The sequence below is a fragment of the Cohnella candidum genome, assembly GCF_003713065.1.
Taxonomy (GTDB): domain Bacteria; phylum Bacillota; class Bacilli; order Paenibacillales; family Paenibacillaceae; genus Cohnella; species Cohnella candidum.
In genome coordinates this window covers 2,136,186-2,597,558 of the sequence record NZ_CP033433.1, presented here as the reverse complement: position 1 = coordinate 2,597,558, position 461,373 = coordinate 2,136,186, and the positions used below count along the sequence as shown (strand labels likewise).

Annotated in this window: 398 protein-coding genes, 4 tRNA genes, 1 other RNA gene, 4 pseudogenes, 2 riboswitches and 1 other annotated feature (2 of these 410 running past the window's edge); of the genes and pseudogenes, 322 read left to right on the top strand and 85 right to left on the bottom strand. The window is 56.7% G+C overall.

Annotation, left to right across the window (positions count from 1 at the left end; all coding sequences use genetic code 11):
• Both EAV92_RS12240 and EAV92_RS25035 read right to left on the bottom strand, forming a co-directional pair.
• Positions 1-825, bottom strand: the 5' portion of a protein-coding gene (locus tag EAV92_RS12240; RefSeq protein WP_123041351.1) for an HD-GYP domain-containing protein. Its footprint begins 219 nt before the window's first position; the window shows 825 of its 1,044 coding nt (coding positions 1-825); its start codon is at positions 823-825; its stop codon lies beyond the left edge, outside the window.
• Between the two features lie 127 nt (positions 826-952).
• Entirely contained in the window at positions 953-1,675 is a 723-nt protein-coding gene (locus EAV92_RS25035) for a molybdenum cofactor biosynthesis protein (protein ID WP_123041350.1), read from the bottom strand.
• A gap of 108 nt (positions 1,676-1,783) precedes the next feature.
• Between EAV92_RS25035 and EAV92_RS12230 the strand changes: the two genes are divergently transcribed.
• The 13 genes from EAV92_RS12230 to EAV92_RS12170 all read left to right on the top strand — a co-directional run bounded on the left by EAV92_RS12230 (position 1,784) and on the right by EAV92_RS12170 (position 13,903).
• Positions 1,784-2,269, top strand: a complete 486-nt coding sequence (locus EAV92_RS12230; protein ID WP_123041349.1) for a molybdopterin-binding protein — start codon at positions 1,784-1,786, stop codon at positions 2,267-2,269.
• 21 nt (positions 2,270-2,290) lie between these two features.
• Positions 2,291-3,745 (top strand): bifunctional metallophosphatase/5'-nucleotidase, encoded by a 1,455-nt coding sequence (locus EAV92_RS12225; protein WP_164472746.1) that lies wholly within the window; start codon positions 2,291-2,293, stop codon positions 3,743-3,745.
• 19 nt (positions 3,746-3,764) lie between these two features.
• Positions 3,765-4,616, top strand: a complete 852-nt coding sequence (locus EAV92_RS12220; protein ID WP_206424306.1) for an undecaprenyl-diphosphate phosphatase — start codon at positions 3,765-3,767, stop codon at positions 4,614-4,616.
• A gap of 186 nt (positions 4,617-4,802) precedes the next feature.
• Positions 4,803-5,921: an HD-GYP domain-containing protein gene (locus tag EAV92_RS12215; RefSeq protein WP_123041348.1), complete on the top strand. Its 1,119-nt coding sequence runs from the start codon at positions 4,803-4,805 to the stop codon at positions 5,919-5,921.
• Positions 5,922-6,080: 159 nt separating this feature from the next.
• Positions 6,081-7,235 (top strand): radical SAM/CxCxxxxC motif protein YfkAB, encoded by a 1,155-nt coding sequence (gene yfkAB / locus EAV92_RS12210; RefSeq protein ID WP_123041347.1) that lies wholly within the window; start codon positions 6,081-6,083, stop codon positions 7,233-7,235.
• A 61-nt stretch (positions 7,236-7,296) separates the two neighbouring features.
• A complete protein-coding gene (locus EAV92_RS12205; protein ID WP_420888817.1) occupies positions 7,297-8,661 on the top strand; it encodes a hemolysin family protein in 1,365 nt (454 codons plus the stop codon).
• A gap of 33 nt (positions 8,662-8,694) precedes the next feature.
• A complete protein-coding gene (ytvI, locus tag EAV92_RS12200) occupies positions 8,695-9,729 on the top strand; it encodes a sporulation integral membrane protein YtvI (protein WP_123041345.1) in 1,035 nt (344 codons plus the stop codon).
• 142 nt (positions 9,730-9,871) lie between these two features.
• Positions 9,872-10,093, top strand: a complete 222-nt coding sequence (locus EAV92_RS12195) for a spore coat associated protein CotJA (protein ID WP_123041344.1) — start codon at positions 9,872-9,874, stop codon at positions 10,091-10,093.
• Between the two features lie 72 nt (positions 10,094-10,165).
• A complete protein-coding gene (locus tag EAV92_RS12190; protein WP_123043702.1) occupies positions 10,166-10,399 on the top strand; it encodes a spore coat protein CotJB in 234 nt (77 codons plus the stop codon).
• A 12-nt stretch (positions 10,400-10,411) separates the two neighbouring features.
• Positions 10,412-10,981, top strand: a complete 570-nt coding sequence (locus tag EAV92_RS12185; RefSeq protein WP_123041343.1) for a manganese catalase family protein — start codon at positions 10,412-10,414, stop codon at positions 10,979-10,981.
• 173 nt (positions 10,982-11,154) lie between these two features.
• Positions 11,155-11,679, top strand: a complete 525-nt coding sequence (locus EAV92_RS12180; protein WP_123041342.1) for an NfeD family membrane protein — start codon at positions 11,155-11,157, stop codon at positions 11,677-11,679.
• 18 nt (positions 11,680-11,697) lie between these two features.
• A complete protein-coding gene (locus tag EAV92_RS12175; RefSeq protein ID WP_123041341.1) occupies positions 11,698-13,134 on the top strand; it encodes a flotillin family protein in 1,437 nt (478 codons plus the stop codon).
• Positions 13,135-13,222: 88 nt separating this feature from the next.
• On the top strand, positions 13,223-13,903 hold the full coding sequence (locus tag EAV92_RS12170; RefSeq protein ID WP_123041340.1) for an HAD family hydrolase: 681 nt from the start codon (positions 13,223-13,225) through the stop codon (positions 13,901-13,903).
• Positions 13,904-13,980: 77 nt separating this feature from the next.
• Here EAV92_RS12170 and EAV92_RS12165 read toward each other — a convergent pair whose 3' ends face one another.
• Genes EAV92_RS12165 through EAV92_RS12145 form a run of 5 tightly spaced genes read right to left on the bottom strand, consistent with a single transcriptional unit; the run spans position 13,981 to position 20,179 of the window.
• The gene (locus EAV92_RS12165) at positions 13,981-15,168 is read right to left on the bottom strand and encodes a YheC/YheD family endospore coat-associated protein (RefSeq protein WP_123041339.1); all 1,188 of its coding nucleotides are present in this window, start codon (positions 15,166-15,168) and stop codon (positions 13,981-13,983) included.
• A 9-nt stretch (positions 15,169-15,177) separates the two neighbouring features.
• Positions 15,178-16,335, bottom strand: coding sequence for a YheC/YheD family endospore coat-associated protein (locus EAV92_RS12160; protein ID WP_123041338.1), 1,158 nt, complete (start codon positions 16,333-16,335; stop codon positions 15,178-15,180).
• Positions 16,335-17,711 carry a YheC/YheD family endospore coat-associated protein gene (locus EAV92_RS12155; RefSeq protein WP_123041337.1) on the bottom strand — a complete coding sequence of 459 codons (1,377 nt, stop codon included), beginning with the start codon at positions 17,709-17,711 and terminating at the stop codon, positions 16,335-16,337. Before EAV92_RS12155 ends, EAV92_RS12160 begins: the two co-directional genes overlap by 1 nt.
• The gene (locus EAV92_RS12150; protein WP_123041336.1) at positions 17,692-18,837 is read right to left on the bottom strand and encodes a YheC/YheD family endospore coat-associated protein; all 1,146 of its coding nucleotides are present in this window, start codon (positions 18,835-18,837) and stop codon (positions 17,692-17,694) included. Before EAV92_RS12150 ends, EAV92_RS12155 begins: the two co-directional genes overlap by 20 nt.
• Entirely contained in the window at positions 18,812-20,179 is a 1,368-nt protein-coding gene (locus EAV92_RS12145) for a YheC/YheD family endospore coat-associated protein (protein ID WP_123041335.1), read from the bottom strand. Before EAV92_RS12145 ends, EAV92_RS12150 begins: the two co-directional genes overlap by 26 nt.
• Before the next feature lie 144 nt (positions 20,180-20,323).
• Here EAV92_RS12145 and fni point away from each other — a divergent pair, with 144 nt between their 5' ends.
• Together fni and EAV92_RS12135 are read left to right on the top strand one after the other, a co-directional pair.
• Entirely contained in the window at positions 20,324-21,385 is a 1,062-nt protein-coding gene (gene fni, locus EAV92_RS12140) for a type 2 isopentenyl-diphosphate Delta-isomerase (RefSeq protein ID WP_241158513.1), read from the top strand.
• A gap of 6 nt (positions 21,386-21,391) precedes the next feature.
• On the top strand, positions 21,392-22,363 hold the full coding sequence (locus EAV92_RS12135) for an MBL fold metallo-hydrolase (RefSeq protein ID WP_123041333.1): 972 nt from the start codon (positions 21,392-21,394) through the stop codon (positions 22,361-22,363).
• 60 nt (positions 22,364-22,423) lie between these two features.
• Here the strand turns inward: EAV92_RS12135 and EAV92_RS12130 are convergent, their stop codons facing one another.
• Positions 22,424-22,981, bottom strand: a complete 558-nt coding sequence (locus EAV92_RS12130; RefSeq protein ID WP_123041332.1) for a phosphatidylglycerophosphatase A family protein — start codon at positions 22,979-22,981, stop codon at positions 22,424-22,426.
• A 170-nt stretch (positions 22,982-23,151) separates the two neighbouring features.
• On the opposite strand from EAV92_RS12130, the gene EAV92_RS12125 reads away from it, so the two are divergent.
• From EAV92_RS12125 to EAV92_RS12115, 3 genes are all read left to right on the top strand, one after another.
• Positions 23,152-24,288, top strand: coding sequence for a GerMN domain-containing protein (locus tag EAV92_RS12125; protein ID WP_123041331.1), 1,137 nt, complete (start codon positions 23,152-23,154; stop codon positions 24,286-24,288).
• Positions 24,289-24,386: 98 nt separating this feature from the next.
• Complete coding sequence (gene rph, locus EAV92_RS12120; RefSeq protein WP_123041330.1) at positions 24,387-25,133, top strand: ribonuclease PH; 747 nt, start codon at positions 24,387-24,389, stop codon at positions 25,131-25,133.
• Positions 25,130-25,774 carry an XTP/dITP diphosphatase gene (locus EAV92_RS12115; protein WP_123041329.1) on the top strand — a complete coding sequence of 215 codons (645 nt, stop codon included), beginning with the start codon at positions 25,130-25,132 and terminating at the stop codon, positions 25,772-25,774. Before rph ends, EAV92_RS12115 begins: the two co-directional genes overlap by 4 nt.
• 61 nt (positions 25,775-25,835) lie before the next feature.
• Here the strand turns inward: EAV92_RS12115 and asnB are convergent, their stop codons facing one another.
• Positions 25,836-27,692 carry an asparagine synthase (glutamine-hydrolyzing) gene (gene asnB / locus EAV92_RS12110; RefSeq protein ID WP_123041328.1) on the bottom strand — a complete coding sequence of 619 codons (1,857 nt, stop codon included), beginning with the start codon at positions 27,690-27,692 and terminating at the stop codon, positions 25,836-25,838.
• Positions 27,693-27,822: 130 nt separating this feature from the next.
• Here asnB and EAV92_RS12105 point away from each other — a divergent pair, with 130 nt between their 5' ends.
• Positions 27,823-28,173: a hypothetical protein gene (locus EAV92_RS12105; protein ID WP_123041327.1), complete on the top strand. Its 351-nt coding sequence runs from the start codon at positions 27,823-27,825 to the stop codon at positions 28,171-28,173.
• Between the two features lie 370 nt (positions 28,174-28,543).
• A complete protein-coding gene (locus EAV92_RS12095; RefSeq protein WP_241158470.1) occupies positions 28,544-29,431 on the top strand; it encodes an IS3 family transposase in 888 nt (295 codons plus the stop codon).
• A gap of 66 nt (positions 29,432-29,497) precedes the next feature.
• Here EAV92_RS12095 and EAV92_RS12090 read toward each other — a convergent pair whose 3' ends face one another.
• The 5 genes from EAV92_RS12090 to EAV92_RS12070 all read right to left on the bottom strand — a co-directional run bounded on the left by EAV92_RS12090 (position 29,498) and on the right by EAV92_RS12070 (position 32,944).
• Entirely contained in the window at positions 29,498-29,923 is a 426-nt protein-coding gene (locus EAV92_RS12090; protein ID WP_420888816.1) for an EamA family transporter, read from the bottom strand.
• A 58-nt stretch (positions 29,924-29,981) separates the two neighbouring features.
• Positions 29,982-30,890 (bottom strand): YihY/virulence factor BrkB family protein, encoded by a 909-nt coding sequence (locus EAV92_RS12085; RefSeq protein WP_123041325.1) that lies wholly within the window; start codon positions 30,888-30,890, stop codon positions 29,982-29,984.
• 108 nt (positions 30,891-30,998) lie between these two features.
• The gene (locus EAV92_RS12080; protein WP_123041324.1) at positions 30,999-31,679 is read right to left on the bottom strand and encodes a Crp/Fnr family transcriptional regulator; all 681 of its coding nucleotides are present in this window, start codon (positions 31,677-31,679) and stop codon (positions 30,999-31,001) included.
• Positions 31,680-31,696: 17 nt separating this feature from the next.
• The gene (locus EAV92_RS12075; RefSeq protein WP_123041323.1) at positions 31,697-32,698 is read right to left on the bottom strand and encodes an HD-GYP domain-containing protein; all 1,002 of its coding nucleotides are present in this window, start codon (positions 32,696-32,698) and stop codon (positions 31,697-31,699) included.
• A gap of 169 nt (positions 32,699-32,867) precedes the next feature.
• Positions 32,868-32,944, bottom strand: a tRNA-Arg gene (locus tag EAV92_RS12070).
• A gap of 202 nt (positions 32,945-33,146) precedes the next feature.
• Between EAV92_RS12070 and EAV92_RS12065 the strand changes: the two genes are divergently transcribed.
• Positions 33,147-34,964: an adenine deaminase gene (locus EAV92_RS12065; protein WP_123043701.1), complete on the top strand. Its 1,818-nt coding sequence runs from the start codon at positions 33,147-33,149 to the stop codon at positions 34,962-34,964.
• 118 nt (positions 34,965-35,082) lie between these two features.
• Here the strand turns inward: EAV92_RS12065 and EAV92_RS12060 are convergent.
• Positions 35,083-35,156 (bottom strand) — tRNA-Gly (locus tag EAV92_RS12060).
• A 159-nt stretch (positions 35,157-35,315) separates the two neighbouring features.
• Here EAV92_RS12060 and EAV92_RS12055 point away from each other — a divergent pair.
• From EAV92_RS12055 to ispG, 5 genes are all read left to right on the top strand, one after another.
• The gene (locus EAV92_RS12055) at positions 35,316-36,239 is read left to right on the top strand and encodes a HEAT repeat domain-containing protein (RefSeq protein WP_123041322.1); all 924 of its coding nucleotides are present in this window, start codon (positions 35,316-35,318) and stop codon (positions 36,237-36,239) included.
• 153 nt (positions 36,240-36,392) lie between these two features.
• Positions 36,393-37,682, top strand: coding sequence for a trigger factor (gene tig / locus EAV92_RS12050; protein ID WP_123041321.1), 1,290 nt, complete (start codon positions 36,393-36,395; stop codon positions 37,680-37,682).
• Positions 37,683-37,866: 184 nt separating this feature from the next.
• On the top strand, positions 37,867-38,457 hold the full coding sequence (clpP, locus tag EAV92_RS12045; protein ID WP_123041320.1) for an ATP-dependent Clp endopeptidase proteolytic subunit ClpP: 591 nt from the start codon (positions 37,867-37,869) through the stop codon (positions 38,455-38,457).
• A 12-nt stretch (positions 38,458-38,469) separates the two neighbouring features.
• Positions 38,470-39,729, top strand: coding sequence for an ATP-dependent protease ATP-binding subunit ClpX (gene clpX, locus EAV92_RS12040; RefSeq protein WP_123041319.1), 1,260 nt, complete (start codon positions 38,470-38,472; stop codon positions 39,727-39,729).
• Positions 39,730-39,795: 66 nt separating this feature from the next.
• Positions 39,796-40,893, top strand: coding sequence for a flavodoxin-dependent (E)-4-hydroxy-3-methylbut-2-enyl-diphosphate synthase (gene ispG / locus EAV92_RS12035; RefSeq protein ID WP_123041318.1), 1,098 nt, complete (start codon positions 39,796-39,798; stop codon positions 40,891-40,893).
• Between the two features lie 83 nt (positions 40,894-40,976).
• Here the strand turns inward: ispG and EAV92_RS12030 are convergent, their stop codons facing one another.
• The gene (locus EAV92_RS12030) at positions 40,977-42,584 is read right to left on the bottom strand and encodes a DHA2 family efflux MFS transporter permease subunit (RefSeq protein ID WP_123041317.1); all 1,608 of its coding nucleotides are present in this window, start codon (positions 42,582-42,584) and stop codon (positions 40,977-40,979) included.
• A gap of 139 nt (positions 42,585-42,723) precedes the next feature.
• On the opposite strand from EAV92_RS12030, the gene EAV92_RS12025 reads away from it, so the two are divergent.
• The 12 genes from EAV92_RS12025 to hemB all read left to right on the top strand — a co-directional run bounded on the left by EAV92_RS12025 (position 42,724) and on the right by hemB (position 57,036).
• Positions 42,724-43,623: a LysR family transcriptional regulator gene (locus EAV92_RS12025; protein ID WP_164472745.1), complete on the top strand. Its 900-nt coding sequence runs from the start codon at positions 42,724-42,726 to the stop codon at positions 43,621-43,623.
• A 97-nt stretch (positions 43,624-43,720) separates the two neighbouring features.
• Positions 43,721-45,520, top strand: a complete 1,800-nt coding sequence (gene lonB / locus EAV92_RS12020) for an ATP-dependent protease LonB (RefSeq protein ID WP_123041315.1) — start codon at positions 43,721-43,723, stop codon at positions 45,518-45,520.
• Between the two features lie 197 nt (positions 45,521-45,717).
• Entirely contained in the window at positions 45,718-48,165 is a 2,448-nt protein-coding gene (gene lon, locus EAV92_RS12015; protein WP_123041314.1) for an endopeptidase La, read from the top strand.
• Positions 48,166-48,193: 28 nt separating this feature from the next.
• Positions 48,194-48,838, top strand: a complete 645-nt coding sequence (gene yihA, locus EAV92_RS12010) for a ribosome biogenesis GTP-binding protein YihA/YsxC (RefSeq protein WP_123041313.1) — start codon at positions 48,194-48,196, stop codon at positions 48,836-48,838.
• Positions 48,839-49,002: 164 nt separating this feature from the next.
• Positions 49,003-49,593, top strand: a complete 591-nt coding sequence (locus EAV92_RS12005) for a non-ribosomal peptide synthetase module (protein WP_123041312.1) — start codon at positions 49,003-49,005, stop codon at positions 49,591-49,593.
• A gap of 365 nt (positions 49,594-49,958) precedes the next feature.
• Positions 49,959-50,357 (top strand): adenosylmethionine decarboxylase, encoded by a 399-nt coding sequence (speD, locus tag EAV92_RS12000; protein WP_123041311.1) that lies wholly within the window; start codon positions 49,959-49,961, stop codon positions 50,355-50,357.
• Positions 50,358-50,573: 216 nt separating this feature from the next.
• A complete protein-coding gene (hemA, locus tag EAV92_RS11995; RefSeq protein ID WP_123043700.1) occupies positions 50,574-51,968 on the top strand; it encodes a glutamyl-tRNA reductase in 1,395 nt (464 codons plus the stop codon).
• A gap of 54 nt (positions 51,969-52,022) precedes the next feature.
• Positions 52,023-52,844 (top strand): cytochrome C assembly family protein, encoded by an 822-nt coding sequence (locus EAV92_RS11990; protein ID WP_123041310.1) that lies wholly within the window; start codon positions 52,023-52,025, stop codon positions 52,842-52,844.
• Between the two features lie 17 nt (positions 52,845-52,861).
• Positions 52,862-53,527, top strand: a complete 666-nt coding sequence (locus tag EAV92_RS11985; protein ID WP_123041309.1) for a precorrin-2 dehydrogenase/sirohydrochlorin ferrochelatase family protein — start codon at positions 52,862-52,864, stop codon at positions 53,525-53,527.
• Positions 53,528-53,537: 10 nt separating this feature from the next.
• Positions 53,538-54,479, top strand: a complete 942-nt coding sequence (hemC, locus tag EAV92_RS11980; protein WP_123041308.1) for a hydroxymethylbilane synthase — start codon at positions 53,538-53,540, stop codon at positions 54,477-54,479.
• Between the two features lie 5 nt (positions 54,480-54,484).
• Positions 54,485-56,032 (top strand): uroporphyrinogen-III C-methyltransferase, encoded by a 1,548-nt coding sequence (gene cobA / locus EAV92_RS11975; protein ID WP_123041307.1) that lies wholly within the window; start codon positions 54,485-54,487, stop codon positions 56,030-56,032.
• A gap of 5 nt (positions 56,033-56,037) precedes the next feature.
• Positions 56,038-57,036, top strand: a complete 999-nt coding sequence (hemB, locus tag EAV92_RS11970; protein ID WP_123041306.1) for a porphobilinogen synthase — start codon at positions 56,038-56,040, stop codon at positions 57,034-57,036.
• Between the two features lie 32 nt (positions 57,037-57,068).
• On the opposite strand, the gene EAV92_RS11965 is transcribed toward hemB, so the two are convergent.
• A complete protein-coding gene (locus tag EAV92_RS11965; protein ID WP_123041305.1) occupies positions 57,069-57,731 on the bottom strand; it encodes a Crp/Fnr family transcriptional regulator in 663 nt (220 codons plus the stop codon).
• A gap of 83 nt (positions 57,732-57,814) precedes the next feature.
• Here EAV92_RS11965 and hemL point away from each other — a divergent pair, with 83 nt between their 5' ends.
• The 5 genes from hemL (at position 57,815) to murC (ending at position 66,795) form a co-directional block, all read left to right on the top strand.
• Complete coding sequence (gene hemL / locus EAV92_RS11960) at positions 57,815-59,116, top strand: glutamate-1-semialdehyde 2,1-aminomutase (protein ID WP_123041304.1); 1,302 nt, start codon at positions 57,815-57,817, stop codon at positions 59,114-59,116.
• A 160-nt stretch (positions 59,117-59,276) separates the two neighbouring features.
• Complete coding sequence (locus tag EAV92_RS11955; protein WP_164472744.1) at positions 59,277-60,602, top strand: LysM peptidoglycan-binding domain-containing protein; 1,326 nt, start codon at positions 59,277-59,279, stop codon at positions 60,600-60,602.
• Between the two features lie 731 nt (positions 60,603-61,333).
• Positions 61,334-64,006 carry a valine--tRNA ligase gene (locus EAV92_RS11950; protein WP_123041302.1) on the top strand — a complete coding sequence of 891 codons (2,673 nt, stop codon included), beginning with the start codon at positions 61,334-61,336 and terminating at the stop codon, positions 64,004-64,006.
• A 16-nt stretch (positions 64,007-64,022) separates the two neighbouring features.
• Positions 64,023-65,402, top strand: a complete 1,380-nt coding sequence (locus EAV92_RS11945; protein ID WP_123041301.1) for a bifunctional folylpolyglutamate synthase/dihydrofolate synthase — start codon at positions 64,023-64,025, stop codon at positions 65,400-65,402.
• 7 nt (positions 65,403-65,409) lie between these two features.
• The gene (murC, locus tag EAV92_RS11940) at positions 65,410-66,795 is read left to right on the top strand and encodes a UDP-N-acetylmuramate--L-alanine ligase (protein WP_123041300.1); all 1,386 of its coding nucleotides are present in this window, start codon (positions 65,410-65,412) and stop codon (positions 66,793-66,795) included.
• A gap of 78 nt (positions 66,796-66,873) precedes the next feature.
• Here murC and EAV92_RS11935 read toward each other — a convergent pair whose 3' ends face one another.
• Entirely contained in the window at positions 66,874-68,061 is a 1,188-nt protein-coding gene (locus EAV92_RS11935; protein ID WP_123041299.1) for a S1C family serine protease, read from the bottom strand.
• 167 nt (positions 68,062-68,228) lie between these two features.
• Here EAV92_RS11935 and EAV92_RS11930 point away from each other — a divergent pair, with 167 nt between their 5' ends.
• The 18 genes from EAV92_RS11930 (at position 68,229) to obgE (ending at position 83,206) form a co-directional block, all read left to right on the top strand.
• The gene (locus tag EAV92_RS11930) at positions 68,229-69,512 is read left to right on the top strand and encodes an SPOR domain-containing protein (RefSeq protein WP_164472743.1); all 1,284 of its coding nucleotides are present in this window, start codon (positions 68,229-68,231) and stop codon (positions 69,510-69,512) included.
• 187 nt (positions 69,513-69,699) lie between these two features.
• Positions 69,700-69,942, top strand: a complete 243-nt coding sequence (locus EAV92_RS11925; RefSeq protein ID WP_123041297.1) for a DUF4321 domain-containing protein — start codon at positions 69,700-69,702, stop codon at positions 69,940-69,942.
• Positions 69,943-69,964: 22 nt separating this feature from the next.
• The gene (locus EAV92_RS11920; RefSeq protein WP_123041296.1) at positions 69,965-70,570 is read left to right on the top strand and encodes a Maf family protein; all 606 of its coding nucleotides are present in this window, start codon (positions 69,965-69,967) and stop codon (positions 70,568-70,570) included.
• Between the two features lie 74 nt (positions 70,571-70,644).
• On the top strand, positions 70,645-71,334 hold the full coding sequence (radC, locus tag EAV92_RS11915; protein ID WP_123041295.1) for a RadC family protein: 690 nt from the start codon (positions 70,645-70,647) through the stop codon (positions 71,332-71,334).
• Positions 71,335-71,374: 40 nt separating this feature from the next.
• Positions 71,375-72,406, top strand: coding sequence for a rod shape-determining protein (locus EAV92_RS11910; protein ID WP_123041294.1), 1,032 nt, complete (start codon positions 71,375-71,377; stop codon positions 72,404-72,406).
• Positions 72,407-72,474: 68 nt separating this feature from the next.
• Positions 72,475-73,329, top strand: coding sequence for a rod shape-determining protein MreC (gene mreC / locus EAV92_RS11905; protein ID WP_123041293.1), 855 nt, complete (start codon positions 72,475-72,477; stop codon positions 73,327-73,329).
• Between the two features lie 2 nt (positions 73,330-73,331).
• Complete coding sequence (gene mreD, locus EAV92_RS11900; RefSeq protein WP_241158557.1) at positions 73,332-73,856, top strand: rod shape-determining protein MreD; 525 nt, start codon at positions 73,332-73,334, stop codon at positions 73,854-73,856.
• Positions 73,857-73,931: 75 nt separating this feature from the next.
• On the top strand, positions 73,932-74,594 hold the full coding sequence (locus EAV92_RS11895) for a septum site-determining protein MinC (RefSeq protein WP_123041291.1): 663 nt from the start codon (positions 73,932-73,934) through the stop codon (positions 74,592-74,594).
• 4 nt (positions 74,595-74,598) lie between these two features.
• Complete coding sequence (gene minD, locus EAV92_RS11890; protein WP_123041290.1) at positions 74,599-75,393, top strand: septum site-determining protein MinD; 795 nt, start codon at positions 74,599-74,601, stop codon at positions 75,391-75,393.
• Between the two features lie 7 nt (positions 75,394-75,400).
• A complete protein-coding gene (locus EAV92_RS11885; RefSeq protein WP_123041289.1) occupies positions 75,401-76,549 on the top strand; it encodes an FtsW/RodA/SpoVE family cell cycle protein in 1,149 nt (382 codons plus the stop codon).
• A 112-nt stretch (positions 76,550-76,661) separates the two neighbouring features.
• Positions 76,662-77,699 (top strand): M23 family metallopeptidase, encoded by a 1,038-nt coding sequence (locus EAV92_RS11880; RefSeq protein ID WP_123041288.1) that lies wholly within the window; start codon positions 76,662-76,664, stop codon positions 77,697-77,699.
• Complete coding sequence (locus tag EAV92_RS11875; protein WP_123041287.1) at positions 77,692-78,567, top strand: site-2 protease family protein; 876 nt, start codon at positions 77,692-77,694, stop codon at positions 78,565-78,567. Before EAV92_RS11880 ends, EAV92_RS11875 begins: the two co-directional genes overlap by 8 nt.
• Positions 78,568-78,603: 36 nt before the next feature.
• Positions 78,604-79,842: an Rne/Rng family ribonuclease gene (locus EAV92_RS11870; RefSeq protein WP_123041286.1), complete on the top strand. Its 1,239-nt coding sequence runs from the start codon at positions 78,604-78,606 to the stop codon at positions 79,840-79,842.
• A gap of 69 nt (positions 79,843-79,911) precedes the next feature.
• Positions 79,912-79,989, top strand: a sequence feature (ribosomal protein L21 leader region).
• Between the two features lie 12 nt (positions 79,990-80,001).
• Complete coding sequence (gene rplU / locus EAV92_RS11865; RefSeq protein WP_123041285.1) at positions 80,002-80,313, top strand: 50S ribosomal protein L21; 312 nt, start codon at positions 80,002-80,004, stop codon at positions 80,311-80,313.
• A 3-nt stretch (positions 80,314-80,316) separates the two neighbouring features.
• On the top strand, positions 80,317-80,649 hold the full coding sequence (locus tag EAV92_RS11860) for a ribosomal-processing cysteine protease Prp (protein ID WP_123041284.1): 333 nt from the start codon (positions 80,317-80,319) through the stop codon (positions 80,647-80,649).
• Between the two features lie 16 nt (positions 80,650-80,665).
• Entirely contained in the window at positions 80,666-80,977 is a 312-nt protein-coding gene (rpmA, locus tag EAV92_RS11855) for a 50S ribosomal protein L27 (protein WP_123041283.1), read from the top strand.
• 98 nt (positions 80,978-81,075) lie between these two features.
• A complete protein-coding gene (locus tag EAV92_RS11850) occupies positions 81,076-81,855 on the top strand; it encodes a Spo0B domain-containing protein (protein ID WP_123041282.1) in 780 nt (259 codons plus the stop codon).
• Between the two features lie 16 nt (positions 81,856-81,871).
• Entirely contained in the window at positions 81,872-83,206 is a 1,335-nt protein-coding gene (obgE, locus tag EAV92_RS11845; protein ID WP_123041281.1) for a GTPase ObgE, read from the top strand.
• Between the two features lie 71 nt (positions 83,207-83,277).
• Here obgE and EAV92_RS11840 read toward each other — a convergent pair whose 3' ends face one another.
• Positions 83,278-84,114, bottom strand: a complete 837-nt coding sequence (locus EAV92_RS11840; protein ID WP_123041280.1) for an HD-GYP domain-containing protein — start codon at positions 84,112-84,114, stop codon at positions 83,278-83,280.
• Between the two features lie 172 nt (positions 84,115-84,286).
• On the opposite strand from EAV92_RS11840, the gene EAV92_RS11835 reads away from it, so the two are divergent.
• From EAV92_RS11835 to yajC, 15 genes are all read left to right on the top strand, one after another.
• Entirely contained in the window at positions 84,287-84,724 is a 438-nt protein-coding gene (locus tag EAV92_RS11835) for an ACT domain-containing protein (protein ID WP_123041279.1), read from the top strand.
• A gap of 51 nt (positions 84,725-84,775) precedes the next feature.
• On the top strand, positions 84,776-86,062 hold the full coding sequence (locus EAV92_RS11830; protein ID WP_123041278.1) for a homoserine dehydrogenase: 1,287 nt from the start codon (positions 84,776-84,778) through the stop codon (positions 86,060-86,062).
• 9 nt (positions 86,063-86,071) lie between these two features.
• On the top strand, positions 86,072-87,079 hold the full coding sequence (gene thrB / locus EAV92_RS11825) for a homoserine kinase (RefSeq protein ID WP_123041277.1): 1,008 nt from the start codon (positions 86,072-86,074) through the stop codon (positions 87,077-87,079).
• Complete coding sequence (gene pheA / locus EAV92_RS11820) at positions 87,076-87,966, top strand: prephenate dehydratase (protein WP_123041276.1); 891 nt, start codon at positions 87,076-87,078, stop codon at positions 87,964-87,966. The genes thrB and pheA overlap by 4 nt, the downstream gene beginning before the upstream one ends.
• 6 nt (positions 87,967-87,972) lie before the next feature.
• Complete coding sequence (ilvE, locus tag EAV92_RS11815; RefSeq protein WP_123041275.1) at positions 87,973-88,851, top strand: branched-chain-amino-acid transaminase; 879 nt, start codon at positions 87,973-87,975, stop codon at positions 88,849-88,851.
• A gap of 637 nt (positions 88,852-89,488) precedes the next feature.
• A complete protein-coding gene (locus EAV92_RS11810) occupies positions 89,489-91,324 on the top strand; it encodes a LysM peptidoglycan-binding domain-containing protein (protein ID WP_123041274.1) in 1,836 nt (611 codons plus the stop codon).
• A gap of 71 nt (positions 91,325-91,395) precedes the next feature.
• The gene (locus EAV92_RS11805; protein WP_123041273.1) at positions 91,396-92,103 is read left to right on the top strand and encodes a BofC C-terminal domain-containing protein; all 708 of its coding nucleotides are present in this window, start codon (positions 91,396-91,398) and stop codon (positions 92,101-92,103) included.
• A 162-nt stretch (positions 92,104-92,265) separates the two neighbouring features.
• Positions 92,266-92,769: a crossover junction endodeoxyribonuclease RuvC gene (gene ruvC, locus EAV92_RS11800; RefSeq protein ID WP_123041272.1), complete on the top strand. Its 504-nt coding sequence runs from the start codon at positions 92,266-92,268 to the stop codon at positions 92,767-92,769.
• Positions 92,766-93,383: a Holliday junction branch migration protein RuvA gene (gene ruvA, locus EAV92_RS11795; protein WP_123041271.1), complete on the top strand. Its 618-nt coding sequence runs from the start codon at positions 92,766-92,768 to the stop codon at positions 93,381-93,383. Before ruvC ends, ruvA begins: the two co-directional genes overlap by 4 nt.
• 27 nt (positions 93,384-93,410) lie before the next feature.
• Positions 93,411-94,418 carry a Holliday junction branch migration DNA helicase RuvB gene (ruvB, locus tag EAV92_RS11790; protein ID WP_123041270.1) on the top strand — a complete coding sequence of 336 codons (1,008 nt, stop codon included), beginning with the start codon at positions 93,411-93,413 and terminating at the stop codon, positions 94,416-94,418.
• Complete coding sequence (locus EAV92_RS11785; RefSeq protein WP_123041269.1) at positions 94,415-94,870, top strand: thiol-disulfide oxidoreductase DCC family protein; 456 nt, start codon at positions 94,415-94,417, stop codon at positions 94,868-94,870. The genes ruvB and EAV92_RS11785 overlap by 4 nt, the downstream gene beginning before the upstream one ends.
• Positions 94,857-96,983 carry a SpoIID/LytB domain-containing protein gene (locus tag EAV92_RS11780; RefSeq protein WP_123041268.1) on the top strand — a complete coding sequence of 709 codons (2,127 nt, stop codon included), beginning with the start codon at positions 94,857-94,859 and terminating at the stop codon, positions 96,981-96,983. The genes EAV92_RS11785 and EAV92_RS11780 overlap by 14 nt, the downstream gene beginning before the upstream one ends.
• On the top strand, positions 96,980-98,032 hold the full coding sequence (queA, locus tag EAV92_RS11775; RefSeq protein ID WP_123041267.1) for a tRNA preQ1(34) S-adenosylmethionine ribosyltransferase-isomerase QueA: 1,053 nt from the start codon (positions 96,980-96,982) through the stop codon (positions 98,030-98,032). The genes EAV92_RS11780 and queA overlap by 4 nt, the downstream gene beginning before the upstream one ends.
• A 28-nt stretch (positions 98,033-98,060) precedes the next feature.
• Positions 98,061-99,194, top strand: a complete 1,134-nt coding sequence (gene tgt, locus EAV92_RS11770; RefSeq protein ID WP_123041266.1) for a tRNA guanosine(34) transglycosylase Tgt — start codon at positions 98,061-98,063, stop codon at positions 99,192-99,194.
• A 17-nt stretch (positions 99,195-99,211) separates the two neighbouring features.
• A complete protein-coding gene (yajC, locus tag EAV92_RS11765; RefSeq protein WP_123041265.1) occupies positions 99,212-99,514 on the top strand; it encodes a preprotein translocase subunit YajC in 303 nt (100 codons plus the stop codon).
• 66 nt (positions 99,515-99,580) lie between these two features.
• Here yajC and EAV92_RS11760 read toward each other — a convergent pair whose 3' ends face one another.
• Positions 99,581-100,423, bottom strand: a complete 843-nt coding sequence (locus EAV92_RS11760) for a phosphatase PAP2 family protein (protein ID WP_123041264.1) — start codon at positions 100,421-100,423, stop codon at positions 99,581-99,583.
• An 81-nt stretch (positions 100,424-100,504) separates the two neighbouring features.
• Positions 100,505-100,912, bottom strand: coding sequence for a TIGR04086 family membrane protein (locus EAV92_RS11755; protein WP_164472742.1), 408 nt, complete (start codon positions 100,910-100,912; stop codon positions 100,505-100,507).
• Between the two features lie 156 nt (positions 100,913-101,068).
• Here EAV92_RS11755 and EAV92_RS11750 point away from each other — a divergent pair, with 156 nt between their 5' ends.
• On the top strand, positions 101,069-101,782 hold the full coding sequence (locus EAV92_RS11750) for a DUF421 domain-containing protein (RefSeq protein WP_123043699.1): 714 nt from the start codon (positions 101,069-101,071) through the stop codon (positions 101,780-101,782).
• Between the two features lie 8 nt (positions 101,783-101,790).
• Here the strand turns inward: EAV92_RS11750 and spoVB are convergent, their stop codons facing one another.
• Complete coding sequence (gene spoVB / locus EAV92_RS11745; protein ID WP_277424232.1) at positions 101,791-103,359, bottom strand: stage V sporulation protein B; 1,569 nt, start codon at positions 103,357-103,359, stop codon at positions 101,791-101,793.
• A gap of 173 nt (positions 103,360-103,532) precedes the next feature.
• Here spoVB and EAV92_RS11740 point away from each other — a divergent pair, with 173 nt between their 5' ends.
• The 6 genes from EAV92_RS11740 to EAV92_RS11715 all read left to right on the top strand — a co-directional run bounded on the left by EAV92_RS11740 (position 103,533) and on the right by EAV92_RS11715 (position 110,264).
• On the top strand, positions 103,533-103,829 hold the full coding sequence (locus EAV92_RS11740; RefSeq protein WP_123043697.1) for a post-transcriptional regulator: 297 nt from the start codon (positions 103,533-103,535) through the stop codon (positions 103,827-103,829).
• Positions 103,830-104,001: 172 nt separating this feature from the next.
• Entirely contained in the window at positions 104,002-105,264 is a 1,263-nt protein-coding gene (gene secD, locus EAV92_RS11735; protein WP_123041262.1) for a protein translocase subunit SecD, read from the top strand.
• Positions 105,254-106,171: a protein translocase subunit SecF gene (gene secF, locus EAV92_RS11730; RefSeq protein ID WP_123041261.1), complete on the top strand. Its 918-nt coding sequence runs from the start codon at positions 105,254-105,256 to the stop codon at positions 106,169-106,171. Before secD ends, secF begins: the two co-directional genes overlap by 11 nt.
• A 72-nt stretch (positions 106,172-106,243) precedes the next feature.
• Entirely contained in the window at positions 106,244-107,170 is a 927-nt protein-coding gene (locus tag EAV92_RS11725) for a cation diffusion facilitator family transporter (protein WP_164472741.1), read from the top strand.
• A gap of 74 nt (positions 107,171-107,244) precedes the next feature.
• Positions 107,245-109,689, top strand: a complete 2,445-nt coding sequence (gene recJ / locus EAV92_RS11720) for a single-stranded-DNA-specific exonuclease RecJ (RefSeq protein WP_123041259.1) — start codon at positions 107,245-107,247, stop codon at positions 109,687-109,689.
• A gap of 62 nt (positions 109,690-109,751) precedes the next feature.
• On the top strand, positions 109,752-110,264 hold the full coding sequence (locus EAV92_RS11715; protein ID WP_123041258.1) for an adenine phosphoribosyltransferase: 513 nt from the start codon (positions 109,752-109,754) through the stop codon (positions 110,262-110,264).
• Positions 110,265-110,501: 237 nt separating this feature from the next.
• On the opposite strand, the gene uraA is transcribed toward EAV92_RS11715, so the two are convergent.
• Entirely contained in the window at positions 110,502-111,779 is a 1,278-nt protein-coding gene (uraA, locus tag EAV92_RS11710) for a uracil permease (RefSeq protein WP_277424231.1), read from the bottom strand.
• Between the two features lie 216 nt (positions 111,780-111,995).
• Between uraA and EAV92_RS11705 the strand changes: the two genes are divergently transcribed.
• The 3 genes from EAV92_RS11705 to EAV92_RS11695 all read left to right on the top strand — a co-directional run bounded on the left by EAV92_RS11705 (position 111,996) and on the right by EAV92_RS11695 (position 114,918).
• Complete coding sequence (locus tag EAV92_RS11705; RefSeq protein WP_123041256.1) at positions 111,996-114,194, top strand: RelA/SpoT family protein; 2,199 nt, start codon at positions 111,996-111,998, stop codon at positions 114,192-114,194.
• Positions 114,195-114,214: 20 nt separating this feature from the next.
• Positions 114,215-114,658 carry a D-aminoacyl-tRNA deacylase gene (dtd, locus tag EAV92_RS11700; protein WP_123041255.1) on the top strand — a complete coding sequence of 148 codons (444 nt, stop codon included), beginning with the start codon at positions 114,215-114,217 and terminating at the stop codon, positions 114,656-114,658.
• A 74-nt stretch (positions 114,659-114,732) separates the two neighbouring features.
• Complete coding sequence (locus tag EAV92_RS11695; RefSeq protein ID WP_123041254.1) at positions 114,733-114,918, top strand: hypothetical protein; 186 nt, start codon at positions 114,733-114,735, stop codon at positions 114,916-114,918.
• A 77-nt stretch (positions 114,919-114,995) separates the two neighbouring features.
• On the opposite strand, the gene EAV92_RS11690 is transcribed toward EAV92_RS11695, so the two are convergent.
• Positions 114,996-118,589, bottom strand: a complete 3,594-nt coding sequence (locus EAV92_RS11690; RefSeq protein ID WP_164472740.1) for a carbohydrate binding domain-containing protein — start codon at positions 118,587-118,589, stop codon at positions 114,996-114,998.
• Between the two features lie 211 nt (positions 118,590-118,800).
• The gene (locus EAV92_RS11685; RefSeq protein ID WP_123041252.1) at positions 118,801-119,838 is read right to left on the bottom strand and encodes a LacI family DNA-binding transcriptional regulator; all 1,038 of its coding nucleotides are present in this window, start codon (positions 119,836-119,838) and stop codon (positions 118,801-118,803) included.
• A gap of 588 nt (positions 119,839-120,426) precedes the next feature.
• Here EAV92_RS11685 and hisS point away from each other — a divergent pair.
• The 4 genes from hisS to EAV92_RS11665 are packed head-to-tail and all read left to right on the top strand — an operon-like array spanning position 120,427 to position 124,967.
• Positions 120,427-121,710 carry a histidine--tRNA ligase gene (hisS, locus tag EAV92_RS11680; protein ID WP_123043696.1) on the top strand — a complete coding sequence of 428 codons (1,284 nt, stop codon included), beginning with the start codon at positions 120,427-120,429 and terminating at the stop codon, positions 121,708-121,710.
• Complete coding sequence (gene aspS, locus EAV92_RS11675; protein WP_123041251.1) at positions 121,707-123,533, top strand: aspartate--tRNA ligase; 1,827 nt, start codon at positions 121,707-121,709, stop codon at positions 123,531-123,533. Before hisS ends, aspS begins: the two co-directional genes overlap by 4 nt.
• A gap of 20 nt (positions 123,534-123,553) precedes the next feature.
• Positions 123,554-124,318: a tRNA threonylcarbamoyladenosine dehydratase gene (locus EAV92_RS11670; protein WP_123041250.1), complete on the top strand. Its 765-nt coding sequence runs from the start codon at positions 123,554-123,556 to the stop codon at positions 124,316-124,318.
• Complete coding sequence (locus tag EAV92_RS11665) at positions 124,311-124,967, top strand: YdeI/OmpD-associated family protein (protein ID WP_123041249.1); 657 nt, start codon at positions 124,311-124,313, stop codon at positions 124,965-124,967. Before EAV92_RS11670 ends, EAV92_RS11665 begins: the two co-directional genes overlap by 8 nt.
• Before the next feature lie 81 nt (positions 124,968-125,048).
• On the opposite strand, the gene EAV92_RS11660 is transcribed toward EAV92_RS11665, so the two are convergent.
• The 5 genes from EAV92_RS11660 to EAV92_RS11640 form a co-directional block, all read right to left on the bottom strand.
• Positions 125,049-125,705, bottom strand: coding sequence for a DUF2642 domain-containing protein (locus EAV92_RS11660; protein ID WP_123041248.1), 657 nt, complete (start codon positions 125,703-125,705; stop codon positions 125,049-125,051).
• Between the two features lie 56 nt (positions 125,706-125,761).
• Positions 125,762-126,178: a hypothetical protein gene (locus EAV92_RS24550; RefSeq protein WP_164472739.1), complete on the bottom strand. Its 417-nt coding sequence runs from the start codon at positions 126,176-126,178 to the stop codon at positions 125,762-125,764.
• A gap of 157 nt (positions 126,179-126,335) precedes the next feature.
• Positions 126,336-127,313: a CotS family spore coat protein gene (locus tag EAV92_RS11650; protein ID WP_123041246.1), complete on the bottom strand. Its 978-nt coding sequence runs from the start codon at positions 127,311-127,313 to the stop codon at positions 126,336-126,338.
• A complete protein-coding gene (locus EAV92_RS11645) occupies positions 127,310-128,341 on the bottom strand; it encodes a CotS family spore coat protein (RefSeq protein ID WP_123041245.1) in 1,032 nt (343 codons plus the stop codon). Before EAV92_RS11645 ends, EAV92_RS11650 begins: the two co-directional genes overlap by 4 nt.
• Positions 128,338-129,510, bottom strand: coding sequence for a glycosyltransferase family 4 protein (locus EAV92_RS11640; RefSeq protein WP_123041244.1), 1,173 nt, complete (start codon positions 129,508-129,510; stop codon positions 128,338-128,340). Before EAV92_RS11640 ends, EAV92_RS11645 begins: the two co-directional genes overlap by 4 nt.
• Positions 129,511-129,766: 256 nt before the next feature.
• Here EAV92_RS11640 and EAV92_RS11635 point away from each other — a divergent pair, with 256 nt between their 5' ends.
• From EAV92_RS11635 to EAV92_RS11620, 4 genes are all read left to right on the top strand, one after another.
• Positions 129,767-130,825 carry a CotH kinase family protein gene (locus EAV92_RS11635; protein ID WP_123041243.1) on the top strand — a complete coding sequence of 353 codons (1,059 nt, stop codon included), beginning with the start codon at positions 129,767-129,769 and terminating at the stop codon, positions 130,823-130,825.
• 76 nt (positions 130,826-130,901) lie between these two features.
• A complete protein-coding gene (locus tag EAV92_RS11630) occupies positions 130,902-132,224 on the top strand; it encodes a replication-associated recombination protein A (protein ID WP_123041242.1) in 1,323 nt (440 codons plus the stop codon).
• Positions 132,225-132,504: 280 nt separating this feature from the next.
• Positions 132,505-133,845 (top strand): hemolysin family protein, encoded by a 1,341-nt coding sequence (locus EAV92_RS11625; RefSeq protein ID WP_123041241.1) that lies wholly within the window; start codon positions 132,505-132,507, stop codon positions 133,843-133,845.
• A gap of 229 nt (positions 133,846-134,074) precedes the next feature.
• On the top strand, positions 134,075-135,793 hold the full coding sequence (locus EAV92_RS11620) for a glycoside hydrolase family 26 protein (protein ID WP_123041240.1): 1,719 nt from the start codon (positions 134,075-134,077) through the stop codon (positions 135,791-135,793).
• A 68-nt stretch (positions 135,794-135,861) separates the two neighbouring features.
• Here the strand turns inward: EAV92_RS11620 and EAV92_RS11615 are convergent, their stop codons facing one another.
• The 3 genes from EAV92_RS11615 to EAV92_RS11605 form a co-directional block, all read right to left on the bottom strand.
• Positions 135,862-136,509: a nitroreductase family protein gene (locus EAV92_RS11615; protein ID WP_123041239.1), complete on the bottom strand. Its 648-nt coding sequence runs from the start codon at positions 136,507-136,509 to the stop codon at positions 135,862-135,864.
• 68 nt (positions 136,510-136,577) lie between these two features.
• Positions 136,578-137,738 (bottom strand): MFS transporter, encoded by a 1,161-nt coding sequence (locus EAV92_RS11610; RefSeq protein WP_123041238.1) that lies wholly within the window; start codon positions 137,736-137,738, stop codon positions 136,578-136,580.
• Positions 137,731-139,059, bottom strand: a complete 1,329-nt coding sequence (locus EAV92_RS11605; RefSeq protein WP_241158512.1) for a multi antimicrobial extrusion protein MatE — start codon at positions 139,057-139,059, stop codon at positions 137,731-137,733. The genes EAV92_RS11610 and EAV92_RS11605 overlap by 8 nt, the downstream gene beginning before the upstream one ends.
• A gap of 226 nt (positions 139,060-139,285) precedes the next feature.
• Between EAV92_RS11605 and EAV92_RS11600 the strand changes: the two genes are divergently transcribed.
• From EAV92_RS11600 to EAV92_RS11545, 12 genes are all read left to right on the top strand, one after another.
• On the top strand, positions 139,286-139,624 hold the full coding sequence (locus EAV92_RS11600) for a hypothetical protein (RefSeq protein ID WP_123041236.1): 339 nt from the start codon (positions 139,286-139,288) through the stop codon (positions 139,622-139,624).
• Positions 139,625-139,647: 23 nt separating this feature from the next.
• Positions 139,648-140,724: a tetraprenyl-beta-curcumene synthase family protein gene (locus tag EAV92_RS11595; RefSeq protein ID WP_123041235.1), complete on the top strand. Its 1,077-nt coding sequence runs from the start codon at positions 139,648-139,650 to the stop codon at positions 140,722-140,724.
• Between the two features lie 33 nt (positions 140,725-140,757).
• The gene (gene pfkA, locus EAV92_RS11590; protein ID WP_123041234.1) at positions 140,758-141,726 is read left to right on the top strand and encodes a 6-phosphofructokinase; all 969 of its coding nucleotides are present in this window, start codon (positions 140,758-140,760) and stop codon (positions 141,724-141,726) included.
• 400 nt (positions 141,727-142,126) lie between these two features.
• Positions 142,127-142,678: an NADPH-dependent FMN reductase gene (locus EAV92_RS11585; protein WP_123041233.1), complete on the top strand. Its 552-nt coding sequence runs from the start codon at positions 142,127-142,129 to the stop codon at positions 142,676-142,678.
• Positions 142,679-142,857: 179 nt separating this feature from the next.
• The gene (locus EAV92_RS11580; RefSeq protein WP_123041232.1) at positions 142,858-143,823 is read left to right on the top strand and encodes a sugar-binding transcriptional regulator; all 966 of its coding nucleotides are present in this window, start codon (positions 142,858-142,860) and stop codon (positions 143,821-143,823) included.
• A complete protein-coding gene (deoC, locus tag EAV92_RS11575) occupies positions 143,820-144,491 on the top strand; it encodes a deoxyribose-phosphate aldolase (RefSeq protein WP_123041231.1) in 672 nt (223 codons plus the stop codon). Before EAV92_RS11580 ends, deoC begins: the two co-directional genes overlap by 4 nt.
• 48 nt (positions 144,492-144,539) lie before the next feature.
• Positions 144,540-145,853: a pyrimidine-nucleoside phosphorylase gene (locus EAV92_RS11570; RefSeq protein ID WP_123041230.1), complete on the top strand. Its 1,314-nt coding sequence runs from the start codon at positions 144,540-144,542 to the stop codon at positions 145,851-145,853.
• 35 nt (positions 145,854-145,888) lie between these two features.
• Positions 145,889-146,713: a purine-nucleoside phosphorylase gene (locus EAV92_RS11565; protein WP_123041229.1), complete on the top strand. Its 825-nt coding sequence runs from the start codon at positions 145,889-145,891 to the stop codon at positions 146,711-146,713.
• Between the two features lie 143 nt (positions 146,714-146,856).
• The gene (locus tag EAV92_RS11560; protein WP_123041228.1) at positions 146,857-148,008 is read left to right on the top strand and encodes a BMP family lipoprotein; all 1,152 of its coding nucleotides are present in this window, start codon (positions 146,857-146,859) and stop codon (positions 148,006-148,008) included.
• A gap of 206 nt (positions 148,009-148,214) precedes the next feature.
• Complete coding sequence (locus EAV92_RS11555) at positions 148,215-149,741, top strand: ABC transporter ATP-binding protein (protein WP_123041227.1); 1,527 nt, start codon at positions 148,215-148,217, stop codon at positions 149,739-149,741.
• Entirely contained in the window at positions 149,738-150,814 is a 1,077-nt protein-coding gene (locus EAV92_RS11550) for an ABC transporter permease (protein WP_123041226.1), read from the top strand. Before EAV92_RS11555 ends, EAV92_RS11550 begins: the two co-directional genes overlap by 4 nt.
• A gap of 3 nt (positions 150,815-150,817) precedes the next feature.
• A complete protein-coding gene (locus EAV92_RS11545; protein WP_123041225.1) occupies positions 150,818-151,768 on the top strand; it encodes an ABC transporter permease in 951 nt (316 codons plus the stop codon).
• Positions 151,769-151,840: 72 nt separating this feature from the next.
• Here the strand turns inward: EAV92_RS11545 and EAV92_RS11540 are convergent, their stop codons facing one another.
• Positions 151,841-153,016, bottom strand: a complete 1,176-nt coding sequence (locus EAV92_RS11540; protein ID WP_123041224.1) for a putative glycoside hydrolase — start codon at positions 153,014-153,016, stop codon at positions 151,841-151,843.
• A 182-nt stretch (positions 153,017-153,198) separates the two neighbouring features.
• A complete protein-coding gene (locus EAV92_RS11535) occupies positions 153,199-154,044 on the bottom strand; it encodes a YitT family protein (protein WP_123041223.1) in 846 nt (281 codons plus the stop codon).
• Between the two features lie 172 nt (positions 154,045-154,216).
• Between EAV92_RS11535 and cshA the strand changes: the two genes are divergently transcribed.
• The 4 genes from cshA (at position 154,217) to EAV92_RS11515 (ending at position 157,341) form a co-directional block, all read left to right on the top strand.
• A complete protein-coding gene (gene cshA, locus EAV92_RS11530; protein ID WP_123041222.1) occupies positions 154,217-155,839 on the top strand; it encodes a degradosome RNA helicase CshA in 1,623 nt (540 codons plus the stop codon).
• Positions 155,840-155,879: 40 nt separating this feature from the next.
• Complete coding sequence (locus tag EAV92_RS11525) at positions 155,880-156,644, top strand: YesL family protein (protein WP_241158556.1); 765 nt, start codon at positions 155,880-155,882, stop codon at positions 156,642-156,644.
• Positions 156,645-156,688: 44 nt separating this feature from the next.
• Positions 156,689-156,871, top strand: a non-coding RNA gene (ssrS, locus tag EAV92_RS11520) — 6S RNA.
• A gap of 86 nt (positions 156,872-156,957) precedes the next feature.
• Positions 156,958-157,341: a DUF1499 domain-containing protein gene (locus EAV92_RS11515; protein WP_123041220.1), complete on the top strand. Its 384-nt coding sequence runs from the start codon at positions 156,958-156,960 to the stop codon at positions 157,339-157,341.
• A gap of 88 nt (positions 157,342-157,429) precedes the next feature.
• Here EAV92_RS11515 and tpx read toward each other — a convergent pair whose 3' ends face one another.
• Positions 157,430-157,942 carry a thiol peroxidase gene (gene tpx, locus EAV92_RS11510; protein ID WP_123041219.1) on the bottom strand — a complete coding sequence of 171 codons (513 nt, stop codon included), beginning with the start codon at positions 157,940-157,942 and terminating at the stop codon, positions 157,430-157,432.
• A 107-nt stretch (positions 157,943-158,049) separates the two neighbouring features.
• On the opposite strand from tpx, the gene gltC reads away from it, so the two are divergent.
• Positions 158,050-158,952, top strand: a complete 903-nt coding sequence (gene gltC / locus EAV92_RS11505; protein ID WP_123041218.1) for a glutamate biosynthesis transcriptional regulator GltC — start codon at positions 158,050-158,052, stop codon at positions 158,950-158,952.
• A 76-nt stretch (positions 158,953-159,028) separates the two neighbouring features.
• Here gltC and EAV92_RS11500 read toward each other — a convergent pair whose 3' ends face one another.
• Positions 159,029-159,715, bottom strand: a complete 687-nt coding sequence (locus EAV92_RS11500) for a zinc metallopeptidase (RefSeq protein ID WP_123041217.1) — start codon at positions 159,713-159,715, stop codon at positions 159,029-159,031.
• A 31-nt stretch (positions 159,716-159,746) separates the two neighbouring features.
• A complete protein-coding gene (locus EAV92_RS11495) occupies positions 159,747-160,202 on the bottom strand; it encodes a MerR family transcriptional regulator (protein WP_123041216.1) in 456 nt (151 codons plus the stop codon).
• A 385-nt stretch (positions 160,203-160,587) separates the two neighbouring features.
• Between EAV92_RS11495 and EAV92_RS11490 the strand changes: the two genes are divergently transcribed.
• Genes EAV92_RS11490 through EAV92_RS11480 form a run of 3 tightly spaced genes read left to right on the top strand, consistent with a single transcriptional unit; the run spans position 160,588 to position 163,833 of the window.
• Positions 160,588-161,955 carry an ammonium transporter gene (locus EAV92_RS11490; RefSeq protein ID WP_123041215.1) on the top strand — a complete coding sequence of 456 codons (1,368 nt, stop codon included), beginning with the start codon at positions 160,588-160,590 and terminating at the stop codon, positions 161,953-161,955.
• Between the two features lie 49 nt (positions 161,956-162,004).
• The gene (locus EAV92_RS11485; RefSeq protein WP_123041214.1) at positions 162,005-163,084 is read left to right on the top strand and encodes a DUF294 nucleotidyltransferase-like domain-containing protein; all 1,080 of its coding nucleotides are present in this window, start codon (positions 162,005-162,007) and stop codon (positions 163,082-163,084) included.
• Positions 163,085-163,089: 5 nt separating this feature from the next.
• Positions 163,090-163,833, top strand: a complete 744-nt coding sequence (locus EAV92_RS11480) for an exonuclease domain-containing protein (protein WP_206424304.1) — start codon at positions 163,090-163,092, stop codon at positions 163,831-163,833.
• Here EAV92_RS11480 and EAV92_RS11475 read toward each other — a convergent pair.
• Both EAV92_RS11475 and EAV92_RS11470 read right to left on the bottom strand, forming a co-directional pair.
• A complete protein-coding gene (locus EAV92_RS11475; RefSeq protein ID WP_164472738.1) occupies positions 163,793-164,242 on the bottom strand; it encodes a M67 family metallopeptidase in 450 nt (149 codons plus the stop codon). The two genes, EAV92_RS11480 and EAV92_RS11475, sit on opposite strands and share 41 nt — an antisense overlap.
• Positions 164,243-164,292: 50 nt before the next feature.
• The gene (locus EAV92_RS11470) at positions 164,293-165,603 is read right to left on the bottom strand and encodes an MFS transporter (RefSeq protein ID WP_123041212.1); all 1,311 of its coding nucleotides are present in this window, start codon (positions 165,601-165,603) and stop codon (positions 164,293-164,295) included.
• Positions 165,604-165,765: 162 nt separating this feature from the next.
• On the opposite strand from EAV92_RS11470, the gene EAV92_RS11465 reads away from it, so the two are divergent.
• Positions 165,766-166,356, top strand: coding sequence for a TlpA family protein disulfide reductase (locus EAV92_RS11465; RefSeq protein ID WP_123041211.1), 591 nt, complete (start codon positions 165,766-165,768; stop codon positions 166,354-166,356).
• A gap of 63 nt (positions 166,357-166,419) precedes the next feature.
• Here the strand turns inward: EAV92_RS11465 and cimA are convergent, their stop codons facing one another.
• Entirely contained in the window at positions 166,420-168,039 is a 1,620-nt protein-coding gene (cimA, locus tag EAV92_RS11460; RefSeq protein WP_241158511.1) for a citramalate synthase, read from the bottom strand.
• A 155-nt stretch (positions 168,040-168,194) separates the two neighbouring features.
• Between cimA and EAV92_RS11455 the strand changes: the two genes are divergently transcribed.
• The 18 genes from EAV92_RS11455 (at position 168,195) to EAV92_RS11370 (ending at position 197,856) form a co-directional block, all read left to right on the top strand.
• Complete coding sequence (locus tag EAV92_RS11455; protein ID WP_241158510.1) at positions 168,195-169,478, top strand: DNA polymerase IV; 1,284 nt, start codon at positions 168,195-168,197, stop codon at positions 169,476-169,478.
• Between the two features lie 125 nt (positions 169,479-169,603).
• On the top strand, positions 169,604-169,840 hold the full coding sequence (locus EAV92_RS11450; RefSeq protein WP_123041209.1) for a ferredoxin: 237 nt from the start codon (positions 169,604-169,606) through the stop codon (positions 169,838-169,840).
• Between the two features lie 178 nt (positions 169,841-170,018).
• Entirely contained in the window at positions 170,019-171,890 is a 1,872-nt protein-coding gene (locus tag EAV92_RS11445; RefSeq protein WP_123041208.1) for a CHASE2 domain-containing protein, read from the top strand.
• A 12-nt stretch (positions 171,891-171,902) separates the two neighbouring features.
• Positions 171,903-175,028: a FecR domain-containing protein gene (locus tag EAV92_RS11440; protein ID WP_164472737.1), complete on the top strand. Its 3,126-nt coding sequence runs from the start codon at positions 171,903-171,905 to the stop codon at positions 175,026-175,028.
• 32 nt (positions 175,029-175,060) lie between these two features.
• Complete coding sequence (locus EAV92_RS11435; RefSeq protein ID WP_123041206.1) at positions 175,061-176,635, top strand: stalk domain-containing protein; 1,575 nt, start codon at positions 175,061-175,063, stop codon at positions 176,633-176,635.
• A gap of 152 nt (positions 176,636-176,787) precedes the next feature.
• Positions 176,788-179,661 carry a cadherin-like beta sandwich domain-containing protein gene (locus tag EAV92_RS11430; protein WP_164472736.1) on the top strand — a complete coding sequence of 958 codons (2,874 nt, stop codon included), beginning with the start codon at positions 176,788-176,790 and terminating at the stop codon, positions 179,659-179,661.
• Positions 179,662-179,848: 187 nt separating this feature from the next.
• Positions 179,849-184,117, top strand: coding sequence for an InlB B-repeat-containing protein (locus EAV92_RS11425; RefSeq protein WP_123041204.1), 4,269 nt, complete (start codon positions 179,849-179,851; stop codon positions 184,115-184,117).
• A 185-nt stretch (positions 184,118-184,302) separates the two neighbouring features.
• Complete coding sequence (locus EAV92_RS11420; protein WP_164472735.1) at positions 184,303-188,184, top strand: cadherin-like beta sandwich domain-containing protein; 3,882 nt, start codon at positions 184,303-184,305, stop codon at positions 188,182-188,184.
• Positions 188,185-188,300: 116 nt separating this feature from the next.
• Positions 188,301-190,868, top strand: a complete 2,568-nt coding sequence (locus tag EAV92_RS11415) for an ATP-binding protein (protein WP_123041202.1) — start codon at positions 188,301-188,303, stop codon at positions 190,866-190,868.
• Entirely contained in the window at positions 190,858-191,373 is a 516-nt protein-coding gene (locus EAV92_RS11410) for a chemotaxis protein CheX (RefSeq protein ID WP_164472734.1), read from the top strand. The genes EAV92_RS11415 and EAV92_RS11410 overlap by 11 nt, the downstream gene beginning before the upstream one ends.
• 29 nt (positions 191,374-191,402) lie before the next feature.
• The gene (locus EAV92_RS11405) at positions 191,403-191,759 is read left to right on the top strand and encodes a response regulator (protein WP_123041200.1); all 357 of its coding nucleotides are present in this window, start codon (positions 191,403-191,405) and stop codon (positions 191,757-191,759) included.
• A 58-nt stretch (positions 191,760-191,817) separates the two neighbouring features.
• Positions 191,818-193,299 (top strand): L,D-transpeptidase, encoded by a 1,482-nt coding sequence (locus EAV92_RS11400; protein ID WP_123041199.1) that lies wholly within the window; start codon positions 191,818-191,820, stop codon positions 193,297-193,299.
• A gap of 320 nt (positions 193,300-193,619) precedes the next feature.
• Positions 193,620-194,732 carry a quinone-dependent dihydroorotate dehydrogenase gene (locus EAV92_RS11395; RefSeq protein ID WP_164472931.1) on the top strand — a complete coding sequence of 371 codons (1,113 nt, stop codon included), beginning with the start codon at positions 193,620-193,622 and terminating at the stop codon, positions 194,730-194,732.
• A 3-nt stretch (positions 194,733-194,735) separates the two neighbouring features.
• Entirely contained in the window at positions 194,736-195,539 is an 804-nt protein-coding gene (gene yjbM, locus EAV92_RS11390) for a GTP diphosphokinase (protein WP_123041197.1), read from the top strand.
• 47 nt (positions 195,540-195,586) lie between these two features.
• Positions 195,587-195,970, top strand: a complete 384-nt coding sequence (locus EAV92_RS11385; RefSeq protein WP_123043693.1) for a DUF309 domain-containing protein — start codon at positions 195,587-195,589, stop codon at positions 195,968-195,970.
• Positions 195,971-196,082: 112 nt separating this feature from the next.
• Entirely contained in the window at positions 196,083-196,217 is a 135-nt protein-coding gene (locus EAV92_RS11380) for a methyltransferase RsmF C-terminal domain-like protein (protein WP_123041196.1), read from the top strand.
• A gap of 23 nt (positions 196,218-196,240) precedes the next feature.
• Complete coding sequence (locus EAV92_RS11375; RefSeq protein WP_123041195.1) at positions 196,241-197,068, top strand: pseudouridine synthase; 828 nt, start codon at positions 196,241-196,243, stop codon at positions 197,066-197,068.
• On the top strand, positions 197,065-197,856 hold the full coding sequence (locus EAV92_RS11370; RefSeq protein WP_123041194.1) for a Cof-type HAD-IIB family hydrolase: 792 nt from the start codon (positions 197,065-197,067) through the stop codon (positions 197,854-197,856). The genes EAV92_RS11375 and EAV92_RS11370 overlap by 4 nt, the downstream gene beginning before the upstream one ends.
• A 256-nt stretch (positions 197,857-198,112) precedes the next feature.
• Here EAV92_RS11370 and EAV92_RS11365 read toward each other — a convergent pair whose 3' ends face one another.
• The gene (locus EAV92_RS11365; protein ID WP_123041193.1) at positions 198,113-199,513 is read right to left on the bottom strand and encodes an RsmB/NOP family class I SAM-dependent RNA methyltransferase; all 1,401 of its coding nucleotides are present in this window, start codon (positions 199,511-199,513) and stop codon (positions 198,113-198,115) included.
• Between the two features lie 29 nt (positions 199,514-199,542).
• Complete coding sequence (locus EAV92_RS11360; RefSeq protein ID WP_123041192.1) at positions 199,543-200,733, bottom strand: GGDEF domain-containing protein; 1,191 nt, start codon at positions 200,731-200,733, stop codon at positions 199,543-199,545.
• Positions 200,734-200,842: 109 nt separating this feature from the next.
• Between EAV92_RS11360 and EAV92_RS11355 the strand changes: the two genes are divergently transcribed.
• The 3 genes from EAV92_RS11355 to EAV92_RS11345 are packed head-to-tail and all read left to right on the top strand — an operon-like array spanning position 200,843 to position 206,679.
• Positions 200,843-202,012 carry a glycosyltransferase family 4 protein gene (locus EAV92_RS11355; protein WP_123041191.1) on the top strand — a complete coding sequence of 390 codons (1,170 nt, stop codon included), beginning with the start codon at positions 200,843-200,845 and terminating at the stop codon, positions 202,010-202,012.
• A gap of 17 nt (positions 202,013-202,029) precedes the next feature.
• Positions 202,030-203,313 (top strand): metallophosphoesterase family protein, encoded by a 1,284-nt coding sequence (locus EAV92_RS11350; RefSeq protein WP_123041190.1) that lies wholly within the window; start codon positions 202,030-202,032, stop codon positions 203,311-203,313.
• A 42-nt stretch (positions 203,314-203,355) separates the two neighbouring features.
• On the top strand, positions 203,356-206,679 hold the full coding sequence (locus EAV92_RS11345) for an AAA family ATPase (protein ID WP_123041189.1): 3,324 nt from the start codon (positions 203,356-203,358) through the stop codon (positions 206,677-206,679).
• Here EAV92_RS11345 and EAV92_RS11340 read toward each other — a convergent pair.
• Positions 206,597-207,664: a YkvI family membrane protein gene (locus tag EAV92_RS11340; protein ID WP_123041188.1), complete on the bottom strand. Its 1,068-nt coding sequence runs from the start codon at positions 207,662-207,664 to the stop codon at positions 206,597-206,599. The two genes, EAV92_RS11345 and EAV92_RS11340, sit on opposite strands and share 83 nt — an antisense overlap.
• Positions 207,665-207,790: 126 nt before the next feature.
• Positions 207,791-208,303, bottom strand: a complete 513-nt coding sequence (locus EAV92_RS11335; protein ID WP_123041187.1) for a DinB family protein — start codon at positions 208,301-208,303, stop codon at positions 207,791-207,793.
• Positions 208,304-208,528: 225 nt separating this feature from the next.
• Between EAV92_RS11335 and EAV92_RS11330 the strand changes: the two genes are divergently transcribed.
• The 7 genes and pseudogenes from EAV92_RS11330 (at position 208,529) to EAV92_RS11300 (ending at position 216,127) form a co-directional block, all read left to right on the top strand.
• Positions 208,529-210,520, top strand: a complete 1,992-nt coding sequence (locus EAV92_RS11330) for a glycoside hydrolase family 15 protein (RefSeq protein WP_123041186.1) — start codon at positions 208,529-208,531, stop codon at positions 210,518-210,520.
• Between the two features lie 130 nt (positions 210,521-210,650).
• Positions 210,651-211,223, top strand: a complete 573-nt coding sequence (locus tag EAV92_RS11325) for a xanthine phosphoribosyltransferase (RefSeq protein ID WP_123041185.1) — start codon at positions 210,651-210,653, stop codon at positions 211,221-211,223.
• Between the two features lie 89 nt (positions 211,224-211,312).
• The gene (locus EAV92_RS11320) at positions 211,313-211,639 is read left to right on the top strand and encodes a hypothetical protein (protein WP_123041184.1); all 327 of its coding nucleotides are present in this window, start codon (positions 211,313-211,315) and stop codon (positions 211,637-211,639) included.
• Positions 211,640-211,728: 89 nt separating this feature from the next.
• Positions 211,729-211,947, top strand: coding sequence for a hypothetical protein (locus EAV92_RS11315; RefSeq protein ID WP_123041183.1), 219 nt, complete (start codon positions 211,729-211,731; stop codon positions 211,945-211,947).
• A gap of 54 nt (positions 211,948-212,001) precedes the next feature.
• Positions 212,002-212,325 (top strand): annotated as a pseudogene (locus EAV92_RS11310) (carboxymuconolactone decarboxylase family protein); the annotation flags it as partial.
• 278 nt (positions 212,326-212,603) lie between these two features.
• Positions 212,604-212,690, top strand: a tRNA-Leu gene (locus EAV92_RS11305).
• Between the two features lie 158 nt (positions 212,691-212,848).
• Positions 212,849-216,127, top strand: a complete 3,279-nt coding sequence (locus tag EAV92_RS11300; protein ID WP_164472733.1) for an S-layer homology domain-containing protein — start codon at positions 212,849-212,851, stop codon at positions 216,125-216,127.
• Positions 216,128-216,401: 274 nt separating this feature from the next.
• Here the strand turns inward: EAV92_RS11300 and EAV92_RS11295 are convergent, their stop codons facing one another.
• On the bottom strand, positions 216,402-217,106 hold the full coding sequence (locus EAV92_RS11295) for a FadR/GntR family transcriptional regulator (protein WP_123043692.1): 705 nt from the start codon (positions 217,104-217,106) through the stop codon (positions 216,402-216,404).
• A gap of 134 nt (positions 217,107-217,240) precedes the next feature.
• Between EAV92_RS11295 and EAV92_RS11290 the strand changes: the two genes are divergently transcribed.
• Positions 217,241-218,656: an FAD-binding oxidoreductase gene (locus tag EAV92_RS11290; RefSeq protein ID WP_123041180.1), complete on the top strand. Its 1,416-nt coding sequence runs from the start codon at positions 217,241-217,243 to the stop codon at positions 218,654-218,656.
• On the top strand, positions 218,649-220,040 hold the full coding sequence (locus EAV92_RS11285) for a (Fe-S)-binding protein (protein ID WP_420888815.1): 1,392 nt from the start codon (positions 218,649-218,651) through the stop codon (positions 220,038-220,040). The genes EAV92_RS11290 and EAV92_RS11285 overlap by 8 nt, the downstream gene beginning before the upstream one ends.
• A gap of 1 nt (position 220,041) precedes the next feature.
• Here EAV92_RS11285 and udk read toward each other — a convergent pair whose 3' ends face one another.
• Positions 220,042-220,665 (bottom strand): uridine kinase, encoded by a 624-nt coding sequence (udk, locus tag EAV92_RS11280; protein ID WP_123041179.1) that lies wholly within the window; start codon positions 220,663-220,665, stop codon positions 220,042-220,044.
• A 171-nt stretch (positions 220,666-220,836) separates the two neighbouring features.
• Between udk and EAV92_RS11275 the strand changes: the two genes are divergently transcribed.
• Positions 220,837-220,923, top strand: a tRNA-Leu gene (locus EAV92_RS11275).
• A 105-nt stretch (positions 220,924-221,028) separates the two neighbouring features.
• Here EAV92_RS11275 and EAV92_RS11270 read toward each other — a convergent pair.
• Positions 221,029-221,565: a type 1 glutamine amidotransferase domain-containing protein gene (locus EAV92_RS11270; protein ID WP_123041178.1), complete on the bottom strand. Its 537-nt coding sequence runs from the start codon at positions 221,563-221,565 to the stop codon at positions 221,029-221,031.
• A 168-nt stretch (positions 221,566-221,733) separates the two neighbouring features.
• On the opposite strand from EAV92_RS11270, the gene EAV92_RS11265 reads away from it, so the two are divergent.
• The 10 genes from EAV92_RS11265 to EAV92_RS11220 all read left to right on the top strand — a co-directional run bounded on the left by EAV92_RS11265 (position 221,734) and on the right by EAV92_RS11220 (position 234,275).
• Positions 221,734-223,620 carry a cache domain-containing sensor histidine kinase gene (locus EAV92_RS11265; protein ID WP_123041177.1) on the top strand — a complete coding sequence of 629 codons (1,887 nt, stop codon included), beginning with the start codon at positions 221,734-221,736 and terminating at the stop codon, positions 223,618-223,620.
• Positions 223,613-225,139 (top strand): response regulator, encoded by a 1,527-nt coding sequence (locus tag EAV92_RS11260; protein WP_123041176.1) that lies wholly within the window; start codon positions 223,613-223,615, stop codon positions 225,137-225,139. Before EAV92_RS11265 ends, EAV92_RS11260 begins: the two co-directional genes overlap by 8 nt.
• A 142-nt stretch (positions 225,140-225,281) precedes the next feature.
• Positions 225,282-226,160 (top strand): carbohydrate ABC transporter permease, encoded by an 879-nt coding sequence (locus tag EAV92_RS11255; RefSeq protein ID WP_123041175.1) that lies wholly within the window; start codon positions 225,282-225,284, stop codon positions 226,158-226,160.
• Between the two features lie 4 nt (positions 226,161-226,164).
• Positions 226,165-226,995 carry a carbohydrate ABC transporter permease gene (locus EAV92_RS11250; RefSeq protein WP_123041174.1) on the top strand — a complete coding sequence of 277 codons (831 nt, stop codon included), beginning with the start codon at positions 226,165-226,167 and terminating at the stop codon, positions 226,993-226,995.
• 78 nt (positions 226,996-227,073) lie between these two features.
• Positions 227,074-228,129 carry a LacI family DNA-binding transcriptional regulator gene (locus EAV92_RS11245; protein WP_123041173.1) on the top strand — a complete coding sequence of 352 codons (1,056 nt, stop codon included), beginning with the start codon at positions 227,074-227,076 and terminating at the stop codon, positions 228,127-228,129.
• Positions 228,130-228,320: 191 nt separating this feature from the next.
• Positions 228,321-229,295 (top strand): glycoside hydrolase family 113, encoded by a 975-nt coding sequence (locus tag EAV92_RS11240; protein WP_123041172.1) that lies wholly within the window; start codon positions 228,321-228,323, stop codon positions 229,293-229,295.
• Positions 229,292-230,527 carry an AGE family epimerase/isomerase gene (locus tag EAV92_RS11235; protein ID WP_123041171.1) on the top strand — a complete coding sequence of 412 codons (1,236 nt, stop codon included), beginning with the start codon at positions 229,292-229,294 and terminating at the stop codon, positions 230,525-230,527. The genes EAV92_RS11240 and EAV92_RS11235 overlap by 4 nt, the downstream gene beginning before the upstream one ends.
• Positions 230,524-231,726, top strand: a complete 1,203-nt coding sequence (locus EAV92_RS11230) for a glycoside hydrolase family 130 protein (protein ID WP_123041170.1) — start codon at positions 230,524-230,526, stop codon at positions 231,724-231,726. Before EAV92_RS11235 ends, EAV92_RS11230 begins: the two co-directional genes overlap by 4 nt.
• 272 nt (positions 231,727-231,998) lie before the next feature.
• A complete protein-coding gene (locus tag EAV92_RS11225; RefSeq protein ID WP_123041169.1) occupies positions 231,999-233,321 on the top strand; it encodes an ABC transporter substrate-binding protein in 1,323 nt (440 codons plus the stop codon).
• Positions 233,322-233,465: 144 nt separating this feature from the next.
• Complete coding sequence (locus tag EAV92_RS11220) at positions 233,466-234,275, top strand: divergent polysaccharide deacetylase family protein (protein ID WP_123043690.1); 810 nt, start codon at positions 233,466-233,468, stop codon at positions 234,273-234,275.
• On the opposite strand, the gene EAV92_RS11215 is transcribed toward EAV92_RS11220, so the two are convergent.
• On the bottom strand, positions 234,254-234,967 hold the full coding sequence (locus EAV92_RS11215) for an N-acetylmuramoyl-L-alanine amidase family protein (RefSeq protein ID WP_123041168.1): 714 nt from the start codon (positions 234,965-234,967) through the stop codon (positions 234,254-234,256). The two genes, EAV92_RS11220 and EAV92_RS11215, sit on opposite strands and share 22 nt — an antisense overlap.
• Before the next feature lie 124 nt (positions 234,968-235,091).
• Between EAV92_RS11215 and EAV92_RS11210 the strand changes: the two genes are divergently transcribed.
• Positions 235,092-235,334 carry a YqzE family protein gene (locus tag EAV92_RS11210; protein WP_123041167.1) on the top strand — a complete coding sequence of 81 codons (243 nt, stop codon included), beginning with the start codon at positions 235,092-235,094 and terminating at the stop codon, positions 235,332-235,334.
• Here the strand turns inward: EAV92_RS11210 and EAV92_RS11205 are convergent.
• The 3 genes from EAV92_RS11205 to EAV92_RS11195 form a co-directional block, all read right to left on the bottom strand.
• Positions 235,325-236,239, bottom strand: a complete 915-nt coding sequence (locus EAV92_RS11205; RefSeq protein ID WP_123041166.1) for a hypothetical protein — start codon at positions 236,237-236,239, stop codon at positions 235,325-235,327. The two genes, EAV92_RS11210 and EAV92_RS11205, sit on opposite strands and share 10 nt — an antisense overlap.
• 167 nt (positions 236,240-236,406) lie before the next feature.
• Entirely contained in the window at positions 236,407-237,291 is an 885-nt protein-coding gene (locus EAV92_RS11200) for a YqhG family protein (RefSeq protein WP_123041165.1), read from the bottom strand.
• On the bottom strand, positions 237,288-238,979 hold the full coding sequence (locus tag EAV92_RS11195) for a DEAD/DEAH box helicase (RefSeq protein WP_241158554.1): 1,692 nt from the start codon (positions 238,977-238,979) through the stop codon (positions 237,288-237,290). The genes EAV92_RS11200 and EAV92_RS11195 overlap by 4 nt, the downstream gene beginning before the upstream one ends.
• 400 nt (positions 238,980-239,379) lie before the next feature.
• Here EAV92_RS11195 and EAV92_RS11190 point away from each other — a divergent pair, with 400 nt between their 5' ends.
• Positions 239,380-241,974 (top strand): adenosylcobalamin-dependent ribonucleoside-diphosphate reductase, encoded by a 2,595-nt coding sequence (locus EAV92_RS11190; RefSeq protein ID WP_123041164.1) that lies wholly within the window; start codon positions 239,380-239,382, stop codon positions 241,972-241,974.
• Positions 241,975-242,153: 179 nt separating this feature from the next.
• Here the strand turns inward: EAV92_RS11190 and EAV92_RS11185 are convergent, their stop codons facing one another.
• Positions 242,154-243,233 carry a GntR family transcriptional regulator gene (locus tag EAV92_RS11185; RefSeq protein WP_123041163.1) on the bottom strand — a complete coding sequence of 360 codons (1,080 nt, stop codon included), beginning with the start codon at positions 243,231-243,233 and terminating at the stop codon, positions 242,154-242,156.
• Between the two features lie 190 nt (positions 243,234-243,423).
• On the opposite strand from EAV92_RS11185, the gene EAV92_RS11180 reads away from it, so the two are divergent.
• The 6 genes from EAV92_RS11180 (at position 243,424) to EAV92_RS11155 (ending at position 251,819) form a co-directional block, all read left to right on the top strand.
• Positions 243,424-244,770: an ABC transporter substrate-binding protein gene (locus EAV92_RS11180; protein WP_123041162.1), complete on the top strand. Its 1,347-nt coding sequence runs from the start codon at positions 243,424-243,426 to the stop codon at positions 244,768-244,770.
• Between the two features lie 81 nt (positions 244,771-244,851).
• Complete coding sequence (locus EAV92_RS11175; RefSeq protein WP_123041161.1) at positions 244,852-245,739, top strand: carbohydrate ABC transporter permease; 888 nt, start codon at positions 244,852-244,854, stop codon at positions 245,737-245,739.
• An 18-nt stretch (positions 245,740-245,757) separates the two neighbouring features.
• Entirely contained in the window at positions 245,758-246,600 is an 843-nt protein-coding gene (locus tag EAV92_RS11170; RefSeq protein WP_123041160.1) for a carbohydrate ABC transporter permease, read from the top strand.
• 19 nt (positions 246,601-246,619) lie between these two features.
• Positions 246,620-248,821, top strand: a complete 2,202-nt coding sequence (locus EAV92_RS11165; protein ID WP_164472732.1) for a sialidase family protein — start codon at positions 246,620-246,622, stop codon at positions 248,819-248,821.
• 8 nt (positions 248,822-248,829) lie between these two features.
• On the top strand, positions 248,830-249,996 hold the full coding sequence (locus tag EAV92_RS11160; protein WP_241158507.1) for a sialidase family protein: 1,167 nt from the start codon (positions 248,830-248,832) through the stop codon (positions 249,994-249,996).
• 74 nt (positions 249,997-250,070) lie between these two features.
• On the top strand, positions 250,071-251,819 hold the full coding sequence (locus EAV92_RS11155) for a glycoside hydrolase family 2 protein (RefSeq protein ID WP_123041158.1): 1,749 nt from the start codon (positions 250,071-250,073) through the stop codon (positions 251,817-251,819).
• Between the two features lie 315 nt (positions 251,820-252,134).
• On the opposite strand, the gene EAV92_RS11150 is transcribed toward EAV92_RS11155, so the two are convergent.
• Complete coding sequence (locus EAV92_RS11150) at positions 252,135-252,527, bottom strand: DUF1259 domain-containing protein (RefSeq protein WP_123041157.1); 393 nt, start codon at positions 252,525-252,527, stop codon at positions 252,135-252,137.
• Between the two features lie 33 nt (positions 252,528-252,560).
• A complete protein-coding gene (locus EAV92_RS11145) occupies positions 252,561-253,520 on the bottom strand; it encodes a YncE family protein (protein WP_164472731.1) in 960 nt (319 codons plus the stop codon).
• A 298-nt stretch (positions 253,521-253,818) separates the two neighbouring features.
• Here EAV92_RS11145 and EAV92_RS11140 point away from each other — a divergent pair, with 298 nt between their 5' ends.
• On the top strand, positions 253,819-255,162 hold the full coding sequence (locus EAV92_RS11140) for a glycoside hydrolase family 140 protein (RefSeq protein WP_123041155.1): 1,344 nt from the start codon (positions 253,819-253,821) through the stop codon (positions 255,160-255,162).
• 37 nt (positions 255,163-255,199) lie between these two features.
• Here EAV92_RS11140 and EAV92_RS11135 read toward each other — a convergent pair whose 3' ends face one another.
• Positions 255,200-256,087, bottom strand: coding sequence for a LysR family transcriptional regulator (locus EAV92_RS11135; protein ID WP_123041154.1), 888 nt, complete (start codon positions 256,085-256,087; stop codon positions 255,200-255,202).
• 145 nt (positions 256,088-256,232) lie between these two features.
• Here EAV92_RS11135 and EAV92_RS11130 point away from each other — a divergent pair, with 145 nt between their 5' ends.
• From EAV92_RS11130 to EAV92_RS11035, 19 genes and pseudogenes are all read left to right on the top strand, one after another.
• Entirely contained in the window at positions 256,233-257,018 is a 786-nt protein-coding gene (locus tag EAV92_RS11130) for a 3-hydroxybutyrate dehydrogenase (RefSeq protein WP_123041153.1), read from the top strand.
• A 34-nt stretch (positions 257,019-257,052) separates the two neighbouring features.
• Positions 257,053-257,754 (top strand): CoA transferase subunit A, encoded by a 702-nt coding sequence (locus tag EAV92_RS11125; RefSeq protein ID WP_420888825.1) that lies wholly within the window; start codon positions 257,053-257,055, stop codon positions 257,752-257,754.
• The gene (locus tag EAV92_RS11120) at positions 257,751-258,428 is read left to right on the top strand and encodes a 3-oxoacid CoA-transferase subunit B (protein WP_123041151.1); all 678 of its coding nucleotides are present in this window, start codon (positions 257,751-257,753) and stop codon (positions 258,426-258,428) included. Before EAV92_RS11125 ends, EAV92_RS11120 begins: the two co-directional genes overlap by 4 nt.
• Positions 258,425-259,609 (top strand): acetyl-CoA C-acetyltransferase, encoded by a 1,185-nt coding sequence (locus EAV92_RS11115; protein WP_123041150.1) that lies wholly within the window; start codon positions 258,425-258,427, stop codon positions 259,607-259,609. Before EAV92_RS11120 ends, EAV92_RS11115 begins: the two co-directional genes overlap by 4 nt.
• A 44-nt stretch (positions 259,610-259,653) precedes the next feature.
• Positions 259,654-260,742, top strand: a complete 1,089-nt coding sequence (locus EAV92_RS11110) for a serine hydrolase domain-containing protein (RefSeq protein WP_123041149.1) — start codon at positions 259,654-259,656, stop codon at positions 260,740-260,742.
• Positions 260,743-260,766: 24 nt separating this feature from the next.
• The gene (locus EAV92_RS11105; RefSeq protein ID WP_123041148.1) at positions 260,767-261,813 is read left to right on the top strand and encodes an alpha/beta fold hydrolase; all 1,047 of its coding nucleotides are present in this window, start codon (positions 260,767-260,769) and stop codon (positions 261,811-261,813) included.
• A 282-nt stretch (positions 261,814-262,095) separates the two neighbouring features.
• Positions 262,096-263,577 (top strand): Lsa family ABC-F type ribosomal protection protein, encoded by a 1,482-nt coding sequence (locus EAV92_RS11100; protein ID WP_123041147.1) that lies wholly within the window; start codon positions 262,096-262,098, stop codon positions 263,575-263,577.
• A gap of 90 nt (positions 263,578-263,667) precedes the next feature.
• The gene (locus EAV92_RS11095; RefSeq protein WP_123041146.1) at positions 263,668-263,856 is read left to right on the top strand and encodes a hypothetical protein; all 189 of its coding nucleotides are present in this window, start codon (positions 263,668-263,670) and stop codon (positions 263,854-263,856) included.
• 143 nt (positions 263,857-263,999) lie between these two features.
• Positions 264,000-266,897, top strand: a pseudogene (locus EAV92_RS11090) (family 78 glycoside hydrolase catalytic domain).
• 43 nt (positions 266,898-266,940) lie between these two features.
• Positions 266,941-269,205, top strand: coding sequence for a glycoside hydrolase family 3 protein (locus tag EAV92_RS11080; protein WP_206424303.1), 2,265 nt, complete (start codon positions 266,941-266,943; stop codon positions 269,203-269,205).
• A gap of 134 nt (positions 269,206-269,339) precedes the next feature.
• Positions 269,340-271,085: a cache domain-containing sensor histidine kinase gene (locus EAV92_RS11075; protein WP_123041142.1), complete on the top strand. Its 1,746-nt coding sequence runs from the start codon at positions 269,340-269,342 to the stop codon at positions 271,083-271,085.
• A gap of 6 nt (positions 271,086-271,091) precedes the next feature.
• Positions 271,092-272,699, top strand: a complete 1,608-nt coding sequence (locus EAV92_RS11070; protein ID WP_123041141.1) for a response regulator transcription factor — start codon at positions 271,092-271,094, stop codon at positions 272,697-272,699.
• Positions 272,700-272,934: 235 nt separating this feature from the next.
• Positions 272,935-273,804, top strand: coding sequence for an ABC transporter permease (locus tag EAV92_RS11065; RefSeq protein ID WP_123043687.1), 870 nt, complete (start codon positions 272,935-272,937; stop codon positions 273,802-273,804).
• A 20-nt stretch (positions 273,805-273,824) separates the two neighbouring features.
• Complete coding sequence (locus tag EAV92_RS11060) at positions 273,825-274,700, top strand: carbohydrate ABC transporter permease (protein ID WP_123041140.1); 876 nt, start codon at positions 273,825-273,827, stop codon at positions 274,698-274,700.
• An 82-nt stretch (positions 274,701-274,782) separates the two neighbouring features.
• Entirely contained in the window at positions 274,783-276,321 is a 1,539-nt protein-coding gene (locus EAV92_RS11055; RefSeq protein WP_123041139.1) for an ABC transporter substrate-binding protein, read from the top strand.
• 97 nt (positions 276,322-276,418) lie between these two features.
• Complete coding sequence (locus tag EAV92_RS11050) at positions 276,419-278,686, top strand: beta-glucosidase (protein ID WP_123041138.1); 2,268 nt, start codon at positions 276,419-276,421, stop codon at positions 278,684-278,686.
• A 31-nt stretch (positions 278,687-278,717) separates the two neighbouring features.
• A complete protein-coding gene (locus EAV92_RS11045) occupies positions 278,718-280,475 on the top strand; it encodes a DUF5605 domain-containing protein (RefSeq protein ID WP_123041137.1) in 1,758 nt (585 codons plus the stop codon).
• A gap of 22 nt (positions 280,476-280,497) precedes the next feature.
• Positions 280,498-281,772 (top strand): prolyl oligopeptidase family serine peptidase, encoded by a 1,275-nt coding sequence (locus tag EAV92_RS11040; protein ID WP_123041136.1) that lies wholly within the window; start codon positions 280,498-280,500, stop codon positions 281,770-281,772.
• A 258-nt stretch (positions 281,773-282,030) separates the two neighbouring features.
• Positions 282,031-282,630: a histidine phosphatase family protein gene (locus EAV92_RS11035; RefSeq protein WP_164472730.1), complete on the top strand. Its 600-nt coding sequence runs from the start codon at positions 282,031-282,033 to the stop codon at positions 282,628-282,630.
• A gap of 64 nt (positions 282,631-282,694) precedes the next feature.
• On the opposite strand, the gene EAV92_RS11030 is transcribed toward EAV92_RS11035, so the two are convergent.
• Positions 282,695-283,762, bottom strand: a complete 1,068-nt coding sequence (locus EAV92_RS11030) for a LacI family DNA-binding transcriptional regulator (protein WP_123041134.1) — start codon at positions 283,760-283,762, stop codon at positions 282,695-282,697.
• Positions 283,763-283,995: 233 nt separating this feature from the next.
• Between EAV92_RS11030 and EAV92_RS11025 the strand changes: the two genes are divergently transcribed.
• The 13 genes from EAV92_RS11025 to EAV92_RS10965 all read left to right on the top strand — a co-directional run bounded on the left by EAV92_RS11025 (position 283,996) and on the right by EAV92_RS10965 (position 299,720).
• Positions 283,996-285,429: an L-fucose/L-arabinose isomerase family protein gene (locus EAV92_RS11025; RefSeq protein ID WP_123041133.1), complete on the top strand. Its 1,434-nt coding sequence runs from the start codon at positions 283,996-283,998 to the stop codon at positions 285,427-285,429.
• Between the two features lie 19 nt (positions 285,430-285,448).
• Positions 285,449-286,294 carry a transketolase gene (locus EAV92_RS11020; protein ID WP_123041132.1) on the top strand — a complete coding sequence of 282 codons (846 nt, stop codon included), beginning with the start codon at positions 285,449-285,451 and terminating at the stop codon, positions 286,292-286,294.
• A 2-nt stretch (positions 286,295-286,296) separates the two neighbouring features.
• Positions 286,297-287,235: a transketolase family protein gene (locus tag EAV92_RS11015; protein WP_123041131.1), complete on the top strand. Its 939-nt coding sequence runs from the start codon at positions 286,297-286,299 to the stop codon at positions 287,233-287,235.
• An 11-nt stretch (positions 287,236-287,246) separates the two neighbouring features.
• Positions 287,247-288,752, top strand: coding sequence for a glycerol kinase GlpK (gene glpK / locus EAV92_RS11010; RefSeq protein ID WP_123041130.1), 1,506 nt, complete (start codon positions 287,247-287,249; stop codon positions 288,750-288,752).
• 82 nt (positions 288,753-288,834) lie between these two features.
• Positions 288,835-290,640 carry a sensor histidine kinase gene (locus EAV92_RS11005; protein WP_123041129.1) on the top strand — a complete coding sequence of 602 codons (1,806 nt, stop codon included), beginning with the start codon at positions 288,835-288,837 and terminating at the stop codon, positions 290,638-290,640.
• Positions 290,618-291,805: a response regulator transcription factor gene (locus EAV92_RS11000; protein WP_123041128.1), complete on the top strand. Its 1,188-nt coding sequence runs from the start codon at positions 290,618-290,620 to the stop codon at positions 291,803-291,805. The genes EAV92_RS11005 and EAV92_RS11000 overlap by 23 nt, the downstream gene beginning before the upstream one ends.
• 159 nt (positions 291,806-291,964) lie before the next feature.
• Positions 291,965-293,437 carry a DUF5605 domain-containing protein gene (locus EAV92_RS10995; RefSeq protein ID WP_123041127.1) on the top strand — a complete coding sequence of 491 codons (1,473 nt, stop codon included), beginning with the start codon at positions 291,965-291,967 and terminating at the stop codon, positions 293,435-293,437.
• Positions 293,438-293,454: 17 nt separating this feature from the next.
• On the top strand, positions 293,455-294,774 hold the full coding sequence (locus EAV92_RS10990; RefSeq protein ID WP_123041126.1) for an ABC transporter substrate-binding protein: 1,320 nt from the start codon (positions 293,455-293,457) through the stop codon (positions 294,772-294,774).
• Positions 294,775-294,874: 100 nt separating this feature from the next.
• On the top strand, positions 294,875-295,750 hold the full coding sequence (locus EAV92_RS10985) for a carbohydrate ABC transporter permease (protein ID WP_123041125.1): 876 nt from the start codon (positions 294,875-294,877) through the stop codon (positions 295,748-295,750).
• A 22-nt stretch (positions 295,751-295,772) separates the two neighbouring features.
• On the top strand, positions 295,773-296,609 hold the full coding sequence (locus tag EAV92_RS10980; protein WP_123041124.1) for a carbohydrate ABC transporter permease: 837 nt from the start codon (positions 295,773-295,775) through the stop codon (positions 296,607-296,609).
• Positions 296,610-296,856: 247 nt separating this feature from the next.
• Positions 296,857-298,029 carry an MFS transporter gene (locus EAV92_RS10975; protein ID WP_123041123.1) on the top strand — a complete coding sequence of 391 codons (1,173 nt, stop codon included), beginning with the start codon at positions 296,857-296,859 and terminating at the stop codon, positions 298,027-298,029.
• A 520-nt stretch (positions 298,030-298,549) separates the two neighbouring features.
• Positions 298,550-299,296, top strand: coding sequence for a carboxymuconolactone decarboxylase family protein (locus EAV92_RS10970; RefSeq protein WP_241158553.1), 747 nt, complete (start codon positions 298,550-298,552; stop codon positions 299,294-299,296).
• Between the two features lie 16 nt (positions 299,297-299,312).
• The gene (locus EAV92_RS10965; RefSeq protein WP_123041121.1) at positions 299,313-299,720 is read left to right on the top strand and encodes a cupin domain-containing protein; all 408 of its coding nucleotides are present in this window, start codon (positions 299,313-299,315) and stop codon (positions 299,718-299,720) included.
• 69 nt (positions 299,721-299,789) lie between these two features.
• Here EAV92_RS10965 and EAV92_RS10960 read toward each other — a convergent pair whose 3' ends face one another.
• The gene (locus tag EAV92_RS10960; RefSeq protein ID WP_123041120.1) at positions 299,790-300,044 is read right to left on the bottom strand and encodes a hypothetical protein; all 255 of its coding nucleotides are present in this window, start codon (positions 300,042-300,044) and stop codon (positions 299,790-299,792) included.
• A gap of 351 nt (positions 300,045-300,395) precedes the next feature.
• Positions 300,396-301,241 (bottom strand): SDR family oxidoreductase, encoded by an 846-nt coding sequence (locus EAV92_RS10955; RefSeq protein ID WP_123041119.1) that lies wholly within the window; start codon positions 301,239-301,241, stop codon positions 300,396-300,398.
• A gap of 93 nt (positions 301,242-301,334) precedes the next feature.
• Between EAV92_RS10955 and EAV92_RS10950 the strand changes: the two genes are divergently transcribed.
• The 15 genes from EAV92_RS10950 (at position 301,335) to EAV92_RS10880 (ending at position 315,709) form a co-directional block, all read left to right on the top strand.
• Positions 301,335-301,775: a MerR family transcriptional regulator gene (locus EAV92_RS10950; protein WP_123041118.1), complete on the top strand. Its 441-nt coding sequence runs from the start codon at positions 301,335-301,337 to the stop codon at positions 301,773-301,775.
• A 350-nt stretch (positions 301,776-302,125) separates the two neighbouring features.
• Positions 302,126-302,620: a hypothetical protein gene (locus tag EAV92_RS10945; RefSeq protein ID WP_123041117.1), complete on the top strand. Its 495-nt coding sequence runs from the start codon at positions 302,126-302,128 to the stop codon at positions 302,618-302,620.
• Positions 302,595-303,095, top strand: a complete 501-nt coding sequence (locus tag EAV92_RS10940) for a hypothetical protein (RefSeq protein WP_164472729.1) — start codon at positions 302,595-302,597, stop codon at positions 303,093-303,095. Before EAV92_RS10945 ends, EAV92_RS10940 begins: the two co-directional genes overlap by 26 nt.
• A 243-nt stretch (positions 303,096-303,338) precedes the next feature.
• A complete protein-coding gene (locus EAV92_RS10935; RefSeq protein ID WP_241158506.1) occupies positions 303,339-303,938 on the top strand; it encodes a dihydrofolate reductase family protein in 600 nt (199 codons plus the stop codon).
• Positions 303,939-304,086: 148 nt separating this feature from the next.
• Entirely contained in the window at positions 304,087-304,653 is a 567-nt protein-coding gene (locus tag EAV92_RS10930; protein WP_123041115.1) for a dihydrofolate reductase family protein, read from the top strand.
• On the top strand, positions 304,654-305,109 hold the full coding sequence (locus tag EAV92_RS10925; protein WP_123041114.1) for a DinB family protein: 456 nt from the start codon (positions 304,654-304,656) through the stop codon (positions 305,107-305,109). It abuts the gene before it with no gap.
• 96 nt (positions 305,110-305,205) lie between these two features.
• A complete protein-coding gene (locus EAV92_RS10920) occupies positions 305,206-305,646 on the top strand; it encodes a YybH family protein (RefSeq protein ID WP_164472728.1) in 441 nt (146 codons plus the stop codon).
• An 85-nt stretch (positions 305,647-305,731) separates the two neighbouring features.
• Entirely contained in the window at positions 305,732-306,196 is a 465-nt protein-coding gene (locus EAV92_RS10915; protein ID WP_123041112.1) for a phage tail protein, read from the top strand.
• A gap of 173 nt (positions 306,197-306,369) precedes the next feature.
• Positions 306,370-308,136 carry a cache domain-containing sensor histidine kinase gene (locus tag EAV92_RS10910; RefSeq protein ID WP_123041111.1) on the top strand — a complete coding sequence of 589 codons (1,767 nt, stop codon included), beginning with the start codon at positions 306,370-306,372 and terminating at the stop codon, positions 308,134-308,136.
• The gene (locus EAV92_RS10905; RefSeq protein WP_164472727.1) at positions 308,111-308,890 is read left to right on the top strand and encodes a response regulator transcription factor; all 780 of its coding nucleotides are present in this window, start codon (positions 308,111-308,113) and stop codon (positions 308,888-308,890) included. Before EAV92_RS10910 ends, EAV92_RS10905 begins: the two co-directional genes overlap by 26 nt.
• A complete protein-coding gene (locus EAV92_RS10900) occupies positions 308,887-310,200 on the top strand; it encodes an ABC transporter substrate-binding protein (protein WP_123041109.1) in 1,314 nt (437 codons plus the stop codon). The genes EAV92_RS10905 and EAV92_RS10900 overlap by 4 nt, the downstream gene beginning before the upstream one ends.
• A 188-nt stretch (positions 310,201-310,388) precedes the next feature.
• Positions 310,389-311,783, top strand: a complete 1,395-nt coding sequence (locus EAV92_RS10895) for an ABC transporter substrate-binding protein (RefSeq protein WP_123041108.1) — start codon at positions 310,389-310,391, stop codon at positions 311,781-311,783.
• A gap of 73 nt (positions 311,784-311,856) precedes the next feature.
• The gene (locus EAV92_RS10890; protein WP_123041107.1) at positions 311,857-312,726 is read left to right on the top strand and encodes a carbohydrate ABC transporter permease; all 870 of its coding nucleotides are present in this window, start codon (positions 311,857-311,859) and stop codon (positions 312,724-312,726) included.
• Positions 312,727-312,742: 16 nt separating this feature from the next.
• Positions 312,743-313,594, top strand: a complete 852-nt coding sequence (locus tag EAV92_RS10885) for a carbohydrate ABC transporter permease (RefSeq protein ID WP_123041106.1) — start codon at positions 312,743-312,745, stop codon at positions 313,592-313,594.
• A 42-nt stretch (positions 313,595-313,636) separates the two neighbouring features.
• Positions 313,637-315,709: a beta-galactosidase gene (locus EAV92_RS10880; RefSeq protein ID WP_123041105.1), complete on the top strand. Its 2,073-nt coding sequence runs from the start codon at positions 313,637-313,639 to the stop codon at positions 315,707-315,709.
• A gap of 65 nt (positions 315,710-315,774) precedes the next feature.
• Here EAV92_RS10880 and EAV92_RS10875 read toward each other — a convergent pair whose 3' ends face one another.
• The 3 genes from EAV92_RS10875 to EAV92_RS10865 form a co-directional block, all read right to left on the bottom strand.
• Positions 315,775-316,809 carry a DUF3231 family protein gene (locus tag EAV92_RS10875; RefSeq protein WP_241158505.1) on the bottom strand — a complete coding sequence of 345 codons (1,035 nt, stop codon included), beginning with the start codon at positions 316,807-316,809 and terminating at the stop codon, positions 315,775-315,777.
• Between the two features lie 65 nt (positions 316,810-316,874).
• Positions 316,875-317,507, bottom strand: coding sequence for a DUF2306 domain-containing protein (locus EAV92_RS10870; RefSeq protein ID WP_338134416.1), 633 nt, complete (start codon positions 317,505-317,507; stop codon positions 316,875-316,877).
• A 16-nt stretch (positions 317,508-317,523) separates the two neighbouring features.
• Positions 317,524-318,528: a DJ-1/PfpI family protein gene (locus tag EAV92_RS10865; protein ID WP_123041103.1), complete on the bottom strand. Its 1,005-nt coding sequence runs from the start codon at positions 318,526-318,528 to the stop codon at positions 317,524-317,526.
• Positions 318,529-318,708: 180 nt separating this feature from the next.
• Here EAV92_RS10865 and EAV92_RS10860 point away from each other — a divergent pair, with 180 nt between their 5' ends.
• Positions 318,709-319,395: a response regulator transcription factor gene (locus EAV92_RS10860; RefSeq protein WP_123041102.1), complete on the top strand. Its 687-nt coding sequence runs from the start codon at positions 318,709-318,711 to the stop codon at positions 319,393-319,395.
• Position 319,396: 1 nt separating this feature from the next.
• Positions 319,397-320,467 carry a sensor histidine kinase gene (locus EAV92_RS10855; RefSeq protein ID WP_123041101.1) on the top strand — a complete coding sequence of 357 codons (1,071 nt, stop codon included), beginning with the start codon at positions 319,397-319,399 and terminating at the stop codon, positions 320,465-320,467.
• On the opposite strand, the gene EAV92_RS10850 is transcribed toward EAV92_RS10855, so the two are convergent.
• The gene (locus tag EAV92_RS10850; protein WP_123041100.1) at positions 320,459-321,217 is read right to left on the bottom strand and encodes a DeoR/GlpR family DNA-binding transcription regulator; all 759 of its coding nucleotides are present in this window, start codon (positions 321,215-321,217) and stop codon (positions 320,459-320,461) included. The two genes, EAV92_RS10855 and EAV92_RS10850, sit on opposite strands and share 9 nt — an antisense overlap.
• Positions 321,218-321,451: 234 nt before the next feature.
• On the opposite strand from EAV92_RS10850, the gene EAV92_RS10845 reads away from it, so the two are divergent.
• The 4 genes from EAV92_RS10845 (at position 321,452) to EAV92_RS10830 (ending at position 327,315) form a co-directional block, all read left to right on the top strand.
• The gene (locus EAV92_RS10845) at positions 321,452-322,495 is read left to right on the top strand and encodes an oxidoreductase (RefSeq protein ID WP_123041099.1); all 1,044 of its coding nucleotides are present in this window, start codon (positions 321,452-321,454) and stop codon (positions 322,493-322,495) included.
• A gap of 19 nt (positions 322,496-322,514) precedes the next feature.
• Complete coding sequence (locus EAV92_RS10840; protein ID WP_123041098.1) at positions 322,515-322,991, top strand: heme-degrading domain-containing protein; 477 nt, start codon at positions 322,515-322,517, stop codon at positions 322,989-322,991.
• Positions 322,992-323,249: 258 nt separating this feature from the next.
• On the top strand, positions 323,250-326,435 hold the full coding sequence (locus tag EAV92_RS10835; RefSeq protein WP_123041097.1) for an efflux RND transporter permease subunit: 3,186 nt from the start codon (positions 323,250-323,252) through the stop codon (positions 326,433-326,435).
• Positions 326,436-326,454: 19 nt separating this feature from the next.
• A complete protein-coding gene (locus tag EAV92_RS10830; RefSeq protein ID WP_123041096.1) occupies positions 326,455-327,315 on the top strand; it encodes a TetR/AcrR family transcriptional regulator in 861 nt (286 codons plus the stop codon).
• A gap of 67 nt (positions 327,316-327,382) precedes the next feature.
• Here the strand turns inward: EAV92_RS10830 and EAV92_RS10825 are convergent, their stop codons facing one another.
• Positions 327,383-327,772, bottom strand: a complete 390-nt coding sequence (locus tag EAV92_RS10825; protein ID WP_123041095.1) for a DUF2243 domain-containing protein — start codon at positions 327,770-327,772, stop codon at positions 327,383-327,385.
• Positions 327,773-327,843: 71 nt separating this feature from the next.
• Here EAV92_RS10825 and EAV92_RS10820 point away from each other — a divergent pair, with 71 nt between their 5' ends.
• From EAV92_RS10820 to EAV92_RS10810, 3 genes and pseudogenes are all read left to right on the top strand, one after another.
• Positions 327,844-328,680, top strand: a complete 837-nt coding sequence (locus tag EAV92_RS10820; protein WP_123043684.1) for an SPL family radical SAM protein — start codon at positions 327,844-327,846, stop codon at positions 328,678-328,680.
• A gap of 101 nt (positions 328,681-328,781) precedes the next feature.
• The gene (locus tag EAV92_RS10815; RefSeq protein WP_164472726.1) at positions 328,782-329,465 is read left to right on the top strand and encodes a lysoplasmalogenase; all 684 of its coding nucleotides are present in this window, start codon (positions 328,782-328,784) and stop codon (positions 329,463-329,465) included.
• 131 nt (positions 329,466-329,596) lie between these two features.
• Positions 329,597-331,360: pseudogene (locus EAV92_RS10810) on the top strand (glycoside hydrolase family 2 protein).
• Positions 331,361-331,410: 50 nt separating this feature from the next.
• Here the strand turns inward: EAV92_RS10810 and EAV92_RS10805 are convergent.
• Positions 331,411-332,349 (bottom strand): NAD-dependent epimerase/dehydratase family protein, encoded by a 939-nt coding sequence (locus tag EAV92_RS10805; protein WP_123041093.1) that lies wholly within the window; start codon positions 332,347-332,349, stop codon positions 331,411-331,413.
• A gap of 124 nt (positions 332,350-332,473) precedes the next feature.
• Here EAV92_RS10805 and EAV92_RS10800 point away from each other — a divergent pair, with 124 nt between their 5' ends.
• The 4 genes from EAV92_RS10800 to queE all read left to right on the top strand — a co-directional run bounded on the left by EAV92_RS10800 (position 332,474) and on the right by queE (position 335,313).
• A complete protein-coding gene (locus EAV92_RS10800) occupies positions 332,474-333,307 on the top strand; it encodes a helix-turn-helix transcriptional regulator (protein WP_241158504.1) in 834 nt (277 codons plus the stop codon).
• 77 nt (positions 333,308-333,384) lie between these two features.
• Positions 333,385-333,428, top strand: a riboswitch (PreQ1 riboswitch).
• 59 nt (positions 333,429-333,487) lie between these two features.
• Entirely contained in the window at positions 333,488-334,195 is a 708-nt protein-coding gene (queC, locus tag EAV92_RS10795; protein WP_123041091.1) for a 7-cyano-7-deazaguanine synthase QueC, read from the top strand.
• The gene (queD, locus tag EAV92_RS10790; RefSeq protein WP_123041090.1) at positions 334,149-334,595 is read left to right on the top strand and encodes a 6-carboxytetrahydropterin synthase QueD; all 447 of its coding nucleotides are present in this window, start codon (positions 334,149-334,151) and stop codon (positions 334,593-334,595) included. Before queC ends, queD begins: the two co-directional genes overlap by 47 nt.
• The gene (gene queE / locus EAV92_RS10785; RefSeq protein ID WP_123041089.1) at positions 334,585-335,313 is read left to right on the top strand and encodes a 7-carboxy-7-deazaguanine synthase QueE; all 729 of its coding nucleotides are present in this window, start codon (positions 334,585-334,587) and stop codon (positions 335,311-335,313) included. The genes queD and queE overlap by 11 nt, the downstream gene beginning before the upstream one ends.
• A gap of 149 nt (positions 335,314-335,462) precedes the next feature.
• On the opposite strand, the gene EAV92_RS10780 is transcribed toward queE, so the two are convergent.
• From EAV92_RS10780 to dapA, 5 genes are all read right to left on the bottom strand, one after another.
• On the bottom strand, positions 335,463-336,662 hold the full coding sequence (locus tag EAV92_RS10780; protein WP_277424230.1) for an MFS transporter: 1,200 nt from the start codon (positions 336,660-336,662) through the stop codon (positions 335,463-335,465).
• Positions 336,659-337,336: a type 1 glutamine amidotransferase domain-containing protein gene (locus tag EAV92_RS10775; protein ID WP_123041088.1), complete on the bottom strand. Its 678-nt coding sequence runs from the start codon at positions 337,334-337,336 to the stop codon at positions 336,659-336,661. Before EAV92_RS10775 ends, EAV92_RS10780 begins: the two co-directional genes overlap by 4 nt.
• A gap of 163 nt (positions 337,337-337,499) precedes the next feature.
• Positions 337,500-338,369, bottom strand: coding sequence for a LysR family transcriptional regulator (locus EAV92_RS10770; protein ID WP_123041087.1), 870 nt, complete (start codon positions 338,367-338,369; stop codon positions 337,500-337,502).
• Between the two features lie 228 nt (positions 338,370-338,597).
• Positions 338,598-339,062 (bottom strand): DUF421 domain-containing protein, encoded by a 465-nt coding sequence (locus EAV92_RS10765; RefSeq protein ID WP_123041086.1) that lies wholly within the window; start codon positions 339,060-339,062, stop codon positions 338,598-338,600.
• A gap of 59 nt (positions 339,063-339,121) precedes the next feature.
• Positions 339,122-339,997, bottom strand: a complete 876-nt coding sequence (gene dapA / locus EAV92_RS10760; protein ID WP_123041085.1) for a 4-hydroxy-tetrahydrodipicolinate synthase — start codon at positions 339,995-339,997, stop codon at positions 339,122-339,124.
• A gap of 125 nt (positions 339,998-340,122) precedes the next feature.
• On the opposite strand from dapA, the gene EAV92_RS10755 reads away from it, so the two are divergent.
• The 3 genes from EAV92_RS10755 to EAV92_RS10745 all read left to right on the top strand — a co-directional run bounded on the left by EAV92_RS10755 (position 340,123) and on the right by EAV92_RS10745 (position 343,812).
• A complete protein-coding gene (locus tag EAV92_RS10755; protein WP_123041084.1) occupies positions 340,123-340,992 on the top strand; it encodes a LysR family transcriptional regulator in 870 nt (289 codons plus the stop codon).
• A gap of 69 nt (positions 340,993-341,061) precedes the next feature.
• A complete protein-coding gene (gene thrC, locus EAV92_RS10750) occupies positions 341,062-342,450 on the top strand; it encodes a threonine synthase (RefSeq protein WP_123041083.1) in 1,389 nt (462 codons plus the stop codon).
• 90 nt (positions 342,451-342,540) lie between these two features.
• Positions 342,541-343,812 (top strand): MFS transporter, encoded by a 1,272-nt coding sequence (locus EAV92_RS10745; RefSeq protein WP_123041082.1) that lies wholly within the window; start codon positions 342,541-342,543, stop codon positions 343,810-343,812.
• 10 nt (positions 343,813-343,822) lie between these two features.
• Here the strand turns inward: EAV92_RS10745 and EAV92_RS10740 are convergent, their stop codons facing one another.
• Positions 343,823-344,629: a helix-turn-helix domain-containing protein gene (locus EAV92_RS10740; RefSeq protein WP_123041081.1), complete on the bottom strand. Its 807-nt coding sequence runs from the start codon at positions 344,627-344,629 to the stop codon at positions 343,823-343,825.
• A gap of 182 nt (positions 344,630-344,811) precedes the next feature.
• Between EAV92_RS10740 and EAV92_RS10735 the strand changes: the two genes are divergently transcribed.
• Both EAV92_RS10735 and EAV92_RS10730 read left to right on the top strand, forming a co-directional pair.
• Positions 344,812-345,612 (top strand): phytanoyl-CoA dioxygenase family protein, encoded by an 801-nt coding sequence (locus EAV92_RS10735; protein ID WP_123041080.1) that lies wholly within the window; start codon positions 344,812-344,814, stop codon positions 345,610-345,612.
• Between the two features lie 61 nt (positions 345,613-345,673).
• Entirely contained in the window at positions 345,674-346,612 is a 939-nt protein-coding gene (locus tag EAV92_RS10730) for an aldose epimerase family protein (RefSeq protein WP_123041079.1), read from the top strand.
• Positions 346,613-346,625: 13 nt separating this feature from the next.
• Here the strand turns inward: EAV92_RS10730 and EAV92_RS10725 are convergent, their stop codons facing one another.
• Positions 346,626-347,519, bottom strand: coding sequence for an AraC family transcriptional regulator (locus EAV92_RS10725; protein ID WP_123041078.1), 894 nt, complete (start codon positions 347,517-347,519; stop codon positions 346,626-346,628).
• 186 nt (positions 347,520-347,705) lie between these two features.
• Here EAV92_RS10725 and EAV92_RS10720 point away from each other — a divergent pair, with 186 nt between their 5' ends.
• On the top strand, positions 347,706-351,062 hold the full coding sequence (locus EAV92_RS10720) for a DUF5107 domain-containing protein (protein ID WP_123041077.1): 3,357 nt from the start codon (positions 347,706-347,708) through the stop codon (positions 351,060-351,062).
• Positions 351,063-351,111: 49 nt separating this feature from the next.
• On the opposite strand, the gene EAV92_RS10715 is transcribed toward EAV92_RS10720, so the two are convergent.
• Positions 351,112-351,732: an NAD(P)-dependent oxidoreductase gene (locus EAV92_RS10715; RefSeq protein ID WP_123041076.1), complete on the bottom strand. Its 621-nt coding sequence runs from the start codon at positions 351,730-351,732 to the stop codon at positions 351,112-351,114.
• A gap of 131 nt (positions 351,733-351,863) precedes the next feature.
• On the opposite strand from EAV92_RS10715, the gene hcp reads away from it, so the two are divergent.
• The gene (gene hcp / locus EAV92_RS10710) at positions 351,864-353,156 is read left to right on the top strand and encodes a hydroxylamine reductase (protein ID WP_123041075.1); all 1,293 of its coding nucleotides are present in this window, start codon (positions 351,864-351,866) and stop codon (positions 353,154-353,156) included.
• A gap of 56 nt (positions 353,157-353,212) precedes the next feature.
• Here hcp and EAV92_RS10705 read toward each other — a convergent pair whose 3' ends face one another.
• Positions 353,213-354,382: a hypothetical protein gene (locus EAV92_RS10705; protein WP_123041074.1), complete on the bottom strand. Its 1,170-nt coding sequence runs from the start codon at positions 354,380-354,382 to the stop codon at positions 353,213-353,215.
• 459 nt (positions 354,383-354,841) lie between these two features.
• Here EAV92_RS10705 and EAV92_RS10700 point away from each other — a divergent pair, with 459 nt between their 5' ends.
• The 14 genes from EAV92_RS10700 to EAV92_RS10635 all read left to right on the top strand — a co-directional run bounded on the left by EAV92_RS10700 (position 354,842) and on the right by EAV92_RS10635 (position 361,089).
• Positions 354,842-355,384 (top strand): DoxX family protein, encoded by a 543-nt coding sequence (locus tag EAV92_RS10700; protein ID WP_123041073.1) that lies wholly within the window; start codon positions 354,842-354,844, stop codon positions 355,382-355,384.
• Positions 355,385-355,466: 82 nt separating this feature from the next.
• Positions 355,467-355,898, top strand: coding sequence for a universal stress protein (locus EAV92_RS10695; protein ID WP_164472725.1), 432 nt, complete (start codon positions 355,467-355,469; stop codon positions 355,896-355,898).
• 32 nt (positions 355,899-355,930) lie between these two features.
• Positions 355,931-356,545, top strand: a complete 615-nt coding sequence (gene mobA, locus EAV92_RS10690) for a molybdenum cofactor guanylyltransferase (RefSeq protein WP_164472724.1) — start codon at positions 355,931-355,933, stop codon at positions 356,543-356,545.
• Positions 356,546-356,599: 54 nt separating this feature from the next.
• Positions 356,600-357,028: an Hsp20/alpha crystallin family protein gene (locus tag EAV92_RS10685; protein WP_123041070.1), complete on the top strand. Its 429-nt coding sequence runs from the start codon at positions 356,600-356,602 to the stop codon at positions 357,026-357,028.
• Between the two features lie 32 nt (positions 357,029-357,060).
• Complete coding sequence (locus EAV92_RS10680; RefSeq protein ID WP_123041069.1) at positions 357,061-357,285, top strand: hypothetical protein; 225 nt, start codon at positions 357,061-357,063, stop codon at positions 357,283-357,285.
• Positions 357,282-357,686 (top strand): hypothetical protein, encoded by a 405-nt coding sequence (locus EAV92_RS10675; RefSeq protein WP_123041068.1) that lies wholly within the window; start codon positions 357,282-357,284, stop codon positions 357,684-357,686. The genes EAV92_RS10680 and EAV92_RS10675 overlap by 4 nt, the downstream gene beginning before the upstream one ends.
• 5 nt (positions 357,687-357,691) lie before the next feature.
• Complete coding sequence (locus EAV92_RS10670; RefSeq protein WP_123041067.1) at positions 357,692-357,973, top strand: hypothetical protein; 282 nt, start codon at positions 357,692-357,694, stop codon at positions 357,971-357,973.
• A 35-nt stretch (positions 357,974-358,008) separates the two neighbouring features.
• On the top strand, positions 358,009-358,464 hold the full coding sequence (locus EAV92_RS10665) for an Hsp20/alpha crystallin family protein (RefSeq protein ID WP_123041066.1): 456 nt from the start codon (positions 358,009-358,011) through the stop codon (positions 358,462-358,464).
• Between the two features lie 170 nt (positions 358,465-358,634).
• On the top strand, positions 358,635-359,171 hold the full coding sequence (locus EAV92_RS10660; protein WP_123041065.1) for a hypothetical protein: 537 nt from the start codon (positions 358,635-358,637) through the stop codon (positions 359,169-359,171).
• Positions 359,172-359,213: 42 nt separating this feature from the next.
• Entirely contained in the window at positions 359,214-359,465 is a 252-nt protein-coding gene (locus tag EAV92_RS10655) for a hypothetical protein (protein WP_123041064.1), read from the top strand.
• A gap of 17 nt (positions 359,466-359,482) precedes the next feature.
• Positions 359,483-359,749, top strand: a complete 267-nt coding sequence (locus EAV92_RS10650; protein WP_123041063.1) for a hypothetical protein — start codon at positions 359,483-359,485, stop codon at positions 359,747-359,749.
• 158 nt (positions 359,750-359,907) lie between these two features.
• On the top strand, positions 359,908-360,006 hold the full coding sequence (locus EAV92_RS10645; RefSeq protein ID WP_123041062.1) for a sporulation protein YjcZ: 99 nt from the start codon (positions 359,908-359,910) through the stop codon (positions 360,004-360,006).
• 141 nt (positions 360,007-360,147) lie between these two features.
• Positions 360,148-360,864 carry a class I SAM-dependent methyltransferase gene (locus EAV92_RS10640; RefSeq protein WP_123041061.1) on the top strand — a complete coding sequence of 239 codons (717 nt, stop codon included), beginning with the start codon at positions 360,148-360,150 and terminating at the stop codon, positions 360,862-360,864.
• Between the two features lie 114 nt (positions 360,865-360,978).
• Positions 360,979-361,089, top strand: coding sequence for a sporulation protein YjcZ (locus tag EAV92_RS10635; RefSeq protein ID WP_123041060.1), 111 nt, complete (start codon positions 360,979-360,981; stop codon positions 361,087-361,089).
• Between the two features lie 63 nt (positions 361,090-361,152).
• Here the strand turns inward: EAV92_RS10635 and EAV92_RS10630 are convergent, their stop codons facing one another.
• Positions 361,153-361,602, bottom strand: coding sequence for a hypothetical protein (locus EAV92_RS10630; protein WP_164472723.1), 450 nt, complete (start codon positions 361,600-361,602; stop codon positions 361,153-361,155).
• 140 nt (positions 361,603-361,742) lie between these two features.
• On the opposite strand from EAV92_RS10630, the gene EAV92_RS10625 reads away from it, so the two are divergent.
• The 9 genes from EAV92_RS10625 (at position 361,743) to EAV92_RS10585 (ending at position 373,078) form a co-directional block, all read left to right on the top strand.
• Positions 361,743-363,686: a TOMM precursor leader peptide-binding protein gene (locus EAV92_RS10625; protein WP_123041058.1), complete on the top strand. Its 1,944-nt coding sequence runs from the start codon at positions 361,743-361,745 to the stop codon at positions 363,684-363,686.
• 366 nt (positions 363,687-364,052) lie between these two features.
• Positions 364,053-366,122, top strand: a complete 2,070-nt coding sequence (locus tag EAV92_RS10620; RefSeq protein ID WP_123041057.1) for a bifunctional aldolase/short-chain dehydrogenase — start codon at positions 364,053-364,055, stop codon at positions 366,120-366,122.
• A 30-nt stretch (positions 366,123-366,152) separates the two neighbouring features.
• Complete coding sequence (locus EAV92_RS10615; RefSeq protein ID WP_123043682.1) at positions 366,153-366,530, top strand: sensory rhodopsin transducer; 378 nt, start codon at positions 366,153-366,155, stop codon at positions 366,528-366,530.
• An 11-nt stretch (positions 366,531-366,541) separates the two neighbouring features.
• Complete coding sequence (rhaA, locus tag EAV92_RS10610) at positions 366,542-367,801, top strand: L-rhamnose isomerase (protein WP_123043681.1); 1,260 nt, start codon at positions 366,542-366,544, stop codon at positions 367,799-367,801.
• A gap of 33 nt (positions 367,802-367,834) precedes the next feature.
• Complete coding sequence (locus EAV92_RS10605; protein ID WP_123041056.1) at positions 367,835-369,304, top strand: rhamnulokinase; 1,470 nt, start codon at positions 367,835-367,837, stop codon at positions 369,302-369,304.
• Between the two features lie 33 nt (positions 369,305-369,337).
• On the top strand, positions 369,338-370,102 hold the full coding sequence (locus tag EAV92_RS10600; protein WP_123041055.1) for a DeoR/GlpR family DNA-binding transcription regulator: 765 nt from the start codon (positions 369,338-369,340) through the stop codon (positions 370,100-370,102).
• 18 nt (positions 370,103-370,120) lie between these two features.
• Positions 370,121-370,849: a (Fe-S)-binding protein gene (locus tag EAV92_RS10595; RefSeq protein ID WP_123041054.1), complete on the top strand. Its 729-nt coding sequence runs from the start codon at positions 370,121-370,123 to the stop codon at positions 370,847-370,849.
• Entirely contained in the window at positions 370,846-372,360 is a 1,515-nt protein-coding gene (locus EAV92_RS10590; protein ID WP_123041053.1) for a LutB/LldF family L-lactate oxidation iron-sulfur protein, read from the top strand. Before EAV92_RS10595 ends, EAV92_RS10590 begins: the two co-directional genes overlap by 4 nt.
• Entirely contained in the window at positions 372,353-373,078 is a 726-nt protein-coding gene (locus EAV92_RS10585) for a LutC/YkgG family protein (protein WP_123041052.1), read from the top strand. Before EAV92_RS10590 ends, EAV92_RS10585 begins: the two co-directional genes overlap by 8 nt.
• Positions 373,079-373,190: 112 nt before the next feature.
• Here EAV92_RS10585 and EAV92_RS10580 read toward each other — a convergent pair whose 3' ends face one another.
• The 3 genes from EAV92_RS10580 to EAV92_RS10570 form a co-directional block, all read right to left on the bottom strand.
• A complete protein-coding gene (locus EAV92_RS10580; protein ID WP_123043680.1) occupies positions 373,191-373,952 on the bottom strand; it encodes a Crp/Fnr family transcriptional regulator in 762 nt (253 codons plus the stop codon).
• Between the two features lie 201 nt (positions 373,953-374,153).
• Positions 374,154-375,242, bottom strand: a complete 1,089-nt coding sequence (locus EAV92_RS10575; RefSeq protein ID WP_123041051.1) for a threonine aldolase family protein — start codon at positions 375,240-375,242, stop codon at positions 374,154-374,156.
• Positions 375,239-376,195 carry an AraC family transcriptional regulator gene (locus EAV92_RS10570; protein ID WP_164472722.1) on the bottom strand — a complete coding sequence of 319 codons (957 nt, stop codon included), beginning with the start codon at positions 376,193-376,195 and terminating at the stop codon, positions 375,239-375,241. The genes EAV92_RS10575 and EAV92_RS10570 overlap by 4 nt, the downstream gene beginning before the upstream one ends.
• Before the next feature lie 177 nt (positions 376,196-376,372).
• Here EAV92_RS10570 and EAV92_RS10565 point away from each other — a divergent pair, with 177 nt between their 5' ends.
• The 4 genes from EAV92_RS10565 (at position 376,373) to EAV92_RS10550 (ending at position 379,697) form a co-directional block, all read left to right on the top strand.
• Entirely contained in the window at positions 376,373-377,104 is a 732-nt protein-coding gene (locus EAV92_RS10565) for a ThuA domain-containing protein (protein WP_123041049.1), read from the top strand.
• Positions 377,105-377,106: 2 nt separating this feature from the next.
• A complete protein-coding gene (locus tag EAV92_RS10560) occupies positions 377,107-378,141 on the top strand; it encodes a Gfo/Idh/MocA family protein (RefSeq protein WP_241158503.1) in 1,035 nt (344 codons plus the stop codon).
• A gap of 360 nt (positions 378,142-378,501) precedes the next feature.
• Positions 378,502-379,191, top strand: a complete 690-nt coding sequence (locus tag EAV92_RS10555) for an alpha/beta fold hydrolase (protein WP_164472721.1) — start codon at positions 378,502-378,504, stop codon at positions 379,189-379,191.
• Between the two features lie 14 nt (positions 379,192-379,205).
• Positions 379,206-379,697, top strand: coding sequence for a DinB family protein (locus EAV92_RS10550; protein WP_123041046.1), 492 nt, complete (start codon positions 379,206-379,208; stop codon positions 379,695-379,697).
• Here the strand turns inward: EAV92_RS10550 and EAV92_RS10545 are convergent.
• The gene (locus EAV92_RS10545) at positions 379,694-380,191 is read right to left on the bottom strand and encodes a CBS domain-containing protein (protein ID WP_123041045.1); all 498 of its coding nucleotides are present in this window, start codon (positions 380,189-380,191) and stop codon (positions 379,694-379,696) included. The two genes, EAV92_RS10550 and EAV92_RS10545, sit on opposite strands and share 4 nt — an antisense overlap.
• Positions 380,192-380,324: 133 nt before the next feature.
• On the opposite strand from EAV92_RS10545, the gene EAV92_RS10540 reads away from it, so the two are divergent.
• The 15 genes from EAV92_RS10540 to EAV92_RS10470 all read left to right on the top strand — a co-directional run bounded on the left by EAV92_RS10540 (position 380,325) and on the right by EAV92_RS10470 (position 393,785).
• Positions 380,325-380,693, top strand: a complete 369-nt coding sequence (locus EAV92_RS10540) for a group I truncated hemoglobin (protein ID WP_123041044.1) — start codon at positions 380,325-380,327, stop codon at positions 380,691-380,693.
• Positions 380,694-380,780: 87 nt separating this feature from the next.
• Positions 380,781-381,797: a GTP 3',8-cyclase MoaA gene (gene moaA, locus EAV92_RS10535; protein ID WP_123041043.1), complete on the top strand. Its 1,017-nt coding sequence runs from the start codon at positions 380,781-380,783 to the stop codon at positions 381,795-381,797.
• 117 nt (positions 381,798-381,914) lie between these two features.
• Complete coding sequence (locus EAV92_RS10530) at positions 381,915-382,328, top strand: DUF2203 domain-containing protein (protein WP_123041042.1); 414 nt, start codon at positions 381,915-381,917, stop codon at positions 382,326-382,328.
• Between the two features lie 83 nt (positions 382,329-382,411).
• Positions 382,412-382,843 (top strand): universal stress protein, encoded by a 432-nt coding sequence (locus tag EAV92_RS10525; protein ID WP_123041041.1) that lies wholly within the window; start codon positions 382,412-382,414, stop codon positions 382,841-382,843.
• Positions 382,726-383,160 carry a YciI family protein gene (locus tag EAV92_RS10520; RefSeq protein ID WP_338134415.1) on the top strand — a complete coding sequence of 145 codons (435 nt, stop codon included), beginning with the start codon at positions 382,726-382,728 and terminating at the stop codon, positions 383,158-383,160. The genes EAV92_RS10525 and EAV92_RS10520 overlap by 118 nt, the downstream gene beginning before the upstream one ends.
• A 6-nt stretch (positions 383,161-383,166) precedes the next feature.
• On the top strand, positions 383,167-383,835 hold the full coding sequence (locus EAV92_RS10515; protein ID WP_123041039.1) for an MBL fold metallo-hydrolase: 669 nt from the start codon (positions 383,167-383,169) through the stop codon (positions 383,833-383,835).
• A gap of 16 nt (positions 383,836-383,851) precedes the next feature.
• Complete coding sequence (locus EAV92_RS10510; protein ID WP_123041038.1) at positions 383,852-384,748, top strand: proline iminopeptidase-family hydrolase; 897 nt, start codon at positions 383,852-383,854, stop codon at positions 384,746-384,748.
• A gap of 236 nt (positions 384,749-384,984) precedes the next feature.
• A complete protein-coding gene (locus EAV92_RS25225; protein ID WP_420888814.1) occupies positions 384,985-385,209 on the top strand; it encodes a helix-turn-helix domain-containing protein in 225 nt (74 codons plus the stop codon).
• A 31-nt stretch (positions 385,210-385,240) separates the two neighbouring features.
• Entirely contained in the window at positions 385,241-385,822 is a 582-nt protein-coding gene (locus EAV92_RS10500; RefSeq protein WP_123041036.1) for a DUF5317 domain-containing protein, read from the top strand.
• A gap of 818 nt (positions 385,823-386,640) precedes the next feature.
• On the top strand, positions 386,641-388,026 hold the full coding sequence (locus EAV92_RS10495; RefSeq protein WP_338134414.1) for a bifunctional diguanylate cyclase/phosphohydrolase: 1,386 nt from the start codon (positions 386,641-386,643) through the stop codon (positions 388,024-388,026).
• Between the two features lie 175 nt (positions 388,027-388,201).
• Positions 388,202-389,278 carry an ABC transporter permease subunit gene (locus tag EAV92_RS10490; protein ID WP_164472720.1) on the top strand — a complete coding sequence of 359 codons (1,077 nt, stop codon included), beginning with the start codon at positions 388,202-388,204 and terminating at the stop codon, positions 389,276-389,278.
• Positions 389,275-390,222: an ABC transporter permease subunit gene (locus EAV92_RS10485; RefSeq protein ID WP_123041033.1), complete on the top strand. Its 948-nt coding sequence runs from the start codon at positions 389,275-389,277 to the stop codon at positions 390,220-390,222. The genes EAV92_RS10490 and EAV92_RS10485 overlap by 4 nt, the downstream gene beginning before the upstream one ends.
• Positions 390,223-390,277: 55 nt before the next feature.
• Entirely contained in the window at positions 390,278-391,510 is a 1,233-nt protein-coding gene (locus EAV92_RS10480; RefSeq protein WP_164472719.1) for an aminopeptidase, read from the top strand.
• Positions 391,511-391,620: 110 nt separating this feature from the next.
• Positions 391,621-392,820, top strand: coding sequence for a glycine C-acetyltransferase (locus tag EAV92_RS10475; protein WP_123043679.1), 1,200 nt, complete (start codon positions 391,621-391,623; stop codon positions 392,818-392,820).
• Positions 392,817-393,785 (top strand): NAD-dependent epimerase/dehydratase family protein, encoded by a 969-nt coding sequence (locus EAV92_RS10470; protein ID WP_123041031.1) that lies wholly within the window; start codon positions 392,817-392,819, stop codon positions 393,783-393,785. The genes EAV92_RS10475 and EAV92_RS10470 overlap by 4 nt, the downstream gene beginning before the upstream one ends.
• A 163-nt stretch (positions 393,786-393,948) precedes the next feature.
• Here EAV92_RS10470 and EAV92_RS10465 read toward each other — a convergent pair whose 3' ends face one another.
• Complete coding sequence (locus tag EAV92_RS10465) at positions 393,949-394,173, bottom strand: cold-inducible protein YdjO-related protein (RefSeq protein ID WP_123041030.1); 225 nt, start codon at positions 394,171-394,173, stop codon at positions 393,949-393,951.
• A gap of 149 nt (positions 394,174-394,322) precedes the next feature.
• On the opposite strand from EAV92_RS10465, the gene EAV92_RS10460 reads away from it, so the two are divergent.
• From EAV92_RS10460 to EAV92_RS10330, 27 genes and pseudogenes are all read left to right on the top strand, one after another.
• Positions 394,323-395,318 (top strand): alpha/beta hydrolase, encoded by a 996-nt coding sequence (locus EAV92_RS10460; RefSeq protein WP_123041029.1) that lies wholly within the window; start codon positions 394,323-394,325, stop codon positions 395,316-395,318.
• Positions 395,319-395,339: 21 nt separating this feature from the next.
• Positions 395,340-395,876: a hypothetical protein gene (locus EAV92_RS10455; RefSeq protein WP_123041028.1), complete on the top strand. Its 537-nt coding sequence runs from the start codon at positions 395,340-395,342 to the stop codon at positions 395,874-395,876.
• An 80-nt stretch (positions 395,877-395,956) separates the two neighbouring features.
• Positions 395,957-396,047: riboswitch (cyclic di-GMP riboswitch) on the top strand.
• Positions 396,048-396,128: 81 nt separating this feature from the next.
• Positions 396,129-396,977, top strand: coding sequence for a sensor domain-containing diguanylate cyclase (locus EAV92_RS10450; protein ID WP_123041027.1), 849 nt, complete (start codon positions 396,129-396,131; stop codon positions 396,975-396,977).
• Positions 396,978-397,105: 128 nt separating this feature from the next.
• Positions 397,106-397,876 (top strand): response regulator, encoded by a 771-nt coding sequence (locus EAV92_RS10445; protein WP_123043678.1) that lies wholly within the window; start codon positions 397,106-397,108, stop codon positions 397,874-397,876.
• On the top strand, positions 397,873-399,012 hold the full coding sequence (locus EAV92_RS10440) for an adenylate/guanylate cyclase domain-containing protein (RefSeq protein WP_123041026.1): 1,140 nt from the start codon (positions 397,873-397,875) through the stop codon (positions 399,010-399,012). The genes EAV92_RS10445 and EAV92_RS10440 overlap by 4 nt, the downstream gene beginning before the upstream one ends.
• A gap of 5 nt (positions 399,013-399,017) precedes the next feature.
• On the top strand, positions 399,018-401,999 hold the full coding sequence (locus EAV92_RS10435; protein ID WP_241158552.1) for an ATP-binding protein: 2,982 nt from the start codon (positions 399,018-399,020) through the stop codon (positions 401,997-401,999).
• A gap of 12 nt (positions 402,000-402,011) precedes the next feature.
• Positions 402,012-402,749 carry a response regulator gene (locus EAV92_RS25220; protein WP_123041024.1) on the top strand — a complete coding sequence of 246 codons (738 nt, stop codon included), beginning with the start codon at positions 402,012-402,014 and terminating at the stop codon, positions 402,747-402,749.
• Between the two features lie 137 nt (positions 402,750-402,886).
• Complete coding sequence (locus EAV92_RS10425; RefSeq protein WP_123041023.1) at positions 402,887-403,144, top strand: hypothetical protein; 258 nt, start codon at positions 402,887-402,889, stop codon at positions 403,142-403,144.
• Positions 403,145-403,837: 693 nt separating this feature from the next.
• Positions 403,838-405,586 (top strand): peptide-binding protein, encoded by a 1,749-nt coding sequence (locus EAV92_RS10420; RefSeq protein WP_123041022.1) that lies wholly within the window; start codon positions 403,838-403,840, stop codon positions 405,584-405,586.
• Positions 405,587-405,676: 90 nt separating this feature from the next.
• Positions 405,677-406,645 carry an ABC transporter permease gene (locus tag EAV92_RS10415; protein ID WP_123041021.1) on the top strand — a complete coding sequence of 323 codons (969 nt, stop codon included), beginning with the start codon at positions 405,677-405,679 and terminating at the stop codon, positions 406,643-406,645.
• Positions 406,645-407,642, top strand: a pseudogene (locus EAV92_RS10410) (ABC transporter permease). Before EAV92_RS10415 ends, EAV92_RS10410 begins: the two are co-directional and overlap by 1 nt.
• Entirely contained in the window at positions 407,609-408,667 is a 1,059-nt protein-coding gene (locus tag EAV92_RS10405) for an ABC transporter ATP-binding protein (protein WP_123041020.1), read from the top strand. The pseudogene EAV92_RS10410 and the gene EAV92_RS10405 overlap by 34 nt, the downstream one beginning before the upstream one ends.
• Entirely contained in the window at positions 408,664-409,641 is a 978-nt protein-coding gene (locus tag EAV92_RS10400) for an ABC transporter ATP-binding protein (RefSeq protein ID WP_123041019.1), read from the top strand. The genes EAV92_RS10405 and EAV92_RS10400 overlap by 4 nt, the downstream gene beginning before the upstream one ends.
• Positions 409,642-409,838: 197 nt before the next feature.
• Positions 409,839-410,873, top strand: a complete 1,035-nt coding sequence (locus EAV92_RS10395; protein ID WP_123041018.1) for a FecCD family ABC transporter permease — start codon at positions 409,839-409,841, stop codon at positions 410,871-410,873.
• Entirely contained in the window at positions 410,873-411,877 is a 1,005-nt protein-coding gene (locus tag EAV92_RS10390) for a FecCD family ABC transporter permease (RefSeq protein ID WP_123041017.1), read from the top strand. The genes EAV92_RS10395 and EAV92_RS10390 overlap by 1 nt, the downstream gene beginning before the upstream one ends.
• Positions 411,878-411,977: 100 nt before the next feature.
• Positions 411,978-412,988 carry an ABC transporter substrate-binding protein gene (locus tag EAV92_RS10385; protein WP_241158501.1) on the top strand — a complete coding sequence of 337 codons (1,011 nt, stop codon included), beginning with the start codon at positions 411,978-411,980 and terminating at the stop codon, positions 412,986-412,988.
• Positions 412,989-413,012: 24 nt separating this feature from the next.
• Entirely contained in the window at positions 413,013-413,813 is an 801-nt protein-coding gene (locus EAV92_RS10380; RefSeq protein WP_123041016.1) for a (2Fe-2S)-binding protein, read from the top strand.
• A 33-nt stretch (positions 413,814-413,846) separates the two neighbouring features.
• Complete coding sequence (locus tag EAV92_RS10375) at positions 413,847-414,659, top strand: ABC transporter ATP-binding protein (protein ID WP_123041015.1); 813 nt, start codon at positions 413,847-413,849, stop codon at positions 414,657-414,659.
• 108 nt (positions 414,660-414,767) lie between these two features.
• On the top strand, positions 414,768-415,856 hold the full coding sequence (locus EAV92_RS10370; protein WP_123041014.1) for an NAD(P)H-dependent flavin oxidoreductase: 1,089 nt from the start codon (positions 414,768-414,770) through the stop codon (positions 415,854-415,856).
• Between the two features lie 188 nt (positions 415,857-416,044).
• Positions 416,045-416,914 carry a MurR/RpiR family transcriptional regulator gene (locus EAV92_RS10365; RefSeq protein WP_123041013.1) on the top strand — a complete coding sequence of 290 codons (870 nt, stop codon included), beginning with the start codon at positions 416,045-416,047 and terminating at the stop codon, positions 416,912-416,914.
• Between the two features lie 157 nt (positions 416,915-417,071).
• Positions 417,072-418,652, top strand: coding sequence for an FAD-dependent oxidoreductase (locus EAV92_RS10360; RefSeq protein ID WP_123041012.1), 1,581 nt, complete (start codon positions 417,072-417,074; stop codon positions 418,650-418,652).
• A gap of 16 nt (positions 418,653-418,668) precedes the next feature.
• Entirely contained in the window at positions 418,669-419,634 is a 966-nt protein-coding gene (locus tag EAV92_RS10355) for an ROK family protein (RefSeq protein WP_123041011.1), read from the top strand.
• A gap of 27 nt (positions 419,635-419,661) precedes the next feature.
• Entirely contained in the window at positions 419,662-420,723 is a 1,062-nt protein-coding gene (locus tag EAV92_RS10350; protein WP_123041010.1) for a Gfo/Idh/MocA family protein, read from the top strand.
• A gap of 39 nt (positions 420,724-420,762) precedes the next feature.
• Positions 420,763-421,635: a sugar phosphate isomerase/epimerase family protein gene (locus EAV92_RS10345; protein ID WP_206424302.1), complete on the top strand. Its 873-nt coding sequence runs from the start codon at positions 420,763-420,765 to the stop codon at positions 421,633-421,635.
• A gap of 22 nt (positions 421,636-421,657) precedes the next feature.
• On the top strand, positions 421,658-422,470 hold the full coding sequence (locus EAV92_RS10340) for an MBL fold metallo-hydrolase (RefSeq protein WP_123041008.1): 813 nt from the start codon (positions 421,658-421,660) through the stop codon (positions 422,468-422,470).
• Between the two features lie 21 nt (positions 422,471-422,491).
• Positions 422,492-423,433, top strand: a complete 942-nt coding sequence (locus tag EAV92_RS10335) for a metallophosphoesterase family protein (protein WP_123041007.1) — start codon at positions 422,492-422,494, stop codon at positions 423,431-423,433.
• 30 nt (positions 423,434-423,463) lie between these two features.
• Positions 423,464-424,594 carry a GNAT family N-acetyltransferase gene (locus tag EAV92_RS10330; RefSeq protein ID WP_123041006.1) on the top strand — a complete coding sequence of 377 codons (1,131 nt, stop codon included), beginning with the start codon at positions 423,464-423,466 and terminating at the stop codon, positions 424,592-424,594.
• A 301-nt stretch (positions 424,595-424,895) separates the two neighbouring features.
• On the opposite strand, the gene EAV92_RS10325 is transcribed toward EAV92_RS10330, so the two are convergent.
• The gene (locus EAV92_RS10325; protein ID WP_123041005.1) at positions 424,896-426,455 is read right to left on the bottom strand and encodes a DUF4127 family protein; all 1,560 of its coding nucleotides are present in this window, start codon (positions 426,453-426,455) and stop codon (positions 424,896-424,898) included.
• A 204-nt stretch (positions 426,456-426,659) separates the two neighbouring features.
• Between EAV92_RS10325 and EAV92_RS10320 the strand changes: the two genes are divergently transcribed.
• The 9 genes from EAV92_RS10320 (at position 426,660) to EAV92_RS10280 (ending at position 436,560) form a co-directional block, all read left to right on the top strand.
• Complete coding sequence (locus EAV92_RS10320) at positions 426,660-427,367, top strand: N-acetylmannosamine-6-phosphate 2-epimerase (protein ID WP_123041004.1); 708 nt, start codon at positions 426,660-426,662, stop codon at positions 427,365-427,367.
• A gap of 261 nt (positions 427,368-427,628) precedes the next feature.
• Positions 427,629-428,987, top strand: coding sequence for an ABC transporter substrate-binding protein (locus EAV92_RS10315; RefSeq protein WP_164472718.1), 1,359 nt, complete (start codon positions 427,629-427,631; stop codon positions 428,985-428,987).
• 97 nt (positions 428,988-429,084) lie between these two features.
• Positions 429,085-429,984 carry a carbohydrate ABC transporter permease gene (locus EAV92_RS10310; protein ID WP_123041002.1) on the top strand — a complete coding sequence of 300 codons (900 nt, stop codon included), beginning with the start codon at positions 429,085-429,087 and terminating at the stop codon, positions 429,982-429,984.
• Entirely contained in the window at positions 429,977-430,867 is an 891-nt protein-coding gene (locus EAV92_RS10305) for a carbohydrate ABC transporter permease (RefSeq protein ID WP_123041001.1), read from the top strand. The genes EAV92_RS10310 and EAV92_RS10305 overlap by 8 nt, the downstream gene beginning before the upstream one ends.
• A gap of 144 nt (positions 430,868-431,011) precedes the next feature.
• Positions 431,012-432,082, top strand: a complete 1,071-nt coding sequence (locus tag EAV92_RS10300) for a hypothetical protein (protein WP_123041000.1) — start codon at positions 431,012-431,014, stop codon at positions 432,080-432,082.
• A gap of 19 nt (positions 432,083-432,101) precedes the next feature.
• Entirely contained in the window at positions 432,102-433,172 is a 1,071-nt protein-coding gene (locus tag EAV92_RS10295; protein ID WP_123040999.1) for a hypothetical protein, read from the top strand.
• Between the two features lie 373 nt (positions 433,173-433,545).
• A complete protein-coding gene (locus EAV92_RS10290) occupies positions 433,546-433,854 on the top strand; it encodes a hypothetical protein (RefSeq protein WP_123040998.1) in 309 nt (102 codons plus the stop codon).
• Between the two features lie 87 nt (positions 433,855-433,941).
• A complete protein-coding gene (locus EAV92_RS10285; RefSeq protein WP_123040997.1) occupies positions 433,942-434,526 on the top strand; it encodes a thymidine kinase in 585 nt (194 codons plus the stop codon).
• Between the two features lie 144 nt (positions 434,527-434,670).
• Complete coding sequence (locus tag EAV92_RS10280) at positions 434,671-436,560, top strand: LTA synthase family protein (RefSeq protein WP_241158499.1); 1,890 nt, start codon at positions 434,671-434,673, stop codon at positions 436,558-436,560.
• A 58-nt stretch (positions 436,561-436,618) separates the two neighbouring features.
• Here the strand turns inward: EAV92_RS10280 and dat are convergent, their stop codons facing one another.
• The 3 genes from dat to EAV92_RS10265 all read right to left on the bottom strand — a co-directional run bounded on the left by dat (position 436,619) and on the right by EAV92_RS10265 (position 439,450).
• Positions 436,619-437,458, bottom strand: a complete 840-nt coding sequence (dat, locus tag EAV92_RS10275; RefSeq protein WP_123040996.1) for a D-amino-acid transaminase — start codon at positions 437,456-437,458, stop codon at positions 436,619-436,621.
• Between the two features lie 14 nt (positions 437,459-437,472).
• Positions 437,473-438,420 (bottom strand): acetylxylan esterase, encoded by a 948-nt coding sequence (locus tag EAV92_RS10270; RefSeq protein ID WP_123043675.1) that lies wholly within the window; start codon positions 438,418-438,420, stop codon positions 437,473-437,475.
• A gap of 91 nt (positions 438,421-438,511) precedes the next feature.
• Complete coding sequence (locus EAV92_RS10265) at positions 438,512-439,450, bottom strand: ComEC/Rec2 family competence protein (protein ID WP_164472717.1); 939 nt, start codon at positions 439,448-439,450, stop codon at positions 438,512-438,514.
• 237 nt (positions 439,451-439,687) lie between these two features.
• On the opposite strand from EAV92_RS10265, the gene EAV92_RS10260 reads away from it, so the two are divergent.
• The 10 genes from EAV92_RS10260 to EAV92_RS10215 all read left to right on the top strand — a co-directional run bounded on the left by EAV92_RS10260 (position 439,688) and on the right by EAV92_RS10215 (position 458,107).
• Complete coding sequence (locus EAV92_RS10260; protein WP_123040994.1) at positions 439,688-440,704, top strand: LacI family DNA-binding transcriptional regulator; 1,017 nt, start codon at positions 439,688-439,690, stop codon at positions 440,702-440,704.
• Positions 440,705-440,847: 143 nt separating this feature from the next.
• Positions 440,848-442,515 carry an ABC transporter substrate-binding protein gene (locus EAV92_RS10255; RefSeq protein ID WP_123040993.1) on the top strand — a complete coding sequence of 556 codons (1,668 nt, stop codon included), beginning with the start codon at positions 440,848-440,850 and terminating at the stop codon, positions 442,513-442,515.
• 81 nt (positions 442,516-442,596) lie between these two features.
• The gene (locus EAV92_RS10250; protein ID WP_123040992.1) at positions 442,597-444,507 is read left to right on the top strand and encodes an ABC transporter permease subunit; all 1,911 of its coding nucleotides are present in this window, start codon (positions 442,597-442,599) and stop codon (positions 444,505-444,507) included.
• Between the two features lie 13 nt (positions 444,508-444,520).
• Positions 444,521-445,351 carry a carbohydrate ABC transporter permease gene (locus tag EAV92_RS10245; RefSeq protein WP_123040991.1) on the top strand — a complete coding sequence of 277 codons (831 nt, stop codon included), beginning with the start codon at positions 444,521-444,523 and terminating at the stop codon, positions 445,349-445,351.
• Between the two features lie 28 nt (positions 445,352-445,379).
• Positions 445,380-447,521, top strand: a complete 2,142-nt coding sequence (locus EAV92_RS10240; RefSeq protein WP_123040990.1) for an alpha-L-rhamnosidase C-terminal domain-containing protein — start codon at positions 445,380-445,382, stop codon at positions 447,519-447,521.
• On the top strand, positions 447,518-449,821 hold the full coding sequence (locus EAV92_RS10235) for a family 78 glycoside hydrolase catalytic domain (RefSeq protein WP_123040989.1): 2,304 nt from the start codon (positions 447,518-447,520) through the stop codon (positions 449,819-449,821). Before EAV92_RS10240 ends, EAV92_RS10235 begins: the two co-directional genes overlap by 4 nt.
• A 6-nt stretch (positions 449,822-449,827) precedes the next feature.
• Positions 449,828-450,211, top strand: coding sequence for a hypothetical protein (locus tag EAV92_RS10230; RefSeq protein ID WP_123040988.1), 384 nt, complete (start codon positions 449,828-449,830; stop codon positions 450,209-450,211).
• Entirely contained in the window at positions 450,139-452,079 is a 1,941-nt protein-coding gene (locus EAV92_RS10225) for a family 78 glycoside hydrolase catalytic domain (protein ID WP_123040987.1), read from the top strand. Before EAV92_RS10230 ends, EAV92_RS10225 begins: the two co-directional genes overlap by 73 nt.
• Positions 452,076-453,986 (top strand): beta-N-acetylhexosaminidase, encoded by a 1,911-nt coding sequence (locus tag EAV92_RS10220; protein ID WP_123040986.1) that lies wholly within the window; start codon positions 452,076-452,078, stop codon positions 453,984-453,986. Before EAV92_RS10225 ends, EAV92_RS10220 begins: the two co-directional genes overlap by 4 nt.
• Before the next feature lie 59 nt (positions 453,987-454,045).
• The gene (locus EAV92_RS10215; protein ID WP_123040985.1) at positions 454,046-458,107 is read left to right on the top strand and encodes a COG1470 family protein; all 4,062 of its coding nucleotides are present in this window, start codon (positions 454,046-454,048) and stop codon (positions 458,105-458,107) included.
• Here EAV92_RS10215 and EAV92_RS10210 read toward each other — a convergent pair.
• Entirely contained in the window at positions 458,101-459,123 is a 1,023-nt protein-coding gene (locus EAV92_RS10210; protein ID WP_123040984.1) for a LacI family DNA-binding transcriptional regulator, read from the bottom strand. The two genes, EAV92_RS10215 and EAV92_RS10210, sit on opposite strands and share 7 nt — an antisense overlap.
• 136 nt (positions 459,124-459,259) lie before the next feature.
• On the opposite strand from EAV92_RS10210, the gene EAV92_RS10205 reads away from it, so the two are divergent.
• Both EAV92_RS10205 and EAV92_RS10200 read left to right on the top strand, forming a co-directional pair.
• Complete coding sequence (locus EAV92_RS10205) at positions 459,260-461,050, top strand: L-fucose isomerase (protein ID WP_123040983.1); 1,791 nt, start codon at positions 459,260-459,262, stop codon at positions 461,048-461,050.
• Between the two features lie 17 nt (positions 461,051-461,067).
• Positions 461,068-461,373, top strand: partial view of a class II aldolase/adducin family protein gene (locus EAV92_RS10200; protein WP_420888813.1) — the 5' portion only. 360 nt of this gene lie beyond the right edge of the window; the window shows 306 of its 666 coding nt (coding positions 1-306); it begins with the start codon at positions 461,068-461,070; its stop codon lies beyond the right edge, outside the window.

Here is a 461,373-nt window from a genome sequence, read left to right as displayed (position 1 = left end):
TCTATGCAGTTCCTTGAGCACGACCAGCAGGTCTCTCTTCTTCTGATAAACGCGGGATGAAATCATGGCGCTGTAGGTGTCCGCGACGGCTACGATCCTCGAGACCGGATGGATCTGCTCGCCGGGAATGCGGTTCGGATACCCCGTGCCGTTCATTCTCTCGTGATGCTGCAAGGCCGCCAGCGACAACACGTGGTCATCGAAGGAGCTTTCCAATATTTCATACCCGTATCGGGAATGGTTTTGAATTTCCTTGTATTCCTCGTCGTTCAGCTTGCCGGGCTTATTCAGGATCGCGTCGGGGATCCGGCATTTGCCGATGTCGTGGAGAAAGCCGGCCTTGCCGACTCGGACGGATTCTTGCTCGTCCCACCCCATCCAACGGGCGATATAGTAACTCAACATGCCGACCTGCACCGAGTGCTGATAAGTGTAATCATCCTGGCTGTTCAGCATGAGGAGCAGCGATACGACGTCGCGTTCCGTTTTGAAATTCTCCACCAGAGGCTGAAAGCTTTCCTTCAGATCCTCCTCGTGAACTTTGCCTTCCTCCAGGGCCTTGCCGAAAATGCTCTCGATGCCGGTGACGGCGTCCTGGTACAGGGGGCGGAAATTGGCCTGAATGGGGAGAGCGTTCTCTTCGACAGCGCTTCCACCGAAGGCCCTTCTTTCAATTTCCACGTAGTCGATTTGATGTTGGTGCAGGCGGGATAAGGCATGGTCGTCCAAAACCGCGCCCTTGGAAAGCACAAGCAATCCGTAATCGGTAAAGGTATCTTGCGTCAGTCGGTCACCCGGCTGGACGTCCCGGAAATGGACTCTCATATCGCACCTCGGCGATCCGTCGGTAGTTGTCATGATACTTAGTTACTAAGGAAAAATGACCTAGTACCATGCTACCAAGGAATCCCAGCGCACGCAACCATAATTGTAAACAAGTTCCGAAAATTGTCTATTCGAGAGGATTCCACGGTCCGAGCTGATGGCCAATCCACTCGGTGCCGTCTTCGTAGACTTCTTTTTTCCAAATCGGCACGGTCTGTTTCAGGCGTTCGATCGCGTAACGGCTCGCCTCGTAGGCTTCCGCCCGGTGGGCGGACGAAACGGCGATCACGACGCTGCTTTCGCCGACGTCGACCGTGCCGATGCGGTGGGTGATGGCGGTCAATGTGCCGGGCCAGCGCTCGCCGATTTCCTCTCCGATCTTGCGCAGCGCCGCAATCGCCATCGGTACGTAGGCCTCGTATTCCAACGTCACGGTCCGCTTGCCCCGCGTCCACTCCCGCGTCGTTCCGACGAACGCGATCAACGCCCCGTGGTCCGGATGAGACGCCTGCGCGATGACGCTCTCCACTTCGATCGGGCGGTCAATGACTGCAAATCGCGGAGCGTCTTCCGGGACTTCCGCCTCAAATTCACCGGAGCCGCCGGAAACGGGAGGAAGGAGCGCAAGTTCGTCCTCCCGCCTAACGGTTTCCTCGTCATGGGCGTATTCCTGATTTCGTGCGACGAAGGCGGCGGCAATCCGGTCCGCCTGCTCGGGATAACGTTCCGCCAGCAGGCTTTTCAGCCGCCCGGCGGTGAGCTCGGTCTCCGGCCATTCCGCGAGCAGAATCCGGGTACCGAACGCCTCGGCCAGACCCGCGAATAAAGAAATTTTCCAAGCATTATTCATAAGGGATGCCACTTCCTTCCGATCATGATTCCTCCGTGCAAGCATACCATAACGTCCGGGAAAGTGTTATGCTAGTAGCAAATCGCCGCGCGGGAGGAGAGGACCGAAATGGACGTAACCGTACATATGACCGACGGAGCGCAAATCGAGACAACCCCTGAAGAAATGGCGGAAATGGCGGGAAGCACGTTTGCCGCATCCTCCAGAGTGCCGGAAGCAGCCGGCGAAGGTTTCGACTTGTCCGCCTGGTTTGCCGCGTTGACCGCAGACCGTGCGGAATCCGCCGACACCGCGTTCCCCGCGCCGACGCACTTGATCGTAAGGGCGGCGGACGAATTCCAGGCCGTCATCCCTTGGTCGCAGTTGAAAGAGGCTTTTTTTCTTTGCGCATTGAACGGATCTCCCTTGCCGAAAGGCGGTCCGCTCCGTCTTTACGTGCCGGACGGCACCAGCGCTTGTTTGAACGTCAAAAGCGTCACGTTCGTCCGATTCGCCGCAGACCCGGGGCTGGGGCAAGACGCAGTTTACGGATTTCGGAACGAAATATCTCCGGAAAGCTTGTCGTCGGGCTTCAAAGCCGGCAGCGGCCGATAAGCGGCGCGGCGGGAGGATCGAATGACGGAACCGAAAGCCCGGGTCACGCTGCTGCATACGAACGATATCCATAGTCATTTGGAACAAGCCGCTCAAATCGCAGGATACGTTAAGTCCATCCGCGCAAAGGTACCTGCAGACGAACTGTTGCTGGTGGATTGCGGGGATTTTCTCGATCGCTCGAGGCCGGAGACGGAAGGGACGTCCGGCGCCGTGAACCGAAGCCTGCTGCAGGCTATCGGTTACGACGCCCTGCTGCCCGGCAACAACGAAGGATTGACTTATACGTTTGAGCAGATGAATTCCTTCTATGACGGCCTGTCCATCCCGGTCGTTTGCGCCAACTTCCGTCCCTTACGGCCGGAAGATGAAATCGGCTGGCTGAAGCCTTCCCTCGTCGTCCGCAAATCGGGGATCAACATCGGATTGATCGGCCTCACCGCTCCGTTCAACGTTTACTATGAGCTGCTCGGATGGCAAGCTTCCGATCCGGTCGAAGCGGCGGCGCGCGAGGTGGAACGGATAAGGAACCAAGCGGACCTCCTTATCGTGATGTCCCACCTCGGTTTGCGACAAGATGAGAGGCTGGCCGCCCTCGTGCCGGGAATCGACCTCATTCTCGGGGCGCACACCCATCACCTGCTTGAGAAACCGCTGTACGTCGGGGACACCGCCATGTCGGCAGCCGGGAAATTCGGCAGCCACATCGGCCATCTCAGGATGACCCTTGCCCCCGAATCCCGCAAGTGGAAGGTGGAAGGAGGCTGTCTCTCCACGGAGGGCTGGCCTGCGGATGAAGAGGCTGAGGCGATCATCGACGCAGGGAGGCGGGAAGCCAAACGCCGGATGAGCCGCGTTGTGGCGGTGCTCGAAGAACCGCTCGACTGGGCTCCGTTCCGGGAGTCGCCGCTGTCCGATTTCCTCGCTTCCGTCGTCCGCAGGAAAACGGGGGCCGAGATCGGCCTGGTGAACGCGGGGCAATTCCTGGACGGACTCCCGGCCGGTGAAGTCACGGAAGAGACCGTCCATGCGTTATGTCCTTCCCCGATTAATTGCTGCCGTCTGAAGCTGAAGGGGAAGGAACTACTTCAGGTCATGGAGGAAAGCCTGCTCCCCGAATTCCACGAGCTCGAGATCCGCGGCTTCGGCTTTCGCGGCCACGTGCTTGGGACGCTCTGCTACGACGGACTCGAAGCCGACGCCGACCTGTCGCGCCGGCCGTACGAACGGATCTCGAACGTCCGGGTCGACGGGAAACCGCTCGAGCCCGATCGGGATTACACGATCGGCACCCTCGACATGTTCACGTTCGGCGTCGGACATCTTGGGCTGAAAGAAGGAAGGGACGTCGAGTACCTGTTGCCCGAGTTTATTCGGGAATGCTTGATCGACGAGTTGGGAGACCGGCAGTTGGTAAGGTCCGCCGCAGGGCCCCGTATACGGCTGACGGGCCGAAATCCGTCGCAAAGACTTTGATACAGGAGTGGGAGATTAAATGCTGCATTGGTTCGATTCGATTATCCTAGGCATCGTGGAAGGTTTGACCGAGTTTCTGCCCGTTTCCTCGACAGGCCACATGATCTTGACCAACCAGTTGCTCGGATACGGTCAAGATACCCCCGAGGAGCTCAAAAGCTTCGAAATCGTCATCCAGTTCGCCGCCATTCTGGCCATCGCCATCGTGTATCGGCATAAAATTTTGCAAGTGTTCGGGCTTGGGAAAGCGGAGTCCACCAAGTCCCTGTCCGTCGATTCCCTGCCCAAGCGCAAGTTGAACATGATCCACGTGCTGCTCGGCATCGTGCCGCCGCTCGCCGTCGCGTTTTTGTTCCGCCATCCGATCAAGGACCTCGGGTTTTCGATGCAGCCGGTCTTATGGGCTTTGGTCGTCGGCGGCATCTACATGTGGATTGCCGAATCCCTCTATGATGGCGGCAAAATCAAACGAACCGCCGAAACGATGGACGATATCACGTACAAGCAGGCTTTCATCATCGGCTGTATTCAGTGCATCTCCGTGTGGCCGGGTTTTTCCCGATCCGGTTCGACGATCGCCGGGGGGATGCTTACCGGGCTTAGCTACCGGGCAGCCGCGGACTTCTCCTTCTTCATCGCCATCCCGATCATGACGGCGGCGACGGGTTACGAGTTGCTGGACAGCTTGGACCAATTCCGCAACGGTACTTTGGATATCGGTTTCCTGCTCACGGGATTCGTGGTTTCGTTCCTGGTGGCTTGGATCGTCGTCGTGGCTTTCCTCAAAGTGCTGCAGAAAATCAAGCTCAAGTATTTTGCATGGTACCGTTTCGCGCTTGCCGCCCTTTTCTTCCTGTTGGTCGTTCGATAAGCTCCTGTCGCAAAAAGGCCTTCCATCCGGAAGGCCTTTTACCGTTTTATGACGAAATCTGTCGTCTTTTTGCGAAAAACGGTTGCCGAAGTTCCGGAAATCTCTTACATTAAACAATACAGGACTTATCCGTACTTAAAGAATCGTTAAAGAGAGCAACGCATCCTAACAGGGGGAACCGACGACATGCGCATGATGCCGATATCGCTCAGCCGGCCGGGAATGAAGCTCGCCAAAAAAATATATTCCGACGACGGCATCGTGCTTCTTGCGGAAGGAGTCGAATTGACGGCGACGCTCATCCGCAGGCTCGGAGAATGCGGAATCAGTTTCGTTTACGTGCAGGACCCCCGGACCGACGACATCCTCATCCCGGAGCTGCTGTCCGAAGATACGCAGCGGAGAGCGATCGGCGAGGTCCGCAACGCATTCCGGGAATTCACCGAACAGCCCGGACGGCGCAAATCGGTCACGTACCCCTATATCGGCCGCAACATCCGGCAAGTCATCCATATGATCATGGAGGATTTAAGCCGCAACGAAGATGCGATGATCATGCTCATGAATATGCAAACCGTCGACCATTACCTGTACGCCCATTCGCTGAACGTATGCGTATATTCGACCATGCTGGGCTTGGCGCGCGGCTACGACCAGGATCAGCTTCTCGCGCTCGGCTTGGGCTCTTTGCTGCACGACGTCGGGAAAACGCAGATTTCGATGCAGGTGCTCCTCAAACCCGGCATGCTGACTTCCTACGAGTTCGACGAAATGAAACGCCATACCGAACGCGGATACTATTTGCTTAAAGACGAGCCGGGCATTCCGCTGCTTGCCGCGCACTGCGCCTTGCAGCATCATGAGAGGCTGAACGGAACCGGTTATCCCCGCGGCCTTAAGGGAGACGAGATCCACGACTTCGCGAAGCTGATCGGCATCGTGGATTCCTATGATGCGATGACCAGCCACAGGGTTTATCGGGACGCGATGCTTCCCCACCAGGCCGTCGAAGCGCTCTACTCGGGAAGCGGCACGTTGTACGACACTTCGATGTTGAAGCTGTTTCGGGATAAGGTGGCGATTTACCCGATCGGTATCACGGTTAGACTCAACACCGGCCACTATGCGGTGGTGGTGGACGTCAACGCCGTCAGCATGCATCGCCCGATCGTCCGCGTCATGACCGACGAAGACGGCGTCGACCTGAAAGAACCGTACGACATGGATTTATCCAAGCAGCTGAACGTGATGATCTCGCGAATCGAATTCGAGAAACGGAGCATGGATGATCCGCTTCCGGCATAAACGGCGGCCTGGGTCCGTCCGACGCGAAGGCTTATCGCCGCGCGCGGACGGACCTTTTGCATGCGCCGGTTCCGGCCGATTCCACCGCCTGCGGTTTGCTTTGTTCCCGTGACACCATTACAATTAACAGTAAATTAAGCCCAAGACAGGAGCATGTGAATGCAAGCTTTACCCCTATCCGCCGGAAGGCTGCCTTACGAGGCACCGTCCGACTGGATGCCGATTTCCCCGGCTTTCGATCCTTGGGATCCAATCCGGTCCTTGAAGCGCTTCGGGCGGCATCGGCTCACCAGCGTAGAACTCACGGTCACCCAGCTCTGCAACATGAGGTGCGAGCATTGCGCCGTCGGCGACAGCCTGACGATGAAGGAAGCGCCGCATCTGCCGCTGGACGCCGTGCTGCGCAGGTTGGATGAGATCGAGCACCTGGAAACGATCAGCCTGACCGGAGGCGAACCGACATTCCGGCTGGAGACGGTACGGGAGTTGATCTTGCCGGTGCTGAAGTACGCCCGCGCGAGGGGCGTCCGTTCCCAGCTGAATTCGAACGTGACGCTGGACTACGGCCGGTATGACGAAATCGCTCCTTACTTGGACGTCATGCATATTTCTTTCAATTATACGGAAGCCGAGGATTTTCACCGCATCGGTTTCGCGAAGTCCGGCCGGGACGTGTCCTTACCGGCGGCGGCCAAGATGTACGAACGGATGATGGACAATGCGCGCAAGCTTTCGGAGGGAGGATTGTTCGTCTCCGCCGAGTCCATGATCAACTTCCGGACGCACGGGAAAATGCCCGAAATCCACCGCTTGATCGTGGATATGGGCTGTAAAAGGCATGAAGTGCACCCGATGTATCCGAGCTCGTTCGCGGCAGGGTTGCCCGTGCTTTCCCGGGAGCAAATGCGAGCGGCGGTGGAGACGCTGCTGGACGCGAGAAACCAAGAAGTCTGGATGCTCTTCGGCACGCTTCCTTTCTTCGCCTGCAGCGAGTCGCCGGAAGAGCGCAGCCTGGTGAAGCGCCTGCGGACCGAACCCGGCGTCACCGTTCGCAACGACCCGGACGGACGGAACCGCGTCAACGTCAATATCTTCAGCGGAGACGTGTACGTCACCGACTTCGCGGCGATCCCGCCGTTCGGCAACATCCTGGACGATAAGCTGGAGGACATTTTCGGCAAGTGGCAAGACCACCCCCTTCAGCGAGGCGTCAGCTGCCATTGTCCGGAAGCGTCCTGCTGCGGGCCGAACCTGCTCGTATCGGACATGTATTACAAGCATGAGGATTTCAGGAGCCGGCGGGCGCTGCCCTGACCGGTTACGGCTTCGTCGCCCCGGTTAATCCGGGAGACGTTCAGAAGGAGCGGAAATCATCTTGGAACAATTTCATTGGGGCAGCATCGTTTGGAATCTGCTTCTCGTCCTGTTTCTTGTTTTCCTGAACGGTTTTTTCGTGGCGTCCGAGTTCGCCCTCGTCCGGGTCCGCCAGTCGCGGCTGACCCAGCTTCAGAATGAAGGCAACAAATTGGCGAATTACGCGCTGAAGGTCAACTCGCGGCTGGACGTTTATCTTTCGGCGACCCAGCTCGGCATCACGCTTGCTTCGCTTGGTCTCGGTTGGGTGGGCGAACCCGCCATCGCGGATCTTATCGTCATTCCGCTGCTCCACGACTTCGGGATCACCGACGAGACCGTCATCCACAGCATTTCTTACGTGACCGCGTTCGCTTTGATCACTTTCCTGCATATCGTACTAGGGGAACTGGCGCCCAAGTCTCTGGCGATCCAGAAGTCCGTCGGCGTTTCCCTGTGGCTGTCCTGGCCGCTGCTGACCTTTTACCGCATCTTCCTGCCGTTCATCTGGGTGCTTAACGGAGCCGCGAACCGCTTGCTGAAGCTGGTCGGCGTCCAGCCGGCGGGCGAGCACGAAGCGGCCCACACCGAGGAAGAGATCCGCATCCTCATGAGCGAAAGCGCCAAGAGCGGCATCATCGACAAGGATGAAATGACGCTGTTCGACAACGTGTTCGAATTCGCGGACCGCGTCGCGCGCGAGATCATGCTGCCGAGAACGGACATGGATTGCCTGTTCACGAACCAGCCTTTCGCGGACAACATGAAGGTCGTCTACGCGACCAAGCATACCCGCTACCCGGTGGCGGTCGAAGACAAGGACCAAATCATCGGCTTCGTGCACATCGCGGACCTGCTTACGGCGGATCCCGACGTGGAGGAGCAGGACCTGAACCGATTCCTGAGGCCGATCCTCAGCGTGCCGGAATCGATGGAGATCAGCAAGGTGCTGAAGCTCATGCAGCGGCGCAAATCGCAGCTGGCCATCGTCATCGACGAGTACGGCGGAACGGCGGGCATGATTACGGCCGAGACGATTCTCGAAGAGCTCGTCGGCGAAATGCAGGACGAATTCGATGACGAGCTGCCGAGTGTCGTCGTGAAAGGCGACATTACGTCCGTCGAAGGACGGATGCTGATTGAGGACGTCAACGACCTGTTCGGCTTGGACATCGAGGATGAAGAAGTCGATACGATCGGGGGCTGGCTGTTCAACCTGCTGGAAGGCAACATTTCCAAAGGGAAGAAGGTCATTCAGTACGGCTATGTATTCGAGATCGCCCAGACCGAGAGGCTGCGCGTTCAACGCGTGCATATTTATCGGGCGAAACCGGCCAAGCCGGACGTCCCGGGTCTGCAGACGGAAGGCCAGATGTCCGCGGAGTAAGAAGGATTTCAAGGGAGGCTGGGAGGAGAAAGCATGCCGCTGCGCCAATTCATGTTGATCGCCTTCGCGCTCGCGTTTCTGTATTTGCTGTTTACGGCGGGCGCGCCCTTTTTGCTGGCGCTTGTCGTCGCGATCTTTTTGGAGCCGCTGACGGAACTGCTCATGAAGCGGACCAAAATGAACCGGCTGGCCGCTTCGACCTTATCGAGCACGTTGTTCACCGCGTTGCTGCTGGGCGTCGCCGCCCTGATCGGCATGAAAGTGGTGGCGGAGCTGACCGCGTTCATGCAGAACGTGCCCGATTATTTGACCAATGCGAGCGCGTACATACAGGATTTGCTGGAGAGGGCGCAAAGCTTCTCGAGCGGCGGGGCCGACCCCGTGCCGGGTCAGTTGGAAAGCTGGCTGTCCAAAGTGACGGAACTGCTCACCAGCCTGTCCCAGAACATTACCGGATACCTGCTGAACTTCGCCAAAGGCATACCGAACTTTTTCGTGTTTTTCATCGTTTTCCTGGTGGCCGTCTATCTGTTCACGCTGAGCATGCCGCAAATGAAGATGTCCTTCCTCTCGCTTTTCGAGGAGAAGTCACGTCACCAGATGGATCAGGTGCTCGTCAGCCTCCGCAAATCGGTGTTCGGTTTCTTGAGGGCCCAGTTGCTGCTCAGCGTCATCACTTACGTGATCTGCTTCGTCGGCCTCTTGATTATCGGAACCGGTTATCCGCTCGCGATATCGCTGCTCATCGTCGTCGTCGACGTGCTGCCCGTTCTCGGCACCGGCTCGGTGGTCGTGCCCTGGGCTGCGTACCAGCTGGTCGCCGGAGACGTGTTTACCGGCATAGGGCTGCTGCTATTGTTTCTTGTCATAACGGTCGTCAGAAGGATCGTGGAACCGAAAATTCTGGGCGATGCCGTCGGAATCGGCGCGTTGTCGGCTTTGATCAGCTTGTACGTCGGATACGAGCTCGTCGGCGTGATCGGCGTTTTTCTCGGACCTATCGTCGTCATTGTTTTCATAGCGGCCCGGAAAGCCGGACTCCTTGATTTCAAAATCAAACTGGATTGATATTATCGGCATGAAGCCGCCTTCGCAGGCGGCTTTTTTGCTTTTACAAAGACTATACTTCTCGTCCGCGTTCATAGGATAGAAGCGGAGTGTCTTACCGAGCCGTCCCGAACGGCGCATGCTTCAAGGGAGGTTACCGAGCATGAACAACGGACAATGGCGCGAGTGGTTTCCGTACGCAAGTCCGACCGACCCCTGCCCGCCGATACCCGTCAAGCGGTATGTGGTTCCGCCGAACCTGTTTATCCATTTTCAGCCGATGAACCTGCCGCAGTTTCCGTTGGACGAAGCGTTATTCCGGGGCACGCTGTGGCCTGCGCTTTACAGCCCCTATGAGCCCCAGCGGTCCGCGAAAGGAGGGTAAGCCATGGACCATCCGAACGGGCAAGGAATCCAGCCGAACATACGGCCCGTCGCGGGCGATGAAGCCTACCGCATGCAGCTGGAACAACTGCAAAAGGTTGACTTCGCGCTGGTCGAGCTGAACCTGTATTTGGATACCCACCCGACCGACATGCAAGCCATTCAGCAATTCAATCAGCTCGCCCAAACGCGCAGGCAGATCAGCCAGGATTTCGAACTGAAATACGGACCGCTCATGCATTTCGGCCACAGCTACACCCGGTTTCCCTTCCAATGGCCGGAGACGCCATGGCCGTGGCAGGTGTGAGGAGGCGAGCGCATGTGGATCTATGAGAAAAAGCTGCAATATCCGGTCAAGGTGAGCAAGTGCGATCCCATGATGGCGAAGTTTCTGCTCGAGCAGTACGGCGGCGCGGACGGCGAACTCTCGGCGGCGCTTCGCTACTTGAATCAGCGGTATTCCATCCCGGATCGCGTAATCGGGCTGCTGACGGATATCGGGACTGAAGAGTTCGCCCACCTGGAAATGATCGCCACGATGGTTTACAAGCTGACCAAGGACGCGACAGTAGAGCAGCTGAAGGCAGCCGGCTTGGGCGACCATTATGCCGTTCACGACCGGGCGTTGTTCTATCAGAACGCTTCGGGGGTTCCTTGGACATCCGCCTACATTCAAGCCAAAGGCGATCCCGTTGCCGACCTGTACGAGGACATCGCCGCGGAAGAGAAGGCCCGTGCCACCTACCAATGGCTGATCGATATGACCGACGACGTCGATCTGCAGGATGGACTGAAGTTTCTGCGCGAGAGGGAGGTCATCCATTCCCTCAGATTCCGGGAAGCCGTGGAGATCATCAAGGCGGACCGGGATCAGAAGAAATTCTTTTAAACATCCGGAAACCGGCCCGCTCCCTGGAGCGGGTTTTCTTATGGCGCGGCGTTTCCACGGCGTGGACGGAGTCAAGATTGGGTTTTTATGCAAATTAGGAGAAACTTTCCATCCTGCGTTACGTATGAATGGGAAGATTCGCTACTTATATGGAAAGGAGCGCGAGGTGTCCCATGGAGACGCTGATGATCGTCCTATTCTTCATCGGAGCCGGCTACGCCTTGTTTTCCCTGGTGTTCGGGGATTGGCTCGGTTTCGACATGCACCATGGCGAGCTCCCCTTTCTGTCGCCGACCGTCATCGCCACGTTTCTGACGGTGTTCGGCGGCATCGGCTACATGCTCCTCCACCGTACCGGGTGGTCGGCCGTCCCGGTCGCCGCCTTGTCGCTGTTTTTCGCGGCGGGGGTTTCGGCGGCGGTCATGTTTCTCGTCGTCATTCCGCTGCACGCGGCGCAGAAAGGATCGGCTTTGTCCGCCAGGGACATGATCGGGCTTGAAGCGGAGGTCGCGGTCTCCATAGAGCCGGACCGGCTCGGGGAAATCGTGTATTCCCAAGCCGGGACGAGGCTGAGCGCGCCCGCGAAAACGGCGCCCGGAAAGGCCATCCCCCGGGGCGCCTCCGTGAGGGTCGTCGGGGAGTCCGCCGGCACCTTCGTCGTGGAGTCGTGGATGGACCCGTTCGAATCTGACAACTGAAAAGGAGAATCTCTAAGTATGGACATGACATTGTACATTCCGGTTGGCATCGTAATCGTCGTTATTTTGCTCATTATCGTTTTCGCATCCCGCTACCGGACCGTGAAGGCCGACGAAGCGATGATCGTCACGGGGGCGCTGACCCGGGAAGGAATGAAGATCGTGAAGGCGGGCGGCACGTTCGTGTGGCCCGTCGTGCAGGAAGCTTCCTTCCTGACGCTGCAGGTTCAGACGCTGGATATCCATACGCCCGAGGTGTACACGATGCACGGCGTGCCCGTCATGGTCGACGGGGTGGCCCAGATCAAAATCAAAGGCGATTTGGAATCGATCGCCACGGCGGCCGAGCAGTTTCTCGGCAAACACGACGACGAGCTGAAGAGCATCGCCACCCAGACGATGGAAGGCCATTTGAGAGCCATCCTCGGCACGATGACCGTGGAGGACGTTTACCGCAACCGGGAAGAGTTCGCCCGCAACGTGCAGGAAGTGGCGGCGAGCGACTTGAACAAAATGGGCCTGCAGATCGTTTCGTTCACCATTCGCGACGTGCGGGACAAGAACGGCTACCTTGACGCGCTCGGCCAGCCGCAGATCGCTTCGGTCAAACGCGATGCCGAAATCGCGAAAGCGAATGCGCTGAGGGATGAGCAGATCGCCAAGTCCAAGGCGCTGGAAGAAGGCAAGAAGGCCGAATTCGCGGCGGAGACCAACATCGCGGAAGCGAACAAAGCCATGGAAGTGAAGAAGGCGGCGTTTAAGCAAGAACAGGATCAGAGGAAGGCGGAGGCCGACCAGGCGTATAAGCTTCAGGAAGTGAAAACGCTGCAGTCCGTCAAAGCCGAGGAAATGCAAATCCAGGTCATCGAGCGGGAGAAACAGATCGAGCTGGAGTCCAAGGAGATCGAGCGGCGCGAACGCGAGCTGGTCGCCACGGTGAAAAAACAAGCGGAAGCGGAGCGTTTCGCCCAGGAGCAGCGCGCGGAAGCCGAACGCTATCAGATCGAGGCGAAAGCGAAAGCCGAGGCCGAAGCCGTCCGGCTGGCGGGTGCCGCGAACGCCGACAAAGAACGGGCGGAAGGTACGGCCGAGGCCGACGTAATCCGGCTTAAAGGCCTTGCCGAAGCCGAGGCGAAGGATAAAATCGCCGACGCGCTGCGCAAATACGGAGAAGCGGCGGTCGTCGAGCTGATCGTCGACAAGTTCCCGGAAATCGCCAGGGCCATCGCCGAGCCGTTGTCCAAAACGGAGAAGATCGTCATCGTCGACGGAGGGGGGAGCGGTCCGAACGGCGGCGCGGCCAAAGTGACCGGGTACGTCACGGATCTGCTGGCCAAAATGCCCGAGACGGTGAGTGCGCTGACGGGTGTGGACGTGAACCAGCTGCTGAAAAGGCTGGCGGAAGGCAGCACCGCCATGAAGAAAGACATCACGATCGACAGCGGAAACTCATAAGCGCATAAGCATATTTCGATGCCAAGGCGGCCGGGCTTGTTCCGGCGGGACGGTTGCATTATGATGGGGAAAAAACGGGAGAGAAGCCATGAATCGTCTGCCGCTGCCCGAGGCCGTCATTTTCGATCTGGACGGCACGCTGTTCCAAACCGAAACCTTGCTGGAAACCGTTCATCGCCGCGTGTTCGAAACGCTGCGCAACGAACGCTTGTACACGGAGGCGACCCCGCCGATCGACAAGCTGCTCGGCTCCTTGGGAATGCTTCTTGAGGATATCTGGAAACGCGTCATGCCGGAAGGCTCCCCGCAGGCGCACGAGCGGGCGAACGTGCTGCTGCTTCAGTACGAATTGGAGGAGCTGTCGCGGGGACGCGGATCGCTGTATCCCGGCGTGCCGGAGACGCTTGCCGCCCTCCGCCGGAGGGGCATCCGGCTGTTTATCGCCAGCAACGGCCTGGAGCTTTACGTGAAGGGCGTGCCCGAGATCAAAGGAATCGCCGAGCTGTTCGAAGGGACTTACAGCGCGGGAGAATTCGGCACCGCCTCCAAAGTGGAACTGGTTCGCCGTCTGACGGACACCTTCGGAGTCCGGAGCGCCTGGATGGTCGGAGACCGGTCTTCGGACGTGGAAGCGGGGCTGAAAAACGGCTTGTCCGTCGTCGGGTGCGATTATGCCGGGTTCCGCCGGGAAGGCGAGCTCGACGGATCCCATGCGGTGATCCGGTCGTTCCCGGAGCTGCTCGATTTATTGCCCGAGCAAGAGCTATGAAGGCTGGTTGAAGAATCGAAAACAATCAACCCCGGATCTGCTTTCCTGATGCAGGAGCGATCCGGGGTTGTTTTCGTTCAATCGGTCGTCGGCTGATCTTCCGGGGGTTCGCGTCCGGCATCCGGCTTATGCCCGGAGCCCGGCTTCGAGTCGGAGCCGGCTCCTTCTTGGTGGCGCCGATACGTCCACAGGGCGTATTCAATCGGGAGCGAGAGCGCACGCTGGTAGACCTCCGCCTCCCCCGCGCGGACGAACACTTCCCGGGCGGGCTTCGGGTTCACCTCGAGCAGCCAAATCCGGCCGCTGCGGTCGATGGCCAAGTCGAGCGCGAGCTCGCACAGCGTTCCGTACGTTTTCTCCAGGGTCGCTGCGACTTCGATTCCGAACGTCTCCGCGTTTTCCCGGATCTGCGCGATCTGGTCCTCGCTTTCGATCCATTCCCGCAGCAGCGATTCCATCGTCACCGCCGTTCCGCCGCCGTGCAAGTTGGAGGTAATGCTGTTCGGCGGACCGACGCGGCCGGCGCAGCCGGTGAAGACCCACTCCCCTTGGCCGTTCTTCTGCACGAGCATGCGGTAATCGTGAACCCTTCCTCCGGGCAGTTTGATCTGAAGGCCTTGCTGCACGATATAGCGGTCGCCGCGCCGGTCCCAGGCCCGGATGAGGGCCGGCAGCTGCTCCCGTCGGATGATCCGGCGGGGGACGATGGCCCGCGCATGGTTCCGACCTTGCAACAGCAGCAAGCCGTCGGACCTGCGGTCGATGCGGAGAATGCCGCGTCCTCCGGTTCCGTTAATCGGCTTGAAATAGACCGTGGGGTGTTGTTTGAGCATCGCGGCTACGTCGGCGGGGGATTCGTACAGCCGCGTAGTCGGCAGATGGTCGCGCAAAGACGGGATGCCGCTCAAGGTGCGGTAAATGGTCCATTTGTTGCGCAGTGGACGATTCAGGAAAATCAGATGGGCATATTTGCGGCGGAACGAAAGCAGCCTTTCGAATCGGGAGCTCTTCTGGTACCTCGCCCTGTCGTAGATGATTTGTGGCATACGCGTCCATTGCCGTCCCCAAATCTTCTTGACCGGAGAGTAGACGTGCGCGTAGACGCGTCCGGTTCGATCCTCGACGTCGTCCGGGGTGAACACGACCACGTCCATCCCCTTTTTTCGACCCGCCGCCGTCAGCTTCTGGAACATCGCTTTCTCTTCGATCGATTTTCGGTCGTTGAGGTAGAGCGTCAGGATACCGAGCGTCGGGTTTTTGGACATCGCATCGGTTCACCTCCCGGACGGCTTCTTGGTGCGGCGATGCAAATAATAGCTATATTGGAAAATCCGGTGCAAGGACTCTTTCCGGATATCTCTCTCGTCGAACTTCATCGGCTTCGAATTGGCTTCCAGAAACCATACGTTGCCGCTGCGGTCCACGCCGAGGTCCATGGACATTTCGCCGAGGCGCGAACCGGAAGCCCGCTCGATCTGCTTCGCGAGCAGCAGGATGGTTTCCCGCACCCGGTCGAGCACTTCAACGGCTTTTTCCTTGCCGAAAATGGCGGTGAGCAGCTTATCCGGATCGTCGATGTAGCCGCCCCGCGGAACGTGCGTCGTAATGCTGGCGTTTCCCGCCACGCGCGCTCCGATTCCGGTGAGCTCCCATTTGCCCGACTGGTTTTTCTGGGTCAATGCCCGCAAATCGAACGGCCGGTCGTCCACGGAAGCGAGCGAGATCCCTTGCTGGGCGATATAAGGCTCGCCGGTCGATTCCGCGTAGTCGACGACTTTCTCCCACAGCCGCTGCAGCGAAGCGAGGCGGTAAGTCCGGCTGCCTTTCTCCTCCTGGATCTGCAGCCGGTACGGCAGCGCCTTCTCCGGCTGCAATCTTACCGTCATGATTCCGACGCCTGCTTTGCCGCGGACGGGTTTCAGATACAGCAGCCGGTGCCGTTTCAGCAGACGGGACAGCACGAACAAGGTCGTGAGCTTCCTCGTATCCGGGACGTAGCGCCGAGTCGCCGGGTTGTTGTAAAGCCACCGAAAAAGCGACCATTTGTTGAAAAACCGGCGGTTGAACATTTGGATTCCCGGATGCCGCGAAATCGCGGCCAGCTTCTTTCTGACGATCGGCTGCCGTTCGTCCTCCCTGAGCGGAATCCGGTTGTAAATGACGCTCGGCCGCGGAAACCATTCCTGAATCCACGCGCCGTCTTCGGGACGATACGTATAGCCCTGAACGCGGTCAGACTTGAGCTTCAATTGGCTCACCGTAACCACGTACGTGACGACGCCCAGCTCGCTCCCGGTTTGGATCAGGTCGGCGAAGTTCGCCCGGTTTCCTCGGAACGATTGGGCTTCGTCATCAACGGTCAAGATAGCCACCACCGGCCTGTCGCCGCTATCGAACGTCCCGGGAGACGAAGCGTGCGCCAATATCCGCATCAGTCTTCCTCCTCTATCCGGAAATTGCTCAGATACAGGCAATGGTCCAGAATATATTGCATGGACGCGCGGCCTTGTTCTTTCAACTCGGGATGTTTGAAAATGGATCTGCCGGGTTTCGCGTTCGCCTCGAACATCCATACCGCGCCGTCCCGGTCGATGCCGATATCCAGACCCAGCTCGCCGAGCGTATGGCTGTAGTTCCTCTCGATCGCCTCGGAAAGCTGGACGGCGGTATCCTTCGCCTCCTCCAGAACTTCCAGCGTGCGGTCCCCAAACGTGTGCATGAGCGCCTGCTCCGGCGTCATCAGAGAACCTCCGTTTTTGATATGCGTCGTCACGCTGCCGCGGCCCGCTTTCTTCGCGCCGATGCCGGCCACGACCCAACGGTTGCTCCCGTCTTTATGCATGTGGAACCGGAAATCGATCGGGCAGCTGTCTATTTCGACGAGCCGGATTCCTTGCTGAGCGACGTATTGGCTCAGTCCACTGCCGTGGCGTGCCCGAAGCATTTTCATGATGCCTCCGAAAGTATTGAACCGCAGCAGCACGTTCGAACCGTTGCGGCGAAAACGGATGAAATACCCTTTGCGGGGATGGTAAGTCAGCCGGTAAATGCCGACGCCGAGACTCCCGTCCGAAGGCTTGTAATAGACGAAATGGTGTTTTTCCAGCATTTCCTTGATCCGTTCGGGAGAAGGGTTATGCACGGACTCGGGAAGATGCTTCAGCGCTTCGGGGTCGTTTTCGAGCATTTTGTATACGTCCGCCTTGTTGAAGAAGCTCCAGTTGAAGAAGGGGATCCGTTTCCGGACCAACCGTTCCCTCAAGGCGGTCAGGGTGGCCGAGGTTTCCGCTTTTCGGCTCGGAAGCCGGTTGTAGACGACGTCCGGCAGCGGCACGACGCGCCTTTGCCAACCCGAGCCCGGCTGGTAAAACCAACCTTGCACCGTTTCCTGGTGCCAGTTGATGTCCCGCGGGGTGAAAGCGAAAAAATAGGCGTTTTTTCTGCCCATCGACAGCAATTGTTTGAAAAAAGCGGTCCTATAGCCGAAAGGGGAGCCTGGGGAGCTCCGCGAGGTGTCGGTAAGGATGCCGACGAGCGGTCCGAGCTGGATTTCCCCGTCCTCTTCGTTATTGACGAAGACGTTACCCGACATCGGCACCCGAACGGATTGACGCAGTCCCGCCGACATGTAAACATGATGTCCCTTGCGTTTGATCGTGCGCACCGCAGCGGGAACGGTATCCTGGCCGAGCTTGACGGTTACCGATTTCCGTCCCCCCAGCCGAAGCAGCTTCGCGAGGGAACTCGAGAGCCAAAGAATTCGTTCGGGCTGCTGAGTGAAATGGACGTTACAGATGGTCAAACTCATGAATTACCCTCCCACGTGGTCGAAGCAGGATGAATCGTGCGTAATCGATCGGCCTCTCCGTCGAACGTGCCGCGGTTTCGGCGCTGATTCCCGCCATGGCTTGCCGTCCGGGTTTGGAGTTGGCCTCCAGGAACCACAGCCTTCCGGAGCGGTCCACGCCGAAGTCCAGCCCCAATTCCGCGAGCCGGCCGCAGTGGCGTTCCAGCCGCCGGACGATGAGCAGGCAAGCGCGGCGGATTTCCGCCAGCAGCTCTTCGGCCTTTGACGCTCCGTGCGCTGCGGCGAGCACGGTTTCCGCAGGCTCCGCCCGGCCTCCTCCATGCAAATTGGCCGTCACCGTACCGGGCCGGCCGATACGGGCGGCGATCCCGGTGACCGTCCAACGGCCGCGTCCGTTTTTTTGCACCAGCGCGCGAATATCATACGGGGCGCCGCCTTCGCCCGTTAAATCGAGCAGCGGCTGCATGATGTACGAGCGGCGGCCGATCCATCGGTGCAGCTTGGCGGAAGCCGCCGCCATGCTGCGGAAAGAGACTTCGAAAGAGCGGTTGTCTGCCCGGCGCCCGCGGATCAGCACCGATCCGTCAGACTCACGAACGCATGCGGCGACCCGCCGGCCTTGGCTGCCTCCCGCCGGCTTCAGGAATGCCGATCCGCCGGCATGGTCCAGCCATCGCGAGAACGAAGCCGGACCGGCATACGCCTGGGTAGGCGGGAGCAAGCGGTCCAATTCGGGTTCTTGGGCGAGCAAGGCGTGAACGCGGCCTTTGTGGGGCAGTTTCCCGTTGAGCCGACGGAGTTTGCGCCCGTCTTCCAACCGGCGCAGCGCATGGCGGAACCGCTCGTGTTCCGACGCGGTTTCCGGCCAGGCGCGGTCATAAAGCAGGCCGGGCACGCCGTAACGGCCGGATTGCCACCCTTCGCCGTCGCTTTGGAGCGTCCAGCCCCGCACCGAATCGTCGGACGGATCCCACGTTCTCGGATCGAAAGCGATCGCCGTGAGCCCCGTTCTCCTTCCTCTCCGGAGCAGCTCGCGGACGAAACGGCCTTCCCCTACCGGAAACTCGCCCGGCCTTTCGAGGGCGAGAATGCCGAGGATTTCAGAATCCGGATAAATATCTCGCATATTGAATCATCATCCGCACCGAAGGGCGGATTTTCCCCTCTGTTAATGGTGTGTTGTCGTTCTTGGAAGGCTTGGAGTTCACCTCAAGCAGCCAGACGCGGCCGTTCGTGTCGATCGCGAGGTCGATGCCGAGCTCGCCGAAATGGGCAGGGATGTAAGCGTCGATCCCCTTGGCGATGTCCAGCGCCGCGCGGTGAAGGCGCGCGGAAGCGTCTCCCCGGAATACGGCGGGAAGATTGGATTTGACCAGCGCTTCGCGGGTTTTCGAGAGGGTGCCTCCGCGGGCCAGGTTCGACACGAAGTGATCGCTGCCCGCCGTGCGGCTCACGACGGATGTGACCGTCCATTCCCCGACCGCGTTCTTTTGAGTTAACGCCCGGAAATCGACCGGACGGCCGCCGATTTCGATGAGATCGAGCCCTTGCTGGATCAGATAGTGAACCGACTTCATCTTTCCGGAGATGGAGGCGTAAAGCTTCGTCAAGTTAGCGAAATTCATTTTTCGGGTTCCGTTCACGGTAGCATACGACGCTTGCCAGCTTTCCGGACCTAAACGCGTCAGCCGGATGATTCCTTTGCCGAGGCTTCCGCGCACGGGTTTCAAGAAGACGCTGGCGTAACGGGAGCACATGCTGCGGAACATGGAGAAATCCCTCAGAGAGTGGGACTCCGGCAAATAGCGGCGAAGGTTCGCGTCTTTCTTGAGCGCGTCGAACACTTCCGATTTGTCGAGAAATTTTTCGTTGAACACCCGGGAACCGTAGCGTGAGGTGATTTCTTTCATGAACTGCTGGACGTCCGGCAGATTCTCCAATTTACGGGAAGTAAGCCGGTTGTTGACGACGTTGGGCACGGGGAGCGTCATGCGCTGCCAACCGTCGTTGTACACCCAGCCCTCCACGGCCGTCTGACTTGACCCAAGGGCGCCCGGAGTGAAAAAATAAACGTATGCGCCTTGTTTGCGGCAAGCATCGGTCAGTTCCCGGCAAAACATCGTGATATCGCCGAATGGTTTATCCGGCTGATGGGGATATTCCCGGCTGACGAGCACGCCGATCAAGGGCCCGAGCGACAGGGTCCTGGAGGAGGCTTGGTACTGCAGCCGGAGGGAGCTTCCGGATTGGAGGCCCATTCTGCGGAACAGCGTCTGACTGATTCTCAGTCCTTCGTAACGCGGTACGGGAATGACGGTGACGGAGTGGCGAAAAGAACCGAACTGCAGCGTGAGGGGCTGACCGGCCGGTATTTTCGACCTCTTCATCAGCGGTTCCCCCAGCATGAGGACGTCGTCGGACAGAATGCCGGAGCTGATGGCCTGGACGTTGATTTTGGGGGCGGACATACGGGGTTCTCCTTCCACCGTTTCTCGGCCATGGCCAAATCTTTCGCGGGCCGCCTTTCCGGGCGCTCGCGACAATACTCCATCATATGAGGACATCTAGTTATCGGTGATTGGCCGAATGACCGCCGCGGGGAGATGACAGCAATGGAAACAGGGTCGGACAGAACGTCACGGCGCAAGGCGGAGCACATTCGGATATGCTTGGAAGAGGCCGTGCAGGGCCGCGGCGTGTCGACGGGCTTGGAAAATTACCGGCTTCGGCACGCCGCGTTTCCCGAAATGGCGTTCTCGGATGTGAGGATCGAGACCGTTTTCTTGGGGAAAACCGTGCGAACGCCTCTTTTGATCAGCAGCATGACCGGTGGGACGGGGGAAGCCGGAGAGGTCAACCGGCGTTTCGCGGAAGCCGCAGAAGCACGGGGATGGGCGATGGGGCTCGGCTCCATGCGCGCCGCGTTGGAGAAGGAGGAACTGGCCGCCACGTTCCGCGTGCGGCGCGAAGCGCCGACGATTCCGATCCTCGCGAATATCGGCGGGGTTCAGCTCAATTGCGGCATCGGGCCGGACGATTGCCTGAGGGCGGTGGAGATGGCCGAAGCGGATGCGCTGGTCATCCATATGAACGCGCTGCAGGAAGTGTTCCAGCCGGGCGGCGACACGGATTTCCGCGGTTTGTACAAGCGGGTCGAAGAGGTATGCAAGCGGCTTCCCGTGCCGGTAGGCATCAAGGAAGTCGGATGGGGCATCGACGGTGCCGCCGCGCGCAGGCTCGCCGAGGCGGGCGCGGCGTTCATCGATGTAGCGGGAGCGGGAGGCACGTCCTGGAGCCAGGTAGAGAAATTCCGGCAGGCGGATCCGCTGCTCCGGGAGGCCGCCGAAGCGTTCGCCGATTGGGGAATGCCCACGGCGGACTGCTTGTTGGAAATCCGCCGCAAGCTGCCGGATATGCCCTTGATCGCGAGCGGGGGGCTTCGCAACGGGGTCGACGCTGCGAAAGCGATCGCGCTCGGCGGCGACATGGCCGGATTCGGGCGTTCGCTGCTGAAAGAAGCTGCCACGGGCGGGGACGTCCAAGGACGGCTGGAACGGGTCGAATCGGAGCTGCGGATCGCGATGTTCGCTTCCGGAGCCCGGGAGCTGCGGGACCTGCGCGCGCCGGGAATGATTCGGGACAAACGCATTTGGGAGAGTTTCGGGGAGGAGTAACGATCGATGTCGACGGGAATCGAACACCCGGATGGCTGGCTGCAGGTGAAGATTCCCCTGCCTTATTCGCTGAAGTGGGTAAACGCGTATTTGCTGCCGGGTCCGGAAGGCTGGACGCTGATCGATCCGGGTCTCCGAACGTCGGAGACGGAACGGATTTGGACGGCGTTTATGGAGGAGGCCCCTGTGTCTTGGAACAGGATCGCGAAAATCGTGCTGACGCATCACCATCCCGACCATTACGGATTGGCGGGATGGTTTCGCGAGCGCACGGGCGCGAACGTATGGATGTCGGAAACCGCCAGGGCGGCGGCCGTCCGCATGTGGGGGGAGAACGAGACCTATTCCGGCGAGATGCTCGAAGCGTTCCGGGAGCACGGGCTTCCGTCCGAGCTGGCACGGGAGATGCAGGCGCATTTGCTGGGATTCCGGGAACGCGTTTCCCCCCAGCCGGAAGAGGTGCGCTATCTGGAGGCGGGGAAACCGGTCGCCATGGGGGGCGTAGATTGGGAGCCGGTCGCGGGAGAAGGACATGCGCCGGGGCATCTCTCGTTCTACGACCGAACCGGCAAGCGCCTGATTTGCGGGGACCAAGTGCTGCCTGATATCTCGCCGAACATCGGATGGATGCCGGGCGGCGACGGAAATCCGCTGGCTTCGTATCTTTCGAGCCTGGAATCGATGCGGGAGCTGGACGTCGAAGCCGCTTATCCCGGGCACCGGGACCCGTTCGGCGGTTTCCGCGAGCGGGTGGACGAGCTGCTCCGCCATCACGAGCGCAGGCTGGATAAAATCGCCGAGGGGATCGGCGACGAAAAGATCAGCTCATTCGACGTCTGCGAGCGGTTGTTCGGGACCCATCTGCGCGGCAACTTGCACAATCTCCGGTTCGCGCTCGCGGAAACGATCGCGCATCTCATCCTGCTCGAGACCCGCGGCGTGCTCGCTCGTGACCGCGGCAGCTGGCAGCGAAAGTAGCCGCCGCCTCCGCATACAAAAAGGCTGTGCCATCCGGCACAGCCTTTTTCGCATTTCGCGTTATTCTCCCGCTTCCCCGGCCTGCTCGAGCCCTTCCGCCACCGCTTCGCGTTCCGCTTGCTTGCGGTGAGCGATGCGGCTGGACGCCGCGGCCGCGATGGCGCCGACGATGTCGTCGAGGAAAGTGTGGATGTTCCCGTCCGACTTATCGTTCAGCTTCTTCAGGACGCCGGGCTTGAACTTGTCGATGTAGCCGAAGTTCGTGAACCCGATGCTGCCGTACACGTTGACGATGCTGAGGGCCAGCACTTCGTCGCAGCCGTACAGGCCTTCGTCGTACTTGATCATGTCTTGCAGCGGCGGCAGCAGCTTGCCTTCCTCCGCCAGAATATCGAGTTGGATGCCGGTCAATACCGCATTTTGGACTTCCCGCTTGGACAGCACCGCTTCTACGTTCACGACGCACTCTTCCAGCGTCAGCTCGGGGAAGTAGTCTTTTTGGAGCAGCATGACCAGCTGTCCGATTTGCTCCTTGCTTACGCCTCGTTGGGTCAGCCACTCTTCGGTGGCTCGGGCGACTTCTTTGCTGTTGAGACGATACAAGTTCGGTCTGGACAAACACAACACCTCTTTCCGAAACTTTGGGCTCCCGCCGCTCGTCCTTCGATTCGGACAAACATACATATTTGCCCCGGGGGCTCGTATACATAGTACTACAAAAAGGGAGAAGGCGGAACGGCGGCGCCCTGGGCGCCCGCTCACCCGCCGCCCGTTCGGGAGGAAACGCCATGAACCGTAAGATCGGCAATCGCCTTAAACCTCTAAGATGGTCAACCGTGCTGCTGCTGATACCGCTCGTGTCCGCTTGTTCGTCTATCGGAAGTTCGGAAGGCAAGTCGGCCGCCATCGATCCGCCGCCTTCCCAAATCGAGGAAGCCATGCTGCAGCAGGCGGAAGGAACGGCGGACGGGACCGCGACCCCGTCGCTTACCGGCGAAACGCCCGTCAAACCGACCGTCGGACAAGTCGCGCCCGAGGATTCCGTCACCGTGTACCTGCTCGACGAGAAAGGCTACCTCGCTCCCATGACGCTGCGCCTCCCTTCCGGGGAAACGCCCGCTTCGGAATCCGTACAAGCCGGCGCGGAAACCGCCATGACCTGGCTGACGAAAGACCCGAAGCGCATCGACCAGCTGCCCGAGGGCTTCTCCGCGGTTCTGCCAGAGGGCGCGAAGGTTGACTCCGTAAAGCTGGATACGGACTCGGGCACGGTGTCGATCGACTTCGCCGATCCGCTTCCGGCCATGCCGGCCAACGAAGAGCGCAAAATGCTCGAAGCCGTCGTCTGGACGATGACGGAGCTTCCCGGCATGGATAAGGTGAAGCTGTCCGTCGGTGGCCGAACGATCCGCTCGCTTCCGGCTTCCAAAATGCCGGTAGACGAAGTATTGACCCGGGGCATCGGCATCAACGTCGAGGAAGCCAAAGGCGTGAAGATTGCCCATTCGATGGGCGTGACCCTGTACTTCTCCGCCAGATCGGCCAACGGCGACGGCTATTTCGTGCCGGTGACGCGCCTGATCGACCGGACGCCCGACCGGATGCGCGCCGCTTTGGACGAACTGATCAAAGGCCCGTCGGACACGAAATCCCTGCAAGCCGTGGTTCAACCGGGCTTCACCGTCGACGGACTGAAGCCGCTCGCCGATACGGTAAACGTCTCGCTGCGGGACGACGAATGGTCGGCGAAGAAGCCGGTGCCCTCCGACATGATGGAGGCGATCGTGCTGACGATGACCGAAGCGGCGGGGACCCCTCAGGTCAAAGTGGCGATCAACGGCGACGATTCCTTCCTCGATTCGGATCAGCGCTCCTACGACCGTCCGGTCACCCGGCCCGCCGCCGTGAACATGCTTGAACGCTGATCGCGCTTCGGCTCCGCTCCGCGTGTGCTTTTCCTGCCCGACTTTGGTAAAATGGGAGAGGTTTTGAACCCATGCAAGGTACGGTAGGAGGAAAACACATGAGGGCCGACGGAAGGCAGCCAGACGAACTGCGCCCGTTTAAGGTGACATTGCAACCCAACAAATACGCGGAGGGCTCGGTGCTGATCGAAGCCGGAGACACGAAAGTGCTCTGCACGGCGTCGGTCGACGAACGGGTCCCTCCTTTCCTGAAAGGACAAGGCAAAGGCTGGGTCACGGCGGAGTACGCGATGCTGCCGAGGGCGACCCAAAGCCGGAACCAACGGGAGTCGATCAAAGGCAAACAGGTTGGCCGCACGATGGAAATCCAGCGGTTGATCGGCAGGGCGCTTCGCTCGGTCGTGCTGCTGGACGCGCTCGGCGAACGGACGATCACGATCGACTGCGACGTGCTCCAAGCCGACGGGGGAACGCGGACGACGTCCATAACCGGAGGATTTCTCGCGCTTGCCCTCGCCATACATAAGCTGTCCGGAACGGTCTCTTTCGCGCGCTATCCGCTTGCCGATTTTCTCGCGTCCGTCAGCGTCGGCGTCCTGCAGGAGCAGGTGCTGCTCGACTTGAACTACGAGGAAGACTCGAAGGCCAAGGTCGATATGAACGTCGTCATGACGGGGGCCGGCTCCTTCGTTGAAGTGCAGGGAACCGGTGAGGAATCCCCGTTTTCCCGAGCGGAGCTGGACGGCATGCTGGGTCTCGCGGAACAAGGCATCCGGCAATTGATCGCCTGGCAGAAGGATACGCTCGGAGACGCCGGCATCCGGATCGGCGAGGCCAAACGATGATCGGGCGCGGCGGCTTGCTCGTCGTGGCGACCCGCAACCGGGGGAAGACGACGGAGTTCCGCCAAGCCTTCTCCAAGCTCGGCATAGAAGTGCGGGATTTGAACGAAACGGCCGGCATCCCGGAAATCGAAGAGACGGGAACCACCTTCTTCGAGAACGCGATGATCAAAGCCCGGACGGCGGCGGAGATCCTCGGTCTCCCCGTACTGGCGGACGACTCCGGTCTCTGCGTGGATGCGCTCGGCGGCGAACCCGGCGTGTATTCCGCCCGTTACGCGGGCGAGCATGCGACCGACGCGGACAACAACGCCAAGCTGATGCGCGCGTTGTCCGACCGTTCGCGGGAAAACGAATCCGGCGACGGCGGCGGACGGCCAAGCGATTACGGCCCCGCCCGTTTCGTCAGCTCGCTGGTGTTGTTTTCGCCGGGCAACGAGTCTTATCTGGAAGCCGAAGGGACGGTCGAAGGCTTTATCCTGACAGAGCCCAGAGGTACGGGAGGGTTCGGATACGACCCGTATTTCTGGCTTCCCGAATATGGCAAAAGCATGGCCGAATTGACCGTCGACGAAAAGAACGCCGTCAGCCACCGGGGACGCGCTCTTCGCAAGCTGCTGGATCTCATCGAAACGAACGGATGACGGAAACCTCCGGTCCCCACGCGGGAAACCGGAGGTTTTTGCTGTTCCAAGTTCCAAAAGGCTAGCCTACGATTTTCACCTTATACTGACGCAGCCAGTATTCCATTTGCAGCAGGTAGGCGAACAACTGGGGGCCGGACATTAACTGCCCGAACCAGGGCAGGTGCGAGCTTGCGTCCGTCGTTGCCGCGATCTCCCTGATTTTATCCGCGTCAATGAGCGGGAGCAGCGGCGACGAAGGGTCGTCGAGCCTCTCCAGCAAGCGGGATCGAACCGTCGACAGGTAGTTGGGGTTATGGGTTTTGGGATACGGGCTTTTCTTGCGGTAGAGGACGTCGTGCGGAAGGACCCCTTCCAGCGACCGCCGCAAAATGCCTTTTTCCCGGTCTCCGGCCATTTTGATTTCCCACGGGATGTTCCAGACGTATTCGACCAGCCGGTGATCGCAATAAGGCACGCGCACCTCCAGCCCGACCGCCATACTCATCCGGTCTTTCCGGTCGAGCAGCGTCGGCATGAAGCGGGTAATGTTCAAATAGGACATCCGCCGCATGCGCCTCTTCTGTTCGTCTTCCCCGGCGAGATGGGGCACCTCGGCCACCGCCTGCGCATACCGGTCTCCCAAATACTCCTCGGGACGAAGAAGCTGTCTCATTTCGGGAGAAAGCAATCCGGTACGAAGCGAAGCGGCTAGGGACCAGGGAAACGTTTCGGCCGCCAGAGCGTCCTGCCGATGGAACCAGGGGTATCCGCCGAAAATTTCGTCCGCCGCCTCCCCGGAGATCGCGACGGTGGAATGCTTTTTGATTTCCCGGCAAAAAAGGTACAGCGACGCGTCGATATCCGCCATGCCGGGCAGATCTTTCGCCCGGACGGCCGCTTCCAGCGAATCGGCCAGCTCCGGCGTATCGAACTGGACTCCGTGATGCTCGGTGGCCAAGTGGCGGCTCATCCGCTCGATCCACGGGGCGTCCGGGTTCGGCTGAAAGTCATGGGCCGTGAAATGCTTGTCGTTGTCCACGTAATCGACGGAGAACGTATGGACGCGCCCTTGTCCCGTCCTCTCGTAATAGCGGACCGCAAGGGCGGTCAGCGCGCTCGAATCCAACCCTCCCGATAGCAGCGTGCACAATGGGACGTCCGACACGAGCTGCCTTTCAAGCGTATCGGACAGTAGTTCGCCGACTCGCTTCGCGGTCGCGTCCGCGTCGTCTTCGTGAGGATGGCTTTCGAGCTTCCAGTAAGCCGTCGTCCGCAGTCCGTTCCGGTCGTAGGTCAGGCAATGCCCCGGCTTGAGCTCGAGCATGCCCCGCCACACGCCGTGTCCGGGCGTCCGGGCCGGCCCGATCACGAACAGCTCAGCCAAGCCTTCCGCATCCACCTCCGCCGGAACTTCCGGATGTGCTAATATCGCCTTCGGCTCCGACCCGAACAGAAGCCTCCCTTCCGAATGGCGGTAAAACAACGGCTTCACGCCAAGGCGGTCCCGGGCCATGAACAACGTTTCCTCGTCGGTCCGCCAGATGGCGAACGCGAAGATTCCGTTGAACTTGTCGACGCAGGCCGGTCCCCACTCCACGTAACTGAGCAGCAGCACTTCGGTGTCGCAGGTCGTCCTAAACCGGTATCCGAGCCGGACCAGCTCGTCGCGCAATTCTCCCGCATTGTAAAGCTCCCCGTTGTAAACGACGACGCAATCCTGCTCCTCCGCCGATTTGACCGGGCGGACCATCGGCTGCGCCCCGTTCGCGGGATCGATGACGGACAGCCGCCGGTGGCCGAAGGCGCAGTGGCGGGACAGCCAGGTGCCCGAAGCGTCCGGTCCGCGGAGCTCCAGGGTTTCCGTCATTTTCTCAATCGTGTCGGCTTGTTTCGTTAAATCCTCGTTCCAGTCGATCCATCCGGTAATGCCGCACATAAGCTCCCCTCCCTCGCTGTGGGACCGATCAACCGATCATAAGATGGATATGCGAAAAAAGGGATAACATGTCTGTCCGGCGGGAGAAAATACGTAACGAACCGTGTCGGAAAGGAGTGGACGCGAAGACATGTTGACGGTGAGACAAGCCTCATTCCGCGGAATCCGCGACGTCGGGGGACAGAGGGTCGCGGAGGTCGAAGTGATGACCGACGACCCCGGCTGCGCGAGCCTGCTTGCGTATTTCCGGGAAGGCCCGAAAGGGTACCAGCTCGTTCGGGTGCTGTCCAACGATGCGGCTACGGAAGTGGACTGGTACGACAATAACCTTCACGAAGCTTTCGAAGACGTGACGATGAAGCTATTCAGCGGTCCCAGCCATGGCGGCGGAGAGGATCGCAACGCGTTTGCCGCGCAAGTGCTTGACAAGGACGGCATCCGTGCGGACCTGGATCTCCATCTCGCCGGCGGCGGACGGTAAAACAGACGAAAACTCCCCCGCCGGCGTGAAGTGCACCCCTTATAGTGGACATTGGAAAAACACCCTGGTGTTTAAACCGATGAAAACTATAGGGGGTGCTTTTCGTTATGGCGAAGAAGGGGCAGAAATTTGTTTACTACAGTTTTGAAACGAAGAAGAAAGCGATTGAAATGCGGCTCCAAGGAATGCCGAAGAAGAAAGTGGCAGAAGTATTGGCTATCGAGGATATTACTCGACTAAAGGTTTGGATGCGCCGGTACAAGCAAATGGGTGATTATGGCCTTATGGATCACCGTGGTAAGCGGAAAGAGTACACCGACGTGGATCGTTATGTAAAACGCTTGGAATTGGAGAACGCCGTCCTAAAAAAGTGGTTGGCCATTACGAAGGCGGAGGTGTACCAGAGAAATATAGGCTCGTCCATGAGCTCCGTGAAAACTTTAGCGTCACTGAGCTCTGTAAGGAAGTCGGCGTTTCCCGCAGTGGATACTACGCCTATGTAAAAAGGTTGGAGGAGGACAAGGATAAAGCATCTAAGCAGCTAGTTCGTGCCACTTATGAGCGTTACAACGGTGTTTACGGTTATAGGCAAGTTCAGCTATTCCTGCATCAAGATTACGGTGTATGGATGAACCACAAGAAGGTGCTGCGGTTAATGCAATTAATGGGCCTTCGCTCTAAAATTCGTCGCAAATACCGTCATAACAGCCGCACTTGGAACACAGGTGACCGGGCTGTTGGAAACATCTTGAGTCGCCAATTCAGAGCAGACGCACCTAACCAAAAATGGGTCACCGATATCACGCAGTATCGAGTTGGCGATTCCTGGCTGTACCTCTCCGCCATTAAAGACTTATGCCAGAACGAAATCGTCGCTCACCATATAAGTGAGAGTAATGACACGGAACTTGTGTTACAGACATTCGCAAAGGCATTCGAAACGGAGAAGGACGTGACCGGCCTGATCGTTCACAGCGATCAGGGAACCCAGTACACGTCCTACAAGTACCACGACATGCTGCCAAAGGTTGGCGCCCAAATCAGCATGTCACGCCGAGGCAATTGTTATGACAATGCCTCCATGGAGAGCTTCTTCTCGCATTTGAAAGCGGAAGGGCTCTACCCCTATGATATTCGAACCTTTGAAGAAGCACAAAGGCGAATTGATGAGTACATCCACTTTTACAATCATTGTCGACCGCAAAGAAAATTGAACAAGCTGGCTCCGGTTCAATACCGGCGCCAGCTTGTCGGGTAGGGTTTTTCTTTAGTGTCCGCTAAATGGGGTCTTGACCAGCGCGAGGGAGTTTTTTGCTGCGTCATTTCATTTCAAGGCGACGAGGATAGCCCCTGCGGCGATCAAGACGACGCCCAGCGAGTTCAGCAGGGAAATCTTTTCTCCGAGGAAAAGGTAAGCCAGCACGACGGCGATGACGACGCTGAACTTGTCGATGGGACCTACCTGCGATACTCGGCCGTACTTCAGCGCCAGAAAGTAGAACAGCCAGGACAAGGCGCCGGCGACGCCACTCAGCGCGACGAACGTCAAAGCCCTTTTGTGGCCGAGGATTTCCCCCATCTGCGAGAATTTCCCCTGCACCGCCACCACGCCAAGGAGGAACAACGCCATAATGACGGACCGTACGGCCGTCGCGGCGTTCGCGTCCAAGTCCTTCAGCCCGATCTTTCCGAAGATCGCCACGAGCGCCGCCGTCACCGCGGAAAGCAGCGCATAAAGCAGCCATGACAAAACCACTCGCCTCCGATACCCTCAGGATTTTCACCTAGCATACCATGAAAACCGCCGGTTAACCCCTTGTAACGCCGGATCCGCCCCGCAGCGGAGGAAATTCCATCGTATGCGTCCGGATGCGGGAGGAGCGGTTCTGCGCGCCTTTCTTATCGAAGGCCAGCGTCGCGTTGATTTCGCCCCCGAGCAGCAGGATGTTCGCGCTCATGTACAGCCAGATCAGCAGCAAGATGACGCCTCCCAGGCTTCCGTACGTTTTCGAATAGTTTCCGAAATGGTTGACGTACACCGCGAACAGCAGCGACGACGCGATCCAGCCAACGACGGCGAACAAAGCGCCGGGCACCACTTCGCGGAACGTCAGCCTTCTGTCCGGAATGAGCCAGTAGAGCAAAGCGAACACGCCGAAAAGCGCCGCGACGGGGAAAGCGTAGCGGATGAGCCCCCAGATCAGTTCAAAACCTTGGGGAAAGCTCAGCAACCGGAAAATGTACTCCCCGATCACATGTCCGAACACGAGCAGCGGAATCGAGACCGCAATCACGACGGCCAGTACGACGGTGGACAGAAGAGAGAGGCCGCGCGTTTTCCAGAACGGCCGGGTTTCCTTTTCGTCATAGGCTTTGTTGAGCCCTTTCATGATGGCGCCCACGCCGTTGGAAGCGGCCCACAGCGTACCCAGCATCCCGAAGGAGAGGACGGCGCCGCTCCGGTTCTCCGTAACCTCCTGCAAAGTTTTCCGTAAGCTGTCAGCGGAGTCTGCCGGAAGCATGCGGATGAATTCGTCCAACACGGAATTTCCGCCCAGTTGAAGAAAACTGATAATCGTGACCAGAAAGATGAGGAAAGGAAAAAAGGCGAGAATCAAATAGTACGTCAATTGGGCGCTCATGGCGGGCACGTCGTCGTCCTTGAAACGCACGTACAGGTGCTTCGCGAACCATACGGTTTTCTCTTTCGGGCTCATGGGGCAGGCCTCCTTTACTGCATTTGGAATATGCCCTATTACCCTTTTTTCTTCGTCGCGAATGGCACCAAGAAAAAGAGACTCGGAAATCCGAGCCTCTTCGGGTCATTAACTTTCTTCCATCAGCTTGCGTTCGAGCGTGTGGACGTCGGTCAGGCGGATCAATTTGTCGCGGATTTCGATCAGTCCTTGGTCCTGCAAGTCCTGCAGCACCTTGGACACGGTTTCGCGGACCGCCCCGACCATGTCGGCCAGCTGCTGGTGGGTGATTTTGACCGGGATCTGCTGGCCTCCGTATTCTTGGCCCAAGTTGAGGAGGCGTTTGATGATCCTCGTTTTGACGTTGAGGAAGGTCAAGTCGTAGATTTGCTGGTTCGCCTTGCGCAGCCGTTCCATCGTGTAGTCCAGCAGATGAAACGCCAGATGGCGGTCCTGTTCGATCAGCGTCTGGAAGTCGATCCGACGGAGCGCGTACAGCCGCGTCGCCATCAGCGTTTCAGCCGTCGCGGAGCGGACCAGGCCGGGCTTCATCAGGGCCATCTCGCCAAAATACTCGCCTTCCCGAAGGAAAGCGAGCGTCACTTTCTTGGCCTTATCGAACGTATAGATGCCGACCGCGCCGGAACCGATGAAGTAGATTTCGTCGCCTTCGTCGCCCTCGAGGAAGATGATTTCTCCCTTGCGCAGTTTTTTGACGAACATCAGAGGAACGATGCGTTCCAGCAGCGCGGGTTCGATTTCCCGGAAAAATGGAATGGACGTGCGTAGTTTAGAGGTGTCGATCGCCATCCCATTCCTCCTTTAGCTCATGTTATGGCGGGTACGGCCCGTTCGATCCGGAAAGTCGTATGCTGCATCAGATCGAATCGGTCGCCGGTGGCCCGCAGGCGGATAATCGGCCGGCTCGGGCAGCCGGGATTGGTCTCGACGACGGTCCCCTCAAGGCTGCCCGTCAACGTCACCGCCGTACCGACAGGATATGGCTCGAAGACGTTCAGGAATGCCCGGACGACGGAATAATCGTACGCATTATCAATCTTCGACATGACGAAGTCAAATCCTTCACAAGGCGTGCGCGGAGTGAGCGAACGATTCATGAAATCGTCGAATTCGCTCGCGAGCGCGCAGATTTGCGACGGCTGCCGGAACGCGTCGCCGCGGATCCCGTGGGGAAATCCCCGGCCGTCGATCCTTTCGTGATGCTGAAGGACGATTTGCAGCGACGGGATCGAGAGGCCGGGGAGCCTGCGCAGCACGTCGAAGCCGATCATCGGGTGGTTGAGGACGAGCTTGTCCTCCAGAGGAACGGCAAGCCCGATATCATGGAGGAGGCTGCCGATGGCCACGTCGCGAAGCTCGTTTTCCCGGTAGCCGAGGGCTTTGGCCGTCATCACGGACAAGAAGCACACGTTGAGACTGTGCGCAATGAGCTCCTCCCGTTCCTGAGACAAGTCTGCGGGTCCGATTTTGACTTCGGTTTTCTCCGCCAGGAGGCCGGAAAGATGATCCGCCCAGTCGAAAATCGGTTTGACGGGAAGGCCGTCGTTCCGGCGAACGGATTCGAAGCAGCGGGTGAGCAGGTCTTCCGTCAGGGAGCGCAAATTCGTTTTCCAATCCCAACCCGTTTCGGAAGCGCGGTGATCCGCCATTTCCACGTATATATAATGTTGGCCCAAACGTTTGATGCCTTCGATCATGCGGTCGTTCAAACGGATTCCCTGTTTGAGCATCAGGCGGCCGTCCGGCGTATACAGGCCTTTGCCGAGCAGGTCGCCTTCCACCAAATCCTGTACGGGGATCAATAACATGTTCTCATCACTCCAAAACCCTCTATCGTATGAAAGAAGGTTACCATAACCCCGCTCGGCCTTTCTGTAACCGAGATTACAAAACTTGTCGAAAGATGGGACTTATGCCCGGGAAAGGGCATGAAAAAAACGCTCCCGATGGGGAGCGCTGTCGGATTTGACTGATAAGTGGCGTCCCGGAAGGGATTCGAACCCCCGACCGACGGCTTAGAAGGCCGTTGCTCTATCCAGCTGAGCTACCGGGACGCAGCTTGATTAGTTTATCACACAGCGCAGGGTCGGCTCAAGGGGATGTTAGAGGAATTTTTCGGCGTTCCGGAAGGCAAGCTTCTCCCTTGTTATTTTAACGAAAAGGAAGTCCGGTCCGTTTACAGCGGCGTTGCGCGAGGCTATGCTGAAGTACAATGAGACAATGCTCGAAAAGGAGGGGAAGACCGTGGGAGAAGGAATGAGCTTCAATCGGGAGCCGCTGCACAAAATGCTGACGGAGCTGGTGGCGGTTTCGCGAGGCAGCCGTCCGGCCAGCCTCGTGATCCGGGGCGGCACGCTCGTGAACGTCTGCTCGGGAGAGCTGTTGGAGGGCATGTCGGTTGCGTTCTGCGGGCCGAGAATCGCCTATGTGGGGAAAGATGTTTCGCATACGATCGGGGAAGGGACGCGGATTGTCGAGGCGGACGGCCGTTACATCGCGCCCGGTCTTCTTGATGGGCATTGCCATATCGAAAGCACGCAAATGACGGCTTCGTCGTTTGCGAGAGCCGTCTTGCCGCGGGGAACGACGGGCGGATTTTTCGATCCGCATGAAATCGCCAACGTGCTGGGACTCGAAGGCATCCGGCTTATGCTCGAAGAGGCGCGGACGACGCCGCTGGCCGCTTACATGCAGGCCGCTTCCTGCGTACCGGCCGCGGGTCCGGCGTTCGAGACGTCGGGCGCTTCCCTCGGACCGGACGAAGTCGCTGAAGCATTGTCCTGGGGCGGCGACGTCATCGGGCTTGGCGAAGTCATGAACTTTCCGGGCGTCGTCTATGGGGACGAGCACATGCTGGGAGAAATCGCGGCGACGCTGCGCGCGGGCAAGATCGTCGACGGCCATTTCACGTGGCCGGCATCGGATTGGCGGCTTCCCGTGTACGCGGCCGCAGGCGTAACCGGCGACCATGAGAACGTGACGCCGGAAGACGTGATCGAACGGGTCCGGCTCGGCATGTACGCCAAGCTGCGCCAAGGCTCCGCTTGGCATGACGTGGCCAACACGATCCGAGCGCATACCGAGCGTGGGCTCGACCCTCGCCGGATCATGCTGGTCACCGACGACAGGAGCGCCGAATCCCTCCTCGACGAAGGCCATATGGACTTCGTCGTACGCCTGGCCATCCGCCAAGGAGTAAAGCCGGTGACGGCCTTTCAGATGGCGACGCTCAACACGGCAGAGCGGTTTGGAGTCGCACGCGACGTCGGTTCAGTAACGCCGGGCGCATATGGCGACGTGATTTTGCTGGACGGTCCGCTTTCCGACGTCAACGTGAGCATGACGGTCGCCGCGGGACGGATCGTGGCCGAGAACGGCCGGATGACGGTCGACTGGCCGGCTTTCGCGTACCCGCCAAGCGCCAGGGAAACCGTGCGCGTAGGACGCGGGATCCGCGCGGAGGATTTCGCCATTCGGGCTCCCGTTGAGGCGGGGCAGTTGACGGCGCGAGCCGTCGAGCCGATCGAAAACCGGGCGGATACGAAGGAACGGATGGTGCAAGTTGCGGCGGCGGACGGATTCGTGCGATTGGATCCGGCGACGGGACTATGCAAAATCGCGGTGTTCGAGCGGCATTTCGCGACGGGAGGCCGGTCGGTCGGCTTGCTGTCGGGACTCGGATTCGACCGTCCCGCGGCGATCGCAATGACGGTCGCGCACGACAGCCACAATCTGCTCGTCGTCGGCAACGACGACGCCCTGATGGCGGAAGCCGCGAACGCCGTGATCGGGTGCCAGGGAGGAATCGCGGTCCTTGGCGCCGGAGCGCCGGTGCTGTTCGAGCTTCCGGTCGCCGGCTTGATGTCGGACGCCGATCCGGAGACGGTAGCCGAACGATCGAGGGCTGTCGGACGGGCGCTGAAGGAGGTCGGCTGCGGGTTGAACAACGCGCTGATGACGATCTCGCTGCTGGCTCTGGTCGTGATCCCCGAGCTTCGGCTGTCCGACCAAGGGCTCGTTCGCATCTCGCCGGACGGCATCCGGAAAGTGCCGCTGTTCCCGGATTACGAATAGAAATCGGACAATGCAAAAAGGTGTTCCCCACGGAACACCTTTTTTGCTTCAATAACGTTCATGCGCCGAAATACAAAAAGAAGCCCTGATCTAAGGGCTTCGCTGTTTCATATGCATTTGGAGCGGGTGAAGGGAATCGAACCCTCGCCTCAAGCTTGGGAAGCTGGCGTTCTACCATTGAACTACACCCGCACGGCACGTGAGCAAGAGTTATGATAGCACAGTCCCGACCGCATATCAATCCTCTCGCCGTGCCGGATAACGCCGGCTTTTTCCTTTTCCGGGAAACTTCATGGTATAATGCGGGGGACCGAACCTGAGGCCGATTTCCGGCCTGGAAGGGGATTTGCGATGACCGACCGCGCCAATGACAATTTGGTGTTGTTTCCTAAAACGCTGGACTATTATCAAATCCAATTGACCAAAATGTTGGAAACGGAAAGATACGGGGACGCGAAAGCGCTGCTGACCTTCCTGCTCCAATGCCATGGCGACGCGGAACGCCACCATACGGAATGGCAAGCCTTGCTCGGATGGCTGGAAGCCGCGTTTCCGGAAGCCGTCGTGGCCGGAAACGTCGTTTCGGTTTTCGACGACGAACCCGATGATGAGATTGCCGAATCCGACTGGGTACGCAAACGGGTGGAGGATCGCTCCGTCCAGGATGCCGAATATGTCCCCCGTCTTCTCAAAACGCTGAAGGAAGCGGATGACCCGGAGCAGCAAATGCTCGTCATCGGCCAGTTGCTCCACTTGATCCATCCGGACGTCGAACCCGCCTTGAGAGAGTGGTTGTCGGAACGCGAGCATCACCCGTCCGTGCAATTCCGGGCGCTGCAGGCGCTCCGCAAGCAAGGAGCGGCGGGAAGCGTCCCTCTGTGGAGGGACGGGGAATTGATGGCGCTCGAGATCGGCGACACCCCGGTTTCGTTTTCCGATTTTCCGCAACCCGTCCTTACGGTGATGGACCGCGTTCGCCAGACCGCGGAAGTGTCCGACCCCACGCTGTCCTATTTCGCGGAGGAAATGTGGAAGGAATGCGTGCAGGCGGCATACGGCACTCCGATCTACCGGACGATGATCCAGGACGACGACGGATCCGCAGACGTTTGGGCGGCCGCGCTTCACCAGATTTTGCTGGAAAAGCTGCACGGCCAAACCGCGGACGACGAAATCCGCGACCAGTACGGCATTACCGACGAATTGCGGTTTCGTTACGAGCAGGCGCTGCGGTGGCTGAGACAATATTCCGCGGAACCTCGATCCGTCCTGTGACGAGACGACAATCCCTGCCTTGCGAAGGAACGGAACGTTGGATATAATGTAATGGTTTATGTAAAGGGGAGCCGTCTAGATACGGCACAAAGAAGCCAACGGTAAGAGTTTGACATCGTCAAACTCCCGACAATAGTGGAGGGGAAAGTTACCATGAAAGCGAATTGGGAAAAAATAGAGAAGAACGTCGGCGTTCTCGACGTTGAAATCGACGCGGAACAAGTTGCCGTCGCATTGGACAAGGCATTCCGCAAAGTCGTCGCCAAAGTAAACGTGCCGGGATTCCGCAAAGGCAAAGTGCCGCGCGCCATCTTCGAAGCTCGTTTCGGCGTAGAGAGCCTGTATCAGGATGCCATCGACATCCTTCTTCCGCAAGCGTATTCGGAAGCGGTTGAGCAAGCCGGCATTGAGCCGGTCGACCGTCCGGATGTGGACGTCGAGCAATTTGCCAAAGGACAAGCTTTCAAGTTCAAAGCTAAAGTCACGGTGAAGCCGGAAGTCAAACTCGGCGAATACAAAGGCCTTGAAGTACCGGCAGCCGACGCCGAAGTGACCGAAGAGGAAATCGCCAAAGAGCTGGAGCGCCTCCAAAACCGTCATGCGGAACTCGTCGTCGTCGACGAAGGCCCTGCTCAGCAAGGCGACACGGCGGTCATCGACTTCGAAGGCTTCCAGGACGGAGTGCCGTTCGAAGGCGGCAAAGGCGAGATGTACTCTCTCGAACTCGGTTCCGGCTCGTTCATTCCCGGCTTCGAAGAGCAAGTCGTCGGCCTGAACATCGCCGAAGAGAAAGACGTCAACGTCACGTTCCCGGAAAACTACCACGCGGAAAACTTGGCCGGCAAGCCGGTCGTGTTCAAAGTGAAACTCCATGAAATCAAACGCAAAAACCTCCCGGCTCTCGACGACGAGTTCGCGAAGGACGTCAGCGAATTCGATACGCTGGAGGAATATAAACAGGATTTGGCGGCAAAGCTGAAAGAGCGCAAGGAGAAAGACGCGGAATCCGCACGCGAAACGGCTGTCATCGACCAAGCGGCAGCGGCGGCGGAAGTCGACGTGCCCGAGGCGATGGTGGAAAACGAAATCGAGCAAATGATGAAGGATTTCGAAAGCCGCCTCCGCATGCAAGGCATGAACCTGGACCTGTACTATCAGTTCAGCGGCCAAAGCCAAGAGTCGCTCAAAGAACAGATGAAAGTCGACGCTTCCAAGCGCGTCCGCAACAATCTGGTACTGGAAGCGATCGCGAACGCCGAGAACCTCGAAGTTTCCGAGTCCGACGTGGACGAAGAGCTTGAGAACCTCTCGAAAATGTACGGCCGCAGTGCGGATGAGCTCCGTACGATCTTCTCCTCTAACGGCTACCTGGACACGCTGACTTCGGACCTGAAAGTCCGCAAGGCCGTGAAGTTCATCGTGGAGAACAGCAAAACGGCGTAACGCCCACATAGTTCACCGGGATAAGGCACGTGCAATCTGCGTGCCTTATTTTTCGCAAAAGGGGTTGGCGCGGAGGTCCGGTAAACCGCTTTCGAATGGGCGGTTCGTCAACATGACATTCGGCTTTGAACGTGTTAGAATATTACCGATGATTCGAAGTCTACAGTGAAAAGAGGTTGGTCGCATGAGTTTGGTACCTATGGTCGTCGAACAAACGAACCGCGGGGAGCGGTCGTACGACATCTACTCCCGGCTCCTCAAGGACCGGATTATCTTTCTCGGAAGCGCCATTGACGACGACGTCGCCAATCTCGTCATCGCCCAACTGCTTTTCTTGGCCGCTGAAGATCCGGAGAAGGACATCTCCTTGTACATCAATTCGCCCGGCGGTTCGGTGACGGCCGGTATGGGTATCTATGATACGATGCAGTTTATCAAGCCGGATGTGTCCACGATCTGCTGCGGGATGGCCGCCAGCATGGGTTCGCTTCTGCTTACCGCGGGAGCGAAGGGCAAGCGGTTCGCGCTTCCGAACAGCGAGATCATGATTCACCAGCCGCTCGGCGGGGTAAGAGGTCAGGCATCGGATATTAAGATTCACGCGGATTGGATTGTTAAGACGAAAGAAAAGCTGAACCGTATTTACGTCGATCGTACCGGGCAGCCGTACGACAAAATCGAGCGGGACACGGATCGCGACAATTTCATGAGTGCGGAGGAAGCATTGGCGTACGGTCTGATCGACCGCGTGATTTCCGCGCCCATTCCCGGTTAAAGGAGGGTTTCCATGTTTAAATTCAACGACGAGAAAGGCCAGCTTAAATGCTCGTTCTGCGGCAAGTCCCAAGATCAGGTCCGCAAGCTGGTGGCCGGACCCGGCGTCTATATATGCGACGAATGCATCGAGCTCTGCACGGAGATCGTGGAGGAAGAGCTGGGGCATGAGGAAGAACTGGACCTCAAGGACATTCCGAAGCCCAAAGATATTCGCAACATTTTGGACCAATACGTCATCGGCCAGGAGCAAGCGAAGAAATCGTTGTCCGTCGCCGTATACAACCACTATAAGCGCATCAATTCCCAATCGGCCAAGCTGGAAGACGTAGAGCTGCAGAAGAGCAACATCATGCTGATCGGCCCGACGGGCTCCGGCAAAACGCTGCTCGCGCAGACGATGGCCAAAATCCTCAACGTTCCTTTCGCGATCGCGGACGCCACTTCCTTGACGGAAGCCGGCTACGTAGGTGAAGACGTCGAGAACATTTTGCTCAAGCTGATCCAGGCAGCCGATTACGACGTAGAGAAAGCCGAACGCGGCATCATCTACATCGACGAAATCGATAAAGTCGCCCGCAAATCCGAGAATCCTTCGATTACGCGCGACGTATCCGGCGAGGGCGTTCAGCAGGCGCTGCTGAAAATCCTCGAAGGCACGGTCGCTTCCGTTCCTCCGCAAGGCGGACGCAAGCACCCGCATCAGGAATTCATCCAGATCGACACGACGAACATCCTCTTCATCTGCGGCGGAGCGTTCGACGGCCTGGAGCAAATCATCAAACGCCGCATCGGCAAGAAGGTCATCGGCTTCAGTTCGGCTCTCGAAGGCCAGAAAGAACTGAAACCGGGCGAATACCTGACGCTGGCGCAGCCGGAGGACTTGCTGAAATTCGGCTTGATCCCGGAATTCGTCGGCCGCCTGCCGGTCATCTCGACGCTGGAGCCGCTGGACGAAGGCGCTTTGGTCCGGATTCTGTCCGAACCGAAAAACGCACTCGTGAAGCAGTACCAGAAGCTGCTCGAGATGGACAACGTCAAGCTCGAGTTCGATAACGGCGCCTTGGAGGAAATCGCCCGCGAAGCCATCAAGCGCAACACCGGCGCTCGCGGCCTGAGGGCCATCATCGAAGGAATCATGCTCGACGTCATGTACGAGGTTCCATCGCGTGACGACGTCGTCAACTGCTTGGTGACCGAGAAGGTCGTCAAAGAGAAAATGATTCCCGAGCTCCAGACGAAGAAGGGCAAGAAAAAAGAAGAAAGCGCATAACGTTGGACAACATCCACCTCGCTCTCCAGCGAGGTGGTATTCGTATATCCGGGGAGAGAATCGTAGATGTTCAAGAGGACGGACACCGTTCCCGTGCGGGTGGGCAACCTCACGATCGGCGGGAACAACCAGGTCATCCTGCAAAGCATGTGCACGACGAAGACGGCGGACGTCGCCGCCACCGTGGCGGAGATCAAACGCTTAGAGGAAGCGGGCTGCCAAATCGTCCGCGTGACCGTCAACAACAAAGAAGCCGCCGAAGCGATCAAAGCGATCAAACGGGAGATTTCCATCCCCCTCGTGGCGGACATCCATTTCGATTATCGCCTGGCGCTGCTCGCCATCGAGAACGGCATCGACAAGGTGCGGATCAATCCGGGCAACATCGGACGCCGCGAGAAAGTGGAAGCCGTCGTTAAGGCCTGTAAGGAACGCGGCATTCCGATCCGGATCGGCGTGAACGCCGGTTCGCTGGAAAACCATTTGCTCGAGAAATACGGCTACCCCACGCCCGAAGCCATGGTCGAAAGCGCACTTTTCCATATCGGCATTTTAGAGGAATTGGATTTTCACGATATCATCGTTTCCTTGAAAGCATCGGACGTGCCGATGGCGATCGCAGCCTATACCCAAGCCGCGGAAGTCATCCGTTACCCGCTTCACCTCGGCATCACCGAAGCCGGGACGCTGTTCTCCGGCACGATCAAAAGCGCGGCCGGGCTCGGCGTGCTGCTGAACGCCGGCATCGGCAATACGATGCGGATTTCGCTCAGCGCGGATCCCGTGGAAGAAATCAAGGCGGCTCGCGAGCTGCTGAAGGTATTCGGTCTCATTTCGGACGCGCCTACTTTGATTTCGTGCCCGACGTGCGGCCGTCTGGACATCGATTTGTTCTCGGTGGCCAACGAGGTGGAGGACTATTTGTCCAAGCTGAAGGTGCCGATCAAGGTCAGCGTGCTCGGATGCGCCGTAAACGGTCCGGGGGAAGCTCGCGAAGCGGACATCGGCATCGCAGGCGCACGCGGGGAAGGCATGTTGTTCCGGTATGGCGAAATGATCCGCAAAGTGCCCGAAGCCGAGCTCGTTTCGGAGCTGAAACGGGAAATCGACCAGATCGCGGTCGCGTACAAAGAAACGGGCGTCATTCCCGGAAGGAAGCATTGATCGCCTTCGCAATCGGATCAAGATAACGAATAACCAGAACGACGAAAGGGAGTTTGCGCCTCGCGCAAGCTCCCTTTTCATGCTTATTTAGGTTGAGAGGGGGCGGTGATCGGCGGAATAACAGGGGCGGCGGAACCACGGACGTTTCTTTTTGCTCCCCTTCTCGCAAGAAGAAGCAAGGAAATCAAGCCGCAGACGATGCCGGCGATTCCGCTCAGCACCATCGCCCCATGCATACCGCCCGCGAACCAATCGGCGGTTTTGCCGCCTAGGATCTCAAGGGAATCGGCAGGGAGGCCTGCAGAACGCCAAGCCTCCGCGTTCAGATTGCCGGACGCCATCGTTTCCTGCAGCGGCGAACGCCATTCTTCAGGGATGGATAAAGAGGACATCCAGGCGTCGGAAGAGGCGCGGACGCGATCCGAGATGATCGTGCCCGATAGGGCGACGGCTACCACGGCGCTGATTTGGCGGAATGTATTGGCGATGCCGGAAGCCATGCCCGCCCTCTCCGGCGAGATGCCGTTCATGAGCGCCACGGTCGTGGACGTTCCGGCAAGCGATAAGCCTATCCCGAGAAGTAGAAGCGGCCAAGCGTATACGCCGAATCCGGATCCCGGCTCCAAAGAGGTCAACCAGAAGAGGGCCCCCCCGGCTGCGAAAGCGCCGATCGGGATCATTGCGACCGGAGGGATTTTCGCGGTAAGATTGCCGCCGATGGTCGTCATGACCATGATGGCCGCCGTTAGCGGAAGGAATCGCACCCCTGTTTCGAATGCGGTCAGGCCGTTCACGTTTTGCAGATAGAGCGTCATAACGAACATGACGGCGAATACGCCGAAAAACGAAAGGAAATTGACGAGGAGCGCGACCAGGAAAAGGGGCTGTCGGAACAGCGAGACGGGCAGAAGCGGGTCGCGAAAACGTCTTTCCCAAACCGCGAATGCGATGAGGGAAAGGAGAGCCCCCGCGAAGGAGGCGATGATCCCCGGATTGTCCCACCCGAGAGAATGGCTTTCGATCAATCCGTAGGATAAACAGGCAATCCCCGCGATGGAAAGGAATTGGCCGACGACGTCGAAGGAGCGCTTAGCTCTCACCGACGTTTCGGTCATCAGAACGGACAGCGTCAGGAACACCGCCGCACCGACCGGAACGTTCAGCCAGAACACGCTTTTCCAGCCGAAAGCTTCCACGAGCCAGCCGCCCGCGAGCGGTCCCGCGGCCAGCGCGATCCCCCCGATGCCGGCCCAAACTCCGATCGCCTTCGCACGCTCCGCCGGCGTGTCGAACGTCAGGCGGATGATGGCCAGGGATACGGGGATCATCAGCGCGCCGAACGCGCCTTGGACCGCCCGAGCCGCCAACAGGGAGGTCAGCGTCGACGATTCCGCGCACCAAACGGACGCGAGGGTAAAGCCGGCGAGTCCCGTTAGGAACATTTTTTTGTGGCCGACGATATCGCCGAGAGCCCCGGCGGCGAGCAGCAAGCAGGCAAACGGAATCGCGTAGGCGTCAACGATCCATTGCAGGCCCCGGATGCCGATTTCCATATCGGTTCGGATATCCGGAAGCGCGACGTTTACGATCATGAGGTCCAAATAAACCATGAATACCCCGAAGCAGAGAAAGAAGAAGGCCCAGCCTTTACGCGGCGAGGTCTCAATGTTTCCTTTCGGTTGAAGTTCCATTTCGGTTTCCTTCCTTCGGTTGCGATTCGAAAGACCGCGTCTTCCGTGTTTCCTATTGTAAAATTTGACAATGCATAATGTCTAATTTATGATTTTCATATCATTCATTAATTTCATTCATCAATGGAGGGCGACGAGAATGGAATTGGCCCAAATGCAATACTTCGCGGCTGTAGCGGAGCTGCAGCATGTGACCCGCGCGGCGGAAAAGCTGAACATCACGCAGCCCGCGCTCAGCCACTCGATCGCCAAGCTGGAGGAAGAGTTCGGGGTTCCTCTGTTCGAGAGGAGCGGAAGGAATGTCCAATTGAACCGCTATGGCGTCCTATTTGCTAAGACGGTTCGGAACGTGCTGCAGGAAGTGGAACGGGGAAAAAGGGAAATCGCCGAAATGGCGCATCCGGAGACGGGGACCGTCAGTCTGGCTTACCTGAATATTTTAGGTTCCGCTACCGTTCCGTCTATGGTGGGCTCCTTCAAGATGAGGCATCCCGGCATCCGGTTCGAGCTCGAGCAGGGAAACCAACAGCATATCCAGCGACTTATGGAAGCCGGACAATGCGACATGGCGCTGATTTCCCCGCCGTCCGGTACGCCCGGACATCGCTGGGTTCCCCTTTTCTCCCGAAAGCTGTACGCCGTCGTGCCCCATGTCCACCCGCTGGCCATGCGGGAGGAGATCCGGTTGAGCGAGTTGGATGGAGAAGCTTTCATCGAGCATAAATCGATTTGCGCGTTCCGGAAGATGTTGGACCAGCTGCTGGCGGAAACGGGATTCAAGCCGAATGTGCAGTACGAGGCCGATGATCTGCAAACCGTAGCCGGCTTCGTCTCGCAGGGGCTTGGGGTTTCCGTGCTGCCCGATTCCGACGGGCTGAGGAAAATGGAAGGCATGTCCTGGCTGGGGATTTCGGACTCTTCGTGCGTCTGCACGGTCGGTTTGGAATGGAAGGAAGGGAGATACGAGTCGCCGGCCGCGAAGCTGTTCCGGGACTATCTTTCCGGCGAATACGGCGAGAAACTTCGCCGGGCAAACTGACTATATCTTCCGGTATTCGGGCAATACTATCCAGTATAGGCCCGGATACCGGATTTTTTTCGCGTTTCCGGGGTGTTTGCCGGGGAGGAAGAGGATAATGAGCTTGAGCATGATTTTGATGCTGATTCAGGTGTTTTTCGCCGTCATCATCGGCATATATTTCTGGAACCTGCTGCGGAACCAGAAATCGAACCGGAGCGCGGTGGACCGCGAGTCCCGCAAGGAAATGGATAAGCTGCGGAAGCTGCGTTCGATTTCCTTGACCAAACCGCTGGCGGAAAAAACGCGGCCGGCTTCCATGAACGACTTGGTCGGGCAGAAGGAGGGCATCCGCGCCCTGAAAGCCGCGTTATGCAGCAGCAATCCGCAGCACGTACTCGTGTATGGGCCTCCGGGCGTCGGTAAAACAGCGGCCGCGAGGGTCATTTTGGAGGAAGCCAAGAAAAACCCGCTCTCTCCGTTCCGTCAGGACGCCAAGTTCACGGAGATCGACGCGACGACGGCCCGTTTCGACGAACGGGGCATCGCGGACCCGCTGATCGGTTCCGTGCACGACCCGATCTACCAGGGTGCCGGGGCGATGGGAGTCGCGGGCATTCCTCAGCCGAAGCCGGGAGCGGTCACGAAGGCGCACGGGGGCATCCTGTTCATCGACGAGATCGGCGAACTGCATCCGATCCAAATGAACAAGCTGCTCAAAGTGCTGGAGGACAGGAAGGTGTTCCTCGAAAGCGCCTATTACCATGCGGAAGATCCGAACATTCCGATGTACATTCACGATATTTTCCAAAACGGGCTGCCCGCCGATTTCCGTCTGGTCGGCGCGACCACCCGCTCGCCCAGCGAGCTGTCGCCGGCTCTCCGCAGCCGTTGCATGGAAGTGTATTTCCGGCCGCTGCTGCCGGATGAGATCGGTAAAATCGCGGAGAACGCGATCCAGAAAATCGGCTTCCAGCCGATGCCCGAAGCCGTGGAGGTCGTGAAACGTTATGCGACGAACGGCAGGGAAGCGGTGAACATCATCCAGCTGGCCGCCGGCTTGGCTTTGTCCGAGAACCGGACGTCGCTCGGCGCCGCGGACGTGGAATGGGTCGTCAACAGCAGCCAGCTCCCGCCGCGGCCGGACCGCAAAATCCCAACCGAGCCCCAAATCGGGCTCGTCAACGGGCTCGCGGTTTACGGGCCGAGCATGGGGGCTCTGCTGGAGATCGAAGTGACGGCGATTCCGGCCGTTCCCGGCCGGGGGCAATTCACGATTACCGGCGTCGTCGAAGAAGAAGAGCTCGGCGGCGGTCAGCGGACGCTTCGCCGTAAGAGCATGGCCAAAGGCTCGGTGGACAACGTTTTGACCGTGCTTAGACGTTATGGACTGCATCCGGAAAATTTCGACCTGCACATCAATTTCCCCGGAGGCACGCCGGTCGACGGTCCTTCCGCCGGGGTAGCGATGGCCGTCGCGATCGCATCGGCCATGACCAAGAGGCCGGTCGACAATAAGCTCGCGATGACCGGGGAAATCAGCATCCACGGACGGGTGAAGCCCGTAGGCGGCGTCATCGCCAAAGTCGAGGCCGCGTTCCAATCCGGGGCCGAAACCGTGCTCATTCCAAAGGAGAACTCGCAGGAGATTTTCGAAGGGCTGGAAGGCGTCAAGGTCATCCCGGTGGATCGGATGGAAGAGGTGTTCCATCACGTGTTCGGGGACCGCGTGACGATGGAGGAACCCGGAACCGTGTCGCAGGACTCCGCTATCGCGGCGGACGCGTTCGCCGCTACGCCGGCCGTCTCCGTGCTTCACGCCGGGCAGGCGGCGGGCGAACCGTCCCCGTTGGACGGAACGGGCCATCGGCGGGAAGCCCCTCTCGGCCCTTCCGCGGGGCTGCCGGCCCAGGGATAATCATGGCGCAGCCGACTTAAATGCCGTCCATTCGGACGGCTTTTTTTCGGCCGTTTAATCCCCGCCCCCGCAGGGGGAACCTATTCGGGATGCCGTCAAAAAGGACAGGCGATTTTGCGGCGCGGGGTCACATTTGGTACAATGACGGAAACAATTTCTTTCTCGTTCCAGAAGCGTTTCTTAAGGAGGTGCCGGACATGGGTTCGGGCAAAACGAGAAGCCGTTCTATTCCTTTGCTGCCCCTGCGCGGGCTGCTCGTGTATCCCAGCATGGTGCTTCATCTGGACGTCGGGCGGGAGAAGTCGGTTAAGGCGCTGGAGCAGAGCATGGTCGACGATCACATGATCCTTCTGTGTTCCCAATCGGAAGTGAACATCGAGGAACCGACGCACGACGATATCTACCGCGTCGGTACGGTCGCGAAAGTGCGCCAGATGCTCAAGCTGCCGAACGGAACGATCCGCGTGCTGGTGGAAGGCGTCCACCGTGCGGAGATCGAACAGTACTTGCCAAACGAACAATACTACGAAGTTCTGGCCAAGGAATTGCAGGAGACGGGAGAAGGGGATCCGGAGTTGGATGCCCTCATGCGGGCCGTCCTCAGCCAATTCGAGAACTACATCAACCTTTCGAAGAAGGTCACGCCGGAAACGCTCGCCGCCGTATCGGACATCGACCAGCCGGGCCGGCTGGCGGACGTCATCACGAGCCATCTGTCGCTGAAAATTAAAGATAAGCAAGACATTCTCGAGACGGTGAACGTCCGCTCCCGGCTCGAGAAAGTGCTCGATCTTCTGAACAACGAGCGCGAAGTGCTCGAGCTGGAACGCAAAATCAGCCAGCGCGTGAAGAAGCAGATGGAAAAAACGCAGAAGGAATACTACCTGCGCGAGCAAATGAAGGCGATCCAGAAAGAGCTGGGCGAGAAGGAAGGGCGCGCGGGCGAGGTCGAAGAACTCCGGAACCAACTGGAGGAAGCCTCGCTGCCGGAGAAAATCGCCGCCAAGGTCGAGAAAGAAATCGACCGGCTGGAGAAAATGCCCGCCTCCTCCGCCGAAGGAGCGGTCATCCGTACTTACGTGGAGTGGCTGCTGGCCCTTCCGTGGAACAAGCAGACGGAAGACGATCTCGACATCGCCAAGGCCGAGCAAATCCTGGACGAAGAGCATTATGGCCTGGAGAAACCGAAGGAACGGGTGCTCGAGTACTTGGCGGTCCAGAAGCTCGTGAAAAAACTGAAAGGTCCGATCCTTTGCTTCGTCGGCCCGCCGGGCGTCGGCAAAACTTCGCTGGCGAGATCGATCGCGAAGTCCTTGGGCCGCGAATTCGTTCGCATCTCGCTCGGGGGCGTCCGCGACGAGGCTGAAATCCGAGGACACCGCCGCACTTACGTGGGCGCGATGCCGGGCCGCGTCATCCAAGGGATGCGCACCGCCGGCACGCAGAACCCCGTTTTCCTGCTGGACGAAATCGACAAAATGGCGATGGACTTCCGCGGGGACCCGGCGTCCGCGCTCCTCGAGGTGCTGGACCCGGAGCAGAACGCCACGTTCAGCGACCACTACATCGAAATGCCGTTCGACCTGTCCAACGTCATGTTCGTGACGACGGCCAACGTCGTGCATAACATCCCGCGGCCGCTGCTGGACCGCATGGAGCTGCTTACCGTACCGGGATACACCGAGCTGGAAAAGCAGAAAATCGCCGAGCAGCATCTGCTGCCGAAGCAGAAGCGGGAGCACGGGCTGGAGGAATCGCAGCTGGACGTGAAGCCCGAAGCCGTCCTTACGCTCATCCGGGAATACACCCGGGAGTCCGGCGTCCGCAACATGGAGCAGCAGCTGGCTTCCATTTGCCGCAAGGCGGCCAAGGAGATCGTGGCGAATCCGGAATCGGCTCCGATCGCGGTCGACGTCGCCAAGCTGAAGGAATACCTAGGCCCGCCGAAGTTCCGTTACGGCATGGCGGAGCAGGAAGACCAGATCGGCGCCGTCACGGGACTCGCCTGGACGGAAGTCGGCGGCGACACGCTGGTCATCGAAGTCACCGTGATGCCGGGCAACGGCAAGCTGACCCTGACGGGCAAACTCGGCGACGTCATGAAAGAGTCGGCTCAAGCCGCGTTCAGCTATACCCGCAGCCGGGTGAAGGAGCTCGGGATCGCTTCGGACTTCCACGAGAAGAACGACATCCATATCCATATTCCCGAAGGGGCGATCCCCAAAGACGGCCCGTCCGCCGGGATCACGATGGCGACCGCGCTGATTTCGGCCCTGACCAACCGGCCGGTCTCCCGCGAAGTCGCGATGACGGGGGAAATCACGCTGCGAGGCCGCGTGCTTCCGATCGGCGGCTTGAAGGAGAAATCCTTGGCTGCGCATCGGGCCGGCATCCGCAAAGTGCTGATTCCGAAGGACAACGAGCGCGACCTGCGGGATATACCGGACAGCGTGCGGGAAGCGATGACGTTCGTGCCGGTTTCGCACATGGACGAAGTGCTGCTTCACGCGCTGACCGATCCGATCTTGATCGCACCGCCGCCCGTCGGCAGCGACCCCGTCGCGCTGGAAACGACCCCGGATGCGCCGATTCCGGCGACCGTGGAATCCGAGACCGAAGACGGGCCGCCGCTCGGCACTCACTGACGCCAAACCGGAAGGACGTTCCTTTTCCATGAAAATCAAAACAAGCGATTTCGTCATCAGCGCGGCCGGCGAGAGCCAATTTCCGGAGGACGGTTTGCCGGAGGTGGCCCTCGCCGGCCGTTCCAACGTCGGCAAGTCTTCCTTGATCAACAAAATGCTGCTGCGACGCAACCTGGCCCGCACGAGTGCGCAGCCGGGCAAAACGCAGACGCTGAACTATTACCGAATCAACGAAGTTCTTTACTTCGTCGATTTTCCGGGATACGGCTACGCCCGTGTGGCCAAAACCCAACGGGAAGCGTGGGGCAAGCTGGCGGAGCGTTACTTGCGCGACCGGGAGCCGCTCAAGCTCGTGCTGCAGCTCGTGGACTTGCGCCACCCGCCGTCGGCTGAAGACCGGAACATGTTCGCCTGGTTGTCCCACTACGGCATCCCGATGTGCGTGGTCGCGACCAAGGCGGACAAAATTTCCCGCAACCAAATCCCGAAGCACGCCAAGATCGTCCGCCAAACGCTCGGCATGCCGGGCCACTTTCCGCTCGTCGTGTTTTCGTCGGAAACGGGCCAAGGAAGGGATGAATTATGGAGCATCATCGCGCAAGCGGCCGGAATCGCGAGTGAGTCCCCTTCTGAACCCCATAAAGTACCGCAGGAAACAGAGGATAACGCGTAAAACTTCGGGCGGATGCCGGGAGGAATCGTTTTTTACGGGTTTTTTGCGGGAAAATCGCGGCTGGGACGCGAGAAACGGCCGAAGGATTATCATATAATAAAGGTGGGTAACAAGTATTGAAGGTTTGACAAACGCGCAACACAATGGGAATTGAGGAGATTTTTATGGCTCAACGGGTAGCCACGGAGTATGTCAATGCCAATCTGACCGTGCCGGAAACCGATATGCCGAGGCTTCTTGCCTTGTGCGGAGCCCAGCAGCTTCGCCTGCAGGTGTTCGTTCTGGAGAACGGCAATCAGGAGGTCGTCCTGGAGGACGACGCGGGCGGCGAATCTATCCGCTTAACCTTTGAGCGTTCCGAAGGGAACTACCGTTGCCGGCTGACCTGCAGGGTCGTGCAGCCCAAACTGACGAACGTCCTTCGCAAAATGGTTTCTGCCTTCAAGGGCGACGCGGTCGTCAACCGGATTTACGAAGGCTTTACGATGGTGTACCACTATATGCAGGGCGCGGTCATCCGGATCGCCGAATGCAAAGGGAACGCCGTACGTACCGTGTTCGAATACCGCGACACGCTCGGAAGAATGGAAGCCCAGTTCCAACTTTGTTCCGTCGAAGAAGAGATCGGAAGGCTGAAGCAGTCGGTCAACGAGCTGTTGGATCGGCGCAATCGCGCTGCGGACCCCGGAAGTATCCGTGAAATCGACGAACGGTTGAAGTACCACAGCCGCCTGCTGTTCGTTCTGGAAGCTTAAAATACTCTCATATTGCCTCATCGCAGGAGCCGCCGAGTGCGGCTCTTCTTATTTTGGGCAGGCCGCGAAGCCCCCGAAAACCGCATGGGGTGGACGTTGCGGGCGCCGGGGAAACCGAAGATCCGAAAAACGGGCTAACGCCAAGCCCGGCGCGGGTTGGACGGGGGTAAAACTGTCTAAAAAAAGTTGTTGCAATTCAGGGCGATAGATGTTATTTTTATTTTCGTTGACAACACAATAGGAACCAGGATTCACTCAGGAACGGAATGCGATGAGAGAGCAAATTCCCTCGAGAAGTGAATGACGTAGGTCCTAGCGGATGAAATCAGCTTCACATTTTATTCCTAGGAAGGGGGAACCGAAAGATGGAATACTCTACTTTCGGACGGCACGTTGCGGTGGACACTTGGGGAGTAAACTTCGATACGTTGAACAACGCCGAACTTCTCCAATCGCACATGGTCGAGGCAGCCGAAGCTTGCGGCGCCACCGTTCTATCGGTTCAAGCCAAACAATTCGAACCTCAAGGGGCAACGGTTCTGGTTCTGCTTTCGGAGAGCCATCTCTCGATTCACACGTATCCCGAGAAAGGTTTTGCCGCCATCGATTGCTACACCTGCGGCGAAACGGTCGATCCGCAAGCGGCGATCGATTATCTCGTTGGCGTCTTGAAGCCTGAGCGCACTTACGCGAAAAAACTCGTTCGCGGCCTGGGTGAAATGCAAGTCGAAGAGCCGGTCATGAAACAGGTCGAGCTCGTATAACCCGAACATACGATGAGAAGGCCATGAGGATCCCCCTCATGGCTTTTGGTTTTCTTCGGGAATATCCTGCTAATAAGGCGTCGACAATAGAAAAGGGGCGAAGCTCCGTTTTCATAAACTTTTCAAATTTGCGGCGTGAGCCGGGTTGTCGAAAGTGGTATAATGAGGCTTGACCTTAAGCGGGTCTGCATCCTTCGAGAAAGGCGGTGAATGCTCATGCATCTGATTGTCGTCGGCTTGAACTACCGGACGGCCCCCGTGGAAATCCGGGAACGTTTCGCGCTTGCGGAAGGCGATACGCTCGAGGCGCTTCAGTCGCTCAAAAAGACGACGGGCATTCTCGAAGGCGTAATCGTCGCGACCTGCAATCGTACGGAAATTTACGTAGTGGTGGATCGCCTGCATTTGTGCGGCCATTACGTGCGGGCATTCATGGAGCAATGGTTCCAAATTCCGAGGCAGGAATTCAACAAACATTTATATATGCACGAAGACGATCAGGCGGTGGAACATTTGTTCCGCGTCACCAGCGGGCTCGATTCGATGGTGCTGGGCGAGACGCAGATCCTGGGCCAAGTTCGGGACGCGTTCCTCCAGGCGCAGGAGAACGGGACCACCGGCACGATTTTCAACCGGCTGTTCAAGCAAGCGGTCACGCTGGCCAAGCGGGCGCACTCCGAAACCTCGATCGGCGAAAACGCCGTCTCCGTCAGTTATGCGGCGGTGGAACTGGGCAAGAAAATTTTCGGCCGATTTACCGATAAGACGGTCATGATCGTCGGCGCGGGCAAAATGAGCGAGCTGACCGCACGCCATCTGCACGCGAACGGCGCGAAGAAAGTATTCGTCGCGGGACGTACGGTTTCCCGCGCCGAGGAACTCGCAGGCAAGTTCGACGGGACGGCGCTTTCCATGGAAGAGGCGCTCAGCCGCTTGGATGAAGCCGATATCGTGATCAGCAGCACCGGCGCGGAACGGTTCGTCCTGGAGCGCGGCGCGATCGAGCAGGCGATGGCCAAACGCAAGAAACGTCCGCTTTTCCTGATCGACATCGCCGTGCCGCGGGATATCGATCCTGCATGCGGAGACATTCCGAACGTTTTCCTTTACGATATTGACGACCTTGAAGGGATCGTCGAAGGGAACCTGGAGAAACGCCGCAAGGAAGCGGCGGTCATCGAAGCAATGATCTCCGAAGAGCAAGAAGCGTACCGCGAATGGTTCGCGACGCTCGGCGTCAGCCCGCTCATCCGCGCCCTGCAGGAGAAGGCGGCCGCCATCCAGGAAAGCACGTTGGAGAGCATGCTCCGCAAGCTTCCGGATTTGGATGACCGGGAGCAGAAGGTGATCCGCAAACTGACCAAGAGCATGGTGAACCAAATGATCCACGACCCCATCCTTCGCATCAAGGAGCTTGCGGCGGAGAAGAAGGGCGAGGAAGCGATGAAGCTGTTCGTCCAGCTGTTCTCCTTGGAGGATGAGGTTTCCAAGCTGAAGGAAGAAGCCGTTAGCGAGCGCAAGTCCCGCAAGGAAAACGAATCCCAGGAGCCTGCCGGCGCCGTTCGCGAATTGGAGACGCTGCTCGGCCGGCTGGCGGGCGCACTCCAGTAGAATCCGGCAGCCGGTTGCAACCGGCTGACCCGAGTCCAGGGGAGGCGCTGCCCCATGTTGACGCAAGACTGGTTGACCGATGCCGTACTTTACGTATATGCCCTGAGCTTGCTTTTCTTCGCGTCCGACGCCGCATCCGGCAGCCGGAGCGCGAGAAAAGCGGGAACAGGGCTGCTTGTTTTCGTCTGGGTCTTGCAGACGATCTTCCTGATCTTGCTGCTGATCCAGCGTTTTTCGGTGGCGGAGCTTTCGCTCAAGGACTTTTTATTTTTCGTTTCTTGGCTGCTGGTGTCGCTGTCCTTCCTTGTGAACCGCTGGCTTCGGGCCGAGCTGCTCGTGCTGTTCGTCAATGTCGTCGGATTCGCGGTTTTGGCCATGAACCTGCTGCAGCGGCCGCACCGGAACTTCGTTCTTTCCTCTTGGGAGGCGGCCAAACGGCTGCTCGTCGTGCATATCGGCCTCATTACCGTTTCGTTCGCCGTGTTGACCGTCGCCGCGATTTTGGGAGGCATGTATCTCTTCTTGCACGAGCGCCTGAAGAAAAAGCGTTGGACGCCGGTTCTCAGCCGGATGCCCAGCTTGGAGCTCATCGACCGGTACGCTTTCCGGGCGGGGTTGATCGGGGTTCCGCTGCTGTTCCTGTCCTTGTCGACCGGAACGGCGGCTTTGCTGCTCGACGGCAGGGCGCGTTCCCTGCTGGACGAGAAAGTGCTCCTCTCCTTCGCCGCCGGAATCCTTTACGTCGTCTACCTGCTGCGGAGAACCGCATCCGGAGATGACGGAACGAAGGTGGCGCGTTGGAACCTGATCGGATACGCGCTGCTTGTGGCCGCGTTTTTCGCCAATTCCGTTTCGGCGTTCCATCGCTGGATGTAAGGAAGGGGGAGGCGCTGATGGCGGAATGGTATCCGGTCATGCTTCGCATGGAAGGGAAACTGGCCGTCGTGATCGGAGGGGGGCCTGTGGCGGAGCGAAAAGTCTGCGGCCTGCTCGAAGCGGGCGCGCAGATACGCGTCGTCAGTCCCGAGCTGACGGAAGGCTTGCGGACGCTGGCGGAAGTGGGGCGGCTGGAGTGGCGGCAGAAAGAAGCGGAAGCCTCGGATCTTGCGGGGGCGACGCTGGTGTTTGCCGCTGCGGGCAGTTCCGAGGCGAACCTGCGGATCACGGCCGCGGCTGCGGCGTCCGGTATCCCGGTCAACGCGGCGGAAGACGGAGAGGCCGGCGATTTCATCTTACCGGCGGTGCTGCGGCGGGGGCGTTTCATCCTCACGGCCAGCGTTTCCGGCGCCGGGCCGGCTCTCGCTTCCCGCGTCGTAAGGGAATTGGAAACGCGGTACGGACCGGAATATGCCGAATATGCCGACGAGTTGCGCCGGATTCGGCGAATCGTGAAAGAGCGTGTTTCCAGCCGTGAGGAGAGGCGAAGACTTTTGGCCGCGGCGGCTGAGACGGACGCGCTCGAAGAATGGCGGACGACCGGCATCGCGGCCGAACCGGACCGCCTGCTGGAACGGCTCAGGGATCGGGCCGGTTCCGGACAAGACAGAGAGAAAAGGTGAGGAGCTAATCATGCGCAAAATCATCGTCGGTACGCGTCAGAGCGCGCTCGCGTTAACGCAAACGGGACAAACCGTGGATTCCCTTCGCGAAGCGTCGAAGGCCGCGGGCTTGTCTTACGAATTCGAATTGAAGCCTATCGTGACCCGCGGGGACCGCATACTGGACGTTACGCTGTCCAAGGTCGGCGGTAAGGGACTTTTCGTAAAGGAGATCGAGCAAGCCTTGCTGGACGGAGAGATCGACTTGGCGGTACATAGCCTGAAAGACATGCCGTTCGAGCTGCCGGAAGGGCTGACGCTGGGCGCGATCCCCAAACGGGAAGATCCCCGGGATGCCTTCATCGGCAGAACCGCCTCCTCGCTTGAAGAGCTTCCGTCAGGAGCCAGGGTCGGCACCAGCAGCCTGCGGCGGGGAGCGCAGCTGCAAGCGGCGAGGCCGGATCTTCGCATCGAGTCGATCCGCGGAAATATCGATACGCGTCTCCGCAAGTTGGAGGATGATGGGCTCGACGCCATTCTGTTGGCCGCGGCCGGCCTCCATCGCATGGGATGGAAAGAGCGGATCGACTCCTACTTGCCTCCGGAAGTATGCCTTCCTGCGGTCGGCCAGGGAGCTTTGGCGATCGAGTGCCGTTCGGATGACAAGGTGGTGCTGAACCTGCTCTCGTTGATCCATGATCCGGTCACGGCCAAAGCCGTTGAAGCCGAACGCCGGCTGCTCGGCCTGCTGAACGGGGGATGCCAGGTGCCGATCGGCGCCTACGCCGTCATCGGTCAGGACGACCCGGCGAACGGTGAGGTTTCACTGACGGGCATGGTCGCGTCGCCGGACGGCACCCGCATCCTGAAGGAAACGGCGTCGGGGACGGACCCGTCCGAAGTCGGCCAGAAGGTGGCGGAAGCCCTGCTTGCAAGGGGAGCGGACGCGATTTTGGCGGAAGCGAGGGAATAGAGAAGATGGCCATGGGGAAAGTGTATCTGGTCGGCGCGGGACCGGGAGATCCTAAGTTGATCACGTTGAGGGGGCTCGAAGCCCTGAAGCGTTCCGACTGCGTCGTGTACGACCGGCTGGCGGGACCGCAGCTGCTGAACCGGGCGCGTCCCAGCGCCGAATTCATTTACGTCGGCAAGCTGCCGGACCGCCATACGATGAAGCAGGAGGAAATCAACCGGCTGCTCGTGGATTTGGCGCTTCAAGGCAAAACGGTCGTGCGCCTCAAAGGCGGAGATCCGACGGTGTTCGGCCGTGTGGGGGAAGAGGCCGAGCTGCTCCGAAAGAACGGCGTTCCGTATGAAATCGTTCCGGGCATCACGTCCGCGATCGCTGTGCCGGCTTATGCGGGGATTCCCGTGACGCACCGTGATCTGGCCTCATCCTTTTCCGTCATTACCGGACACGAAAGCCCCGACAAGCTCGACCGATCCATCCAATGGGACAAAGTCACGAACGCCACCGGCACCTTGGTTTTCCTCATGGGCGTCTCGAAAATCGGCTATATCGCGGAGCAGCTCGTCAAATACGGCAGGCCGCCCGAGACGCCGGTCGCCCTGGTTCGCTGGGGCACGAGGGCGGAACAGCGGACGCTGACCGGCACGCTGTCCGATATCGAAGAGAAAGTGAAGGCCGCGGGCTTTGAGCCGCCCGCGGTGATCGTCGTGGGCGAGGTCGTGCGCCAGCGGGAAACGCTCGCCTGGATCGAGAAGAAGCCGCTCTTCGGCACTCGGGTGCTCGTCACCCGGGCGCGTTCCCAGGCGAGCGAGTTGACGGACAAGATCGACGATTTTGGCGGCGAGCCTTACGAATTCCCGGTGATCGAAACCCGGATGCCGGAGTCGGACGCCGCGGTTCAAGCCGTGAAGGATGCGATCGGCGCCGCGGAAACGTATGATTGGGTTCTCCTGACCAGCGTGAACGGGGTGGAATATTTCTACCGCTGGCTGGATTTGTGCGGAATCGATATCCGGAGGTTCCACCGCGCCCGCTTCGCCGCCGTCGGGCCCAAAACGGCGGAAGCGCTGGCGGCTCGCGGCTTGCGTGCGGACGTTCTGCCCGAGAAGTTCCTGGCGGAGGGACTGCTGGAAACGTTGGCCGGCGAAATGAAAGCCGGCCAGAGGGCGCTGCTGCCGAGAGGGGACCTTGCCCGGGAAACGCTCCCGAGGGAATTGGAGAAACGCGGCGTGGAAGCGGTGGAAATCGACGTGTACGAAACCGTCCAGGCGGACAGCCAGGATCCTTTTCTTCTGGAAATGCTGGAGACCGGGGAAATCCACGCCGTCACGTTCACGAGCTCGTCCACCGTCACCAACCTGCTTCAAGCCCTCAGGCGATTGGGCGCGGAGAATCCGGCCGCGCTGCTGGACGGCGTGGACATCGCCTGCATCGGACCGATTACTGCGCGGACCGCGGAGGAGAACGGACTGAAGGTGACGGCCGTCGCGGAAAGCTCGACGATCGACGGCTTGGTCGACGTATTATGCAAGCTTAGGCAACAGAGAGGAGATTGAACAGCATGACATACCCGAATACAAGACATCGCAGGCTTCGCGGCTCGGCCGCGCTCCGGAGCATGGTGAGGGAAACTTCGCTCAGCGCGGACGACTTCATCGCGCCGATCTTCATCGCGCGGGGTACGGGGGTCAAGCAGGAGATTTCGTCGATGCCCGGCGTATACAACTGGTCGCTGGACAGGATGGGTGAAGAGCTGTCCCAACTGGCCCGGCTGGGCATTCGGGCGGTGCTCGTGTTCGGCGTTCCGGATCCTTCGGAGAAAGACGCTCTGGGCGCCTGCGCATACGACGAGCAAGGCATCGTGCAGGAAGCGATCCGCCGCATCAAGGCGGAATATCCGGAACTGCTCGTCGTGGCGGACACCTGCTTGTGCGAGTTCACCGACCATGGCCATTGCGGCGTCGTGCACGACCACGGGGGAGTCGCCGTCGTCGACAACGACGAGTCGCTGAAGCTGCTCGTGCAGACGGCGGTATCGCAGGCTCAGGCCGGCGCGGACATCATCGCGCCTTCCAACATGATGGACGGCTTCGTCGCCGCCATCCGCGAAGGGCTGGACGAAGCCGGCTTCGTGAACGTGCCGATCATGTCCTACTCGGTCAAATACTCCTCGGCTTATTACGGTCCTTTCCGCGAAGCCGCCCAATCGGCGCCGCAATTCGGCGACCGCAAGTCGTATCAGATGGATCCGGGCAACGCGCGCGAAGCGCTTCGCGAAGCAAGATCTGACGTGGAGGAAGGCGCCGACTTCCTGATGGTCAAGCCCGGCCTTGCCTATCTGGATATCGTCCGCGCCTTGCGGGAGCGGTTCGACCTGCCGCTCGTCGTTTATAACGTGAGCGCCGAATATTCGATGGTCAAAGCGGCCGCGATGCAAGGGTGGATCGACGAGAAGGCGATCGTGCTCGAGACGCTGCTCGGCATGAAGCGCGCCGGCGCCGATTTGATCATCACGTACCACGCTAAGGACGCGGCGCGCTGGATGAACGGCCAGGCTTAACGGTTTAAGCCGGCAAAGAAAAAGCTCCGCGGTTACCCGCGGAGCTTGGCCAAATTCAAGCGGTATTCGTTGATGCCGAACTGCAGCACGCCCCGGTTCTCCAGCTCTCGAAGCACGTCGGAGAGAACGGCCTTCGAGACGCCGGCAAGCTGCGCAAGCTCGTCGTAATTGAGCGCCATGTGCATCGAAATCGTCTGCCCGTCCCGCTTGCCGTTGCGGTTGGCCATCGTGATCAGGTTCTTGAGCACGCGTGTCCTTCCGTCGAGGAACGTAAGGTCGTTCACCTGCTCGTTCGTCTGCCGGAGCCTTCGGCAAAGCTCGGATAGGATGCCGCGCGTGATGTCGAAATGGGACTGCAGCAGCTCCATGAACGCCTGGGAAGAAAGCTCCAGCACCGAGGTCGATTCCAGCGTCTGGGCCGAAGCGGAGCGAGGTCTTCCGTCCAGCAGCGACAGCTCGCCGAAGCTTTCGCCCGCGTTCACGACCGACAAGACCTTTTCTTCGCCGGATGTGCTGCGCGTAAACAGTTTGATCGAGCCGGCCAGCACGACATAAAACGTCAGGCCGAGATCTTTTTCGTGAAACAGGACGGTGCCTGCGGGAAATGTTCTGCGGTGGGCGATTTTAACGATATTTTCAAGCTGTTCGTCGTTAAGATTGTCGAAAAGCGATACCCGTTTGAGCCATTCGATCATAACCGGATTGTCCTCCCCGTACGTTCCTTACGGTACCAGTTTACCACAGCCTTTTCCAATTCAGATAGTAGGATGTGACGAACATGAACGAAAATCGTCGAAATCGCACGGATACGAAATCCAAGGAAGCATTCGAACGGGCCAAGCGCTCGATTCCCGGCGGCGTCAACAGTCCCGTGCGGGCGTTCAAGTCGGTCGGATTGACTCCGCTCGTGATCGAGCGGGGGGAAGGCAGCCGGATTACCGACATCGACGGCCAAACTTATGTCGACTACGTGCTGAGCTGGGGACCGCTGATCGCGGGCCACGCCCACCCGGAAGTCGTGGAAGCCATCAAACGGACGGCGGAAAAAGGGACGAGCTTCGGTGCCCCGACGGAGCTGGAAACGCTCATGGCCGAGCTGGTTTGCGAACGGGTGCCGTCCGTCGAGATCGTCCGGATGGTCAACTCGGGCACGGAAGCGACGATGAGCGCCCTTCGCTTGGCCCGCGGTTACACGAACCGCAGCAAAATCCTGAAATTCGAGGGCTCGTACCACGGACATGCCGACAGCCTGCTGATCAAGGCGGGATCCGGCGTCGCCACGCTGGGCCTTCCCGACAGCCCCGGCGTTCCCGAAGGAGTGGCCGCCCATACGGTAGCCGTCCCGTATAACGATTTGGAATCCGTGAAGCTGGCGTTCGAACGGTTCGGAGAAGAAATCGCCGCCGTCATCGTGGAACCCGTCGCGGGCAACATGGGCGTCGTGCCTCCGCTGCCGGGTTTCTTGCAGGGACTTCGCGACGTGACGACCCGCTACGGAAGTCTCTTGATTTTCGACGAGGTGATGACCGGCTTCCGGGTGCACCTGAACTGCGCCCAAGGCCTGTATGGCGTAACGCCGGACCTCACCTGTCTCGGCAAAGTCATCGGAGGCGGCCTTCCCGTCGGAGCATACGGCGGCAAACGCGAGATCATGGAGAAAATGGCCCCGGTCGGCCCGATCTATCAGGCGGGCACGCTGTCAGGCAATCCGCTTGCCATGGCAGCGGGGTACACGACTCTGAAGCTCATGACCGAAGAGAAATACCAGCTGCTCGAACGGCTTTCCGGGCGGCTGCAGGCCGGACTTGAGCAGAACGCCAAAGAGCTTGGCGTTCCGATGACGATCAACCGGGTGGGCTCCATGGTTTGTCCGTTTTTCACCGAGAAGCACGTCATCAATTACGACGTGGCAAGGACGGCGGACGCGAAGCGGTTCATCGACGTCTTCCGCGGGCTGCTCGACGGCGGCGTCAACATCGCGCCGTCCGCCTTCGAAGGATGGTTCGTGTCGACGGCGCACTCCGAGCAGGATATCGACCTTACGATCGAAGCGCACCGCGAAGCGCTTCGTCAGTCTTAAAAACCGGCAGCTCCGCTTGCCCCGATTCCAATCGGGGCAGCGGGGTTGTTTGCTTTTTGGGCGGGGGCAGGCATGCCTCACTTTCCGCGGCATATAGATAATGAGAAAGCTGCCGAGGACCCGTGACGATCGGGTGCGAAACGAAAGGAGGATGCAGGAAGTGACGGACCCGTTGAACGGATTGAGGTTCGACATTTACGAGCGGGTGCACTTGCCCGATGATGTGGCTGCCATCGAGGAATTGGAGGAGATTGAGCTCATTCCCCACATGCAGGCGCAGCCCCGCGAAGACCATGTTCTGCTGAAGGGGCATTTGTTGTTGTCCGGCGTTTACCGGGCGCAAAACCAGGAGCCGGGACAAGGCTCCGCGAAATTGGAGCATTGGATCCCGGTCGAGATCTCCCTGCCGCCGAGCCGCGTGCCGCGTATGGAGGAATTGGCGGTCGAGATCGACAACTTCGACGTCGACCTGCTGTCCACCCGCTCGATTAACGTAACCGGCGTGCTGGCTCTCCGGGGGCTGCAGCCGGAACAGCAGAAGCAAGCGCCGGTGTGGCGGGACGACAGCTTCACGGTCGTTCACCAAGCGGCGCCGGACCCTTCGGCTTCACTTGGAGAGGAAGAGGAAGAGGAAATCCGGTTTGAGCCGGCCGAGCTGCAGCAGGAACCGTCGCCCTCCCCATTCGGCGATAACCCGTACGCCCAGTTTACCGCGCCGCCGCAGACGTCTCCGTTTTACGCCGCGACGAACCGCAGGGAAGCCGGCGTGTGGCCTTATGCCGCGCAGGCCAAGCCGGAAGCGCAAGAGGAAGCCTCGGAGCCCGCGATCCCGGCTTCGAACGAACTCGCAAGCCCGTGGGAGTCGGAGACCGGATGGGGAGACGTTTCGACCCGGAAAGCGGAGCCGGCTTTTCCATTGCCTGCATACCCCTCTGCCGGGGAACAGCCCGAATCCGAGTTTGCCTCGGAGCCTGAGCTGCAAGACCAAGCCGGCGACCGCTGGGAGGCTTTTGCCGAACCGCTGCCGGAGCCTGAGCTGCAAGACAAGCCGGACTTCGCGCCGGTTGATAGGCTGGAAGAGAAGCCCGAAGAAAAGCCGGAGCTGAAAATCGCGTTCGGAGGCAAAAAACAGGACGCGCCGCCGCCCACCACATTCGGCGTAGGGCTGCTGTCCATCCTCGGCGACAAAGGCGCCGCGAGGGAAGCGGAGCAGCAGGCGCTGCGTTCCGCCCGGGCCGAAGCCGAAGAAGCCGAAGCTAAAGCGGCGCGCCTAAGCACGGGAGACGAGCTGGAATGGACGAAGCTCTTCCTCAGCAAAGGTTCGGAGGCCCAGGCATTCAGCAAGGTGAGGATGTGCATCGTTCAGCGGGAGGATACGATCGAATCCATTGCCGCCCGCTACAACGTGCAAGCCCGCGAGCTGCAATTGCGGAATCGGCTGAGCGACCCTTACTTGTCGGAAGGGCAAGTGCTGTATATTCCGTAAGGCATGTCTGATCCACGAAATCGCGAGAAGGGCCGCCTGGAAAGGCGGCTTTTTTCGTTTCACGCCGGGCGGCATAGAGGTAGAGAAAGTGTAAGAGGTGGAGGGAGAGAAATAGTGGGGAAAGTTCCCACTAATTTCTGCGTTTTTCCATCCTGCAGATGAATAACTGGAAAAACTCCCACTAATACCGTGCGTAATCTCCAAGAGCGGCGTCATGGACGAATTTAGTGGGACTTTTTCCTTTTATTTAGCCAATTTGATCAAATGCTGAACGATTAGCGGGAGAAAATCCTATTATTCTAGATGAACCAGGGGGACTTCTGTTAAGCCGCAGGCTGAGTGGAAAACGATTCGCATACGCGTTTGTCCGGGCGGATTTTGGGGAACAATGGGCTGTATTGACTCTCCATGACCCGGCGGGTAGAATAGGAGAGAAAGACGCGGATAGGGAAAGTTCGCGGTTTACCCTTTCAGAGAGCGGAATCGCCGGTTGCCGGCGCTGTGAGATTCCGCAGGAGGCGCCGCGGCGAGTCACCCTGGAGTTTCCCGTAAGAGACCCTTGCATTCGGCATGGGAGGTAAGACGGGACGGTATGCGGCCGTTATCCTGCGATAAGTGCCGTGCGGCTGTCGTGACAGCATCGCGCGGAACGAAGGTGGTACCACGGAAGCTCAACCTTTCGTCCTTTGCGACGGGAGGTTTTTCTATTTATTGACGAGGAGGCCGCATTTATGTCCGAAACGCAAGAACGGCTCCAGACCGAGATGCCGACGACTTACGATCCGACGGTCGCGGAGACCAAATGGTACGAAACCTGGATCCGGAACGGTTATTTCCAAGCGGGCCGCCGCACCGGCGCCCCTAAATATTCGATCGTCATTCCGCCGCCGAACGTGACCGGCATGCTGCACATCGGCCACGCGCTCGATTTCACGCTGCAGGACATCCTGATCCGCTTCAAGCGGATGCAGGGTTTCGACGCGCTGTGGCTGCCGGGCACCGACCACGCGGGAATCGCCACCCAAACGAAGGTGGAGCAGAAGCTCCGCGAGGAAGGGAAAACCCGTTACGATCTGGGACGCGAAGCGTTCCTCGAGAAAGTATGGGAGTGGAAGGAGCATTATGCCGGCTCCATTCGCAGCCAGTGGGCCAAAATGGGCCTCAGCCTCGACTACTCGCGCGAGCGTTTCACGCTTGACGAAGGGCTGTCCAAAGCGGTCCGCGAGGTGTTCGTCCGCCTGTACGAGAAAGGCTTGATCTACCGCGGCAAACGGATCATCAACTGGGATCCGGCGGCCCGTACGGCTTTGTCCGACATCGAGGTCGAATACAAAGAGGTTAACGGTCACTTGTACCACTTGCGGTATCCTTTGGCGGACGGCAGCGGCCATCTGACCGTGGCAACGACGCGTCCGGAAACGATGCTCGGCGATACGGCCGTTGCGGTGCATCCGGAAGATCCGCGCTATCGGTCCCTGATCGGCAAGATGCTCCTTCTTCCGATCGTGAACCGCGAAATCCAGATCATCGCCGACGAATACGTCGACAAGGAGTTCGGCAGCGGCGCCGTGAAAATCACGCCCGCCCACGACCCGAACGACTTCGAAGTCGGAACGAGGCACAACTTGCCGCAGATTACGGTCATGGACGAAAGCGGCAAAATGAACGCGGAAGCCGGTCCTTACCAAGGCATGGACCGCGCGGAATGCCGCAAGGCGATCGTCAAGGACCTGCAAGAGCAAGGCGTGCTGGTCAAAATCGACGACCACGTTCACCAGGTCGGCCACAGCGAGCGCTCCGGCGCCGTCGTCGAGCCGTATTTGTCCACGCAGTGGTTCGTTTCGATGAAGCCGCTGGCCGAGAAAGCCCTCGCGTCGCAGCGCTCCGGCCAAGGCGTGAATTTCGTGCCCGACCGGTTCGAAAAAATTTACTTACACTGGATCGAAAACGTCCGCGATTGGTGCATTTCCCGCCAGCTGTGGTGGGGACACCGGATTCCGGCCTGGTACTGCGGCGCCTGCGGAGAGACGCATGTCGCCCGCGAAGACCTGCATGCCTGCCGGTCTTGCGGCAGCGCCGACCTGAAGCAGGACGAGGACGTGCTCGACACGTGGTTCAGCTCCGGCCTGTGGCCGTTCTCCACGATGGGCTGGCCGGACGAATCGTCCGAAGATCTTAAAAACTACTATCCGACCAACGTGCTCGTCACGGGTTACGACATCATCTATTTCTGGGTAGCCCGGATGATTTTCACCGCGCTGGAGTTCACGGAGCAAAATCCGTTCAAGGACGTGCTGATCCACGGTCTAGTCCGGGACGCCGAAGGACGCAAAATGTCCAAATCGCTCGGCAACGGCGTCGACCCGCTCGACGTCATCGCCGAATACGGCACCGACGCGATGCGTTTCATGCTGTCAACGGGCAGCACGCCGGGCCAGGACCTGCGCTACCGGACGGAGAAGGTCGAGCAGGCTCGCAACTTCGCCAACAAGATCTGGAACGCTTCTCGGTTCGCCTTGATGAACCTGGAAGGCTTCAAGGCCGAAGACATCGACTTGTCCGGACCGCTTTCCACGGCCGATCGTTGGATTCTGCACCGGTTCAACGAAACCGCGCGCGACATCACCCGCCTCATGGAAGGGTACGAATTCGGCGAAACGGGCCGTCTGCTGTACAACTTCATCTGGGACGATCTGTGCGACTGGTACATCGAATTCGCCAAGCTTACGCTGTACGGAGAAGATGCGGCGGCGAAGCGCAGCACCCAGTCCGTGCTGGCTTACGTGCTGGACCGTACGCTCCGGCTGCTGCACCCGTTCATGCCTTTCCTCACCGAAGAAATTTGGCAGCATCTGCCTCATGAAGCCGGAGAAACGATCACGCTGGCCGCTTGGCCGGGTTACGAGTCGGCTTTCGAGGCGGAAGAGGCCGTGAAGGAAATGAACCTGCTGATGGAAGCGATCCGCGCCGTCCGCAACATCCGTGCCGAAGTGAACGTGTCGCCGGGCAAAAAGATCGAGCTGCTCGTCAAGCCGACGGGTGCGGCGGAAGAAAGCATTTTGCGACGCAATGAAGTGTACGTCCGCCGTTTCTGCAATACGTCTTCGTTCACGCTGGACGCCGGCCTGACGCCGCCGGACAAAGCGATGACCGCGATCGTGACCGGCGCAGAGCTGTATTTGCCGCTGGCCGGCTTGATCGACATCGGCCAGGAAATCGCCCGCCTGGAGAAGGAACTCGCCAACCTGAACGCGGAAGTGGAACGGGTCGAGAAGAAACTGGGCAACGAAGGCTATATCGCGAAAGCGCCTGCGCACGTCGTGGAGCAAGAAAGGGCCAAAGGCCAGGATTACCGCGACAAACGGGACAAAGTGCTGGCCCGCATCGCCGAGCTGCGCGGTTGACGGGAGGGAATCGGAAATGAACGACGAACGGCAGACAGCCCCGTTTCGGACGGCTGCCGATGCGGTGGAATGGATCACCGGCCTGATGCCCGTCGTCGGTATCCGGCCCGGGCTTGAACGGATGAATCTGCTGATGGAACGGTTTGGGCATCCCCATCGGCGGTTAAAATTTATTCATGTTGCCGGAACGAACGGGAAGGGCTCGACGTGCGCTTTCCTGACGCAGGTGCTGCGCCGCTGCGGCTACGATGTGGGAACGTTCACGTCCCCCTATCTGACTTCCTATTCCAACCGGCTCCAATACAACGAAACGGACATCCCGGATGAAACGCTGCTCGAACTGGCCAACCGGATTAAACCGGAGGCCGACGCGCTGGCGGAGACCGAGTGGGGGCCTCCGACGATGTTCGAGGTGACGACCGCTCTGGCGCTGTTGTACTATGGAACGGTCGCTTATCCCGATTACGTCGTATGGGAAACGGGGATGGGCGGCAGGCTGGACGTGACCAACATCGTCACGCCGGTCGTGAGCGTCATTACCAACGTCGGCCACGACCATATGGATATGCTGGGCCCGACGCTGGAAGACATCGCGAGGGAGAAAGCCGGCATCATCAAACCGGGCGTGCCGGTCGTCACGACGGAGCTTCGGCCGGAGATCGTTCGGATTTTCCGCGAGAAAGCGGAAGCCGGACGATCCACGCTCTACGTTTTGGGCGAGCAGTTCCAGTACGAAAGCGGCGCAACTTCGGAAACGGAACAGGCATTTTCGTTTTTCGGCCCTTTCCGGGATTTGCCCGAGCTCACGATCACGCTCAGCGGCGCTCACCAGCGGAAAAACGCCGCCGCGGCCGTCATGACGCTGGAAGTGCTCCGCCAGTATTACGCGCTGATCGTGGAGGACGCCGATCTGGCGGAAGGGCTGCGGAGCGCAGCTTGGCCGGGAAGATTGGAATTGGTCTCCCGCCAGCCGCGCATCCTGCTCGACGGGGCGCACAACCCGGAAGGGATGGAGGCGCTCGCCGCCGCTCTTCGGGACGTTTACAAGTACGACCGGCTGAACGTCATGATGGCGATGATGCCGAATAAGAATCACGAACATTCCCTGCGGCATATACTACCAATGGTGGATTTGCTCGTCATTACGGAACCCGATTTTCATAAAAAGATGAATGCCGAAGATCTCGCCGAGGTGGCCGAAAGGCTGCGGAAAGAAACCGGCAAGCCCGGCGGGATCGTGGTGGAACCGGATTGGCGTAAAGCCCTCGCGCTGCTGACCGGCCCGGAAGGCGGTTCGTCCTCCGGCACGCTCCACGTCGTCACGGGCACGCTGTACTTGATCGCGGACGTCCGCTCGTGGCTGCTGCATGGAACGAAATCTGAAAAAGGCTGGTGAAGCGTCGTTGCATACGGCTGAACATGTACATTTTATCGGCATCGGGGGCTATGGGATGAGCGCCATCGCCCGCGTCATGCTGGAGATGGGCTATCAAGTGTCCGGTTCTGATGTTGCCCGCCAGGAGCTCACGGACAAACTGGCCGCCAAAGGCGCGCGGATCTACATCGGACATGAGCCGGAACACGTGCAAGGCGCGGATCTCGTCGTCTATTCCACCGCCCTGCCGAAGGACAACGTCGAACGGCAGGCCGCGGAGCAGCTGAACATTCCGACTCTGCACCGGTCTCAAATGCTGGCGAGGCTGCTGAACGCCCGCAAAGGCGTCACCGTCGCGGGAGCGCACGGCAAAACGACCACGTCCTCGATGATCGCCTTGGTCATGGAGACTTGCGGGTTGGATCCCACTTATATCATCGGCGGGGAAATCGTCAACGTCGGAACGAACGCCAAAGCGGGCAAGGGCGATTTCGTCGTCGCGGAAGCGGACGAGAGCGACGGCTCGTTCCTTCAGTACGTGCCGGCGATCGCGGTCGTCACGAACATCGAAGCCGACCACCTCGAAAACTATGACGGGGATTTCGGCAAGCTGAAGGAAGCTTACGTCTCTTATTTGCGCAACGTGCGGGAAGGCGGAATCGCGGTCGTCGGGACGGACGACGAGAACGTCCGGTCCATCCTGCCGAAGGTCGGCGGGACGCGCCTCATCACATTCGGCATCGAATCGGAGGCCGACTATACCGCCGCGGACATTACGCTGGGCGATCGCTGCGTCGAGTTCTCCGTACGCCGCGGCGCGGAGACGCTCGGTACGATCGCGCTTTCCGTGCCCGGGCGGCATAACGTTTATAACGCACTCGCCACGGTCATCGTTTGCCTGGAGGCCGGCGTTCCCTTCGCCGGCATCGCCGAAGCCATCAAGGAGTTTCGCGGCGCCAAGCGCAGGTTCCAAGTGCTCGGCGAAGTGAAGGACATGCTGGTGATCGACGATTACGCCCACCATCCGACGGAGATTCAAGCCACGATCCAAGCGGCTAAAGCGACGGGCAAGCGGATCATCGCGGTATTCCAACCGCAGCGGTATACGAGGACCTTCTTCCTGCTAGACGCGTTCAGTCGCGCTTTCGCCGACGCGGACGAGGTCATCATTACCGACATTTACTCGCCTGCGGGGGAGCAGCGAATCGAAGGCGTCACCTCGCAGAAGCTCGTCGAGCTGATCGAGAACAACAGCAATCCCAACGTCCACTACGTTCCCACGAAGGAAGAAGTGCTGACGCTGCTTGCCGGCAAAGTGCAGCCCGGCGATCTCGTGATCACGATGGGCGCCGGCGACATCTGGAAGGCGGCGGACGGACTCGCCCGCGTGCTGAGAGAACGTTATCCGGGCTAAAGCCCGGCTTCCCATTTTCATATCGAAAGAAAACGAGCAACCCCCCGCCGAATGGCAGGGGGTTGCGGCCGTTTCCGTTTACTTCTCGATTATATCGATTTCTTTTTGCACGTATTTCATCGGGATGGCGAACTCCAAATTGGAGCCCTCCACGCCGGATGACGTCACGCCGATCGCGTCTCCGAATTCGTTGAGCAGCACGCCTCCGCTGGAGCCGTGGTCGATGTCGGCCGTATGCTGGATCAGCGTCATGCCGTTATCCGTCCGGATCGAAGAGACGATTCCTTCGGACAAGCTGTTTTCCAATCCGACCGGGCTGCCGATCGCGTACACCTTCTCGCCGATCTGGGGGATGGCCGTATCGTAATCCAGGGAATAAGCCGGCGAGGAGCCGGTCGGCCTGCCCTGGGCATCATAGGAAGTGGACAGCATGACGCCCCAAAGGTCCGCGTCTTTGTTGTCGAAATAATACCAGTTGGAAGCGTCGTAGGTGACGCCGTCGAGCTTGATCGTGATTTTCTTCGCGCCCTCCACGACGTGATGGTTCGTGATGAACAGGTTGTCGCGGATGACGAACCCGGATCCCTGCGCAATCGGTTTGCCGCTGTCGTCGTAGGTCAGGACGACGCCGACGGAGTTTTGGAGCTTGCCGATTTCTTTGGGCGTCAGGGGAGTGCGGCCGATTTTGCCCGTGACGATCCATTTGGTCTGCAAGTCCGCGTCCTTGATCTTTCCGGCCATGAAGTCGCGGTACGCTTTCGATTCGATCGAAACGGAGCCGATCTCTTCCCCGTCGGCATTCACGTAAACGACCCGTGACTCCTGGGCGTTGAATTTCGAGAGCCGTTGAAAGATCTGATCGAAATAGTACCAGTCGGAATCGTAGTCGTCGATTTGCGTCAGGTAAGACACCGCGACCATGACGCCGTAATCTTTCATGAAGGTCACGCCGCTGCCGTAATTGTCGATGATTTCCTTGGCCAACGTGACCGGGTCGGCGGCTGGTGCCGCGGGTTTCTTCACGTCCACGGTCAGTTTCGATTTGTCGTAGGTGTATTTGATCCCCGCTTTATCCAGCACGCTGAGCGGAATCAGCGGTTGTCCGTTGAACTGGATGGCCGGCGTGCCGCTTGGCTTGAACACCGTGCCGCCTACCGTGGTCTTCACGACCGCGTTTCCTTTAAAGCTCCCCCATAATGACGCGGCGCTGACCGCTCCCGTGACGAGAAAGCTTAACGCGACGATCAGTGCTATTTTCCTCTTCATCTAGTGACCACCTTTAGGAATAGTTTCTATCCTATTATCGGTAGATTCTGGCAAGCCGTAAAGAGCGTCCCATGAAGCTTCCCGGCCATCGGGAATATTTGTCCCGCTCCTCTCATATTCTTGTTACTAGAAACGCTCAGACAAGCGTGCAGGGGAGAGACCGTAACATGCAGCAAAAAGCGAGAATGACGTTCCGGTTCGAGCCGGCGAGGAAGGATGAGCCTCCGAAGCCGGTACCCGAGTTACGGCGAACGGAAGTCGAACCTGCGGCTCCGCGAACCGAAGAACGGATCGTCGATAAGGATATCGGAGGACCGGCCGAGCTGGATGCCGACAAGCTGGAACAGCTTATTCGGGGGGCGGAGACGAAGAAGGCCAATGCGGATTTGCCGCTGCAAACGGCGAGTGCCGTCAAACCGAAGCGGCGGGAGACGGTAATCCCGCTGCCGGAGTCGAGGAAGGCACCGGAAATGCCGGTGATGCCGGCTGCAGTCGTAACGCCGGTTGCGACCGCCATACCGGAGGAGCAGGGAGAGCCGCAACGCGGATGGCCGGAAATCGACGAATCGATTTTACGGGAATACGCGGCGTCCGGCACGAGGATGAGAAGCGATGGGCCTTCATGGTGGAAGGTTTTCGCTTCCGTGGCCGGGGCGATCGCGACCGGCGCGCTGTTCGGCTATCTCGTCTTGACTTTGTTCGCCGGGGAATCCCCGCTGCCGTCATCCGGCGGAACCGCGGCCGAGACGGCATCTCCGGCGCAGGCGGCCGTCTCGTCCCCAAGCGCCTCCCCGGGAGCCTATGCAAGCGCGGCGTCCGGGGCGGGCATCGCGGCGGAGCTTCCCGGCGAGACGTATTACTGGCTGCAGTACGGCGTATTCCGGTCCGAAGAAAGCATGGACGCCGCGTTGGCGGAGCTGAAGGACAAAGGGTACCCTGGGTACGGCGACCGCACGGACGGTTACCGGGTCTATGCGGGAGCCGCCGCGAGCAAAGAAGAGGCGGAGCTGCTCGCCGCGCAGATGCCCGGCTTGGAGATTTTCGTGAAATCTTCGGAAATCGGACCGGTGAAGCTTGCGTCTGCGGATGCAGCGGGTTTGGAGGCCTTCGTGGAGCAAAGCCATAAGCTGGCGCAGCAGCTTGCGCATTTGTCCGTGGCGGCACTTCAGGACGAATTGCCGCAGCCGATCGGGGAAAGCGACCTCGCGTCCCTAAGGGATACCCATGCGGCATGGCTGAAAACGCTGCCTGCCGTCGACAAACTCGAGGGGCCTGCCAAGGACGCCGGAATGACGATGGCCCAATCCTTGAATGCGGCGATGGTCTCCTTGGACGACTACGGCAAGAAAATCTCCCGTTTCCATCTGTGGAGCGTACAGAAAGACGTCATGGAAGCGATCGGCGCAGGCCTCTCGATGCGCACGGCGGTGGCAGCCGGAACCGCGAAATGACGGGGGCGGGGAGCGATTGCCGCATGAGCGAATTTTAACAATCCGCGCCCCGCAAGGGTTACGGCCAAGCAAGCCCCTTCCCGGGGCTTTTTTTCGTTTGCTGGAGGAAATTAGAACGTTGTGGGACTTGTCCGGTGAACGTATAATGAAGAAATGGGTGTCAAAAAATGGTGGGAGATTGGGAAAAATGAAGAAAAACGGCTGGATCCTGCTTCTATTCATCGTACTGGGATTGCTGGCCGGGACGCTCGTCGCTCGGTGGCTGGAGGCCGTACCCGGCTTGTCGTTTCTGACCCGGCCCATGTCCGTCTCTTTGTCGCCTTCCGCGGATCTGGCGGTCATCAAATTCGACTTGAAGCTTCGGCTCGATTTGACTTTGATGAGCATCGCATTCGCCTTGGCGGCGATCTGGCTTTATCGCAAATTGTAATCCGGAAAGGAAGAGCGGTCCCATGTGTGCAGCGCAAGTACCGACGCTGATCCTCGCTTCCTCATCTCCCCGCAGGCAAGAGCTCGTGAGGGCGCTAGGCCTGCCCGTGTCCGTAAGGCCCAGCCAGGCGGACGAAAGTACGCCGGAAGGCTGGGCGCCCGACAGAATCGTCGAGGAATTGGCCCATCGTAAAGCCAAGACCGTCTGGGAAAACTCTCTAGGTACGCAGGATACGCCTGCCATCGTCATCGGCAGCGACACGATCGTCGTCATTGACGGCGACGTGCTGGGCAAGCCGAAAGACGAGGCCGATGCGATCGGCATGCTGACCCGGCTGGCCGGGCGTTCCCACGAAGTGTTCACGGGAGTCTGCTGCATCGGCCTTCAGGACGGGAAAACGTCGATCTCTCACCGAAGGACCGTCGTACGCATGCGGGCATTATCACCGGATCAAATCCGGCGCTACGTCGCTTCCGGAGAACCCATGGACAAAGCCGGGGCTTACGGGATCCAAGGCCTTGGGGCCGTGCTCGTCGATTCGCTGGAGGGCTGTTACTTCAACGTCGTGGGCCTTCCGCTCTCCTTGCTTGCCGAACAATTGGAAGCATTCGGCGTTTCCGTTCCCTGATCGGAAGGGTAATGCCATTACGGAACCTCAAGCCAATTCCGCGGCCGACGCGGGCGAAGAGGCAGGAATCAGGGATGGACTCGCAAGCTTACCGGCTCCGTGATTTGCCGGAGGACGAACGACCGAGGGAACGGATGATGCGGCTCGGCGCCGAGGCGCTCAGCCATGCGGAACTGCTCGCCATACTGCTTAGGACCGGCAGCCGCCGGGAGTCTGCCGTTCACTTGGCCCAGCGGGTGCTGCAGGACAGCGGAGGGCTTCGCCGATTCGCCGAGCGCAGCTGGGACGAACTCACCCATATTCCCGGCATCGGTCCCGCCAAAGCGCTGGAGCTGCAGGCTTCCCTCGAGCTTGGCCGCCGCGTGGCCCGTTCCCGCCTGCCGGAAGCGGCGCTCATCGCAAGTCCCCGGGACGCGGCGGACTTGCTCATGGAAGAGCTGCGCCGGCTCCGGGAAGAGCACTTCGTGGTGCTGTTCCTCAATACGAAGAACCGGGTCATCGGCCGGCAGACGCTGTCCATCGGAAGCCTGAACGCCTCGATCGTGCATCCCCGCGAAGTTTTCCGCGCGGCGATCCGGCGGAGCAGCGCCTCCATCTTGTGCGCCCACAACCATCCGAGCGGGGACCCCACCCCGAGCCCGGAAGACAAGCAGTTGACGCGAAGGCTGGCCGAGGCCGGCGAACTGGTCGGCATCGAGCTGCTGGATCATATTGTCATCGGCGATAACCGCTTTGTTAGTTTGAAGGAATTAGGTTGCTTGTAATATAATATTAAGGATTGTCTAAAGCAGGAGGTACCCGCATATGTTTGGAGGATTCACGCGCGATCTGGGGATTGACCTTGGAACCGCGAACACGCTCGTTTTCGTTAAAGGAAGAGGAATTGTCGTCAGGGAACCCTCTGTCGTCGCCCTGCGTACCGATACCAAAAGAATCGAAGCGGTCGGAGCGGACGCCAAGAAAATGATCGGCCGCACGCCCGGCAACATCGTCGCCATCCGTCCGATGAAAGACGGCGTCATCGCCGATTTCGAAACGACCGCGACCATGATCAAGTATTTCATGCACCGCGCGCAGAAGAAGCGGATGTTCGGCGGCCATCCGAGCGTCATGGTTTGCGTGCCTTCCGGCATTACCGCCGTGGAGAAACGCGCCGTGGAAGACGCTACGAAACAGGCCGGCGCCCGCGAAGCCTACACGATCGAAGAGCCGTTCGCGGCGGCGATCGGGGCGGACCTGCCCGTATGGGAGCCGACCGGCAGCATGGTCGTCGACATCGGCGGCGGGACGACGGAAGTGGCCGTGATCTCGCTCGGCGGCATCGTCACGAGCCGTTCCATTCGGATCGCCGGCGACGAGATGGACGAAGCGATCATTTCCTACATCAAACGGTTGTATAACCTGATGATCGGGGAACGCACGGCAGAGCAGCTCAAGATGGAAATCGGCTCCGCCATGCCGCTGGACAAGCTGGAGTCGATGGAAATCCGCGGACGGGATCTGGTGACGGGCTTGCCGAAAACGCTGGCCATTACCTCCGACGAGGTGAGCGAAGCGCTGGCGGATACGGTGAACGCGATCGTGGACGCCGTGAAGGTAACGCTGGAGAAATGCCCGCCCGAGCTGTCCGCCGACATCATGGACCGGGGGATCGTGCTTACGGGCGGCGGTGCGCTGCTCCGCAACCTGGACAAAATGCTCGCGCGCGAAACCGGCATGCCGGTCATTGTGGCCGAAAACCCGCTCGATTGCGTGGCGATCGGGACGGGCCGCGCGCTGGAGAACATCCACCTGTTCAAGAACAAGGGCGGCGGCGGTCGCGGCGCAAGGTCCTAGGAAACGGAATGAAATGAAGTCTTGAAGCATGGGGAATGGGAAGCAGGTGAGCCGAAATCTTTAGGTTGATGCGGAACAAACGGCTGTTCATCCTGATGATCGGACTGATCGTTTTCATAGCCGTCATGGGCTTTACCCTAGGGCGGACCCGGCTGACCTGGCCGGAGAAGTTCCTGAATGACGCTGTAGGGACGGTGCAGGGAGCGTTGTACCGGCCGGTCGGGGCGGTCGCCGATTTCTTCGGCGACCTCGGCCGGCTTTCCGACGTCTATAAGGAAAACGCGCAATTGCGGCAGACCGTCGCCCAGTATGCGCGGGACCAAGCCAAATACAACTTCGTCGAAGCGGAAAACGAGCGGCTCAAGGACGAGCTCGGGTTTACCGAAAAGCAAAAGCAATTATACCAATACCGTTATTTGATCGCCCAAGTCGTCGGAAGCAGCAATAATCCGCTGGATAAAACGATTAAAATCAACCTCGGTTCCCGCGACGGAATCAAGGCGCAGATGGCCGTTACCACGACCGACGGGCTTGTAGGCCTCGTCAGCCGGGTGTCCGAATTCACGTCGACCGTCGAACCGATCACGCAGCTCGACGCGGAATCCACGACGGGCGTGCAAATCGCGGCCACGGTGTTCGGCAAGGAAAAGGATTCTTTCGGCATCGTCGACTCCTTCGACGCGGAAACCGGCATGCTCCAAATGACCAAAATCGACGAGAACGACAAAATGGCGCCAGGCGACAAAGTCATCACGTCCGGCCTCGGAAACGTGTTTCCGAGAGGCGTCGTGATCGGAACTCTCGTCAACCGCCAGGTCGGCGACTTCGGCCTCACGCAGAAAGCGACCGTTGCTCCGGCCGCCGATTTTGACCATTTGAGGGAAGTGTTCGTCGTGGTCGTTCCGGATGTGAACGGACCTTGAAAATGAGAATGAACCGGGCCGTCCTGGCCGGCATCCTGCTGGTGCTCCTTGAAAACGGCGTCGTTCCGTGGCTGATTCCGTCCGCTTGGAGCGACCGGCTGATGCCCCATTTGACGTTCGTGCTGATGATGTACGTCGCCAGTTTCGGCGGCCGTCACCGGGCCTTTCTTTTCGGGCTCGGATTCGGCTTGCTGAGCGATGTGCTCTTTTACGGAAGCTTGATCGGTCCTTATGCGTTCGGCATGGGTTTGATCGGATACGCCGCGGGACTGGTGCTTGAACGGAGAATGCTGACGCTCGCGACGCTGATGGGCGTTACGGCCATGGGCAGCGTCGCCCTCAGTACGATCGTATACCTGATTTACCGGTTGTTCCGGCTCACGACTTGGCCTTACGGATTCGCGTTCTATTGGTATATCGCCCCAAGCTTGATGCTGGAAGTGCTCGTCGCCCTCGCCCTCTATTTGCCCGTTCGCAAGCTGCTGCTTAAACCCGCGGCGTCCCAAGCGGAAGAAACGGCGGTTTGACGAGAATTGCCGCACGGAGGCAGGAATTCGGCTTTCACGGGTTGAATTCTTCTAGCGTTAAGGGAGGAACGACAATTGGCCGGCAAATCTCTCATTACGATTAAAGGCGTCAAAGAAGGTTTGGTGTTCCTGCTTGACGACCAATCCCCCTTCGAACAGCTGCTCGAAGAGCTGGAAGCCAAACTCGACAAGCATGAACAGCAATTTACCGGACCGATCGTTCACGTTTTCCTCAAACTCGGTTCCCGCCAATTGGGGGAAGAGGACAAGGAAAAGCTCCGTTCTGCTTTGAAACGCCAAGGAAACCTGCTCGTGCAATCCATAGAAAGCGACCCCGTACCGCCCGATCCGGATGAGGCCGACAGGCCGGTCCTCCATACGATGACCGGGATCGTGCGATCGGGCCAAACGGTCGAATACGAGGGGCATCTTCTGCTGATGGGAGACGTCAATCCCGGCGGCACGCTGCGCTGCACGGGAGACATTTACGTGCTCGGTGCTCTCAGGGGGACCGCGCACGCCGGCTCGGAGGGGAACGAGAACGCGATCATCGCGGCTTCGCTCATGAAGCCGACCCAATTGCGGATCGCAGACGTGATCAGCAGACCGCCGGACGAGTGGACCTCTTCCGAACCTTGGATGGAATACGCGTTCTTGCGCGACGGCGCGATGGCGATCGACAAAATGTCGAGCCTCGGACGCCATCGCAAAGAAGTCATGCAGTTCAAAGGAGTGTAGGAACATGGGAGAAGCGATTGTGGTGACGTCCGGCAAAGGAGGCGTCGGCAAGACCACGACGTCGGCCAATCTGGGCACGGCACTTGCGCTGATGGGGAAAAAGGTGTGTATGGTCGACACCGACATCGGATTGCGCAATCTGGATGTGGTGATGGGTCTCGAAAACCGGATCATTTACGATCTGATCGACGTCGCGGAAGGACGCTGCCGGGTCAACCAGGCGCTGGTGAAAGATAAGCGCTTCGACGAGCTCTACATGCTTCCCGCGGCCCAAACCAAGGACAAGAACGACATTTCCCCGGAACAGGTTCGCCAAATCATCGAGAGCCTGAAGCCGGATTTCGATTACGTCATCATCGACTGCCCTGCCGGCATCGAGCAAGGTTTCCGGAACGCCGTGGCCGGCGCCGACCAGGCGATCGTCGTGACGACGCCCGAGAACGCGGCGGTCCGCGATGCCGACCGCGTCATCGGCTTGCTGGAGAAGTCGAAGATGGCTTCGCCGAAGCTGATCATCAACCGGATCCGGCCGAACCTGCTGAAGAGCGGCGACATGCTGGAAATCGACGACATTTGCCAAGTGCTGGCCATCGACCTTCTCGGCATCGTGCCGGACGACGAGCTCGTCATCAAAGCCGCGAATTCGGGCGAACCGACGGTCATGAACCCTTCGTCCCGCGCCGCAATCGCCTACCGCAACATCGCCCGCCGGATTCTCGGCGAGACCGTTCCGCTTCTCCAATTGGACGAAAAGTCCGGAATGTTCCGCCGGGTCAAGAAGTTTTTGGGAATGGGATGATCTGGCTTTGCTGAACAAACTGAAAAAATTGGACTGGATGATGCTCCTGATCCTCGGCGTCATGATGATTTTCAGCACGCTGCTGGTCCGGAGCGCGACGCACGACAACCCGCTGTATTTGCACTACGACATCAAGACGCTCATCTACTACGCCATCGGTTTCGTGGTTATCCTGTTCATGACCTTGTTCGATTACCGCCTGCTTCTCAAAACCTGGTACGTCTGGTATGCGATCGGGTTGATCCTGCTTCTGTTGGTGTTTAAACTCGCTCCTTCGATCAACGGGGCGCGAAGCTGGTTCGAGCTGCCCGGCGGCCTGAAATTCCAGCCGGCGGAATTCATGAAACTGTTCCTCATTCTCGCCATTGCGAAAATCATGGGACGCCGTCAAGGCGATCCTTTGAGGATGAGGAGCGACGTTCTCGTCGTGGCGCTTACGGCGCTCGTTCCTTTCGCGCTCGTCATGGTGCAGCCCGACCTCGGGAACGCGGTCATCTACGTGTTCATCACGCTCGGCATGTTATGGATCGGGAATGTCCGTTACTCGTACGTCATGATCGGATTGACCGTGGTCGTCGGCGGATTGCTTCTTTTCGTAACGCTGTTCAACACGTATAACACGCAAATCCACGACTACCTGGAATCGCACAAAAAAGTGCACTGGTACCAGCGGATCAACACGTATATCCATCCGGAGGAAGCGTCGGCGGACGAACGGCGGCAGTCCGAGTACGCCAAGATCGCGATCGGCTCCGGCGGGTTGGCCGGGGACGGGTACATGCAGGGCGAATCGAAAAAGCGCAAGTTCATCCCGTATCCGTATTCGGATTCCATTTTCGTCGTCGTCGGCGAGGAATTCGGATTCCAGGGGGCTGCGCTCCTGCTGCTTCTGTACTTCCTCTTCATTTACCGGATGATCATCATCGCTTACCAGTCGTATGATCTGAAAGGCTCGTTCATCATTATCGGGATCGCGACCATGATGGTGTTCCAGATTTTCGAGAACATCGGCATGATGATCGGGATCATGCCCATCACGGGGATTACGCTCCCGTTCATCAGCTACGGCGGCACCTCTCTGCTGCTCAACATGGCTTGCATCGGTTTGATTTTCAGCATTCGGGCCCATCAGGAAAAATACGAAGTGGAAGCCTGACCGGCGTCGCGCGACTAGCGCGGCGTTTTTTTGTTGCTCGCGAGAATTTGTCCTATTCCCCGGTTGCCCGCATAGGCTGATAGTAATCAATGCGGACAAGGGAGGGCTTGTCATGGAGATCCGCGACAACGTCCGCCGCAGAAGGCGGGAGCGCATCGTTCAACTGATCGGACAGCGTCCGGCAGGGGAGAACGGGGCCGGGGACCTGCACGCGGCGGATTCACCTGCGGCCTTCGAATCCACGGACATGGCCGAGCGGCCTCGGAAAACCAATATTCAGGAATTGTTCCCGCACGCCGACACCAGCCAGCCATCGTCCCGCCCCGGCCGGGAGGACGCCCTGTTTCCCCCAGTCCCGGAGAGAACCGTACAACCGCAGCCTCACACAGACGGACACGAGCTTGATCCGGAGAAATGGTGGAAGGAGCAGCAGAAGCGAAGGGACCAAGCCGGGCCTTCTTGGCGAGGCGTCGGCGGACTGTCCCCGACGTCAATGCCTCCGCACTCCTCGGGGTCGGACAAAACCTACTTGTCCCGGCTGGCGTCCGGCTTCGCGGTTCGGCTTGCCGCGGCAGCCGTGCTGTTCGGCGGGGCCTGGGTTTGGTTCCATTCCGATCTGCCCGGCAGCGAAGCGGCACGCTCTTGGACGGCGGACGCGGTGACCCGCGACATGGACTTCCAGGCGGTAGAGGTTTGGTACGAGCAAACTTTCGGCGGTTCTCCGTCTTTCCTTCCGATGTTCCGCGCCAAAGGGGAATCGCAGGCCGTGTTCGGGGGCTGGAAGAAAAGCGAGGCGCTGCTGCCGACGGACGGCCGCTTGGTCCAAACGTTCGCCCAGGACGGGAGCGGGGTACGGATCGCCGCGCCCGGCGGAGAGCCGGTGAACGCCGTGTACTCCGGAAGGGTGCTGCAAGTCGCCAAAGAGGACGACGGAAAGGCGACGGTGCTCGTTCAGCACGCAGGCCGGATCGTCACCATATACGGAAACCTGGAAAAGCCGGCCGTGCAGCCGAACGATTGGGTGGAAGCGGGACAGAAGCTCGGCGTCATCCCGGCGCCGCTCGATAAAGGCGGGGAGAGCCTGCTGTATTTCGCGGTGAAGCAAAACGGCAAAACCGTGGATCCCGCGGAAGTGGTGCCGTTTGATTAAATGGCGAGGCATCGAGTTTCGGCTTCATCCGCTGTTCGTGCTGGTCATGTTGGCCTCGGTGGCGACGGGCCGCTTTTTGGAGCTCGCCGTTCTGTTCACGATCGTGCTTCTTCATGAATTGGGACACGTGGCCGCCGCGATGGGATTCGGCTGGACGGTTACGGAAGTGAAGCTGCTTCCGTTCGGGGGCGTCGCCGAGGTAGAGGAAGCCGGGGCGATGCCGGTTCGCGAAGAGGTGTGGGTGGCGATTGCCGGCCCCCTCCAGAACGTATGGATGGCGGTTGCCGGCTGGGGCATGTGGCAGGCCGGATGGATCGACGGGGGGTGGGCGGAGGAATTCGTGCGTGCCAACCTCCTGATATGCTGTTTCAACCTCCTGCCCATTTTGCCCCTGGACGGCGGCAAGCTGTTCCAAGCGTGGTTGAGTCTCTTCGTCCCCTACCACCGGACGCTGGTTTGGTGCGCCAGAATCAGCCTCGCGTTCAGCGCGCTGCTGGTTCTGGCCGCGTTCGCCCCACTTCTGTTCGGCGGCTTGCTTCAATTGAACTTGCTTGCGATCGGCCTTTTTTTATGTTTTTCGAATTGGAGCCATATGCGCAACGTACCGTTCGTTTTCCTGCGGTTCCTGATGCACAGGGCACGCAGGTCGGAACGCCATTTCGACGCGGGCGCGCTCGCGAGGCCGATCGTGATCGCGGAAACCCGGCCGGTTTCCGCCGCGCTGCGCTTGTTCATGAAGGAGGGCTACCATCTCGTCTATATCATGAAACAGGGACGCGTCGCCAAGGTCGTGCCGGAGGGCATCGTCATCGACGGGATCTTGAGCCGATTGACGCCGGGGAATGCGGATTTCCGCTATTTCATGTAAAATAAAAAGAAAAAAGCACGGCGATCGGAGGGCGGCATGAAGCAGCTGTATGTCCATCACGCGGGAAACCTGACGCAAATGGCCCTGCTCGAAAACGGCCGGCTCACCGAGCTGAGCGTGGAGAAGTCGGAACGGGATTCCCTCGTCGGCAATTTGTACAAGGGCCGGGTGGTCAACGTGCTGCCCGGCATGCAGGCGGCGTTCGTCGACATCGGCTTGCCCAAGAACGCCTTCCTGTACGTGGATGACGCGCTGCACCACCATTTGGAGAAGCAGCCGAAGGACAAGCCTTCCATTTCGGAACTGTTGTCGCCGGGAGACGAATTGCTCGTTCAGATCATGAAGGAACCGCTCGGCGGCAAGGGCGCGCGCGTCACGACCCATTTCACGCTGCCGGGGCGCTGGCTCGTCTACATGCCGCATGCCGATTACGTCGGCATTTCCAAGAAAATCGAATCCGAATCGGAAAGGAGCCGGCTGCGTACGTTGGCGGAAGAGCTCCGTTCATCCGGCGAGGGGATCATCCTGAGGACGAACGCCGAAGGGGTGAGCCGGGATGCGCTGGCCGCGGACTTGGACGAACTGCGGAGAAGCTGGCGGGACGCGGAACGCCGGGGTGCCGAATGGTCGGCGCCGGCCGAGCTGCACCGGGATTCCGGTTTGATCCGCCGCATGGTGAGGGATATCGTCACGCCCGATACCGAAGAGCTCATTTTCGACGATCGGGCTTCTTTGGAGGAAGCGAGGGCGTATTTGCGCCAGGCGGCTCCGGGTCTCGAAAACCGGCTGCGCCTGTACGGCGAGGCGGCGCCGCCCTTGTTCGAGCGGTACGGAATCAAGGAGCAGGCGGACAAAGCTTTCCAGCCGCAAGTGCGGCTCGAAAGCGGCGGTTATCTCGTTTGGGACCATACGGAAGCCCTCACCGTCGTCGACGTGAACACGGGCAAATTCACCGGCTCGGTCGACCTCGAGGAGACGGTGTTCCGGACGAACCTGGAGGCGGCGGAAGAAATCGCCAGGCTGCTCCGCCTGCGGGATCTCGGCGGCATCATTATCGTGGATTTCATCGATATGGAAACCGATGAGCATCGGCAGCAAGTCGTGGCCAGGCTGGAAGCGACGATTCGCCGCGACCGCACCAAATGCCAGGTCGTCGGCTGGACGAGGCTCGGGCTTCTGGAGATCACGCGCAAGAAAGCCCGGGAGAGCGTATCGAGCTATTTTCTCGAAACGTGTCCGACTTGCAAAGGGAGAGGCAAAATCACCGCCCGTTAATCTCCTGTTATGAAAAGATTGAAATTGGGCAATCGGTATGATAATATGTTTGAGTGCGTGCAAAGGGTTTGCATGCGGAAACCGCACTACACAAGGTTAAGAAGCCCGGTTCGTCCGGCACCTTGCTAGGCGAGTCTTAAGTATGGGGAGGTGCACCAGATGTACGCGATTATCGAAACCGGCGGCAAGCAATACAAGGTTCAAGCAGGCGACGTCATCTTCGTGGAGAAACTGTCCGCGAACGAAGGCGACAGCATCACGTTTGACCGCGTGTTGGCCGTATCCGGAGACAACGGCCTGAACGCCGGCAGCCCGCTCGTAGCAGGCGCCACGGTAACGGGCAAAGTCGAGAAGCATGTCAAAGGCGAGAAAGTCATCGTCTACAAGTACAAGCCGAAGAAGAACTACCATCGCAAGCAAGGCCATCGCCAGCCGTACACGAAAGTGACGATCGAAGCCATCAAGGCGTAAGCCATGATTAAGGTCACGATCGAACGCGGTGAAGCGGGCCGGATCCGGAGGTTTTCCGTTTCGGGTCATGCGGGGTATGACGATCCCGGCAAAGACATCGTCTGCGCGGGCGTTTCGGCGGTTACCGTCGGAGCCGTCAACGCGGTCGAGAAGCTGACGGGACTCGTTCCGAAGGCAAAGGTGCAGAACGGTTGGCTCAGCGCGGAAACGCCATACGGCGGTGATCCGGAGCTGGACGGGCGGGTGCAGCTGCTGCTGGAAGGAATGGTCGTCTCGCTGGAAACCATTGCGGATGAGTACGGAACGTACGTGCAAATACAAGAAGTCATCATGTAAAGAGGAGGTAGACACCATGTTGAAGCTGAATCTTCAGTTGTTCGCCTCGAAAAAAGGCGTAGGCTCGACCAAGAACGGACGCGACAGCCATTCGAAGCGTCTCGGCGCGAAACGCGCGGACGGTCAAGCCGTTACCGCGGGCAGCATCCTCGTTCGCCAGCGCGGCACGAAGATCCACCCGGGTACCAACGTCGGCATCGGCAAGGACGACACGCTGTTCGCGAAAGTGGAAGGCGTCGTGAAGTTCGAGCGTTGGGGACGCGACCGCAAGAAAGTCAGCGTCTATCCCGCCGATCAAGCGCCCGTTGCGGCTGCTCTTGAAGTTTAATAGCAACCAGAATCCCGGCCGGCGATTGCGGCCGGGGTTTTTGCTTTATAAGTAAGTTAGCAGGCGTTGCAGTTCTACTGAAGGAAGGATGAAGGGGCTTGCGTCCTGCGTTTCCTGAAAACGGTACCCGATGGGGGATCGCGGCGATCGCGTCGACGGCGATTCCCGCTGCGGCCGTGTTCGTATGGCGGGAATCGTGGTGGCCGGAGGTTTTGTTTATCGCATGGGTGCTGGCCGCTTTCGCCCTGTACACGGCATGGGCCAAGCGCAAGTGGACGGAACGAAGCATCCGGATGCTCGACCATGCCCGGCTGTCCGCCATTCGTACGCTGAGCCACCACCGCCACGACTGGATGAACGATCTGCAGATTTTGTACGGATACTTAAGATTGAATAAACCCGATAATGCGGTCCAAATCGTGGACAGAATAAGGGAGCGGATGGAGAAGGACAGTAAGGTGTCCCAGCTGGGGAATGCCGAATTGTCGACCTACCTGCTTTCCTTCCGGACAATCTGCGACCACGTACGGCTGGACGTGAACGTAGGGGAAGGCGTGTGTCTCGACCGGCTTCCGGTGGATGCGGACAAGCTCGCCGCCGGCCTGATCGGACTGATCAACGCGATCCGTTACCGGGCAGCCCCCTCGTCCGCGGGGGAAAACGTGCTCCGGGTGTCGTTTCTTCGGACGGAGGAAGCCTTGCGCGTGGAGCTCGTTTACGAAGGGGAATGGTCGTCGGGACAGAGCCTGTCGGGAGAAGCGGAGAGCCTGCTTCACGGTCTGGGCCGGTGGACGGAAGTCAAAGAGGACGGGGAGGGAGCGCGGGGCGGAGCCCGGCAGATGCTCGTCACTTTCCCTCTGACCGCATTACGGAGCTAACGGAGCTGAACTCATCATGTTTGTGGATAAAGCGAAAGTGTTTGTAAAAGGCGGCGACGGGGGCGACGGATTGGTCGCCTTCCGGCGCGAGCTGTACGTGCCGGAAGGCGGTCCGGCGGGCGGCGACGGAGGCGATGGAGGCGACGTCGTATTCAAGGTGGACGAAGGCTTGCGCACGCTCATGGACTTCCGTTACCAGAAGCATTTCAAGGCGCCCCGCGGGGAAAAAGGACGAAACAAGTCGCAGCACGGAGCGAACGCCGATGACCTCGTGGTCCGGGTGCCTCCCGGAACGATCGTCACCGATGACGATACCGGGGAAGTCATCGCGGATCTCACCCGCCACGGCCAAGAGGTCGTCATCGCCAAAGGCGGCCGCGGCGGCAGGGGCAACACCCGCTTCCGGGCGCCCAACAACCCGGCTCCGGCGATCGCCGAGAACGGCGAAGAAGGCCAGGAGCGCTGGGTCGTGCTGGAGCTGAAGGTCATGGCCGACGTCGGCCTCGTCGGGTTTCCCAGCGTCGGCAAATCGACGCTGTTGTCGGTCGTCTCCGGCGCGCGCCCGAAAATCGGCGCGTACCATTTCACGACGCTCACGCCGAATTTGGGCGTCGTGGATTTGGGAGACGACCGGAGCTTCGTCATGGCCGATTTGCCGGGGCTGATCGAAGGCGCCCATACCGGCGTCGGACTGGGACATGAGTTCCTCAGGCACGTGGAACGAACGAGGATCATCCTGCACGTCGTCGACATGTCGGGCATCGAAGGGCGCGATCCTTTCGACGACTGGGCTAAGATCAACGAAGAGCTGAAGCTGTACAACGCCAAGCTGGCCGAACGTCCCCAGATCGTGGCGGCGAACAAAATGGACATGCCGGACTCAGAGGCGTTCCTGGAGGAGTTCCGCAGCCGCATTGCCGAAGTGTCGCCTGAGACGGAAATCCTGCCGATTTCTTCGCTCACGCGCCAAGGCATACCCGAGCTGCTCTACCGGGTGGCGGACTTGCTGGAATCGCTGCCCGAGCCTTCTGCGCTCGAAGAAGCCGAGAAGGCGGGGACGGAGGAGTCGATCGTTTACCGGTATGAACCGGTTGACGAGTACGACTTCACGATCAGCCGGGACAACGAGGTTTACGTCGTCGAGAGCGACTCTCTCGATAAGCTGGTGAAGCGAACGCAGTTCGGTTCCTACGAAGCCGTCATGAGGTTCGCGACGATCCTCCGCAACGCCGGCGTCGACGCCGCGCTTCGCAAGCGGGGAGCCAAAGGCGGGGACACGATCCGCATCGGGGAGTTCGAATTCGAATTTTTCGAGGGCGCACCGGATACCTACTTGTACGACGATGAGTAAACGCGAAAAAGCCGACATCGCGGCGCCGGACGGCGCGATGCCGGCTTTCTTTATGCCTTCGGTTTCCGGCGTCAGCCGTATACGGCCACCATGTTGACTTCCGGTTCCCGGCTCAAGTCGATGAATTCGGAGCCGACCTGCACAAGCGGAACGGTCGGGTCCGCCGGGTTCACGAGCACGATTCTGCCTCGCCGGCTGTCCGTAAGCGTCACTTCGGAGCCGACCATCGCGTTCATAAGGCGCTTCGTGAACGTATGTACGATGGGGTAATCGAACCGGCCGAGCGAACCGTTGTAGATGTTCCCGATCATTTGGTGGAAAGGCGCGGCGTTCCGGTATACCCGATGGCTGGTGATGGCATGGAACACGTCGGCGACGGCGGTGATTTTGCTGAGCGGGTCGATTTGGCTGCCGGGAAGACGCAGCGGATAGCCGGTTCCGTCTTCTCTCTCATGGTGCTGAAGCGCGATCAAGGCCGACCTTTTCGACAACCCTACCGTTTTTTCCAGCAGTTCGTAGCCGATGACCGTATGTTTTTTGAGCAGGTCGAATTCCTCTTGATCCAACGGGCCTTCCTTATTCAAAATGGCCTCGGGTATGCGCATTTTGCCCGCATTGTGCAGCAGCGCGCCGACGGTCAGCATGGCCGATTCGTTATCGGGCAATCCCATCCAGCGGCCGATCAAGGTGGCGATGGCGCTGACGGCGACGGAATGCCGGTAAAGGTAATCGTTTTTGGTTTGGAGGGCCGTCAGGAGAGGAAAAACGGAGGCGTCTTCCGTCGCCTCCTGAATGAGCGGCAGCACGTCGGCGCGAATTTCCATGATCGGGATCTGGCCCTTGAGCCGAATGATCTGGAATAACTCTTCCGTGCGGGCTACGGCCCTGTCGATAGCGGATATCTTCATTTCGGTGGCCTCCTTCGATTTTATTGTAATGGAAGATTCTGAAAAGATACTGAACAAGATAAGCGGCCTTGCCTTTCGTATTTTCGACAAGATTTCGCCTATTGCCGGCCCCCGGTGATTCCGCTATAATGTCCACTATATACAAACAAACGTCTTTTTTGGGAGGACGGTCATGGCGGAACGCTATTATGCCGTCCGGGAGGATTTGCTGCCCGAAGGCATCCTGAAGACGGAGCAGGCCAAAGAGCTGCTCCGGCGGGGAGAGGCCGACACCGTGCACGAAGCGGCGGAGCGGGTCGGGCTGAGCCGGAGCGCGTTCTACAAATACAAAGACGGCGTCTATTTGCTGGAGCAAGCCGCCAGGGAAAAAATCGCGACGCTTTCGCTCGATCTGGAGCACCGCTCCGGCGTGTTGTCGAAGGTGCTCGGGCTGCTGGCGTCCCTTGAAGGGAACGTACTGACGATTCACCAGTCGATTCCGCTCCAAGGGCTGGCTAACGTCGTCGTGTCCCTGGAAACGTCGGGTCTTCAAGGCACGCTGCAGGATCTGCTCGACCGGCTGCGCCGGGAAGGCGGCGTGAAAAGAGCGGCTGTCGTCGGCCGCGGATAATGCTTTGCAAGATCGCAGCCGCGATTCGCACATAAGGAGGAGTCATACAGCATGAAACCGGTAAAAGTGGGCTTGTTCGGCCTCGGAACGGTAGGCACGGGCGTGGTCCGCATCGTCGAGGGACATCACGAAGATTTGATGAGCCAGGTAGGCTCTCCGATTACGATCCATAAAATTTTGGTCAAGGACCGCGCGAAAGCCAGAAGCGTGTCCATCGACCCTTCCAAGCTGACCGAAGATCCTTGGGAAATCGTGCAGGACCCCGAGATCGACGTGATCGTCGAAGTCATGGGCGGCGTCGAAGCGACGAAGGAGCTCATCCTCGCGGCGCTCGAACGCGGCAAGCACATCGTGACCGCCAACAAGGACCTGATGGCGCTACACGGCCCCGAGCTGCTCGCCAAAGCGCAGCAAAAAGGCTGCGACATTTTTTACGAAGCGAGCGTCGCCGGCGGCATTCCGATCATCCGCACGTTGATCGAGGGCTTTTCGTCGGACCGGATCACCAAAATCATGGGGATCGTGAACGGCACGACGAACTACATTTTGACGAAAATGAGCCAGGAAGGCGCCGACTACGCGGACGTGCTGAAGGAAGCGCAGGAGCTCGGCTATGCCGAAGCGGATCCGACCTCCGACGTGGAAGGCTTGGATGCCGCCCGCAAAATGACGATCCTTGCCACGCTCGGCTTCCGTGCCACGATCGATCTCGCGGACGTGGACGTCAAAGGGATCAGCTCCGTGACCCAGGAAGATATCCGTTACGCCAAACGTCTCGGCTATGAGGTCAAACTGCTCGGCATCGCCGAACGGCAGGACGAGTACGTGAGCGTCAGCGTCCAACCGACGTTCGTGAAGACGAGTCATCCGATCGCGTCGGTCAACGGGGTGTTCAACGCCGTATACGTCCACGGTGAAGCCGTAGGGGAGACGATGTTCTACGGACCGGGCGCCGGCGAACTGCCGACGGCCACGTCGATCGTCGCCGACCTCGTCGCCGTAGTCAAAAACGCCAAGCTCGGCGTGAACGGCCGCCAAGCGAGCATTTCTTATAAAGAGAAAAAGCTGAAAAGCGACAAACAGATCGCTTCGAAATATTTCATGCTCCTTCACGTGGAAGACCGTGCCGGCGTGTTGATGCAAATCGCCCAAGTATTCGCGGACTACGACGTCAGCATCGAATCCGTCATGCAGCCGCCGACTCCGGACCGGAAAGGCGCCGAGCTGATCATCATTACGCATGAAGCGAGCAAAGATTCGATGAACCGTGTCCTCCAGGCGTTCCAGGACCTGTCGACGGTCCGAACGATCAAGAGCTTGTATCGCGTCGAAGGTTGAGGTGGCCCGATGAACAGACAAGGATCACTTCCTCCGCGCAACAGGCTGGCCCGCGCGATCGTGCCCGCCAGCACCGCCAATCTCGGGCCGGGATTCGATTCTCTCGGGATGGCGCTGCCCTTGTTCGGCGGCATCTCGATGAAGGCCGCCGAAACGACGCGAATAACTTTATTCGGCGACAATTTGGAAGGCGTCTCGAAGGACAAGTCCAATCTCGTGTATGCCGTAGCCCAAGAGGTATTCCGCCGGGCCGGCGTCGAAGTGCCGGAGTTGGAGATCGCGATCGAAAGCGAGATCCCGCTGACCCGCGGGCTCGGAAGCAGCGCCTCCGCGATCGTCGGCGCGCTGATGGCGGCAAACGCATTGGTCGGCTCTCCTCTCTCGCTTGACGACCTCTTCCAAATGGCGACCTCCATGGAGAAGCACCCCGACAATGTCGGAGCCGCGCTCTACGGCGGCTTCGTGGCTGCCGCTTGGGACGGCGAGCGTGCGGAAGCGGTTCGGATGGAGCCGCCCGCGGACCTCGACGTGCTGGTCGCCATTCCGGCCTTCGAGCTGTCGACGAAAAAAGCGCGCAACGTGCTTCCGCAGCAAGTATCGATGGCGGACGCCGTGTTCAACGTCAGCCACAGCTCCCTGTTGACGGCGGCGCTGGCGACGGGCAATCTGTCCGCGCTTCGCCACGCCATGCGGGACCGGTTGCATCAGCCTTACCGCGCTTCGATGATTCCGGGCATGGCGCAGGTGCTCCGCGACGCGCCGGATCACGGCGCGTTCGGCGCCGTCTTATCGGGGGCAGGTCCGACGCTGCTCATGCTCGCGGACCGTCGGGATGCCAATCGCGGACAGCTGGAAAACTACGTGAAGGCCGTCATGTCCGCCAACGGCGTCGAAGTGTCGATGCGCTGGTTCAAGCCCAGCGCTGCAGGAGCCGTGGTCTCGGTGGAGGAGAGCGGCGCGGAGCTTGGAGCTCCGCTCGCATCGACGCCGGGTAAATTACCGGAGGTGAGGGCATGAGCGAACGCAGACGCGTGGCCGTACTGCCGGAGGGGACGGTTTCGGATGAAGCGGCCCGCTACCTGTTCAAGGGGCAGGACGTCGAATTCGTTTACAGCAAACTGATCGCCGACGTTTTCCAGTCTACCGTCAACGGAAATACGGACTGGAGCGTGATCCCGATCGAGAATACGATCGACGGATCCGTCAGCCTGCACATGGATTGGCTGATCCACGAAGTGGACCTTCCGATCCGTGCCGAATGGGTGTTTCCTTCCATTCAGAACCTGATCGGGCGGACAGCCGAGCTGTCCGACGGAGCAGGCTCGTGGGATCCCGAGAAAATCACCAAATTGGTCAGCCACCCCGTCGCGATGGCGCAGTGCCACCAATTCATCCGCTCCACGGTGCCGCACGCCGAGCTGGAGACGCTGCCGAGCACGGCCCAAGCGGTCCAACTGGTACGGGAGAATCCGGGCAAAGGATGGGCCGCCATCGGCACCCACCTGGCCGCGGCGAATGCGGGATTGGACGTCCTGGTGTCGGGGGTGACCGATCACGACAACAACTATACGCGTTTTCTTCTGATCGGGGAGAAACCTTATGAACGGCCGGATGCCGCGTTTCAACGAACGAGCATCCTGGTCACGCTGCCGGAGGATTATCCGGGAGCACTCCATCAAGTACTGTCCGCCTTCTCCTGGAGAAGGATCAACCTTTCGCGCATCGAATCCCGGCCGACCAAGAAAAAGTTGGGGAGCTATTATTTCTATATCGATGTCGAGCTTTCGATGGATACGGTCCTGCTGCCCGCCGCGATCGCGGAAATCGAAGCGATCGGCTGCCAAGTCCGCATTTTGGGCTCGTATCCCTGCACTCCGTACCGCCAAAACCAACCGGAGGTGTAACGAGAGATGTCTGAGCAATGGATTTATTTGAACGGGGAATTCGTAACCAAGGAAAACGCCAAAATTTCCGTGTTCGATCACGGTTTTCTTTACGGCGACGGAATTTTCGAAGGGATCCGGATTTACGGCGGCAATGTGTTCCGATGCAAAGAGCATTTGGACCGGCTGTACGATTCGGCCAAATCCATCATGCTCGACATCCCGTTGACTTACGGCGAAATGCAGGAGGCGCTCGCGGAGACGCTGCGCAAAAACGATCTGAAGGACGGTTACATCCGGCTCGTCGTCTCCCGCGGACCGGGCAATCTCGGCCTGGATCCGAAGCGCTGCCCTAAAGCTTGGGTCATCATTATCGCGGAGCAGCTCGCGATTTATCCGGAAGAAGCCTACCGGACCGGCTTGCGGTCGATTTCCGTCAGCCAGCGCCGGAACATTCCGGACGCGCTGAGCCCGAAGGTCAAGTCGCTGAACTACTTGAACAACATTCTCGTCAAAATCCAAGCGAACCTGGCCGAGGTCGGGGAAGCGATCATGCTCAACGCGCAGGGGTACGTGGCCGAAGGCTCGAGCGACAACATCTTTATCGTGAAACGCGGGGTCGTTTATACGCCTCCGACTTATCTGGGCGCATTGGAAGGCGTCACCCGCGGTGCGATTATGGACTTGTGCGGAAGGCTTGGCTATAAGCTGAAGGAAGAACCGTTCACGCTGCATGACGTGTATTGCGCGGACGAAGTGTTCTTCACCGGCACGGCGGCGGAAGTCATCGCGGTTCGCGAAGTCGACGGCCGCATCATCGGCGAAGGCAAAGCCGGTCCCGTGACGACGCACCTGCTCGAGGAGTTCCGCAAAATCGTGACGGTCGAGGGCTTGAAGGTATTTTAAGCGGATTTATATTGGCGTTGGGCAACCGTCGGACTTCGGTCCGGCGTTTTTTTTGATGGGGGTGGGCGAGCCGTCAAATAGTCTCTCACAGAGACTAATCCCACGATTCGGTGGAAATAGTCTCCCACAGAGACTAATTGGCCCACAGTCCCGCGATTCCATGAAAATAGCCTCCCGCAGAGACTAATTGGGCTGGAGAGCCGTGATCCCATGAAAATAGTCTCCCACGGAGACTATTTGGCGTGACGAGCCGTGGTCCCAATAAAATAGTCTCCCACAGAGACTAACACGCCCGAAGTCCCGTTAAACTCCCAAAATAACGCGCCATCGCGCGCTAATCCGCACATTTTCCCGTGACTTCACTGAAATAACGGGCCAGGCGCGCTAATCCGCATACTTACTCGTGACTCCATCGAAATAACGCGCCAGCCGCGCTAATCCGCACACTTACTCGTGACTCCATCGAAATAGCGCGCCAGACGCGCTAAGTGGACACGTCCTGCGTAATGTCGGCACAGGCCGCACCGATTTTTCTCCTGCATGATGTCAAATGCCTAGTTCCTGCATAGGATGTAGGGATTGCGGGGGGCAAAAGCCCGCTTGTGAGCTTATGTCATTGCGACCAGGAGGGAACGGCGTGAAGATTCATATGGTCAAAAAAGGCGACACGTTGTATCTGATTGCCCAGAAGTACAACGTTCCGCTCGAAGAACTGATTAAAGCGAACCCGGAGATCGCCAATCCGGACGAAATCGACGTGGGGATGAAGGTGAAAATTCCCGCCCCGGCCAAGCCGACGTTCGAGCTGATGCACCAGCATACCGTGCAGCAGGGCGACAGTTTATGGAAGCTGTCCAAAGCGTGGGGGATCCCGCTCTCCGTCATGATCCAAGCGAACCCTCAGCTCAAAAATCCCAACGTGCTGCTGACCGGCGAGGTCGTCAATATCCCGAAACTGGGGGCTGCCGTCCCGGCTGACGGCTTGACGATGCAAAGCGTCCATGCCGGCAAGAAAAACACCGCGGTGAAGCCGGATACGGGCGTCGTGGTCGAACCGGCCCCGCTGCCGGCACCTTTGCCGGAAATGCCCGCTCCGCTGCCGATGCCGGAGCCGATCAAAATGCCGCTGCCTGAAATGCCGGTCATGCAGGAGCCGATCAAAATGCCGCTGCCCGAGAAAATGCCTTTACCGGAAATGCCGGTCATGCCGATCATGCATGAACCGATCAAAATGCCGCTGCCGGACCTCAAAAATCCATATCCGATGCCTTACGAACATGATCATGACCTGTTCGCCCAAATGCACGTCCCGGCCGTGGAAGCGGGTGCCGCTGCGCCGATGCAGGTCCCCGTCAACGCAGCCCCTGAAGCGGCTTATGCCCACGATTACGCTTATCCGTACGGCCACGCCTACATGCACGATTACGGGATGCATCATCCCTACGCGTTCTACGGCCATTCATACGGGAGCATAGAAGGAGCCATGGGAAGCGTGTACGATCCCCAAGACATTAGCGGCTTCAACGTCAATCAAGCAGGCTTCGGCGATCTTTCGACACCCGGAACGGCAGTCTCGCCGGCTTCGGGAACCGGCGTAACGGGCTATCTGCCCGCTTACGTGCCGGGCCTCGTCTCTCCTGCCGCGGCAGGCGCCGCCAAGCCCGGGTGCAAAACCTGCGGCGGAACGCCCGCAGCTTCGGTCACGACGCCGGCGCTGCCCGCAATGCCGACGGCCGTCAGCCCGGCGATGACCGGCCCGTTCCCCGGCACGGTGCCCGGAACGATGACGGGCGCCTATCCGCAGGCGGGCTATCCGACGGCGGTGTCACCCGCGACGGCCTTCCCGGAAACAGGTTTCCCGACGGCCGTATCTCCGGTGGCTGCTTATCCGAACGTCCCTTATCCGACGGCTGTCCCGCCTGTGACCGCGTTTCCGAGCGCAGGCTACCCGACGGCGGTTTCGCCGGAAGCCGCGTACCCGGTTATGGGCTACCCGACGGCGGTCTCTCCGGAAGCCGCTTACCCGGTGATGGGCTACCCGACGTACCCGACATACCCGACGGCCGTATCTCCTTACGAAACGATGCCTTACGTTCATGATGCCTATGCCTATCCGTACGACCACTTCGCGCATTATCCCGTAACCGCCCCCGTTGCCGGCTATCCGACGAACATCGCGCCGGCGGCAGTCGTTCCCGGCTACCCGTATCCGCTGCCCGCCTTCCCGGTCGAGGAAGATTGCTTTGACCCGGTACACGCCGGTTATTACGGCTATCCTTACGCGCTCCGTCCGGATGAGCAGATCGCGCCTGCCGCTGCAAGCGAGTTATCCTTGCATGCTTCCGAGGGCGATGCGGAACCCGCGGCCGCCGCGCAACCGAAAAAACGGCATTCTGCGTCCGCCAAGAAACAAGTGACGGTGCGCCGTTCCAAGCCGAAACGCAAAGAGAGCCTTCCTTGGATCAAATGGTAAAGTAACCGCGCGCATAGTGCCGGAATCCCCTGGCAACAATAGTAAAAAAGAAAGCAGAGAAGGGGATTCCGGTGTTCCGCTTTCGCGCCATGAAAGAACTCAAGAAGAAACTGAAAAGAAGAAGGCGCCCGCTCTTGTCCCTCGGCATGCTGGCTGCGGTCTTCCTGGCCGCGTCCGCGGCGGGGATCGGGGGCGCGGCGATTATCCAGCGTGCGGCGCTGGGCGGCTCCGATGCCGCTCCCGCCGTCGTTTCCGTCCCGGAAAACGCGGACAAGCCCGCCTCGGCTTCCGCCGACAACCCGCGTGCCAAGGTCTTGCAGGCTTTGGCCGGCTGGAAGGGCGAAGTCGAGCTCGTCCTGCATCGGGTCTATTGGTGCGGAGAAGAGGACCGGATGCTGGGAAGCCGTTCCGCGCAAGAAGCGGCCGAACTGCTGAAATCGAGGCGGGATTGGGATGCCGTTTTCGAAGCCGGCGGCCGTCTGCTGCTCCGGGAACAGGTCGAGGACCTGTCGCCCGCTTGCCGCCAAACCGCGACGATCGGCATGGACGAGGACGGGAACCTGTCGTTGTTCGACGGACCTCCCCGTAAAGATAACGTCGTGCGGACGTTTTTCCAGCTTGACATCCGCTCGCTGGAGTCCAGCTTGTCGAAGGAAAGATTGCATGAGTTGGAGGACGGCATCCGGGTTTCCGACCGGGACGAGTACAACAGCGTTCTTTCCAGCTTCAGCGACTACGCCTACCGCAAATCCAAAGGAGTCATGAAGCAGGAACCCTGACAGCGTTTAGGAACCGCTGTCGGTGGGAATGCTTCGCGGCACCAACGAGGGCGCTCCCACGAGCGTCCTTTTCGGCATGTTCGCCGTTCTGTTCTCATCGGTGCGAACACATGCTATAATCATGAAAGCAAGCGGAGTCAGAAGAGAGCGGGGACCATACATATGCGGGTGCTGGGCATCGACCCGGGGATCGCCATCATGGGATTCGGATTCATCGACAAAATCGGCCACCGGCTCGTTCCCGTCCAATACGGAAGCATCGAGACCGAAGCCGGAACGAAGACGGAGGAGCGTCTGGTCCAAATTTACGAAGCGTCCTGCGCGATTCTGGACAAATACCGTCCCGATACGATCGCCGTCGAGAAACTGTTTTTCAATAAGAACGTCACGAACGCCTTCATCGTCGGGCAGGCCCGCGGCGTCTTGCTGCTGGCCGCCGCTCAGCGGGGGCTTCCGATTTCGGAATACACGCCGATGCAGGTCAAGCAAGCGGTCGTCGGCTACGGCGCCGCGGAGAAGAAACAGGTGCAGGAAATGGTCAAGATGATCCTCAAGCTGCAGACCGTCCCGAAGCCGGACGACGTCGCCGACGCGCTCGCGGTGGCCATCTGCCATGCCCATTCCACGTCCCTGAACGACCGGTTGAACGGAGTGAAGCCCTCATGATCGATTTTTTGCACGGCCGGGTGGCCCATTTGGAAACCGAATACGTCGTATTGGACGTGCATGACGTCGGATACCGCGTGTTCACTCCTAACCCGTACGGGCTCTCCAGAACGGAGGAGCCCGTTACTTTGTACATCCATCACCACGTGCGGGAAGACGCGATCCAGCTGTTCGGTTTCCCGACGAGGGAAGAGCAGGCCTTGTTCCGCAAGCTGCTGGACGTTTCGGGGATCGGCCCGAAAGTCGCGCTTGGCGTTCTTGCCGGGGGACGGCCCGAGACGATCGCGGCGGCGATCCAGCAGGAGAACGTCAATTTCCTGACCAAGCTGCCGGGCATCGGCCGCAAAACAGCACAGCGGATGATACTGGATTTGAAGGACAAACTCGGCGCGACGGGGAATGCGGCGACGGCCGTCGAGCTGTTGGAGCCGGTCCCTTCGCGCGGGGCGGAAGACGGCTCCGCATGGGCGGCGGCGCGCGAGGCGCTGGCCGGTCTCGGATACCGCGAGGCGGAGCTCGAACGGGCGTGGAGTTCGATCAAAGATAAGCTCACAGGCGACGAAACGCCGGACGCCCTGATGAAAAAAGCGCTGCAGCAGCTGTTCCAAGGATAATGGCATCGGGGAAGGAGGACGTGAAGCGTGGATGACCGAATCGTCACCGCCCATCTGATGATGGAAGACCAGGCGGTGGAATACAGCCTGCGTCCCCGTTACCTGGCGGAATATATCGGCCAATCGCAAGTGAAGGAAAACCTGAAAATCTACATCGAAGCGGCCAAAATGCGCCGCGAGCCTCTCGACCACGTGCTGCTGTACGGCCCTCCCGGGCTCGGCAAAACGACGCTGTCGAACATCATCGCCAACGAGCTCGGCGTCAACATCCGGACGACAAGCGGTCCGGCCATCGAGCGTCCGGGCGACTTGGCGGCGATTTTGACGAACCTGCAGGAAAACGACGTGCTGTTCATCGACGAAATCCACCGCCTGCACCGGACGGTCGAGGAAGTGCTGTATCCGGCGATGGAAGACTTCGCGCTCGATTTCATCATCGGCAAAGGGCCGAGCGCAAGGTCGGTTCGGCTCGACCTGCCGAAGTTCACGCTGATCGGCGCGACCACGCGGGCGGGACTGTTGTCCGCTCCGCTTCGCGACCGTTTCGGCGTCGTCAGCCGGCTGGAGTTCTATACCGAAGATGAACTCGCCTATATCGTATCCCGCGCCGCGGACATCCTGAACGTCGGAATCGTCGGGGAAGCCTCGCGGGAAATCGCCCGCCGCTCAAGGGGCACGCCCCGGATCGCGAACCGGCTTTTGAAGCGGGTGCGTGACTACGCGCAGGTCAAAGGCGACGGCATTATCACCGACGAGGTGGCGAAGGACGCGATGGAGCGCATCCAGGTGGACCCGATGGGGCTGGACGCCATCGACCATCGCATGCTGCTCGCGATGATCCAGAACTATAAGGGCGGCCCGGTCGGGCTCGACACGATCGCCGCGCTGATCGGGGAAGAGAGCCAGACGATCGAAGACGTCTATGAACCTTACCTGATGCAAATCGGGTATATCCAGCGGACGCCCCGCGGCCGCGTCGTGGCGCCGGCGGCTTACCGCCATTTGGGCCTGCCCGTGCCGGAGCGCGCGGAATGAGCGAAAAACCGCAACTTATGCGCCTGATTGTCGTCTATGATGGGGAATGCAATTTGTGTCTGGCAACGGTCGACAAGCTGAGGAAAATGCCGGTCCGCGCGGAGCTGACGTTCGTCCCGCTGCAGAAGCTGGTCAGCGGGGAAACGAAACCTTGGCCGGGTATCGACGACGTGCCGTTGTCCGCGTTGTCCGCTCAACTGCACGTGACGGACGAGGCAGGCAAGCGTTACAGCGGCGTCGACGGGGTCCTGAAGCTGCTCAGCTTGATCCCTTCCATGTCCGGCTTGGCCGCCATCGGCCGGCTTCCCGGTTTCCACGGGATCAGCCGGCTCCTCTACCGTCTTGTCGCCCGTTACCGATATCGGCTGTTCGGCCGAACATCTTGTTCCGACGGGGTATGCTCCTTGCCCCGCCGGACTCCTGAAGGCGGAGGCGAACATGATTCACCGTAAAGCTAACCGAACGACGTCCAGGTACATAGCCGCTTGTCTCCTCGTCCTGATCCTGTTATCCGGCTCCGCCCGGATCACGGCTTACGCCGCCGTGAACGTGCCCGATACGATCCGGGTCGGCTTATTTCTGAATTTGCCTTCGCGCAACTTCACGTCCTTAACGCCGGCCGCGACGATGCAATCGACCGCGGGGCTGTCGATCGCGTGGCGCGATCCCCAGTTCACGGCCGCGATCGGTTCGGCCGCCCCCGGGGAGACGGTCCGGTTCGCGATGGACGCCTATCGTGCGATCGTTCTGGAGACGGCGGATCTGAACGGCGCGATCGCGACGCTCAAGAAGGTCCAGACGTCCTCTTCCGCTGCATTCCTCACCAAACTGACGAAAGCGGGCAAGCCGGTTTACCAGGTGTCGGAAGGCATCTATTCCACATCCGCTGCCGCAGGCACGGCTTTGACCAAGTGGAAGTCCGCCGGCGCGGCTAACGGCGTTGCCGCATTGGCGGCTCCCAAAGTCGGAGGGCCGTGGTCGCTCGAATCGGGGCCGTACGGCAGCCTGAATGACGCCCAAGCGGCGGCCGACCAGATCGGCGTTGCCGGCCTGGACGCTTTCCCTGCCGTGAAAGTCGTGAACGGTGCGCCGGCATTCTACGTGCGTATCGGGCAGGAGGCCGACGCAGCGGGCGCAAGCGCCCTGCAGCCGGCGGCTGCCGCAGCGGGCGGCCTTAACGTTCGCGTCCCGGCGGCGGGAGACCCGTACGCCTTGGTCCGCCAGGATATGACCTTGTCCGGCGCTGCGGGAGCCCCTAGCTTTCTATACGCGATTCCGGCGAACGCTGGCGTTGTCCTTCGTGCCGAACCTGCAGGAGACGGCACGATCCAGTTGACCGAGCGCAGCAAAAGGTTTTACCGAGGCGCCATGGAAATGAGCGTGCTGGCGAATTCCCTTGCGGTCGTGAACGAAGTGAATTTCGAGCAGTATCTGTATTCCGTCGTCGGCGCCGAGGTCGGATCGGGTTGGCCGCCGGAAGCGCAGAAGGCGCAAGCCGTCGCCGCCCGGTCCTATGCCGTCGCATCCGGCACCGGGTTCCAGATCGCGAACGTCGTGGATACGACGCTCAGCCAAGCCTATAACGGCGTCGGATCGGAGAACGCGAATTCCACGGCCGGCGTTAACGCTACGGCGGGAGAAGTGCTCACCTTCGAAGGCAAAGTCGTCAGCGCGGTGTTTTCTTCGAATTCCGGAGGCGTGACGGCCGACAATAAGACAGAAGTTTGGGGCAGCGACACCGGTTATTTGGCCGGGGGGATCTCCAGCCCCGACGACGGTCCGCAGGCGGGACTGCTCGACTGGTATGACGTCGCGCTCGCGTCCGGGCAGCGCGGATACGTGCGAAGCGATTTGCTGGCCGATGCGGGCCGCAATGCCGCCGGAATCCCGGTGATGACCGTAACGGCCGACAGTACCGCCGTCCGCGTCCGTCCCAAAGTCGAATCGAGTGCGGATCCGATCGCGAGATTGTCCGCCGGCACGATCGTGTACCCGATCAAGAAAGTGCTCGAAAACACGGCGTATAGTTGGGTCGAGGTTCCGTCCAGCCCGGAGGATCTTCTGGCTTCTTTGAACAAATACGTGAAAGTGACGGGCCCTCTTCAGACGTTGGAAGTCACGGGAAGGGGACCGTCCGGCAGGGTGACGCAGGTGACGGCGAACGGAATCCCGCTCGTGCTGAAGTCGCCGGACTCTTGGAGGAGCGCCCTCGGCGGCGCCCGGAGCACGCTGCTATCCATTGAGGAGACGGGGCGGATGTCCGTGCTCGGAGAAAACGGAACGACCCGGGAGCTTCCGAAGGAAGCGGGTTCTTTGCAGATCCTGGGGGCGGACGGAGCCTCGCGTTCCGCGGACGGCCAGAACGTATTCGTCATGGACGCGTCCGGACAAGCCCGCGTCGTCACGCCGAAGCCGTCGTTCATCCTCTCGGTGAAAGGGTACGGACACGGCCTCGGAATGTCCCAGTACGGCGCCAAAAAGCTCGCGGAACAAGGGAATGACTACCGTTACATTCTGCAATACTATTACAAGAACGTGATGATCGAGAAGGATGCGGACGCATGAATGTCAGTGATTTCGATTTCGAATTGCCGGAACGGTTGATCGCGCAGACTCCATTGGCGAACCGAACGGCTTCCCGGCTGCTCGTGCTTCACCGGGAAGACGGCCGGACGGAACACCGAACGTTTACCGACTTGGCGGAGTATCTGGGACCGGGCGACACGCTGGTCTTGAACGATACGAGAGTGCTGCCCGCCCGGTTGTTCGGGACGAAAGCCGATACCGGAGCCAAAGCGGAGCTGCTCTTGCTCAAGAGACGGGAAGGCGACCGATGGGAAGCGCTCGTTCGTCCCGGCAAAAAAATCCGCCAAGGCGCCGTGCTCCATTTCGGACAAGCTTCCGAAGGCGGGAAGCCCTTGCTGACAGCCACGATCCTGGACGAAGGCGACATGGGCGCAAGAGTGCTGGAGTTCAGTTACGAAGGGATTTTCCAAGAGCTGCTGGACCGTTTGGGCCACATGCCGCTTCCTCCCTATATCAAAGAGACGCTGGACGACCGGGAACGTTACCAGACCGTATACGCCCGGCATGAAGGATCCGCCGCCGCTCCGACGGCGGGTCTGCATTTTACGGAGGAGTTTCTCGGTCAACTGCAGGCCAAGGGAGTCAGATTGTGCTGGATTACGCTGCACGTCGGGCTGGGCACGTTCCGCCCCGTGTCCGCGGACACGATCGAAGAGCATGAGATGCACTCGGAATGGTACTCCGTCAGCGAGGAAAGCGCGGCTATGCTGAACGAAACTCGGGCCGCCGGCGGCCGGATCGCGGCGGTCGGCACGACCTCCGCCCGCACGCTGGAGACGATCGGCCAAAAGTTCGGCGACGCTCCCATCGAGGCTTGCAGCGGCTGGACGGACATTTTCATTTACCCGGGTTACCGGTTTACGATGGTGAATGCGCTGCTGACGAATTTCCACCTGCCCAAATCCACGCTCGTCATGCTCGTCAGCGCGCTGGCGGGACGGGAAGCGATCCTGAACGCCTATCGGGAAGCGGTGCAGAAAGAGTATCGTTTCTTCAGCTTCGGGGACGCGATGTTCATTACACGATGATGGTATAGAAGAAAGGACCGACGTTTCCATGGCCGTTCGTTACGAACTGATCAAAACCTGCGCCCAGACCGGCGCGCGACTCGGCCGGCTGCATACGCCGCACGGCGTCATCGATACGCCGACGTTCATGCCGGTCGGCACGCAAGCGACCGTCAAGGGCATCAGCCCGGAAGAATTGAAGGACTTGAACGCCCAGATCATCCTGAGCAACACCTATCATCTGTTCGTGCGGCCGGGCCACGAATTGATCCGGGCAGCCGGCGGCCTGCACAAATTCATGAATTGGGATCGCCCGATCCTGACCGACAGCGGCGGATTCCAGGTGTTTTCCCTCGCGGAGAACCGCAAAATCACGGAGGAAGGCGTCACGTTCCGCTCCCACCTGAACGGGGACAAGCTGTATTTGTCGCCGGAGGTGGCGACCGCCGTCCAGAACGCGCTCGGATCGGACATCATGATGGCGTTCGACGAATGCCCGCCTTTTCCCGCCGAATACGATTACGTGAAGAAATCGACCGAGCGCACGAGCCGATGGGCCGAACGCTGCCTGAAGGCCCATGCCCGGCCGCACGACCAAGCGCTGTTCGGAATCGTGCAGGGCGGCATGCACGCCGACCTGCGCCGCCAGAGCGTCATGGATTTGACTTCCCTGGATTTTCCGGGGTATTCTATTGGTGGACTGAGCGTAGGCGAGCCCAAGCACCTGATGTACCAAGTGCTGGAGGAAACGGTACCCTTGATGCCCGGCAACAAGCCGAGGTACCTGATGGGCGTCGGTTCCCCGGACGCGCTCGTGGAAGGCAGCATCCGCGGCATCGACATGTTCGATTGCGTACTGCCGACGCGCATCGCGCGCAACGGGACGGTGATGACCAGCCAAGGCAGGCTGGTGGTCCGCCACGCCAAGTACGCGGACGATTTCGCTCCGCTGGATCCGGAATGCTCCTGCTATGCATGCCGGAGTTACTCCCGCGCCTATATCCGCCATTTGATCAAGGCGGACGAGATGTTCGGACTTCGCTTGACCACCATACATAATCTCCACTTTCTGGTCGAATTGATGCGACAAGTCCGCGAGGCGATCCGGGAAGACCGGCTGCGCGATTTCCGGGATGAATTTTTCGAGAAATACGGCATGCAGAACAATGAAAGCGGTTTTTGAAAAAGGGGGGAACAGCTATGTGGTTGGCCAGTCAAAGCAGCAGCCTGTGGGTTACGCTGATGCCGTTCGTGCTTATGTTCGCCATTTTCTATTTCCTGCTGATCCGTCCGCAACAGAAGAAGTCGCGGGAACGCTCCTCCATGCTGAACGCGTTGAAAAAAGGCGATAAAGTAACGACGATCGGAGGTATGCACGGGACGATCGAGCAAATCTCGGACGACACCATCGTACTGAAGGTCAACGACGTGACCAAGCTCACGTTCGACCGTTCCGCGATCAACAACGTAACCGCCCGCTCCGAAGCCAAATCGGAAGGGTAAAATCCGGTTCCGAATAAGAAGAAGGGCGATGCCGCCGGTCATAACCGGACGGGCATCGCCCTTTTTTCATTTCCCCGCGTCTTGCGGCTCGGCTGCATGCACGGCCGGAATCCCGGGCATTCCTTCCGCCCTCGCCCCGATTTTCATTCCGATGGAGACGCTGAACCAGGCGAGCAGCAGGCCTCCGACCATATCGGTGAACCAATGTATGCCCAAATAAAAAATGGCAAACACGATGCACGCGGCATTGATCCACGCGAGAACGGCCCATCTCCGGTTGCCCGACCGCGAGGCCAGCAGCGCCATCGTCACGGAGATCGACGTATGCAGGCTGGGAAAGCAATTGTTGACGCCGGAAAGCCCCCGGTAATCCCTTTCGAAGGAGGGGAACGCGTCCAGCATAAGAAAGTGAACGTGGGAATTCGCGTACCATACTTCGTTGACGGGCACGAACCAATACATCGGCAGCGCCACGGCATAGTTGAGGAGCAGGGCGACGCAGAAGGCGTAAACGTATCGTTTGCTTTGACTCGAGGAGTAAATGCCCAAGGAGGACAACATGACGGACTGGAACATGACGACGTAAAAAAAGGCGCAGACCGCGGTCAACAAGCCGGATCGAAAATGGGATTGCAGCCACGCGTGCCAATTGCCTTCCCAACCGGTCACGTAAGGCGTGAGGTCGTAGGTGACACCGTAGGCGGCCTCGAGTTTGACTTCGAAGGTGTTCACGACGAGAATCGCGAGTGTCGCCGCGAAAAAAATCAAAAATTTGGGAGAAGTGGCCAGGGAGCGCAGGAACCGGTATATGGCATCGAGCGGCTGGCGCCCCGTTCCGAACCAAAGCAGGATGGCGATCGCTGCGGCAGTGAACGCCTGGACGGATGATTGCGAAGTAAATAAGGTCATCGAGGGGCCCCCGGTTACGGCGAAGTAGATGGTTCGATTTAGTATACCATAACCGGAACGGGCCGTCCGAAGGGGCTCCGGTTATCTTTTGCCGCCGGTGGAGGAACCGGTATTGACGCCGAACATGCCGCCGAACGCGCCGGTCAGGACGGTCAAGCCGAACATCACGGCCACTTTCATGGACCAGTCGATATCGGTCGCCAAAAAGCTGGAGAGAACGATCAGCAGCGTATACAACGCGCCGTTCGCCGCACCGAAGTACCAGCCCCTCCTGCCGGAGCGCCGCGCCGACACGAATCCGCCCGCCATCGCCGCGAATCCGTGAATGCCGAACACCCACGGGTCCAGCTCCGTTTCGCGAAGGGAACTGCCGGCAAGCATCATCGACAGAAGCAAAGCTCCGGCTCCAAGCCAAATGCACGACCAGATGAGGCCGGACAAAACGGGAGAAGCCACGCGCACCTTCAGCACGCGGGTAAACGGGCTCATGCTCATCACTCCTTGGGATCGCTTTGTACCATCTTATGGCGGGCCGAGCCTCCGTAGTACATGCATGACCCTTTCGGCTGGCGGTGAAACTACAATCGCAAGGCCGTTCCCGGGCATGGACGGCGAAGTCTACGGATGCGGAAGGCGGGACGCGGCATGACGACCATTCTGCTTCGCACGTTGCTTATGTACGTCTTGGTATTCGCCCTGCTTCGGCTGATGGGCAAGCGGGAGATCGGCAAACTGTCCGTTTTCGACCTCGTCATCTCCATCATGATCGCGGAAATCGCCGTCATTATCATAGAAGATACCGATAAACCGATTTTGTACGCGATCGCTCCGATTGCGCTGCTCGTCGTCATCCAGATCGTCTTCGCGTTTCTGACGATCCGAAGCCGCAAATTCCGCCTGTGGATCGACGGGACTCCGAGCGTGCTCATCCGGGGCGGCAAGCTGAACCGCAGCGAAATGCGAAAGCAGAGGTACAATCTCGACGACTTGATGGCTCAACTCCGCGAACATGAAATGATTAACGTGGAGGACGTCGAACTCGCGGTGCTTGAGGCGAACGGCAAGCTATCCGTGGTACCCAAAACCGACCGAAATTCGAAGGAAACCGGTATCACGCAGAGGAACGTAAGCGCTCCTTCACCCGGGAAATCGGAAACTCCGCCCAAAATCCGTTACGAGCTGCTTCCGCTTCCTTTGATCCTGGACGGACAGGTGCAGGACGACAGCTTGGAAAAAATCGGGAAAAACCGGTTTTGGCTGAAAACGAGGCTGCGAGAACAAGGGATCGAGCAGTTCCGGCAGGTGTTTTTCTGCAGCATCGATCATAAAGGAAGATTTTACGTCGACAGAAAGAAGTAAGCGGCCGCTTACCGGAACAGCCGGCCGATCAGAGGGATGCGGGCGGCATCGTGGCCGTCGATCATCCTCATGGCCATTAGAAGGATCAGGTACACGACGACGGCCGCCAGCGAAGACGCGGCCAGATTCAGGCCGTCCGCGGGCAGAAAACGTCCGTTCCAAATCCATAACGCCACGGCGCTCATCACGACCATCGCCGTCATGACTTTGAGAAAATCGAACGGATTCAGCCTGAAGCCGGTTAATCGGGCCACGCTGATCCAGTGCAGCAGCGTAACCAGGACCATGTTCACCCCGATGGCGATCACGGCGCCGAGAATGCCTAGCTGAGGCTGAGTCGCCAACTGGACGATGAGGGCCAATTTAACCGCCGCGCCGGCGAACGTGTTGAACAAGGCGGTGCCGGGGCGGTCCAATGCCTGCAGGGCGGCTTGAAGCGGAGCTTGCATGTAAAGGAAAATGGCGATGGGAGCCATCCAGCGGAGCATGCCCGCCATCGAATCGTCCCCATAGATCAGTTGGCAGAGCGGTTCGGCCAGCAGTCCCATCAGGACGATGAACGGCGCTCCGGTGACGACGGCCAGACGCATGGATTGATGGAGCCGCTTATGGATCGTGGCCCAATCTTGCCGGGCGGCCGCTTCGGACAAGGAAGGGACGAGCGAGACCGCGAGGGAGTAAGTCAACGCGCCGGGAAGCAGCAGGACGGGAATGACCATCCCTTGAAGCGCCCCATACTGCGCCGTTGCGGCAGCAGCCGTCAAGCCGGCGGCGGCGAGGCTGCGCGCCGTCAGGATCGACTCCAGCAAATACGACAACGAGCCGATCAGCCGGCTTCCCGTGACCGGGATGGCGATGCCGAGAAGGCTTCGGAATACGCCGCGGTCCGATGCGGACGCTTGTCGCTCTACCGATGCAGGACGGGATTTTCGTCCCGCCGCCCGGTCGCTCGATACTTGCTGCCACAACACGAGCAGCCCGGCGAGCTCTCCGGCGACCATGCCCAGCACGGATCCGGCCGCCGCCGCTTCCAACCCGTACGGCACGAGCAGCGCCGCGAACAAGAGAGACAGGACGATCCGGACGAGCGTCTCCGTGGTGGAGGAGAAGGCGGTCGGGATCATATTTTGTTTGCCTTGGAAGTATCCCCGCCACACGGAGGATACCGCTACGAGGGGCAGAACCGGAATCATGCACAGGAAAGCGGCATGGACCCGGGAATCGGTCATGACCTCGGAGGAGATCCAGCCCGCCAGTCCGAGGCAGGCCGCAGAAGCGATCAATCCCGCGGAGACGGCCAGCGTCATCGCGCCGCGAACGGTTTTCTTCATCGCCGCCGGATCGTCGCGGGAGTCGGCTTCCGCGACGAGCTTGGCCACCGCCAAAGGCAGGCCGCCCGCGATAACGGTCAGCAGCACGATCATGAATGGATAGACGAGTTGGATCAACCCGACGCCTTCCGCTCCGATCATCCGGGGCAGCACGATACGGGGGACGAACCCGAGCAGCCGGTTGACCAGGCCCGCGGCCAGCAGGATCATGGCGCCTTGAATGAAGGATTGTTTACGAACGGACACGAGGCGTCCCTCCTACGGTCGGTTAAATCCATTGTATGCCGGGGTTGTCCGGGTTCATGCCAGCCGTTGGCGCCGTAATTTCGGACGATCGGCAGGATTTCGGGGCTTCCGTGGAGAATGAATTAAAGCTGCGGTGCATCGGCGCGGCGGATGGCGATAAGGAGGGGAAACGCATGGAAAATACGGGAGTCGGCAAGGAATCCCTCGAAGCGAACGAACGATTGGACGCCGAAGACGAGCAAATGAACGAGATGATCGAACAGCTTTGCGAAAGCAAAGCCGAAGAATTCCGGATGATCGGATACGATCGCGTCACCGGGGCCGACGTATGGGAATGCGTCAGCGACAAGTACCACAAGAAAGGGACTCCGCCGCTGTACCAGGTCGTCAATGACATTTTGTCCCTCAAGGTCACGCAATTCATGAACTTCATCACTTTGAACATGTACAGGGGCGATACCCGCTTCTGAACGGGATACGGGACGGGATTTCCGCGACGCGCGGGGTCCCGTTTTTTGGCGTTGGACGGGCGCTTTAAAGGGCGTCGCGCCGCGGCTTTCTACCATTTTCGACAAATTGACTTCCATTTGAGCAGGTAGTTATAATAGGAACATTGAGAATCGAAAGGGGACGGCAACAAGGATGAAGCGACTGCTGGCTTTCGTGCTCGTCGTCGTCGTGACGTTCGGGATAATGGCTGCAACGACTCCCGGATTGCTCGACAAGACGAAGCTCGGGCTTGATTTGAAAGGCGGCTTCGAGATTTTGTATGAGGCTCAGCCACTGACGGCGGGGGGCGTCGTAACCAAGGAATCGCTGAACCAAACGGCGGTCAGCTTGGAAAAACGCGTAAACCAGAACGGCGTCGGCGAGCCGGAAGTAACGACGGAAGGCAAAAACCGGATCCGCATCAAAATCGCCGGCGTAGCCGACCAGGACAAGCTCCGCGACCTGATCAAAAAACCGGCGGACCTCCAATTCCGGAGCGCTTACGGCTGTCCGGCGGATACGAAAGCCGACAGAGGATATTGCAAAGTCGAACTGGTAGGCAGCGATTTCGTTGAAAACGCCGCCAAGGTTTCCTACGACCAGCTCATGCATCCGATCATCAGCATCCAAGTGAAGGACAAGAAGAAATTTGCCGAAATCACCAAACGGTTGATCCAAAAACCGCTTGCCATTTATCTGGATGACACCTTCCTGTCCGATCCGACGGTACAGCAAGAATTGACCGACGGTTCCGCTCAGATCACGGGACAGCCGGACAAAGCCTCGGCGGACAAGCTGGCCGAGGTCATCAACCTCGGCGCCCTGCCGCTTAAGCTGACGGAGAAATACACGCAAAGCGTCGGCGCGACCCTGGGTCAGAAGTCGCTGAACGACACGCTGCTTGCCGGCGGAATCGCGTCCGTGCTGATTCTCGTGTTCATGATCGGCTTCTACCGGATTCCGGGCGTCGTAGCGAGCATTTGCTTGATCGCTTACGTATGGATGCTGCTGGGCGTATTCTGGCTCATGGGCGCCACGTTGACGCTGCCGGGCATCGCGGCCTTCATTTTGGGGATCGGCATCGCGGTCGACTCCAACATCATTACGGCCGAACGGATCAAGGATGAGCTGCGCAGCGGCAAAACGCTCAGCTCCTCGCTCCGCGCGGGAGCGAAAAACAGCTTCCGTACCGTTATCGACGCGCACATCACGAACATAATCGCCGGCGCCGTGCTCTATTTCTTGGGCCAAGGCTCGGTCAAAGGCTTCGCGATCGTGCTGATCTGGAGCATCGTCATCAACATCGTCACCAACGTCTTCTTCCCGCGTTTTCTGCTGCATCTGCTCATTCAAAGCGGACGCTTCACGAAGCTGGGTTACTACGGCGTGAAGGAGAGTGAAATCCGTGCGCTCTGAATATGATGAAAAGAAATTTAACTTCGTAAAGGCGAGCAAGCCGTTTTTCATTTTCTCGATCGCCATCACGCTTCTCGGGATCCTTTTCCTGTCGGTTTTCGGTCTGAACTACGGCATCGATTTCCGCTCCGGAACGTCCGTCGACATCTCGATCTCCAAGCCGATCGATAAAGAGACGACGGAAAAATTCCTGAGCGAACATTCTTTCGGCGACCACTCGCTGACGACATCGTCCAACCGGTTGTCGATCCGCTTCAAGGATCCGCTTAACGAACAGCAGGAAAAGCAGTTTAAAACGGATTTCAGCAAGCAATTGGACGATAAAGCCTCGTACGAGGTGAACATCGTGGACGCCGACATCGCCAAAGAGCAGCAGCGAAACGCGCTGATCGGCATGGCGGTCGCGAGCCTCGGCATCATCTTGTACATCACGATCCGTTTCGAATGGCGGTTCGCGGTGGCGGCGGTCATCGCCCTGCTGCACGACGCGTTCATCGTCATCAGCTTGTTCTCGATTTTCCGCTGGCAGGTCAACCTGCCGTTCATCGTGGCCGTACTGACGATCATCGGTTACTCCACGAACGATACGGTCGTCATTTTCGACCGGATCCGCGAAAACCTTCGTTTCGCCAAACTGAAGACGCCTGCCGATGTGGCATTGCTTGTCAACCGAAGCATCTGGCAGACGCTGACGCGCTCGATTAATACCGTCATTACGGTATTGCTGGCTGCGGCCGCCCTGTTCATCTTCGGAAGCGAATCGATCCGCTTGTTCTCGCTCGCCATGATCATCGGCTTGCTCAGCGGCGCCTATTCCTCGATTTTCATCGCCAGCCCGTTGTGGCTGCTGCTGCGGGGCAAATCGGTGCCGAATAAGAAGACGGCCAAAGCGCCAAGCGCTTCGTAATATCGGAAAGGTTCGTCCTAAGATGATTCGAGTCCGAAGCGGTTCGTTCGGACTCGCGAAGGAGTGGCTCTAGTGAAGTTGGCGAATCGGGCCGTTACCGCGGAACGCGGGACTCTCGTTTCCGTATTCGGGCTGCTCGGGTTAACGTTATTCAAAGGAGCGGCCGGTTGGCTGACGGGCAGTAAAGCGCTCATCGCCGACGCCGCCCAGTCGGCGGCCGATTGCGCAGGCTCGTACACGACCTACTTGGGTTGGCGGGGAGGCCGCAAAAAGCCGATCCATTCCCAGCACGCCGAGTCGGTGGCCTCGATCGTCTTGTCCGCCATTCTTCTGGTGGCCGGGCTTGAGATCGGAATCTCGTCGGTCAAAGCCGTCGCGGAAGGCCCGGACAAGGCGCCCGGCTGGGGAGCCGTCGCCGCGATCGCCGCGGGCATGGCCGTCCGGGAAGGTTTGGTGCGGTACAAGCGGAAAAGCGACGCGGCTCTCGGCATTCGGCCGGATCGGCCCGAGAACCGCTCCGATATTTTCGCTTCGATGACTGCGCTTGTCGGAACGTCCGCCGCTATGGCGGGCGACATGCTGGAAATGCCCGTGCTGTATGTGCTCGATCCCGCGGCGGGGCTGGTCGTTTCCGCCTTCGTGCTGCGAATGGGTTTCCGGCTGACGACCGGCGTGTTGAAGGCCAACGGACAGACGGCGCATAACGACGTCGACGTGCAAATGCTGCTCGACGCCGTTCAGCAGATTGACGGGGTCGTGTCGGTAGACGAAGTCCGTACTCGGGAACAAGGCCACTACCTCGTCGTGGACGCCGTTATTCGGGTGAACCCCCGCATCAGCGTGGCGGAAGGCCATGACATCGCCCAGCGGGTGAGGAGACATCTCACCAAGCGTTTCCTGCACGTCGCGGAAGCTTCCATTCACGTACAGCCCTACGATCCGGGTTATCCTTACAAATCAAACCATCAGGACGAAGAGTGGACCTCGCTGCTGCAGTGAAGGCATCTCCGGGCCTGGTCTTTCAAATCCGCCGCCGCAAGGCGGCGGTTCTTTTTTCAAGGGAGTGAAACGTTATGATCCCAGCCCGTTATCGGTGGGAATGGAAACAAACGGACGAACGGCTGGCGGCGGAGTGGTCCGAGAAGCTCGGCATCCCGCCGCTTGTTGCCCGCGTGCTCCTGTCGCGGGGATGGTCCGAGGAGGAAGCGGCGTTCTTCTTCCGCCCGGCGGATGGCGAAGATTTGCATGACCCGCTTCTCATGAAAGGGATGGCCGAAGCGGCGGAACGGATCCGCCGGGCCGTCGCCTCCGGAGAGCGCATCCGCGTGTACGGCGATTACGACGCGGACGGCGTTACGTCGACGTCGCTGATGATCCGTCTGCTGACGTCGCTCGGTGCGGACTTCGACACTTACATCCCGCATAGAAGCCTGGAAGGCTACGGTTTGAATCTGAAAGCCGTGGACGCGGCCGCCGATGCCGGCGTCTCGCTGATCATTACCGTCGACAACGGAATCAGCGCCGTGGAGCAAATCGCGCACGCCAGGGAACGGGGCTTGGACGTCGTCGTGACGGACCACCACGAGCCTCCGGCGGTTTTGCCGGAAGCGGTCGCGCTCGTGAACCCGAAGCAGCCGGGCTGCCCGTATCCTTTCAAAGGCTTATGCGGAGCCGGTGTCGCCTTCAAGCTGGCCCAGGTGCTGCTCGGGCGCGTTCCGGAGGAGCTGGCCGATTTGGCCGCGATCGGCACGGTCGCCGATTTGATGCCGCTGATCGGGGAAAACCGGGTCATCGTGAAAATGGGGCTGGAGCGGATGCGCACGCAGCCCGTCGTCGGCATTCGGGCGCTCGCCTCGGCTTGCGGCACGCAGCCGTCCGAGCTGACGAGCGGCAAGATTGGTTTCGCGCTGGCGCCGCGGCTGAACGCGGGGGGGCGGTTGGAACGCGCGGACGCTGCGGTTGCGCTGCTGACGACAAGCGATGCGGCGGAAGCGGAACGTTTGGCGCGCGATTTGGACCGGCTGAACGCGGAACGGCAGAAGCTGGTGGACGCGACTGTACTGGAAGCCGAAGAGCTTTGGCAGCAGCGGAAACGGGAGTACGGCGGCGACGGACCGAACGTGATCGTGCTGTCCCGTGCCGGTTGGAACGCGGGAATCGCCGGTTTGGTCGCGTCCAAGTTGGTTGAACGGCACTATCGGCCGGCTGTTATCTTGGCGGAGGATCCGGAAACCGGAAAATGCAAAGGCTCGGCGCGCTCGATCGACGGTTTTGACCTGTATGCGGCGCTGACGGATTGCGCGGAGCTTATGGAGCACTACGGCGGCCACCAAGCCGCCGCGGGCATGACGCTTTACGTCAGCCGCATCGGCGAATTGGAAGAGAAGCTGCATCGTTTGGCGGAAGAGCGGCTGCTGCCGGAAGACTGGCTGCCCAAGAAGAAGGCGGATCTCATGTGTACGCTGACCGAGACGACGCTTGCGGCAGCCGATGCTTTGGCCCGGTTGGAGCCGTTCGGCAACGGGCATCCGACCCCGCGGTTGATGCTGCAGGGCGTCGTCATCCGGGAAAGCCGGACGATGGGCAAAGATAACAAGCACATCCGTCTGAAGCTCGGCCATGAGCACCTTGCGCTGGAAGCCGTAGGATTTGGCATGGGCGAGTTGGCGGAGCGGCTGGAAGCCGGACGCAAAGTCGACGTTCTCGGCGAGTTGTCGGTGAACGAGTGGAACGGCGCCCGGAAGGTGCAATTCACGGTTCAGGATCTCCGATGCGGCGAGCTGCATTGGGTGGACCGGAGGCAGGCGCGCGGACGGTGGCAGGAAATCGCCCAATGGGGCGCGGCATTCGAGGGAACCTTGCATGTTCTGTGCTCTACCGCACGATTAGCCGGTGAGGTTTCGGCAGCGTTGCAGGCGCAATCGAACGCGACCATCTGTACATACGCGGACATGGCGGCCGCCGGCGACGGCGAATCCGCCGTGAGGGAAACGGCCGCGGCCGCGGAAGCCGCCCCGCCACGTCGCGAAACGGCGGTTCCCCGCCGACGGCTCGTATTGGCGGGTTTGCCCGACAACGAATCGGATATCGGGATTCTCGCCCGCGTTCTGGCGCAAGGACCAGGATGGGAAATCGTATATTTGTACGACGGCGGTGCGCACAGGGATTCTCCCGCCGTTCTGGACCGCAGCGACTTCGCTCGCGTTTACGCGCTTCTTCGGGAGCGCGGAACCTGGATTGACGGCCCCGAAGGATTCCTTCGCCAGGCGGCGGATCGGACGGGATTGTCGCTCTCTTCCGTGCGATTGGTCCAGGAAGTGTTCGAAGAGCTCGGATTTATCCGCTCGCGCGGTGCGGAGCGTTCGATCGTCGAACAGCCGCCGCGCCGGAAGCTGGAGGAGTCGGAGCGTTACGGCCGCATGGTGCGGCAAGCCGAAGCCGCCACGTTCCCGGATTGGCCGCTGGACAAGCTGAAAGCTTGGGGCGAGAAGGTCCGTCCGAGTTCGCTCTGGTCATAGGCAGGGCAAAAAGTGTATAATCGGTTCGGACAGTTTCCATTCGAAGGAGCAGGATCAGACAAATGGATTTCAAAGACTATATCCGGGTCATTCCCGATTGGCCGCAACCCGGCATCCGGTTTAAGGACATTACGACGCTGCTCCAGGACGGCAATGCCTACCGGGCGGCGATCAACGAACTGAAAAAACTCGTGTCCGACCTGAAAATCGACCTCATCGCAGGTCCGGAAGCGCGCGGTTTCGTCATCGGCGCTCCTCTCGCGATCGAGCTCGGCGTCGGTTTCGTGCCGATCCGCAAGAGCGGCAAGCTGCCGGGCGACACGATCGAAGCCTCTTACGATCTCGAATACGGCAAAGACAAGCTGGCCATGCATAAAGACGCCATCCAGCCGGGTCAGCGCGTGCTCATCGCGGACGACCTGCTCGCCACCGGCGGCACCATCGCCACGACGATGAACCTCATCTCCCAGCTTGGCGGAGAAATCGTCGGCGCCGCGTTCCTCATCGAGCTCAGTTACCTCAACGGCCGCGAGAAGCTCAAAGGCATCGAAGTGAAATCCTTGGTTACCTATTAATCCTCCAACAAAAAAAGGACCGCATCCCCCGCCGAAAGGCAAGGAGTGATGCGGTCTTTTGTTTGGTTTGCAACATGAACCCACCCGCGTAGTCCCCCACATCCACTAACGCACCATAATCCCGCAACTCCACCACACCCACGCGAACGCATAAAAGCAAAAGTGCGGGTGTCCAGAGGGCGCAGCGCCTCGGAATCCCCCTCCCCGGGGGGAGGGGGACTTAGGGGGTGGGGCGAATCACTGGTCGTTCGACAATCCGCTCACCTCGAATAGCTTAAACAGCAGGCTCAGCACGATCGCGACGACGGTGGCGAGCGCCATGCCGGAGAGCGAGAAATCGCCGATGACGATTTTCACGCCCGACAAGCCGGTCACGAGCACGACGGTCGTCAGAAGCAGATTGGAAGGGCGTCCGTAATCGACTTTGGACTCCACGAGCATGCGGAGGCCGGATGCCGCGATGACGCCGAACAGCAGCAGGGAAACGCCGCCCATGACCGGCGTCGGAATGGCTTGGATCAAGGCCGAAAACTTGCCGAAGAACGAGAGCAGGATGGCGATGACCGCGGCGCCGCCGATGACGAAGGTCGAGTACACGCGCGTGATGGCGAGAACGCCGATGTTTTCCCCGTACGTCGTGTTCGGCGTCGAGCCGGCGAAGCCCGAAATGATGGTGGAGATCCCGTTGCCCAGCATCGAGCGGTGCAGTCCGGGGTCCTTGGACAAGTCTTTGCCCACGATGTTGCCGGTTACGATCAGATGCCCGATATGTTCGGCGATAACGACCAGAGCTGCGGGAACGATCGTCGCGATGGCCACCCATTTGAATTCCGGCGTCGTGAACGTAGGGGCCGTGAAGAAAGAGGCGGCGCTTACGTTCGAGAAATCGGCCATCCCCATGGCCCAGGCGATCACATAGCCCGACACGATGCCGATCAGGATCGGGATGATTTTGAAAAATCCGCGGAAAAGCACGGAGCCGAGCACGGTGATGGCCAACGTCGCCGTCGAGAGGATGATCTGGTCCGCATCCGGCTTCCAGTCCGCTTTGCCCCCGGAAATCCAGCCCGCCATTCCTGCCGCGACTGGAATCAGCTCGAGGCCGATGACGGTAACGATCGCGCCCATCGCCGCCGGCGGGAAAACGACGGAAATCCACTTCGTCCCGGCGAACCGGACGATCAGCGCCACGATGGTGAACACCACACCCGCGGCGATAAAGCCGCCGAGCGCGGCCGGATAACCCAGGTTGGGCGCTTGTGCCGTCCCGATGACCGCGCCGGCCGGCGCGATGAACGCGAAGCTGGAGCCCAGGTAAGCCGGGATTTTCCCCCGGCAAATCCAAATGTACAACAAGGTGCCGATGCCGTTCATCAGCAGGCAGACCGCGGGATCCACCCCGAGCAGGGTGGGCACGAGCACGGTCGAGCCGAACATCGCGAACAGGTGCTGCAGGCTCAGAAACAGGCTTGCGCCGAGCGGCGGCCTTTCGCTAATTCCGATTTCTCTTTTCACGGTAGATCCTCCCATAGGATTCGATATCAAAAGTCTTTCCTATGTTACAGCTTTTGACAACCGTCGGACAGGTAATCTCTTTCCAACTGCCCGTCCCGTCGGAAACCCCCGAACCGTAGGCGTCGACGGTTGACGGTTCCCGCCGCCAAGAGGCATAATGAAAGGAATATCTCATGGGAACGACGGCGGGATGCCGCCGGAAAGGATACCGAAACAATGGGCATCGAGCAGCTTCTCGAGAAAGCTTCTTCCTATATGAAAGAACAGGATCTGAAGCGAATACGGGACGCCTATGAATACGCGGAAGAAGCGCATCGCGGGCAAACGAGGAAATCCGGCGAGCCTTATATCTTGCACCCAGTCGCGGTGGCGCAAATCATGGCGAACATGCAGATGGACGTCGTCACGATCGAGGCGGCCCTGTTGCATGACGTCGTGGAAGACACGAGCGTCACGATCGAAGACCTGCAGGCCCGTTTCGGCGAGACGCTCGCGGGACTGGTCGACGGCCTCACCAAGCTGGAGAGGATCCAATTCCGCTCCAAGGAAGAGCAGCAAAACGAAAACTACCGCAAAATGTTCGTGGCGATGGCCAACGACATTCGCGTCATTTTGATCAAGCTGGCCGATCGTCTCCATAACATGCGCACGCTCAAATTCCAATCGGAGGAGAGCCAGCGGCGCATTGCCCACGAAACGCTGGAAATCTATTGCCCGATCGCCCACCGGCTCGGGATCAGCACGATCAAGTGGGAAATGGAAGACATCGCCCTTCGTTTTCTGAATCCCCAGCAGTACTACCGGATCGCGCATTTGATGAAAATGAAGCGGGCCGAAAGGGAGCAGTACATCGGCGAACTGATCTCCAAAATCCAGGAGAAGCTGAGCGAAATGGGCATCCAAGGCGATCTCAGCGGCCGTCCGAAGCATATTTACAGCGTCTATAAGAAGATGACGGCGCGCAATAAGCAGTTCGACGAAATCTACGATCTGCTGGCGATCCGCATCCTCGTCGACAATATCAAAGACTGTTACGCCACGCTCGGGATCATCCACACGCTGTGGAAGCCGATGCCGGGACGCTTCAAGGACTACATCGCCATGCCGAAGGCGAACATGTACCAGTCGCTGCACACGACGATCGTCGGACCGACCGGAGAGCCGACCGAAGTGCAGATCCGCACCTACGAAATGCACCGGACGAGCGAATTCGGGATCGCGGCGCACTGGGCTTACAAAGACGGCAAAGATCAAGGCGTCGTTCCGGGAAGCTTCGGGGACAAGATGAACTGGTTCCGCGAAATCATCGAGCTCCAGCAAGAGACGCGCGACGCGGCGGAGTTCATGGAATCGCTCAAAATGGACTTTTTCACGGACCTCGTGTTCGTGTTTACGCCGAAGGGCGAGGTGTTCGAACTGCCGGCAGGTTCCGTTCCGCTGGACTTCGCGTACCGGATCCATACCGAGGTCGGCAATCGGACAATCGGCGCCAAGGTAAACGGTCGGATCGTACCGCTCGACCACAAGCTCAAAACCGGCGACATCGTGGAAATCCTGACGTCCAAGCATTCCTACGGACCGAGCCAGGACTGGCTCAAGATCGCCCAATCCTCCCATGCCCGGGCCAAAATCCGGCAGTGGTTCAAAAAGGAAAAGCGCGAGGAAAACGTCGACAAAGGCCGGGATATGCTCGAACGCGAGCTGAGGCGCATCGGTCTGGAGCCATTCGAATGGATGACCGAAGACAAGCTGCAGGAAGTCGCCCGGAAATTCACGTTTAACGACACGGAAGACATGATGTCCGCGATCGGTTTCGGCGGCATCACGGCCGCGCAGATTTGCACGCGGTTGACGGAGAAGCTCCGCAAGGAAGCCGAGGAAGCCCAGCAGATCCAACTGACGTCGGAAGTCAAGGAATTGAAGCCCAGCCCGGCCGGCGCAGCCGCCGCCCGCAAACGCGCGACGCACGGCGTCAAGGTCAAGGGCGCGGACAACCTGCTCGTTCGTTTCGCCCGTTGCTGCAATCCGGTTCCGGGGGACGACATTATCGGGTACATTACGCGGGGACGGGGCGTTTCCGTTCACCGGACGGACTGCTCCAACATTCCGACGGCCGCGGAAGGGGAAGAAGCCGCGCGCGTCATCGAGGTGGAGTGGGAGGAAGCGGTCGAAGCGAACTACAGCGTCGAGATCGAAATCCTCGGCCACGACCGCCGCGGATTGCTGAACGAAGTGCTCCAGGCGGTGTCGGAAAGCAAAACGAACATCTCGGCGGTATCGGGACGCTCGGACAAGAACAAGATGTCGATCATCCATATGACCATTCTCATCCGCAACAAGGACCATTTGCAATCGGTCGTGGAGAAAATCAAGCGGGTGAAGGACATTTTCTCCGTGCAGCGGATGATGCAATAGAGAGAACCGGAGGTTTCATCGTGAAAGTTGTCGTGCAACGGGTATCGGAAGCCCGGGTGAAAGTGGAAGAAGAGACCGTGGGCGAAATCTCCCAGGGACTACTCCTGCTTGTCGGAATCGGCCAGGAGGACGAGGATGCCGATCTCGTCTGGATGGCGGACAAGCTGTCCGGACTTCGGATCTTCGAAGACGAAAGCGGCAAAATGAACCTGTCCGTGCTGGACGTAGGCGGAGCGATCCTGTCGGTCTCCCAGTTTACGTTGTACGGCGATTGCCGCAAAGGAAGACGGCCCAACTTCATGGGGGCCGCCCGCCCCGAAACGGCGGAAGCGATGTACGAACGCTTCAACGGGTTGCTCAGGGAACGCGGCGTTTCCGTGGAGACGGGGCGTTTCGGCGCCATGATGGACGTGGGGCTCGTGAACGACGGTCCGGTCACGCTGATCGTGGACAGCCGGACGTAAACAAGTTTGAACGCGGGCGGCCAAGGCAACACTACATGACGATAACCTTTAGTTCCCAGCGGAGGGCGATCGTCATGAGGCAATCCCGCAAAGAAGCCAAAATGGAGCGGATGGCGAAGGCCGGCTTGAATCCCGAACGGAGGGAAGCGATGGCCTTCCCGGAGTTGACCCGCACGGAATTCGCGGAGGATTGGGGCAGCGGCGGACCGATGGCCGGTTCCCGTAACGGAAAGCGCCCTTCCCCCGGAGGACGCGGCTGAATCCGCGAACTTCCCGCTCAACGACAAGATCCCTTCGGACCTCGTGTCCGAAGGGATCTTTCGCGTTTTCGCCGCCCTTACTTTTGGGTCAGCGTAATGTTGTCGAGATAAACGCTTTGACCGTTGAAGTGAGGCCCTGTTGCGTTATTGCTGCCCAGCTGGAAGAGCAGCTTGGCATTGGCGTCCGAAGAAGCGCCCATCGTGAATTCATAGGAGTACGTTTGCGTGCCCGGAGTAAGCGAAATGTTCGTCGCGCCCAGGTATTTGATATTGAAGTCCGCCGCGTTTTCGACGGAGAAAATGATGTCCTTCGCTTCCGTGGCGCTCGCTTCGAAGGAAACGGAGTAAGTTTTCCCCGCGTCCAGCTGCAGATGGTCTTGGTAAACCTGCGTGGACCACGGGAACCATCCGTCGTAGTTCGCGAAAGCGATTTTCAACTTGCCGTTTTCGACCGACAAAGCGGCGTCCGACCCGTCGGCGACATACGTGCTCCACGAAGACGTATCGGTGTCGAACGTGCCGTTTTGCAAGGCGTGGCCGCCGGGAGCCGCCGTCTCGACGAGCTTCAGGTTATCGAAGAACAGCGTATGGGCGTCCGCAGGCGTCACGGCGGAGCCGTTGACGACGTTGCCGATGCAGAAGTTGAGCTTCAGGATTTGGTCCGTTTGCGACGTGAACGTCGTTTCGTACACGGCTCTGGAATCCGAGGTTACGTTGAAGAAAGCTTGCGGAATGCCGGTATTGGTGAATTCGAGCCGGATCGGCCGGTCCGCGGTGGACCAAGCGTTAAAGCTCAGTTTGTAGGTTTGGCCCGCCTTCAGTGCGATGTTCTCCTGATACAGCTGGGTCGACCAGTTCGCGCCGCCGATGCTGTAAATCTGCACTTGGGCCTTGCCGTCCGCGACGGTAAACTGGGAGCCCTGATCGGACCAGCTCAGCCAATCGGCTTGACCGGCGGAGAAGTCGCCGTTACGGATCAGGTTCCCGTCGGAATTGGCCGCTTCCTGGACGGCCGAAGCATCCGCGTAACCGTTAGCCAGTACCGTTACCGTATACGTGCTGGGAGCCGCGAACAAGCCGGCATCCAGATGCAGCGTGCCGCTGCCGAGCGCGTATTGTTCAGGCGCCAGCACGTTTCCGTTCACCTTGACGCCTGAGACGGCAGAACGCCATGCAGCATCATCCTGGAACGTCAGATCCATCGCTTGCCCGGCCGTGTTGCCGCTCGTGTCCGGAATGAGGCGAGGCGGCCGTTTGACCGGCGCGTTTTTGACTTTCAAGTCCACGTTGTCCAGCCATACCTGGTGATCGGCACCCACCGCGGTCGTCCCTTGGATCAGACCTGCGAAATATTTGAGGGAAACGGTGTCGTCATTGGGCATCGTGAATTCGAAATGCTGATGGGACGGAGCGGCGGTCACGTCGACCGTCTGATCGAGATAACGGAAATAGCTCGAGTTTTCGAGGTCGACTTCGATTTTGCGGGCCACGGAGGAGCGGACGTCGAAATCGAGCTCGTACGTGATGCCCTTGAACAGTTTCAAGCCGTCCTGGATGAACATGCCGCTCCACGGATTGGCGCCTTGGTTCGTCACGTTCAGCTTGGCTTCCCCGCCGTCCAGCGCGGCCGTCAAAGCTCCTCCGCTGTCCGTGGCGGTCACCCATGGATCCAGCCCGCCGTCGAACGTCCCGTTGGCCAGCGGATAGAAGACGACGCCGGGCTCATAGTAGACGCTCGTGCGGATCAATTTGACGTTGTCGAGCTTCACCCAGCCGGGGAAGTCTCCAAGATGGAACAGAAGCTGCGCTTCGTTATCCCGCGCCTGGTTCATCTTGAACGCGAACGTCTGCACGCCGGATTTTCCGATTTGGATGCGCTGTTTGGCGTAAGAGACCGATCCGTCCTTGCTGGCGAGCTCGACCTCGATGGTTCTCGGCAGCAGCGCGGCGGCTTCGAAAGTCAGTTTGTAATCCATGCCTTGCAGCAACTGGATCCCTTTCTGCTGCACGTCGATATTCCCGCTGCGCGCTTTGCCCGGCTTTGTGACCACGACGTTCAGCTTCCGTTCGTCCTCGAACACTTTCGCCTCGGCGCTTGCACCGCCCAGCTCGTTCACGTGCCAGAACGTCATGCGGCTGAGGTCGCCTTGATCGAAGGTGCCGTTATAGACGTGGTTGCCGTCGCCGTCGAGCGGCGTTTTGGGGGCGTCATAATCGATCGGAATGCCGTCGATTTCCACCAAGCGCACGTTGCCGATCCAGACGCTTTGGGCGTTCAGGCCGGCGTTGAATTCGGTGCGCGCGGCGATGTCGGTGTCCTGCTTCATCTGGAACGCCATCTCGTAGTGCTTCACGTCGGTCGTCAACTTGACGTTGGAAGCCGGGGAATATGCGGCATACCCGCGGGAAGCCCCTCCGGTCAACCGCACGGACATCGTGCGCTCGCCGGCCGCTTTGGCGTCGAAGCTCAGCTTATAGTAACGCCCTTTGGCGATCGAGACGTCATTGAGCAACTGTACGGAATAAGGCTGCCAGCCTCCCGAAGCGATCGAAAGTTTGGCGAAGTTCTGCCCGTTCACGTTGTCGATCGAGACCGTTCCGCTGCCGCCTTCGCCCGTGAACAACCTCCAATAGTCGGTATTCGGAACGTCGCCCAGGTTCGGGACGCTCGGGTCATCCTGGTTAAACTGGCCGTTGTAAACCAGGTTGCCGTCCGGAAGCGGCTGCCTGGCGTCGGCCGGCAGCGGGTCTTTCGGCATCGTCGGCGGGATCGGATCGCGATAAGGCCGGTTGACGAGATCATAGACGCGGACGTAGTCGATTTCCATCGTTTTCGGGAACGAGACGGAGTCGTCCGGATTGCCGTCGAAATTGCCGCCGACCGCCAGGTTCATGAGCAGGTGGAACGGCTTGTCGAACGGAGCGGGGTACGTGTTGGGGACCGGCTGATACAGGCTTTGGCTGTACCAGTCGTTCTGGGTTTGGTATAGGACGCCGTCGACGTACCAGCGGATTTCGCCCGGCTCCCACTCGATGGCGTACGTGTGGAAATCCTCGACCGTGCTGTTGTTCGGAAGCGTATACGATTTGCCCGTATAGGTGTTGCCGGGCCATTGCTGGCCGTAATGGATCGTGCCGGCGACCGTGTTCGGCTTGCTGCCCCAGCCTTCCATGATGTCGAGTTCCCCGGATGCCGCCCATGTTCCGTATTCGTTGTCTTCCGGCAGCATCCAGATCGCGGGCCACAAGCCTTTGCCCGTCGGCAGCTTGGCGCGGATTTCGTATTTGCCGTAGGCTTTGCTGAACAAGCCTTTCGTTTTGATCCGCGTCGACGTGTAGCCGAAGCCCTGGTAATTTTCCTTACGGGCGGTGATGACCAGCTTGCCGTCCTTTTCTTTCACATTCTCCGGCCGGTCGGTATAGTACTCCAGCTCGTTATTGCCCCAACCTCCGGAGCCGTTGCCGATATCGAAGGTCCATTTTTTCGGATCGATCTTGCCGTCGTTGAATTCGTCGCTCCATACCAGTTTCCAGTTATCCTTTTTCGGGCCTTTGCTTTGCGCGTTGTCCGGGGAGTCGGCTCCGGCTGCCGCCGGCCATGCCGACAGGGCGAGGAGGCCGGCGCACAACGCGGCCGTAAAAGGCTTCTTGCCGAATTTCATCCGTTTCATCGGTAAGCTCCTCTCTGGGTCTCTGCATTCTGGCTTGCGTGAAGTCCGCGGCTGAAGTCTTCGACCTCCTTCCGAAAAGGGGAGAATATTGACAGCGCTTACAACTTCGTGTCGAAATCGGTCCCAAGCGAGACGTCGTCGGAAAACGCAATAATGTCTCACGTGGGACATTTTCGGCTACTCCCCATATTAGGGGCATGAAGGCAAATTGTCAAATACGTTCGGCGGGCATGCAGGAGCCGCGAACGGCAAGCTCCGCCTGGAAGACGGGGATCGGTTTTTCGGCGTCTTCGGCATCTCCGTCCAGCGTCTCGATCAGATAAGCGGTAAGCGTTTCGGCCATCTCCACGCGCGGAACCCGGACGGAAGTGAGGGGAGGCTGCATGTACTGCGAAATCAGCAGGTCGTCGAATCCGATGACGGAAATGTCCTGGGGGACGCGAACGCCCAACTCCGACAGCGTCCGGAGCGCGCCGTAGGCCATGAGATCGTTGGAGCAAAACAGCGCCTGCGGCAAGCGACCTTCCGAAGTCCAGCGCCGGATCGCCTCGGCACCGTCCTGTTCGATGAACCGGCCGAAGTGGATGTTCGAATCGGGCACTTCGATCCCGCGTTCTTCCGCGGCCTGGAGAAAGCCCGCCAGCCGTTCGGGGGAACACGCGATGTTCATGTCTCCGGTGACGATCGCCAGATCGGTATGGCCCAGGTCGAGCAAATAAGAAGCGGCCCGATAGGCGGCTGCCCGATTGTCCAAAGGGGGGACCGGAACGCCGGCTGGCGGCGCGTTCAGGTTGTTCTGGTCGAAAACGGCGATGCGAAAACCGGCGGAAGCCGCGCGCTCAACGATGTCTTGTACGTTCGACCAACTGACGACGATGCCCGCGTCGATGCTCTTCTGCCGGTACAGGCTCATTAGCGGATCGGGATCGGAAACGTCGAGGATCGTGATCAGCGTTTTGTAGCCGGCGTACGTGCATTGGTTGATGATGCCCCCGATGACGGCGCCGAAATACAAGTCGTCGGTGTGGAGCTGATATCGGCCTTCTTCTTGGATGATGAAAATGCCGATGGTATGCGTCCTTTTGTTGGTGAGCTTGCGGGCGGTCGCGTTCGGCTCGTAATGGTGCTCTTCCATGATGAGGCGTATTTTCTCTTTCGTTTCGGGCTTGACGCTGGGCGATCCGTTCAGCGCGCGCTGAACCGTTTTCCGGGAAACGCCGGCGAGGCGGGCGATATCGAAAATATTCATGGCGGCCTTCCTGTCCATTGGGAATCTAACCGATTACCGTCAAGTCTAGCGGGTCGGAAGGAAGCGGTCAATCTTGGCGGCGGAAGGCGCGTATTGTAATGGAATTGTAACCTGCCGTTTACGTGCCTTTAAAATGAATGGACTAGGATAAAGAAGACCCCCTTTTTTCTTATATATTTCGCTTGGCCTGCCGAATTGACGGCAGGTTCTTTTCTTTGGTACAATGTGAAGCAATTGTATCTTGCATGAGATTCCATGACGGGAAGAAGTACTCCGCCCCCAAGCCCCCAGAGAGGAAAGCCTTCGGCTGCAAGCTTTCCGGCGATGAACGGACGAACGACATCCCCGAGAACCGGGTACGAAAGGCGACGAGCCGAGTAGGACCGCGGCGTGCACCGGGCGTTAACCGGCAATGAAGAGCGGGAGACGCGCCGGCATCGGCGTTCCCGAACCACGGGTGGTACCGCGGAAGCCGACACGCTTCCGTCCCAGACAACATGTTTGGGGCGGAAGCTTTTTTATTTCGGTCTGGCAAAGATTCCGGATCTTCCGTTCATACTTAACGGCAAACGAGAAAGGGTGGTCTGCATGGCGTTTCAAAAACCGCCGGGCACGCAGGACGTGCTTCCCGGCACGGTAGAGAATTGGCAGTACGTTGAAGGAAAGGCGCGGGACCTGTGCCGGCGTTACCGGTTCCGGGAAATCCGCACCCCGATGTTCGAGACGACCGAACTGTTCCAACGCGGGGTCGGCGAAACGACGGACATCGTCGAGAAAGAAATGTACACGTTCACGGACCGGGGGAACCGCAGCATGACGCTTCGGCCGGAAGGCACGGCGGGCGTCGTCCGCTCGTACGTGGAGAACAAAATGTACGGAGAGCCGGACATCGCGAAACTGTACTACATCGGACCGATGTTCCGGTACGAGCGTGCGCAAGCCGGCCGCTACCGCCAGTTCCACCAATTCGGCGTCGAAGCGATCGGGTCGGAGGACCCGGCGCTGGATGCGGAAGTGATCGCGCTGGGCTATCAATTTTACACGGAGCTCGGCTTGACCGGCATCACGGTGGAGATCAATTCCGTCGGCACGACGGCCGACCGCGCGGGGTATCGTTCCAAGCTGCTCGAGTTCCTGGAGCCGATGCGGGGCAGCTTGTGTAAAGACTGCCAGTCGCGGATGGACCGCAACCCGCTGCGCGTGCTGGACTGCAAGGTTGACCAGGATAAGTTCGAAGGCGCTCCTTCGATCCTCGACAGCCTGGACGAAGCAAGCACGGCGCACTTCAACACGGTGCTGAAGTGCTTGGAGGCGATGGACGTCCCTTACCGGGTGAACCCGCGAATGGTTAGGGGGCTCGATTATTACACGCTGACGGCTTTCGAATATAAGGCCCAAGGCATCGGCTCCATCGACACCATCGGCGCCGGCGGCCGTTACAACGGGCTGGTGGCCGAGATCGGCGGAGACGACAAGCCCGGCGTCGGGCTCGGCATCGGGCTGGAGCGGACGCTGCTGATGCTGGAAAGCCAGAACGTGAAGCCGGAGTCCGGAACCGGCGTGGACGTGTACCTGATCGGCTTCGGAGAACGTGCGGAAAGCGAATTGCCCGGCCTCATCCAGAAGCTGAGAGCCGAAGGTTTGTCCGCAGACCGGGATTACCAAGGACGTAAGCCCAAGGCGCTGTTCAAGGCGGCGGATCGCGCGGGCGCACGCTATGCCGCGGTCCTCGGCGACGACGAGCTGGACCGCGGGGAAATCGGCCTCAAGAACCTGGCGACGGGAGAACAAAAGCAAGTTCCGCTGGCCAACCTGGCGAATGCGGTGAAACAATCGATAATCGAAGAGAAAAAGGGGAACAACGACCAATGATGCTCAAAAACAACGATTGCGGCACGCTGACGAAACAACACGTAGGAGAAACCGTCGTTTTGAACGGATGGGTGCAGGGATGGCGCGATTTCGGCGGCATTCTGTTCATCGACCTCCGCGACCGCACCGGCATCGTGCAAATCGTCTTCAATCCCGCATTTAACGAGAAAGCGCTGGAAATCGCCAGCCGGGCGCGCAATGAATACGTGCTCGCGGTAAAAGGCAAAGTCGTCCAACGCGACCAGGAAACTTACAACCTCAACATTCCGACGGGCGAAATCGAAGTCCAGGTGTCGGAGGTCGAAATCCTCAATGCCGCCAAAACGCCTCCGTTCCCGATCGAAGACGGCGTGGAAGTGGATGAATCCCTCCGCCTGAAGTACCGTTATCTGGACCTCCGCCGTCCGGAAATGCAGAAAACGCTGCTGCTCCGCTCGAAGGCGACCAAAGTGTTCCGCGATTATCTGGACGAGAACGGGTTCATCGACGTGGAGACGCCGATTCTGACCTTGAGCACGCCGGAAGGCGCGCGTGACTATCTCGTGCCGAGCCGCGTTCATCCGGGCGAGTTTTTCGCGCTGCCGCAATCGCCGCAATTGTTTAAGCAATTGCTGATGGTCGGCGGTTTGGAGCGTTACTACCAAGTGGCTCGCTGCTTCCGGGACGAAGACTTGCGGGCGGACCGCCAGCCGGAATTCACGCAGGTGGACATCGAGACTTCGTTCCTGTCGCAGGATCAGCTGCTGGGCATGATGGAGACCTTGATGGCCCGGTTGTTCCGGGAAACGATCGGCGTGGAAATCCCGACGCCGTTCCAACGGCTGACCTATAAGGACGCCATCCACAAGTACGGCTCCGACAAGCCGGATCTCCGGTTCGGCTTGGAAATCGAAGACGTGACGGATATCGTGAAAAACAGCGACGTGAAGGTATTCGCATCCGTAGCCGCTTCCGGAGGCGTCGTGAAGGCGTTGAACGCCAAGGGCTGCGCTTCCTGGAGCCGCAAGGAGCTCGACGACCTGCAGCCGTTCGCGGCCCGTTACGGCGGCAAGGGCATCGCCTGGATCACCGTGAAAGAAGGCGAGTGGCGCGGTCCGATCGTGAAGTTCTTCAAACCCGAAGAAATCGCGGCGCTCACCGAGAAGCTCGGCGTCGAAGAGGGAGACCTGCTCTGCTTCTCCGCCGACAAGCTCAAAACGGCGGCGGACGTCATGGGCAACCTGCGCCTCAAGGTCGGCCGCGAGCTGGGCCTGATCGACAACAGCGCGTACAAGTTCCTGTGGGTCGTCGATTTCCCGCTGCTCGGCTGGGACGAGGACGGCAACCGCTGGGTGGCCGAGCACCATCCGTTCACCCGTCCGAACGACGAGGACCTGCCGCTGTTCGATACCGATCCGGGCGCGATTCGGGCGCAAGCTTATGACATCGTGCTGAACGGCTATGAAGTGGGCGGGGGTTCCATGCGGATTTTCCGCCGCGAAGTCCAGGAGAAAATGTTCCAAGCGCTCGGATTCACGCCCGAAGAAGCGAAGGAAAAGTTCGGCTTCTTCCTCGACGCGTTCGAATACGGCACCCCGCCGCACGGCGGCATCGCGTTCGGCCTCGACCGGCTCGTCATGCTGCTGGCCGGCCGTACGAACCTCCGCGAGACGATCGCGTTCCCGAAGACGGCAAGCGCGACCGACCTGCTGACCGATGCGCCGTCCGCGGTTTCCGACCGTCAACTGGAGGACCTGCACATTCGTCTCTCCGCCAAAGCCGTTGCGGCGCAAACGAAAAGCGCGGCACCGGCGGCCGCCGCCGAAGCCGCCGCGCAGTCTTAAGCAAAGGAGCGGGATGAGGGATGCTGCATCAATTCTCCCGAACGGAATTGGCCATCGGCCCGGAAGGGCTTGAAGTTCTGAAAGGCAGTACGGTGGCGGTGCTGGGCATCGGCGGAGTCGGTTCGATCGCCGCCGAGGCGCTTGCCCGCTCGGGCGTCGGCCGGATCGTGATGATCGATAAGGACGTCGTCGATATCACCAACATCAACCGCCAAATCCACGCCTTGACCACGACGGTCGGGCAGCCGAAAGCCGATCTGATGCGCGACCGCATTCTGCTTATCAATCCGGAATGCGACGCGATCTCGCTGCGGATGTTCTATACGGAAGAGACGGCGGAGGAACTGTTCAAGTTCCCGCTGGACTACGTCGTCGACGCATCGGACACGATTTCGTACAAGATCCACTTGATTAAAGAATGCCTGAAACGCGACATCCCGATCATCTCCAGCATGGGCGCGGCGAACAAAATGGACCCGACGAAGTTCCAGGTGGCCGACATCTCCAAAACGACGATGGATCCGATCGCCCGCGTCGTCCGCCAGAAGCTGCGGAAGGACGGGATCAAGAAGGGCGTCAAGGTCGTGTTTTCGACCGAGGCGCCACTCAAGCCGCGGGAGGACGTCACCCAGAGAATCGTCCCGGAGAACGCGCCGAAGGAAATCCGCAAGGCCCAGCAGCCGCCGGCGAGCAACGCGTACGTTCCGCCCGTCGCGGGACTGATTATGGTCAGCGTCGTCATTCGCGAATTGCTGGAGTTTAAAGGAGCCAACGGCGATGGATGAGGCGTTGGTCAAAAAGCTGAAGCTGCCGGCAAGCGGCAGGATCGCAATCGTGGAGCCTCCGGAAGGCTATTTGGAGGCGATCGGACGCGATCCGGCCGACATCCGATACGACCCGGAAGGCGTCGGTACTTACGACTTCGTGCAAGTGTTCGCGCGGAATTCGGCCGACGTCGAACGGCTGGCGCCAGAGGCCATTCGAGCGGTGAAACCGGACGGGCTGCTGTGGATGTGCTATCCGAAAGGCACGTCCAAGCTGAAAACGGACATCAACCGGGATACGGGCTGGAAAACGGTGTCCGAGGCAGGGTGGGAAGGCGTGTCGCTCATTTCGGTAGACGATACATGGTCCTCGATGCGGTTCCGTCCGCGGGAAGCGGTCGGAAAGACGCGTATGACTCCGGCGGAACGACGGGCCGCGGCAGCGGGCAAGGAACCGCAGGCTCCCTTGGAAACGCCGGACGACCTGCGCCAGGCTTTGGACGCCGCTCCTGAAGCGGCCTCGGTTTTCGACAAGCTGGCACCCTCCCACCGCAAGGAATACATCACTTGGATTTTGGATGCCAAGAAGGCCGAAACGCGGGTTTCCCGGATCGTGAAAGCCGTGGATAAGCTCGGCAAAGGGTTGAAACGCCCGTCGGACAAGGAATAGCAGGCTATGAACAACAAGAAGGCAGTCCGCACGCTTCTCGGCGCGCAGGCTGCCTTTTGCTTTGCCGTTCGCTTCGTTAGCTTAAGGCTTATGGATCGTCTTCACGTGATCCAGGTGGATGAACGTGCTTGTTCCGTCCGCGATAACCAATTCGATGAGGCTTCCCGAAACGGATTTGAGCATCCCGATCTTACCGGGGTGCTCACCTAAATTAAGAACGATGAATTCACCTTCGAATTTTTTGAGCTGTTGGTCGAACGTGCGGGCAAGCGTCGCGGGCATCGGATGGACCGGGAATTTTTCCTGTCCCAGCGCATAAGGAGTGTTTTCTCCGCCGTAAGGAATCAACGTCTTCAGATGCTTCATCGATACGTAAAGCGAGCGGTACAGGGGAGAGCAGAAGACGAAGAAGTCGTTCATGATGCTCGTCACGTAGCCGTGGACGGAGGGGTTGCCGGCGATATACAGTTCGGAAAACATGCCTTTCGCGTTCATGAGCACTTTCCGGTAGGACACTTCCGCCGTCCCTTCCAGCGGAGGATCGGGCGGCGGGCCGACACCGGATTCCGACGCGGGACAGCGGGTCAGTTGCTGCAGATGAACGAGAGGCACGTAGAGAAGCCGCGTTCCGTTATGCAAAACCAGGATATCGCTGCCCAATTCCACCAGCGTTCCTTTGAGGGGGACGCGGCTGCCCGATACGGTGAGGGAGACCGGCTGGTTCAGATAAATGTTCATGGCTCGGCGGAAGCACCTCCTTCGCGGTCGCGGCTATTGACGGGGAAGAGACGTCGTCAACTTCCGCTGCGATCGCGTCTGCGTTTCCCGCTAGAGTGACTGCGATTCCCGTTGGAGTGGCTCCGGTTGCCATTCGAATGACTGCGATTCCCGTTCGGGTGACTGCGGTTGCCGCTACTGATCGGGGCTTGTCCGCTTCTGCCCGGATGGCGGTCATGACCTTGACTGCCGCTCGAGCCGCGGGAGGTGCCTCCCGTAATGCTTCTGACGTGCCGGACGTCGACGAAAATGATGAAGCCCATGGAATCCAGTACGAGCACATCGCCGATTACGGCAAGCAAAGTCCCTTGTACGCTGTCGGGACTGCCGCGATTGATGATCACGTTGCGTCCGACCAACTGCCTGGCTTGGCCGAGGACGTGATGGGAGGAACGATGCTGATGATGCTCATGGGGGTTGTGCATGGAAAACATGAATCATTCTCCTTTCTGAATGATGGAGGGAATTTATACATCATAGTTATGTAGGACCGAAATAAAGAGAAACGGTTGGTTGTCCGATAAGTTCCCAAAATTCCGCGAAACGGAAGGAATGCAATCGCCCCGTCAGGCATGCCTGACGGGGCGGCCATTAAAGCCCGAACAGGTCGGCGGCTTTGCCGCGTTCGATCCGCACGGCGGTCAGCAATTTGGCGGCCGGCACCGGGCTGCCGTTCCGGTAAGGGTTCTTCGCCGTTTCGTGGAACAGATGAGGAAAAAGCAGATCGATCCGAAGCAGTTCCGTTTGTTCGCCCCCGAGCGGATGGACGTCGTTATACCACTTCAGTATGCGAGCGAATAATTCCGGATCCCATCGTCCTTTGACCTGCATGCGTTTCAGGATGAGCTTCCTTAAATCCCGGGCCGGAAAGTCGTAGGTGACGCTGTCCAAATCGAGGACGGTCCCTCCCTCGCCGTGTAGAAGGACGTTTCCTTCGCTGAAGTCCTGGTGGCACAGATGCGGCGAACCCGACCGCACGAGCGAGTCGTAGGCAGATTCGCCCAGCTCCGACCTCGCTTGGCCGGCGATTCGGATCAAGTCCTGCCAGTAAGGCTTCAAGACGGATTCCAGCTTGCGGTCGGAGCCGCCCTCCTGCCACTGCCTGAGATGGGCCTCCATCGCCTCATACTGCTCCGGCCACTTTCCCCATTTGGACGATTCGCGGCAACGGACCTCCGGACGGAATCCGGCGGAAGCGGCATGGAAGCGGGCGAGCAGCCTTACCGCCTGGCGCAGGTCCGCAGGAGCTCCGAACGAAGGTTTTCGCCCCGTCGTCCAATCGTACAGCATGTAAACGTGTCCGCCGTTTTCCGCGAAAGGCTCCCGCCCGCGCGTCAGCCGCACGGAAGGCACCGGCCCGCCGCGGTCCTGCAGGTGCTTCTGGGCTTGGATCGCGAAGAGCATTCGGTCCTTGCCGTATTTAAACCTCTTCAGGCCGAGCGGGCCGCCCGACGCGTCGACTTTCCAAATGGCCTTCGATTCCGCGGCATGCACCAGCCGGACGTTCCGGACTTCGACCGCGTATTGCTCCAGCACGCGTATCGCGTCGCCGGCCGAAGAGACCGTCATGCGCGCTTCCCCTCCCCGGCCAACCGTACAATGGCATCCCAACGGTTCAGCACTTCCATTTTGGACGTCTCCGCTCGAATCATCGTTTTCAGCTTCTCTAACGCGGTTTCGTCTTTCCAGCCCGATTCCATTCGGCGCCCGAAAAACTTGCTCGAGATTCCGTAAAACAAGTGGGGGAACAGCAAATCCGTTTTCACGACGCGGTATTCCGATTCGTTCAGGGGATGCGCCGCATGGTAGGCTTGCAGCATAACGGCCGCTTTGCTCTCGTTCCAGCCGCTCTTTTTCATCACTTTATTGAAAATTTTCCGGAGGTCCCGCGCCGGCAGGTCGTAGGTGAGCGAATCCATGTCGATGACGTGGATGCCGTCCGCATTCAGGATCAGATTTCCGGACGCGAAATCCTGGTGGCACAGGTTTTTGATCCGGTCGATCTTGGCGACCCATTCGCGGTACGCGTCGCCGTTAAGGGTCTCGAGCGCTTCCCGTCCCTGCCGGATGAATTCGTCTGCATGCTTCAGGTACAGCTTGTCGAAGGGGGAAGCGGCGGCGCGGGCTTGCCGGCGGAACGCTTCCAAATCTTCAAGGTGCTTGCGGTAGCCTTCCGCCCAGCGGCCGAGGTGGCTCCGTTCCTCTCCGTCGCCGCTGCCCTGGAAGCCGCGGGAGGCCAGATGGAACCGGCCAAGCGTTCGCATGATGCGGCGCAGCTCGGACGGCGAACCGTATTCCGGAGAACGGCCGTCGACCGCGTCGGTCAAGGTGTAGCAAGCCTCGCCCAGCCGCACATAGTCGGTGCCGTCCCGGGCGCGGACGAGCGCGGGTACCGGCGCCCCGTTCGCGCGAAGATGCCGGACGGCCTGGCAGAGAAACCGCAGCCGGGGTTCCGACGCCGGAGACTTTTTCAGGATTTTCGCGCCTTGATCGGTCTTGACGTGCCAAACGGCTTTCTTGCCTTTCCAAGAGAGGAGCCGGCAATCGCGTGCGGAGAGCGGGAAGAGCTTCAGGATCTCCTTCGGGTCCGGGCTCATCGTCTCCGGCTCCTCCGGCGGGACGCGACCGCGACGCCGAACGCTTCTTCGTATACGCGATCCAACCGATCCGCAACGTGCTCGAAAGTGAAGTCGTCTTCCACGAACCTGCGGCCGTTGATGGCCATTCGCCTGGCCTCATCCGGCCTCGACAGCAGGTAGTTGATGTTCCGGGCGAAGGCCGAAGGCTTCCAATAATCCTGAACGACGAGCCCGTTGTCCATATCGCGGATGACCTCGGCGTTGCCGCCGCGGTCGGTGGTGACGATGGGGACGCCGGCGGCCATCGCTTCATAATGGACGCGGGCGAGCGGCTCCTGCCATTGGGAGCTGCAGACGAACACGTCAGCCATCAAATAGTAGTCGGGAATCTGGTCGGCGGGCACGAACTTCGTGAATTTGATTTTGTTGCCGTAAGGTTTGGCCATCGCGTACAGCTCACGGACGTAGTCGTTCACCGTATTGTCGCTGAACCATTTTCCGCCGACGATCACGAGCGCGGCATCCGGATGTTCGGACCAGACTTCCTTCATCGCTTTGATCAGGATGTGGGGGCCCTTTTTGTCCGTAAGCCGGCCGACGAACAACACGACCTTTTTTCCCGTCAAGCCGTATTTTTTCAGCAGCCTCGCACGGATTCCGGGAGCTTCCGGATCCCATGCCGTGCGGTAGCGGGACAGGTCGAAGCCGGAATAGACCGTCTGAACCTTCGGCCGGGCGGACGGGAACCGCTGCGTAACGGTGGAACCGATATAGTCGCTGACCGTAATGATTTTCTCCGCGTCGCGGATCGCGCGAAGGCCTTCGCTGTCGCCCAGCTTGGCGCGGTTGAACATGTCGTTGTGCAGGCTGACGACGAATTTGCTGGCGGGGGCTGCCGCTTTGTACCGGGAAACGTTGCGGGGGCGGTTGAAGACATGAACGACGTCGTAGGCGTGTTTGGACAACGAACGGGCGACGCTCCCCACGTAAGCGGACGCCGGAAATCGGATGTAACGGATGCCGTCCCGGGTTTCCAGATTCGGAAGTTTCGGATCGGTGATCGAGTAAATCGTTAAATCGTGCCTGCGGGCCAGCAGAGGGGCAACCCCGTCGATCATGATCTGGATGGCTCCGCCTTTGATCGCCGGGCTCGGCAGCATTTCGGTGCAAATGAACGCGAGCTTCAAGCCGTTCTTCCTCCCTTAGGGTACCGAGCTTGACAGGGTGAGACTCCCTGCGGCCGATACGGTGACAGTCCCTTATCGTACAAAGTATGTTGCGAACGCCCTGGGGTCCACGTATATGCACCTATTTCCCGCATTCGCGAAAGCGAAATCAGAGAGCGGGAACTAGACGGAAGCCGTTTCCGCTTCTACCGGCAGGACATACGCTGAAGCACGTTGAGTGATTTAGCGGAGTCAAGGGAGGAAGGCGGTTACGCTCATGGCATTGCCGGTCAGAACGCTCACGCTCGGCGATTCGGCGGAAAGTGGGCTGGAACGGAACCTGTGGACCGACCGATATGTCGAGGCCAAGATGAGGGCGGACGGGAAAACGGAGCGAGTTTGGATCCGGTACCGGGGTGGACATACCCGCGAATATCCGAAACGGTCCTATGACGTGATCCGAAACGGAGAAGTTTACCATTATAACGCGGAATTCGACGATCCCTCCATGATCCGCAACGCGCTCTCCTTCGCGTTCTTCCCGATGCTGGGCGTTCCGGCGCCCAGGACCCGTCATGTCTTGCTGTACCTGAATGCCGTACCCTTGGGGGTATATCTCGAAATCGAAAACGTCGGCAAAAGGTTTTTCAGGCGGAGGGGGATCGGGACCGCCGCTCTGTTCTATGCCATCAACAACAATGCGAATTTCGGCCTGTACCACCCGGAAACCGGTGAACACAAATCTTCGCTGATGTCCGGTTATGAGTACAGATACGGGGGAGAACCGGAGAAAAAGCGGTTTACCGCGTTCATTCGGAGCCTAAACCGAATGAACGGCCGGCCGGCGGCCGCGCTGCTGGAAAAGAACCTGGACGCGGACAACTATTTGCGCTGGCTGGCGGGAGCGGTCCTGACCGGCAATTACGACGGCTTCGAGCAAAACTACTCCGTGTACCGCCATAGCCGCTCGGGTAAATACCGCATGATTCCGTGGGATTACGAAGGAACGTGGGGCCGCAACTGTTACGGTGAAATCCAGGAAGACGATCTCGTGCCGGTCGACGGTTACAACCAACTGACCCGCAAACTGCTCGAGCACCGTAAATACCGCGAGAAATACCGGGGCATTTTGCTGAAAGCGCTGAAAGGACCTTTCACCGAGAAGAAGATCATGCCGATCGCCGGGCAAATGCTGGCCGAGATCCGGCCGCACATCCGCGAGGACCCGATGAGGCGCTGGTCATACGAGGAATTTCTGGGCGAATCCGAGCTGATCCGGCGCTATATCCGGGTAAGACGGGAAATCGTCCGGCGGGCGGCGGAAGATATCCGGTAGGAACGCGCGTTCGCCAAAATCTTCCGAAGCCGGGCTCTTTCTGCTATGATGAGAGGAAGAGAAAGGCGTGAGAAGGATGGATTTATTCAGCTACCGAACGGATTCGGAGCCGAGAAACCGCTTGTTGGCGGACCGGATGAGGCCCGAAACAATCGAAGAATATATCGGCCAGGAACATATCGTCGGCCCCGGCAAGCTGCTTCGCCGAGCCATCGAGAGGGACGCGGTGACGTCGATTCTGCTGTTCGGCCCCCCGGGCTCCGGGAAAACGACGCTGGCGCATATCGTTTCGAAAAGAACCGAAGGAGATTTCGTCCGATTGAACGCGGTGGATGCCTCCGTCAAAGACGTCAGGGACGTCATCGAACAAGCCGAACGGAACAAAAACATGTACGGCCGCAAAACGATCCTGTTCCTAGACGAGGTACACCGCTTCAACAGCGCGAGGCAAGACGCGCTTCTTCCGGCCGTCGAGAAGGGGATCATCGTTTTCATCGGGGCGACGACGGAAAACCCGTTCCATTCGGTGAACGGGGCGTTGCTGTCCCGTTCCACGCTGTTCCGGCTGCAGCCCCTCACCAAGGAACACTCGCTGATCGCCATGCGTCGGGCGCTCGGAGACCCGGTCAAGGGTCTCGGCTTCATGAAACTGTCGGTCGACGAAGAAGCGCTGGACCATATCGCTTCGATGGCCAACGGGGATATCCGCCGGGCGCTTACCGCGCTGGAGCTTGCGGCCGTCACCACCCCGTCCGAGCCGGACGGCAGCGTACGCATTACGCTCGAGGTGGCGGAAGAGTCGATCCGCCAGCCGACCGTCCTCGCGGACGAGTCCACGCAATATGACGTCCTGTCCGCCTTCCATAAGAGCGTAAGGGGATCGAGCGACGCGGCGCTGTTCTGGTTTTTGTACGCGGTCGAGAAGCTGGGAATGGATCCGATGACTTTCCTGCGGCGTCTCGCGGTGGCATGCAGCGAAGATATCGGACTGGCCAACCCGCAGGCGATGGTCCAAGCGGTCAGCGCGATGGAAGCCTATCACCGGATCGGCTGGCCGGAGTCGAAGTATATCGCGGCACAAGCGATCCTGTTTGCGGTGGAGAGCCCCAAATCGAACGCGGTGGCGACGGCGATCGGGAAAATCATGGCGACCCTCGAGGAGTCCAAATCGGCGGAAGTCCCTCTTCACCTTCGCGACGGGCATTACAGCGGAGCCAAAAAGCTCGGCCATGTCGGGTACCAATATCCCCACGATTATCCGGGCCATTATGTCGAACAGCAATATTTGCCGGACAAGCTGAAAAACCGGGTTTTCTACGAGGCGACCGAGCAGGGGATGGAGGATAAAATCCGCCAGAACCAAGCCAAACGCGGCCGTCGGCAGCCGGAGAGAAGATAGCGCGTTTCGGAAGGGGCAGAAAGGTTTATTGAAAGTCATCGGGCGGCCGGGCGGCCGGCATTCCGCCATATCGGGCGGTTCTGCCCGAAAATCGGCATAGGGAGCAAGCTGAGGCGAATACAGATGGGTACTACGGCGAATTGCGCAGGGAACCGGCGTTTGACGGTAACGGGCAAAACGTCTAAGCTATAATAAAGTTTCTTTCCCTTTTTCCATTATTATCTTTTTTCATCATAAAGGAGGTGTACCTATCTCCGGCGGACCCGGAGATAGGGATTATTTGGGCAGTGACCCTTTTCCGCTAGGCGTGAACTTGGTCATCATCGTTTTGTTGGTTTTCATGAACGGTTTCTTCGTGGCGGCCGAATTCGCCATGGTGAAAGTCCGCGGCACGCGCATCGACACGCTGATCCAGGAAGGCAATAAACGGGCGTCTTTCGCCTCGCATTTAACGAACCATCTGGACGCGTATCTATCCGCCTGCCAACTGGGCATCACCTTGGCTTCCCTGGGTCTCGGGTGGATCGGCGAACCGGCGATCGCGAACATGCTGGAGCCTCTTTTCACCGCAATGAACCTGGGCGAGTCGCTTATCCATCCCCTGGCCTTCATCATCGGGTTCACGTTCATTACGGTGATGCACATCGTGCTGGGCGAACTCGCTCCGAAATCGGTGGCGATCCGCAAGGCGGAGACGATCACCTTGCTGGTGGCATGGCCGCTTGTCTTGTTCCGCAAGCTGATGAGTCCTTTCATCTGGCTGCTCAACGGAACCGCGAACCTGCTGCTCAGGCCGTTCGGGATCGACACGCGGGAAGACGCGACCTCCGCGCATACGGAAGAAGAAATCCGGATTCTCGTGAAAGAAAGCCACAAAAGCGGACTGATCGACAACACGGAATTGACCCTGGTGGACAATATTTTCGATTTCGCGGATACGAATGCCCGCGAAATCATGATTCCCCGCACCGAGATGATTTGCCTTTACGGCAATATGAGCTTCGCGGAGAACAAAGCGATCGCTCTGCGGGAAATGCATACGCGATATCCGGTTTGCGAGAACGATAAGGACAGCATCATCGGCTTTATTCACATCAAGGATCTGCTGAAGGTGCCGGACCACGCCAATCCGAATATCCGCGACCTGATGCGCCCGATCACCTCCGTACCGGAGAGCATGCCGATCAGCGCTCTTCTCAAGCTGATGCAGAAGAAGAAGACGCAGATCGCGATGCTGATTGACGAGTACGGGGGCACGGCGGGGCTCGTCACCCTCGAGGACATCATGGAAGAAATCGTCGGGGAAATCCAGGACGAATTCGACGAAGAACGTCCCGAGGTCGAGAAGAAAGACGAGAATACTTACTCGATCAGCGGCTTGCTGTTGATCGAGGAAGTGAACAGCCTGTTCAAGCTGGATATCCCGTCCGACGATTACGACACGATCGGAGGATGGATATACTCCCAGATCGAAATTCCGCCGAAGAAAAACCAGGTCGTCGAGACGGACGACGGGGCGGTGCGGTTCATCATCGAAGAAACGGATCATTTAAGGGTGTCTCGCGTCACCGTGATCCGAATGGACGAAACCGTATGGGAATCGCAAGCGGAAACCGGTTAATCGGGAATTTCTCATAAGCCCATGATTCGCGCGGCGAATCATGGGCTTTCGTATGGGGTATATCAAAAGCGAGAGGTCAAATATTGCAACATTTGCCTGGCGGCTTTCGTTTTATCGGGTGACCCGGACAGCACATCGCGCAAAATTTTAGGGTTTCTTTAGAGGATTCCGACAACCGTTTACAGTTTTTGACTGTAATCAAGAAGGAGGAAAGCGGTAAAATTTCGCTATGAGAAAAAAACTTTATTCCACGCTAACCGTCGCACTCTGTTCCGCCGCTTTACTCGCCGGCACCGTCTTTCAAAGTCCAACGGCCCTCGCGAAAACGGATCCGAACGTTTCGCTGATCGCGCAAATGAACGCGGCCGTGAAGAAGAAATCCTGGAACTCGGCCGCCACCTATGCCAAAAAAATCGCGGCCAATTACGACAACCAAAAAAATTACGATCTCGCAGCCAAATACTATGACCTGACGGCAGCCTATTGGGAAAAGTACGGCAAGCCGTCTTGGGGAATCACGAGCACGATCCGGGGCGACCACATCCGCACCGTCGTTCAGACGTACGCGGAAGTACCCGTGTCCTCCCCGGCCAGGAAACTCGAGAAATTCGAGCCGGTGACCGGTTCCTACATCGGCCTCTACCCGGCCGGAAAGAGCTTCTCCGGCGACCCTGCCGGGGCGGAAGCGGCGTTCGGCCAGAAATACGCGCTTTACTTGACCTACACGTACTTTAATAAGTACTATCCCGGCAACACGGCTTTCCCGGTCGACTACGCCAAAAAAGTGAAAGCCCTCGGAGGAGCCCTGCAGATCGGGTGGGAGCCGCATGCCGGATTGGATGAAGTGCAGGACGACGAATACATTCACCAATTCGCCCGCGAAGCCGCCGAGTCCGGCATTCCGATCTTCCTGCGCTATGCCTGCGAAATGAACGGCGAGTGGGTGGCTTGGAACGGCGATCCGAAAAAATACATCGAAAAATGGCGCCTCGTGCACGACATCATGGCCAAAGAAGCGCCGAACGTCGCGATGGTCTGGTCGCCGAACTTCCTGCCCCGGGACAACATCGACCCCTATTACCCGGGTGACGATTACGTGGATTGGGTCGGTTTCTCCCTGTACACGATCCCTTACTCCCACGGGCAGTTGAAGCTGGGCGGGAACCCGATCGACTATTTGCGTCCGCTCTATGAGAAATATTCCAAAAAGCCGATCATGGTGTCCGAAGGAGCGGTCTCCTTCCACAGCTACCAGCTCGGCAAGGATTACACGGATTGGGGCGTCGGAGAGCTCGCCAACATGTATGCTTACATGCCGCGCATTTATCCGCAGCTCAAGTCGATCACCTACTTCGATTTGGACAAGCGGACGACGAGCTACGATAACCAGAACAACAACTACGATCTGCACGACAGTCCGAAAATGCTGGCCGCTTACCAGAAGTTCACGTCGTCTCCGTTCTTCCTGACCAAGGTCGAAGACCATGCGATGCCGGACAACCCCGTCACGTACAAGAAGATTTCCGAGACGACCGAGCTGAACGGCATCGTCAACCTGTTCACCTACGTGAAACTTCCGCTCGGCGCCCAGCCTTACGCGGTCCATCTGTACAACGGCGACAAACTGCTGCTGAAGAGGGCCTACGCGCCGCCGTTCGACATGCAAGTGGACTTCGACCGGCTCCCGGACTCCGGCAAGCTGATCGTCAAAGTGCTTGATTCAAAGTTCCAAGTTCTCGTGACGAAGGAGTTTCCGTACAAGAAAGGCCCGAAACAGGCGGCGTCGGCAACCGGGACGGCAACTGGGACGGCAGCTGCAAAGGCAGCCGCCAGCCCCTTGACCGGCATTGTCCGCTCCATCAGCTACGCCGGCTTGCTCGCCACTAGCGACTCTCCGATCATCGGACATGTAAAGTCGCTGTGGGACCTGGACGGCACGAAAAATTGACGCATCCCGAAACGGAAAAGGACGCCGCAGAGAATGGTCTCTGCGGCGTCCTTTTTTCGTGCTCCGTTTTACCTGACGATGGTCAGGATTTCGTCGATTTCCTTGCGGGGCAGCTTGCCCGGCGTTTCGGTCGGATAGCCGAGGGCGATGACCATGTTGACCTGGCGGGTCTCGTCAATGCCGAGGTACTCGCGTAGCGGTTTCTCCGCCAGCAGTACGGGTCCGGTCATCGGACACGTGGCGAGTCCCCTCGCGTGGGCGGCCAGCATCAGGTTCATCGAGGCGAGGCAGCTGCTTTTGATGCCTTCCTCGCGCCACACTTCGTCGTGCACGAGCCCGATCGGATCGAAAATCCGTTCGCGGAATTTCGATTGGTAAGGCGTGGCCAGGCAGACGATCAAGGCGGGGGCGTCCGAGAAGGCGGTGGCGTACGGGCCGAACGATTTGACCAGCAGCCGGCCTTCCCGGGACAAGCCGCGTTCCTCCGCGTCCTGTGCCCGTTTATGGAGCTCGTCCCATGTCATTTTCTCGATTTCCGCGATTTTGTCCCGGTTCGTCACGACGACGAATTCCCAGGTTTGCGAGTTCGTATCGCTGGGTGCGTAACGCGCGCAGTCGATCAATTCGCGGATGTCTTCGTCGGATACCGGCTTGTCCGCGAATTTGCGGATGCTGCGGCGATCCTGGATCAATTGCTTCAGCTCAGTGTAGTCCATTGTTGTTCTTCTCTCCTTCCCCCCTATTATAGTGGCGGGTTCTAAGGCGATCAAGAATGATGTCCCGATCAGGGGGCGGAGCGGCGGTAATGGAAGAATAAGAAGCCGGCGCACCCGGCCAAAGCGAACAGGGCGCCCATGCGGTAAAGCCAGGCTAAGCCGTAAGCGTCGTACAGCCAGCCGCCCAGCATGCCGGCAAACAAGCCGGCGATGCCGGACCAGACGACGGCGAACACCCCTTGGCCGGAGGAGCGGTATTCGTCGGGAATCAATGACTGCAGGCAGCGCAGCGCGGTGATGTAGAAGATGCCGAAGGTTACGCTGTGCATCGCCTGAATGGCGACGAAAGCCCAGGGATCGTGGGCGACGCTGAGAAGCAGCATTCGGATGATGTACATGACGCTGGCGACGGCGAGCAGCGGAAACTCCCGAAAGCGGTGGCCGAACCTCGCCATTAGGAAAAACACCGGGATCTCGCTGACGGAGGAAGTGAGCGACGCAAAGCCGATGACGGTGTCCGAGGCGCCGTATTCCCGCATCGCGACGGAGAGGAAGCCTTCGTTCAGCCGGTGGGCGACGGATACGAGCCCGAGCGCGAGGAAGAAGCCGAACGTCTCGCGCCGCTTCAGAACGAGCCACAGGGCTCCGAACTCGAATTTTCGGACGGACGCTTGGAAATCGGCGACGATAAGCGAAAATACGAGAGACACGGTGACGGTAACGAGCGAAAGTACGATCGTCAGGTCCGAGCCGTATGTTTTGAGCAGCAGGCCGAAGATCACGGCGCAGATTGCATAACCGAGGGAGCCGAACATCCGGATGGACGCGAAGCTTCTATGCATGCGGTCCGCCGCGAGCAGCGTCAAGCTGTCCAGCATCGAGTTGATCGGAGTCTGGAAGAGATAGAACAAGGCCATCACCGCCGACATGATGCCGAATTCCCGTTGGGGAAGCAGCAGTGCGAGGGCGAGGATCTGGCCCAGGTACAGCAGGCTGATCATCCGGCGCAAGCTTTTCGTTTTGTCGCTGACGATACCTACCAGCAGGTTGGACACGATCGATAACACCGGACCGACCGAGTAAATCGCCCCGATCTGCAGCTTGGTGAAGCCGAGGCTGTAAAAATAAAGCGGAAAATACGTCGCGATAAGGACCATCGAAGAGTAGGAAGCGAAATGAAGCGAGCGCAAAAGGGCCGTTTGCCGGGTGAGGCGGGCGGGTTCATTCATGTAGGGTTACTCCTGTTGGGTGATCGGGCGATCGCAGCCCGGCAGATATCGTTCGTTCCCGTTTGCGGTTTCGGCGGTACAGCCAGAAAAGCAGCGCCAGCTCGGCGGCGGTTCCGGCGGATTGGGCGAATGATCCGAGCACGCCTGCCCAACCGGGAAGCGAAAGGACGAACGCGGCGATCGCGAGGATCGTAACGGCGGCGTTCGCGGTTTGGGAGCCGAACATGAGCTTCGTTTCTCCTTTGGACATGACGAAGCCGTTCAGCGTGTCCAGCCACGGGAAGACAAGCACGAACGGAACGAAACCCCTAAGGGCGTGCAAGCTGGCCTCCAGCAGCTCCCCTTTCACGTGAAGCGCATGGGAGAGCATCCAGGGGCCGATCGGCGTGAACGAAAGCGCAATTTGGAACAAGGCCGGTACAAAACCGAGAGCCAGCGTGAAACGGCGGACTTGCTCGGGATTGGATTTGCCGAAATGAAGGGCGATTTGATGGAAATAGGTAAAGAAGCCGAGCATCAGGTTCATGAGGCTTCCGGCGACCGCGAAGGAAGCGACGGCCAGCTTGGCCCGGTCGGTCGTGCCGAGCAGCGCGTTCAGGATCGGAAGCACCCACACGACGATCAGAGACGAGAACAGCAGCGGGTTGTAGAAGGGAAACACGTGCTTCGGCTTCTCGATCATGCATTCTTCCGCGCGCTCCGGCATTTCCCCGACCAGCTTCCGGCATTCAATCCAGCTCAGCAAGGCTTCGATCATCATCCCGAACACGAAAATGACGGCTCCCTGCAAGGAGCTCGTGATGCCGGCATGGATGAAAAATTGCGAGAGCAGGAACATGCCGGCAAGCCGGAAAACCATGCCGACCGTCAACCACTTCGTTCTCATGCGATAGATGATGACCCCTTGGTAAAAACATCGGAGTCCGGAGAAGACGGCCAGGAACATCAGCGCTTGCCAAGTACGGATCGCCTGAGCCTCCACGTCGGGTTCGGCGCCGAAAGCGCCGCCGAATATCCACTTGCCGAGGGGCGTATAAGCAACCAGCGCGCCGAACGCAAGCGCAGCCGAGAAGACGGCGAAGCCCACCGCCCGGACCGCGCGGTAAGACTGGCGGTCCCGCACGAGCGCGGAGCAGGTTTGGCGCAGCAGAACGGCGGGCCGCTCCGCGACCGCCAAGAGGCTCATGCCCAGCGCATAGCCGGCCAGGATCGTCTCCTGATCGGCGGCCCGGGCGAGCGTGCCGTTGATGATGACGTGGGAAAGATTGATCAGCACGACGGAAAACCCCATCGGGATGAAAAACAGGAACAGTCTCCTCAAGGTGACTGGAACGTCTGACGGATTCAGCGGGGTCAGCTCCTTTGTGCCGACGATCGGATGGGGTCGAGCGAATGCTAGTATTATATCAGATTTCGACAGCGTTTTCGGGAGGTTTGGAAGAACATTTGCGCTGGATTTCACAAGGCCGTAATGATACATTATAGGATGACGCTTTTATCCCCGATCTTAAGATCGAGACTAGAAAAGCAAGACGGAAGGATTGGCCATGGGAGACAACGAGTGGCTGAACGGCCAGTTCGCCTGGAGCGACCGGCTCGGCATCTACGTTCCCGCTCTCAAGGAGGATTGGGATACGATCGGCCGCGCCCGGCAGACGGCCGTGCTCGAATTTTGGGAGAACGTCCGCGGTGCCATCCCGGATCGCGTGATCATTTTCGAAGAGCAAATCAAAATCAAACAAGAACTGTTGTTCACAGAGGAAGATTTCGAGGCTTCGTGCCGGCTGAACGGGGAAATCGCGGAGCTGGCGAGCCGGATCAACGATTTGCATATATGGTTCCGGACGCAGCAGGATCTAGACGAGGAAACGAAAAGGCATGGCTGAAAGAGCAAGCGGAGGACCTATGAATGGAGCATAGCCGCATGGCGGACCGTTACCCCGGAGGGCCGGTTTCGCTGATGTCGAGAGTATACAAGCACATCTTGCCCGGCGTGCGCGGCGAGCTGGCGGAATGGCGCGCCGCGGCGCAAGCCATCCCGGATCCCGAGCTCCGCAAGCAAGCGCTGAGCAGCATGGAAACCAAGCAATTCCATTGCGAGGGCGGAGCGGTCTATGCGGCCGTGAGGCTGGATATGAAGGATGTCCTCATTCCGCTGATCGTCGCTTTGCAGACGATCAGCGACTATTTGGACAATTTGTGCGACCGCAGCACTTCACTGGACGCGGACGATTTCCGCCTGCTTCACCGGAGCATGCTGGACGCGGTCACGCCGGAGGCGCCGCTGACCGATTATTACGCGCTCCGGCAAGAGAGGGACGACGGCGGGTACCTACACGCCTTGGTCCGCAAATGCCACGCGGCGATCGCCGAATTGCCCGCTTACGGGCGTGTGCAGGCCCACGTCAAAGAACTGGTCGGCTTGTACGGAGACCTTCAAGTGTACAAGCATATCGCCAAAGCCCGGCGCGAGCCAGAATTGCTCGCATGGTGGGAGCGGCACCGTTCCGCTTACCCCGAGCTTCAGTGGAACGAATTCGCGGCGGCGACGGGGTCCACGCTGGGCATGTTCATGCTGTTCACGGCGGCGTGCGATCCGGAGCTGACGCCCGAGACGGCAACGCGCATTCGGGAAGCTTATTTCCCCTCCATCTGCGGGCTTCACATCCTGCTCGATTACCTGATCGACCAAGCGGAAGACCGGGAGGGCGGCGATCTCAATTTCTGCAGCTATTTCGGTTCGCCGGAGAAGCTCGACGAGAGAATGCTCCGCATGGTGCGTGCGGCGAGGCAAGCGGCCGACAGGCTGCCCTGCCCCTCTTTCCACCGCATGATCGTGGAAGGGCTGATCGCGCTGTACCTGTCGGACCCGAAGGTCAAAGGGCAGAGAGATGTCCGCAGAACCGCCCGCCTGTTGATGAAAGGAAGCCCCTGGACACGGTTGTTTTTCTGGCTGAACAGCCATTGGATACGCAAAGCGATGTAGTGCCGCATGAAGATTTTGGGGAGGAAAACGAACATGAGTGCAGTGAAGAAGATTGCCGTTCTGACGAGCGGCGGGGATTCGCAAGGCATGAACGCGGCCGTTCGCGCGGTCGTTCGCGGAGGGCTGTACCGCGGGCTGGAGGTATTCGCCATCCAGAGGGGCTATCAAGGCCTTCTGAACCGGGAAATCCGGGAGATGGACCTACGCAGCGTCGGCGATATCATCCAGCGGGGCGGCACCATTCTGCAGACCGCCCGCTGCAAGGAATTCATGACGCCGGAAGGCCAGCAGAAAGGCGCGGACATCCTGCGGGAATTCGGCATCGACGGCCTCGTCGTCATCGGCGGCGACGGTTCCTATCAAGGCGCGCTGAAGCTGAGCAAGCTCGGCATCAAAACGATGGCATTGCCCGGCACCATCGATAACGACATTCCGTTCACCGATTACACGATCGGTTTCGATACGTCCGTCAGCATCGTCGTCGACGCGATCAACAAGCTTCGCGATACGATGACCTCCCATGAACGCGCTTCGGTCGTGGAAGTCATGGGCCGCCACTGCGGCGACATCGCCCTGCACGCCGGCTTGGCCAGCGGAGCGGAAGCGATTCTCGTGCCGGAGGTTCCTTTCGATATCAAGGAAATCGCCCTTCATATGAAGGAGAACTTCCAGAACGGCAAACGTCACGGCATCATCGTCGTGGCGGAAGGCGTATGCGGCGGCGATGAAATCGCGCGCCAAATCACCGAGCACAGCGGCATCGAACCCCGCGTGACGGTACTTGGCCACATCCAGCGCGGGGGCTCCCCGACGCACAACGACCGCATCCTGGCTTCCAAGCTGGGCGACTATGCGGTTCAGAAGCTGATCGAGGGCGATTCCGGCAAAGCGCTCGGCATCGTGAAAGGCGAATTCCAAGCGACCGACATCGAGACGGTCTGCTCGACGAAGAAAGCCTTCGACATCGAGATGTACGAACTCGCCAAACGCCTCTCTCAATAATTCGGGTCGAGAAGCGAAGGGCGCTCAAAGGGGCAGGTTACGTCATTAAGACGTAACCTGTTTTTTTTTCGCGCGCAGAAACTCGCCCTCAGAAGCACGGATCGAAGGGAGTTATGCAACTTTCTTACACAACTCGGTCTCGGGACCATGGATGGAGAGGAGATATGTAACTTTCTTACACAACACGGCCTCGGAGGCCTGGTTTGAGGAGAGTTATGCAACTTTCTTACACAACTCGCCCACGGGACCGTAGATCGAGCGGAGTTATGTAACTTTCTTGCACATCTCGGCCTCGCGACCGTGATGGGGAGGAGCTGAGGAAATTTATCGAGGTTGCTCATTGACTTTACCATACTTTACATACTATTATGTATGTAAAGTCAGCGAGGGAGGGATTCCCATGAAAGTGGCTATTCTAGCCGGAAGCAATCGCCGCGAGTCGGCCAGCACCAAATTGGTCCGCTATGCCGGGAGTCGGTTAATCGCTTGGGGTCATGACGCGGAAGTGTTCGATTTGCGGGAGCGAGTCCTTCCGTTATACGATCCGGATACGGATTCGGAGCCGGAGGAGGCGAAGGCGCTGGCGAAGCTGGTCGCCGAAAGCGACGCGGTCGTGCTCGCCTCTCCGGAATACCACGGCACGATATCGGGTGTCCTCAAAAATGCATTGGACTATTTAGGGGCGGAGCATTTCGACGGCAAGGCGGTACTGTCGGTCAGCGCGGCCGGCGGAGCGGTGGGAGTCAGCTCCCTGACCCATCTTCAAGCGATCGTCCGGAACCTTCACGGCGTGAATTGCCCGGATTGGATTTCCGTCGGCGGAGACCAGAGGCGTTTCGGCCCGGACGGAAGCCCGCTGGACGAAAGAATGAGACTCCGTGTCGAAAACGTGCTCGGAAACTTCATCCGGCTGGCATCGGTTTTGGCGGCGGCGAACCGAGTCCGGGTATAAAAACGAACGTTTCAAACACGTACAGTCTTCCTCATTCGGAAGGCTGTTTTATTTGGTCGAAGAATGGCAAGAGTGATTGAAATCAGGCATGTTTTCCACTATAATTACAGCCGAACAGAATTTCACACATGCTGAACAGAATTTCATAAAATTCGTTGGATGAAAGCGTGTGACATTCGTTGGATAACGACAAAACCAGGAAACTTTTGGAAGCCGCTAAGCTTTATTACCAGCTCGATTACAGCCAAAGCCAGATCGCGGAACGCCTAGGCGTATCCAGGCCGACCGTATCGAGGCTGCTGCAGCAAGCGAAGGCGGAAGGCATCGTCCGAATCGAGATCAGGGATCCGAGCGAGGATGCCGAAACGTTGAAGCAATCGCTCAAAACGAAATTCGGACTCAAGGAAGCCGTTGTGGCTTATACGCCGACGTACGACGACGAACGGGTCAAAACATGCATCGGGCAGGCGGCGGCGGACTATTTGGGCGAGATTTTGAAGGACGGGGACACCGTAGGCGCCTCGTGGGGTTCGACGATGTACCAGGTCGCGCTCCATCTGGACTCCCGAACGCTCAAAAACGGTTACGTCGTCCAATTGAACGGAGGCGTAAGCGACGCGGACGTGCGGATTTCCCCGTCCGAGATCGTCCACCGATTCGCCCAGGCTTTCCACGTTACGCCATATTTCATGTATTTACCCGCAATCGTAGATCATACACTTGTGAAGCAAGCCATGCTGTCGGACCGTCACATCCGGAGGGTCATGGACATGGGCATCGGCGCCAATGTGGCCGTTTTTACCGCCGGAGCGCCGACGCCCGATTCCGTCCTGCTCGGCTCGAATTACTTCCGCGAGGATGAACTGGAAGTCATTCGCAGCCGCGCGGCCGGGGACATCTGCTCGCGGTATTTCGACGAGAACGGCGAGATATGCCTGGCCGAACTGAACGAGCGGACCGTGGGTATTGAACTTTCGGACCTGCGGAAGAAAGAACACTCCATCCTCGTGGCCGGGGGCGCCTCGAAGGTAAACGCCATTTTCGGCGCGCTTCGCGGGCGGTACGGGAATACGCTCGTTACGGACCAGATTACGGCCCGGGAGCTGCTTCACAAATTGGAACAACAGGAGACGATGAAGCAATGAGTGGGAATCACTTCGCCAAAATGATCGATCATACGCTGCTCAGCGCGTTCAGCAAGAAAGATGATGTTTTGCGCCTATGCGACGAAGCCAGGAAGTACGGTTTCGCGACCGTCTGCGTGAACCCTTACTGGATTCCGACGGCAGTTCAAGCACTGGCCGGCAGCGGCGTCGGGATCGCGACGGTCGTCGGATTCCCTTTGGGCGCGAGCCGTACGGAAGTCAAAGCGCTGGAAGCGCGTGACGCTGTTGCAGTCGGCGCGACGGAAGTCGATATGGTTCTGAACGTCGGAGCGCTCAAATCGGGCGACCGGGAAGCCGTGCTGAACGACGTCAAAGCCGTAGTGGAAGCGTGCTCGGGAAAAGCCGCGGTGAAAGTGATCATAGAAACGTGCTATTTGACCGATGAAGAGAAGAGGGAAGCTTCTCTGATCAGCAAAGAAGCCGGAGCGGATTTCGTCAAAACGTCGACGGGCTTCGGCACCGGCGGCGCTACGGTGGAAGATATCGCGCTGATCCGTTCGGTCGTCGGACCGGAGATGGGAATCAAGGCTTCCGGCGGCGTCCGCGATCCGGAATTCGCTGCGAAGCTTGTCGAAGCCGGCGCGACCCGGCTGGGCGCCAGCGCTTCCGTCGCGATCGTGACGGGCGGCAAAGGCGAAGGGTACTAAGAGCAAACTGAGCATCCTGCGAACCCAGCCGAAAGGAAGGAATACGCGATGAGAACGGTGGACTTGATCGCGAAGAAACGCGACGGAGGCGAATTGTTCTCCGAAGAAATTTCTTTTCTGATCCGCGGTTACACGGATGGCACCATTCCGGACTATCAAATGTCCGCGCTGGCGATGGCCGTTCTTTTTCGGGGCATGACGCCGCGGGAAAGAGCCGACCTGACGATGGCGATGGTCGATTCCGGCGATAAAATCGATTTGTCCGGCGTATCGGGCGTCAAGGTGGATAAACACAGCACGGGTGGCGTAGGCGACACGACGACGCTGGTGCTGGCGCCTCTCGTCGCCTCGGTCGGCGTACCCGTCGCCAAGATGTCCGGGCGCGGGCTCGGGCATACCGGCGGGACGATCGACAAACTGGAATCCGTGCCGGGCTTCCACGTAGAGATCAGCAACGAGCAGTTTCTCGAACTGGTGAACACGAACGGCCTCGCGGTCATCGGCCAAAGCGGCGATTTGACCCCTGCCGATAAGAAGCTATACGCGCTGCGCGACGTGACGGCGACCGTCGAGTCGATCCCTCTGATCGCCAGCTCGATCATGAGCAAGAAAATCGCCGCCGGGGCGGACGCGATCGTCCTTGACGTCAAAACCGGCGACGGCGCGTTCATGAAGGAAATGGAGGACACGCGGGAACTCGCCCGCGCGATGGTCGACATCGGAAACCGGGTAGGGCGGCGGACGATCGCGGTGATCTCGGATATGAGCCAGCCGCTCGGGTTTGCGATCGGAAATGCGCTTGAGGTGAAAGAAGCGATCGATACGCTGCGCGGAGAAGGCCCTGCGGATTTGTACGAGCTCAGCTTGACGCTCGGCAGCCATATGGTCGTGCTTGCGGGCAAGGCGGACAACGTCGAAAGCGCCCGCAAACTGCTGGAAGAATCCGTGGCGTCCGGCAAGGCGCTGGAAACGTTCAAAACGTTCCTCGCCGCGCAGGGCGGCGACGCGTCCGTAGTCGATCATCCCGAACGGCTGCCGACCGCCGCCTACGTGATACAGGTTCCCGCCTTATCGGACGGATACATAGCGGGATTGGCGGCGGAACGGATCGGCACCGCGGCCATGATGCTGGGAGCCGGGCGTGCGACCAAGGAGTCGGAGATCGACCTCGCGGTCGGCATCGTCCTCCATAAGAAGGTCGGCGACCGCGTCGCGAAAGGCGAGCCTCTCGCGACGATTCACGCGAACCGTCAGCAGGTGGATGACGTGATGGAAAGCCTGTACGGCTCCATTGCGGTCGGCGCCGAGCCGGTTGAGGCTCTTCCGCTGGTATATGGAGTCGTAGACGGAAGCAGTGATTGATTGAATTGGAGATGAGATAGAGAGGGGTGAGACGAATGGGTCAATTGCTGGAACGTCTGCAAGAAACGAAAAACTACTTGGCGTCGCGCACGGATATCACGCCGCGTTTTGGGCTCATTTTGGGTTCCGGGCTCGGGGAAATGGCCGATCAGTTGGAAAACGCGACAGCCGTCGATTACGGGGACATCCCCCATTTTCCGGTATCCACCGTCGAAGGCCACGCAGGCAAGCTCGTGTTCGGCCGATTGGAAGGGCAGCCCGTCGTCGCGATGCAGGGGCGCTTTCATTACTACGAAGGCTATTCGATGCAAGAAGTGACATACCCCGTTCGGGTCATGAAGGAACTGGGCGTCGAATGCCTGATCGTCACGAACGCTTGCGGGGGCATGAATCCTTCCTTCCAAGCGGGCGACCTCATGATCATTCGGGACCATCTGAACATGACGGGCGCCAACCCGCTGATCGGGCCGAATGAACCGACTTTGGGGCCGCGTTTCCCGGACATGAGCCGGGCCTACACGCCGGAGCTTGCCGAATTCGCCAAAAGCACCGCGGCATCGCTCGGCATCGACGTGAAGGAAGGGGTTTACGCGGGCATTTCCGGCCCGAACTACATGGCCGCAGCGGAGCTGAAGATGCTGCGCCTGCTCGGCGGCGATGCGGTGGGCATGTCCACCGTTCCGGAAGTGATCGTAGCGAGCCATGCAGGGCTGAAGGTGATCGGGATTTCCTGCGTCACCGACATGGCGATCGCGGACGAGCTGGAGCCCCTTACGCATGAGCAAGTGATCGAGGTCGCGAACCGGACGAAGCCGAGGTTCATTTCGCTCGTGAGAGCGCTGGTCGGACGCATGCCGTAAAGTTGAGGCGGACATTTCGCAGATGCGAATGAATTGCCGGCTCAAGGCAAACAATGGAAACGTGGCACGATCCCGTTTCCGTGTTCCCAATGGTTTCACAGTTCCAAAACATATAATTCAAGAAAATCGGGAGGCAAAAAGAAATGAAGAAGAGTGCAGTACTGTTGGCCATTTTAACTTTGGTTTTCAGCGTGCTTGCCGCTTGCGGCAAAAACAACAACGAGAGCTCCTCGAGTTCTCCGGCAGCCAGCTCCCCGGCGGCAAGCTCTCCGGCGGCCAGCTCCCCGGCAGCCAGCGCCAACAAGGATTTCCAAGTCGGCATGGTCACGGACTCCGGGACGATCGACGACAAGTCCTTTAACCAAGGCACTTGGGAAGGCGTCCAAAGAGCTTCCAAAGACCTCGGCCTGAAGGACAAGTACCTGAAGCCGGCCGGCACGACGGAAGCCGACTACCTGAAAGAAATCGGCAACCTGTACGACGCGGGTTACAAATTCATCGTGACGCCGGGCTTTAAGTTCGAAACCGCGATTTACGCGGCACAGGACAAGTACAAGGACGCCAAGTTCGTTCTGATCGACGGCGCTCCGCACAAAGCGGACGACACGACGGCTGTCGTGAAAGAGAACTCGGTATCGATCTTCTTCGCCGAACATGAGTCCGGATTCGTAGCGGGCGTCGCAACGGCCCTTCAACTGAAAGAAGGCGAAGCCGGCTTCATCGGCGGCATGGAAATCCCGCCGGTTCAAAAGTACAACTGGGGCTTCCAGCAAGGCATCAAATACGCGAACGATAACCTGGGCACGAAAATCTCCATCAAAAAAGAAAACGTCATTTACCAAGGCACGTTCAGCGACGTAGCGGCTGGCCAGCAAATCGCGGCGCAAATGTACGATCGCGGCGTGAAGGTCATCTTCACGGCAGCGGGCGGCGTAGGGGTCGGCGCGATCAAAGAAGCCATCACGCGCGGGGATGCCGGCAAAGAAGTATGGATCGTCGGCGTTGACGTCGACCAGTACCAAGACGGCATGAAGAAAGACGGCAAGTCGATCGTCCTCACCTCCGCGATGAAGAAAATCGACCAAGCGGCTTACGACATGGTCAAAGCCGAAACCGAAGGCAAATTCCCCGGCGGCCAGACGCTCACGTTCGATTCGAAGAACGACGGCGTAGGCATCCCGGCTGAAAACCCGAACCTCAGCCAAGACACGGTCACGAAAGTGAACGAAGTGTTCGGCAAGCTGAAATCGGGTGAAATTAAAGTAGCGGCAGAACAAGGAGATCTCATCAAGTAACTCGAATACAAAAAAAGACGGGCTCCCGTCTTTTTTTGATGATTCGGAACGAATGGTCGTATACCCGTTTGTCGCGAATCGTCTCCGACATAAAGGCTGCCGCCAGCTTCGAGCCGGCGGCGGCCGTTTATGGGGATCCGCCTGCCGCAAGCCTGGCATTAGCCGAAGAAGCGAGTTCTTAGAGACGTGTTAGGGAGGAGCATTCCATGGAATACGTGGTGGAGATGCTGAACATCAGAAAAGAATTTACGGGCATCGTAGCGAACGACGATATCACGCTGCGCCTGAAGCGTGGAGAGATCCATGCGCTGCTGGGCGAAAACGGCGCCGGGAAGTCGACGCTTATGAGCATCCTGTTCGGCATGTATCAGGCCGATCGCGGAACGATTAAGGTAAACGGCAAGGAAGTCCGCATTTCCAATCCGAACGTGGCCAATCAGCTGGGCATCGGCATGGTGCATCAGCACTTCAAGTTGGTCGAAAACTTCACGGTCACCGAGAACATCATCATGGGCAGCGAGACCCGCAAGTTCGGCATGTTCCTGGACGTGAAGCAAGCAGGCAAAAAAATCGAAGAGCTGTCCAAACGTTACGGTTTGAACGTCGATCCTTATGCCAAGATCGAAGAGATCTCGGTCGGCATGCAGCAACGGGTCGAAATCCTCAAGATGCTTTACCGCAAGGCGGAAGTTTTGATCCTGGACGAGCCTACCGGCGTTTTGACGCCTCAGGAAATCCAAGAGCTCGGCAAAATCATGAAGAACTTGATCGCGGAAGGGAAATCGATCATTCTCATCACGCACAAGCTGAAGGAAATCAAGGAATACGCCGACCGCTGCACGGTCATCCGGCGCGGAAAAACGATCGGCACCGTGGACGTGGCTTCGACGACGGAAGCGGCGATGGCCGAAATGATGGTCGGGCGGCAAGTGTCCTTCAAGGTCCAGAAAACCGAAAGCCGGCCGGGCGATGTCGTCCTCAAGGTGGAGGGTCTTACGGTCAAAAGCGGCAGGAAGTCCCTGGCGCTGCACGACTTCTCCCTGGAAGTGCGGGGAGGGGAAATCGTGGGCATCGCGGGCGTGGAAGGCAACGGCCAGTCCGATTTGGTGGAAGCGGTAACGGGCTTGCGCAAATCAGAGTCCGGCAAAATTTATTTGAATGGGAAAGATATTACCGGCATTCCGGTTCGCGAGCGGATCGAAAGCGGTATCGGACATATCCCCGAAGACCGGCAGCGCCGCGGGCTGGTGCTGGATTATACGATCGGGGAAAACATGGTGCTGGAGATCTACCATAAGGAGCCGTTCTCCCGAGGGGGGATTCTCCAGAAGCAGGAGATCCGGAAGTATGCGGACCACATCGTGGAAAGCTTCGACGTCCGTTCCGGAGAAGGCGCGGCATCCACGGCGCGTTCGCTGTCCGGGGGCAACCAGCAGAAGGCGATCATCGGACGGGAAATCGAACGCAACCCCGTGCTGCTCGTCGCCGTCCAACCGACGCGGGGGCTCGACGTCGGCTCCATCGAATACATTCACAGACGGCTGATCGAGCATCGCGACAAAGGGAACGCCGTGCTCCTCGTGTCGCTGGAACTCGATGAAGTCATGAACGTGTCCGACCGGATCGCGGTCGTGAACAACGGCGAGCTGGTGGGCGTCGTCCGCGCCGCGGATACGAACGAGAACGAGATCGGCCTGATGATGGCCGGCGTGAGGAGGGGAGAAGGCGCATGAACAAAAACCTGATCATATCGTTATGCGCCGTCGTCTTCGGCCTCGTCGCCGGAGCCGTGCTCATGCTGGCGACCGGCCATAATGCGTATACCGGTTTCTCCTACCTGTTCGAGGGCGGCTTGAAAAATCCGGAACGGATCGGCAACACGCTGGCGACGGCGACTCCGCTCATTTTCAGCGGTCTTGCGGTGGCGTTCGCTTTCCGGACGGGCCTCTTCAACATCGGCGTCGCGGGACAACTGCTGGTCGGCGGATTCGTCGCCTCGGTCGTCGGCTTGAACCTGGATTTACCCAGAATCGTTCTTCTCCCCATCATGCTGATCGCCGGCGCTTTGGGCGGCGCCTTGTGGGCCGTCGTTCCCGGTATTCTGAAAGCCCGGTTTAACGTCCATGAGGTCGTATCGTCGATCATGATGAACTGGGCCGGTTTCTGGGCGGTTTATTACGGCGTCCAAACGTACATCAAAAACCCGTCCAGCGAGACGGAGTCGAAACAGCTGGCGGATGCGGCCACGCTGAAGGCCACTTGGTTGAGTGACCTGTTCAACGGCTCCTATATTAATATGGGACTGTTGATCGCCGTCGTCGTGGTGCTCGTCGTCGCCTTCATCATCAACAAAACGACGTTCGGCTACGAGCTCAAGGCGGTCGGCCACAACCGGGACGCAGCGGAGTATGCCGGCATCAAAGTGAATCGCAGCGTCGTGTACTCCATGGCGATTTCCGGCGCGATCGCAGGGCTGGGCGGCGTCGCCATGTACGCGGGCAACGCGTCGAACATCCAGATCGGGATTTTGCCTTCCCAGGGCTTCGACGGCATCGCCGTTTCCCTGCTGGGCGCCAACAATCCGATCGGTGTTCTCCTGTCGGCGATTTTCTTCGGTTTGCTGTATTCCGGCAGGGGATTCATGAACGCCATGACGGAAATTCCCCCGGAAATCGCGGACTCCATCATCGCCATCATCATCTATTTCGCGGCAACCAGCGTCTTGATCGAGCGGCTTATCCGCCGTTATTCCCGCCGCAAGGCGAATGCGAAGCTGAATGCGCCGCAAGAAGGGAAGGTGAAATAACGCATGTGGCATACGATTGAACAAATCTTCCCGTACGCGATTATTTACACCATTCCGCTGCTCATCACGGCGCTCGGCGGACTCTTCAGCGAACGAAGCGGCGTCGTCAATATCGGACTCGAAGGCTTGATGGTCGTCGGCGCCTTCGCCGGCTCGTTCACGATTTTCAAGCTGCAGGCGAGCCACCCCAACGAGGGCTGGGTCTTATGGGTCGGCTTGCTCGTCGCCGTGCTGGCGGGAATCGTTTTCTCCCTGCTGCACGCGTTCGCCAGCATCAACCTCAGCGCCGACCAGGTCATCAGCGGTACCGCGATCAACATGATCGCCGGCGCGATCACGATCTTCATGGCTCGCAACATGACGGGCAGCGGAAACATCCGCGTCGGCGGCTTCAGTCCTTTCGACGTTCCGGGGCTGAGCGACATTCCGGTGATCGGACCGCTGTTCTTCACGAAAACGTATTGGACGACGTGGCTCATCCTCGCCGTGCTGGCGGTCAGTTCGACCATTCTGTACAAAACGTCGTTCGGTTTGAGGCTTCGTGCCTGCGGCGAGCATCCTCACGCGGCGGAAGCCGCAGGGGTGAACGTGAAGCGCATGCGCTACATCGGCGTCATGATCTCGGGAGCTTTCTCGGGCATCGGCGGAGCCATTATCATCCTGACTTACGCCGGCGAGTTCACCGGCAGCGTGTCGGGTCTCGGGTTCTTGGCGCTTGCGGCGCTCATATTCGGACAATGGAGACCTCTGGGTGTCCTCGCGGCGGCATTCTTCTTCGGATTCGCCACGACGGTCGCGAACGTGTCCCAGGTCATTCCGTCGCTGGCGGAAATCCCGCCGGTCATCTTGAAGATTTTCCCGTACGTCGTCACGCTTCTCGCTTTGGTCGTCTTCTCGAAAACATCCCGCGCTCCGAAAGCGGCCGGGGAACCGTACGACCCCGGGAAACGCTGATTCTTCGCTTCGTATAGTTCAAAGAAAAAGGGCCCCTCGACCGAGGGGCCCTTTTCGCTTGCTTTCTTGAACTCAGTAATTCGCGCCTGTAGAATATTTGTTGCCGGCGTTCCAGAGCAGGAACTCCTCGACTCCGCTTTCCTTAAGCGCTTTGATCTGAGCGGACACTTCCGCGGCGCCGTACTTGATATAATGACCTGCGCCCAGCCAACTGGCGGTGAAATCTTGGATCCATGGTCGAATGATCGGTTGGGCGTCTCCCAGCGGATCCAGCTTCTTGTGCGTGTCTGCCATGGCGCCCTTGATCGTGGCGTAAGGGGCTTTGTCGGGGTCTTTCTGTTTAAACCAGCCCGTGCTGTAATGGCTCGGATAAATCATCGGGCTGATGACGTTGACGCTGTTGGAAATTTTCACGAAGTCCTGTCCGATGCCTTCCGCTGCCGGAACCGAAGCGGCGTATCCGAAGATATCGACCGACACCCGGACGCCCAGCGGTTCCAGCTGCTTGCGCGCGTAATCCACGAACCCGGCGACGACGTCGACTCGGCTTTGGTCCGTTTTGGTGAATTTCAGTTGGTCGGCTTTCTTTTCGAAGCCTTCCGGGAATCTCACGTAGTCGAACTGGATTTCCTTGAAGCCGAGTTTGGCCGCTTCCTTGGCGATCTCGACGTTGTAGTCCCAAACTTCCTTGCGGTACGGATTGACGAAACTGTCGCCTTTGCCGTTCTTCCATGGGGTGCCGTCCGCCGTGAGGTAGGTCAGTTCTTTGTGCTTTTTGGCCAGCACCGTGTCCTTGAAGACGACGATTCGGGCGATCGGGTAGATCTTATGTTCTTGCAGCGTGGACATCAGCTTGCCCATGTCCTTGATGAAAGGCTGCGGCGTACCGAGCTTCTGCAGCTCCGGATTATCCGTTTTGTAAGTAATGAAGCCGTTGTCGTCCTTGATGTCGATAACCATCGCGTTCAGTTCCGTTTTGTCGACGAGGTCCAGCAAGCTGGCCATCCGAGCGCCGCCGGCGCTGTATGCGGTTACGTAGATGCCTTTGACTTTCGGTGCGTCTTTCTGGGGATCCCCGGCTTTGGCCGGTTCCGGATTCGCTTCCTCGCCGCTTGTCGGAGTCGGTGCGGGCGGAGTCTGCGTCATGCTGTGCGCCGTGTTCCAAATTTTACTCAGGTTGTCTTGTGCGTGTTGGCCGCCGCTCAATGCCGACTGCAGCAGCAGGAACAACGTCATAAAAATTTCCATGATTCCCTCTCCCCGTAAGATCTTAACCCGATTATAAACGAGTTGTGACGGCGGAGACAGGGGTATTTTGTAGGATTTTGCGGGTTTTTGACGGGAAGATATGGAGCCTTGGGAGGACCTCTGGCACTGGCGTCACGCGTTCATTGTATGCGTGCTCCGAATCCGGCATGACAGCGGGAAATTCAGCTTCGGGAACGGCGGAATTCGCCGATCACGTCGACCGTTTGCACCACATTGACGAAAGCTTTGGGATCGATGCCGCGTATGATTTTGCGGAGCTCGGCGAGCTCGAATCTCGTCGTGACGGTCATGAGCATGTCCCGCTCTTCGCTGGTGAAAGCCCCGCGGGTTTTGAGGATGGTGACGCCCCGCGGCAGGGAAAGCAGGCGGGCGGCAAGCTCGTTCGCGCGATTCGTTACGATGAATGCCGTTACCTTGCGATGCGGCGTGTGAACGATGTCAATCACTTTGCCCGTTAAGTAAATGGAAAGCATAGAATAAAGAGCGGCGTTCCAACCGTTCTTGAGTAAGCCGAGCGCCGCGACGATGCCGGTATTGAGGACGACCACGAGGAAGCCGACGGCGACGTCGCGGGAACGGGAAATGATGGAGGCCACCACGTCGACGCCTCCGGAAGATCCGCCGTACCGAAGGGCGCCCGCCGAACCGATCCCGACGAGCATGCCGCCGAAGACGGAAGCCAGCAGCCGGTCGTCCGTCCAAGGATATACCGGAATCACCTGCAGGAACAAGGAAGTCGACAGCACGTTCACGATGCTGAGCGCGATAAAACGCCGCCCGAGCACCCGGTAACCCCAGTACAAAATCGGGACGTTCAGGGCAAAATACAGCCAGGCGATATTCCAGCCGCTCACATAGCCGAGGATCATGGAGATCCCGGACACTCCGCTGCTCAGCAGCTTGACGGGGATCAGCAGAAGGTTGAAGCCGAGCGCGACCGCCGCACCCCCGAGTACCATCACTATATAGGGACCTGCTCCGGCCAATTTGTCCAACCACTTCGGCATAAACGACCATCCTTTCCGGCGCGTCTTTCCCTTCCTAGATTTCCCCGGGGAAGAAGAGGCATGCGCGAAGCATTTTCATTGCGCTGGTGTTTGTGTTTTCGTTTGTGCTATAATGGACTGTATATTTTTTGGAAGCCGTGAAGAAGGCCCAATACAGAAGGAGTTTGAGAAATTGAGTACATTTAACGAATTTGGTTTGGATCCGGACGTCATTCAAGCCGTCTCTGAGATGGGGTTTGAAGAAGCGACGCCGATCCAGGCCAAGGCGATTCCCGTCGCTCTCGAAGGCCGCGACATGATCGGCCAGGCACAGACGGGGACCGGCAAGACAGCTGCATTCGGCATCCCTCTCATCAACAAAATTTCGGCATCGGAAGACCGCATCGTCGCGCTGATCATGGCGCCGACGCGCGAGCTGGCCATCCAGGTTGCGGAAGAAATCGAGAAACTCGGACGGTTCAAAGGACTGCGCTCCTTGGCGATATACGGCGGACAAGACATCAGCCGCCAAATCCGCTCTTTGAGAAGAAGGCCGCAAATCATCATCGGAACGCCCGGACGGCTGCTTGACCATATCAATCGCAAGACGATCCGCTTGGATGACGTTCAGACGGTGGTCCTGGACGAAGCGGACGAAATGCTGGACATGGGCTTCATGGAGGACATCCAATCCATCCTGAAGCTGGTGCCGGAAGAGCGGCAGACGCTGCTGTTCTCGGCCACGATGCCGACGAACATCCAGAGACTGGCTCAGCAGTTCCTGCGCAACCCGGAACATATCTCCGTCATTCCGAAGCAGGTCAGCGCTCCTCTCATCCAGCAATTTTACATCGAAGTCCAAGAACGCATGAAATTTGACGGCCTGTGCCGGCTGCTCGACATGGAACCGCCGGAGCTCGCGATCATTTTCGGACGCACGAAGCGCCGCGTCGCCGAATTGTCCGAAGCGCTGGCCAAGCGCGGCTACGCTTCCGACGGCTTGCACGGCGACCTGTCCCAGAACCAGCGTGACGCGGTCATGCGCAAGTTCCGCGACGGCAGCATCGACGTGCTCGTGGCGACGGACGTCGCGGCCCGCGGCCTTGACGTCAGCGGCGTGACGCACGTCATCAACTTCGACCTGCCGCAGGATCCGGAAAGCTACGTTCACCGGATCGGCCGGACGGGACGCGCGGGCAAGGAAGGAACGTCCTGGACGTTCGTGACGCCGCGCGAGATCGACCATCTGCACTTCATCGAGAAAATCACGCGGCACCGCATTTCCAAGAAGCCGCTCCCGACCCTTTCCGAGGCGATGGAAGGCAAACAGAAAGTCGTGGCCGAGCGCATTTTGGAAACGGTCAAAGGAACTGAAGATGAAGTGAATCCGTACAAGTGGGTAGCGATGCAGCTTCTCGAACAGTACGATTCCGTCCAATTGCTCGCGGCGGCGATGAAGCTGCTGACCGGTGACAAGAAAGACGTCGAAGTCGAGCTCACGCCGGAAGATCCGATCCGCGGCAAGAAGCGCAAGTTCGACGGCGGCCGCGGCGGCTACGGCGGAGGCCAAGGCAACCGCCGGTACGGTCAAGGCGGCCAAGGCGGCGGCAACTACGGCGGAGGCGGCGGTTACCGCGGCGGCCAAGGACGCAGCGGCAACTACGGCGGCGGCTCGGGCGGACAGCAGCGCAAGCCTTACGGCGGCGGCGGCGGAAGTCGGCCGTACCGCGAGGACGGCGGCTATCGCGACGGCGGATCCCGCGGCGGACGTCCGGAACCGCGCAAATCGAACAGCGAAGATTACGTGAACATCTAAGAGATCAAGCCAGGTCGTCGGGGAGGAAAACACGGTGGAAATGCGGGGCATGATGGGCGGATTCTACAAGATATCCGAATGGATCATGAGGCTGGCCGTAATCAACGTATTATGGCTCCTCTGTTCCGTGCCGTTCTGGCTGGTCGGTCTTACGGGATTCATGAACATGAACGCCGCGACCGACGAAGCCCAAATCACGGGGCTGCTTCAAACGACCGTGATCCTGATGGCGATCCTGTCCCCTTTTACCTTTTTCCCGGCGACCTCGGCCATGTTCTCGGTCGCCCGGAAATGGGTCATGGGAGATACGGACGTTCCGCTTTTGAAAACGTTCTTCCGGAATTATAAACAGAATTATAAGCAGGCGATGATCGGCGGCATCCTGTATTCGTTGATTTCGACCATCCTGATCATCGATTACCGGGTTTATCTGACGAGGATCGAGAACCTGCAGATCGTCGCGTATCTGTTCATCGCGCTGATGCTGCTCGTCGTCGTCTCGTTACACCATTTTTTCTCGCTGTTGTCCCATTTTCACATGAAAACGACGCAGCTGCTCAAAAACGCACTCGTGTTGACGATCGGCCGTCCGATCCGCTCCGTCATCATGACGCTGGGCACCGTGGCCATCCTGTTCATCAGCACGAGGTTCACGTTCCTCATTCCGTTCTTTTTCGGCAGCGTCATCGCGACGTTCACGTTTTACAATTTCAACCTGATCATCACCAAAATGATGGCCGGGAACGAGGCGTTGACCGAAGAGCAGAATGGTTCGCTGGAGGAAGATCAGGAAACAAAAAGCTAGGACGGCCGGGTTGCCTCTGCGGGGGTTACGGCTTATAATGTATCTATATCCTGCGATGTACGTTACGGCGCACAAATGTTTTGAACCAATGCTGTTTCCAAGGGAGTTCAACATTGCCCGGCCTCTGGCAAGCCCCCGAAAAGGGTAGCCAAACTCCGGAGCTGCGGACACCCACCTGCCAAGCGGGTTCAGAAACAAGCACGTCGGACGGCATAGGCGGGTTTTTTCTTTTTCGGATGCGGTCTATAAATCTGTGGGCAACCATGGTATCATAGAGTATGACGCGCAATTGCACCGAGAGGGAGAGAGTGTATTGCTGAAGCGAGTGTTGGTCGGTTTGCTCCGAAGTCATGAACATACCGGCGACAAAGCGAAAGATCCTAAGCTGAAGTCCCATTACTACAGGCTGTCCAAAGATCGCGCATTCGAGGAAGTCGGCTCCGTGCTCAAGAAGATGCAAGGCTACAAAGTGCTGCACGAAGTGCCGAACATCGGCGAAATCGTCATGGAGAAGAAAACGATGGCCGGACGAACGATGGACATTACGATCCAGATCGTCGGCACGTCGCCCGGCAATTCCGCCGTGGACATCTATTCCGCCTCCCGAGGGTCGCTTGGCGATCTGGGAGCGAACTACCGCGTCATTCAGGAGATCTACGGCGTGCTGGACAAGAAGTTGTCCTCCTATCGCGCGTGACTCCGCAACCCATAATTGCGACAAAATAAAAGCGAGGAAGGCGCTGGGCCTTGCCTCGCTTTTCTCATGACCATAAATCCGTCGGGTCTTACAGAAGTTCTTTGACGGCTGCGATCGCCGCTTCGTAGTTCGGGTGTTCCGTCATTTCGGGAAGCACCTCTACATAGGTGATTTTGTCGTTCGCGTCGACGACGAAGATGGATCTCATATCGAGTGCGAATTCCTTGATCAGGACGCCGTAGGCTTGTCCGAAGGAATTGGATTTGTAGTCGGACAACAGCACGACGCGGTCCACGCCTGCGGCGGCGCACCAGCGGGATTGCGCAAACGGAAGGTCGGCGCTGACCGTCAGGACGATGACGTTATCGCCCAGCTTGGCGGCTTCCTCGTTGAAACGGCGGGTTTGGGCGTCGCATACGCCGGTGTCCACGGAAGGGACGACGCTGATCAGCTTAACCTTGCCGGCATAGTCTTTCAGGCTGGCGGTTTCGAGCAGGTTTTTGTTCAACGTGAAGTCGGGAGCCTGGTCGCCGACTTTCAGTTCGGGACCGACCAAGGTAATTGGATTTCCTTTGAATTTCGCGGCGCGTTCTTGTGCCATTTGGAAAATGCCTCCTTCATTGAATAGCCTTGCGGATATCATTATAATCGTTTAGGAACGTCAAAGTCCAATCGGACGAACGTCAACGGAAAGGGTGCAATCAAGAGGTGGAACTCAGGCAGCTGCAATATTTCGTGCGCGTGGCCAGGCTGCAGCACGTCACCAAAGCCGCAGAGGAGCTCCATGTGGCGCAATCGGCCGTCAGCCGGCAAATCCACAGGCTCGAGGAAGAGCTCGGCGTGCATTTGTTCGTGCAGAAGGGTCGCAACGTTCAGCTGACTCCGGTCGGGCAGCTGTTTTTGAGGCGCGCCGAATCGCTGCTGACCGATCTCGATCGGGCGGTTCTGGAAATCCAGGAATTCCTGGATCCGGAGGCGGGCGAAATTCGTCTCGGATTTCCCCATAGCTTGGGCTACCACCTCATTCCCCGCGTCGTGGCCGCCTTCCGCAAGCTGCATCCGAACGTCAAGTTCCGGTTTCGGCAGGGCATGTATGCTTCGCTGATCCGCGACGTCGTCGATGCGGAGATCGATCTGGCTTTCATATCCCCGCATCCGGACAAGCACGATCATGTCACGGGCGAAGTCGTGTTGACCGAAGAACTTTTCGCGATCCTTCCCGAAACCCATCCGCTGGCGCTTGAGGTTTCGATCGACTTGGCCCAGTTGAAGGATGAATCGTTCGTATTGTTCAGTCCCGGCTACTCGCTGCGATCCCTCGTATGGGAGGCCTGCAAAAACGCCGGTTTTACCCCGCGCATCGGGTTCGAGTCGGAAGAGACGGACACGATCCGCGGTCTCGTGGCGGCCGGGATGGGCGTCAGCCTGCTGCCGGAAATGGCCCTCTATCAGACGAGCGCGATGATGCCTGCCGTCGTGAAGGTGAAAAGCCCGCACGTGACGAGAACGATCGGATTGATCCGCCGGGAAGGCGAGAAGCTTCCGACTGTCGTCCAGATGTTCCATTCCTTCTTGCTCGACTATTTCCAAAACGAATATACGCCGAGATGAGCTCCATCGACGCCGCATAAAAAACGCCTGTTCCGAGAATTCGGAACAGGCGTTTTCGGTTTATAAGGGGTTCTTGTTAATCGTCACGGCTATTGGTGAAGAGCCAAATATACTTGACGAGCTCAAGCAACGAGATCAGCGCCGCCGCGACGTACGTGAGCGCCGCCGCGTTCAGCACTTTCGCGACGCCCCTCTCTTCTTCGTGGGAGATGAACCCTTCGGCAACCATCAAGTCGCGCGCACGGGAGCTGGCATTGAATTCTACCGGCAGCGTGACGAGCTGGAAGGCGACCGCGGCCGAGAAGAAGATGATGCCGAGCCCGACGAGATTCAGGGCGTGGAACAGGAATCCGGCGAGCAGCAGGAACGGCGCGATGCCGGATGCGATGCGGACGACCGGGAACATCCGGTGACGGAGCACGAGCATCGGGTAATGCTGCTGATGCTGGATCGCATGGCCGACTTCGTGGCAGGCGACGGAAATCGCGGAAATCGAATTTTCGTAGTAAACGGGTTCCGAGAGCCGGACGACGCGGGCGACCGGATCGTAGTGGTCGGACAGGCGGCCGGGTACGGGCTCGATCGGCACGTCGTGCAAGCCGTTGCGGTCGAGCATCCGCCGGGCGGCGTCATATCCGGTCATGCCGCTCATCGCGCGCACTTCGGACCACTTGCTGAAAGTCCCGCTGACTCTGAATTGCGCCCACAACGAGAGCAGGAACGCGGGAATGATCAGAAAATCGATGGGTGTGAAAAAGATCATCGAGTGTTCCCTCCGAGTTTGAATTTCAGGCTCACATGAGGTTGCTTTTCCCCAGCAGAAGCAGCAGAGCTTCGACGCAGGCCGCGGTTTGGGGCGTGATGGCCCGGAAAAGCCGTTTGGCTTGCGTAGGCTTGAGCTGGTCCAGCACGGGCTCAAGCTCCTTCACTTCCCTTTCGAGCATCGTGAGATGGCTTTGGAGGTCCGCCAGCTTGCGGGTTACCTGCTCATCCGACGTGACCCGGCCCAGGGAGGAGAATTGCTCGCGGATTTCTTCCAGGGAAAACTTCTGTGCCTTCAAATATTCAATACGGCGGATCCTCGATAAGGTTTCATCGTCATACAGACGGTAGTTCCCGTTGGAACGTTTTGCGGGAGCCAGCAGCCCTAGTCCCGTGTAATAGTCGATCGTACGCGGACTCACGCCGGATAGCCGGGATAACTCCCCGATCCGGTAAAGCCGATGCTGTTCGTTCGGTCCGTGTCGCATACATCGCACCTTCTTTCGGTCAGTCTCATTAATCTTTATGATACTCAAATCCCAACCGTACAGTCAAACGTGATGCTTTGGCTTCAAAGCCCAAAAAAGCCAGTCTCAAAGCTCATATGGAATATAAACTAACACAAATGATTATTTTTAACGCGTCGATGGTATCGTTGGAGCTATCTGTTCTGTACTGACGTTAAGTATCTTTAGCTTAAATCTGATCCAGTTCTGAACATTCCATACCTTTTCCGGGGTTAATGTTAGGTATTCTGCGAAAATAAAGCGAAAAATAACAAAAATCATATTGTCAAAACTCACGCAACCTCCTATAATGACATCAAGCCTTTCTTAAGATGTAATGAAATATGACAATTGGGAGTTGGTCGGAATGGTGAAGAAAAGTTTGATTGCATTGGGAGCGCTGTTGGTTCTCTTCCCGACAATGGCGTTTGCGGAAGACCCTTCCGCAGCTACCCTGAACATGGGACTAAACGCTTTGTGGATCATGGTGGCGGGCGTGCTTGTTCTTCTAATGCAAGGGGGCTTCATCCTTCTTGAAACGGGCTCGACCCGCATGAAGAACGCCGGTCACGTAGCGGGCAAAACGATCTTCACCGTAGGTTTGTGTTCCTTAATCTACTGGGCGGTCGGATACGGTTTGTCGTTCGGTACGGAAGCGTCCGAAGGCTTGAACAAATTCATCGGCATCGGCAACTTCCTGTTCGATCCGTCCATCTCCGCGGGAGACGGTGAGAACTACCCTTCCACGATCTTCTTCGTGTTCCAGCTGGCGTTCGCAGCCGTATCGCTGTCGATCGCATGGGGCGGGTTCGCGGAACGCGCCAAGCTGTCCTCGTACTTCATTTACACGATCCTGTTTTCTTCCGTCGTGTATCCGGTCATCGCGCACTGGATTTGGGGCGGCGGCTGGCTGGCTGCGGACGGCTCGCAAGACTACGCGGGTTCCACGGTCGTTCACCTGACGGGAGCCATGGGCGCATTGGCGGCTACGATTCTGCTGAAGCCCCGTATCGGCAAATACAACAAAGACGGTTCCGCGAACCAAATCGCCGGTCATAACCAAGTTTTCTCCGCTTTGTCCGTTCTGCTTCTGTGGGTCGGTTGGTTCGGATTCAACGCCGGCAGCGCACTTTCCGTAGGCGACGGTTTCTTCGGCTACGTAGCGTTCAACACCCAGCTCGGCGCTGCAGGCGGCGCAGTCGCGGCCATGCTGATCTCCTGGATGTTCAGCGGCAAAGCCGACATTCCGACGACGCTGAACGGCGCATTGGCCGGCTTGGTCGCCATCACCGCATCCTGTGCTTACGTTGAGCCTTGGGCTGCTGTCGTTATCGGATTGATTGCAGGCGTATTGGTTTACTTCAGCGCGAAGTTCTTCGAAAAGATCCGCGTGGACGATCCGATTTCCGCCATGTCCGTACACGGCGCGGCAGGGGTTTGGGGCACGCTGGCGAATGGTATCTTTGCAACGGAAGAATTGGCCGGCAAAGTCGGCGTCGGTAAGGCCGGGCTGCTTTACGGCAGCGGCGGCGAGCAACTGTGGGTGCAATTCGAATCGGTCGTCGTGTGCGGCGCTTACGCTTTCGCGGCATCGTTCGTTCTGCTGTGGATCATGAAAAAAGTCATGGGCTTCCGCGTAACGGAAGAGCAAGAAATCATCGGTCTGGACTTGAGCGAACACGGCTCTTACGGTTACCCGGAGCACCTCAAGAAAACGGGCACGAGTTCTATGTAAGGATATCGAACGCCGGCAAGCCAGGGATCATGGGAGGTCATCAGCTGTCATGTCGAGCCGCAGCGGAGAGAAAAGTCACCCGGCCATTCAAGCCGCGAAAGACGTGAATGCCCTTAGAACCATCAGGGAAACGGAGCAGCAACGGTTATCGGAAGCGCTGGCCGCTGAGCCCTTCCTCTCCGTGGCCGAATCGCTTAGCGCCATTCATGAAGCGCTGGTCTCCCGGACGCTCGAGCTTGCGGAACAAGAAATGGCACGGTTGGGGTTTACGGCCCCTCCCGTGCCTTACGCGTATATGCTGTTCGGCAGCGGAGGCAGGGAAGAGATGACGTTCTCGAGCGACCAGGACAGCGGAATCGTTTACGGGAATCCGGAGTCGGAAGACGAAGCGGCTTCCTGCGAAGCCTATTTCGCCCGGTTCGCGGAGGAGGCCGTAAAACTGCTGATTGCGCTGGGCTATCCGCCTTGTGAAGGCAATGTGATCGCCTCCAATCCGCAGTGGTGTCTTTCCCTTCGGCAATGGGAGGAGAAGGTGGACGGCTGGTTCGCGGATCCGAGCTGGGAGAACGTGCGGTACCTTCTGATCGTGGCGGACGGCAGAACCGTAGCGGGAGACGAGAGACTCGCCGATGGCTTAAAGGATCGATTCCGTACCGACATGCTCCAAAATCCCGTCATCACGCGCAGGATGATGGAGAACACGCTGCGCCATAAGGTGTTGGTCGGCATTTTCGGGCAATTGCTTCGGGAAAGGTACGGCGAGAACGCGGGCGGGCTGGACATCAAATACGGGGCTTATATTCCGATGGTGAACGTGTTCCGGTTGTTGGCCTTGCAAGCAGGCATCCGCGCCGCCGGAACGCTTGTCAGAATCGAGGCTTTGCGGAGCGCCGGCAAAATCTCGGAGCGGGAGGCGGAGGAAGCGATATCTGCATTTACGCTTGTCATGAAGCTGCGCTTGCTCACGGCGGCCCGCGTCGAGGGCACGCAGTGGATCGGCAGCGGCAAAGTGCCCAAGGAACAGTTGACGAAGGAGCTGGCCCAATCGCTCAAAAGAGCGTTGAAATTCGGCAAACGGATGCAGCGCAGAGTGGAACGCGAAATGCAAGACCGCTTCGGCGGGAGGTGAGCATCGTGAAAGAACCGAAAGGCAATTCGCCGATGGGTCGGATGTGGCATTTGTACAAAATGGGGGGCATCACTCCGGCCATCGCGTCGATGATGGGTTCATCCAACGCGCAGCAGATGGCGTTCATCCGTTCGATGTCGCGGGAGCAGCGCAAGGAAAATACGCTGGACACGCCGCTCGCGGATCTCGAGGCCGTCGTGTTCGATTTGGAAACGACCGGTTTTCATCCTTATAACGGTGACGAAATTATATCCGTAGGCGGCGTGCGCATTAAAGGGGGGGAATTTGAAGAAGCGGAGCCCTTCTACCGGCTCGTCAACCCGAAGCGCAAAATCCCGAAGCACATCGTCGAACTCACCGGCATCACGAACGAAATGGCCGAAAAGGGCGAAGACTTGATGCAGGTGCTTCACGATTTCATGGATTTTACGGGGAAACGGGTATTGATCGCGCACGGGAGCGGGCACGACAAGCAGTTTTTGAATTCCGCGCTGTGGCGGACGACGAAAATCCATCTTTCGCACCGGGTGCTGGATACGATGATGATCGCCAAATGGCTGGATCCCAAACGGGGCGAATACGGTCTGGACGGGCTGCTGGAAAGCGGCGGGATCCCAATCACGGAACGCCATCACGCGCTTCACGATTCGGTGATGACCGCCAAGCTCTATTTCTCGTTTTTGAAAATGATACGTTCCCGGCAGCTCGTTACGTTAGGCGATCTTTATGCGTATTTAAGCCGTCACTGACGCTCAAGTGAAGCCTTTCCCAACCGGTGTCCGGATGGGGGCCGTAAACGGCGATATCGCATTCGTTCTCAGTGCCGCAACCGACAATCCAATAAGTGCCTCCCGGCGGCATGCCCGAGACGTCCGCTTCACTCGGATGGACGGTGCCGTTCGGGTGCGAATGAAAAAAACCGACGATTTCGCGTTGGTTTTTTTGCGCTTCATAACCGGCCCGAACCCAATCCGCGGGATCGAACGAGAAGGAACGGCGGGGATCGATGGAAACGTTGCGAACGACGGAGAAACCGTCGACTGCCGTACCGCTCCCGGAGGAGCGCCCGAACAACACGCCGCAAGTTTCGTAAGGGAGTCGCCTGCGGCACGCCTCCTCGAGCTCGGATTTGATTTTCTCCGTGATGAAAGCCTTCATCATGATCCCTCCCCAGTCCAGTATGGGGGATAGGGGCCGGGCAGGCAACGTTATTGCACTTTTTTGCCCGGCTTGACGAGGAAGAAGACCAGCCCGAGCGCGATCAGCGAAAGCGTGGAAACCGTAATGAATACGACTTGATAGGAGATGCCCATCAGCCAGCCGAACAGCGGCGGACCGAAAGCGACCCCGAAAAACCGCAGGCTGCTGTACAGCGAGGTGATCATGCCCCGTTCGGATTTCTCCACCGCGCCGGTGATCATCGTGTTCAGGCAAGGGAGAAGCAAGCCGGTGCCTATGCTGCTTAGCGTAAGGAGACCGACGAATACGTACAGATTCTTGTTCAGCCAGATGGCAAGGCCGAGCGAAATGACCATCAGCACCAAACCGATGTTCATCAGCCAGCGCATGAGCACGCCGTTTTTGCGGATGACCGTTCCGGTAATGTAAGCCGTGGCCACCATGCCGAACAGCGGAATGGCGAGCACGAACCCTTTCCATACGCCGTCGATCGAATAGGGCGGCTTTTCCAAAATGTTGGACAGGAAGAACAGTACGCCGAACAAAATAAACAAAGCCAACGAGCCGCTGAAGAACGAGGATATCAGCCAGCGCCCATCCTTGGCGAATATTTTCTTGACGGAAGCGACGTATTGCTTTATCGGTTTCGGCTCCGCCGTGCGTTTGGGCTCCTTGATGAGAAAGATCATCGCAAGCAGAGACAGCAGGCAGAACGCCGGAAACGCGAAAAATGCCGCATACCAAACGAGCAGGGCCAGCAAGGCTCCCAAGATCGGGCTGACCACTTTGCCGGAGCCGTTGGAGGCTTCAATGAGGCCTAGCGCCTGGCTTTCCTTGCTGTCCTTGTACAGGTCGCCGACGAGCGCCATGGCGATCGGTGCGGTACCTGCGGCGCCGATCCCTTGTATGGCCCGCGCGGCAATGAGTACCGTGTAAGAGTGCCACACGGCGCCGAAGCCCGCCAGGATCCCCGCGCCTCCGTAAATGATCAGCGAAGGGATGATGACCGCTTTGCGGCTGAACCGGTCGGATAAATAGCCCGCGAAGGGGATGACGATGGCCGCCGCCACCGAGAACAGGCTGATGACCAAGCTCGATTGAAACTTGGAAATGCCGAGCTCCCGCTGCATCGTGGGAAGGATGGGGACCAGCATGGAGTTGCCCAGCACCATCACGATCGGTACCGTCGCCAGCGCGATATACTCCCAAACATGTCCTTTACGGCCGCCTTTGGCCTTGTCCTTCTGCTTCGGCTTCTCGTTCGTTTCCGAAACGTTATCGTCCCCCATGTCGCTCGTGAAGGTGACCCGGAGCTTCCGTTTCGTTCGGGCTGCGTCCATTTCGGCTCCTCCTTGTCGTTCGCGGTGCGAAGTCATTCCATGCTTTAAGGTATCCCTTGCGGAAGCGGGCCATTCGGCACCGGGATTGGTAAGTCCGCGGGAGTTGGGGTAAAATAGGTAGATCAACTTCGTAAGCATGACGAAAGAGCGAGGCGTTTTTCGATGAAAAAGAACTGGGTGATCCTGATCGCCGTCGTGATTGCGGTGGCCGCGGTTTTGCTTGGCAATAAACTCGGGGATAACAAAGGTTCTCCCGCCGCATCCGGTATTTCCGAACCGCAGCCTGGGGCTTCCCCCGCAGCGTCTTTGGATCCCGCAGCCCCGAAAAAAGGTTCCGCTGCGCCGGCGTTCGATCTCAGTACGCTGGACGGCAAGCAAAATTACAGCGTGGGCGGCGCCCGCGATAAAGTGCTCGTCGTGAATTTCTGGGCTTCCTGGTGCGGTCCCTGCGATCTGGAAGCGCCGGATTTGGTTACCCTTTATGGCAAGTACAAAGACAAAGTGGATCTTTACGCGGTGAACGCCACCAATTACGATCGGCTGAGGAACGCGAAGGAATTCGTGCAGGAGAAAGCTTTTACGTTTCCGGTGCTCACCGATGCGCAAGGGACGGCGGGAGACGCGTACAAAGTGTTCTCTTATCCGACGAGCTTCATCGTGGACCGTAACGGCAAAATCCTCGAAAGGATCGAGGGCGTCATTCCGCTCGATACTTGGGAGAAATATTTGGACGACGCGACCAAAGACGGATAAACACAAAAAAATCCATCCCCAATGGGGATGGATTTTTTGTTAGGTGCAATCGGAAGTCGGGAATTATAAGTTAACCAAGCCGAGCTCTTCCCTCGGGATATCCGCCAAAGCGTCCTTTTTGACCATGCCGAGCAGGGCGTAACGGATGGAGTCGATCAACGCTTCCCAGCTCGCTTCGATGACGTTGGACGAAACGCCGACCGTATTCCACGTGTCCTTGAAATCCGTGGACTCCATAAGCACGCGGACTTTCGCGGCGGTCGCGTCTTTCTCGTCCAATACGCGCACTTTGTAATCCGTGAGATGGATGCGGTTGATGTCCGGGTAAAACTGCATAAGCGCTTTGCGGAGCGCGTTGTCCAGCGCGTTGACCGGGCCGTTCCCTTCGGCGACCGTGTATACCTGCTGCCCGCCTACGCGAAGCTTGACGATGGCTTCCGACACCATGCCGGCTGCGGTTTTCTCCACCATCATTTTGAAGCTTTCGACGGTGAAAATATCCTGCGTGTCGCCGAAGGCGTCGCGCAGCAACAGCTCCAGGGAGGCGTCCGCGCCTTCGAATTGGTAGCCTTGATGCTCCAGCTCCTTGATGCGGTCGATGACGATGCGGGACTTCGCATGCTCGGGATTCACGTTTAAGCCGAGTTCCTGGGCTTTGGAGAGAATGTTGCTCTGACCGGCCAGCTCCGACACCAGAACGCGCTGCTTGTTGCCGACGAGCTCGGGCTGGATATGCTCGTAAGTTTTGGAATCCTTCATGATCGCGGAGACGTGAATGCCGCCTTTGTGGGCGAATGCCGCGTTGCCGACGTAAGGCTGGTTGACGGGCAAATGGGCGTTGGCGAGCTCGCTGACGTAGCGGGCGACGCCGGTCAGCATTTTGATCTGTTCGTCGCTGACGGCGCGGTAACCCATCTTCAATTGAAGGTTGGGGAGCACGGAGCAAAGGTTGGCATTGCCGCAGCGCTCACCGTAGCCGTTGATCGTTCCCTGGACTTGGCGTGCGCCAGCCGCCACAGCAGCCAGCGAGTTCGCCACCGCCAGCTCGCAGTCGTTGTGCGTATGGATGCCGATAGGAGCGTTGATTTCGGATACGACTTTCGAAACGATCTCCTGGATCTCGTTCGGCAAGGTGCCGCCATTGGTGTCGCACAGAACGATCCAAGCGGCTCCTGCATCCCTTGCTTTCGCCAAAGCGGCGAGCGCGTATTCCGGGTTCGCTTTGTAGCCGTCGAAGAAGTGCTCGGCGTCGAACAGCGCCTCCATGCCGCGGTTGCGCACGTAAGCGAGAGATTCGTAGATCATGGCGAGATTTTCTTCCAGCGTCGTTTGAAGAGCGGTGTGAACGTGGAAATCCCACGTTTTCCCGACGAGCGTCGCGGCCACGGCGCCGGATTCCGTCAAGTGCTTCAGGTTGATGTCTTGCTCGCACGAAGAATTCTTGCGCCGGGTGCTTCCGAAAGCGGTCAGCTTGGCCTTGAGGTTCATCTCCCGGATCCGCCGGAAAAATTCGATGTCCTTGCTGTTGCTGCCCGGGTTGCCGCCTTCTATATAGTGTACGCCGAGGGCGTCGAGCCTCAGGGCGATTTTGACTTTGTCTTCTGCGGTCAGGCTGATGCCTTCGCCTTGCGTACCGTCGCGGAGCGTCGTATCGAAGATAGTGATTGGTGTTGGCGTGCCCAAAACGAACTTCCCCCTTGTTCATCAAACAGGTGAAACCATTATAGCACGGGTTGACGCAAATGTAGAGGGCACTGGACTGCGTTGCGCCCTTCGCGCGCGGGCATTTATAATGGAATTGCCGAATGGATGTTCGGGCTGAAAGAGGAGGGGCGGCCGTGAGCGAAACGCGGAGGAGATATATTCTTCATATCGACATGAATGCGTTCTATTGCTCCGTGCATGCCGCCGAGCAGCCTGAAATGTACCGCGGCAAACCGACCGGCGTCGCCGGCAGCGTGGAGCTGCGCAAGGGAATTCTGGTCACGAGTTCTTACGAGGCGAGGGCGCGCGGAGTCCGAACCGGCATGACGGTGAGGCAGGCGACCGCGCTGTGCCCGGAGCTGATCCTCATCGCGCCGAACTTCGATCTCTACCGCAAATACAGCCGGGGATTCATGAAGATCGCGGGCAACTATACGCCGCTGGTAGAAGCGGTATCCATAGACGAATGTTTCCTGGATGTTACCGGAAGCGGCCAGTTCGGAACGCCTATCGAGATCGCCGAGACGATCCGGCGGCGCGTCCGGGAGGAGCTGTCGCTGCCCTGCTCCATCGGGGTCGCGCCGAACAAGCTGCTCGCGAAAATGGCCTCCGACATGCGCAAGCCCGATGCGGTCACCGTGCTCCGGCGCCGGGACGTTCCGACACTGCTGTGGGGCAAACCCTGCCAAACATTGTACGGAATCGGCGCGAAAACCGCGGAGAAACTAGGGAGGCTCAATATCCGAACCATCGGGGAGCTTGCGGCGGCGGACGAACGGATGCTGACCGAACGATTCGGCGTGTACGGCGCTTGGATGAAGCGTGCCGCGCACGGGCTGGACGACGCGCCGGTGCAGCCGCTGTCGGAAGCGGCCAAGTCGATCGGGCATACGACGACGCTGCCGGCCGACTTGACGGAGCGGGAACAATACCGCCGCGTGCTGCTCAACCTGGCCGATCAGACGACCCGCCGGCTCCGGCGGCAGAGTATGATGTGTTCCACCGTGCAGATCACGATCCGCGACCCGTCCATGAAAACGATCACGAGAGCCGCAGGGCTCAGCGTACCCACGGACGCCTCGGACGACGTCTATAAGGTTGCCTGCCGATTAATGGATGCGAATTGGCAAGCCGGAGATCCCGTGAGGCTGCTCGGCATCACTTTGCAAGGGCTGTCTCCGAAACAGGAGACAGCCGTACAGCTCGATTTATTTTCGTATGAAGAAGCTCCCAAGAAAGATAAATTGGTTACGGTCATGGACCGTCTTCGAGACAAATTCGGCGAAGGCGCCGTACTTACTGCGGGGATGTTGAGCGACGATCCGTCCTCGCTGATCCGGAACAAAAAAATACGCGGAACCTCTCTCGAAAAGGACTTTCTGAGGGAGCCGGACCCGGACGCTGAGAATCGTTATTAAGAGCGGAAAACGAACGGTTTCATCTGCATTTTCGTTTGATCTTGGAATGGTTTTGTATTATATTGGACAGTGGAAGGTTTATGTTGATGCAGAAACCGACGGATCAGAATTTAGGAGGGTAACCGATGGCCAAGTTTACTTGGGTAGAGAAAGACACTTGCATCGCATGCGGCGCTTGCGGCGCAACGGCTCCCGACATTTACGATTACGACGATGAAGGACTTGCCGAAGTCATTTTCAAGGGTGACGGAAACCACGGCAACACGGAAATTCCGGAAGATTTGTACGACGATTTGCAAGATGCGGCAGACGGCTGCCCGACCGATTCCATTAAAGTAGCCGACTCTCCGTTTAACATGTAATATCGCATACGCAAAGAGCCCCCGCTTAGGCCAATCGGCCCAGGCGGGGGCTTTTTGTCATGTGCTTTATGACCGTCGTCATATTCCGTCATTTTTTTCGGTTATTTCAACAATATATTAAGCAAATAAGCTATAATCGGTATCAGATTGGCATGTTTTACATAGGGCGGGATAACCATTGAGGGAAAAAATTAAAAGAATCGCCATCGTGCTGAACGTGGTGGTTCTGATCGCGATCGGATTGATCTATCAAAGCCATTTTCTTCGCAGTATCGACAATCTTTTGCTTGATTACAACATGGTGAAAGCCAAACACGGCCAGCCCAACGAGAATATCGTCGTCGTCGCGATCGATGACGAATCCCTGCAAGATTTGGGCCGATTCCCCTGGGACAGGGCCGTTTACCCGCAATTCCTGGACATGATTAACCAACCGGGGAACGAGCCCAAAGCGATCGCGTTCGACGTTCTCTTTAATGAAGAGTCGAACCCGGACAGCGACGCCGCTTTCGCGGACGGTCTCTCCCAATACGATAACGTGATTTTGCCCGTCATCGGGAATACGGAAGGCGACGTTTTCAATACGATCACCGTCAATCCCAAGGAATGGCCGACCGTATACAGCGTCAGCAAGCCGATCCCATCGATCGCCGAGCATGTTCAGCTTGCCAACATCAACCGAGTGATCAGTAACGATGCCGTCATCCGCCAAACCTGGCTGAAAATCAAGACCCAGGACGGAGAGGTCATTCCGTCCCTGGCGTACAAAGCGGCCCAGATGTATGGTGCGGATTTGAGCAAATACGACGCCCTGACGGATCCGAACACGGAACCGGGCAAGAAGTCGGCCAAGAATACCGTCACCATCGATTACCAGAACGTCACGAGCGACTTCATGACCGTCGGCTTCAGCCGCGTGCTGAATGGGGAAATCGATCCGAGCGTGTTCAAGAACGCGATCGTGTTCGTCGGTTTCACGGCAGTGGGCTTGTCCGACGATTCCGGCCAGGACAGCGGAACGACGCCGATCGAGAAGAACATGAAACTCGTGTACGTGCACGCGAACATCGTCGATCAGCTGCTGAAAGGAACGACGGTGAACCACACGCCGGTTTGGGTCGAGATGTTGGCAGGCTTGATTCTTTTCGCTTTGTTCATTCTCATTCCGTGGCGAATGAAAAATATCTACTCGATCCTGATCTTCCTGGTCGTCATCGCAGGTATCCTGTACGGACAGTACATGTACTATCAGGAGTCGACGACGATTATCAAAACGGCGGACATCATTCTCGCGATTACGCTCGCCTACCTCACGAACGTTTCTCTCAAATCGTACCTGGAAAGCACGCAGAAAAGCTTCGTGACCCGCCAATTCGGTCGTTACATTTCGCCGGATCTCGTCAAACAGATCGTGGCGCAGGATATCGACATCAAACTCGGCGGCGACTCCAAAAACATCACGATCCTGTTCCTGGATATCCGCGGCTTCACCCCGTTGTCGGAGAAGCTGACGCCGCCTGAGCTCGTCGATACGCTCAACACGATGTTCAACATGATCACCGAGACGACGCTGCGCAACCGCGGAACGATCGACAAGTTCATCGGAGACGCGGCCATGATTCTGTTCAACGCCCCGCTCGACGTGGAGAACCACCCGGTGATGGCGGTGAAAACCGCCTATGAAATCCAACAATCGATGAACAAGATTCGCGATGAAATTCTCGAGAGATACGGCGTCGAAGTCAATGTGGGCATCGGCATCCATACCGGCAACGTCGTCGTCGGCAACATCGGCTCCTACTTGCGCGTGGATTACACCGCCATTGGAGATAACGTCAACATTGCCGCCCGGATCGAATCGCAAACGAAGAAGGGCCAGATCCACGTTTCGGAGCACGTTTACGAGAAAACGAAGGAATACTTCCTCTTTAATGAGGGAGAAGACCGGATGTTCAAAGGAAAGTCGCACCCGATTCGCGTTTACGAGGTTTTAGGAAGACTGGAAGACGCGCCGGCCATCCAAGAAGCCGCCGCAGCGAAAGAAGATTAAGAGGGTAGGAGAGTGAAGCATTTCATGAGAAAAGGGATTCTGAGGTTCATGGTGCTGCTGCTCGCGGCAATGCCTTTCCTGGGCGTTTACGCGGGCACGACACAGGCGGCCACTTCCCGTGTTGCCGTCATCAAATCCATGTCGGGAACCGTACAGGTGAAGAAAGCCGGCGGCTCCAAACAATTCAAGGCGTTTACGAAAATGAGCCTGAACGAAGGCGACGTCCTGTCGACCGATTCGGGCGCCTCTGCGGTTCTCCAATTCGCGAACGGCACTTCAGAGGACGACCAAATGACGGTCGCGGCCAAATCGACGTTGACTTTCTCCAAATTGTCCGACCGCAACGGCACCCGTACCAAAGTGACGATGTTCAACGGCACTTCGTGGGTCGACGTTAAATCGATCTCGACGAAGAACGACGAGTTTACGCTGGAAACGCCGACCGCCGTCATGGGCGTGCGGGGAACGCACTTCTTCGTCAACGTGGATCCTTTAACCGGCTCGACGTCTTTGGTCGTAGCGGCGGGTAAAGTGAAGACGCAAACCCCGGCATCCAATGGGCAGAACTCCGTCCTGGTGTATCCGTCGCAACAGATCGATTTGAGTTCAGACAAATCGCCAACTTCCTTGGCGGATAGCATTAATATCATCAATGTCAATGAAGTCGTCAGCCAAGCTTCGCCTGAAATCATCAAGAAATTCATCGAGAACGGTACGGCGATCAGGGAAGAGAACAACCAGCTGCTGGATCAATTGAAGAAAGAGGTCGACCAAGGCAAGCAGCCGGATGCGGGCACTCTGACGATCAATAACCAGTCGGACTTGGATCGTCTCTCGCATAACTTGGATAACTTGTTAGGCGTGCTCGTGAAAGAAGCGGTCGACAAGAAGAAAATCGAAACCAACGTACTTCAGCAAATTTTGGACGCAACCAGGCAGAAGCTGGACTATACCAATGCCAGCCTGCTGATAACGGACGAGGAAAAGAAAAAGCAGGAAGCTATTAACCGCATCAAGGAACAGCTCCGCCAACAGAAATTGGAACAGCTGAAGTTGGAAGAAGAGAAGCGGGACAAAGAGCTGCAGAAGAAACTCGAAGAGCAGAAGAAGCAGCAAGAGGAAGCCAATAAGAAAGCTCTTGAGGACAAGCAGAAGAAAGCGCAGGAAGCATATGAGAAGCAGCTTTCGGATGCGGAGAAGAAGCGGTTCCAGGATGATCTTCAGAAGCGCCAGCAGGAGTCCAGCGGGACTTCGGCGGGCTCGAATTCCGGTGGCGTCATCTCGAATCCGGTACCGTCTTTCTACGGAATTATTTATAAAGATGCTAAGGGCAATGAAGTGAAGGTGCCTTACAGTTCGCTCACGAGCAATGAGTTGGATCTTGGCGAACTCTCGAACAACAACTACTACATCCAATTCACGAAAGATTTTGCTGCCAACCAGTCGATCAGTACTTTGAGTGTCGCTAAGGAATTCGAAGAACCGAGTCTCCTTACCGAATATGAAACTTTGAATCCCGAAGGAGATACGTACTGGATTCCGCTATATCAATTTGCATCCGGGACGACAGTCAAGATTCTAGTCAGTACGAAAGAATACCATGTGACGGTGAGTCATGCGGCGTTTCCGAAAGGAATGTCCGGGTGGTACTCCAACAACAACGGCCCATCTGCATCACCAAATATTACCTATTACTGGAATCAAATAGGCGACACATCATATGTCACGAACGGATACTCTGACACCCTTTATTTTGAATTCGGTGTGGATGCTTCGGCCAGCCCGGTGGTCAACGGAGTTGACTTACAGGTTCTGGAACCGGAAGAGTCTAAGGCGACATATCATTTTACGGGATCAGAAGACGGTAGCTACTATAGTTATTTAATCGAAGGATTGCTTGACAACAAAGTTACGACAATGAAGCTCACCTTGAAACACGGAAGCGAATCGGTCGGTCAATCTCTAACATTGTATTACGTAAGAGGGGATATTGATTCTATTCTTAATGATCTGAACACCGACCCTTTTACAATCACCACGGAAGCCGGAGATCCAATAAGTTATGATTACTTAATCTATGGCATAGAGATGCCGCAATATTATAAACAAATTCCAATGAGTTACGAGAATATCGTCATCCATCATCAAGAATCACTACCTTGGTTGAGACCATCTCAAGGTTACCTTGAAGATGAATATGACCACGAGTACGAATATTACTCAGATCATAACGGCGATCTCCATGTCAAGTTGCAGCCGGGGATGAATGAATACCGTGTCGATTATGTGGGGATGGAAGACCGCACTTGGCTGAAGTTGTATCGTGCGGAATTGCCAACTGGCGTGAAATCCTGGTCTGCATCCCCCAATAGTGAATGTGGATATTGCAACTACACCAGATATTGGACACCGGTTACAGGATTGTCGACGGATGAGCTACCGAGATATTACATCGACACTACCTATGCCGACAGTGTCGATTTGGATATCAAACCTCAATCCGGTTATATGATACAATTGCGACTCAACCAAGACGTTGAACAGCATGTAACCGACATTACCTATAATGGCTACCAGCATACGACTGCATTGGACTTTACTGACACAGACACAGACGCGGATCACCAATTTACAATTGAACTCCACGACACAGATAACTTTACTTTATGGATGAAGCGGACTTCGGATTCTGATTGGACGAAAGCGGCAGATCTCGTTGTTAACCCATATTTTTCAGAAGATCTGGATGAGTATGCCGAATCCTTTGGGTTTAGAACAGATGATGCGTTTGGAGCAGGATTTCCGCCTTCAGACGAGATGTCCGTTACTACTGTAACCTACCTAACTTACTACCTAGGAGCGGGTTCTAACGATTCTCGTATATACTTGAAAGATTATTACTCAGATTATGAAGATCTCGAAATTAGACCCGGTTCCGAAAATCCGTCATTGACCGTAAGTAAGGTTGGACATGTATTTGTCTTGGACGGTATGACACCATCATCGTTTGATCCGGCAAATCCGGATACCTATATTTTCGAGGTTCGTGTTTGGGACCGGGCACGATTGAATCATCTCGATTTCAAAATTTACTTGATTAGAAGCGACAAACCGCTCGAAATAGAACATCCGGTTTAAAGTAAGTAAAAATACACGACAGGAGCCATACGATGAACAAAAAGTTAAAGAACTTATCCGCCCTTTTACTAGGATTTACGCTTACGGTTTCTTGGGCGACTTCTTCTTTCGCCGCAGCCGACACATCTTGGACAACCTCATCTAAACTCTATGAAATCCGCACGTGGGCAGGTAAAGCTGAGTGGGGACACGAGAACGGAGCGGCGAATGCCGCGACGTTCTTCCACCCACACTCGGTTGTAGCGTTGCCGGACGGTAAATTGCTCGTTTCCGATAACGGCAACCATTTGCTTCGCACTTTGACTGCGGAACAAGTTTCCGCTTATGCGGGCCTGGACCTAGGCGAGGATGATGCAGGCTTGCCGAAAGGCGGCTTGAATGATGCGATTCTGGCCCAGTCGGCGTTCGAGCTGCCTTCCGGTTTGGCGATCGACGTTACCGGCAACATTTATGTGGCCGATACCGGAAACAACGCAATCCGTAAAATCACGAAAGACGGCAAAGTCACGACTCTTGCAGGTAACGGAAAAATCGGAAGCACCGACGGGATCGGTTCGGAGGCCTCCTTCGATCATCCCACCGACGTTGCAGTCGACGCGAAGGGTAACATTTACGTGGCCGATACGCTGAACCATGTGATTCGGAAGATCGCCACTGACGGCAAAGTCACGACGTTGACTGCTGCGTCCACCCGAAATGTGGAATACTTCCCAGGTGCGGTCGAAGACGCGGGCGATTTCTTGGACGGCGCTATTTCGTCGGCGAAATTCAATGAGCCGAGCGGAGTGGCCGTCGACGCGAAAGGCAATCTGTATGTCAGCGACCGTGGCAACCAGCGGATCCGCTACCTCGATTTTGCTTCCGGCCAAGTCACGACCGTTGCCGGCGGCGGTTCCTATGCTTCCCAAGCTTCGTATGTGGAAGGTGATTACGTCGACGGGGCAGCCGCTGCTGCACGCTTTAACGCTCCAGAAGGTCTTACGGTTACCGCCGACGGAACCGTTGTTGTTGCGGACAGCTTGAACCATGCGATCCGTTTGATTAAAGGCGGGCAAGTATCTACGCTTGCCGGTGTAGGATCCGAGTATGGCCAAACGGATGGAGTTACGGGTTCCGCTCAATTCAACCATCCGACGGATGTCACCGTACTTGCGGATGGACGTCTTGCCATCGCGGACGAGTATGGCAACAAAATCCGTGTTTTGCAGAAGTATACGAAACCCGCGACTCTCCCGAGCAAAACGATCAACGTTCTGTTGAACGGCAAATTGGTGCCTTCCGACGTGCCGGCTCAAATGAAATCGAACTACACGTTCTTGCCGGTAAGAGCCGTTTCCGAAGCTTTGCAATATAAAGTGACGAACAACAATGCCACCGACGAAGCCTTCTTGACCAAAGGCGATACGACCTACACGATCAAGAGCGGCAGCAAAACCGTCATCAAAACGGTAAACGGCGTGAATACGACGGTTACCTTGAACGCACCGGCGTTTATCAAGCAAAACCGGATGTTCCTGCCGGTCAGATTTTTCGCGGAAGAAAATAACCTCGATATCCAATGGGATCAGTCGGCAACCACCGTCGTCATCCGGGATAAAACGTTCTAAAGAATTAGAGGTCAGGCGCCCGCTCAGGGCGCCTTTTTTTGTCAAATTGTAATCTAGATTACAGAAATGCGACAGGATTCGATTCTATAATCAAAATACGGACAATTCTGCCGAAAGGCAAAATACATAGAAATAACATGGAGGTTATAAGAGTGAGATTCCGAAAAGGGCTTCTTTACGGGTTGGCTCTGTTGCTGGCAGCTTTACCCCTGATCAACTTAACGGCTAATACTGTTCATGCGGCAACATCACGTGTCGCGATCATCAAATCAATGAGCGGCACCGTGCAAGTCAAAAAATCCGGAGGTTCCAAGCTGTTTAAAGCTTTCGCGAAAATGAGCTTAAACGAAGGAGACGTTCTCTCCACATCCGCTAACAGCTCTGCAGTTCTTCAATTCGCGAACGGAACCTCCGAAGATGATAAAATGTCGGTCGCTTCCGGAACGACACTGACTTTTTCCAAGCTTTCCGACAAGAACGGGACAAAGACGAAAGTCAGCATGCTTAACGGTTCGGCTTGGGTGGACGTCAAGTCGATCTCCTCCAAGAGCGATGAGTTCACGTTGGAAACGCCTACCGCGATCATGGGCGTCCGGGGAACTCATTTGCTTGTTAACGTTAACCCGGAAACCGGTGCAACACGGTTGACAGTGGCGGCTGGCGTCGTCAACACGAAACCTGCTGGAAGCGACGAATCCTACGACGTGAAGCCAGGCAATAATGCCTTAGTCACTAAAGAACAAGAGGACGTCGGGGAGATTATTGTGGCACCTGCCGATCTCGATACCTTGATGAAGCAGAACGACAAATCCCTCATAGAAGCGATCGTAACAGCCGCGGGAGAAATCGTAAAAGAGAACCAACAAAAATTGGATCAGTATTTCGAGGATGCAGGCGTGTCCAATGATCTATCCCGCAAGAAAACCAACGTGGAGAACTTGCTCGGAGCTATCGTTGACAATGCGGTGAAAAACGGTCTTATTTCACAAGATCGAGTGAACCAATTGGTTCAGGAAGCCCAAACACAAACGGGTGTAACGATCGATCTCAGCAAAAAGAATATCGTCCTTTCCGACGAAGAGAAGCGTCTTCAGTACGAACAAAAGAAAAAGGATGATGAAGCGAAAAAAGCGGCGGACGAACAACGGAAAAAGGATGAAGACGAACGTAAAAAGCTTGCTGATCTGAACAAAAAAATTGAAGAAGAACGGCTGAGGCGCGAAGAGGAAAATAAGAAATCGGACGAGGAGAAAAAGAAAAAAGCCCAGGAGGAATACGAGAAGCTTCTCTCGGAGGCGGAAAAACAGCGATTCGTCGAAAGTAAGAAAAAACTGGATGCAGCTTCGACACCTGGAAATCAACCCGTGCCGGTCAGCCAACCGTCTTCAAGCGTTGTGTTATCCGATAACGCACAATTGCAATCGCTCAGGGCGTTTGGTTACACGGACGATTCCAGTTCAGCCGCTCCGATCACCGTAACGCAATCGTCCGTTGATCCGACCGAATACGAGGCGTCGGTAAGCAACAACATCCAAAAAATCGTCGCGACGTTCGTAACTCAGGAATCGAACGCCACGGTGAAATACCACTCTGCGGTTCTGACGTCGAAAACCACGGAGAAGCTAGCCTTAAACGCTCCTGGTGACGAAACGACTTTCGATTTTGTCGTTATGGCGCCTAACGGCGTGACAACTCGCAATTATACCCTAACCGTCACGAGGGCACCAAGCGAGCCGACTTACCAAATATCCGACTACTTAAGTTCATTTAGCGCGACGGACGGGGATAACACGCTTACTTGGCACTCTTTTAGGGATGTAGAGAACATACCTATTACGAGGCTCGATACCCCCGCCGACAGTATCGATTTGACTTTGAATTTTGTCAGCAACAATTACAGTGCAGCCCTTTACGGATGGGGGGACTCGGAATACCGCGAAATTCCGGCTGATCAGATGCGCGCGGCTCCCGTTCAAACCTGGGAAACGAGCGGCAGTAAGTCCGTAACGTTGCAAGAAGGTATGAACTTCTATTTCCTTTACGTATACGACAATGCCAAAGAAGAGTCATCTGACGAATATGAGATCCCGGTCGCGCTCTTTATCATTGAGAATGGGAAACCCGTTCCGAATATCAAAGTAGGCTATCGGCCGGCTGCCCAAATCGGACCCAATACGTATCTCTCTACTGTGTACGGCGGAGCTTTGGGAGCGAATTTGTATATGAATTTCTTTGATTCGGATTATACCTCGTGGGCATCCGTGAAGACCGTCAATGGTGCGGAGGTGGCAACTCCTTACGAAATTCCGCTTCCACTGTCTCCAGCGGGCATTCATTCTTTCGATATCGTAACGGAGGATATCGCTGAGGTTTATCATGATGAATATAACTTGAAAGTATACAATGGCGATTCTTCCCGTTACAGTATGAGTTTTAATATGGCCTATCATTACAATGGGGCAGACTATTCAATCTCGTTAACGCATCCAGGTGGGGGGAGTTACGGCTATTCAACTGGCAGTGTGGAAAGTTCTGTTGTCTCTGCCGTCTACATGCCGGTTTTCTCAACAGATATCGGGGTAACGGCTGCCGTATACAAAAATGGCGTCTTACAAAATCCAGCCAGCCTCCCCCTGGATTTTGGAGCCAACTCCTTCGACTTGGTAGCGAGCGACAGTGAAGGGTGGTCCAACTATCGCATTATCATCACTCGACCTTATCCGGAGCCGGAGTTGACGGATGTACGAATAGACAGCGCGAGCTTATCGGGCTTTGTTCCGTGGAATCATACTTATACCAATAACGTTTCAACAGACGTTGAGGGTGTAGCTCTTGAATATACGCCGAACGGATATTCGGGGATCGAGTGGACGGTATGGAAAGAGGGTAGTCCTGATACGGAAGTGACGGCAGGCGAGGGAGGAATCTACTTCTTGGAATTGCAGGATGGAGATAACTATTACCAGATAAAGCCGGATGACGGATCCGATCCGTACTGGATTACGATCCATCGTCCCTCTGCTTGATAGACTCGTACTTTGTCATATATTTGGTTGAAAATTACAGAAAAAATACAAATTTTGCGATATAATGAAGCTAGCGAACTAGAAACATCCGATAGAACGACTTCTTAGTCTCAACCACCCGGAACAGCGTAAGTTCCGGGTTTCTTATTGTGTAAAGCCGAAAGTAAGTAAGGAAGGAAGTGGCCAAATGAAAATAAGAGCTGGACTCATTCGTTTCTTAGCCCTCATACTCTTCGCACTGCCTATCGCAGGGATATTTGCGAATCAGGCAGATGCTGCGACCTCGCGCGTAGCCATTATTAAAGATTTGAAGGGTACCGTTCAGGTCAAGAAATCCGGGGGCACCAAACAATTCAAGGCCTTCACGAAAATGAGCCTGAACGAAGGGGACATTCTTTTCACCGGAGAGGACAGCACGGCTGTCCTCCAATTTTCGAACGGTACAACCGAGGACGATAAAATTTCGGTCTCCGCCAACACGACACTGACATTTTCCAAGCTCTCCGACAAGAAAGGAACGCGGACGAAGGTCAGCATGTTGAACGGTACAGCCTGGGTGGACGTGAAATCGATCGCTTCCAAAAACGACGAGTTTACCATCGAAACACCGACGGCTATCATGGGCGTACGCGGTACGCATTTGCTCGCTTCCGTCGATCCGATGAGCAACATCAGTCGTCTTACGGTCGTGGCGGGTGTTGTTAACATGACGCCCAAAGGAAATTCCGAGTCGGTAGATGTTTATCCGTCAGAGAAAGCCGTCATGCTCAAGAGTGACAAGGGTGCCGGCGAGATTTCTATCGCTCCCGTCAACTTGGATTTGTTGATGCTCCAAAACGAGCCCTTCATCGTTGAAGCCATTCTCAAAGCGGCAGGAGATATCGTCAAGGAAAATAAAGAAAAGCTTGAACGTTATTTTAATAACGCGGGAGCTCAAACTTCGGAAGAAATTAATCGCAAAAAATCCAATATCGAGAACCTGCTCGGAGCAATCGCAGACAGCGCGGTAAAAGGCGGCGTTCTAACGAAAGAACGGGTCGATACCTTGATCCATGAAGCTGAACTCCAGTCGGGCGTGCAAATCGATTTGTCGAAGAAGGGTCAGCAACTAAGCGAACAAGATAAGCAAAAACAGGAGAACCAGAGACAGAAGGAAGAGGCGGCCAACAAGCAGGCAGAGCAAGAGCGTATCAAACAAGAAGAGGCGCTTAAGAAGAAGTTGGAAGAAGAGCGCAAGCAGAAAGAAGAGTCCAACCGCAAAGCGGAAGAAGCCAAGAAGAAACATGCGGAGTCAGCCTATCTCGATAAGCTGGCTGTAGCTGAGAAAATTCGGTACCAGGAGGACAAGCGGAAGCTGGAAGGACTGGATCCGGTTTCGCCTCCGAATCCGATTCCTGGGAACATTGCAAAATCGACTAACGCGGATTTGGCCGGCATTACCTTGAATCCCGGAGTCCTATCTTTTTCGAGATCGACGCTGAGTTATTATGTGGGTGTACTGAAGTCCGTTCAAAGCTTGCAAATCACCCCAACCGTGTCCGATTCCGGGAAGGCAACGGTTAAGGTAAACGGAATTGCCAGCGGAAGCGGGTCGGCATCGAATATCAGTCTTGGATCCCCCGGAACGGATACGACTGTGGCGATCCAAGTGACTGCAGAGAATGGAAACACGAAAACATACTCTTTAACGGTACATCGAGATGACGCGATTAGTTCGGTTACATTGCCGAGCAACCTCGGTATCCAATTTGATCCGTCGAAACTCAGTTATGTCGTGCCGCCGGTGACGAGCGGTACAAATAGCGTAACGATGGCATTCGGCAGTGCTGAAGATGCTAGTAATATGAAGATACGGGTTACAGTAAACGGATCTTTCATAGGCGATTATGACGGAGGTCAATCGTTCAATGTTTCATTGGGAGACCAATACAACGAGGTCGTCGTTAGTCTGGTTCCGAAGGTCGGAAGTTCGCAGTTCAACAAACGATTAGTCGCTTCGATTCAACCGTTCTACCTGGTTGCGGCAGACCCCGAGCCGACCGTATTAAAGAGTTATACCTTTAAGATTTGGAAATCTGCGGCGGATGATGGTTCGGCAGATTTGCTCGGAGTGCGGGTGAATGATTCTACTGCGACGAGTGCCAACAATAGCTTCACCGCTTCGGTTGCGCCGGATGCAACGAGCGCAGCTCTCGAGTTCTATACGCGCGATCCGTCTGACAAGATCCTCTGGAACGGCGAAGAGAAAGGGTATGGGGAGCGTTTCAATTATCCGCTTTCTGCCGGACAGTCTACCTTTACGGGAACGGTTACTGTCAAAGGGGCGGATGCGACTGTTAAGAATACCTATTCTCTTAGCTTAAATCGGACTCTTATTTACACACTAAACTACCAAGCTGGAGCGAATGGGAAGATAACCGGTGACATATCGCAAACCGTGGAAAGTGGGTCTGATGGTACGACGGTCACGGCAGTACCGGATGCAGGCTACCACTTCGTGAAGTGGAGCGACGACGTTACGACGGCAGCACGTACAGATACGAGCGTAACGGGTGACATCGACGTCACAGCGACGTTCGCAATCAACACATACAAGCTGAATTACACGGCTGGCACGAATGGTTTGATTAACGGAGTTGCTTCACAAACCGTGGACAATGGCTCGAATGGCACGACGGTCACGGCAGTACCGGATGCAGGTTACCACTTCGTGAAGTGGAGCGACGGCGTTACAACGGCAGCGCGTACGGATACCAACGTAACGGCTGATATCGACGTGACGGCAACGTTCGCGATCAACACGTACACGCTGAAATACACGGCTGGCACGAATGGTTTGATTAGCGGAGTTGCTTCGCAAACCGTGGAAAGTAGATCTGAAGGTACGACGGTCACGGCAGTGCCGGATGCAGGTTACCACTTCGTGAAGTGGAGCGACGGCGTTATAACGGCAGCGCGTACGGATACCAACGTAACGGCTGATATCGTCGTGACGGCAACGTTCGCGATCAACACGTACACGCTGAAATACACGGCCGGTACGAATGGCTCGATTGACGGTGATACTCCGCAAACCGTAAACAACGGCTCGAATGGAACGACGGTAACAGCGATGCCGAAACCGGGTTACCACTTCGTGAAGTGGAGCGACGGCGTTACGACGGCAGCGCGTACGGACACCAACGTAACGGCTGATATCGACGTGACAGCAACGTTTGCGATCAACGCCTACATGGTGACGTATAACGGAAACGGTTATACCAACGGCTCTGTTCCGGTAAGTGTCAACCAAGATGATGGTTCAACTGTTACGGTAGCCGGCAACTCGGGCAATCTGACCAAGTCCGGATATTCTTTTGCCGGTTGGAACACGAAAACAGACGGAAGCGGAACGTCTTATGCCCCAGGGGCAACATTCACGCTCTCTGCTGACGTCACCCTGTACGCCCAATGGTCGATCAACAGCTACACGGTAACCTATGACGGTAATGGCAACGATAGCGGAAGCGTACCTTCTTCGGTTACTCAAAATGCGAATACGACCGTGACGATTGCAGGTAACACTGGAAATCTCACGAAAACGGGTTCCACGTTCGCTGGATGGAATACGTCGCCTTATGGAAATGGAGTCAATTACACCGCAAATGACACGCTGACCCTGACCCAAAATGTGACGCTATACGCAAAATGGGCTACAAACGGTTATACGGTTACCTTTAATAGCAACGGCGGCACGTCCGTCAGCAGCCAGAACGTAAATTATTCTGCGAAGGTTTCCGAACCGGTTGCTCCGTCGAAAACGGGTTACTCTTTTGCCGGCTGGTATTCGAACGACACCTTATCGACGACTTTCGATTTCAATTCCGGTATCACATCAAGTATCACGTTGTATGCGAAGTGGATACCGGAAACCTACACGGTCACGTTCGTCACTTATGGCGGATCATCGATCAATAGCCAGTCGGTCAACTACGGCGAACAGGTCCTGCTTCCGACCGCACCAACGAAATCGGGATACTTGTTCGTAGGCTGGTACACCGACAGTGATTTGACGATAGGGTTCGACTTTAACACGGCCGTTACGGGGAATATGGTTCTGTATGCAAAGTGGACTTTGGATACTCCAATCACGCTCTCTCGGTTTGAAATGTCTATAAATTTCAAGAACCTGCCGCTGTTCCTTACGCAATCCATCGCTGGTTCCGACAATATCCATAGAGCTACGGTGCTGAAACTGTTCGATATTTTCGGGTTCACCATTAAGCCTGTTACGAATTACGGCATTGCCTCCATAACCGTACAAAACGGTTCGAAGAGCCCGATAACGGAGTCACATGGCGACATATACGTAGCAGCCAACATGGTCGACGCGGGATTGAACCATTTTACGATCACGATTGTCGACACTTCCGGTGTTTCCCACACGTATCAACTCGACCTTCAGATCGGTCATTAACGGTTCTTTTTTGAGGCAGCTTGCACTCGTCACCTAGGGTGTAAGCTGCCTTTTTTATCCCAAGAAAACAGGTGACAAAAATCGGGCGGATAAGCGATAATACGAGTGAGATGCCTATAATAACCAATATTTTTGCCGGAATTCGCCATATATCGACAGGAATCATACATAAGGGAGAGACGCACATGAAATTTCGCAAAGGGTTTTTACCGCTTTTGGCGTTTTTAATCGCATTACTACCACTATTCAATTTGTCCGCCCAGACTGCTCATGCAGCGACATCGCGAGTTGCCGTCATCAAGTTCATGACGGGAACCGTTCAGGTGAAGAAGGCGGGAGGCTCGAAGCAATTCAAAGCGTTCTCGAAAATGAGCCTGAATGAAGGGGACGTTGTGACGACGTCTGCCAACAGTACCGCGATTCTTCAATTCTCTAACGGCACATCCGAAGACGACAAAATGTCCGTTTCGGCGAATACGACTTTAACGTTTTCTAAATTGTCCGACCGTAATGGTACGCGGACCAAGGTCAGTATGTTTAACGGAACGGCATGGGTAGACGTTAAATCCATCGCTTCCAAGAACGACGAGTTTACACTTGAAACTCCGACGGCCGTAATGGGTGTTCGTGGAACGCACCTTCTTGTTTCCGTCGATCCTAGCACAGGGGCCACGAAACTCACGGTAGCCGCAGGTGTTGTGCACACGCAGGCGACGGGCAATTCGGAAGCTCAAGACGTGAAACCCGGTGATAACGCATTAATCACACAAGGTGAACAGAAGCAAGGCGAGGTCACGATCGCTCCAGTTGACCTTGAATTGCTGATGCAGCAAAGCGATAAATCCATCGTAGAGGCGATTGTCTCTGCATCCGGTGATATCGTCAAAGAAAACCAGCAAAAGCTGGATCAGTATTTTGAAGGTACGGAACAGCAGAATACTGCTGACCTCAACCGCAAGAAAACGAACGTGGAGAACCTCCTTGGCGCAATCGTCGACAACGCTGTTAAGAGCGGACAAATTTCGCAAGATCGGGTTAATCAATTGGTATCCGAAGCTCAAGCCCAGACGGGTGTAAAGATCGATCTCAGCAAGAAGGACCAGATCCTCAGCGATGAGGAAAAGAAAAAGCAAGAGGATCAACGCCGCAAGAACGAGGAAGCCCAAAAGCAAGCCGAGATCCAAAAGCAAAAACAGGAAGAAGAGCGCAAGAAAAACGAAGAGCTGACCAAGAAGCTGGAAGCGGAGCGGAAAGCCAAAGAAGAGGCGAACCGCAAAGCAGAGGAAGAAAGAAAGAAGAAAGCTCAAGAAGAATACGAGAAGAAATTGTCGGAGGCGGAGAAAGCACGTTTTGCTAAAGACGCAGCGGCGGCAGCTGCTGCCTCAAGCCCTGCGCCAACGCCGTCGGCTTCTACGAGTACGACTCCAAGTACACCGATCACCAATTCTTCGTTTGCCGGCTACGCCAGCATAAACAATTCGGGCAAGTACTACGCGACCTTTCCGCAAAACCAGAGCCAGACGATTTGGAAGGCATACCTCCCAGAAGCGCTTACCATTGCGTCTTTAACGGTTTATCCAACCGAATATTCTTCCAAAATCGTATTTGGCGGAGCGGAATACGCTTATGGTACTTCCATACCGCTGACCTTGCCGTTGGGAGAATCCCAACTCCTGTTTAAAGTGAAGTCGTCCAGCGGGATCGTAACGGGACCCTTCACGATTAACGTAGTTAGAATACCGGAGGGCTATGGCAAGGTTTATTCTTTAACGAGTGTGAAAGTGAACGGCAGCAACGCCGATTACGATGTCACCACATTAACTTATACGGCTGCCGTTCCGGCTACTGCGTCGGAGGTTGTGGTCAGTGCCCAACCGGCGAGAGATTGGACATACTCAGCTTTTATTAGTCTTTACAAAAGTGACAATACGGGAGTCACCGGACAGTCGGATGGGTACCATGTGACTTTGAACGAGACGGGCGATACGGTGGTCAACGTTCAAGTAACCTCGTTCGACCAAAGTCATACCCAGCTCTATCGTCTGGTACTTCGCCGGACCGTAACGCCCGGGCTGCAAGATTTCGGAATGAAAATTCGAACCGAAGGATATGAACCTTACGATTTCGGATTTAATCCGACCGAAACGGAATATAACATCGGCCCTATGGACAAACAAATTCATAGATTTAAATTCGAAGCGACTCCTGCGGAAGGTTCAGAAATCCTGTCGGTAGAGGTAAACGGCGAAGAAGAAAGTCTCACAGCCAATAGCGTCGAGATTGAACGTTATGGCGATTTCGATGTCGTCGTCAAGACACTCAATTCTTTACATCAAACCGTAATTTATCAAATGCATATCCATCGTGAGCTTCCTGACGGCCTGCTTTCGTGGCAAGTTCTGGACGGATCGGGCACGGAACTTCCATTCCGCAATACTGGTTTCAGCAGTAGTGGTTGGGACAGATACGTTGCGGATGCGGCGTCTGGGTCCGCTGGATTCCGAATGAAACTCGATTTCGATTCCGAAGCCGGTGCTGACCATGCCGTTCTTGAGGATGCAGACCATCACACGATTGCCGTAAGCAGCGCAGAAGGCGAAATGGAAGTGCCTGAATCGGCAGTCGTAAATGGGGATAATCAGTATTTCCTTAAAGTTTTGGATTCGGATGACCTGCAAGTCAATGACTACAATATCGAGTTGTGGTTCATTAACGGAACAAGCAAGGTTCCGAATTTAAGCGCCACTCCGTTTAACATTCGAGATGGCGGTAATGGAGACGCTCCGCCATTCGAACTTATCGACGGGCATTACTTAGAGGTAGATGCCGCAGTCGGATCGGTAGGATTCGAATTCGTTGATCCTGTAGACGGAAGTTATTTTGTCGAGATTACGGACGAAAACGACGAGTCGTGTTACCCGTTATCCGAGTCCGGCTGCGGTCCGCTGACGTTGGATTATGGCTACAACTTCGTGAAAATCAATGTAGAGGATCCTAGCGGGTACTATCACCATACTTACCATTTAACGATTTATAGGGCAGACAATCCGGAAGGCGTAGCGGATTGGGGCTACTCTTATGAAGATGGCTATTCCGCGAGATGGGTCAGACTTGAAGATTCCATCGTTGCGGATGAACCAAAGAGATATGTGATTTTCGTTCCCGAAGACGAAGATTCGGTTACCCTGAACGTCTATCTCGAAAATGAAGGCGCGGAAGGATATTTGTATGAAGGGGCAGGCGGCAGTGGAGATGAATTAGCTCAGTTCGATGCTGAGCATACTTCCTTCAAAATCCATTCGCTCGTTCCCGGATTCAACAGGTTCCAGCTGTACGTACCGGACGATCCGCATTCGGTCAGCGAGTATACGGATCTTGTTATCGTTCGAGGGTCCATTCCCGAATCGTACTCGATCCCGGCATTAGCATGGAACAATCTCATGTGGGGTGACGAGGGTTCCGTCATCCCGACGGAAGAGGACACATTTGCTATTTTCGCAGGTGATACCGACTCCATCCAATTAAGCTTCGATGATGTATATTACGCCGATATGCAGGTCGATGCGATGGGACAATCCTTCCTGACGTATGATGGCGATGGCGCGTACACAATCGATTCTCAAGGCCAAAACGTAAAGACCGTGTTCTTGGAGTACTACGATCCGATCCGCAATGACTACCGGAATCACGTTCTTTGGGTTTACTTTGATCATATCCCGGACAGCTTAAAGCTGATAGGTGTATCCGTCACGGACGTTACCTACGAAACGCCGTATAGCTTAAGTCCAACACCAGATGAAACGAATCCACTTGGCTATGGCGGATCCGTAAGCAATCTCACAACGAGAGTACGGTTAAACGTAAACACCGCTGACGCAGATACTTCTATTGTCGGAGTATATGGCGATAGCGGCGAAGTATCCAAGGTGGGCGACGATTGGTTTATTAACTTGCCGGACCCGGGTACCTTTTACATCGCAAGCGTAAGGGTCGTTGTAGAAGATGCGGAAGGCAAGAGGATGTCTTACGACGTATACTTCACGAGACCGTCTGGAGAATCGGCTTAAATCAATCCCCGTTCATCGCTGCGATGAACGGGGTTTTTATTGTCGATTTTTGGTGACAGCACCCTACCCTCTGCGAGATAATAGACAGGTAAAACTTGTCACTTTTGGAGGCCTCCATGTCCCATACCCGCAAGCGCAGAAGCTTTATGGCCGAGCTGTTGATCTGGATCTTGCTGCTCGTCGTTTTGCCCGTGATGGCGTTCCAAGTCTTCTTTTACTTCAACAGCTTCGATCACATGAAACGGATGGAGCAAGAGAAAGCTGAGGCGACGAGCCGATCCGCCGCGAAAGCCATCGAAAACCTCGGGGAATCCATTCTCGGCATTACGGTCACGAATGCTTACTGGGCGGACAACCTTGAGGCGATTCGGAAGCGGGACACGCAGTGGCTTCAGGACAACATAGGTGACATGCCGAAAATCGTGCAGGAGATCGACTTCGCGGCAGAGGCGGATCTGAAAGGCAATATCCTCGTACAAGCCGGCGACGTCAAGGAACTGACGACGCAAGTAAAATATCCCGTGATCCTTGAGCGTATCGCCAAGGAAGGGAAGTTTTTCGGCATTCTCAATACTTCCCGAGGCCTCGCAGCTGTCGCGGTTTCGCCTGTCACGGACGAAGAAGGCAAGCAGCCGCCGCAAGGCATGCTGATCACGGGCCGACTGCTGACCGGGGACCTGCTGAAGTCTCTGTCCTCGATGCTGCAGACGGATATCGCCATTCTCACGGACGCGGGGCAGTACCTGTCTACGCCAGGCGGTTACGACCAAGACCAATTGCAGCCGCTTCTCGCCCAATTGCGCGACAACAATAGCCACAACTTCCAAATGGACCGGAGCGAAGGCACGTACATCAACCGGTATGCGGCGTCACTCCTGGATATGTCCGGACAAAACGTAGGCGTCCTCCACACGCAGAGTCCTTCCGTGTCGGCAACGCAAGCGGCTGACGACCAGAAAACGTTGATGCTTTACTTGATCGGCATCCTGGCGGCTCTCGTCATTCTGGTCATGTATTTGCTGCGTCGGAGGATCGTGCTGCCTCTCCGCCAATTCACGCAATCGCTGCAAGAAGTGGCCGCGGGCAAGCAGATCGAGGAAATCCCGAAACACGTGTTAGAGGCCGAGGCTGCCATCGTCCAAGCCTTCCAGCAGATCATCCAATGGAACCGACTGCTCGAGCAAACGGTAGAGCGGAGAACGGCCGAAATCCGGAACTTGCTCGACCATGCCCGGCAAGGATTCCTTTCTTTCGGCCCGGATCTCACGGTGAACGACGAATTCAGCGCGGAGTGCGTTCGGCTGTTCGGCTTCGAACCGGCGGGCCGTTCGCTGCCCGACCTGCTGTATCCGGACGACCCGGAAGAGAACCAATTGATCCGGTCCATCTTGACCGACTATCACGCCGAAGAGACGCCTCTCGCGAAAGAGATGATTTTCTCCCTGCTGCCGGAGGAGGTCAGGATCGGCAAACGGACCGCCAAAATCGAATTCGTTCCGCTCCAAGGCCCTTCCGGCATTCAAGAGGATTTCGCAACGGGCACGTCCATCATGGCGATCCTCACGGATATGACGGAGACGAGACAACTAGAGGATCTCATGCAGCAAGAACGGCGTATTTTGAAAATGGTCGTCCAAGTCGTCACGCACCCGGAGGATTTGTCGAGCGTGCTTCGGGATTTCGAAAGCTTCCATACGACGGAAATGTGGGAACTGCTCGCCTCGGACGAAACGGCTCAGAGCAAAGCGGCTTCGATCTACCGATTAATCCATACATTCAAGGGTAGTTTCGCTTTCCTGCAATTCCAGCACATCGTGCCGTACCTGCATGAGTTGGAATCCGGCCTGCAGGATCGCATGAACGATCCCTCGCTCATGACAGATCGCTTGACGACCTACTTGCGGGACCAGTCGATGGCCAATTGGCTGGAAGCAGATATCCAGCAACTCCGCTCCATATTAGGCGCTTCCTACGATTCCCTGCTGACGGAAGAAGGCATCAAGCTGAACAAATCGCAATGGAGCCAAATCGAGTCCGTGCTCGAACGTACGCTGGCAGCACAAGAGGACCGCACCTGGCTGGAGGAATTCCACACCTGGCGCTACCGGCCTGCCGGCTCCTTATTCCGGCCATACGCGGCTTATTTGACGGAACTGGCGGAACGCACCGGCGTGCTGCTCCATCCGGTCGTGCTTCGCGGCGGGGACGTACCGGTCGACCCCGACCGACTGTACGGGTTCGCCCGTTCGTTCGTGCATGTCGTTCGCAACGCGGTCGTGCATGGAATCGAACCGCCCGATGAGAGGCTGGACAACGGAAAAGACGAGTACGGCACCGTGTCCTTCGCGGTCGAACGTGCCGAAGACGAGGTTCGCATCGTGTTCGAAGACGACGGCCGGGGAATCGATCCCGAAGCGCTAAGAGCCAAAGCCGCGAACCAGGGGATGGACACGACCGGCATGTCGGACGAAGAGGCGCTGCAGCTCATTTTCGAAGAACGATTGTCCACGTCCCGCCAAATCAGCGAATGGAGCGGAAGAGGCGTCGGGCTGTCGGTCGTCAAGGACGAACTCGATCAGTTGGGTGGACGCATCGAGATCAGTACGCGGAGGGGACGGGGAACGTCGTTTGTTTTCCGGATTCCGGACGCGGCATGGAAAGGAGAGAAGCAAGTTGGGGCTTGAACGAACGGAAGGAACGCCGGAATTGTTCCCGTTGCTGCTGAATGCGGCGGAGCAATACTTGGCTCAAATAGGCTTATCCGGATTACAGAGGTTAGGCGCCGAGTCGGCCGATCAACGTGAGCTTGAATTGGAAGACGTGACGGCTTTCATCCAGGTGTCCGGAGGCATACAGGGCGGATTTCTGTTTTCCGTCGACCACAGCCTGTCCCGCGAATTGGCGAAACGGTTCATGGTCGAGGAAATCAACGACGTCGAAGCCGGCCAATATGCGGTGGAGGTCGTGGCCGAAATCGCCAATATCGTCACCGCCCACTCGCTGCGGGAAATTGAAGATTTAGACATTTACTTGGGTAATCCCCTGATGCTCTTGTCGCGGGACATGGGCATGCGCGCAAACGTGTTCCAATCCCAGCCTTACGCAGCGCCGCACGGTCGCTGCCGTTGGATCTACATCCCCAAAATGGACAAGGCGGAGCTCGCCAGCATCGTGACCGTAAGAGGGTAAGAAGAGAGAGAATGGTGGAGGAGAACCGAATGGCTAAAGTATTGATTGTCGACGACTCCGGCGTTATGAGAAAAAACATCCGGACGATACTCGAACGCGCGGGTCACGAGGTCGTCGGCGAAGCCGCAGACGGCCGGGAAGTGCTGCAAAACTACATTTTCCACTCTCCGGACATCGTCACGATGGATATCAGCATGCCCCACTTGGACGGGATCGAGGCGCTGAAAGGCTTGCTGAAGGTTTTCCCGGAAGCCAAGGTCATCATGGTCAGCGCCATCGGCCAGAAGGCGCAGGTGCTCGAAGCGATCAAGTGCGGCGCGAAATCGTATATGGTGAAGCCGATCGAAGGACCTGCACTGCTCGCGGCGATTCAGAAAGTGTTGTAGACCGGGCAGTAAATCCCCGCGCCATCCACTCCGATATATAGATGAGGAGGTGGCGGACATGAAAGAGGAAGATGTGCTGGAGCAGCGGTTGAAGGATTTCTACGACCGCGTGCCCGATGTCGAAGATGCGCTTCCTTTTAAGGATTATTTGCTTAAACACGAGGACAGCCGCATGGCTTGGTATTTGCTCGGCAAGCAGTACGAAGCCAAAGGCCAAGAGTCCAAAGCCATATATTGCTTCAGCCAAGCCGGTGAAATTTACGAAGCGTTCGAAAATAAACCGGTCCCGAGCTTGCCCGAGTCGGAGCAGGTTTGGCGGAAGGAGCCGCAATCCAAGAAGCGCGGAGGAAAGTGGCTGGTACTGGCCGCCGCACTGACGTTTCTCGTTTCGGGTTATTTGATTTACGCCGGCATTTCGGCGAAACCGGATCGAAAACACGCAAACGAGGAAGCAGCGGTAACATTGCCGGCGGCACCCGGCAAACAGACGACTGACGCCTCGCCGATTGCATCCAGCCCAGCCGCCGCTCCGGGCGATCTCGGTTTCGACACGATCGCGGGTGCGGCCGAGCCCGACCGGGAGGGATTGGCCCTCTATGCCGGGATGATGGCTTCCGCCGGTAAGTCGAATGCCCTGCTCGTTCGGGCGCCTCGACTTGGCGACTTCACGGACTGGGTGAACAGCGGGGAGCCGGTCGCCAGCACGTCGTCCGGAGGAACGCCGGGCTCGGCCGTCACCTTATGGCACGACGCCAAATGGTGCGGGTGCTCAACGGCGGACGGGAAACAGGCGCGTCAAGTGGTAGAGAAGTGGAAGCCGGAGCAGGAAGCGAAGCTTCTGCTGCGCTCCGCGATGATAGAGTATAAGCGGGATACGGGAAATTGGCCGGCGAATCCGCAAGCCCTGGCGGGTAACTATCCCAACAACACGGTAGCCGGCTGGACGGAAGAGATGTCGAAGTGGTTCGATGAATTGAAGCGGGTGCTGGACGACAAGAAAGACGGAAAAGTTCCGCTGACCGTCGGTTGGCCGCAGCAAGCAGGCTCCGAGGCTTCCAGCGGCGCCGAGCCGTCCGGTCAGTTGGCCCCGCTTACGAACGAGCCTCTTCATATCATCGTAGATAAAACGAACCACAGGCTTGCGGTTATGAGCGGGAACGTTTTGCTGAGGAATTACGCGGTAGGGCTTGGCGGCGACAGAACGCCGGAGGGGAATTTCATCATCTCGGAGAAAGTCCGGAATCCGAACGGCCGGTCCGACGGCATTTTCGGTAGCCGGGGCATGACGTTGTCGGACACGCGATACGGCATCCACGGGACGGACAAGCCGGACAGCATCGGCAAGGACGAATCGCAGGGCTGCGTCCGGATGGCCAAGGAAGATTTGGAGGAGCTTTACGACCTCGTGCCCAAAGGAACGCCCGTCACGATAGTCAAAGGGGGCCTGCCGTCCGAGACGCGCGTGCCGCCGGAAAGATTCCGGCTGCCCTCGACGCAGGACGAGACAAACCCCCGCAAGGTGTATGATTGGTTGACTTAAACGTTCAGCGCGAGCATGACGCCGACCGCAACGACGATGACGCCGAACGCGACGCCGATCCAGATCAACGCTTTCTTATTGACTTGATCTTGTTGTTTGGCACGCATTATAGGCGGTTTTTTCCTCGCATGATGGCTCATGATCCTCATCAACCTTTCCATTCGATGAATAAGGGTTGTTCGTCCCCATTGTAACCGTTTTCCGCCTAAAAAACCAGATAGGAAGCGGAAGGAGCGGCACGGTCGGGCCTTCCGCCCTTTTCTTTTTGTTGGGAAAAGGCTAAACTGTTACCCGAAAGGCACGAAAGGATGTCGAATTCATTGCTCTATCGTATCGCGAAACCTTTTTTGTTCAAAATGGACCCGGAATCGGCGCATCATCTGATCGTGGACGGCATGGGAGCCGCTTCGCGCGTGCCCGGCGTCGGTCCGTTGTTATCCGCGGCTTGGGGAGTCGGCGAGACGCCGGACCTGGCGGTCGATTTATTCGGACTTCACTTCGCCCACCCGGTGGGACTTGCGGCAGGACTGGATAAAAACGCGAAAGCGGTCGCCGGATTTTCCCGGGTCGGCCTTTCTTTTATGGAAGTAGGAACGGTAACCCCCGTCGGCCAACCCGGCAACGAGCTTCCGCGGTTGTTCCGGCTGCCTCCGGACGAAGCGCTCATCAATCGCATGGGCTTCAACAACGAAGGGGCCGACGCGATGGCCGAGCGTCTCTCGCGCCTGAAGCGCCGGAGGATTCCGCTCGCCGTGAATATCGGCAAAAACAAGGTCACCCCGAACGAGCGGGCGGCGGACGATTACCGCGCCTGCCTGCAGAAGCTGTTTTCGTACGGGGATTTCTTCGTCGTCAATATCAGTTCTCCGAATACGCCGGACCTGCGCGCCTTGCAGCACGGGGACGAGCTGCTTTCCTTGCTGTCGGCGGTTAAGGACGAAATGGCCGTTCAGGCGGAACGCCACGGCGAAGCGCCGAAACCCGTATTGGTGAAAATCGCGCCGGACAACTCGGACGAACAGTTGGGCTATATGGCGGAAGCGATCCTACAAAGCGGCGTGTCCGGCATTATCGCCACCAACACGACGATCGGGCGCGACGGCCTTACGCACGCCCACGCCGGCCAAACCGGCGGATTAAGCGGACGGCCGCTTACGAAGAAATCCACGGAAGTCATCCGTACGCTATATTCATTGACGCAAGGTAAATTGCCGATCATCGGGTCCGGAGGCATTTTCGACGCGAACGACGCCTACGAGAAAATCCGTGCCGGAGCCAGCCTCGTCGAAGTGTATACCGCTTTGATCTATCGGGGGCCGGGAGTGCTTCGCGAAATCCACAAGGGACTTCGCGAACGCCTGAAGCAGGACGGCTACTCGAGGATCACGCAAGCGGTCGGAGCCGATCATCGGGGCGGGCAAGTCAGGAGGTAAGCCATGGACGGACGGGACTGGGGCAAGTTTTTGTTGCCCTATCAGCAAGCGGTTGAAGAGCTGAAAATCAAGTTCAAGTCGCTTCGCAAGGAATTGAAAGCGAGGGACGAATACGCGCCGATCGAATTCGTGACGGGACGCGTGAAGAGAATTTCCAGCATCCTGGAGAAGGCGCGTCGGCTGAACGTTCCGCTGGACCGGATCGAAACCGGGATCGAAGACATCGCGGGCATCCGCATCATGTGCCAATTCGTGGACGACATCCGCAAGGTCGCGGAGATGATCCGTCAACGCAAGGACATGATGCTCGTATACGAGAAGGACTACGTGACGAATTACAAAGACAGCGGGTACCGCAGCCACCATTTGATCGTGGAGTATCCGGTGCAAACCTCTCTCGGTTCCATGCCCGTGCTGGCCGAGATCCAGATCCGGACGCTCGCGATGAACTTCTGGGCGACGATCGAGCACTCTCTCAATTACAAATATAAGGAGCAGCTGCCTCCGCACGTGCGCGAGCGGCTGCGGGCCGCCGCCGAGGCTGCGTCCCTGCTGGATACGGAGATGTCGAGCATCCGCCAGGAAATCGTGGATGCCCAGCAGGAGTTCGAGGAAAGCGCGGGAACCGTCCGGAACGTGCTGAACGCGATCCAGGAGCTGTATTTCTTCCGGAAAATCCGGGAGGCCGCCCAGTTTCAGCTGCGTTTTAACGAGCTGTGGGAGCAGGAGGATATTCGCGGGCTGAAGGATCTGTCCGCGGAAATCCAGGATGCGTTGAGCCGGCTGAATAAAGGCGGAGGTCACTGACCGTGGACGGCGCGGAATTTTCCGGTGCACGCGTAAGATGGCCAGACGTGGCGGATGATCCGAGGTTCGCCAAGTTCGCGTATCAATTTAACGTGGACGGCGACTACTTCGAGTGCCACGAGCTGATGGAAGAGCTGTGGCTCGAGGAGGGACGGCATCCGCTGCTCCAAGGGCTGCTTCAAGCGGCAGTCGGGCTGCACCACTGGAACAACGGCAACCGCGCCGGAGCCGTAAAGCTGATGGAGCAGGCGCAACGGAAGCTGACGGGATACCCGGCCGTCGTGCTCGGGCTCGATTTGGACGATTTGCGTTCCCGTTTGGAGGAGTCGCTGGCCGTGCTTAGGGAGAATCCGTCGTCGGCGCCGTTTGAAGGATTTTTGCTGAAAATCGTCGATGCCGGTCTGGTCGATCGTATCGGCGGTACGCTATAATGAACCTTAAGATTCGAACCGGAAACGGACATACGGGACTGTTTGCGACGAGAGGTCATCCGAAGGGGCTCGCCAACCGGCGGGTCCCTTCGTTCCATCACGCGGATGTCGGCTGCAGGGAGACAAGAACCCGCTGGAAGGCAGAGGTTGGGCTCTCGTGTGCGTAGACGGTTTTCCGGCAGGCTGGGGCCGGTGGGACGGAGCGGTCCTGAAGAACGAACGGCTTCCGGGCTGGCGTTGGGTTTAAAGGCGAGGAAGGATGGGCTTGCCATGAAAAACACGATGAGATTGGATAAAATGTTGGGCAATCTGGGGTACGGCACCCGTAGCGGAATCAAAGCGCTGGTTCGCCAAGGGGGCGTCACCGTTAACGGGGAGCGCGCCAAAGATCCGGGCATGCAGGTGGATCCCGGGCGGGATATCGTCGTTTTAGACGGGGAAACCGTGCGGTACCGCGACACCGTCTATGTACTGCTGCATAAACCGGCCGGCGTCGTGTCCGCCACCGAGGATTCTCGGGACCGCACCGTGCTGGATTTGCTGGATCCGGAGCTCGCGGTTTTCTCCCCTTTTCCCGTGGGCCGATTGGACAAGGATACGGAAGGTTTGCTGCTGCTCACGAACGACGGCAAACTTTCGCATGATTTGCTGTCTCCGCGCAAACACGTGCCGAAAACCTATCGCGCCATCGTCACCGGCGAGGTGGGAGAGACGGAAGCGGAAGCTTTCCGCCGGGGAGTCGAGCTGGACGACGGATACGTAACGATGCCGGCGCAGTTGCGCGTATTGGCGGTCTCGGCGCCGGAGGAAGCGCCGTCTCATCCGGAGATGGCCGAGCCGGTAGCGAGAATGGCGCGGGGACGTCTGCGCGACGCAGAATCAAACGCGGTGAGCTGGATCGAGCTCACGATCCACGAGGGCAAGTTCCACCAAGTGAAGCGCATGTTCGAATCGGTCGGACAGCAGGTGCTTTACTTGCGCCGGGTCTCGATGGGTCCATTGGAACTCGATCCCTCGCTGGCCCCGGGGGAATCGCGGGAATTGACGGAGTCGGAAATCGACAGCTTGAGGCAGTACCGTAAGGAGGAGCCGAATTGACTTACCGTTTGATCGCTTTGGATGTAGATGGCACGCTGTTGAACGACGCGCACGAAGTGACGCCCCGGGTGAAGGAAGCCGTTCGCGCGGCTTCTCGCAATGGCGCGGAAATCGTGCTCTGCACCGGCAGGGGTTCCACGAGCGCCTTGCCCGTGTTGAAGGAACTCGGACTTGAAGGTACCATGATCACGCATAACGGGGCTTCCATCGTGGACAGCGCCTCGCGGACCGTGCTGTTCGAGACCGGGATTACCCCCGAGCTCGCGGAACGGTACATCGCTTATTTGCGACGGGAAGACATCCATTTTGACATGAACACTTCCTTCGACCTGTTCGTGAACCGGCTGGAAGACCACGTCGCGGAAATGTACGGGAGCATGTTTGCCCGTCCGATTTTGCGCGATGCCGTTGAAGGCATGCCGGAGCATACGGTGAAGCTGTCGATTTACGCGCCGAAGGAAGTTCTCGATACCGTCGAAAACGAGTGGCAGCAATGGACGCACGAACTCCATTACATCCGCAGCGGGGACAACTTCATCGACGTGCAGCATCCGCACGCGACCAAAGGCAAATCGCTGGAGAAGCTGGCCGGCATCCGCGGAATTCCGCGCGAGCAGGTGCTGGCGATCGGCAATTATTACAACGATATCGGCATGATCTCATTCGCGGGGCACGGAGTGGCCATGGACAATTCCCCTGCCGAAGTGAAGGCGGAAGCGGACTCGGTCACGCTGTCCAATAACGAAGACGGAGTCGCGGTCGCTTTGGAGCGGCTCGGACTCATCTGAAGCATAAGAGAAGACCGGCTGCGTTCAGCCGGTCTTGTTTTTTCGCGGAGTTATGTAACTTTCTTGTACAATTCCTTCTGACTCAGCCGTTCCAACGTTACTATCTAACGTTACAGAGCCGAAAGAAAATGATTCTGCCGTTCCAACGTTACTTTCTAACGTTACATAGCTAGAAGAGAGTGACTCAGCCGTTCCAGCGTTACTTTTTAACGTTACAGAGCCAGAAGAGAGTGACTCAGCCGTTCCAACGTTACTTTTAGTTAACATATAACGACCGCAGCCCTTTGGGGAGGCGGTTTTTATATTGCCCGTCGCTGGCTTTGACCCATCCGAGCGGGAAGCCGTCGACGGCCGCCAATCCCCATCCTTTGGCTCCTTGAGGAGCCGGGAGCGTCTCGCCGTGCCAATAAGCGGCCGCTTCCGGGGAATCGGCGGCGAAATCCTCGGAGAGGCGTGCGGCATATACGGGAACCGCGATCGCCAGCGCATGGTTCGGCTCGAACCGCCCGCCGGTGCGCAGATCCCCGAGATGCAGGCCCGGCCGCGGAACCTTCAAGCCCCGCAGCGAGTCGGGCGTGATCGGAGAGCCGGGCGGTACCGGCAGCCAGTATAGGGCGTCACCGAAAACGAGCGGCTGTCCGTAGGCCGGCAGCGTGAATCCCGGCAGCGATTCTTCCGCGAATGCGACATAGGATGGGAAGGAGGAGGATTCCGGGGTTTTGCCTCCTTTGGTTTTGCGGGGAGGGGATGACCCTCGCCTTCCCGGCTCCGAATGCGGTGTCTGAGACGCGCCGCCGCCGTCTTTGATCAGCAGCGCGGCGTAGTGCCCTTCGCCTTGTCCGAGATGCGGCCACATCCGCTCCTCGCGGTGCAGGCGGAACTCGGGGAATCGGGACAGGAAGTCGGCGATCGTCTCCTCGTTTTCGAGCGTGTTGAACGTGCAGGTCGAGTACAGCAGCTTGCCGCCGGGTTTCACCATGGAAGCGGCGTGCGGAAGGATGTCCCGCTGGCGAGCCGCGCAGGCTTCCACCGCCTCCGGCGACCATTCCCGGACGGCGTCCGGATCTTTGCGGAACATGCCCTCTCCCGAGCAAGGGGCATCCAGCAGCACACGGTCGAACGCTTCCGGAAAACGCGCGGATAACTCCTGCGGGGAAGCCTGCGTGACGACGGCGTTCGTAATGCCGAGCCTTTCCACGTTTTCGGATAATATTTTCGCCCTTGCGGGATGGATTTCATTGGCCACGAGCAAGCCTTTTCCGCGCATCAAAGCGGCGAGTTGCGTCGTTTTCCCGCCTGGAGCGGCCGCGAGGTCGAGCACCGTCTCTCCCGGCTGGGGATCCAGCAATTCCGCCGCGATCATCGCGGACGGCTCCTGGATGTAATAAAGCCCAGCCGCATGGTACACATGGCGGCCGGGACGCGTGGCTTCCTCGTACCTATATCCGTCCGGACACCAGGGAACGGGCTGAAGTCCGAACTGGGAAACGAGTTTCGCTTCCATGGGGTGACCCTCGGCCACCTTCAATCGGTTGATGCGCAACCCGTAACTTCTCGGTTCTTCATAACTATGTAAAAAACGCTCGGTTTCCCCGTCCAGCAGGCGCGAGACGCTCCTAATGAACGCAGGCGGCAAGTCGAGTTTCAAATCGGTCATGCGGTGTTTCTCCTTCCTGGCTGCTCTTGCTAGCGTTTCATCGCGGCGGGCGCCCTATCCGTCTGCGGCATGCCGGCGTAATCCGTCACGCGGTTTTTTCCGCTCGTCTTGCTGAAGTACATCGCCTGATCGGCTTGCTTAAGCAGTTCTTCAGCGGTGATGCCTTCACCCGGGACGGCGACGCGCAGTCCGACGCTCAGCGTCACGATGCTTTCCTTCTCCGTGCGAGAACGGATCGATTCGGCCGCCTGTGCCGCGGCGAGCGCGGGACCCACCACGAACGCGACGAGCTCCTCGCCGCCGTATCGGCCCGCGACGCCTATACCTTCGGTTTCTTCCGCGATCAGGGCAGCGACCTGTTTGAGCACGCCGTCAGCCTTGTGATGGCCATGCGTATCGTTCAGCCTTTTGAAATTGTCGATGTCGCAGAAAATCGCGCCCACAGGCTTGCCAGACCTCAGAGCCCTTTCCAACTGGCCCATGAAATACCGGCGGTTGTACAGATTCGTCAGTCCGTCCGTAATGGAAGAGCGGTAAGCGGTCATCATGAGCTCGACGACCCGCTCGAACAGCAGCGTGAAGAGCAAGACGTAATAGACGACGCGCAGCAGCTCCGCAAGATTGCCGAATTCGGCTGCGTCGGCCGGCCCATACTGAGCGATGACGGCGCAAAGCTGGGCGAAGAAAGCGGCGGCAAGTCCCGCGCCGTATTTACGACGCTGCCCGATATGGGGCCCGATCATGAGGCCGAACAGCAGAGGCAGCAAGAGGAAATAGCCGTCGAGGACGGGCGTGTGCGCCAAGCGGGCTCCCCAATCCGAGCCGGCATTCGGGACGCCGGGACCGGGAATCAGATCGCCGGCACCGATAAAGGCGCCGAGAACCAGCAATCCGATGAACCACATTCGCGTACGGGAACGCCGGCGAAAGTACAGCTCGAATATCGCGAAGTTCATGACGATGAACGCGAAAACCTGGAGCAGCTTGCCGGCGAAGCCGAATCCGGCCGCTTGGGGAAGCCAGCCGACCGACAAGGCCAGCTGAAGCGCGTGATGGATAAGGATGAAACCAAGCGAAACGAGGAGATTACGATAGGCAGCCCTTCGGTTGCCGGCATGCAGGCGGAACGCCATGAACAGCATCAAGCCGAGCACGACGACCGAGATCGAGGAGGAAAACAGAAGTCCCGGGTTGTTCGCGGAAACGTCGATAGAAGGCATAAGGGCTCCTTTTGGCCGGAAAATGAAGCTTTCTTTACAGAAACATATGTTCTAATATATCATATTTTCCATAGACCGAGAAGGTCGGCATACCGAGGAGGAATCGCCCATGAACATCCTGCAGGCGCTGTTTTTCCCGCCGGAACAGCCGGGGGGCGTCTCGTCCATGGTTCCCTATATTAGAGAGCGGTTCCGTAAAATCGGGTGGGAAATGGAGCTGTTTTCCCTTCCGAAGCGCATCCGTAACAAAGGACGCGAAGACGTCGAGTTCGATACGTTCGATTGGCGGCCTTACGCCGGCAACGCGATCGTCGACAAATATTTGCAAACTTATAAAGATTATATTTGGTGGACGAAGCTCCGGCTTTCGGGCCAGAAGTTCGACCTCATCCACGCCCACCATCCGATCGCCGCAATGGCGATGAAGCGCGTATTTCCCGATACGCCCGTGATCATGACCGTTCACTCGAGTTTCGAGCGGGAATTGATCTTGAACGGCCGCATCGCGACCGACGGACCGGAGCATCGGTTCCTCACGTCGATCTACGGCGAGCTGGAAAGGCATGCCGGTTTGCTGACCACTGTGTCGCAGTCGTTTGCGAACTATATGGGGCAGTACATGCGCAATCCGGCGGCGATCCGGGTCATTCCCAACGGCTACGACGAAAAAAGGTTCAAGCCGATTTCCCACGATAACGCGGTCGCGCAATTGGTCACCGTGTGCCGGCTCGTCCCTGCCAAAGGCCTGGACATTCTGCTGGAGGCTTGCGCGGAGCTCCGAAAGAGAAACAAGCCGTTCGTGCTTCATATCATCGGCGACGGTCCGATCCGCGAAGAGTTGGAAAGCATGGCCAAGCGGCTTGGCATTTACGACGACACGATTTTTTACGGGTACATGCTCCATCCCGAAGAACTCATGCCTTTCTTCGACGTTTTCGTGCTGCCATCCCGCGCGGAAGCGTTCGGTTCCGTATTCGCGGAAGCCGCGCTCTGTCTACTCGCTCTTGTCGGAACGGACGTCGGGGGGATCGCGGAGCAGATCGATAACGGCGCGAACGGGTTGCTCGTGCCGTCGGAAAATCCGGCCGCGCTCGCCGACGCCTTGGATACGGTGATCTCCGATCCGCATTTCCGTTACGAGATGGCCCGCGCCGCGTGGAACAAGGCGAAAAAGAGCTACTCGCTCAACCGGGTCATCGGGGAGCTGAAGAGCATTTACGTCGGGTACGGCGGGCAACGGGATTCCGCGGAAGCCGAATCCGCCGCCGATTCTGACTGATCCGGGAGAAGAAGACAATGGGAGTACCGTTTACGTTTGTTCATGCCGCCGATCTCCATCTGGACAGCCCGTTCAAAGGGCTCGGCAAAGTGCCGGACGCGGTGCGGGAAAGCCTTCGCGAGTCGACGTTCGGGTCGTTTCGCCGCCTTGTGGATACGGCGGTCCTCGAAGGGGCGGACTTCGTCGTGCTGGCCGGCGACCTGTATGACATGGCGGACCGATCGCTCCGGGCGCAGCTGCGTCTTCAACGTATGTTGACGGAGCTGGCGGATGAGGGAATCGGCGTGTTCGCCGTGCACGGCAACCACGATCCGGAGAGCGGCCGGCAAGCCCGTTTGGACTGGCCGGCCGGCATCCGCGTGTTCGGCTCGGGGACCGTAGAATGCGCGGAAGCCCGCCGCAGGGACGGTACGCTCGCCGCGCACGTCTACGGGATCTCTTATCCGACGGCCGCGGTCACCGACAATTTGGCGCTCCGTTTCGCAAAGCGAGAGGGTGCGCCTTTTCATTTGGCTTTGCTCCACGCGAACGTGGACGGCGATCCCGGCCATGACAATTACGCGCCGTGCCGGCTCGCGGAATTGGTCGGCGCCGGCTTCGACTATTGGGCGCTTGGACACGTCCACGATCGGCGCGTGCTGCACGAATACCCGCACGTCGTATATCCGGGTAACATCCAAGGTCGGAACATCCGCGAGACGGGGCCCAAGGGCGCTTATGTCGTCCGCGTCTCGGATACGGGAGAGATCCGGATGGATTTCCGCGATACGGCTGAGGTGCTGTGGCGGGAAGTCTCGGTTTCCATCGAAGGATTGGAGAGGGAGCAGCAGCTGAAGGAACGCCTTCTCCGAGCCGCGGAAGAGGCTCGCGCGGGCGCGGCGGGACGGCCCGTCATCCTGCGCGCGAAGCTGGTGGGAAGCGGAGCTTTGCACCGTCAGTTGCTTCGGGATTCGTTGGCCGAAGAATGGCTTGAGGAGCTGCGCGAGTGGCTTGGATCTCCGGATGAGAGGGACGATTGGGTTTGGCCGGAATCTCTGGTCGTACGCACCTCGCGGGAGGCCGACTTGGCGGCGATCGGGGAAGAGGACGGTTTCCTCGGGGAACTCGTCCGGCGCGGGCTGCAGGCAGCGGAAGACCCCATGGCCGGCCGGACGTTCGCGGAAGAAGCCCTGGAGACGCTGAGGCAGCAGCCTAAATTGCGCGAGTGGCTTACTTCACGTACGGACGAGGAAGTAGCCGGGCTCATCCGCCGGGCAACGGAAACGGTTGTTGCGATGCTGCAGGATGAGGATGCGGGCTGACGGGGTAGGTATACCTTTCCCTTTCCGGAGGAGGAACGGAACGTGTACATAAGAGAGCTGAGAGTGGACGGTTACGGGCCGCTGCGCGACATGTCCGTGTCTCTGGAGGCGGCGGTTACCGTCGTGTACGGGCCGAATGAAGCCGGCAAAAGTTCGCTGCTTCGCTTCATCCGCGCCATGCTGTACGGGATTCCGACGAGGAAGGACCCGGTGGAACGGGGAGAGCCCGTGTTCGGCGGGAGGCATGGCGGCGGTTTGTCGCTTCTCGCCCGTGACGGCAGAGAGCTGGCGATCGAACGTTACGCCGACGGCAGCGGCGGCAGCGGCCGCAAAAGCGCGGGCGGAATCCTCGTTCGAGACGGCAACGGATTGGAGCTGCCTTGGACGCAGCAGGAATGGGAACGCCGCGCGCTCGGCGGAGTGTCCGAGCGGCTGTTCCGCCAGTTGTTCGCCGTCTCGCTCGACGAGCTGCACGAGTTGTTGACGCTGCAGGGTGACGAGATCGGCAGCTTCCTTTACCACGCGGGATTGGCCGGGGGAGCGTCGCTGGCGGAAGTCAGGCGCAGGCTCGCCTCCGAGGTGGACAAGCTGTACCGCCCGAAAGGAACGGTCCCGGAAATGAATCGCCTGCTCGCCTCGATCAAGGAGACGGAAGCGGCGATCCGGCAAGGGCGCAGCCAGGTGGCGCAGTATCGGGAAGCGGTCGAGTCGATGGAGCAAGCGAACGCAGGGCTGTCGGCGCTGGAAGCGGAACTGCCCGAATTAGCGCGGAAAGCCGCCGGCTATCGCGGTGCCTTGGATGCCAGGGAACTGTGGCTCCGTAGGCAAGTGCTGCTGGAGGAAGAGAGGGAACTGGCGCTGCGCCTGCCGGATCCGTCCGCGCCGCCGCTGTCGGAGGAAGCAACTGCGGAATGGCGCGAGTTGCTTCGCCGCCGGGACGCCGCGGCGGAACGGCTTGCTAAGGCGGAGGCATCCATGCGTGAGCTCCGTAAGGAACGGGCATCCCTGCGATGGGATGCCGACTTGCTTGACCGAGCGCTGGAACTGGAGAGACTGGAAGCCATGCGAGAAGCAACGGCCGCCCGGTTGGAGGAAAGGGATTCTCTTTCGTCGGAGCTCCGCATGCTGGAGGACGCGCTGGATACGCTGCGTCAGCGGCTTTCTCCCGGCATGCCGCTTGACGGCTTGCGGGCATTCGTCCGGGTGACAGCAGAAAGAGAGCCTTTGCGACGCCTTCAGCTAGCGTGGGGCGACGCGAATCGGACGATGGAGCGAATGGAAACCGAAGCCGGGCGGATTGAGCGTCAGCGCATCGCCGTTCGGGCAGAGATGGACGCGGCCACGGCCGGCAGGAATCCAACGGCGCTGCGGTCGGACGAAGGAGCCTCGGAGTATGACTTGCCGTTCGGGCCGTTCCGTTCCCGCAATCGCGAGACGCTCCAGCACGCATGGAACGCGCTGGAGGATGAAATGCGCCGATGGGACCGCGCCCTGCTCTCTGGCGCGCCTACGCAGGAAGAAATCCTCGTTTCGAGGAAGCGGGGGACACGGGCGTCGGGTGGCGGAGGACGGGCCGGCGGCTCCGCCGGTACCGGTGGACTGCCGAGGTACGCCGCTTCCGCCGCTTCGGGCATCGTTGCGCTTGCGTTGGTGTTCGCAGTGGTTCAGGGCTCTGAATCCTCTACCGTTGCCGCGGTGGAATGGGTCGGAGCGGCCCTGTTCGCGGCCGCGGCTTTCTTCACTGCACTTGCAGGCAAACGCGGAGCAGCAAGCCCTTCCTATCCCGCAGAACAGGCGGGAGAATACCGCAGGCGTGCCGAACAACGGCTGGCTGAGCTTCTGGTCGATCCCGGCAAAGCGGCCGGAGTTCTGTTCGACAGCCGAACGGAGGCGGGGATCGGTGAATCCTCCGAGAGAGCATGGATGCAGCTAAGGCAGTCCGTTCAGAATTGGCTGGCGCTTATAGAAAGAACCGACAGGGAATCGGCCCGGCAGGAAGAGTGGAGGCGCCGGCTCTCCGAGCTGGACCGCGAGTTTGAAGCGCTGCATGCAGAGACGCGGCGAGCTGCTGCCCGTCTGGATGAGCTGCAAGCCGAATGGATGGAATGGCTTCGCAGGTATGGGCTTCCCCTATCCCTGTCGCCGGATGATCTGCAGGAGCTGCTCGGAATGGCCGAGCAAGGACAGGCCTCTCTTCTCCGGAGGGACAGGACGGAGGAACGGCTAACCGCGCTGGACGAAGCGCAGGCGGCGTTCCGGGAGGCGGCTGTGGCGTTATTCGAGGTATGCCCTCCTCCCGCCTCAATGGAAGCCGACCCCGTACTCTCCGTCAGTTGGCTTTACCGACGCTCATTGGAAGAACGGTCCGTGCGGGATGAAGCGGCACGCCTGGACCGGACGATCGCGTCGGCCGAACCGGAACTGGCGGATGCCCGCGCGGCCCTGTTAGTGGCCGAAGCGGCGACAACTTCAACGGTCGCGCGCTCAGGCGCAGCGGACGAGGAGGAATACGAGCGCAGGCTCCGTATCGACGAAAGCCGGAGGGTGTTGTCGCGAGAGCGAAGAGAGGTCGAGCTGCGGATGGAAGCGGGGAAAGATCCCGCCGCGGTATCTGAACTTCAGCGCCTGCTCGTCGAACACGACGAGGCGGCTCTGGCATGGATGGTCCGTGACGCGGAAGAGAAGTGGAAGGCCGCGGAGGCTTCCCGCACGGAGCTCCTTGATCGCAGGGGACGCTTGGCGCAGGAGCTGGAACGCCTTCGTGAAGAAGCGGAGTCGGAGGATCGGCTCGCCAAGCTGGCGGAAGCGGAAGGCAAGCTCGAGCGCCTGGCCGAACGTTATGCGGTTCTGACGCTCGCCGACAGACTGCTGCAGGATACGAAAGCGGTTTTCGAAGAAGAACGCCAGCCCGAGGTGCTGAGGCTCGCGTCCCGGTATTTCTCGCGGATGACGGAGGGCGCATACGCGCGGATCACGGTTCCCGGCGATACGCCCGCCATCCGCGTGGAAACGCCGGACCGGCGCGTAACGGACAGTGCCTTTCTCAGTCGGGGGACCCAGGAGCAGCTCTATTTGGCCATGCGCTTCGCGCTGGCCGGAGCCGCCTCGCGGGAGGTGCCGCTTCCGTTGCTGCTGGACGACCTGTTCGTGCATTTCGACGAACGGCGCCTCCGGCAGACCGTATCGGTGCTGGAGGAGATCGCGTCTGACCGTCAGGTCATCCTTTTTACGTGCCATCGCCATGTGGCGGATGCCGTGCGGCAAGGATTGCCTTCCGCGAGGATCATGGAGTGGGGGGCGCAGCGGGAGGACTCCCGTTCCCGAGTGCCCGGTCACGGCCCATCAGGAACAGCCAGCCCAGACTGAGCATGCCGAACAATGGATACAGCGTGGACAACAGAGGCCCGAAGCCGAATTGGCCCACGCCGAAGCATACGATCAGCAATCCGGCGGTCAGGATGCTTCGGGGGATGCGCATCCTCTCTTGCAGCTGAACGGTCAGCCCGAATATATCGGCCACCAGCGTCGTGAAAATTTCCGAAAAAATAAGCAGCACGTAGATCCAATGGATCCAAGCACCGAATTCCCGGGCGATACCCGCCATGGGGATATCGAAGCGTTCGACGCCCGGCATCCGAGCCGCTAAAGTCACGTGGCCGGCGAACAGCAGCAGGCCGATCCCGATGCCGCCCAGCCAAGCCCCGCGCCGCAAGACGCGGGGATCGCCGATGGAGGAACCGAGCGGAACCAGCACAGCCTGCGCCATCGAAAGGTTAAACGCCGCATATAGGAACGGAGACAAGCCGGCGGCCCACAAAGAAGCATCGGTTTCGAACGACATCCACCTGCCGTGACCGGGGCTGCCGAGCGTATCGAACACGAGGATGGCCGTGAACAGGATCATGATCGGAACGACAAGCGTGTTGATCGTCATGATGGCGGATATCCCTTTGCGAAGCAGCACGAAACAGGCGAACATCGTGATAAGCAGTCCGCTTTGGTAGCTCAGATTGAGATGCTCGGAGAAAATCGAACCTGCGCCCGCAAGCATGACGGCATTCACCGCGAGAAGCACGAACAGCATGACAAGGCTGACGCCGCGGCCGATTTTGTCCCCGAACAGATGCTTGTTCAAGTCCTCGTAGGAAGCCGCCTTCATCTCCGCCGCGAGGAGCATGATTTTCGAACCGATCCATACGAAAAACAAAGTGGCGCACAAAATGAGCAAAGGACTCCACTGTCCGAAACGGGTGAAAAACTGCATGACCTCTTTTCCGGAAGCGAACCCGGCGCCCACGACGGTCCCGATAAACGTAAATCCGACCTGCAAGCTTTTCCACCAACCACTCACGCCCGTCGAATCCCCCTCGTCTTGTCCGCTCTTCCTAAGAAGATATGAGAGGGAACGGACGGACATGCTTCCCGGGATAGAAGAAGGGACGGAACTCGCCGATCGCGAGTCCGTCCCTTTCACATTCTACAAATATTTGTCCCGGATGATGCCCACGTGGTGAAGCTCATGTCCCGCGATGACGTTCGCCAGCGCCCGGACGGTCATCCCGACGTTGCTGGCCGTTCCGCGGCGGTTCCAAGCGTCCTCCGTCAGGCCCCTCAACAGCGAAAGCGTCGCTTGGCGAACCGCGCGGTACTCTTCGGCGAGCTGGCTGAAGCTCCAACCGCCGAAAGGAGCGTTTTGGATGAACAAATCCTGGTCGAAACCGGGAAGCGGCGTTTCGTCTCCTCTGGATATGCGGAGCAGGCGGTAGCTCATGACGCGCTCCGTATCGGGGATGTGGCCGATCACTTCTTTCAGCGACCATTTTCCTTCCGCGTACCGGTGGTCTCCTTGGCTCTCATCCAACGAGGAGATCAGCGAGAAGGTTTGGCTTTCTTGGGCTGCCAGAATGTCGATCAGATTCCCCTCGGGTACCAGGCGGATGTAATTGCCGAAATGCCCGCCGTATTCGTCTTGCGATGGCCGTACGTCCATGGGATTCATGCCCCCTCCGAAGATTTAGAAAATTATAGCACCCCGGTTGCGCAACAAACAAGTTCAGGTAAAATGGTTGTAGGACGATTCACGGACCCAAGGGGGGGAACGGATGTCCCGGCCTGCGGCCATCGCGGACCGGCACCGCCGTTTCGGGTTTTTGACTATGACTAACCCGCCCGGGAGAATCGTCCGGCGTTTCCGGGCTTTATAAGGAGATGCTGCATGAACAGCGAAGCGAAACTGCAAGAGCACTTGAGCAAGAAGCCCTATCTGATCGACGCGATCGCGGGCAATTCCGAGATGCTGGTTTCCCTCGGAAGAACCGGGAGATTGTATCGGCTGTGGTGGCCGCACATCGACATTCCGCAGCATGTGGACGAAATCCGTACGGGACTGAAGTGGGACGGGGCGCCGGGGGGCGTATCCTGGTTCGACGACGCCGGGGACGGATGGAGCCACGACGCGGGATACGTCCCGCGAAGCAACGCTTATCGCGTAACCGCCTCCCATCCGGATGCGCCGGTTACGGTCGAGCAGACGGACTTCGCGGTGCCGGGCAAGCCGATTTTCGTTCGGTTATACCGGCTGACCTATCGGGGAGAAGGGCCGGGGCGCGTATCTTTCGTGCATTACGGATCTTTCCGCATAGCGGACAATGAGCTTTTCGCGACGACGGAGTTCCGGGGGGAACACGACGCGCTGCTTCATTTCCGCCATGAATATGCATTCGCGGTAGGAAGCTCATCCGAGTGCGCGGGCTATCAAGCCGGCGGCGGAGCCCGCCATGCCGCGCTTCGGGGAGAAACGAACGGCAATACGATCGACATGCAATCCGACGGCGTCCTGGAATGGGATCTGGGCACGCTAACGCCCGGAACCACGGTGGAACTGCCGATTTATTACGCGGCGGGCATGTCTCGCGGAGAAGCGCTGGATGCTCTCGCGGAAGCGAAGAGCATCCCAGCGGCCGAATGGCTCGCGGACACGCTCGCCTATTGGGACCGTTTCCTTGCGAACGCCGCTCCTTGTCCGGGAGGCGGCGAGGAAATCCGGACACTCTACGAACGTTCTTTGCTGGCCATGAAGCTGATGGCCGACGAGAAGACGGGTACAATCGTGGCCGCACCCGAGTTCGACGAATACTTTACCCGTTGCGGGGGCTACGGGTATAGTTGGGGCCGCGACGCGGCTTTCGTCACGACCGCGTTCAACGCGGCCGGGCTCGGATCGTTGTCCGAGAAATTTTACGACTGGGCGGTTTCGGCCCAGGAGCCGGACGGCTCTTGGCAGCAGCGCCACTATCACGACGGACGTCTGGCTCCGAGCTGGGGGCTGCAAATCGACGAAGGCGCTTCGCTGCTATGGGGCATGTGGGAGTATTTCGTCCATTCGGGCGAAGACGAGGCTTTCCTGGCCCGCATGTGGCCCGCGGTAGAGAAGGGGGCGGCGTATTTGGCCGGCTTCATCGATCCGGAGACGGGGCTGCCGCTTCCGAGCCGCGATTTGTGGGAAGAGCGCGAAGCGGAGCACACGTATTCCGCCGCGGCGGTATACGGCGGCCTGACCGCGGCGGCGTCCTTCGCCCGGCGGCAAGGGCGCGATGACCTGGCCCAGGCTTGGGATGAGGCCGCGCGCGGCATCGCCAAGTCGGTCGAAGACGGCAGCTGGAACGAGGCCAAATCCTCCTACTACCGCGGACGCAAAATTACGGTTTCCAAGGAAGCCTATGATACGGCGATTGCGCGCGGGGAGAAGGGTGAAGTCCTGCCGCGGGATAAAGCTTACGTCCGCCACGTGTTGGAATTCGATCCGATCGTCGACGTGAGCCTGCTGGGCCTCAGCGTTCCGTTCGGCATGGTGCCGGCCGGTGAATCCCGGATGGCCCATACGGCAGACGCCGTGGAAAAGCTGCTCACTTCCCATCCGGTCGGAGGCATCCGGCGATACGAGGACGACTCCTACATCGGAGGCAACCCTTGGATTCTGACCACGCTGTGGCTCGGCCATTTCCGGACGCTGCAAGGGCGGTACGACGAGGCGAGAAAGCTGCTCGACTACGCGCTCGACCACGTCACGGAGTCCGGCCTTCTGCCCGAACAGGTGGACAAGGAAACCGGCGGAACGGCTTGGGTCGTGCCGCTGACCTGGTCCCACGCGATGTTCATTTTGGCCGTGCATATGCTGGCCGAGAAACAGGAACTGCACGCCCGCTGACCGCTATGACGGCCGAGGGCCGCGAGACGAAACCCGTTCCGACGCGATCGGAGGGTTTCGTCTTTTTTTGATTGCGCAACATTAGCAGATATGATACGTTAAACGGAAAAAGATCGGGCGGGGTGGAAATATGGACATTTTGAAGGAACGGCTTTTGAAGGAAGCCAGTGTCCTGAACTCCGATGTGCTCAAGGTCGATTCGCTGCTGAACCACGGCGTCGATCCTCAGCTTACGATGGAGATGGGGCGGGAATTCGCGCGGCGTTTCGCCGGCGTGGCGATCACCAAGGTGATCACGGTGGAGTCTTCCGGCATCCCCGTCGCTTTCGCGACCGCTTTGGAACTGGGCGTGCCGCTCGTGTTCGCGAGACGCAAGAAGACGCTTCTCGGCGAACCGGACGCATATATGGAAAGAGTGCCTTCCTTTACGAAGGGGATCGTGACGGATCTCATCGTTTCGCGGCATCTGTTGCAACCGGAAGATACGGTCTTATTCATCGATGATATTATCGCCAATGGGGATGCGGCCCGCGGGCTGATCCGCATCGTCGAGCAATCCGGGGCGCGCCTCGCCGGCATCGGAATCGTGCTGGAGAAGTCGTTCCAGGCAGGCGGGAGAACGCTGCGGGAGCTCGGCTACCGGCTCGAGTCGCTCGTGAAAATCAAGTCCCTGGACAACAACGAGATCACGTTCGCCGAATAAAATCGCCCCATCCGGGCGAAACATCCCTTTTCGTGCCGCTCACGATCACGTATAATAGAGGGGACCTGCAGAAAGGGAGGCGAGCAGCAATGGGAAACATTCAGCCGTCCGTCGATTATTTCATGCATAAGTTGGAAGACGCCAAAGTCCATTTCGAGCGCGCGCTCGACTGCAAACATACCGAGTTCGACGATCTGTATCCTTATATGATCGAGCACCCGCAATTTTTCTGGTACAAACGCTACGTCGCATGGTCGGAACTGCTCACGGTCGTGAAGATGTGCGAAGAGCTGGAAATTCCGTGGACCGATTCGTTTACGGAACGCCAGGCGGAATACGTCCGCAGCCGCGTCATGTCCGGCAAGGTGTTGGATTATTGGTACGAGACGAACGATTCGATGGAGCACGTCGGGTAAATTCCAGGCGCTGCGATTTTGCTTCAGGCCCGCGGAACCGCCGTTCCGCGGGTTTTTATTTTCAGTATAACAAGACCGAGGAGGTCAAAATGGTGGACGAGAACGAGTTGGACCGCCTGCGGGTGGAAGGGACGAAAGTCCGGGTCGTGCGCGACGCGTTGGAACAAAATGACGTGATCGGCATCGTCGTGGCTTGGGACGACGCCAGCGTTTTGATACGGCGCCAGAACCGCCGCGTCGTCAAGCTGGACCGCAAATACAGGATTCAACCGGCGGACGAGCCCCGCATCTGGAACGAGGAAATGTAGGTATGGAGAGTTCCTCCTTGTGGAAAATTAGGTTCCATGAAAGGAGGAGTCCATATGTCTCTGTCTACGGATAAAGTCACGCATTACAAGAACGAAGTCGCCGTGCTTGCGGGCACGCTGCCGAACGTGGCGGAGTCTTACCACGGTTTTACGGGCGAATGCTTCGCCGCGGGCGAACTCGACGAGAAAACGAAGCAACTGATCGCGCTAGGCATCTCCCTGTTCGCCAACAATGAAATCTGCACCTATTATCACGTGCAGGAGGCCCAGTCCAAGGGAGCCAGCGACCGTCAGATCATGGAGGCTGCCGCCGTCGCCGCAGCAGCGGCAAGCGGGCATGCGCTGTCCCAGGGCGTGCTGCGGGTGCAAGGTGCGCTCAGTATGGATAAGGAACGCCGCAGCGGGATCGTTGATGGGGCGGGGCAGCCGGTTGCCGCCGGCATGCAGGATTATTTGCAGGATACCGAATTTTCGTCCGCGTTCGGACATGTGAACGACGATTTCGGTTCGCGCGGAGCCGTTTCTCCCAGTTATTGAGAGAGCATAAAAACTGAAAATTTGAACTTTCGAATCCGGCTTGACTCCCGTTCACGCACCGTGCTATGATAAGTCTCGTGATTGCGACAGGTTCTGCCGAGCGCCTTCACATGTGGCATGCGGTCGTGGCGGAATTGGCAGACGCGCTAGATTCAGGTTCTAGTGGTGTAACAGCCGTGGAGGTTCGAGTCCTCTCGACCGCACCATACATATCCAACCCGGAAGCCTTGCGAAGCAAGGCTTCTTTTTTGTTGTTTTCGAAATGTTCGTCATCCTCATCTTCTTGTTCAGTTTTTGTTAAGTGGGCATGTCGTAAAATGGAAACACATGTCGAATCGAACAGAACGAGGAGAGAATGACACGCATGAAGAAACGCGGGAGTTTGTGGCTGAAATGGGCGCTTAGCCTGATGTTGGTTGCAGCATGGATAGGCAACCTGGGGATTCGGACCGCCGAAGCGGCAGTTCCAGCCTTTCCCGGTACCGGTTCGGGAACTGCTGCCGATCCTTACGTAATCACCACGGTGAATGGCCTTGATTGGACACGAAACACCTTAAGCGCGACGCCGAAGCCGTATTTCAAGCTGGGTGCGGATATCGATCTGGCAGGGCTTGAGTGGACGCCGATTGCACCTGATTATTCCGGTTACTTCAACGGTACGCTGGACGGCAACGGGTATACCATTAAAAACCTGACCATTGCCCACAATACGGCCACGCTTACAGGACTGTTTGGTCAATTAAACGGCGCGACGATCATGAATTTGAATCTGTCGAATGTGAATGTGTCGGGATCTCAAACTGGCGGGTTAGCCGGTATCATGACTTTCAATACGACCGTCACGAACGTAAGGGTAACCGGCTCCGTGTCCGGTACCGGCCTCACGGGTTTGCTTAGCGGAGCTGCCTACTACGGAACCAAGATTTCGTATGCCTACGTTACGGGGAATTCCACCACTTCCGCCTCTACCGCCGGGGGTGTCGTCGGAGAGTTGCGCCATACCTCCGTCATCGAGAATACGGACGTTAACGCCACGATAGGGAATGCCGGATATTATGGCGGCGTGGTCGCAGGAGAGCAATATAACGGGGGCACCATTCGTAACGTACGGGCAATCGGCGATCTCACGGGTATTAAAAACCAGAATAAGTCGGCAGGATCTTATGGCGGACTCATGGGGAGAGCCGACCAATACGGAATCGTCACGAACAGCTTTGCATCGGTTTCGGGAATGCCTTCGATCGGCGGAGGTCTGTGCGGCACCGGCGTGACTGTTCCAGCCGTTACATACAGTTACTGGGATACGGACGTTTCGGGTATCACGGCGAATTGCACGGGTACGGGCGCCGCAGGAAAGACAACGGTTGAAATGAAAACGGCCAGTACTTTTGCCGACTGGGATTCTTCTGCTTGGTTACTCGAGGACGGACAATATCCGAAACCGATTTTCTTGCCGGCTGTGCTGATCGACTCATCCGCCACGGCGGCGACCGGCAGCGGAACCGTGCAAGTCCGAGACTTCAGCGCTAACGGCAGTCCTTTGGTTGAATCGAAATGGGCGACGGGAGATCTGACAGGCAACAAAGCGGCCGGTCTTGCCGCATTCCGTACCGGAGGCACTTCGTTTACGGGTACGTTCGACGTTCCGGGTCCGGGCACATATACGGTCTATCTGAAGAACGCAGACGGCGGGGAGTCCATGAAGGCGTTCACCGTCAGGTCGGCGGCATTGGCCGGTTTGACCGTGAAGGAAGGCAGCGGTAGCGACATTCCTGTCTCCTACAATGTAGCCATGGCCACTTACTCGGCGTTCACCTCAACTTCCGTGAGTTCCGTCAAACTGTTCCCTGTGACGCTCGATCCGACGGCAGCCGTGACGGTGAAAGACGAGAACGGGACGACTCTGAGCGGAAATAAGTCAACCGGGTATACGGATCCCAACGTTCATGACGGCAAAAACCGTTATACGTTGAAGGTAACAAGCGGCACCGCGGTCAATACGTATTATCTGGAAGTCTATAAAATTTCTCAGCTAGCCATATCCCTTACCGCATCTCCGACGGCTCCGGCCAGCAGCGTTGAGGTCACCTCAAACGTTTATGGAGACTCCAACGGAGTATCCGAGATGAGGTGGGCGGCAGGGGACAAAACGGTTTCCGATTTTTCGAATCCGGCATTCGGCAACGACTTCACGAGCCAAATGACCGTGACGGACGGCGTGTACGAAGCTAAATTTACAGTTACGGCGAACGGAACTTATTCCGTATACGTGCAAGATAACTATGGTGCCGCTTATGTACAAACGATCGCAATCTCGAATATTCAAAACGTTAATGGGGATACACCCAGCACTACGCCTTCCACCAATGATGAATCTACGGGATTCCGCGTCATCGTGAACGGACAACCCCAGGACCGGATCGCAACCGGATCTACCCGCAAGGAAAACGGGCAGACGGTGCTGACGGCGACCGTGGATACATCCAAGTTGTCGGCTCAATTGGCCAAGGAATCGGATAAGCCGGTCGTCATTATTCCCGTCACGCAGAGTGTGGATAAAGTCACGGCGGTTTTGACGGGTGAAGCCGTTAAAGCCCTGGAAAACAAGAACGCTGTGCTCGAAGTGCAGACTCCTGTGGGTACGTATAAACTGCCCGCATCCGAAGTTTTCATCGACAAGATATCCGATCAACTCGGCGAGCCTCCGGCATTGACCGAAATCGTCGTTCACGTGGATATCGCCAAAAGCGACGACTCCAAAGTCAAGCTTTTAGAGAGCCGAACGGATGAAACGGGCTTCGAAGTCGTCGTTCCACCCGTGGATTTTACGGTTACGGCTACCTATAACGGCAAGACGGTGAATTTGGACAAATTCTCCGCTTACGTCGAGAGGGAAATCCCGCTTCCCGAAGGCGTGGATCCATCGAAGATCACCACCGCGATCGTGCTGGATGCGGACGGAACGACCCGGCACGTGCCGACCTATGTCACAAAGCGGGATGGCCGCTATTACGCTGTGGTAAACAGTCTGACCAACAGTACTTATTCGCTGGTTTGGCACCCTGTAGCTTTTAAGGACTTGAGTGGACATTGGGCTCAAGAAGCCGTGAACGACATGGGCTCTCGGATGGTCGTCAGCGGCGTGAACGAAACGAGCTTCGGACCGGATCAGGCGATCACCCGGGCGGAGTTCGCGGCAATCATGGTTCGTGCTCTGGGATTACCGGAAACAGGCGGGAAGGTTACGTTCAGCGACGTAAGCTCGGATTCCTGGTATGCAGGCGCGGTGGGCAAAGCGGAGGAATACGGACTTCTGCACGGATACCGCGACGGCACGTTCCGTCCGAACAATACGATTACCCGTCAGGAAGCCATATACGTGTTGGTGCAGGCACTGAAACTTACAGGATGGACGGCAGCAGAGGGCAGTAATTCCGCAGCTCTTTTGTCCGGATTCACGGATGCCGCTAAGGTGGAATCTTGGGCGAAGCAGGCGATTGCCGAAGCCGTACAGAGCGGTTTGGTCGTCGGAGCGAACGAGAAAATCAAACCGAAAAACGGCATCACGAGAGCCGAAACGGCAGCGCTCGTTCAAAGGCTGTTGAAGACGGCGAAATTGATCGACAACGGAACGGACCAATAACCCAAAAGCATAGAGAAAAGAAGTCTTGCTCTCCTTACGAAGCAAGACTTCTTTTTTTGGCCTTGCGATGCCTTGTTCGGTAAGCGCCGTCTTGCGATAACCGGAAAATCCGTGTAACTCGGGCCTTCCCTGATTTAATCAGCAAAATGCGTATTAAAGTGAGCGTTGGGCCCTGTTAGGTTGGAATAACACGCGAAACCCGTATTAAATTGAACGGACAGGCCTATCCGACAAATTTAATACGCAAAATGCGTGTTACAGAGTGTTCGGCTCGTCATTGCACCGCTTCCCGAAGCACCTGCTGAACCTTGAGCAGATGGTCCGCGATTCTCTCGGAAGCCTGCGCGCTGTCCTGCCGTTCGATCGCTTCGTAAATCGATTTGTGCTCGCCCAATAAGCGCGAGGCGGTTGCTTTCTCGCCGTAAAACCACAGCTCCCGGGTCTGGCGGATACTGCTTGCGAACCTGCCGGACAAGGATTCCATGAGTTGAAGCAGAAGCTGATTGCCGGAAGCCGCCGCTATGGCCATGTGGAACTCGGTATCCGCTCGTTCGCCTTCGGACGTATCCGGGCTGTCCAACCCGCGCTCCATCTCCGCCAGCAAACGCCGCAGGCGCTCCAAGTCGCCAGCGCTCCGCCTCGAAGCTGCGAGATAAGCAGCTTCGACTTCGAGCGCTTTGCGGACCTCCAGCAGCTCGATCAACGAGTCCGCCCCTTGAAACAGCAGATCGGCGCCGATCTTGGCGTCGTTCGGCAGCACGCTTTTGACGAACGTCCCGCCGCCGTGGCGGACGTCCAGCCACCCGGTCGCTTTCAGGGCGCTGACCGCTTCCCGAATCGTCGAACGCCCGACGCCGTAAGCTTCCGCGAGCTCGACGACCGAGGGCAGCCGGCTTCCCGGTGCCCATTCGCCTTCCCGGATCCGGCGAAGCAGACGGTCCGCGACCAATTCGTGGCCTTTTTGCGTTTCGATTTTCATGGCGTCCTCCAGACGGCGCGAAATTTCGAGAAACATGCTCTATGTACCTATACAATAACACAAGTCTATCCTATACTGTATCCAAAGTCATCAGATGACCTGATCTATTGGAACGAGCAAGGGGGAATCAGTCGATGCTGGATGCAACGCTGACGATGAAGCTGCGTCAGATCGTCGGAGAGAAACATTTTCGGGATGACAAGGAAGCAAGGGTCGCCCATTCGTACGATGGGACGCCGATGCTGCAAAGCTTGCCGGACGGGGTCATTTACCCCGGGAGCACGGATGAAGTTTCGGCCATTATGAAGGCGCTCTCGGAGTACGGCGTGCCGGTCGTGTCGCGCGGTTCCGGCTCTAATCTATGCGGGGGGACGGTCCCGGTCGAAGGCGGCGTCGTCATGGTCATGCACCGGATGAACCGGCTGCTGGAGGTCGACCTTGAAAACTTGACGGCAACCGTACAGCCCGGCATGATTACCGCTGCGTTCACCGCGCACGTCGAGGCGCTCGGCTTGTTCTACCCGCCCGATCCGAGCAGCATGAAAATTTCGACGATCGGCGGCAACATCGCGGAATGCTCCGGCGGCCTGCGCGGGTTGAAATACGGTACCACCAAGGACTACGTGATTGGCCTGGAAGCCGTTCTCGCGAGCGGAGAGGTCATCCGCACCGGCGGGAAGCTGATGAAGGACGTCGCCGGATACGACCTGACCAAGCTGCTGGTGGGCTCGGAAGGGACGCTCGCCGTCATTACGGAGGCGACGCTCAAGCTGGTGCCGCCCCCGGCCAGCAAGAAGACGATGCTGGCGATGTTCAAGGATCTGTACGGGGCGGCTCGCACGGTCTCCCGCATCATCGAGATGCGGATCATTCCGGCGACGCTGGAGTTCATGGATAACCCGACGATCCGGGTGGTCGACGACTTCGCGAAGCTAGGGCTGCCCTTGGATATGGAGGCGATCCTGCTGATCGAGCAGGACGGCGACCCGGAGACGGTGGAGCGGGACATCGAGCGGATCCGCGAAATCTGCGAAGCGGAAAAGGCGGATCGAATCGATGTGGCGGAAACCCGCGAGCAGGCGGAGAAGCTGCTGACGGCCCGCCGCAGCGCGTTTACGGCGCTGGCGCGCCTGCGCCCGACGACGATTTTGGAGGACGCCACGGTTCCGCGTTCGCGGATCGCCGACATGGTGCTGCGCATCAACGACATCGCGCAGAAGTACGGCGTTTCCATCGCGACGTTCGGCCATGCGGGAGACGGCAACCTGCATCCGACGGCCACGACGGACGCGAGAGACAAGGAAGAGATTCATCGGGTGGAGCAAGCCTTCGAGGAGATTTTCGAAGCGGCAATCGAGCTCGGCGGTACGATTACGGGGGAGCACGGCGTCGGCTTGGTCAAAGCGCCTTTCCTGGAATGGAAGGTCGGTCCGGCAGGCATCGCCGTCATGCGGGGCATCAAGCAAGTTTTCGATCCGCAAAACCTGCTGAACCCCGGGAAGATGTTCGCCAAAGAAACGAGAAAAAGAGTGGTGATCGACCGTGGCTGAGACCAACGCCCACACGCACATCCAGAATAAGCCGGCGATCGATCACGCGAACCCGCTCGCCCGGACGCTGCACGCGAAGCTCGACTACGACCAATTGACCAACTGCATGCGCTGCGGCTTCTGTCTGCCGGCCTGTCCGACATTCCGGGAAACGGGCGTGGAACCGGAATCGCCCCGCGGCCGCATCGCGCTGATGAAAGCCGTCGCGGACGGCCTCATGGATCCCGATCAGGCGTTTCAGGATCAGATGAACCATTGCCTCGGCTGCCGGGCGTGCGAGCCGGTCTGTCCGGCGGACGTCAAATACGGGCAACTGATCGAACAAGCGAGGGATGCCATCGAAGACCATGCGGAGCATAGCGCGCCTGTGAGCGGACTTCGAAAGCTGATCTTCAAAGGCGTATTCCCTCACCGCAGCCGTCTGCGTTTGCTTGGCAAGTCGATCGCCTTCTATCAGAAATCCGGTTTGCGAAGCCTGGCGCGGGGAAGCGGAGTCATGAAGCTGCTGCCGAAATCGGTGCGCGAAATGGAGCGCATCTTGCCGGACGCGTCGGGACAAGGAGTGATCGAACGATTGGGGACCGTCTATCCCGCCAAGGGAGAGCCGATCGCGCGGGTCGCGCTGTTCCGCGGCTGCGTGATGGACGTCCTGTTCGCGGAAACGAACGTCAATACCGTAAAGCTGCTGTCCGAGGCCGGTTTCGAAGTGGTCATCCCGCGTGAGCAGGCTTGCTGCGGCGCGCTACATGCGCACGCGGGGGAGATGGAGCAGGCAAGGGATCTCGCCCGCCGGAATTTGGAGGCGTTCAAGGACGCCGGCATCTCGTACATCGTTTCGAACGCGGGCGGCTGCGGCGCTCTCTTGGTCGAATACGACCATCTGCTGAGCGAGGATCCGGCCTATCGCGAACCGGCTCGCGAATTTTCCGACCGGGTCATCGACGTCAGCCGGCTGCTCGTCGAACGCGGCCGTCTTCCTTCGTTCGCTGACGAGGAGGCGAATGCCGCGAATCCGGTAACCATCACTTATCAGGATTCCTGCCATCTACGCAACGTCATGCGCAGCTCCGATGCTCCCCGGCAGCTCATGAAACAGGTGGCGAACGTGACGTTCACGGAAATGTGCGAAGCGGACCGCTGCTGCGGCTCCGCCGGGATCTATAACATCACGCAGCCGGAGATGGCCGGGCAGGTCCTCGAGCATAAAATGGAAAACGCCCGGGATACGCAGGCGCGCTATCTGCTCACCAGCAATCCGGGCTGTTTGCTTCAAATGAAATTAGGCGTGGAGAAGCACGGGAACGGCTCTCCGATGGAAGTGAAACACGTCGTCGATTTCCTTTATGAAAGAATCGCCGGCGGGGGAACGAGCGGCAAACCGTAATTTAAAGCGCGCCGCCCGTGAGATATTTCTCCGTTAAAATCGTCAGCAGTTCGATGCCGACCTGGTTATGCCCGCCTTCGGGCAGGATCAGGTCGGCGTATTTTTTGGAAGGCTCGATGAACGCTTCGTGCATCGGCTTCACCGTCGTCAAATATTGGTCGTGGATCGATTGGATCGTGCGGCCGCGTTCCTCGATGTCACGGACGACCCGCCGAAGAATGCGGACGTCGGGGTCCGTATCGACGAACACTTTAATATGGAGCATCTCCCGCAGCTTTTCGTCCGATAACACGTGCAAGCCTTCAATGATGACGATCTTGTTCGGCTGAAGCTCCATGGTCGCGGTGGTGGAACGGGCATGCACCGAAAAGTCGTAAACCGGAGCCTGCACGGTCAGACCTTGCAGCAGACGGCCGAGGTCATCGATGAGCTGCTCGTTATCGAAAGCCAGCGGGTGGTCGTAGTTGATTTTCTCGCGTTCCGCAAAGCTGAGATGGGGATTGTTTTTGTAATAATTGTCCTGGGAGATGAACGTGACTTTGTCCGATCCCAGACGGTCGATGACGGAGCGGGCTACCGTCGTTTTGCCGGAGCCGGTGCCGCCGGCGATGCCGATGATGAGCATGGTGTTTCTCGAAACCTCCCCAAGTTGTTAGCCGGTACAATCGATAATTGTAGCATACCTCGGGACAAGACACACCTGGGGAATGCCTGAATCCAAAAAATGTGATTTGACACCGCGCGCCGAGCCGTGTTAGTATACTAATCGTTGACGTTGCGAAAACAACGCTGACATGCGGTCGTGGCGGAATTGGCAGACGCGCTAGATTCAGGTTCTAGTGGTGTAACAGCCGTGGAGGTTCGAGTCCTCTCGACCGCACCACCCACACATTCGAGATCCAGCCTTCGGGCTGGATTTTTTTCATTCCACGAAAATCAGACAGGCAAGGAACGCTGGGTTCCTTGCCTGTTTTCATTCTATTCGCCGTTAGTAAGCGTTGGAGCCGATTCTTCGGATCGTTTCCTCAATGAACATCGGTTCGTCCTCCGGCGTGCGGGACATGATGAAGTTTCCGTCCACGACGACCGGCTTGTCCACGAACACGGCGCCGTCCACGGCGGCGATTTCCTCCGCGATGCCGGGGTAAGAAGTAAAGGTCTTGTTCCTCATTAATCCTGCGCTCGCCAGCACTTGCGGGCCATGGCAGATCGCGGATATCGGCATGTCCAGCCGGTCGGCCTCGCGGACAAAGTTCAGAACCGCTTCGCTCTCCCGGAGGTGCGAAGGCGATTTGCCGCCGGGAATGATGACGGCCGCGTAATCCGCCGCAACGGCTTCGTCCGCGGACAGGTGCGTCGTATACGAGACGGTGCCTTTTTTGCCCCGCAGCTCCTTGTCTTTCTCGAGCCCAATAATAACGGCGTCATGGCCGTTTTTGACAATGGCTTCGTAAGGATTTCTCATCTCGGAGTCCTCGAAGTCTTCCGCGAGCAAAAAAGCGACTTTTTTGGAATCGGACTTCATGTAAATCACTTCCCGTTCCCGTCAGATTGGCCCGAAAAACCGGGCATATGCCTGAATACCCGGCCGGGAAACCGATGAAACGCCGCCTTGTCGAAACCGACTCGTTTGTTAGCATAATTTTATGTTACAATCACATCTACTTAGACTAACGAAGGGTGGACGAAAACGATGGCGCCATGGCTTCGCGGGATCGCGCGTCTCATCCAATGGCCGGCCGAGAGGATGGAGCGGAGGCTGTTCGTCGTTTTCCTGTTTCTCATCATCCTGCCGATCGGGGCTCTCGGTTACTTCTCGGCGCAGCGCTACACCAACTCGATCGAGAAGAACACGGTTACTTACATGTCCCAAGTGTCGGACAAAATGATCAGCAAACTGGACGATTATATGGAAGACATGAAGAAAATATCGATCATTCCTTCGTATGTCGATCAGATCAAAGACGGGCTCAAAATGTCCAACCGATTTTATGAAAGCCGTTCCATGCAGGACGGCGAAGGCGCGGACAACGCCGAGGAAGGCATCCTGCCGAACGAAGAGCTCATCCTGCTCAAAATCCGCGCCCAGGTGGAAAGCAGCATTTATTTCATGAACAACATCAAAAGCGGAACGAATACCGTATACTTGTTCGACCGGTACGGACATTCTTATTACGTTCTCAAAAACGAGAGCGTACGGAGCGACCTGAACACGGTTTACGATACCTGGCAAGCCGCGGCGCACAAAGCCGGCGGAACTCCCGTCCTGCTCAGCACGCAGGAGGTGTCGGGCGTGGCCTCGTCCAAACGCTACGTGTTCACGGTCGTCCGCGAAATCATCACGACCTCCTACGAAACGATCGGCATGATCGCGGTGGACGCGAACATCGGCGTGATCGAGAATATCGTCAAGGATTTGGACCAGGCGACGCACGGGACGACGTTGATCGTGGACGATGCGGGCCGGGTCATCTTCGACAGCGAAAAGAAGTACTTGGCTCAAAATTTGAGCCGCAGCGATCTGCTGCGCCAGGCGTCCGGTACGGAAGGCAGCTTCCATGCCCGCGTCGACGGCGTGCCGGTCTTGACGATCTATAAGCAATCGCCCAATACCGGTTGGAAGGTCCTCACGACGATCCCGGAAAAACAGCTGATGCAGGACGCCTACCGGAACCGGAATTTCACGCTGCTGACGTCGGTCGCCATTATTGTTTTCGCGCTGCTGATTTCCCTTGTGCTGACTGTCGCGCTCACGCGGCCGCTGCGGTCTCTCGTGCGAATCATGAGGGAAGTGCAGAACGGCAACATGGACGTGATGTTCCAGGTCAAACGGAGGGACGAGATCGGCTTGGTCGGCAGCGCGTTCAACCGGATGGTCGCGAGGGTAAAAGCTTTGATCGAAGACGTATATATGGCGGGTCAGCGGAAGCAGGAGGCCGAGCTTGAAGCGCTGCAAAACCAGATCAACCCCCACTTCATCTACAATACGCTCGAAGCGATCCGGATGACGGCCGTCATCCATGACGATACGGAGGTCAGCGAAATGGCGCAGCTGCTCGGAAAGCTGCTCCGGTACGGCATCGGCACGGGCAGCGAGACGGTTCCGCTCGCCCGGGAGTTCGAGCACCTCGAGATGTACGTCACGCTGCTCAATTTCCGTTATGGCAACAAGTTCTCTTTATCGTTGCCCGAGGAACCGGTGGATTTGCAAATGCCGGTCATGAAGCTTCTGTTCCAGCCCATCGTGGAAAACGCCGTTTACCACGGATTGGACGAAACGAAGCCGGGAATGAAGATCGTCATTTCCTACCGGACGGAAGGGCCGGACCATGTGTTCGAAGTCCGCGACGACGGTGCCGGCATGAGCCCGGAAGCGTTGGCGAAGCTGCGCTCGAGACTGTCGGAGACGGCTCCGTCATCCGGCAACGGGGGAATCGGTTTGCGCAACGTACATGAGCGGCTGAAGCTGCTGTTTGGGGAAGCTTACGGAATCGGTATCGAAAGCGAGCTTGGCGAGGGAACGGCCGTCAGCGTCCGTTTTCCCTTGCAGCGGGAGAAGGGGGACGGATCGAATGGTTAAGGTCGTGCTGGTGGATGATGAAGAAAGAATCCGGATGGGGCTGGCGAAACTGATCGCGCAGGTCGGACCGGAATACGAGGTGACCGGCCTCTACGCGAGCGGCCCCGAGCTGCTCGCGGACCTGGACGCGATCGAAGCCGACTTGCTCATCACCGATATCAAGATGCCGAACATGAACGGACTGGACCTGCTCGACAAACTGAGCGCGCTCAAACCGGCCTGGAAGCTGGCCGTGCTGAGCGGCTTCGACGATTTCGCCTACGCCCGCCAGGCGCTTCGCCTCGGCGTGGAGGATTATTTGCTCAAACCGGTGGATACGGGGGAGCTGGCCCAGCTTTTGCGGAAGGTGAAGCAGCAGCTCGAAACGAAGCAGGAGCCGATTCGGCAGGAGGACCATATTCGCCTGCTCATGTTCAGCGAACCGGATACCGTTCCCGCGCCGCTCCGGGAAGAAGCCGAACGGGAGCTTTCGCGGTCGCCGGTTTTTAAAGAATATTACGCGGTATTCGCCGTGCACGGTATCTTGGAGAATCTGTTGGAAGAAGTGAAAGCGGCCGCGTCCGCCCTTCATCGAGATTGCATCGCCGAGCCGAGGGACACGAACCTCGCCGTATTGATCGTCTCCATCCGGGAAGGAGACCATGCGAATACCGTCGGAGAAATGGGGCAAACGCTGTTGCGTAGGCTGCCTCCGGCATTCCGCGGCCGCGTTGGAGCGGGTGAGGTGTTCCGCGGTGCGGGATGGCTGCGCGAAGCCTACCGGCAGGCAGCGACGGCCGTTCAGCATGCTTGGTACACGGACGGGAAATCCTTGTTCGAGAGCCATGCCCAGCTGCCGCGCAAGCCGGAAGCCCAGGCTTCTCCGCATCCGATCGTGCTGCTGAACCGCGATTTTCGGGAAGCACTGGAGATGCACGATTTCGAGAGGGCGATGGCCAATTTGCGGCAGTGGCTGGATGATCTTAAGCGGAGAAGGCCGTCTTGGGCCGAACTTCGCACGGGCTGCGAGACGGTGATGGCTATGATCCGCGGCGATAAAGCGGATGCGGGAGAGGGAGAAACCCGGCAAACTCATCCGGAGACGGAGTCGTTTTCCGCCGAACCCCTGCGGTACGCAGACCGGGATGCCTTCACAAGCGCCTTCCTCTCCGCCGTGGAAGCCGCTTTCCGAAGCTTGCAGGAGGACAAGCAGGAAAACCGGGTGGTCGAAACGGTGAAAGCTTACATTCACCAACACTACACGGAGGAACTGGAGCTTAGTCGGCTTGCCGATGTGGTTTACCTGACGCCGAGTTATTTGAGCAAGCTTTTCAAAACCGAGACCGGCGAAACGATCACCGATTTCCTCATTTCCGTGAGGATGGAACGCGCCAAAGCGCTGCTTCGGGATAAACACGCCCTGAAAACATACGAGGTGGGCGAGAAGGTCGGATACGCGGATCCGGCTTACTTCAACAAGGTTTTCAAGAAAGTGGTCGGATGCACGCCGAAAGAGTTTCGCGAACGTGTTAGGCATTAATTATCTAAATTTAAGACAATGAAAACAAACAGAGTCCCTTAAAGAACATAACGAATCGATGTATAATCGATTTGTAAGCGTTTGCTCCTTTTTCATGAGATTCGTGATGAAATGCGGGAGCCATCGGAAAGGGGCAGGTCATATGTTTAACCTGAGTTACAAAGCGCAGCGGCTGTGGATCCTTTTCGGATTCCTGACGGTTCCGCTCATCCTGCTGGGCATGTTTTCGATTTACCCGGCACTGGCTCTTTTCTATTTCAGTTTCACCAACTGGGACGGACTGGGCTTCGACATGAAATGGATCGGCCTGGCCAACTACACGGAAATTTTCAGCCGGGCGGACATTTTCGCCGTCTTCAAAACGAACCTTTACTACTTCGTGGGCGGCCTGATCCAGACATCGATCGCGCTCTGGTTCGCCATTATCCTGAGCAACAAGCTGCGCGGCCGATATTTCTTCCGCGTGATGCTGTTCCTGCCGTACGTGCTGCACAGCGTCGCTACGGTCATCATGTTCAAAAACGTGTATCACGCCGAATACGGTTCGCTGAATACGCTGCTGGGCGTGCTCGGCCTCGAGTCGTGGCAGCAGCAATGGTTGGGGAATCCCCATCTCGTCAACTATTCGCTGGCTTTCATCTCGATGTGGAAGTATTTCGGCCTCAGCATGGTCATCTTCATCGGCGCGCTGCAGTCGATTCCGAAGGATCTGTACGAAGCGGCCAAGATCGACGGGGCTTCGGGCTGGCAAAGCTTCAAGTTCATCACCGTTCCGAGCATCCGCCGCGTCATCGAGTTGATGTTGATCCTCACGCTCACCGGCGCCCTCGAAGCGTTCGATATCCCTTACGTCATGATGCTCGGCGCCAACGGAACGACGACGTTCGTGATCCAAACGGTCGACATGGCGTTCAAATTCCAGAACTACGGGCTCGCTTCCGCGATGGCGGTCGTCCTGCTCCTGATCGTCCTCCTGGTCATTACGATCCAGAGAAAATTCCTGTTCAGAGGGGAGGACTAATCCGATGGAAAAGAACGATTCCCTGTGGATGAAGATATTCAAATATGCATCGCTCATCATCGCGCTGTTCATCGTATTGTTCCCGATCTATTCCGTCGTCGTCGGCGCGTTCAAGACGCAAGTGGAGTACTACAACTCAGGCCTGCGCCTGCCGGAAAACTTCCTGAACTTCGATAACTTCAAAAAAGTGTACAAAATCGGCAAGCTGGCGCTCGGTTTCAAAAACATCCTGATCATTCTGGCGGTGTCGCTGGCCGGCAATATCGTGATGGGAACGATGGTCGCGTATGCGCTCGGCCGTTTCGATTTCAAACTCAAGAAGCCGATCATGGGCCTGTATCTCGCCGTCCAAATCATTCCGCTGGTCACGACGCAAGTCGCCACCTTCAGCGTCATAAAGGCGCTCGGCGTCTACAATACGATGTTCGCCCCGATGCTGCTGTACATGGGCGCGGACGTCCTGCAGATCGTCATTTACCTGCAATTCGTCAACAGCATTCCGAAAGATCTCGATGAGAGCGCCATGATCGAAGGGGCTTCCCTCTTCAAAATCTACCGCTCGGTCATCTTCCCGCTGCTGGCGCCGGCCACGGCGACGCTGGTGATCCTGAAGACGATCAGCATCTATAACGATTTCTACGTACCGTACTTGTATATGCCGTCCCGGAAGCTGCAGGTCGTCTCGACGGCGATCTACAATTTCGTCGGACCGAACGCGGCTCAGCTAAACGTCATTTCGGCGGGGATCCTGATCATTTTCATCCCGACCGTCATCCTGTTCCTGCTCCTTCAGCGGTATATTTTCGCAGGCGTCACGAGCGGTGCCGTAAAATAACATTCCGGCGGCTAACATGATATGTTATGATAACAATTAAATTTGTTATCCAGCGCACGGAGCGGAGTGAAAGCCCGAATGTCGAAAAAAGTAACGATGCAGCAAATCGCCGACCACGTCGGCGTTTCCAAATTCGCGGTATCCAAAGCGTTGTCGGGCAAGTCGGGCGTCAGCCCGGACACCCGGGAGAAAATCATTCACGCGGCCACGCAGCTCGGCTATTTCGCGCAGAAGCGCAACAAGGCGCCGTCCGGCCGAACGTCCGCTAGCAAATCGCAGTCCGGCAGCCGCAACACCATTATCGTGTTGATTCCTAACGTTAGGTATCAGACGAGGCAATCGGTTTATTGGGGCCGGATCATCGACGGAATCACGGGGAGCCTGGAAGAGCACCACCTCGGCATGATGATCGTGACGGAGCAAATCACGGACAACTTCTCGCAACTGATCAATCCCGAAGCAGTGCTCGGATTGGTGGGCGTCGGCCTGATCTCGAACCAGCTGCTGCTGGAGGTCCGGAATCTGGGCATTCCTTTCGTGCTCGTGGATCACGAGGATCCGCTCATCCCGTCCGACGCGCTGTTCATGAACAATTACGAATGCGTGCGCCGGGTGACCAACTACTTGCTCGGGCACGGCCACCGGAGCCTGCAGTTCGTCGGGAACATCCGGTTTGCCCGGAGCTTCCAGGACCGCTGGCTCGGTTTCCGCTCGATGCTCGAGGAGCACAATGTCCCTCTCGAACAGGATCCGAGGCTGCTGGAGTTCGAAGGGCTCAACCGCTCGGAGATGACCGAGGGCCTGGAGCCGGTATTCCGCGACCTGGCGGACCGGGGCGCCATGCCGAGCGCGTTCGTCTGCGCGAACGATTCGATCGCGATTTGCGTCATGACCGTGCTGATGAAAATGGGGATCGACGTGCCCGGGCAAGTGTCCGTGACCGGCTTCGACAACATCGACGACGCCGCGCTGTCCCAGCCGACGCTCAGCACCGTTCACGTCAACAAGGAAGCGCTCGGCCACCGGGCCGTGGAAACCTTGTTGTGGCGCATCGAAAATCCGGACAGCCCGAAGGAGAAAATCCTGCTGGCCGGAGACTTCCTGCTTCGGCAATCCGCGTCTGCGGCACCGTAATCATATTGACCTTTTCTTAGGAGGCCCGCAGTTTCTGCGGGCTTTTTTTGCGCGCATTTCCGGCAAAATGAAAAGATGAAAAACCGTTGACTTTCACGAGGCGAGTGATACAATTCATTTGTAATTGTTATATAACTTTAGAAACAAAATGATAACAAATATTTTTGTTAGCTTACGGAGGGTGTGACAACATGGCAAACGTATGGTCCGAGTCCGTAAACGGCATGACCTGGGGGTGGACGGGCGTCCGCGGTACCTGGGGCGGCTCCGAAGCGGATTTTTCCTTGCAGCAGATGAAAGAGCTAGGCGTGAATTGGGTGGCGCTTGCTTTGGCGGCCGAACAAGCGACGCCGCAATCGACCGAGATTCCGTTCCGCGAGGCTCCGACGGTAACCGACGAGGAAACGCGCTGGGCGATCCGGCGTTCCAAGGAACTCGGCTTGAAAGTGTGCCTCAAGCCCGTGGTGAACGTCGCGAACGGCACGTGGCGCGCGCATATCGCTTTCTTCCAGCAGGAGGTTCCGGGCGAACCGAGTTGGGCGCAATGGTTCAAGTCCTACGGAGAATTCATTCTTCACTATGCCAAGATCGCCGAAGAAGAAGGCTGCGAGATGTTTTGCGTCGGCTGCGAGATGGTGCAGGCGGACAGCCGGGAAGCGGAGTGGCGCGCTCTGATCGCACAAGTCCGGCAAGTTTACAAAGGCGTCATCACGTACAACTGCGATAAGTATCAAGAGGAACGAGTCACGTGGTGGGATGCGGTCGACGTCATTTCCTCCAGCGGATACTACCCGACCGGACAATGGGAACAACAGCTGGATCGGATCGAAGCCGCCGTGAAGAGGTGGAACAAGCCGTTCTTCTTCATGGAAACGGGCTGTCCGAGCCGGACCGGGTCGAGCGGGAAGCCGAACGACTGGTCCTGGGGAGGCTCGGCGAACGAGGAAGAGCAAGCCTCCTGGTACGAGGAAATGTTCGCGGCCTGCTCCAAGCGAGAGTGGATGCAAGGGTACGTGCTTTGGGATTGGCCGGCCAAGTTGTACGCCAAGGAAGATGCAGCGTCTAATGACGACTACTGCATGTACGGCAAGAAGGCGGAGGAGACGGTCAGGAAGTTTTATCAATCCCGCCTGACGGCGGCGCGGGAAGCGGGTGGAGCACGATGAGCGCGATCGCGAACGCGGGACGCTGGCGCACCGAGCTGGAGCAAGAGCTGAAGGATAACATTTTGGGCTTCTGGATCCGCCACGCGAAAGACGATGAGAACGGCGGCTTCGTCGGCGAAATCCGAAGCGACATGACCGTCGTCAAGGAAGCCGACAAAGGGCTCGTGCTGAACGCGCGGATCCTCTGGTCATTCTCCTCGGCGTACCGGGCTTACGGAGACGAGGTATATCTGGAAATGGCGGAGCGGGCTTACAAGGCGCTGGATGAATGGTTCCGGGACCGCGAGCACGGCGGACTGTTCTGGATGGTGGACTACCAAGGCCGTCCGTCGCAGGACAAGAAGCAAGTGTACGGTCAAGCCTTCGTGATTTACGCGCTGTCCGAGTACGTCCGCGCGGGCGGCCCCCGTTCGGAAGAAGCTTTGGCTTGGGCGGAAGAGATTTACCGTCTGCTCGAGAAATACGCTTACGATCCCGTACACCTCGGGTATGTCGAAGCGCTGGCGCGCGACTGGCGGGAGACGGACGACCTGTCGCTCAGCGGTAAAGACCTGAACGAACGCAAATCGATGAACACCCATCTTCACGTGCTGGAAGCCTACACGAATCTGTACCGCGTTTGGAAGCCGGCCGGCCTGCGTGCCAAGCTGGCGGAACTGATCGACGTCCATTTGGATCATATCGTGGATTCGTCGAACCATCACTTCCTGCTCTTCTTCGACGACGAGTGGGTATCGAAGACCGGCCATGTTTCGTATGGCCACGATATTGAAGGAAGCTGGCTGCTATGCGAAGCCGCAGAAGTGTTGGGCGATCCGGAAAGGCTCGCGCGCGTCCGCAAGGAAGCATTGGCGATGGCGGATTCGACGCTTCGCGAAGGCATGGACCCCGACGGCGCTGTGCTGAACGAATCCGACGGTGCGGGCCATCTCGACGATACGAAGGATTGGTGGCCGCAGGCGGAAGCGATGGTCGGCTTCCTGAACGCATACCAGTTGTCGGGAGACGAGCGCTTCCTCAAAGCGGCGGAAGCCAGCTGGTCGTTCATCAAGGAATACATCGTCGACCGTGAATTCGGCGAATGGCATTGGCAAGTATCCCGTCAAGGCGTCCCGGCAACCGACCGGGCGAAAGTGGATCCGTGGAAGTGCCCTTACCATAATAGCCGGGCTTGCTTTGAAGGACTGGAGCGGCTAAAGCATCTGACGTCAAAGGAGAATGTAGAACGATGAGCGATTTCATGACTCGCCTGCGCCAACTGGCGGAAGAACACAAGGCACTGCTCAAGCGGCCGAACCCGCCCGTTGCGCACGGCAACGGACAATACCGACGCCATGAGTTCCCGGTGCTGACGAACGAGCACGCCCCGCTGCATTGGCGTTACGACCTGAACCCGGAGACGAATCCGTTTCTGATGGAGCGGATCGGCGTCAATGCGGCATTCAACGCGGGCGCCATCGAGCTGAACGGGAAGTTTCACCTGATGGCCCGCGTGGAAGGCGTCGACCGCAAATCTTTCTTCGCGGTGGCGGAGAGCGACAGCCCGACGGAAGGCTTCCGCTTCTGGGATTACCCGGTGCTGATGCCGGAAACCGAAGATCCGGACATCAACGTGTACGACATGCGTTTGGTCAAGCACGAAGACGGCTATATCTACGGTTTGTTCTGCTCCGAGCGCAAGGATCCGGACGCGCCGCCGTCGGATACGTCCAGCGCGGTCGCCCAGGGCGGCATCGCCCGGACGAAGGACCTGAAGACGTGGGAGCGCCTGCCGGACCTGAGGACGCCGTCTCCCCAGCAACGCAACGTCGTGCTGCATCCGGAGTTCGTGAACGGCAAGTACGCGTTCTACACCCGCCCGCAGGACGGGTTCATCGACACGGGCGCCGGCGGCGGCATCGGTTGGGGATTGTCCGACAGCATGAACCCGGCGGTCATCGAACATGAGACGATCGTGGACGAGAAGAAGTACCACACGATCAAGGAAGTCAAAAACGGCCAAGGCCCCGCGCCGATCAAAACGCCTCAGGGCTGGCTGCATGTTGCTCACGGCGTCCGCAATACCGCTGCCGGCCTTCGTTACGTGCTGTATGCGTTCATGACCGATCTGAGCGATCCTCACCGCGTTACGTATGCTCCCGGAGGCCATCTGATCGCTCCGGAAGGCATCGAGCGTGTCGGCGACGTCTCGAACGTCGTATTCTGCAACGGCGTCATCGCGCGGGAGAACGGCGAGTTGTACATCTACTACGCTTCGTCCGATACGCGCATGCACGTCGCCTCGACGACGGTCGAGAAGCTGGTCGACTACTGCATGAACACTCCGGAGGATCCGCTTCGCTCCCGCGCTTGCGTCGAACAGCGGCACGAACTGATCTCGCGCAACCTGGAACGGATGAAGCGGCCGGAATACGCATTCTTGCTGGACTAATGCAGGTGGACGAATTTGGAAAAAGGCTGTCCCTTATGGGGCAGCCTTTTCTTCGGTCATAATGGAGGAGAGGAGGTATGGAGCTACATAACAAAACGGTTTGTTTGTAACCTAAAACTATTTATTTGTTATCATAATAAACGACAATAAAAACAAATTTAAAGCATTTTCATAAGCAACAAAAAAACTATAATGAAGAATGTAAGCGATGCCAAGCGGCTTTCAAACAGACCGTAAAGCTCGCCAAAACAAGCGTTGGGGGTATAAAGGGTATGAAGAAAAATTCGTTAGTCGCTCTCGTTCTCATGCTGGTCGTTTCGATCCTGGCCGCATGCGGCGGCAAAAACAACGACAACGAAGGGGCAGCTTCTCCTTCGGCTTCGGCACCGTCCGCATCCGCTTCGGCAAGCGCAGGCGAAAGCCCGGCTTCGGAAGTCGGCGGCAAAATCAAAGTATTGACCCACCGTACGGACTTGGTCAACGACGGCACGATGGATAGATACGTCGCGAAATTCAAGGAAAAATACCCGAACGCCGAAATCGAGTTCGAAGCTTTGACGAACTACGCGGCCGACATCAAAGTCCGTCTGACGACGGGCGAAGCGGGCGACGTCAACATGCTTGACGCGAGCCTGGGCAACAACGAGCTGTCCAAATACTACGAGCCGCTTCCGGACTCCATGTTCGACAACGTATACTTCCCGGACATGAAAGCCTTCGAAGGCAAGCGCTACGGTATCGCTACGGGCGTCAACACGCAAGGCATCGTGTACAACAAGCAAGCGTTCAAGAATGCCGGCATCGACAAAGCGCCGACGACGCTTGACGAACTGTATGCCGACGCTCAGAAACTGAAAGACGCCGGCATCATCCCGCTGTACATGAACTACGGCGCGCAATGGCCGATCGGCAACTGGGCGGAAGGCTCCGTTAAATACGTGGCCGGCGACATGAAGCTGTTCGACAAGTACGTGACCGACGACGCTCCGTTCCAAGTGGACGGCCCGTGGGGCAAGCTGATGAACATCGCCCGCACCTTCGTTCAGAAGGGCTGGGTCGAAAAAGACCTCGCGACGAACAACTGGGAAATGTCCAAAGGCGAAGTCGCATCCGGCAAAGCCGCCATGTACTTCCTGGGCAACTGGGTTATCCCGCAAGTCATCGGCGCAGGCGCGAAATCCGAAGACATCGGTTTCTTCCCGCTCCCTTACGACAACAGCGGCAAATACAACGCTCCGTTGGGCGGCGACTACTTCATCGGCGTCAACAAAGACAGCAAAAACAAAGAACTGGCCATGGCTTGGGTGAACTTCTTCGTCAAAGAATCCGGTTATGATACGGACTCCGGCTTCATGCCGATCGACAAAACGAAAACGCCGGAATCCCCGCAGCTGGCCGAATTCAAGAGCTACAACCCGACGCTGCTCGAAGAGCAAGCCACGGATCCGAAGTTCAACGATATCGCCAACAAAGCGGAAATCGACCTGTACGTCGGCAAGACGACGCAAAGCCTGATCGTCGCCAAAGACTTGAAAGCCGAGTACGACAAGCTGAACAAAAAATGGGCGGCTGCCCGCAAGGCTCTCGGATATTAATCCGTAAAGCCGGCAGCGGTAAACGAAACCGACCTCCCGGCCGTCACGGCCGGGAGGTTGGTTTTTGGCGCTTCATGGAAACAATAGGAGAGACGGGAACGTCGAGTTTGACATCACGGAAGGAGTCGTTGTCGTTTGCTCAAAATGTGTTCCATGATGCTCGCCGCTGCGCTTGGATCGGCCTTCGCCTTGGGGTCGGCCGCCGCGCATCCTCTTCCGCCGGCTTCGGATCTTCCGGGAGCGCCCGCTCCCCAGCGCCATATCGCTATCGTGATCGACGATTTCGGCAACGGGGGGAAGGGCACGGAGGAAATGCTGAACCTGCCGGTCAAATTCACGGCCGCGGTCATGCCGTTTCTTCCGTCCACGCACAAAGATGCGGAAATGGCTCACGCCATGGGTCATGATATTATCGTTCACCTGCCGATGGAGCCGATCCGCGGCAAAGCGAGCTGGCTCGGTCCGGGGGCGATCTTGACCAGCTTGCCGGATGATGAAATCCGGCGGCGGGTCGAGGCGGCGATCGCCGACGTGCCTTACGCCATCGGCATGAACAACCATATGGGATCCCGCGCCACCTCGGATGAACGGGTCATGCGGATCGTCCTGCAGGTATGCAAAGAGAAAGGTCTGTTCTTCCTGGACAGCCGCACGTCATGGAAAACGGTCGTTCCGAAGGTGGCACGGGAGCTTGGCGTACCTTTGCTGCAGAACGACGTTTTCCTGGATGACATCTATACCCGCCGCCATGTATCGCGCCAAATCGCGGTGCTCCGGCAGGAGCTCAAGAAACGGGATTCGTGCGTCGTGATCGGCCACGTCGGCGCTCCGGGGCTCATCACCTCAGGCGAACTCAAAAACGCCATTCCCGCCCTGCAGTCCGAAGCCAGCTTCGTCCGCCTGTCGGAATTGCTTCCCGCGGCCAGCCGGGCTCAGGGATCCAAGCAGCGGTAAGCCAGGATCGCCGCCGTCATCGCTTCGGCAATCCGGGTTTGGCCGCGCGGAGAGGTCAGCATCGCGCGATCGCCGGGATCGCTGAGGAATCCCGTTTCGACGATCACGCTGGGCACTTTCACCGTATTGAGCAGGTAGAAGCGTTTAGCGGGCTTGGTGCGGTTGCGCTTCCCCTGCTGACGGTTCAAGCTGTCCTGCAGGAAAAACGCCAGCAGCGCGCCTCGGCCGTCGTCCTTCCGATAGAGGACGATGGGACCGTTTCCGCCTCCCCGAGGAGACCAATTGGCATGGAGACTGACCAGCATGCGGGCATCGATCTCGTCGGAAAGGCCGCGGCGCTGGGATAAATCCTTGCGGTGGCGGGAGCGCGTCACGTGCCACCGATTCTCGTCGCTGAGCGCGTAATCGCCCGTCCGGTTAAGCACTGCGCGAACGCCCCGGCTTCTCAGCAGCAAATATAGCTTCCGGCCGATGGCCAGATTGATGTTGCTCTCCTTCACGTCGCCGAAGTGGGTGCCTCCGTCGATGCCGCCGTGGCCCGCATCGATGATGACGTCTGCAGACGGAATGGCCCGAAGGATGTCCGGCGGCACGGCATCGGCTGCGGTTTCCACCGGCCCCTGCGGCGCGGACCAGCCGGTTGAACCGGCCAGCACGGCGATAAGGAGCATAACGAGTAACGTGGGGCGCATCGTGAGTTCCTTCTTTCCTTCGAGGTCCTCTCCGTAGCGTGGCACCAAACGGTTCCCGTCATACGGCGTTTGAATCCCGGGGGAACGGGGCAAACTAGGGCCATAAGAGAAGGAGGCGGAACGCATGAGCGATGGCGCCGATTACCTGAAGTACGTGACCGAACGCGTCGTGAGTTATTGGGAAACGCCGAAAACTCCCGAGATCCGCCGGGAGCGCCGGCAGAAACGGGAGCCGTGGGTGAGCCGCTGGTTCGGCCAGCTGCTGCCGGTCGGGCTCGGCATTTGGTGGAACGGGCGCAAAGCAGCGCATTCCGGATCGGAAATGCAGGACATGCACAACCTCACCGAGCACGCGGACTACTCGTAGAAACGGCCGAATTGGAGCAAGGATGCCAGTGGGATATAACGGTTTCCTTGCATGTCGAGCGCAAGATCAAGCCGTCCGCCGGACCACGACTGGAACCCGATCACGGGCAAGGCGTAGAGAGCGGCGTCGCCATAAGGCTCGGACACATATCGGAGGTGCAGGCCGCCGCGGAGGCGGTTCTGCACCTCTTTGCCGTTGTCGGCGACGGCAAAAGGCGCTTTTCCGGTCAGCCAGGGCAGGGTTTCGTAAGCATCGAAAGATTCATTCGTCCAGACGTTCGCGATGCCGATTCCCAAACCTTCCGCTCCGGATAAGACCGCCGGATCGAGGGGACGGACCGAAGGCAATGCCTTCTCCCAGGCCGGGCGGTCGAAGGGCAGGATTTCGCCTGTTTTGGCGTCGAGCCAATACGTATCTTGGCCGATCGTCACTTCCCAAGATGAGGCGAAGGGATTGAAATAATGGCGGACCGCGGTATAGGGCTCGTCCTTCGAGGCGATGAGTCCATTTTCGGTCAAGGATTTCTCCAGAACGGCAGGGGAGAAAAGCGCGTCCTCTCCGGTGCCATACTCCCCAAGACGGAACGTGCCGTCGGCCGCGGCGTGAACGACCAGGTAGCCGACCGTTTTCCCGTCTTTCATCATGAAGGCCAGCCATCCGTGCGTACCCGGACCGAGCGCCTGAATATCCGGTACGGCGCCTTTCCATGCCGCAAAGGACTTCTGCGACGACAAGGCCGCCGCCCAAACCAGGACTTGCTGCTCCAGCTTGGAGGGAGGCGCAGCCGACGCTTCGGTCTCAGCGGACGAAGAGGCCGTCAGCAAAGGGATGGATGCGAACAGGAACAATAAAGTAACGATAAAGAAAATGCGATAAGGGGAACGTTTGGCAGCGGGATCCTTCATTCAAGTTCACCTGCTTGGGTTGAATTTGTCGTTCCTGGAGGTCGGACAGGTTCATTGTAAGGGACAAGCCCCGCCGAATACTGTTTCTTCCTGTCAGGGTTCGCCGCGGCTTCCGGTTCTGTTTTTGCCGGAATTTCGCGAACCGCCGGGATAGCGGGCGAAGGCCGTTAATGGATCCCCGGAAGATGGAAAATGCCGCAGTTTACGACCGACACTTCGACGCGCGGCCGGTACTGCCAGTCGATCTCTTCCTCCCGTTGCTTCAGCCGGGTTTGCAGAGCGGCGGTTTGCTCGGGATCCTCCAGGGCCCTGTCGAGCTGCGGCCCGTAATAGAGATTTATCCGATTTCGTTCTTCCTGACGCCGATTTTCCGCCTCCACCGCCCAGGAAAAATCCGCGGCTTTCAGCTTGCGTTCCAGCGCGTTCTCGAGTTGCGTCATCGCTTTGCGCAAAGACAAGCCGTTCTTAAGCAGATGGACGTTCGCGGGAAGCTTGGGCGTCAACCGGGTATCCTTCAGCCGGTCGAAAAACCGTTCGTCGATCACCCCGGTCGCCAGCGAAATGCCCCAGCCGTACAGCTCCTCCCGTTTCATGTCGCAGGCGAAGCCCGCTTTGAAATTCACGCCCAGCCAGGCGGTGTATGGCGCCGAGCCTAAGGGATCGCGCACGCCTCGCGGCGGCTCTTCGAACAAGGTGACGCAGCGCCCGGCTTGACGGACGGCGTCGAACAGTTGAGTCAGTCGGCGGGATCCGAAATAGACTTCTTCCCGCATCACCCGCCCGCCGTCCGTCGTCATCAACGAGGAGAGAACGGTGGAGGGTACGCCGGCAGCGGGAGGCGGGGATTTGCCGAACATCCAGGAATAGGTCATCGTCTCCGGGACGGTTCCCGTGTTGTCGATGAAACTCCAATAGAATGGCCGCCCCGTCAGCGCGCGGTCGGCTTCGGGGGACAGCTTCACGGTGACGTGGGAGGGGCTTTTCTCGATCACGTGGCAGCCCGTCGCTTCTATATAAGAAAGCACGAATTTCTGAACTTTTTTCGGATTCACGTCGCAGCCCCTTTCGTAGGTTGGGTCCGGGCTTCCAGCATCGAATCCCCGAGCCCGTCCAGCCGGCGCCGTAGATCTTCCCCGTCGGAGGACTCGAGCACCATTTTCGCGACTCTCTTCTCCCAGGACTCTTCCATCTCGAGCCGTTCGAGGATTTCGTCCAGCTCTCCGATGACCGATTCGAACATATTGATTTTCTCATGGAGCAGGTGTACGATATGTTCTTCGATCGTTCCGAGCGTGCACAAATTGTAGATTTTGACGTCCTCCGTCTGTCCCAGGCGGTGCACGCGCCCGATCCGCTGTTCGACGCGCATCGGGTTCCACGGAAGGTCGAAATTGATGATGTTATGGCAGAACTGAAGGTTGATTCCTTCGCCGCCGGCTTCGGTGGCGATCATGACCTGCGCGCGCCTGCGGAACAGGTCCATCATCCAGTCCTTGCGTCCGCGGTTCATGCCTCCGCGATAGGGGACGGCCTGGATGTCGTGTTCCTTGAGAAAGCGCAGCAGATAGTCTTGCGTTTGGCGGTACTCGGTGAAAATGATGGCTTTGTCGTCCATTTGCCGGATGAGCTCCATCGTTTTCTCCGCTTTGGTGTTCGCTTGGATGCCCCGGATCAGCTCGACGAGCTCCCAGATCCGGGCGCGGAGCGGAGAGCCTTCCGGCGTCTTCTTGAACAGGTTGACGAGCGTCAGGAACACGGCGTCGCGGCTCGAGCATACTTCGCGTTGAAGAGTGACGAGGGACAGCATGCTGGCGAGGTCGCCGTTCTCGGCGAAAGCATGGCGTTTGACATAGTCGGTTACGCCCTCGTACAGCGCCATTTCCTCCGGGGAGAGAGTCAGCGGCACGTTGGTGACGAACCGCTTGGTAAATTCCACCCCTCCGTCGCTGCGCCGGTTGCGGATCATGAGCTGGCCGAGGTTTTCCTGCAGCTTGTCCTCGTTTTTGGCGGCTCGGCGGCCTTTGACGAAATTGGAATTGAATTCTCCCTCTTCTCCGAGCTGTCCCGGCTTCAGCAGGGTAATGAGGTTATAAAGCTCGCTCATGTCGTTCTGAATGGGCGTGGCGGTCAGCAGCAGGCAATATTTTTTGCGGAGCTCGTTGACGAATTGGTAGTTGCTCGTTCGCCTGTTTTTCAATTTATGGGCCTCATCCACGATGAGAAGGTCGTATTCGTTATCCAGGAGGAGCTGACGGTTCGGCTCGCGTTTGGCCGTGTCCATCGAAGCGACGACGATGTCCGCCTGCCAGGAATGCAGCCTCTTCTGCGGGACGGCGGGCAGGTCGAACTTCTGGCCGAGCTCCCGCACCCATTGCAGCACGAGGGAAGCGGGCACCAGGATCAGCACTTTTTTCACGAGTCCCCGGACCCAATATTCTTTGAGGATCAAGCCGGCTTCGATCGTTTTGCCCAGGCCGACCTCGTCCGCGAGGATGGCGCGTCCGTGCATTTCGTGCAGCACCTTGCGGGCCGTCTCCACCTGGTGGGCCATCGGCTCGAAAGCGGGCAGCGCCCGCAGGCACTGCAGCTCGTGGAAATCGGTGACGAGAGAGGCCTCCTCCGCTTCCCAAGCGAGCTTGTACAAGGTCCAATCGTCCCACGGGCCGTTGCGCTCCGTCCGGCGTTCCAATTCTTCGAAGGCGGAGCGGTCGAACGAGAGCTCTACCAGCGGATGGATCATTCTCGCGGGCGGTTCGGCGGACGCCGGGACGGCGGCCGCGCTCGGGAAAGCGGGATCCGCGGGGGGCAGCGGGGCACCGTTCGGCATGCCGGCGGACTTCGATACGGGCGTGAGCAACGACATGTCCTCCTCGTCATAGGAAAGTTACCCCACTAGTATGAGCATCACGGGCGCATTCAAAACGTTCGCGAAAAAGAGAGCAAAAGGGAGAAAATAGGAGATCGTTCGCGCTTGGTTGACAAGGTTCGAGGAATTATGATTTTTGTCCTATGGCTTCACAATATGTGGTATAGTATAATGGCTTTCGTACACAATATGTTGTACAATTTACATACGACATATGAAAGTCTCGAATTCATGAAACATCAATCATATCAAGGTTTCGGGAGAGTGATCCGGGTTGAAGACGGTGCAATCGAAGCGTTTGGAAGGGTTAAGCGAGAAGATTTTTTTGGATCGTTACGCGTGGAAGAACGCGGACACCAGCGCAACGAAAGTAGGAGACGTCGTTCTCGTACTGACCAAGGACGATCCGAAGTTCCCGGCTAAGGATGTCGGCGAAGTCGTCAAGCGCGAAGGCCGCAACGTCACCGTGAAGCTTCGCAACGGCGACCTGGTGGAGTCCACGGTCGAGAAGCTCACGCTGACCATCGAGAAAACGCCGGAGCAAATGTGGGACCGCCTTGCGGGCGCCATGGCTTCCGTTGAAACCTCTCCCGAGAAACAGAAGGAATGGACCGATAAATTCCGCTGGGTGCTGGACGACTGGAAACTCGTTCCCGGCGGCCGGATCGCGGCAGGCGCAGGCGCAAGCGAAGAGTTGACGTTGTTCAACTGCTATGTGATTCCGTCTCCGCATGACAGCCGCGGCGGCATCATGGAAACCCTCTCGGAAATGACCGAAATCATGGCGCGCGGGGGCGGCGTCGGCATCAATCTGTCCTCGCTGCGTCCTCGCCGCTCCATCGTGCAAGGCGTGAACGGTTCTTCGAGCGGCTCGGTTTCCTGGGGCGGACTGTTCAGCTACACGACCGGCCTCATCGAGCAAGGCGGCAGCCGCCGCGGCGCGCTGATGCTCATGATCAACGACTGGCATCCGGACCTGATGGATTTCATCACGGTTAAGCAGACGGCGGGCATGGTGACGAACGCCAACTTGTCCGTATGCGTCAGCAACGGCTTCATGAAAGCCGTCAAGGAAGACCTCGAATGGGATCTCGTGTTCCCGGACACCAAGGATCCGGAATACAACGAAATCTGGGACGGCGACCTCGACAAGTGGAAGAAGACGGGCAAGAACGTCATCCACTACAAGACCGTCCGCGCCCGCGAAGTATGGCATACGATCATCGAGTCCGCCTGGAAATCGGCGGAGCCGGGCGTCGTGTTCATGGAATACTACAACCAAATGTCCAACAGCTGGTACTTCAACCCGATCATCTGCACGAATCCGTGCGGTGAGCAAGGCCTGCCGGCATGGGGCGTCTGCAACCTGTCCGCCATCAACCTGTCCAAGTTCTATGACGAAGAGAAACACGACGTCGCATGGGACGAGCTGGGCAAAACGGTGCGTTACTCCACGCGGTTCCTGGACAACGTCATCGACAAGACGCCGTACCATTTTCCGGAGAACGAAGCCAACCAGAAGAACGAGCGCCGCGTCGGCCTCGGCACGATGGGCCTGGCCGAGCTGATGATCCGTCTGGAAATCCGCTACGGCAGCGAAGACTCCCTGGAGTTCCTCGACAAGCTGTACGGCTTCATGGCACGCGAAGCGTACCTAGCTTCCACGGAAATCGCGGCCGAGAAAGGTTCCTTCCAAGCGTTCGACGCCGAGAAGTTCCTGCAATCCGGCTTCATGAAGAACATGGTCGAAGTGTATCCGGAAGTCGGCGAAGCCGTCAGCAAGCGCGGCATGCGCAACGTCACCGTCATCACCCAGGCGCCGACCGGCTCCACGGGTACGATGGTAGGCACGTCCACCGGTATCGAGCCGTACTTCGCCTTCGAATATTTCCGTCAAAGCCGTCTGGGCTTCGACAAGCAGCTCGTGCCGATCGCCCAGGAATGGCAGGACGCGCATCCGGGTGAAGAGCTGCCGGAATGGTTCGTCACTTCGATGAGCCTGTCCGCGATGGACCACATCCGCGTGCAAGGCGCCATCCAGCGCTGGGTCGACAGCTCAATCTCCAAGACGGCGAACGCGCCGGCCGACTTCACGGTCGAAGAGACGAAAGAGCTGTATGAGAAAGCATTCGAGCTCGGTTGCAAAGGCGTCACGATCTACCGCGACGGAAGCCGCGACGTTCAAGTCCTGAGCACGGCGAAGGAAGAGAAGAAAGAAGAGCCGGCAGCGGAAGCTGTTGCTCCTGCAGCTACGGCAGCAGCCGAAACGACCGCCGTCAGCGAGCTCAACACGGCGCTGAACGCGAAAGTCACGCCGGCACAAGTACAAGGTTTCGACCGTCAATACAAGTCCCGCCCGAAAGTGCTTCGCGGCGCGACCTACAAATACAACACGCCGTTCGGCATGGCCTACATCACGGTCAACGACATCGACGGCACGCCGGGTGAAATCTTCCTGAACGTCGGCAAAGCCGGCTCCGACGTGTTCGCGATGGCGGAAGCGCTTGGCCGCGTCTGCTCGCTGTTCCTCCGGTACGGCGACCACGGCAACAAAGTCGAGCTGCTCGTGAAGCACCTCAAAGGCATCGGCGGATCCGGCGCCGTCGGCTTCGGCCCGAACCGCGTCGAGTCGATCGCGGACGCCGTCGCACAAGCGCTCGAGACGCATGCCGGCGTCACCGCCGCCGAGCATTACGCCGTCACCGAGTCGCCGATCGCGGCGACCGTCGAAACGGCCGGCCCGGTGCACGGACATACGCATAAGCCATACCAGTCCAAAGATTTGTGTCCGTCCTGCGGCTCGGCTTCGCTGCTGAACGTGGAAGGTTGCAAGACCTGCGGAAACTGCGGATATAGCAAGTGCTCTTAAGATAGGAAAGACCCCCGTGAGGGGGTCTTTTTTTTTGTTTTTTGATTTTTTTTCGCGTATATCAGCTTATTGACATGCCCTACAGATAATCAAAGAAGATTGAATGAAGTGACCGCCGTTCTTCTCGAAAAGGGAGCGGCGGTCACTTATTTTATTAAAAGTTTTCTCCATGGAAAATATCATTCCGGCATCGGATATCTAACATTATCAACCAACCGTACAGGAATAGTGACCCGCTCAATGCTATAACTTTTCTCCATCTGATGGATGAGTATATCGACGGCTTTTTTCGCGATACTTTCCGTGTCCTGTTGTATAAACGGCACGAAAGGCAATTTCGGATCATCAAACGAAACAAGCCTGATCTTGTTCGGTACGGAGAGGCCCATTTCCTGCAATACACTGTAGGCAAGCATGGCTACTATCGTATCCACTGCTACTACTGCCTCGATTTCGGAGTGCGTCATGAAAAACTGTTTTAGCCGAGTGATCGTAACTTCATCGTTTCTTTGCCCGTTGCCTACGAAGAACCAGAACTTCTTATCGATAGGAAGATCCCGGTCCGTATACGCTTTTTCGAATCCCGCTATCCGTTCATGAGTATTGGAATTTGTGTCTTGCTGCGTTAAGAACGCAATGTTTCGGCATCCCGCATCCAGCAGATGTTGAAGCATTAAGACGGTGCCCCCGACATTTTCCGACGTGACGCTGCTGCTTGTGATGTTCGGCAAATATCGGTCCACGAGGACATGCGGAAACTTATCCAGCGATAAACGAAGGATTTCTTCATTGTAATTTTCATCGATTGCAGGAAAAATGATATACCCCCTGACACCGAACAGCCGGAACATCCGGATGGCTTCCACTTCTTTGTCCATCCTGTCATCCGTGACTCGGATGAGCGTTTGATACCCTCTACTATGAAGCAAAGTTTGGATGTAATAAAACAGTAAGCTTTCCACGGGCATATGAATCGAAGGGAAAATAATGCCCACGATCCCTTTAAGACCTGATTGCATGGAGTGGAGCAGATCCGTTCCGTTTCGACCGGCGACGAACGTTCCTTTGCCTTTAATCCGTATAACCATATTTTCGTCAGCTAATGCGGCGAGCGCCTGTTTAGTGGTGATTTGGCTCACCTTGAAGAAATGCGATAATTCCTTCTCCGAAGGAACGCGGTCACCGGGGCGAAGCTTCCCGGATAGGATTTGTTCCCGAAGTTGATTTTGAATCTGCTTGTACAGGGGCAGAGAACTCATCAAAAATCTCTCCTAATATATGTGCATTATTATACTAGCATTACAATATCACAACTCACGGCACTGTACTAATTAAAGCGATAATATCTTTACTTTTATATTAAGCTTAGTATGGAATGGTGTATTCGCCCCTCTTATACTGAAGTTGCAAGAAAGCGATTTCATTAATTAAACGGGAGGGTTCAGTATCATGAAAAAATTGAAACGGAGCGGTTGGGTTGCGGCACTGTGCACTTTGTTGCTGGTTGTTACAGCGTGCGGCGGCAAGACCGATTCATCCAGCTCCAATCCGGATGCGAAAGCTTCCAGCAGCGCAAGCGCAAGTGCGAGCGCGTCAAGCGATTCAGGGAACGCAGCTCCTCATGGAAAAGTTACTATTACGTTCTGGAACGGGTTTGGGGGCTCGGATCGCCCGGTACTGGAAGGGCTGGTGAAGAAATTCAATAGCTCGCAGGATCAGGTCGAAGTGAAAATGGAGATCATGGACTGGAGCGTATTGTATCAGAAGTTGACGACAGCATCTGCATCAGGCCAAGGTCCGGACTTTATTGCCTTCGGTCCTGAGAATATCGCCAAATATGCCGATCTTGGGGTGCTCGCTCCTGTCGACGACTTTTATTCGAACAATATGATCGATACTTCTCTGCTGCCGCAGGGTTACGACAAACTGATTCATTATAAAGGGCATTTTATCGGGATGCCGATGAATTATTTCGCCCATGCGCTTTACTTCAACAAGGATATGGCGAAACAAGCTGGGCTCGATCCGGAGAAACCGCCGACAACATGGGATGAGATGGCAGACTGGGCTGTGAAAATGACGAATCCGAAGAAAGGCCAATACGGCATGACTTTACCGGATGGATGGGTGTACATTCCGCAACTGATATGGGCAAATGGCGGCGACGTGATCGATTACGACACCAAAACCTCCATGATTAACAAACCTGAAGCTGTCGAAGCAGTTAAGTATTGGGCGGACCTTGTATTGAATCAGAAAGTCGCTCCAGCGCCGAATACCGACAATCTGAAAATGTTCGCCTCCGGCAAGCTAGGCATGATGTTCGACGGCCCTTGGATGTCGCCGCAATTCAAAGCAGCAAAGGTGGACTACGGAGTAGCACTGATGCCGGCGGGTCCTAAGAAGCAAGTGACTTTCGGTGCCGGTTTGTCGATGCACCTCACAAGCAAAGGCGCGAAAGACGAGAACGTTAAAAACGCTGTCTATAAATTTGCGCAATGGTGGTTCCAAAAGGATACCCAGAAGGAATGGGCGATTAAAATCGGATTCCCTCCGATTCGTACCGACCTTGCCGGGGATCCGGAGATTATTCAGTCTAATCCGGATTTGAAAGTGTTCATGGAATCCGCTCAAATCGGTCAGCCGTGGCTGATAGGCATCGTGAATTCTAATAAAATTACGTCTGACGTATTCCAAAAGTATTTCGATCAGATTCTGCTGAAAAAAGCCGACGTTCAGAGCACTTTGGATCAGGCATCGGCCGATCTCGACAAAATTTTGGCGACGGAACGATAATCGGTTCGCGGCAAAAAGGAAGGGGAGGTCCGAGGGCATACCCGGACTTCCAGCTTCCTTTGTCCGAGAAAGGAGACGCTTATGAAGTGGAAGGCATTGGCCTGGAATAAGTCGGCCGTCGGTTATTTGTTCATCTTGCCCAGTTTGGCCGTCATGACGATTTTCGTCATTGTCCCACTTTTGTTCTCACTGCTGTCGAGCCTATTTGACTTCGATATTATGCTGAAAAATTTCCGTTTTATCGGCTTAGGCAACTATGAAACCGTACTTCATGATGAGCGGTTTTGGAACAGCTTGAAAAATACGGTCTACTTCGTGTGCGGGAACGTCCCTTTGCAGATCATTCTCAGCATTCTGGTGGCCGTTGCGATCAATAAACGATCTCGTCTCAATATCGTTTTCCGAACCATTTACTTTCTTCCTGTCGTCTGCTCGATGACGATCGTGGCCATGGCACTGGCCATGATGTTCGACTTTAACATCGGTATCGTTCCATCGTTGCTGCGTGAATTGGGATTGCCGGTTGTCGACGTGTTCAACGATCCCACTTGGGCGATGCCGACCATCATCCTGATAAGTGTCTTTAAAGGCTTCGGTTTTACGATGGTGATACTGCTCGCTGCGCTGCAAGGAGTCCCCGAAAGTCTGTACGAAGCAGCGGAAATCGACGGGGCGGGAAGAAGCGCTACTTTCTTTCGTATTACGCTGCCCTCCATTGCACCCTCCATCGCTTTCGTTGTCATCACTTCGATCATCGGATCATTTCAGGTGTTCGACCAGGTATACGTTACAACGAAGGGCGGACCCATGTATAAGACGGAGACGATCGTGCAGTTGATTTATACGAAAGCATTTGTGACAAACGAAATGGGACCGGCCATCGCAAGCGCAATCTTGCTCTTCTTGATTATTCTCGTTGTCACGTTGGTAAGTCTGCGAGTTGGTCAGAAGTCCGAGGAAAATTTATAACGATGGGGGCACAAGGACTTGGAATCCACGATGAGAAGAAGACAAAGCGCTGATCCTGGCCGTTGGGTCGTATTGCTTCTCTTGACCATTCTTGCGCTGGCTACGATCTTCCCTTTCGTATGGATGGCGAGCACTTCGGTCAAGCCGATGGGGGATGTGCTTGGCGCACCGGAGCGGCTGCTGCCGTTAACCTATGACTTCAGCACGTATACGAAGATATGGTCAGAAGTTCCTTTCGCCAGGTATTTCGTAAACTCGCTGATATTCTCGAGCTCCGTGGTAGTTATCGCCCTTTTCCTGAACTCGCTCGCCGGATACGCGTTCGCCAGACTGCCGTTCAAGGGAAGGAATCTGCTATTTATCCTCATTCTGTGTACCATGATGATCCCGTTTCAGGTCATCATGACGCCGCTGTTCATCATTATCTATAAACTAGGCATGATCGACACCTATCAGGGGCTGATTATTCCCAAAGCAGCGGATGCCTTCGGCATCTTCATGATGCGTCAATTTTTCTTGACTCTCCCGAGAGACTTGGAGGAGTCTGGAAGAATCGACGGAGCGAACGAGTTCAGGATCTACTTCAGAATCATGCTTCCGCTCTGCAAACCTGCCTTTGTGACGCTCGGCGTATTTATCTTCATGGGCAATTGGAATGATCTGTTGTATCCTCTCTTGCTCACGAATTCAGAGCAATTCCGGCCAATCCAAGCGGCTATTGCTCTGTTCGCCGGTAAATATGGGACAGATTACAGCTTTGTCATGACGGGGTTGCTTCTGGCGTCCGTGCCAACGATTATCGCGTACATTTGCGCGCAACGCTTTTTCGTAAGCGGCATCGCCATGACGGGCATCAAGTAATAGCATCGGAGGGATGGGTTTGAGAGACGTTTGGTCCAGGGAAAAAGCATGGAAGTGGTATCGGGATCGAGGCTGGATCGTGGGATGTAATTTCATTCCCAGCAACTGTTCGGGCACCCTCGAGATTTGGCAGGCATACGATCACGATAAAGTCCGAAAAACGATGGAGAAAGAGTTGGCGCTTGCTGCCTACACCGGTATAACCAGCGTTCGCATGCTGCTTCCCTATGAGGTATGGAAATACGAGCACGACGGATTCATGCAGCGTTTCGATGCGTTTCTGGATCTGATCGATGCGTACGGCATCACATTAATGCCGATTTTCTTCGATGACTGCGGCAGAGGGCCGATCGAACGTGCATCCGATAAGCCGCGCTTCGGCAAGCAGCATGAGCCCGTACCTGGGCATCACGGAGGTTTTCCTTCGGGTCTACTCCAAGATTCTGCTGATTCGACCTACCACATGGCGGACAACCGGGACAATTGGCCTGAAATGGAGCGCTTTGTTAAAGAACTCGTGGGCAAATACCGTAGCGATACGCGCATTCTCGCTTGGGATATATGGAATGAACCCGGCAATTCCGGTTCCGGCGGCTATGGCAATGTGAACCGAAGCATGGACGCGATGGAGGCGGCTTTCGGCTGGGCTCGTGAAATGGAACCCGATCAGCCGTTGACAGCGGGTCCCTGGGACTTCTATCACGATTATTTTGATAGGTGCAAGCCGGGCGAACTTACACCGATCGAGCGCAAGGCGGTTGAATTATCCGATGTCGTTTCCTTCCACTTCTATGGTCCAATTGATCGTTCCGTTCAATTGATCGAAGCGTTCCAAGCGTATGAGCGACCTATATTCATCACCGAATGGCTGCACCGACCATTCCGAAACGATGTGAGTGACCACCTGCCGTTGTATCGCCTAAATGACATCGCTTGCTTCCATTGGGGACTGGTAAACGGTAAAACACAAACGCATGAACCTTGGGACTGGATAAAGGGCATGGATCTCGATTTTAGTCGCTGGCAGCACGATCTCTATCATCGAGACGGAAGCCCCTACGACGATGAGGAAATTAAGTTATTTCGTATGCTGACAGGCAAACACGTTACTCGGAATGGAGATGAGCGAATGAATTCAGCAGGGACTATTTCCGCCAAATGGGAAGAAACTGTCCTTATTCATGAACTGCCGGTTTACGAAGACATGGGGTTAGACGCACGCTATTTGCATCCCGGAAAATTTGGCTCGCAATACCCAAGGTTAGTAATTTTGCGGGATGGAACATGGCTCGCCGTATATACGATCTATGACAACAATGGGTATACGTACGAAGCTGATGGAGGCAATAAACTGGAATTTTCGGCAAGTCGGAACCAAGGGAAAACATGGGAGAAATTGTCCGTACTTAGCCATCCATCGCGGGACTTGGACAACGGGCAAATGATCGAGTTGGATAACGGAGACATTTTGCTTAGCTGCCGTTCCGTTCGCTGGCATGAATCCTATCAATTGCATGTTTACAAGAGTACGGATGGGGGCAGGACGTGGGCGTTTTGGTCGACGATCGACGAAATGAACGGTTCACCAGGAAGTCTCGGAAATCCGGACAAAGGCGTCTATGAACCCCATTTCTATCGTTTGGCCGACGGCCGTCTTTCGGTTATGTACGCCAACGAAAAACATGTCATTGAGCCGCCCTATTACAGTCAAATCATCTCCCAGAAAATATCCGATGATGACGGCAAAACGTGGGGAGACGAAATTTGGGTGGCTTGGGATCCGGCGAGTCCTCACCTTCGTCCCGGCATGCCTGTTTGGACGAGATTGAAGGACGGCAGGTATATCGTGGTGTTCGAAGTGGTCCATCTCGTCATGTATCAATGCGTGTCGGCGGCCATTTTTTATAAAATCTCAAAAGACGGCATTCATTGGGAAGCCGGGAACGGCTCTCCGATTCCGGAGCAGTGGGGAGGCCCCTATATTGAACAAATGCAAGAAGGCACTTTGATCGTGACATCGAACTCGGGCAAAATTTCGATTACCCGTGACGAAGGAAAATCGTGGCAGGTGGTTGAAACGCTTCCGTTTGCAAACCATCTGTGGCCCAGCATTTATTCGTTGGACAATAACCAGTTTGTCTTGCTGAATTCGGCGGCAAGACCGGGTCATGGCGAAGGGCATAACATTCAGATGTGCATCGGACAACTAGCAAAAGGATGAACAGCCAGATGACAAAAATGCGAATGGCGAGAAATCGAAGCATCTTTGCTTTTCTTCTGCTTGTCACGATTCTGGCTCTCCCTGCATGTACAAAATCCGATCAAGAGGTTCTACCATACGACGTTATCGTTCATGAGGAGAAGATGTTCGAAGATGCGGGTATGGATGCGAGAGGCATCTTCCCGGGGCAGTTCGGCGCTGAATACGGCAGAATGCTTCAGATAGGTAAAAAACGATTGCTGGCGGTATACACGATCTATGACAACAACGGATACACCAATGACGATCACGGAGGCACGAAGCTTCAACTATCCGAATCCCGGGATGACGGAAAAACGTGGAACGCCATTTCCACGGTAGCTGATCCTGGAAGGGATCTCGATAACGGTCAATTGATCGAGCTTCCAAATGGGGATCTTCTCATGGCATGCCGTTCCGTTCGATGGCAGGAGTCATATCGGCTGTATGTGTACAAAAGCACGGATAAAGGAGTGACCTGGTCCCGTCTCAGCACAATCGACGAAAATAACGGTGAGCCGGGAAGCCTGGGTTATCCGGATAAGGGTGTTTACGAACCTCACATGGGCTTTTTGAAGGATGGCAGGTTGGCCGTATTCTATGCCAATGAGAAGCATGTAACGGAGGAACCCTCCTACAGCCAGATCATCTCGGAAAAGATTTCCGAAGACAACGGGGCCACATGGGGTAAAGAGATTTTCGCGGCATGGGATCCGGACAATCCCGGCGCACGTCCTGGAATGCCGGTATGGACCCAAATGAATAACGGCCGGTACATCCTGACCTTTGAAGTATGCGGGACGGACAATTGCAACATCCATTACAAAGTATCCGAGGATGCGGTTGATTGGAATAGTGGGGTCGGCACTTTGATTCCGGATCAATTGGGCGGTCCTTTCATTACTTCCATGACGGACGGAACGCTGGTCGTCGTTTCCAACTCTTCACATCTTTCCGTAAGCAAGGATTACGGGCAGACGTGGCAAACAGCTTCGAAAGATCCGTGGCCCACATCGCTTTGGACCAGTGTTTACACATTCGGAAAAAATAAAATCGGTGTCATGAATTCCGTTGAACGAAGCGGCGGAGGGCACGATATCCGGATTTATTTTATGGAATTGCCGACTTCTTTTACAGATGATTCTTCAATAAATTAAACGCGACGGAAAAGGGAGCGCGCGATTGCTCCCTTTTTCAAATCATTTGCGAATGTGCAGGAGAGAAAATCAGAATGTATATCAAAGATTATCCCAGACCTCAATTTGTGCGTGATTCTTGGTTGCTTCTCAATGGAGAATGGAATTTCCGATTTGATGACGAAAATGTGGGCGAGCGGGAAAAATGGTTTGATGCCTTTGAAACAGATCAAAAAATAAAGGTGCCTTTTACCTATGAGACTCAGGCAAGCGGCATCGGCGAAGAATTGTTTCATCCTTATGTGTGGTATCAGCGAAATTTGGAAATTCCGAAGGAACAATCCAGCAAGAAGGCCATACTGCACTTTCAAGCGGTGGACTACACGGCCAAAGTTTGGGTGAACGGCAAGTACGTCGGCCAACATCAGGGCGGATATGCCGCATTCTCGTTCGATATTACTGGCTTCATCGATAACGCATCCGAGATCAATCTGGTCGTGAAAGCTGAAGACAGCCAGAACTGCGACCAGCCGCGGGGCAAGCAACGCTGGGTGAAGGATAACTTCGAATGCTTCTATGTCCAAACGACGGGAATCTGGCAAAGTGTGTGGATGGAGTTCGTTTCTCAAACGTACATTGGATCGGTAAAAATGACGCCTGACTTAGATCGTTATGCTGTGCAATTCGAATACGAAACGGTGGGGGAGTTACCGGCAGACGGACTTGAGCTCGAAACGCGGGTCTCTTTTAACGGAGAATTGATCAAACAATTCCGATTGAAGGTAGACCGCCCTTCGTTTCAGGTGGAAACAGAACTGATCCATGAAACAAACGGCCCATGGAAGATGCGTCCATGGACACCGCAGCATCCGAATCTTTACGACGTCGAGTTTATATTGTTCCTGAATGGTGAAGCGCTGGATGAAGTGCACTCGTATTTCGGCATGCGAAAAATATCAATCGAAAACGGCCAAGTGCTGCTGAACAATACGCCTATTTATCAAAGATTGATTCTGGATCAGGGTTATTGGCCAGAAAGCCATCTCACGCCTCCGTCGGAAGAAGCGATCATCCAAGATATCGATCTCATTTTAGCCATGGGTTACAACGGCGTGCGCAAACACATGAAAATCGAAGACGAACGTTTTCTATACTGGGCTGATGTTAAAGGTCTGTTGGTGTGGTCCGAGATGCCGGCAACCTATACATTCAACGATTCGGCAGTCGACAACTTTACCCGGGAATGGCTGGATATCGTTCGGCAGCATTATAATCATCCGAGTATTATTACATGGGTTCCCTTCAACGAATCATGGGGGATCGCGCAAATTCGAACGAATATTCGGCAGCAGAAGTTCACGGAAGGGATTTATCATTTGACGAAGTCTATTGACCCATTCCGTCCCGTTATCACGAATGACGGCTGGGAGCATACGATTTCCGATATTCTCACCCTACACGATTACGTGGAGAGCAGCGAAGAATTTTCTAAGCAGTACGCCGATAAACGGAAGATCGTTGACAATCAAATCGCCTTCAACAATTGGAAGTTTTCGCTTGCACAAGGTTACGAATATGCCGGACAGACAATCATTATCAGCGAGTTTGGCGGGATTGCGTTCCGGAGCGAAATAGGCTGGGGATACGGAAATCAAGTGGCGGACGAGGCTGCTTTTATCGAGCGTTTTCGGAAGATCCATGAAGCGATAAAAAACACGGACTATATCTGTGGTTATTGCTACACGCAACTTACGGATGTTCAACAAGAAGTGAATGGGCTGCTCACTGAAGACAGAAAGCCTAAAATTCCCTTGGCGCTCATCAAGGAAATCAATCTTGCCTAAATGGAAGAGGATAGCATAGCTCTCAATAAGCTTGACTTTGAAACAGAGGAGTAATGAATTTATCATAATTACAGTATGAGCAACCATTGCGGTTGCTCATTTTTTTTCCTTATTCCATTCTGCATTCCGTATATTTATACATTTAACCAGTTGCATTTTTTCTCATTAATTTAGAAAAATGAGCTGACAAAATAGCCAGTCCATAGTTACTTCTCAACAATTTTGAAAATGATGCTTGACTGCATAAGGGATTATGCATGAATTTTCTCACCAATTCTGACACCACACACTTTTTTTATATATAAAAAGAAACCCTCAATGAGTCGCATCCAACGCTCTCCTGATTTTTCTTGCAAAGACAAGTGGCCTCTCTACGGCTTCAACATTGATATAGATCAGGCGGGGTCGATCGAATAGCCACTCGTTATGGACGGACGATACTTTGATTCCTTGATTTCGAATGGCTTTTATAAATGGATTGACCTCTTTCTCTAAAAAAGCCGCTCTACCCAAACAAAGCGACTTGCCGGTTCTTTCATTGAGGGATTCGAACGAAAAAGAAGACGTGACTCGAAATCTCTTTCCTAATATGGTTGCTCTTATTCGATTCCGATTGATGGTCGAGACGCATTTTCCGCCGGCAAAGCCGGGTTCACCCCCGATCACCCTTGAGAACCGATCACAAAGCGAACCGCCGCTACTAGGCATCTATCTTTCCTCCCTTGTCTATGAACCGAGGGACTACCCCGCGATCACCGATATCGTGTTCTCGCCTTGGTTCGCCATGTAAACGCGATTGTTCTTTTCGTTGACGACACCCGACAATGTGCTCAGACCGACTCGGACGTTGGCAATGATCTTGTTGTTCGCTCCGTTGATGACGAATACTCTTTCTCGAGACGATTCCCCAATGGCGGTGGCGACGTAAATCCGATTCAGCTTTTGGTTCACGACTGCCAGCACCGGGGATTCACCGTTGACGACCGTGGCAATCAATTTGTTGTTGGCACCGCTGATGACGGCCACATTTTTGCTGCCTGTCGTATCATCCGGCGCATAGATCCGGTTTGTGATCGGGTTGATGGCCATGGTACCGACGGAGCCGACACCTGAGATGATCTTGATCAGTTTATTATTTCGCCCGTCGACGACTGCGACAGAGCCGGCATTCGTTGAAGTCGCGGCATAAATCCGGTCCGTACGTAAATTGATGGCAAGCGAAGAGGGTTTATTCCCGATTTTGATCGTCTTGACTACCTTATTCGAGCACCCGTCGATGACGGACATCGTATCTGCATCTGTATTCAAGACGTAGATGCGGTTAACGAAGGGATTGACACCGACCGTATTCGGTAATCCGGCAAGGACCTGCTTGCCGACTTTTATTGTCGCTGCGATTTTTTTGAGCTTGCCGTCAATGACGGTTACGGCGTTCTTCACGATGTTCAGCGAGTAGACCAGATTCGTACGCACATTAACCGCAATCGATGAAAAGGCACCCCCGACGTTGAACGTTTTGATGAGGGTATCCGTCCTGCCGTCGATAATGAACAAATTTCCCGCTGATCCCGCGACGTAAATCCGGTTCGTGCACGGGTTGACCGTAACCGTAGCCGCACCCTTCACGCCTTTGATGGTCGCGATGACTCGATTGGTGCCGCTGTTAATGACCGATACGGTGTTGCTCCGGTTGTTCGCCACATATAGCTTGTTTGTGCGCCGGTTTAACGCGATATCGTTCGGAGCCTCTCCTACTCGTATCGTCCTAATCACACTTATTGCAGGAATTGAAATTCCTCCTCGTGTCCAATGTACGGTTTCAATTTATTCAGGACCGATGCAATAAGTTTAGCTATATGTCTCACCCTGACAATTTTGTCGTTTTGTTTTGGGAGAAACGTCGTTGAATCCGTCACAAACGTCGGAAGAATGGAAATGGCTAGTCTCCGAAACGCGATGGTAATGTTAGAGGAGCATCAACACGAATGGAGGAGTGGGAATGGGAAAATCGATGAAGCGGCTCAGGGTCAGCGAAAACCGTCGTTTCCTGGTGCACGAAGACGGAATTCCTTTCTACTGGCTCGGCGATACCGCGTGGGAGCTTTTTCACAATCTGAACCGGGAGGAAATCCTGTACTATCTCGCCACCCGAGCTAAGCAAGGCTTCACGGTCGTACAGGCGGTTGCCTTGGCCGAGCTTGACGAGACGTACGGGAAGGGGAACGCCTACGGAAGGGAACCGCTCCAGCTCGCCGCGGATGGTGTTCCAGACCCGAAACGGCCGGACCTTAAGGGAGATTACTCGTACTGGGACCATGTTGACTATACGATAAGCAAAGCCAATGAGCTCGGACTCTATATTGCCTTACTGCCTGCTTGGGGGAACCGGATCCATCGCTGGCCGTGGGAGAAGGAGCCTGAAATCTTCACGGTGGAGAACGCGTACGTGTACGGCAAATGGCTTGGAAACCGATACAGGGACGTTCCGGGTCTTGTTTGGGTGCTCGGGGGAGACCGCCCGCTGCATACCCGCCGGCACTTCGAAATCGTTTGCGCCATGGCGGAGGGGCTGCGCGAAGGCGACGGCGGGAGCCACCTTATGACCTTCCATCCGACCGGCCCGGACAGCTCGGCCCGACAGCTGCACGATGAGCCTTGGCTTGACTTCAACATGGTGCAATCGGGCCATCTTCATGCCAAGCCGACGAACGACGAGCTTGTCGCCGCCTGCTATGCGATGTCGCCGGTCAAGCCCGTACTTGACGCAGAGCCGTGCTACGAGGACCTGCCGATTCGTTTCAAGGCGGAGAACGGTTATTTTGACGCGGTTCACGTGCGCCGTGCGGCGTATTATGCGCTGCTCTCCGGCGCCTTCGGACATACATACGGACACCATTCCGTCTGGTCGATGAACGACGGAGGCTTCGTCGGGGTTAATCCTGAGGAGCCGTTCTTCATTATGGGCTGGAAGGAGGCGCTGCGCCGACCGGGTGCGGAGCAAATGAGACACGTCAAGGCACTCATGCAGGCAAGGAGGTGGCTGGAGCTGCGCCCGGACTTGGCGCTCCTAGCCGGAAATCTCCCCGGCGAATGCCGACGCGTTGCGGCTCGCGGCGAACGGTTTGCGCTGGTCTTCTGCCCGAACGGCCTATACGCGGATGTCGTCATGGGGGTATTGGATGCTCCATTTGCGGAGGCGTCCTGGTTCAATACGAGCGATGGTGCATGGATACCGGCCGGCCGTTTTCCGAATGCCGAAGGGAAGCGGCGGTTCATCGCGCCCGCCAGTGGACGAGATCAGGATTGGATCTTGTGCCTGGATGCCGCAGAATCGCCGGAGTGATGCAGCAAGCGAGCACGAAGCTGCAGTTGACCGCTTCTCACGCCATCCCGGAAGCATCTTCCGCCTGACGCACGAATTCCTTGATCGCATAGGACACATATCTCTCTTTGTTCCAGATCAGCCGTAGATTCCAGGGAATCACGGGATCGGTCAAGGGAAGAAGCCGGACTTCGGGATTCACGACTTTGGCGCAAATGGCCTCCGGCAAAAAGGACACGCCCATGTTGGAAGCGACCATCTCGGCCAGCAGATCCCATTGGGCGCTCTCGAAGGCGATGGACGGGTCAAAACCGAGACGGTTGCTGGCCAGGACGACATGTTTTCGAACGGAGAAGCCTTGCGGAAACAAAATAAAAGGGTCATCCCGCAGCGAGGCCAAGGCCACCGACTCATCGCTTGCACAAGGATGCCGGCGGTTGAGGACGGCGAACAGCTTCTGTTCGAGGAAACGCACCGTACCCAGCTGTTCGTCTTCGACAGGAGCGACCACTACGCCCAGGTCGAGTTCCCCGATGCGTACGAGCTGCTCGACTTTTTGGGCGCCCTCTTCCACGATGCGGATCTCGATTTTGGGATACTTTTTTTTGAAAGGGGCCACGACCCGGGGGAAGAACACGGAACTGATCACCGGAGGAAGGCCGATGAGAAGGCTCCCGTTCTCCAGCGTGGAAATATCGTGAAGGCGGGCATGCAGGTCGTTGACGGATTCGACGATGGCACGGAATTGGCCAACGGCAGAGGCGCCGGAGTCGGTCAGCTTGAACGTTTTTCCGGAACGATCGAAAAGTGTGACGCCGAGTTCCGCTTCGATGTTTTTGATGATTTTGCTGAGGTTGGGCTGCGTCGTATTGAGCACCTCCGCCGCCTTGGTCATGTTCTTCTGTTTGGCGACCTCGAGTACATACGCCAAGTTCCGAAGCTCCATTATTCTCTCCCCCACGATAACGATTCGTTATGGCAACCATACGATATATGAATTTTACCTGGGAATTTCGACCCTGTAAAATGGAAAGTGTAAACGCTCTCAATGGAAATAACGAGGAATTCACTTCATATGGAGATGACAAGACATGTCTGTTCTTTTGGCCGGCAAAACCGCTTTCGTCACGGGAGCGGGCAGCGGAATCGGGTTGGAAATCGCGCGGAACTTCGCCGGAGAGGGAGCGATGGTCGCTTTGGCCGATCTGGACGGTGACAAAGCGATGGCTGCGGCAGCTTCCTTAAGGGCCGAAGGCTGCTGTGCGATGGGAATGCACTGCGACGTGACTAACGAGAAGCAGTATGCGGAAGCGCTGGAATCGTTTCGGAAAGCGAGCGGCAAGCTGGACATTTTGGTGAACAATGCAGGATTGCAATACGTCGCCCCGATCGAGGAGTTTCCGGTCGAACAGTTCGACCGGATGCTCAAGGTGATGTTGACGGGAGCCTTCATCGGCATCAAGTACGTTTTTCCGATGATGAAGGAGCGGCGTTACGGACGCATTCTCAATATCGCCTCCATTAACGGCCTCGTCGGATTTGCGGGCAAAGCGGCGTACAACAGCGCGAAGCACGGCTTGATCGGACTCACGAAGGTTGCGGCTTTGGAGGGGGCGGAGCACGGAATTACGGTAAACGCCTTGTGTCCGGGTTACGTCGATACGCCTCTGGTCCGCGGACAGCTTGAGGATTTGGCCCGGGTGCGGAAAGTGTCACTCGATCGCGTTCTAGAGGAAGTGATTTACCCGCTCGTCCCCCAGCGGCGGCTGCTGGACGCGAGCGAAATCGCGGACTATGCCGCATTGATCGCGAGCGATAAGCTCAAGGGCGTTACCGGTTCTTCCTTGTTGATAGACGGAGGGTATACCGCGCAATGAGGATACGAAAGGGGGGTGGACTCGTTTGAATAAAATGGTCGATTCGATGCAGGAAGCGATCGCGGATATCCCGGACGGCGCGACTCTGATCGTGGGAGGTTTCGGCTTGTGCGGCATTCCGCAGCACCTGATCGCGGCGCTTCGGGAGCGGGGAACCCGCGGTCTGACCGTCGTGAGCAACAATTGCGGCGTGGATGATTGGGGCCTCGGATTGCTGCTCGCGAGCAAGCAGATTCGGAAAATGGTCTCTTCGTACGTCGGCGAGAACAAAAATTTCGAGCAACAGTATCTGAGCGGAGAACTTGAGGTGGAGCTCGTGCCGCAAGGAACGCTCGCGGAGCGTTTACGGGCCGGGGGAGCGGGGGTCCCGGGTTTTTATACGGCGGCAGGCGTCGGAACGACCGTGGCCGAAGGCAAGGAAGTCCGGCAGTTCGACGGGAAGAACTACTTGCTGGAAAAGGCGATCATCGGCGATTTCGCGCTTGTCAAAGCGTGGAAGGCGGATCGGTTCGGCAACCTGGTGTTCCGGAAAACGTCGAGGAACTTCAATCCGTTGGCGGCGGCCGCCGGCCGGATCACGATCGCGGAAGCGGAGGAAGTAGTGGAGCCGGGCGAGCTGGATCCGGATTCGATTCATACGCCCGGCATCTACGTTCAGAGAGTTATCCAAGGCGGGGCTTACGACAAAAGGATCGAGCGGCGAACGGTTCGCCCGGCGGCAGGAGGTTTAGGATGAGCGATTCACGTACCCGAATCATAGAGCGCGCGGTCAAGGAAATTCGCAGCGGCATGTACGTCAACCTGGGCATCGGCATGCCGACATCGCTTGCAGACCATATTCCAGCGGACGTGGAAGTCATGCTCCAATCGGAAAACGGCTTGCTTGGGATCGGTCCATATCCGACGGATGGCGAGGAAGATGTGGATCTCATCAATGCCGGCAAGGAGACGGTCACCGCGGCCCGCGGCGCCGTATATTTCGACAGCGCCGAGTCGTTCGCCATGATCCGCGGCGGACATATCGATCTGGCCATTCTGGGAGGGATGGAGGTTTCCGAGGAGGGCGATCTCGCGAACTGGATGATTCCCGGCAAAATGGTCAAAGGCATGGGCGGCGCGATGGATTTGGTGAACGGTGCCAAGCGAGTCGTCGTCATCATGGAGCATGTCAACAAGCACGGCGAGTCGAAAGTGAAGCAACGCTGCTCGCTGCCGCTTACCGGCCGCCGGGTCGTACACCGTCTGATCACGGATTTAGCCGTATTTGATTTTGCGGAGGACGGCATGACATTGGTCGAATTGCAGCCCGGCGTATCCCTGGACGAAGTCCGCAAGTGTACCGAGGCATCGTTCTTCGTTGATCCCTCCGTTCCGGACGTCGGCACTTTCGGATTGCGTGAGGCCCAATGAACAAAGAAGCGGTGATCGTTGGCGCCGTGAGAACGGCGATCGGCAATTTCCAAGGAGCGTTGTCCGGGTTGCCGGCGACCGAACTGGGCAGCATCGTCATCCAAGAAGCGCTGCGAAGGGCATTCCTGAAGGCCGAAGAGATCGACGAAGTCATCATGGGAAACGTTCTTCAGGCGGGGCTCGGGCAAAATCCCGCCCGCCAGGCCTGGCTGAAGGGCGGACTGCCTCATGAAGTGCCGGCCCTGACCGTGAATCGAGTATGCGGTTCGGGGCTTCAGGCAGTCATTCTCGCGGCGCAATCCGTTCTGCTCGGAGATGCGGACGCGGTCGTCGCGGGCGGGATGGAAAGCATGAGCCGGGCTCCCTATTTGGTGGAAGGCGTCCGTTCCGGATTGCGGATGGGGGACGGTCAGCTGACGGATACGATGATCCGGGACGGATTATGGTGTGCGTTGACCGACGTTCATATGGGGGTCACGGCCGAGAACGTCGCCGAACGTTACGGCCTGACCCGAGCGGAGCTCGACGCGTTCGCGGCGGAAAGCCAATGCAAAGCGGAACAAGCGATGGCGAACAAGCGATTCGAGGCGGAGATCGTTCCGATGTTCATCCCGCAGAAGAAGGGCGAGGCCGTTCGGTTCGACCAGGACGAATATCCGCGGCCGGGAACGACGGTCGAGAGGCTCGCCGCCTTGCGGCCCGCCTTTAAAGAGGGCGGCATCGTGACGGCCGGCAACGCCTCGGGCATCAATGACGGTGCGGCCGCCATGATCGTGATGTCGGCAGAGGCGGCAGCCGGGCGGGGACTTCAACCCTTGGCGCGGATTCGCGGATATGCCGTCAGTGCCCTGGATCCGTCCTTAATGGGGCTCGGACCCGTTGAGGCGATTCGCCGCTTGCGGCGGCGTACCGGCGTCTCTCTGGACGACATCGATTTGTTCGAGCTGAACGAAGCTTTCGCCTCCCAATCGATTGCCGTGAGGCAGGAGCTGGGCATTCCGCCGGAGAAGATCAATGTGAACGGAGGCGCGATCGCGCTTGGGCATCCGATCGGCGCGAGCGGCGCCCGGATCGTCGTTTCGCTGCTATATGAGATGGAGAAGCGGGAGGCGAAACGGGGAATCGCGGCGCTGTGCGTCGGCGGGGGCCAAGGTGTCGCCCTCCTAGTCGAACGGGACTAACGCTAGCGATCCATTCAAGATGGCGTGCCGGAGGGGGAAACCGGATGGGCGATATTCAGAGGCACATGCAGCGGTTTTTGGAGCAGATGGTCGAGGAAGGACGGGAACTCGGCGTTCAGCTGGCCGCCTATTATGAAGGCGAGTTGATCGTGGACGCATGGGCGGGCGTCGCGGATTCCAGAACGGGAAAGCTCGTGGACGATCAGACGCTGTTTCCCGTATTTTCCGTGACCAAAGGCATCGCGGCAACGATGCTTCACGTGCTTGCAGAACGGCATTCTCTCGACTATGACATGCCGATCGTCGAGCTCTGGCCGGAGTATGGCGCTCATAGGAAAGAAGCGACCACGATTCGCCACGCGCTGGCCCATACGGCAGGGATTCCGCATATGCCGGAAGGAATCGGCAGAGCGGAAGTCGCGGATTGGAACCGGATGCGGGACGAGATCGCAGGTCTCACTCCCCAATGGCCGCCCGGCGAACATATGGAGTATCACGCCATCACGTTCAGCTGGATCGTCGGAGAGATGATTCAACGATTGGACGGGCGCTCCTTTCAGCAAGTTCTGAAAGAAGAGATTATGGACCCGCTCGGCATTTCCGACCTGTACGTCGGCATCTCCGAAGAGGCCGAGCCGCGTGTCGCCTGGCTGGAGGAGCCAGAGTTCGATCAGGAGATGTTCCCCGCGACGGGACTTCAATCGATACCGGCTTGGATCTGCCCGCTCGCGGAATGGATGAACGGGCGCGAGGCGAGATACGCCTGCATTCCGGCGAGCAACGGCATCATGACGGCTAAGGCGGCGGCAAAACATTACGCTTGCCTGCTTCCCGGAGGCGCAGAGGGAGTGGAACTTTTGCCGCAGACCCGAATGCGTACGGCAACGGCCAGGCATATCACCCCAATGCAAGAAGATCAGTATAGAGGCTTGGGCTACCAACTGGGTCCGACGAATCCGATGATGGGACCGAGAATGACCACTTTCGGCCACGCCGGTTATGGCGGATCGATCGCGTTCGGAGATCCGGACCGGCGGCTTGCCGTCAGCTATGCGAAAAATTTATTCTCCAGCCGGGGAGCGGGACTCGACGTCGTTCGGGAACTCAAAAAACGATTGGGTCTTGAGGATTGATAAAACCAGTGGAGGTGCGAGTGAATGAACACCATTTCTCGTAAAGAGGTACAAACGGACAGGCTGCGGATTTCTTATCTGGAGGCCGGAAACCCGGAGTTTGAACCGGTCCTGCTCCTGCACGGCAACGTCTCTTCCAGTCTGTTCTGGCCAGACACGATGGAATTCCTGTCCGATCGCTACTGGGTACTGGCTCCCGACTTGCGCGGTTATGGGGAGACGCAGGCCGAACCGATCGATGCGACTCGCGGACTGCGTGATTGGTCGGAGGATTTGGCCTCTTTCCTTCAGACTTTGCGGATCGACAGAGCGATCCATCTGGTCGGTTGGTCCATGGGAGCAAGCGTTTTGATGCAGCTACTCATCGATCGGCCGGGAACGGCGGCTTCGCTCACGTTGCTGAATCCGATGTCGCCGTTCGGATTCGGCGGAACGAAGGATGTGGAAGGAACCCCTTGTCATGCCGACTTCGCAGGCTCCGGAGGGGGAACGGCGAATCCGGTTTTCGCGGAACGGCTCAGGAACGGAGATCGGACGGATGAAGATCCGAACAGTCCGCGCAACGTCCTGAACCAGTTTTATGTGAAACCGCCGTTCCGGGCAGAGAAAGAAGAAGAATACGTCACGTCGATGCTGACGACCCGCGTCGGACCCGGACTGTATCCGGGAGCGTTCGAAGCCTCGGCGAATTGGCCGGGCGTTGCGCCCGGATCGGACGGCATCAACAATGCGATCTCTCCCAAATACGTCAATCTCTCTTCATTCTCTTCCATCGAGGAGAAACCGCCTGTTCTTTGGATCCGGGGATCCCATGACGCCATCGTTTCCGATACGTCCTTCCTGGATTTCGGGTACTTGGGCCAGTTAGGCTATGTACCGGGTTGGCCGGGTGCGGACGTGTATCCGCCGCAGCCGATGGTTTCGCAAATGAGACTCGTTTTGGACCGATATCAGGCGGGCGGCGGCAGCTATGAAGAAGTCGTCATCGAGGATGCGGGGCATTCCCTGCATGTCGAGAAGCCTGAGGAGTTTAGAAAGGTTTGGAGCCGGTTCGTGTCCGAAGAGAAGTAAGCAGGATCCGACGTTGCAAAAAGGGAAAAGGCTATGTTAAACTGTCCCTAATTTTAACGAACGGAGATGAAGAGGATAATGTGATATTTCTTGCCCGCGTCTAAAGAATAAAGCAGGGATTGTTTTATTCTTGATCGGCAAGAAAGTTACCTTATTCTTTTCACTCTCGAAGATATATCTTTTTCATGCCCTCGTCCGGGCTGAAATGGCCGTATTTTTTTGAGCTGTAGGAAAGGTAACTTTCCTGCAGCTCTTTTTATTACGGCTAAGGAGGTTACCGGCATGTCCATGATCAAGGTATCGAACCTGTCGTTTGCCTATGACGGCAGCTACGACAACATTTTCGAGAACGTCAGTTTTCAAATGGATACGAACTGGAAATTAGGCTTTACGGGAAGAAACGGCCGAGGCAAAACCACGTTTCTCCATCTCTTGCTCGGCAAATACGAATACAGCGGAACGATATCGGCAAACGTCAGTTTCGATTATTTCCCCTTCCACGTTGAACACAAAGAGTACAATACGATTGATATCGTCGAGGAAATTTGTCCGGACTATGAGCAATGGCAGTTATTGCGTGAGCTTTCGCTTTTGAAAGTGTCGGACGACGTGCTGTACCGGCCGTTCGAAACCCTGTCCAATGGGGAACAAACGAAGGTACTGCTGGCCGCCTTGTTTTTGAAGGAAAACAGCTTTCTGCTCATCGACGAGCCGACTAATCATCTGGACCTGCATGCGCGAAAGCTGGTCAGCGATTATCTGAACGGGAAGAGCGGGTTTATTTTGGTGTCGCACGACCGGGCGTTCCTCGACAACTGCGTGGACCACGTTCTTGCGATCAACAAAACCAATATCGAAGTCCAAAAGGGGAATTTTTCCGATTGGTGGGAGAACAAACAACGGCAGGACCATTTCGAACTCGCCGAGAACGATAAGCTGAAGAAGGACATCAAGCGTCTCTCCGAAGCGGCCAACCGGACGAGTAACTGGTCGCACGAAGTGGAAAAAACCAAGAATGGCACCCGCAACTCCGGCTCTAAGGTGGATAAAGGTTACATTGGCCACAAAGCCGCCAAGATGATGAAGAGGTCCAAGTCGCTTGAGCATAGGCAGCAATCCGCGATCGAAGAAAAATCCCAGCTTCTTAAAAACGTCGAAAGCTCGGAGAGCCTGAAAATTTCGCAACTGGCGTATCACAAGCACCAACTCGTCGAGCTTGACCGCGTTTCGATTCATTACGGCGGGAAGACCGCTTGCCGCGACGTCAGCTTTACGATCGAACAAGGGGACCGCATAGCGCTGACCGGCCCGAACGGTTCGGGAAAATCCAGCTTGCTCAAACTGATTTGCGGGGAGGATATTCCTTACTCCGGCGTGCTACGAATCGGTAGCCAGCTGAAAATTTCGTACGTCTCACAAGACACCTCGCATTTGCAGGGAGATTTGTCCGATTTCGCGAGAATGAGCGGGATTGATGAGAGCTTGTTCAAATCGATTTTACGGAAGCTCGATTTTTCGCGATTGCAATTCGAGAAGGACATCGCTTCTTTCAGCGGCGGCCAGAAGAAGAAAGTGCTCATCGCGAAAAGCCTCTGCGAGCGGGTTCATTTGCACGTTTGGGACGAACCGCTTAATTTCGTCGACATCATTTCCCGGATGCAGATCGAAGAACTGCTTCTTGAGCACGCTCCGACCATCCTTTTCGTGGAGCATGACAGCGAGTTTTGCAAGCATATCGCGACAAAGACAATAGGGCTCCGATGACTGTTGGAAAAGCCAATACCGACGCGCATCTATCCACATATAATGGAGGCATGTACCAATGACTCTAGTGGATAAGGAAGCGGATGTTGCATGTCGAGCAAAATTGGACGAGTCGTTATCGTAAGGAATGAAGGTACGGTGGTTTTCGGCAATGTGAACAACATTTCCACCTCCAGCACGTCGAAAACCAACGAGGGAGCAGGTCAGGAAATGACCGGAGGTACTTCGAATAATAACGCCAACTCGATGATGCCCAAGCAATCCACCACCAGCGCCTGAACCCTGCCGGGTTCGGGCTTTTTTATTGCGCGCTCATTTGGTCGTCAAAACCAAACATTAGGTCGGCATATTGAAAGCGGCTGTTACAGGACGATCGGTACAATGGTAGAAGAGGTGCAATCCAACATACGGAGGCGAGAAGCATGTCTTCATTAATCGCATACGGCCTAACGGCGGAATACAGATCCCAGCTTCTCGGAACGGACGTGAAACGTCCGAGGATCAGTTGGAAACTGAAGTCCGATCGTAAAGGCACCCTACAGACGGCTTACCGGATTCAGGTGGCCGAGGGAGATGCGGATTTCGAATCGTCTATTTGGGACAGCGGGCGAGTAGCATCGGAAGAATCGGTACTGATTCCGTATGCAGGACCGGAGCCGTCTTCCCGCACCCGATATTTTTACCGGGTTAAAGTTTGGGATCAATTCGGCCGGGAATCGGAATGGAGCGAGATAGACTGGTGGGAAACCGCGCTCTTGTCCGCTGAAGAATGGCAAGCCCACTGGATTTCCCCTGAATCGCAAGCGATCGATCCGACAGCTGAGCCGGCGTTCCTGCTGAGGAAATCGTTCGATCTGAGCAGAGGGGATATCGTTTCGGCACGGATTTACGCGACGGCAGCGGGCGTGTACGAACTTTATTTGAACGGCGCTAAGGTCGGAGACGAAGAACTCGCCCCGGGCTGGACCAGCTATAACAAAAGGATTCAATACCAGATATACGACGTGACGGCTCTTCTGCGTGAGGGCGGGAATGCGTTGGGAGCAATGGTCGCAAACGGCTGGTATAAGGGGCGTCTCGGTTGGGAGAACAAATCCAACCACTACGGCGACAGAAGGGCCGTTCTTGTACAAATGCACATCCGGCATAGGGATGGCTCCGAAACGGTGATCGCGAGCGACGAATCTTGGAAAGCGGCAACGGGACCGGTTTTGTTCTCCGAACTCTATGACGGGGAAACCTATGACGCTCGCCTCGAAAGGAAAGGATGGAGCGAAGCGGCGTTCGAAGAGTCTTCTTGGAGTTCGACGGAACTGCTGGATCTTTCTTATTCCCGGCTGGTCGCGCAGGAAAACGTGCCGACCCGCGTTACGGAAATCATGAAGCCGGTGTCCGTGATTCGGACTCCGGAGGGAGATACCGTTCTCGACATGGGGCAAAACATGGTCGGACGGATCCGATTGTCCATTCAAGCACCAGAAGGCACGAAGATCACACTGACGCACGCCGAAGTGCTGGACAAGCACGGCAATTTCTATAGAGGCAACATTCGGACCGCCAAACAGACCGTCGTCTATATCGCGAAAGGCGAAGGGGTGGAAACCTACGCTCCGCATTTTACGTTTCAGGGCTTCCGTTATGTCAAAGTAGAGGGTTTCCCCGATCAGATTAATGGATTGCCCCTGGAAGCTTTTGAGGGCGAAGTGATTCACTCCGACATGCAAAAGACCGGTGTTTTCGAATGCTCAGACGACAGGGTGAACCAATTGCAGCGCAATATCGTTTGGGGACAGCGGGGCAATTTCCTCGACGTTCCGACGGATTGCCCGCAAAGGGACGAGCGCCTTGGTTGGACCGGGGATGCCCAGGTATTCGCCGCGACCGCTTTGTTCAATTATAACGGCGCGCCTTTCTTCACCAAATGGCTTCGGGATTTGAAGGCCGATCAGCTGTCGGACGGGAGCGTTCCGTTCGTCGTCCCGAACATTCTGCAAGGGTACAACTCCGCGGCGTGGAGCGACGCGGCGACGGTCATTCCTTGGGCGTTATACTTCAGTTACGGCGATAAGCGGATCCTGGCCGAACAATACGGCAGCATGAAAGCCTGGGTCGACTTCATCCGCAACCAAGGTGAGCATGAGCATATTTGGAACACGGGCTTCCATTTCGGCGACTGGTTGGCTTTGGATGCGAAGGAAGGCAGTTACATGGGGGCCACTCCGAACCATATGGTGACCGCGGCTTATTTCGCTCTCTCGACCCGCATCGTTCGGGATGCCGCCCGTTTGCTAGGTCACGAGGAAGACGCGGTTTATTACGGAGAGCTGGCGGAACGGATCGCTGCGGCATACCGCGACGAATTCATCACGCCGAACGGGCGGGTCGCCGCCCAAACGCAAACCGCCCACGTAATCGCTCTAGTCTTTGATCTCGTCGAACCGAAAGACCGTCAGCGGATCGCCCGGGATTTAAACGAAATGATCGTCGATAACGACTACCATTTAACGACCGGGTTCGTCGGAACCCCATTCTTATGTTTTGCGTTGTCCGACAACGGCTACCATGAAACCGCGGTTAAGCTGCTGCTTCAGCAAACCTATCCTTCTTGGCTTTATTCGGTATCCAAAGGCGCCACCACGATCTGGGAGCACTGGGACGGCATCAAGCCCGACGGTTCTTTCTGGAGCGACGACATGAACTCCTTCAACCATTACGCCTATGGCGCCGTCGGGGATTGGATGTACCGTAAAATCGCCGGATTTGCGCCTGACGCTAGAGGGCCCGGGTACAAAAAAATCCGGATAGAACCCGATTACACGGGCGGCAGGCTGCAATATGCCCGCGTCTCCTATGAGACGATGTACGGAACGGCGAAAACGGAGTGGACATTCATCGGCGACAAAATCGAACTGACCGCGGAAATTCCCGCCAACACCACGGCCTTCATCCTACTTCGCGGAGCGATGGCCGATCAGGTTCTCTGTTGCGAAGCCGACTTGTCGGACGCCGAAGGGATCGTCTCTTTCCGTTAAGATAAGGACGGCGTCCGGATCGAGGTCGGTTCGGGAAGTTATGCCTTTACGTATGACCGGCCGCTCTTCTCTTATCGCGTTTACGATCCCGGCATGCGTTTGGGGGAGATGGCTCAATGGGAGTCCGCCAAACGGATTCTGGACCGTCACGCCCCGGGATTTGCCGACGACCTGGGATTCATGGCTAAGCTGCCGTTGGCGGCTGCGGCGAATAACCCCATGGGAGGCGGCATTACGCAAGACCAGTTTGACGCGATCAGCAGGGAACTTTTGTCCTTGCGTGAGTAGTTCCGCATAGTCGATGAAGAAAAACGGGTGGAGGTTGAAAGGAATGGATCAGCATTCAAACAAGAAAGCAGCCGTGCGGTATGTACGCAACGAGGGCGGGCCTCTGCTGGGTTACTCCGAGACGTCGGGGGTGAGCATCCTGCAACAAGACGGTTTCGCTTTCAAGGATTTGAACAAGGACGGCAAGCTGGATCCGTACGAGGATTGGCGCCTGCCGCCGCGAGTACGGGCAAGGGATTTGGCTTCCAAAATGACCATCGAGCAAATCGCCGGCCTCATGCTGTACAGCAGCCACCAGGCGATCCCCGGCAACATGGGATGGTTCCCGGCTACGTATGCCGGAGGCCGGAATTTCGAGGAAAGCGGAGCGGCTCCAAGCGATCTGTCCGACCAACAGCTGGACTTCCTGACGAAAGACCATATTCGGCACATTCTGATCACGCGCGTTCAGAGTCCGGAGGTTGCGGCGGATTGGAACAATAACGTGCAAGCCTTCGCCGAGGGCATCGGCTTGGGCATTCCGGCCAACAACAGCTCGGATCCCCGCCACGGCTCGGATACGTCCAAGGAATTCAACGCCGGAGCCGGCGGCACGATTTCCATGTGGCCCGAAAGCATGGGGCTCGCCGCCGCGTTCGATCCGGAAATCGCCCGTGAATACGGCGAGATCGCCTCGCGGGAATACCGCGCGCTGGGGCTGGCAACGGCGTTGTCCCCGCAGGTGGATATTTCCACGGACCCGCGCTGGTTCCGTTTCGGCATGACGTTCGGCGAAGATCCGCGGCTTGCCGCGGATATGGCGCGAGCGTACATCGACGGCTTCCAGACGTCGGAAGGGGAGGCTGAAATCGCGGACGGCTGGGGGTACGCCAGCGTCAACGCGATGGTGAAGCATTGGCCGGGCGGGGGCTCGGGAGAAGCCGGACGCGATGCGCATTTCGGATACGGCAAATACGCGGTGTATCCGGGCAACAACTTCGAGGAGCACTTGATCCCTTTCACGGAAGGGGGGTTCCGCCTGTCCGGCAAAACCAGCAAAGCTTCGGCCGTCATGCCCTATTACACGATTTCCGTCGACCAAGATTCCAAGAACGGCGAGAACGTCGGCAATTCTTATAACGCCTATCTCATCGACGATTTGCTTCGCGGGAAATACGGCTACGACGGAGTCGTTTGCACGGATTGGGGAATCACCGCCGACGAAGGAGAAGACATCACCCGGCTTTTCCCGGGCGGTCGCTGCTGGGGCGTGGAGGAAGGCTATACGGTCGCCGAGCGCCATTACAAGCTGCTTATGGCGGGCGTGGACCAATTCGGCGGAAACAACGATGCGGGTCCGGTTATCGAGGCTTATTATATCGGCGTCAAAGAGCACGGAGAAGCGTTCATGCGCAAGCGGTTCGAACAGTCTGCCGTGCGGCTGCTGCTGAACATGTTCCGGCTGGGATTGTTCGAAAATCCATACCTGAACGCCGAAGAATCCGCCGCTATCGTCGGATCTCCTGCCTTCATGGAAGCCGGCTACCGGGCCCAATTGAAATCGATCGTGATGCTCAAAAACGAAGGGGTTCTGCCGTTAACCAAGAGGAAGTCGGTCTATATTCCCAAAAGGAAACTGCCGGCCGACAGCGATTGGATGGGGATGCCCATTCCGCCTTCGGAGCAATATCCGGTCAATCTCGATATCGTCAGGAAATACTTCGATGTCACCGACCGGCCGGAGGACGCGGATTTCGCGCTGGTCTGCATCGAAAGCCCCCGTTCGACCAAAGGATACAGCAAGGCCGACGCGGATGCCGGCGGGAACGGCTACGTTCCGATCAGCCTGCAATACCGGCCCTATACGGCGGAACATGCCCGGGAGACCAGCCTTGCCGGAGATCCGCGGGACGTGCTGAACCGTTCGTATCAAGGCAAGACGGTAACGGTCGCGAATGAAGGCGACCTCGATGCCGTCCTGGAAACGAAAAAGCGGATGAACGGCAAGCCCGTCATCGTCTCCATTCTCTTATCGAATCCCGCAGTCGTCTCGGAATTCGAACCGTCGGCCGACGCCATCGTGGCGCACTTCGGCGTACAGGACCAAGCCATCCTCGAGATTCTGACGGGTGCTTTCGAACCTCAGGCGCTGCTTCCCTTTCAAATGCCGGCGGACATGAAGACCGTTGAGGAGCAGTTCGAGGACGTCCCGCATGACATGGAAGTTCATGTGGATTCGGCCGGCCATGCTTACGATTTCGCTTACGGATTGAATTGGAGCGGCGTCATCCGGGACGCCCGAACCGACAAATACGCGGTAAACCGGTAATGCTTTCATAGAGGGTCAAGCGAAGGAAGGGCAATGGCAACAATGCCCTTCTTTCAGCGTATATCGCGCATATATCGGAAGCGATATAATACTGGGGATAGGCTCAAACGCATACTGAAGGAGGAACGGCGGCCATGCGCAGGATCCAACCGTACGTAAATTCTCTCCGCTTTAAATTTTTCGCCGCCGTTTTGGTCATTTTCGTACCCCTCGTCACCGTGCTGGTCATCAACAATTTCTACTCGGTGGACGTGGTCCGGAATCAAGTGGCACAATCCAATAAAAACATGCTCGGCTTGTATATGGGACAGATCGATCAAAGACTGGAAGAAGTCGACAAGTATTTAACCAACACCCTCGAGAGCAACTTGAGCATCCTGGACATGGAATTTCCCAAGTCGCGCGACGCGGACCGCTATAACATCGCGAAGCTGACGCTGTTCAACACCATGAGGGACGATCTGGGATACTATCCCACGCTGGACGCGTTCTTCGTCTATTCCTCGGTCAACCGCGATCTCGTGCTGAGCCAGACTTCTCCGGACGGATTAGAGGCTCGGGAAAACGCTCGTGACGAAATCCTGAAAATGCTGGAAAAAGAAGCGGGCACGATCGATTATTCCCGCTGGTACGTCTGGAGCGGCGCGAAAGGCGACTATCTGTTTCATTTGATGAAATCCGGCAACGTTTACATGGGGGCTTGGATCAGCAGCGACAAATTGATGGTGCCTTTGAATCTGATCGATCTGGGGGAATCCGGCGCAGCCGTCATTACGACGGACGACAATAAGCCGATCAGCCACGACGCATTAATCAAGGATAAAGGCATCGACTTGAAATTCCCGGATGAGTCCTATGCCATCAGCGGAAAAGGCAAAGACACTTACCTGATCATGGGAGAGAAGTCCCAACGGGGCAATTTCAATCTCGTAGCGCTCGTGCCCGAAAAAGAGATTCTGCAGAAGCTTCCGTATCTTCAGCGCATATCGTCGATTATCTCCTTCGCGGCGGTGATGTTCCTTTTTCTTTTCGTATTCATGATGAGGAGGATCTTCCTGAACCCGATCAAACGGATCGTCGTCGCGATGCGCAAGCTTCGGGACGGCAACTGGGATTCGCGGCTCGATCAGAAGCCGAAGTCCACCGAATTCCAGATCGTGAACGAGACGTTCAATCGGATGATCGCGGAAATCCATGACCTGAAAATCAACGTGTACGAGGAAAAGCTGAACCATCAGCGGGCGGAATTGAAGCATCTGCAGCTGCAAATCAATCCGCACTTTTTCCTGAACTCGCTCAATATCATTTATAATCTCGCCACAGTGAAAGATTTTTCGCTCATCCAAGAGATGGCGAAGTGTCTTGTTTCTTATTTCCGGTTCATGTTCCGCAGCAATTCTTATTTCGTACCGCTCGGCGACGAGCTTTCGCATACCTCGAACTATTTGCGGATTCAGCAGCTTCGTTTTCCCGAGGTGTTCCAATACCGCGTCGATAAGCCGGTAAATTTGCTCGAACAGGAAGTGCCGCCGCTCATCGTGCAAACGATGGTGGAGAATACCATTAAATACGCCGTGAACATGGACGAGCCGATCCAAATCGCCGTCGAAGTATCCCAAACGGAGGACGCCGCGGGAAATCCTCGGCTGGTGATTCACGTCAAGGACACCGGCCCGGGATTTCCCGACGAAGTGCTCGACCGGCTCGCGCTGGACCTGGAACAAGCGGGGAGCGAGAACGGCGAGCAAATCGGAATTTGGAACGCGAGAAGGCGGCTCCGGCTGCTGTATCAGGAAAGAGCGACCATTGATTTCTATAACGAGAACGGCTTGGGCGCGGTCGTAAGGATCGAAATACCGATGGACAGGAAAGCAGGGTGATTCGCGATGTACCATGCTTTGATCGTGGATGATGAGATCCATGCGGTGAGAGGCCTGCAGGCCGGGGTGAATTGGAGCCATCTGGATATCGAAGCCGTCCATACGGCACACAGCATGAAGCAGGCTCAGGAAATCTTTCAAGACCAGCCCGTCGACTTGATGGTTTGCGACATCGAGATGCCGCTGGGTTCCGGGTTGGAATTAGCCAGGTGGGTCAAGGAGCATTACCCGGAAACGGAAACGATTTTCTTGACCTGCCATTCCGATTTCTCGTTCGCGAAGCAAGCCATACAGCTGGACAGTTTCGATTATTTGCTTAAACCGGTCGATTATTCGGAATTGGAAACCGTGATCGGAAAGGCTCTCGGCAAAATGAAAAAAGACAAGGAGCTGCGTTCCTTCGAGGAAACCCACCATCATTACCGGAAACTATGGGAATCCCATCGTCCGGTCGTGGCCGAACGTTTCTGGCAGGATCTGATCCGCAAGAAAATCCCGTCTAACCCGCTTGCGGTCCAGGAGCATCATCGCGCGGCAGGGTTGTCCTATTCCGAAGACGTCCGGTTCCTGCCCATGTATATCCGCGTCCAGCGTTGGCATAAGGAGTTGTCCGAACGGGACCGAAGGATCATGGAGTACGCTCTCCGCAACGTCCTGGAGGAAGTCATGGAGCCGGTTCCGGGAACCGCGGTGATCCCGGTCGGGGATGGGGCATTGCTGACCGTCGTGCCTTTGGATAAACCGGACGAAGACGCGGTCATCCGGGCGAACGGCGACGCGTTCATCCGGAATTGCAATCAGTATTTATTTTGCGATCTCAGCTGTTACGTCGGCCGCATGACGCCGCTCCACGAAATGGCTGAAATGCTGCGGCGGTTGCAGGAAATGGACGAAAACAACGTTACGCAAGTGAACCGAACGATCATCCTGAGCGATAAGCGCAAAGCGGAATGCTCGGCCGAACCGGCTCCTTGGTCGGAATGGGGCGAATGGATGAAGCAAGGCGCCCGGGACAAGCTGACCGAGAAGGTCTCGCGGTACTTGGAAGCCTGGAAGGAAACGGGCAGCGGGATCGACGCGCAAACCGTCCATTCGTTTTATCAGGATTTCCTGCAAATGGTCTTTTCCGTTTTACAATCCAAAGGATTGCACGCCAATCAGGTTTTCGCCCAAAACCTGCTGACCGACAAGCCGGAAACCGCGCTCCGTTCGGTTCCGTCCCTGCAAGAATGGACTCGTTACGTGATCGGAGTCGCGATTAACCACATACATTCCATCGAAGAAAACTTGTCCGTCGTCGACAAAGCCAAGCGATTCATCGCGGAGCAAATCGGCCAGCAGGAATTGTCCCGGGAAGATATCGCAAGCCATGTCTTCCTGAATCCGGACTACCTGACGCGCATCTTCAAAAAGGAGACGGGAATGTCGCTGTCGGACTACTTGCAGCAGAGGAGAATCGATTACGCGAAGGAACTCCTCGCGGGTACCGGGCAGTCCGTGAGCGATGTCGCGGTTGCTTCGGGCTATTCCAATTTGTCGTATTTCTCGACCATCTTCAAGAAAGCGACGGGCATGAACCCGGTGGATTATCGCAAGCGCGCGCAACAACGATAACGAGGAAAAGGACCGTCAGGGAACCGTATCCGTTCCTTTGGCGGTCTTTCCTTTTTCGGTCCCTAGGAAGTCGGAATTTCGAAAGTCGGAAGTCGTTTTATTGGTAAGCGGCTCGTCCTTGTGCGTATTAGAATGAAAACATAAACGAAAGGCAAGAAAGAAGGGGACAGCATTGGCACAAACAGGATGGGCCGCGAAGTTCAAGAAGCTCAAGCGTTATCGGGCCTTGTTTATCATGATGATTCCGGGCCTCGCCTACCTCATCATGAACAACTACTTGCCGATGTTCGGCGTGATCATCGCCTTCAAGGACATCAACTATGCCAAAGGAATTCTCGGAAGCGACTGGATCGGCTTCAAAAACTTCGAGTATCTGTTCAAGACGCAGGATGCCGTCGTCATTACCCGGAACACGATTCTTTACAACGGATCCTTCATCATCCTCAATACGGTATTCGCCATCTCCGTCGCGATCCTGCTGAACGAAGTCAGAAACAAGTTCGCCGCCCGCTTCTACCAGAGCGTGATTCTGCTTCCTTTCCTGATTTCGATGGTCATCGTCGGCTATCTCGTGCTGTCCATGCTGAGTGCGGAAAGCGGGTTCCTGAATTTGAACTTGCTTCCCATGTTCGGAATGAAACCGATCTCTTGGTACTTCGAGCCAAGGTATTGGCCTTACATCCTCACGATCGTGCAGCTGTGGAAGGCTACCGGTTATCTATGCGTCATCTTCTTGGCCGCGATCATCGGGATCGACAACGAATACTACGAAGCGGCCACGATCGACGGCGCCAGCAAATGGCATCAAATCCGCAGCATTACGATCCCGCTTATCGCGCCTACGATCACCATTATGACTTTGCTCGCGATCGGCCGCATTTTTTATTCCGACTTCGGCTTGTTCTACCAAGTGCCGCTGAACTCCGGTCCGCTTCAGCCGGTGACGGACGTCATCGACACTTACGTATACCGCGGATTGATGACGCTCGGGGACATCGGAATGTCTTCCGCAGCCGGTCTCTACCAGTCGCTGGTCGGATTCATCCTCGTGCTTCTCTCCAACTACATCGTCAGCCGAGGCAACAAGGAGAACGCCTTGTTCTAAACCGAAAGAGGGGAACGCCAATGAAAACCAACGATATGAACCAGGTCGTCGTGCATGCGATTTTCATCTTGCTCGCCGCCTTGTGCTTGATACCTTTCGTGCTGCTTATCATGTCATCGTTCTCGTCCGAATCGTCGATCGTGAACAACGGTTATTCCTTCTGGCCCAGCGAATTCAGCTTGGAAGCCTATACGTATCTCTGGGCGCAAAAGGCCGCGATGTTCAATTCATACGGCATCACCATCCTGATTACGGTCGTGGGCACCTTCGCCGGATTGCTGATCAGCGCTTTGCTGGCCTATCCGTTGTCCCGTCGGGACTTGCCGATGCGCGGCATCCTCAGTTTCCTCGTGTTTTTCACGCTCTTGTTCAACGGCGGATTGGTGCCGACTTACCTGATCTACACGGAAGTGTTCCACATGAAGGACACGCTGATGGCTTTGATCATCCCGGGTCTGCTTACGAACGGATTCTTCATCCTGCTGATTCGGACGTTCTTCGCCAACTCCATTCCGGTCCAGATTATCGAATCGGCCTATATCGACGGTGCCTCGGAATTCAAGATTTTTTACCGAATGGTGCTGCCGCTCTCTCTTCCCATTCTGGCGACGATCGGCTTGATGCTTACGATCAACTACTGGAACGATTGGTTTAACGGGTTGATTTACATCACGGAACCGCGGTTGTTCAGCATTCAGAACCTGCTCAACCGGATGCTGGTGAACATCCAATTCCTGCAGCAGAGCAACATGGGAGGCCAGAATATGTCGGTCAACCTGCCGACGAATGCGGTCCGCATGGCCATGGCCGTCGTCGGAATCCTGCCGCTCATCCTGATCTACCCGTTCTTCCAGAAATACTTCGTCAAAGGCCTCACCATCGGGGCGGTTAAGTAAAGTGATTCCGATTCGGCCAATTCCGGCCTTCATGACCGGTTGGTATAGATTGCACGCAGAACAATAACTAGGGGGAAAACTCATGCAAAGAAAGTCGAAAGCTCTTCTTCTGCTCTCCGTCTTGCTTATCCTGTCCTTGATGCTTTCCGCTTGCGGCGGCGGCTCCAAGGATTCCGGCAGCTCTTCCGAACCGTCTTCGAGCGGCAGCCCCGCTTCGAGCTCGTCCGGATCTTCGTCCAACGGCAAAGAAGAGGAGCTTACGCTCGCGTTCCTCGGAATCGGCAATATGAAGGAAGCCGGTTTGGTTCAGGAAGAGATCAGCAAAATCACGAAAGCCAAAATCAACGCGACGGTTAAGCTGATGCCGATCGATCCCGGCGCCTGGACGCAGCAGGTCAATCTGCTGCTGGCCGGCAACCAGCCACTCGACTTGCTCGTGACTTCCTCGTTCTTCAATTACAGTTCCCAAGTAGCCAAAGGACAGTTGCTGCCGCTTGACGAATTGATCGCCAAATACGCGCCGACCATTAAGGACACGATGGAACCGGCGATCTTCAACTCGACGAAAATCGGCGGCAAAATGTACGGCGTGCCGAGCGTCCGGGATACGGCGGCCGATCAAGGCATCGCTGCCCGCAAAGACTTGATGGATAAATACAATCTGACGTTCGACAACGTGAAAACGTATGCGGATCTGGAGCCGATTTTCCAGAAGATCAAAGAAAACGAACCGGGTGTCTATCCGCTGGTTCAGCGTTCACAGACCTTGACGGTAGCCTCCGAATTCGTCCGCGGTTACATCGATGCATTGGGAGATACGCCGGGTGTTCTATTGATCAATAACCAGGACCTGAAAGTCGTGGATCTCTATGAAACCCAAATCTACAAAGACGCTCTGCAATTGGCCCGCAAATGGTACCAAGCCGGCTATATCATGCCGGATGCGGCCACGACGCAAGAAGGCAACAACAGTCTGATCAAAGCAGGCAAAGGCTTCAGCTACCTGTCCAACATGAAGCCGGGATTCGCGGCTCAGGAAACGACGGTTAACGGACGCGAAATGGTAGCCGCATCCTTGGTGCCGCCGATTTCCACCTCCGATTCCGGAACGGGATTCATGATTTCGATCGCGAAGAACTCGCAGGACCCGGACCGTGCGGCTCAATTGCTGAACCTTATCTATACCGACAAAGACATCGTCAACCTGCTCGCGAACGGCGTGGAAGGCAAGCATTACGTGGATGCCGGCAACGGCCAGATCAAAGCGCCGGAAGGCGGAAGCAACTACGTCTTCAACCAATGGGAAGTGGGCAACAACGCTTTGGCGAAAGTGTGGCAAGGCACGGATCCGGACATCTGGGAACAAATGAAGGCATTCAACAAAAGCTCTACCTTCTCCAAAGCGCTCGGCTTCTCGTTCGATTCCGCGCCGGTCAAAACCGAAGTCGCGGCCGTCGCCAACGTCAACAACCAGTACAAGGCCGGGCTGGAATCGGGCACGATCGATCCGTCCAAGCTGGATGAGTTCGTCAGCAAACTGAAAGCTGCGGGTCTGGATAAAATCATCGCGGAAAAGCAAAAGCAGTTGGATGCGTGGGCGAAAGCCAACAACGTTCAGTAATCGGCTCCGTAATCGGCGAGTGAAGATACCCTTCTTCGAAACCCTGTTTCGGGGAAGGGTTTTTTATGGACAACGGTTAAGACTCGGGAGGTGCGCCATGGCAAGGGATTTGAAAAGTCTGATCGCGCAGATGACGTTGGAAGAGAAAGCGGGTCTGTGCTCAGGTCTTGACTTCTGGCATACGAAAGGGGTGGGACGGCTCGGCATTCCGTCGATCATGCTGACTGACGGGCCTCATGGGCTTCGGAAGCAAAATGCGTCCGCCGACCACCTGGGATTGTTCGACAGCGTCCCGGCAACCTGTTTTCCTTCGGCAGCCGGTCTGGCGAGCTCATGGGATCGCGATCTGATCCGGAAGGTCGGCGTCGCGCTGGGCGAAGAATGCCAGGCGGAAGACGTCGCGGTACTGCTTGGGCCGGGCGCCAATATCAAGCGTTCGCCGCTCTGCGGCCGCAACTTCGAGTACTTTTCCGAGGATCCGTATTTAAGTTCCCGCATGGCCGCCGGCCACATCGAAGGCGTCCAAAGCCAAGGAGTCGGCAGCTCGCTGAAACATTTCGCCGCGAATAACCAGGAACACCGCCGGATGACGGGCGATTCCGTGGTCGACGAACGTACGCTGCGCGAAATCTATTTGGCCAGCTTCGAGCACGCGGTGAAAGAAGCCCAGCCTTGGACCGTCATGTGCTCCTATAACAAGGTGAACGGCACTTATGCATCCGAGAACCGATATTTGCTGACCGATATCCTGAAAGACGAATGGGGCCATGAGGGCTTCGTCGTTTCCGACTGGGGGGCCGTCAACGAGCGGGCGGAAGGACTTGCGGCGGGATTGGAATTGGAAATGCCCTCGAGCGGAGGCGCGGGCGACCGTAAAATCGTCGAGGCGGTGCGCAGCGGCAAGCTGCTCGAGGATAAATTGGACCGCGCGGTCGAACGGCTGCTCAAAATCGTATTCATGGCCGTCGACCGCAAAAAAGAAGGAGCAACGTACGATGCCGAAGCGCATCATGCGTTGGCCCGGGAAGTCGCTCGCGAAAGCATGGTGCTGCTGAAGAACGATGACGGCATTCTACCGCTTCGCAAAGGCGGGAAAATCGCCGTAATCGGAGAATTCGCGGTGAAACCTCGCTACCAGGGAGGCGGAAGCTCCCATATCAAGCCGACCAGGCTTGAGGATATCCGCGATGAGATCGCGAAGTCCGCGGGGGCGGGCGCTCAGGTCACTTACTCCCAAGGATACGATCTGAAGTCTGACGTGTCGGATGAAGCTCTTGCAGCAGACGCGAAGAAAGCGGCCGCGGCCGCCGACGTCGCGGTCGTCTTCGCCGGCTTGCCGGACCATTACGAGTCCGAAGGATTCGACCGGACGCATCTGAGCCTTCCGGCAAACCAGATCGAGTTGATCCGAACCGTCGCGGAGACGCAGCCGAACGTCGTCGTCGTTCTGAGCAACGGCGCTCCCGTAGAAATGCCGTGGATCGGCAGCGTCAAAGGGCTGCTGGAAGCTTATCTGGGAGGTCAAGCGCTGGGCGGGGCGATCGCGGATCTGCTGTTCGGCGACGCCAACCCGAGCGGGAAATTGGCGGAAACGTTTCCGAAACGCCTGGAGCATAATCCTTCGTACTTGAACTTCCCGGGAGAAGGAGACCGGGTCGAGTACAAGGAAGGGCTGTTCGTCGGGTACCGCTATTATGACGCGAAGGCCATCGAGCCGTTGTTCCCGTTCGGATTCGGGCTCAGCTATACGACCTTCGATTATTCGAATCTGGTCATCGGCGGTAACGCGATCCGGGACGATCAAGAAGTGGAGATAACCGTTGACGTCCGTAACGCAGGGAATCGTGCCGGCAAGGAGATCGTCCAATTATACGTAAGAGACGTGCAAAGCTCCGTCATCCGTCCGCTCAAGGAACTTAAAGGATTCGCCAAAGTCGAGCTGCAGCCGGGCGAGAAGAAATCGGTCTCCTTCACGCTGGATAAACGTTCATTCGCCTTCTATGATGTCTCCTTGAAAGACTGGCGCGTGGAGACGGGAGATTTCGAAATCCTCGTCGGCCGTTCGTCTCGGGATATCGTACTCTCGAGTCTGATTTCCGTCGAGTCGACGGTTGCCGTTAAACCCGTTTATCACCGGAACAGCACGGTCGGCGATTTGATGGTCCATCCGGAAGCGGCAGCCGCCGTCATGGAATGGATCCGCAAAACCCCGTTCGGGGCGATGGCCGCCGATTACGACGGAGAAGGCGCGGAAATGATGCAGGCCATGATGAAATACATGCCGCTCCGCGGTTTGGTAGGCTTCAGCGGGGGAGCCCTCAGCGAGGAAGAGCTCGAAGGTTTGCTGAAACGAGTGAACGTCTGATTTAGGCGAAATTGGGAAGGAGAATCATTCAATGGCATTGACCGAGAAAACCCGCCTCGGCTACATTTTGAAAAACGAAGCGGCACGCGAAATCCTGATCCGGCGGTTGCCGAGTTTGCAATCCGTTCCGCCGCATATTCAGTCGCTCATGAAGAGCTTGACCTTGGAAAAGGCCTATGCCTTTCACCAAGAAGAATTGGGGCAGCCGAACTGGGTCGCCGAAACGATCGCGGAGTTGGCCGGCGTAACGTCCCATTACGATGATACGCAGCCGGAACCGGAGATCTTGCCGTCCGCCGATTACGAACCGTCCAGCGTTCCGTTGGCATCCGCAAGTTTACGATCGCCTAACGAGGCCGAGCAATGGGGGATATACGAAATCGAGTTGAAAGGTCCGAGTCATGGCAACCCTTATACGGACGTATCCCTTGCCGCCGAGTTCAGGTCTGGCAGCAAAACCGTCCGCATGGCCGGATTTTACGACGGCGATGGCGTATACCGCATACGCTTCATGCCGGACGTACAGGGCTCGTGGTCATTTCGAACGGTAAGCAACGCCCGTTCGCTGAGCGGCATCGAAGGGGCTTTCCGGGTGCTTCCGCCTTCCCGCGGCAATCACGGCCCCGTTCGCGTTAAAGATACGTATCATTTTGCTTACGAAGACGGCACGTCCTATATCCCGGTCGGCACTACGTGTTATGCTTGGACGCACCAGGGGGAGGAACTGGAAGAGCAGACGCTGGAAACGTTGAAAGCTTCTCCTTTCAATAAAATGCGAATGTGCGTGTTTCCGAAGTCTTATTTGTTCAACCAGAATGAACCGGTCCATTACCCCTTCGAGGGCTCCTTGGAGCAAGGGTGGGACTTCACCCGGTTAAACCCCGTCTATTTCCGTCACCTGGAGAACCGGATCGCCGATCTGGGCAAGCTCGGCATCGAAGCGGATCTCATCCTGTTCCACGCCTACGACCGTTGGGGTTATTCGGAAATGAGCCCGGCGGCAGACGATCGCTACCTTCGCTATATCACGGCCAGGTTGTCCGCATACCGCAACGTATGGTGGTCGCTCGCTAACGAGTATGATTTGTTGTGGAACAAGGAATCGGCCGATTGGGAACGCTTCGCCGAGATCGTGACGGAGAACGATCCCGCCCGTCATCTCATTTCCAATCATAACTGTTTCGCCTTCTACGATTTCAGCAAGCCATGGGTCACGCATTGCAGCATTCAGCGGGTCGACGTTTACAAAACGTCCGAAGCGACGACCGAATGGCGGGAGAAGTGGAAAAAGCCGATCGTGATCGACGAATGCGCGTACGAAGGGGATATCGACCAGGGCTGGGGCAACATTACCGGTGAAGAAATGACGCGGCGCTTCTGGGAAGGCGCGGTTCGCGGCGGTTACGTCGGGCATGGGGAAACCTACCTGAATCCGGAGGAAGTCCTCTGGTGGTCCAAAGGCGGAAAGCTGACGGGAACGAGCCCGGACCGAATCGCCTTTCTCCGCCGCATTACCGAAGAAAGCCCGGGAGGCGTGCTGAATCCGCTGCCGTCCGATTGGGACGCACCGTGCGCCGGCGTGAAGGACGAATACTATTTGTACTATTTCGGCTTCAACCAGCCGCGGTTCCGGAATTTTAGCCGCAAGCCGGGAACGAAGTACGGGGTGGAAGTCATCGATACCTGGAACATGACGATCGATCGGCTTCCCGGGACGTATGAAGGATCGTTCCGCATCGAATTGCCCGGAAAGCCATTCATGGCCGTAAGACTCACGAAGGTGGAATAGTACGCAATCGGAGGGTTGAAGAATGGGGAAAATCTACTACACGATGACGGAGATAACGGATTACGGTCCGTTTATTACGAAGCTGGTGCTTCCGATGGGCGCGAACGTGAAGGCGGAATCGGTTAAGCCGGCATGCTTTCATGTCTATGTGGAACGGAAGGATAAAAAGGGAGAAATCCTGATGCTGCCAAGGAGTTGGACGGACTTGGAGCATAAGGAGCCTAGCAAAGGGAATGGCGCGATCACCGATGCTTATCCTTCCAGTATCGATGGGGAACGGCAAGAAGAAGGCGAATTCGTGACTCTCGAAATGAAGTACGGTCCGGATGTCCCCTTATCCGCTTCCATTGCGCCTATTGGAATGATGAACGAATATATCATCAGCCATTACCGAATTACGCAAGTTGCGGATATTCCGTCGGAAGGGGAGAATCTGTCGGGTTTCGTATTCGACCTGTGTGCGGGGAATTCGACAAAGCAGGCGGAGAAGTTTTTGCAAGGGATCTCTTCTTACGCGGAGGAACCGCTGAATTACGGTTACTTCGTGCCCCAAACCGGAAACGGAAAGCGGCCGCTGATCATCTGGCTGCACGGAGGCGGGGAAGGCGGGACCGATCCGGCGATTGCCTATACGGGCAACAAGGTCGTGAATTTGGCAGGCGACGACATTCAGGCCAAGTTCGGCGGAGCTTTCGTATTGGTTCCGCAGGCCAAGACCTTCTGGCTGGACGACGGCAGCGGCCAATACGGAAGAACGGGGAAGTCCAAGTACGTAAAAGCATTAAAAGCGCTGATCGATGAGTTTATCGCCAACAATGATACGTCAATCGACATGAGCCGGATCTATATCGGCGGCTGCTCCAACGGCGGTTTCATGACCATGCGGATGTTGCTGGATTATCCGCATTTCTTCGCGGCGGCTTATCCGGTATGCGAAGCGCTTTACGATGAAGTCATTCGCGACGAAGATATCGAGGCAATTAAACATTTGCCGATTTGGTTTACTCATTCCAAGGACGATACCATCGTCAAGCCGGAAGAAACGGTCGTGCCTACCTATGAACGCTTGATGAGGGCCGGAGCGGGTAACGTGCATTTCTCCTACTTCGAACAAGTCGTCGATCTTCATGGTCTGTTTACGAATGAGCATGGGGAACCGTACACGTATCATGGGCATTTTTCCTGGATCTACGCCCTGAACGACGATTGCCGCCTCGACTATGACGGGAAACCGGTCATGGTGGAGGGCAAGGAAGTATCCTTGATGGAATGGCTGGCTGAACAAAAGATGGCCTGACCGCAGACAAGATCCCGTCCTTCACGTGAAAGGCGGGGTCTTTTTCGTGGAGGGGAGAGAACGCATGGACAGATCGGAGCTGGATTCATTTCTTCGGCAGAAGACGGAGCTTGAACAGTTTTTATTGAAGCATCCTGATGTTAAATTGGCTTCCCTTGCCATAAAAGATACTCCACAAGGACGCAAGGTAAAGGAGCTTTTTTCGAGGAACGAAGAGCACGCGGCGACACCGGCTACGTCGAGAAGGGTAAGCAAAAGTTGACGATCTATTTGGTTCGGCACGGCGAAACTCTGTTTAACGTGAACGACCGCATGCAAGGCTTCTCCGATTCCCCGCTGACGGACAGAGGAATCCAGGTTGCGGAAAAGCTCGGTCAAGGCCTGAAAAACATTCCCTTTACCGCCGTCTATAGCAGTACAAGCGAACGGGCGACGGATACCGCCGATTTGATTCTGAAAGGGCGAAACATCCCCGTGCAGACGGACAAAAGGCTTCGTGAAATCAACTTCGGGTCATGGGAAGGCGAGCACGGGCAGAAGATAATGAAAGAGCATCCGGATCTGTGGACGAATCCCGAGTCTTTTAAGGCAGTCGGTGGAGAGACGAATGCAGAATTATATGCCCGGACGCAAGCTGCATTGAATGACATCGCGAATGCGAACAAAGAAAAAGGCGGCAATATTCTCGTCGTTTCACATGGCGTTACGATCTTGAATTTCGCGCTGACTCTAGATCCGAAAAGCTGGAATCCGGCCAAGCAAGGCGGCCTTCCGAACGCCAGCGTAACCAAGCTGGAGTGGGAAGACGGGAAATTCAAAGTCGTGTCCGTGGGCGACACGAGCTATACGAACCCTTAATTTGCACGGAGCACCCATTCCGATAATGGAATGGGTGCTCCGTTTTTTGATATTTGATTTACGTTCAACCATTCGCCAAACTCGTTGCCGTAGCCGGGGCCGGTGCCCGTGACGACATTCTCTCGATAAACTGCGTATCCACCATGATCTTGGACGTCACGGCGGCGCCCGATACGATAGATTCTATAAGAAGGTCCACGGCCAGATGCGCCATGCGTTCTTTTTCCACGTGGACGGTCGTGAGCTCGGGCGAGACGATCATCGCTTCGGAGATGTTGTCGAAGCCGACGACGGAGACGTCGTTCGGCACCCGGAATCCGAGCTCGGTTAACGATTTGATCGCGCTGATGGCGATATAATCGCATTCGCAGAACAAGGCAGCCGGCAGGGCAAGCCCCTTATCCAAGTAGGCGGACAGCTGTTTTTTCAATTCGTCCTGCGAGGACAGGATGGTGGGGGCGACCGAAAACACTTTTTCTTCGTCCAACTCCACTCTGGTTTCCCGAAGTGCCTGCATGAATCCCACGCGGCGGTCGTCAAAGTTGCGGATCCGGATGTCCGAAGCGATGTAGCCGATGTCGCGGTGGCCGAGTCCGCACAAATGTTTTCCCGCCTGGTACCCGCCCATCACGTTGTTGATTTGAATGAACGGGATCGGGAGCGTTTCGAAACAGGTGTCCAAAACGACGAATGGGGTGCTCATGCTATCCGTGACTTGCTCCAGGAGCTCTTTGTTCAAATTGGTTCCGAGCAAAATGACGCCGTCGCTGCGTTTTTCATCCGTGACTTTTCGAATTCCCTCTTGAACGTTCAGCATGTCTACGGAACTGAAAAGCAGCGAATAGCCGTGGGCTCTGCAGCGTTCCTCGATGAAATGAATCAGTTCACGGAAGAAGGGCTGCTGATAATACTGCTCCAATACGATTCCGGAATTCGCGAATACGAGAAAGGTGATCGAACCGGCCTGCTGATCGCGCGGGGCGGTTTTCGTTTTGGGTTGGTAGCCGTGCTCATTGGCGATTTGGAGGATTCGTTCCCGGGTTTCGGGTCCGATGCCGGGTTTGCCGTTGAGCGCCAAGGAAACGGCCGCTTTGGAAACCCCCGCCAGCCTGGCGATGTCGTCCAATTTCAATGTGGAATCCCTCGATCCGAGAAGTTTAGTAAGTTTAGTTTACAGTTAACACGGTTTAGAAGCAAGCGATTCATGATATTGTTTACTAAATTCACATAAAAAATAAATAAACATGATACTAAATTGAACTAAATATCGTTGACCAAGTTCAATTTTGGTGTTAAATTTGGCTTGTGGCAATTAAACGTTTATTACTGTTAAGTTAAGTTTAGTTCAAAGGGAGAGGGCTACGGATGAAAAAATTGAAGTTAGGCTACGCGCCGACACGCCGTTTCGTTTTCAGTGCGGAAGATGCTTTCCGTTACAAAGTGCTGATCAAGGAAAAAATCGAAAGCTTCGGCCTCGACATCGACATCGTCGACCTGGAAGGACTGAACCAGGAAGGTCTGCTGTACGACGACCACATTAACGCCGATTTGATCGCCGAGCGGTTCCGCCAGGAGAACGTGGACGCCGTATTTTTCCCGCATTGTAATTTCGGAACGGAAGATACGGTCGCCCGGGTAGGCAAAGCGCTGGGCAAGCCGGTATTGCTGTGGGGCCCGAGGGACGAAGCGCCGCTCGAAGACGGGATGCGCCTTCGCGATACGCAATGCGGACTTTTCGCGACCGGTAAAGTGCTGCGTCGCTTCAACGTTCCTTTCACCTATGTCACGAACAGCAGGGTGAACGACCCCGTTTTCGAACGAGGTTTCACGAACTTCGTCGCGGCAGCCAACGTCGTCCGCCAGTTCCGCAGCCTCCGCATTCTGCAAATCGGTCCTCGCCCGGCTTCTTTCTGGACGATGATGTGCAATGAAGGGGAGCTTCTTGAGCGCTTCGGCATCGAGATCCATCCCATCACGCTGGTGGATATCCAACGCGCTTCCCAGCGGATCGAGAAAGGCAACAGCTCCGAGCTGGCGGAAGCGATCGACTACATCAAGGCGAAGCTGGATTGGTCCGAAGTGACCGAAGCCGACGTCAGACGGATCGCCGCATTGAAAGTCGCGATGAAGCAATATGCCGTCAGCACGGGCAGCACAGCGATCGCGATTCAATGCTGGTCCTCGTTGCAGGATGCGATGGGCATCATGCCTTGCTTAGCGAACGCCATCCTGACCGACGAGCAGATTCCGGTCACCTGCGAAACGGACATTCACGGCGCGATTACCTCGGTCATGGTGCAAGCAGCGACGATGAACCAGCATCCGACCTTTTTCGCGGACCTGACGGTTCGCCATCCGGAAAACGCGAACGGAGAGCTGCTGTTCCATTGCGGCAATTTCCCGGTTTCGCTGTCCGTAGAAGACAAGCCGAAGCTCCGTAAACATTTTCTGTTCGACGACCACTCCCCGGGTACGCATGAGGGTGAAATCAAAGGCGGGAACATGACGCTGGCCCGCTTTGACGGAGACCACGGCGAATATCAGCTGTTCCTCGGCAAGGCGCGCGGCATCCAAGGTCCTTACACTCGCGGCTCGTATGTATGGGTCGAAGTGAACGACTGGCCGCTGTGGGAAGAAAAATTGGTCAAAGGTCCTTATGTCCATCATTCCGTCGGCATTCATGCGAACGCGATCCCGGCCTTATACGAAGCTTGCCAATACATTCCGGGGCTGACTCCCGATCCGGTCGATCCGACCGAAAAAGAAATCCAAGCCTGGCTGCGCGGTGCAGGCCTGTAAGGCGGAAGGAGGACTGGATATGGAAACGAGCGCGTTGAAAGCCAAAGCCGCCCAAATCCGAATGGATTTGCTCACAATGATTCACGGCGCCAAGACCGGCCATACCGGCGGTTCGCTCAGCAATACCGATATTTTAACGGCACTTTATTATCGAGTCATGAAAATCGATCCGGCGCGTCCCAAATGGGAAGAACGAGACCGTTTTATGGCCAGCAAAGGCCACTCGGTGGAATCTCTCTGGTGCATTCTCGCCGACCGGGGATTTATTCCGAAAGAAGAATTGAAGACGTTCAGCCAGTTCGGCACGCGCCTGATCGGTCATCCCAACAACAAGGTGCCGGGCATCGAAATGAACACGGGCGCGCTCGGACACGGCCTGGCGATCTCCGTCGGCATGGCGCTGGCGGCGAAGCGGGACAACAAAAGCTATCGCGTATTCTGCCTCATGGGCGACGGAGAGCAAGCCGAAGGTTCGGTCTGGGAAGCCGCGATGGCGGGAGCGCATTATAAGCTGGACAATTTGGTCGGCATTATTGACCGCAACCGGCTGCAGATCAGCGGCTCTACGGAAGATGTCATGGGGCTGGAGCCGCTCGAAGAGAAATGGGCCGCGTTCGGTTGGAACGTCGTCTCGATCGACGGCAACGACATGGATGCGCTGGTGAATGCGTTCGAAGCGGTGCCGACCGTTCCGGGCAAGCCGACGCTCGTCATGGCCAATACCGTCAAAGGCAAAGGCGTATCTTTCGCCGAAAATGTTCCGCACTGGCACCATCATGTGCCGAACGATGAGCAGCTGCAGCACGCGCTTGCGGAACTGTCGGCGGAACTGGAGCGTTATCAGCAGGAAGGGCAGGTGCGTTAATCATGGCGAATTCGATTCCGAACCGGCAAGTCATTTGCGATACGCTCTTGGAGCTCGCGAAGGAAGACCGAGACATCATGGTACTGGCCAGCGACTCCAGAGGGTCCGCCGCCATGGCGACGTTCGCCAATGCGTATCCGGATCAGTTCGTGGAAGTCGGCATCGCCGAGCAGAATATCGTCGGCATTTCGGCCGGGCTTGCGCACAGCGGCAAGAAACCGTTCGTCACGTCGCCGGCCTGCTTCCTCAGCATGCGGAGCATCGAGCAAATCAAGGTGGACGTCGCTTATTCGGCGACCAACGTCAAGCTGGTCGGCATCAGCGGCGGCGTCAGCTACGGCGCGCTCGGCATGTCCCACCATTCCGTACAGGATATCGCGGTCGCCCGCGCCATTCCGGGACTCGCCGTTATTTTGCCGGCCGACCGGCATGAAACGAAAAAGATGACGGAAGCGCTCGTTGAGCATGAGGGCGGCGTGTACATCCGCATTGGTCGGAACCCTGTCGAGGACTCTTATGAGTCCGAAGATTACGAGTTTGTCATCGGCAAAGCGGTTACGATGCGGGAAGGCAGCGACCTGACGATCATCGCCGCAGGCGAAACCGTACGGGTCGCGCTCGACGCGGAAGCCGCGCTGAAGGAAGTGGGCGTTTCCTGCCGTGTCCTCAATATGCACACGATCAAGCCGCTGGATGAAGAAGCGATCCTCAAAGCAGCCGAGGAAACCGGACATATCATTACGGTGGAAGAACACAGCATTCACGGAGGACTGGGCGCCGCGGTCGCGGAAGTGGTGGTTCAGCACAAGCCCGTGCCGATGCGGATCCTCGGCATCCCGGACGAACCGGCCATTGCCGGCAAAACCTCGGAAGTCTTCGAGCATTACGGGATTTCCGCCGCCAACATCCGGAATATCGCGCTCGACTTGATCGGGAGATAGGACGGAGGACCATGGCCAAGTATATTCTGGCGATCGACCAGAGCACGGCGGGAACGAAGGCGCTCGTAGCGGGCCAAGACGGAAGGATCCTGGCCAAACGAAGCGCGGATCACCGGCAGATCTACCCGAAGCCGGGCTGGGTGGAACACGACCCTCTCGAGATTTACGAGAACGTGAAAAGGACGGCCAAGGAAGCGCTGGAGGCGGCGGGTCTATCGCCTGCCGATCTGGCCGCCGTCTCGATCACGAACCAGCGGGAAACCGCTGTGTTATGGGACCGCACCACTGGCAAACCCGTCTGCAATGCGATCGTGTGGCAATGCCAGCGAACCGCCGACCGGTGCGCGGAACACCGGGCTGCCGGCCATGAACCGGCGGTGAGGGAGCGGACGGGTTTGAGGCTCGACCCCTATTTCTCAGCGGCCAAATGGGGCTGGATGCTGGAGAAAGTGCCGGAAGCCCGGCACGTTTTAGAAAAGGGGAACCTGCTCGCCGGCACGGTCGACAGCTGGCTGATCTGGAAACTGACGGGCGGCCGGGTGCACGCGACCGATTACACGAACGCCAGCCGAACTTCGCTGTTCAACATTCATGCCTTGCGGTGGGACGAAGGCATGTGCCGGCTGTTCGGGGTTCCGGCCAGCCTTCTTCCCGAAGTCCGCTCGTCCGACGAAGGCTTCGGGTTTACGGAAGATCCGGATCTGTTCCCGGATCGAGTCCCGATTTCGGGTATCATCGGGGATTCCCAGGCTGCCTTGTTCGGGCAGCTGTGTCTGGAGCCCGGCATGGCGAAAGCGACTTACGGCACGGGAACATCGGTGCTCATGAATACCGGAGAGAAACCCGCCGCATCGGACAACGGTCTGGTGACCGCCGTCGCTTGGGGAAGAAGCGGCAAGGTGACGTACGCTCTGGAAGCCGTCATCCGCAGCTCCGGCGACAGCATCAAATGGGTGCGGGACAATCTGGGGCTGTTCAGTTCGTTTGAGGAACTGGATGCCATGTTAAGGCAGACGCCGGATAATGAAGGCGTCTACCTCGTGCCTGCCTTCGTCGGATTGGGAGCCCCGTACTGGGACCCTTACGCGAGAGCGGCGGTTATGGGCATGAACCGTTCCACGGGCAAAGCCCACATCGTCCGCGCCGCGGTCGAGAGCATCGCGTACCAGGTACGCGACGCTGCGGACATGATGGAGAGGGAGACGGGAATCCCCTTAAAGAAGCTGCACGCGGACGGCGGAGCGTCCGGCAATCCGCTGCTGATGCAGTTCCAGGCCGACATGCTGAATCTTCCCGTGTCGAAATCGGAGGTTGACGAGTTATCGGCAATGGGATCGGTCTATTTGGCGGGACTTGGCGTCGGCTATTGGAGCTCGATCGAGGAGATCCAAAGTTTCGCGCAATCCGGCCGTTTGTATGAACCCGCAATGGAAGCCGCCGAAAGGGAACGGCTGTATGCCGGTTGGAAGCGTGCTGCGGCTTCCGTGTTAAGTGGCCGAGTCAACCAGGCACAATAACGGCATTCCCTCCCAATCCGCAGCGGCCGGTCCGCCGGATTGGGATTTTTGCGTTATGAGTCGTTTCCAGGGAGGTGCTCGTATGCCAGGCTGGAAAAACAGCCTTTTTCGCACCAAATTACTCATTCTGTTCATTCTTTTGAGCAGTATACCCGCTTTGTTAATCGGCGGGATCGCTTACCAGAAATCGTCCGGTACCTATCACAAACAGACGGAGCAGGATCTGAGTGTCATCCTGGACCAATTGAGCACATCCATCGAACGGCAAATCGGAGACTTCGACCGATTTACGATTTTGCCCTATTATTTGCCGGACATCTTTCAATTTTTAAACAAGCCAGCCGTTTCCGAGGATCAATGGGGGACGGCTGAAATCCAGGCGCAGCGGACAATGGCGCGGCTGATGAGCGCTTACCCTTCGATTAATTCGTCCATCGGCGGATTAATGATCTACGGCATGAACGGTACTGTAAACGGTTATAGAATAGCCGCCCCCCCTACCCTTAATCCGCAGTCCAATGCGAAGTCGAGCGATTGGTATCGGCATGTCGTGGAGCGCAAGGGCGGATTCGTCATTACCGGCATTCAGGATATCGATGCTTTCAAGGGTGCGTCGTTTAGATCGATCATCGGATCTCGCATGCTGATGGACGAGGACTATCACCCGCTTGGCGTCATCGCGATTTTCATTTCTCCGGAATTCATTCCCAAGCTCGTCCAATCCCTGGAGCTGCCCACCGCCCAGGTTGTGGTGAAGGACAAGGAAGGGAACCTGATTTACGCCTCCCATCACTTCATTGCGGAAAATCTGAAGTCGATCGCAACGAATGATAACAAAGGTGCCTGGGAGACCAAAGTGAATGAAGGAGGCGAAAACGTCACCTACAGCGGCGTGTTTCAAGAAAGCAGTTACTTGGGATGGGACATCTATCTGGGCATCAACCGCGACGAAATGCTGAAGGCAAGCCGCTCCATTCGGGATTATACGATTGTCATCGCGGCCGCACTCATGATCGTTGCCGCCTTGCTTTCCTGGCTGCTCGCCCGCAACTTGTCGCAGCCGATCTCCAAGCTGATCCGCTCCATGCGCGAAGTGGAACTGGGCCACTTTAATTTCCCTAGAACCGTCAGGGAAGACGAGATCGGCCTGCTGGAGAAAAGCTACGGTAGAATGGTGGGCCGACTGCAGGAGCTGATTCAATCGATCGCCGACAAGGAAAGGCAGAAGCGGCATGCGGAGCTGTACGCGCTGCGGGCGCGCATTCAACCGCACTTTTTGTACAACACGCTGAACTCCATCCGGATGCTGGCCATCCTGCAGCAGTCCAATCAAATCGCCAAACTGATTCAATCCCTCAATAAGCTGCTGAGAGCCAACATGAAGTTGGACGCCGAACTGGTTTCGCTTGAGGACGAGATTCGGCTGCTTCGGGATTATACGCTCCTCATGGACCTTCGCTATACGAACGTGTTTGACGTGGAGTGGGACATCCCGGCGACACTGCTTAATGCCTCCGTCCCTCCGATGCTGCTGCAGCCGTTGCTCGAGAACGCGATCTTCCACGGAGGGAAGGGTCTCGCCCGCAAACTGAAAATCGTCGTCACGGCAAGGCGCGAGCTTGCAAACGATTCTCTGAGCATCGATATCGTGGATGATGGTGCAGGTTTTAACGGGAATGCTTTGGATTTGAAAGTTCGACCCGAAGAGGATTCGAATTCCTTCCATATCGGACTGCGAAACGTACAGGAGCGCATTCAGCTGCGCTTTGGGGAGGAATACGGGTTATCCGTCAAACGCCGGAATGACCGGACCCATGCCCGGGTTACGATGCCTTACCGCATATTGGAAACGGAGGGTGACGCGAATGTGGAATCTGTTGGCGGTTGAAGATGAGTCGATCGTGAGAGTCGGCCTTCGCTATATGATCGAGTGGGAGCAGTTCGGCATTCGTTGGAAAGCCGAGGCATCCAACGGAGAGGAGGCGCTTCGGCTCCTCGACGCCGATGACATTCATATCGTGATGACCGATATCCGGATGCCCGGGATGGACGGGTTGGAATTGGCCAAACAAATCAAGTCGCGCAAGCCGGCCGTTCAGATCATTTTTCTTAGCAGTTACGACAATTTTTCGTATGCCAAAGAGGCACTTCGCATCGGAGCCGTCGATTATTTGCACAAGCCCACCATGGATGAAGACGAAGTGTCGGGCGTGCTGCGCAAGGTCATTGAGATTCTCGGGCAATCCCAATCGGTGCATGAAAAATCGAAGCCGCACTTGAACGAAACACAAAAAAACGAATACTTTTTGTCGCTTCTCGACAGCTACACGTTTCCGAATGCCCCGTATACTCCCGAACTGGAACATGCGGCTTCGCCTGACGGTTACCGGTTAATCTCATTTCGCAAGCGGGATGACGCGGTGCAGGACGAGCCGGATGGCGGCCACCTCCGGTTTCTGTCCATTCTATATCTGATCCAGGAATATATCTCGAAGGATTGGGGCGGGCTTGTCTTTCACCGTGATCACAAAGAAATCATCTGGATTGCACCGGTCGATTCGGAAAAGAGGGCTGTACAAGCCGACACGGAGAAATATTTGGAAAATTTGCGGGAGAAAGTGCTGCAGTTGCTGAATGTTGCCTTGTTATACTCCGCCAGTCCCATGTACCGCCGGCTCGAGGAGTTGCCGGAAGCGTACATTCAGGCCTTGCTCCGGTCGCCGCTGAACGAGCAGAGCGATAATCTCATCGTGCGAAAATCCAAAGAGTTCGTTGACAAGCATTTGCTCGAGGACATTACGCTGGCCAAAGTGGCTGCGGCCATTCACGTCAGTTCCGGCTATTTAAGCCGTGTGTTCTATAAGGAAATCGGAGAGAATTTCAGCGATTACATCATCCGCAACAAACTGGAGTATGCGCAGAAGCTGCTTCGAGCGACGAACCGCAAAGTCTACGAAATCGCCGCCGATATCGGTTATTCGAATCCGCATTATTTCAGCAAGCTGTTTAAGGAAAGAGTCGGGTTGACCCCGCTGGAGTATCGCAACCGCTGATCAAAAAAACATAGGAATTGTCATCGATCGTCTATCCGGACGGTCGATTCTGCTCATAAGACATTTATACAAGTGAAATAACGAAACGAAAGTGCCGTTTAAGCTTCTACGAATCAGGGAGCCGCCTCTATACAATGAAATCAAAGGAGGGGGCGAGAAATGGCTCATAACATCGAAACCGAACGCTGGGGCAGATTCGAGCTCCGGACAAGCGGGCCAAGCGGCGGCAATCCCTATGCCGATGTCCGATTCTCGGCAAAGTTCCGCTATGGAAACCGCACCGTGGATGTGTCAGGTTTCTATGACGGAGACGGGCATTACGTCATAAGGTTCATGCCGGATACGACCGGCGAATGGACATTTGAAACCGATAGCAACATGCCGGAACTCGCCGGAATACGCGGCTCGCTGATCTGCACGGAGCCTTCGGCAAGAAATCACGGGCCCGTCGGAGTGGATCGCATCCATCACTTCGCGTATGCAGACGGAACGCCGTTCCATCCGTTTGGGACAACCAGTTATGTGTGGAACCATCAACCGGAGCAACTGCAGGAACAAACCCTGCAGAGTTTAAGCAAATCTGCTTTCAACAAGATTCGTATGTGCGTATTTCCGAAGCATTACGATTATAACCACGCAGAACCGGAGCGCTTTCCATTCGAGGGATCCCTGGCGCAGGGATTCGACTTCTCAAGGTTCGATCCGTCTTACTGGCGCAAGCTGGAAAGTCAGATTGAAGCGCTGCAAGGGCTCGGCATCGAAGCGGATCTCATTTTGTTTCATCCTTACGACCGTTGGGGATTCGCCAAGATGAGCGCCGAGGAAGACGACCGCTACTTGCGATACTTGATGGCGAGATTGTCCTCCTTCCGCAACGTTTGGTGGTCGCTCGCGAATGAATTCGATTTGATGCATGCCAAGACGATGCAAGATTGGGACCGCTTCTTCCGGGTCATCCAGGAAAACGACGCCAATCAGCATTTGAGATCCATCCACAACTGGCATCATCCGGGACTGCATTACACCAGCAATGCTCATTGGTACGATCACGGCAAGCCGTGGGTCACTCACGTAAGCATCCAGCATCACGATTTGCACTTCGTTACCGATTGGCGCAAGTTGTACCGGAAGCCGATCGTTGTGGACGAATGTCGCTACGAAGGCGACTTGAACCATGGATGGGGCAACATCACGGGACAGAAAATGTTGGCCTGTTTCTGGGAAGGAGCGGCAAGGGGCGGCTATGTGACCCATGGGGAAACGTTTCTGAATCCGGAAAACGTGATCTGGTGGTCGCACGGCGGCAAGCTTCGCGGAGAAAGTCCGGCACGAATCCAATTTCTCCGCAGCATCATGGAAGCGGGGCCGCAGCTTGGAGAAACGGCTGTTGACTTCGAATGGGATGCTGCGTCGGCCGGTGTAGACGGAGAGTATTACCTCGTTTACTTCGGTGAAAGCCGTCCGGGATACCGGATTCTGAATTTGCCGGAAGGCGTCACGTTTACAGTTGATCTCATCGATACTTGGGAAATGAAGGTTACGAAATTGCCGGGAGAGTATGCCGGGACGTGCCGGGTCGATCTGCCGGGCAAAGCGTACCAAGCTTTGCGCATTCAAAAAGTGAAGAAATGATGAGGGGGATATCATTCATGAAAAAGCTCTATTCCGTCACGCTCATGATGTTGGCCGCGGCGCTCATCGTCGCCGGATGCGGTTCGAAGTCAGATAACAGCAGTACTGAAAGCGCTTCTCCTCACAATTCGGCGAGTTCCTCGGCAAGTGCTTCACAACCGGCGTCCGGCGAGAAGGTCAGCATTTCCTTCTGGACCTTGAACCAAGGTTGGGAATGGGTGGAGCCGGCTATCGCCGATTTCGAGGCGGCCAATCCCAATATCAAAGTCGAGTTGACGAAATACGAAGTCGATCCGATTAAAGAAGCTCTAAAAGTGGCGGCAAGCTCCAAAACGCTTCCGGACATTTGGTTTACCTGGGGCGGCACGCTCGGCTCCTTCTATCCGGAGAACGGCATGACGATGGATCTGACGCAAACCGCGAAGGAACACCAATGGTCGGAAATCTACAACAAGGCCGCAATCGACATGTCCACGTATGGCGGTAAAGTGTCCGGCATTCCGGTTCACTTGAACGTGCTGGGCATGTGGTATCCGAAGAGCGTTTACGAGAAGCTGAGCCTGAAAGCTCCGACCACGTTCGCCGAATTCGAAAGCCAGCTTCAAGCGTTGAAAGACGCCGGCGTTACTCCGATGGCGTTCGGCAGCAAAGGCGGATGGCACACGATGCGTTTGACCGAGCAATTGATCGAAACGTTCGGCGGCGCGGAATTGCATGATAAGCTGAACAGCCTCGAGGCTTCCTGGAATGATCCGGCTGTCGTCAAAACATTCGAGAAATTGAAGGAATACACAGACAAAGGCTACTTCCCGAAAGGTTACGTTTCTTTGGACCCGACCGAAGCGGAGAACCTGATTTACACCGAGACAGCCGGCCTCATTAACGAAGGCACCTGGTTCGACGGCGTCATCGCCGGTCAAGGTTTTGACAACAAGAAGTTCGGCGTATTCAAATTCCCGAATGACCAGAAGCCGTCCCGCGCGTCCGTATTCGCGGAAATGTTCCAGATCAACGGCGCATCCGACCCGGCGAAGCAAGCGGCCGCCGTTAAGTTCGGCGAATATCTGACCAGCGCTGACGTCGTCAACAAATATATCGAACAGTACGGGTCCCCGGCGACGCTGAAAGTCACGTTGTCCCCGAACACGCCGCACTTGAAAGAGATGCTGGACAGCGCTAACGACGGCGGTTTCCTGATCACCGACCAAGCGCTGCCGCAGGAAGTGGCTCAAAAGCTGTTCGAAGCGCAGGATAAAGTGGCTCTGAATGAATGGACGCCGCAGCAAGCGGCGGAAGCGATGCAAAAAGCGGCGGAAGCGTACAAGAGCAAAAAATAACGATGGTTTTACGGGTTCACCGATTCGCCAAATGCATAACACGATCGTTGGAGCGGCCGCATCGCAGGGCCGCTCCAATCCTTAGAAAGGAGAAACGCGGATGATACTCCGGACGTTAAAGCCCTGGTTGTTTCTGCTTCCGGCTCTGGTGATCTATTTAATCGTCATCTTTTTCCCTTCCCTCTACACGTTTTATCTCAGCTTTTACAGCTGGAACGGCGTTTCGCCGAACAAAACGTTCGTCGGCTTTCAAAACTTCACCAACCTCATCATGAGTGACTCCGTCTTCGCGAGGGCGCTGAAAAACAACCTGATCTGGACGATCGGTTCGCTTATATTCATCATGGGCATCGGCCTCGTCCTGGCGCTGCTGTTGAACCGGAAGATGAGAGGACGCACGTTGTTCCGCGGCGTATTCTATTTCCCCTACGTCTTGTCGGGCATCGTCGTCGCTTCCGGCTGGGCTTGGATGTACAACCCGACGCAAGGTTTCATCAACAAAACGCTGGAAGCGCTGGGATTGGAATCATGGACCCATGCGTGGCTTGCCGAACCGAAAATCGCGCTATACTCAGTTTTCGTAGCCGCGTTGTGGCAGGGCGTCGGTCAGCCGATGGTGCTTTTCCTGGCCGGACTGCAGGGGATCCCCGAAGATCCCTATGAGGCCGCCATCATCGACGGCGCGAAGAGATATCAAACGTTCCGATACATCACTTGGCCGCTGCTTCGGGAAACGTTGATTATCGTCGTGGCGACCACGATGATCGCCTCCATGAAAGTATACGACATCATCTACGGCATGACCGGCGGCGGCCCTGCGGAGAGCACGCAGGTACTGTCTTCCTGGATGTATTACCAGACGTTCCGGTTCGCCAATATCGGCACAGGCTCCGCCATCTCATTGTTCCTGGTTGTGATAACGATGATTGTCATCATTCCCTATGTGTTTTACACGACCAAGAAATCGCACCTGTAACGGGTGGAAAGGGTGATCGATAATGGAGACGTTGCGGGTTCACCCGGTTGCAAACGTGCTTCGATACTTGTTGCTGATCGTTCTCGCCGTACTGTTTCTCGTTCCGGTTATTTTTGTCGCGTTCACTGCGCTGAAATCGAAACCGGAATTGCTGACGAGACCTTTCTATGCCTTTCCTGAAACTTTGCGATGGGACAATTTCGCCAAAGCATGGGAACAAGGGAAAATGAGCATGTACATGAAGAACACGCTGTTCATCTGCGTTGTGAAGGTACCGCTGGGCATCGTGATCGAAGCGTTGGCTGCTTTCGCCCTCACCCGCATGAATTTCAAAAGGAGCAACGGCATGTTCGCCTTCTTCCTTGTCGGGATGATGGTTCCAATGCAAGCGACATTGGTTCCGCTAAATATTTTCCTGAATAAAACGCATCTGGTCAGCACGTACCCGGGAATCTTCCTCATCTACGTCGGCTTTGGCATACCGTTCGGCATCCTGATCCTTCGCGGATTTTTCCGGACGATTCCGAAGGAACTCGACGAGGCGGCGCTGATCGACGGGTGCGGTGATCTCGGCAAGTTTTTCCGGATCATTCTTCCCCTTTCCATTCCGGCTATCGCGACGTTGATCATTTTCGATTTCATGGCAACGTGGAATGAGTTTTTGCTTGCCCAAATTTTCATTACCGATGACACGATGAAAACGATTACGACCGGCCTCATGTCGTTCCGGGGAGAGCGTGCAACCGATTATACGCTGTTGAATGCCGGGGTGTTGATCTCGATCGTGCCGACCCTTCTGGTCTACTTGATTTTCCAGAAGTATTTCGTGTCCGGTCTGGCCGGCTCCGTGAAAGGATAGCATTACCACCGAAGTCTATGCATCACGACAATACAGCCTCGATCGTCATGGATCGAGGCTGTTTTGCGCTCCGTTTGGACTTCGTTAAAGACTCCTGGCTAACAGGATTAATCAACATTTTCAAGCGATGTGTTGAGATATCAACGAATCGCGGTTTTTTAACCATTGAAAGCAAACCCCTTGAACCTATAATAATAGACGAATGGTGATTAAACAATGCGTGTAGAGAAATGGGGTTTGAAATGGGTTGGCTAAACGAAATCGTTTGTTGATATTAATCTTAACCATCGGAGTCTTCGGGATTTTGAATACCGAGATGGGGGTAATCGGAATCTTGCCCTCCATCGCGGAGCATTTTGACGTGAGTATTACTCGAGCTGGTTGGCTGGTGAGTCTTTTTGCCATCGCCGTTGCCGTATCCGGTCCAACAATGCCGTTATTGTTCTCGGGCATGAATCGGAAAAAGGTCATGTTACTCGTACTCGGGGTTTTCGTTGCGGGGAACGTTGTTTCCATAATTGCTCCTAACTTTACGGTTGCCTTAATCGCTCGTGTCGTACCCGCCATTTTTCATCCGGTGTATTGTTCATTGGCGTTTACGGCAGCCGCTGCTTCGGTGAGCAAGGAGGAAGCTTCGAAAGCCGTTTCGAAAGTGTTTATCGGAGTTTCTGCCGGCATGGTCATCGGCGTACCGATCGCAAGTTTCATGGCCAGCGCAGCCTCTTTGCAAATGGCGATGGCGTTCTTTGCCGTCGTGAATATGGCGGTAATCGTTGCTACTCTTCTATTTGTTCCCTCTATGCCTGTCGAGGAAAGAATATCTTACGGAGCGCAAGTATCCGTATTAAGAAGATCGACGACTTGGCTTTCCATTGCGGCCGTAATCTTTTTAAATGGGGCCGTTTTCGGAGTCTATAGTTATCTTGCGGAGTATCTCAAAACCGTTACGACGATGTCTTCAAGTGCCGTTAGCGTCGTGCTGTTTATTTTCGGCGGAGCCAATATCATCGGAAACGTAGTCGCGGGAAAGCTGCTTACGGATCGCGCCATCCAATCCGTCGTTTCTTTTCCGTTCGTATTGGGAGCAGCATACATCCTCTTATTCTTGTTCGGGCAGTTTAGTATACCTGTGGCTGTCATTACTTTCATTTGGGGAATAATAGCCGGAATCGGAGGAAATATCAATCAATATTTGATGATGTCTTCCGCGCCGGATGCACCGGATTTCGCGAATGGAATGTTTATATCCTCCTGTAACGTGGGAACGACTTTGGGCACGGCAGCAGGGGGGTTATTGATCTCGGGAATGGGGACGCCCTACGTCGTTTTCGTGGGATTCCTGTTTTTGGTACTAGGTTTCGTGACCATTTTGCTAAGAAACGTTAGAGCGGTTACCCAAACAAACTTAAATTCATTATAAATAATTAGTTTGCTAATTAACTCCAACGGAGGGAACGAATCGCAATGTATGGGTCAGCGAATCGGCGCAGCCTGCGCCGGCGCGCTTCGATTGGTTCGATTATGAGCCGTTAAGTTGAGTAGGCACCATACGATTCAGAATGGCAAACGGGTCGCGGGAGGCATGGAACTTCCCTTGTTGCGGCCCGTTTTTCGTCAAACAACCCTTTCTAACAAAACCCCTACTTGTTTGGCCATGGCGTCAGCGAATACGGCATGCCATTCGCAATCCACCATTCGGCCACCCCCGACATAAGTCGTTCCCGGTTTGTCCACTCTCGCCATCTTGTGCCGTACCAGCCATTCTTCAACAATGGACAGTTTCAAAGGATATGTCGAGTAATCGACGAATCGCGGGATATTAACGATTGTTTGCGTGGGAGTTCCGTTTATCATTATCTACAGGTGTCGATTAATCGATCAATATCGATTAGAGGTAAGGATCTGAAGCAGGGAAAGGGGAAGAGTAAACATTGAGTAGAGTGGAACGAAGCGAACGGAAATATAAGCAGCTATTCGGCGAGGGATTGCCGGCCGCCTACGCGACCGATCCTGATTTTCAGGAGATCTTGAGCCGATTCATTTTCGGGGAGGTTTTTTACCAAGGCAATTTGGATGATAAGCAACGCGAATTGATCACGCTCGTCGTGCTTACGGTCAATCAGACGCTGCCCCAGCTCAAGGCGCACGTTCAAGCCGCACTGAACGTCGGGCTGAATCCGGTTGAGATTAAGGAGGCCGTTTATCAGTGTGCTCCCTACATCGGATTCCCGAAAACGTTGAACGCCATTAACGAACTCAACGAGGTTTTCAAAGTCCACAACATCGCAATACCGCTTGAAAGCCAAAAGCAGGTGAACGAAGAAACCCGTTTTGACAAGGGTCTTGCCGTGCAGACGGAGATTTTTGGCGATGTCATTCCGAAAATGCGAGCAAGTGCACCGGCCAATCAAAAGCATATCCAGTACTATCTTTCGTCTTTCTGTTTTGGCGACTTCTATACGCGCGGCGGACTTGATTTGAAAACGCGGGAGCTGCTGACGCTTTGCATCATCAGTGCGCTTGGAGGTGCCGAGGGGCAAGTAAGGGCTCATGTGCAGGGGAACCTGAATGTGGGACATGACAAAGAAACATTGATCGCTGCCATCACCCACTGCCTTCCGTATATAGGATTTCCAAGGACGTTGAACGCATTAGCTTGCGTCAATGAAATCATTCCTGAAAATTAAAGTGGGAGGAACTCAAATGGCAAAACATGAAGAAGTTAAAAATGGCGTGATTTTCCCGGTGGGGGATAAGAATGAAGCCTTTGCACGATACTTCGTGGGTCAAAGCTACCTTCAAACCTTGGTTGCCGATCCTCAAGTGAGCGTTGGCGTCGGCAACGTGACGTTCGAGCCAGGCTGCAGAAACAACTGGCACATTCATCGGGATGGATTCCAACTGTTGTTGGTCACCGGCGGCGAAGGCTGGTACCAAGAAGATGGAAAACCCGCGCAGCCATTAAAAGCAGGCGATGTGATCGTCACCCACGACGGCGTAAAACATTGGCATGGCGCTGCGAAAGACAGCTGGTTTGAACACATTGCGATCACCGCAGGCAAGCCGGAATGGTTGGAGCCCGTAACGGATGAGGAATATAACAAGTTATAATAAAGATCGCGAGACGTGAATAGCCGCCTGAATCAGGCGGCTATTTCAATTTTTTATTCGTGTCACCGTTCATGCGGCATGATTCGTACTTGGCTGGTGTGGGAGCTCATCATTATTTTCAACGGTCGTTTCGTCGTCCCCGACTTTGTAATACTTTTCGTAAAGGAGACCCGGAACAATCAGACAGGCACCTACAAAAATCAGACAGAAGGCGAGGAACCCGTAAGCACTGATGAAGTCCGCGATTAACTGGCCGCCTTTAGAAGCCAACTTTGCAACACTTCCATGGACAGGGGGCAGGTTCGACAAAAACATCATATTCATTGAGATTACCTCCAGTAAGGTAGTTTTGGCGGGTTTCGAAGTTGTTTCATACCCCTATAGTAATTCGCGAACGTGCCAACGGATGTGATAAAAATCACAATCGAGCGAAAAATCATAAGCAAAAGATGAAACAGGGAGCAAGTTGCTGAGGCAACTGCTCCCTTTCGTTTGAGAGGAGTACAAAAAACGTCAGGCTAATCCAGTTTGTCGGGTGTGTTTGAGCTTAGGGTAAAGAGTAACGCCAAGTAGAGCTCCCTTTGCCATCCAATTTGGTTAAGTAGCTTAACCTGAATGTAATGATATGGAGGTGTCCCAAGCAGCCATTTATGGACGTTTGGTACACCCTTCTTTTTATGCAAAATAATGCCCTTCTTCGAGATCGGCGATCAGTCCGGGCTGCATCGGTTTCCAACCCAGAAGCTCCCGTGTTGCCAGACTCGCTTGGGGAGTGTTGTACAAGCTTGTGATGTCTAATGCCGCTATGGTGCCAAGAAAGCCGAAATGGGCGGCGGCTTCTTCAGGCGTGATGCCGACCGTCGGCACTTTCAATTGACGCCCGATGACCGCAGCGATCTCATGGAGCGGAATGCCTTCATCGCCGGCGCCTAGCAGCCGCGAGCCCGCCGGGGCGGATTCCAGCGCCAGACGGTACAGAACCGCCGCATCCAGGCGGTGAACTGCCGGCCAGCGATTCATTCCGTCGCCGATGTAGGCTGCGAAGCCCTTCGCCCGGGCGATATTGATCATCATAGGCACAAAGCCCTTATCGCCTTCGCCGTGAACGGACGGCGCAAGCGAGATGATCGATGCCCTAACGCCCTGCTCTGCCTTTGCGAGCACTGCTTGATCCACGGTATGTCCATTTGCGTGAGCCGTCGTAATGAACGGCTTCCCGGAGCCTTCCAGCGCCGCTCCCATGACTTCAACAGCCCGCAAATCCAGAGCCAGCGCGCCTTCAAAGTCGGAAAAATCGTTAGTGAACGCCAGATGAATCACGCCATCCGCAGCCGCGGCGGCTCTGCCCAGTGTATCGAGATCGTCCAGCGTACCGTACACCGCTTCAGCTCCCGCAGCCTTTAGTCCCGCGGCTTTCTCTTCGGAACGGCAAAGACCCGATACGGTATGTCCCGCGCCGATCAGTTCTCGGACGACAGCGGAACCGACGTACCCTGTTGCTCCTGTAACAAAAACCTGCATAATGATATCCTCCTTCATGAGTTGACTGCTTGAACATGTTAAGCATAAACTATGAAGTGAACTCTAGGGCAAGCTGTCCAAGGAGAAATGAGTATGAAAATTCAAGAACTGGCGGACAAGATGGGATTAACGATCCATACGATCCGCTATTACGAAAAGGAAGGCTTGCTGGATGATCGGCATGTCCGGCGGGAAAGCAACAATTATCGCAACTATTCGGAAGAGGCTGTCGAGCGGTTGAAGCTCATTAAGAAGTTCCAGTCTATCGGCTGTTCACTTGCTGAACTGAAGGAAGTTTTGAGGGATCACGACGCCAACACCCAAACGAACCGTCAGATTATCGATTGGATTCGCGGCAAGAAGAAGGAGATCGAGAGCAAAAAGGAAGAGTATGACCAAATGCTGGGCACCCTTAACAAAATGCTGGAGTATCGGACTTTGCTTATGGACGATCCAAACAAAGCGCAAGAGATGCTAAAGTCTTGGCATGAAAACCCCTTAATACCGAGGGACGGGTACGATAGTTCAAAATAAACCGCCACATTGGGCGGTTTTTCTTTTGCTCAAAAATCAGCAGTTAGTGATAACAGATCGTGACAGTCATTTTGAATAGGTATTTCTATATCCATGATCATATGACGAATCCATTTATGATCGTTGGATCAAGTTATGTAGTTAATGATGGTGCTCCCGTATTAATATATATACCACTCATCACAATTCCTTTGAACTTATATACGATAGCGAGTCATCGGTGAAGCTTGTTCGGATCGTGACTCATATTCAAGTTGCTGCATCCACTTTTTTTAGAGCAACGCCCCTTCGAATATGGCATCCTTAAAAAGGGAATAATGGATACATCCGCTTGAGGGTGGTCATACCTAATGCTTTTTATCGTTTATTTCACCGTTGGAATCCTTTATTCAACTGCTTTCTTCGTGACAGAGAAGAAGCTTTGTTTTTTTGAAAGGATCGCGGCATTGATGGCAGTATTATCTGTTAATTCCTTCGTGTCGACTTTGCTAATGACAAATTGGCACTTGGTCATTGTACCGGACGGTACTATCAATGGATTAGTACGGATCGTGAATATGCAGGTGATTGAGCCGATCACGATTGTGTGGTTTGTAGACGGCTTTCACGTAACCCGAAAATCGGTCGGTCTTTTGGGTTATTTTCTCGCCGTGGGAACAATTACGCTGACGGCTTGGATTCTGGGGTTGGAAAATGTGATTCGCATGTCGGGTGCTCTCGGATGGGTCGGTCTCGTGGCGAAAGAAGCGTTGTTGCCGATCGTCGCCTTTGCCGCGGTCCGGACGATGCGATTCCTGATGAGGAAGGATGGATTGACACGTGGGCCGGTTACTTCCCGATCATGACTGGTTTGTTATCATCGCCGTCCCGGTCGGCTTGGTTCTCGTTTGTTTGCTGCCACCTCGACTGCCGAAATCAATAATATTCCTGGCTATGTTGATGGGATTCACCGTCCCACTGGCAATGGACCATTCCATCGGCGTGCCTCCTTTCGACATGTACGACACGCAGGTCAAGTCGATTCTGACTTGGGACGATGCTCTGACCTGGTTGCTTTATCCGCTTTTTGCCTACTTGTTCATCTACGGGTATGAATGGTTAAGCATTGGCGGACTCGGAATTCCGCTCTACATCTTGGTATGGGGTTTGTTCGCGGCCGGATTCGAAACGGTAGGCGTATACTTTCACGTGTATGAATACAAGCGGTGGACGCTTGGATATTCATTTGCTGTATACATCGTCGTCCAATTGCTGCTCGTCATCTTTTACCATATTCTGAAGCTTAAGATTGCTGATATCAAGCGGAATGGGACGGGGTAAGAGGACGGCATTATCGCAATTGTGCTAACGGGGAACAATAGCAAAGAGAACAGGCTGCCGAGAAATCGGCAGCCTGTTCCGTTAAGTTGCAAATGTAGAAGGACTTTCAGAAAAATGTGGAATCCCTCCTCTTTATATATTATTTTACACGGAGGCCCAAATTCCAGATTTGAGCTTCCTGAACAATTAGACCGATGAATTTTGCAATCGAATTTCGTCTAAATAAATGAGAGGAGGAACTCAATGATGAGAAAAATTATTGTGCTTGAACATTTAACCCTTGATGGAGTCATACAAGCCCCCGGCGGGCCAGACGAAGATATCAGCGACGGTTTTGCATATGGCGGGTGGTCAGCGCCATATTCCAACGAGATCGTTGGAACGCTCCTGAGAAGGCAGATGAACATGCCGTTCGATTTGTTGTTAGGGCGCAAAACCTATGAAATTTGGGCACCGTATTGGCCGCAACACGCGGACGTATGGCCGATGGCCAACAAGGCAATCAAATACGTCGCCTCTAACACCATGACATTTGGCGAATGGCAGCCGTCCGTGATTTTAAGTGGAGATATTGCGGAACAAATCGCTCAAATCAAGCAACAGCAGGGGCCGGATTTGCACGTTTGGGGAAGCGGTGATCTCATTCAGACGCTTATCAAGCATGATTTGGTCGATGTGTTCTGGCTGATGATATATCCTATAACGCTGGGCAGTGGAAAGCGGTTGTTTGCGGATGGCACGATCCCGGCGGCATTCAAGGTAACGGAAAGCAAAGTCGCCCCGAATGGCGTTATTGTCGTGAATTACGAGCGTGCAGGCGCAATCACAACCGGAAGTTTATGAATATTCGCGCAGTGTCAGGCAGCTAACATCAAGTTCAGCACGACGTTATTGTCTGCTATAAAATTCATATTTCCCCTTGACCCTTACGTATCGTAATGATTTATAGTGAAGGTATCAAGATGAATTCCAAATCGGAGGAAAAACGGACATGAGAAAACTCGTATTGTTCATGCATGTGTCGCTGGATGGGTATGCTTCGGATTCCAATGGAGGACTGGGTTGGATTCCGTACAACGAGGAATTAGAGAAATACGCTGAGGAGGTCGTAGCTGAAGTCGGCTCTCCCGTTTACGGGCGTACGACGTACCAGATGATGGAGAGTTACTGGCCCACGGTTCTGGACGATCCGAGTTCGACGGCGCACGAAATCGAGCATGCTAAATGGATACAGGATGTTAAGAAGATCGTCATTTCCGGCACGATGGACAAGCCGGAATGGAACAATACGATGCTGATCAAGGACAATATCGCAGAGGAAATCAAGGCGCTCAAGGAGCAGCCTGGCAAAAATCTCGTGATCTTCGGCAGCCCGGGGGCTGCGAAGACGCTGCTTGAGCTCGGCCTGATCGACGAATTGCTGCTGACGATTTGTCCGGTCGTCCTGGGCAGCGGAAAATCGGCATTCGAAGGCGTCGAGAAAATCAAGCTCAAGCTGCTGTCCAGCCGAACGTTCAAGTCGGGCATCATCGCGACCCGCTATGAGATGGAGAAATAAATGAAGACGATCAAGCGCATGATGGACCACCTGATCTGGGCGGACGAAAGAATCTTGGACGCGCTTGAGGAGAGCGGGACGAAGAACAAGGACCTTCTGAAGCTGGTTCGGCACGTCGCGATCGCGGAACGAGTCTGGCTGTCCCGATTGCAAGGCAAGGACAGCTCGCAATATTCGTTGTGGCAGGAAGCGGAAGACCTGACGGCGATCCGGACGATGTTCGAAGAAAACGCCGAACAATACCGCATCTATATTGAAGGGCTCGAGGAAACCGAGTTGGACGAGATGATCGACTATGCGAACCAGAGCGGGGTTCCATTCCGAACGTCCATCCGGGACATCCTGTTGCAGGTCCTTTTACATGGACAATATCACCGGGGACAGATTAACCGTGCACTTCGGATCGAATCGGCAGAGCCTGTCCAAGTGGATTACATCACTTTCGCGAGGCTCTAACAGGGCCCCTAGTACATAAACACCGAGGCTGCCCATGTTCCGATAGGCAGCCTCGATCCGTTAACGGCAGTTTAGTTGAAGAAGGAGATGAATCTCTTGAAAGCTAATTTTTTAAAAGTTCAGGATGTGCTTGAAAACTACAAGTCTTCCGTTTACGAAAAGAACGTAGAAAGCTTCTTATCGGCTTATTCCCCTGAAATACATATTTATGATTGCTGGGGGAGTTGGGATTCCAAAGGTATCTCCTCTTGGAAAGCAAAAGTTGAGGAGTGGTTTAACGGGTTGAGGGCGGAGGGTGTTTCCCTTCATGTTGATTTCAACGACGTAGTCGTCGAAGAAAACTTGAATCTTGCATTCGTTCATTGTGCCGTTACCTTTGCTGCTCACGAATTAGAATCAGGAGAGAAACTTCGTCAAATCACAAATCGCTTCACCTTCGGGTTAAGAAAAGATAATGATTCCTGGATCATCGTCCATGAACATTCATCTTTACCGATTAGTGGAGAAAGCGGAAAGGCTCTTTTTGATTTAAGGTAAGGCTAAAAAAGGTTTGACAGGACACCAAAAGGTGGCGCATAATAAAAATGCCACTAAACGGTGTCCAAACGAAGGAGAGAAAACAATGTCCTATGTCGTTGATTTCAAAAACGTGTCTACGGTCGGTTTAGAGTCTTCGCCTGTTGCAGAAGCGCTTGCCGGGTTGCGCGCGAATGAAGCCCGTTACTTTATGACCAAATACAAGCATGAATTTACGGTTGTACCGGCCAGCGAAAGCCAAGAGACCCTGGATTACGTGAACCGGATATTGAAGGAAGAGCGCGGTATTGAGTTTGCGGCCAAGCCTTTGGAAACTTCACGCTTACGGGTGGAAAATATCGATTGGACCTACGTCTTTTATGAGGATGGTCTTTCGGTCAACGTTTTGTATACGGTGGATGACCCTAAGAAACGGGCCGTTGGCTTTAAGCTTTCTGAGGGGATGGAGGTACCAAGCGAGTTAGGGAAGTTTAAGTTTGCCAGGCAGAAGTCCAAACTAGCCGGAACGATTCGGGGCTCCTTTTTCGTCATCAAAGGGGAGTACCAATAATCGTCTCTTCCTAGAATGGATTCGGCATGCAAAAAACACGCTGTCATTGACAGCGTGTTTTTTGCATTGAAGAGGCTAGCGACCGCAAATATATATCCAAAGATTTATACTTGCTTTTACGGCCGAAAAGTCTATCATTACTTGAAAGAAAGCGTTTTAAAACGGGGTATTCTATGATTCCAACATTGAAGAGAATGGTGGGGCGCTCGCTTCGTGCGCGACTGCTTACCATCCTGCTGCTGTTCAGCATGCTCGGTCTCACGCTGCTCAGCTTGGCCTTATATTGGCGTTCCTCCGATATTCTGATTGAGCAGGAGCAGAGGCATAACCGGCTGGAGCTTGACCAGTTGGCGAACAATCTTCAGGCTTTCGTCACTCAGACCGACGTGATCTCTAAGGACTTCGCCGCCTCCGAGACTGTCCAGAGCGTCCTCGCCCGTTCCAATGCAACCGGAGGCGTGGATATCGACGAACAGCAGGCGATCGACCGGTACATCGGAAAGACTGTTGTCACGCACAGCGACTGGCTGTCGTCCATTAACCTTTTCGACCTGCACGGATCGTCTTATTACGAAGGACTTGGCGCAACCATCATCGGGCAGGAAGCCTACAAGGCGCTGCTGGCTTCGCCTTTCTACCAGCGCATGGAAGAAGGCCGCGGTAAAATGGTGGTCGGACCGCTTGACGGTGACGGAAGCCACGTGCTTGTCGGCCGGATCGTCAATCGAATCAGTGACTTTCAGCCGGCTGGGCTGCTGATCATGCACGTGAAAGTGAATGCGGTGACCTCATACTTCAGTGCATCCGGAGGAAGCGGGACCTCCCATTATGCGCTATTCAACCCTTATGGCAACGCCTTGAGGTCCGATTCGGATGAACCTTCCGATACGCGGCTTCTGAAAGTACGGGACGGGGCTGAGACGAAAGTCGAGGATACAAAGTACCTTCTCTCCCGAGCGGACATTCCTGGCGCAGATTGGACGCTTATCAAACTAACCTCCATCGAATCGATCATTCAAGGGACTGTGGTGCTTCAACAGACGCTGCTCGTGTTCGGTCTCGTCAGTGCCCCTGTGATCGTGTTGTTGTCGATCATCATCTCGGACAGGGTTTCAAGGCCGCTTAACAAACTGACCGGCCTGATGCGGAAGTCGGTCGAAGACCGTTTTCTCGTGAAAGCACCTACGGAGAGGCTTGATGAGGTCGGCGAGCTTAACCGGACCTATAACTTGATGATGCAGGAGATCAATGACCTGATCAACAAGGAATACAAGCTGAATTACCTGAATAAGGAAATGGAGCTGCGTTCGCTTCAAGCGCAGATCAACCCGCATTTTATCTATAACACGCTGGAATCGATTAACTGGGCGTCACGCATGCATGGACTGGACGATGTCGGCCGCATGGCGGAATCGCTTGCTAACCTTTTGAGGATCTCGATACGAGATCAGGACAAACCGTACCGGGTCCGTGAAGAAATATCCTACGTTTCCAACTACATGGCGATCCAGCAGTATCGATTCGAAGACCGCGTGCATCTGGAACTTGACGTACCGGAGTCACTATACGACGTTCGTCTTCCCAAACTCATCATCCAGCCGCTGATCGAAAACGCCATCGTTCATAATTTGGATACGGCGGATCGGCCCGTTCATATCGTCTTTCGAATGCGGACCGATGAATCTGGCGCGTTCGCTGTCGTCACTGTGGCGGATAACGGCGGCGGCATTCCGGATGCCATTATCGGCGGCTTTGACCGGGAAGTGGAGGGGGACGGGTTTCCCCGGGGTTTGGCCAACGTGCACAGAAGATTGGTGCTGAACTACGGGGAAAGCGGGGGTCTCCGAATCCACAGCTCTCCAAATGGCACTACGATCCGATTCAAGATCCCGATGGAGAAGGAAGGAAAGCAGCATGAGTTACAAGCTACTAATCTGTGACGATGAACGCATGATCCGCGAGGGTATCCTCCATGCCGTGGACTGGCCGTCGATCGGGATCGGCACGGTCGCAACGGCCAAAGACGGGGAGGAGGGCTGGTCCTGGGCACGGGAGCATCGGCCTGAGCTCGTCATCACCGATATCCGTATGCCGAAGCTTGACGGGTTGGAGCTGTTGAACCGTATTATGCTGGCCTTTCCCTACACCAAAGTCATCCTGCTGACGGGCCATGGAGAATTCGAGTACGCGCAGCAGGCGATTCGCGGTCGAGCATTCGACTATGTACTGAAGCCGACCAATCCGGAGGCGCTGATCACGGTCTGCACGTTCGCTCTGGAAGAGTTGTCGGCAAACGCGAAGCGCACCGTCCTGGCGACGGAGGAAGAGAAGGATGAATCCGAACGGTTGATTCAGCAGATCGTTCGTTATGTGCAAGAGCATTTTAAGGAGCAAATTACGTTAGAAACCGCGGCGAAGCAAGTTCATCTCAGTACGGTTCACTTAAACCGCGTTTTGAAAAAAGAGATGGGTACCACCTTTCTGGAATATTTGACTCACGTAAGGATCGAGGAGGCCAAGCGGTTGCTTTTGTCCACTCGGCTGACGGTTCACGAAATCAGCTTTGACGTCGGCTATCGCGATCCGAAATATTTTAGCCAGCTTTTCCGTAAAATGACCGGGTCAAAGCCCTCCGAATACGCGGAGGACGTTCGCGGGAATTCCGGAGAAAGCGGCAGGAAGGTTTCGCCATGAGGCGGGCGGTCTGCGCGTTGCTTTCGCTGGTATTGTTCGCAATCGTGATAGGGGGATGCGGCGGCCGACCGGAGGAGGCGAAGAAGGCGGCGCCCGACGTCAGTTTGAATTTGTGGGGATGGATCGACAGCGGTTCGCTGGAGGAAAGAGTCGTGCAAGAGGCGGTCGCCGATTTCAATAGATCGAATCCCTTCCACGCTCAAATCGATTACCAGACCTTCAACGACGATTTCAAAATCAAAATCGCGACGGAAGCGGCCGCGAACAACCTGCCCGACCTCTTTTTTTCCTGGGAAGAAGGCTTTCTCGCGCCATTCGTACGAAGCGGCATGGTATTGCCGCTTGACGACATGATCGACCAAACCCGGTTCATTCCCGGTATACTGGACCATGTGTCTTTCGACGGGCATGTTTACGCCATGCCGCTTGTCCGAACCGCGGAAGTGGTCTATTATAACCGGGCGTTGTTCGAGAAGTATCACATAACCGTTCCCTCGACGACCGACGAGTTGATCGCGGCGGTACGAACGCTTCGCGCCGCGGGCGTGACTCCGATCGCGCTCGGCAACAAGGATGTGTGGCCGGGCGGGCTCTTATTGGGAACGCTGGTTTATCGTCACGGAGGCGGCGCGGTTTTCCGCAAGGCGGCCGACGGTGACGTTCCGTTCACGGCAAAACCGTTTATTGACGCGGCGGCCGATTTTAAGCGTTTGGTGGATGCGGGGGCTTTCGGCCGCAACACCAACAGCGCGGATATGGACACCGCCCGGCGGCAGTTCATGGAAGGCAAGGCCGCCATGTGGGTCATGGGATCCTGGGAACTGGACGATCTGAACGCCGATCAGCTTCCGGACGGCAAGCCGAATCCGCTTCATGGACATGTCGGATTTTTCAATTGGCCGGAGGTCAGCGACGGTGCGGCAGGTCGGGAGGCTTGGATCGTTTCGCCGGATTTCAACATCGCCGTAAGCCGGAACGTGCGCAGCAAGGAGGCTGCCGCGTATTTTCTGAAACTGATCTCGTCGCCGAAGTACCAAGGGGAGATGGTGCGGATATCTCATTTGCCGGCCACGGTATTGCGGGAAGCCTCCAAGTCGACCGACAGCCCGCTGGTGTCGGAACTGATGCGCCAATTGGGAAGCGCGAAAGACACCATTACGTTTCCTGACCGCATCATGGGCCAAACGACGATCGGCGGCGCGATGAACGCTTCGGTCCAGGAGTTGCTCATCGGCCGGGATCCGAAGGAAACGATGAAGAGACTGGAAGAGCGGGCTTCGGAGTACCGGAGTGAAAGCGCCGGCCGATAGGCAGGCTGTTGTAAATGAAAAGGCAGGGGTTTTGACCGATCGGTCGAAATCCCCTGCCTTTTCTTTATTCTGTGAAAGCGGTTGCTTTTTTCAACCTCGATGTTCCGAATACGGCATTTTTGTAAAAGCGTTTTCATTCTATGCTTATTCCTGTAACCGATTGAAACCAAACTTAGGGGGAAAGCAGAATGAAAGCATGGAAACAGCCGATGTCGCTCGTGCTCGTTATGCTGATGGGACTGTCGCTGATTTTATCCGCTTGCGGCGGAGGCAAAAGTGATAATGCAAGCAGCAGCGCACCCGCCAGTTCGCCCGCCGGTTCGCCCGCAAGCAGCTCAGCCAGCCCGTCCGGCAGCGCATCGGCGGAACCGGCAAAAGATATTTCCGGCGAAATTACCGTAGCGGGCTGGGATTATATCCAGAAGTCCTTGAGTGCGGTTTTGCCCGAATTCAACAAAGAATACCCCAACATCAAGGTTAACTTCAAAGTGGCGCCGCCCGCGGACCATTACAAGAAACTTACGCTCGACCTCTCGTCCGGCCAAGGCGCCGGGGACGTGGTGGCGATCGAAATCCAAAACCTCCCGCAGTACATGGAGCTCGGAGCGCTGGAAGACTTGTCCGAGGATATCAACGCATACCGCGACAAGTTCAACAAGTACAAGGTTGAATCGGCGACGCTTGACGGCAAGGTTTACGCCATGCCGATCGACTCCGGCCCGGTAGGCGTCTACTACCGCCGCGACGTATTCGAGAAGGCCGGCTTGCCTTCCGATCCGGATTCGGTAGCCAAGCAGTTGGCCACTTGGGACAGTTACCTCGAAACCGCGAAGATCATCAAGGATAAAGCCGGCGTTGCGATGCTTCCGCTGGCGGGCTCCACGAACGACGCCCGGATGTTCCAGATTCTGATGCAGCAGCAAGGCGATTGGTATTTTGACAAGAACGGCGCAACTGCCGTCAATAACGACAAAACGAAAAAAGTGCTCACGCTGTTCGACAACCTTTGGAAGAACGGTTATGCGATGGACGTGCAGGATTGGACGGACGGATGGTATGCAGCCCTTAAGGACGGCAAAGTGGCGACGATTCCGGCTGCCGTGTGGATGGGCGGCTTCCTGAAGAGCTTCATCGCGCCGGACACCGCGGGCAAATGGGGCGTCGTGCCGCTGCCCGTTTGGGAGCAAGACGGCGCGCGCACTTCGAACGACGGCGGCTCTTACCTCGCCATTCCGTCGCAATCCAAAAACAAAGAAGCAGCTCGCGCTTTCGTGAACTTCATGCTGACGAAGGATGCCAGCCAAATCGCGTTGTTCAAAGCGACCGACTCGTTCCCTTCACTGGAGACGACCTATTCGGATCCGTACTTCGCGGAGAAGGATCCGTACTTCGCGGACCAGCCGTACCGCCAGCTGTTCGCGGATTTGGCCGACGAGATCCTGCCGGTCAACTACACCGGTAAATATTCCGAAGCCAATGCGCTCACGATGACCGAATTGCAGAAGCTTGCGACGAAGAAGCAGGACGTAGACGCGACCTTGAGCGCCATCGAATCCAGCATCAAATCCAAGACGGGACAGTAACCCGAGACTGACCCGCACGTCCCGGAGAAGCCGGTGCTTCTCCGGGATTACTCTTTACGAGGGAGGAAATACAATGAGACTCCATAAATGCGCAGCGCCGTACGTTTTTATTTCGCCGTATTACGTTCTCTTTCTGTTCTTCGTGCTGTATCCGCTGCTTTCCGCGTTCTATGCGAGCTTCACGGAGTGGAACGGAATCAAGGATCCGAAATGGATCGGCTTTCGAAATTATTCTTCTTTGTTCAAGGACGATATCTTCCTGCAGTCGCTGTGGAACGGCGTCATTATTTTCTTCATGTACGTGCCTCTGCTGCTGTTCCTTTCGCTTGTGTTTGCCGTCATTCTCAACTCGGCTTTCGTGCGGTTGAAAGGTTTTTTCCGGGCGGCCTATTTTATACCTTACATCACCTCGCTTGTCGCCGTCGGCTTTACGTTTCGCATGCTGTTCGGCACCGAATACGGCTATATTAACGAGCTATTGACCTCGATGGGGCTGGCGAAAACGGACTGGCTCGGCACGATCTGGGGGGCTCGCATCACGCTCGCGATTCTCGTCATCTGGCGATGGCTCGGCTACAACATGGTCATCATGCTGGCGGGTCTGCAGAATATTCCCTCCGACCTCTACGAAGCGGCGCGCATCGACGGCGCGGGGCCGGTACAGAGCTTTTTCAGGATTACGATTCCGATGATGGCGCCGATCATCATGTTCACGTCCATTCTGTCGACTATCGGGACGTTCCAATTGTTCGCGGAGCCGCTCGTGCTGACAAGAGGCTCCGGAGGGCCGGAAAACTCGATCATGTCCGTGATCATGTACGTATACAATCAGTCGTTCTCTTATTTGAAATTCGGCTACGCTTCGGCTGCGGCTTACGTTTTCTTCCTGTTGATGTTCGTCCTTACGCTGATGCAAATCCGGGTGTTCAGACAAGAGAATTGAGAGGAGGTTTCCGCGCATGCAAGCCAGATTGGTAGAACATCATTCGGGAAAGCACCAAGTCGTCTCGTCCCTGATGTATGCGGCGCTCGTCGTCTTTGCCGTCCTGATGATTTTTCCGATGCTGTGGATGGCGGTATCGGCTTTCAAGCCCATGGACGAGATCTTTTCGCATCCGGTTACGCTTGTCCCGAAGTCGCCGACCCTTGAAAACTTCAAGGGCTTGTTCGAGGCGATGCCTTTCGCGCGCAATCTGTTGAACAGCGCCTACGTGGCGGTCGTGAGCACGGCAGCATCCCTGTTCTTCTGCGCGCTCGGCGGATTCGGGTTCGCCAAATACGCGTTCCGGTTCAAAGGTCCGCTGTTCCTTTTGCTGCTCGGTTCCATGATGATCCCGCAAGAAGTCCTGATGATTCCGCTCTACGTGGAATTCCAGAAGCTGCACTGGATCGACACCCATTGGGGGTTGATCATACCGGGCATGGCGAACGCGTTCGGCATCTTCTTCATGAAGCAGTTCATCGAATCGCTTCCGGAGGAACTGATGGAGGCGGCAAGAATCGACGGTCTTGGGGAATTCGGGATTTTCACCCGCATCGTCCTGCCGATTATCCGTCCGGCATTCGCCAGCCTCGGCATTATCTTCTTTATGAACAGCTGGAATAACTTTTTATGGCCTCTTATTCTGTTGAAAAGCGAAGGCATGTACACCCTTACCGTAGCTATCTATTCGATCACGGGCGGTATCCGCGAACCGTTTCATATCATTATGGCCGGCTCTTTCGTATCCGTGCTGCCGCTGATGATCATCTTCCTGATTTTCCAACGGCAGTTCATCGCGGGGATCACGTCCGGTGCGGTCAAGGGTTGATGGCTTAGAAAACACTCCAAATCGAAAAGGGAGGAACAAAGAATGGCACAAGCGAATTGCGATTGGAAGACGGACCGGTTTTGCCTGGGGGCGTGTTATTACCCCGAGCATTGGCCGGAAGAGCTGTGGGCGGACGATTTCCGCCGCATGAGGGAGCTCGGTTTCTCGATCGTTCGCATGGCGGAGTTCGCATGGTCGATATTCGAACCCGAGGAAGGGCGTTTCGAGTTCGGATTATTCGACCGGGCGATCGATCTGGCCCGCGAGCAAGGCATTCAGGTCATTCTGGGCACGCCGACCGCGACACCACCCGCCTGGTTGACTTCCAAATATCCGGAAGTGCTGAACGCCAAGCAGGACGGCACCTTGTACCGGCACGGCCAGCGCCGTCACTACAATTACAACTCCCCGGTCTATCGCGAGCTGTCCGCGCGAATCGTCACGCGGATGGCCGAGCATTACAAGGATCATCCGGCCGTTGTCGGCTGGCAGATCGACAATGAGTTGAATTGCGAGGTGAACGTATTCTATTCCGATGCCGACCATGCGGCTTTCCGCGTGTGGCTTCGGGAGAAATACGGTTCGCTGGAGGTTCTGAACCGGGCGTGGGGCGCGGTGTTCTGGAATCAGACGTATACGGATTGGTCACAGGTTCATCTCACACGTCCGACGCCCAGCGATTCTCCGAATCCTCATCAGGCATTGGATGAGAAACGTTTCTTCTCCGATAGCGCGATTGCTTTCGCCAAACTTCAATCGGACATCCTGCGCGATGCGGCGCCTCGTCAATGGGTGACGACGAATGGGATGTTCGGACACCTGGATAGCCATAAAATGACGGAGGAAACGCTGGACTTTTTCTCGTACGATTCGTATCCGAATTTCAGCACGATCTATCCCGACAAAGGCGAGCGTCCGCTGCTTGACCGCAAATGGAGCCTGAACCTCAGCGCTGCCCGCGATGTCTCGCCGAACTTCTGTGTCATGGAACAACAGTCCGGTCCGGGGGGATGGGTCAACATGATGGACATGCCTTCTCCGAAGCCGGGACAAATGCGGCTCTGGACCTATCAGTCCATCGCTCACGGGGCCGATATGCTTCTCTATTTCCGCTGGCGCACGGCTGCGATGGGGACCGAAATTTACTGGCATGGCATCAATGATTACCATAATCAGCCGAATCGGCGCGTAGCGGAAGCGGGAATCATCGGGGAGGAGCTGGCTCGCGTCGGCGCGCAATGGCTTGGATCGACCTTCCGGGCTGAAGTTGCGATCCTGAAGGATTACGACAACGAATGGGATGGCGAGTTGGATAAGTGGCACGGACCGTTTACCGGCAGGAGCGTCAGTGCCTGGTTTAAAGCGCTGCAACGCCGTCACATTCCGGTGGATACGAAATACGTCCGCGCCTCGACTACGATCGAGGAATTAGCCAAGTACCGCGTGCTGGTGTACCCTCACCCCGCCGTGATGCCGAAAGAAACGGCCGCGCTGCTCAAAAGGTATGTCGAAGGCGGCGGCACGCTTGTGCTCGGCTGCCGGAGCGGATACAAAGATGCTGCCGGCCAATGCTATATGCAGCCATTCCCCGGGCCGCTCTCCGGCATGTGCGGAATCCAAGTGGAGGATTTCACGCTGATCGGACCTTACCAACAAGCGCCTCAGGTAAAGTGGAACGCGGCGGGAGCAGGAACCCTGCCGGGTGACGGTTTTGCCGACATCCTGCGCGTTACGGCGGAAAGCGCGGAAATTTTGGCCGTTTACGCATCCGACTATTACGCGGGCAAGCCGGCGTTAGTCCGCAACCGGCAGGGAGAGGGGACCGCCTACTATTACGGGAGCGTCTTCACCGAAGAATCGGCGGGCGCCTTGATTAAGGTGCTGGGCTTACAGTCGCCTGCATCCGAATGGGGAGAATTGCCGGAGGGGGTTGAACTTGCGATCCGCGAGCACCATAGCAACGGCAATAAGTTTGCTTTCCTGCTCAATTACGCGCACGACATTCAGACTTTAACATTCAGGAAGCCTTTACGCGACCTGTTGTCCGGGACTGAAGTGCACGGTTCGGTTGCCATGAAGCCGTTCGATGTCTTGGTTTTGGAGCTTGACTCATAGAAGAAGTTGGAAAAAGGCTGCCGTCTTGGCAGCCTTTTTAGTCAGGGTCTTTTGTATTCTAAACTTCACCCCGGCTCCGGCCGGTTCAACAATTTCTTGCGATCCGTCGCAAGCGGGGGTTGTTCCAGCCATCTCCGTTCTACCACGGCATCGAACGTGGATTTGCCGTAGGCCATCACTTCCGCGATGATTTTGGTGTAATGGGCGGCGAGATCGGCGCGCATCGCCAAGGACAAAGCATGCGAGATCAAGACGATGTCCACGGAGTTCAAGATGTGGACCATAGAAAGGATGAGCTTTTCCGAGAATGGAGATGCGGTGGAGGCTGTCACTTCCATGCTGACGGTCACGGTTCCGAGTAAATCTTCCTCCATGAGCAGGGTGTTGAACAGCTCGATTTGCTTCTCGCTGATTTTCTTGCCTCGGATGATCAAATCCCGCAAGTCTTTGTCGTCCACAACTTGCGCGAATCCCAGCATGAGAATCACGGAAAAGTAGTTCCGTTCGATATTGAAAAAGATTTCCGAAAGTTCGATCGCGTTTAGAGGGCGATGCTTGCCCAAGAATCCATTCAAGATGGTCTCTTTCTGAACATATTCGACTTCTTGGGGGTAGTTCATTTTCGGCGGACGGTCGTATATCCCTTTCTCCAACATCATCCGCACGGCTTTGCCGAACATCTCGGTGCTCTGGTGCAGACACTCGTTAAAAAAATCGAGCACATCCAACCTGACGTTGTTGGAAGCGACGAACGAATAGTTGATCATGGAAAGCCGATTCATCATGTAGATAAAGCTTAAGCTGAACGTATCCAGGAAAAGGGGAGGCGCGGTTAAGTTCACGTCGTTTTCCGAAAAACCCGCCGGGATCGGAAAATTTTCCGATTGGAACAGGGATTCGATTTTCTCGATTCGTCGTTGCGAAAGCTTCAACGCCTCTTGCGCAAGCGGAATGATCTCCGCGTCCTGAAGATGGTGAAGGAAATAGGTCAGGAAACAGCTCGACGCGGTCTCCTGCAGATAGATGCCCCAGAGCCCTCCGATTTCCGTACACGAAAATTCGATATTCACGGCTTTAATATCAGGTTTCCCGCCGAACAAGAATAACCACCTGCTTATGTAAAAATTGGTTGCCCATTCAGGTTTCCCTTTTGGTAGTCCGGTATTCAACGCTTATCTATAAGGCGGGGCCCGGTTCGAAAAAGTACTTCAGGAACGATGAGGATCAGTGCGATCGAAACGTACACGGCGAGCGTATAACCGGTTCCATATTCGATACCGATCATCCGGTTAAACACGAAGGTGAACAGATGGATGAGCAGATTCGTAAAGCAAAACGCGTAACTTCGAATCATCCATCTGCGGTGCAGGGAAATCCGTTTTCTTAAAATGTGGACGATTGCTGTCGTGGTTGCGGCCAGCCACAGCATATTTAACAAGTTGAAGCCCATGCTGCCGATCTTACCGCCCGTCGCGTAGGGTGCCATGTAACCGGATGTGATGACGACGACGAGTACTGACGATACGTAGACATAGCCGTTTACGCGATGAAATTTGCGGTATCGCGCATGAATGCCCGTCACCAGATTCAGGAATCCGGTCGCCATCGCGACGCAAGCCATCCCCACATGAATGTACATGACCTGCAGCCAGAACCGCGGTTCGGGCCGCACGAGGTTCGCTTTGTGACGGAGAAACGCTTCAGCGTGCGGATCCAGTACGTAATTGCTGACCAGAACATAAAGGATGTAAAGGGCACAGATGGATGCGACCGTGTAGAAAATTTGACGTCTGCTCATCATTCATTCCCTCCGGTTATAACCGTTTCCCCGTTAATTTGGAGGCCGGCAGTACGCCGGCTTTGGCGAAGCCCGTCATTACATCGCCATCGACCACCACTTCGAATTTCAAGTTCAAACGCAGCGGCTTCGTAATTTGCTGCGACCAGCGCAGGACTTCACCGCTAATTTCAGGATCGATAAACGCGCTGATCTCGTCCCCTTGCGCCGCGGTTCCTTGAATGACTCCTTTAACGGTAGCGATGTTCAGCTTCACCTGCAATTTTCCTACCGGGGTGGCGATGACTGTGTCCCATTCTCCGTCGAAAATTGAATTCGGCGCAGTATGCCTCGATAAATCTGAAGTGGACTCAACCATCGGAGCTTCCTTCGCGCTACTGCTCGGAGCGTTTCCGGTATTGCGCCACACCGTTCCCCTTCGCTCGAACTCGAACAACTGCTCAATGGCATGCGCGATGCGCGGGCCGAGTTCGCGTTCCACCAGATGGATCGCGACATCGAGTCCTGAAGTCACGCCGCCGCCGGAAACGAAGTTGCCGTCATCCACGACCCGAGCCGATACGGGTATGGCGCCTGTTGCCCCGAGTAAGTCCATCCCCAAATGATTCGTGACCGCCGGCCTGCCTTCCAAGAGTCCTGCCATCGCCAGTACAAGAGAGCCCCCGCACACCGTCGAAACGGTGATATCCCCACGGGCCAGTCCCTTTTCAATCACCCCTGCCAATTCCGAGTTCGCGGCACGCGCCAAAAGGGCAGGAACCGCATCCGGTCCGTCGCCCTCCAATTCGCCGGCAGCTCCGGGAACAAGAATAATCCCCGGTTGCTCCCCGTTCAGCTTACCGGTTGCTTCGATCTTTAAGCCGTTCACTCCGCTCGTTACTTGCCTCGGTCCTTCCGCCGTCACGAATTCCACCTGCATCTTCCGATCCGTGAACAATCCGGCCGCCGAAAATACTTCGTAAGGCGCAATGGCATCCAGCAGATCGAACCCATCGAACAAAACGATTTGAACGTTCAGCATTCCGATATCCCCCCTTTGTTTTCGTCATGTGAAGGATAGCAGGCAAATCTCTCGGACTTAGCGGCAAAAATGTCACAAAACGATAAACAAACGGTTACGATCTGCGTGGAAACCGTCTGTTGATCCGACGAAGATGGTAAACTGAAGGAAAATCGGGACGCGCTAAGGTGGATACATCGAGTGGACGAAAAACGGACGATTTTGGTCGTGGATGACGACAGGAGCATCGCCGAACTGCTGAGAGACTTTTTGGAGCATGATGGTTTTCGGGTCGTTCTGGCCCATGATGCGGCGCAAGCATGGACGGAATTTCAGTCGAATAGGGTTGATGCCGTCATTCTGGACATCATGATGCCGGGAGAAAACGGATTCGATTTTTGCCGGCGCGTGCGGAAGGATAGCCAGGTTCCGATTTTGTTCCTGAGTGCCCGCGGCGCGGATGTGGACAAGATTCGCGGACTGACGCTGGGCGGAGACGATTATATCGTCAAATCCGCTTCTCCCGGCGAAATCGTGGCCCGCGTCAAAGCGGTTCTCCGTCGTACAAGCCAGCCGCTGACAGGCAGAGGGAAGATGCTGGATTATGGCCGCCTCCAATTGGACTTGTACACCAGAGAAGTGTTCGTCGACGGAATGAGCATCTCGCTGACACCCAAGGAGTATGAACTGCTTCGATTGTTCGCGGAGCATCCGAGACAGGTGTTCACTTATGAGCAATTGCTCTCGAAGTTTTGGGAGGGCATCGGAGACAAACATACGATTCGCGTCCACCTGAGTCGGCTTCGGGAGAAGATCGAGATCGATCCTGAGAAACCGCAGCTTTTGACCAACGTATGGGGCGTCGGTTATCGCTTCGAGGGAGCGTAAAATGAAGAAACTTCGGGTTCGTACCTATTTCATGCTCAGCTTAATGCTTTTTCTGCTGCTTCCTTGGCTTTGTTACCTGACCGCACACCTTTTGACGACCCATTCGTTGCGATTGGGAGAGGAGCGGCCGAGTTCATCCTTGGTCCTCATGACGGCATCCTCGGGACTGTTATTGGCATTTATTATCGCGGGCATTTGGATGCGGCGGCTTCTTCTCGCACCACTGGAGGGCATGGGCCAAGCTGCAAGGCAGATTGCCACGGGTGATTGGGACGTTCGTTTGCCTGACTCCGCCGTCAGAGAGATCGCTGAAGTTCGGGACGGGTTCGAGGTGATGGTGGATGGACTTCAAAGCGCGTACCGGAAGCAGACGGAATTGGAAGAGGAAAGAAGATTCATGATCGCGGCCGTCGCGCATGATTTGCGGACGCCGCTTTTCGCGTTGCGAGGATATTTGGACGGGCTCGAACAAGGCATTGCGCGAACACCGGAACAGATGGCGAAGTATGCAGCGGTTTGTAAGGAAAAAGCGGCACAGTTGGACCGTCTGGTTGAGGATCTTTTCACCTTTACGAAAATGGAGTACCCGGAAACGGCTTTGCGCGAGGCCGCGTGCGACTTCAACGAGATTGTCCAAAAAGCGGTCGAATCCTTGAAGCCGCAATCCCAGCAGAAGCAGATCTCGGTCGTAACCCGTGACGCGGAGGATGCGTGCTTGATCCGAGCCGATGCTCACTTGCTGGAGAGAGCTTTGAGCAATTTGTTGGACAATGCCGTGCGGCATACGCCTGTTTATGGCCGAATTCACATTCAATGCCGTCGGGAAGAGGACCGAGTCCTTTTTGCCATCCGCGATTCAGGACCGGGTTTTGCGGCGGAGGAACTCGAACACGTATTCGAGCCGCTTTATCGGGGGGAGCAATCGAGAAACCGTGACACGGGCGGTGCCGGATTGGGGCTCGCCATCTCGCGTCGAATCATCCGTCAACATGGCGGCGAGCTCGCCGCGGGCAACGACCCAAGTGAAGGCGCGATCCTAACGGGATGGATTCCGGTAAATGTTTCAAGTTGAAGCCACGATGACTCGGATTTCGCAATCGTCGAAAATTTTGCCGAAGGGAGCCTTAGGCTCGACATCCGTGATGAGAATGTCGATGGCATCGAACGGGCACACGCGGTGGAACAGTTGTTTTTCGAATTTGGCGCCATCCGCCAGGAGAATGACCTGATTCGCCCTCTTGATCATTTCTCGTTTGGTGTAGGCCTCTTCTTCCGTGGGCGCGAACAATCCTTCCGGCGAGATGCCGCACGTCCCGAGGAAAAGCTTGTCCACTTTGATATCCTGAAGCATTTCGATCGTACGAGGACCGTGAGCATATCGATGCCAAGTGTTCAATACCCCGCCGAGCAGATGAATGTTCGTTTGCGGTTTGTCGCAAAGCACGGCGGCGATGTCGATGGAGTTGGTCACGATGACATTATCTACGGTGGTCAAAAATTCCGCGATGTATTGAGTCGTGGTTCCCGTATCCAGAAGCAAGTAATCCCCGTCGTGAATGAGCGACGTCGCGGCAACCGCAATGGAACGCTTGTTTTCCGCATCGGTCAACCGCTCTTTGTAGCTGTTGATCTGCTTGGTCATGGAGGGCAGTATCGCACCGCCTCGCACCCGAACGATCAGATCGTCCGTCTCCATTTTGACGAGGTCACGCCTAGCCGTGTCGTAGGAAACCTTGTAAATCGAACAGATATCGTCCATGCTTATTTTCCCATTTAACTTCAGATAGTCCACGATCGCTTTGATTCGTTCCTCTTGATTCATGCCGAATGTCCACCCGCCTTCTACGCAACTTCTTAATCATTATAATTATTCTATAGCGTCTGATACAAGCGAAACCCGATCAGTGATCGGGTTTTTTGCAAGTTTTAAGCATTTAATAAGTATTATTATGATATTTTTAAGTTTAATAATTAATTTACTTGTAAAACATAATTAAAATAATTATAATAAAGATGAAAATGCGAGGAATTCAAGAAGTGGGGAGATGGAGTATCTATGAAGAAGCTAAACGTAGGAATCGCGGGTTTTGGATTGTCGGGACAAATTTTTCATGCTCCCATTATTCGGTCCATAGAGGGAATTGAAATCGTGAAAGTTTTCTCGAGTAACGCTCAGAAGGTAAAACAACATTTGCCGGACGCCGACGTCGTGTCCGCATTCGACGACCTGTTATCCGATAACGCCATCGATCTTGTCGTCATTACGACGCCGAATGACACTCATTACGACTTCGCGAAACGATCGCTGATCGCGGGCAAACACGTGGTGGTTGAGAAACCTTTCGTCATCACGTCGGAAGAGGCGAGAGATCTCATGGAGACGGCAGCCCTGCAAAACAGAGTGCTCAGCGTCTATCAGAATCGGCGATGGGATAACGACTTTTTGACCGTCAAAAGAACCGTCGATTCAGGCGTATTGGGAGACATCGCGTTATACGAAGCCCACTATGACCGATACCGTCCGGAAGTCACGGACAGATGGAGAGAGAAGGAAGGGCCCGGTTCAGGCATGCTGTACGATTTGGGGGCGCATTTAATCGATCAAGCGCTGTATTTGTTCGGGAAGCCGGCCAGCGTATACGCCGACGTATTCCCGCAGAGAATCGATTCGAAGGTAGACGATTATTTTCATATCGTACTGACTTACGGGAAGATGCGGGCGATTCTCCATAGCGGTTCTCTCGTCAGCAAGCACGGGCCCAGGTTTCAATTGCACGGAAGCCAAGGCAGCTTCACCAAATACGGGCTCGATTCGCAAGAGGACATGTTGCGGCAAGGGGGCACGCCTGGGAAAGCCGATTGGGGAAAAGACAGGGAGGAAGACTACGGCGAGATTACGCACATGATTAATGGCCGAATGATAACCGAGAAAGTAGAGACGTTGTCGGGTTGCTACGAATGTTACTATCAAGGCATTTATGATGCCATCATGTATAATGCTCCCGCACCAGTACGCGCGGAAGAAGCGTTGATTACGATCAAAGTCATTGAATTGGCGATGCGGAGCAGCGTGGAGAAGAGAACGTTACCTTTTGAATAAAAAACGGGAGGCTGCCCAGATGGAATCCTTGCAAGCATTGTTGGAGGAATTGAAAAAAGAAGAAGAGCAACTTCAATTCGAGCAATTCAACTACCGTACCGCTTATGAATTAGGAATGCAGATGACCGAAGAAGCCTACCGGAGAGGCCTTTCGATCGTGATCGACATTTGCAAGGGGGAGCAGCAGTTGTTTCACCATGCTTTGCCGGGCACCTCCAAGGATAACGACGAGTGGGTCCGGCGAAAGAACCGCGTGGTTAACCGTTTTCTACACAGCTCCTATCGCATGGGGATTTATTACAAATTGCACAACACGGACATCCGGGAAAAATCGTTTCTCGACCCCATGGAATACGCGCCTCACGGCGGCGCTTTTCCGATCATCGTCCGGAATGCCGGCGTGATCGGTACCGTTACGGTATCCGGTCTGCCCCAAAAGGAAGACCACGAATTCGTCGTCGGGATGCTGAGGCGATTTTTAAAAATCGAATTGTGATTTTCGGGAACTTGCCGCCGGAAGGGGGGGATGCTCTTTCTGCTTAACGGCTCGAATCCGATGATGGGGTAATGGAATCCTGTTCGCCAAACGGCGGACAGGATCTTTTTTTAGCACAAATGAATGAATTGACCAATCGTTCAACTAAAATAACCGCATAAAATCAATAGTTCCGAATTTCGCCATTTGAATTTTGACCGATCGTTCGATAAAATGTTCATCAGCGGTACAAACGTACAGAGAGAGGGATGGGAGAGCTTGAGAAGCACCATCGCATTTTCGCTTAAGAATAAGTTCGCTTTATGGATGATCACGTTGATCGTCGCTTTCGCCGGCCTGTATTCGGGCCTGAACATGAAACAGGAGAGCATGCCGAACCTGACGTTTCCCTTCTTGAACGTCACCACGGTATATCCGGGCGCCGCTCCGGACGGCGTCGTGGAGAAGGTGACCGCGCCGCTTGAGCAGCGCCTCAAGGGCATATCGGACATCAAGAACATCACGTCCACTTCGATGGAGAACGTGTCCAACATCATGATCGAATTCAACTTCGGCCAAGACATGGACCAAGCGACGAACGAGATTCGGGAAGCCGTGTCGGCGGTCAGCCTGCCGGACGGCGTTCAGTCGCCCTCGATCTCCAAGTTCTCCTTCAACTCGTTCCCGGTCATTTCGCTCAGTGCCAGCGACGCCAACAATCAAGGGCTCGAAGAGCTGACCCGCATCGTGTCGGATGATATTGAGCCGTCGCTCCAAGGCATTAATGGCGTCGCGTCCGTTCAGATCGCCGGACAATACGTGCAGGAAGTTCAACTGACCTACAATCAGGCAAAAATGGCCGAGCTCGGGATCACTCAGGATACCGTCAAAGGGATCGTACAAGGATCTGCGCTCAAGGCGCCGTTGGGCTTGTTCGAGATGGACAAGTCGGAGAAAGCCGTCGTCGTCGACGGACGGATCACGACCTTGGACGATTTAAAAAATCTTCAGATACCGGTGATTCCTGCCGGCGTAGGTTCCGCACCTTCCGCCGGTGGTGCCGCTATGCCCCAAGCGCAAGCGGGCGACAATGCCGCGCCGAATGCTGCGGCACCGAATGCCGCGCCGAATGCTGCGGCAGCCGCTGCAGCGGGTCTTCCGACCGTGAAGCTCAGCGATATCGCGACGATCGAATTGACCGGCAAAGCCGAGTCGATCTCGCGTACGAACGGCCGCGAATCGATCGGCATCCAGATCGTCAAGGCGAACGATGCCAACACGGTGGACGTCGTCAACGCGGTGAAAGATCAAATCCCGACCTTCGAGAAAAAGTATAACGGCCTGAAACTCGACGTCCTGCTGGACCAAGGGAAACCGATCGAGAAGTCCGTAGACACGATGCTCGAGAAAGCGTTGTTCGGCGCGTTGTTCGCCGTCATCGTCATTCTCTTGTTCCTGCGGAACATCCGCACGACGCTGATCTCGATCGTATCGATTCCGCTATCGCTCGTGATCGCGGTACTTCTTCTTAAGCAGTTCGACATCACGCTCAACATTATGACGCTTGGCGCGATGACTGTGGCGATCGGCCGGGTCGTGGACGATTCCATTGTCGTCATCGAGAACATTTACAGGCGGATGTCGCTGAAGAACGAGACGCTGACCGGCAAAGAACTGTTCGTCGAAGCGACCCGTGAAATGTTCATGCCGATCATGTCCTCCACGATCGTCACCGTGGCGGTGTTCCTGCCGCTGGGTCTCGTAACGGGGATGGTCGGCCAGCTGTTCCTGCCGTTCGCGCTGACCATCGTCTTCTCGCTTCTTGCTTCGCTAATCGTGGCCATCACGGTCGTGCCGATGCTGGGGCATATGCTGTTCCGCAAGGGAATCAAAGAGAGCAAGAAACACGTACATGAAGAGAAACCGGGCGCACTGGCCGGCGGCTACCGCAAGGTACTTCGCTGGACGCTGAACCATAAAATCATCACCTTCGGACTCGCCGTCGTTCTCCTCATAGGAAGCTTCGGACTCGTTCCGCTGATCGGCTCCAGCTTCCTTCCGGAACAAGAGCAGAAGTTCGCCATGATCACCTATACGCCGCAGCCGGGCGACCGGATCGAAGACGTGGAGCAGCGCGCGCTGGCGGCCGAGAAAATGATTTTGGGATCGAAGGATCCTGACCTGGTGAATCTCCAATATTCGGTCGGCGGCTCCAACCCGCTTCAACCGGGACCTTCCAAATCGGGATTGTTCTACCTGCAGTATAAGGATGAAACGAAAAATTTCGAAGACAAGAAAAAAGCGCTCGTAGCCAAGCTCCAGCAAACCGTTCCCCAAGGGGAATGGGCCCAGATGGACATGGGGGGCGGAGGCGTGGGCGGAAGCACGTTCAGCTTGAGCGTCTATGGGGAAAGCCTCGACGATATCAAACCGGTCGTGAGCGAGATCGCCGGGATGATGAGCAAGGACGCTTCCTTCGAAAACGTAGATACGAGTATGTCTAAAACGTATGACCAATACACGATTGCGGCCGATCAGGCCAAGCTGAGCAAGTATGGACTCACGGCGGGCCAGATCGCCATGAAGCTGAGTCCGGTCCGCACCCGTCCGGTGTTGACGCATGTGAAGGTAGAGGACAAGACCTACGACGTCTATGTGCACGTGGACACTGCAACTTACAATACGGCGGATGACATCAAAAAAGCGACTCTCACCTCCCCGCTCGGTGTACAGGTGCCGATCGGAGACGTCGCGACGATTGAAGAAGGCACGTCCCCGAACAGCATTTCGAGGGATGCTGGCCGCATGGTCGTGACGGTAAGCGGCGACGTCACGGTGAAGGACGTGAAGAAGGCATCGTCCGATTTCCTCAAGCAAGTCGATCAGGTGAAGAAGCCGGCTACCGTTGAAATTAAAACGGGCGGGGTGACCGAGCAAATCAACGACACGTTCTCCCAGCTCGGAATCGCGATGGCCGCCGCAATCGCCATCGTCTACCTGGTGCTCGTCCTTACGTTCGGCGGCGCGCTCGCCCCGTTCGCGATCATGTTCTCGCTTCCGTTCGCCATCATCGGCGGTTTGGTCGCGCTGTATCTTGCAGGAGAAACGCTGAGCGTCTCCGCCTTGATGGGCGCGCTCCTGTTGATCGGCATCGTGGTGACGAATGCCATCGTCTTGATCGACCGCGTCATTCACAAGGAGCGAGAAGGCATGTCGACCCGCGAAGCGCTGCTTGAAGCGGCGGGCACCCGTCTGCGCCCGATCCTGATGACGGCACTGGCGACCATCGGCGCTCTTCTTCCGCTGGTCTTCGGGATGGAAGGCGCGGGCATCATCTCCCGCGGACTCGGCGTCACCGTCATCGGCGGATTGATCAGCTCGACGTTCCTGACGCTCATCATCGTGCCGATCGTATATGAGACGTTGATGAAGATTCGCCGCAAACCGAAACAGACCACGGCATAAGAAGGAGGCGCAGCCGATTTTGCAGAAGAAGAAATTGCAGATCCTGGAGGCGGCCATGCGCCTCTTCGCCCGCCAAGGCTTCCACGCGACGTCCATCCAGGAAATCGTGGACGAGCTCGGCATGGCCAAAGGCTCCATCTACTTCTATTTCAAATCGAAAGACGAGCTGCTTCTGTCCATTTTCGAATACTACGGCGAACAGCTGTACAACGGAATGGCCGAACAACCGGGTGAAGAAGGGCTTTCTCCTCGTGAAGCTCTCCGAGTGCAGTTGGAGCGGCAAATCCGGTTCATTAGGGAAAACGTCGAATTCATCCAAATGTTGATCAAAGAGCCGCTGATCGGCGTCGACCATGTGCAGCTTAAATCCTTCGCTTTCCGCTTCAGAAGCCGCTATTTGAACTGGCTGAATGCGCGGATTCAAGCCATCTACGGGAATGAAGCGGAACGGTATTGGGCGGACGGCGTTCTGATCTTATCGGGCATGATGAACGACTTTATGCAGGGGCTGCTGATCGACCGCGACGCGATTCAGGACCGAAGACTCTCGGACTTTTTGGTTCGGCGTTTGGACGACGTGATGCGCGGCATGATGGAAGCGGGTGAACCTCCGATCATGGGGCAGTCGGGTTTCCGTAAAATGATCGGGTTCGGCACGCCGGACGGGGAAACGGAGCAGAAGGCGGCTATTTTGGCCGAAATCAAAGGATTGGCCGAAGGGACGGATTCGGAAGAAACCGTTGCGCTGCTCGAGGCGGAACTGAACAAAGCGGTGCCTCACCGTGTCGTCGTCCGGGCCATGTTGGCGTTATTGGAAAAGCAGGCTGAACCGGAGTGGAACGACACGCTGCAGCGTCTCGGACGAATTTTGGAAGCTTAAACTTTCGCATAGCAAAAAGCCCTTGGCGTTCACTTGCGCCAGGGGCTTCGTTCGTTTGTTGTCGGGCTCAGAGAGACACGTTTTTGCTAATGTTTCGCGGAGCTCTCTCCAGTTTTACGCCATAAGTGACAAAGACGATCCCTGCAACGACGAGGATGGGTTCCAGCCAATTCGCTTCCGGTCCGTTCGTAATCCGATGGAGTTGAAAAATCCAATGGAAAACGACAATATCAAAGCTAAGGAATAAACCCGTCGCCACGGTGAATCCGTTAAAAAATGATCTGGAAAAAAACTTGCGGAAGACCGCCATCAGAATCAGAAGAACGACGATGCCGAATAATACGGCTCCGATTCGTTCAGCCGGCGTGTCCGCTTTGATTCCAGCAGCAAAAGCATCCATGATATGAAAGCAAAATTCAGACAGAAGAAAACCTGCGAATGCACCGATATATTTCACCCGGAAGGCTCCTTTTCGTTCATAATCTTCATTAGGATTATACACTTGATTTTGTGAAATGGGCGATGTTGATGAATCTTCAAACCAAGGAAGTCATAACCAAGAACATCCTCACGGAAGCCAAGGGATATTTGGACGTCGGATTTACCCATTCCTTGAATCCCTACAGCGGCTGCGCGTTTGCGTGCAAGTACTGCTATGTGCGGGAGATGCCGATCCAGAAGTTCAAAGAAAAGCCTTGGGGAGAATGGCTGGACATCAAAACGAACGCGGCGGAAAAGTATCGGCAAGAGGTTATCAAGCTTCGCGGAAAAAACAAGCCCGTCAACATCTTCATGTCCTCCGCGACGGACCCTTACCAGCCCATTGAACGTGAGGCTCAAATTACGCATGGGATCTTAGAGGAAATGACGGTAAATCCTCCCGATTTCCTTCAAATCCAGACGCGAAGTCCGCTTGTCGCTCGGGACATTGCTTTGCTCGTCCAGTTGAAGGAGAAATGTGAACTTCTTGTATCCATGACGATCGAAACCGATCGGGAAGAGATCAAGCGGATTTTTGCCCCTTATGCGCCGGGCATCCGCCTTCGGATCAAAGCGCTGAAAGAAGTTCATGAAGCGGGGATTCCGACGCAAGCCTCGATATCTCCGGTTTTGCCGTTCACTCCTGACTTTCCCAAATTACTTACGGACATCGCGGATCACATCTGGATCGATACCCTGAACATCGGAGACGGAATGTTGGGCCGACGCTCGGAACGATTGGGGATGTCGGGATTGTTCGAACAACATGAACTTTCGCCGTGGTATGACAAAGACCTGCATGTCCGAGTCGCGAAATATTTCGGTCGTTATTTTCCGCACGATCGCATCAGGGTTTCGAAATCGGAAGCATTTCCGAACAGATAAGGAGACGCTCGCCAGCTCCCGTTCGGAACGGCTTGGGAGTAATCTGTGAGAACGACTTGCTATTCTTCCATATGATATCTATCCGAATTGGAGGGCATTGTATGGATCGGAAAAGATTGTTGCTCACAGCCATCATCATTTTATCAGGGGCAGGGTATTTGCTGGCGATGGCGGAACAAAGCATGACCATGCGATGGATCTTGAAACCGGGAACGATCTTGCTCATCATCGGACTCGCCTTAACGCTGCGCAATACCGCCAAAGCGTATCGCAACCTGGTCATCGTGGGATTGCTTCTCTCGGCCGCCGGCGATTGTTTCTTGCTGTTGGAAGGCAGCAAATGGTTCGTTCTAGGGCTTAGCTCCTTCTTGCTCGCGCACCTGACGTATATTGCGGCATTCGCGACGAGATGGCGGGGGTTGTCTCTCTATCGTCTATTGACGTTGATTCCCATTGCCCTGTATTCTGCTTGGCTGCTTAGCGAATTACATAAGGGGATATACACCGGAGGGAATACCGGACTGTGGCTTCCCGTACTGGTTTACGTCATCGTCATATCCGCCATGATCCTCAGCGCTGTGATCAGCGGCAGTGGGGTCGCTATGGCAGGCGCGGTCGTATTCTTCGTGTCCGATTCCCTGCTAGCCTGGAACATGTTCGTATCCCCGATCGATGGGGCCGGATATGCCGTCATGGTCACTTATTACGCCGCGCAATTCATGATTGCCAAGAGTATTGAAAACCATAAATATTCGACGGGGGCGCAAGGTTTAGCTATTCTTTGACTGAACCGCCCGCTACCAGAAAGGCGTATTCGACTTCGTTCAAGTCGAATACGTCTTTTTTATTTGCATGTGGTACATTTAATTTACGGCAAGAGATGAAGCAGTTATCGTGCGGGAGGGTGTTGAACGCGATGAATACGTTCCATTCGACCAGGACGGAGTATCCCCGTCCGGTACTTCGGCGAAGTGAATGGCTTAGTTTAAATGGAGAATGGGAATTCGCTTTCGACGATGAGAGGAAGGGAGAAAAAGACAAGTGGTATTTGGCGGATTCTCCGTTCAATCGGAAGATTCAAGTGCCGTTCGCATATCAAAGCGCGCTCAGCGGTATCGGAGATCCTTCTTTTCATGATGTCGTCTGGTATCGGAAAGTCGTCGAAATCCCGCAAGATTGGAACGATAGGCGAATCATCATTCATTTTGGCGCGGTGGATTACCTGACCCGAGTGTGGATCAACGGGGAATTGGCCGCGATCCACGAAGGCGGTCACACCCCGTTTCAAGCGGATATTACCGATTTGTTGACGGGTAACCGCATCGTCATAACGGTAAGAGTCGAAGATGACAGCAAGGATTTGACGCAGCCTAGAGGCAAGCAATATTGGGAAGAACGCTCTTCCGGCATCTTTTACACCCGGACGACGGGCATTTGGCAGAGCGTCTGGCTTGAGCCTGTCCACGCCGTTCATCTAAAGAAGATCAAATACAAACCGGATATCGACCGGAACGATATCGAGATTCGTACGTTCGTCACCGATCATCCCGCCGGCCAAGAAGTATGGTTGAAAATGAGGGTCACCTTCGAAGGAACGACCGTATCGGAACAACGATACAGAATACACGGCAGGGAAGAGACGCGTACGATCCGGCTGCATGGCGGCAACGATCATGGATTCGGCCGCTTGTGGACGCCGGAAAATCCGAACTTGTACGACATCCGTTTCGAGCTTTCTGTAAACGGTGTCACGGTAGACGAGTGCGACAGTTATTTCGGCATGCGGAAAATTTCGATCGAAGACGGCAAGTTTAAATTGAACAACCGGCCTTATTTCATGCGCATGGTGCTGGATCAAGGCTATTTTCCGGATGGTAATCTTACCGCTCCTTCACTGGATGCGATCGTTCGTGACGTTCAGCTCACGAAGGCCATGGGATTTAACGGCGTGCGCAAACATCAGAAAACGGAAGATCCGCGCTTCTTATAAGAGTGCGATCGGCAAGGTTTGCTGGTCTGGGGAGAATGCGCGAACGCTTACGTTTATTCGGATGACTACGTACATCGGATTACCCGCGAGTGGCAAGAGATTCTGGAGAGGGATTACAACCATCCTTGCATCGCAGCGTGGGTTCCGATTAACGAGAGCTGGGGCGTTCCCAACATCCAGATCGATGCGAGGCAGCAGCAACACGTCTTGTCGCTGTACCATCTGATCAAATCGCTGGACGATACGAGACCCGTCATCGGCAACGACGGATGGGAGATGCTGAAGACGGATTTGGTCGGCATTCACGATTACGAGTGGAGGGAAGACGTATTGTCCCAACGTTATGCCACGGCGGATAATGCGATTCAAGCCATGCCGGCCAATAGAAGAAGATTACTCGTGGGAGGCGCCGCGTACGAAGGGCAGCCGATCCTCGTCACGGAATTCGGGGGCATTTCTTTTCCGAAGAGAGGGGAAGGATGGGGGTATTCCGTGGCAAGCAACGAGCAGGATTTCCTTCGCCGACTGAAAGCCGTATTTCGTCCTCTGTACCTCTCTCCGGTCGTTCAAGGGTTTTGCTATACGCAATTAACGGACGTGGAGCAAGAAATCAACGGTCTGTTAACCTATGATCGTGTACCCAAGGCACCGATCGAGAAGATTCGGCAAATCGTTTGCGGAGAGTTTTAATGTTGCCACAGGGATTGTAGGCGGCTTTGCAGGTACTTTATTGCATATGATTACACCACATTCCCCGAACGTAACCAACCAATATAATCTGCAATCCCCCGCTCGATGTCGTATGCAGGCTCGTATCCCGTATCTTGTCGAATGCGAGTGATGTCGAGGCAAACGTCCAAACGGTGACCCTTGGGCAGAGAAATCTCTGCGTCCGGGATGATACGGTGGATTGCCGCGACGAACTCTTCATTCCGGATGATACGTCCCGAACCGATGTTGTAGGTGCTGTGGTTCAGTTGCTGAGCGGTTTGGAGGAGTGCAATGGCTCGGGCACAATCTTTGACGTAACACATATCGTACGCATCCAAGAGATGAGATGAAGCCGTGTTTGAAAAATTAGCCGGCATCCCGCTTACTGCAGCTTGGACAAGCTTGGGGGCGACGACAAGGTTGGCAGCTGACTTTTGCATAGGGCCCCAGATACCTGCGATTCGAAGGTTCACCACCTCAAAGCCCGCGCTACGGGCGATATAAGACGCGATTAGTTCGGAGCTCTTTTTGAAGGCCGTGAAGGGATTGTCTGCGGACATTGGCAGCGGCATATCCTCACGGAACGGGCTTTCACTCACGCCCATATAGACGCCAATTGCGCTGCTGATGCTGACCCGGGGGACGCCCCATTGATGAGCCGCCTGCAGAACGTTTTGCAGGCTTTCATGATGTGCACGAAGCTTATCAAAGAGACCGGTCACACCGGAACCCGGCATCGCCAAGTGGATGATTCCAGAAATGTTGCGGCGCTTACCGATCTCAAGGAATGCCGATGGATCCGTAATATCTACCTGCTCTATGAACGCGCGCTTGCCGAGTTCGCTTTTGATAAAGCTCGGGATATCGGAGGTTCGATACTGCGTAAGCACGCAGGTCTCGCCAAGATCAAGCAGTGCTCTTGTCGTGTGAGTGCCGATGAATCCTAAGCCGCCAGTAATTAGAATCATTCGGATTTCCCTCCAACCCGTCATTTTCCAGTGCTATACTGGAATTATGACAAAACCTGCATCAATCTGCCTTCCTGTGTTTTTCGTACGATTGGAAGTGTTAGGCTAAATGAGGTGGTTCATCGTGAAGGAAGGTTCTTCCCCAGAAACGCTTTCGTTAGGTGAGTTTTTGCGAGCACGTCGAGAACGACTTACTCCGGAAGATGTGGGGCTGCCGTTCTATGGCCGACGCCGGACGCCAGGGCTTCGCCGTGAAGAAGTGGCACAGATGGCCCACATCGGTACTTCGTGGTACACATCCTTAGAGCAGGGGAGAGTGTCCAATCCGTCCGATCAGGTACTGGACAGCTTAGCCATTGCGCTGCGATTATCAAGTGGGGAGAGACGCCATCTCTATACGCTTGCAAGGCCCGTGGAGCGGGAGCTTGTCCACGCGAGTCAAGAGGTGACGCTTGGGTTGGAACGTACGGTGCTTGCCCTCGATCCGAATCCTGCGCTCGTTTTGGGGAGTAGCTGGGACATGCTGCTATGGAACAAAGCGGCGGAGTTGGTGTTCAGACTGCCGGCATTCACGAAGGACAGGGTATTAAAACCGAATTGGCTGCGCAGATTTCTAACGGATTCCGAAACTAGGAGGAACAACCCGGATTGGGAGGCCAAAGCGCAGGTCATGATTGCCAGATTTCGTGCGGATTATGCGTACTTCCAACAAGATTCGAGGTTTAACGAGCTCATCGAGGAACTGCTGCGGACGAGTGAAGCGTTCCGTGAGCATTGGCCGAAGCATGACGTTCAAATCACAGTCGATTGCCATAAGCGATGGACGAACCCCAGTATCGGTGAAATGGAATTCGAGTATGTAACCTTGCAGCAGCCAGATCATCCGGGAATCAAAATTGTGATTTATACTGCTTCACCTGCAACGGGTCTTCGTCTGAAGGATTTGCTGGAAATGTAAAACGCGATGGTCGCGGCAAAAGGTTTTGTAGTACAATGGTAAGTAACAAAATAAATTCTGAAATCAATTCGATGGTTTCAGGAGAGGTTTTAGCACACCCTCTATAAAAAACTAAGGAAACGGTATCTCCTTAGATATCGTTTTTTTGTTTTGTTGGGTCAACGAAAGGAGCACGACATGATGAAACAACATAAAGCAGTCGTTGTTTTTAGCGGCGGTCAAGATAGCACGACATGTTTGTTTTGGGCCATGCAACGGTTTGGCGAGGTGGAGGCTGTAACGTTCGATTACGGGCAGCGGCATCGTCTTGAACTCGATTGTGCGGCTCAAATCGCGAAGGAACAGAAGGTACGGCATCATGTATTGGATATGGCTCTTCTGAATCAACTGGCGCCCAATGCTTTGACCAGGCAGGATATTTCCATTGAACATGATGAAGGGGCGTTACCGACGACCTTTGTGGATGGACGAAACTTGTTGTTTTTGACGTTTGCCGCGATATTGGCGAAACAGATCGGGGCGAGACATATTGTAACCGGGGTATGCGAGACGGACTTCAGTGGTTACCCGGATTGCCGGGACGTATTTATCAAATCGCTGAATGTAACGTTAAATCTGGCGATGGAGTACCCATTCGTCATCGAAACGCCGCTGATGTGGTTGACCAAAGCGGATACATGGAGAATGGCCGACGAACTCGGCGTGCTGGAATATGTGCGGGAGAGGACGCTTACTTGCTATAACGGCATCGTGGCCGAAGGCTGCGGAGAATGCCCGTCATGCCTTCTTCGTAAGAAGGGGTTGGAGGAATATCTTCTGAAGAAAAAGGAGGGGCTCAGTGATGATTCAACAAATTTATCCATCCGTCGTCCATCCTTTTTGCTATGAATTGAATAAGGATCTGCAATTTGCCGCAGCGCATTATGTGCCGTCCGACGCTGCGGGGAAATGCAGCCGTGTGCACGGACATACCTATTTCGTCAATGTCACGATTGCCGGCAACGATCTGGATGCAGCCGGATTTTTGGTTAATTTCTCGGAAATCAAGAAGCTGATCCATGACTGTTTCGATCATTCGCTGTTGAATGACCATCATGCTTATTTTAAAGATGAGGATCCGGAACGGTTCCCTACATCGGAGGTTCTGGCCAGAACGGTATACGAAATCATCCAGGCTTATCTTGACCGTTCCGAGAATAAGCCCCGGTGTTTACAGGTTTTCTTAAGGGAAACCCCGACAAGTTATGTGGTGTACCTTCCTAGAGCAGGTGATTCCTATGGCATCTAATCGGTTCCCAATCATGGAGATATTCGGCCCCACCATCCAAGGGGAAGGAATGGTCATCGGGCAGAAAACCATGTTTGTCCGCACAGCAGGCTGCGACTATTCCTGTTCCTGGTGTGATTCCGCCTTTACTTGGGACGGAACGGGCAAGCAAGACATCCGCATGCTGATGGCCTCGGAAATCTTCCAAGAACTATCTCGTATAGGCGGCGAGTCTTTTTCTCATGTGACGCTGTCAGGAGGGAATCCTGCACTTCTTCCTCAACTAAATGAACTCATTGATCTGCTGCACGAAAATGGGATTGCCGTTGCATTGGAGACGCAGGGCAGCCTATGGCGGGATTGGTTCCTCCAAATTGACGAGTTGACTTTGTCCCCGAAACCGCCCAGTTCGGGGATGCAAACCGATTGGGATATTCTCGACGAACTGGTTTCTAGGCTTTCGGACCATAACCGCTGCTTTTGTCTGAAAGTAGTTGTGTTCGACGACGCAGACATTCGATTCGCAGAAGAGGTTCACCGTCGGTATCCGGAAGTGTCCATGTTTTTGCAGGCGGGGAATAACGATATAATGGAAACCGATTCGACCGTATTGTTGAAGCGTTTGATGAAATGTTATGAATGGTTGGTCCAAAGTGTAATGGCATCAACGGTGCTTAGATCGGTAAGAGTTTTACCGCAGCTTCATACCTGGTTATGGGGCAACAAACGTGGAGTGTAACAGCGAGCCGTCAAGAAAACTTGCTGTTACAGACTGCGCGGTGAACCGTATCATAAGGCAAAATTATTCGCAATAATATCTATCAAAAAATGATGGCTCAACTCAGTAGAGTTGAGCCATCATTTTTGTTTGTGGACGACGAATTGAGTTTATGCCCTGTGGTTCTGGCGATATCCCCACAAGGTGAACAGTATGCCCGCGACAGTAACGAGGGAAGCGGTCCAAGGGACGGCTTCCAGCCCGCCGCCAATTCCGTATTCAATGACGATTCCACCCAGATAAGCGCCGAGGGCGTTCCCGAGGTTAAACGCCGCGATGTTTAGCGTCGAGGCTAGGGTCGGCGCTTCCTTTGCCGTGTTTAACATGTGAAGCTGAAGTCCCGGCACAGTTCCGAAGGCCGCTACTCCGAGGAGGAAAATGGCGATCAGGGTGGCGATTTTCCAGTGATCCACGGCCCCAAGCAGGGCAAGCACGGCGACCAAGAATACGAGAATGCCGATCAGAGAAGGCAACAGTTTGCGGTCGGCCAATTTACCCCCGTAAATGTTGCCAAGTGTAATCCCGACTCCGAACAGCACGAGAATGTAGGAGACCGAGTCGACCGGAAATCCGCTGATGTCCACCAATATCGGTTTAATGTAGGTGAACGCGGTGAATACGCCGGCGAAACCGAAAATCGTCATCAACAGCGCCACCAGCACCGCGGGACGTGACAATACGCCGATCTCCCGGCTCAAGCGGGAAGGCGCGGCTTGAATGCGGGGGACGAGAACCATAACGCCGATCAGCGCCACGATCCCGATGGCCGTGATGGCCCAGAATGTCGATCGCCAGCCGAATTCCTGGCCGATGAATGTGCCGATCGGCACGCCGAGGATGTTCGCGAGCGTAAGCCCGGTGAACATCAAGGCAATCGCGCCGGCGCGCTTCTCTTTCGTAACCAGCTCCGCAGCGACCACGGACCCGACCCCGAAGAACGAGCCGTGCGTTAGCGCCGCGACGATCCGGGCGAACATAAGCACTCCATAAGATGGAGCGAGAGCCGCGAGGGCGTTGCCCACGATGAAAATCCCCATGAGGAGCAACAGGAGTGCTTTTCGCGGCATTTTGTAAGTGGCGACGGTGATGAAGGGTGCGCCGAGGGCCACCCCGAGCGCATACCCCGTAATGAGAAGCCCCGCTTTCGGAATGGAGACGTTCAGGTTCACCGCGACTTCCGGGAGCAGACCCATGATAATAAATTCGGTCATTCCGATGGCGAATGCGCCAAGCGTCAGCGCGTATAAGGCAATCGCGGAGCTGCGTCGCGCAGAGGACGAACCCGCGCTGGTCAAGCCGTCCGAATTCAAGATGTAATCCCACCTCTTCGAAGATGATCGATCACAGCATTTGTGACCGCGACCGTAGATTGCGGATTTTGGCCGGTAATCAGATTGCCGTCGGATTCATAGTGGGAAGACCAGTTTGGAGCGGCGACGAAGATTGCTCCAAGCTCGCGGAGCCGGCTTTCCAGCAGAAAAGGGAGATGCGGTGCCAGAGCCGTCTCCGCCTCTTCCCGGTCTGTGAACGCGTTCACCCGTTTGCCGGCGACCAGCGGGCTTCCGTCAGACAAGAAGGTACCGACCAGGGCAGCAGGGCCGTGGCAGACAGCTGCGACCATTTTGCCGGATTCGTAGAAGTCGCGCAGCAGCGATTGTAACTTGCTGTCAGCCGGGAGGTCGTACATCGCGCCGTGCCCGCCCGGCAAGAAAATCGCGTCAAAGCTTTCATGCGTCAGATCGTTCAGCTTCACGGTGTTCTCCAATCTCTTCGCCGCTTCCTTAAATGACGGATTCGTGTCCTCACCTACACTTGCGGGATCCACTGGCGCTTCTCCTCCAAGCGGGCTGGCTACGACGATGTCCCAACCTTGCTCGTTGAACCCCATATAAGCTTCCGCAAATTCCGACAACCAAATTCCCGTCGTTTTGCCTTCGTGAATATGAGAGTGGCTCGTGACCACCATGAGTATATTTTTCGACATTGTTCCGAACCTCCTGAAGGTTTGATGTTTTTGGGTACAACGTTATTGTAAATCTGTATTTTTCATAAAACAAATTATGAAAATAGTGATTATACATAATAAAATTTATAGATTCGGTCGCATGAAATAAGACCAGCGCTCGATGAAAACTGGGCACTGGTCTTCAAATGTGTTCGCGAATGACCTTCATGATTTGTTGAATTTCGGGAATATGCTTGTGTTTGGTTTTAAAAGCTAAGAACAGTTCATTTTGCACGGCTAAGTCAGCATAAACGACTTGTACTTGTCCTTCTTTCGCCGGTTTTAGTAAATAGGTGGGAATCACGCTCAGGCCCGCACCTAACTCGACGAGATTGAGAATCATATGCAGATTCGGAACAACATAAGGCGTGGACAGCATAGGGCGCTTCTTAAAATGTTCCCTCCACAGTCTCCGGATCATCGGCAGCTCCGGCCCGTACGCAATCCACGTCTGTTTAGCGAGCCAGTGTTCTTGTGCTTTCAAGCTGTTTGCTTCAGGAACCACCCAATGTCCTGGCGCGACGATGGCGAACTCCTCTTCGCACAGCTTCAGGTACTCGACTCCTGATTTCAGGAATTTTTTGGAGGTAATGATGAGATCTACCTTGTCCTCATCCAGGTTGTCCAGAAGCTCCTCTGCTGTTCCGAAATGGGAAATCGAGCAGGTCCCGAATTTCGGCAGCAAGGGAAGGATTTTCTCTTGGTAGAACTCCGGCGCAGATCCTATTTTGATCCATTTCATGCTTGGAAGGGAGGAAGTTTTGATATCCGCGCTCGTCTGCTCCAGCGCTTCGACAAGAGGAGCCACCTCGGTATACAGCAGCTTGCCTCGCTCGGTCGGGATCATTTTCCGGGCTGTCCGGACGAACAGCAGCTCGCCGACCTCGGCTTCCAAGGAGGCAAGATGCTGGCTCATAGCCGGCTGAGTCATGAACCGGGATTTGGCAGCTTCGGACACCGAGTTGTGTTTATAGATAAAGACGAAGCTTCGATACCACTCGAAATCGATCACGTGTATGCCTCCCGTTTTGGGTATATGGGAATGATAGCACAGAGAAGGGCAGTCCGTGTCTGATTTCCATTCAATCCGGCGGTACAACAAAAAGGGAGGATTACGACAACAAGAACCGAGACAACAACTCTTACGACCGCCGTGGACATGCCAAAGTAATGGAGCAGCAACCTTTGCCGGCTCAATTGCTTCTTAATCCCGGTTTGCAGCCGCCTGTGAGAGAGTAATTTACGGTGCTGTCGGCGCTTTCTTGATGACGGATAACGATCCGTCCGTTTCCAGAATGGCGTATTCGACTTCGTTCAAGTCGAATACGTCTTTTTTGCGCAGCCCCTGTTCCAGCATGTCTTGCGTGTAAAGCGATTTTTTCAGCTGGTTCTCGAGAATTTTCCCTTTTTCTATCAACACTCTGGGCTCGCCATTGACCCATTTTCTGGTGTGGCTGCTCTTCATCGCGATGTAGCTGAAGGCTAGGATAATGGTGCTGAATACGGCCATCGAAAGCAGGAAGTAGCCGAACCGTATTTTGATATTGAAGATCAAATTGCCCGCAACGGATCCCAAGGTTATCGCGCCGATGAACGGGAGATATCCGTTTTGGCTGATCAACTGTTTGCCGATCATTGGCCCCAGCAGGATGAGGAAGACGAATGCGACGATTCCTCGTAAGATAATCTCCGTAACCTCGTGCACGACCCGACACCTCGTCCATTTTTTCCTATTGTTTCCTGGGGGGAAGGGGTTTAGTCCGTTTATAGAACCGCCGACAACTCCTCTTGAAGTTCCTCGGTAATCGGGACAAGCGGCAGCCGCACCCCACCGGAGGCAAGCATTCCGGTTTGGGCAAGCGCCCACTTGAGCGGGGCAGGATTCGACTCCCGGAAGAGAAGGCGGATGAGCGGGAGAAGCGTATGAAAGACCGCTTCCGATTCGTCATATAAACCTTCCGCCGCCAAGCGGTAGACGCTCAAAAAAGTCTCCGTGCGCAAATGAGCCGAAGCCAGCAAACCTCCGCTTGCGCCGCGCCGGAGCATATCGGTGAACGTGTCGTCGGAGCCGGCCAAAATCGGCTTTGTCGTACGGCCAGCTAATGCCTCCAGCAATGCGAAGCCGCCCGTCGCGTCCTTCAGGCCGATCACCCCGTCCAGTTCAAGGATCTGTCCCATCATCTCGGCGGACAGCCGAATCCCTGTCCGTTCTGGCACCTCATAAACCACAACAGGAACGCCGGTTTCGGCAATAGCTTGAAAGTGCTGGAATACCCCGGCCTCGGGCGGGCGGCTGTAATACGGAGTGACAACCAACACCGCATCCGCACCCCACTCGCCGGCTGCTTTCGTTCGCATCACGGTTGTTCTCGTATCGTTGGTGCCGGTCCCGACGATAATCGGCATGCGAATGCCAAGACTCCCGATGACCGTCCGAGAAACTTGAAACAGCGTTTCAACCTCGGCCCATTCCACCGTCGGCGATTCGCCGGTCGTTCCGTTTAGCACGATCCCTTGAATCGGATGTCGCAGCAGTTCCCTGAGATACCGTTCATAAGCAGGCAGGTCAAGTTCTCCATCCGGGGTAAACGGAGTGACGACCGGAACGTAAATCCCTTTTAAATCTTGCGCTTGAAGCATCCTATCTCCGCCTTTCGCGAATGCGAATCTCTTCATTTACGAACAGTTTATCATCGCGCTCTGCATCGTAGTTATCTATAATAGTTGATAACAAATATCAAAAAAATTGAAGTTGGGTGAAGATCATGGATCTGACCTATCTCCATACTTTCCGGGTCGTGGCACTTCATCGAAGTCTTACGCGCGCCGCGGCGGAACTCGGCTATGCCCAATCCAGCGTGACCATGCAGATGCAGAAGCTGGAGCAGTATTACGATGTGAAGCTTTTCGAGCGGTCGGGGAGAGGGCTGCGCTTAACGAGCGCGGGCGACGAACTGCTGAAGGTCGCTTTGCAGATGCTTGAGCTCCACCAGCTGTCGAAAGAGTCGCTGGCGCGACAGAGCGGCGGGACGCTGACCATCGGGACGATCGATTCGGTCGCCTCGTACATCCTGCCGAACATCATTCAAGCGCTTAGAGCAGAATATCCTGAGCTTTCGATCCGGATTGTAACCGGCCGTGAACAAACGATGATCAACGGCGTGAAAGAAGGGGAGCTGGACGTCTGTCTGCTGCTGGAGAATGGCCCCCCGGAGACGGATCTCCAATGGACTACCGTCAGGGAGGAGCCGCTTGTCTTTCTTGCGAACCCGGCGGAGACACAGAAGTTTCCTGAAACGCTACTGTTAGACGAACTTAAAGACACAGAATGGATCATGGCGGAAGAAAGCTGCAATTACCGCGTGATGCTTGAGCGAGTGCTTCGTAAGGAAGGCGTCTCCTATCGAATCGCCTTGGAACTCGGCAATCCGGAGGCGATTAAGCGGTGCTTGGCAGCCGGCTTCGGTGTCTCGCTTCTCCCGCGCATGGCGGCGGAGGAAGAAATCCGTCTCGGCAAGCTTGCCGTATTGCCCATTCGTCATCCCGCAATCCGGTTGGATTTGCTGCTCGGCCTGCGACCCAAAAAGTGGATCTCGCAGCCGCTGAGGACGTTTATGGAAATGATTCAGTCATAATTTTGCGCGACCGCAGTTCCGACGTTATGTTACAATAAACAGATAATTCTATGGTTCGAGGGGATAGAGATGAACTACATCAGCACGCGGGGCCAGGTGGCTCCCATTGGATTTATCGACGCCGTACTTATGGGGCTGGCGGATGACGGCGGATTGCTCGTACCCGAGCAAATGCCCCGCTTGCCGCAGGAGCAGCTTTCATCTTGGCAGCGACTTTCTTATCCGGAACTCGCGCTTGAAGTTTTCTCGTTGTTCGTGGGAGATGAAATTCCGCGCGGCGATCTGAAAAAGCTGGTTGACGACAGCTACTCGACCTTCCGTCATGAGGAAGTAACGCCGGTGCGCCGCATTCGGGACGATTTGCACGTGCTGGAGCTGTTCCACGGCCCGACTTTCGCGTTTAAAGACGTGGCCCTGCAATTCCTGGGCAACCTGTATGCCTACATTTCGGCGAAAACCGATTCGATCATCCATATCCTTGGCGCGACTTCCGGAGATACGGGAGCTTCCGCCATCGAGGGCGTTCGCGGTAAGGAAGGCATCCGGATCTGCATCCTTCACCCCAACGGCAAGGTGAGCAAGGTCCAAGAGTTGCAAATGACCACGGTGGACGACGCCAACGTGCTGAACTTGGCGGTGGAAGGCACTTTCGACGACTGCCAGCGCATCATCAAGGAAATTTTCGCCGAGGTAGAATTCAAACATAAATACCACCTGCGGGCGATCAACTCCATTAACATCGCCAGGATTTTGGCCCAGACGGTGTATTACTTCTACGCCTATTTCCGGCTGGCCGAGCAGGGACATGCCGGCAAAGTCAATTTCAGCGTCCCAACGGGCAACTTCGGCGACATTTTCGCGGGATATCTGGCACAGAAGATGGGGCTGCCGGTCGGCAAGCTCATTCTGGCGACGAACGAAAATAACATCCTGGAGCGTTTCGTGAAGGAAGGCGTTTATCAGCCCGGCGAGTTCCGCAGCACCTATAGCCCTTCCATGGACATTCAGGTGGCAAGCAACTTCGAGCGTTACTTATATTACCTCTACGGTGAGGACACCGCGGTCGTCAATTCCATGATGGCCGCGTTCAAAAAAGAAGGCCGCATCGTAATTCCGCAGGACAAGCTGAACCTCGTGCAAGCCGATTTCGCCGCGTATGGCGTGCAGAATGACGAATGCTTGGATGCGATCGCGAAGTACCACGAAGAGAGCAAGTACCTTCTCGATCCGCATACCGCTTGCGGTATCGCGGCAGCCGATGCGCTCGCGTCGGAAGGGCAAGTGACGGTCACCCTGTCGACGGCGCACCCGGCCAAGTTCGATGAGGCGATTCAACTGCGCAGCATCAAGCAGACGTTCCCGGATCCGATCCAAGCCTTGTTCGACAAGCCGCAGTTCCATACCGTCGTCGAGGGAAGCAACGAAGCGGTCAAAGCTCGATTGGAGAAGTTTTTCTAACTGATAAATTCGAATAGGTAAGCCTAAGAACCGGTGATCGTTCACCGGTTCTTTCACCTAGAGACGAGAGAAAAGCAGGAGAAGAGACCATTGGACAAACAAAACAGTCAGTATCGTTGGGTCGTTTTTGCCGCCGTATTGTTTACTTATTTGCTCATCGTGACGCAGCGTACCGCTCCGGGACTCATTTCCGATCAGTTGATGAACGAGTTTCATGTTACGGCATCCACGATCGGTTTACTCGCCAGTGTCCAATTCCTCGCATATGCGGGTTTGCAAATTCCGGTGGGGATCTTTTCGGACCGTTTTGGGCCGAACCGTTTCTTGATCGCGGGAACGCTCCTGAACGGAATCGGCACGATCATCTATAGTTTGGCACCGAATGAGTCGATTCTGTTGATGGCCCGATTATTGGTGGGAATAGGCGATTCAACCATATGGATTAATTTGGTGTTGATCCTCAGCCAATGGTTTAAGGCCAAGGAGTTTATCGGCTTGATCGGCATGGCGGGCGTGAGCGGAAGCCTCGGTTTTCTGACGGCTACCGTTCCTTTTTCTTTGTGGATCGCCGCTACGAGTTGGCACGTACCGTTTTTGATAACGGGATGTATCCTGTGTTTGGTCGGAATCCTTTTATACTTCGTGCTCGTCGTCAACACCCGCAAAATGACGAAGGCGACTCCGTCCAACATGGCTTCTTCCGGTAAAGAAAAATTAAAACGGGAACCCACTTTGGTTTTGCTGCGGCGCATTTTCGCGCAAAGGCAAACCTGGGCGACGTTCTTCTGTCATTTCGGCCTTGTCGGAACGTATGTCGGCTTTATTGGGTCATGGGCTGTGCCATATGGAATGCACGTCTACGGAATGAGTCGTTCGGGTGCCAGCCAACTGATCATGATCGGACTGTTCGGCGCGATCCTGGGGGCTCCGCTTTCCAGCTGGATTTCAGGGCGTCTCGGATCCATCAAACGTCCGTACACGGTCGTTCATGTTGTCGTCTTTCTAAGCTGGGGCATTATTTTCTTGTCGGGCGGAAAGCCGCCGTTTATGCTGCTTGCCGTGCTTTTCTTCCTGATTGGGTTTGGAAATGGGGCGAGCTCATTAACGTTTGGGGTTGTGCGCGAATCCTTTGCCGTTCAAGAGGTCGGTGTCGTTTCGGGTATCGCGAATACCGGCGGATTCGTGAGTGCGGTTCTGCTGCCAAGCTTATTCGGCAAAGTTCTGGACCATTTTCAAAGCAGCTCGGTCGTTACAGGCTACCGCTATGGGATTTTGATTATCGTCTGCTTCACCTTGATCGGCCTTGTCGGATCCGTGTTGATTAAGGAACGCACCTTAGAGGATCGCCAAGCAGCAGCATAAAGACAGCAAATCAATCGCGTGGAGCGCTCGGCTCCATGCGATTTTTTTCTATATCCTTGCGATACGCGTTAGGACTCTTCCCAAACCGTTTGCGGAACAAAGCGGCAAAGTGGTTATAGCTTTGGAAGCCGACGTCATACGCCGCTTCGGATGCCGTCCGGCCGGCATGGACCATCAACAGGGCAGCTTGTTCGAGCCTCATCGCATTCAACGTATCAAGCACGGAACCGCCGGTTTCCGATTTGAAGAGATGGGAGAGTCGGGAAGCGGACAATCCGACGGAGGACGCCAACTCATTCACGGAGAGAGGTTCCTTCATCCTCGCGCTAAGCAGGCGCTTGACCTGGCTGACTCTCGGATCCAGCTGTTCGGTCAACTGATCCGCGGTGAGCAGCAGGATGCTGCTCAGTTGGTTCTCGCACAGCTCTTGCCAATAGCCGCCTCTCTCGCGGGAATCCCGGACCAAGGTACGGAAAATACGCAATATGCGCCTCTGAAGCTCGCCTGAAGGGATTTTGCAAATCAGCGCTTCTTCATCCGGCAAAAGCCCCGTTTCCGGCAGCCTGTCAAAATGAGCCCACATGAAATGCCAGAAGTTCCCCGGTTGCGTTCCATAAGCATGGGGCACTCCTTTCCGTAATAGGGCGATTTCCCCTGGACCGCAGCTTTTTTCTCCGGAAGGCGTTCGGAAGAAGCCTTCCCCTTCAAGCGTATACGCGATCAGCCAATTGTCCATTCCATCCGGCCTCTTTATCCCATAGCTGTCGTTTTCGTAAAAATGCCCCGTCATGATCCCGCCGTACGAATGTTCCTTCATTCCCTAGCCCCCAGTAATACGTCACCATCACTTACGAATAGACTAAGGGTTTTCCCGTATGGTCGTCTACCCCTATAGCAGGATCCAAGCAGTATTAAGCATGATTGAAACTTCCGTCTTTCCCGTGGAGGCCGTACCATGGAAGTAACTTGCAAGAAGATCCTTATAGAGGAGTGAGGATTATGCCAAAACTGCAGGCATTGACGGAAGAACAGATGAGGCAGTTCGAGACCGAGGGATATTTGATCGTAAAAGGGGTTTTTCGGCCGGAAGAGGTGGAGGAGATCCGGAAGACATTTGATGAAATTGCCCAAACAACCGTACCGGGTTACTTCGAACCCGACTTCCAAACCGAGACGGACGATCCCCTCAAACGGTATCCGCGGGTGCTGCACCCGCACCGGTTCAATCCTTTGGCCAAGCAATATATGCTGCACCCTGGCGTGCTGGCCATTCTGAAGGAGTTATACGGTGAGGAGGCGCTGGCGGCCCAAAGCATGTTCTATTACAAGCCGCCCGGCTCGCGAGGGCAGGCTCTTCATCAGGACAATTTCTACTTGAAAGTGGAACCGGGAAACTGCATCGCGGCCTGGACGGCCATTGACCGTTGCGATGAAGAGAACGGCTGTATGCTGTTGGTGCCGAAGACGAATCATTACGACATCGTCTGTCCGGAGACGTCGGACTCTGCGGAATCGTTCACGTCGCACTACGTGAAGCCTCCGAAGGAAGAGAAGCCGATCCCTGCCCTCATGGAGCCTGGAGACGTTTTATTCTTCAACGGCAATCTGATTCACGGCTCCTATCGCAATAAATCGAAGGAAAGATTCCGCCGTGCCTTCATCTGCCATTACGCGAATGCCAGCGCGACCCATATCGGACATTGGTACAATCCGATCTATCGTGCCGACGGTACGGAGTTGGAGCTGGAGAGCAATCCGGACGGCGGGCCTTGCGGCATTGAAATCCCACCCTACCATTAAGCGGTGGATAATGAAGGAATTGAACCATAACGGCTTCTCCAAATCGGAAGGATGAAAGGGAATGGATGGCTTGGAATCAAGGGTTTATCCCGGTATTTCCAAAGGTATGAATTCGATCGTTGCGGAAAACGCCACGCTGCGGACCGAGGTGATTCCGGAGCTGGGCGGTAAAATCGTTTCTCTACTGTATAAGCCGACGGGAAAAGAATGGATGATGGATTCGGGCAATCGTCCTCTGAAACAACCGGTTTACGGTTCGACCTTCACGAATTGGGACATGAGCGGATGGGACGAGTGTTTTCCTACGATTAACCCTTGCATGACCGGAGAGAAGGGGGATATTTCGTTGCCGGATCACGGAGAAATATGGTCGCTTCCCTGGGAAAGCCATACGACGGAAACCAAAGTGATCTGTTCCGTTCAGGGGAAACAGCTGCCGTACCGGTTTTCCAGGGAATTGTTGCTTGATGGGGATAAGACGGTTCGGCTGGCTTATACGGTAGAAAATACAGGCGATGCTCCCTTGCCATTCCTATGGACCGCCCATCCGCAATTCAAGATCGACGAACCGACGGATATCGTGCTTCCGGACGCGATGCGGAACTTGCTTTGCGTATTCGGCGGCGGAAAATACGAGACGGGTTCCTCTTATCGCACGCCGGAGACTTGGACAGTCGGTACGGAAACGGACGGAGACGGCAGGAAATTCTATTATCCGCATCCGGTAAGCGAGGCTTGGTCCGGCTTGTACGGACGAACAACCCGCAACTACCTGCTTTTGAGAACGGATGGCTCCCAAGTTCCGTATTGGGGCGTATGGATCGATCAAGGGATGTGCAATGACCGGACGACAATCGCTCTGGAGCCCGGAATCGGTTACTATGACTCTCTGGAACGAGCGGTAAGCAATGGTACCGCCGTGACGCTGGGGCCCGGCGAATCCGACTGCTGGGATCTGGAAATCATTCTCGGCAACGGGGATTGGCGCATCGGTTTGTAAGCCCGAGAAGGAGTTATCCTTTGGGGATGCTTCGGTATTCGGTAGGAGAGACACCCATCATTTTTTTGAACAGCCGGGAAAAGTAATAGGGGTCGGAGATCCCCACGGCACCGCAGACTTCCTTCACGCTCAGGTCGGTCAAGTCTAGCATTTGGCCGGCGCGTTGCATTTTCATCCTCAAGAAGTAATCGACGGGCGGACAGCCCGTTTCTTTTTTGAACAAATAGTTGAGATGCTGTTTCGAAAGACCCGTGTGCTTAGATAGCTCAGGGAGCGTTACGGAGTCGTTCAGCCGGTCGGTCATGTACCGGATGGCTTGCTCCAGATAACGTTCCCTTTTTTTGTCCTTTGTCGAGATGCCGGCGCTGATGCCTATAGCACTAAGAAGATGCCGCACGGTTTGAGAGACGTGAATTTGGCCGGGCAAAGAATACGTTTTGTCCGTCAGGAGAGCGAAGCATTGCTCGAAATGCTCCAGCCACTGAGCGTGCGTACCGAGCGGAAGAGACAGGGGACCTGAATCCATGCCGTATGCCCGAATCAGTTGCGTGGCATGATCTCCTTTCAAATGAAACCAATAAATGGTCCAGGGGTTGTCGGTGTCAGCACCGTAGCGGTGGGGCGTCCCGGCGGGAATGACGGCAAGCTGGCGGTTCCCGATCCGTACCTGCCGGTCGCCGCCGTTCCATTCGATCCAGCCTTCTCCTTCCACGCAGTAAATGAAGATATGGGAGTCGCAGCCTTCGTGTCTTTCCCGGTAATGAAATCGGGCCTGCGGAAAATAACCGATGTCGCTTACATAGAACGACCGGGTAAGCTCGTGGGTTTGAAGCTCGTTCTGCATGTATTCGGGCTGGATGAACAGTCTCTGCGAGTCGAAGCCTTCCGGTATCCGAATCGTTTCCATGATGCTCGGGTCCACTCCTATTTGTATATAAGAACATATTCCATTGGATATTTACACGGATCATTGTTAATCAAAATGAGGTTGTTGTGAATATAAGAATATCATCCATCAACTGCCGAGTTTCGTCAATTGGAATCCTTTCTTCGCCGAGGTAAATTTGAATCATCAAATGCAGGAGGGGAACCGATGAGTATTCAGGAGAAAATCTCGGCCGGCCATCAGGTCGTGCGCGTATGGGAAGAGGATAAAGAAATCCCGACGTACGGCACCGGCGAACCGGACAGAAACCCGATGTTCTTGGAGAAGCGTGTCTATCAGGGAAGCTCCGGCCGCGTATATCCGCATCCGGTTATCGATAAAATCGAGGACGAAAAAAAGCCGAAAGCTTACCGGCTCGCCATACTCGAAAACGAATACGTGCGAATTGAAATCATGCCGGAAATCGGCGGCCGGATTTATCGGGCGCTGGACAAAACGAACGATTATGATTTCGTCTATTACAACCGGGTGATCAAGCCTGCGCTTGTCGGCCTTGCCGGTCCTTGGATCTCCGGCGGGATCGAGTTCAACTGGCCCCAGCACCACCGCCCGAATACTTACGGACCGGTCGAATACCGGCTGGCCGAAAATGAGGACGGAAGCGCCACGGTGTGGGTAAGCGAGATCGACCGGATGTACGGCACCAAAGTGACGGCAGGCTTCACGCTCCGTCCCGGCAAAGCCTATCTCGAAATTTCCGCCCAGCTGTATAACCGGACTCCGGAACCGCAAACATTCCTGTGGTGGGCGAACCCGGCGGTGGCGGTCAACGACCACACGCAATCCGTATTTCCTCCGGACGTCACGGCCGTATTCGACCACGGCAAACGCGACGTGTCCCGATTCCCGATCGCGACGGGCACCTATTACAAAATGGACTATTCGGAAGGCGTCGACATCTCCCGGTACAAGAACATCCCGGTTCCGACGTCCTACATGGCCTATAAATCGGATTACAATTTCGTCGGCGGTTACGACCATGGCGTCCAGGCGGGTTTGCTGCACGTGGCAAACCACCACATCTCGCCCGGCAAGAAGCAATGGACTTGGGGCAACGGGGAATTCGGCCAAGCCTGGGACCGCAACCTGACGGACGAAGACGGCCCGTACATCGAGCTCATGACCGGCGTCTATACGGATAACCAGCCCGACTTCACGTGGCTGCAGCCTTACGAAGAGAAGACGTTCACGCAATATTTCATGCCTTATAAGGACATCGGCGTCGTTAAAAATGCTACGATCGACGCGGCAGTTAACCTGGAGGTCGACGAGTCCGCCCGCACGGCTATCGTGTTGGTGTATGCGACCTCCGTATTTAAAGAGGCGTCCGTTGAGTTGAAGGGCAAACGGCGGGTTTATGCGCTCGAGACCGTCGTATTGTCTCCGAATAACACCTTTAAGTCCATCTTGCCCCTGGATGAAGAAGATCTGGCGCATGATCTCAAGGTAACGGTCCGTGACTCGGAAGGCCGTATTCTGGTATCCTACCGACCCGCTAAACCTTCCATCGAGCAGGTTCCGGATGCCGCAAAACCGCTGCCCGAGCCGAAGGATCTCCAAACGAACGAGCAGCTTTACCTGGCAGGTTTGCACCTGGAGCAATACCGGCATGCCACCTTCGAACCGGAAGCTTATTATTTGGAGGGATTGAAACGCGATCCCGGAGATATCCGGATCAACGTGGCTTACGGAACGCTTCTGCTCCGTCGCGGACTGTTCGCACAGGCGGAAAGCCGCTTCCGCACGGCGGTCAAATCCTTGACCTGGCGCAACCCGAATCCTTACGACAGCGAGGCCTATTACCAGCTTGGAGTGTCCTTGAAGCTGCAACGGCGCCTGGACGAAGCATTCGCCGCTCTGTACAAATCCGTATGGTCCGCCGCTTGGCAGGATCCGGGCTACTTTACGCTTGCACAAATCGCAAGCGAGAAGAAAGCTTACGGCGAAGCGCTGGAGCTCGTGGAACGTTCCTTAATCCGCAATTCGCGCAACTACAAGGCACGGCACCTGAAGTCCGCGCTGTTGCGCAAGCTGGGCCGTTACGCGGAATCGATCGCATTTTCGGAAGAAACGCTGCGGCTCGACGTCGCCGATTTCGGCGCCGCCAACGAAAGAATCTCCGCATTGACGGCCGCCGGCCAAGTCGAATCCGCGGGCCAAGCGAGAGTCGAACTTGCGAGGCTCATGCGGGAAGATGCCCATAACTATTTGAACTTGGCGTCCGATTACGCTGGATGCGGATTGTATGAAGAAGCGGCGGACGTTCTCGAGCGGGTTGCGGCGTCGGTTGGAACCGATGGATACCCCATGCTGCATTATGCGTTGGCTTACGTGCTGGAGAGATCCGGTGACTCCGCGGAAGCCGCTGTCCAGCGCCGAGCCGGTCATGACGCGGTTCCGGATTATTGCTTCCCGAACAGCCTGTTCGATCTGCTTGTGCTCGAAAGCGCGGTTGCGGCCGATCCTTCGGACGACAAAGCCTGCTATTACCTGGCTAACCTGCTGTACGACAAGAAACGCCCGGAAGAATCGATCCGTTTGTGGGAAACTTCCGTTTCGCTGTTTGACGGCTTCGCGACCCCGCATCGGAATCTGGCGCTTGCCTACTACAATAAGAGCAATGATCCTGTATCGGCGCAAAAGGCATTGGAAAAAGCGTTTGCCTGCAATACCTCGGACGCCCGCGTATTTTATGAACTGGACCAACTGTACAAGAAAATCGGCTTCTCCGCAGCAAGCCGTCTGGAGAAGCTGGAGCGTTATAGGGAATTGGTCGAAAAACGCGACGATCTGTACGTGGAATATGTAACGCTGCTTAACCTGCTCGGAAGGCATTCGGATGCCGCAGCCGCCATTGCCCGCCGGAATTTCCATCCATGGGAAGGCGGAGAAGGCAAGGTGACCGGCCAATACGTGCTGGCCCATGTCGAACTCGGCAAACAGTCTCTCCAGCAAGGGATGTTCGAGCAAGCGGTGGAACTGCTTAGCCGCGCGCTGGTTTACCCGGACAACTTAGGGGAAGGCAAGCTGACCGGCGCACAAGAGAACAATGTTTACTATTATCTCGGAAATGCCTACGAAGGAATGGGGCAAACCGAAAAGGCAGCGGAGTGCTGGGCGATCGCTTCGCAAGGGCTGGAGGAACCGGCCAGCGCGATGTTCTACAATGATCAGCCGCCGGACATGATTTTCTACCAAGGCTTGGCTTGGCTGAAGCTGGGCGTCGGCAAGGAAGCCAAACGGCGGTTCAACAAATTGATCGACTATGCCGAGAAGCATCTGTTCGACGACGTGAAAATCGATTATTTCGCGGTCTCTCTGCCGGACTTCCTCGTGTTCGAGGATGACCTGAACAAGAGAAACCGGATCCATTGCCTTTACATGCTGGCGCTTGGATTGCTTGGCTTGGCGCGAACGGCGGAAGCAAAGGTGAAGCTGAGCGAAGTGCTCCAATTGGAAACCAACCATCAAGGAGCGCGGATTCATCAGGCCATGTGCCAATAAGGAGTATGGAGCGAAGGGCGGAGAATGATTTCCGCTCTTTTCCCATCTATTAGTAGGCGATACCTACGCGTGACTTTATATAATCGCTCGTTTTTATCTGGTTATATGTAAACTCCGCAGTATCCGAAACGGAGATTTCAACTCCGCCCTCAGGCAAGAAATCACGTTCTACGCGGTATTTGCCTATTCTTTCTCCGTCAGGCAAATACGTAGGACAGACAATGGTCCAATCCAGTGTCGATTGGTTAAGCAGATCGTAAACTTTATGATGTTCGAGCGCTGCACGGACGGATTTGCGCTTGGATTCACTGGACTGATAACGCAGGGAATCTGGGGTTGTTCTGCTTTGCAGAATGCCTGCAGTCCCTATCGTTATGATTCGTTGTATACCATCGTGTTCCATGGCTTCGATGATGAACGGCATGCTTTCCGTTAGCGTGGTTGTCCCATCCGTATTGAGCGCGCTAATCACGACATCAATCCCATGCATGGCGCGGACGATATCGTTTTTATTTAAAACATTGCCCTGTAAAATAGATAAATTTTCATTGTTGATTTGAATCTTTTCCGGTGTGCGAACCAATACAGTCACCTGATGTCCGTCATGCAGGGCATGCGTAACGATTTGACTTCCAACTCGTCCGGTTGCGCCTAAAATTAATAGATTCATAGAACGTGCCTCCTTGGGTGAATCAAAGCTATTATAACGTCTTTTTTGTGAAGTGTGATTTTTATCACGGGTTGAGTCCATGCCTGCCGTTACACTAAGCGACATGACTAGTGTAATGGAGGTAGATAAAAATGTTTTGCCATCAATGTGAACAAACGCCTTCCGGAGGCTGCAAGGTTATCGGGGTATGCGGGAAGGATGAGACGATCGCGAGTCTGCAGGATACGACTATCTTTGCGCTCAAGGGGATCGCGGCTTACGCGACGCATGCGAGACAACTCGGTTACTCGGATCCTGAGGTGGATCGGGTCACGCAAGAGGCGCTGTATTTGACGCTGACCAACTCCAACTTCAATTTGCAGGAACATCTCGACATGGCGATGAAAGTCGGGGGAGCGGCTGTCCGCATCATGGATGCGTTGGATCGCGCACATACGGAACATTTCGGCATCCCGCAGCCGGTCAAGGTATCCCAAAACAAAATCGAAGGCAAAGCCATCGTCGTCACGGGACACAATTTGTACGCCCTCGAGGAACTGTTGAAGCAGACGGAGGGCAAGGGGATCAACATTTATACGCACTCCGAGATGCTCCCCGCTCACGGCTATCCGGAATTGAAAAAATACGCCAACCTGAAGGGGAACATCGGCAAGGCCTGGTACGATCAGCGGCGTTTGTTCGAGAAATTCCCAGGCGCGATTTTGGCAACGACCAATTGCGTCATGCCGATCAAGGGTTCCTATGCGGACCGCTTCTTCTCCTATGAAGTTGCCGGTCTGGAAGGAGTAACGAAGATCGTCGGAGAGGACTTCACCCCGCTGATCGATCGAGCCTTGTCCCTGCCTGCCGCCGACATTGAATCGGATCAGGTGCTGACAACCGGCTATCACCATGAGACGGTCATCGGCCTGGCTCCGGAAATCATCGATGCCGTGAAGGCCGGTAAAATTAAGCGGTTCTTCGTCATTGCAGGTTGCGACGCTCCGGGCACCGGCGGGAACTATTACCGGGAGCTGGCGACTTCGCTGCCGAACGATACCGTCATTCTCACGACGAGCTGCGGCAAGTTCCGGTTCAACGACGTGGATTACGGAACGGTTGCGGACACCGGAATCCCGCGTTATATCGATCTTGGCCAATGCAACAATTCCGGGTCGACCGTCAAAATCGCCCTTGCCCTCGCAGACGCCTTCGGCTGCAGCGTCAACGAGCTGCCGGTCAGCATCGTCCTTTCCTGGTTTGAGCAGAAGGCCGTCGCGATCTTGCTCGGACTGTTCAGCTTAGGGATCCAAGACATCCGCATTGGGCCCAAGGCGCCGAAGTTTATCTCTCAAGGCGTGATGGACGTGTTGGTCGAAAAATTCGGATTGAAGCTCATCGGAGATGCGCAAACCGACATGGCTGAGATGCTCGGAATCCACTGAACTGATACAAGAAGAGCGTCCCTCACCAGGGACGCTCTTCTTATTCACGAGCCGACTCACCGAATTCTCGTCCAGTGAAAGCCGTCGTTCGAGATCGTGACTTTATGGTCGTCTCCATGTCCGATGAGCTTCGATCCGGCTTGCATGACATACATCCCGTTCGGAAGGGATTTATCCAGATTGGTCGTTTTCCACTTGATTCCGTCCGTTGAGGTGAGAACTTTAGAGCGAACTACGCCCGAACTATACCAGTATTTCGTAAAAATCATGTAGTTCTTGCCGATCTTGAACATCGGAGAACGGTCGTAGGTCGTGTTCAGCGTTTTCTTCATGCTTGTAAGCTTGAATGTCGTGCCATCCTTAGAGGTTAACCGGTTGCCGTATGCGTCGAACAAAGTAATGACGCCATTGGAGACCTGCTGCTCGGGTTGGTAACGGTAATCTGCCGAAGGGACATCGTTGACAGCAAACGTATAGTTCAAAGTAGCTTTAACTGCCCCGGACTGAAGCGCCCAGCCGCGAAGGTCGCCGGAACGATAGACGATCATCTCGGCATAGCGATTTTGGCGGCCTGCATCCACGATAAATTGATTTTTAGAGAGGGTCTTTGGCTTGCCGTAAAACGTGTACCCGCCTCCGAATGCCGAATAAACCTTGCCATTCCAAGTAATGAAGTCGATATCCGACGGAAGCGCGGCCGTTTCATTCCATTCCGTTCCGTTGGAGGACGTGAACAACGTCGTGCCGGTCCCGAATTGCCGGGTGAGCAGGAGGTATTGTCCGTTGACGTATTGGACGTTTGAGATCGTGCGAGGCCGGCCTTCGTCGTCATTCAGGTTGAAAGGGACCCACGACTTGCCATCGACGGACATGTACGCGTGAACGGCGGAATCGGGTTGGCTGACGTGAACGGAGGCCAAATAAAATTTCCCTTTGACGTAATGAACGCCGTACATCTCGTCCGACGGAAGGCGGTAAGTCACCCAGCTTTTGCCCCAATCGCGGGTCACGTTCAAGTAATCGAACGTCGTGATCATGATCGTTCCCTTATCGTCGGCGGCAATGGAAATGATCGTATCCGTCGTGGCGCGGTTGTACGCGACCTTCAATTGCAGCGAGTCACCGGAAATGCTTCCGCCAGCCGGCGCATCGGCTGCTTGCGTTGCTGCCGGCATGGCGCCGATCAAGCAGCCTGCCAACATCAAGAAAAGAAAAAACTTCTTCATGTTCCATATCACTCCACTCTTAGTTGTGGAGCCTATTATATAATTCTCTCTTGCTCTCTTACAAGAGAGGGTTGAGGGGCGGTACCGGGGCTTATCCCGGTTCCGCCATTTCGTTTTCGTGGACTGGAAAAGCTCCATTCTATCGAAGGATACCGAAGCATACTTCGTTATGAACTGGAAAATCTCCAGTTTATTCACGCAAAATCGAGGATCGGCGATAAATCGGTCCAACGAACTGCAGCTAATCCAGTCTACGGGCTATAAAGTGTCGGAAACAACGAATTATACTGCAGAAATTCCAGTTCATAACCATCGTCTGTAGCTCGTTTGGTCAAACTTTCGAGCGGGTTTGCGTGATTTTACGCGTCATGTGATCAACTTCACATTCAGAAACCGCGCTCTCCTCCATAATGGGGTTGTAAGGAAAACCAAACGAAACCCCGAGGGGAGATGACCATCATGGTCATGAAATTTTTCAAAGAAAACGTGTGGGCGGCCGTCGCGATTACGCTGCTGAGATTATACGTCGGATGGGAATGGATGCATCACGGCTGGGAGAAGTTGACAAGCGACTTCGACGCCGCGGCCTTCCTGAAAGGCGCGATCGCCAAGCCGGTCGCCGACAGGGCGACGCAAGAGGTGTTGTTCCCGAACTACACCTACTTCATCCAGCACTTCGCTCTGCCGAACGTGAAGTTGATCAACTTCATGATCCCGCTGGGAGAATTCCTGATCGGCGTCGGGCTCATCGTCGGCGGGCTGACGCTGACGGCCGCATTCTTCGGCATGATGCTGAACTTCCTGTTCCTCTTCGCCGGCACGGTCAGCGTGAACCCGTGGCTGCTGGTCCTGGGCGTGATCATCTTCACTGCAGGCGCCAACGCCGGACGCTTCGGACTTGACGGGTACGTGTTCCCGCATCTTGGCAAAGTGTGGGCGAAGCTGACACACCGGAAAGACAAAACCGGTAACGGCGGCATCGGCAAAGCCTTGCCTCACTAACGCAGCAGCGATGGAGGAAGGCCGTCCGAACGGACGGCTTTTCCAATTCTGCGCAAGCCAACAATACAAGGGAGGAACTTTTATGATTTATCATCACATTCTGGTTGCTTATGACGGTTCGGAAGCGGCGGATAAAGCGTTAAAGCAAGCCGTCGAACTGACGGAGAGAAATATGGGCAGCAAGCTGACGGTGGTCCATGTTCTGTATCGTTCGGCCTTGTCTTTCGAAGGATTCGTCGGCATCATCCCGGGCGACTACCAAGAAAAGCTGAGGGAATACGAAGACGCCTTGATCCAGAAGGCAAGCGAGAGGATTTCGGTGCTGTCTTACGCCGAAATCATCGTGGTCACCGGGTATCCCGCGACCGTGATCCTCGAAACCGCAGCGGATCGAAACTGCGATCTCATCGTGATGGGCAGCAGGGGACTCGGAGCCTTCAAGGAATGGATGCTCGGCAGCGTAAGCCATCACGTCGTCCAACATGCACGTATTCCGGTACTGGTGGTCAAATAAGGCGTACGTCTAAGAAAGGAGGGAAAACCGACATGAGCGAAGCGACCGTAACCGGAGCTCTCTTGTGCGGAGGCCCCCATTCGAAATTGTCAGGCATACCGAAGGCGCTGCTGAAGCTGGGAGATGAAACGCTCATCGACCGCCAAATCCGCGTCATGAGGGAAATTTGTTCGGAAATCATCGTCGTCACCGACAAACCCAAACTCCTGATTGACCATCTCGATCCCTCGGTTCGGCTCATTACCGATTATTTTATGGATTGCGGACCGGTCGGAGGCATCCATGCCGCCTTGCATCTCGCCCGCCATCCACTCGTATGGATCGCGGGAAGCGACATGCCGTTTCTGTCCGCGGAGCTGGCCCGGCGATTGGTCGGCAGCCGCACGGAAAAAAGCGAAGCCGTCATTCCGTTACTTCGGCATGAGCCGATTCCGCTGCACGGGGTATACGGCAAAAACGGCGCGGAGAAAGTCGCCAAAATGCTGGCCGCCGGGGAAACGAGCAAGGAGAAATTCCTGGGAAGGTTCCATTGGCTGGGCATCGAGACCGACTCGTGGTCGAAGGAACCGGAAATCGGGGAGTTCGATTTCGTCATCCGCGGCGAGGCGGACGTCGGGCGCGCCGGCGTGTTGAACTACTCATATTGAACGAGGGTGCCGAGTAAGCTTTAACACGGGACATGAAGACTGGGGGATGCGACCATGGACCAGGAGAGGACGCGTCTGCCGAAAGAGTTTTACAGCCAGGCCAGCCAAGTGCTCGGCGAAGATTTCTGGCAGGAGATCAGCGGGCTTATTCCGGTTCCGGGCCCGCGCGTCGATGTCTACCACGACACGACGGCCGTGTTCGTGCTTGCCGAACTGCCGGGCCTTCTATCCGCGGATCAAATCGGCATCCGATTGGAAGGGCAGACGCTCGAACTGGAAGGAGAGCTCCCTTGTCCCTATCCGGTGACGGAGAATCGGATCCTTCAGCGGGAACGGTTTTTCGGTCCGTTCAGAAGAGCGCTGGCATTGCCCAAACCGGTGTCGCCGGATGCCATCCGAGCGAAATATTCCAGAGGGCTGCTCGTCATTGAGCTTCCATTGCGGGAGCCCGCGGAACAAACCAAAATCAACGTGGAATTTTAGGAAACGGAATGTGTCTGAAAGGAAGCGGGACTATGGCGGAAATATGGTTCGGAGAGCTTCGCGTCGGAACGGTTTCGTCATCTTCGGGCATTTATGCCGGGAGCAATAAGCTCGCGAAATATTCGCATACATCCAAGCAAAACCAGGCCTTCGGCACGGTGAACGGCCAGCAGTGCAGCGTTATGGGGATCGTGAATGTGCTGGACGATCTTGACGAAACGGACATGGAATGGCACGGGAAGAAGACGATACGGTGAGAAATCCTTTTCGAAGAAAAACGCCGGATCAAAGGGACGCTTTCGTCCAAGAGTTGAAAACCCAGATCCGCGAAATGAACGTCCGGTTTCACCGGCTGGAGGAGAATCTGGAGCGGCTGAACGGCAAATTCCCGCAAGTGACGATCGAAAACGTGCACATCCATCAACCGGTATTGGAAAAGCTGGAGTTCCGGCTGGATGCTCTGGACATCGAGCAGCTGAGCGGTTCGTTGAATTTGGGAAACAATTTCGGCGCCAGAACCGCTCCCGAACGCGGCAGCGTCAAAAGTACGGCCGAGAAGGGGAAGCCCGGTGAAGCCGGCGGCGAGAACGTTTCCCCGCAGGAGTTTCCGGGGCTTGAGCGGACGCCGTCGGGTTTTCGTCTGAATAACCGGAGGTGACGGCCTTGTCCTCTTTTTTGTCTCCGCAGTTCGTGATCGGTTCCATCCGCATCGGTTCCGTCGAGAACGCGTCCTGCGTCAATTTGGGTAACAATTGGCCGACCGCGTTCGAAAGCCATCAGAAATTGACGCAAGGATTCGGATCGGTCAGCGGCGACCGCAATCTGGTGGCCGGAATCCGATCCCTGCTGAACGATTCCGATTTTCTGGATATGCTGAACGTGTCGGACCCGGAGGTTCCGGAATGGCTGCGCGGTATCATTTCGGATCGCCAAAACATAAAGTAAGGGAAAGGCGGATAACGGGAAAGGCAGTGAACCGGATGGACGACTGGCGGCAGCAAGGATGGGATTGGCAGCAATTCCAGAAAAGCTTGTTCAAGCAAATGCCGTTCATTGGGAAGGAAGTCGATTTGAAGGGTTTAGACCAATTCGTGCAAAAAGCGATCCAAAGCTACATGCCGGAAGCGATGCTGACGCAAGCAGGACTTCCGCCGATGATGGTAAGCTCGCTTGATTACGAATTGTTCGAAACGCATCGTTCCATTTTCGTACGATGCCGGCCGCCCGAGGCTTCGCTTAGGGGCGTAAGGTTTTTCGCCAACAGCCGGAAGCTCAGGATCGAGTTTGGCGATCATACGGAAGAAATCCCTTTGCCGAGCGATATCAATCCGTCCCGCACCATCGCGAGAATGGAAGACGGCGTGCTGGAAATCCGAATGCTTAAAGCGGGACATTCCGAACCGCTCCAGGAGATCTACGTCCGCGACGAAGATTGACTTGGGTTGGCGGCATACTAACCGATACCGTCCTTTCGCGCAGGTGCGCCCTGCTTGCGAGGGGGCGTTTTTATTTTCCGCTCCCGTACAGGCAACGGTCTGGGCGCTGCCGCATACATTATAGGCACCAGCCGGAGGATCGCGTCCGGATCTTCGAGAGGTGATGCGTGATGGAGCTGTCCGGACAGAGAGCGTGCGTCGTTTTTAATCGGCTGTCCGTCAACAACATCGAGAATTCTTCGGGAATTTTCATCGGAGTCAACCACGCGATAGGATGGAGCACCAGCAGCAAAACGAACTATGGGTTCGGCCACTTGAGCGACGCGGCCGTCACGAACGTCATCAATTACCTGAACGATTCGGATTTCGTGGACGCGAACATGCAAGACGTCCGGAACGTGAGTTTAACGGAAACGCCCAACGTGCTGCAGCAAAGCGCCGTCGATTTTCATTCCATTCATGCCAATGCCTTGAACAACGGTTCCGCGATCGATCTGGGGGATAACAAGCAGCTCGGGTGGCGCAATTCCCACAAGGTGAATTATGCCCAAGGCAAAAACCTGGGCAGCAATCAACTGACGCAATTCGCCAATTTCACGATGGATAACGACGTGATCGACGCGCCGATGCGGACCGAGGGGAGTATCGCGGATACGTCCGGTTGGGTGAAAAACATTCGGATCACGCAGGACACCGAAGAGCCCTAATCCGAATATCGTGTTCTATAGGCTCTTATCGGGGGTGAAAGCTTGGCTGTTTACATTACGTTGGCTGCCGGCGCCATCAACGTCAATGCCTTAAACAGGGGCAGCGCCATCGCGGTAGGGGAAATCGCCCAGCCCGGCTGGACTCAGAACGGCAAATCGAATTTCGGGAACGGCCAGATGTTCGGCGCTAACGTGCAATTCGCATTCGCGGCGACCGTGTTCGATAACGATCTCGTGGATAATCCGATCGGTGAGATTCAACCCACCGCTTCGCTGCAGAACCAGTCGCTGTAAGGGAAGGAGGGACTGCGTTGAGCAAAAAACCGGAGCTTTATCCCTGCATCCGATGCTTGAGAATGCCGCAGGAAAACGAGCGATTCTGTGCAGACTGCGGGACTCCCGTCCAGAACCGCTGTTCGGACGAACCGGGCATATTGCGCAGGGGCTGCAGGTTCGTAAATCCTCCGACGGCGGCTTATTGCGTGAAATGCGGCGAACCGACGGTTTACCAACGGAACGGCTTGATCGGTCCGCTGCATCCGAACGGAAGCAAGCCGTCGTTCCTGGGCTTCCAGTAGGAAGCCCTCTTTTTTTGCGGCAAGCTTGTCCGATTCCGGACCGGGATATTGGCTTGATTTGTCGGGATCTGTGCGTTCGTCCTGTCGCTTCGGCTATCGACTCCATATATTAGGGGGGTAATGACGAATTCCAATCCCTGACAAGGGGGTGATTTTCAATGGGTTTCAGTTGTGGAGGATTTGGCGGCGGCGCAGCTTTCGTTCTCGTTCTCTTCATTCTGCTGGTTATCATCCTGTCTGCCGGATTTTGGGTTTGATACAGAAACCATTAAACCTTGACCGTCTCGCGAACTTCGCGGGCGGTTTTCTTTTTATCGTCGCGCATAGGCGATCGCCAACACGGCGAAAGACACTCCTCCATATACCTATTTAGGCACGTAAACAAAGGAGGTTCATCGATGGAGTATATGGACTTGCTTTCGCGCCTCGGGGTGTCTTCCGCTCACCCGGGAGGCTTCCAGGCGACGCAAAGGCTGCTCGAGAAAGCGCTGAAACCGGGTGATCTTCACATTCTCGAGGTCGGCTGCGGCACCGGTAAAACGGCGTGTTATCTCCGCAGCCAAGGATACCGGGTGACCGCGTTAGACCAGCACCCCGTGATGCTGGAAAAGGCGAAACAGCGGGCCGAGAAAGAAGGATGGACGGATATCGAATGGGTCCAGGGAAGCGTAGAGGAGCTCCCCTTCGAGGAGGGAACGTTCGACGCCGTCTATGCGGAATCCGTCACGATTTTCACCGACGTTCCCAAGTCGCTCTCGGAATACTATCGGGTGTTGAAGCCGGGCGGGCGGCTGCTCGACCGCGAATTGGTTTTATATACGCCGATCCCGGATTCGATCTACAACGAAATCAAAGATTATTTCAAATTCGATAAGATTCTTTCCTTGGACGAATGGATGCCGCTGTTCGATCAAACCGGGTTCAGCTGCGACCGGCCGTCGTTCGACTCCTTCAGCAGCCATGAACGCGCGATTGATCCGACCGAAATCCAGGACCTGGACATCTCGGCGTTGTTCGATATGGAAGTCGTGGAGGGCATCGTGAAATACTCCGATCTCATGCTGGCTCAGGAGCAATATTTCCGGGTTTGCGACTTCGTTGCCGAGAAATCCTAGGCCGTTTTGATACGGGATACGGACAAACGCACAGGCCAGGCACCCCGGCTATTCATACAATATCATGGTCAGACGCTGAAAAACCAAAATCTACAAAACGGAGGATGATCATCCATGAGCGTAGGAGTCGGCCATTCTTGCGGAGGCTTCGGCGGCGGCGCAGCACTCGTACTCGTGCTGTACGTTCTGCTCGTCATCATTCTCGCAGGAGCCTTATTCGTTTAAACGAATCTCGCCGTTGCGACGAGAGGGCCGGTCAGGTGCCGCTGGCCGGCCTTTTCGTTTGTCTTAAATCTTCAATCCGCCGAGAAGCGGCATGATCCATCGCAGCATGCCGAAACCCATCTTGATGCCGGGTATGACTTTGCCGAGCATTCCCATGAATCCGCCGAAGCCCGCATTCCCTGCGGCATTGCCGCCTCCCGGGAATCCTCCTCCGAAGGGGAAGCCGCCTCCAAAGGGTAAGCCGCCCCCGCCTCCGCCTCCGCCGCCCAACAACGGAGACAGCATGCCCGGCAAAAAACCGGACACTTGCGCTTTTTCCGCTTCCCGAAGGAATGCGGGCGAAAGCTTGCCTTGGGCTTTGTGCCCCGTCAGCGTCAATTCGCCGTTGTCGACTCCGGATATCCAACCTACATAATGGCTCCCGTCCTTGAGGACGACGCAGACCGGCTGCCCCATCCAGCGCCTGACGTCCCCAGCCGTCCAATCCGCGTTTGCGTTAACGATGATTTTCACCTCATTCCGTCATTTGCTTCAATTTATTCAGGCGTTTGCGGGTCCGCTTGTACGTTCATTTGGAAAAACCGTATTTCATACGATGATAAACAGATTCGAATTAATGGGGCGTTTTCCATTCGGAGGAGAGGAGGTGCCATGTGCGGGATACGATCGTGATCATCGGGGAAGGACAGCTGGCCGAGCTCGTAAACCGGCAACTCGAAGGTTCGGTCTCTTTGGTGTGGAGAAGGGATATTCCGTGGAATCTGCCGAAATCGGCGAAGCTTTGCGTGACGATCGGCGAGGAATACCGGCCCGACGAGCTTGAAGCGGCGGAACGGAAGGTTCGGCAATTCGGCATTCCGTGGTTGAGCGGAAGGATCGTTTCCGGAGAAGGCGTCGTAGGACCGCTCGCCCGGCCGGACCTTCCTGGCTGTTTGTCGTGTGCGATGACCCGGATATGGAATGCGGGGTTCGATCAGGACAACCGGATGGCGCTGCAGCTTGAACTGATGAGGAAAGGGGTTATTAGGCGGAATCGATCGGTGTCGCGAAACGGGCTTGTCCTGATGAGTCGCCTGATTGCCGAGGTTGCGCGAAGAGGCCTGCAAGGGAAGCCGTCTGGGGGGGAGGATGCGGTTTATATCGTCGATTTCGCCACGCTGGGCGTGACCAGGCATGCCTTTCTACCGGACCCTCTGTGCTCCGTTTGCGGAGAAGTGCCGGATGACACCTCGGAAGCGGCACGTATCTTATTGAAGCCGAATCCGAAAACGGATCCCGGCTCCTACCGGGCGAAGCCGATCGAACCGCTCAAGCAGGCTATGCATCGGGATTATGTCGACGAACGCACCGGATTGATGAAAAAGCTGACGCCGGATCCGGATACTCCGTTCAGCGACGTGTACGTCAACGTTCCGACTCCCGCCGGGGTTGAGGTGACGGTGGGTCGCTCCCATCATTACAAACAAAGCGAACTCACCGCCATATTGGAGGGGCTGGAACGAATCTGCGGCACCATGCCGCGGGGCAAACGGACTTGCATTCTCGACTCATACGAGCGTCTACGGGACGTCGCGCTCGATCCCAGGACGGCAGGGCTGTATTCCGACGAACAATACGCGATGCCCGATTTTCCGTTCGAACCCTTCGATCCGACGATGAAGCTCCGATGGGTGTTGGCTTATTCCTTTCTTCAGGAGCGGCCCGTTCTGGTTCCGGAGCAGTTCGTTTATTACAGCTCGGGAATCGGGGGCTCTTTCGTCGACGAAGGATCCAACGGCTGCGCGCTCGGAGGCAGCCTGGAGGAAGCGATCCTGTACGGCTTGCTGGAGCTTGCGGAGCGCGATGCTTTCCTGTTGTCCTGGTACGCAAGGCTGCCCCTTCCCCGTCTCGACCCCGGTTCCGTGCCGGACACGGAGCTGCAATTGATGGTTCAGCGAATGGAGAAAGTAGCGGGGTACCGCTTATTTCTACTGAATGGCACGATGGAGCATGGCATTCCAAGCATCATCGCCGTGGCCAAGAACACGAAGAAGACGGGCGCCAACTTGATCTGCGCCGCCGGTGCACATTTGGATCCGATCAGGGCGGCGAAGAGCGCGATTTTCGAACTTGCCGGCCATACCCATTACCTGGATGCCTTGTTGGAACAGAATCGCGAGGAATACGCAGAAATGGCCGAAAATCCCGATCTCGTCAGCGAAATGCCCGATCATGCCTTGTCCTACACGGTGCCGGAAGCTGAGGCGCGGGTGTCGTTTTGGCTGGACCCGGAGAGGCCGGTACAACGATTTTCCGACGTATTCGCCCCCCGGGAGAGGCGCACGGATGTTACGGACGACTTGCGCGATTCGATCGAGCGTTTCCGGCGATTGAACATGGACGTCCTCGCGGTGGACCAATCGACGGTCGAAACGAGACGGAACGGCTTGTTCTGCGCGAAAGTGATCGTCCCCGGCTTGCTTCCCATGACGTTCGGGCATCAGCTTAGACGGGTGTCCGGACTGGAACGGGTGCTGAAGGTTCCGATGGAACTGGGCTACCGGGATCGACCGCTCACGCCTTCCGAGTTGAATCCCTACCCGCATCCGTTTCTCTGACGCGTCCGGCTTGTGCTAGATTTGGCCCTTGAAGTGGGATTGCGAAAATAGTGGGAAAAGTTCCCGTTAAATTTTACGAATTGTCTCTCAGCCGAAAACAGTGGGAAAAGCTCCTGCTAAATTGGCGCAAACTATGATCAAAGTCAAAAAAACGCCCATTTAGTGGGCGTTTTTCCTGTTATTTTTAACAAAACAGGAGTGAGCCGCGAAATAGTCGGACATTTTCCCATTATTGCTGGAAAGGCGGGTTGCTTTGACGCTGGTCAGAGAAGCCTATCTTTTTTATTTATATTTGATTCTCAAAACAAAACAAACATGTTATGATTAAAAACAGGCAAAAACAAAAACATTCGGAGGTTTTCAGGCATGGTTCAATCTTTGTGGGACTCATCAAAAGCTTCTCAGGCAACGAACGCGCTGGAGGAACTGGTTTACCGCTCGAACATCATCGGCGCCGATCGCCGCGTTTGCAATATTTACGGAGGCAATACGTCCGCGAAGACGGTCGTTCAAGATTTCCGCGGCCGCGACGTCGAAGTCATGTACGTCAAGGGCAGCGGCTCTGATCTCGGTTCGATGAAAGCCGGTAACTTCACCGGCCTTCGCATGGACGACATCCGTCCGCTGTTCGAGCGCGACGCGATGACCGACGAAGAGATGGTCGCTTACCTCGGTCACACGATGATCGACGCGAAGCATCCGCGCGCTTCCATCGAGACGCTGCTCCATGCCTTCCTTCCTTTCAAACACGTGGATCATACGCACCCTGACGCGATCATCAGCCTGTGCTGCGCCGACAACGGCAAAGCGCTTGCGAAGGAGATTTTCGGAGACCGCTTCGTATGGGTTCCTTATGTCCGTCCGGGCTTTACACTGTCCAAAATGATCGCCGAAGGCGTTCTCGCGAACCCGAAGGCGGAGCTCGTGCTGATGGAGAAACACGGCCTCGTCACGTGGGGCGAAACGTCCGAAGCGTGCTACGCGCAGACGATCAAAATCATCAATGAAGCGGAAGCGTTCATCGAAGCCCGCGTGAACGAAGCGAAGCTGTTCGGCGGCGTCAAACACGCCGCGCTGCCGGCCGAAGTCCGCCGCAGCATCGCGGCCCAGGTGATGCCGACGATTCGCGGCGCCGTGTCCGACGCCAAGAAAGCGATTCTTTCCTTCGACGACCAGGACGACGTGCTGGCGTTCGTGGGCGGCCAGGATTCCCCGCAGCTGTCCCAGGTGGGCGCCGCTTGCCCGGACCATCTCGTCCATACGAAAGTCGTTCCGCTGTTCATCGATTGGACGCCGAACGCCGACGACGTTGAAGGGCTGAAAGCAAAGCTGAAGGAAGGCGTCGCCGCATACAAGGAGCAGTACAAAGCCTACTTCGAGCGCAACAAGAACGAAGGCGACGTTATGTTCGAAGCCGCGCCCCGCGTTATCCTGATCCCCGGCGTGGGCATGGTCAACACCGGCAAGAGCTGGGCGCTGTCCCAGGTCAGCGGAGCCCTCTACCACCGCGCGATCTCGGTCATGCGCGGCGCGACCGCGCTCGGCCAATTCGTCTCGCTAAGCGAGAACGAGTCTTACAACGTAGAATACTGGCCGCTCGAGCTGTATAAGCTGTCCCTTGCGCCGCCGGAAGCCGAGTTCTCCCGCAAGGTGGCGTTCATCACCGGCGGAGCGGGCGGAATCGGCAGCGAAACGGCCCGCCGCCTCGTCTCGGAAGGCGCGCACGTCGTGCTCGCCGACCTGAACCTGGAAGGCGCGCAGAAAGTCGCCGCCGAAATCAACGAAAAGTACGGCGAGAACCGCGCGCTCGCGGTTAAAATGGACGTAACGGACGAAGCGGCCATCCAAGCCGCTTACGCCCTCACGACCCTGACTTACGGCGGCGTCGACATCATCGTCAACAACGCGGGCCTCGCGACGTCGAGCCCGTTCGACGAAACGTCGCTGAAAGAATGGAACCTGAACATGAACGTGCTCGGCACCGGCTACTTCCTGGTCGCCCGCGAAGCGTTCAAGATCATGAAGCAGCAAGCGATCGGCGGCAATATGGTGTTCATCGGCTCGAAAAACTCCGTATACGCCGGCAAGAACGCGACCGCCTACAGCGCCGTTAAAGCGCTGGAAGCGCATCTGGCCCGCTGCATCGCGGCGGAAGGCGGCGAGTTCGGCATCCGCGTGAATACGATTCTTCCGGACGCGATCCTGCAAGGCTCGGCGATCTGGAACGGCGCATGGCGCAACGAACGTGCCGCCGCCTACGGCATCGAGCCGGACCAGCTCGAGGAATATTACCGCAAACGCACGACGCTGCTCGTGAACATTTATCCGAAGGATATCGCGGAAGGCATCGCGTTCTTCGCCTCCTCCAAGTCGGATAAAACGACGGGCTGCATGCTGACGATCGACGGCGGCGTGCCTGCCGCATTCACTCGTTAATCGGGGAGGGCGTTTGCCTTGTTCAAAGCGATGGGAGAACGGCATTGGTTCATTCCGGACGGCTATATTCCGCCGGACAGCACGGGTGACCTGGTCAGCCATGAATCGGTCTGCGTGCTGAATACCTCGTCGGAAGACGCGCTTCTCTCTTTCACGGTATACTTCGAAGACCGGGAACCGATCGAGAACGTGCTGGTCGTCGTGCCCGGCAGAAGGTCCCGCCATATCCGGACGAGCACGCTGGCGAAGGAGGGGGAAGCGATTCCCCCCGGCGTGCCTTATTCCTTGGCCGTGAGCAGCGACGTGCCGGTCGTCGTCCAATACAGCCGCCAAGACGCGACGCAGGCCGCCAACGCCTTGCTGTCGGTCATGGCTTATCCGATCAAACCACATCAGAACGGGAGATGAAGGCAGTGGCGATTCCATCCGATATCGAAAAGAATTACGAAGAAGCGAAAAAGCTTTACGCCCGGCACGGGATCGACGTCGACAAGGCGCTTGAGCGGCTGACGGACATTAAAATCTCGATGCATTGCTGGCAGGGGGACGACGTACGGGGCTTCCTGAACCGCGATCAAGAGCTGACGGGCGGTATCAGCGTCACCGGATCGTACCCCGGCGCGGCCCGCACGCCGGAGGAGCTTCGCGCGGATCTCGAGAAAGCGTTCACCCTGATTCCGGGCAAGCACAAGGTCAACCTGCACGCGATTTACGCGGATACGGACGAGAAGGTCGAACTGGACCGGCTCGAACCGAAGCATTTTGAGCGTTGGGTCGATTGGGCGAAGGAACAAGGGCTCGGCCTGGACTTCAACCCGACCTGCTTCTCGCACGAAAATTCCAAGGACGGCTTCACGCTGAGCCATCCGGACCCGGCCATCCGCCGATTCTGGATCGATCACTGCAAAGCGTCCCGCAAAATCGGCGCTTATTTCGGCGAGCAGCTCGGCCAAACCTGCGTCACGAACGTATGGATTCCGGACGGCTTCAAGGACACGCCGGTCGACCGCATGGCTCCTCGCCGGCGCCTGAAAGACGCGCTGGACGAAGTGTTCGCGGAACCGCTGAATCCGGCGTTCAACCTGGACGCGGTCGAGAGCAAGCTTTTCGGCCTCGGCTCCGAAGCTTACGTCGTGGGCTCCCATGAATTTTACATGGGTTACGGAATCCAGAACGACAAGCTGATCTGCCTGGACGCCGGCCACTTCCATCCGACGGAAGTCATCTCCAATAAACTTTCCTCCCTCGCGTTGTTCACGAACGGGATTCTCCTTCACGTGAGCCGCCCGATGCGTTGGGACAGCGACCACGTCGTCGTGCTCGACGACGAGCTGATGGACATCGGCCGCGAGCTGGTGCGCCATGACCTGCTCGACACGACGTACATCGGTCTCGATTTCTTCGACGCCAGCATCAACCGCGTCGCGGCATGGGTCATCGGCACGCGCAACACGATCAAGGCGCTGCTGAAGGCGTTGCTCGAGCCGGTCGAAGCGCTGAAGCAAGCGGAGCTGGAGGGCGATTATACGACCCGCCTGGCCTTGACCGAGGAGTTCAAGACGTATCCGTTCGGCGCGGTGTGGGATTATTACTGCGCGAAGCAAGGCGTGCCGGTCCGCGAAGAGTGGATCGCGCAAGTGAAGCAATACGAACGGGAAGTGCTCCTGAACCGCGGGTAATCGCCTGCCACACCTATAAGGGAGGTTTCCGCCTTGTCCGGAATTCTCGCATTCGACCTCGGCGCGAGCAGCGGCCGCGCGATCCTCGGCCGGCTGAACGGCAGCCGCATCGAGACGGAGGAGCTTCACCGGTTTCCCAACGATCCCGTGCAAGTCGGGGATCGCCTGCACTGGGACATTCTCCGTCTCTATCACGAAATCAAGCAAGGGCTGCTGAAAGCGAAGCATGCCGGCGTGGAGCCTGCCAGCCTGGGGATCGATTCCTGGGCGGTCGACTTCGGCTTGCTCGGTCCGGACGGGGGTTTGCTGGGTAACCCCTTCCATTATCGGGACCGCCATACGGACGGCATGATGGAGAAGTTTTTCGAGGAAGTGCCATCATCCGAAGTATTCGCCCGGACCGGCATTCAGTTTCTGCCTTTCAATACGCTATATCAGCTGTACGCCATGAAAAGCGCCGGATCGCCGTTGTTTGATTCCGCCGAGCGGTTCCTCATGATTCCCGATCTTCTGCGTTATTTCCTGACCGGGGAATCGTTCAACGAATTTTCCAATGCGACCACCACGCAGCTTTACAATCCGGTGGAGGACCGTTGGGACGGCGAGTTGATCCGCAAACTCGGATTGCCCGCCTCCTGGTTCGGCGAAGTGCTTCAGCCCGGCGCGTCAGCCGGCAGCCTTCGGTCTTCGGTGCGCGAAGAGCTCGGCATCGGCGCCGTTCCGGTCGTCGCGGTTGCGGAGCATGACACGGGTTCGGCGGTCGTTGCTGTTCCCGCGCTGGACCGCTCGTTCGCTTATCTCAGCTGCGGCACTTGGTCGCTGCTGGGGACGGAGGTCGACCGGCCGGTCATCGACGATAACGCGCTGAAGTTCAACTTCACGAACGAAGGCGGCTTCGGCGGCACGTATCGGCTGCTCAAGAACATCATGGGCTTGTGGATTCTGCAGGAAAGCCGCCGCGAATGGGAACGGGCAGGAGTTTCCTATACGTTCCCCGAATTGGTTAAGCTGGCGGGCGAAGCGAAGCCGTTCGGCCTGTTCCTGGAGCCGGACGACGCGCTGTTCCTGCACCCGGGCGATATGCCCGCGCGCATTCGGCAATACGCCGAACGCTCGGGACAGCGGCCGCCGGAAGGGCCGGGCGAGACCGTCCGCGCCATTTTGGAAAGCTTGGCCTTCAAGTACCGATATGTGCTCGAGCTGACCGAGAAACTTTCCGGACAATCGTTCGGCGGGCTTCACATGGTCGGCGGGGGCATCCACAATACGCTGCTGTGCCAATGGACGGCCAACGCCATCGGCAAACCCGTATGGGCGGGGCCGGCCGAAGGCAGCGCGATCGGCAACCTGGCGGTCCAATGGATCGCGGGCGGCCAGTTCAAGGACATTTGGGAAGCTCGGGGCGCCATCCGCGAATCGTTCCCCGTCACGGTCTACGAACCGCAGAACGCGGACGATTGGAACGAGGCGTACGGCCGCTTCCTGCAAGTCACGGGGCTTTAATTTACATTTCAGACATCGGAAAGAGGATCGAACATGCTGGTAGCGGAACGTTACGATAAAATCGTGCAGCTGGTCAACGACAGGGGAAGCATCCGGGTCACGGAGCTCAGCGAACTGTGCGGCGTGACGGAGGAGACGATCCGCCGGGATTTGGACCGCCTGGAGCAAGCCGGCCGCCTCCGCCGTTCCCACGGCGGCGCGGTCAGCGTCAAGGACGATGCCGTGCAATCGGAAATTCCGTATGCCGAGCGGGAGATCCTCCATTCCGAGGAGAAGCGTCGGATCGCGGAAGCCGCGGTCGGCTTGATCCAGCCGAAGGACCGCATCCTGCTGGACGCGAGCACGACGGCTTGGTATATGGCCCGCAGCCTGCCGGACATCCCGCTGACCGTACTGACGAATTCGATCCGCGTGGCGTCTGAGCTCGCCGTCAAGGAGAAGATCGACGTCATCTCCACCGGCGGCCTGCTGGCGCAGCGTTCGCTGTCCTTCGTCGGTCCGCTCGCGGAACGAACTTTGGACGGGTATTACGTTGACAAACTTTTCTTTTCCTGCAAAGGCGTCCATCCCGAACGCGGCGTCAGCGAATCGAATGAACTTCAAGCCCGTGTGAAGCAGAAAATGATCGACCGGGCGGACCGCGTCATCCTGCTGGCGGATTCGAGCAAATTCGGCGTCCAAGCGTTTACCCACGTAGCCGCCATGGACCAAATCGACGAGATCATTACCGACCGCAAGCTGCCTTCCGAAATCCGCGGCCGGTTGGAAGAGCGCAGCTTGAGCTTAACGGTCGTATAGGAAGCGAGGTGCCGCAACATGAAAGTATCCTTGTTCATTACCTGCCTGAGCGATGCCATCTATCCTCGCGTAGGGGAAGCGATGGTCCGCCTGCTCGCCCGTTACGGCGTGGAATTGGAGTTCCCGCGCGTGCAGACGTGCTGCGGCCAGCCTGCTTATAACAGCGGCTACTGGGACGAGGCGCGGAAAACCGCGAGGACGATTCTCGACGCGTTCGACGACAGCGATTTCGTCGTGTCGCCTTCCGGTTCCTGCACCTATATGATTCATCACTACCCGGAACTCTTCAAAGACGAGCCTGCCTATCTGGAGAAGGCCGGCCGCCTGCAGGAGAAAACCTACGAGTTCACGCAGTTCCTCGTGCAGGTACTTGGCGTGAAAGACCTCGGCGCGAAGTTCCCGCATAAGGTCACTTATCATCCTTCCTGCCACGGCAGCCGCCTGCTCGGCGTGAAAGACGAGCCGATGGAGCTGCTTCAGCACGTCCAAGGCCTCGAGTTCGTGCCGCTGCCCTATGCCCAAGATTGCTGCGGGTTCGGCGGGACTTTCGCGGTGAAAATGGCGGACATTTCCGGCGCCATGGTGACCGAGAAGGTGGACCACGTCAAGGAGACGGAAGCCGAAGTGCTGGTCGGCCTCGACATGGCATGCCTCATGAATATTGCCGGCAATCTTCGGTTCAGGGGCGAGCCGGTGCGCGTCATGCACCTCGCCGAGCTTCTCTATGAAGGAGTGAAGGGTGCATGAGCGCGGCACAAGCTAAGGGAAGCGTCAAACAGCGCGCGGAGCTGGCGCTGAACGACGAGTTTCTCCGCAAGGCGGTCAAGTTTACGACCGAGCGTTTGCGCACCGGTAAGCTAGCTGCGGCTGAGCAGCACGGCAACTGGGACGATTGGCGCGAGCGCGGACGGCAAATCCGGCTTCATACGATCGCGCATTTGGATTATTATTTGAACCTGTTCGTCGAGAACGCGCGGGCGAACGGCGTGCATGTGCATTTCGCGCAAACCGGCGCGGAAGCGGTGCGCATCGCGCTCGCCGTGGCGCAAAGCAAAGCCGCCAAGACGGTCGTCAAATCGAAGTCGATGGTGACCGAGGAGCTGCATCTCAACCATGCGCTCCACGACATCGGCGTCGAAGCGATCGAGACGGACCTGGGTGAGTACATCATCCAACTGGCAGGCGAGACGCCGTCACATATCATCATTCCCGCGATCCACAAAAACCGCTACCAGATCGCCGAGCTTCTGTCCAAGGAAGCAGGCGAGACGCTGGAGGCGGACACGACGATCCTGGCGGGGTTCGTCCGCAAGAAGCTGCGCGAGAAATTCCTCGAAGCCGACATCGGCATGACCGGCTGCAACTTCGCGATCGCGGAGACCGGGTCGATGGTGTTGTTCGAGAACGAAGGCAACGCGCGCATGGTCACGACCGTTCCGAAAACGCAGATCACGCTCATGGGCATGGAACGCATCATCCCATCCTGGACCGACCTCGAAGTGATGGCGACGCTGCTGCCGAGATCCGCGACGGGGCAGAAGCTGACCGTCTACATGTCCGGCATTACCGGACCGCGGCGGGAAGCGGACGCCGACGGACCGGAGGAAATGCACATCATCATCGTCGACAACGGCCGTTCCAATCAACTCGGCGATCCGGAATTCCAGGAGCTGCTGAACTGCATCCGCTGCGGGGCTTGCTTGAACGCCTGCCCGGTCTATCGGCACATTGGAGGCCACGCTTACGGCGGCACTTACAGCGGCCCGATCGGCGCGGTGCTGACGCCGGCTCTGCAGAAGAACGTGGCGGAATGGGACGACATCGCCAACGCTTCCAGCTTGTGCGGCGCCTGCTATGAAGCGTGTCCGGTCAAGATTCCGCTGCACGACATGCTCGTCTACCTGCGGCGCCGCAAGGTGGAATCCGGGCACGGCAACAAGCTGGAATCGGCTGGCATGAAAGGCTTCGCGGCCGTCGCCGGGGGTTCCGGCGTCATGGGAGCGGCGGTCAAGCTCGGACAGATCGGGCAGAAGCTGGTCGTCCGCGGCGGAGGCATCCGCTTGAAGGTCGGTCCGCTGAAAGGCTGGAACACGTATCGCGTGGCGCCTTCGCTGGCGAAGCGTTCGTTCCGCCAGCAATGGGACCGATTGAAGCGCGAGACGACCGACGCGAGTAAGGCGATGGATCCCGCCGTGAAGGCGCGGATGGAAGCGATTCTGAAAGAAAGAGGCAAGGGAGGCGGCGGACATCATGGCTGAGACGCATCAAGAGCTGCTGGCCCGGCTGGAGAAGGAATCATGCGCCAAGCAGGCGGCTTTCATGAACGACATCGCGGCGAAGCTGAAACGGCCTCGCGTGACGGAGCCGCCTCAGCGCCCTTTCCGGGGGGCGCCCGAATTCTGGAACGCATTCGAATGGCAGATGGAAGAGCGGATCGCGAAGTTCATCGAGAACTTCAAGGCCGTAGGCGGCCATGCGCAACGGCTCCCAGGCATGGATGAAGCGAAGGCGTTCATCGCCGGCAAAGCGGCCGAGATGGGGGCGAAATACGTCGTCCGCCAGGACCAGCGCGAGCTGGCCGATCTCGGATTGGAAGCCGCGATCCCGGACGCCCACGTCTCCGTCTGGAACGAGGATCCGGCCGGCGACTGGAAAGCCAGGGCAGCCGAAGCCGACTTCGGCGTCGTGCTCGCCGACTACGCCGCCGCTTACACCGGTTCGATCACCGTGCTGTCGGATAAAACCAAAGGCCGCTCGGTCAGCCTGCTGCCGACCGTGCTGTTCGCGCTGATCCCGGCCGACCGGTTGAAAACCCGGCTCGGCGAAATCCTGCCCGACTTCGACCGGGCGGGGCGGGCCAACCTGCCGGCGGGCATCCACTTCATCTCGGGTCCGAGCCGTTCGGCGGACATCGAGAATGACCTGACGATCGGGGTACACGGACCGGGAATCGTCTACGCGCTCATCATCGGCTGAACATCAAACAGGGCTGCCCAAGAGGTCTCTCATAACCTCTCGGACAGCCCTGTTTTTATGTCATTCAGAATGAATACGCAAAAACCGTGTTAATGGGGTCCCGCTGGCAGATTCAGATCCTACAAACTTCCTTCGGGCAAGCGGGGCAGGCGGGGCAATGGCACATGCCTTTCAAGGCTTTCAGGTCCAGAATGACGATCCGGCCTTTGCGGATGTCGATCGTTCCTTCTTCTTTCAGGCCGTTCAGCATCCGGTTGACGCTTTCCCGGGTCGTCCCGATGAATTCGGCCAGCTCGGCGTTCGTCAGCTTCAGCGAAATCCGGATACCGTCCGCTCCCATGACGCCGTACGTGTTCGCCATCCGGATCAGCGTGGAAGCCAGAGCGCCCGGTTTGCCGTAGAGAAGCAGATCGCGGAATTTCGATTCGGTGACGCGGTGCATCAGCGCCATCCAGTTCATGAACCGGACGGCGAAGTCGCCGTGGCGGTAGAGCAGGATCTCCAGGTCTTTCCATTGCACGACGCCGATGTCCGCGTTCTCCATCACTTCGGCGCTGAAGCTGTGCACGGCGCGCATGCCGTCCTCCGGTTCGCAAATCATGTCGCCCGCCTGCAGGATGGAGAGAATGAAGTCTTTGCCGTCCTCGGTCGATTTCCGCAGCTTCACCTTGCCCGAACGGATGTAGTAAAGCTTGCCGGTCGGTTCGCCTTCCCAGAACAGGTAGCTGCCGGCTTCCGCGCGTTTGGGATACATCAGCTCGGCGATCCGTTCGAATTGCTCTGCCGAGAAGAAGCTTTGGATGCCCAGCGGATTCTCTTTCCGTTCCGTCGCTGCGCCGGCACCCTTCAACAATACCGTTTCGCTAATGGCCATTTTCGCCAACCCCTTATTTGCTGTTGAATCTATCTTACCTCCCGCAAGCCGTTTTCGTTATCGGGGAATCTCCTGAAGTTCGGGGAGGGTTTTCCCCGAAAAAAGTGTGAGGAATATCACACCCTACCCTAAAATCCGGCAATTCCCCGACGGGGGAATCGGGGAGTTCCCTGAGCCAAAAGAAAAAGCGGCCTTCGCCGCTTATGCTTTCATGCCATCGTCGAGTAACCGGAACGCCCGACGGAGATCCTCTTTCGGTAAATCCGCATATTGATCGCCCACGCTCATCTCGAAAGCACAGGTCGACTCGTCGATTTCCTTCAAATAAGAAGTAAATCCGATTCCCGTTGCCCGTTGGACCTCAGCCAGGATCGAAGCCGCCTTCTCTTTAGGGAGATCAATATGGACGTGGAACATGTTCGAGACGGGCACGACCGGCAGCGTGGAGACGCCATGGCAGGCGTTGAACGATGCGGCCAGTTCCTTGGCATCTTCGTAATACTGCCCCATTTTGGGAGCTCTAAGTTCGTAGTAGTAATCCGCCGACAGAATGTAGGGGTACAGGCTGATCAAGTCGCCGCCATAGCGCCTTTTCCATATTTTCGATTTGGAGAGGAACTCGGAATCACCCGCCAGTATCGCACCCGCGATTCCGCCGATTCCTTTGTAGAAGGAGAGGTAGACGCTGTCGAACAACGCGCACACTTCGGCGGCTGTTTTGCCGTAGTACGGCAGCACCTCGAGCAGCCGGGCTCCGTCCAGATGCAGCCCGATGCCTTTCTCCCGGCAGTAATCCGAGATGCCGACAAGCGTTTCGAAGCTCGGAAGCTGGCCGCCGATCTCGCGCTGGGGCAGCTCGAGCAGGATGCAGGCAACGTTTTCGGTCATGCCCTTCACGTCTTCCAACTCGATTACGCGGTCCCGATCCGCCAACAGTACCGTTTGAATCCCGTGCAGCTCCTTCAAGCCGTCTTGCTCATGGATTTCCAGGTGGCTCAGCGGATGGTAAGCGACCTTCTTCAGGCTCTTCTCGTCGCACCAGATCCGCAGCGCGATTTGCTGGGCCATCGTCCCGCTCGGGAAGAACACTGCCGCTTCTTTGCCGAGAAGGGCCGCCATTTTCGCTTGAAAATCTTCGATGACCGCTCCCGTCCCGTACCGATCGCTTAACCGGCTTTCCTCGATTTGCTCGAAGGCTTCCTTCAGCACCCGGATATTCCGTTTGCCGTGATGGCCCAATTGGCGTTCGCAAGAATTGAAAGTTTGTTCTAGAAATTCGATGGCGTTCATGATGCGCTCCCGTCTGCTTCTAAGCTGTCGTTGTCTTCCGTGAAAGGTTCACGGAGCTTTTGTTTGAATTGTTTCGGAGAACAGCCGTTGTAGCGGCGGAACATGTCGTAAAAATGGCCGAGGTTGGAAATCCCCGCCGCTTCCGCCGCTTCGGCGATGCTGACGTTCGACGTCAGGAGCAGCTGCTCGGCTTTTTTGATGCGCTTGTAGACGACGAAGTCCGTGAAGGACATGCCGACCGCTTTTTTGAACGTTTTGATGAAGTGCGTATAGCTCATGTTCATCCGCCGACTGACCTCGGAGACGGACAGCTTCTCGCTGAGCCGCTCTTCCACGTAATCGATCGCGGGCTGGAGACGCTCGAGCAGATGGCTGTCCAAATAATGCAGGCGCCTCTGATCGTCGTGCCGCAAGAGCAGCAGCAGCATGTCCTTGATGCGGGAAGAGACGGACAGCTCGTAGCCGATTTGCTTACGGTTCATTTCTTCGTAAATTTCACGCATAAGCGACGCCGTCCGGTTCTTGACGTCCGGGTTCGCCATGTACACGTAATTGAGCGCGCTGAGCGGCCGGATGACCTCGGAGAAATGCTGCATGCTGTTCAGGGTGCTGATATCCCAATATTTTCGAAGGTCGATTTGGAGCACAATGTAACTCAAGCGTCCTTCCGTCGTCTGCAGCGTCGTATGCGGTTCGGAAGAACCGAACAACGCGATATCGCCCGAGCGGAGCACAAGCTTCTCCTCCGAGCAGAAAGCCGTCAATTCTCCTTCCAGGATGAGCAAGAACTCCACTTCCTCATGGTAATGCCACTGGGAGTATTGCTTTTGCATCCATGCGGCTTCCGTTTGGGCGCGGACTTCTTTCACGGCGGGCATTGCGGTATCGATCTGCCATATCCGAATGGACAGGAACGGATTCTGATAGACGACTTGCTCGTGTCTCATTTCCATCTGCGCGTCCACCACCTTCAGCAGGATTACGTAAAGATATTTTAGCATAACGGCACATTGTTTTGGCGACGATGACAGAATACCGTAAAAAATTCATCGAATCTGCCATCGAACCGTCATAACCGGTTGACTACAATAGGGAAAGAACCGATTCCTCTGTGCCAAAGGAGCGTCAACATGAGCCAACCGATTAACGTTACGATTTGGAACGAATACCGCCACGAAAAAAAGAACGACAAAGTCGCCTCGGTGTACCCGAACGGCATGCATGCCGCGATCGCCGAAGGACTGGATGTCGCCGCGAACGTAAAGATCGCCACCTTGGACGATCCGGAGCATGGACTGACCGAAGAAGTGCTGAACGGCACCGACGTGCTGATCTGGTGGGGGCACGTGGCGCATGACGAAGTCCGGGACGAAATCGTCGAGCGCGTTCATCAGCGCGTCCTGAAGGGCATGGGGCTGATCGTGCTTCACTCGGGCCATTTCTCGAAAATTTTCAAAAAGCTGATGGGGACGTCTTGCGACCTGAAGTGGAGAGAAGCGGACGAGAAGGAACGCATTTGGGTCGTCAACCCGGCTCACCCGATCGCCGAAGGCATCGGGGAATATTTCGAGCTGCCGCAGGAAGAAATGTACGGCGAGCACTTCGACATCCCGCAGCCGGACGAGCTCGTCATGGTCAGCTGGTTCGAGGGCGGCGAAGTTTTCCGCAGCGGCTGCTGCTACTCGCGCGGTGCGGGCAAAGTGTTCTATTTCCGTCCGGGACACGAAACATATCCGACGTACTATAACCCGCAAGTGCGGAAAGTCATTTCCAACGCCGTCAAATGGGCCGCTCCGGTGAAGCGGGACTACCCGCGTTACGGCAACGCCAAACCGCTCGAAACGATCAAGGGGAGTGTATGACCATGTTGAAAGTCGGAGTCGTCGGAACGGGCGGCATTTTTAAATGGGCGCATCTGCCGGGCTGGTTGTCGGTTAAAGAAGCGGAAATCGTTGCGTTCTGCGACGCATTTCCTGGAGCCGCCGAAGCGGTAGCAAAGGATTACCCCGGAACGAAGGCTTACACGGACTACCGCGAAATGATTGCGGATCCGTCCATCGACATCATTGGAATCAGCACGCCGAACCTGTTCCATTCCGAAATCGCGATCGCGGCGCTTCGGCAGGGCAAACACGTTTTCTGCGAGAAGCCGGATGCGGTAAACCCGGTCGAAGCCCAGAAAATGGCGGATGCCGCGCGTGAAACCGGCAAAGTCCTGATGACGATGCGGAACAACCGCTTCAGCTCGGAAGCTCAATTCGTGAAGCGGCTGGCTGAGCAAGGCAAACTCGGCGACCTGTACATGGGACGCTGCGGCTGGATCCGTCGCCGGGGCATTCCGGGACGCGGCGGCTGGTTCACGACGAAGGAACTGTCCGGCGGCGGCCCGTTGATCGACCTGGGCGTGCACATGATCGACCTGGCCATGTGGATCGGCGGCAATCCGAAGCCGGTCACCGTCAGCGGTTCGACCTACCGCAAGTTCGCGGACCGTCCGGACGCGTCCGGCAACGTGCCGGCTGGCACATTCGACGTAGAGGACCTGGCGGCCGGATTCATCCGTTTCGATAACGGCGCTTCGCTGCAAATCGAATTCAGCTGGGCGTCGAACGTTGCGGCCGAGCAGAAGTTTCTCGAGTGGAGAGGCACGGAAGGCGGCTTCAGCCTGATCAACGACAAGCTGAACCTCTTTACGGAAACGGATGGGGTACTGCTCGATCAGCAGCCTCATCTGGAGACCGCCCAGCTTCCGCAGCACACGGCGAACATCCGCCATTTCGTCGAGGTCGTGCTCGGCCGCGAACAGCCGATCATCACCCCCGACCAAGGCGTGGACATGATCAAAATCCTGTCGGCGATTTACGAATCGGCCGAACTCGGCAGGGAAGTTAGATTGTAATCATAGCGTGAAGAGGCGATCACTTGGATCGCCTCTTTTTTCGTGCCGTGGAGCGGCATGGATAGCGGATTGCGATGCAATAGTGGGAAAACCTCCAACTAATTTCAATGTTTTTCTGATTTCTGGAAGAATAATTGGAAAATCTCCCACTAATATCGAGGGTGAATGCCAAGAAAGGCGTTCTGAACGAAATTAGTGGGAGCTTTTCCCACAAATCGGCGGAGTTCTTCATCTGGTGAAGGATTAGTAGGAGTAATTCCCACTAATGCCCAATGACTCTCTTTGTGGTGTCGGTTCTCGACGATTGCGCGGTACAAGGATAAAATGGAAAATAGTCGGGATAGAAGGGGCGCGATTAAGGTGGGAATCGAGTCTAAGAAAGCCAGCCATAACGGCATCGGCATTCACTACCTGGATTCGAATACGGACTCTTCGTTGGTTCCACTGTTGATCTGTCCCGGTTTATCGGAAACGGCGGAAGAATATTTAGATCTGATCGAATATGTTTCTCCGAGAAGATGCGTGGTGCTTTCCTTTCGAGGGAGAGGGCAAAGCGACACTCCAGAACAAGGATACGGCCATCAAGATCATCTCGCGGATATGGAGTGCGTCGTACAATCCGCGCAACTGAACCGGTTTCACCTTTACTCGTATTCCCGAGGAGTGTCCTACGCGTTAGGTTATCTAGAGAAGAACCAATCGAAAGTCGTTTCTCTGATCGCCCAGGACTATCCTCCAGAGCACCGAAAGATGCCCGACGGATGGGCGCAAGAATACATAGCACAGTACCTCGTCATAAGACCGGAGGCTGTGTGGGGCATTCAGAGAGAATCGGATTTCCTTGCATTCGATTTTAAAACTGACATCCGCATGCTCCTCTTAAGAGGAACACTCGAAGGCCGATTGTTAGAAGACAAAGGAATCGACGCCTATCGAAGGATTTGCCCGAAAGTTGCAGTTCGAAACTTCAAATCCTCCGGCCATGACATCCGAAACACCGAGAAAGACCTCTTATTTAAAACGATAAGCGATTTCATCAGCCAATCATAATGGGAGTGAAAGAGATGAACAAAACGGAATACGCATGGGTCCGGCAGACCCGCGGCATCCTTTTCGATTTTTGCGGCGGGCTGGAGCCCGAAAGCTTAACGCGTCCGTTGGACGGATTCGGGTACGCCAGCATTCGGGATATGCTGGTCCACACGGCGGATTGTTACCGCGCATGGATCGGTTCTTTCATTCTGTCGAAAACGAATAAGCCGCTCACGCCGAAAGAAGACATTCCGAATATCAGCTTGGACGGCATCCGAGCGATTTTCGACCAAGCGGATGCACTGGTGGCGGAACTGCTCGGAAGTCCCGATTCGTATATGGATGAACCGATCGACAAAGTGATTCCGTGGAGGACGACAGGCGAAACGCTGACCATCACGCCCCGTAAGCTGCTGATGCATACGGTCACCCACGAATACCATCACAAGGGCCAGATCGTCTCCATGATCCGTCACTTGGGTTATGTTCCGCCGAACACGGACGTGCTGGGAACGGACGATTAACTCGACTCCGAAGACGGTTCGGGAGACGGCTGGCAGAGATAGTTCCGGTATATGAACCGGATGATATCCCCCCGGCTGATGACGCCGGCCAAGCGGCCGTTCTGCTCCACCGGAACTTTTTTGATGTTTTTCTTTCCGAGCAGCGCGGCGATGTCCTCGATATCCTCGTCCCATTGGACTTTAATGACCTTGCGTTGGGCGATGTCCATCACCCCGACCTGATCCAGATTTTTCGAGCGAAGATCGAACGGGTTCTGGTCCCCGAGCACGTAATTGTAGTAAACGCCGAAGTCCACGACGATATCCTTATGTTTGCCGATGTACCGCATGATGTCACCGTCGCTGATGTAGCCGACGATTTGATCGAGGTCGTTGACGACGGGCAGTCCGCTGATCCGGTGCTCGACGAATTTTTCGATGACGTTCTTCACGGTGTCGGTTTCTTTCGCTTTATAAGGGGGCGTGATCATGATTTCACTTGCTTGTGCATTCATTGGGTCTCTGGCTCCAATCCTGTAGAAATACATTGTTAGTATCTTCCAAGCGGGAAGAACCATACACGTCGAATAGGCGTTTCGGGCTGCGGGAAATGTACCTTTATCCCATGAGGTAAAGGAGAGATTTGGCATGAATCAGACGACGGATACGCTGTACGCCAAGCTTGGCGGCCAAGAAACGATCGACAAAGTCGTGGACAAATTTTACGAGAAAGTGCTGGCCGACGATACGGTGAACGGCTTTTTCGAACATACCGACATGGCCAAGCAGCGGAGGCACCAAGCGGCATTCATCGGATACGCGCTCGGAAGCGGCATCGAATTTACGGGAAAATCCATGACGAAGGCCCATCGGGGAATGAACCTGCAGCCGGTTCATTATGACGCGATCGTCTCCCATTTAAGCAAAACGTTGGAGGAATTCCACGTCGCCTCGTCGGACATCGAACAGGTTTTGGGCAAAATCGGTACGCTGAGAAACGACATTTTGTATAAATAACCTTCCTTCCACCTTACATAGGGATGCCCCTGCCTCGAAAATCGGTTAAAATAAGAGATATACAGGGGCGGGGGATGGGGTGGAAACATGCAAACGGAGCAAGAGATCGTCGATCAACTTGGCCGGCCTTTGAGAGATTTGAGAATTTCGGTCACGGATCGATGCAATTTTCGGTGCCGGTATTGCATGCCGGAGGAAATCTTCGGTCCCGACTATGCCTTCATGAGCAAGGAGAGCATTCTTTCCTTCGAGGAAATCACCCGGCTCGCTCGGATTTTTTCGGGGCTCGGGGTAGACAAAATCAGAATCACCGGCGGCGAGCCGTTGCTTAGGCGAGGGTTGCCTCAATTGATCGCGGAAATCCGCCGCATTCCAGGTATCGAAGACATCGCGCTGACAACCAACGGCTCCCTGCTTGGCAAGCAGGCGGCGGAACTGCGGGCTGCGGGATTGGACCGGATCACGGTCAGCCTGGACAGCCTCGACGACGAGCGGTTCGGCGGCATGAACGGTGTCGGATTCCCCGTGGCGACGGTGCTGGAGGGCATTCGGAAAGCCACTGAAGCCGGGCTGAAGGTCAAGATGAATATGGTTGTCCAACGAGGCGTGAACGAGCAGGACATTTTGCCGATGGCCAGGTATTTTAAGGAACGCGGGATCCAGCTTCGTTTCATCGAGTTCATGGACGTCGGAAACTCCAACGGCTGGAAGCTGGATTCCGTCGTGCCGAGCGCCGAAATCCTTCGTTTGCTGCGGACCGAAATGCGTCTGGAGGCGGCTGAGCCGGAACGATTCGGAGAGGTGGCGGAGCGTTACCGGTATGAGGACTGCGGCACGGAGGTCGGCTTTATCTCTTCGGTGTCGCACGCCTTCTGCTCAACATGCACCAGGTCTCGGCTATCCGCCGACGGCAAGCTGTACACGTGCTTGTTTTCGGGTGACGGAACCGACTTAAGGGAACCTTTGCGAAACGGCAGCTCGGACGAGGAGATCGACGGACTGATCCGTTCGGTATGGGGGGCAAGGACGGATCGCTATTCGGAAATCCGGGGACTGCATACCCAGAAGCAAACGAAAGTCGAAATGTCCCGCATCGGCGGTTAACGCGAGGCCGCAGCATATCCGATACAGGGCCGAATCCTCGTGACGAGGGTTTGGCTCTTTTTGGTTTTACTGTTCCAATGCGATCGATTACACTTATTGACAGAGGAGGGATGCGACGTGGACAAGAAGATTTTTACGCTGGAAGAAGCCAACGCGCTCCTGCCGGAGCTGAAAGCCGATCTGCTGGAGTTGCAGCGATTGTCTTCCCGGTTTGAGGAGCTGTACGAGGAGCTGCGGGAGAAGAAGGCAAGACGCGCAGCATCTGCCGTTCAGACGGCGGAAGCGGGCGATCCTTACTTCGAGGAAGAGATTCGACTGGACTTCATGAAAATGGAAGTCGATTTGCTGATCGGAAACTTCGAACGGAAAGGCGTTCTGCTCAAAATGATTCGCCCCGGATTGATCGATTTTCCCGCGGTCATGGATGACGAACCCGTCCTGATCTGCTGGAAAGAAGGAGAAGAGCGCATTTCCCATTATCACGGTTGGAACGACGGATTCATCGGACGCAAGCCGATTCCGGGAGCATAAGGCGACAGGCCATGCGGTAAGCGTGATGAAGGTTTTCCCCATATGATGGAGTAAGAAAGGGATTTCATAAGGGGGAGTCCGTCATGATTTACCACCATCTGCTGGCTGCGTACGACGGCTCGGCATCTGCCGACAGAGCGCTGGATCAAGCGGTGAAGCTGACCGATCGGACGCCGGGGAGCAAGCTGACCGTCGTTCATGTCCTGCACCGTCCGATGCTGGTGATTGACGGATTCGGATGGGCGGTGCCCGAAAGTTATCTTCTAAAGCTGAGGGAGAACGAGGACGCCCTGTTGATGGAAGCGGAACGGAAAATCGCCGTTTTGCCTTACTCCCGCGTCGCGGTACTCTCCGGCAGTCCGGCTTCGGCGATTCTGAAATACGCTTCGGAAAATCTATGCGATCTGATCGTCTTGGGCAGCAGGGGTCTGGGGTCTTTCCAAGAATGGATGCTCGGCAGCGTAAGCCATCAGGTTGCCCAGCAATCCCGCGTTCCCGTACTGATCGTGAAGTAAAATCATTCGGAGGATTCTTCATGTTCGTTATCTCATTAAAATACAAAGTTCCGATTCAGCAGGTTGAACACCATTTGGAGGCACACAGGGCCTTTTTGGAAAAGTACTATGCCAACGGCCATTTCTTGCTGTCCGGACGCAAAGTGCCGCGCACCGGGGGATTGATCGTCGCTTCGGGAAGCGACCGAGATGAAATCGAAAGAATCATCGCACAAGATCCTTTTTACGTTCACCAAATCGCGGACTACGAGGTCACGGAATTCGAGCCGACCCAATGGGACGTACGATTGGATAGTATGATCAATTCGAAGGAGTGAATGAGCATGGCAGCCAACGCCGGAGTCAAACCTTTGAAGTTGGATATTGGCACCAAGGGAGATCCTTTTGTCGTGCATGCGTCCGTATTGTGGGATGAAAACGAATTGGTTTTGGTCGACACCGGTCTGCCGGGGCAGCTCGAGTTGATCCGCGAGGCCATGGAGCGAGAGTCCTTGCCGTTCGATAAACTGACGAAAATCATCATCACGCATCAGGACCGGGACCACATCGGCAGCTTGCCCGAACTGGTTCAGGCTTTCGACGGTAAAATCCAGGTATTGGCGCACGAGGTCGGCGTCCCTTATCTGCAAGGGGAAATCCCGCTGGTCAAGAGCGGTACGTTCGCTAAGCCCGTGAAGGTGGACGTGAAGCTTCAAGACGGCGTTGTCTTGCCGATTGCGGGAGGAGTCAAGGTCATCTTCACGCCCGGCCATACGCCTGATCATATGTGCTTGTACCACGAGCCCAGCCGTACGTTGATTACCGGCGATGCCCTCACGGCGGACAACGGCGTACTCATGCCGCCGAATCCGAAGGTAACTCCGGATTGGGAGGGTGCGATCCATTCTTTGTCCAAGCTGCTGGACTACGACATCGCAACGGCCATTACCTACCACGGAGGAGTGTGCACGGACAACATCCGCGAACGGCTCACCGAGATTTCCGCATCATGACGGGGAGGTTGCAGCATTGAACGTGAAGGAAGGCCATATCAAGGTCCCCGGTGGGCGGGTATGGTATGTGTGCATGGGCGCATGGGGCGAGAGCGAAGGCAAACCCCTCCTCGTGCTGCATGGCGGACCCGGCAATACCCATGGCCCGCTGAAGTCTGTGCTGGGCGCCTTATCCGAAAGCCGGCCGGTCATTTTCTACGATCAGTTGGGTTCGGGTTACTCCGATAGGCCGGAAGATCCGTCGTTTTGGCATACCGAACGTTTCGTAGAGGAATTGGTTTGCGTTCGAGATGCGTTGAAATTGGACGAGTTCCATCTGTTCGGCCATTCCTGGGGAACGATGCTGGCTGCCTCTTATTTGACCGAAAGAAGGCCGGCCGGCGTTCTCAGCGCCATTTTCTCCAGCCCTTGTTTGAGCGCACGGCGTTGGAAAGAAGACGCCGACCGCTATCTCGAGCAGCTGCCGGAAGACGTTCGAACGACGATCGCCTTCCACGAGGAGCAAGGGACGACGGGTTCGGAAGCTTACCAGGAAGCGATGAAGGATTATTACCGAAGGCATGTTTGCAGATTAGACCCGTGGCCCGAAGTGATGGCGGAAGCACGGCCTCTGGCGAACAAGGACATTTACCTGCAAATGTGGGGGCCTTCGGAGTTTTTTTCGACCGGCAGCCTGAAAACCTACGATATCACGGATCGCCTGCCTGAAGTTTCCGTCCCGTCCTTGTTTTTGTGCGGCCGTTATGATGAAGCATCGCCCGATTCCACTCGGTACTATCAGTCTCTGGTGCCAAACTCGGAAGGACATGTGTTCGATAATAGCTCTCACGTGGCCTATTTGGAGGAAACCCGGGAGTACCTGCAAGTGGTTAAAGAGTTTTTGAATAAAGTAGAAGGAACCGCGAGGGAATGAAGATTCCCTGGCGGTTTTTATTTGTTTGAGCAAGGGTTGTTATTTTTGCTTGAATTCGGAAATTTGCCGTTTTCGGCCAGCAGGATATTGCGACATTGTGCGGAATTGAAAAGGTTGGGTAAATGTCCGATGAAGGGTATTTAAATCTTTGGAAAAAAATGCGAAAAAAAAGATTGACGTCCGATGTCGGACAATCTATAATCAAGTCAGACAGCAAACGTTTACAAAAGTAGAAGATGGTGAAACTTCCGAAATTCCACCTTGCTTCTGTAGAAGGAGGAGACATTTTGAACCCGCTCAACGAGATCATGTCGACAGAAGAAGCATCCAGAATGTGGGGAGTCCACCAAGACCATGTCAAACGGTTGTGTCGCGAGGGTAAGGTCGTCTGCCGGAAATTCGGCAAAACTTACATTCTCGAAAAGAACCAACCGAAGCCCGGCGCTAAAAGGGCGATTTAAATCATTCCGTTTGGCGAAGGGAACTGCTTAGATGGTTTATGACGGTATCGTAATCGGGTTGATCGTCGGATTCATCCGCGCCGGTTGGCGCAATGGACTCGCGGCGCTCTCCCAGATCCGGATCAAAGGCGGATTGATTTTCCCGATCTTGCTGGCAATCCAGTTCATCCTGTATTTCCTGGCTGGAAAGTTCTCCTTCATCGAGCAATACAACGGTTACCTGTTCATGGCGGTCTATGTAGCAGGCTTGTATGTCCTCGCGATTAATCGGAAGGAAAAAGGCTTCTGGTGGATTTTCGCAGGCGTTGCCTTGAACTTTATCGTGATGCTAGTGAATGGGGGCAAGATGCCGGTATCGGTAGAGGCTGCATCGGTGCTGGATCCGGTTTACGTGGAAATGCTCAAAAGCGGAGATATTGTTTCTAAGCACGTTGCATTAACGAATAACACGATACTTCCTTTTCTTGGGGATATCATTCCGATCACCACTCCATATCCCAGGGATCAAGTCATTAGTATCGGTGACGTAATTATGAACTTCGGCATCTTCATCTATCTGCAGCATGTAATGGTAGGACACAAACAGAGAACTTCCTTTGTTGAGACAAAATAATATAAAAACATTATCCGAGAGGAGATTAATATTTATGAAAAAACTCGAAGGAATCAAAATCACCCGCATTCTGTTCAATGCCGTTATCGTTGCTTCGGTTATCATCGCTCTTACATCCGGATATAAAATCAATTAATGGAGGCATAATACATATGAAAAAACTCGAAGGAATCAAAATTACCCGCATTCTGATCAACGCCGCTATCGTCGCTTCCGTAATTATCGCACTCACATCGGGATACAAAATTAACTAAGAATGAGTTAATATGAAAGGGAAACAGGAAACTCCTGTTTCCCTTATCTTATTTTCAATAGAGAATGAAAGGTCGGAAACGGAAATGGGTGTCGCTCGCAAACTCTATACACAACTGCGTCAACCCGGGCACACCTATGCTTTCTTGGTTTGCCTTGCAGGCGTAAGCTTATTTTTGTTGACCATTAACGGATCTTTCTTCTCTTACACAATGTCCGATTGGGTGATGATCTATGCCATGGGCGCCGCAGTCATCATCTTGGATTATTTCATGTTTCAGCTTCCTCCGGAGGGTAACAGGCAGTCAATGGACTCTTCCGTCTTTTTGGCTGCGATATTTGTATATGGAGTAAGTTTTTCCTTGTTCGTTTTGATGATCAGTTCAGTTATCATCGCTTTGTCCAAACGTAAAGTGGCTTGGTGGAAACATCTTCTTAATTTTTCGATCTACGCGTTTATGATTGTTGGAGCGAATGTCTTTTACCACATGTTCGGCGGCATTACAGGAGCGTTTCAATTAGATCGTGCATTTGCTTATCTGGTTTCTTTGGCGGTATATTTCATCGTGAACGTTCTTTTTGTCGGCTACTATTACTATCTTCTCTATAAAGGCACTTTATACGAATTTATCAAAAACATATTAAAAGATACGCTATTCGCTTACTTGAGCACGTTATTGCTGTCCATCGTACTGGTAATTCTCCTGGTGGAAAGCAAGTCGTTCGGCCTATTCTTACTACTCGCGATCGCCATGCTATTGTCTCATGGATTCCGACAGCTTTTCTTGATGTATAATGCCGTAAGCGAGAAAGCGAATACCGATCAACGCACCGGGTTGTACAGCCACAGCTACTTCGAGGAAAAGCTCGACGAATACATGAAGCAGGCCAGGGAGCAGAACGTTCCGCTCAGTTTGGTCATGATTGACCTCGACGATTTCAAGAAATACAACGATGCATTCGGCCATCCTCAAGGGGACCGGCTGCTCGGTTTTTTCGGTAATCTCGTCAAAACGGAATGCCAGCCGAAGGATTTGTTCGCCGCGCGTTACGGCGGCGAAGAGTTTTCGATCATCATGCCGGGATTCACCAAAGCGCAAGCGAAAACTTTCGTAGACACGTTCCGCAAAAAAGTCAACAATACGCCTTTCGAAGGGGTTGAGGTTTTCCCTCACGGCTGCGTTTCTTTCTCGGCAGGCATTTTGGAAGTGAACAAAGAAACGTACGACAAGTCGCAGCTGATTGACTGGGCGGATCGGGCGTTGTACGCGGCGAAGTCCAAGGGCAAAAACACCGTGTTCATTTACGGGGAAGAGAGTCGGCTGCCGCAAAGCCTCGCGAACGACATCAATGAGCTGGAGCAGCAAATCAAGATTTTCCTTTCCAAAGACGTCTACACGTTTAAGCACTCCAAGCGGGTATTCTCTTATGCCGTCGACATGGCGGAGGTGCTGAACCTGAATGAGGAGGATCGCCGTCTTCTCGTATTGGGAGCGCTCATCCACGATATCGGCAAGCTGGAGATTCCAAGGGACATTTTGAACAAGAAGAGCAAATTGACCCATGAGGAATGGGAGATCGTCAAGAAGCACGTGTTGTGGGGCAAAGAGATCGTATCCGTGTCCGACAAGTTCAAGGATCTCGTTCCGCTGGTGGAGTTGCACCATGAACGTTATGACGGCAAAGGTTATCCGCACGGCTACAAGGGCGAGGAAATCCCAAGGCTCGCCCGCATGCTCTGCATCATCGATTCGTTCGATGCGATGACGACGGAAAGGCCATATCAGGAAACGAGATCGTTCGCGGACGCCCTGCAAGAAATCCGCCGGTGCGCCGGCTCGCAGTTCGATCCGGAATTGGCCGAGCTCTTCATTCGGTGCATGGAAGGGAAAGTGGCGATCGATTTTACGGAAGCCGCGGCTGCTCAAGAGCCATACGAACAGGATAGTTAGAACAAAAAGGAGAGCCGAACGGCTCTCCTTTTTTTATGGAAATCCTTAGGTAATCTTAGGGAAATGGTTTACATTTAATGGATATATGTACATCTAAATCCTATGAACCTCTTTTAGGCGAATGCTAAACTATGAGAAGGTAAGTTTCAATCGAAGTCGGAACGGGAGCGATAATGTGTACAAGTCGATGCTTAAATGGGTCGCCATCGGTCTACTTACCGTGTTCGGTATCTTTCTGCTGGGCAATGTCAGTAATTTGTTCATCAACGAATCTCCGGATCGCATTGCCTTAAAGATTTCGATGAGCGAAAAGCTGCAAACGGTTTCTTCCAAAATTCCGCATACCACGGTCGCTGACGAAGACCACGGGATCTTGTCGATTCCTTACGGAAGCGCACAGGAGTATATCGCGAAGGCAACGAAGGTATCCGGCGTCTACCAGGCCATGAGTGTCCCTCTCGAACATCCGCAAATTTCGCCCAGGTTCTATTTTTATACGTTAGGGAAACAAATGGTCAACTATCTGCGAGGCGATCTCGGAGTCGTCGTCACGGGCACGGGAAAGGCCAAAATTCCGGCAACGGAAGCGATCAAGGAAATGATCCCGAGGACGTTCCGCTACTTCATTCCTTCTTTGGTGACTGCACTGGTCCTGTCCATGTTGTTCTCCCTTCTCGCATCGCAAAATCGGAGGTCGGGCAAAGTGCTGGACGGCATACACGCACTGCTGGTCTCGGTCCCGGACTTTTTCCTCGTCACGTTGATCACGTTCTTGGCCATCATCGTCTATAAAAATTTGCACATTCGCCTTGCACTGGTCGTTCAATTCGGAGATCAGGTGCCGTTTCTGATCCCATTCCTCACGACCGCTCTCATTCCCGGCGTCATGATTTACGGCACGCTTCGGCTGGCGTTCCAGCGGGAACTGTCGCAAAACTATGTCGTAACCGCGAGGGCCAAAGGGCTGTCGCAAGCGGAAGTGCTGTGGAAGCACGTGCTCCGCAACGTTATGGAGGATCTGCTGGCCGTGCTGCCGAAAGCGACCACGGCCGCGCTCGCCAGCATGGCTGTTGCCGAGGCGGCCTGCGACATTCTCGGTCTTGGCGGATTCATCGTCAGTCCGAGAATGCAGGGAGTAAGCATGCTTCCCCTGACTTGCCTTGCGCTTGCCGTCGTGTCCATGTTGTTCCACGGGCTGTACGCCCTGCTTCGCAAGCGTTACGTCGTCAGCACGAAAGAGGTATCCGCATGAGGCAACGAAACCGAGGCACGATTTTATACTATCTCTCCTGGGTGCTGATCGTCTTGGTCGTCCTGACGGCTCTCCTCGGGAGCTGGATCAAGCCCCACGGCCTTTCGGACCCCGACAAGATCCATCTCCATCAGGAAATGGTCGACGGGAAGATGAAGTACAAATCGCCGCCGTTCGAGCCGAATGCCGACTTCATGCTCGGAACGGACCATCGGGGCTACGACGTCTTCAGCCTGCTGCTTAACGGAATGAAGTACACGCTCGGCTACGCTTTGCTGCTTACGCTGTTCCGTTTCCTGATCGCGCTGCCTTGGGGTGTATGGACCGGCACGACCGGCAAAGGCGGGGGGCTGCTGCGCTACATGCAGTGGGTCATTTCGGCCGTGCCCGCTTTTTTGTTCCTGTACCCTCCTTTGGCGGGAATGTATTACGGGCTCGGGTTAGACGCCGCGGCGAAAGCCGACCCCTCCTACAAAATGCTGTTTACCGTCACGTTTTACGTCATGGTTACGTTTGTCGGGGTATTCCCGCTGGCCTATCAACTGAGAGAAAGGGCCCGTTTCTACCACGACAAGCTGTACGTGGACGTTTCGCGCCTGATGGGCGGTTCGCTCCGCCATCGGATCGTACGCCATGTGCTGCCGAATATGCGGCTTGAGCTATTGTTCCTGTTCTTGAGCGAGTTCGTACAGGTACTGTTTCTGATGGGACAGCTGGCCGTGTTCAAAATCATGATCGGCGGCGCGGAGACGCTGGAAGTGGATCTCGGCGAATACATGGAAATTACGGCGACCGGGGAGTGGAACTCCCTGCTGGCTTACGGAATCGAATACATCCGCCAATATCCTTGGATCATCCTTAGCGCGAGCACGTCTTTGTTCCTGCTGATCCTGTCGGTCCAGTTTTTCCTGGCTCAGTTGAAAAGGCGCTTCGGCGGCGTGTAAGATGTAGGTGACTCGCCGGATGGGTCCATATCATCCCAATAGTGGAGGAATGACCGTGACGAACTTTTTGAAAAAGCTGGAGCAATACGCCGAAATCACCGTGAAGGTGGGTTTGAACATTCAGCCGGGCCAGGCACTCTGGATTAACGCGCCGATCCTTGCGCCGGAACTTGTTCGATTCATTACCGCCAAGGCTTATGAAGCCGGCGCCAAGGACGTTTATGTAGAATGGTACGACGATACGATCACGCAGTTGAAATATAAAATGGCCCCCGATGAGGCATTCGAGCAATATCCGGCCTGGCGTGTCCAAGCCGTCGAGGAGATTGCCGAAAACGTCGGCGCTTATCTCCTGATCGATTCTAGAGACCCGGAACTGCTGAAAGACGCGGCGCCTGACCGTATCGCGGCATACTCCAAAGCGGCGGGCAAAGCGCTGTCCAAATGGAGGCAGCATATGACCTCCGACAAGTTCTCCTGGACGATCATCGGCGCCGCCTCCCGGGCTTGGGCCAAGATGGTCTTTCCCGATCTTGACGGGGACGAAGCCGTTCAAGCCTTGTGGGAAGCGATCTTCCAAGCTTCAAGAGTGACGGGCGACAACCCGGTCGGAAATTGGGAGCAGCACTCCGCGTCCCTGCAATCGAAGCGGGAGTATTTGACCCAAAAACAGTACCGCAAGCTGCATTACCGCGCTGACGGCACCGAATTGACCGTAGAGCTGCCGAAAGGCCATATTTGGGCCGGAGCTTCGGCCATGAATGAGAAAGGGGCTTCTTTCAGCCCAAATATTCCGACGGAAGAAGTGTTCACGTCCCCGAGCCGCGAGGGAACGAACGGTTACGTGCGCAGCTCGAAGCCGCTTAGTTACCAGGGCAACATCATCGAGAATTTCGCGATGAAATTCGAGAACGGCAAGGTCGTGGACTTCCAGGCGGAGCAAGGCTATGAGGCGCTCAAAGGGTTGCTCGACCTGGACGAGGGCGCCCGTTATTTGGGCGAAGTGGCTCTCGTACCGCATGATTCTCCTATCTCGAATTCCAACCTCATTTTTTACCAGACCTTATACGACGAGAATGCTTCCAGCCATTTGGCCATTGGGCAGTCGTTCGCATTCTGCCTGGAGAACGGGAAGAATTTGAGCCCGGAAGAGCGGCTGAAGGCGGGGCTGAACGACAGCAACACCCACGTGGATTTCATGATCGGTACGGCCGACATGGACATCGACGGGGAAACGGCGGACGGACGGCTAGAGCCCGTATTCCGCAAAGGAAACTGGGCCTTCTAAGGAAGAAAGCCCTCAAGCCCGCATATGCATAGGCGAACGTGAATATAGAACGTCAGGGCATCACCATCGTAAACCGCGTCTTGATCACGTGAGGGAATGGGGTGGCCGAAATGTCGAGCACTGCGTTAGCGGCGTTTTTGTCGCGCAATTTGGCGGAGCTCAAGCAGAACGGGTTATACAATGAAATCGACGTACTGGAAGGGGCAAACGGGCCGACGATCCGCATCCGCGGGCGGGAACTGGTCAACATGTCTTCGAACAATTACCTGGGGCTCGCGGGAGATCCCAGGCTCGTCCGGGCGGCAGCCGAAGCCCTGGAGCGATACGGAGTCGGCGCGGGCGCGGTTCGTACGATCAACGGCACGATGGACATCCACGCGGAGCTCGAGGAGAAATTGGCCGCCTTCAAAGGTACGGAAGCGGCGATCTCGTATCAGTCCGGATTCAACTGCAACATGGCGGCCATTTCGGCGATCATGGATGACGGCGATGCGATCCTGTCGGACGAACTGAATCATGCGTCGATCATCGACGGGTGCCGGTTGTCCCGTGCGAAAATCATCCGTTTCCGGCACTCCGACATGGAGGACCTGGAGCGGAAAGCCCAAGAAGCCCGGAATTCCGGGGCGTATGGGAAGCTGATGGTGATCACGGACGGCGTCTTCTCGATGGACGGCGATATAGCTAAGCTGCCGGACATCGTGGAGATCGCGGAGCGATACGACCTGATCACGTACGTGGATGACGCGCACGGTTCCGGCGTGCTGGGCCGCGGAGCGGGGACGGTGAAGCATTTCGGCTTGTCGGATCGGGTGGATTTGCAGATCGGTACGCTTTCCAAAGCGATCGGCGTCGTCGGAGGCTACGTGGCGGGGCGCAAAGATTTGATCGATTGGCTCAAAGTGCGGAGCCGGCCGTTCTTGTTCTCCACGGCGCTGCCTCCGTCCATCGTCGCCGCGTGCATTGCGGCGCTGGACATCCTACAGAGCAGCGAGGACCTCCAGCGGAAGCTGTGGCATAACGCGGCCTATTTGCGGCAGGGATTGATCAAGCTGGGCTTCGACACGGGAAGCTCGGAAACGCCGATCACGCCGTGCATCATCGGGGAAGAAAAACTGACTCAACGGTTCAGCCAAGCGTTGATCGAGGAAGGAGTTTACGCCAAGGCGATCGTTTTCCCGACGGTGCCGAAGGGAAAAGGAAGAATCCGCAACATGCCGACCGCCGCCCACACCGAAGAAATGCTGGATCGGGTGCTGTCCGTGTACGGGAGGGTCCGGTCGAAGCTGCTGGATGGGACGCCGTCATGAAAACCATCCTGGTTACCGGCTCGATGGGCCAGATCGGCAGCGAACTCGTCCCTCGTCTCAGGCGCATATATGGTGAGGACCACGTAATCGCGACGGATATCAGGCCGCCGGACAAGGAGCAAGGACCTTACGTCCAGCTCGACGTGACCGATCGCCGTGCTTTTTACGATACGGCCAAGCGATACGGAGCCGATTCGATCCTCCATCTGGCGGCACTGTTGTCCGCGAGAGCGGAGAGGGATCCGCTGCTGGCTTGGGAGATCAACATGGGCGGTCTCTTAAACGCGCTGGAGACGGCCCGCGAACTGAACGCCCAATTGTTCACGCCCAGCTCCATCGGCGTATTCGGGCCGGACGCTCCCAAGGATCGGACGCCGCAGGTGACGGTCCAACGGCCCGTTACGATGTACGGAGTGAACAAGGTCGCGGGTGAACTGCTCTGCCAGTATTATTTTCTAAAGTACGGCGTGGATACCCGCGGCCTCCGGTTTCCCGGGCTCATCTCCCACACGGCGCCTCCCGGAGGGGGAACGACCGATTATGCCGTGGACATCTATTTCGCGGCCGCTAGGCATGGGGGATACGAGTCCTATATCGCCGCCGGCACTTTCATGGATTTTATGTACATGCCCGATGCGGTGGAAGCCGTCATTCAGCTTATGGAAGCGGATCCATCGGGGTTGGTTCACCGCAATGCGTATAACGTAACCGCGATGAGTGCGGATCCGGAGATGCTGGCCGCGGAAATCCGCAAGCATATCCCGGACTTTCGGCTGCATTACCGCGTGGATCCGCTTAAGCAGAGAATCGCCGAGAGCTGGCCGGATTCGCTGGATACGACGGCGGCGGAAAACGAGTGGGGCTTCCGTCCCCGCTTCACGCTGGAAAAGATGACGGAGGAAATGCTGGCTTTTGCGGGGGGACGCAACCCGCCGGAAGACGGTCCGCGCGGGAACTCGCCGTAATGCGCGGAACCGCACCTTTATTTTTTGCGCGGTCGCGCCATTACTTTTTCGGTTACAAACGGCCTATTGTCTCTTATCATAAGAAGTAATCCAAGCCAAGGCACCCAGCCCGCATGACAGTCATCTCAGAACCGGGTCCTTGGCTTGGTCTTTTTTTGTTGAGTCAGGAAAGCCAGGGAGTTTCGTCTTTCTTCTTGCGCTCCGTTTTATGCTTCTTGATCAGCTTCGGCAAATGCTTGATCCCCCGGATCATCTTCCCCTGGCACATGGGACACGCCGGCGCATCGGAAGCCGCCAGCTCGTCGCGGACCCATACTTTGCATTCCGGGTTCACGCATCTCCATATCGGCACGGGCGCCGTATCGGGCTTCGGCGTTTCGGAATCCACGTGTGACCACCTCCACCGAAGTAAATTTCCCCGAGCGTCGGGTTCCTAAACGGCGCAGCACGAATCGAAAATTGTAAAAACGAAGCGGACTTTGATACACTGGAGTCAGCTTTTTTTCAGTTGAGGATCGATGCGGGGGAGTGCGGGGAATGAGAAAATTATGGATCGCGGCGGGAGCGGTCGTCCTGTTCGGTTTTGCGGCCGGTTGCGGAGCATCGGACGGCCAGCCTGCGGCGCAGACCGCCGCCTCTTCCCAGACAGCGGTTTCGACGCCGGCGGTTTCCGTACCTTCGGCTCCTTCCGCAACGGCGTCTGAGCAGACGTCCCGATCGAAGCCGCCCTCTCCCTCGCGATTGGAAAAGGTGAAATTCCACAGCAAAGCGTTAAACGCGGACAAGCGTCTGCAGATTTACTTACCGCCGGGCTACGACGCCAGCCGCCGTTATCCCGTTCTCTATTTGCTTCACGGATATTTCGGAACCGAGTCCGCCTGGATGCCGGAGATGCAGACGGATAAAGCGGCCGACCGTTTGATAGAGGACGGCAGCATCGAGCCGCTGATCATCGTCGCTCCGGAAATGGACAACAGCTACGGTCTCAATTCTTCCGACGCCTATCGGCTGGAGACTCCGAAGGATCCGGTGCATTCCCGTTACTATGGGCGCTACGAAGATTATATGGTACATGACGTCATCGGCTACGTGGATTCGCATTACAGCACCGAAGCCAGTAAGAAAAGCCGTTATATCGGCGGCTATTCCATGGGCGGGTTCGCGAGCTTGCATATCGCTTTCCGGCATCCCGATCTCTTCTCCAAAGTCGGCGGCCACAGCCCGGCGCTGTGGACGGATTGGTCGAGCGTGCCGCGGATGAAATCGTGGCTGTATCCGACCGCGGCGGAACGGAAGCGCAGAGATCCGGTCCAGCTCGCCCGCACGGCGGATCTCTCCGGGATGTCCGTCTATCTCGACTGCGGGGATAAAGACGACTACAAACTGTACGTCGGCACGTCCCAGCTGTACGACGCATTGCAAGCCCGCGGAATTCCGTCGGAGTACCACTTGGGCAGCGGCAACCACAGCCGGACGTATTGGAAAAGCCATATCGAGGATTACCTGCGCTTCTATGCCGGAATCCCATCGTAAGGAGAAGGGCAGGAGATCCGCGTGCTGACGGAAATGGATAAACGCACCTTCGACGCCCTGGATGACGATACGCTGGTGACGGCATGCGTGCGTACGGTCATCGCGGCGTACAAGGAATCGGGAACGCCGGGAGAGAACTTCCATGCGGGTCTCTTCGAGCGGCTCACCCCAGGCCAGCAAGCCCTGTTCTGGTTCCGGGTCTATTACGATCACGTAATCGTGTCCGCCGACGACTTCCGCTGGTGGACCTGCTATTTTCTCCCGCAGGCGCGCATCTGGGCGAATATCCGGCATTCCCTTCGGTTTTTCGGCGACGAAGCTCTCGTCCTCTTGCTGGAAGAGCTGGAAAGATCGCTGAGGAAGAGGGCGGCCGGTCAAGAGGAAGAAAACGGGGAGAACGATCTCGATCCGGGCGAGCTGTATTCGGACCCGGCATTACAGCCTATTTTCTCGCATGCTTTCGAGCGGTTCCGGGAGCTGGCACCCGATGTATCTCGTCGGATTGCCGGATTCATCCGGACGAAGCCCGTACATTTTGTTCGATTCGTACGCGGGTAGCGTTTCATTCATCAAGCGGACGGGTAATAATGAACGCCGGAACGATACGTGATTCACGAACCACGATACGCGAACCATCCGAAGCGAAAAGGCAAACTTGCTGAAAAGCGAGGACGCAAAACCTCGGGCCTAAGGAAACGATGGAGTTTCTAAGGCGGCCGGGTTACCGAAAGAGGTGGGCTTTGCCATGTCCATTCCTTTCGGGATGGACTTTTTTTGCGCTTCGGAGCGGTGAGACAAGGGGAAATTCCAATGGAATACGGTTATGAAGGAATCACGACGGAATACCATCTCCTTCGAGACGCAGTGCAATGCTTTTTCCAGACGCTAAGGGAAATCATACCTGCCAATACGTTTTTCGTCGCTGCAACCCAGGAGAGCGCCTACGTGCTGATCAGCGTTTACAATGCATCCGAAACCCTCGTCAAAGAAGGGGACACGCTTGCCCTTCCGGTTACGGGAAAACTCGGCGCTTGCAGCTTCCTGGGCATTCCGATCGTCCTTCGGGACGGCAGGACATTCGGCCAGTTTTGCGCCTTGGACCGGAAGCACGCTTTCACCCGAGAGGATGCGAGATTGCTTGAGAGAATGGCCGAATTGGTCAGCCGCTTGATCGAGGTGGAGGAAAACGCGATTTTCGACGATTTGACGGGCGTGTACCGCAGGAAGTACATGGAGGGTTTGTTCTACCACTTACCGACGAATGCGAAGAAAGCGATCGTTTTTCTGGATCTGGACGATTTCAAAAGCATCAACGATACCTACGGCCACGAGATCGGGGACGAGGTGCTGCGAAAAATCGGCGCCATCCTGAAGGAAATCGCCGTCGTCCATCAATCGGCAGCCTGCCGATATGCAGGAGACGAATTCGTCATCCTCCTTCCGGACGCCGGAGAAGAAACGGTGCTTGAGGCGGTGGACCATCTCATGGACCGCTTGTCGCGCCCGCTGCCGATCGGGGAGATGGCTTTGACGGTCTCGGCTTCCGTCGGAATCTGCCTCGAGGCTAGGACTTTGCAGGAATACATCCAAAGAGCCGATTCCGCGATGTACCAGATCAAACGGGAGAATAAGCACGGCGTGCGCATATACGCCGGTTGAAACGGCTCGGCGCCGCTTCCATGGGGAAGCGGCGCTTTTTTTTATAGTCTTTTAAGACTAGCCTCATTGTCACATCTTGTCGGTCCATATACAATGAGAGAGACAAGATATGGAAGCGGGGTTTGCCCTTGAAGCGCATTCTCATCACCGACGATTCTCCCATCATGCGCAGAAACCTGAATGCGATTCTCTCGAAGGCGGGCTATGAAATCGCAGCGGAAGCGGCCAATGGGGAAGAAGCCGTTCACGCCTACCGTAAACACCGTCCCGACCTCGTGACGATGGACATTACGATGCCTGTCATGGATGGACTCGAGACCGTCAAAAGGCTGATGAAGGAAGATCCGGATGCCCGGATTATCGTCATCAGCGCATTCGACCAGAGAAACATGCTGTTCCAAGCAATGGAGAACGGCGCGAAAACTTATTTGATCAAACCGATCACGGCAGACAAGCTGCTGGCGGCCGTTCGCCAGCAGCTTGAACCGTTATCCCGGGAGGATGGCGGCGCCGGCGGTACAACCGGGTCGAAGGGCGAGCGCCGAGTTGACGGGGAGAATACCTCGTCGACCGCATCCGCGAATGAACCCAGTTTCGCGGTGGACAACCGCGGAGGCCAATTCGCCATCCGGCTCATCGATCCGCTTCGGCCGGGTCCCTATACGGAGCTGCAGACCGCCGTTCAAGGCCTGTTGTTCGTGAAGCCGATCAACATCGTCTTTCAATTCGGCGATGCCGGGAGCTGCCATCCCGAACTGGCTTCCGCGTTGGAGACGCTCATCGGTACGATCCGCGGAGCGGGAGGCAGCGTCGCCGTCAGCGCGACACGCGAAACGCTGGCCGCATCCTTGCGCGGCCTCTTGTCCGTTCCCATCGGGACGGAAGGCCGTCAAGCATGAAAGACATGGCCAAGGAGAAATTAGGCAGCCTCAAGAGGCAGTTAACGCTTGAGGCAGGCCTCATGATCGGTTTGCCGGTATTTATGCTCGGTGCCTTCGCTCTATTCGGCGCCGCGGGGAGTCGGGAGAATGGGGGATGGGGAGCGTTCCTGTTCGCGTTATCGCTCGGCGGAACCGTCCTCTTCGTCCTTACGGTTCGGCGACGCTTGCAAGTTCGAATCTATGAGCCGCTGGGTCATTTTCGCTCAACGCTAGAGGATATCTCAGAAGGCTTTATTCCGGACCAGGTGCCGGAAGAGCTCTTCCAACGGGCCGAGCCCGGCATTACGGAAGCGTTCCGTCAGGTGATCCACATCAACCGGATGCTGCTCAAAAACGTCGACAACCTCGAGCAGGGTTACGAAGAGGAGCGTCAGGCCAAGCTGGCCCAGCAGGCGCTCACCCGCTCGTATCAACGTTTCGTTCCTCAGGATTTCATCCGTTTCCTTCAGAAGAAGAGCATTACCGAAGTCCGGCTCGGGGACCACGTACGGACCGAGATGACGATTCTCGTATCCGATATCCGCTCGTTCACCTCGATGTCGGAAGGGATGACGCCGGAAGAAAACTTTCGGCTCATCAACGCCTATCTGTACATCATGGAACCGATCGTCAACGAACATCATGGCTTCATCGACAAATATATGGGCGACTCGATCATGGCGTTGTTCCATCGTAGTCCCGATTTGGCAGTCCGGGCAGCTCTCAAGATGTTGGAACGGCTGAGGGACTTCAACGGCGAACGGTCGGCGGCCGGACTTGACCCGCTGCGCATCGGCATCGGGCTGAACACCGGTTCCATGATGCTCGGCATCGTCGGAGGGGAGAACCGGATGGAAGGCACCGTCATCAGCGATGCCGTGAACCTCGCGTCGCGGATGGAGGATTTGAACAAGCAATACGGCACCTCCCTTTTGATTTCTGAACATACCTACCGCCGGTTGAACGATCCCGACGCGTTTGCGGTCAGGTTGGTCGACAAGGTACAGGTCAAGGGGAAGAAAGAAGCCGTTGAAATCTATGAAGTAACCGGCGAGCGTCCCTTAGCAGGGGGAGCCCGGGCCCATGACTCCGACGAAGCAGGTGAATCCGCTTGACCTCGATGCCTCAGCCCTCATTCCATTACTCGCCGCACGGTCACAAGAAGAACCGACGGACGCTCAAAAGACGGGTAAGACGCTTGTTCTACCTGTCCAACATGATCAACACGTTCTTGTTCGCCTGCATTACCTTGGCGCTGGTCGGCGTCATCTTCAAACCGATCACGGAAGCGGTGTCGACCTACATAAGCTCCTCTATTGCGGAAGAAATCAATTCGCCGTCTTTCCTGAAAGAAATGAAGCTGCAGAGGCTGGAGGATTTCGATCCGTCCACTCCCGAATCCCAGGCCTGGAAAGAGAGGATGGACCGAAAGGCGAAGATCGAATACTTCCTTCCGCTTTGGAAAGCCGATTATACAGCAAAGGCACAGGATTACACCGAAAAGGCACAGGAGCATGCCGGAGAAGTCCACCTCAACCTGAACGGCGGAGAAGACTTCTCGGATGAAATGATTTACGTTGAAGTCGAAATCGCGGGGAACACGGTTTACTCCAACAACCCCACGATGGCTTCCCCGACAGGGCTGCTCAAGTGGGTGGACCGGCTGTACCATTCCGAATCCTCCAAGCCGCTGCTGAACGCTTCCGGCGAGCCAATCGGGCAAGTGAAGGTCGGCTTCTCCCCGACGATCACGGCGGTCATGCTGATGATGACGATCGTGCTGTTCGCGGTCATGCTCGGTATCATGACGCTGTTCACGCTGCTCTTTAGCAAGCTTTTCTCGATACCGGTGTTGAACCCGTTGAAGCAGCTGCGGGACAACATTCAGGGGATTGCCCGGGATCGGTACGAGGATGTGGCGAGCAATCGGGTGGCCCTGAAACGTCCGCTTCGGGAAATCGAGGAATTGGCGGATTCGACGAACCTGATCATGCAGAAGATGAGTTCCTACGCCGAACAGCTGCAGAATCAGAAGCAAACGCTCGAAGATCAGAACGAAGAGCTCGAAGCTCAAAACGTAGAGCTTATGGAATCGAAGGAAATCATCCAGCGCGCCCAGCAGGAGATTTTGCGGAAAGAAGCGGCGCTGCGCAACATCCTGAACCATGCGGGACAGGGCTTCCTGACTTTCGGCGAGGATCTGTCGGTCCATCCGGTCTTCAGCATGGAATGCGTAAAGTTACTGTCGCCCGAAGCTCCGCTGGCCGGACAATCCTTCGCCCAGTTGATCTCGGTCGGTGACGAAGAACAAAGGATCTTCATGGAGAACATCCTCGTGAAAATCCTTCAGGATTCCGACCGCATGCGCCGCGAGATTTACATGCCGCTGCTCATCGATGAAGTGGAGATCCGCGGCAGGATCGTCAGCGTCGATTACAAAATCATCCCCGATCCGGAGAATCCGGCCGGAGAGATCTTCATGGTCGTACTGACGGACATCACGGAGAAGCGGGCGCTCCAATCGCAGATGGAAGCCGAACGGAACACGCTTAAAATGGTCGTGAAAGTGATGGTCCATTACGCCGATTTCTCCGCGAGCGTGAAGGACTTCCGCAAATTCCTCGATTTCGACTTGAAGCAGTTGGCCGCCAAAGACGAGCCGTTCAAAGAGACCATCGCCGTCGCTTTCCGACAGTTGCACACATTTAAAGGAACGTTTGCCCAATGGGGACTGCGCCACGTGACGGAAAGGCTTCATGAAGCGGAGTCGCTCATCTCCAGGCTCGGCAAGCTGGACGCCGGCGAGGCGCCCGATTGGCTGGCGGAGCTGGAGGGCATGCGCTTATCCGCCGCGCTGGACGAAGATATGCGCTTGCTTCGGGATACGGTCGGCGATGAGTTCCTGCAGGACCGGGACGTGCTGATGGTGGATAAAGACCGCTTGATCGAGATCGAGAAGAAGATGCTGGCGACCTTGTCGCCGGTGGATTGCAAGCTGCTGCTGCCGGACCTGCGCAAGCTTCGGTACAAGCCGTTCCGCGACCTGCTCAAGTCCTACCCTGAATACGTGGAAGGCTTGGCTTCGCGGATGGAGAAATCCGTCAACCGGTTCGAAATCAGGGGCGGGGAGTTCCTGGCGGATACGGACCAGTACGGCGACTTCGGACGCTCCTTGATCCATATCTTCCGCAACGCGGTCGATCATGGCATCGAAACGGCGGAGGAGCGGGAAGCGGCGGGCAAGGAAGTGTCAGCGAACCTGATCTGCCACGTATCCAGGGAAGCGGGCTCGATCGTCCTGTCGATCGCCGACGACGGCCGCGGCATCGATGCGGAGGCGATCAAGGCCAGGACGCTGGTTGCTGGACTTCATACGCAGGAAGAGCTTGATGCGATGGAAGAGTCGGAAGCGCTCGACCTTATCTTCCGCGACGAGCTTTCTACGAAGGAGCAAGTGACCGAGCTGTCCGGCCGGGGCATCGGCTTGTCGTCGGTCAAGGCTGAAGTGCTCCGCTTGGGCGGCAGCATCGAGGTGAAGTCGGAAGCGGGCCAAGGTACGCTGTTCCGGATCAAGCTCCCGGCGGACGACTTGTCCGATCTGCCCCAACTCGGCATGCCGACGGTTATCGAGCCGCTCGTCCGAACGACCGAACGCTTCTTCCGCGAACAGGTCGGCGTCCGGCTCGTCCCGGAAGAAATGATTCTCCTCCAGCAAAGCAAGCTCGATAAATTGGTCCTGAACAAAGTGACGACTTTCATCAACGTCAAAGGAGCCTTGGAAGGCATCTTCGTAATCACGGCCGACGACCTGTTGTCCCGCACGCTGTTGCAGCATATGGTCATCGGAGGCGTTCCCGAGGAAGAAGAAGACGCATTCGTCGAGGACAGCCTGGCGGAAGCGGCGAACATGATTTTAGGCAATTCGCTGAAGCAGCTTCAGAACCTCGAAGAATTCATTTTGATGGACCCGCCGATCACGATCCGCACGGAGGGAGCTTCCATTAAGTACGCCGATTCGGAAATTTGGACGTGCCGCCTCGATTCCGATCAAGGGCTGCTGCGGGTCGGTTTCGTCATTTTAAAGAAAAGCACTTTATCCTAGGAGGTCATACGCATGGCAAGAATATTGATCGTAGACGATTCCGTGATCATGCGGAGAAACCTGAAATCGATGCTCGTGCAAGCCGGCCATACGATCGTGGGGGAAGCATCCGACGGCATGGAGGCATACCGGGAATATTCGCGTTTGATTCCTGACCTCGTCACGATGGACATCACGATGCCGGTCATGAACGGGATAGACGCGGTAAAGAAAATCATGGCCACGTATCCGGACGCGAACATCATCATGATCAGCGCCCTCGACCAGCGGAACATGGTGTTCGAGGCGATCCAGAACGGCGCCAAACACTACATCCTGAAGCCGGTCACGGTGGAGAAAATCCTCGAGACGGTGAACGAAGTGCTGAAAATCAAATCCTCGGACCCGCACGGGCTGTTGGACGAATCCGGCAAGCAGAACGACGTGCCCCTGGCCATCGAGAACAAAAACGGCATTTTCCTCATCCGCATCGGAAGCGGGATCGGCGACGAGAAGCTCGACGAGCTGCAAACCGCGGTGCAAGGCTTCCTCTTCGTTAAACCGCTCCGCGTGGTCGTCGATTTCGGCGGCATCGGCATGCTGCAGGAGGAGCTGCTGCTCCGCATCCTGGGCCTGATGAGAAAGCTCCACGACGCGGGCGGGGCCGTGAAGGCGCTCAGCCATAACCACAACTTGATCGAATCGCTGAAGCAGCACAATCCCGACAGCTTCTTCCGGATCCATACGGAATGGGCGCAAGTCGTGTTTTAAGCTCGCTTCTCGTGAGTGCCGGCTGGCATCAGCCGGCGCTTTTTTTTACAATGGATGGAAGCAGGGGAGAGGAGGCGGTTCCTATCTATCGGACGAAATGGGTTTGGATCGCAAGGTTAGGAGGCTTTGGCGGGGCTTTGGGATATTATGTTTTCTATCTCGTAAAATACACCTCGAACGTGCCGCTGCCGGACGCCGTGATGATGTTTATGCAATATTATGCCGTATTCGGGCTCCTCTTCGGTCTCTTGCTCTTCTTGGCTTTCAGACTGCTCAAAACGGTTGCAATCCGCTCGCTCTTCATCGCGGCCATGCATGTCGCATTCGTTCCTTTGTTGTTCCATGAATTGAACCATCTGCCGGCGGGGAGCTATTTCAGCGGCTTTGCTCCGTGAAACGGGCTAGCGAAGAATAACGGGAAAAGCTCCAACTAAATCTGGCGAAAAGGCGTCCCAACCGAAAATAGCAGGAAAAGCTCCCACTAATATGGCACGTTTGTTGGTCAAACCCCATACAGCATACATTTAGTTGGAGTTTTTCCCACTAATACGGAGAAAGTGGGAATTTGAAGTGAATTAGCGGGACTTTTTCCTGCTATTGCCGGTTCGAAGGGTAGTCTGGGCGTTGAAGGGGTTGTGAGGCGTATATGGTGATTCGAAATTTGCTTTAAAAAAAATTTATAAAGGCCTCAATTTGTATGATTATACTTTTACCATGGAAAAAACGTGATTTCGGCGGTAAAAAATCGACAAGTTTTCGCAAAATTTTTGTTTAAGCGCTTTCATGGCAAAAAGCCATAAGATAAACGAAAAAGAGAGGCAAACGCCTCTCTTTTGTTGTGGGGACTAAACGAATGCAAAATCCATCTGTAAAATAGTGGATTACGCCCAGAAATATAACCCAAATTCTAGGGATTCGAAAACGCGAAATTTGTTTATGAATAAATGTTCATATTTATGAATTGTCGCGATTGGGAGGGGAAAAAACGAATAAAAAAAATTTTGCGATAATTTAGAAAAGTCGTTATGCTGTAAAAAGCATAGGGTTTCTATGCCAGTAATTGGTACATATTTGACGAGGAGGATGAAATCGTGAGAAAGAAGAAGTGGGTCTCCAGTTTCACCGTTTTCGCCTTAGCAGCCGTCCTAATCGCAGGTTGTTCCTCCAGCAACAAATCGTCGGAATCATCCTCTCCATCCGCCTCGGCGACGCCGAGCGCGACGACAAGCGCATCGCCCTCCGATTCTCCTTCCGCGAGTCCGTCCGGACAGCCCAAAGACGGCGGCACTCTGACCATCAGTACCTTCACCGACATGGTATCCGTCAACCCGATTTTCATTAACGATACGGCTTCCGGTGACCTGGACGCCTTGATTTTCGCCAAGCTGTACGATTTGGACCGTAACGCCAACCTCGCCGCCGAACCTTGGTCCATCGCGGCTGAACTTCCGCAGGTTGCGGCGGATAACATGACTTATTCAATCAAGCTGAAGCAAAACGCCAAATGGAGCGACGGCCAGCCGATCACGGCGAATGACGTCAAATTCACATTTGACACGATCCGTAACCCGGACGTAGGTTCTCCGGCCATCAGCACCCTCGACAAAATCGATTCGATTACGGTAAAGGACGATTACACGCTGGACATCAAGCTTAAACAGGTGTATGCGCCTTTCCCGTACTCCCTGTTCATTTCCATCGTGCCTGCCCACGTCCTCAAAGACATCCCGCCGAAGGAACTGAAGAACAGCAAGTTCGGCGTGGATCCGGCCCAAACCGTCTCCAGCGGACCGTGGAAATGGTCCGAATGGACGCAAGGACAGCATTTCACGATCGAGAAAAACCCGAACTACTGGGGTGAGAAAAAACCGCATATCGACAAGATCATTTATAAAATCTACGCGGATCAAAACACCGAAGTCCAAGCGCTCATGAAAGGCGACGTCCAGATGACGGAAGCGATCCCGCTGACGCAGATCGAAGCCGTCAAAAAGCAGGATGGCTTGAACGTTATTTTGGCGCCGGGTCCGCAGTACGAATACGTACAGTTCAACTTCAAGGACGAGAACTTCCCGGACAAATATTCGCCATTCAAAGGCCAGAAAACCCGCCAGGCCATCGCCTACGCCTTGAACCGCCAAGGCATGGTCGACAACGTGCTCAAAGGCTCCGGCGGTCTCATGAACTCTCCGTTCCTGCCGGGCTCCTGGGCGGATCCGGGCGACAAGGCCGTCAATTATAACTACGACTCCGAGAAAGCGAAACAGCTGCTGGCGGAGGACGGCTGGAAGCCGGGCAAAGACGGCATTCTCGTGAAGGATGGGCACCGCTTCTCCTTCGAGTTGCAATACAACTCCGGCAACAGCCGTCGTGAGCAAGTGTCCCAGATCATCCAACAGAACCTGAAGGACGTCGGCATCGAAGCGACGCCGAAAGGCATGGATTTCGCGACCTGGATCGATCAGAACATCACGCCCGGCAAGTTCCCGGCGATCCTCCTCGGCTGGTCCCTGACTAACCCGGATCCGGACGCGGAAAGCATCTTCTCGTCGAAGTACTTCCCGCCGGCCGGCCAAAACTCCGGCTGGTACGTGAACAAAGAGCTCGACGATCTGTGGGTGAAGGGCCAGCAAACCGTCGACAAAACGGAGCGCGCGAAAATCTATCAGGAAATCGGCGAGAAAATTTCCATCGATCTGCCGTATGTCTTCCTGTATCAATACGGTCTCCCGCAAGCCGTCAACTCCTCGAAGGTGAAATGGGCGGAAGACGATCGTCCGGAATCGTCGCTGGCTTATGGCTACCTGTTCCACGCCATCAACTGGTGGGTGGAGTAAGTCCTGCAATCCTACTCAACTTCATAAACCAACTGATTCAGGGGAAGGCCTTCGGGCCCTTCCCCTGTGTCAGGGACGGGAGGACACCGGATGACCGAGTATCTGATTCGCCGATTGCTGCAATCCGTGCTGGTGCTTTTCCTGATTACCATCCTGACCTTTGCCTTGATCCATGCGGCTCCCGGCGGTCCTACGCAAATCTTCCTGGCGCCCGGACTGTCGCCGGAAGCCGGTAAAGTTCAGGCCCATAACCTGGGTCTGGACCAGCCGGTTTACGTGCAGTACGGCAAATGGATCGGCGGGCTTCTGAAAGGCGACCTCGGCCATACGTTCAAAAACAATATCCCGGTCGGGGACATTCTGTGGCCGCGGATCAAAAACACCGTGGTCCTGATGGCGGCGGCCTGGCTGCTGTCGCTCATTATCGCGATTCCATGGGGGATCTACAACAGCACCCGGGAATACGGCATTTCCGACCACGCGTCCAACTTCGTTTCCTATCTCGGCTTTGCCATGCCGACATTCTGGTTCGGCATTCTTCTGCAGCAGTGGTTCGCGCTTAAATGGGATCTTCTGCCCTTGTCCGACATGTACGATATGGACAAGCAAGGAGACTTCGGCAACCTCATGCTGCATCTCGTGTTGCCCGTGACGGTGCTATCTCTCGGCTTTCTTGCCGGTTACGTCAAATATTCGCGTTCCAGCATGCTGGAGGTGCTGGGCCAGGATTATATCCGCACGGCCCGAGCCAAAGGACTGAAGGAAGGCAAGGTCGTCTTCCGGCATGCGCTCCGGAATGCGCTCATCCCCATCATCACCATCCTCGGACTTGACCTGCCCATTCTGGTCGGAGGGGCCACGCTCACGGAGAGCGTCTTCAACTGGCCGGGCATGGGACGATTGTTCGTCGAGATGGCCAACGCGCGGGAGTATTCCGTGCTTATGTCCATCACGCTGGTCGTTTCCGTCATCGTGATCCTTGGCAACCTGCTGGCGGACATCTTGTACGCCGTGGTCGATCCGAGGGTACAGTACGGACGGGGAGGCGGATCCGCTTGATGAGCGAAACGAACGTGCAGCCTGCCGAAACCGGCATTAACCGGAATACCGCACAAGGCGTGCCCGCGGGAACGCCGGTTCCGCCGGTGGAACCGCCCCCGCCGGGACCCTGGAGGACGGCGGCGAAAAAATTCATGCAAAACCCGTTCGCGGTGACGGGGCTGGTCATCGTGCTCATTTCATCGTGATCGCCTTATTGGCCAAGAAGCTGGCGCCTTACGACCCGACGCGGATCGACATGATGTTCCCCGATCTGCCGCCCGGAACGGAAGGCCACGTGCTGGGCACGGACGAATTGGGCCGGGATATTCTGTCCCGCTTGATCTACAGCAGCCAGATCTCGCTTACGGTCGGCTTTTCCGTCGCCGTGGTGTCCGTCGTCATCGGCTCGGCGATCGGCGCCATCTCCGGTTATTTCGGCGGCTGGATCGATACGATTTTCATGCGGTTCGTCGACGTGATGAACTCGATTCCCACGCTGTTCCTGAACATTTTGATTCTGTCGATTTTCGGTTCCAAAGCTTCCTATCTGATCTGGATTCTCGCGCTTACGAGCTGGATGGGCGTCGCCCGTCTCGTCAGGGGCAACTACCTGCAGCTGCGGGAAATGCAGTACGTGGAAGCCGCCAAAGCGATCGGCGTCTCGGATTGGCGGATCATTTTCGGACATTTGCTGCGCAACTCTTCGGCTCCCATTATCGTCACCGCCACCTTGATGGTCGGCAATGCGATCCTGAGCGAGTCGGCGCTGTCTTACCTCGGTCTCGGCATCCAATCTCCCGCCACGAGCTGGGGGCTGATGCTCAGCAACGCGCAGGAATTCATGCTGACTAACCCGATGCTGGCCCTGTATCCCGGCTTGTGCATCCTGATCGTCGTACTCGCCGTTAACTTTATCGGAGACGGAATCCGGGACGCGCTGGATCCGAGGAAAACGACGATTCCCCGAAGGAGGCTGGACCAATGGCGGAAAAAATTCTCGAAATCCGGAATCTGACCACCGGCTTTCTGACGGATCGGGGCATGGTCAAAGCCACCGACCGAATCTCGCTTGACATCGAGAAAGGGAAAACGCTGTGCGTCGTCGGCGAATCCGGTAGCGGCAAAAGCGTGACGGCGCTGTCCGTCATGCGGTTGATCGATTACGCGGGCGGCGTCATTACGGAAGGAGAAGCGTTGTTCGACGGAGAAGACCTCGTGGGCAAACGGCAGGAGGACATGATGAGGATCCGGGGGAACCGGATCACGATGATTTTCCAGGACCCGATGTCCGCGCTCAATCCTGTGTTCACGGTAGGCGAGCAAATCGCCGAGTCGCTGCGCACCCATAAGAAGCTGAGCGATAAGGAGGCGTGGCGGCAAAGCGTCGACATGCTGCGGAAGGTTCGGATCCCCGATCCCGAGGTGCGGGCCCGCCAATATCCGTACGAAATGTCGGGCGGGATGTGCCAGCGCGTCGTTATCGCCATGGCGCTGGCTTGCAATCCGGAGCTGTTGATCGCGGATGAACCGACGACCGCGCTGGACGTAACCGTGCAGGCGCAAATCCTCGATCTGCTTCTTCAGCTGAAGAAGGAGTTCCGGATGTCCATGCTGCTCATTACGCATGACATGGGCGTAGCCGCGGAGGTCGCGGACCGAATAGCGGTCATGTATGCCGGGGCGGTCGTGGAAGAGGGGACAGTCGCGGAAATTTTCGAACGGCCCCGCCATCCTTACACGATCGGCCTGCTCCAGTCCATTCCCGGACTCGAAGGAGAACGCGGGGGAGAATTGTACACGATCAAAGGCTCGATTCCTCCGATGAGCAAAATCCCGCCGGGCTGCCGGTTCCATCCCCGCTGTCCTTATGCGATGGATGTATGCCGCACGAACGAGCCGGCGCTGCGCCAGTCGCTGACCGGCCATAAAGCCGCCTGCTGGCTGGACGATACGGGAGCGGACGATCCGAGACCGGGCAAGCCCAACAACCGCGAAGCCAAAGTGACGATCGCCAGCCGGCCGGAGGTGGGGCAGCCATGACTTCGACGAACGAATATTTGCTGGAAGCGGTCAACGTCAAGAAGTATTTCCCGATCAAGACCGGGTTGTTCAACCGGGTCGTCGGCCACGTGAAAGCGGTAGACGACGTCACCTTCGGCATCCGCACGGGTGAGACGTTCGGTTTGGTCGGCGAGTCCGGATGCGGCAAATCCACGCTCGCGCGAGTGCTGCTGAAGCTGAAGCGGGCGACGGACGGCGGGATCCGTTTCCAGGGCCGAGACATCCAGCAGGTAAGCGCGTCCGACCTTCGCAAGCTGCGTCAGGAGATGCAGATCATTTTCCAGGATCCGTACGGATCGCTGAATCCGCGCTTTCTCATCAAGGACGTCATCGCGGAGCCGCTTCGGACCCATCGGAAAATGACGGCCAAGCAGGTGGACGAGCGGGTCGTCGAGCTGATGGAGCTCGTCGGTCTCGACGTGTCCCGGCGCAACCGGTATCCGCATGAGTTTTCGGGCGGTCAGCGCCAGCGCGTCGGCATCGCCAGGGCGATCGCGCTCAATCCGAAATTCGTCGTGGCGGACGAAGCGGTGTCGGCGTTGGACGTGTCCGTGCAGTCGCAGGTGCTGAACCTGCTGCAGAAGCTGCAAAAGGAGCTCGGGCTGACGTATCTGTTCATCGCCCACGGCCTGAACGTCGTCCGCCACATTTCCGACCGGATCGGCGTGATGTATTTGGGCAAAATGGTGGAGGTCGCGCGCACGGAGGATTTGTTCGCGAGGCCGCGTCATCCGTACACGCAGGTGCTGCTGTCCGCGATTCCGAAGCCGACTCCGAATCGGACGACGGAACGGATCATTTTGGAGGGCGACGTGCCTTCGCCGGCCAATCCGCCTTCCGGCTGCCGGTTCCATACGCGCTGTCCGTACGCGCAGGAGAAGTGCAGGCTCGAAGAGCCCCCGCTCGAACCGGCGGGAGACGACCGGCTGGTCGCTTGCCACTTTCCTTTATAAGAATTTCGAAAAGCGGAGCTTGGACCGGATTCGGTCTCAGGCTCCGCTTTTTATTGGGTCAGGCGGTCCCGGTTAAGGGTAAGTGTCTCAAGTGACAAAGAGAGGGAAACGGCGGTTGGACAGCGAGGAAGCATTCTTTTATAATATGAAAATGATAATCGTTATCATCGTTGATATTTTCCACAAAAGGTGAGTTCATGAATTCGAAGCTGAATGGCCGTTCCGATAAAAGGACGGACCCTCTCGCGGCGATGTTGATCGTGCTGATCGGAGGGTTCCTGCTTCTCCTCTTCGGCATCGCCGTCTCGATCTCGGTCGGCGCCGTGAAAATTTCCCTTGATACGGTCTGGCAAGCCCTGGTTCATTTCGACCCGGGGCAGAACCAGCATCTGGTCGTCAAGGATCTGCGCCTGCCGAGAGCGCTGGCCGGCGCCGTCACCGGCGCGAGTTTCTCCGTGGCTGGCGCGGTCATGCAGGGAATGACGAGAAACCCGCTGGCCGATTCGGGATTGCTCGGCCTGAACGCCGGCGCCGGACTGGTGCTGGCTTTATGCTTGGCATTGGCTCCGGGCCTGCCGTATTCGCAGGTGCTGGCGTTGTCCTTCGCGGGCGCCGCTCTCGGGGCGGGGCTCGTATACGGAATCAGCTCCATGGCGCGCGGGGGGATGACCCCCTTGCGCCTGACGGTGGCCGGGGCTGCGGTTTCCTCGCTGCTGCTCGCGCTGAGCGAAGGCGTCGCTTTGCTGTTTCGGATCGGACAAGACCTCGCGTTCTGGTATGCGGGCGGCTTGGCCGGCACGCAGTGGATGCAGGTTCGTTGGGCGCTGCCTTGCGCCGTCGCCGGACTCGCGGCGGCGGTATGGTATGCCAAACCGCTGACGCTGATGAGCATGGGAGACGAGGTGGCGACCGGTTTGGGCCAAAAAACCGGAAGGGTAAGAGCCGTCTGCACGCTCGCCGTCCTCGTTCTGGCGGGTACGGCCGTTTCGCTCGCGGGACCGGTCGCCTTCATCGGCCTGATCATTCCGCATGTGGCCCGCATTCTTGTTGGAACCGACTATCGCTTCGTCATCCCATGCTCCGCGATGATCGGAAGCCTGCTGATGGTTTATGCCGACATCGCAGGCCGGATGGTCCGTCCGCCATATGAAACGCCGATCGGCGCCCTGATCGCGATCATCGGCGTTCCCGTTTTCCTGATCATGGCCCGGACCGAAAAGAAGGTGTTTTAATGAATCGCGCGAAACGTGCCGCCATCGTCATGGCCGTCATCGGCGTACTCATTCTGATCGCGCTGATTTTCAGCTTGAATTCCGGGCAGGTCCGCTTGTCTCCCTCGGACGTATGGCAGACGCTGATCGGCCGGGGGACCGCCGGAGAAGCCTTGATCCTGTTCGACTTCCGGCTTCCCCGCATCGTCATTTCCCTGTTGGTAGGAGCGGGGTTTGCCGTATCCGGCTGCATTCTTCAAGGCACGACCCGCAATGCGCTCGCGGAGCCGGGCATCCTCGGCATTAACGCGGGAGCGGGTTTGGCCGTTATTTTGTATATTTCGTTTTATCCCGTTCAGACGGTGGCTCCGGTCTACCTGCTTCCGGCTATCGCTTTGATCGGAGCGGGCTTGACCGCAGCGGCCATCTATCTGCTCGCTTACCAGAAGCAAGGAGACGTGTCTCCCTCCCGTCTTCTCATCGTGGGCATCGCGGTCGCGGCCGGAATTTCCGCGGCCATGCTCGTGCTGACGATCCGGCTGGACCCGGCCCAGTATCAATTCGTCTCGATCTGGCTGGCCGGCAGCATTTGGGGCTCCAATTGGAAGTTCGTGACGGCGCTGCTGCCTTGGATCGTCATTTTGATTCCGGCGGCTTTCATGAAAGCCCGCGTGCTCAACATGTTCGCGCTCGGCGACCTGCAGGCGACCGGGCTCGGTACCCGAGTGCGTAAAGAACGGATCGGGCTGCTGGCGATGGCCGTGGGCTTGGCAGGCGCTTGCGTGGCGGTGGGGGGAGGCATCGCGTTCGTGGGACTGATCGGTCCCCATCTGGCGAGAAGGCTCGTCGGGCCGCAGCACCAACACGCACTCCCTGCGTCCGCGCTGATCGGCGCCCTGCTGCTCATCGTCGCGGACACGATCGCGAGAATCGCGCTGAAGTCCGGGGAAATTCCAACCGGTGTCGTCGTTGCGGTCATCGGCGCTCCGTACTTTTTGTTCCTCCTGGCGAGGGCCAAAAATTAAAAGCGAATTTCTCGACTTGACACTGCGATTGATAATCATTATCATTTGAAATGTCATTATTCGCGTATTCCATTGCGCTTATCCACGGGAGGAACCTACATTGATTTCGAAATCGGCCAAAACCCGCAAGAACCTCATCATAACCGTCGTCGCCCTCGTTATGGCGCTGACTTTATCCGCCTGCGGAGCTTCCAATAACGAAGGAGGCACAGCCTCTTCGCCGGCAAATTCTCCTTCTTCGTCGTCTGGGGCGCCATCGGATTCCGGGGCCGCCGAAAAAACCGTCACGGACTCCATGGGCCATCAGGTCACCATTCCGGCCAACCCGCAGAAAGTACTGGCGAGTTACCTGGAAGACCACCTCGTCACGCTCGGCGTCAAGCCGGTCGCGCAATGGTCCGTCGCCAACGGCATTCAAGACTACCTGTCGTCTTCGTTGAAAGACGTGCCGACGATCAGCTATGACCTGCCGCCGGAATCGGTGGCGAGCTTCGCTCCGGACTTGATCCTGATCGGTTCGGCTTCCCAGGTTCAAAACGGCCTTTACGACCAATATTCCAAAATCGCGCCTACATACGTGCTGGGCGACGACTTGATCAGGGACTGGAGACAAACGCTGCTGAAAATCGGCGAACTCCTGGGCAAATCCGAGGAAGCGAAGAAAGCGATCGAAGCTTACGACGCCAAAGCCGCCGCTGCGAAGGCCAAAGTCGAGTCCGCGATCGGCTCGAAATCGGTGGCCATCCTGTGGCTCGTGCAAAAGCAGTTTTACATGGTCGACGAGAAGCTGTCGAGCGGAGCCGTGCTGTATGGAGACCTCGGTTTGAAAGCTCCGAACCTCGTGACGGGCTTGCCGGAATCGGCCAAAGCTTCTTGGAACCCGGTTACCCTCGAGAAGCTGGCGGAGCTGGACGCGGACTACGTCTTCCTCGTCAACGGCGACAAAGGCGAAGGAGCGGAAACGCTCAAAAACCCGATTTGGCAAGGCATTCCGGCCGTGAAGGCGGGCCATGTCTATGAAATGAGTTCGACGAGCAGCTGGCTGTACAGCGGCGCCATTGCCGGGGAAAAGGTCATGGACGATCTGACGGCGTCGCTCGGCATCAAGTAAATTCGCATGGGAGGAGGGCATCGGATGACGGCGGAATGGGATTTCTCACTGACGGAGCGGTTTTTCAACATCTCGCCGGGCGGGGCTTCCGAGCCGTCGTTTCAGATGCCCGCCTCGGATTGGCTGCTTCCTTCCGAAGCGTTCCTTGCCCTCCATACGGCGGGCCGCATGTACAAGGCGATCGGCCTTACGCTTCCGGTGTCGTTCGCGGGGATCACGCTGTTTAATCTCGTGTTCACCAAGCTGCTGTTTCTCGCGAAATACGATCGGCTTTTGGATCTGGATCTCGGGAATTTGGATTTCCAGCTCGGCATCCGAAACGGCTACGTCTATCTCGGCTACCGGATTCGGGAAGTGCGTTTCGCGGAGTTGCCCGACTCCGGTCGGGAAGGAGTGCTGGAGGAGCATTGGCGCGCATATTTCGCCGACCAGATCAACCCGGCGATCGGCACGATGACCGCCGGCGCCGGCGTGAAGCCGGACCTCATCTGGAACCAATTCGGCGGCAGACTGGCTGCGATGCGGGAATACATGGCCGAGACCGAATCGGATACAGCGTTCACGGACAGGCTCGACCGGGAGTCGGAGGTATTGAAGGAACGGCTCTCGCCGGAGGCGTTCGGTCGGAGGAAAAACCCGTTCCATCACCGTCCGAGGTACGTCGACAACCCTTGGAAGCCCGGCGGAGAGACGATGCTCCGCTCCGCATGCTGCATGTACGACTGCCGGGAGGGCGGCGAAAAGTGTTATAATTGCCCTCGACTGACACCCGAAGAACGGGAACGGATGAAGGAAACGATTCTGGCTGCGGCTGCGCAGCGCTAAGATCATCTCGGCACGGAAACGGGGAATGGCCCAATGGTGAAAATCAACACGGAATTGCTGGACATCGCGTATATGGACCGGATCGTCGTGCGGAACTTGAATCTCAGCATCCCGACCGGCAAAATCACCGCTCTTGTCGGGGCGAACGGATCCGGCAAATCGACGATTTTGAAGGCGATGGCGCGCCTCATCAAACCGCAGTCGGGAAACGTGCTGCTGGACGGCAAATCCATTCATGCCTTGCCGACGAAGGAAGTGGCCAAACAGCTCGCGATCCTGCCGCAAAACCCGACCGCGCCGGACGGATTGACCGTTAACGAACTGGTCGGATACGGCCGGTTTCCGTACCAGAGCGGCTTCGGCGGGATGAGCAAGCTCGATTTGGACGTCGTGAAGTGGGCTTTGGAAGTGACCGGAATGACGGGATTCAAAGACCGGCCGGTTGACCAGCTTTCCGGCGGCCAACGGCAGCGTGCTTGGATCGCGATGGCGCTCGCGCAGAATACGCGGTTCCTCTTCCTGGACGAACCCACCACGTACCTGGACATGGGGCATCAGCTGGAAGTGCTGCAGCTGCTTCGCAAGCTGAACGAAGACGAGAAGCGGACGATCGTGATGGTCGTCCACGATTTGAACCATGCGACGCGTTACGCCCACCACATGGTCGCCATCAAGCAGGGGACCGTGGTGAGCGAAGGCCCGACCGCCGAGGTCATGACGGAGAACGTGTTAAGCGAGGTGTTCGGGATCCGGGCCGACATCGTTAAGGATCCCCGGACGGGCGTGCCGCTCTGCCTGCCTTATGCGTTGGCGGACGAACCGGTTGCGGCTGCGGCCGGCAAATAGGGAATTGCGAATTCGAAAAAACGTCGATATTCCCGCCTTCCAGGCGGCGGATCGGCGATTTTTTGCATGTTGAAGCGTCACGATTCTTAGAAGAGGGGAAAGAATACCATGCGTTTGAAATTGGAAACCCCGCTCTGCCGGCTGCTGGGCATCCGGTATCCCATTATCGCGGCGGGCATGGCGGGAGGCCCGTCAACGCCAGAGTTGGCGGCCGCCGTCTCGAACGCCGGAGGACTCGGCACGCTGGGAGCCGCCTACTTGACGCCGGACGCCATCCGCGAAGCGGTCCGCCGCGTTCGCACTCTAACGGACCGGCCTTTCGCGGTCAACCTGTTCGCGGCAAGCCCGATGTCCCAAGACGGCGTGCGGCCGGAAGAGATTCAAGCGCAGTTGAACCGGATCCGGGAAGAGCTGGGCATTCCCCGGGTTTCCGACGGTCCGGCGGCTGTTCCCGATCCATTTGCGGAGCAAGTCCAAGCGTTGCTCGAAGAGAAGGTGCCGGTCATCAGCACGGCCTTCGGCATTTTACCGGAACCTTTCATGACGCAGGCGAAAGCAGCAGGAGCGAAAGTGATCGCGATGGCGACGACCGTTCGGGAAGCTGAAATGGCCGAACAGGCGGGCTGCGACGCGATCGTCGCCCAAGGCACCGAAGCCGGCGGACATCGCGGTACGTTCGACGTGGCGTTGCACCCGATGGGTGCCAACGTGGGCACCTTCGCGTTGGTGCCGCAAATCGCGGACCGGGTTTCCGTTCCGGTTATCGCGGCGGGAGGGATCATGGACGGACGCGGACTGGTTGCCGCTTTGGCCTTGGGCGCGCAAGGCGTGCAAATGGGCACGCGTTTCCTGACGGCGGCCGAAGCCGGCACGCACGCCGCTTACCGCCAGGCGCTATTGGAGAGCTCGGAGGAAAGCACCGTTATTACCAAAGCCTTTTCGGGCCGGCCCGCAAGAGGCATCATGAACGCTTTCCTCCGTCAATGGGATGAAGCCGGGCTTCAACCGCTCGCTTTTCCATTGCAGAATACGGCGACGCGGGATATCCGCAATGCGGCGGCTGAACGCGGCGATGCCGGGTACATGTCCTTATGGGCCGGGCAGGGCACTCGCTTGCTGAAGGCGGATCAAAGCGCGGCCGGCATCGTGGAAGAGACGGTGAGGCAAGCGGAGGCCTTATTGTCGACGGATGAATAACGGATTTCCGATGGAGAAGACTGGCAGAAGAAGGAAAAACTCATTTTTTGTCGAATAAAATAGATAACGCCGAAATACTGGATATTTTCTCTTTTTCAGATTCGGATAAAGAAGTTATTTGCTTGTTTTTCGTTCGGCGATGAACTATTCTTTTACTACGAAGATCGTTAAAAAAGCGAGGTCATTTTATGGCCAGAGTGGGCCCGAAGCTGCAACAGTCGAATACACTCCTGATGATATCGAGCATTTATTCCTCCTTGACGAAAGCCGAGAAGAAAGTGGCGGACGTCGTCAAAAGCAATCCCGAGGAAGCGGTTCTGGCCACCGTGACGGATCTCTCCGAACAGGCGGGCGTCGGGGAAACTTCGGTCATCCGCTTTTGCCGCAAGCTGGGTTTCCGGGGATTCCACGAATTCAAGCTGTCCGTCGCGCAGGACCTGGTCGACCGTCCGCCTTCGGTTTCGAACATGGAAATCGACGAAGAGGACGACGTCATGACCGTCGCGCGCAAGTTGACGATGCAGCATGAGCGGCTGCTGAAGAATACGCTGGATCTCGTAAACGTGGACAACTTGAAGTTGGCCGTGGACAAAATGATGGCGGCGAACCGGATTTTCGTCTACGGCGTCGGTTCCTCCGGCATTACCGCGCTGGATCTGCATTACCGCCTGATGAGGCTGGGCATGAACGTAGAGGTTCACCGGGATGCGCATATCATCGCCATGTCCGCCGCTTTGGTGAAGAAGGGCGATCTCGTCTTCGGAATTTCCACGTCGGGAAGCACGAGGGATTTGGTGGATCCGGTTCGCCAAGCGAAGAAGAACGGCGCGGGCGTCATCTGCTTGACGAGCCACCTCCGTTCGCCGATCGCCGCGCATGCGGACACGGTGCTGCTCGTTCCCTCCCGGGAGATGCCGACGGAGGGCGGGGCGCTGTCGACGAAATTCACGCAAATCCATCTGCTCAACATTTTGACGACGCTGTTGTCCATGAAGATGGACACGGCCGCCGAATCGCTCGAGAAAACGGCGATGTCCGTGGCGGACAAGCTGTACTAAACCGCGATAAGCAAACGACAAGGGGAACGGTCCGAATCGGATCGTTCCTTTCGTTTTGTTGTTTTGGATATTTTTTTCTAAATGCGAATGAATAGTGGAGTAAACATTCTACCTATGTTACGATAATAGCGTCAAGGAAAACTGGAAGAGAAGGGCGATGGGAATGGGAGAGACGGCGGACGTTATCGTATTGGGAGGCGGCCTCGGCGGCTGCATGGCCGCTTTGGCCGCGGCGAAGACGGGACTTCGCGTCCTGCTCACGGAAGAAACCGATTGGCTCGGCGGACAATTGACCAGTCAGGCGGTTCCTCCGGATGAACATCCTTGGATCGAAAACTTCGGATGCACCCGCACCTACCGGGAGTTTCGCGATAGGGTCCGGAACTACTATCGGGATCATTACCCGTTGAAAGAGGATGTCCGCAGCCAGTCCAACCTGAATCCCGGAAACGGGTGGGTCAGCCGGATTTGTCACGAGCCGAAGGTTGCGCTGCGGATTCTTGAAGATATGCTGGCCCCGTACGTCAGCAGCGGACGTATTACGTTGATGTACCATTGCCGGCCCGTAAGCGCGGTTTCGAACGGGGACACGGTGGAGTCGGTCGACGTTCAGTCGGAAAAGACGGGCGTCGTCGTGACGTTGAAAGCGAAAATGTTCATCGACGCCACGGAGTGCGGCGACCTGCTTCCGCTCGCGGGCGTGGAATACGTTTCGGGCGCGGAGTCCCGTTCGGAAACGGGAGAGCCGCATGCCCCGGAACAGGCGGATCCGCTTGACATGCAGTCGATCACGCATGTTTTCGCGATGGACTACATAGAAGGTGGAGACTACACCATTCCCAAACCGGAGCAATACGAGTTTTGGCGCTCGTACGTGCCGCCTTATACAAGTGAACCGATGTTCGGTTGGTTGATTCCCAATGTCGCCAAAGAGGGAGAGATGAGGGAAATCCCGTTCATGCCGAACGGCAAGGACCCGATGCCGCTCTGGACGTACCGGAGAATCATCGACGCCGCACAGTTCGAAGAAGGATTCTTCGAGAGCGACATCACGCTCGTGAACTGGAGCCAGAACGATTACTTCCTGGGCCCGATCTATGGCGTATCCGAAGAAGAACGCCGGAAGAACCTCGAAGGAGCCCGGCAGCTCAGCCTTTCGCTCGTCCATTGGCTGCAGACCGAAGCTCCGCGGCCGGACGGGGGGCGCGGCTACCCCGGCATCCGGTTCCGCAAAGACGTGCTCGGAACGGAGGACGGGCTGGCGAAGCATCCGTACATCCGGGAGTCGAGAAGGATCAAAGCCGTACAAACGATCACCGAATTCGACGTCAGCAAAGAGCTGAGGGGGGATCAAGGCCTTCGCCGGTACGATGACAGCGTCGGCGTCGGTTTCTATTTCCTCGATCTGCACCCGACGACCCGCACGAACCGGATGTGCTATATCCCGAGCGTGCCGTATGAAATTCCGCTCGGCGCGCTGCTTCCGATCCGCGTGAAAAACGTGCTGCCGGCTTGCAAAAACATCGGCACGACGCAGATCGCCAACGGATGCTATCGTCTGCATCCCACGGAGTGGAACATCGGGGAGTCGGCGGGTTACTTGGCGGCTTACGCTGTGAGACATGGGATTGCGCCGCATCAAGTCCGTGAAGAAGCCATACATTTGGAATCGTTTTTGGAGCTCATCCGCAGCGAAGGGATCGAGAATCACTGGCCCAGCGACGATTTGCAATGGTGAAGGGGAGCCGCCCAGCATGAAGCAAGCGATCGGAGTCGATATCGGGGGGACGAAAATCCACTTTGCCCTGGTGGACGAACAAGGCGCGATTGTCCGCCGGCTCATCGTGCCCACGGATGCGCAGGCGGGCGCCGAGCGCGTCATGGCCAAGGTGCTGGCCGGCATCGAGGAGATTCTTACAGCAGCCGGAGGGCCGGACGCGGTGGAAGGGATCGGCATCGGCAGCGCAGGGCAAATCGATTACCGCACCGGTGCCGTGGAGTTTGCGGGAGAACAGCTTCCGGGCTGGACGGGAATGCCGATCCGCGAAATCGTGGAGAAGCGTTTCGGCAAGCCGGCCTGCGTCGATAACGACGTAAACGTCATTGCCGTCGCGGAAAAGATGTTCGGAGCCGGACGGGAATACGACAGCTTCGTCTGCCTGGCGCTCGGAACCGGCGTCGGCGGCGCGATCGTGGAAGCGGGGCGGCTGGTGAGGGGAACGTACGGCGGCGCGGGTGAATTGGGCCACGTGACGGTCGACTTTAACGGGCCCCGATGCCCGAGCTGCGGCAACAACGGCTGCATCGAGCTGTATGCTTCCGGAACCGGGATCGCCCGGCTCGGGAAGGAGCATTTGGAGTCGATGACCGCAGGGACGGAGGGGCGGCCCGCTTGGGCGCCGGATTCCCGGGAGGTCGTCCAAGCGTGGGTCGAAGGCGACGCGGCTGCGGCTAAGGTCATGGACACCGTGTTCCGGGCGCTCGGCGCGGCCGTTGCCGGATTCATCCATACATTGAACCCGCAAGCCGTTATCATCGGCGGCGGCGTTTCAGGGACGGGGCCGGTCTTCTTCGAAGCGTTGGAGAAGGAAGTAAAGGCCCGAACGTCTCCCGGCATGAGAAAGGTTTGCCGCTTGCTGCCTGCTTACGTAGGAGCGGATGCCGGCGTGATCGGCGCGGCGGCGCAGGTGTGGCTTTACGGAGCAAAAGGTACGGAATAAGATCATATTCAAGGGAGAGTTGGACTCATGAGCCAATTGAAGGTAGCCGTCATCGGTGCAGGTTCGATTTCGGAGGTGCATTTTGCCGGGTACGACCAGAATCCGGAGGCGACGATCGTCGCCGTCTGCGACTTGAATGAAGAACGGGCCAAAGCCAAAGCCGACAAATACAAGGCGGAAAAGGTATACACCGATTACCGCGAGCTGCTGGCCGATCCGGGCATCGACGCCGTCAGCATCTGCACGTGGAACAACTCGCATGCCGAAATCGCCGTCGCGGCGCTCGAAGCCGGCAAACACGTTTTGGTAGAGAAACCCCTGTGCAAAACGGTAGAGGAGGCGCTCCGGGTGCAAGAGGCCGTCCGCCAAAGCGGCAAAACGCTCCAGGTCGGCTTCGTCCGCCGGTACAGTTCGAACACGCAAATCGTCAAGCAGTTCCTAGAGGCGGGGGAACTCGGCGAAATTTACTACGCCAAAGCGAGCTGCCTTCGCAGGCTCGGCAATCCGGGCGGTTGGTTCTCCGACAAGGAGCGCTCGGGCGGCGGTCCGTTGATCGATTTAGGCGTGCATATCATCGATCTGTGCTGGTACCTCATGGGCCGGCCGAAGGTGAAATCGGTCAGCGGCAACACGTATAACCGGCTGGGCAATCGCGCGCACGTCAAAGGACTGTCCTTCTACAAGGCTTCCGATTACGATGCGAGCAAAAACACGGTCGAAGACTTGGCGAACGCGGTCATCCGTTTCGAGAACGGCGCTTCCCTGCTCGTAGACGTGAGCTTCACGCTGCATGCCCTGAAAGACGAGATTACCGTGAAGATCTACGGGGACAAGGGCGGGGCCGAAATCGAGCCGGAGCTGGCGATCGTCACCGAGAAGCACGACACGATCCTCAACATGACCCCGCAGGTGGATAACCTTTCGTTCAATTTCACGCAAGGCTTCAACAGTGAAGTCAACCATTTCGTGGACGCTTGCTTCGGCCGCAAGGAAACGCTCAGCCCGGTCGAAGACGGGGTCGAAATGATGAAAATTTTGTGCGGGATTTACGAGTCGGCCGAAAAAGGCCGGGAAGTTTATTTCGATTAATCCCAACATCGCAACCCCTTACTGAGAGGAGAGATCGCGTTGAAATTGACCAATAAAATCGGCGTTATCGTGGACAGCTTCCGTTTGCCGGTTCGGGAAGGGCTGCTTAAAGCGAAGGAAGTCGGGGCCGAGGGCGTACAGATCTACGCCGTGAGCGGGGAAATGGATCCCGCGAATCTGACCGGAACCGCACGCAAGGAATTAAAGGCCTACATCGAATCGCTCGGGCTCGAAATTTCCGCGCTGTGCGGGGACTTGGGCGGCCACGGCTTCCAAGACCGCCAGGCGAATGCGGCGAAAGTGGAGAAGTCGAAACGTATTCTCGATCTGGCGGTCGAGCTTGGAACGAACGTCGTGACGACGCATATCGGCATCGTGCCGGACGAGCGGAACGAAGTGTACGAAGCGATGCAGCAGGCTTGCGAAGAATTAAGCGGCTACGCAACGAGCATGGGCGCGTTTTTCGCCATCGAGACGGGCCCGGAACGCGCCGCCCATCTGAAATCGTTCCTCGATACGCTGAGCACCAAGGGAGTGTCCGTCAACTTTGACCCGGCGAACATGGTCATGGTCACGGGGGACGATCCGGTCGCCGGCGTCCGGCTTCTGAAGGACTACATCGTACACACGCACGTGAAGGACGGCGTCCGCTACCGTGAGGTCGATCCCCGCGAAGTGTACGGCGCCCTCGGCTTCGAGCCGATGGACCACGGCAAAATCGCCGAGATGGTCTCCTCCGGCCAAGTGTTCAAGGAAGTGCCGCTCGGTCAAGGCGGCGTCAAGTTCGACGATTACTTCGCCGCGCTGCAGGAGATCGGCTACAAAGGCTATTTGACCATCGAGAGGGAAGTCGGCGACCGTCCGGAAGAAGACATCCGGAAAGCCGTCCGCTTCATTCAGCGATACCGCTAAGGAGAAGAGGCTCGAGTCCGCCATGAAAATTCACTTTCTCGGCACGGCCGCGGCGGAAGGGTTTCCCGGCATGTTTTGCCGGTGCACGCACTGCTTGCGGGCACGCGGGCGGGGCGGCAAAAACATTCGCACCCGCAGCTCGGTCCTGATGGACGATATCCTGAAAATCGACTTTCCTCCCGACACCTACCACCATGTGCTGCGTGACGGCATTGATCTGGGCCAAGTGAGGGACCTGTTCGTGACCCATTCGCACTCGGACCATTTGCGCGCGGAGGATCTGGAGATGCGCCTTCCCGTGTTCGCCCACGAACTGAGCCATCCGCTGCGCGTGTACGGACACGACAACGTCGTCCGCAAATGCCGGGAAGCGGTCGGAAGGCCGAATGCCGAACGTCTCAGCATCAGCCGGATCGTTCCGTTCCAGACGGTGGATACGGGAACGGCCTCCGTCACTGCGCTGCCGGCCAACCATGATCCTGACGAGACTTGCCTTCTGTTTCACATCGAGAAGGACGGGCGCACGTTGTTTTACGGGCACGATACGGGGCTGCTGCCGGACGAAACGTGGCAATGGTTGACCGGCCGACGGTTGGATCTGGTCATTCTCGACTGCACGAACGGCAATTTGCCTTTTACGGGCAGCCATTTGAACATCGAAGCCGTGCTCGCGATCCGGGACCGGATGCGAAGCGAGGGAATGATCGATTCCGCCAGTCGGACGGTGGTGACCCACTTTTCCCACAACATCGGGCTGATGCACGAGGATTTGACGGCCATTTTCGATCCGGAAGGAATCGAAGTCGCGTATGACGGAATGGTGCTTCACATTTAGCAAGGGGAGTGGTAACGCCGAATGCCGCAACCGCTGGTTTTCAATGACGAAGGTTTGTTCAAAATCGTGCAATTCACGGATCTCCACTGGGGAGACGGAAACGAGAACGACATGAAAACCCGGCGCGTGATGGAACGGGTGCTGGAAGAGGAACGCCCCGATCTCGTCGTCATTACCGGCGACGTGATCGAAAGCGGTACCTGCACGACGCCTGCCCATTCCATTCGGGAAGCCGCGGCTTCGCTCGTGAAGGCGGGAACGCCGTGGGCGGTCGTATTCGGCAACCACGACGCGGAAGGCAACGCCACGCACGCGGAGTTGATAGACGCGATACGGGATCTTCCTCACGGCCTGACCGAAAGCGGCCCTGAAGAGCTCACCGGCACCGGGAACTACGTGCTGCGCGTCGCCGGCCGGGACGGCAAAACGGACCAAGCGCTGTTTTTTCTGGATTCGGGAGCTTACGCGGACGCCCCGATCGGGGGGTACGCCGCCTTCGCGAGGGACCAGATCGATTGGTTCGTCCGGGAATCGGAAGCCCTCGCAGTCAAGAACGGCGGCAAACCCGTTCCGGCTTTGGCCTTCTTTCATATCCCGCTGCCGGAATACAACGACGTGTGGGATTTCCGGGAATGCCGTGGACATAAGTATGAAGAAATTTGCTGCCCTCTGCTCAATACCGGCATGTTCGCGGCGATGGTCCAGCAAGGCAATGTGGCAGGCACCTTCGTCGGCCACGACCATGCCAATGATTTCGCAGGCGAACTGATGGGCGTCACGCTGTGCTATGGCCGCAAAACCGGCTACAACAACTATTCGAAAGAGGGTTTCGCGCACGGCGCCCGGGTTATCGTCCTGGAGGAAGGCGTGCGCGGCTTCCGGTCGTGGCTGCGCCTCGAGACCGGCGAAGTGATCGGCGAGCAGCCGCTCCATCGACCGGAGGGAAGGCCGGCAGGTCGATAAGCAACTTAGACATCGGTGGAGGCAGAGAACATGGCGGTTGTAAGCAGATTAACGACGAAAAGCGATTTGGAGCAGGCCGTCCGCTTGTCGGACGTTACTTTCCGCGACGCGGAGCAGCCTTCGATGGGCGGCGCGTTTCCGTATATATTCGGAGAGACTTCGCCGTATCTGTCGTTCGGGGCGTTCGACGAGGAGGGAAGACTGGTTTCGTTCATGGGGCTCGTGCCTTGGGAGATCCGGATCGGCGAAGCCAAGCTGCGGGCGTTCGCCCTCGGTTCGGTCTGCACCGATCCGGATGCGAGAGGCAAAGGGTACGCCAGCGAAATCCTGAGTCGGATCAACGAGTACACGCGCCGGGCTGGAGGAGCTTTGCTCCTCGTCTCGGGCTATCGATCACTCTATACGCGAACCGGTTGCGCTCCGTTCGGGCGGGTCCGCCGTTACGGCATGAGTGCGGAGCATGCCGAGAAGCTGGCCGCCGGCCCGGCGGGGGAAACGGTCCGGGAGATGAGCCCGGACGATCTGTTCGCGCTGCAGGAAGTCGCGGCGGCCCGGCCCGTGCGCTACCATCTCGGCGTGCTTGAGCTGGCCGCTTTGCTTCGCGCCGAAGCGCTGGCAAGCTGCATCAAAATGAAGCATCGGGTATTGGTCGCGGAGCAAGATGGGCGGGTGAAGGCATTCGCGGTGATCGGAGTGCCTATGAGCCCCGAACGCCGAGGCGTCGTCATCGAGCAGGCGGGGGATTCCGATGCGGTCGCGCGGCTGACGGGAGAAGCGGTTCGCCGATATGGCCTGCCAGGCGTCGATGTGCCCGTGCCGTGGCACGAAACCGGGCTTCATGCCGCGCTTGTCGAAGTGCCTTCGGCGCAGGAAGACCATCTGGGCACCGTGCGCATCGTGGACGGGGATGCGCTGCTGTCGCAGCTTCGTCCGTGGTTCGGGGAGGTTTGCCGCGGGCTGCGTCTCGTAGACTCGGGAGAAGGAAATTGGCGGCTGTCGGATGGAGAGGGGAACGCCGTGTCGTTGTCCTCGAAAGATCTCGTGAGACTCATTTTCGACTGCGCCAGCGCGGAAAACGAACCGTTGCCGGAAGGAGCGAAAGCATTCGAGGACTTGTTCCCGGTGCCGTTCCCGTACACCGCGGGTTTATGCTATACGTGATGGATATGGGCAGCTGATTCGGTCGATCCGGAGCGTGACGATTGCTATGCCATTCCTGCAAATGTGCATCTATTTCAAAAGCGCTATTCGAACGGGGCGCAATAGATGTAAATCTACATGTATTTCGGGGCAAAACGAGCGTACGAGCAGTCACGCAACGAAATTCCTGCAGAATTGCACCTATTTGCCTCGGATGGACAGATTCAGCTCAAAAAAATGCACTTTTGCATTTCTTTTATGTTCATGAACGAAACTGCTCGATAACAAAAAGGCGGAACCACACGGTTCCGCCTTTTTCGTGCTATTCCGCCGCCAAGCGCAGGTCCAGGCCGACCTCGAACATCCGCTTCCACGGCATGTATACCCGTTCCAGCCGGAACCGCTCCGGCTGCAGATCCTGCAGGTACTCGCCGATGAAGTCTTCCATCTTGGAACGGACCAACGCCGTCACCTCATCGTGAATGGCGGCGACATCGAAATAATTGCCGCCAAGCGCCGCCAGGTGATTCTCCCCTATATCGGAGCGGATGAGAGCCTGGTAGCCCCAGTCCTCCAGCAGGCGGGAGACGAAGAAAGTCTCGCTGTTCCGCGAGCGTTCGTTACCCGCTCGGCCTTCCTCCTTGCGATAATACGACTCAACGATTGCATGGGAGATGACCGTGCCCAGCGTGTTTCCGGTCGTATTCCATGCGGCGTAAGCGGACAGGGCAGGAAGCAAGCCGGAACCGGACAGCAGGTTCATCAGCGGACGGTCGGAGCCGTTGCTGGTGGCCACGTCTGCCAGGGCGACCATGTAACCTTTGTCCGCGTACCGGCGGATCGCTTGCGCGAACTCCCGCAGGTTCGTTTCGGAGAAATACGCGGCATGGCGATTGGCGTAGGGGAATGAGGTTTCAGCCATGTCGTACTGGCCGACGGGCGGCGAGTTCACCATAAGCACGAAATCGGCTTCCGACGCATGGTCGCCGATGAATCCGCCGGCGGCCGTGATTTGGCTTTTCAGGCTTTCGCCCAGGCTGCGGTCCTCGTATCGCGGAATCGCAAGCGGGCCGGCCGTTGCGGAGAACCGGACGTAGATTTCGGGCTTGTAACCCTTCACTTCGCAGAAAACGCGGGAGAACAGCGTGCATCCGATTTCGTCCGCGCCGGGGTAGACGTGGACGCGGTCCATTAGGCGATGCTCCTCAATCTGGAGCAGCAGCCGCCGCTGTTCCGTCGAGGTATATCCGTATTTGGCGTTATCGTCGAGCGGGATGATCAGGAAATCGATCGTGCCGTTCTTCACCGCTTCGATCGCCATCGCGTTCACCGCGGCGTTCAACCTGCGGCGGCCGGTGAAATCCTCCAGTACGTCCGCCGGCAATCCGGCCAGCAGCGCTTGCCACTCCGCCTGCTCCTCTTCGTTGAGGCCTTCCCGCGATTGCTTGTCCTGGAGCCACCCGTTCCGGGACAATTGCGCGCCGTAGTCCGCGTAATATTCGGGCTCTTCGTCGTTGCTGCTGTAGGCGGGAGCGCGCATGATCAGGTTGAAGCCGTAGATTCGGAGCCGGGGATTGTTTCTCCGGCAAGCCTCAAGCGTCGCCAACCGCGCGCGGCATTCTTCTAATGATAAAGAATGAAGCCGGGAAGGCACGATGCCTCCATAAATGAGCATGTCCAGGGAGACGATCAGCCGATCGGCGGATGCCGTTTGTTCCAGCAGCCAATCCGCGATGGAGGTGGTGTCGGCTGGCGTTTTTTTGGCTCCTAATATCGAATCGGGAGGAGTGACGAGCTTCAAATCCGTTGCTGCGGCGATCTGTACGGGATATACCGCGTTGCACGGCCGTTCGTCCAATGGCAAGTAAACGATAGATGTCATTCGTGCGCCTCCGTAAGGGGTCTTTTTACAAGCATTATAGCATAAGGTTTGAATTTAATATCCAAAATTAAAATCAAAATTGAAAAAAATATCTTTTATATTGCGATGCGGCTTGCTATAATGGGAACCAACAGGGAATGGAGGTGAATTTCACCTAACGTAATGAAAATGAATCCATACTCCACTTCAGAGACAGGTGAGTTCATGAGCGACAAATTGATTTCCAGCCTGAAAAACGGATTGATCGTCTCCTGTCAAGCGTTGGAGGAAGAACCGCTGTACGGCGCCGAAATGATGGTGCTCATGGCTCGCGCCGCGGAAGAAGGCGGCGCGGTCGCGATTCGGTCCAATACGCCGCAGGATGTCGCCGCCATCAAGAAGAAATCCAGATTGCCGGTCATCGGGCTGTACAAGAAAAACTATCCGGGCGCCGACGTGTATATCACGCCGACCCTGCGCGAAGTATCGGAAATCCTCGAAGCGGGAGCGGATATCCTGGCCGTCGACGCAACCCGCATGGCGCGGCCGGACGGTATCGAATTGGAGGATTTTTTCCGAGCGATCCGCGAGCGCTATCCCGAGGCAGTCATTTTAGCGGATATCTCCACTTTCGAAGAAGGCGTTAACGCCATGGAGCTCGGCGCCGATCTCGTGTCCACCACGATGTCGGGCTATACGCCATACAGTCCGCAGCACGAGAATCCTGACGTTGAACTGGTGACGCGGCTGTCCGCATTGGGGAGAGTGCCCGTGCTCGCCGAGGGTCGCATTTGGACGCCGGAGCAATGCGTAGCTTGCCTGAACGCCGGCGCGCATGCCGTCGTCGTCGGTACCGCGATCACCCGACCGCAGGAAATTACGCGCAGGTTCGTACAGGCGATGGACGGCGCTTTACAGAGAAGTCACAATTAAAGGATATTAATTTCATTAATGATCTACAAAAAGAAATAAATATCCAAAATAGTATTGACTTGAATTTGACCCCTATAATATATTATGGACATTAACACCAATCACTCCATTATATCTGAAAGAAAATTCCGAAAATTGAACGCGTTTCCAAAAAAAGAACGCGCGAACGTGATCGGAAGGGGGTCAAAAGCAAGGCAGTCCGCATTACGGCTTTACCGCTAGAACGCTGAGTCAACTACTTAAATGAAAAGAGGGACAAGCATGACCAGGAAAATCCGGGTTTCCGCACTGCTTACGGTTTGCGCTTTGGCTGTATCCCTGTTCTCGGCTTGCGGCAAGAGCAACAACGACGGAGGCGCCAGCAGCGCAAGCACTTCGCCTTCGGCATCCCCTTCGACCTCCGCGTCCGCGAGCCCGAGCGACGCTCCGAAAAAGGACGTCACGCTGCAGTTCTGGACGATCTCGCTCAGCCCGAACTTCGACGACTACATTAACGGGCGCATCAAGAAGTTCGAAGAAGCGAATCCGGGCGTCACGGTCAAATGGACCGACCTTCCTTACGACGCCATGGAAAGCAAGTTGCTCGCCTCCATCGCCGGGGGCAACGCGCCGGACGTCGTCAACCTGAACACCGGCATGACGATGACGCTGGCCGGCAAAAACGCGCTGGTCGACATGAACAAGGAAGCGACGGATGAGCAGCGCTCGATTTATTTCGAAAACCTGTACAATTCCGCCAAACTCGGCGACAGCGTTTACGCGTTCCCGTGGTACTACGGATTGTCCGCCTTCATTTATAATAAGGATCTGTACGAGAAAGCCGGCCTCGATCCGAACTCTCCTCCGAAAACGATGGAAGAGCTGAAGCAGCAAGCCGTCACGATCAAAGAGAAAACCGGCAAATACGGTTTCGTGCCGAGCTACAACCCGCCGGCCGACCTGTACTTCTCCGGCGTTCCGATGATCAGCGACGACAAGAAGAAAATGATCATCAATACTCCGGAAGCGCTCGAATGGGTCAAGTGGAACAAAGCTCTCTTCGACGAGAAAGTCGTGCCGAAGGAAGCCCTGTCCGCAGACGCCAACTACGCGACGGATAAATACCAAGGCGGCCAAATCGCCACGCTGACGACCGGCGCGCAATTCCTGAGCCGCGTCAAAACGAACGCCAAAAAAGTGTATGACAACACGCTCGTCGCTCCGATGCCGACGATGAAATCCGGCAAATACCATGCCGGCCTCATGAACCTCGTCGTTCCGACGGCCAGCAAGAACCACACGGAAGCCATCGCCCTCGCCAACTTCATGACAAACGACGAGTCTCAGCTGGAGTTCTGCAAAATCGTAAACATCCTGCCGTCCACGAAGAAAGCCGCCGCGGATCCGTTCTTCACCCAAGCGGGCGACGATCCGGAATCCAAGGTCAAAGTCATCGTGGCACAGGAAGCCGCCCAAGCGCAAGACTTCACGCTCGGCGTGAAGGATGAAGGCAAGATCCTCGAACCGCTGTGGAAGAACTGGCAGAAAATGCTGCTCGGCCAAATGACGCCGGAAGATTATCTGAGCCAGTCCGAAGCGCAAGCGCAAAAACTGCTGGACGAAGTCAACGCAGCCGGCTAATCGAATATTCGCTCTGATCGACAGGAAATAGGAGTGAGCAGGGCTCACTCCTATTTACCATAACGTCGGCTGTCCTATTTTAAAGCAGGGGGTGACCATGGTGTTCTCGAACAAGCTTTTGCGGCGGGAAGCGGCTTTCGCTTACATGATGCTGATTCCCGGCATCGTCCTGCTGCTCGTCTTTACGTTTTACCCGGTCATACGGGGGCTTCCCCTGGCCTTTACCGACTATTCCGTGATCGATACGACCCACTGGGTCGGCTGGAAAAACTTCAAACGGGCTTTTTCGGATCCGACATTCGGATTGGCATTGAAGCACTCCCTGCTTTACGTGGTGGTCGTGCCCGTGCTGCAGATCATTTCCATCCTGATGGCGATCCTGGTCAACAACAAGCTTCGCTTCGTGAGTTTTTTCCGGATCGCTTATTTCGTGCCGGTCGTCACCTCGATGGTCGCCGCGGCGATCGCCTGGAAATGGGTGTACGAAGAGCAAGGGATTTTGAACTATTTCCTGATGAAATTGCACATCATCTCCGAACCGGTCGTTTTCATGGTCGAGACGAAGCTCGCGCTGGTCGGCGTGATGATCGTAACGGTGTGGAAGGGCATGGGCTACTACATGATGATTTACCTCGCGGGCCTTCAATCGATTCCGAGCGAAATGCAGGAAGCGGCCCGGATCGACGGAGCGAATCGCTGGAGAGTCATTTGGCACATCACGATCCCGCTGCTCATGCCTTTCGTGCTGCTCTGCTCGTTGATGTCCGTCATGGGCGCGATCCAAGTGTTCGACGAGGTATTCGTCATGCACGGCCAACTCGGAGATCCCGCATACTCCACCATCACCACGAGCGTTTATTCGTACAAAGTTGCTTTCGCCGATTTCGAATTCGGATACGCGGCCACCATCGGACTGCTGGTATCGTTCATTATCATGGCGATTTCGATCCTCATGTTCCGCTATACGAGAAAAGGGGGTTTGACGTACTATGAGTGAAACCTCCACCGCCGTAACCGCATCCGCACCTGCAGCCCGCGGTTACCGCTCGAAGAAAACCTCTGCCAGGAAGGTTCTGCAAGCCGTCATTGTATACCCGCTGTTGCTGCTGGCGACCTGTCTGACGCTCGGCCCGTTCCTGTGGCTGCTATCGACGGCGCTCAAAAACGGGGACAACGTATATGCGTATCCTCCGCAGTTCATTCCGAATCCGATCACGTTCCAGAATTTCATCGACGTGTTCAACATCATGCCGCTCTGGCATTATATCGGCAACACGGTTTACATGACGGTCATGGGCGTAGGCTTGAATCTGCTGCTCTGCACCATGACGGCTTACCCGCTGGCTCGGCTGCGTTTTCCCGGCCGGAACATCATTTTCTTCGCGATGGTCAGCACGATGATCCTGCCGAACGCGGCAGGCATGATCGTCAACTTCCTGACGATCAAGTGGCTGGGTTTGTACAACTCGATGTTCGGCGTCGTGCTTCCGTCCGCGATCAGCATTTTCAACGTGTTCCTGCTGCGCCAGGCGTTCATCACCGTGCCGAAAGACATGGAACATTCCGGCCGGATCGACGGGGCGGGAGAATTCCGCATCTTCGCTCAAATCATGGTGCCGATGATCCGTCCTGCGATCGCCACCGTCGTCATTTTCGACTTCATGGCGTTCTGGAACAGCATGATTTGGCCCATGATCATCCTGGACGATCGCGCGAGTTATCCGCTCGCCTCCGCGCTGAGTTCCTTGAACAGCACATTGGCCTACAACTTTCCTTATATCGCCGCCGGCGTCATCATCTCCGTCATCCCGATCATCACGATCTTCCTCATCATGCAGAAGCAGTTCATCAACGGGATGGTCGGCGCCGTCAAAGGGTAAGCCGGAATCCGCGAAAGAAACATGTCTTTGCCCTGGAGCAAGGGCATGTTTTTTCGTTTGGAGAATATATTCTTTGTGTAAAGAGTAATTGGAGGATAATTTCATGCTATCCTCAACATTCATTTGGGAAGAGAGGGAATTCATTTGTTCAAAAAGAAGCTAGTCTTAAGCCTTGCCCTCGGCGTCGGCCTTTTCGGGGCCGGAACCGCGTTCGCCGCACAGGAAACGGTGCCGATCGAAACGCTGCAGCCTGCCGTGAACCTGGAAAAGCCGCAACTGTACGGAACGGGAGGCAAACTGATCCTCAGCGATTCTCCGGAAACGTTCGGCGGAACCGGAGCGTTCTACCGGGACGTCGTGGAAGGGGAGTTCCGGGTGTTCTGGCATCATCAAAATACTTCAACGTCCGCATACTCCGTGGGCGCAGCGGTCACCAACACGTCGTCGGATACGGTGAAGCTGTATACGAAGGGCAAGGGCGTCGGCGTGAACCTTTACGTAGACGTAGCCGGCCAGCTGGCGCTGTCGTCGTTCCTGACGACCGAGAAGGATAAGACGTTGGCGGCGACGCTCGCGCCGGGCCAAAGTTACGTCGTGTCCGCGGTGACCGATCCGGACCTCACGAACAGCGGCATCGTGCAATTCATCGCGCAGACGGCCATCGGAAACAAGCCGGCAGCCGTCACCGTCACGACGCTGAGCTACGACACCTTGCCGGAACGCCCGGACCAGGTGACGATCCTGCCGGAAGACTCGCATACTCGCGGTACGTTCCCGCATTTCGACCGCATCGGCTTACTGCAGTATGACACCGCCATGGGCAACGCCTTCCTGCGCGTCGATTCCGCCGCTTACGGGCAATGGAGCGACAGCATGCCGGGCGAGTATGAGGAAGGCTGGGATGCCGTCGGCGGCAAAGCCGTGATCAACAACGGCAACTACGGCGTCATGTACCGCTTCTCGGTCCAAGTCAAGAACAGCCTGCACGAACGCCGCACGACGAGCCTGTTCCTGAACCCGTCCGGCGGATACGGCCATTTCTCGCTGCTCTGGAATAAAGAGCTGTACGAGTCCGGGTTCGTCAGCTGGCAGAACGCCTGGCACGTTACCGATTTCTCCGTGAACCCGCACGGGGCCGTCTATTCGTCCGAAATGAGTTTGACCGGCGGGTCTGCGGGACCGCAAGTCATCTATTTCACCAACCAGGCGAAATGATAAGACGATGGGGTGCGGAATGAAAAAGAAACTCGTTCTGAACGTTCTGCTGGCGTTCGCCATTACAGGCGCCGGAACCGCATTCGCGGCGCAAACGACGGTTCCCGTATCTTCCTTGCAGCCGGCCATCCCCTTTGAAAAGCCGGTGTTGAGCGGCGCGGGCGGAAAACTCGTGCTGAGCGATTCGCCTGAAACCTTTACAGAGGCCGGTGCGTTTTACCGCGATCGTCTTGAGGGAGAGTTCCGCGTTTTCTGGCATCATCAAAATGAGGCACCGGAAACGTTGTCCGTCGGCGTTGCGGTGACGAACGAGTCGGCGGAACCGGTGAATCTCTATGCCAGAGGCCTCGGGATCGGCACGAATGTGTATGTGGACGTGGCCGGCCAGACCGCGCTCGCGGATTTTATGCGGACCCAGAAAGAAACGGTTTTGGCCGCTACGCTGGCCCCTGGCCAAAGTTATTTTGCAACCGCTGCCACGGCTCCGGATATCACGAACAGCGGGATCGTGCAATTTCAGGCGATGACGAAGAGCGGAAACAAGCCGGCCTCCGTCACGGTCACGACGCTTGCTTTCAACGGACAGCCGGATCATCCTAACCAAGTGGACGTCCTTCCCGGCGACTCCTTGACTCGCGGGACGTTCCCGCATTTCGACCGGATCGGTACCCTGAAGTACGATACCGCGATGGGGAACGCCTATCTGAGCGTGGATTCCGACGCCGTCGGCCCTTGGAGCGGCGACGCCATGCCGGGAGAGTACGAAGAAGGCTGGGATGCCGTCGATGGGATCAAGGTGATCAATAACGGGAATTACGGCGTGATGTATCATTTGACCGCGGAGATCACGAACAGCGATCATCGGCCGAAAACGGCGAGCCTTTACATGAATCCGGCCGGAGGTTACGGGCATTATGCGGTGGAACTGAACCGGCAAATCTATGAGTCCGATTTCCTCAGCTATGAAGACGCTTGGAACATCGTGAATGTTAAACTGAATCCGAACGGCGGCACGTACAAGACCGAAATGAGCCTTACCGGTGGTTCTTCCGGGCCCCAAGTGTTTTATTTCACCAACCAGGCCAAATAACAAAAAATGCGGCACCTGTTCCGTTCATTTCGGAAGGGTGTCGTATTTTTGTGTCCGAGTTCGTTGAGTTATTGCTTTCCGACGCTAACTCCGAGGAGATGGGGCGATTTGAACGGTTTTTATTGCTTTTGGACACTAAAATGGCGTATTTCCCCTGAAAGTGATAGTTGAGGCGCCGAGTTAGTGTTGGTAAGCAATAATTTGAGGGGGTTAACCGCGAATTCGCTCAAGTTAGTGTTCTAAAGCAATAACTCCAGCCAGGATCCCCACCTGGAAGTCCGCGGACAGGCGGCGGTTTTTCAGGTCCCCGGCCAGCGATCGGGGCGCTTTTCGTGGTATGATGGGGATCAAAAGCTGAACGAGGATGGAGCCTATGGCTTTCGGCATCAAAAGAGAAGAACTGCAAGCTTGGAAAGACGCGGTGGCGCGAGGCGAGATCGCCTTCATTACCCACTATTGGCTCGAACCCCGTTTTCCCGGCATCCATACCGTCACCAAAGTCGGCTGCGCCGACCTTGACCGCCTGTCCGAATGGTGCGTCGCCAACGGGCTGAACCCCAGATACATTCACAGGAGGCAGCCGTTTCCGCACTTCGATCTTATCGGCCCGAAGCAGAAGGAGATCCTTGCCCGAGAGCGTCTGTGGGAGCAGATGCGGAAATTCGGCATGCTGGACGACTAACAGAGCGGAAAAACGTCAAATCCTGTCGATCATTCGTTAACGCTCTAGTATAATGGACAAGATAAGATCGGCATGGAGGGACATCGTTTGGCACAGCTCTACTACAAATACGGCACGATGAACAGCGGCAAGTCCTTTGAAATCATTAAAGTTGCGTACAATTACGAAGAACAGGGCAAGCCGGTGCTGCTCTATACGCCGGCCGCGGACTCCAGAAACGGAACGAACCAAATCGGTTCGCGCGCCGGGTTCACCCGGGACGCGATTCCGGTTTACGAAGAGACGAATCTCTATCAGAGCGTCAAGGACTACCTCGCGGAACAGAAGTACTACTGCGTGCTGGTCGACGAAGCTCAGTTCCTGAAGAAGAAGCATATTTTGGAGCTGACGCGCGTGGTGGACGAGCTGGGCGTTCCCGTCATGGCGTTCGGATTGAAGAACGATTTCCAAAACCATCTGTTCGAGGGCAGCTACAACTTGCTGATCTACGCGGACAAGATCGAGGAAATCAAGACGATCTGCTGGTACTGCGACCGCAAAGCGACGATGGTGATCCGGTTCAAGGACGGCGTCCCCGTCAACCAGGGCGAACAGTTCCAGATCGGCGGCAACGAAGACTATAAGCCGGTATGCCGGAAGTGCTACAACAAAGCGTTTTCCCCGAAAGAATAAAACATGGGGCCATGAGGAAAACTTCGGACGGTGATCCGGGGTTTTCCTTTTTTACTGGTATTATGCTTTTTATTTCGTTTAAAATCATGGTAACATAGTCTTTATATTTGTTTGACAATCTGCGAGCAAAGGAAGGTACAAGCATTGAAACCTACGGCATTGTCAGGGCTGAAACGGCCTCAGCCTTTTTTTGTTGCTTTCGTGCTGTTGTTCGTGAAGGCTCTCCTGCTTCGCCACTTTATATTCGATCATATCGCTTGGGGACAAGTGGCGTCCGACGCCGCTTCGCTTTTGTTTCTGACCGCATTGTTCGAAGCCGTTTCGCCCGATAAATCCAAAAAATACGTGTTCTGGGGACTGAATTTGGTCGTCTCCTTGCTGTTCTTCGCTTCCACGCTGTACTTCGGGTACTTCAGCACGCTTCCGACCTATACGGCGCTGGATCAGCTTCATCAGGTCGCCGGCGTGCAAGACAGCGTCAAAGCGACGATCCAATGGAAAAACTACCTGTTCTTCCTGGACGTCGCGATTATGGCGGTCGTATGGGCGGTATTGCGGTTCACGAAACGGAAGGCGGCTCCCGCCCGCCAATCGGGCCGCATTTGGAAGCTCGGCGTCATCGCGGCGGCCGTCGTCGGCTTGTTCGTTTCTCAACTGTACATCCGCAGCGCTTCCTCTATTGAGAACGAACTCGCTCAAGCGGATGAAATCGGCTTTTTCAACTATCAGGTTTCCGCGGCGCTGAAGGCCAACAAGGCGTACGCCAACGTGAAAAACGTCGACGTCAATCAGCTGACGAAGCAGGTTGACCAACTCGAGACTTCGAATCCGGATGTCCAGACGGGTACAGAGGACAAAAAACCGGCCAATTTCGGCACGATGAAAGGAAAGAATCTGATCATCGTCCAGATGGAAGCATTCCAGAATTTCCCGATCCATCTGACGCTGAACGGCCAAGTCCTGACGCCCGTGTTGAACGGACTCGCGGACGAAGGTTATTATTTCCCGCACTTCTTCCAGCAAATCGGGCCCGGCAATACGTCGGACGCCGAGTTCATGTCCAATACGTCGATCTATCCGACGGCCAAGGTCGCGATGTCGACCGGCTACGGGGACCGCGCGCTGCCGAGCCTTCCGAAGCTGCTCGAGAAGCAGGGATACGCCGCGGAAACGTTCCACGTCAACGACGTCACGTTCTGGGACCGCAACAAGCTGTATCCGGCGCTCGGTTTTGACAAGTATTTCGACAAGCCGTCTTTCACGAATGACCATTTTAACGGTTTCGGGGCTTCCGACGTAGAGCTGTACAAAACGGCGGTCAATCGGATGACGGAGCTGAAGAACGAGAACAAGCCGTTCTACGTGCAAATGATCACCGCTTCCAGCCATCATCCGTTCAAAATCCCGAAAGACAAACAATGGCTGAAGCTGCCGGCGGACATCGAAGGGACCCAGTTGGGCGATTATTTGCAAGCCGTCCACTATACCGACTACGCGGTCGGCGAGCTGATTAAGTCGCTGAAGGCGAACGGCCTGTACGATAACTCCGTGCTCGTGTTCTACGGCGACCATTTCGGTTTGCAGCCGCAGGACAACAAGCCGGAAGACGTAAGCAAGAAACTCGGCATTACGTACCAAGAACGGATTTCGCGATTCAATATCCCGTTGATCATCCACGTGCCGGGGGCTCCGAAGCAAGTGGTCAAAACCGTAGGCGGTCAGGTCGACATCATGCCGACGGTCGCCAATCTGCTCGGGATCGATCTCAAAGCCGAGAACTATACGGCCTTCGGGCATGACCTGCTCAACGCGGATAAAAACGTGTTCGGCATGAGGTATTACTTGCCGACCGGTTCGTTCTTCAACAACGAAGTCATGTTCGTACCGGGGAAATCGTTCGAGGACGGCACGGCGATATCGCTGGACACGCTGCAGCCGGTGACCGACATTGCCAAGTACAAAGAAGATTACGATTACGTGCTCAAGCTGGAAGGGCTGTCCGACGCATTCGTGCAGTCGCTCCCGAAACGATAACAAGCATTCGCGCAAAAAAGCCCTTCACCCGGCAGTCGGGTGAAGGGCTTTCGTGCGTTCAGAAGAGAATCGCCCGTTCGAATTGCTCTTGCAGTTGACGCGTAACGGGGCCCGGCTTTCCGGCGCCGACCGGCGAACCGTCCACGCTGATGACGGGCAGGATTTCGATCGTCGTGCCGGTAAGGAACGCTTCGTCCGCGGCGCGCAATTCCGCAAGTGTGAAAGGGCGTTCCTCCACGGGGATGGCGGATGCATGAGCCAGCCTGAGTACGACGGCACGGGTAATGCCGTGCAGGATCAGGTTGTTCGCCGGGTGCGTGACGAGCTTGCCGTCCGAGACGATCATTACGTTGGACGCGCTGCTTTCGGTGACGATCCCGCCGCGGTGCAGGATGGCGTCGGCCGCTCCGCGGTCGGCCGCGTCTTGCTTGGCGAGCACGTTGGCCAGCAGGTTCAGCGTTTTGTAATTGCAGTGCAGCCAGCGGATATCCTCCGCCGTCACCGCCGCGCAGCCCGCCTGCATGGCGGCCAGCGGCCGTTTCACCTCCGTGCAGTAAGCGAGAGTGACGGGTTCGGCTGCCGGAGGGAACAAGTGAGCGCGGGGAGCGGTTCCCCGGGTGACCTGGAGGTAAACGGTGCCCTCCTGCAGGCCGTTGCGCCGGACGAGCTCTTCCAGCCGGCTTTTCAGCGTTTCCAGGTCGTGAGGAAGACGGATCCGGATGCCGTCGGCGCTTGCCTGCAAACGGGCGAGATGGGCGTCGGCCTCGAACAAGGCGCCGCCGTACACGCGGAACACCTCGTAGACGCCGTCGCCGAAATAGTAGCCGCGGTCGTCCGGAGAGATCCGGACTTCTTCCGCGGGAAGCCAGCGGTCTTGGTACCAATAGATTGGAGCCATCGCGGTTCCTCCCGTCAGGATCCGAGGACGTCCTGCATGAGCTGCAGTCTCGGAATGATGGCGGCCGGAATGTGCTCATGGCCGAAATAGCGGTAAACGCCGATTTCCTTCTCGCAGGAAAGATGGTTATAAACGGCGAAAACGGTAGAAGGCGGCGTGATTTCGTCGATCAGCCCGATGCCGATCCAGGTCCGGCAGGCGATCCGCGGCGCCAGGTTCATGATATCGAAATAGCTGAGCGTTTCCTTCGCGCGTTCCTCGATCCGGGGATCGGAGGAGTGGCGGCGGAAATATTCGTTCAATTCGCCGTAAGGTCCGGCCGGGGCGACGTCAATGGCCCGCTCGAAATGGGACAGGTACGGGTAATCGGACAACGCGAGCTTCGGAATGTCGGACAGCGCGGCAGCCGCCAGCGTGAGTGCGCCGCCTTGGCTGCCCCCGGTTACGCCGATGCGGTCACCATCCACTTCCGGCAGATCGCGGAGAACCTCGAGGGCGCGTACGGAGTCCATATAGACGGCACGGTAATAGTATTCTCTCGGGTTCAGGATGCCTTTGGACATCCAGCCGGCGACGTGGCCGTTGGAGGAGACGACGTTGTCCACGCTCTCGCTCTGCTGGCCCCGGCAAATCATTTGAAGGACGGCATAGCCTTTGAGGGCGAGATTCACCGTGTCCAGCAGCTGGTTGTCCCATGCCCAGTTATAGCCGTGGTATTGGACGATGCCGGGAAGCGGCTGCGAGCTTTCGGGCAGGGCAAGCCAGGCTTCGATTCGGGAATGGTTGAAGCCTTCGTAGAACATCCGGTACACCTTCAAGCCTTTGACCGGGTACGGAAACGGCGTCCGCTCGTAACGGAGCGGGACTTGCGCGAGCTCCTCGAGCGATTCGCTCCAGAAGGCGTCGAAATCCGGCAGCTTGGTCAAAGCGGGCTTGTACGCCCGGAGCTGCTCGAGGGGCATGTCGTAAGGCTGCTGCAACGTCGATCTTCCTCTCCAAGTAAGTTACACATCCAGTGTAACCCGGCTATGGAAACCGTTTCAATAAGCAAGCTTACAAATCGATTTCGGCGATCTCCCGATACCGGCCGCTTTCCGCCCGGCATTCCAGCACGGTGCCGTCGGTCGTCCATTCGACGCTCCGGAGTTGGTCCATCCGCAGCAGCTTGACTCCCTGTTTGCCCCATTCTTGCATGTTGTGCATGAAACTGGGCCGATGATCGACCACGACTTCGTTGCACGTGATCAGGATGAACGAAGCGTCGCAGAGCCGGTTGAACTCGGGGGTTGCACACTCGTCGCCGCCGTGATGGGAGGCCTTCAGCACGTTCACGGACTCGATCAGCTTCCGATAAGGAGACCGCAAGATGAGCTCCGCCTGCGCGTTACCGCAATCTCCCGAGAACAATGCGCTGAAGCGGCGGAAATTCAAGCGGAGCACAAGGTTCAGATCGTTCAGGTTGGCGGGTTCGCCGAAGGGCATCAGCGAGTCGTCCGGCACGGCCGCGATGTCAAAGACGAGTTCCCGTCCGAAAGCCAGCTTGGATCCGGCATCCGCCGCTCCCAGCGACCGGACGGATCCGGCTTTCTCCTTGAGAGCCTTCAATTCCAGCCAAAACCGATAGTTTTCGTCATTGTCGGATATCCGTACGGTTTCATCCGAAACGGGTGCGTAAATGAACTGCTCCACCGTAATCTCCGGATCCTTCAAAATATCGATCATGCCCCCGAAATGGTCATTGTGGGGATGGGACAGGATCATCGCATCGATGCGGGTGATTCCGTGCTCCTTCAAATAGGGGACGATGACGCGTTCCGCTTGTCCTTTTTTGCCGGCGTCCAGCAGGATCGTCCGGTTGTCGGATCCGTCGTCGTATCGGATGAGAAAACCGTCCGCGGGATTAAGCGCCGGGATGCCGATCGGGCCGTTTTCTTTGGTATTCAGGTCGAACGCCGTCAAGCGAAGGCGCGGTCCGGATGACAAATTCGCCAATGCAGGTTCCTCCTTGGGATTCGATTTACAAAAACGTTTTTGCAATAGCGCGAGGATATCCTCCGAAATGTTAGGTTTAAGCCGTGTAAGCGATTATATAACCCCATGTAAATTCATTTCAAGCTCATAAGATTATTTTTCCAAAAGCATTGACACCGCTTTCACATTGGGTTATCTTGGTTACAAAATCGTTTTTGCAAAAACGTTTTTAAATGTCATGAAACGAGGAAGATGGCGATGGCCGTAACGATTAAGGACGTGGCCCGCGAGGCGGGCGTAGCCGTATGTACCGTTTCGTTCGCGATGAACGGTTCGGCGCACGTGGCGGAAGAAACGAAGAAAAGGATTTTCGACGCCATCGAGAAGCTGAACTACCGCCCCAACCAATCCGCCCGCGGATTGGTCACGAAAAAAACGAACAACATCGGCCTGGTCGTCGAAGAGACGGCGGAAGGGCTGGAGAATACCATCCTGCTCGATGTGATCAAAGGGTTGGGCCAGGCGCTTGGAAAAAACAACTACGATCTGCTCCTCTCTTTCCAGAAGCCGCAATCGCGCAAGCTGGATGAGCACGTTCTGGACGTTTACCGCAAGCAATCCGCCGACGGCCTCATCCTGATGGGGACGGCTTCGAGCGAACGCCCATACGAAGAGCTTGTTTCCAAGCGCTTTCCGTTCGTGCTGCTCGGCCGGCCTTACCAAGAGAAAGTGTGCCACAGCGTGAACGCCGATAACGAGCAGGGGGCCTATGACGCCGTCCAGTATTTGGTTCGCAAAGGACATCGCCGGATCGCGCTGATCACGCCGTGCTCGCTCGAAGTCGACGCTTCGCTGGACCGGTATAACGGCTACATTCGCGCCATGGAGGAGCTGGGGGACGGCTTCGACGAAAGCCTCGTCGCCATCGGAAGCTTCGATCCGGACAGCGGATATGCCGAAACGGAAAAGCTGCTCAGCCTGAAACAGCGTCCGACCGCCATCGTCGCGGGCCGGGACGTCATCGCTTCCCGGGTTATCGAGAAAGCGCAGGCGCTCGGCTACAAAATTCCGGACGATCTCGCCGTCGTCGGATTCGACAACACCGTCGTTTCCCAATTGGCCCGGCCCTCGATCACTTCCGTGGAGCTGCCGATGCGGAGCATGGGTTTCGAAGCCGCGTCGCTGCTGATCAAGCTGATCGAAGGCGAAATCCGCTACGACGACGTGCAGACGATCGTGCTTCCTTGCGCGATCCGGGAGAGAGAATCCGCCTGACATCCAGAATCGGCTTCATTTTTTTTGGCATCAAAAACGTTTTTGTACCTCACTTGCGACCTTCTTTGAGAGGAGTGATGCGTCACCGGTCTACTCGCTTGGAATGGGCAAGAAGCGAAAATGAACAGGGGAGAGTGTCAAGCATGAAACGATCGAAGTTTGGCATTACCGCAAGTTTGCTTTTGACCGTCGTTCTCGCTTTAGGAGCTTGCACGAAGGGCACGGGGACCGACAACGCTTCGCCATCTGCTTCATCCTCACCGCCATCCGCATCGCCGTCCGCGTCCGCCAGCGCTTCCGCTTCTCCGAGCGAGGAAACGAAGCAGCTCAGCGGCACGATCAATATCAACCTCCGGGGCGCTTCCGCCGAAGTGTGGAAGAAGGTCGCGGATTCCTACACCGCCCTTCATCCCGACGTGAAATTCAATATCGACATCAAGCCCGCTGAAGGGTACCGTGATTGGCTCCAGGCCCAATTCGCGGCCGGCGAGCCGGAAGCCGACTTCGTCATGAACAACGAAAACGCCCAACTCATGGCCGACCACAAATTCGTGGATTTCAAGCCTTTCATGGAGCAAACGAATCCTTACACCGGCAAGGCATGGAAAGAGAGCTTCAACCTGGCCGGCATGGGCGTCAATCTGGACGACCCGAGCCTGACGGAGCTGAATAACCTTAACTTCGAATCCGTGCAGATCCTGTGGCTGTACAACAAGGAAATTTACGAGAAGGTGGGCATCAAGCCGCCGAGCACCTTCAACGAGATGATGGCGAACTTCCAAAAGCTGAAGGATGCCGGTTACACGCCGTTCGCGATCGCCGGAAACGCGCAATCCATGTGGAGCGGCCAGGCGGGATGGCTGATGCGGATTTATCCGGACCAATATTTCCGGGATTACGCGAACCAGGTCAAATCCCAGCCGGGAGATTACACCTATCAACCGCAGCTTGACGACAACTGGAAATACGATCCGACGGATCCGTATAACGACGCCAAATCCAAGATGACGAAAAACGAGCTGCGGATGCTGAAAGCGATCCATGAGCAAACCGGAGATTACAAGATCGAAGGGAACCCGGCTTGGAAAGCGGTATTCGAAAACTTGAAAAAGCTGTTCAGCTACGCTCCCCAAGGTTTCTTCGGCATGAACGAAGAGCAGGCTTACAAGCTGTTCCTGACCAGCAAGGCCGCTACGGCCGTCGCGCTGCCTTCCTCCTTCTGGCAGCTGCCGAAAGACCTCGCGGACGCCGAAAAAACCGGCGGCGCGGTCAAACCGTTCGAATTCGGCTACTTCAACATGCCGTCGATGGAAGGCGAGCTCGTTCAGGCGCCGGCGCGCACGATCCATATCTACACCGGCTTCTACAGCTTCGTGAAGAAGGACGCCGAGCAAACCGCGCTTGACATCGACTTCATGCAATACGTAACCAGCCCCACGGGCTACAAAGTCTATCTGGAAGCCATTCAAAACGCCAAAGACGCCGCGCTGAACGGAGCGCCGCTGCTGAACGACATCGAGCTGCCCGACGAGATGAAGAAAGCTTTCGAATCGTTCAAGGCAATCGGTAACACCGAAGGCCAGCCAAGCCCCGGCAATACGCTGGCGCGCGGATTGAGCGATTACCAGCCGGCTCTCCAAGCTTATGTCGGCCTGGTCTCCAAGTACTTCAACGATCAGATTTCCGCCGACGAATTCTTGAAGCAATTCCAAGGCAATATCAACAAATATTTCGAACCGATGCTCAAACAAAAGAAACTGGAGCTGTCCGACCTGGAGCATCCGGAGCGTCAGCCTCCGGTAAGGCAATAACCAGCCGCACGGAAGGCGCTGTGCTCCGCGGTTGACCGCGGAGCACGGCATTGCCGGAGGACGGACGGGAAGGGGAAATCTATGGGGAAACGCGCTATCGCCTGGCTGGCTGTCGTCGTTTTATCGCTCATTTTCTCGCAAACGGCTTTTGCGGATCCATTGTGGAAGATGGACAAGGAGCTTACGATCAATGCTTTATCCGTTTCGGAGGACGGTCAGCGCATCTCGGCCGGCACTCAGGACGCGACGGCTGTGGTCGTGGATCCTTCAGGCAAGGAGATTTCGTCTTTCGCCGCCAAAAACGTCGTGACCGGCGTCTCGCTGCTGAAGGACGGGCAATTATTGGTTTCGTCGGATGATTTTCACGTTTACTCGCTGGATGCCCAAGGAAAGACGGTCTGGGACAAATCGTTCCCGAAAATGGTCAAGCGGTTGTCGGCATCCCCGGACGGGTCGACCATCGCCATCTCCCTGTACCGAGCCAATGCGGTCACGCTATTGGACCGGCAGGGCAATATATCGAAAGAAATCCCGGTCGGGATTGAGATAAAAGCATTGCGGGTTTCCCCGAACGGCCAATGGATCGCGGCGGCGGGGGCCGACCAATACGCGTATTTGTTCGACGCCTCGGGAAAAGCGAAGGCCAAAGTCCCGCTCCCCGGCGATATCGCCGACATCTCGGTGTCCGACGACGGAGCTTGGGCCGCCGGTCTTATGAATAACAAAGCGCTGATTTACGGCGCAGACGGCTCGAAAACGGGAGAACTGGCCACGAAAGACGTCGTGACTTCGGTGGATCTGTCACGTGACGGCGCCTATATCGCCGTGTCGGATTATTCCGGCAATTTCTACGTCGGCAATGCCGACGGCCGTATTCTATGGACCCATAGAGAAGCGGGCGCCGGACAGCAAATCCGTCTCGGAGCGGAAAGCAAACAACTATATGCCGCTACCGACAAAGGCGCCCTGTTCCATTATGAGATGGAAAGCCTGCTCGCAAGCGGGCGGAAAGCCGCCCAGCGGCAAGAAACGATCCGAATCACGGCCATCGTCGCGGTTGCGGCCGCGCTGCTTTTCCTGGCGTATTGGGCATGGAGAAGAAAACCCCAGACGCTGCTCCGTATTTGGAAGGATAAATACACCTATTTGATGCTGGTGCCGAGTTTTACGCTGATCTTCTTATTTTTGTACTATCCGTCGATCTCTGGCCTCTTTCATTCTCTCTATCACTGGAATCCGGGGGGAAGAAGCGTATATGTTGGCCTCGAGAATTTCAAACGCATGGTGCACGATCCTTACGTCTCCAAAGGCGGTTGGAATCTGCTCATCCTGATCGTTACGGGATTGATCAAGACGATCGTACCGCCGCTTCTGGTCGCCGAACTGATCTATCATTTGAAAAGCAAGAAGTCGCAGTATTGGTTCCGAACCGCCTTCGTCGTCTCCGTCGTCATTCCGACGGTAGGCGTGCTGCTGGTGTGGCAGGATTTGTACGATGCCCAGCTCGGCCTCATCAACCAGATCTTGCGGGCAGTGGGACTTGGCTCCTTCGCTCATGCCTGGCTAGGCGACACTTCTACCGCCTTATGGGCCGTCATTTTCATCGGATTTCCGTTCGTCGGCATTCTGCAGCTGCTCGTTCTCTATTCCGGCCTCATCGGCATTTCCGAGGAGATCATCGAAGCGGCCCGCATGGACGGCGCGAAGACGTTCCGGATCATCCGTTCCATCCATCTTCCGTTGCTGGCCGGGCAATTCAAGCTGCTCATCGTGCTGGCGATGATCCATATCATCCAGGATTTCGGCGGCATTCTGATCGTGACGGGCGGAGGACCTTCCGACTCCACCTACGTGCCGGCCCTGCAGATGTATTACGCGGCGACCAAGTTCAACGATCTGGGTTATGCCTCGGCGCTGGGCGTGGCGATGTTCGCCATCATCCTGGTCATTACCGTCATCAACATGAAGTTCATGAAATCGGCCGAGGAGTAGGGGGTGCGGGAAGATGAAGAAAAAAGCCTTAATCGCGCAGCAGACCATCTTGTTCGCGATACTCGCGATTTTCGTCCTGCTGACGTTCGTCCCTATCGCATTTACGTTTCTGTCATCGTTTAAAAACAATTCTCAGATCTTGGGCGGCTTCTGGTCCTTGCCCATTCCTGTTCAATTCGGGAATTATGCGGATGCCTTCTCCGCGATCTGGAGATACACGCTCAACACGATCGTATACGCCGTCGTCGGCAGCGTGCTGGTCGTCATGCTGTCGGCGATCTCCGGCTACGCTTTCGCCAAGAAAAGCTTTCTGGGCAAGGAAGTGCTGTTCATGATGATGCTGGCGATCATGATGATTCCCGGGGTGCTGACGCTTATCCCTTCCTATGTGCTGTACGCCAACCTCGGCCTGGTCAATACGCCATGGGCCATCATCCTTGCCGCGGCGGCAGGCGGTCAGATTTTCGGAACCTTCCTGTGCAGGAGCTTCATGGGCGGGATCTCGAACGAACTGTTCGACTCCGCCAAAATCGACGGGGCCGGGGAAGTGGTCGTGTTCACGCGGATGGTGCTGCCGTTGTCGGTGCCCGTCCTCATGACCTTGTTCATCATGTCTTCGGTCGGGATCTACAACGATTACATTTGGCCCCTTCTGACCATCAAGTCCAGCAGCATCCAGATGATCGGCGTCGGCCTGACGCAGTTCACCAACCAGTTCGGGATCGTCAACATGGGCGTGAAATTCGCCGCGTACGTCATTTCGTCCCTTCCGCTTGTCGTCCTGTTCAGCTTCGGCATGAAGTATTACATCCAAGGCATGACGCGAGGCGCACTGAAAATCTAAAATAAGCAGACAGAGACGGAGAGAAACGATGAGCAACGTAGCGAAACAGGGACAGATTCCCGAGTGGATCTGGCATCCGGATCGGGAACGCCGGCCGTCGGTTGAGCTGCAAAAACGTTTCACGCTGCAAGAACCCGTGGAGGAAACCGCGTTCTATTTCGCCTGTACGGGGTCCGCTTCTATCGAACTGGACGGCAAGCCGATCGGCCAATGGGCGGAGAGCCCCAGAATGGCGTACGCTTTCTCCCGCGAGGAATCGTTTCCTTCCAGGCTGGAAGCGGGCGATCATACGCTGACGCTCCGGCTCGCCTGCACCCGGCCGATGCCGATCGAAGCGATCAACATCCATCTGGCGGACCAATCGGTCGGCTGCGCCGCCTTCCTGTGCGGTTCCGGTCTGTGGATCCCGACCGATCGCACCTGGGATGCGGGAGATTCTTTCGCGGATCTCATTTGCGTAATGGGCGAGGAGCCGTTCGGAGAGCCGGGCAACGCGCCGGATTGGTTTATCGCGGGGGGATACGGGGATATCGAAGTCGACCCGGTCGAGGATTATACGCTGATAAGTTCGCAGGGGCTGGACGTAGATAGGAGTGGGGGATTCGTCACGCTCAGCGGCAGCGGGGCGGGCACGCTTGCCTTCGATGACGGAAAAGCCAGAGACGAGCTGTATCTTTTCTACCATTTGCTCAAGCAGAACGAATGGAAGGAACGGAGAAGCCGTCAGCTCGGCATGGACATGGCGTTATACCCCCAGGCGTTGATCGAGCTGCCGCGGGAAATGAACGTCCGCATCCGGCTTACGAACCGAGGGGGCGAGCCCGCAACGGTCTGGTGGAACGGCGCCGAATCGCTCCGGGAATTGGACGGCTACGAAGCCTGCATCACGGAGCAGCTGACCGCGGCCCCGGGACGGACGGACGTGTCCGCGCCGCAAGGCCTTCGGTACATTCGCTTGTTCGTCGGCGCGGAACCGGGGAGCGATTTCCGGCTGGAAATCGCCGTGGAAGCCGCGGGCGTGCCGCTGCGGCAGATCGGATCCTTCGATTCGGACAGCGTCCTGATGAACCGGATCCACGAGGTTTCCGTCCATACGAGCCGGGTCTGTCATCAGATCGGTCTCTGGGACGGCATCAAAAGGGACCGCTTGAACTGGGGTTACGACGTCTACATGGCGGCGAAATCGGATTATTCCCTGTGGGATAATCTCGAGGTGCTGCGGCGGTCGATCCGGGAGCTGGGCCGAACCCCTTACGGATATTGGATCAACGGGCTTCCTTCCTACACGCTGTGGTGGTTGTGCGGCATGTGGGACTATTACTTGGAAACCGGAGACCGGCAGTTCGTGCTGGAAATGAAGGAAGACATCCTCAAGCAAGTAGCATGGGTCAAGGCCAACACGGATCCTGTCACCGGCTTTTTCCTGCCGGGCGCCCGCAACGAGTTGTCTTTCATCGAATGGTCGCCGATGGGCGAAACCGAGTCCTGGTTCGGCCTGAACGCGATTTTCGCGATGGCGAAGCGGCAAACGAACCGGCTGGCCGCTCACGTGCCGGAACTGGGCCTCGATTGGCAAGGCGAACCGCCTTTCCTAGAAGAAGACGTATTCCTGAAGGATTCTCCCGCTCTGCTGACGACGCTTCTCGGGATCATGGGCGGCTATGTAGGGAGAGACAAGGCCGTGCGCTTTCTGAGCGAAAGCGCCTTGAAGGATCCCGTAACGCCTCTCACGGCTTACTGGCTGGCTGAATGCTGCTCGGAATTCGGCCTTCATGACAAGGCGTGGCAGGCGATCCGGACGGTATGGGGCTCCATGCTGGAGACGGGCGCCAGCACGTTTTGGGAAGGCGTCGTGCTGGACCGCGGAGAGGATTTCCATCGCGAGCTGACCACCTACACGGCTTACGATTCGTATCGGATGAGCCTCTGCCACAGCTGGTCGAGCACGCCGGTCGTCTGGATCAACAAGCACGTGCTCGGGATCCGGGCGACGGAGCCGGGTTACAAGGAATTTTCGTTCGAACCGCATGCGGTGGAGGGGCTGACGCGGTGCCGCGGAGTCGTCCAATCCCCGAGGGGACCGATCGAAGCCGAATGGAGCCTGGAAGGCGGCAACATGGTCAAACGGTTGACCATGGAGGCGGTACAATCCGCGGGAGGCCGATCATGAGCGAGCGATGGAACGGCGCCTGGATTTGGAACTCGCTGCCGCCGGGGACGCCTAATGTTTACCTGGAGGCGAGAATGGAGTTCGACGCGCCGCGCAGTCCTGACCGGGCGAGCTTGAAAATCTCCGCCAACCAGGAGTATCTCGTTTGCCTGAACGGCAAGGAAATCGGCAGAGGGCCTTCCCCCGCCGACTTGGCATGGAAATATTACGACGAATATGAGCTGGCCGCCGAATTGACCGGCGGCCGGAACGCGCTGGCCGTCGTCGTCTGCAATTTCGGGACGACCGACATCGTGACCGGTCAGATGCAAGGTCCGGGCGGGTTGATCGCGGAATTGGAGCTTGCATATGGCGAGGAGACGCATACGGTCGGCACGGACGCGGCGTGGAAAGTCCGCCGGTCGCCCCGATGGGTGGAAGCCGTGTCCCGCCAGCACCTATGGAACGGTTACCGCGAAATCCATTTGGCCGACCGGGAAGACGGGTGGCAGCTGCCGGGATATGACGACTCCGGCTGGGAAAACGCGACGGTGGTCGCCCGCCCCGGCGAACCGGATTGTCCTTGGCCTCGGCTGCTGGAGCGGGAGATTCCCCGCCTTTACAGTGAACGCGTCAAGCCGGGGGCGATCGTGCGAACCGAAGCCAATTTCGGGAGCATGCAGAACGAGGGGGCGGTTTTGGCGGACGCGGACGGCGAAGCCGGGACATGGACCGTCGACGCGTCCAAAGCCGGCTCGCTTCCCGGCGTCCTGTTCGATTTCGGGCGCGAGATCGTCGGTTATCCGGAATTGGCCGTCGCAGCCCCGCAAGGGGGCGTTCTCCAACTGCGTTACGGCGAGTCGCTGGATCTGCAGCTGTACGACACGTTCAGGCTGAAGCCGGGCGAGAATCGATTGAAGCCTTTCGGCAGACGGGCTTTCCGCTTTCTGCACGTTTCGTTTCAGGCGGCGCCGGCACCGATTTCCGTTCGGCGCTTCGAGGTCGAATCCGTCCATTATCCTTTCGATTTGTCGGGCTCGTTCCAATGCAGCGACCCGCTGCTCGAAAGGATTTGGGAGACGGGCGTGTACACGACCGTCGTGAACAGCCAGGATCACCTGGAGGATTGCCCGCTGCGCGAGCGGGCGTTATGGGTGGCCGACGCGGTCGTCATGGGCAAAGTCATCTACCAAACGTTCGGAGACGATCGGCTGCTGAGGAAGTGTCTGCTGCAGGGAGCGCGGATTCAGAACGAAGACGGTTCGATTCCGGGCACCGGTCCGGAGCGCAACAAGTTCCTGCTGCCGGATTTTTGCGCCCATTGGCTGTTCGGCGTGTTTGAGCATTGGCGGTTCACCAAGGACCGCGCTTTCGCCGAGGAAGCATGGTCGGCCGTGGAACGGCTCCTTGAGTGGTTCCTAAACCAGGAGGACGGCGACGGGCTGTTCGCGCGGGCCGATCGGGACGGCTGGTGGTGCTTTATCGACTGGGCCGATTACATCGACCGGCGGGATCGCGTCACCGCGGTGTCCTGCTTCTATTACAAAGCGCTTCTGGCGGCGTCGGAGATGGCGCGCGAAACCGGCCGAGAAGACCAAGCTGCGGAATGGTCGGAACGTGCCGTCCGGTTGCGCGGGTCAATCCGTACGCATATGAGGCAGCCGGACACCGGGATTTACGCGGATTGCGTTGGTCCCGAGGGATTGTCTCGTTCGGTGACGGCGCAAACGAACTTCGCCGCCGCATGGAGCGGCGTTATGAACCGAAATGAATCGGCGGCGTTCATCGCGGAATGTTTCGAACCCGGCAAGCTGCCTGCGCTCAAAGGCGCATTCTTCTACCATGTCGTCCTGGAAACGCTGGTCGATCAGGGGCGCATCGGGCTGGCGCTGGACATCATCCGCTCCTATTGGGGCGGCATGCTGGAGCGCGGCGCCACCACTTGGTGGGAAACGTTCGATCCCTCGACGCCCGCATGTACCGTACCGAGCCCGTATCAAGGCAATACGCCCACGTACCTGATCGACCATATTCCGGTCAGCGCCTGCCATGGCTGGGGAGCTTCGCCAAGCGATATCCTGTCCCGCTTCGTGCTTGGCGTCAATTTGCGCCGGCTGGGCGACGGAATCGTCGAACTGAACCCCCATCCGGGCGATCTCGAGTGGGCGGAAGGAAAGATCCCGACGAGGTACGGCCCCATCGAAGCCGGGTGGCGGAAACACGCGGACGGAACGATCCGTTTCGAGGCCAAAGTTCCCGAAGGCATCCGGGTTGAGGCATCGTCGAAGAACGTGGAAATTATCCTCGCGGGAAAGGATTGAACGCGAATGCCAGCACTCGACAGCCGGGCCAAATGGATTTGGAAAAAAGGGCCGACCGCGATCAACGACTACGCCCTGTTCCGGCGTTCCTTCCGAACCGAAACCGGAGCGGCTCGCGTCGTGATCCGGGCTTCGGCGCACCACATCTATCATTTGTACCTGAACGGGCAGCGGATCTCGGGTTACGTTTCGCCCGCGCCGACTTCGCCGCCCCGCTCGAAATATTACGTCCACTATGAAATCGATGCCTCCCTGTTGTCGGGGGCGATACGCTTGCCGCCGTCGTGCACTACCTCGGGGGAGGCGGACAAAACTACGTGGACGGATATCCGGGCTTCTGGTGCGAAATGCAATGGACGTTGCCAAGCGGAGAGGTTCGCCGGGTCGTGACGGACGAGAATTGGGAGGTTTGCCCGGTTTCTCCTTATGAATCCGGCAGGCCTTACCAGCAAAACCGCCGGATGTCCGCTTCCGAACTGTACGACGGAAGGGAAACCGCCCGGACGAACGCGTGGCTGCGCGGAGAAACGGAAGGGCTCGTCTCGGACCGGGCCGTTCTTTCTCTCATTGAAACCGCGGATCCCGCCTGGAAGCTGGTACCGCAGGAAATGCCCGAAGGGCGCGAGGAAGCCGCCCTTCGTCCGACGCTTTGCGGCATTCAGCGTCCCGGGCTTCAAGTATTCGACGCGGGCCGCATCATCAGCGGTTGGGTGAGGATTTCGCTGCCGGGCATCCGCGACGCCAAAGTAAGGATCCGTTACTCGGAAGAGTTGGACGAGAGCGGATTGGTCGCGCGTTTCATCGCGAACGAGCCGGCTGACGGTTATTATGACGAATACGATATGGCCGGCGATCCCGAAGGGGAAACATGGCAGCCCGATTTCTCCTACAAAGCGTTCCGGTTTTTCGAAATTACCGGGTATCCGGACTGGATCCGGGAAGAGAACGTGGAAGCGGTATGGGCGCACACCCCCTTAGGAGAAGAAGGAAGCTTCGAATGCTCCGATCCGCTGCTCAACGCGATGTTCGAAGCCTGCATGCGCACGCAGAAAAACAACGTGCTCGGGCTCGTCACGGATTGTCCGCACCGCGAGCAAGCGCAGTATTTGGCCGATTCCGACCTGCAGGCCGAGACCTTGACCGGCTTGTTCGGGGGAGGCCGGCCGGTGCTGCGGAAGGTGCTGACGGATTTCCGGGACGCCATGCTGCCGGACGGCGGATTTCCGTTCGTCGCGCCGGGCAGCACGGAGCGGCCGGAGTTCAATATCCGCATCCCGGAATGGGATCTTCATTACGTCAGCCTGCTGTGGAAAGTCCATTTCGCTTACGGCGATGAAGGCATCGTGAAAGATTGCTATGGGACGGCCCGTAAGCTGACCGAATCGCTGCTCTCCCAGAAAGACGCGGAGACTTCGCTTCTGCCCAAAACCGCGCATTGGCATATCAGCGACTGGCCTTACCCGACCGTCGACCAAGAGGGGCCGTTCTTGACCGTCCATAACGCCAAATTCTACCGGGCGCTGACGCTCATGACGAAGCTGGCGCCGATCGCGGGATGCCCGGAGGACGCCTCCCGTTATGAAGCGGCAGCGGAGATGCAGAAAGCCGCGATGCAGCGGCATCTGTACGTGCCGGAACGCAAGCAATGGCGGGATGGCATGGGCTCGGAATCCTTCAGCCAAGGAACGAACGCTTTGGCGGCTCTCTGCGGGCTTATGCCGGAGGAGGACTTCGAAGAGGCGGTCTCCCGGCTGACCGGAGAATGGAAAAGCAGAACCGTGCTCTCGCTGGAGCTGTTCCGCCTCCTGTTCGAGAACGGCCATGCGGAGACGGCGATGGGTTGGCTATCCCGCGCGGAATATCCCGGTTGGGGATACATGATCGCGCAAGGCGCCAAAACGATGTGGGAAGGCTTCGAGGACATCGAATCCCACAGCCATGCGTGGAACGGTTATCCGGCGAGGCTGATGGCGGATTACCTGCTCGGCGTGACCGCTTCGGAGCCCGGTTTCGGCCGCGTCCGGATCTCGCCGTATTTCTCACCGCAGCTGAGGTATGCGCAGGGGACGGTGATCACCGTCCGCGGGAGCGTACGCGTGAGGTGGGAACGGAACCGGCAAGGGAGCATTTCGCTGTTCGTCGCGCTGCCTCCCGGTGTAGAGGCGGACGTAGAGCTGCCGGCGTCCGGCGGTTCGCTGTGTTTGCATGCAGGATCCCATTGCCTGTTGATGAAAGAAGGGGAGGTTTTCCGCCAATGAGGAACGATTCCGCGATATTTCTCGCCCCGGCGCCCAAACGCCTGGATCGGGTGCCCGGCTGGTATGCCTTGTCTGCCGGGGACGCCATCCGTTATGAAGACGGGGAATGGCCGACGGTACAGCGGGCCGCGGAAAGGCTCGTGAGGTTGCTGGAGAAGGAGCTTCTCCTTGCTCTTCCTTTGAGTTGTAAGGGTTTCCAAAGCGGAACGGAAACGGAAAGCGCCGGCATCCGTTTTGTTCCCGACCGCTCGATCCGTGCCCAAGGCTACATGCTTTGCGTCAACGGGAACGGCGTCACGATCCGATACGGAGACGGAGAAGGAGCCTACCACGCCGTCAGCACGCTGAAGCAGCTTCTGAACCGGTCCTCGGGCGGATTTCCCGGCGTCCTGATCGAAGACGAGCCCGATTTTCCGGTTCGCGGCGTCATGCTGGACATCAGCCGCAACAAAATTCCGACCATGGAGACGTTGTACCGGCTGATCGACCTGCTCTCGGATTTTAAAATCAACCATTTGCAGCTGTACATAGAGGGCTTCTCGTACGCCTATCCGAGCTTTCCGCAAGTTTGGGAGGGGCGGACCCCGATGACGGGTCGCGAGATGGAAGAGCTCGACCGCTATTGCCGGGAGAGATACATCGATTTCGTGCCGAACCAGAACAGCTTCGGGCATATGACCGCGTGGACGGCGCTGGAGGAATTCAAGCCGATCGCGGAATGTCCCGACGGCTTCGACATGCCCTTGGGCCGGTTTCCAAGCTCCATGAGCTTGAACCCCCTGTCGCCGGACAGCCTCTCCTTCGTCGAACGACTGTATGACGACCTGCTTCCCCATTTTACGTCTCCTTACTTCAACGTGGGCTGCGATGAAACGTTCGACCTCGGTCTCGGGCGAAGCCGCGAGGAGTGCGAACGGCTGGGCAAAGGCCGGGTGTACCTGAATTACTTGATGGAAATTTACAAGCTCTGCAAGGCCCGCGGCAAAACGATGATGTTCTGGGGTGACATCATCAAGGAGCATGCGGAGCTGGTGCCGGAGCTGCCCCGGGACGTCATCGCCATGGAGTGGGGGTACGGCGCGGATCAGCCCTCGGAAGCGCAATGCGAGCGGTACGCCAGATCGGGCATTCCCTTTTACGTCTGCCCCGGCACGTCGAGCTGGAATTCGATCACCGGCCTGACGGACAACATGAAGAGCAATATCCGGAACGCAGCGGCTTACGGCGCGAAACACGGCGCGCGCGGTTTGATCAACACGGATTGGGGCGACGCGGGCCATTGGCAGCCGACGCCGGTCAGTTACACCGGCTTCGTATACGGCGCGGCGATGAGCTGGGGCGCGGCGCAGAATGAGGAGCTGGATCTCGGCGAAGCGTTGAGCCGGTTCGTGTTCCGGGATGCCGCCGGCCGGATGGGCCGGATCGCGGTCGACCTCGGCAATTATTCCAACGTCGAGCGGCCTTCCCGGTTTAACGGCAGCGGCGTTTTCCGGACCTTGTACTACCACCAGTACGACGATACGAACCGGACGCTCGATTTCATGAAGCTTCAACCGATGGAAGGCTGGGAATTCGAAAACGTCAAGGAGTACGTCGGCCGCCTGCTCGCGGAATTGGACGAGGTGGAATTACGGTGCGACGACGCGGAATTGGTCCTGGCAGAGTACCGTCAAGCTTGCCGCCTGATCCTGCTCGGCGCGGAGCTGGGGCTGATCAAACTCACTGGAAAGGAGGTGGTGGAGAGACGGGAGCGTCTGGAAACGTTGATCGCCGAATTAGAGGTGAATATCGGGGCACTGAAAGCGAATTGGCTGGCCCGAAACCGCAGCGGAGGGCTGGAAGACAGCATGGCCCGTCTGTATTCTTTGAAGGATCAATTGCAGCAGGCACAGGGATGCACGGCATGATGGGAGGAAGTTGACGTCTTTTGGTTGGATTTCACATGACCTGGAGGAGGAACGGATAAATGACCGCAAGCCGACCCGGCATCATGAAACGTTTCGTTTGCGCCGCTATTGTTTTCGCTCTCTTGCTCGGCGGGCAAACCGGATGGTACGTCAAGACGGCGGCGGCGGAGGGCTCGCCTTCCGTCAGCTATGAGTTCAACGAGGACGGAAACCTCGAAGGATGGATGAAAAACTACCACAGCGTCGCCCAATTCAAGGTTCAAGAGGGTTCGCTCCAATTGAAGCTGGACCAGACGGACCCGTTCTGGTACGCGCCGACGCCGGTCGGTCTTCAGACGTCCGCGGATCAAACGCTCACGGTGCGGATGAAGACGAACAACGGAGCCTCTCTCGCCATTTATTTCGACACGGACGTGAATCCGGGACTAGCGGAAGCCAAACGCCTCGTGATCCCGGTCAAGGCGGACGGGGAGTTCCACGAATATACGGTGAAGCCTTCGCTGAATTCGTATTGGAAGGGCACCGTGCAGAAAATGCGTTTGGACTTGGAGCCGGCGAACAGCGTTCCGGCCGATGTCAGCATCGATTATTTGAGAATCGCCGAGCATTCGGATTACGGCTTCGAATTCAACGGAACGGCGGACGGCTGGAGTTCGCTTCAAGACTTGTCCCCTCTGCGGACGGGCACGTCCGGCGTGAGCGCGGACATTACGGGAAGCCATCCTTCCGCCGTATCGGGAGCCATTGGGCAGCCTGCCGAGAAGCTGGGCGAAATGAAGATCCGGACCAAGGTGTCGGGCAATTCGGCCCAGACGCTGACGGTCGGCTTTAACGGGCAAGCCGGATCCGGATTCCCCGCAGAGGACGCGGTCTCCGTACCGCTGAATCCGGACGGCCAATATCATGAGTACACGGTGAAATTATGGGAGCACCCGTCCTGGATCGGCAGCATCGGACAGATCAAGCTGAGTCTGGACGGCGCCGCAGAGCCTGCCGGCGGCACGTGGGAAGTCGACTACGTGCGGTTCCAAAGCGTCGCGCTGCCTTCTTACGATTGGAACACCGACGGGAATGCCCAAGGGTGGCTGCCGCTGCATGACTTCACGCCCTTCGAAATTTCGGGCGGCGTGCTCCGTACGAAGGTAGCGGGCAGCGATCCTTACATTGCCAATGAGAACGTCGAAGGCGTCATCGGGGAACGGGACAAAACGCTGACCGTCCGCATGAGCGCGACGGCCGGCAACTATGTGTCCATCTTTTTCGCGACGGATTCCACTCCGTCCTATGCCGAAACCCGCCGGATCGATTTCACGATCCAAGCGGACGGCAACATGCACGACTACACGATCGCCGTCGGGGATCATCCGCAGTGGAAAGGGAAAATCATCAAGCTGCGGCTGGACATTGAGGGCGGCGACCGAAGCGCCGCGGTTTTGACGCTGGACGAAGTGAAATTCGTATCGAGTCCGGCCGGAGGGCAGTTGTCGGTGAAACGCTCGAAGCCCGCGCTGCATGCCGGTGACGAGGCGGATGTTTCCGTCGAGATCGCCAATACCGGCGGGAAGAAGTTCTTCCATGCGCAGGCCGAACTGGTTGCTTCGAATGGACTTGAGATCGTCGGGGAAGCCTTGTCCTCGCCGCTGGGTGACCTGGCGCCGGGCGGCAAAGCCGTGGCGACGTGGAAAGTGAAGGCGACCGCGGAAAGCCCGGCTTCGGTCGAAGTGAAGCTTCACGCCGCGGGATATGATCAAAGCTACTCCGTTTCCCTGCCGGTGTTGAAGGCGACCGAAGCGCCAGGAAGTTCGTCCGATCGCCCGAGCGCGGCACGGGCATTGGTGGATCCGGCAACCGGAGACGCGGTTCTCGAGAATGCGACTACGCGTTTCGTCGCGCCGAAATCCGAATTCGGCTACGGGCAATACCAGGTCTACGCTTGGGATGATGTCCAAGGCTGGAAGCTGATGGCCAGCGCGCAGCCCTTCGCGGCCGCGATCGTCAAGCAGGACGGCAACAAGGCGGAAACCGTCGGCTTCTACCCGGCAACGGTGACGGCGGGTTCGCCTAGCGGCAAAGCCGGATTGACGTTCCAAGGCACCGCGACGGATTCGTCCGGCAGGGTCTGGACTTATTCTTTCGATTTCGCGTTGGGAACGGGCGACGACCGCATCGTCACGGGTCAAAGCGTACATGCCGACCGCGACGCGCAGCTGCTGAACATGACGGGACCGGTGCTGACGGTCGGAGAAGGCAGCTTCGGAGCCGGCAAAGACGAGGCGCTGTTCCCCGGCTTGGAATGGCTGACGGGAGGCGAGTCTTCCTCAAGCCAGCTGGACGTGCATACGCCGGCATACTTAAGGCTCGTTCCCCATCCTTACAAAATCACGGTTCCGCTCATGGCCGTGCGGCAAGATAAGCATATCGTCAGCTTGTCGTGGGACCCCAAGCAAAAATGGGACGGCGAGCATGACCTGCCCGCGGCGAAGTTCGCTTCGCCGAACTGGGTCGAGAACCAGAATAACCACGTCATGGGCCTTTCCGCTTTGAGCGTGCCGACCTATGTCAAGGAAAACCAAGAGCTTGCCGAAACGGCTTACGCCTTGCCGGCCGGCCGCGATCTGACGCTGAAAGCGGGCATTTCGACGATCGAAGCGGATTCGGTCGCGGAAGCGGTCAGCGCGTACGTGAAGGACAACGGCATCCCGTCTGTGCCGCAAGTCCGTTCTTTCGAAGAGCAGGTCGATCTCGGGCTCGACGCGTATCTGAGAACTTACTGGGATCCGGTGACCAAAGGCTGGCGCCACGTCAACATCCCGTCCTGGGGGACCAATCAATTCCCGGCGGACATGGTGAGCCTGAAGCTTCTCGGCACGGCGGCACCGGAGCGCAAACCGGAAATCGAAACGGTCTTGTCGCAAGCGCTCGGCGCCATGGCGGATAAGAAAAAGCTGGGCGATCCGGACTACCATATTCCGCAGTTCCAAGCGCCGTTCCTGGTCGGATACATGGACCAAGCTTTGGCAGGGTTAAAGAAGGAGATGGATGCGCTGATCGCGGACCAAGATCCGTCGGGAGCCTGGCTGTATAAGAATGCGGCCGCCTATAACCCGCCGCTCGGCGAGAACGGCACGCCGATGTTCGGGCAAACCGCCCAGAACGTCAAGCATCTGCTGAAATACGTGGCGATGACCGGCGACAGCCAAGCGAAGGAGGCCGGCTTCAAAGGGCTGGCGGCCATCGAAGGCATGGGCGGCGTTCCCCGTACGAGCCAGCCGTGGGAAGTACCGCTCCACACGCCGGATATCCTGGCTGCGGGGCATGCGGTCGGCGCGTATTTGGCAGCGTACGATTTGACCGGGAAGACCGAGTATTTGGATAAGGCGAAAGAGTGGGCGAAGCGGGGACTGCCGTTCGTCTATACGTGGGGCGTGCAGGATCGCCCGCTCATGGAATACGCCACGATCCCGATTTTCGGCGCCTCCGCTTACATCAATCCGTGGTTCGCGGTGCCGGTGCAGTGGAACGGCCTCGTGTACGCTTACGAGCTGCTGGATCTGGCCAACTATGACGGGCAAGGGCCATGGAAGCAAGTGGCCGACGGCATTCTGGCCAGCGCAGAAATCCAGCAGGCGTCCGGTTCGGACGAAACCTGGAGAGGCGGATATCCGGACAACTGGCGGCTCATCGCCAACAGCCGCTCCGATACGGTCATGCTGAACCCCGAGGAAATCGTGAAGGTGCTGTTCATGCAGCGGTTCGTGGAAGGCAAAGGACCGAACCCGGATATCCGGACGGTAGCCGTTCCCGGCTGCCCGAACCCGGATGCCGAGGGCAAAACTTGCGCCGAAGCCAAGGTGACGTCGCTGGCCGACATCCGCGACAAGTCTCCTTCGAACACGCAGCATTTGCTCTCCTTCGGGCTGAAATATCCGGCAGGGGAGACGACCTATTCGCTCGTCGCCGGGCGGGAAGCGCCCCGCATGGTGACCGTAAATGACGTTAAGCTGTCCGAACAGGCCGATCTTACGAACGCAGACACCGGCTGGTCGTATTTAGGCGACAGCGGGATGCTCGTTCTGAAAATCCGCCATTCGGCCGCCGACGACGTGAAGATTCATTATTGAGTAGAGGTTAATTCCTTGACCGACCGGCGGACGATGAGCTCCGCCGGAAGGACGATTTTCTTCCAGGGCAAGGGCTGTTCCTTCTCGCGGATCCGCTCGATCAGCATTTGAATGCCCATGTAACCGAATTGGTATGCTTGCTGGGCGGCCACGGTAAGGAAAGGGTCGAATTCCGCGTAAGGGCCGAGATCGTCGAAGCAGACGAGCGAAACCTCGTCCGGCACGGCAACGCCGCGATTGCGCAGCACGCTCATCACTTCGAGCGCGAGCACGTTGTTGCCCGCCACGATCGCCGTCGGCAGGGAAGGCATGGCGTCCAGCCACGCTTCGATTCCGGAAAGGTCGGAGCGAGGTCCGAAGCTGGTTTCGTACACGTCGCCGTCGGCGCAGGGAAGATCGTTCAGCTTCAACGCCTCGCGGTAGCCCTGCAAGCGCAGCCTGGCGCTGGAAACGGAGGATGAACCGTTGATCATGGCGATGCGCCGGTGCCCCCGGTCGATGAGAAGCTGGGTGAGCCGGTGCCCGCCTTCCTTGCTGTCCCCCAGCACGACGTCGCATTCGATGCCGGGAACCTCGCGGTCCATCAGGACGAACGGCACCTTATGCGCCCGAAGTTTTTCCAGGTGGGGCAGCGAGGGATCCCCTGCGGGAGCCACCAATACGCCGTCCACGCGGGCGGACAGAATCGTCTGGACATACTCGTTTTCTTTCTCAAGGCTTTCGTCGCTGTTTCCGAACAGCAGGCGGAAGCCGTTTTTCGTGGCCGCGTCTTCCGCGCCGCGGGCTAAAGTCGTATAGAAAGGGTTCGTGATGTCGGTAATCAGCAGGAAAAGGATCCGCGTTTGCTGCAGTACGAGGCTGCGCGCGGTCTGGTTCGGAACGTAGTTCAGCTCCTCCATGACGCGTTTCACTTTCGCCCTCGTTTTATCGCTGATTTTTCCCGTGTTATTGATAACCCTGGAAACCGTCATCGCGGATACGTTCGCTTTCTCCGCGATATCGTAAATCGTAACCATGAAGTCTGCTCCCTTATGTCGAATCATTGGTTCTATCTTACCGAACAAAAGGATTGACAGCAATACGGTTTCCTTGGTAGCGTAATGTTATCGATAACATTATAAGCGCTTTCAATGCGCGGGAGGCAGGCGACAAATGGCGGATATCGCAACGCGTTGGGCAGGCGGGTTTCCGAAAATCGGCATCCGGCCGACGATCGACGGGAGACGCAAAGGAGTCAGGGAATCGCTCGAGGAACAGACGATGAACATGGCGAAGGCCACGGCCCGGCTGCTGTCGGAGAACCTGCGGTATCCGGACGGTTCCCCGGTAGAGTGTGTAATCGCGGACACGTGCATCGGGGGCGTCGCGGAGGCGGCGGCTTGCGCGGACAAATTCGCGAAGTCGGGCGTGGGGGTATCGATAACGGTAACTCCATGCTGGTGCTATGGGACCGAGACGATGGACGCGGATCCGACGATTCCGAAAGCGGTCTGGGGCTTTAACGGCACGGAGCGGCCGGGTGCGGTATATTTGGCCGCCGTGCTGTCGGGTTACGCGCAGAAGGGACTCCCCGCTTTCGGCATTTACGGCGAACAAGTGCAGGACGCGGGAGACCCTTCGGTACCGGAAGACGTGCGCGGCAAACTGCTCGCCTTCGCGAAAGCGGGTCTGGCGGTCGCAATGATGCGGGGCAAAGCGTATTTGTCCATGGGCTCCGTATCGATGGGGATCGCGGGTTCCGTCGTGAACGATGCGTTCTTCCAGGACTATCTCGGCATGCGCAACGAATACGTGGACATGACCGAGTTCGTGCGCCGGATAGACGAAGGCATCTACGATCCGAAGGAATACGTTAAGGCGCTCGCTTGGGTGAAAGAAAATTGTCCGGAAGGGCCGGACAACAACCCGCCGCATCTCGTGACTTCGCGGGAGCGGAAAGACCGGGACTGGGAAACCGTCGTGAAAATGACGATCATCGCCCGCGATCTCATGGTCGGCAATCCGCGGCTTGCCGAGCTCGGGTTCGGCGAAGAAGCGCTCGGCCACAACGCGATCCTGTCGGGCTTCCAGGGGCAGCGGCAATGGACGGACCATTTTCCGAACGGGGATTTCCTCGAGGCGATGCTCAACTCCTCCTTCGATTGGAACGGCATCCGCGCCCCGTACCTGGTCGCGACCGAGAACGACAGCTTGAACGGAACCGTCATGCTGATGGGTTATCTGCTGACGAATACGGCGCAAATTTTCGCCGACGTCCGGACGTATTGGAGTCCTGAGTCGGTGGAACGCGTGACCGGCCATCGGCTGACGGGGGAGGCGGAAGGCGGCATTTTGCACCTGATCAACTCCGGCCCCGCGGCGCTTGACGGAACGGGCGAGCAGACGAAGGACGGCAAGCCGGCGATGAAGCCTTTCTGGGAAATCACCGAGGAGGAAGCCCGCAAATGCTTGCAGGCGACTTCTTGGCGCCCGGCTTCCGTGGAATATTTCCGCGGCGGCGGGTATTCGTCCGACTTCCTGACCCGCGGCGGCATGCCGATGACGATGTCGCGGATCAACTTGGTGAAAGGTCTCGGGCCCGTCCTGCAAATCGCGGAGGGGTATTCCGTAGACCTGCCTCCGGACGTTCACGACATCCTCGACAAGCGGACGGATCCGACCTGGCCGACGACTTGGTTCGCTCCGATCTTGACGGGCAGCGGCGCGTTCCGCTCCGTCTATGACGTGATGGACAATTGGGGAGCCAACCACGGTTCGATCAGCTACGGGCATATCGGCGCGGATTTGATCACGCTCGCGTCCATGCTCCGGATTCCGGTCAGCATGCACAACGTGTCCGCGGAACGCGTTTTCCGTCCGAGGGCTTGGGGACTGTTCGGCACCGACGACGCGGAGAGCGCCGATTATCGCGCCTGCGCCAACTTCGGCCCGCTGTACGGTTAAGGGAAGGAGATATCGAGATGATGTGCAACAGCCAATCCATACGCGAAGAATTGTGCGTTTACGCCCGGAAAACCGTCGCGAACAAACTCGTCGTCGGCCCCGGAGGCAACGTCAGCGCCCGTTTCGAAGGCAAAATGTACTTGTCGCCCAGCGGGTTTGCCCTGGACGAAGTGAAACCCGAGCATTGGGTCGAAGTGGATATCGCGACCGGCGAGATCAAGGATATCGGCCTGCGGCCGTCCTCGGAAGTCCTCATGCATCTGTACGCTTACCGGGCCAACCCGTCCATCGGCGCGATCGTGCATACGCATCCGCCGCATTGC

Bases quoted from the DNA above. Each gene is read 5' to 3' on its own strand.
- EAV92_RS25035 (WP_123041350.1), bottom strand. From the start codon at position 1,675: ATGAATAATGCTTGGAAAATTTCTTTATTCGCGGGTCTGGCCGAGGCG.
- EAV92_RS12230 (WP_123041349.1), top strand. From the start codon at position 1,784: ATGGACGTAACCGTACATATGACCGACGGAGCGCAAATCGAGACAACC.
- EAV92_RS12225 (WP_164472746.1), top strand. From the start codon at position 2,291: ATGACGGAACCGAAAGCCCGGGTCACGCTGCTGCATACGAACGATATC.
- EAV92_RS12220 (WP_206424306.1), top strand. From the start codon at position 3,765: ATGCTGCATTGGTTCGATTCGATTATCCTAGGCATCGTGGAAGGTTTG.
- EAV92_RS12215 (WP_123041348.1), top strand. From the start codon at position 4,803: ATGCGCATGATGCCGATATCGCTCAGCCGGCCGGGAATGAAGCTCGCC.
- yfkAB (WP_123041347.1), top strand. From the start codon at position 6,081: ATGCAAGCTTTACCCCTATCCGCCGGAAGGCTGCCTTACGAGGCACCG.
- ytvI (WP_123041345.1), top strand. From the start codon at position 8,695: ATGCCGCTGCGCCAATTCATGTTGATCGCCTTCGCGCTCGCGTTTCTG.
- EAV92_RS12195 (WP_123041344.1), top strand. From the start codon at position 9,872: ATGAACAACGGACAATGGCGCGAGTGGTTTCCGTACGCAAGTCCGACC.
- EAV92_RS12190 (WP_123043702.1), top strand. From the start codon at position 10,166: ATGCAGCTGGAACAACTGCAAAAGGTTGACTTCGCGCTGGTCGAGCTG.
- EAV92_RS12185 (WP_123041343.1), top strand. From the start codon at position 10,412: ATGTGGATCTATGAGAAAAAGCTGCAATATCCGGTCAAGGTGAGCAAG.
- EAV92_RS12180 (WP_123041342.1), top strand. From the start codon at position 11,155: ATGGAGACGCTGATGATCGTCCTATTCTTCATCGGAGCCGGCTACGCC.
- EAV92_RS12175 (WP_123041341.1), top strand. From the start codon at position 11,698: ATGGACATGACATTGTACATTCCGGTTGGCATCGTAATCGTCGTTATT.
- EAV92_RS12170 (WP_123041340.1), top strand. From the start codon at position 13,223: ATGAATCGTCTGCCGCTGCCCGAGGCCGTCATTTTCGATCTGGACGGC.
- EAV92_RS12165 (WP_123041339.1), bottom strand. From the start codon at position 15,168: ATGTCCAAAAACCCGACGCTCGGTATCCTGACGCTCTACCTCAACGAC.
- EAV92_RS12160 (WP_123041338.1), bottom strand. From the start codon at position 16,335: ATGCGGATATTGGCGCACGCTTCGTCTCCCGGGACGTTCGATAGCGGC.
- EAV92_RS12155 (WP_123041337.1), bottom strand. From the start codon at position 17,711: ATGAGTTTGACCATCTGTAACGTCCATTTCACTCAGCAGCCCGAACGA.
- EAV92_RS12150 (WP_123041336.1), bottom strand. From the start codon at position 18,837: ATGCGAGATATTTATCCGGATTCTGAAATCCTCGGCATTCTCGCCCTC.
- EAV92_RS12145 (WP_123041335.1), bottom strand. From the start codon at position 20,179: ATGTCCGCCCCCAAAATCAACGTCCAGGCCATCAGCTCCGGCATTCTG.
- fni (WP_241158513.1), top strand. From the start codon at position 20,324: ATGGAAACAGGGTCGGACAGAACGTCACGGCGCAAGGCGGAGCACATT.
- EAV92_RS12135 (WP_123041333.1), top strand. From the start codon at position 21,392: ATGTCGACGGGAATCGAACACCCGGATGGCTGGCTGCAGGTGAAGATT.
- EAV92_RS12125 (WP_123041331.1), top strand. From the start codon at position 23,152: ATGAACCGTAAGATCGGCAATCGCCTTAAACCTCTAAGATGGTCAACC.
- rph (WP_123041330.1), top strand. From the start codon at position 24,387: ATGAGGGCCGACGGAAGGCAGCCAGACGAACTGCGCCCGTTTAAGGTG.
- EAV92_RS12115 (WP_123041329.1), top strand. From the start codon at position 25,130: ATGATCGGGCGCGGCGGCTTGCTCGTCGTGGCGACCCGCAACCGGGGG.
- asnB (WP_123041328.1), bottom strand. From the start codon at position 27,692: ATGTGCGGCATTACCGGATGGATCGACTGGAACGAGGATTTAACGAAA.
- EAV92_RS12105 (WP_123041327.1), top strand. From the start codon at position 27,823: ATGTTGACGGTGAGACAAGCCTCATTCCGCGGAATCCGCGACGTCGGG.
- EAV92_RS12085 (WP_123041325.1), bottom strand. From the start codon at position 30,890: ATGAGCCCGAAAGAGAAAACCGTATGGTTCGCGAAGCACCTGTACGTG.
- EAV92_RS12080 (WP_123041324.1), bottom strand. From the start codon at position 31,679: ATGGCGATCGACACCTCTAAACTACGCACGTCCATTCCATTTTTCCGG.
- EAV92_RS12075 (WP_123041323.1), bottom strand. From the start codon at position 32,698: ATGTTATTGATCCCCGTACAGGATTTGGTGGAAGGCGACCTGCTCGGC.
- EAV92_RS12065 (WP_123043701.1), top strand. From the start codon at position 33,147: ATGAGCTTCAATCGGGAGCCGCTGCACAAAATGCTGACGGAGCTGGTG.
- EAV92_RS12055 (WP_123041322.1), top strand. From the start codon at position 35,316: ATGACCGACCGCGCCAATGACAATTTGGTGTTGTTTCCTAAAACGCTG.
- tig (WP_123041321.1), top strand. From the start codon at position 36,393: ATGAAAGCGAATTGGGAAAAAATAGAGAAGAACGTCGGCGTTCTCGAC.
- clpP (WP_123041320.1), top strand. From the start codon at position 37,867: ATGAGTTTGGTACCTATGGTCGTCGAACAAACGAACCGCGGGGAGCGG.
- clpX (WP_123041319.1), top strand. From the start codon at position 38,470: ATGTTTAAATTCAACGACGAGAAAGGCCAGCTTAAATGCTCGTTCTGC.
- ispG (WP_123041318.1), top strand. From the start codon at position 39,796: ATGTTCAAGAGGACGGACACCGTTCCCGTGCGGGTGGGCAACCTCACG.
- EAV92_RS12030 (WP_123041317.1), bottom strand. From the start codon at position 42,584: ATGGAACTTCAACCGAAAGGAAACATTGAGACCTCGCCGCGTAAAGGC.
- EAV92_RS12025 (WP_164472745.1), top strand. From the start codon at position 42,724: ATGGAATTGGCCCAAATGCAATACTTCGCGGCTGTAGCGGAGCTGCAG.
- lonB (WP_123041315.1), top strand. From the start codon at position 43,721: ATGAGCTTGAGCATGATTTTGATGCTGATTCAGGTGTTTTTCGCCGTC.
- lon (WP_123041314.1), top strand. From the start codon at position 45,718: ATGGGTTCGGGCAAAACGAGAAGCCGTTCTATTCCTTTGCTGCCCCTG.
- yihA (WP_123041313.1), top strand. From the start codon at position 48,194: ATGAAAATCAAAACAAGCGATTTCGTCATCAGCGCGGCCGGCGAGAGC.
- EAV92_RS12005 (WP_123041312.1), top strand. From the start codon at position 49,003: ATGGCTCAACGGGTAGCCACGGAGTATGTCAATGCCAATCTGACCGTG.
- speD (WP_123041311.1), top strand. From the start codon at position 49,959: ATGGAATACTCTACTTTCGGACGGCACGTTGCGGTGGACACTTGGGGA.
- hemA (WP_123043700.1), top strand. From the start codon at position 50,574: ATGCATCTGATTGTCGTCGGCTTGAACTACCGGACGGCCCCCGTGGAA.
- EAV92_RS11990 (WP_123041310.1), top strand. From the start codon at position 52,023: ATGTTGACGCAAGACTGGTTGACCGATGCCGTACTTTACGTATATGCC.
- EAV92_RS11985 (WP_123041309.1), top strand. From the start codon at position 52,862: ATGGCGGAATGGTATCCGGTCATGCTTCGCATGGAAGGGAAACTGGCC.
- hemC (WP_123041308.1), top strand. From the start codon at position 53,538: ATGCGCAAAATCATCGTCGGTACGCGTCAGAGCGCGCTCGCGTTAACG.
- cobA (WP_123041307.1), top strand. From the start codon at position 54,485: ATGGCCATGGGGAAAGTGTATCTGGTCGGCGCGGGACCGGGAGATCCT.
- hemB (WP_123041306.1), top strand. From the start codon at position 56,038: ATGACATACCCGAATACAAGACATCGCAGGCTTCGCGGCTCGGCCGCG.
- EAV92_RS11965 (WP_123041305.1), bottom strand. From the start codon at position 57,731: ATGATCGAATGGCTCAAACGGGTATCGCTTTTCGACAATCTTAACGAC.
- hemL (WP_123041304.1), top strand. From the start codon at position 57,815: ATGAACGAAAATCGTCGAAATCGCACGGATACGAAATCCAAGGAAGCA.
- EAV92_RS11950 (WP_123041302.1), top strand. From the start codon at position 61,334: ATGTCCGAAACGCAAGAACGGCTCCAGACCGAGATGCCGACGACTTAC.
- EAV92_RS11945 (WP_123041301.1), top strand. From the start codon at position 64,023: ATGAACGACGAACGGCAGACAGCCCCGTTTCGGACGGCTGCCGATGCG.
- EAV92_RS11935 (WP_123041299.1), bottom strand. From the start codon at position 68,061: ATGAAGAGGAAAATAGCACTGATCGTCGCGTTAAGCTTTCTCGTCACG.
- EAV92_RS11930 (WP_164472743.1), top strand. From the start codon at position 68,229: ATGCAGCAAAAAGCGAGAATGACGTTCCGGTTCGAGCCGGCGAGGAAG.
- EAV92_RS11925 (WP_123041297.1), top strand. From the start codon at position 69,700: ATGAAGAAAAACGGCTGGATCCTGCTTCTATTCATCGTACTGGGATTG.
- EAV92_RS11920 (WP_123041296.1), top strand. From the start codon at position 69,965: ATGTGTGCAGCGCAAGTACCGACGCTGATCCTCGCTTCCTCATCTCCC.
- radC (WP_123041295.1), top strand. From the start codon at position 70,645: ATGGACTCGCAAGCTTACCGGCTCCGTGATTTGCCGGAGGACGAACGA.
- EAV92_RS11910 (WP_123041294.1), top strand. From the start codon at position 71,375: ATGTTTGGAGGATTCACGCGCGATCTGGGGATTGACCTTGGAACCGCG.
- mreC (WP_123041293.1), top strand. From the start codon at position 72,475: ATGCGGAACAAACGGCTGTTCATCCTGATGATCGGACTGATCGTTTTC.
- mreD (WP_241158557.1), top strand. From the start codon at position 73,332: ATGAGAATGAACCGGGCCGTCCTGGCCGGCATCCTGCTGGTGCTCCTT.
- minD (WP_123041290.1), top strand. From the start codon at position 74,599: ATGGGAGAAGCGATTGTGGTGACGTCCGGCAAAGGAGGCGTCGGCAAG.
- EAV92_RS11880 (WP_123041288.1), top strand. From the start codon at position 76,662: ATGGAGATCCGCGACAACGTCCGCCGCAGAAGGCGGGAGCGCATCGTT.
- EAV92_RS11870 (WP_123041286.1), top strand. From the start codon at position 78,604: ATGAAGCAGCTGTATGTCCATCACGCGGGAAACCTGACGCAAATGGCC.
- rplU (WP_123041285.1), top strand. From the start codon at position 80,002: ATGTACGCGATTATCGAAACCGGCGGCAAGCAATACAAGGTTCAAGCA.
- EAV92_RS11860 (WP_123041284.1), top strand. From the start codon at position 80,317: ATGATTAAGGTCACGATCGAACGCGGTGAAGCGGGCCGGATCCGGAGG.
- rpmA (WP_123041283.1), top strand. From the start codon at position 80,666: ATGTTGAAGCTGAATCTTCAGTTGTTCGCCTCGAAAAAAGGCGTAGGC.
- obgE (WP_123041281.1), top strand. From the start codon at position 81,872: ATGTTTGTGGATAAAGCGAAAGTGTTTGTAAAAGGCGGCGACGGGGGC.
- EAV92_RS11840 (WP_123041280.1), bottom strand. From the start codon at position 84,114: ATGAAGATATCCGCTATCGACAGGGCCGTAGCCCGCACGGAAGAGTTA.
- EAV92_RS11835 (WP_123041279.1), top strand. From the start codon at position 84,287: ATGGCGGAACGCTATTATGCCGTCCGGGAGGATTTGCTGCCCGAAGGC.
- EAV92_RS11830 (WP_123041278.1), top strand. From the start codon at position 84,776: ATGAAACCGGTAAAAGTGGGCTTGTTCGGCCTCGGAACGGTAGGCACG.
- thrB (WP_123041277.1), top strand. From the start codon at position 86,072: ATGAACAGACAAGGATCACTTCCTCCGCGCAACAGGCTGGCCCGCGCG.
- pheA (WP_123041276.1), top strand. From the start codon at position 87,076: ATGAGCGAACGCAGACGCGTGGCCGTACTGCCGGAGGGGACGGTTTCG.
- ilvE (WP_123041275.1), top strand. From the start codon at position 87,973: ATGTCTGAGCAATGGATTTATTTGAACGGGGAATTCGTAACCAAGGAA.
- ruvC (WP_123041272.1), top strand. From the start codon at position 92,266: ATGCGGGTGCTGGGCATCGACCCGGGGATCGCCATCATGGGATTCGGA.
- ruvA (WP_123041271.1), top strand. From the start codon at position 92,766: ATGATCGATTTTTTGCACGGCCGGGTGGCCCATTTGGAAACCGAATAC.
- EAV92_RS11785 (WP_123041269.1), top strand. From the start codon at position 94,415: ATGAGCGAAAAACCGCAACTTATGCGCCTGATTGTCGTCTATGATGGG.
- EAV92_RS11780 (WP_123041268.1), top strand. From the start codon at position 94,857: ATGATTCACCGTAAAGCTAACCGAACGACGTCCAGGTACATAGCCGCT.
- queA (WP_123041267.1), top strand. From the start codon at position 96,980: ATGAATGTCAGTGATTTCGATTTCGAATTGCCGGAACGGTTGATCGCG.
- tgt (WP_123041266.1), top strand. From the start codon at position 98,061: ATGGCCGTTCGTTACGAACTGATCAAAACCTGCGCCCAGACCGGCGCG.
- yajC (WP_123041265.1), top strand. From the start codon at position 99,212: ATGTGGTTGGCCAGTCAAAGCAGCAGCCTGTGGGTTACGCTGATGCCG.
- EAV92_RS11760 (WP_123041264.1), bottom strand. From the start codon at position 100,423: ATGACCTTATTTACTTCGCAATCATCCGTCCAGGCGTTCACTGCCGCA.
- EAV92_RS11755 (WP_164472742.1), bottom strand. From the start codon at position 100,912: ATGAGCCCGTTTACCCGCGTGCTGAAGGTGCGCGTGGCTTCTCCCGTT.
- EAV92_RS11750 (WP_123043699.1), top strand. From the start codon at position 101,069: ATGACGACCATTCTGCTTCGCACGTTGCTTATGTACGTCTTGGTATTC.
- EAV92_RS11740 (WP_123043697.1), top strand. From the start codon at position 103,533: ATGGAAAATACGGGAGTCGGCAAGGAATCCCTCGAAGCGAACGAACGA.
- secD (WP_123041262.1), top strand. From the start codon at position 104,002: ATGAAGCGACTGCTGGCTTTCGTGCTCGTCGTCGTCGTGACGTTCGGG.
- recJ (WP_123041259.1), top strand. From the start codon at position 107,245: ATGATCCCAGCCCGTTATCGGTGGGAATGGAAACAAACGGACGAACGG.
- EAV92_RS11715 (WP_123041258.1), top strand. From the start codon at position 109,752: ATGGATTTCAAAGACTATATCCGGGTCATTCCCGATTGGCCGCAACCC.
- EAV92_RS11705 (WP_123041256.1), top strand. From the start codon at position 111,996: ATGGGCATCGAGCAGCTTCTCGAGAAAGCTTCTTCCTATATGAAAGAA.
- EAV92_RS11695 (WP_123041254.1), top strand. From the start codon at position 114,733: ATGAGGCAATCCCGCAAAGAAGCCAAAATGGAGCGGATGGCGAAGGCC.
- EAV92_RS11690 (WP_164472740.1), bottom strand. From the start codon at position 118,589: ATGAAACGGATGAAATTCGGCAAGAAGCCTTTTACGGCCGCGTTGTGC.
- EAV92_RS11685 (WP_123041252.1), bottom strand. From the start codon at position 119,838: ATGAATATTTTCGATATCGCCCGCCTCGCCGGCGTTTCCCGGAAAACG.
- hisS (WP_123043696.1), top strand. From the start codon at position 120,427: ATGGCGTTTCAAAAACCGCCGGGCACGCAGGACGTGCTTCCCGGCACG.
- aspS (WP_123041251.1), top strand. From the start codon at position 121,707: ATGATGCTCAAAAACAACGATTGCGGCACGCTGACGAAACAACACGTA.
- EAV92_RS11670 (WP_123041250.1), top strand. From the start codon at position 123,554: ATGCTGCATCAATTCTCCCGAACGGAATTGGCCATCGGCCCGGAAGGG.
- EAV92_RS11665 (WP_123041249.1), top strand. From the start codon at position 124,311: ATGGATGAGGCGTTGGTCAAAAAGCTGAAGCTGCCGGCAAGCGGCAGG.
- EAV92_RS11660 (WP_123041248.1), bottom strand. From the start codon at position 125,705: ATGAACATTTATCTGAACCAGCCGGTCTCCCTCACCGTATCGGGCAGC.
- EAV92_RS24550 (WP_164472739.1), bottom strand. From the start codon at position 126,178: ATGTTTTCCATGCACAACCCCCATGAGCATCATCAGCATCGTTCCTCC.
- EAV92_RS11650 (WP_123041246.1), bottom strand. From the start codon at position 127,313: ATGACGGTCTCTTCGGCCGGCGACGCGATACGCGTGCTGGAGCAATAC.
- EAV92_RS11645 (WP_123041245.1), bottom strand. From the start codon at position 128,341: ATGAGCCCGGACCCGAAGGAGATCCTGAAGCTCTTCCCGCTCTCCGCA.
- EAV92_RS11635 (WP_123041243.1), top strand. From the start codon at position 129,767: ATGGCATTGCCGGTCAGAACGCTCACGCTCGGCGATTCGGCGGAAAGT.
- EAV92_RS11630 (WP_123041242.1), top strand. From the start codon at position 130,902: ATGGATTTATTCAGCTACCGAACGGATTCGGAGCCGAGAAACCGCTTG.
- EAV92_RS11620 (WP_123041240.1), top strand. From the start codon at position 134,075: ATGAGAAAAAAACTTTATTCCACGCTAACCGTCGCACTCTGTTCCGCC.
- EAV92_RS11615 (WP_123041239.1), bottom strand. From the start codon at position 136,509: ATGGACTACACTGAGCTGAAGCAATTGATCCAGGATCGCCGCAGCATC.
- EAV92_RS11610 (WP_123041238.1), bottom strand. From the start codon at position 137,738: ATGAATGAACCCGCCCGCCTCACCCGGCAAACGGCCCTTTTGCGCTCG.
- EAV92_RS11600 (WP_123041236.1), top strand. From the start codon at position 139,286: ATGGGAGACAACGAGTGGCTGAACGGCCAGTTCGCCTGGAGCGACCGG.
- EAV92_RS11595 (WP_123041235.1), top strand. From the start codon at position 139,648: ATGGAGCATAGCCGCATGGCGGACCGTTACCCCGGAGGGCCGGTTTCG.
- pfkA (WP_123041234.1), top strand. From the start codon at position 140,758: ATGAGTGCAGTGAAGAAGATTGCCGTTCTGACGAGCGGCGGGGATTCG.
- EAV92_RS11585 (WP_123041233.1), top strand. From the start codon at position 142,127: ATGAAAGTGGCTATTCTAGCCGGAAGCAATCGCCGCGAGTCGGCCAGC.
- deoC (WP_123041231.1), top strand. From the start codon at position 143,820: ATGAGTGGGAATCACTTCGCCAAAATGATCGATCATACGCTGCTCAGC.
- EAV92_RS11570 (WP_123041230.1), top strand. From the start codon at position 144,540: ATGAGAACGGTGGACTTGATCGCGAAGAAACGCGACGGAGGCGAATTG.
- EAV92_RS11565 (WP_123041229.1), top strand. From the start codon at position 145,889: ATGGGTCAATTGCTGGAACGTCTGCAAGAAACGAAAAACTACTTGGCG.
- EAV92_RS11560 (WP_123041228.1), top strand. From the start codon at position 146,857: ATGAAGAAGAGTGCAGTACTGTTGGCCATTTTAACTTTGGTTTTCAGC.
- EAV92_RS11555 (WP_123041227.1), top strand. From the start codon at position 148,215: ATGGAATACGTGGTGGAGATGCTGAACATCAGAAAAGAATTTACGGGC.
- EAV92_RS11550 (WP_123041226.1), top strand. From the start codon at position 149,738: ATGAACAAAAACCTGATCATATCGTTATGCGCCGTCGTCTTCGGCCTC.
- EAV92_RS11545 (WP_123041225.1), top strand. From the start codon at position 150,818: ATGTGGCATACGATTGAACAAATCTTCCCGTACGCGATTATTTACACC.
- EAV92_RS11540 (WP_123041224.1), bottom strand. From the start codon at position 153,016: ATGGAAATTTTTATGACGTTGTTCCTGCTGCTGCAGTCGGCATTGAGC.
- EAV92_RS11535 (WP_123041223.1), bottom strand. From the start codon at position 154,044: ATGCCGAAGTGGTTGGACAAATTGGCCGGAGCAGGTCCCTATATAGTG.
- EAV92_RS11525 (WP_241158556.1), top strand. From the start codon at position 155,880: ATGCGGGGCATGATGGGCGGATTCTACAAGATATCCGAATGGATCATG.
- tpx (WP_123041219.1), bottom strand. From the start codon at position 157,942: ATGGCACAAGAACGCGCCGCGAAATTCAAAGGAAATCCAATTACCTTG.
- EAV92_RS11500 (WP_123041217.1), bottom strand. From the start codon at position 159,715: ATGATCTTTTTCACACCCATCGATTTTCTGATCATTCCCGCGTTCCTG.
- EAV92_RS11495 (WP_123041216.1), bottom strand. From the start codon at position 160,202: ATGCGACACGGACCGAACGAACAGCATCGGCTTTACCGGATCGGGGAG.
- EAV92_RS11490 (WP_123041215.1), top strand. From the start codon at position 160,588: ATGGTGAAGAAAAGTTTGATTGCATTGGGAGCGCTGTTGGTTCTCTTC.
- EAV92_RS11485 (WP_123041214.1), top strand. From the start codon at position 162,005: ATGTCGAGCCGCAGCGGAGAGAAAAGTCACCCGGCCATTCAAGCCGCG.
- EAV92_RS11475 (WP_164472738.1), bottom strand. From the start codon at position 164,242: ATGAAGGCTTTCATCACGGAGAAAATCAAATCCGAGCTCGAGGAGGCG.
- EAV92_RS11470 (WP_123041212.1), bottom strand. From the start codon at position 165,603: ATGGACGCAGCCCGAACGAAACGGAAGCTCCGGGTCACCTTCACGAGC.
- EAV92_RS11465 (WP_123041211.1), top strand. From the start codon at position 165,766: ATGAAAAAGAACTGGGTGATCCTGATCGCCGTCGTGATTGCGGTGGCC.
- EAV92_RS11450 (WP_123041209.1), top strand. From the start codon at position 169,604: ATGGCCAAGTTTACTTGGGTAGAGAAAGACACTTGCATCGCATGCGGC.
- EAV92_RS11435 (WP_123041206.1), top strand. From the start codon at position 175,061: ATGAACAAAAAGTTAAAGAACTTATCCGCCCTTTTACTAGGATTTACG.
- EAV92_RS11425 (WP_123041204.1), top strand. From the start codon at position 179,849: ATGAAAATAAGAGCTGGACTCATTCGTTTCTTAGCCCTCATACTCTTC.
- EAV92_RS11420 (WP_164472735.1), top strand. From the start codon at position 184,303: ATGAAATTTCGCAAAGGGTTTTTACCGCTTTTGGCGTTTTTAATCGCA.
- EAV92_RS11415 (WP_123041202.1), top strand. From the start codon at position 188,301: ATGTCCCATACCCGCAAGCGCAGAAGCTTTATGGCCGAGCTGTTGATC.
- EAV92_RS11405 (WP_123041200.1), top strand. From the start codon at position 191,403: ATGGCTAAAGTATTGATTGTCGACGACTCCGGCGTTATGAGAAAAAAC.
- EAV92_RS11400 (WP_123041199.1), top strand. From the start codon at position 191,818: ATGAAAGAGGAAGATGTGCTGGAGCAGCGGTTGAAGGATTTCTACGAC.
- yjbM (WP_123041197.1), top strand. From the start codon at position 194,736: ATGGACGGACGGGACTGGGGCAAGTTTTTGTTGCCCTATCAGCAAGCG.
- EAV92_RS11375 (WP_123041195.1), top strand. From the start codon at position 196,241: ATGAAAAACACGATGAGATTGGATAAAATGTTGGGCAATCTGGGGTAC.
- EAV92_RS11365 (WP_123041193.1), bottom strand. From the start codon at position 199,513: ATGACCGATTTGAAACTCGACTTGCCGCCTGCGTTCATTAGGAGCGTC.
- EAV92_RS11360 (WP_123041192.1), bottom strand. From the start codon at position 200,733: ATGCCTTCTATCGACGTTTCCGCGAACAACCCGGGACTTCTGTTTTCC.
- EAV92_RS11355 (WP_123041191.1), top strand. From the start codon at position 200,843: ATGAACATCCTGCAGGCGCTGTTTTTCCCGCCGGAACAGCCGGGGGGC.
- EAV92_RS11350 (WP_123041190.1), top strand. From the start codon at position 202,030: ATGGGAGTACCGTTTACGTTTGTTCATGCCGCCGATCTCCATCTGGAC.
- EAV92_RS11335 (WP_123041187.1), bottom strand. From the start codon at position 208,303: ATGGACGTACGGCCATCGCAAGACGAATACGGCGGGCATTTCGGCAAT.
- EAV92_RS11330 (WP_123041186.1), top strand. From the start codon at position 208,529: ATGAACAGCGAAGCGAAACTGCAAGAGCACTTGAGCAAGAAGCCCTAT.
- EAV92_RS11325 (WP_123041185.1), top strand. From the start codon at position 210,651: ATGGACATTTTGAAGGAACGGCTTTTGAAGGAAGCCAGTGTCCTGAAC.
- EAV92_RS11320 (WP_123041184.1), top strand. From the start codon at position 211,313: ATGGGAAACATTCAGCCGTCCGTCGATTATTTCATGCATAAGTTGGAA.
- EAV92_RS11315 (WP_123041183.1), top strand. From the start codon at position 211,729: ATGGTGGACGAGAACGAGTTGGACCGCCTGCGGGTGGAAGGGACGAAA.
- EAV92_RS11300 (WP_164472733.1), top strand. From the start codon at position 212,849: ATGAAGAAACGCGGGAGTTTGTGGCTGAAATGGGCGCTTAGCCTGATG.
- EAV92_RS11295 (WP_123043692.1), bottom strand. From the start codon at position 217,106: ATGAAAATCGAAACGCAAAAAGGCCACGAATTGGTCGCGGACCGTCTG.
- EAV92_RS11290 (WP_123041180.1), top strand. From the start codon at position 217,241: ATGCTGGATGCAACGCTGACGATGAAGCTGCGTCAGATCGTCGGAGAG.
- udk (WP_123041179.1), bottom strand. From the start codon at position 220,665: ATGCTCATCATCGGCATCGCCGGCGGCACCGGCTCCGGCAAAACGACG.
- EAV92_RS11270 (WP_123041178.1), bottom strand. From the start codon at position 221,565: ATGAAGTCCGATTCCAAAAAAGTCGCTTTTTTGCTCGCGGAAGACTTC.
- EAV92_RS11265 (WP_123041177.1), top strand. From the start codon at position 221,734: ATGGCGCCATGGCTTCGCGGGATCGCGCGTCTCATCCAATGGCCGGCC.
- EAV92_RS11260 (WP_123041176.1), top strand. From the start codon at position 223,613: ATGGTTAAGGTCGTGCTGGTGGATGATGAAGAAAGAATCCGGATGGGG.
- EAV92_RS11255 (WP_123041175.1), top strand. From the start codon at position 225,282: ATGTTTAACCTGAGTTACAAAGCGCAGCGGCTGTGGATCCTTTTCGGA.
- EAV92_RS11250 (WP_123041174.1), top strand. From the start codon at position 226,165: ATGGAAAAGAACGATTCCCTGTGGATGAAGATATTCAAATATGCATCG.
- EAV92_RS11245 (WP_123041173.1), top strand. From the start codon at position 227,074: ATGTCGAAAAAAGTAACGATGCAGCAAATCGCCGACCACGTCGGCGTT.
- EAV92_RS11240 (WP_123041172.1), top strand. From the start codon at position 228,321: ATGGCAAACGTATGGTCCGAGTCCGTAAACGGCATGACCTGGGGGTGG.
- EAV92_RS11235 (WP_123041171.1), top strand. From the start codon at position 229,292: ATGAGCGCGATCGCGAACGCGGGACGCTGGCGCACCGAGCTGGAGCAA.
- EAV92_RS11230 (WP_123041170.1), top strand. From the start codon at position 230,524: ATGAGCGATTTCATGACTCGCCTGCGCCAACTGGCGGAAGAACACAAG.
- EAV92_RS11225 (WP_123041169.1), top strand. From the start codon at position 231,999: ATGAAGAAAAATTCGTTAGTCGCTCTCGTTCTCATGCTGGTCGTTTCG.
- EAV92_RS11220 (WP_123043690.1), top strand. From the start codon at position 233,466: ATGTGTTCCATGATGCTCGCCGCTGCGCTTGGATCGGCCTTCGCCTTG.
- EAV92_RS11215 (WP_123041168.1), bottom strand. From the start codon at position 234,967: ATGCGCCCCACGTTACTCGTTATGCTCCTTATCGCCGTGCTGGCCGGT.
- EAV92_RS11210 (WP_123041167.1), top strand. From the start codon at position 235,092: ATGAGCGATGGCGCCGATTACCTGAAGTACGTGACCGAACGCGTCGTG.
- EAV92_RS11205 (WP_123041166.1), bottom strand. From the start codon at position 236,239: ATGAAGGATCCCGCTGCCAAACGTTCCCCTTATCGCATTTTCTTTATC.
- EAV92_RS11195 (WP_241158554.1), bottom strand. From the start codon at position 238,979: ATGATCCATCCGCTGGTAGAGCTCTCGTTCGACCGCTCCGCCTTCGAA.
- EAV92_RS11185 (WP_123041163.1), bottom strand. From the start codon at position 243,233: ATGAGTTCTCTGCCCCTGTACAAGCAGATTCAAAATCAACTTCGGGAA.
- EAV92_RS11180 (WP_123041162.1), top strand. From the start codon at position 243,424: ATGAAAAAATTGAAACGGAGCGGTTGGGTTGCGGCACTGTGCACTTTG.
- EAV92_RS11175 (WP_123041161.1), top strand. From the start codon at position 244,852: ATGAAGTGGAAGGCATTGGCCTGGAATAAGTCGGCCGTCGGTTATTTG.
- EAV92_RS11160 (WP_241158507.1), top strand. From the start codon at position 248,830: ATGACAAAAATGCGAATGGCGAGAAATCGAAGCATCTTTGCTTTTCTT.
- EAV92_RS11155 (WP_123041158.1), top strand. From the start codon at position 250,071: ATGTATATCAAAGATTATCCCAGACCTCAATTTGTGCGTGATTCTTGG.
- EAV92_RS11150 (WP_123041157.1), bottom strand. From the start codon at position 252,527: ATGCCTAGTAGCGGCGGTTCGCTTTGTGATCGGTTCTCAAGGGTGATC.
- EAV92_RS11140 (WP_123041155.1), top strand. From the start codon at position 253,819: ATGGGAAAATCGATGAAGCGGCTCAGGGTCAGCGAAAACCGTCGTTTC.
- EAV92_RS11135 (WP_123041154.1), bottom strand. From the start codon at position 256,087: ATGGAGCTTCGGAACTTGGCGTATGTACTCGAGGTCGCCAAACAGAAG.
- EAV92_RS11130 (WP_123041153.1), top strand. From the start codon at position 256,233: ATGTCTGTTCTTTTGGCCGGCAAAACCGCTTTCGTCACGGGAGCGGGC.
- EAV92_RS11125 (WP_420888825.1), top strand. From the start codon at position 257,053: ATGGTCGATTCGATGCAGGAAGCGATCGCGGATATCCCGGACGGCGCG.
- EAV92_RS11120 (WP_123041151.1), top strand. From the start codon at position 257,751: ATGAGCGATTCACGTACCCGAATCATAGAGCGCGCGGTCAAGGAAATT.
- EAV92_RS11115 (WP_123041150.1), top strand. From the start codon at position 258,425: ATGAACAAAGAAGCGGTGATCGTTGGCGCCGTGAGAACGGCGATCGGC.
- EAV92_RS11110 (WP_123041149.1), top strand. From the start codon at position 259,654: ATGGGCGATATTCAGAGGCACATGCAGCGGTTTTTGGAGCAGATGGTC.
- EAV92_RS11105 (WP_123041148.1), top strand. From the start codon at position 260,767: ATGAACACCATTTCTCGTAAAGAGGTACAAACGGACAGGCTGCGGATT.
- EAV92_RS11100 (WP_123041147.1), top strand. From the start codon at position 262,096: ATGTCCATGATCAAGGTATCGAACCTGTCGTTTGCCTATGACGGCAGC.
- EAV92_RS11095 (WP_123041146.1), top strand. From the start codon at position 263,668: ATGTCGAGCAAAATTGGACGAGTCGTTATCGTAAGGAATGAAGGTACG.
- EAV92_RS11080 (WP_206424303.1), top strand. From the start codon at position 266,941: ATGGATCAGCATTCAAACAAGAAAGCAGCCGTGCGGTATGTACGCAAC.
- EAV92_RS11075 (WP_123041142.1), top strand. From the start codon at position 269,340: ATGCGCAGGATCCAACCGTACGTAAATTCTCTCCGCTTTAAATTTTTC.
- EAV92_RS11070 (WP_123041141.1), top strand. From the start codon at position 271,092: ATGTACCATGCTTTGATCGTGGATGATGAGATCCATGCGGTGAGAGGC.
- EAV92_RS11065 (WP_123043687.1), top strand. From the start codon at position 272,935: ATGATGATTCCGGGCCTCGCCTACCTCATCATGAACAACTACTTGCCG.
- EAV92_RS11060 (WP_123041140.1), top strand. From the start codon at position 273,825: ATGAAAACCAACGATATGAACCAGGTCGTCGTGCATGCGATTTTCATC.
- EAV92_RS11055 (WP_123041139.1), top strand. From the start codon at position 274,783: ATGCAAAGAAAGTCGAAAGCTCTTCTTCTGCTCTCCGTCTTGCTTATC.
- EAV92_RS11050 (WP_123041138.1), top strand. From the start codon at position 276,419: ATGGCAAGGGATTTGAAAAGTCTGATCGCGCAGATGACGTTGGAAGAG.
- EAV92_RS11045 (WP_123041137.1), top strand. From the start codon at position 278,718: ATGGCATTGACCGAGAAAACCCGCCTCGGCTACATTTTGAAAAACGAA.
- EAV92_RS11040 (WP_123041136.1), top strand. From the start codon at position 280,498: ATGGGGAAAATCTACTACACGATGACGGAGATAACGGATTACGGTCCG.
- EAV92_RS11025 (WP_123041133.1), top strand. From the start codon at position 283,996: ATGAAAAAATTGAAGTTAGGCTACGCGCCGACACGCCGTTTCGTTTTC.
- EAV92_RS11020 (WP_123041132.1), top strand. From the start codon at position 285,449: ATGGAAACGAGCGCGTTGAAAGCCAAAGCCGCCCAAATCCGAATGGAT.
- EAV92_RS11015 (WP_123041131.1), top strand. From the start codon at position 286,297: ATGGCGAATTCGATTCCGAACCGGCAAGTCATTTGCGATACGCTCTTG.
- glpK (WP_123041130.1), top strand. From the start codon at position 287,247: ATGGCCAAGTATATTCTGGCGATCGACCAGAGCACGGCGGGAACGAAG.
- EAV92_RS11005 (WP_123041129.1), top strand. From the start codon at position 288,835: ATGCCAGGCTGGAAAAACAGCCTTTTTCGCACCAAATTACTCATTCTG.
- EAV92_RS11000 (WP_123041128.1), top strand. From the start codon at position 290,618: ATGTGGAATCTGTTGGCGGTTGAAGATGAGTCGATCGTGAGAGTCGGC.
- EAV92_RS10995 (WP_123041127.1), top strand. From the start codon at position 291,965: ATGGCTCATAACATCGAAACCGAACGCTGGGGCAGATTCGAGCTCCGG.
- EAV92_RS10990 (WP_123041126.1), top strand. From the start codon at position 293,455: ATGAAAAAGCTCTATTCCGTCACGCTCATGATGTTGGCCGCGGCGCTC.
- EAV92_RS10985 (WP_123041125.1), top strand. From the start codon at position 294,875: ATGATACTCCGGACGTTAAAGCCCTGGTTGTTTCTGCTTCCGGCTCTG.
- EAV92_RS10980 (WP_123041124.1), top strand. From the start codon at position 295,773: ATGGAGACGTTGCGGGTTCACCCGGTTGCAAACGTGCTTCGATACTTG.
- EAV92_RS10965 (WP_123041121.1), top strand. From the start codon at position 299,313: ATGGCAAAACATGAAGAAGTTAAAAATGGCGTGATTTTCCCGGTGGGG.
- EAV92_RS10960 (WP_123041120.1), bottom strand. From the start codon at position 300,044: ATGAATATGATGTTTTTGTCGAACCTGCCCCCTGTCCATGGAAGTGTT.
- EAV92_RS10955 (WP_123041119.1), bottom strand. From the start codon at position 301,241: ATGCAGGTTTTTGTTACAGGAGCAACAGGGTACGTCGGTTCCGCTGTC.
- EAV92_RS10950 (WP_123041118.1), top strand. From the start codon at position 301,335: ATGAAAATTCAAGAACTGGCGGACAAGATGGGATTAACGATCCATACG.
- EAV92_RS10945 (WP_123041117.1), top strand. From the start codon at position 302,126: ATGCTTTTTATCGTTTATTTCACCGTTGGAATCCTTTATTCAACTGCT.
- EAV92_RS10935 (WP_241158506.1), top strand. From the start codon at position 303,339: ATGATGAGAAAAATTATTGTGCTTGAACATTTAACCCTTGATGGAGTC.
- EAV92_RS10930 (WP_123041115.1), top strand. From the start codon at position 304,087: ATGAGAAAACTCGTATTGTTCATGCATGTGTCGCTGGATGGGTATGCT.
- EAV92_RS10925 (WP_123041114.1), top strand. From the start codon at position 304,654: ATGAAGACGATCAAGCGCATGATGGACCACCTGATCTGGGCGGACGAA.
- EAV92_RS10915 (WP_123041112.1), top strand. From the start codon at position 305,732: ATGTCCTATGTCGTTGATTTCAAAAACGTGTCTACGGTCGGTTTAGAG.
- EAV92_RS10910 (WP_123041111.1), top strand. From the start codon at position 306,370: ATGATTCCAACATTGAAGAGAATGGTGGGGCGCTCGCTTCGTGCGCGA.
- EAV92_RS10905 (WP_164472727.1), top strand. From the start codon at position 308,111: ATGAGTTACAAGCTACTAATCTGTGACGATGAACGCATGATCCGCGAG.
- EAV92_RS10900 (WP_123041109.1), top strand. From the start codon at position 308,887: ATGAGGCGGGCGGTCTGCGCGTTGCTTTCGCTGGTATTGTTCGCAATC.
- EAV92_RS10895 (WP_123041108.1), top strand. From the start codon at position 310,389: ATGAAAGCATGGAAACAGCCGATGTCGCTCGTGCTCGTTATGCTGATG.
- EAV92_RS10890 (WP_123041107.1), top strand. From the start codon at position 311,857: ATGAGACTCCATAAATGCGCAGCGCCGTACGTTTTTATTTCGCCGTAT.
- EAV92_RS10885 (WP_123041106.1), top strand. From the start codon at position 312,743: ATGCAAGCCAGATTGGTAGAACATCATTCGGGAAAGCACCAAGTCGTC.
- EAV92_RS10880 (WP_123041105.1), top strand. From the start codon at position 313,637: ATGGCACAAGCGAATTGCGATTGGAAGACGGACCGGTTTTGCCTGGGG.
- EAV92_RS10870 (WP_338134416.1), bottom strand. From the start codon at position 317,507: ATGAGCAGACGTCAAATTTTCTACACGGTCGCATCCATCTGTGCCCTT.
- EAV92_RS10865 (WP_123041103.1), bottom strand. From the start codon at position 318,528: ATGCTGAACGTTCAAATCGTTTTGTTCGATGGGTTCGATCTGCTGGAT.
- EAV92_RS10855 (WP_123041101.1), top strand. From the start codon at position 319,397: ATGAAGAAACTTCGGGTTCGTACCTATTTCATGCTCAGCTTAATGCTT.
- EAV92_RS10850 (WP_123041100.1), bottom strand. From the start codon at position 321,217: ATGAATCAAGAGGAACGAATCAAAGCGATCGTGGACTATCTGAAGTTA.
- EAV92_RS10845 (WP_123041099.1), top strand. From the start codon at position 321,452: ATGAAGAAGCTAAACGTAGGAATCGCGGGTTTTGGATTGTCGGGACAA.
- EAV92_RS10840 (WP_123041098.1), top strand. From the start codon at position 322,515: ATGGAATCCTTGCAAGCATTGTTGGAGGAATTGAAAAAAGAAGAAGAG.
- EAV92_RS10820 (WP_123043684.1), top strand. From the start codon at position 327,844: ATGAATCTTCAAACCAAGGAAGTCATAACCAAGAACATCCTCACGGAA.
- EAV92_RS10815 (WP_164472726.1), top strand. From the start codon at position 328,782: ATGGATCGGAAAAGATTGTTGCTCACAGCCATCATCATTTTATCAGGG.
- EAV92_RS10805 (WP_123041093.1), bottom strand. From the start codon at position 332,349: ATGATTCTAATTACTGGCGGCTTAGGATTCATCGGCACTCACACGACA.
- queC (WP_123041091.1), top strand. From the start codon at position 333,488: ATGAAACAACATAAAGCAGTCGTTGTTTTTAGCGGCGGTCAAGATAGC.
- queD (WP_123041090.1), top strand. From the start codon at position 334,149: ATGATTCAACAAATTTATCCATCCGTCGTCCATCCTTTTTGCTATGAA.
- queE (WP_123041089.1), top strand. From the start codon at position 334,585: ATGGCATCTAATCGGTTCCCAATCATGGAGATATTCGGCCCCACCATC.
- EAV92_RS10775 (WP_123041088.1), bottom strand. From the start codon at position 337,336: ATGTCGAAAAATATACTCATGGTGGTCACGAGCCACTCTCATATTCAC.
- dapA (WP_123041085.1), bottom strand. From the start codon at position 339,997: ATGCTTCAAGCGCAAGATTTAAAAGGGATTTACGTTCCGGTCGTCACT.
- EAV92_RS10755 (WP_123041084.1), top strand. From the start codon at position 340,123: ATGGATCTGACCTATCTCCATACTTTCCGGGTCGTGGCACTTCATCGA.
- thrC (WP_123041083.1), top strand. From the start codon at position 341,062: ATGAACTACATCAGCACGCGGGGCCAGGTGGCTCCCATTGGATTTATC.
- EAV92_RS10740 (WP_123041081.1), bottom strand. From the start codon at position 344,629: ATGAAGGAACATTCGTACGGCGGGATCATGACGGGGCATTTTTACGAA.
- EAV92_RS10735 (WP_123041080.1), top strand. From the start codon at position 344,812: ATGCCAAAACTGCAGGCATTGACGGAAGAACAGATGAGGCAGTTCGAG.
- EAV92_RS10730 (WP_123041079.1), top strand. From the start codon at position 345,674: ATGGATGGCTTGGAATCAAGGGTTTATCCCGGTATTTCCAAAGGTATG.
- EAV92_RS10725 (WP_123041078.1), bottom strand. From the start codon at position 347,519: ATGGAAACGATTCGGATACCGGAAGGCTTCGACTCGCAGAGACTGTTC.
- EAV92_RS10720 (WP_123041077.1), top strand. From the start codon at position 347,706: ATGAGTATTCAGGAGAAAATCTCGGCCGGCCATCAGGTCGTGCGCGTA.
- EAV92_RS10715 (WP_123041076.1), bottom strand. From the start codon at position 351,732: ATGAATCTATTAATTTTAGGCGCAACCGGACGAGTTGGAAGTCAAATC.
- hcp (WP_123041075.1), top strand. From the start codon at position 351,864: ATGTTTTGCCATCAATGTGAACAAACGCCTTCCGGAGGCTGCAAGGTT.
- EAV92_RS10705 (WP_123041074.1), bottom strand. From the start codon at position 354,382: ATGAAGAAGTTTTTTCTTTTCTTGATGTTGGCAGGCTGCTTGATCGGC.
- EAV92_RS10700 (WP_123041073.1), top strand. From the start codon at position 354,842: ATGGTCATGAAATTTTTCAAAGAAAACGTGTGGGCGGCCGTCGCGATT.
- EAV92_RS10695 (WP_164472725.1), top strand. From the start codon at position 355,467: ATGATTTATCATCACATTCTGGTTGCTTATGACGGTTCGGAAGCGGCG.
- mobA (WP_164472724.1), top strand. From the start codon at position 355,931: ATGAGCGAAGCGACCGTAACCGGAGCTCTCTTGTGCGGAGGCCCCCAT.
- EAV92_RS10685 (WP_123041070.1), top strand. From the start codon at position 356,600: ATGGACCAGGAGAGGACGCGTCTGCCGAAAGAGTTTTACAGCCAGGCC.
- EAV92_RS10680 (WP_123041069.1), top strand. From the start codon at position 357,061: ATGGCGGAAATATGGTTCGGAGAGCTTCGCGTCGGAACGGTTTCGTCA.
- EAV92_RS10665 (WP_123041066.1), top strand. From the start codon at position 358,009: ATGGACGACTGGCGGCAGCAAGGATGGGATTGGCAGCAATTCCAGAAA.
- EAV92_RS10660 (WP_123041065.1), top strand. From the start codon at position 358,635: ATGGAGCTGTCCGGACAGAGAGCGTGCGTCGTTTTTAATCGGCTGTCC.
- EAV92_RS10645 (WP_123041062.1), top strand. From the start codon at position 359,908: ATGGGTTTCAGTTGTGGAGGATTTGGCGGCGGCGCAGCTTTCGTTCTC.
- EAV92_RS10640 (WP_123041061.1), top strand. From the start codon at position 360,148: ATGGAGTATATGGACTTGCTTTCGCGCCTCGGGGTGTCTTCCGCTCAC.
- EAV92_RS10635 (WP_123041060.1), top strand. From the start codon at position 360,979: ATGAGCGTAGGAGTCGGCCATTCTTGCGGAGGCTTCGGCGGCGGCGCA.
- EAV92_RS10620 (WP_123041057.1), top strand. From the start codon at position 364,053: ATGGTTCAATCTTTGTGGGACTCATCAAAAGCTTCTCAGGCAACGAAC.
- EAV92_RS10615 (WP_123043682.1), top strand. From the start codon at position 366,153: ATGGGAGAACGGCATTGGTTCATTCCGGACGGCTATATTCCGCCGGAC.
- EAV92_RS10600 (WP_123041055.1), top strand. From the start codon at position 369,338: ATGCTGGTAGCGGAACGTTACGATAAAATCGTGCAGCTGGTCAACGAC.
- EAV92_RS10595 (WP_123041054.1), top strand. From the start codon at position 370,121: ATGAAAGTATCCTTGTTCATTACCTGCCTGAGCGATGCCATCTATCCT.
- EAV92_RS10590 (WP_123041053.1), top strand. From the start codon at position 370,846: ATGAGCGCGGCACAAGCTAAGGGAAGCGTCAAACAGCGCGCGGAGCTG.
- EAV92_RS10585 (WP_123041052.1), top strand. From the start codon at position 372,353: ATGGCTGAGACGCATCAAGAGCTGCTGGCCCGGCTGGAGAAGGAATCA.
- EAV92_RS10580 (WP_123043680.1), bottom strand. From the start codon at position 373,952: ATGGCCATTAGCGAAACGGTATTGTTGAAGGGTGCCGGCGCAGCGACG.
- EAV92_RS10575 (WP_123041051.1), bottom strand. From the start codon at position 375,242: ATGAACGCCATCGAATTTCTAGAACAAACTTTCAATTCTTGCGAACGC.
- EAV92_RS10570 (WP_164472722.1), bottom strand. From the start codon at position 376,195: ATGGAAATGAGACACGAGCAAGTCGTCTATCAGAATCCGTTCCTGTCC.
- EAV92_RS10565 (WP_123041049.1), top strand. From the start codon at position 376,373: ATGAGCCAACCGATTAACGTTACGATTTGGAACGAATACCGCCACGAA.
- EAV92_RS10560 (WP_241158503.1), top strand. From the start codon at position 377,107: ATGTTGAAAGTCGGAGTCGTCGGAACGGGCGGCATTTTTAAATGGGCG.
- EAV92_RS10550 (WP_123041046.1), top strand. From the start codon at position 379,206: ATGAACAAAACGGAATACGCATGGGTCCGGCAGACCCGCGGCATCCTT.
- EAV92_RS10545 (WP_123041045.1), bottom strand. From the start codon at position 380,191: ATGAATGCACAAGCAAGTGAAATCATGATCACGCCCCCTTATAAAGCG.
- EAV92_RS10540 (WP_123041044.1), top strand. From the start codon at position 380,325: ATGAATCAGACGACGGATACGCTGTACGCCAAGCTTGGCGGCCAAGAA.
- moaA (WP_123041043.1), top strand. From the start codon at position 380,781: ATGCAAACGGAGCAAGAGATCGTCGATCAACTTGGCCGGCCTTTGAGA.
- EAV92_RS10525 (WP_123041041.1), top strand. From the start codon at position 382,412: ATGATTTACCACCATCTGCTGGCTGCGTACGACGGCTCGGCATCTGCC.
- EAV92_RS10520 (WP_338134415.1), top strand. From the start codon at position 382,726: ATGCGATCTGATCGTCTTGGGCAGCAGGGGTCTGGGGTCTTTCCAAGA.
- EAV92_RS10515 (WP_123041039.1), top strand. From the start codon at position 383,167: ATGGCAGCCAACGCCGGAGTCAAACCTTTGAAGTTGGATATTGGCACC.
- EAV92_RS25225 (WP_420888814.1), top strand. From the start codon at position 384,985: ATGGTGAAACTTCCGAAATTCCACCTTGCTTCTGTAGAAGGAGGAGAC.
- EAV92_RS10500 (WP_123041036.1), top strand. From the start codon at position 385,241: ATGGTTTATGACGGTATCGTAATCGGGTTGATCGTCGGATTCATCCGC.
- EAV92_RS10485 (WP_123041033.1), top strand. From the start codon at position 389,275: ATGAGGCAACGAAACCGAGGCACGATTTTATACTATCTCTCCTGGGTG.
- EAV92_RS10475 (WP_123043679.1), top strand. From the start codon at position 391,621: ATGTCGAGCACTGCGTTAGCGGCGTTTTTGTCGCGCAATTTGGCGGAG.
- EAV92_RS10470 (WP_123041031.1), top strand. From the start codon at position 392,817: ATGAAAACCATCCTGGTTACCGGCTCGATGGGCCAGATCGGCAGCGAA.
- EAV92_RS10460 (WP_123041029.1), top strand. From the start codon at position 394,323: ATGAGAAAATTATGGATCGCGGCGGGAGCGGTCGTCCTGTTCGGTTTT.
- EAV92_RS10450 (WP_123041027.1), top strand. From the start codon at position 396,129: ATGGAATACGGTTATGAAGGAATCACGACGGAATACCATCTCCTTCGA.
- EAV92_RS10440 (WP_123041026.1), top strand. From the start codon at position 397,873: ATGAAAGACATGGCCAAGGAGAAATTAGGCAGCCTCAAGAGGCAGTTA.
- EAV92_RS10435 (WP_241158552.1), top strand. From the start codon at position 399,018: ATGCCTCAGCCCTCATTCCATTACTCGCCGCACGGTCACAAGAAGAAC.
- EAV92_RS25220 (WP_123041024.1), top strand. From the start codon at position 402,012: ATGGCAAGAATATTGATCGTAGACGATTCCGTGATCATGCGGAGAAAC.
- EAV92_RS10415 (WP_123041021.1), top strand. From the start codon at position 405,677: ATGACCGAGTATCTGATTCGCCGATTGCTGCAATCCGTGCTGGTGCTT.
- EAV92_RS10405 (WP_123041020.1), top strand. From the start codon at position 407,609: ATGGCGGAAAAAATTCTCGAAATCCGGAATCTGACCACCGGCTTTCTG.
- EAV92_RS10400 (WP_123041019.1), top strand. From the start codon at position 408,664: ATGACTTCGACGAACGAATATTTGCTGGAAGCGGTCAACGTCAAGAAG.
- EAV92_RS10395 (WP_123041018.1), top strand. From the start codon at position 409,839: ATGAATTCGAAGCTGAATGGCCGTTCCGATAAAAGGACGGACCCTCTC.
- EAV92_RS10390 (WP_123041017.1), top strand. From the start codon at position 410,873: ATGAATCGCGCGAAACGTGCCGCCATCGTCATGGCCGTCATCGGCGTA.
- EAV92_RS10380 (WP_123041016.1), top strand. From the start codon at position 413,013: ATGACGGCGGAATGGGATTTCTCACTGACGGAGCGGTTTTTCAACATC.
- EAV92_RS10375 (WP_123041015.1), top strand. From the start codon at position 413,847: ATGGTGAAAATCAACACGGAATTGCTGGACATCGCGTATATGGACCGG.
- EAV92_RS10370 (WP_123041014.1), top strand. From the start codon at position 414,768: ATGCGTTTGAAATTGGAAACCCCGCTCTGCCGGCTGCTGGGCATCCGG.
- EAV92_RS10365 (WP_123041013.1), top strand. From the start codon at position 416,045: ATGGCCAGAGTGGGCCCGAAGCTGCAACAGTCGAATACACTCCTGATG.
- EAV92_RS10360 (WP_123041012.1), top strand. From the start codon at position 417,072: ATGGGAATGGGAGAGACGGCGGACGTTATCGTATTGGGAGGCGGCCTC.
- EAV92_RS10355 (WP_123041011.1), top strand. From the start codon at position 418,669: ATGAAGCAAGCGATCGGAGTCGATATCGGGGGGACGAAAATCCACTTT.
- EAV92_RS10350 (WP_123041010.1), top strand. From the start codon at position 419,662: ATGAGCCAATTGAAGGTAGCCGTCATCGGTGCAGGTTCGATTTCGGAG.
- EAV92_RS10340 (WP_123041008.1), top strand. From the start codon at position 421,658: ATGAAAATTCACTTTCTCGGCACGGCCGCGGCGGAAGGGTTTCCCGGC.
- EAV92_RS10335 (WP_123041007.1), top strand. From the start codon at position 422,492: ATGCCGCAACCGCTGGTTTTCAATGACGAAGGTTTGTTCAAAATCGTG.
- EAV92_RS10330 (WP_123041006.1), top strand. From the start codon at position 423,464: ATGGCGGTTGTAAGCAGATTAACGACGAAAAGCGATTTGGAGCAGGCC.
- EAV92_RS10325 (WP_123041005.1), bottom strand. From the start codon at position 426,455: ATGACATCTATCGTTTACTTGCCATTGGACGAACGGCCGTGCAACGCG.
- EAV92_RS10320 (WP_123041004.1), top strand. From the start codon at position 426,660: ATGAGCGACAAATTGATTTCCAGCCTGAAAAACGGATTGATCGTCTCC.
- EAV92_RS10315 (WP_164472718.1), top strand. From the start codon at position 427,629: ATGACCAGGAAAATCCGGGTTTCCGCACTGCTTACGGTTTGCGCTTTG.
- EAV92_RS10310 (WP_123041002.1), top strand. From the start codon at position 429,085: ATGGTGTTCTCGAACAAGCTTTTGCGGCGGGAAGCGGCTTTCGCTTAC.
- EAV92_RS10305 (WP_123041001.1), top strand. From the start codon at position 429,977: ATGAGTGAAACCTCCACCGCCGTAACCGCATCCGCACCTGCAGCCCGC.
- EAV92_RS10295 (WP_123040999.1), top strand. From the start codon at position 432,102: ATGAAAAAGAAACTCGTTCTGAACGTTCTGCTGGCGTTCGCCATTACA.
- EAV92_RS10290 (WP_123040998.1), top strand. From the start codon at position 433,546: ATGGCTTTCGGCATCAAAAGAGAAGAACTGCAAGCTTGGAAAGACGCG.
- dat (WP_123040996.1), bottom strand. From the start codon at position 437,458: ATGGCTCCAATCTATTGGTACCAAGACCGCTGGCTTCCCGCGGAAGAA.
- EAV92_RS10270 (WP_123043675.1), bottom strand. From the start codon at position 438,420: ATGCCCCTCGAGCAGCTCCGGGCGTACAAGCCCGCTTTGACCAAGCTG.
- EAV92_RS10260 (WP_123040994.1), top strand. From the start codon at position 439,688: ATGGCCGTAACGATTAAGGACGTGGCCCGCGAGGCGGGCGTAGCCGTA.
- EAV92_RS10255 (WP_123040993.1), top strand. From the start codon at position 440,848: ATGAAACGATCGAAGTTTGGCATTACCGCAAGTTTGCTTTTGACCGTC.
- EAV92_RS10250 (WP_123040992.1), top strand. From the start codon at position 442,597: ATGGGGAAACGCGCTATCGCCTGGCTGGCTGTCGTCGTTTTATCGCTC.
- EAV92_RS10245 (WP_123040991.1), top strand. From the start codon at position 444,521: ATGAAGAAAAAAGCCTTAATCGCGCAGCAGACCATCTTGTTCGCGATA.
- EAV92_RS10240 (WP_123040990.1), top strand. From the start codon at position 445,380: ATGAGCAACGTAGCGAAACAGGGACAGATTCCCGAGTGGATCTGGCAT.
- EAV92_RS10235 (WP_123040989.1), top strand. From the start codon at position 447,518: ATGAGCGAGCGATGGAACGGCGCCTGGATTTGGAACTCGCTGCCGCCG.
- EAV92_RS10230 (WP_123040988.1), top strand. From the start codon at position 449,828: ATGCCAGCACTCGACAGCCGGGCCAAATGGATTTGGAAAAAAGGGCCG.
- EAV92_RS10220 (WP_123040986.1), top strand. From the start codon at position 452,076: ATGAGGAACGATTCCGCGATATTTCTCGCCCCGGCGCCCAAACGCCTG.
- EAV92_RS10215 (WP_123040985.1), top strand. From the start codon at position 454,046: ATGACCGCAAGCCGACCCGGCATCATGAAACGTTTCGTTTGCGCCGCT.
- EAV92_RS10210 (WP_123040984.1), bottom strand. From the start codon at position 459,123: ATGGTTACGATTTACGATATCGCGGAGAAAGCGAACGTATCCGCGATG.
- EAV92_RS10205 (WP_123040983.1), top strand. From the start codon at position 459,260: ATGGCGGATATCGCAACGCGTTGGGCAGGCGGGTTTCCGAAAATCGGC.